We start from the raw sequence: 352465 nt of genomic DNA, 5'->3' as shown, positions 1-352465 counted from the left end.
GACTTTTGGCACGCTGTTGAGTTCTCAAGGAACGGACGCTTCCTTCGAGTCCCTTCCAGGACCCTCCGGGCTTTTCCCTTCGGTCTTGCGTTTCCAACCTTACCAGATCTTTTTCCCGGTCCGTTTCCGGACTTCGATTTCGATCAGGTGGCCGATTGGAGTGGCCTTTTGCCTTTCGGCGTGATCCGACTTTATCAGAAGCTTTTGACTGATCTGATCAGTCATTGCGATCCGGATAAGGAGTCGATGGGCTCCGTGGAACTCGATGTCCCGACCAGAGCGAGAGAGATACTAACCGTTGAACTCGATCACGTCGCGTCCGAGGCAACCGTTAGAATCTACCTCCCCACACGATCCGTGTCAACGGTTCTTGTGGGCCGGAGAGGACAGTAGCAGCTCCGAGGGGGTGGATGCACATCACGCCGCGGTGGGCAGCCGGGCGCTCTGATCTGCGGTGTCCACGTCTCCGGCCTCGCCCGTGCGGGCCGCGCGGCCACCCAGGACGTAGACGTACGTGAGGAACGTGAGCTCGGCGGCGATGCCGATGGTGATGCGGGCCCAGGTCGGGAGGCCGGACGGGGTCACGAAGCCCTCGATCACGCCGGAGACGAAGAGCACGAGCGCGAGGCCGATGGCCATGCCGAGGGCGGCACGTCCTTGTTGTGCCAGGGCCACTCGGCGCGTCTGCGGGCCGGGGTCGATCACCGTCCAGCCGAGGCGGAGTCCCGTACCGGCGGCGACGAAGACCGCCGTCAGTTCGAGCAGGCCGTGCGGGAGCACCAGACCCAGGAAGACGTCGAGGCGGCCGGCCGCGGACATCAGACCGATGCCGATGCCGAGGTTCACCATGTTGAGGAGGAGGATCCAGATCACCGGGATGCCGAGGAACGCTCCCAGGGTGAGACAGATGGCGGCTGCCTGGGCATTGTTCGTCCAGACCTGGGCCGCGAAGGAAGCGGCCGGATTGCTGGAGTAGTACGTCTCGTACTCGCCGCCCGGGCGGGTCATCTCGCGGAGGTCCTCGGGGGCGCCGATGGACGCCTGCACCTCGGGGTGGGTGCCGATCCACCAGCCGATGAGGGCGGCGACCAGGGTGGAGAGGACCGCCGCGGGTATCCACCAGTGGCGCGTGCGGTACACGGCGGCCGGGAATCCGGCGGTGAGGAAGTGGACGGCGTCGCGCCAGCTCGCGCGACGGGTTCCGGTGACCGCGGCGCGGGCGCGCGCGACGAGCTGGGTGAGCCGGCCGACCAGGGCGGGGTCCGGGGCGCTGGACTGGATCAGCGACAGGTGCGTGGCGGTGCGCTGGTAGAGGGCGACGAGTTCGTCGGCCTCGGCGCCGGTGAGGTGGCGGCCTCGGCGCAGGAGCTGGTCCAGGCGGTCCCACTCGGCGCGATGGGCTGTCACGAAGACATCGAGGTCCATGTCGGCTGCTGCTCCAGGCACTGGGTGCGTACGTTCGTACTACTGCGACGCGCTTCGGGTCAGCTTGGCAGACTGTGAGCGCATTGGAAGGGGCAGGTCGAAGGCGGGCGAGCAGGGGAGGCGGCATCGGTGAGTGCGTTGATAACGGGGGACGCGGTCGTCCTGGGGGTGCAGCCGGCGAGGGTGCCGAGTCGTGCGCTCGCCGTGATCATCGACCTCGTGGTCGCGTGGACCGTCTATCTGACGGTGGCGCTGGCGCTCCAGTTGCTGACCGCTTCCCTGGACGACGCCGCATTCGCCGCGATTTCCGTCGCGTCCTTGCTGTTGCTGCTGGTGGGCGCGCCCATCGCGGTGGAGACGCTGTCCCGGGGGCGGTCGCTGGGGAAGCTGGCGTGCGGGCTGCGGGTGGTGCGGGACGACGGGGGGCCGATCCGGTTCCGGCACGCGCTGGTGCGCGGGGCGATGGGCTTCGTGGAGATCACTCTGACCTTCGGGGTCGTCGCGTGCATCGCATCGCTGGCGTCGGCGCGGGGGCGGCGCCTCGGGGACGTGTTCGCGGGGACCCTGGTCGTACGGGAACGGGTGGCGGCGACGCAGGGCGCACTGGTGGTGCCGCCGCCTCCGCCGTGGCTCGCGGGGCAGTTCGCGCAGCTGGACCTATCGGGGGTGCCGGACGGCCTGTGGCTGGCGATACGGCAGTACCTGACGCGGATGACGCAGCTGGACCCGGCGGTGAGCGGGCGGATGGCCGAGCGGCTGGCCGTCGAGGTGGTGGAGCGCACGGGGGCGCCGGCTCCCGCGGGGGTGGCGCCGGCCGCGTATCTGGCCGGCGTGGTGCACGAGCGGCAGACGCGGGACGCGCACCGGGCCTTCGGCGCACGGGCGGGTGCGGGTCCAGGTGCGGGTGCGGGTGCGAACGCGGGGGTGTTGCCGGTTGTCGGCCCGCCCCTGCCGGGGGTGCCTCCGACTCCTCCCCCGGCGGTCGACGGGCGGGACGACCGTGCGCGGGACGACCGTGCGACGGGACCTTCGTCGACGGGGTTCGCACCGCCCGCCTGAGACCGCCCCCCGAGACCGCCCGCCGGGGGCGTACGCCTAAGCGGGGTCCGGGAAGACGGACGGCGGGGTCTCCAGGTCTTCGAGTTCGATGCCGGGGGCGGCGAGGACCACGTCACCGGCGATGTGCACCGTGTGCTGCTCCCCCGTGTCGAGTGCGCTGACCTGGTATTCGTCCACCGTCAGGGGGCCGTTGTCAGTGGCGTGCGCTTCACTTCTCAGCAGAGCCCAGGACTGATCGACGGTACGTGGGGCGAGTACGGGTTCCGTGAAGGCGACGAGGCGGACCCGGGTCGCCGGGGATTGGGGGGTGAGACGCAGCAGACGGGCGGTGGCGACGAGGAAGGCCGGGGAGGAGCCGGTGAAGGCGTGGGCGCGGACGTTGCCCTCGCTGGCGTGGGTGCCGGTGGGGTCGGTGCGGACCCAGGTGACGCCGTCCAGGGCCGCTCCGCGGATCTGCCAGCTCGCGGCGTGGAGTTCGAGGCGCAGGGGGCGGCCGAGTTCGTCGATCGCGAGGTCGACGGAGCCTCGGTGCTCGCCGGAGGGAGTGGTGGTCTGGGAGACGTAGCGCCAGCCGGAGGGGCCGGGCGCGCAGTGGAAGTGTTCCTCACCGAGGGGGGTGTGATCGTGCGGATCGTGCAGCGAATATCGGCCGCGGGGCATGGGGGCGTCACAGTCCTTCTGCGGTGAGTTGCGCAGCGGTGCAGCGTGGTGCGTCGTGCAACGTGGTGCGTCGAAGTCGGTGGGGGGCGTACGGGGCAGGCCCCCGGCACGGGGGTGCGGGGGCCTGCTGAGTACGACGTCGTACCGCGTACTGGCGCGGCCGATCGGTCAGTAGCGGTAGTGGTCCGGCTTGTACGGGCCCTCGACCTTGACGCCGATGTAGTCGGCCTGCTCCTGGCGGAGCGTGGTCAGCTTGACGCCGAGCGAGTCGAGGTGCAGGCGGGCGACCTTCTCGTCGAGGTGCTTGGGGAGCACGTAGACGTCGGTCGGGTACTCCTGCGGCTTGGTGAAGAGCTCGATCTGCGCCAGCGTCTGGTCCGCGAAGCTGTTGGACATCACGAAGGACGGGTGGCCCGTCGCGTTGCCGAGGTTGAGCAGGCGGCCCTCGGACAGCACGATGATGACCTTGCCGTCGGAGAAGGTCCAGGTGTGAACCTGCGGCTTGACCTCGTCCTTCACGATGCCGGGGATCCGGGCGAGGCCGGCCATGTCGATCTCGTTGTCGAAGTGGCCGATGTTGCCGACGATGGCCTGGTGCTTCATCTTGGCCATGTCCGAGGCCATGATGATGTCCTTGTTGCCCGTGGTGGTGACGAAGATGTCGGCCAGGCCGACGACCTCGTCGAGGGTGGAGACCTGGTAGCCGTCCATCGCGGCCTGGAGGGCGCAGATGGGGTCGATCTCGGTGATGATCACACGCGCGCCCTGGCCCCGGAGGGACTCGGCGCAGCCCTTGCCCACGTCGCCGTAGCCGCAGACGACCGCGACCTTGCCGCCGATCAGGACGTCGGTGGCGCGGTTGATGCCGTCGATGAGGGAGTGGCGGCAGCCGTACTTGTTGTCGAACTTCGACTTGGTGACGGCGTCGTTGACGTTGATCGCCGGGAAGAGGAGGGTGCCGTCGCGCTGCATCTCGTACAGGCGGTGGACGCCGGTGGTGGTCTCTTCGGTGACGCCGCGGATCTCGGACGCCAGACGGGTCCACTTCTGCGCGTCGTCGGCGAGGGTGCGGTTCAGCAGGGTGAGGATCTGGGCGAGCTCCTCGTTGTCCGCGGTCGCGGGGTCCGGGGCGGATCCGGCCTTCTCGAACTCAACGCCCTTGTGGACGAGGAGGGTGGCGTCACCGCCGTCGTCCAGGATCATGTTCGGGCCGCCGGTGGGGGCGTCCGGCCAGGTCAGGGCCTGCTCGGTGCACCACCAGTACTCCTCCAGCGTCTCGCCCTTCCAGGCGAAGACGGGGATGCCCTTGGGGTCGTCGGCGGTGCCGTTCGGGCCGACGGCGATGGCCGCGGCGGCGTGGTCCTGGGTGGAGAAGATGTTGCAGGAGGCCCAGCGGACCTGTGCGCCGAGGGCGACCAGGGTCTCGATCAGGACGGCGGTCTGCACCGTCATGTGCAGGGAGCCGGTGATGCGGGCGCCGGCCAGCGGCTGCTGCTCGGCGTACTCCTTGCGGATGGACATCAGGCCGGGCATCTCGTGCTCGGCGAGGGTGATCTCCTTGCGGCCGAAGGCGGCGAGGGAGAGGTCGGCGACCTTGAAGTCCTGGCCGGAGGCGACAGTCGTCATCGGTGCTGCTCCTCAGTGGTGGTCGAGGTGGGTACGGGGCTGGCTCTGCGACGGCAGGTGTACGGGCATGCGAATGCCCGGCACCTCGCGCAGTGCAGTCCGTCGGAGGCCCTCTCTCCCTCGGCCGGACCGCAAGGGACCGACCGACCGCCATCAGCAGCGACGTCTGACTCTCGCACCGAATCTACACCGACGACCGCGGCGGGCCCCAGCCCTCATGAGGAATGTCCGGATGCGAACGGCTGCGCGGACGGCCGGGCGAACGGCTTCGCGAACGGCGGGGTCAGTGGGCAGGGCCGGGGCCGCCGGGCGACTTGCCGGGGTTCGTGCCCGCCGCTGCCGCCGACGCGCTGTAGACGTCCGGTTCCAGGTAAATCACGCGCGCGATGGGGCAGGCGGCGCGGATGCGCTGCTCTGCGGCGTTGATGGCGGCGGCGACCTCGGTGGCGGTGTTGTCGTGGCGTACCGCGATCTTGGCGGCGACGAGCAGTTCCTCGGGGCCGAGGTGGAGCGTGCGCATGTGGATGAGGCGGGTGACCGACGTGCCGTCGACGACGGCGTCCTCGATGGTGCGCAGGTCGGCGGCGCTCGCGGACTCGCCCAGGAGCAGGGACTTCGTCTCGACGGCGAGGACGAGGGCGATGAGGATCAGCAGGGTGCCGATGCAGAGGGTGCCGATGCCGTCCCAGACGCCGTCGCCGGTGGCGAGGGCGATGCTGACGCCGGCGAGGGCCAGGACGAGGCCGATCAGTGCGCCGAGGTCTTCGAGGAGGACGACGGGGAGTTCGGGTGCCTTCGCGCGGCGGACGAACTCCCGCCAGGACTGGGTGCCGCGCAGGACGTTGGACTCCTTGATGGCGGTGCGGAAGGAGAACGTCTCCGCGACGATCGCGAAGAGGAGGACGCCGACGGGCCAGTACCAGGCTTCGATCGCGTGCGGGTGCTTGATCTTCTCGTAGCCCTCGTACAGCGCGAACATGCCGCCGACGGAGAAGAGCACGATGGAGACGAGGAAGGCGTAGATGTAGCGCTCGCGGCCGTAGCCGAAGGGGTGCTCGGGGGTGGCGGCGCGGCGGGCGCGCTTGCCGCCGAGCAGGAGCAGTCCCTGGTTGCCGGAGTCGGCGAGCGAGTGGACGCTCTCGGCGAGCATCGAGGACGAGCCGGAGAAGAGGAACGCGACGAACTTGGCGACCGCGATGGCGAGGTTGGCGGCCAGCGCCGCCACGATCGCTTTGGTTCCGCCGGACGCGCTCATGGGTGGGTGTCCCTTCGGGCGGGGTGCCGGTGCGCGCGCCCGATGGGTTTCGTACGGACCACCACTCGGTGGTGCCGGGTGCTCGGGGCGGACGGGCGGCCCGTGTGCGTCACGGCCCCGGGACGGGCCGTGCCGTCGGGCGGCGCTGCCGGCGTGGCTGCTGCGGGGCGCCATTCTGGCAGTTGAAACGGGTGTTTTCCGGTCAGATGGCGACCGTGGCGCGGAAGAGGGTCCCCGAACTTCCGTTCGCGCCGGAGATTTCCACCATGTCGCCCGCGGGTACGAACACCGATTCGCCCTGCGCGAGCGTCAGTTCGCCGGCGGTGACGGAGCCCGCGGTGCAGAGCAGGATCTGCGGCGCCGCGGCGGTGACGTCGCGCGGGGCCGCGTCGGGTGCGAGGACGTAGCGCGACAACCGGAACTCCGGCGCCGGCGTGTCGTACACCTCCTCGCCGGACGGGGACGCCTCCGGGCGCAGGACGGCGGGTTCGGTGGCCTCGAAGCGCACGACCTTCAGCAGTTCGGGCACGTCCACGTGCTTGGGGGTGAGCCCGCAGCGCAGGACGTTGTCGGAGTTGGCCATGATCTCGACGCCGAGGCCGTCGAGGTACGCGTGGGGGACGCCGGCGCCCAGGTAGAGGGCTTCGCCGGGCTGGAGCCGCACGTGGTTGAGCAGCATCGCGGCGATGACGCCGGGGTCGCCGGGGTAGTGGTGGGCGAGCTGTGCGTAGGGGGCGTACGGGCCGCCGAAGCGGGTGGCGGCGGCAGCGGCTTCCGCGACGGTCTCGGCCACGGCGTCGCGTTCGGCCGTGAGGACGGCGGTGAGGACCTCGCGCAGGGCGGCGTCTTCGGGGTGGGCGTGCAGGACGTCCACGTACGGCTTGAGCGAGTCGACGCCGAGCCCGGCGATCAACTCGGCGCTCGCGGCGGGGGCGCGGAAGCCGCACAGCCCCTCGAAGAGGGTGAGCGCGCAGATCAGTTCCGGCTTGTGGTTGGCGTCCTTGTAGTTGCGGTGGGGGGCGTCGACGGGGATGCCGGCGCGCTCCTCCGCGGCGTACCCCTCCCTGGCCTGGGCGAGGTCGGGGTGGACCTGGAGGGAGAGAGGGGCGCCGGCGGCGAGCAGCTTGAGGAGGAAGGGGAGGTGGGGGCCGTACGCGCCGACGGTCCGGCCGCCGAGTTCGCGTACGGGGTCGGCGGCGATGACGGCGTCGAGCGGGCCGCGGTCGAGGTGGGAGGGGGCGCCGGGGTGGGCGCCCAGCCACAGCTCGGCCTGGGGTTCACCGGTGGGGGCGACGCCGAGCAGCGCGGGGATGGCGGTGGTGGAGCCCCAGGCGTACGGGCGGATGGGGTTGGTGAGGCGGTCCATCGGCGTGCGACTTCTTTCGGCTGTGGCTCGGGGCTCGGTGGTGCGGTGTTCGACGGTGCGAGATGTGCGGGGTGCGGGGGTGCGGGGGTGCGGGGGTGCGGGGTCAGGAGGGGGTCGCGGGGGTCGCGAGGGCGAGGTACACGGCCGCGAAGTCCGTCACCGCGAGCAGTTCCGCGAGCGACTCCAGGTCGGTGCCCTCTTCCGGTTCCAGTTCGCTGATCGCGGTGTCGTGGCCCAGGGCGAGTTCGCGTGCTGCCGGGGCGGCGGTCAGTCCGCCCGCGGGCCGGTCTCGGAGCAGGACGACGCGGGCGCGCAGCGCCTGTGCCTCCTCGACGCGGTCGCGGAAGAAGTCGTCCGGGTCGGCGCCCGCGGCGAGATCGCCGACGAGCAGTACGCCGTGGGCGGGCAGCGCCTCGGGGAGTTCTGCGGCGAGCGCGGGGCGGCCGGCGAGTTCGGCGAGCACGGCGGCGAAGCGGCGGCCCGCGGGGGCCGCGCCGGGGCCTTCCGTCCAGATCAGCGGGAGGCTGTCGGCGAGTTCGGCGGCGAGCGTCTTGGCCGGGTTGCTGTACGTCGCGATGGCCGGGCCGCAGCGTTCGGCGGCGCGGTCGAGGCGGTCGGCGACGCCCGCGAGCGCTTCGGGGGACGCTTCGAGCAGGCCGACGCGGTCGAGGAGCGCGAGGAGCGGGGTGAACAGGGCCCACAGGGCACCGGGGCCGCCGGCCGCCTGTGACTCCTCGTACAGCTCGTACGGCGCCGTGGCCATCGGTACGACGAGGCCGTGCCGGCCGTCCACGCTCTCGGAGACCGGGGAGCGGCGGGGGGCGACGGCGACGACGGTGCAGCCGCGGCGGTACGCCTGCTCGGCGAGGAGTTCGAGGCCGGGCTCGGTGCCGTCCGTCGTGACGACGAGGAGGAGGTCGAGGGAGCCGGCCCAGCCGGGCAGGGCCCAGCGCAGGGCGCCGGGGGCGGGGGCGACGCCGGTGGGGTGCAGCCTGATGACGGGGGCGCCGGCGCCGGCGAGTGCGCCGACGAGGTCGGCGGCGCCGTTGGCGGCGGTGCCGGAGCCAGCGACGAGGACGGCGCGGGGGCGGCCCTCCGGGGTCAGCTCGGCGATGCCGGCTTCGGCGGCGTGCCGGGCGGCGGTCCGTACGCGGGCGCCCGCCTCGGCGGCACCCCTCAGGAGTCCCCTGCGGTCGGCACGGGCGAGGGCTTCCGGGTCGTCGAGAAGTGACTCGTCGAGCATGGGGGCGGGGCCTCCGATCGCCGGTTCGGTTGTCGGTCGCGGGCGGCGGGGCGCTCGCCGGCCGGTGTGGCCTGCACGCCTCCGACGCCGGGGTGCCCGGCGTCAGGCCGGGCGGCGGGCCTCGTCGACGAGGAGGACGGCGATGCCGTCGCGTACGGGGTACGCCAGGCCGCAGTCCGTACCGGTGCAGACGAGTTCGGAGCCGGCGGCGTCCTGGTCCTGCGGGGCGTCCTCTTCGCGCAGGGCGCTGTGGCAGGCCGGGCAGGCGAGGATGTCGAGGAGTCCGGCTTCGAGCGGCATGGTGCGAGTCCCTTCGGGGTGGGCGGTGGGGGTGCCCGGGGCCGGGCGGGCCGCGGGGTCGGCCGGGCGGCCTGCCGGATTCGGCCCGCTGCCCGGCCTGGGCGTCGTCAGCGTACCGCTGGGGGGTGTGGAGTTGCGCGCGCTGGGGTCTGGGGTGAGCCGCGTGGTTCTTTGGCGCGGTTCCCGTTCCGGGCGGTGCGGTTCCCGTTCCGGGCGGTGCGAGGGGCGGGCCGGGCGGTGCGAGGGGCGGGCTCGCCGTCTCCCTGCGGGGTCGTTGGCCTCTGCGGGCCGGTGGGTGGCTTGTCGCGCAGTTCCCCGCGCCCCTGGCAAACCCGCCGCCTAACCTGCGCAACCTTTAGCCTCTGCAGGCCTGTGGGTGGCCGGCCAACCCGCCGACCCCCTTCCGGACCATCGGCCACTGCCGGCCGGCGGGGGGCTTGTCGCGCAGTTCCCCGCGCCCCTCACGGCCAACCCGCCGCTCAACCTGCACAGGCTTTAGCCTCTGCGGGCCCGTGGGTGGCCGGCCAACCCGCCGACACCCTCCCGGACCATCGGCCACTGCGGGCCGGTGGGTAGCTCGGCGCGCAGTTCCCCGCGCCCCCTCGCGGCCAACCCGCCGGCCCCGCAGTTCTAGCTGCGGACCAGGGAGAGGACCTCGTCGCGGACCTCGGCGAGGGATTCGGGGGTTTTGGCTTCGACGTTGAGGCGGAGGAGGGGTTCGGTGTTGGAGGGGCGGAGGTTGAACCACCAGGTGGGGGTGGTCACCGTCAGGCCGTCCAGGGTGTCGATCGTCGTGTCGGGGCGGGACTCGAAGGCCGCGCGGACCTTCTGCGTCGTCGCCGTCTGGTCGGCGACCGTGGAGTTGATCTCGCCGGAGCCGCGGTAGCGGTCGTACTGGGCGACGAGTTCCGACAGCGGGCCGTCCTGGCTGCCGAGGGCGGCCAGGACGTGGAGGGCCGCGAGCATGCCGGTGTCCGCGTTCCAGAAGTCGCGGAAGTAGTAGTGCGCGGAGTGCTCGCCGCCGAAGATCGCGCCGGTGTGGGCCATCTCCTGCTTGATGAAGGAGTGGCCGACGCGGGTGCGGACGGGGGTGCCGCCGTGTTCGCGGACGACCTCGGGGACGGACCACGACGTGATCAGGTTGTGGATCACGGTGCCGCCGGGGTGCTTGTCGAGTTCCCGCGCCGCGACCAGCGCGGTGATCGCGGACGGGGAGACGCCCTCGCCCCGCTCGTCCACCACGAAGCAGCGGTCCGCGTCGCCGTCGAAGGCGAGGCCGATGTCGGCGCCCTCGGCCCGCACGCGCTCCTGGAGGTCCACGATGTTCGCCGGGTCCAGGGGGTTGGCCTCGTGGTTGGGGAAGGTGCCGTCGAGTTCGAAGTACATCGGTACGAGGGTGATCGGCAGCGACTCGAAGACGGTGGGGACGGTGTGGCCGCCCATGCCGTTGCCCGCGTCGACGACCACCTTCAGCGGGCGCATGCCGGCGAGGTCGACGAGCGACAACAGGTGTGCCGCGTACTCGGAGAGGGTGTCGTGCTCGGTGATCGCGCCCCGGGTGGCGGCCGGTTCGGGCGCGCCCTTGGCGGACCAGTTCTCGACGAGTTCCCGGATGTCGGTGAGGCCGGTGTCCTGGCCCACGGGCGCGGCGCCGGCGCGACACATCTTGATGCCGTTGTACTGCGCGGGGTTGTGGGACGCGGTGAACATCGCGCCGGGCAGCCCGAGGTGGCCGGAGGCGAAGTACAACTGGTCGGTGGAGCACAGCCCGATCAGGGTGACGTCCGCGCCGCGGGCCGCCGCGCCGCGCGCGAACGCGCCCGACAGGCCCGGCGACGACGGCCGCATGTCGTGCCCGACGACGATCGCGTCGGCACCCGTCACCTGGACGAACGCCGCGCCGAAGAGCTCGGCGAGCTCCTCGTCCCACTGGTCCGGCACGACGCCGCGAACGTCGTACGCCTTCACGAGCTGAGACAGATCAGCAGCAGCCACGGGGCAGCCTTCCCTCAAGTCTGTGTGGTCCAAGTCAGTGCGGTCGGGGCAAATTATCCCGGTGCGTCAGTCCTGGCCGTAGCGCGGGTCCACCGATTCGGGTGCGAGCCCGAGAAGTTCCGCCACTTGCTCCACGACGACCTCGTGCACCAGCAGCGCCCGCTCGTCGCGGTTCTTGGTGCGGATCTCCACGGGGCGACGGTAGATGACGACCCGTGCGGGCCGACCGCGCTCGGCGGGGACCGCCTCGCCGAGCGGCACGGTCTCCTCGTGCACGCCCGGCACGTCGAGTACGAGGAAGTCCACGTCGGCCAGTTGCGGCAGGCGGCGTTCCAGGCGTTCCACGGAGTCGCGCACCAGGTCGCGGAAGGACTCGGCCCGGCTGAGTGCCAGCGGGACCTGGGGCGGGGCGATCGGGCCGCGCATCCCGCGGCCGTGGCGGTCCCTGCGCCGTGGACCCGGCTCGGTGCTTCCCGGGCCGGAGCCGGAGCTCTGGGTGGGGGGCGTACCGGCGCCCGGCGGCGTGCCGGGCTGGGTCCGCGCCGGCGCCCCTGCCGGACGCTCGCCGGGGCTCGGCGGTACGGAGCTGTCCATCACTCACGCAGGGTAGCTCTCCGCGGGGCGCGGCAGCCGCATCCCGTGGAAAGCGAGCATGGCGCACGCGCTACCGGCGCCTGCGCGCACACGGACCCGCCCCTGACCTCGCCTCCGGTCCGGCCCGAACTCGTCCGTCCGCTTCGACATGTCGCCAAATGACCGTTCCAACGGCGGTTCGCGACGCTTGTGTGTCGTCCGGCGATCGTCCGGCGCTGCGCGAACGACCTGATTTACGTCACGTCATGACCGGTTCACCAACGGTCACGTCCTCGGCGTCGAGCCCTTCATCGCAGGTCAGTACGGCCCTCCCGGACCCGTACGAAACCCCGTCCGCACGACGACACGGTGGGGTGACCTGGTGGAGAGTCGTCGCAGCCCGTTCAAGAGTGCGGTACCGTCCAACGTCGTGAGCCCTGTACGTCGATGTTCGCGCACCGCGTGCGGCCGTCCTGCCGTGGCGACATTGACGTACGTCTATGCCGATTCGACCGCGGTCCTCGGCCCGCTCGCCACCTATGCGGAGCCCCACTGCTACGACCTGTGCGCAGAGCACAGCGAGCGGCTGACCGCGCCGCGCGGCTGGGAGGTCGTACGGCTGACGGACGGGTCGGCGCCGGCCAGGCCCAGCGGTGACGACCTCGAAGCGCTCGCCAACGCCGTACGGGAAGCGGCCCGCCCCTCGCAGGGGCGCGCCGTCGCCGAGGGGCAGGGCGGGCGGCGTGCGGCGGATCCGATGGAGGTCGCCCGCCGCGGGCACCTGAGGGTGCTGCGCTCGCCCGACTCCCAGGACCGCTGACGGCCCGGAACGCCCGCTCAGTCGTCGAGCACTGACAGGTCCCGTTCCGCTTCCGGCACCGCCACCGTTCCCCGGTCGTCCGTCAGCGTCTGGATCGTGAACATCTGCACGCCGCGGCGCGGCAGCGCGAGCGTGCGCGCCGCGTGCACCGGGCCGCCGGAGACGGTCTCCACGGTCAGTCCGTACGAGCCGGCCAGGCCCGCGGGCGCGGGCGGGGCGAACGCGAGCGTGGTGCCGGCCTTCACCGTGTACGTGGCGACGGTCGGTTCGCCGCCCCCGGTGCCCGTCGAAGCGGTGATCCTGACCTTGCTGGTCGCGGTGGGTGCGGTCAGCGAGAGGGTGGTGCCCTGGGCGCGGTTGTCGGCGACGCTGGCGCGGTCGCCGACGGGCTCCGCCGCGGGGATGAAGGCGACTTCCTGCGCCTCCTTGGCGCCGCGGACCACGCGCAGGGCGGCGACGACGGGCGTGTTCAGGCCCTTGTTGGCGGGGCTGAGGAGCAGCGAGCCCGGTTCGCCCTTGGTGACGTCCGCCAGGTCCACGGTCGTCGTCATGCCCGACTTGACCCGTACGGTCTCGTGGCCGGCGGGGACGAGGCTGCCGCCGGGGCCGGCGAGTTGGACCTTCAGCTCGGCGTCGGCCTCGCCGGGGGCGAAGACGACCAGCCGCACCGAGGTGGCGTCGGCGGGGATGCCGGGCAGGACGGCGGTGGCGGCCGGGTCGGCGGAGGCGGCGAGCCAGTCGCTGCCGACGGCGTCCTCGGCGGTGCGCACGACGGCGCCGACCCGGCCGGAGCGGGTGGTGACGCGTACGGTCAGGTCCGCCAGCGCCTCGTTCGTCAGGGTGGAGAGCAGGACGGGCGCGCTGCCGCGGGCCGGGACGGACAGGCCGTCGGGGAGGGTGGTCTTGAGCTGGCCGTCCTTGCCGTACAGCTCGATGTCGACGACGGAGTGGGTGTCGTCGGGGTTGGTGAGGTGGACGTAGTCGCGGCGGCCTTCGGCGGTGGACGCGCCGGGGAACCACGCTTCGGTGTCCGGGCCGGTGCAGGCCGTGCCGAGGAGGCCGCGGGCGTCGCCGGCGGTGACCGTGGTGGTCGCCTGCGCGGTCCAGCCGGGGGCGAGGTTTCCGTCGGCGGTGCCGACGAGGGCGGGGGCGTCGCTGCCGTTGGCGGTCGCCGCGACGGGCTTGCCGGGGGTGGTGAGCGAGAGCACCGGCTTGCCGCCGTTCGTGCCGCCGTCGGGCTTCTTGGTGGTGTCGGCGGCGGTGGCGACGAGTTGGACGGTGCCGGGGCGCAGTTCCGCGGTGCCCGTGGCGGGTCGTGCCGGGTGCGGCGGGCGGGTGGGCTCGGGCGTGAAGGAGGTGTACGTCGTCTCGGCGACCTCGGCGTTGCTGGGCGCGGGGCACAGCAGGTTCGACCGCTCGATCGGGAGCCGGGGGGTCAGCTTGGTCTCGACGACGGCCACGGGGTCGCCCGGGGCGGTGGCGGCGGCCAGCGCGGTGATCGCGCCGAGCGCGGCCACGGCGGCGAGCAGGGAGGTGGTCGTGGGCTTCACTCGGACTCGCCTCGGGGGACGTCGGTGTCGTGGCTGCGGTCGTGGTCGCGGTCGTAGGAGGAGGTGCGCGGGGTCGGGTCGTAGGGCGCCGGGTCGTGGGGAGCGGGGTGCTCGTCGTAGGCGCGGGCCGGGTTCTCGTACGACTGCTGGTGCGGGAGGCGGGCGGGCCGAGCCGGCGTGGGCTGGGGGCGCGGGCGTTCGCGGCGGTGTGACCTGCGGCCCCCTCCGCCCGTCGTCTCGGCCTGTACGGGGCCGGGTTGGGTCGGTACGCCGCCGATGAGCGGGCCGGCGGCGGGGGCGTCGGCGCTGGCGCCGCCGTCGGCGTCCGTCGCCTCCGGCAGGTCGTCGTCCTTCTCGCCGCGCCTGCCGGGCAGGGTCAGCACCACCAGGACCAGCAGCAGGAAGCCCTGGGTCCAGAGCCAGGCCGTGCGCGGGGCGCTCTGCTCGTAGGACAGCTGCAGCCGGCCGCCGTCGGCGGGGAGTTCGAAGCCCTGGGCCCAGCCGTCGACGGTCGTCTTCGGCAGCTCGCGGCCGTCGAGGGTGGCCCGCCAGCCGTCGTCGGCGCGGTCGGCGACGCGCAGGACGCGGCCCTTCGCCCCGTCCGGGATCGTCGTGCGGGCGGTCACCGGGCCGGAGCCGACGGGCAGCGGGTCGTCCTTGCCGCTGACGATCGTCACCCGGGCGACCTGACGGTCGACCTGCCACAGGGCGCTGCCGTCGAGTTGGCTCAGCCGGCTGAGTCCGGGGGTGGCGTCGAGTACGCGGGCGGTCTGCCTGGGCGCGCCGTCGCGGACGAGGACGTAACGGATCGCGAAGCCGCTCAGCTCGGCGGTCTGGTCGGCGCCCGAGCCGGCGACGAGCCGGGAGACGACCTGGTCGAGCTGGGGGTCGCGGTCGGCGGAGGCGGCGAGTTCGGCGTCTCCGAGTCGGGCGCCGGAGCCGCGGACCAATGCGTACGGGACGCGGTCGGCGCTGGTGCCGCCGATGACGAGGGTGCGCGGCTGGTCGCGGGTGACGCTCTCCTCGGCGACGAACGCGGGCACCTGAACGGGGTCGCGCCGCTCCAACGGGCCCGCGGCGCCGCTGATCATCCAGCTGACGGCGAGGTGCGCGGGGGCGAGGGCCGCGACGCCGGCGACGAGTACGGCGACGGGCTGGCGCCAGCCGAAGTCACGGCTGGAGACGCGGGTGCGGCCCAGTTCGGCGCCGAGGAGGGCGGCGGCGATGAGCGCGAGGGCGTACACGAGGGTCGCGGGGCCGGCCCACGAACCGCCGTCGGACACGGCGTTCGTCACGGCGGCGAAGAGGAAGCCGGTCAGGGCGGTCGCCCAGGCCGTGCGGATGGCGAGCCGGCGCTCTTCGCGCAGCAGGGCGGCGAGCGCGGCGGCGATGACGCCGAGCAACAGGACCGTGCCGGCGGCCTTCGGTCCGCCCGGGCTGAAGGTCAGCAGGTCGAAGCCGGAGGCGCGGCCCCCGCCGATGTCGAGCCCGGCCTCGTCGAAGAGGCGGGACGGCGACGTCAGCAGCGTCAGCGACCAGGGCGCGAGGACGAGCAGCGGGGTGCCGACGGCGGCGAGGAAGCGCACCCCGGCGGCGACGGGGTCCGCACGGCGCACCACGAGCCCGCCGACGCCGAGGACGAGGGCGAACAGCCAGACGACGGGCGCGAACGCGGTGGCGAGGGTGAGCAGCAGGGCGTACGCCCACACGGCGCGCCAACTGCCGCGGCTGCGGCCGGCGGTGGTGAAGCCGTGCGCGGCGACCGCGGCGCGGGCGATGGGCGGCAGCAGTACGGCGAGGACGGCGGTGCCGAGCCGGCCGGCGGCGAGGGCGCCCGTGACGGCGGGCAGGAAGGCGTAGGTGACGCTGCCCCAGGCCCGGAGCAGACGGGACGTCACGAGCGGGCGGGAGGCCACGTACGCGCTGAGTCCGGCGAGCGGGACCGAGCACACCAGCAGCACGGTGAGCGCGAGTCCGGTGGAGCCGAGCAAGACGGCGGCGATTGCGGCGAGGGCGCCGAGGTAGGGCGGGGCGGTCTGGGTGCCTCCGGTGCCGAGCGGGTGCCACTGGTCGGCGTAGCGGCCCCACAGCTCGGACGCGTCGCCGGGGGCGGGCAGCAGGGCGCCGCCGGCGAGGGCGCCGGAGGAGAACAGGGCACGGCAGGCGACGAGGGAGACGATCAGCAGGACGGCGAAGAGCGCGGGCGCGGGGCGGCGGGCGAGCTTCTTCAGCCGGGCGAACTGTTCGACCTCCAGATAGTCCGCGTCTTCGCCGCCGGGGCCGGACTCGACGGCGCCCGTGCCGGAGCCGGAGCTTTGGCGGGAACGGGAGCCGGTGCCGCCGTTGCCCCGGCCGCCGCCGAAGTAGCCGGCGGCGCGTTCGAAGGTGGCGCGGATCGTCGCGCCGGGCGGCGGGAACAGCGGGCGCAGTTCGCGGGGGTCGACGCGGCGGGCCTTCTTGCGGCGGGCGCGGCCGGCGATGATGCGCCCGGGGCGCAGCAGGGTGCCGCTCAGGCCGGTGATCTCGTCGACGGCGTGCCGCGGGGCCTTGCCGACGAGGTACGCGAGGGCGCGCAGCAGCGTGCCGAGCAGTATGCGCAGCAGGACGAACGGGAGCAGCGCGGCACGGGCGTTGGTGAGCAGGGCGTACACGGCGCCCGCCTTGTCGACGCGGTGCGGGCTGGCGGAGGAGCGGCCCGCGCAGTCCACGGTGCGGCGCTCGCGGGCCGCGGCCTCGGCGTGGTGCAGGACCGCGTCGGGGGCGACGAGGACGCGGTGGCCGGCGGCGTGCGCGCGCCAGCACAGGTCGACGTCGTCGCGCATCAGGGGCAGTCGGCGGTCGAAGCCGCCGAGCTCCCGGAAGACGTCCCGGCGTACGAGCATGCCGGCGGAGGAGACCGAGAGCACCGGCCTGACCTGGTCGTGCTGGCCCTGGTCCTGCTCGCGGCGGTCCAGGCCGGTCCAGCGGCGACCGCTGTTGGCGATCGAGACGCCCGTTTCGAGGAGTTGCTTGCGGTCGTACCAGCCGCGGAGTTTGGGGCCGACGATCACGGCGTGTTCGGCGGCCTCGGCGCCGCCGCTGTCGCCGTCGCCGCCGCCGCTGTCGCCCCCGCCGTTCACGTCGCCGTCGTGCTCGTCGTCGCCGACTGCGACGCGGAGCAGCTCGGCGAGCGCGGCGGGCTCCGGGGCGCTGTCGTCGTGGAGCAGCCACAGCCACTGCACCGGTTCGCCGTACGGCAACTCCGGCATGTCGTACGCCTCGTCCTGCCACGTCCGGCTGACCGGGTCCCAACCGCTGGGCCGCTTCAGATACGGCAGGTCGTCGGGGGTGAGCACGCCGGCGGTGCGGACGGCCTCGTCGACGGCGGCGCCGAAGCCGGTGCGGCGCGCGAGGTGCAGCACGCGTTCCGCGCCGAGGGCTTCGGCGAGCAGGGCGGCGGACTCGTCGGCGCTGCCGGTGTCGGCGGCGATGACGTTCTGGACCGGGCGGGCCTGCGCGAGGAGGCCGGTGAGGGTGTGCGGGAGCCAGCGTGCGCCGTCGTGGGAGACGAGGACGGCGGTGACGACGTGCCGGGGAAATCCCTGCGGGTGGGAGGTCGTGAACGCGGCGGTGGTGGCGGACATCGGGTTGGGGCCCTCCGGCCATGGATCGCCCGGGAGGGGCGCTTCAGCGTCTGGGACGGGGCCACACGATATCGGTAGGCGGGAGGGGTGTGGTGCGGGTTGTGTGTCGGTGCGGTTGCGCTTCGCGGGGCGGGGTCGGCTGCGGGTTGCGCTCCGCGGGGCGGGGCGGTGTGCGGGTTGCGCTCCGCGGAGCGGGGCGGTGTGCGGGTTGCGCTCCGCGGAGCGGGGCGGTGTGCGGGTTGCGCGCGGCAGGCGGGTGGGGTTGCTCGAAGTGCGGGCTTCCCGTGGCAGGCGGGGCTGGTCGCTCCGTGTGGGGGTTGCCCGTTGCTGGCGGGCCGGTTGCCCGGTGTGTGGGTTGCTCGTTGCAGGCGGGTCTGGGGGCCCTCCGGGCTCACCTCCTCGCGGTCGGCGGCCTACAGGCCACACCTGAACGTGAGGCCGCTTTGCCGCCGATCCGCTGCGGGGGCGACCCTGCACGCCCCCTCCCAGCAGCCGGGACCGGCCACTCCCTGCGTGGGTTGCCCGTTGCAGACGGGTTTGGGGCCCGGTCCGCGGCTTGTCCGCGGCAGGCAGGTGTGGACGCAGAACACCCCCGGCGCGGGCCGGGGGTGTGGCGGGTCGTGGTCGTGTCGGCGGCCGGTGGCGGGTATCAGACCGCCGCCTTCTTCAGCCGGCGGCGCTCGCGCTCCGAGAGACCGCCCCAGATGCCGAATCGCTCGTCATTCGCCAGGGCGTACTCAAGGCATTCCGAGCGGACTTCACAGGCGAGGCACACCTTTTTGGCCTCACGCGTGGAGCCGCCTTTCTCGGGGAAGAAGGACTCGGGATCGGTCTGGGCGCACAATGCGCGCTCCTGCCAGCCGATTTCGTCGTCCGCGTCCTCGACCAGCAGTTGTTCGAACAGCTCGGTCATGTGCGCCCCTCGTCTGTCTTGGCGTCCCCGTGATGTTGCCGTGATCGATTCGGCCGAACGACACGAGTGAAATTACAAGTGTGTGGCTCAGGGGCAGTCAAGCGGAGATCTGCTATTGGGCCCCGTATTCACTCTGCGGAACCAAGGGTATACGGAAAGTGTTCAAATCAGCAAAAATCTGACACTTACCGCTAACCGCCCCTGACCTGTCCGCATCCTCCCTTCTCACCTAGGGAGACGCTCGTCAGTTCGATCTTGTTGCAGACGGGCACCCGAAGCGATCCGGATCACAACCCCGTCACGGAGCGGCCCGAGTCAGTCACGCGATCGCAGCGCGATGTCTCCGACGGTGGCATTGCATAAACCTTTCTTCGCGCTCCGTAACCGGATGAGGTGAAAGATTGCCGCCAAAGGGGGCGCGGAGTTGACACGAAAGAGGGGCAGCCGCCACCTTGGGTGGCATGTCATCAGCAGCCTCCGCGCCTTTCGCGACCCCTGTCCGTGGGTTCCGCAGCGCTGTGCAGGCTCGCTGTCGCTGTTGTCGTCAGCGCTGACCCGGCACGCACGCCCCCTTCTCGACTTCTTCCGCGCGCGTCCCGAACGCCCCCGCGCCTTCTTCCGGCTCCGCCCTTTCACGGCGCGGCCCCGCACTGACGCAACCCCTTGCGAATCGCACGCTTCCAGCCGAGGAACCACCGCACCATGAACAGCGACAGCGACCTCCAGATCGCCGGCGACATCCTCTCCGTACGACACCTCCTCCAGCCCCCGCGCGAGCACCCGGCCACCGTGGCCGACTTCGTGGGGCTCTCGCGCGCCGTCGCCGCCGATCGGGGGCAGTGGGCGCACCTCGTCGAGTACGACGCCACCAGCCGCTGGTACCACCGGCTGCGCACCGGGCCCGGGTACGAGGTGTGGCTGCTGTCGTGGCTGCCGGGCCAGGGCACCGGGCTGCACGACCACGGGCCGTCGTCCGGGGTGCTGACGGTGCTCGAAGGGCGGCTCACCGAGCGGTCGGAGCGGTCGGAGCGCGCCGCGCGGGAGTTGGCGCCGGGCGCGCACCGGGTGTTCGCACCGGGGTACGTGCACGAAGTGGTCAACGACGCGCTCGAACCCGCCGTTTCCCTGCACGTCTACCACCCGGGCCTGACCGAGATGCCGATGCACGCGGCCCGGTGCGCACCGGCCGCCCGGGACGCGGTGCCCGCCTGAGAAACTGCGGGCATGCGAATTGTGGTTCTGGCCGGCGGCATCGGCGGCGCCCGCTTCCTGCGCGGTCTCAAGCGGGCCGCGCCCGAAGCGGACGTCACCGTGATCGGGAACACCGGTGACGACATCCATCTGTTCGGACTCAAGGTCTGCCCCGACCTCGACACCGTGATGTACACCCTCGGCGGCGGCATCAACGAAGAGCAGGGCTGGGGGCGTACGGACGAGAGCTTCCGCGTGAAGGAGGAACTGGCGGCGTACGGGGTCGGGCCCGAGTGGTTCGGGCTCGGCGACCGGGACTTCGCCACGCACATCGTCCGCACCCAGATGCTCGCCGCGGGCTATCCGCTCAGCGCCGTCACGGAGGCGCTGTGCACCCGGTGGAATCCGGGCGTCCGGCTGCTGCCGATGTCCGACGACCGCGTGGAGACCCACGTCGCCGTCGAGATCGACGGCGAGCGCAAGGTCATCCACTTCCAGGAGTACTGGGTCAAGCTGCGGGCGTCCGTGGCCGCCGAGGCCGTCGTGCCCGTCGGCGCGGAGCAGGCGAAGCCGGCGCCGGGCGTGCTGGAGGCGATCGCCGCGGCCGACGTCGTCCTCTTCCCGCCGTCGAACCCGGTGGTGAGCGTGGGCACGATCCTCGCCGTGCCGGGCATCCGCGAGGCGATCGCCGAGGCGGGCGTCCCCGTCGTCGGCCTCTCCCCCATCGTGGGGAACGCGCCGGTGCGCGGCATGGCGGACAAGGTGCTCGCCGCGGTGGGCGTGGAGGCGACCGCCGCGGCCGTCGCCGCGCACTACGGCTCCGGGCTGTTGGACGGCTGGCTCGTCGACACCGTCGACGCGGACTCCGTCGACGCCGTCGAAGCCGCGGGGATCCGCTGCCGGGCCATTCCGCTGCTGATGACGGACGAGGACGCGGCGGCCGAGATGGCGCGGCAGGCGCTGGCCCTCGCGGCGGAGGTGCGCGCATGAGCGGGCCCGCCGACTCGTACCGGGTCTGGGCCCCGGACGGCGTACCCGAGGTGCACCCGGGGGACGACCTCGCCGAGCTGATCGCCGCGGCCGAGCCCGAGCTGGCCGACGGGGACATCGTCCTCGTCACCTCCAAGGTCGTCAGCAAGGCCGAGGGGCGCGTCCTGGCCGCCCGGGACCGGGAGGCCGCGATAGACGCGGAGACCGTACGGGTCGTGGCCCGCCGCGGCGAGCTGCGCATCGTGGAGAACCGCCAGGGCCTGGTCATGGCCGCGGCCGGCGTCGACGCGTCCAACACCCCCGCCGGGACCGTGCTGTTGCTGCCCGAGGACCCGGACGCGTCCGCCCGCAACCTCCGCGCCGGGCTGCGCAAGGCGCTCGGCGTCGACGTCGGCGTGGTCCTCACGGACACCTTCGGCCGCCCCTGGCGCAACGGCCTCGTCGACGTCGCGATCGGCGCCGCGGGCGTACGGGTCCTGGACGACCTGCGCGGCGGCACCGACCCGCACGGCAATCCGCTCGCGGCGACCATCACCGCGACCGCGGACGAGCTCGCGGCGGCCGGTGACCTCGTGAAGGGCAAGGTCGCGGGGCGGCCGGTGGCCGTCGTACGGGGCCTTGCCCACGTCGTCGCCCCGGACGACGCCGACGGCGCCCGCAGCCTGGTGCGGGACGCGGCGGAGGACCTGTTCCGGCTCGGTGCGTCCGAGGCCGTACGGGAAGCGGTGACCCAGCGGCGTACGGTCCGCGAGTTCACCGACGAGCCCGTCGACCCCGGTGCGGTGCGGCGGGCGGTCGCCGCGGCGGTCACCGCGCCCGCCCCGCACCACACCACGCCCTGGCGCTTCGTGCTGCTGGAGTCGGCGCAGTCGCGGGTGGAGCTCCTGGACGCCATGCGGGACGCCTGGATCGCCGACCTGCGGCGCGACGGCAAGTCCGAGGAGTCCATCGCCAAGCGCGTCCGGCGCGGCGACGTGCTGCGGCGGGCGCCGTACCTGGTCGTGCCCTGCCTGGTGATGGACGGCTCGCACCACTACGGCGACGAGCGGCGCGACGGCGCGGAGCGCGAGATGTTCGTGGTCGCCACCGGCGCCGGCGTGCAGAACTTCCTCGTGGCGCTGGCCGGCGAGGGGCTCGGCTCGGCGTGGGTGTCCTCGACGATGTTCTGCCGCGACGTGGTGCGCAAGGTGCTGGACCTGCCGGCCGACTGGGACCCGATGGGCGCGATCGCGGTGGGCCGCGCAGCGGCCCCCCCGAAGCCGCGGGCGCCGCGGGACGCGGCAGGGTTCGTGACGGTCCGGTAGGCCCGTGGGGGGCGGGCTGCGTGGGGCACGGGCCGGGTTGCTCGGGTGCGCGGGTTGCCCGCGGCGGGCGGCTGGCTTGCTTGGTGTGCGGCTTGCCCGCGGCAGGCGGGTTTGGGGGCCCTCCGGGCTCACCTCCTCGCGGTCGGCGGCCTACAGGTCACACGTGAACGTGAGGCCGCTTTGCCGCCGATCCGCTGCGGGGGCGACCCTGCACGCCCCCTCCCCAGCAGTCGGGTCCGGTCGCTCCCTGTGCGGCTTGCCCGCGGCAGTCGGGTGTGGTCGCTCCGTGTGTGGGTTGCTCGTTGCAGGCGGGTTTGGGGGCCCTCCGGGCTCACCTCCTCGCGGTCGGCGGCGTACAGGTCGCACGTGAACGTGGGGTTGCTTTGCCGCCGATCCGCTGCGGGGGCGACCCTGCACGCCCCCTCCCCAGCAGACGGGACCGGCCACTCCCTGTGCGGCTTGCCCGTGGCAGACGGGTCTGGGGGTGCCCGGTCTGCGGGCCTCCCCCGCAGACTGGTCTGGTCGCTCCGTGTCCGGGTGGGTTGTCAGTGGGAGCGCCTACTCTCGTAAACACGAGACCATCCAGCCCCGAGGACCCCGTGTCTGGCCGCTTCGCTCCACGAGCCCACCCCGCCCGACGGCTGCCCGCGCGCGGCGGCGGGGCGGTGCGGCGTTGGACCCCGCCGTGGCCCGTGGACCTGGGCCTGGTGCTGGGCGTGCTGCGGCGCGGTCCCGCCGACCCCGCTTACCGGACCGCGTCCGACGGCTCCATCTGGCGCACCGCCCGCACCCCCGCCGGACCGGGCACCTTGTGCGTACGGCCCGGCGGCGCGGGTGACGTGGTCGCCGAGGCGTGGGGGGACGGCGCCGAGTGGCTGCTCGACGCGCTGCCCGGGCTGCTCGGCGCCGCCGACGAGCCCGACGCGTTCACTCCGCTCCATCGCCTCGTCGCGTACTCCCGCCACCGCCGGCCGGGACTGCGGCTGACCCGCACCGGGCTCGTGATGGAGTCCCTGATCCCTTCGGTGCTGGAGCAGAAGGTGACGACGGACGAGGCGTACCGCGCCTGGCGGCTGCTGGTGAGCAAGTACGGGGAGCCCGCGCCCGGCCCCGCGGCGGAGGCAGGGATGTACGTGATGCCCGAGCCCCGCGCCTGGGCGCTCATCCCCTCCTGGGAGTGGCACCGCGCCGGCGTCGACGACAAGCGCGCGGCGACGGTCGTGCGCGCGGCGCGCGTCGCCCGGCGCATGGAGGAGGCCGTGGGGATGGAACCGGAAGCCGCGATGGCTCGGCTGGAGTTGGTTCCCGGCATCGGTCCGTGGACCTCCGCCGAGACAGTGCAGCGCAGCCACGGCGCGCCCGACGCGCTCACCCTCGGCGATCTGCACCTGCCGCGGATCGTCGGCTACGCGTTGGCGGGCGACCGCGACGCCGACGACGCCGCGATGCTCGAACTCCTCGCGCCGTACGCCGGCCAGCGCCACCGCGCCGCCCGCTACGTCCTGCTCGGAGGCCGGGTGCCGCCCCGGCGGAAGCCGAAGATGCCCAAGGTGGACATCGGCCTCCTGTAGACCACCCCGCCGTCGCAGGATGCCCGGCCACGGAGCGACCCCACCCGTCTGCGTCGCGGGAAGCCCGCGCACCGAGCGACCAGACCAGTCTGCAGGGGAGGCCCGGTCACCGAGTGAGCCAGCCGTCTGCCGCGAGCAGCCCGCGGATCGGGCAGGCCGGTCCCGTCTGCCGGGAGGGGGCGTGCAGGGTCGCCCCCGCAGCGGATCGGCGGCAAAGCAACCCCACGTTCACGTGCGACCTGTACGCCGCCGACCGCGAGGAGGTGAGCCCGGAGGGCCCCCAAACCCGCCTGCAACGAGCAACCCACACACGGAGCGACCACACCCGACTGCCGCGGGCAAGCCGCGCAGGGAGCGACCGGACCCGACTGCTGGGAGGGGGGCGTGCAGGGTCGCCCCCGCAGCGGATCGGCGGCAAAGCAACCCCACGTTCACGTGCGACCTGTAGGCCGCCGACCGCGAGGAGGTGAGCCCGGAGGGCCCCCAAACCCGCCTGCAACGAGCAACCCACACACGGAGCGACCACACCCGACTGCCGCGGGCAAGCCGCGCACCGAGCGACCGTACCCGCCTGCCACAAGCAACCCGCGCACCGAGCAAGCCAGCCGCCTGCCGCGGGCAACCCGCACACCGCCCGCCTAATTCATCCGCGGCCCTGGTACTTCGACGAGGCCGTGCGGATCGCGCCGAGTTTGTTGTAGAGGCGGGTGCCCGGGCAGTCCGTCGAGACTCCGTCGCGGTGGCCGGAGATCACGCCGAAGCTGACCTTCTTGCCCTTCTTGTACTTGCCGCTGCCCCCGGACGTCAGCGTCACCTTGCCCCCGGGGTCGCGGCCGAACAGCCCGAGCTTCCACGCGGTCAGCCGGGAGATCGCGGTCTGCACCGCCGCGGGCGGGTTCGTGCCGGTGAAGGTGCCGAGCACCGCGATGCCCATGGTGTTGGAGTTGAACCCGAGGGTGTGCGCGCCGAGGACCGCCCTGGTCACGCCGCCCGCCCGGCCCTCGTAGATGGTGCCGCACTTGTCGATGGCGAAGTTGTAGCCGAAGTCCCGCCAGCCGCTGCTCACCACGTGGTAGCGGTAGATGCTGCGCAGCACGGACGGGGCCTGCTTGCAGGTGTAGTTGTTGCCGGTGGACGAGTGGTGGACGAAGGCCGCCTTCACGGTCGAGGTGTAGGCGAAGCCGCCTTCGCGCAGGGACTCGTCGGCGCCCCATCCCTTGCGCGTGACGATCGTGGGGCGGGGGCCGACGTACTTCTTCGCCGCGGTGTCCTCGGCGGCGCGCGGGGCCAGCGCCCTGGGACCGGGGGCCGGGCCCGGGTCCGCCGGCTGGCCCGATTCGCCGGGGTCGACGAGTTCCAGGCGCAGCCCGCGCGGCAGGGCCACGGCGTCGGCATCCGCCGCGTGCTCCTCCGCGTGCGCCGAGTCCTCGGGTCGTACGCGTACCTCGACGCCGTCGGACGCGCCCACCCACAGCGGGGCGGTCGCGCCCCGGAGCCGGCCGGACGCGCCCTCCGTGCTGCCGGGGTCGGCGCCGTGGTCGGCGGTGTGGGTCTCCAGGTCCTGCCAGCCGGACCAAGCGCCGGTGCCGACCTCGCGGGTGCGGACCTGGACGGTGCCGTGGAGCTCGCTGGCGGCGTCCTCCCACACCACGCCGACCAGCGAGAACGGCTGGACCTCACGCTGGTGCAGGGTCCGCTCGCGGGTCTCGCGGGCCTCCGGGGCGATGGTGCGGGTCGTGGGCGATTCGGGGCCGGCGGGGATCGGGAGCGACTGGGTGGTGCCCGGGACGTCGGGGACGTCTGGCACGGCAACGTCCGGGAGGCCGACGCGCCCGGTGTCCGATGGGTGCGCCGGCGGCGCCGGATGGTGGGAGCGCGCCGGCGCAGCGACCGCTCCCGCCGACAGCGAGAGCGGGAGTACGAGCGCGGCGCAGGCCGCGACACCGGTCGAGGAAGACAGGAATCCACGCATGGAGAAGATCTTGATGCCCCGTCACCGTCTCCGCTCGTTGGAAGGGTGCGCGCGCCGCGGGCTCGCAACGGGCCGACCGGTGGACCGCGTCACCGGTACGAGGGACGCCGCGACCGGGCCGCGCGTACCCTTGCGCAGGTGAACGCCAGCGACCGCACCCCCGCCGACCTGCTGCGATCCGCCCTTGCCGCGGACCCAGGGCGCCCCTTGATCACTTTCTACGACGACGCCACCGGTGAACGCGTGGAATTGTCCGTCGCCACCTTCGCCAATTGGGTGGCCAAGACGGCGAATCTGCTCCAGGGCGACCTCGCGGCGGAGCCCGGCGACCGGCTCGCGCTGCTGCTGCCGGCGCACTGGCAGAGCGCCGTCTGGCTGTTGGCCGCCGCGTCGGTCGGGGTGCCGGTGGAGATCGGCGGCGACCCCGCGGACGCGGACCTGGTGGTGAGCGGCCCGGACTCGCTGGAGGAGGCGCGGGCCTGCTCGGGCGAGCGGGTCGCGCTGGCGCTGCGTCCGTTGGGCGGGCGCTTCCCCCAGCCGCCGGCCGGCTTCACGGACTACGCCGTCGAGGTCCCGGGCCAGGGCGACCGCTTCGCCCCGTACGCCCCCGTCGATCCGCAGGCGCCCGCGCTGCTCGTGGACGGCGTCGAGCTCAGCGCCGTGGCGCTGGTCGAGCGGGCCCGGGCGGACGCCGCCGAGCTGGGGCTCGACGCGGGCTCCCGGCTGCTGACGGACCGGGGGTACGACTCCTGGGCGGGGCTGGCCGCCGGGCTGTACGCGCCGCTGGCGGCCGGTGCGTCCGTGGTGCTCTGCCGGCACCTGGACGGGCTGCCCCCCGACGGGCTGCGTCAGCGGATCGAGAGCGAGCGGGTGACGCACACCGTCATGGACGGCGCGCCGCAGTAACCTCCGTAGAAGTACATCCAACGACGAAGCGCATGTAATACCCCCAGATGGCGCACAAGGGGTCGAGCCCCCCGGGCTCGACCCCAACTCCGTTGGATGATCGGCGATACCCGTGTTTTCAGGCACAACCAAGCGCGAGGTTCAGCCGTCTAGTCCTGCGATCGGCGGTCCAGCGCGCCGCCGACACCGTGAAGGATGGACGCAGAAGTGACGGACAGTGCCGGCACCCCGCCCGGCCCGGACGACCGGGACGGCCAGGAGCACCACGCCGCCCTCCCCGTCGAGCCCAAGGTAACCACCGAGGGCGAGGCGCCTCCGGGCGCGGGCGACGGCACCAAGGGCAAACGGCACTGGCTGCGTTGGACCGCGCTCGGCGTCTCGGTCGTCCTGCTCGCGGGCGCGGCGACGACGTGGTGGTTCTACCGGAAGCTCGACGCCAACATCACCCCGGACACCGAGGCCGCGGCCGAGCTGGAGACGTACGAGAAGGAGCGGCCGGTCCCGGTCGCCCAGGACGCCAAGAACCTGCTGCTGCTCGGCTCGGACTCCCGGCGCGGCAAGGGGAACAGCAAGTACGGGCGGGACGACGGCGGCAGCCAGCGCGCCGACACCGCGATCCTGCTGCACCTGGCGGCCGACCGGCAGAGCGCGACGGCCGTGTCCATCCCGCGCGACCTGATGGTGAAGGTCCCGGGTTGCCGCACGCCCGAGGGCGGCCGGACCACGGAGCAGCTGGCGCAGTTCAACTCCGCCTTCGAACGCGGCGGGGCCGCCTGCACGATCCGTACGGTCGAGAAGATGACCGGGGTGCGGATCGACCACCACATGGTGGTGGACTTCAGCGGCTTCAAGGACATGGTCGACGCGGTGGACGGCGTCGAGGTCTGCCTGAAGGAGCCGGTGGACGACCCGGACGCGCACCTGGAGCTGCCCGCCGGGCGCCAGACGCTCGACGGCGAGCAGGCGCTCGGGTACGTACGCGCCCGCAAGTCCATCGGGGACGGCAGCGACACCGAGCGGATGAGCCGCCAGCAGCAGTTCCTCGGCTCGCTGGTGAAGAAGGTCCAGAGCGACGGCGTGCTGCTGAACCCGTCGAAGCTGTATCCGGTGCTGGACGCGGCGACCAAGTCGCTGACCACCGATCCGGGGCTGGCCTCGCTCAAGGACCTGTACGACCTGACGCGTTCGCTGCGCAGCATCCCGACGGAGCGCGTGCAGTTCCTGACGGTGCCGCGGCAGCCGTGGGCGGCGAACCGGAACCGGGACGAACTGGTGGAGCCGGCGGCGTCTCAGCTGTTCCGGCAGCTCCGCGAGGACCTGCCCATCACCGTGCGCCCGCCCGGCTCGAAGGCCGACGACCCGAAGGGTGAGGGTTCGAAGGGCGAGGGTTCGAAGAACGGCGATCCGAAGGCCGGCGGATCGCAGCGGGACACGGCGGGCTCCCGGAGTCCGGACGTGGCCGGATCTCAGGGGTCAGCGACCCCCACGAACCCCTCGGGCGCGCCCGGTTCGACCCCCGGTGGCGGGCCGAGCGCAAGCACCAGTCCCAGCTACTCCGGCACGAATGCGGCGGTGAACGTATGTGAGTAAACCGTGACGTGTGAGTAAAGCGATGCCCAAGCATCGAGCCGCACCACACGGATTGGGTGGAATGCCCGGTTGTAAGGGGCGTGGAATTTGTCACGCCCGTCGCTCCGCCATGAACTGGGCGGATAGTGTGACGCGATCCGATACCCCGGCTTGCGTCGTGCACTGCTGGATCGAGAAACCATGCGCCCTTCGCGGAGGCGCTACGGGTGGCACCGACGGAGGAATCTGAAGACCGTGGATGCGCAAAGCCGCGGGCGGGCGGACGACATCGACCCCGCCGACCAGTGGGTGCTCAACCCGCAGACCGGCACTTACGAGCTGCGACTGGACCAATCCCCAGCGCAATCGTCCCCGTCGGCCAACCCCGCCGGGGCGCCAACCGTTCCCGGCTCCAGAGCCCCCGAAGGCCACCGCGCCGGCGCCCCGGGGCGCGGCCAGGCACCCGTGCCGGGTCAGCGCTCGCACCGGGCGCGCAACGCGGACGAAGGCGCGAACGCGCCCGCCGTGGGACGCCGCAAGCGCAAGCAGGGCCCGTCCCGTAAGAAGAAGGTCCTGATGTGGACGGGCGGCGGCCTCGCGCTGCTGATGACGGCCGGCGGCGTCGGCGCGTACGTCGTCTACCAGCGCCTCGAAGGCAACCTCAACACCATCGACGTGGGCGACGCGGGCACCGGCGGCTTCAAGAAGGACCAGGCCATCAACGTCCTGGTGCTCGGCACCGACAAGCGGACCGGCAAGGGGAACACCGCGTACGGCGACCGCAACAGCGCGGGCCACGCGGACACCTCGATCCTCTTCCACGTCTCCAAGGACCGGTCGAACGCCACCGCACTGTCGATCCCCCGCGACCTGATCACGGACATCCCGGACTGCAAGACGGCGGAGGGGGAGACCATCCCCGGCGTGCAGGACCGCAAGTTCAACGAGAGCCTGGGCGTGGACGGCCGCAACCCGGGCTGCACCATGGAGACGGTCACCAAGCTGACCGGGATCGAGATCGACCACTTCATGATGGCGGACTTCAACGCCGTCAAGACGCTGTCGACTGCGGTGGGCGGGGTGGAGGTCTGCCTCGCGAAGCCGATCAAAGACAAGGACTCCAAGCTCAACCTCCCGGCCGGCAAACACAAGGTCAAGGGCGAGGAGGCGCTGGCGTTCGTACGGACCCGCAAGTCCGTGGGCTTCGGCAGCGACCTGAGCCGGATCGAGCTCCAGCAGCAGTTCCTCAGCTCGATGATCCGCGAGATGAAGTCCAGCGACACGCTGACCAGCCCCACGAAGATGTGGGACCTGGCGAACGCGGCCACCAAGGCGCTCACCGTCGACAAGGGCATAGGGAGCATCAAGAAGCTCCAGGAACTCGGCATGGAGATGTCGAAGGTCAACCCGAAGAACATCACCTTCGCGACCGTGCCGGTGGTCGACAACGACAAGCGCACCGCGGTCCTGCTCCAGGAGCAGAAGGCCGAGCCGCTGTTCGCGATGATCAAGAACGACGTGTCGCTGACCGAGGTGGAGAAGAAGGAGAAGGCGGCCAAGAAGAAGACGCCGGGACCGCTCGACGGCCCGCGGGCCGAGGCGTCCGACGTCAGGGTCGCGGTCTACAACGGCGGCGGCCCGCAGGGCGCCGCGCAGGAGACGCTTACCTGGCTCCAGGGCAAGCAGGTGAACAAGTCGAGCAACGAGTCCAACGCTCCCGAGCAGGCGACCACGACCCTGGAGTACGGCCCCAACCAGGCCGACCAGGCGCGCACGCTCGCCGATCTGCTGGGGCTGCCCGCCACCGCGCTCAAGCCCAAGGCGGCGGACTCGGTCGGGACCGAGCCGATGAAGCTCGTCCTCGGCAAGGACTTCAAGAAGCCCGGCGTACCCCTCCCCGGCGGCAAGACCAAGGCCCCGGAGGGCATTCAGAAGGTCGAAGCGGACAAGCAACTGTGTGCCAAGTGATCCGGTTGCTCCGGGTCCCGCGGCGCGCGTGACACCAGGGGGCAAGGGGTGGGACGGAGCAGTACGCGGGAGGAGGGGGCACGGGGCGCAGCCGAGGGCCCCGTACCCGCACACGGACACGCACACGCGAAGGCGCGCGAAGGCAGGCGCCGGGGCGCGAGCGACGGCAAGACCAGAAAGAGCAGGAAAAAAGTGAAGAGCGGCAAGATACGTGCGCTTCGGTGGACCGCCTCCGTGCTCTCGCTCCTCATACTCGGCACGGCCGGGGCCGGATACCTCTACTACGAGTACCTCAACGGAAAGCTCAAGAAGGAAGAGCTGAACCTCGGCCAGGACATGGCCGACCACAAGCCGAACGCCGCCGGTCAGACGCCGCTGAACATCCTGCTCATCGGCTCCGACGCGCGGGACTCCAAGGCGAACCAGCGGCTCGGCGGCGCGAAGAAGACCTTCGGCAGCGCCCCGCTCGCCGACGTGCAGATGCTGGTGCACCTGTCGGCCGACCGCAGCAACATCTCGGTGGTCAGCATGCCGCGCGACACGATGCTGGACATCCCGGAGTGCCGGGACACCAAGAAGGACAAGACCCACCCGGCACTCACCTTCGCCGAGACCAACAAGTCGCTGGGGCGCGGGGGTCCCGGCTGCACGGTGGCCACCTGGTACAAGCTCACCGGCATACGCATCGACCACTTCATGGTGATCGACTTCGCGGGCGTGGTCTCCATGGCCGACGCGATAGGCGGCGTCCCGGTCTGCGTCCAGGAGAACGTGCACTCCCTCAACAGCAAGGGCCAGGGCTCCCATCTGAAGCTGAAGAAGGGCACCACCGCCGTCAAGGGCGAGCAGGCCCTCCAGTGGCTGCGGACGCGCTACGGCTTCGGCGACGGCACCGACCTGTCCCGTTCCCGCGCCCAGCACATGTACATGAACTCGATGGTCCGCGAGCTGCGGAAGAACACCAAGCTCACCGACCCGAACAAGCTCCGCAAGCTGGCCGAGGCGGCGATCGACTCGCTCACCGTCAGCGACACCATCGAGGACGTCAAGGCGCTGCTCGACATCGGCAACTCCCTCAAGAGCGTGCCGACGGAACGCATCACGATGACCACGATGCCCAACGAGTACTCCAAGCGGCCGGGTTTCGAGGCGAAGGTCGAGCCCAAGCCCGGTGACGCGGAGCAGCTGTTCCAGATGATCCGCGACGACGTTCCGCTCGACGGCCGGGGCACCTCCGGCAAGGCGAAGCCGAAGCCGTCGACGCAGAAGCCGGCCGAGCCCACGTCGGACGACCCCGCGGCCCCCGCCGACCAGGTCCAGGTCCGGGTGCAGAACGGCACCGACGGCGACGGCGCGCCCGCGGCCCGCGGCCGGGCCGCGGAGATCACCGCGGCGCTCGGCGCCAAGGGCTTCACCCAGGCGGTGGCGACGTCCGTGAAGAACCCGCGGCAGACGACGGTGGTCCGGTACGCGACGAACGACCTCGAAGGCGACGCGCAGGCGGTCGCCAAGGCGCTGGGCATCCCGCTGACGGCGGTGAAGAAGGCCGCGCCGGGCAGCGGAACGAACGGCATCACGCTGATCGTCGGCGCCGACTGGCGCACGGGCGACGCCTTCCCCCAGCCGAAGCCGAAGGCCACCGGCGACGACAAGGCGCCCGAGGCGGCGAACCCGCTCGCCGGGGACGACGAGGGCGCGTGCATGCCGATCCAGCCCGGCTTCACCTGGTAGCCGCGGAGCGCCGTACGAAGAAGGGCCCCGGGCGAGTGCCCCGGGGCCCTTCTTCGTACGTGATGCGTCCTCAGCCGGACGCGCTGCCCGACGGCTCGGTCGGCGCGGTCACCGCGGGGCGTCGGCTGGCGATGACCTTCTTCGCCAGCGACCGCGGGCTGGTCAGGAAGCCGAAGCCCCACGACATGTGCATGGTCGCCAGCGCCACCGGGATCCACGCCCGGGCCTTCGGCGAGAGCCCCTTGCCGGCGGGCACCGAGCCGGCGGTGATCGCCGCCAGGTAGCCGCCGGGGACGACGAGCGCCCACGGGGTCAGCACCGCGCCCGCCACCAGCCCCGCCGCGATCGCGCACAGCGCGACCGGGGGCGCCAGGTAGCGCGGGTTGATCGAGCCGCGGTGGTAGCGGGCGACGACGTGCCGCCAACGGCCGTAGTCCTTGTACTGCTTGGCCAGCGCACGCACCGACGGCCGCGGGCGGTAGCTCACCTTCAGCTCCGGGGAGAACCAGATCCCGCCGCCCGCCTCGCGGATGCGGTAGTTCAGCTCCCAGTCCTGGGCGCGGATGAACTCCACGTTGTAGCCGCCCTGCTGCACGAGCGCCTCGCGGCGGAACACGCCCAGGTAGACCGTCTCGGCGGGGCCGGCGGCGCCACCGGTGTGGAAGGCCGCGTTGCCCACCCCGATCTTCGAGGTCATGGCGGCGGCGACGGCGCGCTCCCAGTCGTTCTCGCCCTCGGCGTGCATGATGCCGCCGACGTTCTGCGCGCCGGTCTCCGTCAACAGCCGCACCGCGGTGGCGATGTAGTTCGCGGAGAGCATGCCGTGTCCGTCGACCCGTACCACGATCGGGTGGCTGGACGCCTCGATCGCCGCGTTCAGCGCGGCGGGGGTGCGGCCGGTCGGATTGGGCACGGTGCGGACGCGGGGGTCCTCGCGGACCAGCTCGGCGGCGATCTCGTCGGTGCGGTCCACGGAGGGGCCCAGCGCGATCACCACCTCCATCTCGCCGTCGTAATCCTGGCCGAGGATGTGGCGGACCGAGTTGCGCAGGTGCCGCTCCTCGTTGAGGACCGGCATGATCACGGAGACAGGGGGCGTGGCGTTCATCGCCCGCCACGTTACCGCGAATGGGGGACACGGACGCGCGGCGGCCGGTCGGTGCGACGGACCGTCGATCGTATGGGCCTACGGTGTGCTGGATTCGCCCTTGTAGCCGCATCCGCCCTCACCCGTCCGGGAACCTCCCGGGTCCTCGGACCCGTCGGAAATCCCACCACCCCAACCCGTCACCCACGGTAACCGTATCGTCACCCTATTGCTCCCGGCTCGTTTCACCCGTGACCGACCACGTCACCCGTGTGCACCAGCGCTCGGAACCGTTCCTCGCACTCGCCCCGCGGAGGTGTCCCCCTCGTGCCCACGCCGGCCCGCTCCCCCCGTCCCCGGCCGCGCCCCCCAGGCCCCCCGGCCAGGACCGGGAGCAGACGCCCGGTCCGTCGTCGGTCCCGCTGGGGGCTGCGGGCGGCGACCGCGCTCTCCATGGCGGTGCTGGGCGCGGGCGCGATCGGCCACGCCCTGATGACGGGGCTGGACAGCGGCATCACCCGGGTCGACCCGTTCCGGGATATAAAAAACCGCCCGGTCAGCGGTCACGGCATGAACATCCTGGTCGTCGGCACCGACGGCCGCGAGAAGATCACCAAGGCGGAGAAGGAGAAGTACCGCCTCGGCGGCGCGCCCTGCAACTGCACCGACACGATGATGCTGGTGCACCTCTCCCGCGACCGGGACCGGGCGAGCGTGGTGAGCCTGCCCCGGGACAGCTACGCGGAGCTGCCCGCGCACACCGACCAGAACAGCGGCCGGCCGCACGAGGCGCACCCGGTGAAGCTGAACGCGGCGTACGCGGAGGGCGGCCCCGCGCTGACCGTGCGGACCGTCGAGCAGATGACCAAGGTGAAGATCGACCACTACCTGGAGGTCGACTTCACCAGCTTCATGAAGACCGTGGACGCGGTCGGCGGGGTGGAGGTCTGCACCACCAGCCCGATGAAGGACAAGTACACCGGCCTGGACCTGGCGGCCGGCTCGCACCGCTTCAACGGCGGCCAGGCCCTCCAGTACGTGCGCTCCCGCCATGTCGACGGCGGCTCCGACCTGGGGCGCATGCAGCGCCAGCAGCGCTTCATCGCGGCCCTGATCAAGCAGGTCACCAGCAGCGGGGTGCTGCTGAACCCGGTGCGGTTCCGGGAGGTCGCGACGACCATGGTCAGCTCGGTGCGCGCCGACGAGAAGTTCGGCACGGACGAGATGCTGGCCCTCGGCCGGGCGATGCGCGGCTTCTCGGCGGCGTCGTCGGAGTTCACCTCCGTGCCCGTGACCTCCATGGGCCAGGTGCAGGGCGTGGGCTCGGCGGTGAAGTGGGACCCGGAGAAGTCGGAGCGGCTGTTCCGGATGATCCGCGAGGACCGGCCGCTGGCGGGCGGGCGCACCAAGTCCGCGCAGAAGAAGAAGCTCGTGGAGGTCTCCCCGCAGCAGATCAGGGTCCAGGTCCTCAACGGCACGGCCACGGAGGGGCTGGGGCGGCGGGTCGACGCGGACCTGCGCAGCACGGGCTTCGCCACCACGCGTGCGCCGCGCAACGGCACCGACACCGCCGTGCCGCGCACCTTCATCTCGTACGACCCGCGGTGGGACCGCTCGGCGCGGAGCCTGTCGACGGCGCTGAAGGGCTGCGAGATGCGGCCGGTGAAGGGCCAGGGGCCGACGCTGAAGGTGACGGCGGGCACGGACTACACGGGGGTGGTGCCGGTACGGGCGGAGGACGCCTTCCAAGGCGAGTTCGGCGCGGTGACCGGGGACGAGGTGGTGTGCCCGTGAGGGCGTGAGGGCGTGTGGGCGCACGGCGGCGCGCACGGGCGGGGGCGTCAGTCGTCGATGCCCTCGGCCGCGCGTTGCTCCCGCAGCTCCCTGATCGCCTGGCGGCGGGCGAGCCGGTGCGTACGGCGGATCTGCGCTTCCTGGTAGCGCCGCTTGTCGCGCTCGGTCTCCGGGGCCACCTGCGGTACGGCCCGCGGCCGGCCGTCCCCGTCCACTGCGGCGAAGACGAGGTAGGCGGAGCCGACCTGCTGGGCCGGGGTGGACTCGTTCCACCGCTCGGCCAGCACCCGGACGCCGATCTCCATCGAGCTGCGCCCGGTCCAGTTGCACTGCGCGCGCACGTGCACGAGGTCGCCGACGCGGACCGGTGCGAGGAAGACCATCTCGTCCATGGAGGCGGTGACGGCGGGCCCGCCGGAGTGCCGCCCGGCGACGGCGCCCGCGGCGTCGTCCACCAGCTTCATGATCACGCCGCCGTGCACGGTGCCGAGGAGGTTGGTGTCGCTGGCGGTCATGATGTGGCTGAGGGTGGTGCGGGAGGCGGAGGTCGGCTTCGTCGGGATCGCCGACGTTTCCGATGGCTGGACCTGGTCTGTCATGTCCTCCACCCTAAGCGGGCGTAGGCCCCCTCTCCGGGTGACGTTCCCCGCGCTTGCCCGTGCGGGCCTGCGCCTCGGAACCCCCTCGACCTGTCGTTGCGCGTCTGCGGCCCTTCTGGTGGCTTGTCGCGCAGTTCCCCACGCCCTCTGGGCGCGGGGAACTGCGCGAGCAAGCACATACGGGCCGCAGACGCCATGGAACGGCACCCCGCAGACGGAACCGCGCATACGCACAAACAGGGCGCAGACGCCATGCAAACGGCACCCCGCACGGGCGCCCGCGCCCGTTCCCAGCCCGGAGCGGAGCGCAAATGCATCAGGTTCGCTACGGGGCCGCCCCGAAATCCCACCCGCCCTGTCAACGCGCGAGTGTGAGCCGGCACACTTGTCGCATGAACGAATGGCCCGATGGATACGGACGCGGCAGCCAGGGTTCCGAGCCCGAAGGCGCACGCGTGATGCGCCATGTGCAGCGGCCTCCGGTCCCGCAGCAGCAGTCGCAGGGGTACGACGACCACGGCGCGCCCACCCCGTACGACAGCGGGTACAACACGGGCCAGGTCTACGGGACGCCGTCCAACCAGCAGGGCTACGGCCACGGCCAGGGGAACGACGGCTACGGCAACCCGCCGGCGCCGCCCGGGCCTCCCCCGGGCCCCCCGCCGTACCGCCAGCCGCCGAACTGGCGTCGCCGGATAAAGATCGGTGCGCTGGTGCTGGTCGTCACCTTCGTCGCCGTCACCATAGGCACGTACTTCTGGGCCGACTCCAAGGTCCGGCGCGAGGTCGACCTCTCGAAGGTCATCGAGCGGCCGAAGGAGGGCGACTGCACCACGTATCTGATCGTCGGCTCCGACAGCCGCGAGGGCATGTCGGCCGAGGAGAAGAAGAAGCTGCACACCGGCTCCGCCGACGGCAAGCGCACCGACTCGATGATGATCCTGGCCGACTGCTCCAGCGGCCCGGTGATGGTCTCCCTGCCGCGCGACTCGGACGTGGAGATACCGTCGTACAAGGGCTCCGACTCCGGCAAGCTCTTCCCCGCGCAGGGCCGCCGGACGAAGCTGAACGCCGCGTACGCGGAGGACGGCCCCGAGCTGCTGGTGCGCACCGTCGAGCACAACACCGGACTGCGGATCGACCACTACGCCGAGATCGGCTTCGCCGGCTTCGCGAGCATCGTGGACGCGATCGGCGGCGTCGAGATGGACATCCCGAAGGCGTTCAAGGACAAGAAGTCCGGGGCGGACTTCGAGGCGGGCAAGCAGACCCTCGACGGCGAGCAGGCGCTGGCGTTCGTACGGACCCGGTACGCGTTCGCCGAGTCGGACCTGGCGCGCACCAAGAACCAGCAGAAGTTCCTCGCGGCGCTGGCCAGCCAGACCGCGACGCCGAGCACCATCTTGAACCCCTTCAAGCTGTACCCGACCATGGGCGCCGGTCTGGACACGGTGATCGTGGACAAGGACATGTCGCTGTGGGACCTGGGGCAGATGTTCTTCGCGATGAAGGGCGTCACGGGCGGTGACGGCACCTCGATGAACATGCCGATCTCGGGGACCCGGGGCGGCAACCTGACCTGGGACCGGGCGAAGGTGCAGGACCTCGTGGAGCAGATCCAGAAGGACCAGAAGGTCACCGTCACCGAGAAGTGACGCCGTAGGGCTCAGACCCGCCGTCGTTCCCGCACCGCCTAAGGTGTGGGAACGACGGTTCTCTTTTGTGACGGTTCTCTTGTGCGGGGTGGTGCGGCGTGGACGCTGAGACGGCTCGGCTGCGGGCCCTGGAAGCGGCGCGGACGCTGTTCAACGAGCGCGGTGTCCAGGCCGTGGGCATGGACGCGATCCGGACCGCTTCCGGGGTCTCCCTCAAGCGGCTGTACCAGCTCTTCCCGTCGAAGGACGCACTGGTCGAGGAGGTGCTGCGGCTCCGGGACGAGGCGTTCCTCGCGGACGTCGCCGCGCACGCCGAGCGGACCGGTGCCCGTGCCCCGTACGACCGGGTGCTCGACGTCTTCGACTTCCTCGCCGAGTGGTTCGCCGAGCCGGACTTCCGCGGGTGCGTCTTCATCAACGCGCACGGCGAGCTGGGCGGGGTCTCGGCGGGCGTCACGGCCGTGGTGCGGGCGCACAAGCAGGCGGTGCGGGCGTACTTCGCGGACCTGGTCGACGCGCTGGGCGCGCCCGCGGGGCTCGCCGATCAGCTCGCCGTGCTCGCGGACGGCGCGATGGCCAGCGCCGGCGTCAGCGGTTCGCCCGCGGCAGCGGGGCAGGCGAAGGAGGCCGCGCGCGTCCTCGTGGACGCCGCCCTGGGCCGCTGAGCCGTGTGCCCCGAGGGGGTCAGGGCGGGCCCGAGCCGTGCAGCCAGAACGCGCCGTACACCGCCGCGCCGACCGCGGCGACGGCGATCACCGTCCACGCCAGCCGCGCCTTCGCCCGGGCGAGCGCCAGCGCGATCGGCAGGAGCAGCGGGAACGCCGGCATCAGCAGCCGCGGCTTGGAGCCGAAGTAGCCGGACGAGCACAGGGCGAGCGCGACGACGATGCCGCAGTACGTGAGGAGGGGCGCCGGCTGGCCCTGGCGCACGCCCCGCCAGTACAGCCAGGGCACGACCAGGACGCCCGCGGCGAGCGCGAGGCCCGCGGCGGGTGTGCTGACGACGAGGTCGCCGATGAAGCGGGCGAAGGCGAGGCCGCCGTCGAAGCCGTTGCCCCAGGCGCCCTGCACGTCGAGGTAGCCGAAGAAGGGGCTGCCGGTGCGGACGCCCACCCACAGGACGTAGCCGGCCGCCCCGAGCGGGGCGAGCAGCGCCCCGAGCACCGGCCGCCACCTGGGACGCGTCTTGTCGGCGCGCAGGGCGAGCAGTGCGCCGACCCACACCGCGGCGGCGACCGCGAGGCCGACGGGCCGGGTCAGCCCGGCGAGGGAGGCGAGCAGCCCGGCGGCGATCCAGTGGCCGCGCAGGGTCGCGTACAGCGCCCAGGCGGCGAGGGCGACGAACAGGGACTCGCTGTACGCCATGGACTGGACGACGCCGACGGGCAGCGCCGCGTACAGCGCGACCGCGAACAGCCCGGCGCGCCGCCCGTACACCAGCTCCACCACCTGGAAGACGCCCCAGGCGGCGGCGAGGGAGGCGACGGCGCTGACGGCGAGGCCGGCGTCGGCGGGGCCGAGCGGGGTGAGCGTCGAGACGCCCTCCTCCAGCCACGGCAGCAGCGGGAAGAACGCCATGTTCGACAGGACGCGGCCGTCGGGTGCGGTGAGGGTGAAGTCGTAGCCGTGCTCGACGACGCGCACGTACCACAGCGAGTCCCAGCGCTGGGACAGCAGCTGGCGGGCGCTGCGGTCCGCGAGGTGCGCCCAGCCGGCGAGGACGAGCAGGCCGAGGGCGCGGATCGCGGCGTACGCGAGGAGGGCGGGGGCGACGGCGCGCAGCCGGTCGACCGCCGGGCGGGCCCGACGGGGGCGGTCCGCCGTGTCCGGGGCGGTCGGGTTGGTGAGTGTCACGCCAGCGTCCAGGTCGTTTCGTCGTCGGGGGCCCGTCCAGTATCCGTGCCCTGCGCGCGGACGCGGGACGGCCCCCGGGGTGGGTACCCCGGGGGCCGTCCTTCTCGCACTCCCGTTGTGAGCCGGTCGGCTCGTCGGCCTCGCGGCCGAGGATCAGCCGAAGAGGCTGAAGGTGTTCCAACCGCCGCCGATGGTGAAGCGGCTGGAGGTCTTGAACGGAACGGTCTCGGAGCCGCGGCCCGGGTAGCCGTACATCGTGCCCGACTTGTCGCGGACCAGGAAGTCCGAGACGCCGTCGCCGGTCATGTCACCGGTGGAGACGTACGCGGTGAAGTTCCAGCCGGAGCCGACCAGAACGCGGGACTTGAAGGGCAGCTCGGAACGGCCGGTGCCCTTGTACATCCACAGGCCACCCTTGGGGTCGCGGGCGAGCAGGTCGGGACGCCCGTCACCGCTGTAGTCACCGCGACCGATGGTGGTGTAGTTGGCCCAGCCGGAACCGATCGTCTTGCGGGCACCGAAGTGGTAGTCGCCGCCGCCGCGCCACATGTAGAAGTTGCCGGCCGCGTCGTTGGCGGTCAGGTCCTCGCGGCCGTCGCCGTTGATGTCGCCGGTGACGGTCAGGTTCTTGAAGCCGCCCCAGCCGCCGCTGATGACGCCGGCGTCAGGCGTCCAGGCGCTGGTGAGCAGCCACCCGTCCGTCGTGCGGGCGATCATGTCGGGGTAGCCGTCATTGTCGAGGTCGCCGACCTGACGGATGAGGTTGAAGTAGGTGTAGTCGGCTTCGGGCACGTACTCCGGCTTGTTGAAGCTGGTGCCCTTGGAGGTGTAGATGTACACGTCACCGTTGGGCTTGGCCGCGACGAGATCGGCCTTGTTGTCGCCGTTCAAAGAGCTCGCAGCGGCGGCTGCGCCGGAACGCCCGCTCACCTTGGGCACTTGGCCGTTCTTGATGCCCTCCTGGTGGGCAGCGCGGAGCTTCTTGGCCAGGTCACGGACGTCGGACGGCGCGGACTTCGCCGGAACCTCGTTGGCCTGGGCCGGTGCGGCCATCAGGACGGCGCTGCCCAACATCGTTGCGGCGAGCGCCGCGGGAAGGGCCTTGCGGACCTTCTGAGAAATGGATGTCACTCACATCTCCTGTGCTTGCGTCAGCGGGCGCGAAAGAGCGCGCTCGCGCTGAGAAGAGTGGTTAAGAAGAGGGGCATCCCTACGTGGCAGCGGCCTTCGCGAATGCGTACGGGCGCGTGCCAGCTGAAACTAAAGCGTGTTCCCCCCGCCTTATGTGCCACAGATGCTACACGGATCCTTCGCCCTGGTGTCCGAATTTATTGCGTGATTACCGCGGTGACCGGTGATTGACCGGCATGGGCGACCTTCAGGCGGCCTTTTCCACTCCTCCACAAACGTGACCGGTGAGGAACCGTCAGCACGCGAGCGGGCCCCGGCCGGTCGGCCGGGGCCCGCTGCGGAGTGCGCTTCGAGGGCTGGAGGGGGGTTACGGGATGTTGCGCGCCATGACGATGCGCTGGACCTGGTTGGTGCCCTCGTAGATCTGGGTGATCTTCGCGTCGCGCATCATGCGCTCCAGCGGGTAGTCACGGGTGTAGCCGTAGCCGCCGAGGAGCTGCACGGCGTCCGTGGTGACCTCCATGGCCACGTCGGAGGCGAAGCACTTGGCCGCCGCGCCGAAGAAGGTGAGGTCGGAGTCGACCCGCTCGGACTTGGCCGCGGCGGAGTACGTGAGCTGACGCGCCGCCTCCAGCTTCATCGCCATGTCGGCGAGCATGAACTGGACGCCCTGGAAGTCGCCGATCGGCTTGCCGAACTGCTTGCGCTCCTTCACGTACCCCTTGGCGTAGTCGAGGGCGCCCTGTGCGACGCCGAGGGCCTGGGCGGCGATGGTGACGCGGGTGTGGTCGAGGGTCTTCATCGCGGTGGCGAAGCCGGTGCCCTCGTCGCCGATCATGCGGTCCGCGGGGATGCGGACGTTGTCCAGGTACACCTCGCGGGTCGGCGAGCCCTTGATGCCGAGCTTCTTCTCGGGGGCGCCGAAGGAGACGCCCTCGTCGGACTTCTCGACGACGAAGGCGGAGATGCCCTTGGAGCGCTTCTCCGGGTCGGTGACGGCCATGACGGTGTAGTACTCGGAGACGCCGGCGTTGGTGATCCAGCGCTTGACGCCGTTGAGCACCCAGTGGTCGCCGTCGCGCACCGCGCGGGTCTTCATGCCCGCGGCGTCGGAGCCGGCGTCCGGCTCGGACAGACAGTACGAGAACATCGCGTCGCCCTTGGCGAGCGGCGCCAGGTAGCGGGCCTTCAGCTCCTCCGAGCCGGAGAGCATGACCGGCAGCGAGCCGAGCTTGTTCACGGCCGGGATGAGGGAGGAGGAGGCGCACACCCGGGCGACCTCCTCGATCACGATCACGGTGGCGAGGGCGTCGGCGCCCGCGCCGCCGTAGCTCTCGGGCACGTGGACGGCGTGCAGGTCGTTGGCGACCAGGGCGTCCAGCGCCTCCTGGGGGAAGCGGGCCTCTTCGTCGACCTCCGCGGCGAACGGAGCGATCTTCGCCTCGGCCAGGGAGCGGACGGTCTCACGGAGCATGTCGTGCTCCTCGGACGGGCGGTACAGGTCGAAGTCAGCCGATCCGGCCACTGTCACTCACTCCCCAAGCTGCTAATTACCGTTAAGTAACTAATTTTAGACGCGCTGTCCTGCTCCGGCATACGTGACCTGCGCGACAGCCGCAAGACCGCGCCGGGGAGTGCTCGGTCGGCGGTGGACGGGGCGCGACTATGCTCGGGCGCGTTCCGCCCGTCGGGCTCGCGGCGCCCTTGCGGCCCGTGCGGCCTCGCAGCGCATCTCGGCAGTGCGTCTTCAGCAGTACGTCTCAGCAGTACGTCTTAGGAGTACGGATGGCCCTCAAGATCACCGTGATCGGCACCGGGTACCTCGGCGCCACGCACGCCGCGGCGATGGCCGAACTCGGCTTCGAGGTGCTGGGGCTCGACGTCGTGCCCGAGAAGATCGAGATGCTGTCGGCCGGCCGGGTCCCGATGTACGAGCCCGGGCTTGAGGAACTGCTGGCCCGGCACGTCGCCGGGGTCGAGGGCTCCAGCGGGCGGCTGCGCTTCACCACCTCCTGGGAGGAGGTCGGGGCCTTCGGCGACGTCCACTTCGTCTGTGTGAACACCCCGCAGAAGCACGGCGAGTACGCCTGCGACATGAGCTACGTGGACGCCGCGTTCGCCTCGCTGGCGCCGCACCTGACGGGGTCGGCGCTGGTGGTCGGCAAGTCGACCGTGCCGGTCGGCAGCGCGGAGCGGCTGGCGCGGGTGCTGCGCGACCTGGCGCCCGGCGACGCCGAGCTGGCCTGGAACCCCGAGTTCCTGCGGGAGGGCTTCGCCGTCCGGGACACGCTCCACCCGGACCGGATCGTGGTCGGCGTGGCGAGCGAGCGGGCCGAGAAGCTGCTGCGCGAGGTGTACGCGACGCCGGTGGGCGAGGGGTCGCCGTTCGTGGTGACGGACTTCCCCACCGCGGAGCTGGTGAAGACCTCCGCGAACTCCTTCCTGGCCACGAAGATCTCCTTCATCAACGCGATGGCCGAGGTGTGCGAGGCGGCCGGCGGCGACGTGGTGAAGCTGGCGGAGGCGATCGGGCACGACGAGCGCATCGGGAAGAAGTTCCTGCGCGCGGGGATCGGCTTCGGCGGCGGCTGCCTGCCGAAGGACATCCGGGCGTTCATGGCCCGCGCCGGCGAGCTGGGCGTGGATCAGGCGCTGACCTTCCTGCGCGAGGTCGACTCCATCAACATGCGGCGCCGCGGTCACATGGTGGAGCTGGCGCGGGAGGCGGTCGGCGGGTCGTTCCTGGGCAAGCGGGTCGCGGTGCTCGGCGCGACGTTCAAGCCGGACTCGGACGACGTGCGGGACTCGCCCGCGCTGAACGTGGCGGGCCAGATCCACCTCCAGGGCGGCCAGGTGACGGTGTACGACCCCAAGGGCATGGCGAACGCGCGGGCGCTCTTCCCCACGCTGGGTTACGCGGAATCCGCGGTGGCCGCGGTGCGGGGGGCGCACGTGGTGCTGCACCTGACGGAGTGGGGCGAGTTCCGCGAGCTGGACCCGCGGGTGTTGGGGGAGGCGGCGTCGGCGCGCATCGTCCTGGACGGCCGCAATGCGTTGGACGCGGAGCGGTGGCGGGAGGCGGGCTGGGTGTACCGGGCGATGGGCCGCCCGTCCGCGTAACACTGCGCTTCTGCTGGCCGCCGGTGACTGCGGGTCGCTCCGTGGAAGTCCGCGGTTCCCCTGCGGGGTGCGTCGGTCTCTGCGGCCCGGTGGGTGGCTTGTCGCGCAGTTCCCCGGGCCCCTGAAACCCCTGCCGTTCCCCTGCAGGGAGCGTTGGCCCCTGCGGCCCGGTGGGGCTTGTTCGCGCAGTTCCCCGCGCCCCTGAGGTGGCTTGCCTGCGCGGTTGACTGCGGGTGTGGTGGACGGTCACAGACTTCCCGCACTCATCAGAGCTTCGGGACGTGGCGCCAGGAGCGGTGGGGGTCCCTCATGCCCTCTGGGGCCGAAGGGGCGGAACTGCGCGAGGAGCGCCCACGGTCCGCAGAGACCGACGAACCTGTGGGGCTACAGCGGGGATGTCAGGGGCGCGGGGAACTGCGCGAACAACCCACCACCGGGCCGCAGAGACCAACGCTCCCTGCAGGGGAGCCGCGGGGGTGGTCCGCGAGGCTAGGTGAGCGCGGGGTGCCAGGGGGTGGGGCCGTAGGCTTGGGACAGGGCGGCGCGGAGCCAGGCGCGTTGGGGGGCCGTGAGCACGGGGACCGTCGCCGCGAAGTCCTGTTCGTCCTTGGGGCGCGGGGACTTCGCCTTGTAGAAGAGCTGGACCTCGGGCGCCAGGTACGGGACGCCGTCCCCGTCGAAGGACGACGCCCCGAGGTCCGCCACCGCCCGCCGCACCCGTCCGCAGCGGCGGGACATCCACTCGTCGCCCTCCGCCTCGTCCAGCATGAGCTGGATCCGCCAGGGCGCGTCCGGGCCCGGCCGGCACCAGACGTCGTGCACGCCGGGGCCCAGGAACTCGCCGCGGGCCCAGGGCCGCAGGGTGCCCGGCGGGTCCGCCGCCCACCACTCCCAGTCGGGCAGCGCCTCCTGCGCGAGGTGCTGGTCGCGGCGGAGCAGCAGGACGTCGATGTCCGCGTGGTCACGGAAGGCGTATCCGACGGCCCGCTCCACCGCGTACCCGCCGGCGATCCACCAGGGCGCACCGCGCCGGGCCGCCGCCGGGGCGAAGAGCGCGGCCACCTCCGCGGGCCCGGCGGGCTCCCAGGGGCCGAGGGGCGTTTCCGTACGGTGCGTCACGCGGAGCTCCTGCCCCTGCCGCGGGCGCGGTACGCCCGCATCTTCGCGCGGGCGCCGCAGACCGACATCGAGCACCAGCGCCGGCGGCCCGCGGGGCTGCGGTCGTAGTACGCCCAGCGGCAGTCCTCGGATTCGCAGCCCTTCAGCCGGTGCCAGGTGCCGTCCGCCACCGCCGTCGCGATCGCCGCGGCGACGCGCGCGTGGAGGTCGGCGCCGTCCGCGGGCGCCAGCGCCGCCGTGCCGTCGTCGGCGACCTCGACCAGCAGGGGCGCCCGGGCGAGCAGGGGGCCGAGGGCGGACGGGGCGGGCCCGTCGGGGAGGGCGTGGCCGGCGTGCGCGAGGCACGCCGCCCGCAGGGCCTCGCGCAGCTCCCGCACCGCGGGCAGCTCGGCCGCGGTGATGCCGAAGGGGGCACGCCCGTCCCCGGTGTCCAGGAGGTCCACCCCGGACGCCAGGTCGACCGTGTTCACCAGGGACTCGATCAGTGCGAGGCCGCCTGGCGCGGGGTGCCTCTCGTTCATGGTTGCGACGTTACCCCTGATACGGCAGCATGCAGTAACGGTTACCTTAAGAGGCCCCTATACCGGTAACACATACGTTCCTGCATGAGGAGAGCCATGGCCATCGCCACGCTGAGCACCGTCGTACTCGACTGTCCCGACCCGGACGCACTCGGCCGCTTCTACCAGCAGCTCGTCGGCGGCGAGCTGAAGCGGGAGGAGCACGACTGGACGTACTTGACGCTGCCCTCGGGCACTGACCTCGCCTTCCAGGGCGCGCCCGGCTTCGTACCGCCGAACTGGCCCGCGCCGGACGACTCCCAGCAGTTCCACCTCGATCTGTCGGTGGCGGACCTGGACGCCGCGGAGCAGCAGGTGCTGGCCCTCGGGGCGCGCCTGCTCGACGCGGACGACCGCTCCCGCAACTGGCGGGTGTACGCCGACCCGGTGGGGCACCCCTTCTGCCTCTGCCAGGGCTGAGGAACGGAAAGAGGGAGAGGGTGCACGGCACCCTCTCCCTCTTTCTCAGCTCGCGCGCGACCTACCCGTCCAGCTCCTCGATCGTCGCGTTCGACGGCGCCCGCCGCGACTGCTCCTCCCGCGCCACCGCCTCCGCGTCCCGCACCACCCGGACCGCGTTCTGCCAGGTCAGCTTGGCGATGTCGGCCTCGGACCAGTTGCGGTCCAGCAGCTCGGCGATCAGGTTCGGATAGCCGGCGACGTCGTCGAGGCCGGCCGGGGTGAAGGCCGTGCCGTCGTAGTCGCCGCCGATGCCGACGTGGTCCACGCCGGCGACCTCGCGCATGTGGTCGAGGTGGTCCGCCACGGTGGCCGCGGTGGCGATCGGACGCGGATGCGCCTGCTCGAAGGCCGCGTGCAGCTCCATCGCCGCGGGAGTGGTGTCCAGGTGGTGGAAGCCGTGCGCGCGCAGGTTCTCGTCCGCCGCGACCGTCCAGTCGACGGCGGCCTGGAGGACGAACTTCGGCACGAACGTCGCCATCGCCACGCCGCCGTTGGCGGACAGCCGCTCCAGCACGTCGTCGGGGACGTTGCGCGGGTGGTCGCAGACGGCCCGCGCCGACGAGTGGGAGAAGACGACCGGCGCCGCGGAGGCGTCCAGCGCGTCCCGCATCGTCGTCGCGGCCACGTGGGACAGGTCGACGAGCATCCCGCAGCGGTTCATCTCGCGCACGACCTCACGGCCGAAGGCGGTCAGCCCGCCGGCCCGCGGCTCGTCCGTCGCCGAGTCCGCCCAGTCGTTGTTGTCGTTGTGGGTCAGCGTCATGTAGCGCACCCCGAGGGCGGCCAGCGACCGCAGCGTGCCCAGGGAGTTGTCGATCGAGTGGCCGCCCTCGGCGCCCATCAGGGAGGCGATGCGGCCCTGCGCCCGCGCCGCCTCCATGTCGTCCGCCGTCATCGCGGGCGCCAGGTCCGCCGGGTAGCGCGCCAGGAGTTGGCGCACGACGTCGATCTGCTCCAGGGTCGCGCTCACCGCACCGTCGCCGGCGAGGCTGGAGGGCACGTACACCGACCAGAACTGCGCCCCGACGCCGCCGGCGCGCAGCCGGGGGATGTCGGTGTGCAGCCGGCCGGTCAGATCGGTGGCGACGTCGAGCCGGTCGAGGTCGTAGCGCACGTTGGCGCGCAGCGCCCAGGGGAGGTCGTTGTGGCCGTCGACGACGGGGTGGGCGGCGAGGATCTCCCGCGCCCTGGCCAGCCGGTCGTCCCGGCCCGGTCCGTCGTCCGTGGTGGAGGAATGTTCCATGGTGCTCACTTCCCCCGGGGGCTACTTGCCGAAGCCGAACGCGGGCGAGCCCTCGACCTTGGCCCGCAAGCGCTTGCCCTTCTCGGTGGCCTGGTCGTTCAGCTCCGACTGGAAGTCCCGCATCCGGGCGAGCAGTTCGGGGTCGTGGGCGCCGAGGATGCGGGCGGCGAGCAGTCCCGCGTTGCGGGCGCCGGCGACGGAGACGGTGGCCACCGGCACGCCGGCCGGCATCTGCACGATGGACAGCAGCGAGTCCATCCCGTCGAGGTACTTCAGCGGCACGGGCACCCCGATGACCGGCAGCGGCGTGACGGAGGCCAGCATGCCCGGCAGGTGGGCGGCGCCGCCGGCGCCCGCGACGATCACCTTCAGCCCCCGGGAGTCGGCGTTCTCGCCGTACGCGATCATCTCGTGCGGCATCCGGTGCGCGGAGACCACGTCGACCTCGTACGGGACCTCGAACTCGGTGAGGGCCTGGGCCGCGGCCTCCATCACCGGCCAGTCGGAGTCGGAGCCCATCACAATGCCAACAAGCGGGGTGGTGCTGCTCATTCGGTGATCGTTCCTCTGAGGTAGTCGGCTGCGTGGCGGGCCCGTTCGAGGGCGTCCGGGAGGTCGTCCCCGTAGGTGTTGACGTGCCCCACCTTCCGGCCGGGCTTCACGTCCTTGCCGTACATGTGGATCTTGAGCTGCGGATCGCGGGCCATGCAGTGCAGGTACGCCGCGTACATGTCCGGGTAGTCGCCGCCCAGCACATTGCACATCACGGTCCACGGTGCGCGCGGGCGGGGGTCGCCGAGGGGGAGGTCGAGCACGGCCCGCACGTGGTTGGCGAACTGGGAGGTGACGGCGCCGTCCTGGGTCCAGTGGCCGGAGTTGTGGGGGCGCATGGCGAGTTCGTTGACGAGGATGCGGCCGTCGGCGGTCTCGAACAGCTCGACCGCGAGGTGGCCCACCACGCCCAGTTCGGCGGCGATCCGCAGGGCGAGGCGCTGCGCCTCGCCGGCGAGGGCGTCGCCCAGGTCGGGCGCGGGTGCGATCACCGTGTCGCAGACGCCGTCGACCTGCCGGGACTCGACGACGGGGTAGGCGACAGCCTGGCCGTGCGGGGAGCGCACGACGTTCGCCGCCAGCTCGCGGGTGAAGTCCACCTTCTCCTCGGCGAGTACGGGCACGCCGGCGCGGAACGGCTCCGCGGCCTCCTGCTGCGAGCGCACCACCCACACGCCCTTGCCGTCGTAGCCGCCGCGCACGGTCTTGAGGACGACGGGGAAGCCGCCCCCTTCGGCGGCGAAGGCGGCGACGTCGGCCGGGTCGGCGACGATGCGGTTGCGGGGGCAGGGCACGCCCAGTTCGTTCAACCGGGCCCGCATCACCCCCTTGTCCTGGGCGTGCACGAGCGCGTCGGGCCCGGGGCGGACGGGGATGCCGTCTGCCTCCAGGGCGCGCAGGTGCTCGACCGGGACGTGCTCGTGATCGAAGGTGATCACGTCGCAGCCGCGGGCGAACTCGCGCAGGGTGGCCAGATCGCGGTGGTCGCCGACGACGACGTCACCGACGACCTGGGCCGCGGAGTCCTGCGGGGTGTCACTGAGGAGCTTGAAACGGATGCCGAGGGGGATGCCCGCCTCGTGGGTCATACGGGCGAGCTGACCGCCACCGACCATGCCGACTACCGGGAACGTCACCCTCACAGGGTATCCGCCGCAACCTCGGGCACCGGAGGTGCGTCCAGGGGGGTGTGCACGGACGGTGATCGATATTCTTAGCTGCCTTGTCATCTCTTTCTGTACGTGCGTGGCTCACGGCCCGGCTACGTTGTCGGCGGTGCCCCCGGGCGAGCGGGGCGACCGCTAGTTAGCATGATTGAAATGACGCTGTCAACGAGACGGGACTGAACTCTCACTATGAGTGAACGAGGCGCAGCGTTGCGCGGACAGCTCAAACAGCTCATGCACGAAGTCGCGAAGTACGGGGCGGTCGGGGGCGCGGGGGTTCTGGTCAACCTGGGGGTCTTCAACCTCGTCCGAGCGACGACCGAGATCCCGGTGGTCCGTGCGTCCATCATCGCCAACGTCGTCGCCATCGCCTTCAACTACCTGGGGTTCCGATACTTCACGTACCGTGACCGCGATCGCAGCAGGCGCACCAGGGAGATGTCGCTCTTCCTCTTCTTCAGCGCGATCGGGACCGTGATCGAGAACGGCGTCCTGTACGCGGCGACGTACGGCTTCAACTGGGACAGCCCGCTCCAGAGCAACTTCTTCAAGTTCTTCGGCATCGGCGTCGCGACGCTGTTCCGATTCTGGTCGTACCGGACGTGGGTGTTCCGCGCCGTGCCCGATCCGGCACTGGTGGTCACGAACACCGCCGCAGCCTCCTCCGCGCCCGCGGCCTCGTCCGGCTCCCCGTCAGCCGCGCCGCCCGTCGCTCAGGAGCCCGTGCGGCGGGCCGCCGAGCCGCTGTTGGAACCGGTCCGCCCGCCGACGACGGACCACCAGTTCGCCCCGCGCCACTAAGCCGCGGCTCAGCGGACCGTGGGCGGCTCGTCCTTGCGCTTGCGGGCCACCCTGCTCAGGAAGAGCGCGAAGACCGGCGGGTGCAGCTGGAGCAGTTCCAGGCGTCCGCCGTCGGCCTCCGCCAGGTCGCGGGCGACCGCGAGGCCGATGCCGGTGGAGTTGCGTCCGCTGATGGCCCGCTCGAAGATCCGGGCGCCCAGGTCGGCGGGGACGCCGGGGCCCTCGTCCGTCACCTCTATCACCGCCTGGTTGCCGACCACCCTGGTCCGGATGGCGACCGTGCCGCCGCCGTGCATCAGCGAGTTCTCGATCAGCGCGGCCAGCACCTGGGCGACCGCGCCCGGCGTGCCCACGGCGCACATCCCCTGCTTGCCGGAGCGGACCACGGCGCGGCCGGCGCTGCGGTAGGCCGGGCGCCACTCCTCGATCTGCTGCTTCACCACCTCGTCGAGGTCGAAGACGATGGCGGAGCCGGTGCGGGGGTCGCGGGCGTTGGTGAGCAGCCGCTGCACCACGTCCGTCAACCGCTCCACCTGCGTGAGCGCGATGTTCGCCTCTTCCTTCACCGTCTCCGGGTCGTCGGTCGCGGAGATCTCCTCCAGCCGCATCGACAGCGCGGTCAGCGGGGTCCGCAGTTGGTGCGAGGCGTCCGCGGCCAGTCGTCGCTCGGCCGTGAGCATCCGGGCGATCCGCTCCGCGCTGGCGTCGAGGACGTCCGCGACCCGGTCCAGCTCCGGCACCCCGTACCTCTTGTGCCGCGGTCGCGGGTCGCCGGAGCCCAGCCGCTCCGCGGTCTCGGCGAGGTCGGTGAGGGGGGAGGCGAGGCGGTTGGCCTGGCGGACGGCGAGCACGACCGCGGCGATGACGGCGAGCAGGGCGACGCCCCCGGTGATCGCGAGCGTACGGCCGACCTCCCGGTACACCTCGAAGTACGACTCCTCGACGGTGACGACCTCGCCGTGCTCGCCGATCTCCGTCTTGGTGATCACCCGGCCCGAGGGCTTCTTCCCCACCTCGAACGGCGGCTGGCCCGGGATGCGGATCGACGCGTACCGCTCTCCCCCGAGCTGCTCCTCGACCACCTGGACGGTCACCGGCTGGTTCGCGATCAGCTTGCCGTCGAGGAAGCTGACGAGTTGGACGGCCTCGGCGTCCACGGACTGCTGGGCGGTGTCGGCGATGGTCCTGGTCTCGACGAGGACGAGGGAGACCCCGAAGACGGCGATGACGACGAGGACGACCGCGAGGGTCGAGTTGATCAGTCGCCGACGCATGGGGCCTCCGGGCCGTTCCGGCTTCGTACGGGTGGGCGTCCGTGCTCAACGCGGGTACGCGCTGGCGTTCGCGCGTTCGCGCATTCGCACGGATGCACACCTGAACCCTATGCGCCGGGAGCGCTGCTTCAGTGCTTCAGTTCTTCTCGAAGCGGAAGCCGACGCCGCGGACCGTGGCGATGTAGCGGGGGTTCGCGGCGTCGTCGCCGAGCTTCTTGCGCAGCCAGGAGATGTGCATGTCGAGGGTCTTGGTCGACGACCACCAGGTGGTGTCCCAGACCTCCCGCATGAGCTGGTCGCGGGTGACCACCCGGCCGGCGTCCCGCACCAGCACCCGGAGCAGGTCGAACTCCTTCGCCGTGAGCTGGAGCTCCTCCTCGCCCATCCACGCGCGGTGGGACTCCACGTCGATCCGCACCCCGTGCGTCGCGGGCGCGGCCGTCGGCTCGGCGGCGCCGCGCCGCAGCAGCGCCCGGACCCGGGCCAGCAGCTCGGCGAGGCGGAAGGGCTTGGTGACGTAGTCGTCGGCTCCGGCGTCGAGGCCGACGACGGTGTCGACCTCGTCGGCGCGCGCGGTCAGCACCAGGACGGGCACGGTGTGGCCCTCCGCCCGCAGCCGACGGGCGACCTCCAGGCCGTCCATGCCGGGCAGACCGAGGTCGAGCACGACCAGGTCCACGCCGCCCGCGAGCCCCGCGTCCAGCGCGGCCGGACCGTCCTCGCGCACCTCGACCTCGTACCCCTCCCGGCGCAGCGCACGGGCCAGGGGCTCAGAGATGGATGCGTCGTCCTCTGCGAGCAGTACACGCGTCATGCGCTGATGGTAGTCCGCAAGAGGTACGGAGAGGGGCGGCCTGCACAGCACCTGTGGGTCATAGGTGCGATCCTGAGTTCGGCCTTCGATTCAGGGATCATGTTCCACTTCTTCCTGTGATCCATGTCTCAAATCCTTCCTAATGACAAGGTGTCGTGTCGTATGGTGGCGTGTACGCCTGTAGCACCATTCGGAGACCTCTGGCCTGCGGAGCAGCATCAGCAGCCCATGGGTCTCCTTGCGTGTGAGGACCGGTGACACCGGTCCGACGACAGTGAATGACCTGTGGACCGGGCCCCGAGCGCAATGAAGCGCCCCGGGGTGTGGATCCCGGTGAGGGCACGTCCCCCCGCTTCGGCCCCCACGTCGGAGCGAAGCCCCCCAGGCGTGGGGCGGGTCGCGTCCCCGCCGGTGCCGGTCACCCCCCACCGGGCGCAGCAGCCGCACACGAAGCGGTGCGTCCCGAACGCAAGGAACGACCATGGCGTCCAGCCTGACGAAGGCCCCCGCCGGCCCCGCCGCCGGCGAGAAGACCTTCCTCGGCCACCCCCGCGGCCTGGCCTATCTGTTCATGACCGAGATGTGGGAGCGGTACAGCTTCTACGGAATGCGGGCCCTGCTCGTGCTCTACCTGGCCACGAACGTGGCCGACGGTGGACTCGGCATGAAGGACGCGACCGCGGTCGCGATCTACTCCGTCTACAACGCCATGGTGTACCTGCTCGCCCTGCCGGGCGGCTGGCTCGGCGACCGGGTCTGGGGCGCGCGCAAGTCCGTCGCCATCGCCGGCGCCGTGATCATGACCGGTCACTTCCTGCTGGCGGTGCCCGCGGAGTTCTCGTTCTTCATCGGCCTCGCGTTCATCGCGGCCGGTTCCGGTGTGCTGAAGGCCAACATCTCCACGATGGTCGGCCAGCTCTACCCGGACAAGAACGACCCGCGGCGCGACGGCGGCTTCACGATCTTCTACATGGGCATCAACCTGGGTGCCTTCCTCGCTCCGCTGTCGATCGGCGCGGTGGGCCAGAAGGTCAACTGGCACCTCGGCTTCGCCATGGCCGGCGTCGGCATGGCGATCGGCCTGGTCTGCTTCTACTTCGGCTACCGCCACCTGAGCCCCGAGTCCTCCAAGATCCCGAACCCGCTGCCGGCGGACGAGCGCTCCTCGCTGGTCAAGAAGGGCCTCATCTGGCTGGGCGTCGCGGCGGCCGGTTACGCGGTCGTGGGCCTGGCCGGCGCGTTCAGCATCGACTGGGTGCTGTGGCCGCTGACGATCCTGGGCCTGGTGCTGCCGGCCTGGTACCTGTTCCGCATCAAGCGCGACAAGGACCTGTCTCCGCTGGAGCAGACGCGGATGTCCGGCTACATCTGGTTCTTCGTCGCCGCGGCCGTCTTCTGGGGCATCTACGACCAAACCGGCTCGGTCCTCTCGCTCTTCGCGAAGGACAACACCGAGTCGACGCTCTTCGGCTTCGACTTCCCCGAGAGCTGGTTCCAGTCCCTGAACCCGCTGTTCGTGATGGCGCTGGCGCCGCTGTTCGCCATCCTGTGGGTGGCGCTGTTCAAGCGGAACAAGGAGCCCAGCACGCTGACGAAGTTCTCGGGCGCGCTGGTGCTCGTGGGCGTCTCCTTCGGTGTGATGATGATCGCCCAGGGCATGTCCGCGGGTGACGCGAAGGTCTCGCCGATGTGGCTGGTCTCGGTGTACTTCATCCAGACCGTGGGCGAGCTGTGCCTCTCCCCCGTGGGCCTGTCGCTGACGACGAAGCTGGCGCCGCAGAAGTACGCGGCGCAGATGATGGGCGTGTGGTTCCTGGCGGTCACCGCGGGCGACTCGGTCATCGCGCTGCTCCAGCTGATCGGAGCGCCGACGGACACGCAGGGGTGGTTCGCGAGCCAGGGCGCGGTGGCTGCGTTGGCTGGTGTGGCGATCTTCATGTACCGCCGCAAGGTGAAGGCGATGATGGGCGGCGTGCACTGACGCGAGCGCCGCGTTGCGGTTGTGAAGGGGCGCTCCGTCTGCCGGGGCGCCCCTTCCCCGTGCGGGGGGCTTGGGGGGCTGGGTGTGCCGGGTGCCCCCGGTGTCCCTGACGTACCCGCCGTTTCCCTGCGGGTGGGTTGGTCTCTGCGGCCCGGTGGCGGGCTTGTCGCGCAGTTCCCCGCGCCCCTGTTTCGCTTCCCCCGTCACTCATCTGCGGGTGCAGGCGGAGGTGCTTAGGGGCGCGGGGAACTGCGCGAACAGCCACCCACCGGGCCGCAGAGGTCAACGCTTCCGCAGGGAAACGGCGGGGGCTTTCAGGGGCGCGGGGAACTGCGCGGGCTACCCATCACCGGGTCGCAGGGGGCAGCGGTCCCGGAGGGAAAACGTGGGGGTGTCGTTAGGCGCGGCCCCGCAGGCGGGACCACGGGGTGAAGGCGAAGATCGCTGCGCCCAGGAGGAGCGTCGTGCCGGCCGCCAGGGCCAGGGCCAGCAGGCCGCCGTCGTCGTCCGCGCCCGTGTCCGCGAGGCCGCCGTTCGTGCCGCCCGCGGACGAACCACCCGCCGCACCACCCGCCGCACCGCCAGACGCACCGCCCTGCTGCGCCTCCGTCGTCAGCTCAAGCGAGACCGCCGCCGCGCCCTTCACCTCGCACGGGATCACGATCTTCTGGCCGCCGAGGTTGACGTCGATCGTCAGCTTGCCGGGGCTGAGCGTGGACTTCCCCGTCGCGCCGGGCTTGTACGTGCCCTTCAGCTCGCCGATGCCGACGGGCTTGCCCGCTTCGATGGGGTCCTTGTTCGGCTGGCCGACGACGGGCACCGAGCCCTTGTCCGCGCCGCCGACGGCGATGCTCATGGCGCCCTTCATCGCGCCGGCCGGCAGCGGCGCCGGGCTGTTCATCACCGAGTCGCCGGTCTTGACCGTGAGGGCGTAGCTGCCGCCGTCCTTCTTCGCGTTGATGGTGATGGGCGCCTTGATGCTGGCCGGGCCCGGGGACGTACAGGCGTACGTCGTCTCGACGGTCTTGCCCGGGAAGTCGGTCTGCCCGCCGCTGCCGCCAGAGCTGCCGCCGGTCGCGGCACCACCGGCCGCAGCGCCACCCGCCGAGTTGCCGCCGCCCGTCGTACCGCCCGCCGCCGTCACCTTGATCTTCGCCGCCACCTGCACCGCCTCCTTCGGCGCGCACTTGGTGTCCGTCGAGATCGGCTTGGAGACGTTGATCGCGTACTTGTCCGGCGTCAGCGTGACCTCGCCCTCCTTCTCCAGCTTCAGCTTGCCCTTCATGTCGGAGAGCAGCATCGGGCTGTTCTTCGGGATCGGCGGGTTCTGCCGGGGGCCCTCGACGGTCAGCGTGCCGGTGGCCGCGCCGCCGAGCTTGACGGTGCCGGTGGGCTTGACGGTGTCTTTGGACAGGTCGAGCACGTCCGGGTTCTTCGACGCGGCCTGGACCGTCTTCCAGACGACCTCGACCTCGTCGCCGACCTTCGCCTCGGCGGGCGCGGTGATCAGCGCCTTGGTGGTGCCCTGCACGGGCGGCAGCCCGGAGATCGGCGGCGGGATGCACTCCGTCGCGTACGCCACCTCCGCGGCCTGCGCGGGCGCGGCGGCGAGCCAGATCCCCGCGCCGCCGAGCATCAGCGCGACCCCGGCCGCGCCCAGCCTCCGTTGCGTCCTCACGGTGGTCCCTTCGTCGTGGGTCGGTTCTCTGCCGGTGCGGAGTCGGGGGTGAACCACGGCAGCGTCGCCGTGGCGTCGGCCGCGGGCGGGGCGTCGGCCGCGGGCGTCGGGGCGGACCTGGCCGCGGACCTGGCCGCAGGCTTGGCCGCGGGCGCGCCCCGGAAGCGGGCGAAGGTCGCCGGAATCCGGTGCCGGCCACCGCCGCGCGCACCGGTCCGGGCCGGTCCGCCCGGCCGCAGCCGGTCCACGACCGCCATGCCGATCCGGAACAGCGCCGCCGGGACGACGAGGGCGAGCAGCACCCAGAAGATCGTGACGCCCCACGGCCGGTCCACGCCCCACGGCTGGGACGCGATGACCTTCCCGCCGTACTTGACGGAGACCTCGTAGTCGCCGTGCGCGCCCGCCGAGAGCTCGACCGGCAGTTCCACCTTGGCCTTCTGGCCCGGCTCGATGGTGCCGCGCCACTGCCGTTCGTCCCACTGCGGCGCGTACACGCCGTGCGCGGTGCCGACCTGGAACACGGGGTCCTTGACGGGGGTCGTGCCGAGGTTGCCCACGGTGAAGACCAGCCGGCGGGCGGGTGCCGCGCCGAAGAAGACGAGGACGCCGGAGTCCCCTTCGAGGCGCGTGGTGGCGAGCACGGCCAGCTTGCCCGTGCCGGTGGGGGCGGGCGGCGGCGCGTTGGGGTGTCCGGTGACGGTGAACGGGGCGTCCGCGGTGGTCGACCCGCCCGTCACCGTCGCCACGTGCACCACGCAGGGGCACGGCTTCGGCGGTGCGACCACGGGCAGCTTCTTGCTGAAGGCGCCCCGGTCGTCCGTGGTGACCGCGCGCCCCTGTGCGTTGGCGCAGGAGTTCGTGCCGCCGACCATGTTCTCCCCGCAGAGCAGCAGCATCAGCAGGGTCTCGGCCGGCCAGCCGCTGCCGCTGACGGTGAGCTCCGCGCCCTTGGCCGCCTGCCGCTGGTCGAGGGCGACCTTGGGATCCGCCTCCGCCGCCGCCGTGCCACCAGCAAGGACCGTGAGGACGGTGAGGAGGAGGGCGAGGAGCAGTGCGCGGTACGTCCGCGGGGGCGCCGCTCGTCGGAACGTGCCGGACTCGTGCTTCGTCATGTGCCTGCCCTCGTCAAGTGCCGTTCGGTGTCGGGCTGTAGCGGGGACGGGGCGGGTCCGGCACGGCGCCGGCGGCGGTGGACCGCGAGGAGGGCGAGCGCCGCGGCGAGGAGGACGGCGCCCGCGAGCCGGCCCCAGGGGACGAAGGTCGCGGTCGCGGTGGCGGCGGCGCGCACGTCCCCCGCGGCCGTCGCGGTGACGCGCACCTCGACCCGGTCGAGCGCCGGGGGGTCGCGCCAGGTCTCGCTGACGGTGACGCGCCGGCCGGGCTGGAGCTCGGCGGGCACGCCCCGCGCCGCGCGCCGGAAGTCGGTCCCCAGCAGGCCGTCCCCGGTGAGGACGACGCGCGGTTCGACGACCGTGTTGCCGCGGTTGACCAGGGTGTAGCGGACGGTGGCGCCCTCGGCGGCGAGGTCCTCGACGGAGAGCGCGGCGAGGGCGGGCCCGGTGACCCGCAGCCGGATCCGTACGGTCGTCTCCTGCGCGGGACGCGCACCGGCGCCGTCCGCGGCCGTCGCCACGATCGCCGCCCGGTGGTCGCCGGGGGCGGCGTCGGCGGGCACGGTGAGGGAGTACGGCACGTCGGCGCGGGTGCGGGGCGGCACGGTCACGGTGGGCGCGGCGAGCGCGAGCTTAGCCCGGGCCGGCTCGCGGTCCGCGGATGCGTCGGCGGGCTCGTCCGCGGGCTCGGCCGCGGGCTCGTCCGCGGGCCGCAGGCGTACGGTCAGCGGCGCGGCGCCCGGGTTGGTCACCGTGAGCCGGTCTTCGAGTACGGCTCCGGGCGCGCCCTCGGCGTACGCGTACGGCCGGCTCCCGTCCCCCGGCGCGGGCCGCGCCGTCCACCCGGGCGGCTGCTCGCCGGGCGTCGCGGCTGCGGGCGGTGCGGCGGTGAGCAGCGCCACGAGGCCCACCAGGGCGGTGCGCAGGCGGGCCGGCACGCTCAGGCCGCGGTGCGTCGGGCGCCGCGGCGGGTGATCCAGAGGGCACCGGCCGCGCCGGTGAGCAGGACGGTGCCGCCGAGGGTGGCGAGGGCGACGGCGGAGTCGAGGGGGCCGGTCTTGGGGAGTTCGGCGCCGCCGTCGGCCGCGCTGCCGCCCGTGCCGGTGGCGCCGGCGCTGCCGCCGCCGTTGTTGCTGCCGCCGCCGTCGGAGCCTCCTGAACCGCCGGAGCCGCCGGAGCCTCCCGCGCCCGTGACGTCCAGCTCCAGCGAGGGCTTGGGGCTGTTGGAGGGCGTGCACGTGGTGGTCGTGCCGAGCGCCTTGATCGTCAGCACCCCGGCGGTGAAGGTGACCTTGCCGCTCTTCTTCGGGGTGTACTTGCCCGTGAGCTTCCCGATCTTGATCGGGGTGTTGGCGGGCACGGCCGCGTCGTTCGGCTTGCCGACGACCGCGACTTCGCCGGAGTCGGCGCCGCCCAGCTTGATCTTCGCGCTGGGGTTCATCGCGCCCTTGCCGAGTTCGATGGGGCTGGACGAGACGCCCTTCTCGAAGGACATCGTCACGTCGTAGCCGCTGCCGCTCTTGACGGCCTTGATGTCGACGGGCGAGACGGCGCCCTTCGGGCCGATGGGCGTCTGGCACTGGTAGTTGACGTCGACGACGGCGGCGTGGGCGGTGGGGGCGGTGAGGAGCAGCACCGGGGCCGCCGCCATCGCTGCGGCCGTCGCTGCCGCGAGCGCTGTTCGCTTCTGGTAGGTCACCTCGGGGCACCCCTAACGTGTTACTGACGGCACATCAGATCGGCGGCCAAGGTACGCCCGGCCTCTTTCGGAAGGAAGACAATGCGCACGCCTTGTTGCTGCGCCCCGGGCCCCGTCGCCGCTTGCGCCCCGGGGACTTGCCCGCGCAGTTCCGCGCCTAACAGCCCCACCCGCAGTAGCCCTGCGGGAGCACTGTTGCCTGCGGGTTCATCGCGGCTGCTCGCGCAGTTCCTCCCCCTGCGCCCTGCGGGCACGGGGGCACCCCCACCTACGCCCAGAGGGCGCGGGGGGACCCCCAGCGCCCCAAAAAAGCCCACCCGCCATAGCCCTGCGGGAACGCTGCTGTCCGCGGGTACATCGTGGTTGTTCGCGCAGTTCCCCGCGCCCCTAAAACCCCCGCCGTAGCAATGCGGGGCTTGTTGACCTCTGCGGCCCGGCGGTGGCTTGTCGCGCAGTTCCCCGCGCCCCTAAAACCCCCTGCCCAGCCCGCAGACGAATGACGGGGGAAGCGAATCAGGTGGCGCTGGGGGTCCCCCCATGCCCTCTGGGCATAGGTGGGGGTGCCCCCGTGCCCGCAGGGCACAGGGGGAGGAACTGCGCGAGAACCACCCACGGACCCGCAGAGGCCAACGCACCCCGCAGGGTTACGGCGGGTATGCCTGGGGCCCAGCGCCAGGGGGCCGCTGCGGGAGGGGGTGAGGAGGCGCTTGGGGCGCGGGCCCCTGGAGGAGACCGGGCTTTATGAAGGCGCGGCCAGTTCCGCCCAGACCGTCTTGCCCGGAGCACCCGGCACCCGCCGCACCCCCCAGTCCAAGCACAACCGCTGCACGATAAACATGCCGTGGCCGCCGGGGCGGCCCGCCCGGTGCGGAGTGCGGGGGGCCGGCTGGCCAGCGCCGCGGTCCGTGACCTCAAGCCGCAGCACCTTGCCGTCGCAGCCGACCCGGAGTTCGTCCGGGCCCTCCGCGTGCAGGCACGCGTTCGTCACCAACTCGGAGACGACCAGCAGGACGTCCTCCGCCGCGGCCCTGCGGTCCGCGGTCGCGGCCGGCAGCCAGCCCCAGTCGTACAGCGCCTGACGGGTGAAGTCCCGGGCGAGCGGCACGATGCCGCTGGCGCTGGCCAACGCCAGGCAGCGCACCGGACCCGGCGGACCCTGGGGGGCGTCGGCGGTGCGCGGCACGGCCGAGGTGCCGTTGCCACGGGCGTCGCTCGGCTCACGACCGAGGTCGCCCGGCTGTGGCCGGGTGGTGCTCATCAGCGCTTCACCTCACCGAATCACCAGATCGCCTGTGCGTGACATATGTGTCCCGCATATATGGAGTCCTGCTCACGCAGTCGCTTTTCACACGTCCGGATCTGCTCGGGCTCGCCCGCCGGTCCGTACTCAGAGTGCCCGACGCCCGACGCTCCGCGCGGGACCTGTGGAAACTCTCCTGCCCCATGTGGCAGTGACAACACTCACCCTCGCCGTGAGCGGAATCCGCTGCGGATCCGCCCCGGGAGTGCTGGGCCGTCGGCTCAGCCGTCGAGGGCCGCCTGCACGGTCTCGTGCATGGTGAAGACGGCGCCCGCGCCGGTGATCTCCAGGACCCGGGCCACCACGGGCTGCATCTCCGCCAGGTGGACGCCGCCGCCGGCGGCCTCGGCTTTGAGCCGGGCCGTGAGGAGCACGTTCAGCCCCGTGGAGTCGCAGAAGTCGAGCTGGGAGCAGTCGATGACGAGCCGCGAGCGGCCGTCGGCGAGGGCTGCGTCGAGGGGCGTCTGCAACAGTCCGGCCGTGTGGTGATCGAGCTCACCCGCCGGTTTGAGCACTGCACTGCGGCCCTCGGTCCTGACGTCGACCCGAAGGCGGCCCTGGTTCACGCTGCCTGCGGCGGTCCCGCCGTCCATGCACGTCCCTTCGCGCCGTGGTTTGCCTCGAACATTACGCCCTTCCGGTGCTCCCGGGCCATGCGGCCGGCCCCTAACAAGCACAACAAAACGGACATATAGCGTAATTGGCATTTGCATTCGATCGCGAGAAGCGGGTAGGGCTTGTAGGGAACCGCAACGGGACCGTCCCACGACCGGCTTGGAGGCGCCGCTCACCCCCAGAGCTCACGTATGGGCATCGGCAGCCATATGCCGAGAACGACGGAGGAGATCCATGTCACCCCGGCTCGACGAATCGCGCACCCCCACGACCGCGCCGTCGGCACAGGCACTGCAGGCACCCCCCCAGACCCACCTCGGGACCGACCCCGAGACGCACGACCCCCTCGCGGACCTCGACCTTCCCGAGGTCCCCTTCGACGAGGTGGCGCCGCTGGACGCGCGCGCCCTGTCGAAGACCCTCTTCGCCCGGCTCCAGGAGCTGGAGGAGGGCACGCACGAGTACGCGTACGTCCGCAACACCCTCGTCGAGCTCAACCTCGCCCTGGTCAAGTTCGCCGCCTCCCGCTTCCGCTCCCGCAGCGAGCCGATGGAGGACATCATCCAGGTCGGCACCATCGGCCTCATCAAGGCGATCGACCGGTTCGAACTCAGCCGCGGCGTCGAGTTCCCGACCTTCGCCATGCCGACGATCATCGGCGAGATCAAGCGCTTCTTCCGCGACACCAGTTGGTCCGTGCGCGTGCCGCGCCGCCTCCAGGAGCTGCGGCTCGACCTCGCGAAGGCCGGCGACGAACTCGCCCAGCGCCTCGACCGCTCCCCCACGGTCGGAGAGTTGGCGGAGCACCTCGGCCTCTCTCGCGACGAGGTCATCGAGGGCATGGCCGCGAGCAACGCGTACACCGCGAGTTCGCTGGACGCCCAGCACGAGGAGGACGACAGCGAGGGCGCCCTCGCCGACCGCCTCGGCTACGAGGACCACGGCCTCGAAGGCATCGAGTACGTCGAGTCCCTGAAGCCGCTGATCGCCGGCCTCCAGCCGCGGGACCGCAAGATCCTCTCCCTCCGCTTCGTCGCCAACATGACCCAGTCGGAGATCGGCGAGGAGCTCGGCATCTCCCAGATGCACGTCTCCCGGCTGCTCTCCCGCACCCTCGTCAGGCTGCGAAAAGGGCTGACGCTGGAGGAGTGACCCGGCGTCGCACACACATGGCCGAGGGCCCGCCCCTGCAAGGGGGCGGGCCCTCGGTCGTGATTGACGGCGGAGTCCGGTTAGGTCCACATTTGGGGGCGGGGGTTTTCTGGGGGGACGCAAATGGGCCTTGGGGAAGGCCGGTCGACGTCCGCGTACGCAGCGCTGGAAGGGCTGATGCGCGAACGGCTGGGCCGGGACTGTCTGTACGTGCCGTCGTGTCGGCTCGCCATGTACCTGGCGCTGCGGCACTGGTGCCGCCCGGGCGGGCGGGTGCTGATGTCGCCGGTCAACGACGACGTCATCTTCTTCGTCGTGCTCGCGGCCGGGCTGCGCCCGGTGCAGGCGCCGCTGCGCCCCGAGGACGGCTCCATCGACGTCGCCGCCGTGCCCGAGTCCGTGTGGCACGGGCTGTCCGCCGTACTGACGGTCAATCTGTACGGGAACCCCGACCCCGCCCCCGAACTGCGCTCCCGTTGCCACCTGCTGGGCATCCCGCTGATCGAGGACGTGGCGCACGCGCTCGGCAGCGAAGTCGAAGGGCGGCTCGTCGGCACCTTCGGCGAGGCGTCCGTCTTCAGCCTCTCCAAGCTGCCCGACGCCGGGACGGGCGGCGTCCTCGCCTTCGCCGACCCGGCGCTGCGCCGCCCCCTGGAGCGGGCCCGGGACGAGCTGCTCGGGCCCGGAAGTCCGGTCTCGGAACTGGCGTACGGGGTCCGCCCGTATGCTGAAGCCGGCGTCAGGGGACTGCGGTTGACGGCGGCGGCGCGCGCCGCGGTGCGGCTGCTCGGGCTGCTGGACCGGACCGACATCCGCCAGTCGCTGCGGGTGGGCGAACTGCGGCGGGCGATGACGGCCGCGGGCTCCCCTCAGGCCCTCGTCGACTTCGACTCCTGGATCCGGGTGGACATGCACGACTACCGCATGCGGCCCGGCGGGGTGCGGCTGCGGCGGACCGAGCGCAAGATGGCCCGGCTCGACGACCGGCTGGCCGCGCACCGCGCCGGCACCGCGAAGCTGTTGGCCTCGCGCTGGGCCGTGCCGCGCCCCGGTCCCGTACAGCCGCTGTTCCGGGTGCCGTTGCTGGTGGCCGACCGGGACGCGGCGATCGCCCTGCTCGCCGCGGAGCGGATCGTCACCGGCTACCTCTACGACCCGCCGCTGGACGACTACGCCGGCGAGTGGTTCACCGACGCATCGCCTTCGCCGGACGCCGCCCGCTACTTCGCCCGGCACGCGCTGCCCGCCGACCCGCTCAAGGCGGAACGAATACTCGCCGTGCTGGAGCGGGGCGCGGTGGCGCCGGCGCCCCCGTTCACGACGGGGACACGGCCCGGGCGGCGCACGGGCGCGGCGGGCGCACCCGCGGTCGACGAGACCGTACGACTGCGGGCGCACCCCTACGGCGAGCCCCGTGTCTGACGTCGACACCACCAAACTGCGCGCCCTGCCCGAATCCGCCGCCGCGGGGCGCCCGGAGCCGGCGCCCGAGCCGGCCGGGGAGGAGGGCGCGGGGTCCGACTCCGGTGACTCCCTCTTCCGCAACGCGTACGCGCTGATGCTCTCCACGGGCGTCTCCGCCGCGCTCGGCCTCGGCTACTGGCTGGTGGCCGCCCGCTACTACACCCAGGAAGCGGTCGGCGAGGGCTCGGCCGCGATCGCCGCGATGCGGCTGCTGGCCTCCGTCACCGCGACCACGATGACCGGCGCGGTGGTGCGTTACGTGCCCCGGGCCGGCCGCCGCACCGGTCCGCTGGTGTGGCGCACGTACCTCACCAGCTCCGTGGTGGTCACGGTCGTCTCGGTCGGCTTCCTCTTCACCCTGCCGCTGTGGGGCGACTCGTACGAACCGCTCGCCGGCTTCTGGCCCGGGGTGTGCTTCGTGACCGCCTGCGTGAGTTGGGCGCTGCTGACCCTCCAGGACGGGGTGCTGACCGGGCTGCGGCGGGCGTTCTGGGTGCCCGTCGGCAACGCCGTCTTCTCGATCGCCAAGCTGCTGCTGCTCGCCGCCTTCGCGACGGCGCTGCCGGTGCTGGGCGTCTTCGTGTCCTGGGCGGCGGCGATCGCGCTCTCCGTGGTGCCGCTCGGCTGGCTCGTCTTCCGCCGGCTGATCCCCCAACAGGCCGCCGCCGACCGGGACCGCGAGCCGCCGCGGCTGCGGGAGATCGTGCGGTTCCTCGCCGGCGACTCGGTGGGCTCGCTGTTCACGCTGGCGATGGTCAACCTGCTGCCGGTGATGGTCGCCGTCCGCTTCGACGCCGCCGACAACGGCTACTTCTACATCGCGTACACCGTCGGCGCGACGATGGAGGTCATGGCCATCAACATGGCCGCCTCGCTGACCGCGCACGCCTCGCACAGCCCGGAGACCCTGGCCGCCGGGGTGCGCGGGGCGCTGCGGCGGATGACGCTGCTGCTGGTGCCGGTGGTGCTGGTGCTGGTGCTGTTCGCCCCGCTGATCCTCGCGCCGTTCGGCGCCGCGTACGCGGAGAACGGCACCACCGTGCTGCGGCTGCTGGCCGCGGCGGCGCTGCCGCGGGTCGCGGTGGAGCTGTACCTCGCCGTGCTGCGGGTGCAGGGGCGCACGGGTGCGCTCGCCGTCGTCCAGAGCGCGATGTGCGCCCTGGTGCTGGGCAGCGCCGCGCTGTTGCTGGGGCCGACCGGGATCTCCGGCGCGGGCTGGGCGATGGTGCTGTCGATGACGGTGATGGCGCTGGCGTCCGCGCCGGGGCTGCGGGCCGCGCTCGCCGGCAGGGACCCGAAGCCGTCCAAGCTGTGGGCGCGGCTGACGGCCCGCAGGGCGACGAAGCAGGAGACCCCGCGCGAAGCGGACCGGGCCCGTCGGGCGGCCGAGCGGCGGGAGCGGCTCGCCCGCCACGAGCAGGAGTACACCAGCCCCGCGCCCGCGTACGTGTGGAGCGGGCACGACACGGCGACGCCGGCGTACGGCATACCGGTCTTCGTGCCGCCCGAGCGCCAACCGCAGCCGCGGGCCGGCGGCTCGACCGCGGGCGACGTGGTGGAGCGGCGGATCGCGCTGGCGCTGTGGGGGCTGCTGGGGCTGGCCGCGGTCCTGTTCTGGGGGCCGCTGCTGTCCGCGCCGGACCTCGCGCTGGACGTGCTGTCCGGCAAGGAGTTGCTGAAGGCGCTGCCGCCGGTGACGGTGACGGCGGTGGTGCTGCTGATCGTGGTGCAGAGCGCGGCGCTGTCGCTGCTGCGCCCGCGCGCCGGGCTGCTCGCGGCCGGGATGCTGGTCACGTTCGCCGCGCTGCACACCGCGCCGGTCGTGCTCGGCTGGGAGCCGGAGCCGGTGGAGGGCGGCTGGTACGAGACGCTGGCCCGCTTCCTCGCGTCGGCGGCCGGGTGGGAGGGCGCCGATCCGCTGCTGCGCTGGCTGCCGACCGCGTGCCAGCTGCTCGCGCTGCTCGCGGTGTTGGCGATCGCCCGGACGCTGGGGCTTCCGGTGCCGGCGCAGTGGGGGGCGCTGTGGGTCCTCGCGGTCCTGGGCTGGGCCCTCCAACGGCCGCTGGCGCCGTACGCGCTGCCGCTCCAGCTCGCCTTGACGGCGGTGGCGGTGGGGCTGGCGCTGTGGCGGCCGGCGCGATCGAACCCGTCCGAACTGACCACCCCGTCACACCCAGCAAGCCCATCGCACCCGTCACGTCCGTCCCGTCCGTCGCGTCGGCCCGGCCCTTCGCGCCCGACGGGCAAGCGAAGGCGAAGGTGAGCGCGGGGCGCCGCTGAAGGGCCCGCCGCTGCCTCGCCGAAAGCCGCCGCAAAGCCGCCGAAGAACCACCGAAGACTGCTGAAGAACCGCCGAACGATCCGAACGCCCTGAGCCACCCGAGGTGAACCGTGCGACGACCAGCCACCGATTCCGGCAGACCCGTGCCGCCGCCCGGTCGACCCGACCCGGACGCGGCGGCCACCGGCGTGGACCGGCCCACCATGGGCCTCGACGTCTCGGGTCTGCGTGCCGGTGCCGGCTCACCCGAGGGTGCGGCGGCGCCCGGGCCGCGCGCCGACCGTCGCGCGCCCGGCCGGGCCCACGGCCCGGCCGCGTACGACCGGCGGACGCTCGTCGCCCTGGCCGCACCGCTGGTCCTCGCGCTGCTGCTGTGGGCCGTCGCCGTCGCCACCACCGACGTCTCCGACCTCACGGACTTCGGGCTCACCGCCGAACTCCCGGTGGTCTTCTGGCTCGCCCTGCTGGTCCTGACCGGCGGGTTCTGGCACTGCGCCCGCGACCCGCGGCGCAGCCACTGGTGGCCCCTGGCGTACACCGTCGGCCTGTTGGTGATGGAGCGCGCCACCCAGGCCGTCGTCTACCCCACCCCGCTGTACGCCTGGGCGTGGAAGCACGACGCCGTCATCGAGCACCTGATCGACGCCGGTCGGCTCCAGCGCGGCGCCGAGTTGGGCGACATGGCCGTGTACGACCAGTGGCCCGGGTTCTTCGCGGCGCAGGCGGCGCTGGTGGAGCTGACCGGCGCCGAGAACGCGCTGGCATTCATGGCCTGGTGGCCGCTGCTCTCCAGCCTGCTGCTGCTCCTGCCGCTGCTGCTGCTCTTCCGCACCTTCACCCAGGACCGCCGGCTGATCTGGACCGCGGTGTGGATCTTCTGCGCCGCGAACTGGGTCGGCCAGGACTACTTCTCGCCGCAGTCGTCGGCGTTCATGCTCTACCTGGGCGTCCTCGCGGTCGCGCTGCGCCGCGCGGAGGCGCCGGCGCCGGGCCGGCGGGCCCGGCAGGTGCTGTGGACGGCGGTGCTGGTGCCGCTGATCGCAGCGATCGTCGTCTCGCACCAGCTCACCCCCGTGATGCTGGTGGTGAGCCTGGCCGCGCTGTGCCTGATGCGGCGCTACCGGGACTGGACGCTGCCGATCGTCCTCGTGCTGGTGTTCGCCGCCTGGAACCTGACCGCGTCGCTGCCGTTCCTCAAGGAGGCGGTGCCCGACATGATCAGGACCTTCGGCGACCTGGGGAGCAATCTGGAGCGGGGCTACGGCGCGGTGCCCACCGGCACCGGCGCGCTGTTCGCGTCCTGGGCGGCGCGGCTCCTGTCGGCGCTGGTGGTGCTGTTGGCCGCGGTCGGCGCGGTGCGCGGCGGGAAGGCGCTGCGGCTGCGCGCCCGGCCGCTGCTGCTGCTCGCCGCGGTGCCGCCGCTGATGGCGGTGGCGAACGGGTACGGCAGCGAAATGGTCTTCCGGGTGCTGATGTTCATGCTGCCGTTCCTCAGCTTCTTCGCCGCCGCGGCGCTGCTGCCGAAGCCCGCGGACCCCAAGTCCGCAACGGCAGCAACGGCAGCGACTGCGACGGACCGTTGGCCGCGGCTCGCCACCGGCTTCCGGTACGGCCTCGCCCCCGCCGTCGTCCTGACCGTGCTCACCGCCCTGTTCGTCCCCAGCTACTCGGGCAAGGACCGGCTCAGCTACTTCCCGCCCGACGAGGTGGACCTGGTCAAGGGGCTGTTGAGCACGGCGCCGGAAGGCTCCCTGGTCGTCGCACCGCACCGCAACTACCCGGCCGCCTACGACCGGTACTGGGACGTCGACCACTACTGGTTCCTGGACGACTCGAAGGTCCACGTCGACGAGATCGTGGCGGACCCGGCGAAGGTCCTCGCCAGCGACATGTCGGCGGTGGAGCCGCCGGGCGAGGCGTACTTCCTCTACACCCGGGCCCAGGTGGCGAACTCGGAGATGAACGGGCTGCTCACGGGAGAGCAGATGCGCAACATCGAGAAGGACGTGGCGGCCTCGCCGCTGTTCGAGAAGGTGGCGAGCAACGGAGCGGGCGTCGTCTACCGGCTGAAGAGCTCCGCGGGGAGGACGTCATGAGTTCCGAGCAGCAGCCCCCTTCGCGCCGTACGACGGCGCTGCGCTGGGCCCCGCCCGCCGGCGGCGCGCTCGCGCTCCTCGCGACCCCGCTGCCCGACGGCAACCCGCTGCGGTGGCTCCCGGTGGTGCTCTTCCTGCTCGTCGGGCCGGGCGCGGCCGTGCTGCGGGTCTGTGCGCCGCGCCTGGGCCGGCACCCCGCGGTCGGCCCGGTCGAGGACTGGGACCCGCACTTCGGCCGGGACTCCGACCGGCTGGAGGCCACGGTGCTCGCCGTCTTCCTCAGCTTCAGCCTGGCCGTGCTGGGTGCGACGGCGCTGATCGCGGTGAAGTCCCTGAGCGGCACGGGCCTGTTGGTGCTCCTCGTGGGGGTGACGGTGGCCGCCGCGTGCTGTCCTCAGCTGCCGGCGGGGAAGCATCGCTACGAGGGACCCCAACACTCCGCACCACCACCCCGCAGGGGGTGATCGAAGGAGGCTGAACCTCCATGCCCTCCCCCGTACCCGCCGCCCCCCGCAGCTCCCGCGCCGTGCGGCGGGGGCTGCGGGCCACCGCACTCGTCGGCGCACTGCTCGTCGGCGCACTGCTCGCCGGCGCGCTGGCGCTCGGCCGGGAGACCGCACCGCCCGACGACGCCCGACCGCCCGCCGACTCCCCCGAGTGCCGCGTGACGGACCTCCTGGTGCCGCCGTGCGGCGCCTGGTTCGGCGCCTATGTGCGGCACGACAAGCCGGACCTGGAGGAGAAGGTACTCGCGTACGAGAAGCGGCTGGGCCGCAAGCTGGACATCGTGTACGCGTACCACGACATGTCCACCGACGGGCTCGAAGGCCAACTCGTCACCGAGCAGGAGCGGAAGGTCGGCCGGGAGCGGATGCTGCTGCTGTCGTGGGAGAGCAAGTGGTGGGGCGGCACTGCCGAGCAGCAGCCGCGCTGGACGCAGATCTCCTCCGGCGCCCTGGACTCCACCGTGATCGACGTCCAGGCGCGGCGGATCAAGGAGTACGGCAGGAAGCTCTTCCTCTCCTTCGACCTGGAGATGGACACGCGGGTGCCCGCGTCCGGTACGCCGCAGGAGTTCGTCGCCGCCTGGCGCCACGTCCACGACCGGTTCCGGGAGCTGGGCGTCACCAACGTGGTGTGGACGTGGACGATCACCGGCTACCCGGGCAACAACGAGCTGTTCCCGAAGCTGTACCCGGGGGACGCGTACGTCGACTGGATCGCGTACGACCGCTACAACTACTACCGCTGCCACGACACCGAGTGGGAGAGCTTCGCGCGGACCCAGGAGGGTGTGCACGAGTGGGTCCGGCGGAACCTCTCCGCCGACAAGCCGCTGATGCTCGCCGAGTTCGGCTCCGCGGACGACCCGGACCGGCCCGAGCGGCAGGCCGAGTGGTACGAGGAGGTGCCGCGGGTGGTGAAGAAGTTGGACGGGGTGCACGCCGCCCTCCAGTGGAACTGGCGCGACCCCGGCCCGTACTGCGACCTCTCCCTCGCCCGGGAGTCGTCGTGGCGCGCCCTGCGCAAGGCGGTGGCGGACCCCTTCTTCCAGCAGAACCGGCCCTGGTGACCGCGGTCTTGGACCCGTGCGCGGCGTGATGGCATCACGGCATGGACCGTTCGGAGAAGAAGGCGCGACGGGTGCTCCTCGTCGCCTACGACGACGCGCAGATCCTCGACATCGCCTGCCCCAGCGGGGCGCTGGACATCGCCAACCGGTACGGCGCCGACCCTCCGTACGCCATCGAACTCGGCACCCTGGGGCGCCGGGCCGTGCGCAGCTCGACCGGGATCGTGCTCGGTGCGGGCCGGCGGCTGGAGGGCGTCACGGGTCGGCTCGACACGCTGATGGTGGTCGGCGGCGCGGGCTCGGAGGGCGCGGCGGCCGATCCGCTGCTGCTGGCCCAGGTGGTGCGGCTGGCGGAGCGCAGCCGGCGGGTGGCCTCCGTCTGCACCGGCGCCTCCGTGCTCGCCGCCGCCGGGCTGCTGGACGGCCGTCGGGCCACCACGCACTGGGGGTACGGGGAGGGGCTGGCGGCCCGGCACCCCGACGTCGCCGTCGACGTCGCGCCGCTGTACGTCAGGGACGGCAACGTCTACACCTCCGCCGGCGTCACCAGCGCCCTCGACCTCACGCTCTCGCTGATCGAGGAGGACCACGGCGCGTCACTGGCCCGGGCGGTGGCCCGGGAGCTGGTGACCCATCTGCACCGCCCCGCCGACCAGGCGCAGATCAGCGTGTACCTGTCGGCCCCGCCGTCCGGCAGCCGCGCGGTCGGCGACCTCATGGCGTACGTCGCCGGCCACCTCACCGCGGACCTCAGCCCGGGCGCGCTCGCGGCCCGCGCCGGGGTGAGCACCCGCCATCTGACCCGGCTGTTCGCGGCGCACGCGGGGACGACTCCGGCGCGGGCGGTGCGGGCCGCGCGGACGGAGGCCGCCGCGCACCTGGTGCGCTCGTCGCGGCTCTCCCTCGCCGCGGTCGCCCGGCGCTGCGGGTTCCGTTCGACGCAGACGCTGCGGCAGGCGTTCGTCGACCGCTACGGCACGAGCGGGGACACGATCCGCAGGATGCCGGACATGCCCGCGGCGAAGGCGCCGCCGGGTGTCGAGACTCCGGAGGCATGACGACGACACCAGCACCAGCACCTCGTCCGGCGGCCTCCCGTCGGACCCTGATCCGTACGACCGTGGGCGCGGGCGCAGGCGCGGCGCTCGCGGCCGTGGGCGCGCCGCGGGCGTCGGCCGCCGAACGCCCCGGGAAGCGGCGCACCTCGGGCCCCCGGGTGGGCATCGTGCTGTACGACGGCTACAGCCTGCTGGACCCGACGGGCCCGGCCGAGGTCCTGTCCCGGCTGCCCGGCGCCGACGTGACGATGGTCGCCGCGCGCCGGGGGCCGGTCCGCACCGACACCGGCGACGTCCGCGTGATGGCGGAACGGGCGCTGTCCGAGGTGGACCGGCTCGACGTGCTGGTGGTGCCCGGCGCGGGCAACCGGGGCACGGTCGCCGCCATGAACGACCGCGCGCTGCTCGACTTCATCCGCCGCATGCACCGCACCAGCCGCTTCACGACCTCGGTCTGCACGGGGAGCCTGGTGCTCGCGGCGGCCGGGCTGCTGGACGGGCGGGCGGCCACGACGTACTGGGCGTCCGCGCCGTACTTGGAGGCCACGTTCGACGTGACGTACCGGCCCGAGCGCTACGTCCGCTCCGGCCGGATCGTCACCGCCGCGGGGGTCTCCGCCGGTCTCGACATGTCCCTGTACCTGGCGTCCCTGCTCGCCGACGACACCACGGCGGAGGCGATCCAACTCGCCCTGGAGTACGACCCCCGGCCGCCCTTCGACGCGGGCAACGCGGCGGAGGCGGACGAGCAGCGCAAGGCGCTGGCACTGCGGTTGCTGGCGGACTCGCAGACGTAGCCGCCGTTTCCCTGCGGGGACGATGGTCTCTGCGACTTGGTGGTGGGCTTGTCGCGCAGTCCCGCGCGCCCCTGTGCGTCTGGACCTGGCCGCGGTTTCCCTGCGGGGCGTTGGTCTCTGCGGCCCGTCTGTGGCTGTTCGCGCAGTTCCCCCCTACGCCCAGGGGCCTGGGCCCAGCGCCCCAGACACCACCGCCGTAGCCATGCCAGGAGCATTGGTCTCTACCGGCCGGTGGTGGGCTTGTCGCGCAGTTCCCCGCGCCCCTGCTTCGCTGCCCCCGTCATTCGCCTGCGGGCTGGGGGTGGAGGTTTTTAGGGGCGCGGGGAACTGCGCGAACAGCCCACCACCGGGCCGCAGGTGACCGCCAAGGTGAGCAAACAGAGGCGCTGGGGGTGCCCCCCATGCCGCAGGGCACAGGGGCACAGGGGCACAGGGGCGCGGGGAACTGCGCGACAAGCCGCAGACGGGTCGCAGACGCCATCACCGCACAGCCATCGCGGCGCTGGCGCGCCCGCCCCGGCAACGGCTACCCGCAGGGGAGCGCGTGGTCAGCCCGCGAAGACCGGGCCCCTTACCGCGGCGCGGGCGCGGCGGTACCAGCGCCAGCCGACCGTTGGTAGGGAGTCGCGGTACGGCGCCGTGCGCGCGCCCCGGCCCGCCATCCACTGCGTCACGTCCGCCACCGTGTGCGTACGGCGCACGATCAGCCGGGCGATCCGGTACGACTCGTCCCGCTGGGAGCTGAGCGCGTGCCGCACCGCGACGGCGGAGGCGTACCCCGCGTCCAGCGCCGCCCGGCGCACCCGTCCGCTGTTGTAGCCGTGCGGATAGGCGAGGTGGGTCACCTCGTGCCCGAGGACGTCCTCCAGTACGTCCTTGGGTTCGCGCAGCTCCCGTGCCAGGGCGTGCCCGCCCAGGGTGTCCAGTTGGGCGTGGGTGACGGTGTGGGTGCCGATCTCCATGCCGCGCTGCTCCAACTGTGGCACCTGGGCGAGCGTCATCATCGGCGCGGGCGGCAGCAGGCTGCGCCGGCCGGGGGTGATCGCGCCGGTCGTCAGGTACGCGGTGGACGGCAGGGCCCGCTCGGCGAGCGCGTCGGCGGTGGGGCCGGGCAGGTCCGCGAAGCCGTCGTCGAAGGTGATCACCACCGGTCGCGGGGGCAGCGGCGCGCCGTGCGTCAGATGGGCGACGAGCGTGCTGATCGGCACCGCGGTGCGCCCGCTGGCCACGATCGCGTCGAGGTGCGCCGCGAAGTCCTTCGGGGTGACGCTGAACTCGGCGATCCAGGCCGGCGGGTCGTCCGTGACCCCGTGGTACAGCAGTACGGGCACGGGCTCGGGCGCGCCCCGGTCAGGTCGTTCCGTCACGGCTGCCGCCCCTCGCTCGGGGTGCGCCCCGCCGGCTCCCACGGCGGGCGCACCCCGCGGGCCTTGCGGCGCGCCCTGACGTATCCGACGGGGCCGGCGAGCATGCCGCGCCGCTCCAGCCGCGACAGCCGGCGGGGCCACGGGTGGTCCTGCGCGCCGTGCGCACCGGGCACGGCCGCGCCCGCCGAGTCCCGGTGCGCGGTGATGGCGCGCGCGTGGGCGAGGCCGCGCGGCAGCTTGCGCAGCAGCGCGGGGAGCAGGGCGGGCCGGCGCACCAACAGGGCGGTGAGGTACGCGGTGAGCCCGGCGCCGTATCCGTACGCCTGGTTCTCCAGGTCCCGCCAGGTCTCGCGGTGGTGGTGCCACACCAGGGCGTCGGGGCAGTAGCGCAGCCGGTGGCCGGCGGTGAGCACGCGCACGAACGCGTACAGGTCGTCGCCGCCGCGGGCGGGCGTGCCGGTGCCGGTGGCCGGGTCGAAGCCGCCGGCGGCGCGCAGGGCCGCGGCGCGGAAGGCCATGTTCGCGCCGGAGCCGAAGCTGCCCGCGGTGAAGGGGAACAGCGGCTCGTCGGCGGGCGGGTGGTGCGGGTCGTACGTCTTGGGCGCGAAGCCCTTCGCGAAGCCGCCGTGGCTCTCCAGCAGGATCTGGGCGGGCGTGCCGAGGCGGGCGGGCAGGATCAGGCCGGTGGTGCAGCCCAGGCCCGGGTCGGTGGCGAACGGCCGGGTCAGCGCGGTGAGCCAGTTCGGGTCGGCCACGACGTCGTCGTCGGTGAAGGCGACGACTTCGCCGTCCGCGGCGGCGACGCCCCTGTTGTGCGCGACGGCGAGGCCGGGCACGGGCTCGTGCACGTAGCGCACGCCCCGGTCGGCGTAGCTGCCGGCGATCAGGTCCCGGGTGGCGTCGGTGGCGGGGGCGTTGTCGACGACGACGACTTCGAAGTCCGGGTGGTCCTGGGCGAGCAGGGAGTCCAACGCGCGGGCGAGTTGGTCGGCGCGTTCGCGGGTGGCGACGACGACGCTGGTGCGCGGGGCGGAGGCGGGCGTCGCGTCGGCGGACGCGGGCGCGGGTCCCGGGGCGTGCTCGGCGGGGACTCCGGTACGGGCCAGCAGCGCCCGCGCCTCGGTGGCGACCGCGTCCGCGGCGCACTTGCCCGGTGGCACGCGGCACACGACGGTGCCGACCGGGCGGCCCCGCAGCCGCACCAGCGCGTAGACGTCGCCGCCCTCGATCGACGCGGCGGGCGGCAGGGCGGGGCCGAAGGACAGGACTTCGCCGTCGGGGCCGGCCAGGTCGAGTTGGGCGACCCGGAGCGGTGTGAGGGTCCCCGCGCGCCCCGCGGAGTCGGGGGGATTCGGCTGCTGCGTGCTCATGGATGCGTCTTCCTCGGTGCGTGTTCCGCGCTGGTGGTCGCGCGGTGCGGTGCGCGGTCCGCGCTGCTTGCGGGGCGGGGCCGTCTCTCCGGGAGGCCGGGCCCGCTCGGGCGTTCAGTGGCCGCGGAGTTTGGCCACGCGGATCAGCGCCTGCTGGGCGAATCCGGCCAGCCGGGGCCGGGACCGTACGTACCCGTGCGCCATGCGCGACGGCTCCCGGCTCAGCCACGACACCACCGCCCCCGGCCCCGGACGCGTCGCCGCGCCCGCGAAGACCCGCAGCGCACCGGTCTTGAACGCGTCCTTGTACACGGCGGGCCCCTGCCCCAGGTCGAAGGTGGTGATCCCGGCCGCGGCAGCCGCCTCGGCCATCCGCAGATGGAGCACCAGACCGGGCGAGTACCGGGCGAAGTCGGTGTCGTACGCCGGGAACCAGCAGGCGAGGACGGTCCGCGAGCGCAGTCCGAAGTGCGCGGAGACCGGCTGCCCGCCCGCGTACAGCACGGACAGCACCCCGGTGCAGTCCGGGTCGTCGCCCGCGTGCAGATCGCGCACGAGACCGGCGATCCAGTCGCTGGCGAACCGGTCGCCCCGGTTGGTGCGCCGGTACTGCGCCGACTTCCACTCCATCAGCGTGCGCAGCGCCGCCGGGTCCCGCTCGTCGAAGACGAACCGCACGTCGCCCACCCGTCGGCCCAGTCGGCGTTCCTTGGCGCGGGTGGACTTCAGGAACTTCGGGGAGCGGCGGAGCAGCTGGTCCTCGTACGTGGCGAATCCGTCGGCGAGGTCCATCACCGGTGATTCGAACTCCTCGGTGGCCGATCCGGCGAAAAGGGTTTGACCGTCTTCGAGGTTGTCGAATTCCCATGTGGTGAGCGCACATGCGGACAACAACTCGCGCGCGGTGATCTCGGCTTCGACGCCGGGCGCGAGAATCGCGCCCTGGCAGTCGGAGACGCCGAGGCCGATCGCCCGGCCCCGGCCGAGCGGACCGCGTTCGAAGGGGAAGAAGCCGACCGCTTCGCCGTCCCTCCACACAACCGCCACTCTTGCGGCGGGCCGGGCCCGGCCCGCGGCCAGGGTGAACTCGGGCTCCATGAAGGGGCTCGCGGCGCCGCCGGCCGCGGCGTGCGCCGCGCGCAGCGCGCGCCAGCGCTCGACCTCGGAACGGCCCAGCTCGGCGGGGGTCACGAGCTGGACCCGCACGCCCCGGACGGCGGCGCCGCCGTCGGGCGCGCCACTGGTGCGTACAAGGCTCATCGCAGACCCCCCGGTCCTCCCCGTGAATTCCCCGGGACAGGACGGTACCGGGCCATATGCCAACAGGATAGGCAGTCTCCGTCCGACTGTGTTGATGGTGTGGAGACTTGGGGAACACGTTACTTGCACCGCGGACCCGACCCCCTCCCCGGCCGACCAGCCGCCGAGGATCCGACTTCGCCAACTCATATTCGAACACGGTCAGTTGATCGTAGGATTACGGTGCGCTCCCGTCCCCCTGCGGGAGTCCGACGTGTCCGGGAAGGACTCTGTCTTCAGTGATCGTCGTTTCGAAAGTCGTGGTCGTCCCCGACGACCCGATCACCCTCCGCCGATTCCCACACGACCTCACACCCCGTTCGTCCGCCCTTTCGTCCGTGCGTTCATCCGTGCGTTCATCCGTCGTCTCGTTGTGTCCGTCCGCCGTCCTGCCGTCGACGACGGGACCGCACCGTGGGGACCCGGGGCCGTGCCCCGCAGCGGGGCGAACGGGGCGCAGATGGTGAGCCGGGCCGGCGCGCGGGCCGGCGCACCGCCACCGGCCCCGGTCCGGACGTCCCTGTGGTGGCCGCTCGCCACCCTCACCGCGGTGGCCGCCGCGGCCGTGTTCACCAGTCTCCACACCTCCGTCGAGCAGTGGCGGATAGCCGCGGGCGGCGGCGCCGCCGTCGCCGTGCTGACGTTCTCCTGGGCCCTGCTGCTCGCCCGACTGCTGCGCCTGCAACGGAGCAGGGTGGCCGCCCAGTTACGCACCGGCGAGGTGCGCGCCGCCGAGGTGACCCATCTGGCGTCCGTACGCCTCCCGGCGATAGTCGAGCGCAAACGCGCCGGCCAGGGCCTCGCCGACGTCCCCGGACCCCTCTCACCGGCCGCCGACACCGGTGAGGAGTTCGCGAGGGAGTTGGCCGAGGTCGTCGCCGCGCTCGGCTCGGACGAGGGCGCCCGCCGCGAGCGGGCCCTGCGCGACTCCGTGGAGGCCGCCTTCGAGTCCGTGGCCCGCCACATGCACGCCATGGCCACGGTGCAGCAGCAGGTGCTCGACGACGTCGAGCAGTCCATCGAGGACCCCCAGCTGATGGCGGGGGTCATGAAGGCCGACCACGCCGCGGCCCAGCTCACCCGCAAGGCGCAGACGCTGCTGGTGATGTGCGGGAGCTGGCCGGCACGCCGGGAGACCCGACCGGTGTCGCTGTACGACTGCGTGCGCGGCGCCCAGTCGCGGATCGTCGAGTTCGGCCGGGTGGAGATCCACGGCGGCCAGACGCAGTACGTGGTGCCGTCCGCCGTCGAGGGCCTGATGCACACGATCGCGGAGCTGTTGGAGAACGCGACCGTGTTCTCCCCCTCCCGCACGCAGGTCGTGGTCACCATCCGCGAGGTGGGCGCCGGGGCCGTCGTGGAGATCGACGACGCGGGCCTCGGCATGGCGCCGGACGTGCTGGAGCTGGCGACGGCCCGGCTGCGGGACGGCCTGGACGTGACGAACCTGGGCGCGGTGCCCCGGCTGGGGCTGGCGTGCGCGGGTCGTTGGATGCGGGAGCTGGGCTTCGGCGTGGAGCTGTCGACGGCTTCGGCGTACGGCGGCACGCGCGCGGTGACCTTCCTGCCGTACCGGTTGCTGACGGAGCCGTTCGCGCACTTCGCGGCGGCCGGCGAGGCGGTGCTGCCGCAGGCCCGGCCGGGTGCGTACGGGGTCACCGCTGCTGCTGGCGCCGGTGTGCGGGCCGGTGTGCGGTACGAGGAGCAGGCGTACGACGTGCCTGCACAGGCGTCATACGCACGCGCACAGGCTTCGCACGCGCAGACGTCCCACGCACAGGTGCCGGATGCGTACGCGTCGGAGGCGTACGGCACCCGGCCCGCTCAGGGCGTCGCGCCGCGGGAGGCGCTGCCGCGGCGGCGCAGCCGGCGGGGTGCGGCGGTGGAGGCGGCGGCGCAGCAGGCGTTGCAGCCCCAGCCCGTACCGGAGCCTTCGCCCGTGCCCGGTGCCGGTGCCGGGTGGACGCCGGAGGCCGCGCGGGCGTCGGTCGCCAACGTGGTGTCCGGCTCGCGCCGCGGGCGGGCGACCGTCGCCGACGCGCAGGCCCGGGCCCGTACCCCCGCCCAGATCCACACCCAGGCACAGACACAGGCCGAGGTCCACGTTCCCGCCCAGGCGCGGGGGCGGACGGTCCGCGCGCAGGCCCCGGCGTGGGCCCAGCCCCGGGAGCCCTGGGAGCCCCGGGAGCGGGTCCCGGGCCCCGCCCCCGTCCCCCTCACCGAAGCACACCCCACCGACCCCGACGTTTTCCGTGGAGGCAGACCGTGACCGGGACCCTTTCGACCCTTCCGGATCTCGGCTGGCTGCTCAGGCCGTTGATCGAGATCTCCGACGTGCGGCACGCCGTCGTCGTCTCGGAGGACGGCCTGCGGCTCGGGCACGCCTCCGCGAAGAACCTGTCGGGCCCGGTGCCCTCGCTGAGCGTGGGCGAGGCGGAGGCCCTGTCGGCGGCCTGTGCGGCGATGAACATGACCAGCCGTTCCACCACGTCCCTGCTGTTCGGCGCGGGCGCGGGGGTGCGCCAGTTGATGCTGGAGTCCGAGCACGGCTTCGTGCTGTTCACCCACGCCGGGGTCGGTGCGCACCTGGGGGTGGCGACCGGCACGGAAGCGGACATCGGCCTGGTGGCCCAGCAGATGCAACTGCTGGTGGTGAAAATCGGCGCACACCTGAGCAGTCAGCCCAGAGATCCCGTGTCCAACCCGTCATGACGGACCGTCCGGAGGAGCGGACGCACCGGGCGGTGCGGCCGTACGTGATCACCGGGGGCCGGGCGGGTGCCGGCGGCGAGCCGCTGCCCTGGGAGGCCCTGGTGGTGGCCACGGACGCCGCGTTTCCCGGGCAGCTCCAGCCGGAACACCACACGATCCTGCGACAGTGCCAGGGCCTGCTGTCGGTGGCCGAGGTGGCCGCACACCTCGGTCAGCCGCCGTCGGTGGTGCAGGTGCTGCTCTCGGACCTGGTGCACTGGGGCCTGGTGGCGGTGCGTCCCCCCATCCCGCCGGCCGACCGCACCGACGTGACCATGTTGAGAAAGGTCCTCGATGGGCTCGAACGCCGTCTTTGACGCCGGTCACCGGGAGACCCCCGGGGACGACCGGGCACGGCGACACGCCGCCCCGCCCGACCACCCACAGGGCGCAGCGACCCCCGCGCACTCGCACTCGTACGCTTCGAAGTACCTGGCCCCCACCGTCACGGGCTCGGCAAAGATCCTGGTCGTGGGCCCGTTCGGGGTGGGCAAGACCACGCTGATCGGCACGGTCTCGGAGATCAAGCCGCTGTCGACGGAGGAGGAACTGACGGAGGCGGGCGCGGCGGTGGACGGCGCCGCGGGTGCCGCCGGTGCCGCCGGTGCCGCGGGTGCCGCGGGTGCCGCGCCGGGCGGCCTTCCCAAGGTGACGACGACCGTCGGCCTGGACTTCGGCCGGATCACGATCAACGGCGTGCTCGCGCTCTACCTCTTCGGCACCCCGGGCCAGCAGCGCTTCCTGCCCACCTGGCGCGACCTCGCCAAGGGCGCGCTGGGCGCGCTCGCGCTCGTCGACGCGCGGGACCCGGAGTCCTCCTACGAGGCGCTGGACAACCTGGAGGACCTGGGCCTGCCGTTCGCGGTGGCGGTCAACCACTTCCCCGGCAGCCCCCACTACCCGGACGCGGAGTTGCGGGAGGCGCTGGACCTGCTGCCGGGAACGCCGCTGGTGAGCTGTGACGCGCGCGATACGCAGTCGTCCGTACGGGCGCTCATCGCACTGCTGCGGCATCTGATCGACGACCGCGCGGCAGGTGGGAGCCCCGAGTGAGCCACCCGCCGCCGCACGCCTACCCCTCGTCCCGGACCGGTACCGGTGGTGCGCGGCGCGCCGTCCCGCCCCTGCTGTACGGCCCCGAGTTGGACGGCGACGCCCTCCCCGCGTTCTACGAGGAGCTACGGCGCTCCCACGGCCCGGTGGCGCCCGTGACGATCGCGCCGGGGATAGCCGCGTGGCTCGTGCTCGGCCATCGCGAACTCCTCCGACTCACCCGCGACGAACAGGACTTCTCGCACGACCCGCGCCGCTGGACCCCGTTCCGCGAGGGCCGGGTGCCGCCCGAGTCCCCGATCATGCCGACGGTGGGCTGGCGCCCGGCGCTGCTGTACGCGGACGGCCAACTGCACCGCCGGATGCGCACGGCGGTCTCCGACGCGCTCGCCCGCATCGACGGCCACCAACTGCGGCGCGACGTACGGGCCGCCGCGGAGGCCCTGATCGTCTCCTTCGCCTCCCGCGGCGAGGCGGACCTGGTGGCGCACTACGCCCGCCGGCTGCCGTCCCTGGTCATCATCCAGCTCCTGGGCCTCGACGATTGCACCGGCCAGCAGTTGGTGCACGCGATCACGGGCGTGGTCGCCGCGAACGCGGACTCGGTGAACGCCAGCAAGCGGATGAACGCCATCCTGCTCTCCCTCATCGACACCAAGCGCCGCACCCCCGGCTGCGACCTCACCTCGGCGCTGCTGCACCACCCGGCGGGCCTCTCCAACGACGAGGTGCTGCACAACCTGGTCGTCATGTTCACCATGGGCAACGGCACCACGGTCGACTGGATCGCCACCACCCTGCGCGTGCTGCTGTGCGACCCGGCCTTCCGCTCCTCCCTGACGGGCGGCCACCTCACCGTCGACGACGCCCTGGACCTGGTCCTGTGGCGCCACCCCCCGACCCAGAACGTCCCGGCCCGCTACGCCACCCGCGACCTGACCCTCGCCGGCCGCCGCATCGGCGCCGGCGACATGCTCCTCCTCGGCATCGCCGCCGCCAACCAGGACCCGGAAGCCCTCCCCCCGAACGGCTGCCCCGTCATCGGCAACCGCGCCCACCTGGCCTTCGGCGCGGGCCCCCACACCTGCCCGGCCCAGGACCCGGCCCGCCTGATCGCCCGCACGGCGGTGGACACCATCTGCCACCACCTCCCGGACCTACGGCTCTCGGTCCCGGAGTCGGCGCTGGCCTGGGTCAAGTCCCCGTGGACGAAGAGCCTGGCGGCGCTACCGGTACGTTTCCGGCCACGGTGACCACCCTCCGATCCGACTGCTCCCAGCCAATGGTTAGGGTCGTCAACCCGCAAGAGCAGTCCGGAGGGTGGGGGATGAGTTCCGGAACGGATCCCGGTTTTGCCGAGGAATGGCGCCAGTTGAAGGAACGGGCGCTGGCCCGACGTGCCGCGATGACCCCGTCCGACGCATCCGAGACGTCCGGCACGTCCGGCACGTCCAGTGCGTCCGGCACGTCCGGCACAGCGGTGGCTTCGCCGGTCTCAGCGGACGTCGAGAGCCCCCTGGAGCAGGCCCGGGCCCGACTCGTGGCCTTCCGCAGCCGCCCTGTCCTGGTCCCGCTGGACGACGGTGACGGCCTGCTGACCGTCCCTTTCGGCGGTCTCGACTGGATCTGCGCGTTCACGGACGAGGACGCCCTGGCCCGGTTCGCGCACGCCCGCGACGAAGCCGGGCGGGAATGGACCTATCGAAGGGTCACCGGGGCCCTGCTGTTGGACGAGGTGGTGCCCGTCGCGGGCTTCCCGTGCGGGGTGGCACTGGACTCGGCCGGGCCGGACCCGGTCATGTACCCGCCCCTGCGCGGGATCGTTCCCGACCGGGTAGCCCTGGACGGGGGCGACATTCGGCCAACGGGCCCACTGAACATCTGACGGCAAATGGGGGGACATGAGCAACGGTGACGGCGATCTCGCCGCCTCGGAGGCGGCCATCGCACAGATCACGGGTGGCATCACCAAGGCCCTGGCCGAGCTACGGGAACTCGGCATGGTGGGCACCGCGAGCGCGGGACGGGGCTTCGCGGACATCGCGCTGTCGGGCCTGCAGACCGGCCACGACGGGCTGACGTCCGCCTTCGACACGTACTGCGAACGCTGGGAGTGGGGCGTACGCAAACTGATCGGCGACGCCAACGAGTTCGCCCAGGACGTCGGCCTCGCCGCGGGAGCCCAGTTCGAGACTGACCAGTACGTCCAGGGGAGCTTCAAGGTCCTGGTGAACGCGGGCATGGGCAACCCCTACGCGTCGGAGGAGGAGGTGATCGCCAAGGACTGGGGCGAGGTGCTGTCCAGCAACCCCTACACCCACTTCCGGGACGCCGACTACAGCAGCGAGTCCTTCGAGCGCGCCGACGAGGCGTCGAAGCAGGCGTGGCAACAGACGCTCCGGGACGTCAACGAGTCCAACACCGCGCTCGCCCCCCGTCTCGTCGACGCGGTGGGTCTGGGCGACGAGGTGGACGGCTTCGTCGACCGCGTGGCTCCGCCCCAGCCCTCCGCGCCGGAGAAGGAGGGCGAACGCTGATGGTCGATCTCGGCGATCTCGCCAACAAGGGCTTGGGCAAGCTGGAGGACGGCCTGGACGCCGGCAAGAAGGCCGTCGGCGAAGGCATCGACTGGACCACCGACCGCATCGGCGACGGCTTGGAGTACGTCGGAGCCGAGGGAGTCGCCGACGACGTCGAGGACTGGGGTGACGGCGTCGCCTCCGGTCTCGGGGCCTCCATCAGAGAGCAGCGCCTGGGAGAGACGGAGCAGGCGAACGAACTGGTCCACGGCTCGCCCTCAGCGATCAGGGCGTCGGCGAAGCACCTGGCCGACTTCCAGTCGGCGTTCGACAGCGTCGGCGAGGGCATGAAGGCGCTGAGTTCGGAGAGCTGGCGGGGACAGGCGGCGGATGCCTTCCGCGCGAAGTTCGCGATGCACCCGGCACAGTGGTTGAGGGCGGCCGACTCCTTCGAAGCCGCCGGTAAGGCACTCGCCCGGTACGCGGACACCGTGACCTGGGCGCAGGAGCAGGCCCAGCAGGCGATCGACCTCTACAAAGCGGGGCGTCAGGCGTCCCGTGACGCGGCGAAGGCGCACAACAACAAGGTGGACGCCTACCGGACGGCCGTCTCGTCGGGAGGTGACCCCGGCCCGGCGCCGGAGCCGTTCTCCGACCCCGGACTCGCTCAGCGCAAGCAGGCGCAGGACGTCCTCACGGAGGCCCGCCGCCAACGCAACGCGGTGGCCGCCACGGTCCAGGAAGCCGTCGCAGCCGCGACCCGCCACGCCCCGGCCGAGCCTCCCCCGCTGGACCGCGCCCTGGCGAACCTCTCCGACACGCGCACGGCAGTCAACACCGAGCTGGCCCACGTCGGTGGCGGCGTGATCAAGGGCACCGCCGGCATGCTGAACTTCGCCCGCGGCCTCAACCCGCTGGACTTCTACAACCTCTCGCACCCGGCGGAGTACAGGCAGAACCTCAATCTGACGGCCGCGGGCATCATCTCGACGGCGGCGAACCCGGAACGCATCCCGGGGGCGCTGATCGCCCCGTTCAAGGACGACTTCAGCGAGGGCTTCGGCCGCCTGCTGCCCGAGCTGCTGGGCACGAAGGGCGCGGGCGCGGCCCGCAAGGGCACACAGGTGGCGGGCAAGCCGGGAACCCCGCCGAACGTTCCGGAGAACAAATGGGCCTCCCTCGCGCGCAAGACGAAGGAGGTGAAGGAACCGTCCATCCACGCGGATTCGGTCTCTCCCGAGGAGGCACAGAAGTTCCTGGACGACCGGTATCCGTGGCTCAAGGACGTGAACAACACGGGGCATCCCGGCTATGTCGACAACTGCTCCTACAATGTCGTCACGGTCGACAAGCGTCTCGACGGCATCGAAGTCGGAGCTGCACGTAGGGACGAAGCAGGGCACGTCCCCCTCAAGGAGTTGGGGGTCGATTGGGACGCGTACAAGCCTGTTGACAGCTACGACGACATCATCAGCAGTCTGAAGGAGCGCGGGGACGGCTCACGGAGCATCGTGCACATCGAGCGACCAGACGGCACTGCCCATGTGTTCAACGCGGTCAAGACACCGGACGGCGTCGTGTTCCTGGACGGGCAGAGCGGGACGCTGGCCGTGCTGGAGCGCGGGACCACACAAATCTGGCACGTCCCCTATCGATAGGTAAGGCGAAATTCTTCCCATGCTCACCAAAGAACAAGCCATTGAGGCTGCTCGGGCCCATATCGAACAGGTCTACGCCCAAAGGTCGCCCGACGAGCCGCCGTGGACCTTGGTCGTTCTCCCCGACAAGTCCTATGCCTACTGTGCGGGCTGGATCATCTGGTACGACTCCGAGGAACGACTCAAAAGCGGACGGCCGTGGGACGGTCCCTTCACGAAGGTCCTCATCGTGCCCAGCGACGGCTCCACCCCCTACGGTCCGCCGACGAACGCCTCAGTCGAGGAGTTCCAGAAGTTCCGCGACACCGGCGTGTGGCCGCCCCACCTGCGGGCGTCGTCATGATCGCCACCCCCGTGGACGTCGCCCAGCACTGGCTCCAGCACACCTACCACGGGCTCGTCGAGCTCGCCGTCCCCCAACCCGTGGCGCAGGACGCACACACCTGGCTCTTCTCCTGCCGGGCCGTCGCCGCGCCCGGGTATCCGCAGACGCCGATGCTCGCTGCGTCCGTGGTCGTGCCCAAGGACGGGAGTCCGCCCTTCCACCCCGCCGCGGACGACCCGTTCGCCGACGCCTCCGCGTACCCCCGTACGCCCCCGGAGCAACGCACTCCCCAGGCGCGGGCGCGGCGGTTGAACGCCCGTGGGTGCGTCGTCACGTCGGCCGCGCAGATCGCCGGAGGGGCAGCGTCCTCTCCCCTGCCGTGGCAGCCGGCGCACGAGGCCCCCGGGTGGTGGGAGCTGCTGCTCCGCCGCTACTTCCCGACCGCGGAGCAACTGCGCTGCCGCACCTGGGACGAGGTCGTCCGGCACGTCAAGGAGACCGGTCCGGGTACGCACGGCGTGGTGTGGGTGCGCCGTGCCGTCGGCGGTGCGGAAGCCAGTGGACACCTGATGAACGTCCTCAACGACGGCGGTGACGCCGTGTTCCTGGACGGCATGAAGGGCGGCCTCGGCCGTCTGGACACGACCGGCGTGGTCGAACTCGTCCTCGCCCGGGTCAGCGGTTCCGCGCCGGCGACCGCCGGCGACCTCGACACCGCGCGCCGCAAGGCGGAGGCGTGGCTTCGCGGGGCGTATCAGGAGCCCGTGGAGCTGGTCGCGCCGAACCCCGGTGACGAGACCGCCCGCGGCTGGCTGTTCGCCATCCAGACGACCGCGCATCGACGCGGGGGCGACTGGCGGGACGCGATGGTCGACGCGTCCCTCGTCGTCCCGAAGGACGCCGAGCCGCCCTTCCTCCTCCCGAACTCGGATCCATGGGCCCGCTTCGCCGCGTGGGACCGCGGGGAGCCCGTGGGCCCCACGCCCGCGCCGGGTCCGGCGGCCTGGTTCGCCCCCACGGTGCGGCAGCTCGGCCAGGTGCTGTCCGTCACCGACCACACGACGATCAGCCAGGCAGTGGGCGCACTGCATGCGCTTCCGCCCGGGGCGCGGGCGTTGGTGTGGGTCCTACGGGCGGACGGCCAGGGTCGTTCGGCGACCGGGCTCCTGCTCACCGGATTCCACTCGCCGCAGGGCGTCGTGGGCCTGGTCGACGGCTCGGCCCGGGAGTTCACCGGGGTCGACGGGCTGCGGGAGTGCGGGGTCCGAGTCATCCGTTACCGGTGAGGTCCCGCGGGGACTCCGTCGCCCCGCCGTCGCGCAGCGCCGCCAGCACCCTCGCCCGCAGCAGCTCGTACTCCTCGTGGCGGCGCGGCAGCCGGCCCGGCGGGCGGTGGACCGTGCGGCCGGGGGTGACTATCTGGCCCTGGCGGAACTGTTCGCGCGTGAGGTCGACCTCGGTGCCGTCGGGGAGGCGGTTCCACCAGTGGTAGCCGTGGTCCGAGCCGTCGAGGGTGACCTCGCCGAGGACGAGGTCACCGCCGAGCAGGTCGTGGACGACGAGCGCGGTGACGTCGCACTGGCCCCACGCGGGGTTGGCGGCCGTCCACCGTGATCGCTCGACGTCGTCCGGGGAGCAGGTGTCCGCGGACCAGCTGACGCGCAGGGCCCGTTCGATGTCGCTGAGGTGCCAGGTCCGGTCGTCGGTCGTCATACGGACCACGGTGGCAGACGGCACTGACAGGCGCCGGGCGCCGACGACGCAGCGCCGGGGGAATAGGCGCGCGCCCGGCTCCGTTGCCACCGGGCATGACGACGAACGCGCCGCGGCCCGAGGTCCTGCGATACACCGCTTTCTCCAGCGACCCGGGCGGTGGGAACCCCGCCGGGGTGGTGTTGGACGCGGCCGGGCTGGGCGACGGGGACATGCTGGGCATCGCCGCCGAGCTGGGGTATTCGGAGACCGCGTTCCTGACCGCGGGCCCGAAGGAGCGGGCGTACGGCATCCGGTACTTCAGTCCCAAGGCCGAGGTGCCGTTCTGCGGGCACGCCACCATCGCGACCGCCGTCGCGCTCGCCGAGCGGATCGGGCCCGGGGAGCTGGTGTTCGCGACGCGCGCCGGCACCGTGCCGGTGGAGGTGGAAGTGGAGTCGGCGGAGGGGGAGGAGGACAGGGCGGTCAGGGCCACGCTCACCAGCGTCGAGCCGCACGTCGCGGAGATCGCCGACGGCGACGTGGCGGAGGCGCTGGCCGCGCTGGGTTGGCCGGCCGGCGATCTCGACCCCGCGTTCGCGCCCCGCGTCGCGTTCGCCGGCGCCCGGCACCTCGTGCTCGCGGCGGCGACGCGGGCCCGTCTCGCGGATCTCGCGTACGACTTCGCGCGTCTCGAAGCGCTGATGCACCGCTTGGACCTGACCACCCTCCAGTTGGTGTGGCGGGAGTCGGCCACGGTCTTCCACGTCCGTGACCCGTTCCCCGTCGGCGGCGTCGTGGAGGACCCGGCGACCGGCGCCGCAGCCGCCGCGTTCGGTGCGTACGCCCGCGAGCTCGGCCTCGTCCCGCCGGACGCCGTCCTCACCCTGCACCAGGGCGAGGACCTGGGGCGCCCGGGCGAGCTGACGGTGACGCTGCGCGCGGGCGACCCGCGCGTGCGCGTCAGCGGTACGGGGGCGCGCATCGGCTGAGGCCGGGCCAGGCCCGGCGCGGCGCGGCGCGGCTACCGGGCGCCGAGCTTGCCCCGCTTGAGTTGGAGCACCTCGTCCGAGGCGTCCGCGACGTCCCGGGAGTGGGTCACCACCACCACGCACTTGCCCTCGTCGTGCGCCAGCTTCTGGAAGACGGCGACGATGCCGGCCGCCGTCTCGTGGTCGAGGCTGCCGGTGGGCTCGTCGGCGAAGAGGACGTCGACCTCGCAGGCCAGCGCGCGGGCGATGGCGACGCGCTGCTGCTGGCCGCCGGAGAGTTGCAGGGTGCGGCGGTCGCGGTCGGCGGGGTCCACCCCGAGCAGGTCGAGGAGTTCGGCCGCGCGCCGCTTCTTGCCGCCCTGCCGCACCCCGGTGATCTCCATGGCGGAGGTGATGTTCTGGACGGCCGTCATGTACGTGAGCAGGTTCAGCGACTGGAAGACGGTGGCGACGTGCTGGTTGCGGTAGCGGCCGAGACCGAGCTCCGCGACGTCCCGGCCGCGGAAGCGGACGGTGCCGGACGTCGGTGAGTCCAGGCCGCTGGCCAGGGAGAGCAGGGTGGTCTTGCCGCTGCCGGAGGGGCCGATGACGGCGTACATGCGGCCCGGTTCGAAGGCGTAGCTGACGCCCTTGAGCACGGTGCGCTTGCGGTTGCCGCTCTGGTAGGTGCGGGTCACGTCGACGAGTTCGAGCACCGGCGCCAAGGCCGGGGCCTGGGCCTGGGCCGGGACCTGCGGGTCGGAAGTCATGGGTTCAGGCGCCCTTCGTGAGGATGTCGCGCGGGTGGAGGCGCAGCACGCGCGCGCCGGGGACGAGCGTGGCCAGCGCGGCGATGCCGAGGCCGGTGGCGCCGACCTTGACGATGTCGACGGCGGCCAGGCGTACGTCGAGCGAGTCGATGGGCTTGACCTCGGGGCCGTCGTCCGTGACCGGGGTGGGGCCGCCCGTCCCGATGACCGTGCTGCTGTGGTCGGCGCCGCTCTCCTCGTCCGCCGCGGACTCCTTGGCGGAGGACACCTCGCTGGACAGCAGCCGGTCGCCGACGGCCTGGGACAGGAACTGGCTGCCCGCCGCGGCCAGGCCGACCGCGATCAGCGCGCAGGCGACGACCTCCACCAGGTGCTGGCCGAGCAGCTTGGGCTTCTTCTCGCCGAGCGAGAGCAGGATGCCCAGCTCCATGCGGCGCTCGCGCAGCGACGAGGCGACGATCAGGGCCAGGATCACGGTGCCGGCGAGGGCGACGAGCCACACGGTGACGGTCGCGAAGTCCGCGGTCTTGGTGATGGGCCCGACGAGCTGTTTGTACTGCTTGTCGTTGACGGTCATCGGGAAGATGTCGAGGTCGGCGCCGGCGGCCTTCGCGTGCTTCTTCAACGGGGCCAGGTCCGCCGGGTCGGACAGGGTGAAGGTGGCCTGCTTGACCTCGCCCCCTTCGGCCTCCAGCTTCTTGCCGTAGAGCAGGGTGGCGCCGTCGGGGGTGACGTACAGCTTGTTCACCGGGTCCATGATGGGCGGTACGTAGCGGCCGGTGTCCGCGGTGCCGCTGGCGTAGATGCCGACGACCCTGAACGTGAACTCCTCCTCGTTCTTCTTCTGTCCCGGCATCGGCAATTCGCCGACCTTCAGTTTGATCTCGGCGCCGACCTTCCACCCGTTCTGCTTGGCGAGGCGCTCCTCGACGACGACTTCGTCCTGCTTGCTCTTCGGTCCGATTCCGTGCCCGGCGACGATCTTCGCGTCCCCGTTCCGGAACGCCGCGACCGATTGCTGGTCGCGTACGCCGTCGGCCGAGAAGAGGTCGACGGCCTCGTTGGAGGCGCCGGGCGGCGCCGGCACGGGCCGGTACAGCTTCGATCCGGCGGTGGGCGCGGCGCCCGAGTCCGTCGTGTAGTTGCACTGCTTGACCACGGGTGACGCGCAGATCTTGTCGACCAGACTACGACGCAGCTCGCCGTCGGGGCCGATCACGCCGATTTCGCCGCTCTCGGGCTTGTCCGACTTCCCCGAGTTCATGAGGGCGTTGACGTCCAACTGCATGGTGACGACGGCGCCGACGTTCTGCTTCGCGTCGTCGGCCGCACGTGCCGCGGCGGACTGGATGAGGAATCCGGAGAGCACCAGGGTGCAGATGACGAAGAAGAGTCCGACCATCATCAGGGTCTTCCCGAGGTGGCTGGTCAGCCGCCACCACGCCCGTTTGAAAAGGTTCATCGCGTACGACAACTCCCTACCCGGCTAACCGGCTACCCGGCGAATTTTGGTGAAACCGCAAGTCAACGTAGCCAGGCAATGTTTTGAGCGGCGTTTGTCGGGCGGGCGGCCCGGGGCGGCGCTCATACACGGTTCACATACCGCGTTTGATAGGTGTGGGTGGCGTCGGCGGTCCGGGCGTCGAATGCACGCGGGAATTCACAGGAAACAGCTTCGGGAAAGAGGGGGCGCGGTCGTGCGGGTGCTGGTGGTGGAGGACGAGCAGTACATGGCGCGGGTCCTGGAGATCGGACTGCGCCGCGAGGCCATCGCCGTGGACGTCGTGCACGACGGGGAGGCCGCTTTGGAGAAGCTGGCGGTGTACGACTACGACGCCGTCGTCCTCGACCGCGACCTGCCCGGCGTCCACGGCGACGAGGTCTGCCGGCGCGTCGTCGCGATGCGCCTGGAGTGCCGCGTCCTGATGCTCACGGCGGCGGGGCGCCTGGGCGACAAGGTCGAGGGGCTCGGTCTCGGCGCGGACGACTACCTGGCGAAGCCGTTCGACTTCCCGGAACTCGTGGCCCGGCTCCGTGCGTTGTATCGGCGCAGCCCCATGGTCCACGCGCCCGTTCTCACCTTCGCCGACCTGGTCTTCGACACCCATCGCCGCCGCGTGCTGCGCGCCGGGCGCGAGGTGCGCCTCGCGCCGAAGGAGCTGGCGGTGCTGGAGCTGCTGATGCGCGCCGAAGGCGGCGTACTGAGCGCGGAGTACTTGCTGGACAAGGCGTGGGACGCGCACACCGATCCGCTCACCAATGCGGTGCGTCTGGTGGTGCACACGTTGCGCCGCAAGCTCGGTGAGCCCCAGTTGGTGCACACGGCGATCAGCGCGGGCTACTACCTGGGGGTCAAGTGAGGCGCCCGCAGCAGCGACGTGTGCGGCAGGCGCGGCCGGGCTGGTGGCGCCCCGGCCGGGCCCGGAGCATCCACGCCCGGCTCTTCCTCGGCTTCGCGAGCGCGCTCGCCGCCTCGGCCGTGCTGATGGTCGTCGTCATCTACATCGGCATGCGCTTCGTGCCGACGTACGACTTCGCCGAGACCGTCCTCATCCCCGACGCCGCCGTGTCGCAGGCGCCGCGCTCCGGGGAGCCGTTCCCCGAGGTCAGCACTCCGAAGGAAATCCGGCCGGGCCTGCGGGCGGGCGGTGCGATCAACAGCAAGGAGGACGTCTGGAACGCGGTGCTGTGGCTGTCCGTCTGCGGACTCCTGCTGGTGACGGCGATCGGCCTGGCCGTCGGCTGGCGGCTGTCGAAGCGCCTCCTCGCGCCCCTCGGCGTCATCAGCCAGGCCGCCGCGAAGGCCGCGGACGGCCAGCTGCAGTACCGCATCAACGCCGACGGCCCGGCCGACGAACTCAAGCGGCTCGCCGACACCTTCGACACGATGCTGGCCCGCCTTGAGGAGTCCTTCGCCGCGCACCAGCGCTTCGCGGCGAACGCCTCCCACGAACTGCTCACCCCGCTGGCCACCACCCGCGCCGTCCTCCAGATCGCCGCGGCCGACCCCAGCGGCGAGGAGTTCGCCGAACTCGCCCCCATGCTCGTCGAGACGAACGAACGCAACATCACCATCGTCAAGGCGCTCCTCGCCCTGGCCTCGGCCGACCACGCTGCCTTCGACCCCGAGCCCGTCGACCTCGCGGCCCTCGCCACGTCCGCGTCCGCCGAACGCACCGCGCAGGCGGCCACGGCGGACCTACGTCTCGACGTCCACACCACCCCCGACTGCACCACCGCCGGCAACGCGACCCTGCTGCGCCAGCTCCTGCTCAACCTCCTCGACAACGCGCTGGCCTACAACGAGCCCGGCGGCTCGGTGCGTCTGACGGTGGCGCGGGAGGAGGACGTCGTCATCGAGGTGTCGAACACCGGCCGGCACGTCGAAGAGATCGTCGCCCGCCGCGTCTTCGAGCCCTTCTACCGCCAGCGCTCCCGCGTCACCAGCGACCGCTCGGGCCACGGCCTCGGCCTCGCCCTCGTCCGCTCGATCGTCCACGCCCACCACGGCACGGTGACGGCCCACGCGAACCCCGACGGGGGCCTGACGGTGCGGGCGAAGCTGCCGCGGATGCCTGGACGTCAGCAGGGCGCCGGCCGGTAGGCGGCACCTTCAGGTCACCGGAATCACCTTCCTGGGTGGTCCACATGCAAGCCCGTGCAAGAACGTGGCCCGCCGCCTCCGCCCATCCCTACCGTCAGGTTCCGTCAGCCTCCGACAAAGCAGGAAGGACATGACGATGACCGATCTGTACGGGCTCCCCCTCACAGCCGCCGAGTTCTCCACGGCGTGCGGCGGCAACACCCATCCGGACGGCGAGTCCTGCGTGACGCTCGCCCGCATCGGCCCGGACGCGTGGGCCCTCGGCGACAGCAAGCGCCCGGAGCTCCAGCCGTTGCGGTTCACCACAGCGGAGCTGAATGCGGCCGGGGTCGACCTGACGCGGTTCGGGCTCTCGGTCTGACCGTAGCCACCGCCCCTCCCCCCGACGGTCCCCGCCCGCCCCGCCCGCGCGCGGGGGCCGTCACCCCCCAGGCCCGACGACCGGATCGGAGCAGTCGTGCACCACCACGGCTACGCATGGGTCGGCGAGAAGAGGACGTTCGACGACGAGGCCGTACGCCGCCCTCCTCACCCGCACCCACCCCCACCCGCCGGGCCAAGCGACGCCGTCGCACAAAGACTCCTGGACCGCTACCGCGAGGTGGTGGCGGAGTTCGCCGTCACGGACCTGCCGCCGATGCAGACCGCGCACTGGCTGCTCAAGCCCGCTTCCACGGTCCGCGGCACCTGGAGCGAGCCCAAAGAAGCCGGCGCCTGGCTCGCCGACCGCCTCGCCGAGTACGCGTCGCGCTTCGCCCACGGGCCCGAACGCGACCCTGCAAGGCTCGCGCTTCTCTCACGCGTCGCAGTGGAACGCTCGGCCTGGGGCGGTGACGTGTCCCTGGGCCACTACCTGACCGGCACGCTCTTCCACTCCGTCGCGCTGGTCACCTGCTCGCCCAACCGCACCGACCCCGCCCTCCCCTGCCCGCTGAAGGGGGACTGATCTGTCGGCACCTGCCGACGTCACCGGCCGAGATCAGCGATCGCCGCTTCCATCAGATCCAGCGCAGGGCTCCCGTGGACGGCCATTCGCGACAGCCCGGCGAACGTCCGGGCATACATGCCCACCTCGTGGGGTTGGGTGAGCGTGAGGAAGGCCGATACGAGCTCCACGTTGACTTGGGCCTCATCGAAGATCCAGAAGTCCTCAACTGGCCAGAGCGCACTGCGGTCCGCCCCCAGCGGGATCACTCCCAAGCTGACGTTCGGCAACGCGGCCGAAGCCATCAGATGGCGCAGTTGCCCCACCATCGTCTGCGCTCCTCCGACCCGGTGCCGCAAGGTGCTCTCCTCAAGCAGCACGGCGAAGCGGCGGCCCCCCTCGTACACGACGCGCTGTTTGTCCACTCGCACACGGACCGCCTCCGCCACGTCGTCCGGCAGCGACCGTCGATCACGGATGGCCCGCAGCAGGACCTCGATGTAGGCGGGGGTCTGGAACGGCCCTGGCACGAGCCATGAGGAGTAGGCACGGAAGTGTCGCGTCCGCTGCCATAGCGGGAGCACTGACTCCTGTGCGCGGCGCAAGCCGGAGCGTTCCATGCGACGCCACTCGACGTGGGTGCCGTCGATGTTGCGCACGGCGGCGATCAGATCGGCAGCCTGTTCCCCGGCCCCGCAGTGGAGCGCGTACGCGCGCAGGTCGTCGTCCGACGGCAGGGTGCGCCCGGTTTCGACACGGCTGCACTTGCTCTCGTGCCAGCCAGCCCGAGAGGCGAGCTCCCGCGCGGTCAGCCCGGAGTCCCGTCGGATCTCCCGCAGGCGTTTACCGAGGGCCTCTCGGGCTTGCTGGACGCTGGACGAGCTGCTCATGACGGACCGATCAAGGATTGAGTACTCAGAGCGGTCGATAGTCCTCGTGCGGGAGGGCCCGGTCCCAGACCGCGCTGAAGGCCGAGGCGCACAGCTTGACCACCACAGGGTCGGTGACCAGTTCCTCACCGGTCATCGTCCCGTCTCCAGCGAAGTGGTTGAACAGGACGGACGTGCCGTCGAAGAGCCAGAAGTCATTCCCCGGCAGCGCCAACCCTGATGCCTGCCGCCGCGGCAACCAGCGCACGTCCTCCCCGGCCTTGACGTTATGCCCGCTGGTCAGCTCGTACTCGTAGCGCACGTACGGGGAGATCGGCTCCGAGACGACCCGAGCCCGCCGCACGACCACGCCCCGCGACACACCCGCGGAGACCAGGTCGACCCACCAGGACCAGCGCTCGGCCGGGTCGAACCGGGTGCCCTCCGCCCATTCCCGGTAGTCGTCGTCCACCCCGTACGCGTCCCTCATTTCCAGGTGGTACGCGGCGTCCCGGGCCGACCGGAACAAGTCCTCGAACGATGACTCATTCGCCACCCCTCACCTCCGGGAAGAACTGCATCATGCGCCTCGGGAATTCGATGACGGTCTCGTGCTCGGGAATGTCGAGCTGGGCCAGCCGGTGGGGATCCGTGACCCGCCACCCCTGCAAGACGTAGTTCCCAGTCTCGTCGTCCAGGTACACCGTCGGAGAGCCATTGTTGGGGCTCTCCGGGTCCTTGCCCAACCGATGCAACGCCATGGGGGCTCCCTCCGGGCCTCGCTCCTCGGTGTCACCGCGATCGAGCCTGCACTCGATCGACAGGCGGGCGCCGGCGACTTGCACGAACTTCTACCGTCGCGCACGGTGGCCGCCCCCGCGTCCGCCCGCGGCAGGGATCGCGGGAGGGCTTGGGCTCAGGGGCGGCCGGTTCAGGGGGGCAGGGGTTAGAAGAGTGCTGGTTGGTAGGTGATGGAGGGGTGTTCCTCCGGGGTCGGGCCCGGGGTCAGGAGGGGGACGCACTCCGGGCAGGCGTAGTGGTTCGCGCCGTCCACGCAGCCGTACGGGACCGGCGCGTACGTCATGCGGCAGCACATCGCGCACACCGCCGTCAGCAGCGTCGTGCTGCGGGAGCACCGCAAGGGCGCGGGCCTGTCGCAGGAGGAGCTTGCGAGCAAGATCCCCTGTGATCGCTCGCTGGTCGCGAAGGTGGAAGCGGGGACGCGGGTGCCCCAACTGCCGTTCGTGATGCGGTGCGACGAGGTGCTGAAGACGGGAGCGATGCTGGCGCGGCTGTGGCCGAAGGTGGATTGGTACCAGCGGGTGGACCATCCGGACTGGTTCCAGCGACGGGCAAACATGGACGCGCGGGCGACGTGTCTCCGGTCGTACCAAGCTCTCGTGATGCCGGGGCTCCTTCAGTCCGACGAGTACGCCTTCGCTCTGTTCTCCCAAGTCATGGATCAGAGTTCTGCCAGGGAACGCGCTGACGCGCGACTCAGTCGACAGCAACGGTTCTTGGACCCGGACGGGCCGCTACTGTTCGTCGTCCTGGACGAAAGCTCGCTGCGGAACGTCGTGGGAAACGCGTCCGTCATGCACGCCCAGTGCGCCCATCTCCTGGCGGTCAGCGACCACCCGAACATCCGTGTCCAAGTGGCGCCTGCCGAACTCCCCCTCATTCGCCCGGACACCTCGATGTCACTGATCACGCTGCCCGACGGCCATCGCTGGGTGTACTCCGAGTCACTGGACCAAGGCCACTTCACCGACGATCCGACGGTCTACGAACAACACGCCCAGACCTATGATGTGCTCAGAGCGGACGCCCTGTCCGCCCGTGAATCCGCCGCCCTCATCGGCGACTTCATGAAGGGGTACGCCTGCAATGAATGGCCAGCTCAGCGCGGCAACGTGGGTCAAGAGCAGCTTCAGTGGGCAGAACGGCGGCAACTGCCTGGAAGTCGCCTGCCTGACGGCGGAGTGGGTCAAGAGCAGCCACAGCGGAGCCAACGGCGGCGACTGCCTAGAAGTCGCCCTCGTATCTACTTCCGCCACCACTATCGCCGTACGCGATAGCAAGAACCCCACCGGGCCCGTCCTCCACCTCACCCCCCACGCCTTCACCGGGCTCCTCTCCTACGCCAAGAACACCGCCGTCTGACCCGCCACCGTGGCGACGGCGACCGGTACGCCCGCTGAGCACGGCGCGTCGCCCGTCGTCGCCGTCTCGACTGACGGGGTGGCTCCCGAGGAACGGTTCGCCTGGTGGGGGGAGATGGTGGGGCAGGAAGTGATGCCCGTCGCCATCGACAGCCCGCACGCGCCCACCTTCCGCGGGCGCGCCATGGGTGCCGACCTCGGCGACGGGGTCCGGCTCGCCGGGTTCTCCCTCTCGCCCCTGGTCGCCACCCGGCAGCACCGGCACATCCGGCGCTCCGACCCGGAGAACCACTATCTGATGCTCGTCCACGGGCCGCCGATCGGGGTGGCGCAGCGGCGGTCGAGTGTGCTGCTCAGGATCGGGGAAATGGCGCTGTTCGACACGTCGCACCCGCTCGACAGCGAGTTCGTCGACGACGGCCGGCTCTCCCGTACCACCCTGTTACGGCTGCCCCGGGCGTCGTCCCCGTTCTCCCAGGACGACGTGGACGGCCTGCTCGCCCAGCGCCTGACGCCCGGAGACGGAACCAGCGCCGGCACCGGTGCGCTGCTCGCGCACTTCATGGCGTCGCTGCGGTACCAGCCCTTCGAGCCGGAGGAGTTGCGGCGGCTCGGGCGCATCGGAATCGACCTCGCCCACGCCTTCCTCGCCGAGCGGCTTGACGTGCAGCGGGTGCTGCCCGTGGAGTCCCGGCAGCAGGTCCTGCGCGTGCGGATCGTCGCGTTCATCGAACGGCATCTGCACGAACCAGGGTTGACGCCGCCCGTCATCGCCGCCGCGCACCACATATCCGTACGCGCCCTCCATCTACTCTTCCGCGACCAGCCGGAGACCGTCGCGGCCACGATCCGCCGTCGGCGGCTGGAGCGGACGCGGGCCGAGCTGACCGATCCGCGCGTACGGCACCGTACGATCGCGGACGTCGCGGCGCGGTGGGGCTACCGCAGCGCCGCGGACTTCAGCCGGGCCTTCCGGGCGGCGTACGGGACGACGCCATCCGAGGTGCGCCGGATCGCCGTGGCACCCCGTGCTGCCACGGATCCGGACGCGCCCCGGTCGGCCGGGTCGGCAGGAGCGGCACCCCCGTTGACGCCCGCCCGCTGACTCCCGGTCGGCTGTCCACCGGCTGTGCGAGGACAGGGTCTCCACTGTGGGGCCGACCGCGCCCGCCGGTCACTAGCAGGGAGTGCAGGCCGGCTTCACATCCCGCGCACGCGGCCCGTGCTCACGCGGCTACGGCTGAACCGATCTCCGGTACCTCACGTGTCCCTCAGTATCAGACGGAACGTCAGGAGGACGCCGTGATCGCCCCGTACCGCCCCGATCCGCACGGCAGTTGCCCGCACGCCGCGAACGTCCGACTGCTCGCGCAGGGCGCGGTGGTCGACGTCGTGTTGCCCGACGACGTACCCGGCATGATGGTGCTGCGCCACGAAGCGCTGAAGGAGTTCCTCGCCCACCCGGACGTGGCCAAGAGCCCGGAGCACTTCGCGCTCCTCCAGCAGGGACGGATACCCGACGGCTGGCCGCTGCGGACCTTCGCCGTCGTGCCGGGCATGCTGACCGCCGACGGCGCAGCGCACCGGCGGTTGCGGTCGCTGGTCAGCAAGGCGTTCACGGTGCGGCGGGTGGAGGCGCTGCGGCCCCGGGTCGAGGCCGCGACGGAACGGCTGCTCGACGACCTCGCCCAGGCCGCGAAGGACTCGGCCGACGGGCGGACCGCCGATCTGCGGACGCACTTCGCGCTGCCGCTGCCGCTGACCGTGATCAGCGAGCTGTTCGGGGTGCCGCAGGAGTACCGGACGCGGCTGCACCAGCTGTCGACCCGGATCGTGAGCACGTCGATCGCCCCGCAGGAGGCCATCGCCACGAACCGGGAGATGGTGCAGGTCCTCGCGACCATCGCGGCGATCCGGGCCGCGGACCCGGGCGACGACCTGACGAGCGCGCTGATCGCCGTGCGGGAGCAGGACGGCGACCGGCTCGGCGACCAGGAGTTGATCGGGACGCTGCTGACGTTCGTCGTCGCCGGCCACGAGACCACGCTGAACCTGATCACCAACGCCGTACGGGCGCTGTGCCGCCACCCCGAGCAGCTCGACCTGGTCCGCTCGGGCGCGGCGAGCTGGTCGGACGCGGTGGAGGAGACGCTGCGCTGGGACGCCCCGGTGAGCTACTTCCCGTTCCGCTACCCGGTGAAGGACGTCACCGTCGACGGGACGACGATCCCGGCCGGCACGCCGGTGCTGGCGGCCTTCTCGGCGGCCGGACGCGACCCGGAGGCGTACGGGCCGGACGCGGACCGGTTCGACGTGCGCCGGGAGTCACCGGGGCGGCACCTGTCGCTGGGGCACGGGCCGCACTACTGCCTGGGCGCCCCGCTGGCCCGGCTGGAGGCGACGGTCGCGCTGGAGCGCCTCTTCGGCCGCCTCCCGAAGTTGGAGCTGGCCGTCCCGGACGAGCGGGTGCGGCGACGCACCGGGTTCATCGGGAACAGCGTGGACGAACTGCTGGTGCGGGTGGGCTGAGCGCCCGACGGGCGGATGGCGGGCGGGAGCTAGGATCCGACCACGACTCACCCGGAGTTCTGATCCGGAGCTTCGTCCGGGGAGTCATTCGAGGGGTTCATCCGAGGTCGGGGGGCGACCAGTGGCGGATTTGATCAAGGGGGCCAATTCCTTCGTGCCGAGCGTGGCACTGCGGGTGGGGGTGCAGCGGGGGTTGGACACCTCTGCGCTGCTGCTGACCGCGGGCGGGCGCGTGCGGGGCGATGCGGACATGGTCTTCTACGGGCAGCAGGTGCATCCGTCCGGTGCGGTGCACCACCTCGGGCAGCACTCCGGCACGGACTGGCTGTACGTCGACCTGCCGCAGGTCGAGGACGCGGTCGAGCGGGTCGCGATCGTCGCGTCCGCCGACGGGGGCACGATCGGGGACGTGCCGGAGCCGGCCGTGGAGGCGTACGCGCCGGACGGCACCGTCGTGGTGCGGTACGCGGTCACGGACGCGACCACCGAGACGGCGTTCGTCTTCGGCGAGTTCTACCGGCGGGCTGGTGGGTGGAAGTTCCGTGCGGTGGGGCAGGGGTACGCCTCCGGGCTCGCGGGGCTCGCGACGGACTTCGGCATCGACGTCGCCGAGGACGACGCCCCGGCGGAGGCGAAGGCGCCGCCGCCGTTCCAGGTACCGGGGCAACCCGCGGCAGCGGCGCCGTTCCAGGTACCGGCACCCGCGCCCGCGCCTGCGCCGCTCTTGGCCCAGCCTGCGCAGTCGTTCCAGCCGCTGCCGCCCGCACCGCCGCCCGCGCTCCTCATGCAGCCGATGCAGCCCGTACAGCCGATGCAGCCGGTGCCCGCGCCCGCAGCCGTCGGCTGGGACTTCGGCCCGGTCTTCGAACCGTTCGTCTACGAAGGCCGGGGAGACCAGGTCGTCTCCGCGCCCCGCACCATCCCGACCGGCCCGGTCATGGTGGAGTTCGGCCTCACCCACGGTGAGGACGAGTACATGTACTCGTGCGCCCATGCTCTGGACAAGTGGAACAAAGATGGCGACCTGCTGCTGAACACCATGGAGAATTGCCCTTTCCACCGCGCCCTCGCACACGTGCCGAAGGTCCGTCGGCTACGTATGAAGCTGAGCACCAGCGCGTCCTGGACCGTTCGGGTGCTGCCGTTGGCCGCCGCCCGACGGCTCGAAGGAGAGCTGGCGGGCCGTGGTGACGAAGTCCTCCTCTACACCGGCCCCATGGCCGACCTCCGGTTCGAGACGCAGGGCGAGGGCTACGTCTGCATGTACGGCTACGAAGTCGCCGGCCACGCCGAACTTCCCGAGGACAGGCTCCTTCTGGTCAACGACACCGACGACATCAGCATGAGCACACCCATTCCCGCGGGGCCGCTGCTGCTGCAGCTGACAGCGCACGGCCCCTGGACGATGCGCGTCGACCCCGTCGACTGAGTCGGCCCGCCGCCCGCCGGCCCGCCCGCTGAGCTGTCCGCGAACGCCCCTGGAATCCCGTCGTACCCGCTGGTTGCATGGCGGGATGGAGATCCTCGTACTGGGCGGAACGGCATGGTTGGGCCGCGAGGTGTCGCGGCAGGCGGTCGAGCGCGGGCACCGGGTCACGTGCCTGGCCCGCGGGGAGAGCGGCGGCGTCGCGGACGGCGCACGGCTGGTGGCCGTGGACCGGGGCGGGCCCGACGCGTACGAGCAGGTGCAGGGCCGCGACTGGGACGCCGTCGTGGAGGTGTCGTGGCAGCCGGGCTTCGTGCGCGGGGCGCTGGCCGCGCTGGGCGAGCGGGCCGGGCACTGGACGTACGTATCCAGCGTCAGCGCGTACGCCTCCCACGGCGTCGTCGGGGCCGACGAGTCCGCGCCGCTGCTGCCGCCCGTCCCCGCCGACCGGTCCGAGGTCGACGACGGGTCGTACGGGGAGGCGAAGGTCGCGTGCGAGTCGGCGGCGACGGCCGCGGTGGGCGACCGGCTGCTGATCGCGCGCGCCGGCCTCATCGGCGGCCCGGGCGACGGCAGCGGACGGTCCGGCTACTGGGTGGCCCGCGCCGCGCGCGACCCCCGCGGTCCGCTGCTGGTGCCCGACGCCCCCGCCCTCCCGACGCAGATCGTCGACGTCCGGGACCTGGCGTCCTGGCTGCTGGACTGCGCCGGAGGCGGGCGCACCGGTACGTACGACGCGGTCGGCCCGGTGGTGCCGTTCGCCGAGTGGATCGCGCTGTCCCGCGCCATGGGCGGCCACACGGGCGAGGTGGTGACGGCGGCATCGGCGTGGCTGCTGGAGCGCGGCGTGGCCGGGTACATGGGCGCCGATTCGTTGCCGATGTGGATGGTCGAGCCCGGCTGGGAGGGGTTCTCCGCCCGGAGCGGCGCGGCGGCCGTGGCGGCGGGCCTGCGGCACCGCTCGCGCGAGGAGTTGCTGACGGGCGTGTTGCGGTGGGAGCGGGAGCAGGGCTTGGACCGGGTGCGCCGGGCGGGGCTCGGGGCGGCGCGGGAGCGGGAACTGCTGACGGAGCTCGGCCGGTCGGCGTGACCGCCCGCGCGGCGCTGAGCCTGTCCGATAAGCCCATGGGCCGGGCACGCCAACCGTGCGATCGTTGGGGTGAGTTGAAGCTCTGATGACCGCAACGGGGGTGGCGGGTCGTGGGTTACACGATTCCTGAAGGCGTCGACACGATGTTGGACATCGTGGGTGTGGGGTGGCCGAATGTCGACGAGGACGCGTACCGCGACATGGCGGACGCGCTGCGGGAGTTCGCCGATGACGCGGACGACGACGCCGGCGCGGCGCACGGGCACGTCCAACGGCTGTTGTCGACGGGGCAGAGCGAGTCCCTGACGGCGCTGGACGCGCATTGGAAGAAGGTCCAGGGGAAGAACAAGGACCTCGCGGGTGCGGCGCGGATCATCGCCGGCGCGCTGGATCGCGTCGCGGACATCATCGTCGCCCGGAAGATCGCCGCGGTGGCGGAACTCGCCGATCTGGCAGCCACCGTCGGCATCTCGTTGGCGGCGGCGCCGTTCACGTTCGGGCTGACCACGCTGCTCGCGGGCGGGAAGATCGCGGCGACGCGGATCGCGTTCAAGAAGATCCTCAAGGAGATGGCGGAGGCGGCGGTCGCGGAGATCACCGCCACCCTCACCCAGCCCGCCGTCGCCGCGCTGGAGAGCATCGTCACGGACCTGGCGATCCAGACCGCGATGGAAGTCACCGGTGCGGACGGCAGCACGCAGATCAACTCCGCCGGCGGTGGTGGCAGCGGCCCCGGCGGCAAACTCGGCATCGACCACGACGAGCACGGCAACACCGGCAGCAAGCTCGCGAACGTTCAGGTGTCGATGAACGGCCGCGCCAAAGGCAAGATCAACAAGGCGAAGGGGCACCACGGCCGCGCCAAGGGCAAGGACTCCCTCACCGCCGCCCTCGACGGCACCATCGAAGGCGTCGTCGAAAAACTGATCAAGGGCCACAACCACCTCGGCGACCACGTCGGCAAGAAACTCCCCGACGCCATCGGCCATAGCTCCAAGACCCACAAGAACACCGACAAGGACGTCGACGACCGCATCAAGAAGATCACCGGCAGCGGCAAACGCGACACCGACGACCTCGGCGGCAAGCGCGCCGAGGCCGAAGGCCCCGCCCGCAAGCAGTCCGGGGACGTCGGGACGGACACGAACCGCGCGCGGCGGGCCTTCGACGACGCGGACGGCGACCGCAAGCACTCCGACGGCCCCAACCAGGACAAGGACCGGGACAAGACGGACGACGGCACCGACCCGGTCGACCTCGCCACGGGCCGGATGTACCTGCCTCAGACGGACGTGGCGCTGCCGGGCGCGCTGCCGCTGGAGTTCACCCGCCGCGTGGAGTCCGGCTACCGCTACGGCCGGTTCTTCGGCCCTTCGTGGTCGTCCACGGTCGACGAGCGGTTGGAGGTGGACGCGGCCGGCGTCGTCCACGTGCTGGCGGACGGCCGGCTGCGGACGTATCCGCATCCGGCGCCCGGGGCGCCGGCGCTGCCGACGGTCGGCACGGACCTGACGGAGTTGGTGCGCGCCGACTCCGGCGACTACGTGCTGACCGATCCGGTCACCGGCCTGGTGCACCACTTCGCCGCCCCCGCGCCCACGCCGACGGGCGGGGCTTGGGGCGGGAACGGCGCCGGTGACGCCTGGCTGGTCCAGATATCCGACCGCAACGGGAACACGGTCTCCGTCGACCGGGCCGACGACGGCACCCCGCTGGGCCTGGCGCACTCCGGCGGCTACCGGCTGGCGCTGACCACGGCCGGCGGGCGGGTCACCGCGCTCGACCTGGTGGACGCGGCGGGCGCGGTGCACCCGATCCGTACATACGGCTACCAGGACGGCAATCTGACCGCCGTCACCAAGCCGTCGGGCGCGGTGCTGGCCTTCGGCTACGACGAGCGGCGCCGGGTGACGTCGTGGACCGACTCCAACGGCCGCCGCTACGACTACGCGTACGACGAGCGGGACCGCTGCGTCGCCGAGGGCGGCGAGGAGGGCCACGTCCAACTGCGGCTGGCGTACGGCGAGCGGGACCCGGAGACGGGCCACCGCACGACGACGCTGACGACCGCGGACGGCGCGGTGACCCGCCACGTCATCGGCCGCGGCAACAAGGTCCTGGCGACGACCGACCCGCTGGGGAACACCACGCGCCACACGTACGACGTGCGCGGCAACCGGCTCACGACGACGGACGCGCTGGACCGGACGACGGCGTACGTCTACGACGACCGGAGCCGGCTGGAGGTCGGCGTCCGGCCCGACGGCACCGAGGTGCGGTGGGTCCGGAACGAGGCCGGGCTGCCGGTGGAGTTCGTCCGCCCGGACGGGACGCGGATGCGCGGCGAGTTCGACGAGCGGGGCAACCCGGTCGCCGTGACGGACGTCGCCGGCCACACCACCCGCTACGGCTACGACGACCGGGGCCGGCTGACGTCCGTCACGGACGCGACGGGCGCGGTGACGGGGGTCCGGTGCGACGCGGCGGGCCTGCCGGTGGAGGTGAGCGACCCGCTGGGCGGCGTCACCCGTTACGAGCGGGACGCCTTCGGCCGCCCGGTGCGCGTGGTGGACCCGCTCGGCGGGGTCGAGGCCCTGGAGTGGACGGCCGACGGGCTCCTGGCGCGGCGGACGGCGCCCGACGGCGCGAGCGAGTCGTGGACGTACGACGGCGAGGGCAACTGCACCTCCCACACGGACGCGATGGGCGCGGTCTCCCGCTTCGAGTACACCCACTTCGACCTGCTCGCGGCGCGCACCGACCCCGACGGGACGCGGTACGCCTTCGAGCACGACGCGGCGCTGCGGCTGACCCGCGTGACCAACCCGGTCGGGCTGACGTGGACGTACGGCTACGACAAGGCCGGCCGGCTGACGTCCGAGACGGACTTCGACGGCCGCACCCTCACGTACGCGCGGGACGCCGCGGGCCAGGTGGTGGCGCGGACGAACGCGCTGGCCGAGACGGTGGCGTACGAGCGCGACCGGCTGGGCCGGGTGGTCCGCAAGGACGCGGCGGGCGCGGTGACGACGTACGCGTACGACCGCGCGGGCCGCCTCGCGCAGGCGGCGGGCCCGGACGCGGAGTTGGTGCACCAGTACGACCGGCGCGGCCTGCTCAAGACGGAGCTGGTGGACGGGCAGGTCACGACGTACGCGTACGACGCGCTGGGCCGCCGTACGCGCCGGGTGACGCCCACCGGCCGCCGCACCGCCTACGACTACGACGCGGCCGGCCGCCGCACCCGGCTGACCAGCGGCGCCCACCGGATCGACTTCGCCCACGACGAGTCGGGCCGGGAGGTCGAGCGGTCCTTCGGCTCGTTCGCGAACGGCCTGACGATCACCTCGACGTGGGACGCAGCGGGCAGGCTGTCGACGCAGCACCTGGCCGGCGGCGCCGGCAGCATCAACCACCGCGCGTACACCTACCGCGCGGACGGCCACCTGACGGCCCTCGACGACGGGTTGCGCGGCCCGATGCGCTTCGACCTGGACGGCGCGGGCCGCGTCACGTCCGTCACCGCACGGAACTGGTCGGAGTCCTATGCGTACGACTCCACCGGCAACCAGACCGAGGCGTCCTGGCCGGAGCGCCACGCGGGCCACGAGGCGACCGGCCCGCGCACGTACTCGGGCACGACGATCACCCGCGCGGGCGCGGTCCGCTACGAGCACGACGCGCTGGGCCGCATCACCCTGCGCCAGAAGACCCGGCTGTCGCGGAAGCCGGAGACGTGGCGCTACGCCTGGGACGCGGAGGACCGCCTGGTGGGGGTGGTGACCCCCGACGGCGCCCGCTGGCGCTACCGCTACGACCCGCTGGGCCGCCGCATCGCCAAACAACGCCTCGCGCCCGACGGCGCCGGCCTCCTGGAAGAGACCCGCTTCACCTGGGACGGCACCACCCTCTGCGAACAGGTCACCCACTCCCCCGACCTCCCGCACCCGGTGGCCCTGACCTGGGACCACCAGGGCCTGCGCCCCGTCTCCCAATCGGAACGCCGCCTGGCCGCGGACGCGCCCCAGACGGAGATCGACGAACGCTTCTTCGCCATCGCGACGGACCTGGTCGGCACCCCCACGGAACTCATCGCCGAGTCAGGCGAATTGGCCTGGCACACCCGCACGACCCTCTGGGGCACCACGACCTGGTCCCGCACGAGCACGGGCTACACCCCGCTGAGGTTCCCGGGCCAGTACTTCGACCTGGAAACGGGCCTGCACTACAACTTCTTCCGGCATTACGACCCGGAGACGGCGCGCTATCTGACGCCGGACCCGCTGGGGCTGGCACCGGCGCCGAACCCGGCGACGTACGTGCGAAACCCGCACTCCTGGTGCGACTCGCTGGGGCTAGCACCTGATGGATACCCCACGGAAGACCCTGTTGTTCTCTATCGTTCCCCCAAGGTTGGCAATAGGGCTTTGGAAGCAAACGGCTTGGATCCTTCGCTGCACCCAGATCACGAGATCGGCGGGCCCGGAACCGCCTACCTCGGGGCCAGCGAGAAGGTGGTGCAACAGTATGCAGGAACGGCCGATTACGAGGACGGCTATCACGAATTCATCATGAAACCAGGTTTCAGGGAGGCGTTCCCCGAAGACGCCACCCCTGCCTATCATCGAACTCACGACAACAAACCCGACGAGTACCAGTGGATCATCCCCAGGGAAGACATCCCTCGCTTCAACGAGATGATAGACAAGGTGAATTGGATCAACTTCTACGGCGGACACACCTGGAGAGACTGACATGACCCACGAAGCCAATGGCTCAGCCCCGCGCAGGAACTCCGACATCAACGAGTTGGAGCTCGGCCAGGTCGTCCGGGGAACCGTGGTCTCCGTCGATGGCATCGGGGCCTTTGTCGATCTCCAGGGCGTGCAGGGTTTCGTGTCAGTGGCGAACCTGGCCTGGCAGCACTTCGATCACCCCTCAGACGTGGTCCACCCCGGGCAGCAGGTCACCACTACAGTGCTCAGCGTTGACATTGACCGGAAACAGGTCTCCCTATCACTGAAGGATCTCCAGCACGATCCCTTCTGCGATTTCGCACGCACTCAACTCGGTAAGGTGCTGACGGGAATCACCGTCAAGCTCGCACCCATCGGCTCATTCGTGCGGCTGCCGGACGGCACTGTCGGCCTCCTGCCAGAGCACCAATCACCAGTGGGCGACAGCTTGACCGTGAAGGTCGAGGCCATCAACTTCGCGCGACGCCAGGTGGTGCTCTCGCTCCCCCCAGCCGGAATGAATGAGTCACTGCCCCGCACCTCGATGCCCGGCTGACTTACTCCGCGGACTCCCCGTCCGTCGGCGTCGCGCGGCTCGCGAGGCGTTCGTAGCGTTGGCGGGCCGCCTGGGGGGTGCCCAGGCCCAGGCCGAAGGCGATGTCCTGCCAGGTCATGCCGCGGCCTCGGGCCATTTGGAGGAGGCCCGTTTCCAGTTCGTCCAGTTCTCCTCGGACGAGGGGGAAGAGGGTGAGCGCCGCGGTGATGTCCGCCTGGTCGACTTCGGGTTCGTTCTCGTCGCGTTGGGCCGCGCCGCTGAGGAGGAAGGAGACGAGGCGGACCGCCTCGTGCGGGGCGAGGATCGCGGGGTTGGTCTGGCGGTGGCGCTGGGCGTCGGTGGAGGCGTGGCGCTCCGCGATGCGGAAGAGGGACGCGTAGACGCGGTGGGCCCGCGCCTGGTCCGGGTTCGGCGGGGTGAAGGGGTCGTCGGTCATGCAAGGAGCATGGCGTTGCGCACACCCTGATGTCAACGGAAAATGTTAAACGGATCGTTCAAGCGGTCCTAGCTCGCGATCGATCGCGCCGCGCAGCAACTCCTGAGCCCGCTCCAAGGGCGCGATGCCGTTCAGCCAGCGCTCGCTCAGCGCCTCCGTCAGCGCCGTGAGGCGTTCCGCCGCCGCGTCCGGCGCGACGTCGGGGGCGGCGAGGCCCGCCTCCTGGGCCCGGCGGACCAGGTGGGCGACGTCGTCCGCCCAGTCCCGGGTCGCCACGGCCACCTGCGCCCCGAGGTCCGCGTCGAAGACCGCGCTCGCCCGCAACTCGCCCCAGGCCGCACTGTTCTCCCGCACCTCGGGGGTGTCCTGGAGCTCCAGGAGCAGCATCTCGGCGAGTTGGGTGCGCGGGTCCGCCGTGGTGTCGAGGGCGGCGTCGGTGTAGCGCACGGCGCGCTTGTTGATGAACTCCAGGGTGTGTCGGAGCAGGCCGGAGCGGTTCTTGAAGTGGTAGTAGATCAGCGCGGTCGAGACCCCCGCCTCCGCGGCGACCTCCTCCACCCGCAGCCCACGCACCCCGCGGCGGGCGATCAGCCGGGCGGCGGCTCGGAGGATCTGGGTGCCCCTGTCCGGCATCGACAACTCCTAGGAGGGCGGTAAGTACGGCGACGTCCTGGACCACGATGATGCCTTACCCTCGTACTGACTAAATTTTCAGTCAGGAGGAACGGGATGTCGATGTCCAGGCGACGCACACTGCAAACGGCGCTGGTCACCGCGGTCGGGGCGGCCCTCGCGGCCTGCGCCCGGCCGGCGGGCGAGCGGGCCGCGCCCGTGGCATCGGCCCGCGGCTGGCGCATGCCCGACGAGACCCATCCGCACGAGCTGACCTACATGGCCTGGCCCACCCGGCGCAACTGGGGCGCGGACACCTCCGGCGTGCGCAACGACATCGCGGGCATCGCCCGCGCCGTCGCCCGCTTCGAACCGGTCGTCCTGCTCGCCGACGAGCGGGACGCCAAGGCCGCGGCGAAGGCGTGCGGCTCGGGGGTGGAAGTCCTGCCGGTCCCGGTGGACGACCTGTGGATGCGGGACACCGGGCCGAGCTTCGTCCTCCCTTCCGACGGCTCCAAGGGCATCGCCGGCGTCGACCTCAACTTCAACGGGTGGGGCAACAAACAGCCCCACACCCACGACGCCCACGTCGCCCGGGAGATCCTCGCCGACGGGGAGATCCGCCGGATCAAGGCGCCGATCGTCGGCGAGGGCGGGTCCATCGAGGTCGACGGTCAGGGCACCCTCATGGCGACCGAGAGCTCGTGGGTCAACGACAACCGCAACCCCGGCAAGTCCCGGGACGACATCGAGCGCGCCCTGAAGGACCTCTTCGGGGTCACCACCGTGATCTGGGTGAAGGGCGTCAAGGGGCAGGACATCACGGACTACCACATCGACGCCCTCGCACGGTTCTCCGAACCCGGCGTCGTGGTCATGAGCACCCCGGACGCCGAAGCCCCGCGCGACGTGTGGACGGACGCGTACGACCAGGCCCGCGGAGTCCTGGACCGGGCCGTCGACGCGCGGGGCGAGCGGCTGGAGGTCGTCGAGCTGCCCGAGCCCGTCGACATCGGCCGGCGCGGCGCCGACTTCCTGGCCAGCTACGTGAACTACTACGTGGTCAACGGCGGCGTCGTCCTGCCCCGCTTCGGCGACGCGCGCGCCGACCGGGACGCAGTGGCCATCGTGCGCGAGCTGTACCCGGGGCGGCAGGTCGTGCAGGTGCCGGTCGACACCCTCGGCGAGGGCGGCGGCGGCATCCACTGCGCCACCCAGCAGCTCCCCGAGGAGCGGTGACCGCCGACGTGGTCGACACTGGGCCGTGACCGTGACCGTGACCGCATTCGTGTCCGTATCCGCCGTCGTACGAGGAGAGCCCGCGCATGGAGAGCGTCATCGCCGTCACCGGAGCCACCGGAAAGCTCGGCGGACGCGTCGCCCGCCGCCTGGCCGCGCGCGGGGTGCGCACCCGGCTGGTGGGACGGGACGCGGCACGGCTGCCGCAGCTCGACGGCGGGGAGCACGCGCGGGTCCCGGCGTACGGGGACGAGGACGCCATGCGGCGCGCCTGCGACGGGGTCGGCACGCTGTTCCTGGTGTCCGGGCACGAGGACCCCGGGCGGGTGCGCGAACACCAGATCGCCGTCGACTCCGCGGTGGCCGCCGGCGTCGAGCGCGTGGTGTACCTGTCGTTCCTCGGGGCCTCGCCCGACGCGACGTTCACCTTCGCCCGCGACCACTGGTACACCGAGGAGTACGTCCGCGCCTCCTCGCTGCGCTACACCTTCCTGCGCGACAGCTTCTACCTCGGCGCGCTCGCCGCGATGGCCGGGGACGACGGCGTGATCCGCGGGCCCGCCGGCCAGGGGCGGATCTCCGCCGTGGCGCACGACGACGTCGCCGACGCGGCCGTCGGGGTGCTGCTGGACGGGGGCCACGACAGCGCGACGTACGACGTCACCGGGCCCGCGGCGATCACGCTCGCCGAGGCCGCGGAGGAGCTGTCGCGGTTCGCCGGCCGGGCCGTCACCTACGTGGCGGAGAGCGAGCCGGAGGCGTACGAATCCCGCGCCACCATCGGAGCGCCGCCGTGGGAGGTCGAGGGGTGGGTCACCTCCTACCGGGCCATCGCGACGGGCGAGATGGCCACGGTCTCGGACGCGGTGGCCCGCCTCGCGGGCCGGCCCGCGCAGAGCTTCGCCGAGTACCTGCGGGAGCATCCGCAGGCGTACGCCCACCTGGTCCGCTGACGGCGCGCTCGGCCTCGCTCGTACCGGCCTCACTCGTACCGGTACTTCAGCGAATCCGCTTCCCGCTGCTCGATGTCGGCGATCGTCAGCTCCGGCATCCTCAGCTGGGCCAGCGTCACCTCGGCCGAGGTCGGCTGGGCGTCCGCCGGCAGCCACTGCTCGGGCTTCCAGGCCGCGCTGCGCAGCAGCGACTTGGGGCAGTGCGGGTAGACCTCCTCGATGCCCACCACCAGCGCGCTGGCCGGCGGCTTGCCCACGGCGGTGAGCTGCGACAGCAACTCGGGGCGGGTGGAGACGCAGGCCCGGCCGTTCACCCGGAGCGTGGTGGTGCGCCCCGGGACGACGAACAGCAGCCCGGCCCGCCCGGTGGCGACGACGTTCTGCAGGGTGTCCAGGCGCTTGTTGCCGGTCGCGTCCGGTATGGCCACGGTCCGGGCGTCCAGGACGGCGACGAAGCCGGCGGGGCCGCCGCGCGGGGAGACGTCGCAGTTGCCCTCGGCGTCCGCGCTGGCGACCAGGACGAGTGAGGAGCAGCCGATCAACTGTCTCGTCTGCTCGGTGAGTTCCGTCATCTGCTTGCGCACGGCGGCGGCGCCGGGAAGATCGTAGACCCGGCGCAGCGCGTCCTGGTCGGGCACGGCGTCGGCACGGAGGGAGTCGAAGGCGCTGTGTGCTACGGGATGGGTCATGGCCCGACCCTACGGGCGCGGGCTCCCTTGTGCCTTGGGACGGAGCCGCCGTTTCCCTGCGGTGCGTTGGTCTCTGCGGCCCGTCTGTGGCTGGTCGCGCAGTTCCGCCCCCTACGCCCAGAGGGCGTGGGGGGACCCCCAGCGCCCCTTATTGCCCACGCCCTGCGGGCGTAGGGGACCTCCAGCGCCCCGCAACCCTCGTCGGTGACCCGCAGACGAACGAAAGGGGCAGCACATCAGGGGCGCTGGGGGTCCCCCCGTGCCCGCAGGGCACAGGGGGCGGAACTGCGCGAGCGACCCACCACCGGGCCGCAGAGACCAACGCACCCCGCAGGGAAACAGCGGCTCCGTCCAGAGGCGCAAGGAAGTGCGCGGGACTTTCCGGGCGCCTCCTAGGAGGCCAGCCGCACCCCGCGTCGCCAGACCTCCCTCACCAAGGGGACCCCGGGGCGGTACGCCAGGTGGACGTGGCTCGGGGCGTCCAGGAGGGCGAGGTCCGCGCGGGCGCCGGGGGACACGTGGCCGACGTCGCCGCGGCGCAGCGCCGCCGCCCCGCCCGCCGTCGCGGACCACACCGCCTCGTCCGGGGTCATGCCCATGTCGCGGACCGCGAGCGCGATGCAGAACGGCATGGACGAGGTGAACGACGACCCCGGGTTGCAGTCCGTGGACAGCGCGACCGTCGCCCCGGCGTCCAGCAGCCGGCGGGCGTTCGGCCAGGTCGCGCGGGTGGAGAACTCCGCGCCCGGCAGCAGCGTGGCGACCGTCGTGCCCGCCGCGTCCGCCAGCGCGGCCACGTCCGCGTCCGTGAGGTGGGTGCAGTGGTCGGCGCTGGCGGCGGCGAGTTCGACGGCGATCTGCACGCCGGGCCCGTGGCCGAGTTGGTTCGCGTGGACGCGCGGGACCAGGCCCTTCGCGATGCCCGCGGCGAGGACCGCGCGGGCCTGGTCCCCGTCGAAGGCGCCCTTCTCGCAGAAGACGTCGACCCAGCGGGCGTGCGGCGCGCAGGCGTCGAGCATCTCGCCGGTGACGAGGGCCACGTACCCGGCGGGGTCGTCCGCGAACTCGGGGGCCACGATGTGCGCGCCGAGGTAGGTGACCTCGTCCGTGTGGCGCGCCGCGATGCGCAGCGCGCGGGCTTCGTCGTCGGTGGTCAGGCCGTAGCCGGACTTGGTCTCGAACGTGGTGGTGCCCTGGCGCAGCGCCTCGGCGAGGTAGCGGGTGAGGTTCGCCTCCAGGGCCTGGTCGCTGGCGGCCCGGGTCGCGGCGACGGTGGTGCGGATGCCGCCCGCCTTGTAGGGGCGGCCGGACATCCGGGCGTTGAACTCCTGGGTGCGGTCGCCGGCGAAGACGAGGTGGGAATGGGAGTCGACGAAGCCGGGCAGCACGGCGCGGCCTTCGGCGTCGTAGCGCTCGTCCGCGGCGGGGGCTTCGGTCGCGGGGCCGACCCAGGCGACCTTGTCGCCGGCGATGACGACCGCGGCGTCGGTCAGCAGGCCGAGCGGGGATGCGTCCCCGAGGCCCGGGACGTTGGTGACCAGGGTGCCGATGTTGGTGATGAGGGTGGTGGTGGTCACCGTGCTGCTGCTCCTTGCGTTCCCGGTCCTGTCGGACCTGCTGCTTCCACGGCGTGGGACCTCGCGTACGTCACGGCGGCGTGGGACCTCGCGCACGTCACGGCCGCACCGCGGCGATCGCCGCCGCCAGCTCCGCCGCCACGTCCGGCAACCGTAGGTGCCTGCCGTCGCGGACGACGGGTCGACCCGCCACGATCACGTCCCGTACGTCCGCCGCCGTCCCGGCGAACACCACCGCCTCCGCCGCCAGCCGCGGCACGGGGCCGGCCGTTCGTACGGTGTCCAGGGCGACGGTGGTGAAGTCCGCCGGCGCGCCGGGCGCCAGCCGGCCCGCGTCGGGCCAGCCGAGCGCGGCGTGGCCGTCGGCGGTCGCGGCGCGCAGCAGCGCGGCGGCGGTGAAGTGGCCGCGGGTGCGGGTGCGCAGCCGCTCGTCCAGCTCCATGGCCCGCGCCTCTTCGAGCAGGTCGATCACGGCGTGGCTGTCGCTGCCCAGGCTCAGCGGGGTGCCGGCGCGCTGGAGGTCGACGGCGCGGCCGATGCCGTCGGCGAGGTCGCGTTCGGTGGTGGGGCACATGCAGACGCCAGCGCCGGCCTCGCCCAGGGTGCGGACGTCGTCGTCGGTGAGGTGGGTGGCGTGCACGGCGGTGGTGGTGGGCTTCCAGAAGCCGTGCCGGGCGAGGAGGCCGGTGGGGGTGGTGCCGTGGACGGCGAGGCACGCCTCGTTCTCGGCGGGCTGTTCGGAGAGGTGGACGTGGACGGGCGCGCCGTCGGTGCGGGCGGCGAAGTCCGCGTATCCGTCGCTCTCGGCGAAGGCGCGGACGGAGTGCAGGGCCGCGCCGATCCGCACCCGGTCGCCGGCGCCCCGTTCGACGGCGCGCAGCCGGCTCCACCGCTCGTACCAGGCGTCCGCCGAGCCGTCGCCGAAGCGGAGTTGGGGGCCTTCGAGCGGGTGGTGGCCGGCGGCGGTGAGGCCGCCGTGCAGATAGGCGGTGTCGAGGAGGGCGATGCGCACGCCGGCTTCGTCGGCGGCGGCGATCAGCGCTTCGGCCATGGCGTTGGGGTCGGCGTAGGGGGTGCCGCCGGGGCCGTGGTGGAGGTAGTGGAACTCCCCCACCGCGGTGATGCCGGCCAGCGCCATCTCGGCGTACGCGGCGCGGGCGAGGGCGTGGTACGTGTCGGGGGTGAGCCGGGACGCGACGCCGTACATCACCTCGCGCCAGGTCCAGAAGGTGCCGGAGCCGACCTGGACGGTGCCGCGCAGCGCCCGGTGGAAGGCGTGCGAGTGGGCGTTCGCGAGACCGGGGACGGTGAGGCCGCGCAGCAGTTGCGCGCCGGGCGGCGGGGCGGCGAGGTCGGTGCGCACGGCGGAGATCCGGCCGTCGGCGCCGACGTCGAGGGCGACGCCGGGTGCCACGTGCGGGTCGAGCCAGGCGTGTTCCGCCCAGTACGTGGTGGGGCTCGGGTGCGTGCTGGTCCTCAGTGGCTCCGGCATGCCAGGCCCTCCAGTACGTCGGCGAGCGCGCGCACCCCGGCGGCGCAGTCGTCCTCGGCGGCGTGCTCGGCCGGGGAGTGCGAGACGCCGGTGGGGTTGCGGACGAAGAGCATCGCGGTGGGGACGGCGGCGGAGAGGATGCCGGCGTCGTGGCCCGCGCCGGTGCCGAGGACGGGCACGGAGCCGCCGAGGATGCGGTCGATCTCCTCGCGCAGGGCGTGCGGGAAGTCGACGACGGGGGTGAACGACTCGCGGACGACGGTGAGGCCGACGCCGTCGCTGCCGGCCCGCTCCCGGGCCGCGGCCTGCACGGCGGTGACGACGGCGTCGAGGGTGTCCTGGTCGACGGCGCGGGAGTCCAGCCAGCCGCGGACCAGGGACGGGATCGCGTTGACGCCGTTGGGTTCGACGGCGACCTTCCCGAAGGTGGCGACCGCGCCGGCGTCCTCGGCGGCGCGGCGGGCGGCGAGGACGGTGGCGGCGTACGTCAGCATCGGGTCGCGGCGGTCGACGAGGCGGGTGGTGCCGGCGTGGTTGGCCTCGCCGGCGAAGTCGAAGCGCCAGCGGCCGTGCGGCCAGATGGCGGAGGCGATGCCGACGGGGTGTTCGGTGCGGTCGAGGGCGCGGCCCTGCTCGATGTGGAGTTCGACGAACGCGCCGATGCGGGCGAGGCGTTCGGGATCGGGCCCGATGGCGTCGGGGTCGTGGCCGGCGCGCTCCATGGCCTGCGGGAGGGTGACCCCGTCGGCGTCGACGAGCGCGTGCGCCTGCGCCTTGCTGAGCTGGCCCGCGGCGAGGCGGGAGCCGACGCAGGCGAGCCCGAAGCGGGCGCCCTCCTCGTCGCCGAAGTTGGCGATGGCGAGGGGCCTGGTGAACCGCGCTCCCCTGCGCCGCAGTTCGTCGAGCGCGGCGAAGGAGGAGACGACGCCGAGCGGCCCGTCGAAGGCCCCGCCGTCGGGCACGGAGTCCAGGTGCGAACCGGTGACGACGGCGTCCCCGGCGTCGGCGTCGCCGAGCCAGGCCCACTGGTTCCCGTTGCGGTCGACCTCGTAGCGCAGCCCGCGGGCCTCGGCCTGCCCCCGGAACCAGGCGCGGCAGTCGGCGTCGGCCCCGGTCCAGGCGTGCCGTCGGTATCCGCCGCTGGCGCGGTCGCGTCCGACGGGCGCGAGTTCGCCCCACATCTCGTGGAAGGACGCGCCGCCGCGTGCTGCGCAGCCCGCGGCCGGGTCCGCGGCCGGCACCGCTGCCGGCGCGCCGTCGGCGACGATGTCGCCGCTGCCCGTACGACCACGGCCGTCGCCGGCCCCACCGGGCACCCGGGCACCCCCGGTCGCAGGCGCGTCCGCGGCGCCGGCCGTGGCCGGTGGGAGCGGCGAAGAGCCCTGCGGACGGCCGTCGCGGTGCGTGCTCACGCTTCCTCCCGCATCGGGACGCGGACGCCCTGCGCCGCGGCGACCGACTCCGCCGCCTCGTAACCGGCGTCCACGTGACGGATGACGCCCATGCCCGGGTCGTTGGTCAGGACCCGGCGGACCTTCTCCGCCGCGAGGGGGGTGCCGTCGGCGACGGTGACCTGGCCGGCGTGGATCGAGCGGCCCATGCCGACGCCGCCGCCGTGGTGGATGGAGACCCAGGACGCGCCGGAGGCGACGTTCACCATGGCGTTCAGCAGCGGCCAGTCCGCGATCGCGTCGGAGCCGTCGAGCATCGCCTCGGTCTCGCGGTACGGGGAGGCCACCGAGCCGCAGTCCAGGTGGTCCCGGCCGATCGCCAGCGGCGCGGCCAACTCTCCGCTCGCGACCATGTCGTTGAAGCGTTCGCCGGCGCGGTCGCGTTCGCCGTAGCCGAGCCAGCAGATGCGGGCCGGCAGGCCCTGGAAGTGGACGCGTTCGCCGGCGAGGCGGATCCAGCGGGCCAGGGACTCGTTCTCGGGGAAGAGGTCGAGGATCGCGCGGTCCGTCTTCGCGATGTCCGCGGGGTCGCCGGAGAGCGCCGCCCAGCGGAAGGGGCCCTTGCCCTCGCAGAACAGGGGGCGGATGTAGGCGGGGACGAAGCCGGGGAAGTCGAAGGCGCGGTCGTAGCCGGCGAGCTTCGCCTCGCCGCGGATGGAGTTGCCGTAGTCGAAGACCTCCGCGCCGGCGTCCTTGAAGCCGACCATCGCCTCGACGTGGCGGGCCATCGACTCGCGGGCGCGGGCGGTGAAGCCGGCGGGGTCCTTCGCCGCGTACGTCGCCATGTCGGCGAAGTCGACGCCGACCGGCAGGTACGCCAGCGGGTCGTGCGCGGAGGTCTGGTCGGTGACGACGTCGATGGGCGCGCCCTCGGCGAGCAGCCGGGGCAGCAGTTCCGCCGCGTTGCCCAACAGGCCGACGGAGAGCGGGCGGCGGGCGTCGCGCGCCTCGGTCGCCAGCCGTAGCGCCTCCTCGACGGAGTCGGCGCGCACGTCGAGGTAGCGGTGCTCGATGCGGCGTTCGATGGCGCGCGGGTCGCAGTCGATGCAGATGGCGACGCCGTCGTTCATGGTGACGGCCAGGGGCTGGGCGCCGCCCATGCCGCCGAGTCCGGCGGTGAGGGTGATCGTGCCGGCGAGGGTGCCGCCGAACTTCTTCGCGGCGACCGCGGCGAACGTCTCGTACGTGCCCTGGAGGATGCCCTGGGTGCCGATGTAGATCCAGGAACCGGCCGTCATCTGGCCGTACATGGTGAGCCCGAGGGCCTCCAGGCGGCGGAACTCCTCCCAGGTGGCCCAGGAGCCGACCAGGTTGGAGTTGGCGATCAGGACGCGCGGCGCCCACTCGTGGGTCTGCATGACGCCGACGGGGCGGCCGGACTGGACGAGCATCGTCTCGTCGGCCTTGAGGGTCTTCAGGGTGCGCACCATCGCGTCGAAGGAGCGCCAGTCGCGGGCGGCCTTGCCGGTGCCGCCGTAGACGACGAGGCGGTCGGGGTGCTCGGCGACTTCGGGGTCCAGGTTGTTCTGGAGCATGCGCAGCGCTGCTTCCTGCTGCCATCCCAGGGCGCTCAGTTCGGTACCGCGCGGTGCCCGTACGGGGCGGGGTCCTGACATGGCGACGCCTCCTGCCGACTCGACTTATTCACATCCTGATCCCATGAATAGAGCTAGTCAACAGGTCGCGCCGGAGCGGGACCGGGTGGTTGGCTGACGCGCATGACCTTCGAACACGTCGAGAACGTCCAGCACGTTGAAGAGACGGCCGTCCGTCGTCGTGACGCGGCGGTGCGGGCCGCGGTCGAGCGGGGGCTCCTCAGCGAGGCGCAACCGGTCGTCGCGCTGCTGGACACGGCCGGTATCCGGGACTCCGCGGCCCGGCTGCGCGCCGCGTTCGCCGCCGTCACCGACGCGCCCGTACTGCACGCGTTCGCGGTGAAGGCGGCGCCGCTGGTGCCCGTGCTGGCGCTGCTGAACGCGGCGGGCATCGGCGCCGAGGTGGCGAGCCCGGGCGAGTTGGCGCTGGCGCGCGCCGCCGGCGTGCCGGCCGAACGGACCGTGCTCGACTCCCCCGCGAAGACGCCCGGCGAGTTGCGCGAGGCGCTCGACGCGGGGATCGCGCTGAACGCCGACAACCCGCAGGAAGTGGCCCGGCTGGACGCGCTGGTGGCCGGGCGCGGCGCGCTGCCGCCGCTGGGGGTTCGGGTGAATCCGCAGATCGGCGCGGGTTCGATCGGCGCGCTGTCGACGGCGACCGCGACCTCCAAGTTCGGGGTGGCGCTGCGCGACGAGGGCGCGCGGGAGGCGGTCGTACGGATGTATCTGGACCGGCCGTGGCTGACCCGGCTGCACACCCACTCCGGCTCGCAGGGCGTGCCGCTGGCGCGGATGGTGGAGGGCGTGCGGGAGGTGTACGCGCTGGCCGAGGAGATCAACGCGGCGGCCGGCCGCCGGCAGGTGGACACCGTCGACATCGGCGGCGGGCTGCCGGTGAACTTCGCCTCCGACGAGGAGTCGCCGACGTACGCGGAGTACGCCCGGCTGCTGAAGGACGCGGTGCCGGGGTTGCTGGACGGACGGTACGGCCTGGTCACCGAGTTCGGCCGGTCCCTGGTCGCCAAGCACGGCGCGGTGCTGGCGCGGGTGGAGTACGCGAAGGAGTCCGGCTCGCGGCCCATCGCGATCACGCACGCGGGCGTCCAGGTGGCGACCCGTACGGTCTACGCGCCCGCGTCCTGGCCGCTGCGGATCGCGGCGTACGACGGCGCGGGGCGGCCGAAGACGGGCACGCCCGTGGTCCAGGACGTGGCCGGGCCCGCCTGCTTCGCGGGCGACCTGCTGGCCGAGGGGCGCGCCCTGCCGCCGCTGGAGCAGGGCGACGTCGTCGCGGCGCTGGACACCGGGGCGTACTACTTCTCGAACCACTACGGGTACAACAGCCTGCCGCGGCCGGCGGTGTACGGCTACGAGGGCGGTTCGTTCGCGCTCGTACGGGCCGCGCAGAGCACCGCGGAGATCGTGGCGGAGTCGGGCGGCGCGCAGGCGGACGCGCTGCTGTAGCGGGGCGCCAGGTTTTTAGTGGGGCGCCGGGCCCCGGGCGCGGGCACTGTACCGGGCCAGGGGCACGTTCCGATGGAAAATGCCACAACTCTCGGCCAGAGCAGCGACGTTGCGTAATCTCCTGGTCACCCGATGGGCGCCGGAAGGAGAGAGCTGATGGCGGCCGAGGAGGACGTGCTCGCCGAACTGAAGGGGCTGCGGCTGCGCGTGCCGCAGCTCACCGGCGCGCTCGCGGCGAGCACGGACGGGCTGGTGCTCGGCTCGGACGTCGGCGACCCGGAGTGCGCCGCCGCGCTGGCGGTCGTCGCGCTCGGGGTCTGCGTGCGGCTGACCGAGGCCACCGGGCTCGGCCGGTTCCAGGACGTGCTGGTGCGCGGCGAGCGGGGTTACGTCGCCACGTACGCGGTGGGCCCGTCCGCCGCGCTCGCGCTGACCGCGGGAGTGCGCGTCGACGTCGACCGGCTCCACCGGGAGGCGCGCGCCTCGTGCGCCCGTCTTGCGAAGCTGGTCGACGGCGGCTGCCCGCGGCCAGAAGGGGTCAGCGGCGGCGCGCGCCACCGGGTGCCGCGTCCCCGGCCGCGACGCCCGTGGTCCTGAACCCCTTGACCGCCTTGCCGACGGCCCCGCCGGACAGCCAGTCGGTGCGCAGCCACAGCAGGTACTCGCCGTCCCGCTCCAGCCGGCCGAGCCAGAGCGCCTTGAGCCACAGGCCGGCGCCGACGCCGGCGATCAGCAGCCCGACCGTGCCGGGCAGGGCGAAGGAGCTGCCGACGGCGACGACGAAGGCGGCCACGAACCACCAGCGCAGTGCGCGCCGGCGGATCCGCAGCGTCACCCGGCGGTCCTGGAGGATGTCGGCGCGCCCGGCCCGGGTCGCCGCCTTCGCGAAGTGGGCGTAGCGCCGGCGCCGGGCGACGGCGGTGGCGGCCAGGGCGAGGATGAACAGCGCGGCGCCGGCCAGGAGCCCGATCCGGCGGCCAGTGAGCCCCGGCACCAGCGCGCCGATCGCCGCGCCGAACAGCCCGAGCCACCACAGGGGCGCGGCCCCGGCCCGTACGACCACCGCCACCCTCGCCAACGACTGCGCCCCGCGCCCCACGCCCGTACCTCTTCCGTTCCGTGCCGCATCTGCCTGTTCGGCGGAGGCTAGCGACGTTTTCTGAGGGGCGCCTGAGAAATCACTCGACAAATAGGCCGCGGGCCGCCGCCTTGGTGTCGAACTCCTCCAGGCGCGCCTGCGCCTGCGGCAGCTCGTCGCACATCGCCTCCAGCAGCACCCGCCCCAGCAGCATCGGTGCGCAGGCCGTGTCGAAGGAGAGTCCGGTGCCGACGGCGGCCGGGAGCAGCAGGTCGCTCTGGCCGGCGACGGGCGCGAACGCGGAGTCCGCGACCGTGACGACGCTCAGCCCGGCGTCCTGAGCGTACGCGAGGGCGGCCACCACCTCGCGGGGGTGGCGGGGCAGCGCGAAGCAGAGCAGGGCGGTGGCGCCGGCGTGCCGGGCGTCGTCGATGCGGTCGGCGAGCAGGGTGCCGCCCTCGTCGAGGAGGCGGACGTCGGGGTGGACCTTGCCCGCGAAGTACGCGAAGCCGCGGGCCTGCGCCGCGGCGGCGCGCAGCCCGAGGACGGGCAACGGCCGGGAGGCGGCGAGCAGGGCGCCGGCGCGCACCACCGGCGCGGGGTCGGCGAGCAGGTCGGAGAGGTGGCGCAGGTTGTCGATCTCGGCACGGACGGCCTGCTGGTACTCGTTGAGTGCGTCCTCGACCGGTACGGACCCGGGGGGCACGACCTCCCGCAGGTGCTTGCGCAGCGCCGGGTAGCCGTCGAAGCCGAGGGCGACGGCGAAGCGGGTGACGGACGGCTGGCTGACGCCGGCGACCTCGGCCAGCTCGACGCTGGACAGGAACGGCACGTCGGCGGCGCGGCGGACCATGCTGTGGGCGATGCGCCGCTGGGTGGGGGTGAGCCGGTGCCCCTCGAAGAGCTGTTGCAGCCGCGCGGCGGGGCTGTCTGTCATGCCGTAGGTCACCTGTTCTCGTCGTTCCGGTCTGGCTGGTCGCGGGGGTGGTCCCGCCCGGTCGGTCCCGCGGGCGGCGCGGGGTGCCCGGCGATCCCCGCGAGGTCGTCGAGCAGCTTCGCCGCCGCTGTCACATCATCGGTCAGCGGGCGGTCCGCCGGGTCCTCTTCCAGTGCGCCGGCCGCCAGCGCGAAGGCGCGGCCGACCGGCAGCTCGGGGTCGGGCCGCAGGTCGCGCAGGCGCAGCGCCCGTACGGCGGCGACCAGTTCGCAGCCGACGACGAAGCGGTACGCGTCGGTGGCGCGCAGGGTCTGGCGGGCGGCGAGGGACGCGAAGCTGGCCTGCTCCTCGACGCCGCGGGAGAGCACGGCGTGCCCGAGGGAGGCGGGGGCGGAGAAGGCGCGCAGGTCGCCGAGGGCGGCGCCGGCCGCGTACTCCAGGATCATCACCCCGGAGCTGGCGGGCTCGGCGTCGGCGAGGAAGGGGCGCAGCCGGGTGAGCGCGGGTTCGTTGAGGGCGGCGAGGCGGGAGGTGGAGAGCCGGGCGACCTGGGTGAGCGCGAGCCGGAAGTGGTCGAGGGCGAGGGCGAGCCCGGCGAGGTAGAAGCCGCCGTGGTGGTAGGCGGCCATGTCGGGCGGGCAGATGAGGGGGTTCTCGGAGGCCGAGTTGACCTCGGTGGCGATCGCCCGGTCGAGTGCCTCGGCGGCTTCCTGGGCGGGGCCGTGTATCTGCGGCAGACAGCGGAAGCCGTACGGGTCCTGGATCCGGCCGAGCGGGGGCCGGGGGCGGTCGGGGGCGCCGAGCAGGGCGCGCATCCGGGCGGCGACGGCGTAGGCGCGCTGGTGGGAGCGGGGGGCGTGGACGGGTTCGGCGTACGCCTCGTAGGAGCCGTCGACGGCGAGGAGGGAGAGCGCGGCGACGGCCTCGGTGGCGGTGAGCAGGGCGCGCAGTTCGGCGAGGGCGAGGGCGGCCTGGCCGAGGGTGAGGGCGTTGGAGCTGATGAGGGCGAGGGCGTCGTTGTTGTCGAGGGCGAGGGCCGCGGGGGCGGGGCCGCCGCGCCAGGGGTGTTCGCCGACGAGCGCGAGGCCCAGCTGGGCGAGGGCGGCGATGTCCCCGGTGCCGACGGAGCCGAACTCGTTGACGACGGGGTGCGCGCCGGACGTCAGCGCGGCGCAGAGCGCGGTGATCACGGCGGGGCGCAGTCCGGCGCCACCGACGAGGAGTTGGTTGGCGCGCACGGCGAGCATGGCGCGGACCTCGCGGGCGGGCAGTTCGGCGCCGACGGCGCCGGCGTGCGAGCGCAGCAGCCGCAGCCCGTGGTCGGCGGCGGCTTCGGTGGGGACGGACTCGCCGCGGTTGGCGCCGACGCCGGTGGAGCGGCCGTACACCCGGCCGGAGCGGGCGAGTTCGCGGGCGGCGTGCCAGGAGACCTCGGCGCGTTCGAGGGCGGCGGGGTCGGCGACGGGGCGGGCTGCGCCGTCGGCGAGGCGTACGACGTCGGCGGCGGACAGGCCGAGGCCGTCGAGGACGACGTCCGAAGGGCCGGCCGCGGTGGGTGCGGACGGTGCGGGAGTGGGTACGGGAGTTGCCGGGTCGGGTGCGTGTGGTGCGGAGGTCTCGGGCTCAGCCGTGCCGGTGGCACGACGCGCCCTGTCCGTCATTCGAGACGACATCACGACGAAATCCTCCCTATCCAGACAGCCGATCTCGCCTTTCGAGCGTCCATCGCGAGCGATTGATGCCGGGGCATTGACAAGTTATTCAGCCACGCAGAACTCTGCATGACTATATGCAGCCGGGCAAGGGACGACTGATGATCGAATTCCGAGCAGTGCACAAACGCTTCCCCAACGGCACGACGGCGGTTCACGACCTCACCATGGACGTGGCCGACGGAGGGATCACGGTCCTGGTCGGCTCCTCCGGATGCGGCAAGACCACCACCCTGCGCATGGTCAACCGGATGGTGGAGCCCACGTCCGGCACGATCCACGTCGGCGGCAAGGACGTCCTCGCCCAGGACGCAGCCCTGCTGCGGCGCTCCATCGGCTACGTCATCCAGCAGTCCGGGCTCTTCCCGCACCGCACGGTCCTCGACAACGTCGCGACCGTGCCGCTGCTGCTCGGCTGGGGCCGGCGCAAGGCCCGGGCGCGCGCCGCCGAACTCCTTGCGACCGTGGGGCTCGCGCCGGAGGCGGCCAAGCGCTACCCGCACCAGCTCTCCGGCGGTCAGCAACAGCGCGTGGGGGTCGCCCGGGCGCTCGCCGCCGACCCGCCCGTCCTCCTGATGGACGAGCCCTTCGGCGCGGTCGACCCCGTGGTGCGCACCCAGCTCCAGGACGAACTCCTCAGACTTCAGAGGGAGTTGGCGAAGACGATCGTCTTCGTCACCCACGACATCGACGAGGCCGTACGGCTGGGCGACCGGATCGCGGTCTTCCGCACGGGCGGCGAACTGGTGCAGTACGCGCCCCCAGCGCAGCTGCTGGCCCGCCCGGCGGACCCGTTCGTCGCCGACTTCCTCGGCGCGGAGCGCGGCCTCAAGCTGCTGTCGCTGATCACGCTGGCGGAGGTGGCGCACGGGCCGGCGCCGGAGGGCGGTCGCTGGGAGTTGGTCCTCGGCCCCGGGCGGGCGCCGCAGGGCTGGCGGGACCGGGAGGCGCCGAAGGACGCCGCGCTGCGCCCCGTACGACCGCTGCGGGACACCGACTCCCTGCTCTCCGCGCTGAACGAGTCCGTCGCGTCGCCGTGCGGGCTGGTTGCCCGGGTGGACGCGGCCGGTGGGCTGATCGGGGTCACCGCGCGCGACGAGATCCACGACCGGGCGGGCGCGGCGCACACCACGGCGACGCACGCGCCCGCTCCCTCCCCCAAGGCGCCCGCCACTGCGATACCGGACGCACAGACTGACCGGTACGACAGCGGCGCGTCGGAGTCCGACCCGCACGAGCCCACCACCGCGCCGCGGGGCGGCACCCCGTGACCGTCGACTGGGGCTGGATCGGCGACCACGCCGCCGACCTGACCGAACTGAGCGTGGACCACCTCCAGGCGGCGCTCACCGCCGTCGTCCTGGGCCTGCTGATCTCCCTGCCGCTCGCCGTGCTCGCGCACCGCGTACGGCTGCTGCGCGGCGTGCTGCTCGGGCTCGCCAACGTGCTCTTCACGATCCCCTCGATCGCGATCTTCGTGCTGCTGCTGCCGGTGTCGGGGCTGACCCGCACCACCACCGTCATCGGCCTGACGGTCTACACGCTGGTCGTCCTGTTGCGGAACACGGTCGAGGGCCTGGACGCCGTGCCCCCGAAGGCGAAGGAGGCGGCGCGCGCGATGGGCACCCGACCGCTGCGGACCCTGCTCACGGTCGAACTCCCGCTCGCGCTACCGGTGATCATGGCCGGGGTGCGGATCGCCACCGTGATGTCGATCTCGCTGGTCAGCGTCGCCACGTACGTCGGCGACGGCGGCCTGGGGCAGCTCTTCACGGACGGCTTCCAACGCAACTTCCCGACGCCCGTGGTGGCCGGGGTGGCACTGACGCTGCTGCTCGCGCTGGTCGCCGACGCACTGCTGGTGGCCGTTCAGTACGTGCTCACCCCCTGGAACAGGAAGGGCGGGAGGGCCTGAGATGGGTGAACTCCTCAAGGACCTGGGCACCTGGCTGACCAGCGGCGACCAGTGGTCCGGCGTCGACGGCATCGCGAACCGGCTCGCCGAGCACCTGGAGTACTCGCTGATCGCCACGGTGATCGCGGCGGCCATCGCGCTGCCGATCGGACTCCTGATCGGCCACACCGGCCGCGGCGCCTTCATCGCGATCAACCTCTCCTCCTTCGGTCGGGCGCTTCCGACGGTCGGGCTGATCGTGCTGGTGTTCCTCGCCAGCGGACTGTCCATGACCCCGGTGTACGTCTCGCTGGTCGCGCTCGCGGTCCCCTCGATCGTCACCAACACCTACGCCGGGATGCGCGCGGTGGACCCCGAGGTCCGCGACGCGGCCCGCGGCCAGGGCATGCGCGCCCACCAGGTGCTGCTGCGGGTGGAGGTCCCGCTGGCGGCGCCGCTGATCATGACCGGGCTGCGGCTCGCGCTGATCCAGGTGGTGGCGACCGCGACCATCGCCGCGTACGTCAGCTTCGGCGGGCTCGGCCGGTACGTCTTCGACGGGCTCGCCCAGCGCGACCTGGTCCAGGTGCTCGGCGGCGCGGTGCTCGTCGCGGCCGTCGCCCTGGTGCTCGACCTCGCCCTCGCCGGCGTCCAGCGCGCCCTCTTCGGCAACCGCCCCGGCAACAGCCCCGCGTAAGGACGGACCAACCCCATGAACAGGAACTCCACCATCAACCGCCGCGCCCTGCTGGGCGGACTGCTCGCCGCCGCGGCCGTACCCGCGCTGGCCGCGTGCAGCGGCGGCATCACCTCCCTCGAAGGCGAGGGCGGCGACCTGTCCGGCGGCGGGTCCAGCGAGGACGGCATCACCGTCGGCACCGCCAACTTCACCGAGAACCAGATCCTCGGCTACCTGTACGCCGCCGTGCTGAAGGAGGCGGGGATCAAGGTGCGGGTGCGGCCGAACATCGGCAGCCGCGAGATCCTCTTCCCCGCGGTGCGCGGCGGCGACATCGACCTGCTGCCCGAGTACCAGGGCGCCCTCCTGCACCACCTGGACGAGAAGTCCCGGGCGACGGAGGAGGGCGAGATGCAGAACAGGATCGCGATGGCGCTGCCGGCCGGCCTCCAAGTGCTGCCCTACGGCCTGGCGGAGAACTCGGACGCCTTCGCCGTGACCCAAGAGACGGCGCAGGAGTACGGCCTCTCCTCGCTCGCCGACCTCGCCAAGCACAACGGCAAGCTGACGATCGGGGCGCTGCCCGAGGTGAAGACGCGGGTCGTCGGGGCGGCCGGGCTGAAGGAGGTGTACGGCGTGGAGTTCAAGGAGTTCAAGTCGCTGGACTCCTCCGGGCCGCTGGTGAAGAGCGCGCTGAAGAAGGGCGACGTGGACGTGGCGAACCTCTTCACCACGGACGTCGACATCAAGGCGGAGGGCTGGGTGGTGCTCAGCGACCCGAAGAACCTCATCCCCGGCCAGCGCGTCGTCCCGCTGATCGCCGACCGCAAGGCGGACTCACGGGTGCGCAAGGCACTGGCCGGGCTCGGAGCGGCGCTGACGACGGACGAGCTGACGGAGCTGAACCGCCAGGTCGACAAGGACAAGAAGGACGCGGAGGACGCTGCGGCTGACTGGGCGAGGAAGGCGGGCCTCACTTCGTGAGCGCGTAGCCCGGCCGAGCTGCCCCTGGTAGGGCGTGCCCGGATGGTCCCGCGCGCATCCCCGTGCTTCGGACGGAGCCGCCGTAGCCCCGTGGGAGCGTTGGTCTCCACCGGGGCGAGGTCGCCATGATCGCTGAGCCACCCACGGCGCTACCGCGCCCGCCCACGCAACCGCACACAAGACCTGCCGGGCACGACGTAGGGGAAAGACGGGGGCTACCCCCACTGACGGGGCGCGGCGGGGGCCGTAGCGTACGGATTATGGAAGCCCGCGATCCTGAGCTCAGGAAAGAACTCAACGCCACGCTGAACGCCCGCCGCGACCTCGGTGAGGAGTACGAGTCAGCGCTGGTCGACTCCTTCCTGGAGAAGGTCGAGCAGCGCGTGGACGGCGCGGTGGACCGCCGGGTGCGCCGTCAGATGGCCGAGCAGCAGATGGTGGTCGCCCGGGGGGCCAAGCCGTCCCAGCTCCCCGACGACACCACCTTCGGCGAGCGGTTCGGCTTCGGGATCATCTCGATCATCCTCGCCGTCCCGCTCACCGCGATAGGCGTGGTCAACGCCGGGCTCAAGGGCCTGATAGTGACCTGGATCGGCATAGTCGGGGTGAATGCGGTGCACGCCGCCCGCGGCTGGCCGTGGCTGGGTCGGAGCGAGGAGCGCAGCCGCGCGGAGAAGTCCGACTGGACCGACTGACGGCTGACGCGGGGGCCGTCGCACACCTTCGGCCGCCGGCCGCAGGTCGGGACGGCGACGGTCCCCGCGTGGGACGCGGCCACGGCCCGGTGAGGGCCGGGCACCGCCGCGTCCGGGCGCCGTCGGGACCGGGAGCCGCTCCGAAGCCCGAGACGCCGGTGTGGTGCCGGTCGAGGCGCCCGCTGCGTGAGGCCGCCCCGCCGACATCCACCACTGTGCCCGCTCTGTGTTAAGCCCGTGCTGCGGCCATGTGAAAACTGCCGGTACGCCCGACTGCCACAGTCACGGTCGCGGGCGCAGCCCCAGCCACAGCCACAGCCGCGCTACTTCGCGCTGCCCGCGAGGAACGACAGCAGGTCCTGCCGGCTGACGACCCCCGTCGGCTTCCCCTCCACCAGCACGATCGCCGCGTCCGCCGCGCCCTGCGCGGCACCGAGCACCGCCATCAGGTCGGACACCGGCTCCCCCGAGCCGACCTGCGGCAGCGGCGGGCTCATGTGCTTCTCCAGCGGGTCGGCGAGCACCGCGGCCCCGGCGTACAGCGCGCTCAACAGCTCCCGTTCCACCACCGAGCCGATGACCTCGGCGGCCATCACGTCCGGGTGGCCGGCGCCCGGCTTCACGATCGGCATCTGGGAGACCCCGTACTCCCGCAGCACCTCGATCGCCTCGCCGACGGTCTCCTCCGGGTGCATGTGCACCAGGCTGGGGAGCGCGCCGCCCTCCTTGTGGCGCAGCACGTCTCCGACGGACGCGGACGGGCCGGCCTCCTCCAGGAAGCCGTAGTCAGCCATCCACTCGTCGTTGAAGATCTTCGACAGATAGCCGCGTCCGCTGTCGGGCAGCAGCACGACCACCACGTCGTCCGACCCGAGCCCCTCCGCGACGCGCAGCGCGGCGACGACCGCCATGCCGCAGGAGCCGCCGACGAGGAGGCCCTCCTCCTTCGCGAGGCGGCGGGTCATCTGGAACGAGTCCTTGTCGGAGACGGCGACGATCTCGTCCGTCACCGTCTGGTCGTACGCGGTGGGCCAGAAGTCCTCGCCGACGCCCTCGACCAGGTACGGGCGGCCCGAGCCGCCGCTGTAGACCGAGCCCTCGGGGTCCGCGCCGACGATCTTCACCCGGCCGTCGCTGACCTCCTTGAGGTAGCGCCCGGTGCCGGAGATGGTGCCGCCGGTGCCCACGCCGGCGACGAAGTGGGTGATCTTCCCGTCCGTCTGCTCCCACAGCTCCGGGCCGGTGCTCTCGTAGTGCGAACGGGGGTTGTTCGGGTTGGAGTACTGGTCCGGCTTCCACGCCCCCGGGGTCTCCCGCACGAGCCGGTCGGAGACGTTGTAGTACGAGTCGGGGTGCTCGGGGTCGACGGCGGTGGGGCAGACGACGACCTCGGCGCCGTACGCCCGCAGCACGTTGATCTTGTCCGTGGACACCTTGTCCGGGCAGACGAAGATGCACTTGTAGCCCTTTTGCTGAGCCACGATGGCCAGCCCGACGCCGGTGTTTCCGCTGGTCGGCTCGACGATGGTGCCACCGGGCCGCAGGGCGCCGCTCTCCTCTGCCGCCTCGATCATGCGCAGGGCGATGCGGTCCTTGACCGAGCCGCCGGGGTTGAAGTACTCGACCTTGGCCAGGACGGTCGCCTGGATGCCCGCGGTCACGCTGTTCAGCTTCACCAGCGGCGTGTTGCCGACAAGACTGATCATCGAGTTGTGGAAGCGCACAATTGTTCTCCGGGATCTGGCGTTGACCGATTGAACCGATTGCGTTGAACCGATTGAGGGTGCGCTCCAGCGTATGCGGAGGTGACCGTGATTGGGCGACGGCGGTTACCGGGCAGTTAGCTCTTGACGACAGGAGGTGGCGGGTGTCGGGAGCGAGAGTGGCGCGACGCATCGCTGCGGGCGCGGCCTACGGAGGCGGCGGCATCGGCCTGGTCGGCGTGGCTGCCGTGGGGCTGCTGCTCGCCGAGGTCCAGCTGGCGAAGAGGTCGGTGGGCGGTGGCCTCGCGCCGTTGCCCCCGCGGGGCGACGGGCTGTACGGGCTGGCGTTCGGCCGTACGCAGCCGCTGTTCCTCGGCGTGCTCGGCGATTCGACGGCGGCCGGCCAGGGGGTGCGGCGCGCGGGCCAGACGCCGGCTGCGCTGTTGGCGTCCGGCCTGGCGGCGGTGGCCGAGCGCCCGGTCGACGTGGTGAACGTGGCGCTGCCGGGCGCGCGCTCGGACGACCTGGAGCGGCAGGTGACGTTGCTGCTGTCGGACACGTCCCGGCTGCCGGACGTCTGCGTGATCATGATCGGCGCGAACGACGTGACGCACCGGATGCCGCCGACGGAGTCGGTGCGGCACCTGTCGGCGGCGGTGCGCCGGCTGCGTACGGCCGGCGCGGAGGTCGTCGTCGGCACCTGCCCCGACCTGGGCACGATCGAGCCGGTGTACCAGCCGCTGCGGTGGCTGGCCCGTCGGGCGTCCCGGCAGCTCGCCGCGGCCCAGACGATCGTCACGGTGGAGCAGGGCGGGCGGACGGTCTCGCTGGGCGACCTGCTGGGCCCCGAGTTCGCGGCGAACCCCCGCGAAATGTTCTCGGTGGACAACTACCACCCCTCGGCGGAGGGGTACGCGACGGCGTCCATGGCGATCCTGCCCACCCTGTGCGCGGCGCTCGGCCTGTGGCCGGAGGCGGACCGGCTGGACGCGTCGCGGGACGAGGACGTGCTCCCGGTGGCCCAGGCCGCGGCCACGGCGGTACGGGAGGCCGGCACGGAGGTCACGGCGGCGCGCGCCCCGTGGGCCCTGCTCAAGCACCGGCGCCGCCGCCGGATCCGTCCGGAGCACGACTCCGCGCCCGCGGAGCACGCCCCGGAGGGAACCGGTTCGGAGGGAACCGCCCCGGACGGAACAAGCGCGGCCGGAACAAGCCCGGAGGGAACGAACGCGGAGGGAACGAGCGCGGACGGATCCGGCCCGGAGGGGACCGGTCGCCCTCCGTCCCGGATCACCCGCCGCTGAGCGGGCGGGGGCCCTCGGTCCGGCGCACCTGCGCTTCGCGGGGCGGGCCCGCCCGCACCGACCCTGCGCAATGCTGAGCGAGCGCTTAGAATTGAGGTGACCGTCACACCCCGCCACCCGTGACCCCGCGCCTACCTGGCGGTAGCTTCCATCCAGTCCTCCCCCTCCCCTTGGAGCCGTGATGCCCGAAGCCGTCATCGTTTCCGCCGCCCGCAGCCCCATCGGCCGGGCCTTCAAGGGCTCGCTCAAGGGCCTGCGAGCCGACGACCTGACCGCGACGATCGTTCAGGCCGCGCTCGCCAAGGTGCCCGAGCTGGATCCGCGCGACATCGACGACCTGATGTTGGGGTGCGGCCTGCCCGGCGGGGAGCAGGGGCACAACCTGGGGCGGATCGTCGCCGTCCAGATGGGGATGGACCACCTCCCCGGCTGCACGATCACGCGCTACTGCTCGTCGTCGCTCCAGACCTCCCGGATGGCGCTGCACGCGATCAAGGCGGGCGAGGGCGACGTCTTCGTCTCGGCCGGCGTCGAGATGGTCTCCCGCTTCGAGAAGGGCTCGTCCGACGGGCTGCCGGACACCAAGAACCCCCTCTTCGACGAGGCGCAGGCGCGGACGGCCAAGACGGCGGAGGGCGGCGTCGACGACTGGCACGACCCGCGCGAGGACGGCCTGCTGCCCGACGCGTACATCGCGATGGGCCAGACCGCGGAGAACCTGGCCCGGCTCAAGGGCATCACCCGCCGGGACATGGACGAGTTCGGCGTATGGTCCCAGAACCTCGCCGAAGCGGCCATCGCCAACGGCTTCTGGGAGCGCGAGATCACCCCGGTGACCACCCCGGACGGCACGGTCGTCAGCAAGGACGACGGCCCGCGCGCGGGCGTGACGTTGGAGGGCGTCGAGGGGCTGAAGCCGGTGTTCCGCCCGGACGGCCTGATCACCGCGGGCAACTGCTGCCCGCTGAACGACGGCGCCGCCGCGCTGGTGATCATGAGCGACACCAAGGCGCGGGAGCTGGGCCTCACCCCGCTCGCCCGAATCGTGTCCACGGGCGTCTCGGCGCTCTCCCCCGAGATCATGGGGTACGGCCCGGTGGACGCGTCCCGGCAGGCGCTGGCCCGCGCGGGGCTGACGATCGACGACATCGACCTGGTGGAGATCAACGAGGCGTTCGCCGCGCAGGTGATCCCCTCGTACCGGGACCTCGGCATCGACCTCGACAAACTCAACGTCAACGGCGGCGCGATCGCGGTGGGCCACCCGTACGGCATGACCGGCGCCCGGATCACGGGCACGCTGATCAACAGCCTCCAGTTCCACGACAAGCAGTTCGGCCTGGAGACCATGTGCGTGGGCGGCGGCCAGGGCATGGCGATGGTGATCGAGCGGCTCAGCTAGGGCGCTCGCCTCGGTCGCGGCCTTCGGGTTCGGATCCCCGGAAGAAAAAAGGGGATCCACATCCGAAGAAACGTTTCCGCAGGTCAGCGGTCCACCCGGGTCAGCCCTAGGCCAAAAGTCCTGTCCACTTCGTGACGTAATGCACTGACAGCAGGGGCAGCCTCATCGCAAGCTGAGGTAGGAATTCGGGGTGTCGATGAAACAGGGAGTACGTCAGTGAGCGCCATGTCTCTTGCCCTGCTGCTGACCTGCGGCGCAGCCACGGTCGTGGGCGCCGCCGCCCTGCACGCCGCCCACGGGCTCCGTCGGCAGGTCACCGCCCTGAGGGCGGAGCTCGCCGCGCACGACGCCGGCCCGCCGGCCGCGTCCGTACCGCAGGCGCGGCCCACGCCCGCCGCGGAGATACGCGCGGCCGTCGCCGAAGCGCTCGCCGAGGAGCGCGAGCGGGAGCTGGCCGAGGCGCGCGCGTTCTGGGCCGCGCAGGAGGCCCGCGACGCGGCGGACGCGCCCGCGCCCCTGGTCGGCGGGGCGTCCGCCCCCGGCTCCGGTTCCAGCGCTCCCGGCGTCCCCGGCGACGAGCTGCCCTTCTACGTACCGCGCCAGGCCGACTTCGTCGGTCTCGAGGCCGTCGACTACGACATGACGGAGGCCCTGGAGGACGTGGCCGACCTCCCGGAGGCGCCGGAGTTCGCCGAGGACTCCCCCGAACTGGCCGCCGCCCGCCGCCGGCACCCCTCGCACCCGGACTTCGTGCCCGTGCAGACGCCCGTGGTCACCGACCAGGAGCGCACGGTGGCGCGGCTGGAGGAGCTGGCGCAGGCCCGTACCGAACTCGCCGACGTACGCCCCGGCCCGCTCGGCACGCTCGACGTGTACGTCTTCGCGGACGGCACGACGCTGTGCCTGACCCCCGGCCACCGCGAGACCGCCGAACGCCTGGCGCAGGCGCTGCGCGACGGCGAGACCCCGGTGCTACTGGGCGGCTCCGGCGTCTCCGGCGCATACGCCCTCACGTTCGTCTGCGGCGCGGAGACGGTCTACATACTCGCGGACCGCGTGATCGCCTCCCTGTGACGCACTGCTGAACCCCGCTGGCGGGAACCGAACGGTCGGTTCCCGCCCGCTGGCATGCTGGGCCCGGTCGGCCGGTCCCAACCGGCCCTTAGGCCCTTAGGGGAGGCGTGTCCCATGGCTGACGAGATGGCGGACGGACGGCGCAGCGCGGCGCTGGTCGTGGCGCAGGCGCTCGGGTTCCTGTACCCGGCGGCGCTGCGCGCAGCGGCGGACGTCGGGGTGGCGGACCACCTGGCCGACGGCCCGCGCACACCGGCGGAGCTGGCGGCGGCGACCGGCACGGACGCGGGTGCGCTGCACCGGGTGCTACGGCTGCTCGCGACCCGGGGCCTGTTCGCGGAGGACGGGGCGGGCCGGTTCCGGCTGACGCCCGAGGGGGACGCGCTGCGCAGCGACGCCCCGGTCTCGGCGCGCTCCGCGGTGCTGATGCTGACGGACCCGACGATGTGGCGGCCCGCCGGGGAGATGAGCCGCTGTCTGACGGACGGCGGCTCGGCCTTCGACGCGCTCTTCGGCATGCCGTTCTTCGACCACTTCGCCCGGGACGAGCAGACGGCGGCGGTCTTCCACGCGGGCATGGCCTCCATGTCGGACGCCGAGAACGCGCCGATCGCCGCGGCGTACGACTTCCCCGAGGGCGCCCGGGTGGTCGACGTCGGCGGCGGCTACGGCGGACTGCTGAGCGAGGTGCTGGCGGCCGGGCCCTCGCTGCACGGCGTGCTGTACGACCGCGCGCACGTGCTCGCCGGGCACCGCCTGGCCACGCCCGTGCCGCACGGCGCGGATCCGGCGGGGCGGTGGGAGACGGCGGAGGGCGATTTCTTCGCGTCCGTGCCGCCCGGGGACGTGCTGATGCTCAAGCGCATCCTGCACGACTGGGACGACGAGCAGTGCGCGACGGTGCTGCGCAACTGTCGGGCGGCGCTGGCGCCGGGCGGCCGGGTGCTGGTGATCGACGCGGTGATCCCGCCGGGCAACGGGCCCCACCAGGGCAAGGACCTCGACCTGATGATGATGGCGTCGCTGACGGGCCGTGAGCGCACGGAGTCGGACTTCGCCGAGCTCTTCGCGACGGCGGGTCTCCGACTCCACCGGGTGCTCCCCACCCCCACGGTCCTCTCGATCGTCGAGGCCCGAGCGCCCCACTGACGGCACCCAAGCCACCCCGGGCCCCAGCGCCCTGACGTACCCGCCGTTTCCCTGCGGTGCGCGTTGGTCGCTGCGGCCCGTCTGTGGCTGTTCGCGCACTTCCTCGCGCCCCTGACATACCCGCCGTTTCCCTGCGGTGCGCGTTGGTCTCTGCGGCCCGGTGGGGGTTGTTCGCGCAGTTCCCCGCGCCCCTAAAAACCTTCGCCCCAGCCCGCAGACGAAAGACGGGGGCAGCGAAACAGGGGCGCGGGGAACTGCGCGACAAGCCACAGACGGGCCGCAGAGACCAACGCGCCGAGCAGGGAAACGGCGAGGGGTTTTTAGGGGCGCGGGGAACTGCGCGACAAGCCCACCACCGGCCGGTGGAGACCAACGTTCCCAGAGGGAAACGGCGGGTACGTCAGGGGCGCGAGGAACTGCGCGGACAGCCCACCACCGGGTCGCGGAGGTCAACGCGCCCGCGGGGAAACGGCGGCGGCGCCCGCAGCCGCAGGGGCCGCAGCCGCATCGCAGGTGCGGCGGGGCGGGGCGTTACGCGGCGTGGAGCATGCCGCCGTCGATGACGTGGTCCGCGCCGGTGATCCACGCGGCCTCGTCCGAGACGAGGAACGCGACGAGCGCCGCGACCTCCTCCGGCCCGCCCGGCCGCCGCAGCGGCACCCCGCCCAGCCCGGCCATCAACTCCCGCAGCGCCGCCTCGCGATCCGTGCCGCTCCGCGCCGCGTTGCGCCTCAGCAGATCCTCCGCGGCCGAGGTGAGCGTCACGCCCGGCGAGATCCTGTTGACGCGGACGCCGCTCGGGCCGACCCGGACGGCCAGGGCCTTGCTGTACGCGGACAGCGCCGCCTTCGCGGCGGAGTACGCCACGGCGTCCTGCAACGGCTCGTGCGCCGCGGTCGACGAGACGTGCACGACCACCCCGCTCCCCCGGGCGACCATGCCCGGCAGGACCGCCCGGTCCAGCCGCACCGCGCTCAGCAGATTGGTCTCCAGGTTCCGCTGCCACTCCCCGTCGTCGGCGTGGAGGACGCTGTCGGGGCGGGTGTCCGTGCCGCCGGCGTTGTTGACGAGGACGTCCACGCCGCCGAGTAACTCCTCCGCCGCGCGGGCCACCCGCGTCGCGTCGGCGGGCACGGCGGCGTCGGCCGTCACGAAGTGCACCCCGTCGGGCAGGTCGCCGCCCCCGGCGCCGCGCGCGGTGGTCAGCACGGAGGCGCCCTCGGCGACGAGCCGCGCCACGATCGCGGCCCCGATGCCGCGCGTTCCGCCGGTGACGACCGCACGCCGCCCGGCCAACCGCGCGGCGCCCGTCGGACCGGCGCTCACTGGACCGTCTCCGCGGCGTGCTGCGCCAGCCACTCGGGGAGCGACTGGAGCGCGGGGTTCAGCGCCCGTACGGCGGCGAGGTCCCGGTCCCCGACGAAGGTGTCGGCGGCCTGCACGTAGTACGCGAACATGTTCGCCACCTCGTCCGCCGCGAAGGCGCCGGACGCCCGGTACTCGTCGAAGCTCGCCGGCCGGTACGCGACCTTCTCGCCCAGCGCCGCGGTGAACAGCTCGGCCAACTCGCCGCCCGTGTGGTGGCCGCCGGCGATGCTCACCGTCTCGCCGACCAGCTCCGGGTGCCGGAAGACGCCGAGCGCGGTCCGGCCGATGTCGTCGGAGGCGATCCCGGCGATGGGGGCGTCGGCCATCGGCAGGGTGATCGCGAGCGTGCCGTCGTCGCCGCGCACCGGGCCCATGCCCCGGAGGAACGCCTCGTAGAAGAAGGTGGTGCGCAGGAAGGTGGTGGGCACGCCCTCCGCGGTGAACAGCCGGTCCGCCTCGGCCTTGGCGTCGAAGTGGGGCACGGTGTAGTCGCCTTCGAGCAGCGGCATCTGGTCGTCACCGGTGCGCAGCACACCGCGGGTGTCCTCCAGGGTGGACCAGATCACGTGCCGGAGCCCGGCGGCCCGCGCGGCCCGGGCGGCGTTGCCGGCCTGCTCCTTCTCCATCTGCGCCGCCGTACGACGGCGTACGTCCTCCGCGGGGCGCGGGGCCCAGAAGTTCGTGACGACGAACGCACCGTACGCCCCGTCGAACGCGGCGCGCACCGACGCCTCGTCGTCGAGGTCGGCGGCCACCACCTCGGCGCCGGCGTCGGCCAGGCGGCGCGCGGCGGGCGAGTCCGCGTCCCGGGTCAGGGCGCGCAGGGCGAACGGCCCGTCGGCGTCGGCCAGGATCGCCCGGGCGAGCCCGCCCCCCTGCGAACCGGTCGCCCCGACCACGGCGATGATCTTCTTCGCTTCCGACATGGCGATCCCCTCGAAGTTCCAGGTTGACGTATCAACTTCAGCGATTTCCACGTTACGCCGAGGGGGTTGATACGTCAACTAGAGGTTAGGATCGTGGCCATGTCCGACGAGCCCTGGCTGAACGAGACCGAACAGCGCGCCTGGCGGTCCTACCTCCACATGCAGCGCATGCTGACCGCGCGCCTCGCCTCCCGACTGCAACGCGACTTCGACCTCTCGGCGGCCGACTACGAGATCCTGGTGAACCTCTCGGAGTCCGCCGACGGGCGGATGTGTCCGAGCGAACTGGCCTCGGCGACCCAGTGGGAGAAGAGCCGGCTGTCCCACCACATCACCCGGATGGAACGCCGCGGCATGGTCACCCGCGAGCCCTCCCGCACGGGCCGCTACCCCGACGTCCAACTCACCGAGGCGGGCCGCACCGCGATCCGCCGGGCCGCCCCCGAACACGCGGCGGACGTCCGCGCGCTCTTCGTGGACGTCCTCGGCCCGCAGCGCCTCGCCAGCTTCGCGGAGGACTGTCGCGCGGTCACGGATGCGCTGGACAGGGAGGGGCGGGGGTCGCGTTACCCAAAAGTATGATGCGCTGCATCAGGACGTGGACCATCTCAAGGCCGAGACGCCCGAGGAAGAGGCATTGAACCCCGACCGCAGCGACGCCGGACACCCCCGCTTCGTCGAGATAACGACCAACCTCCGCCTCTTCGAGGACGACGGAGCGGGCATGAGGATCGTCGGCGGGCCGCCGCGCTACCAGCACAGGACGAACGGTCCGGTGCGCTACGTGGCGGTGGCCGACACCGAGCACGAACTCGTCGGCTACCTGTGGTTCAACGACGAGGACGACGCCGCGAGCTGGCTCCCCCTCAAGTCCGCGGGTGCGCGCGGTGACGAGTGGCGGGAGCGGCTCCACGCGGGCAAGGCCCGCGGCCTCACCCCGTCCCAGACGGTGACCGAGCTGATCCAGCTGTGGCCCTCCTCCACGTACACCCACATCGTCGCCGGCTCCCTCGCCGAGGCGCGGAGCCAGCGGGCGCTGAAGGAGTCCGCCGGCCACTTCGAGACGGACCGGACCTGGCGGGCGGTCGACGGCTCGCTCTTCGGGCTGGCCGTCGGCGACGCGATGGGCTACCCCACCGAATTCCTCGACATGCGGCAGATCGCGGCGGCGTTCGGCCCCTGGGAGGAGATGGGCCTGCCGCTCTCCGCGGGCGACGTGGTCCGGGTCACCGACGACACGCAAATGGCGCTCGCGGTCGGCGAGGCGCTCCTGGAGGTCGGTGCGGGCGCCCCTGGGCCGCGCGAGGCCGCCGCCGCGCTCACCCCGTACGGCGTCGAAGCCGCCCTGCGCAAACACTTCGTCACCTGGCTGCACGACCCCGACAACAACCGCGCGCCCGGTCAGACCTGCCTCAGGGCCTGCGCCAACCTCGAACGCGGCATGCGCTGGCAGGACGCCACCGTCATCAACTCCAAGGGCTGCGGCGCGAACATGCGCGTCACGCCCGTCGCGCTCGTCCCCGCCCTGAGCGGCGCGCAGCGGGCGGGCATCGCCCAACTCCAGGCCGCGCTCACCCACGGCCACCCCACCGCGCTCGCGGCCAGCGACCTGACGTGCCACGCCACCTGGCTCCTCGCCCACGGCTGCTCGCTGGCGGACCTGCTCCCCGAGCTCCGCGCGTACGCCCGGAAGTCCCGCAACACCTACCACGGCGACTGGCTCGGCGACCTGGCGGCGAAGGCGGGCGCACCGGACCCGGCGTCGTTCATCGCCTTCGGCTGGGACGAATGCCTGCGCGCCCTGGACACCGCGGCGAGCGCGCTGCGGGCGAAGGACGTGGAGCGGGACCCGTGCGAGGCGGTGGGGGCGAGCTGGGTGGCCGAGGAAGCGCTGGCCACGGCGCTGTACTGCGTCCTGGTGGTCGACGGCCACCCTCGCTCGGCGGTCAAGCGCGCGGCGCACTCGTCGGGCGACTCCGACTCCGTCGCCGCGTTGGCCGGCGCGTTGGCCGGCGCGCATCGTGGCTACACGTCCTGGCCGCCGGAGTGGCGCGAGGCGCTTGAGTACACCGCGCGCATCACCAACCTCTCCACCGCGTGGGACACCCCGCCTGCCTGAAGCCCCCTGAGAGCCCTCGCCGTTACCCCGCGGAAGCGTTGCCCTCCGCGGCCGGGTGGGGTCTGTTCGCGCAGTTCCGCCCCCTGACCTACCCGCCGTTTCCCTGCGGAAGCGTTGGCCTCTGCGGCCCGGTGCGTGGCGTGTCGTGCAGTTCCCCGCGCCCCTAAAAGCCTTCGCCTCAGCCCGCAGACAAGTGACGGGGCCGCGAAACAGGCGGCGCTGGGGGTGCCCCCACGCCCTCTGGGCGTAGGGGGGCGGATGCGTGAGCAAGCCCGACGCATCCGCAGATGGCAACGCTCCCGCGGGGAGACGGCGCGGGTCTTCAGGGGCGCGGGGAACTGCGCGACAAGCCCACCACCGGCCGGTGGAGACCAACGTTCCCAGAGGGAAACGGCGGGTACGTCAGGGGCGCTGGGGGTCCCCCCACGCCCTCTGGGCATAGGTGGGGGTCCCCCCGTGCCCGCAGGGCACAGGGGGAGGAACTGCGCGACAAGCCACCCACCGGACCCCAGAGACCAACGCACCCGCAGGGAAACGGTGCGTGTGTCCAAGGGCGCGAGCAAGCACGACGCAGCCGCAGAGAACAGCTGGCCCGCAGGGAAACGGCGCGGGGGCCGACCCGCGGCCCGTCAGGGGAAGGCGCGGCGTTCCGCCGTGCGGATCAGGGTTACCAGGTCCGCCACGGCGTCCTCCTCCGCCGCGGGCCCCGTCCGCAGCGCCTCCGCCAGGTCGCGGCCCGCGACCTGGACCTGGTCCGCGACCACGAAGACGCCCGCGTCCGGCATCGTCCGCGGCTCGCGCTCCGGCGTCTCGATCCGCTGGGCGCGCCGGGCCAGCTCCCTGGCCAGGGCCAGGCCCTCGCCGGCCGCACCCCGCTGGAGGCGGCTCTGCGGCGCGGCGCGCAGAGCCGCGGCGAAGTGGTCGACGGCGTCGAGCAGAGGGGTCGTATCAAGCACACCGCACCCTATGCACACCCCATGGAGTGTTGCCAACGGCCGACGCCTCAGGCACGGTGGCGACAAGGAGCACAGGCCCTGAGCGTCCGGAGGCGCCGATGTCCCATGTCTTCTCCGAAGAGACCCACCGCAATCTCCTCTCCCGCATCCCCCACTGCACCGGTCGTGAGATCTCCGATTGGTTGCACACCGTAGAGGAAGGCCCCTCTCTCTTCCGTTTCGAGGAGAAGGTGAGCTGGCTCCGGAGTGAGCACGACCTCTCGTACGGCCACGCCAAGGCGATCATCCACGAGTACGACCTGCGGCGGGCCGCGCGGCGACTGCTCTGAGGGGCGGTCCGAAAACGGCGAGAAACGGCGGAGGGCCCGCAGGCGCTGTGCCTGCGGGCCCTCCTTCCGCCCGGCGCGCCGAGCGCACCGGGCGGCAGGGTCAGTCGTTGCCCTGGATGATCGACAGCACTCGCAGCATCTCCAGGTAGATCCACACCAGGGTCATGGTGAGGCCGAAGGCCGCGAACCACGCCTCCCGGCGCGGCGCACCGTAGGTGACGCCGTCCTCGACCTGCTTGAAGTCCAGGGCGAGGAAGCACGCGCCGAGCACGATGCCGAGGACGCCGAACAGGATGCCGAGGCCGCCGCTGCGGAAGCCCAGGCCGTCACCGCCGCCGAAGACGGCGAAGAGGAGGTTCACCGCCATCAGCAGCATGAAGCCGATCGCGGCGGCCATCACGAAGCCGTAGAAGCGGCGCGTGACCCGGATCCAGCGCATCTTGTACGCGATCAGGACACCGGCGAAGACCGCCATCGTGCCGAGGACGGCCTGGACGACCACCCCGGGGCTGATGTAGGTGCTGACGGCGCTGGAGATCACGCCGAGGAAGACGCCCTCGAAGGCCGCGTACGCCAGGATCAGCGCGGGAACCGGCTTGGCCTTGAAGGACTGCACCATCGCGAGGACGAAGGCCACGAGGGCCGCGCCGATCGCGATGCCGTAGGACTTGCCGAGCGCGTCCTGGTCCACGGGCAGCGTGATCCAGGCGAGGACGGCGGTGAGCACGACGGTGCCGAGCGTCATCGCGGTGCGCGAGACGACGTCGTCGATCGTCATGACGCCGGCGCCGGCGGGCGCCTGCGGGCCGCCACCGGCGACCTGCGGGTCGGTCGGGGCGTACGGGTTGGTCGCGTACGGGTTGCCCGTGCCCTGGGCGTAAGGGTTGGTGGCTACGGCGGCGCCCCCGGCCTGCGGCTGCGCGTTGAAGCCCGCCATGCCGTTGTCGCGGCTGAACCCCCGTCGCGAGAAGACCGGGTTACTGCTCCTCATCTCACTCCTCCATGGCCACCGTGCGCGGCCTTGCGACAAGAGTAATGGGAGCGCAAAGGCTCTGCCCTAGTGCCAACGGAGGATCTTTCCGTATCGTGACCGGGCTCTCATGCCCCCGGCGGGGGTCGTCGGGCCGGCTGCGGCGGCCTTCGGGAGGGGTTCGGAGGGGGCCGCGGGCCCACCCATCCGATGTTTCTACCTTCAACGACTTTCGACCGATCCCCCGGGCCCCTGCGGTGCCCGGAGCCGGACTCGAACCGGCACGCCCGCGAAGGGCAGCGAGGTTTAAGCTCGCCGTGTCTACGTTCCACCATCCGGGCTTGATACACCGCTCGCAACGAGGGACGAGCCTATCCGGGCTGACTCTTCCCAATGGCGGACGATGGCCCGATGTTGTCTTATTTTATTGCCGCCTGATTGGGCATCAGTGCTGGTGAACGGCGCGTGGGCACATATGTCCCGACACGTGGTCACTCTCGCGACTTCACGCGATTGACGGAAACTCGTCGCCCGTGCCCGACCTGGGCGCGAAGCCCCAGTACGTGCCTCGTACACATGCCGGATGCACGTGTCGGACGGCACTGATCCGATCTTCCGATCTCGGGGGTGCCGTCATACCAAAGGAGGAGGAACCGAGGATCCGGTGCGACCAAAGAGGGCCATCGGAACGGGCACGAGGGCTGACGTTCGTAGCTGCGGCGGCGGACACGATGGAGTCGTCCCCGATCGCCACGCCGACAGGAGCGTCCCCTCGTGACCACCATGTCCCTCACCCACCGGCCCACCACCGTGGCCGCCCGCGCCACGGACCTGTCCAAGGTGTACGGACAGGGCGAGACCCAGGTGGTCGCCCTCGACCGGGTCACCGTCGACTTCAACCAGGCCGAGTTCACCGCGATCATGGGCCCCTCGGGCTCCGGCAAGTCCACGCTGATGCACTGCGTCGCCGGCCTGGACACCTTCAGCTCCGGCTCGGTACGGATCGGGGAGACCGAGCTCGGGTCCCTCAAGGACAAGCAGCTGACCCAGCTGCGCCGCGACAAGATCGGCTTCATCTTCCAGGCGTTCAACCTGCTGCCGACCCTGACCGCGCTGGAGAACATCACGCTGCCGATGGACATCGCCGGCCGCAAGCCCGACAAGCAGTGGCTGAACAACGTGATCGACATGGTCGGGCTCTCCGGCCGGCTCAGCCACCGCCCGACCCAGCTCTCCGGCGGCCAGCAGCAGCGCGTCGCCGTGGCCCGCGCCCTCGCCTCCCAGCCGGAGATCATCTTCGGTGACGAGCCGACCGGAAACCTCGACTCGCGCTCCGGCGCCGAGGTCCTCGGCTTCCTGCGGAACTCGGTGCGCGAGCTCGGCCAGACCGTCGTCATGGTCACCCACGACCCGGTGGCCGCCTCCTACGCGGACCGGGTGATCTTCCTCGCCGACGGGCGGATCGTCGACGAGATGCACAACCCCAGCGCCGACGGCGTCCTCGACCGGATGAAGGCGTTCGACGCCAAGGGCCGGACCAGCTGACCGACCCGACAGCTCCGCTGACCCGGCTCCCACCACAGGATTGACTGACATGCTCCGTACCGCTCTGCGCAACGTGCTCGCGCACAAGGCCAGGCTGTTGATGACCGTGCTCGCCGTGATGCTCGGCGTGGCGTTCGTCGCCGGCACCCTGGTCTTCACCGACACGCTCGGCAACGCCTTCAAGAACCAGTCGGCCAAGGGCTACGACAAGATCGCCGTGGTCGTCGAGAGCCCGCCTGACGAGGGCCTGTCCGACGAGACGCTGAAGAAGATCCAGGGCGCCTCCCAGGTCGACCGCGCCACCGGCCGGGTGGAGGGCTTCGCCGGCGTCGCCGACCAGGACGGCAAGCTGATCGGCAACGGCTGGGCGAACGCCGGCGGCAACTTCGCCCCCGGCAAGGACGGCAAGGACGACGAGTACGACTTCACCCAGGGCAACGGCCCGGCGAAGGCCGACGAGATCGCCCTCGACAAGGAGACCGCCAAGAAGGGCGAGTACGAGGTCGGCGACACCGTTCGGGTCGCCACCAACGGCCCGGTGAAGGAGTACACCCTCGCCGGCGTCTTCACCACCGACGACGGCGCGGTGAACGCCGGCGGCAGCCTGGTCCTCTTCGACACCGCCGTCGCGCAGGAGCTGTACCTCAAGCCCGGTCAGTTCGACACGATCAAGGTGACCGCCAAGGGCGGGGCGTCCGACTCCGCCGTCCTGTCCGCCGTGCAGCCACTGCTGCCCAAGGACGCCCCCGCCGAGACGGGCACGAAGCTCGCCGACGAGGAAGCCGAGTCGATCAAGCGCGAGATGAACGGCATGAGCATGATGCTGCTCAGCTTCGCCGGCATCGCGCTCTTCGTGGGCATCTTCCTGATCGCCAACACCTTCACCATGCTGGTCGCCCAGCGCACCCGCGAGCTGGCCCTGATGCGCGCCGTCGGCGCCTCCCGCCGCCAGGTCAAGCGCTCGGTGATCCTGGAAGCGCTCTTCGTCGGCCTGATCGCCTCCGTCGTCGGCTTCGCCATCGGCCTCGGGCTCGCGGTCGGACTGCGCTCCCTCGTCGGCTCCTTCGGCGCCAAGATCCCCAACGGTCCGCTGGTCGTCTCGCCGACCGCGGTCCTCTCCGCCCTCGTCGTCGGCGTGGTCGTCACCGTGCTCGCGGCCTGGCTGCCCGCCCGCCGCGCCGCGAAGATCCCGCCGGTCGCCGCGATGAGCAGCGTGCACGCGGTCGCCTCGGCGAAGTCCCTGCTGGTGCGGAACATCATCGGCAGCCTGCTGACCGGCGGTGGCCTCGCCCTGATCGGCGCCGGCGCCGGCGCGAGCGACGGCGACGCCGGCCGCTACACCATCGCCGGCGGCGCCTTCCTGGCCCTCATCGGTGTGATCGTGCTGATCCCGCAGCTCTCCCGGCCGCTGATCGCGCTGGTCCGCCCGCTGCTGCACAGCGTCTTCGGCGTCGCCGGCAAGCTCGCCGGCCAGAACGCGGTCCGCAACCCGCGCCGCACCGGCGCCACCGCGTCCGCGCTGGCCATCGGGCTGACCCTGGTCACCGGTCTGACCGTGATCGGCGTGACCGTCGGCCAGGCCATCGACAAGTCGACCACGGACAACATCCGCGCCGACTACCTCGTGACCATGGCCAACGGCGAGCCCCTCGACGCCTCCGCGGTCACCGCCCTGCGCAAGGCGAAGGGCCTGGAGGCCATCTCCCCCAGGCAGAACGGTTCCTTCGAGATCAAGGACTCGTACCGGTCGGTCTCCGGGGTGGACCCGCAGGGCCTCCAGGAGGTCTTCAAGCTCAAGACGGTCTCCGGTTCGCTGGACACCCTCGCCGACGGCCAGCTCGCGATCGACGAGAAGACGGCGGACAAGAACGGTTGGAAGTCCGGCGACCAGATCCCCGTCACCTTCGAGCACGACGGGAAGAAGACCGGGAAGACCCTCACGGTCGGCGCGGTGTTCGAGCCGAACGAGATGGTGGACCAGTACCTCCTCGACACCAAGGTCCTCGCCCCCTTCGAGGAGAAGCCCACCATCCCCGAGGTGTGGGTGAAGATGGCCGGCGGGGAGACGAAGGCCAACGAGCAGGCGCTGGTGGACGCCCTCGGTGACAACCCGGCGATGTCCATCATGGACAAGCAGGACATCCGCAACCTGTTCGGCGGCATGATCAACACGATGCTGAACATCATGTACGGCCTGCTGGCGATGGCCCTGATCATCGCGGTCCTCGGGGTCGTCAACACCCTGGCGATGTCCGTCTTCGAGCGTCAGCAGGAGATCGGCATGCTGCGGGCGATCGGGCTGGACCGCAGCCGGGTGAAGCGGATGATCCGCCTGGAGGCCGTGGTCATCTCGCTGTTCGGTGCGGTGATCGGCATCGCGCTCGGCTCCTTCCTCGGCTGGGCGATCGGCGAGACGTTCCGGGACTCCATCCCGACGTACGAGCTGGTCATCCCGTGGGCGCGGATCGGGATCTTCCTGCTGCTGGCCGGCGTGGTCGGGGTGCTGGCCGCGATGTGGCCCGCCCGTAGCGCCGCGCGGCTGAACATGCTCACCGCGATCAAGACGGAGTAGCCGGACCGGGAGCGGTACGGACGAAGGGCCCCGGGGATTCGGCGAATCCGCGGGGCCCTTCGCCGTGCTTACGCGGCCGTCCGGCGTCAGGTCCAGGCGCGGGTGCGTAGCGGCAGCCCGGCCGCGCCGTCCGCACCGGTCTTCACGGCGAGGACCTGGTTCACCCCGATCCGATTGCGCTCGAAGGAGAGCGCGGACGCGGCCATGTACAGCCGCCACACCCGGGCCCGGCCCGGGGAGGTGAGCGCGACGCCCTGCCGCCAGTTCTCCTCCAAATTGGCCACCCAGCGGCGCAGGGTGAGGGCGTAGTGCTCGCGGATGGACTCCACGTCCCGCACCTCGAAGCCGGCGGACTCCACGCCCGCGACGGTGGCGCCGAGCGGGGACAGCTCCCCGTCGGGGAAGACGTACCGGTCGATGAACTCGTCGACCTCGTACGTCGACTCGTCGGCCTGCGGGCGGCGCGCGATCTGGTGGTTCAGCAGCCGGCCGCCGGTCTTGAGCAGGGAGTACAGCTGCGAGGCGTACTCCTGGTAGCGGACCGAGCCGACGTGTTCGGCCATCCCGATGGAGGAAATCGCGTCGTACGGGCCGTCCCTGACGTCCCGGTAGTCCTGGACGCGGATCTCGATCCGGTCGGTCAGCCCGGCCTCGGCGACCCGTTTGCGGGCGTACGCGGCCTGCTCGCGGGAGAGCGTCACCCCGGTGACCTGCGCGCCGTACTCCCGGGCCGCGTGGATGGCCATGGAGCCCCAGCCGGAGCCGACGTCCAGCAGCCGGTCGCCCTCCTTCAGGTCCAGCTTGCGGGCGACGAGGTCGAGCTTGGCGCGCTGGGCGTCCTCCAGGGTACGGGCGCCGTCGCCCCAGTAGGCGCAGGAGTACACCATGGAGGGGCCGAGGACGAGTTCGTAGAAGTCGTTCCCCACGTCGTAGTGGTGGCTGATGGCCTGGCTGTCGCGACGCTTGGTGTGCGAGGAGCCGGCGCGGCGGCCGACCTCCTCGGGGGGCGGCGGCGGGGGCGGCAGGGCGCCGCCGAGCGCCAACAGGCCGCGGGCCGCGGTGCGCAGCCGCGGGTCGCGCAGCCGCCGCAGCCGGCTGTCCGCTTCATGGGCGGCGTCGGCTTCGCGGGCGGCGTCGGCACGCTCCCAGAGGACGCCGGTGAGGTGGTCCAGGACGGTGTAGAGGTCGCCCTCGACGTCGATTTCCCCGGCGACCCAGGCACGCGCCAGGCCCAACTCACCGGGCCGCCACAACAACCGCCGCAGGGCGCGGCGCTGCCGCACCACGAGCACGGGCCCGCCCGGGGGTCCCGCCTCCGAACCGTCCCAGGCCCGCAGGCGGACGGGGAAGGGCCTGCCCAACAGGTCTTCGGCGAGGGCGGTCAGCCGCACTGCGGCTCCGGCCATGGCACACACCTCCGTGAGGTTCCGGCGTTCCGGCTTGCGGGTTGCCGTCATGACAACAACCCGACCCCTGAGGGTGCTTCCCGCCCTGCGCCCGTGCCGACCGTGAAACGCCCGTATCCCGCCGCGAACCCCCCGCATGGTCGTGCCCCGGGCACGGCAAAGGGGCCGCCCGCACCACGGATGGCGGGCGGCCCCTCGTTCGGGTGCCTTACGGAACCGGGAAGGCCGGAGTCAGGAAGCCTTGGCCTTCTCGGGGGTGGCGGTGACCGGCGCGGGCGTCGGCTTGGCCGCCTCGTAGAACTCCTCGCGGGGCGACTGGATCGCACCGAGGGAGACGACTTCGCGCTTCAGGAACATGCCCAGCGTCCAGTCAGCGAAGACGCGGATCTTACGGTTCCAGGTCGGCATCGCGAGGCCGTGGTAGCCACGGTGCATGTACCAGGCCAGCCGGCCGCGGAGCTTGATCTTCATCTTGCCGACGACGATCATCGCGACGCCCTTGTGGAGGCCGAGGCCGGCCACGGCGCCCTTGTTGGCGTGGCTGTACTCCTTCTGCGGGAAGCCCCGCATGCCGGAGATCACGTTGTCGCCGAGGACCTTGGCCTGGCGCAGGGCGTGCTGCGCGTTCGGCGGGCACCAGGCGTTCTCCACGCCGGCCTTGCGGGCGGCGACGTCCGGGACCTGGGCGTTGTCGCCCGCGGCCCAGATGTAGTCGGTGCCCTGGACCTGGAGGGTGGTGGCGGTGTCCACGTGGCCGCGGGGGCCGAGCGGGAGGCCGTAGCGGGCGAGCGCCGGGTTCGGCTTGACGCCGGCGGTCCACACGACGGTGTCGGAGTCGACCTCAAGGCCGTTCTTCAGCACCACGTGGCCGTCGACGCAGGAGTCCATGGACGTCTGCAGGTAGATCTCGACGCCGCGGGACTCCAGGTGCTCCTTGCCGTAGGCGCCGAGCTTGGGCCCGACCTCCGGAAGGATCTTGTCGGCCGCGTCGACGAGGATGAACCGCATGTCCTCGCGCTTGACGTTGGTGTAGTACTTGGCGGCGTCGCGCGCCATGTCCTCGACCTCGCCGATGGTCTCGGCTCCGGCGAAGCCGCCGCCGACGAAGACGAAGGTCAGCGCACGGCGGCGGACCTCCTCGTCGGTGGTGGAGTCGGCCTTGTCCAGCTGCTCCAGGACGTGGTTGCGCAGCCCGATGGCCTCTTCGATGCCCTTCATGCCGATGCCCTGCTCGGCGAGTCCGGGGATCGGGAAGGTGCGGGAGACCGCGCCCAGGGCGACGACCAGGTAGTCGAAGGGCAGCTCGTACGCCTCGCCGACGAGCGGCGCGATCGTGGCGACCTTGCGGTCCTGGTCGATCGTGGTGACCCGGCCGGTGAGCACCTCGGCCTTCGGCAGCACGCGTCGCAGCGGGACGACGACGTGCCGGGGCGAGATGCTGCCGGCGGCGGCTTCGGGGAGGAAGGGCTGGTACGTCATGTACGACCGCGGGTCGACGACCGTGACGGTCGCCTCGCCGTAGCGCATCTTCTTCAGAATGCGCCGTGCCGCGTACAAGCCAACGTACCCACCGCCTACTACGAGGATCCTGGGACGCTCCGTGGTGCTCATGCCATCGAGTATCCACCCCCCTGGTGGGGGGTGCTCGTGAGCCCCTTCACAAGGTCTCGACAGGGCTCTGCTACACTGCGCGGCCCGCGTGATCGAGGTCATGGTCGAAACGGGGAACCCGGCGCGTGGTCCAGTCGTTGGGCACCCGCTGTGAGCTGGCCCCTTGAGGGCGCTCCCGGGGTTCGCCCGGCCGGTGGTTCACCTTCCCGAAACACCCCGAAGTCCCCTTCGTCCGCACTCCTTCGGGCCCAAAGGCCCTACGGCACGTGCCTTTCGACCCCGCACCGCCCCCATCAGGCCCCTTTTCCTTGTGAAGAACTTCACGAAGTTGCTCATCGACTTCTCATCCGGGCCGTGTCGCCGCGACTTTTATGCGGCTTTTATGCGCCCCGGCACTACCTCGAAGCCGCTCCTAAGGTGCCCCTGAGATGCCCCTGAGCTGCCTCAGACGAGGGAGAGCGCGATGCCGTCGAGGATGTCGTGTTCGCTGACGACCACCTCGTCCGCGTCGATCCGTTCCATGATCGCGAGCAGTACGAGCGCCCCGGGGACGATCACGTCCACCCGCCCCGGGTGCACCACCGGGATCGCGGCCCGCTCGTCGTGGGTCGCGGCGGCCAGGGCGTGCACGATCTCGGCGACCCGGGCGCGGGAGACGCGCGAGTGGTGGATCGCCTTGGAGTCGTACGCGTCGAGGCCCAGCGCGATGCCCGCGACCGTGGCGACCGAGCCGGCGAGCCCCACCAGCGTGCGGGCGCCGCGCAGCGGCACGGTCTCCTCGGCGAGGTCCAGCGCGGCCTCGACGTCCGCGCGGACCGCGGCCAGCTCCGCGGCCGACGGCGGGTCGCTGCGCACGTGGCGCTCGGTGAGCCGGACGCAGCCGACGTCCACGGAGCGCGCGGCCTCCACCCGGTCGCGTCCGATGACGAACTCGGTGGAGCCGCCGCCGATGTCGACGACCAGCCGCTCCTCGTGGCCGGGCAGCTCGCCGGTGGCGCCGGTGAAGGAGAGTTCGGCCTCCTGGTCCCCGGTGATCACCTCGGGCTCGACGCCCAGGATCTCGACCACGCCCCGGACGAAGTCCGCGCGGTTCTCCGCGTCGCGGGTGGCGGAGGTGGCGACGAAGCGGACGCGTTCGACACCGTAGTCCGCGATGGCCGCCGCGTACTCGCGGCAGGCCGCGAAGGTGCGCTCCAGGGCCTCGGGGGCGAGCCGGCCTGTGCGGTCGACGCCCTGCCCCAGCCGGACGATGGTCATCCGCCGGTCCAGCTCGACCAGCTCGCCGCCGGTCGGGTCGACCTCGGCGATCAGCAGGCGGATGGAGTTGGTGCCGCAGTCGACGGCGGCGACGCGGGTCATGCGTCCTCCTCCGGGGCCTTCGCGTCGGCCCCGTCGGTCCGGCACGGGGTGACGCACGGGCCCTTGCGCCACCACTCGGGCAGCATCGCGATGGCCTCGTCGCCCAGCGGGTTGACCCCGGGGCCGGCGGCCAGCGAGTGCCCGACCAGCACGTGCAGGCACTTCACCCGGTCCGGCATGCCGCCGGCGCTCGGGAAGCCCGTCAGCTCCTCGATCTCGTCGCGGCGCGCGATGTAGTCCTCGTGCGCGGCCCGGTAGGCGGCGGCCAGTTCGGGGTCCGCGGCCAGCCGCTCCGACATCTCCTTCATCACGCCGTTGGCCTCCAGCGTGCCGATGGCGGAGGCGGCGCGCGGGCAGGTCAGGTAGTACAGCGTGGGGAAGGGGGTGCCGTCGGGCAGCCGGGGCGCGGTCTCCACGACGTCCGGCAGCCCGCAGGGGCAGCGGTGCGCGATGGCGCGCAGACCGCGCGGCGGACGTCCGAGCTGGAGCTGGAAGGCCGCGATGTCGTCGTCCGTGGGGGCGGTGTGCTCGGTGGTGGGTGGAGGGGTTTCCATGCCTGCCTTGGATCCGGTCGTTCTACGTTGCTGCGTCGTCGTGCTGCTGCGTCGTACTGCTCGTCTTGCTACGGCGTGGTGGGTGGTGCGTCGCGTGCGTGCCCGCGGTCAGTCGCGGTCCGAGTCGTCGACGCCTTCCCAGACGTTCGAGTACCAGGGCCGGTCGGCCGAGCCCTCGTCGTTGCGGCGCCGCTCGGCCGCCTCCGGGTCGATCATGATGTAGCCGGTCTCCCCCGGCAGTACGTAATGCAGGTGCTCACGGGCCAGGCGGCGTACGTACATGTCGTCCTGGAGCCGCGCCTTCTCGTCCCGCAACCGCTCCACCTGCTGCTCCGCGTCGGCCATCCGCTCGCGCTGGTCGGCGATGTCGCCGCGTTGCGAGACGTACTGCCGCATCGGGTACGCCAGGGCGACCACGAGGGAGCAGACGACGAGCGCGAGGAAGGCCGCCCGGCCCGTCAGCCGGGAGCGCCGCGCCTGGCGCTTGGTCTGGGAGCGGTACACACGGGCCGCGGTCTGCTCGCCGAGCAGCCGCAGCCTGGTCGCGGTGGAGAACCGTCCGTCGCCGTTCCCGGAGTCCCGCTTGGCCATCTGATCCGCCTCCCCTGCGCCGGCTGCTCCGTCGGTGCCGTCTGGTCGGTGCCATCGGGGCGCGTACGTGCGTACGTCCCCGGACACGGTACGGGACCGCGGCCGGGGACGTACCGCACGACTGGCTGCCGGGGCCGATCAGCCCTTGAAGCGGGGGAACGCGCTGCGGCCCGCGTACACGGCCGCGTCGTCCAGGATCTCCTCGATGCGCAGGAGCTGGTTGTACTTGGCGACGCGCTCGGAGCGGGCCGGGGCGCCGGTCTTGATCTGGCCGCAGTTGGTGGCCACGGCCAGGTCGGCGATGGTGACGTCCTCGGTCTCGCCGGAGCGGTGGGACATCATGCACTTGAAGCCGTTGCGCTGGGCCAGCTCGACGGCGTCCAGGGTCTCGGTCAGCGAACCGATCTGGTTGACCTTGACGAGCAGGGCGTTCGCGGAGCCCTCCTCGATGCCGCGGGCCAGGCGCTCGGGGTTGGTGACGAAGAGGTCGTCGCCGACGATCTGGACCTTGGCGCCCAGCTTGTCGGTGAGCACCTTCCAGCCGGCCCAGTCGTCCTCGAACAGCGGGTCCTCGATGGAGACCAGCGGGTAGGCCGCGACCAGCTCCTCGTAGTACTCGGTCAGCTCGGCGGCGGAGAGGGACTTGCCCTCGAACTCGTACGAGCCGTCCTTGTAGAACTCGGAGGCGGCGACGTCGAGCGCGAGCGCGATGTCCTTGCCGGGGGCGTAGCCGGCTTCCTTGATCGCCTCGATGATCAGGTCCAGCGCGGCGCGGTTGGAGTCCAGGTTCGGCGCGAAGCCGCCCTCGTCGCCGAGGCCGGTGGACAGGCCGCGGCCCTTCAGGACCTTCTTGAGGGTGTGGTACACCTCGGTGCCCCAGCGCAGCGCCTCGGAGAAGGACTCCGCGCCGATCGGGGCGATCATGAACTCCTGGATGTCCACGTTGGAGTCGGCGTGCGAGCCGCCGTTCAGGATGTTCATCATCGGAACGGGCAGCAGGTGCGCGTTCGGACCGCCCAGGTAGCGGAAGAGTGGAAGGTCGGACGCCTCGGAGGCGGCGTGCGCCACGGCGAGGGAGACGCCGAGGATGGCGTTCGCGCCCAGCGAGGACTTGTCCGGGGTGGCGTCCAGGTCGAACATCGCCTGGTCGATGAGGCGCTGCTCGGTGGCGTCGTAGCCGACGAGCTCCGGGCCGATCTGCTCGATGACGGCGAGGACGGCCTTCTCGACGCCCTTGCCCTGGTAGCGGTTCGGGTCTCCGTCGCGGAGCTCCAGGGCCTCGAAGGCACCGGTGGAGGCGCCGGAGGGCACCGCGGCGCGGCCGGTGCTCCCGTCGTCGAGGCCGACCTCGACCTCGACCGTGGGGTTGCCTCGGGAGTCCAGGATTTCCCGGGCTACGACGACGTCGATGGACGGCACGAGCATCTCCTTCTGGGATGTGACGCGTGGGGTGCGGGGCTCAGCGCCCAACGGCAAGAGCCTAACCGGCTGGGGGGCGTCGACCGGCCGCTGCCCGCCCCCTGGGACGAAAAAGAGTGCGAAGAACTTCACCCCGGCCAAAAGGCGCATAGCTACCGTCGGGTAACGCCTCTCAACTGCGCGGATGCCTGCTCAGAAGCGGGCCTCTCGCGGTCGGCGCGGACCCCCGACGGTCAGTGCGGGCTTGCTGCTCACCCGTGACACACAGAACCCCGGGCCGGCGCGTACGGGGGAAGCGCGCCGGCCCGGGGCCGTGAGTGGCGAACCCGTGGGGGGTCGGGTCGGGGTGACGGCCCGTGGGTTCGCGACGGGTCAGCTCAGGTGGAGCTGCTGACCCGGGTAGATGACGTCAGCGTCGTCCACGACGTCCTTGTTCAGCTCGAAGAGCTTCTGCCAGCCGCCCTTGACCTGCTCGCTCTCGGCGATCTTGCTCAGGGTGTCGCCGGCCTGGACCTCGTACTCGCCGTCGCCCTTCTCGAAGCCGCCGGCCTTCGGCGCGGACTTGGCCGGGGCGGACGGGCGCTCGGAGCGGGTGGTCGGGGCCTCGGCGCGCTCCTGCGAGGGCTGCGCCTTCTGCTGCTGCTTCGGCTGCTCGGGCTTCGGCTGCGGCTTGGGCTGCTCCTGCTTCGGGGCGGGGGCCTGCTCGGCGCCGCCGCCGTTGTACGCGGCCTTGGAGAGGCCGACGCCACAGCTCGGCCAGGCGCCCTTGCCCTGGCCCGCGAGGACCTTCTCGGCGATCTCGATCTGCTGCGACTTGGAGGCGAGGTGCGCGTTCGACGCGTACTGGGTGCCACCGAAGGCGGCCCAGGTGGACGGGGAGAACTGCAGGCCGCCGTAGTAGCCGTTGCCGGTGTTGATCGACCAGTTGCCGCCGGACTCGCACTGGGCGACCTTGTCCCACTCGGCGGCAGTGGCGGCGGAGGCGGAGGTGGCGCCCACCAGCGGGGCGGCGATCGCGGCGGTGGTGATGCCGGCGAAGGCGGCGAACTTGGCGGCCTTGGACGGGCGGCGGTGCTTGCCCTTGCTGGAAAACAGCATGGTGGATCTCCTCACCGACGCCTACGAGGTGAGCTGTCGGGTTCGGGCCAAGTGAGTTGCCCGGCCGCGCGCTCGGCGCGGCTTCACCCCAAGCCGGTGTCCGTGCCCCGGGTCTCCCGGGGTGGACGGGACCGGCACGTACGTGGGTCCCCCGCTCCTGCCTTCGGCGCTCTCGCGACGACTGTTCCCCCCGACCGACGGCAGGATTCGGCGTGACGGTCAGTGGTGCCCGCTTTGGCGAGCGGTCAGACCGTAATCACAGCCCTCCCCGATGTTCAAAGAAGGAACATCGGGGAGAAAACGCCCATCACGGCCTTCCGGAAACCCCCGTTTCCGCAGGTGGGACACGGAATGAGTCATTCCATTCGGGGCCGGAAGTCCGTTCGAGCAGAGAGACACATGTCTCACTTACGCAGAAACGGACAAAAGCCGGCAAAAACCTGCCCCAACGTGCCCCTGAATCGGGCTACTTCACCCCGAGGTCAAGGTTCTGACCAGGCAGGATCAGATCGGGATCAGCGCCGACGGCATCGCGGTTCGCCTCGTAGAGCGCCGGCCAGCCTCCGGGGAGGTCCTGGGCGTCCGCGATGGCCCAGAGGTTGTCGCCGGGGCGGACGGTGTACGTGCCGGGCGACGCGGTCGCGGTGTCGGCGCTGGCGCCGGCGTCGTCCTTCTTGCCGTCGGCGTCCTTCTTGTTGGCCTCGGCGCCCGCGCCGGTCGAGCCGTCGCCCTGCTGACCCTTCGCCGGCGCACCGACCGCCTTGCCCGGGTCGCCGGGCTGGACGGAGTCGCCGCGGCCGGGCGTGTCGCTGCGCGAGGCCCGGGTGTCGTCGCTCGCGCGCCGCTCGCCCGTGCCCGCGCTCGCACCCGCGTCCGCGCCCTCGACGGCGCCGGAGGGCTCCGGGGACGCCGGCGCGGCCGGGGTCTCGGTCGCGGCCGGGCCGCGGTGCTTGCCGCCGGCCTTCTTTCCCTCGTCCGTACCGGCGCCCGGCGCGACGCCGTTGCCGACGCCCTGGGTCGGGCCGGGGGACGGCGTGGTCGGCGCGGTGGGCACCGGCAGGGCGCCCAGGTCGAGCTTCGGCTTCTCGCTGCCCGGCAGCCCCGCGTTCGCCCCGCAGGACGACCACGCCTGCGACCCCTGGGCGGCCAGCACCTTCTCGGCCACGGCGATCTGCTGCGAACGGCTCGCGAGGTCGGCGCGCACCGCGTACTGCGTACCGCCGAAGGCTTCCCACGTCTCCTGCGAGAACTGGAGCCCGCCGAAGTAGCCGTTGCCGGTGTTGGCGCTCCACTGCCCGGCACTCTCGCACTCCGCGACCCGGTCCCACACGGCGGAGTCGGCGGCGGACGCGGACCCGGCGCCGAGGAGCGGGATCGCGATCGCAGATCCCGTCACCCCCGCGGCGACGACGAGTGCCGGGGCCTGGCGAGGACGGCGATGTCGACCATTCCCGGAGAGCATGCGGTTGCCTTTCGCTGACGGCTGAGACGGGGGTGAACGTAACCGCACTCCAACGTCAGTCACAAGTCGATGCAGCGGAGATCACGCAAACATCACAGAGTTGATGCTCCGTCAGTTAGTCGGGCGGCCGAACTCCACGGGAAGCGTGCGCAGTCCACGCATGATCAGCCCGCCGCGCCACCGCAAATCGGACGGATCCCCCGCGAGTTGCAGGTCAGGGAGGCGACGCAGCAGGGTCGCGAGCGCCGTCTGCGCTTCGATGCGGGCGAGGGGCGCGCCGAGGCAGTAGTGGATCCCGTGGCCGTACCCGAGGTGCTGATTGTCACGTCGGGACAGATCGAGGACGTCGGGCCCGTCGAAGCGGTCGGGGTCGCGGTCGGCGGCGGCGAGCACGACGAGGACGGGGTCGCCTTCGGCGACTTCCTGCCCGCCGATCGTCACCGCCTCGGTGGCGAACCGCCAGGTCGCCAACTCCACCGGTCCGTCGTAGCGCAACAGCTCCTCCACGCCCGTCTCCAGCAGGTCGGTCCGACCGGCCGCCAGGGACTCCTGGAGCAGGGCGCGTTGCTCCGGGTTGCGCAGCAGGGAGTACGTGCCGTTCCCGATCAGGTTCACGGTGGTTTCGAACCCGGCGAAGAGGAGGATGAAGGCCATCGCCGCGGCCTCGTTCTCGGTGAGGTGCTCGCCGTGGTCGCTGGCCCGGATCAGCCCCGAGATCAGGTCGTCGTCGGCGCTCTCGGGGCCCAGGGTCTCCCGCTTGCGGTGGATCAGCTCGGCGAGGTAGCCGCGCATCTTCTTCACGGAGCGCGCCACGCCGCCGCGGGGGCCGCCGCCGTGGCGGATCATCATCCCCGCCCAGTCCCGGAAGTCGTCCTGGTCCTCGGCGGGCACGCCCAGCAGGTCGCAGATCGCGTAGATGGGGAGCGGGAACGCGAACTCGTGGATCAGGTCTGCGCTGCCGCGGTCCGCGAAGCCGTCGATGAGCCGGTCCGTCAGCTCCTGCACGCGCGGCGCGAAGGCGGCGACGCGGCGGGGGGTGAACGCCTTGGACACGAGTCGGCGCAGCCGCGTGTGGTCGGGCGGGTCGATGTTCAGCAGATGCGTCATCAACTCCGCCTTGCGCTCCCCCGGGATGCCGGTCTTGCCCTTGGCGTGGGCGGGCTCGTCGTGGTGCGCCGGGTTCTTCGACAGCCGCGGGTCGGCGAGGGCCTGCCGGGCGTCGGCGTACCGGGTGACGAGCCACGCCTCGACGCCGCTGGGGAGGGTGGTGCGGTGCACGGGCGAGTGGGTGCGGAGCCAGGCGTAGGTGGGGTAGGGGTCGGTGGCGAACTCCCAGGTGAAGAGCGGGGGTGTGGGCTGTCCGGAAGTCGCACGCATCCCCCGACGCTACCCCGCGCCTGCGCCTGCGCCTGCCGCGTCCGGCCTGGCGGTGTGCTCCCCCTTCCTGCGGCCACGCTGCCGCGTGCGGCCCGGTGGCGGGCTTGTCGCGCAGTTCCGCCCCCTACGCCCAGAGGGCGTGGGGGGACCCCCAGCGCCCCTGACACCACCGCCGTAACCCCGCAGGTGCATTGGTCTGTGCAGACCGTGCGTGGCTGATCGCGCAGTTCCCCGCGCCCCTAAAAACTCTCGTCCCGCAGGTAAGAGACGGGGGCAGCGACACAGGGGCGCGGGGGACTGCGCGACAAGCCACAGACGAGCCGCAGAGACCAAGACTCCCGCAGGGAAACGGCGGTGGTGTCCAGGGGCGCGAGGAACTCACCACCAGGCCGCAGAGACTAACGCTCCCGCAAGGAAACGACGGAGGTGTCAGGGGCGCGAGGAACCCACGTCCGAGTCTCGGAGACCAGCGCTCCCGCAGGGGTCGGCGGAGGCGTCAAAGGGCGGCGCGGGGGCTAGCGGGGGGATTCCGTCGCGCGGATGGACGCGTGGTACGCGCGGGTCGCCGCGCGCAGGGCGGATTCGGGGTCCACGCCCGCCTCGTCCGCCGCGACCGCCAGCGCCAGCAGCTCGTAGCCCACGCCCTCCCCCGCGGGGAGCGGCACGTCCAGGCCCGCCGTGCGCACGCGGGACGCGAGCTTCGCCGCGAGGGCGAGGCCCGGCTGACCCAGCGGGACCCCGTCCGTCACCGAGTCGCGCTGCTTCTCCGTCGCCTTCGTGCGCAGCCAGATGTCCCGCACGTCCTGCGGCGTGCGCGCCACCTCGTCGCCGAAGACGTGCGGGTGCCGGTGGATCAGCTTGTCCACGATCGTCCCGGCGACGTCGTCGATGGAGAACGGCCCGTCGGCGTCCTCCTGCGCGATCCGGGCGTGGAAGACGACCTGGAGGAGGACGTCGCCCAGCTCCTCCCGCAGCTCGTCGCGGTCGCCCTGCTCGATCGCCTCGACGAGTTCGTACGCCTCCTCGATCGCGTACTTCGCGAGGTCCCGGTGCGCGGGCACCGACGACCACGGGCACTCGACCCGGATCCGGTCCATGACCTGGACGAGGTCGAGGAAGCGGGCGCCGGGGAGGTCGTACGAGCCGGGGAGCAGTTCCAGCGCGGGCATCGCGACCCGGCCGGAGCCGGCGAGGCGGGAGAGGCCGTCGGTCAGGGCGCGGTCGCCCTCGCCGGTGACCAGGACGACCACGGTCGCGCCCCCGGCGCAGGCGTCCACCAGGCCGTGCGCGTCCGGCACCGAAGGGGTCACCTCGACCCCGGCCTCCCGCAGGTGCGGGAGCTGGGGGTGGGCGTGGTCCGCGCAGAGCACCCGGTCCGCGGTGCGCAGGGTCTGCCACGCGGGCCAGGACAGCAGCCCGGGGGCGACCCGGTGGCTCGTGGTGAGCAGGACGATGCGGCCGGTCGGCCCGGCCTCGACGGGCGCGGCGGCGGAGGTGTTCGTGGTCACCCCACGAACCTACCTCCGCCCGCCGGACGCCCCGGTCGCATTTACGCCGCGCTGGGCTTCACACCTGCGGGCTGGGCTTCACGCCGTGCTCGGCACGGCCGGCTGCTCCTGCTCGCTGACCTGCGTGATCCACGCCGCCTTGTAGTCGCCGAGCTCCAGCTTCTGGTCGTCCCAGGCGCCGAAGCGCGGGTTCACGTCGATGTCGAGGGACTTCGCCGCGGTGGTGAAGGCCGCGTTCAGCTTCTGCTGGCCCTCGGCCGGGTCGTTGGTGCCCATGGACCGGGCGAGCTTGTTGATCAGGATGTCGCGTTCGACGACGGCGTCGAGCTGGTCGGGGGCGACCCCGCGCTCCTGGAGGTACGCGGCGGCGAGGCCCTCCTCACCGCCGAAGCGCTGGGCCAGCATCGCCCGGCCCTCCTGGAGTTCCTTGCGGGTGACGGTGACGCCCGCGTCGGCGGCGGCCTTGTGCACGACCTGGTTGACGATGAGGTCGTAGAGCTTGGCCCGGCTGAGCTGGCCGGTCTCGCGGACCAGCTGTTCGCCCTGGGGGGTCTTCTCCTGGGCGGTGCGCACGTCCTTGACCGCCGCCTGGACCGTGGACACCTCGATCCGCTCGCCGCCGACGACGGCGGCGGCACCCGGGTGCGCGTCGTTGCCGCAGGCGGTGAGGAGGGGTGCGGCGGACAGCAGCGCGGCGGAGACGATGATCGCGGTACGACGACGGCGGGGCAAGGGAGCCTCCTGACGAGGTTTGTGCGACGAGTCACAAAGTCCTGCGGTGATCGATGGTAGGCAGTCCGCGGTGCCCGGGCCACCACTTCGCCGCCACTGATTCGATCCGGCAGGTGATTCGACCCGACGGCCCCGCCGCGGCTCAGCGGCGGTCGGTCGTCGTGCCCACCGGCTCGCGCTCGCCGTGCGCCCCGCCCGGCTCCGGCCTGAGCATGATCGTCCGGGAGACGACGAAGGTGATGGGGATCGCCGCAGCCGCCGCGATCAGCGGCGCGTACCGGCTGCCGAGGTCGAAGACGTCCACCAGCAGGTAGACGCCGGTGGTGGTGACGACGAAGTTCGCCGCGTTCGTCAGGGGGAAGAGGAAGAACTTCCGCCAGGTGGGGCGGGTGCGGTAGGTGAAGTACGAGGTGAGGAAGAAGGAGCCGATCATGCTGAGCACGAAGGCGATGACGTGCGAGGCGACGTACGGCAGCCGGGTCAGCAGGATCAGGTACAGGCCGTAGTAGATGCCGGTGTTGACCGCACCCACCAGGGCGAATCGAAACAGCTGGCCCCGGACCGTCATCTTCTCGCCAGCTCCCCGCGGATGATTCGTACGTGCGCCTTCGGCCAGGAAGCGTACGCCATGGCGCGACAGCGCCGTGGCAAGTACGCGACGACGACGTCCGCGGCCCGGTGGCGGGCTTGTCGCGCAGTTCCCCGCGCCCCTGATTTGCCCCCCGTCCCTTACCTGCAGGACGAGAGTTTTTAGGGGCGCGGGGAACTGCGCGATCAACCCACCACCAGGCCGCAGAGACCAGCGCTCCCGCAGGGGAACGGCGGCTGCGTCCGCGCGCGCGGGGCTCCACGCGCACCCCTACGGGTGGAACTGGCGCTGGCGGTCCAGGGCGCGGCGGAGGTCCGCCGGGAGTTGGTGGTAGGGGCCGAAGGTGCGCTCCGCGTCGTAGAGGAGCGCCTGGAGGTGGTGGTGGGCGCCGGTGTGGTCGCCGACCGCGAGCAGCAGGTTGCCGATGCGGCGGCGGACGTCGAAGGCGCGCGTGCTGTCCCCGGCGTTCTCGTAGTACGGCAGCAGGGCGCGGTACTCCGCCGTGGCCGCGGCGGCCTCGCCGAGCTGCTCCAGGCACTGCGCCGCGTCGTGGCGGAACTGGAGGGTCTGCGGGTCGGCCGGGCCGGCGTCGGCGGCGCGGTCGTCGGCGAGGCGGCGCAGTTCGGGCAGGGCGCGCCGGTACTGGCCGTCGTCCATCAGCGTCGTCGCGTACTGCTTGCGCAGGATGCGGACGACCGGCGAGCGCTCGCCGTGCTCGGCCGCCGCGGCGGGGAGGATGTTGCCGAGGACGTCGACGGCCCGGGTGATGCTGCCCTCGCCGAGGAGGCGCTTGACCTCGTCGACGGCGGCGGCGACGTCCGGCTTCGACGGGGTGGGCACCACGGGGGCCGGCGCCGGCGCGGTGGCCGACTCGGAGCGGTCGGGCCAGGGGGCGTGCGGGCGCAGGAAGGGGCGCGTGGGGTCGAGCGGGCCGCCGGGGGAGCCGCGTTGGGGCAGCAGCGGGGCCAGCGCCTCGTACACCTCCTGCGCTCCGGACGGCCGGTGTTGCGGGTCCTTGGCGAGCAGCCGCAGCACCAGGGCCTCCAGCGGGTCCGGGACCTCGGGGCGCATGCGGCGCACCGGGAGCGGGGCCTCGTACAGATGGCGGTGGAGGACGCCGAGCGCGGTGGAGCCGGCGAAGGGGACGTTGCCGCTGAGGAGTTCGTGCATCAGCACGCCGAGCGCGTACAGGTCGGTGTACGGGCCTACGGCGCCGCCCATGGCCTGTTCGGGCGCCATGTAGGCGGGGCTGCCGATGGGCGAGCCGGTGTGGGTGAGGCGGGTGGTGTCGGTGTCGATGACGGAGGCGACGCCGAGGTCGAGCACGGTGACGGTGCCGTCCGGCTTGACCATCACGTTCCGCGGTTTGAGGTCGCGGTGCACGATCGGCACGGCGTGCACCGCGGCGAGCACGGCGCACAGTTGGGCGGCGACGGCGACGGTCCACTGCCAGGGGTACGGCTCGTGCTCGGCGAGGTGGTCGGCGAGGTCGGCGCCCTCGACGTACTGCATGACGAGGTAGAGGTCGTCGCTGTCGCTGCCGGCGTCGTGGACGGTGACCAGGCCGGGGTGGGTGACCTGGGCGGTCACCCGGCACTCGCGCACGAAGCGGCGGCGCATCTCGGCGGCTTCGGTGCCGTGGGCCATGTGGTCGGGGCGCAGCAGCTTGACGGCGACGCGGCGGTCGAGCCTTCGGTCGTAGGCGGTCCAGACCTGGCCCATGCCGCCCTGGCCGATGACGGTGGAGAGTTCGTAGCGGTCCGCGATGACGCGTCCGTTCACCGGCCCTGCTCCTTGCGGAGGTAGTCACTGAGCTCGTCGAGTTCGGCGCGGACCTGGTCGATGCGGGGCTTGTCCGGCGAAGGCGCGCCCGACTGCGGTTGCTGCGCCGGCTGAGGGTGCTGCGCCGACTGCGGTTGCTGGGCCGGCTGCGGCGGCTGCGGGGCCGGCGGGGGCGACGGTTGGGATATCTGGGTCGGCAGGTGCGTCTGGGTGGTCTGCAGGTGCTGCGCCGGGTGTTGGAGGTGTTGCGGCTGTGGATACGCGGGCGGATAGCCGTATCCGGGGGCCGGGGCGTGGACCGGCCCGGCGCCCGGCGTCGGCTGCACGGGCGGATAGCCGTATCCCGGCGCGCCGGACGGCATGACGGACGGCGGTCCGTAGCCGCCGGGGCCGCCCGTCGGCGGCGCCGGGTACGCCGAGCCGCGGCGCCCGTCGTAGTGCCGGATGTCCACGATCAGATAGTGGACGGCGGCGCCGAAGCCCAGCGCGAGCAGCCCGGTGATCACCCCGATGTCGACGGCGTTCGACGGCTCCGTCTCGCCGTTGGCGTCCGCCTCCGTGTCCGAGCCCCAGGCCCCGATCGCGACCAGCAGGAAGACGGCGAGGACGAAGCTGGCGACGCAGAGGATCCAGTCGACCGGACGGCGGCGCAGCAGCGCGACCCGCAGCATCGGCGCCCAGGCGAAGATTCCGCAGGACGCCACGGACAGCGCCAGGAACAGCACGCGCACGAGCACGATCGCCGCGCCCGGTGGTGGACCGTGGCGCTCTGGGGCGTAGCCGGGGCCGTGCATTCCTGCTCCTGGTGAACCTGGGGACTGCAGAGTACGGATGAGCGTATACACCGACAAGCGGTCCAGCTCACGGGTTGTGCGGACCCGCCGCACGACACGTCGCCGCAGCCGTCCGGGGGTCGCCGTATCCGTCCGGGGTCGGATTCACCGCTCGGGTCTGACGGTTCCCTCCGTGAGTCCGTCGTACAGCCCCTGCACCAACTGCTCGCCCAATCGGCCCGCGAGGCGCAGCGCGTCCTCGAAGGCGGCCAGGGCGCGGAAGCGTGCGCCGTAGCGGCGCTGGTCGGCGAGGGGCAGCCGGGGCAGTTGGAGCCGGCGGACGTCGAGCCGGGTGGCGGTGGACGCGTAGCTGCTGGCCTGGCGGGTGTTGGCGGTGCCGCGCAGGAATCCGGCAAGGAACCAGGGGTCGAGCGCCTGGGGATCGGGGCGCAGCAGATGGAGGTTGCGACCGAGGACCGCGCCGGCGTCGCGCTCGTCGACGACCCGGACCACGGAGCCGCCGCCGAGCACGGGCACGACCACGTCGCCGGCTTCGAGGCGTACGGGCTCGTCGTCCGTCGCGTCGGGCAGGGCGCCGGTCGGCGGGCCGCCGGCGAGGACGTCCTGTTCGGTGAGGACGGCGCCCCGGGGCGGGGGCTGCGCGGCGGCGGGGGCCGTCGGGGCGGGCACGGCGGTGGTGGTGCCGGCGCGCAGCGACAGTGCGTGGGCGCGGGCGAGTTCGCCGACGGTGGTGGTGGGCCACACCGCACGCTCGGCGGTGGCGGCGGCGGGCGCGGGGGCGAGTTCGCCGGTGAGCCGCAGGGTTTCGGTGAGCCTGGCGCGTACGCGTTCCAACTCGGCCGCGTCGCCGCCGGTGGCGGCGGGCGGCACGTGGCGGGCGGGGGCCAGGTCCACGTCGTCGTCGAGGAGTTCGATGACGGCGACGGCGCGGCTGACGCCGGTGCGCCCGGGCTGCGGCGCGCCGCCCGCGGGGGCCGGGGCGGCGGGGCCTTCGGCGCCGCTGAAGGGGAGCCAGGCGTCGAGCACCGCGTTGTGGACGGTCTGCCAGTCGAGGCGGTCGCGTCCGCCGCCGGCGCCGCTCAGCTCCGTGGTGTCCACGAAGAGCACTTCGGGCGGGGGTAGTTGGCCGGCCTCGGGCTTGCGGAGCACCCACAGGTGGAGCGGGATTCCGTACGGCGGGGCGGCGCCGGCCGGCAGGGCGATCACGGCCCGCAGCGCGCCGCGGCGCAGCAGCCCGGCGCGGATGCGGCGGCCGGAGCGGCGGGAGGCGGCAGCGGGCGGCATCAGCAGGACGGCGGTGCCGCCGGGGCGCAGTCGGGCGAGGGCGTGTTGCACCCAGGCGAGTTCGGATTCGGTGCGGGCCGGTAGGCCGTACTCCCAGCGCGGGTCGTAACTCAGCTCGTCGTGACCCCAGTTGCGTTCGTTGAACGGGGGGTGGCACAGCACGGCGTCGACGGCGACGTCGGGGAAGGCGTCGGCGCGCAGGGTGTCGCCGGAGCGGGCGTGGACCCTGACGGCGCTGGCGGCGTTGACGGCACTGACGGCGTCGGCGTGCAGGGCGAGGCGGAGCGCGGCGAGCGCGGTGAGGTCGGGGTCGGCTTCCTGGACGTAGAGGGCGGCGGGGCGTTCGACGGCGCGCAGCAGGGTGCCGGCGCCGGCGGCCGGGTCGAGGACGGTCGCCGCGGCGGCGTGCGGGGGCGCGGCGACGGCGGCCATGAGGGCGGCGGGCCCGGGCGGGGTGAGCGTGTACTGGCGGATGTTGGCGTCGAGGAAGCGGCCGAGCAGGAACTCGTACGTCTGGCGGGGGCCGAGTTCGTCGGCGAGTTCCCCGACGGAGCGCAGGAAGGGGATCGCCTGGCGGGGGAACTCCAGACAGGCCCTGGCGAGCAGGGCGTGCCGGTCGTCGCCGAAGCGGGCGCTGGCCACCTGCTCGACGGCGGTCGGCAGCAGTTCGGCCATCCGCTCGTCGGGGCGGGCCGTCAGCTCCTGCCAGGTGCTGGGGCGGTCGCGCAGGAGCAGCAGGGCGAAGCCCGCGCGGGCGAGGGTGGCGGCGGCGGTGGCGGGGCTGTCGGCGAGCTGCTGCCAGACCCGTTCGCGCAGCGGGACCTCGGCGAGCTTGCCCTGTTCGCGCAGCCAGCGTTCGACGTCGCTGAGCGCGAAGGACGGGCTGGTCTCGGTGCCGCCGACGGGTTTGGGGAAGTCGGCGTGGCGACGCCGCCAGTTGCTGACGGCGGCCCGCCCGACTCCCGCGAGCCGGGCGATTCCGGCCGCGGTGACCTCGCTAGCGCTCTGTGGCACTGACCGCCTCCCTGGTGTGTGAACCGCTGCTCCCGGATGCCGCCGATGGCCTGCACGTCCCAGCGGTCGGTCGTCTCCCGGGAGTCGGTCGTCTGTGGCGCCGATGATACCGGCCCGCGCCGGAGAGACCCATTCACAGTGCATGTAAGTGTTCACGGCGTAATTAATGTTGACTCGGTTCACAGCCTCTGTTCTTATTGTCGAGGCTCTTCACGGAGCGGGTGTCCCGCACCGACCACAGCACGCAGTTAGAGAAAGCGACGTCACATCAGAAGGGCCGGCTCAGGCAGACGTCGCACCGTCACCCTCATGTCCGGGAGGACAGCTCCATGTCCCACTCATCGCAGCCCCCGTACGGCAACTCGCCCCAGTACGGCGGCGGCAACCCGCCCCAGCAGTACGGGACCGGCGGTGACGCGCAGCAGGGCGCCGCGCCCTACGGCGATCCGCAGTCGACCGCCGCCACCCAGCCGCACTGGGAGCCGGGCGCCGGCGGCACTCCCCCCGGGCCCGGCGGACCCACCGGCCACGGCGGCCACGGCGGACCCGTCGGTCCCGGCGGCGGGCACCGCGCCCCGCTGCGCAACGGCCTCGGCACCGCGGCCCTGATCCTCGGGATCATCGGCCTTATCACCGGCCCAATACCCTTCGTCTTCTGGCTGGGGGGTACGCTCGGGCTCCTCGCCCTCATCCTCGGCCTGGTCGGACGCGGACGCGCCAAGCGCGGCGAAGCGTCGAACGGCCGCTCCGCCACCGCCGGTTCGATCATCGGTGGCGTAGCCATGGTCCTCGGCGTCGTGGGCGCCGTCCTCACGGTCCAGATCACCAACGACGCCGTGGACGAGCTCGACAAGTCCATCGACGAGGCCACCGCTCCCCAGGAGCCCGGACTCGACGACAAGGACGGCAAGGGCGGGAAGGACAAGGGCAAGAAGGGCAAGGGGAAGAAGGGGAAGGGGGGCGGCGACGGTGCCGGTGAGGGCCAGGCGTACGCGCCCGGCGACACCGCCTCCTACGACGACGGCCTCAAGGTCACCGTGACGGAGGCGAAGAAGTTCACCCCCGGCGAGTTCGCGGCGGGCCACGCTTCGGGCAACAAGGCGTACAAGGTCACCGTGACCATCGAGAACACCGGGACCAAGAGCTTCGACAGCATCCTGACGATCGTCGACGCCCGCGCGGGAGCCGACGGCGTCACCGCCGAGAAGATCTACGACGACTCGGTCGGCATGGGATTCGACGGCAGCGTCGCCCCCGGCAAGAAGGCCACGGTCTCCTTCGGCTTCTCCGCACCCGCCGACGCCAAGAACCTGACCGTCGAGGTCTCCCCCGGATTCGACTACGGCCCGGTGCAGTGGGAGCTGCCCGTCTGACGCTCCCGTCACCCATCAGCAGCAGACCCGGAGTAACGCATGTCAGTGATCACCCGCCTCCGCCCCCGTCGCCGCCAGGCCGCGGCCGTGGCCCTGCTCTCCGCGCTCGCGCTGACCGCGACGGCCTGCGGCGGGGACAAGGCCGGCGGCGCGAAGGCGGCGGCCGAGGCCGCACAGGCCGACGGCGCGAAGGCCGACGGCGCCGACAAGGCCGGCGCCACGTCGTCCCCGACCGAGAAGCCCTCGTCGGGCGGGGCGGACGACCCCTTCGGCGGCAAGAGCGACGACGAGGTCGTGGCGGAGGCGGTACGGGTCACCACCGACGTCTCGTCCGTGACCATCGGATTCGCGGGAACGATGAACGACCCCGACCTCAAGGGGCGCATGACGGGCGAGATGTCGATCCACAACACGGGCCAGTGCGTGGGGAAGTTCGTCCTTGAGAACCAGGGGCGGATGGACCTCGCCGTCATCGGCAAGGACGTCTACCTCAAGCCCGACGAGAAGATGCTGCGCACCCAGGTGGTGCCGCCGGGCACGCCGAAGGCCGAGGCGGACGCCGTCCTCGGCGTCCTCAGGGGCAAGTGGATGAAGGGCCCGTCCTCCGACCCGGACATGAAGGACATGGCCGAGTTCTGCAACCTGGACGAGATGTTCAAGGAGCTCAAGGCGGACACCTCCGGCTCCGGCTCCGGCTCCGGCTCGAACGCGATGCACCGCGGCGAAGAGACCGTGGTGGACGGCAAGAAGGCCGTCCCGTTCAAGGACGCCACCGGTGACACCGGCTTCATCGCCAGCGAGGGCAAGCCCTACATCCTCAAGGTGACCGACCCCAGCAAGGACGCCGAGATGGAGACGCTGACCCTGTCCAACTTCGGCTCGGCGCCGCTGCCCACGGTGCCTTCGCCGAACAAGGTCATCGACATGGAGCAGTTCGACGAGGGCGCCAGCGAGAACGTCTGAGCGTAGAGGGCGTACGGAGAGACGAACCGCGACGGCGCGGGGCGGGACCGCCACAGGGGAGCGGTCCCGCCCCGCGCCGTCGCATGCTGAGCACCATCACGTGCTCAGCCCGTCGCGCGCTCAGCGCCCTGGGTCGCTCAGCAGCCGGTCGCCGAGGGCGCTGCGCCGGTACAGCACCGACCGGCCGTCGCGCGCCCGGTTCAACAGCCCCGAGCCGTACAGCACGCGCAGGTGCTGCGAGACCGCGCTCGGGGTCACCCGCAGCCGGCGGGCCAACTCCGCCGTCGGCAGCGGCTCCGCGAGGAGCAACAACAGCCGCGCCCGGGGCGGGCCGATCAGCGCCACCAGCGCATCGGACGGCGCCTCCCCCGCGCCCGCCGGCCCGTCGTCCGCCGCGGTCCACAAGGTCCCCACGCCCCGGCTCGGGTAGAAGAGCAGCGGCGGCTCGTCGCGACCCACCGGGGGCGCCGGCTTGTGCGCGAAGACCGAGGGCACCAGCAGCAGCCCCCGCCCCGACGCCGCGCTGCGGTACGCCCCGCGCACCCGGCTGACGTGCAGCACGCCGTCGCTCCACCGCAGGTTGGGATGCACGTCGGCGAAGAGCAGCCGCGCCCCGCCCTTGGCCAACTGCCGTGCCCGGTACGTCATGTCCGCCTCCAGCAGCAGCCGCATCCGCGGCCAGTGCGGCGCGAGGGCCACGTCCCAGTACTGCCGCAGCAGTTCGCAGACCGCGTCCCGGAGCCGGGCCACCGCGCCGCACCCGTCGTCGACGGCGGCGGCGTCGGCAACGGCGACGGCCCGCAGCGGCTCGGGCAACGGGTCCGGCGCGTGCGCGGCGAGCAGATCGCGCCGGACGACCTCCGGCGAGGTCGCCCGCACCCGGGCCAACTCGTCGTCGAAGGCCGGTGCGAAGGTCTCCGGGCGCGGAGTGAGGAAGTCCGGCAGCGTGCGCCGCTGCGCGACCAGCGACATCAACAAGTCGACGTCCAGCGCCCGCGACCGCTCCCGTACGCGCAACTGCGCCAGCACCGCCCGGCGCCACGGCAGGTGCAGCGCCGAGAGGCCCGGGTCCTGGAGCACCCGCAGGCTCAGCATCACCTCGCTGAGGGGCGAGAGCGCGAACCGGGTGTCCGCGAGGTCGTCGACGCCGAACTCAAAGCTGATCATTAAGCAATACGCTACATCGATTGGCCGTTCGCACTCCCTGCCGTGCACTGCTGGGCATGACTCCTGTTCCGGACCGGCCGGGCGCGCCCGCCGCCCTCAGCCGCCGCACCCTGCTCCTGCTGGCGCTGACCTGCGCCGTGGCCGTCGGGAACGTGTACTTCCCGCAGGCGCTCGTACCGCTGCTCGCCGCGGACCTGGGGACGTCGACGGACGCTGCGGCCACCGTGGTGACCGCCACCCAACTCGGCTACGCCGCCGGCATCCTGCTGGTCGTGCCGCTCGGGGACCGGTTCGCGCACCGCCCGCTGCTCGTCGCCCTGCTCGCGACCACCGCCGTCGGACTGCTCGCCGCCGGCAGCGCACCCGCCCTGCCCGTCCTCGTCGCCGCCTGCGCGCTGGTGGGCCTCACCACCGTGGCCGCGCAGGTCATCGGCCCGATGGCGGCCGGTCTCGTACCCGCGGACCGGGTCGGCGCGGTGATGGGCACCCTGCTCAGCGGCTCGATCGGCGGCATGCTGCTGGCCCGCGCCTTCGGTGGCGCGCTCGGCGAGGCGGCGGGGTGGCGGACGCCGTACCTCGTCGCCGCGGGACTGGTGGCGCTGCTCGCCGTCGTCCTCTTCCGTACGGCTCCGGCGACCGCGGCGGCGACGCGACGGGCGTACCCGGCGCTGGTGGCCGAGGCGCTGCGGCTGCTGCGCAGCGAGCCGGAGCTGCGCCGCTCCTGCCTCTACCAAGCGGCCGTCTTCGGCGCCTTCTCCGCGGTGTGGACGTGTGCGGCGCTGCTGCTGACGGGGCCGGCGTACGCCCTGGGGGCCCAGGCCGTGGGGGTGTTGGCGCTGGTCGGCGCGGTGACCATGGTCGTCGCGCCGCTCGCCGGCCGGCTGGTGGACCGGCGCGGCCCGAACGCGGTGACCCTCGGCGCCCTGCTCGCGACCGTCGCCTCCGCCGCCCTGCTCGTACCCGGCGCTGCGGGCGGCGCGACGGGCCTGGTCGCACTGGTCGTCGGGACGCTCCTGCTCGATCTGGCGCTCCAGGCGGGCACGATCGCCAACCAGGCCCGGGTCTTCGCCCTGCGCCCGGACGCCCGCGCCCGGCTGAACACCGCGTACATGACCCTCGCCTACCTGGGCGGCGCGGCCGGCTCCTGGCTCGGGGTGCGGGCGTACGGCGCGGGCGGCTGGCGGGCGGTGTGCGCGGTGGTCGCGCTGCTGGGGGCGGTGGGGTTGCTCGGGTGGACGGGGCGGTCCCTGCGGGTCAAAGGTGTCAGCGGGGCGTGCCACCATCGGGGTGGGAGACACCACGGGAGGGACAGCAATGGGGACCTGGGACACCGGACCGTTCGACAACGACTCCGCCGCCGACTTCGCCGGCCGGCTGGACGAAGCCGCGCCCGGTGAGCGCGAGGCGATCGTGCGGTCCACTTTGATACGCGCGCTGGAGGTCGCCGTCCCCGACTTCCTCGACAGCCACGAGGGGGACCAGGCCGTGGCCGCCGCGGCGCTGGTGGCAGCGCAGTGCCCCGACGGCGAGACCGTCAACCCGAACTACGGTCCGAAGCAGCCCCTCCCGGTCTTCGGCCCCGGCCTGCGGCCCCTCGCCGTCCGGGCGCTGGACCGGGTCGTCGAGGAGGGCTCGGAGCTGGTGGAGCTGTGGGAGGGGGAGGACGCGGTGGAGTGGCGCAAGGGTGTCCACCGCCTGCGGTGCGTGCTGACGGCCCGCCCGGGCGCGTACGAGCAGGCGCCCCGCCACGCGTGACCTTGCGGGACGCGGGTCTCCCTGCGGGAGCGCTGGTCTCTGCGGCCCGTCTGTGGCTGGTCGCACAGCCCCAGGCCCCGGCGCCGTTTCCTCGTGGGAGCGCTGGTCTCTGCGGCTGAGTGGTGGGTTGTTCGCGCAGTTTTCCCCGCGCCCCTGATGTGCCTGAGCCCGTCAGTCGTCTACAGCCCGACCCCAGCGCCCAAAATCCCTCGTCCCGCAGGTTGCCGACGAGGGAAGCGAAACATGGGCACGGGGAACTGCGCGAGCAACCCACCACCGGGCCGCAGACGCCGCAGCACCGCACACCCGCACGGCGGGAACGCGCACCGCGGCAGGAACTAGCCGCCGAGGATGGTGGTGAGGAACTCTCCCGTCCACGACAGCAACTCGCGGCCCACGACCGGCTTCCCGCCGATCTGCCCGGTCGTCGGGCGGGGCACCAGCACCTGGTTGGCCGCCGGCTTGATCACCGTGCGCGGATGGAGCCGCTTCAGCCGCAGCTCCTGGGACTCCCGCAACTCCACCGGCGCGAACCGGATGTTGTTGCCCTGGAGCACGATCTCGGCGACCCCGCAGGCCCGCGCCAGCATCCGCAGGCCGGCCACCAGCAGCAGGTTCTCGACCGGCTCGGGCAGCTTGCCGTAGCGGTCGGTCAGCTCCTCGCGCACCGCCTTGATGTCGTCCTCCGTGTTCACGGAGGCGATGGCGCGGTACGCCTGGAGGCGCAACCGCTCGCCGGGCGCGTAGTCGTGCGGCACGTGCGCGTCGACCGGCAGCTCGATCTTGACCTCCAGCGGCGGTTCCTCCTGCACGCCGCCCTCCAGCGAGGCCCGGTAGTCCGCGACGGCCTCGCCGACCATCCGGACGTACAGGTCGAAGCCGACGCCCGCGATGTGGCCGGACTGCTCACCGCCGAGGAGGTTGCCCGCGCCGCGGATCTCCAGGTCCTTCATGGCGACGTACATGCCCGCGCCCATCTCGGTGTGTTGGGCGATGGTGGCCAGCCGTTCGTGCGCGGTCTCGGTGAGGGGCTTCTCCGGCGGGTAGAGGAAGTACGCGTACCCGCGCTCCCGGCCGCGGCCGACGCGACCGCGCAGCTGGTGCAGCTGGGACAGGCCGAAGTTGTCGCCGCGCTCCACGATCAGCGTGTTCGCGTTGGAGATGTCGATGCCGGACTCCACGATCGTGGTGGAGACGAGCACGTCGAACTTCTTCTCCCAGAAGTCGACGACGACCTGCTCCAGGGCGCTCTCCGACATCTGGCCGTGGGCGGTGGCGATCCGCGCCTCGGGCACGATGTCGCGCAGCCGGGCCGCCGCCCGGTCGATGGACTCCACCCGGTTGTGGATGTAGAAGACCTGGCCCTCGCGCAGCAGTTCGCGGCGGATCGCGGCGCCGATCTGCTTCTCCTCGTACGGGCCGACGAAGGTCAGGACCGGGTGCCGCTCCTCGGGCGGGGTGGTGATGGTGGACATCTCGCGGATGCCGGTCACCGCCATCTCCAGGGTGCGCGGGATGGGGGTCGCGGACATGGTGAGCACGTCCACGTTGGCCCGCAGCTTCTTCAGCTGCTCCTTGTGCTCGACGCCGAAGCGCTGCTCCTCGTCGACGATCACCAGGCCGAGGTCCTTGAACTTGGTCTCGGACGCGAACAGCCGGTGGGTGCCGATGACGATGTCGACCGAGCCCTCCTTCAGCCCCTCCAGGGTCGCCTTCGACTCGGTGTCGGACTGGAAGCGGGACAGGGCGCGGACGTTCACCGGGAACTGCGAGTAGCGCTCGGAGAAGGTGCCGAAGTGCTGCTGCACGAGGAGGGTGGTGGGGACGAGCACGGCGACCTGCTTGCCGTCCTGGACGGCCTTGAACGCGGCCCGCACCGCGATCTCCGTCTTGCCGTAGCCGACGTCGCCGCAGATCAGCCGGTCCATCGGGATCGCCTTCTCCATGTCCTCCTTGACCTCGGCGATGGTGGAGAGCTGATCGGGGGTCTCGGCGTACGGGAAGGCGTCCTCCAGCTCCCGCTGCCAGGGCGTGTCGGCGCCGAAGGCGTGGCCGGGGGCCGCCATCCGGGCCGAGTACAGCTTGATCAGGTCGGCGGCGATCTCCTTGACGGCCTTCTTCGCGCGCGCCTTGGTCTTCGTCCAGTCCGCGCCGCCGAGCCGGTGCAGCGTCGGGGCCTCGCCGCCGACGTACTTGGTGATCTGCTCCAGCTGGTCGGTGGGGATGTACAGCCGGTCCCCGGGCTGGCCGCGCTTGGCGGGCGCGTACTCGACGACCAGGTACTCGCGGGTGGCGCCCTGGACGGTGCGCTGCACCATCTCGATGTAGCGGCCGACGCCGTGCTGTTCGTGGACGATGTAGTCGCCGGTCTCCAGGGTCAGCGGGTCGATCGTCTTGCGGCGGCGGGTGGGCATCCGCCGGCCGTCCTTGCCGGCGGCCTTCTGGCCGGAGAGGTCGGTCTCGGTGAGGACGGCGAGTCTGAGGCCGGGGTCGACGAAGCCGTAGTCGATGGAGCCGCAGGCGACGTGGACGACGGCCGGGGAGATCTCGGCGAGGTCGGCGTCGAGGCGGGCGGGGACGCCTTCGCCGCCCAGCACCTCGACGGTGCGGGCGGCGGGGCCGTGGGCCTCGGTGACGAAGACGGTGCGCCAGCCGTCGGCGAGCCAGCCCTTGGTGTCGGCGAGGGCGCGAGCGGTGTCGCCGCGGTACGCCTCGGGGGCGTGCATGCCGAGCTTGAGGGTGTCGTCGGAGAGCTCTTCGTCGGCGGCGAAGGGGGCCACCGACCACCACATCACGTCCAGTTCGCGGGCCCGGTCACGGACGTCCGCGATGCCCCACAGCGATGCGGCGTCCAGGTCGATGGGGGCCTTGCCGCCCACCCGTCGCCCACCACCCTTGTCGGAGCGGTCTTCGACCGCGCTGGTCATCGCGGTCGCCGCCCACGACGCCTGGAGGAACTCCTGCGAGGTGGCGACGAGGTCCGCGGCGCGGGTCCGCACCCGCTCCGGGTCGCAGACCAGGGCCATGGCGCCGTCGGGGAGCACGTCGAGGAGGAGTTCCATGTCGTCGACGAGGGCGGGCGCGAGCGACTCCATGCCTTCGACGGCGATGCCCTCGGCGATCTTGTTGAGGAGTTCGCCCAGTTCGGGGTGGGCCTCGGCGAGCGCGGCGGCCCGCTCCCGCACCTCGGGCGTGAGCAGCAGCTCACGGCAGGGCGGCGCCCACAGTCCGTGCTCGGCGACCTCCAGGGAGCGCTGGTCGGCGACCTTGAAGTAGCGGATCTCCTCGACGTCGTCGCCCCAGAACTCCACGCGCAGCGGATGTTCCTCGGTGGGCGGGAACACGTCGAGGATGCCGCCGCGGACGGCGAACTCGCCGCGCTTTTCGACCAGCTCCACCCGGGAGTACGCGGCTGCCGCGAGCGCTTCGACGACCTCGTTCAGATCGGCCTGCGCACCGGTGCGCAGCGCCACGGGCACCAGCTCGCCGAGCCCCTTGACCTGGGGCTGGAGCACGGATCTGATCGGCGCTACGACGACGGAGACGGGCCCCGCGGCGGGGTCGTCGGCGGCGGGGTGCGCCAGTCGGCGCAGCACGGCGAGCCGGCGGCCGACGGTGTCGGAGCGCGGGGAGAGCCGCTCGTGGGGCAGGGTCTCCCAGGCCGGGTACTCGACGACGGAGTCCTCGGGCAGCAGCGACCTGAGGGCGGCGGCGAGGTCTTCGGCCTCCCGCCCGGTGGCGGTGATCGCCAGCACTGTCCGCCCGCTGCCCCGGGCGAGCCCGGCGACGGCGAAGGGCCGCGCCGCGGCCGGCCCGACCAGATCCACGTGCCTGCGGGCCCCGCCCCGGGCGGCCTCCACGGCCTCGGTGAGCGCGGGGTCACGTACGACGGCGTCCAGCAGACCGTGCAGACTCATGAAAGGCGTTCCATCCCGGTGAAGCGGAGCGGGTGCGGGCAACACGAACGGCCCGGCACGTCGTGCGGGCCGGGGATCCCCCCAGCGTACGCCCGCGCCCACCGGCCCCGCGCGCCCGACGACGGGGTTCGGCCACGGTCCGTGAGGGCTTCCTCACGGGAACGGTCGTGGGCCCGGCCCCGGAAGCTCGTCGCCTCCGGGACCGGGCCCGTCCCCCGTGTCCCCCGTATCCCCTGTTGGTCCCTCGGTGTTTCCCCGCGGGTCCCTCGGTCCGTCAGACGGTCAGTCCGTCAGTCGGTCAGTCGGTCGCGATGGCGTTCAGGACGTTCATCCTCCCCGCGCGGAACGCGGGGACCAGCGCCGCGAAGAGCCCCACGAAGGCCGAGCCGACGAAGACCGTGGCGATGGTGGGCCAGGGGATGTCCAGGACGCCCATGCCCTCCAGGGCCAGCAGCCGGTGCGCCGTGGTGCCCCAGCCCATGCCCAGCCCGAGGCCGAGAAGGGCGCCGAAGAGGGCTATGACGACGGATTCGAGTCGGATCATCCGGCGCAGCTGGCGGCGGGAGAGGCCGATGGCGCGCATCAGCCCGATCTCGCGGGTCCGCTCGACCACGGAGAGGGCGAGGGTGTTCACGACGCCGAGGATCGCGACGATGATCGCGAGGGCCAGCAGGCCGTAGACGATGTTCAGGAGCTGGCCGATCTGGTCCTGCAGGTCCTCCTTGAAGTCGGCCTGGTTCATGACCTGGTACTGCGGATAGGCGTCCAGGACCTTCTTCAGGGCCGCGTACACCTGCTCCACCTGGCCCTCCTGCGCCGAGGCGAAGAGCATGCCGACCTGCGGCAGCTTGTCGGCGGGCACGTGCGCCCGCGCGGTGGCCGTGCCGACGAACATCGAGTCCTGTTCCAGCGTCGACTCGTCGGCGGTGATGGCGCGGACGGTGAGCTCCGTGGTGGCGCCGCCGCCGAAGGCGACCGTGAGCCTGTCGCCCAGCTCGACGCCGTGCTTCTGCGCGTACGCCTTCCCGACGGACATCGCGCCCTCGGCGTACGCGTCGGACAGCTCGCCGGCGGCGGTGTTGATCCGCAGGTCCTTCGGGTACGTGGGGTCGGCGGCGGTGAGCATCTTGCGGCTGGAGCTGCCGTCGGGGGCGGTGACCTTCGCGGATACCGTCCGGTACTCCGTGACGTGCTCGACGCCGGCCGTCTTGCGCATGGCCTGCGCCACCTGGGGCACGATGGGCTGCCCGGAGGACTGGACGATGAAGTCGGCGCCGACGGACTTGTCGACCTCCTCGGTCGCGGAGGCGACCATGGAGGAGCCGACGACGGAGAGGCAGGCCACCAGGGCCAGCCCGATCATCAGGGCCGCGCCGGTGGCGCCGGTGCGGCGCGGGTTGCGCAGGGCGTTGCGCTCCGCCATCCGGCCGACGGGGCCGAAGGCCCGCAGCACCAGGGTGCTCAGGACGCGGACGACCACGGACGCCAGCAGCGGTCCGATGACGATGAAGCCGAGCAGTGTGAGCAGGACGCCGACGCCGAGGAGCATGGAGCCCTCGCTGGCCTCGTCGGCCTGGCCGGCGACGACCAGGGCGCCCGCGCCCGCCGCGGTGAGCAGCAGGCCGACCGCGGCCCGGATCCAGCCGGACTTGCCGTCCGCGGGCATGCCGCTCTCGCGCAGCGCCGCCATCGGCGAGATCTTCGAGGCGCGGCGGGCCGGGACGTACGCGGCGACGACGGTGACGATCACGCCGAGGACCAGGCCGACGGTCGGGGTGGTCCACTTCACCGTGAGGTCGTCGGTGGAGAGGTTCATGCCCATGGAGCCCATCAGCTCCATCAGGCCGACCGCGAGGCCGACGCCGGCGGCGACGCCCGCGACGGAGCCGACGACGCCGAGCAACAGCGCCTCCAGCAGCACGGAGCGGTTGACCTGCCGACGGCTGGAGCCGATGGCCCGCATCAGCCCGATCTCGCGGGTGCGCTGGGCGACCAGCATGGAGAAGGTGTTGACGATCAGGAAGATGCCGACGAGGAGGGCGATCCCGGCGAAGCCGAGCATCGCGTACTTCATCACGTTCAGGAAGGAGCCCAGCTCCTTGCGGTCGGCGTCGGCGGCCTCCTTCGCCGTCTCCAGCTTGTACGGGGCGCCCAGCGCGGCGGCCACGTTCTCCTTGAGCTGCCGGTCGGCTACGCCGTCCGCGCCGGTCACCGCGACCGAGGTGAACAGCCCTTCCTCACCGAGCAGTTGACGCTGCGCGGTGGCGGTGTCGAAGAAGACGACGGCCGCACCGGGGTTGGTCACCTTGAAGGAGGCGATGCCGCTGATCTTGGCGGTGAAGTCGCCGCTGACGGTGATGGTGCGCAGCTCGTCGCCGAGCTTGAGGTCGTGCTTCTCGGCGGTGTCCTTGTCGACCATCACGTCCGTGGGCCCGCGCGGGGTGTTGCCCGAGGTGACCTTGAACATCTTGAGGTCGTTCTCGGACCAGTTGCTCGCGATGGTGGGCGCGCCGGAGGTGGCGCCGACGTTGTCGTTGTCGGCGTTGACGACGGTGACGCTGCTGCTGTTCACCCCGCCGGCGGCGGAGGCGACGCCGTCCGCCGAGCGGATCTGCTCGACCACCGACGCCGGCAGCGTCGGGGGCCGGCCGCTGGCGCCGTCGTCCTCCACGTCGTCCGCCGACTCCTTCGGCTGCACGGTGACGTCGGGCGTGGTGGAGGCGAAGAGCTTGGTGAAGGTGGTGTTCATGGTGTCGGTGAACACCAGCGTGCCGCAGACGAAGGCGACGGACAGCAGGACCGCTATCGCGGAGAGCGCCATGCGGCCCTTGTGGGCGAAGAAGTTGCGCAGGGAGGTGCGGAAGACGGTCACGACGTACGCCCCCGGGCGTCGAAGTCCTTCATGCGGTCGAGCACGGCTTCGGCGGTGGGCCGGTACATCTCGTCGACGATGCGGCCGTCCGCGAGGTACAGGACGCGGTCGGAGTACGCGGCGGCGACCGGGTCGTGGGTGACGATGACGATCGTCTGTCCCAACTCGTCCACGGAGCGCCGCAGGAAGCCGAGGACTTCGGCGCCGGCTCTGGAGTCCAGGTTTCCGGTGGGCTCGTCGCCGAAGATGATCGCGGGCTGCGCGGCCAGGGCGCGGGCGACGGCGACGCGCTGCTGCTGGCCGCCGGAGAGCTGGGTGGGCCGGTGCTTGAGCCGCCCGGCGAGGCCGACGGTCTCCACCACCCGGTTCAGCCAGGCGCCGTCGGGCTTGCGGCCGGCGATGTCCATGGGGAGCGTGATGTTCTCCAGGGCGTTCAGCGTGGGCAGCAGGTTGAACGCCTGGAAGATGAAGCCGATGCGGTCCCGGCGGAGCTGGGTGAGCTTCTTGTCCTTGAGCGCGGTGATCTCGGTGTCGTCCAGGTAGATCTGACCGGAGGTCACCGTGTCGAGCCCGGCGAGGCAGTGCATCAGGGTCGACTTGCCCGAGCCGGACGGGCCCATGATGGCGGTGAACTGCCCGCGGGCGATGTCCACGTCGACGTGGTCGAGGGCGACGACGCGCGTCTCGCCCGAGCCGTACGCCTTGACGATCTGCCGACCGCGCGCCGCGACGGCCGTGCGCCCTCCGGTGGCCCCGTGGGGCGGAATGGTCGTAGCCGTTGTCACGGTGAATCTCCTATGTCGGTCTCGACTGTCGCGCTCGAAGGCGGCCGGCAGCTGCTGCTCGCGCCTCCGTGAAAAGTCTGTCTGCGGGGCCCCGGTCGGCGCGCTGGTGCGGGTCACCGTCTTGGGGCGGGGGTTTACCCCACCCCGCGGTGGGGTCCGCCCCCGTGTCCCCCGGCTCCGGCCCCCCGTTCCGGAGCCGGGGGACGCGCCCGCCGGGCGAACGCGTACGGGGGAAACGCCCCTGTAGCTGCGAACTCGTGCGAACCTTCCCCGCGAGAAACACCGTAGGGAGTCGGGGCCTGTCGGCTCGTCGTCCCTCGGGACGAACGTCTCCCGGGCAGTTCTAGGGAGATGCCCCTAGGGGTCTCCACCCCCGGGTGGAGCCGCGTCTCGGGGTTCCCCCGCCCGCGCTGCCCCGTGCGCCTGGGCACAGCCGCCGTACCCCTGCGGGACCGCTGGTCCCCGCGCCCCTAAAAGCCTCGCCGTTTCCCCGCGGGAGTCATCACCACTGCAGCCCGGTGGGGACTTGTCGCGCAGTTCCCCGCGCCCCTAGACCCACCCGCCGTTTCCCTGCGGGACCACTGGTCTCCGCAGCCCGTCCGTGGCTTAGCGCGCAGTTCCCCGCGCCCCTGTTTTGCTCCCCCCGTCATTTGTCTGCGGGCTGGGGCGAAGGTTTTTAGGGGCGCGGGGAACTGCGCGAACAGCCACAGACTGGCCGCAGACGCCGCAGTACAGCTCGCCGCACGGCGCTATCGCGCACGCCGAGGCATCGGCAGGCGAGAAGAGGCGCGGCCTAGGACGTGGACGTGTCGCGGTCGGTGGGGGCGGGGGTCTGCGCCTCGGGCGCGGGTGCCGCCGCGGGCTCCGCAGGGGCGGCCTGGACGGCCGCCGCCACCGCCGCCGCGACCGGCTGTGTCGGGGCGTCCGGGGTCCGGCCCGCCGTCAGCGTCACCAGGCTGTTCCGTACGTGCGCCATGTGATCCCGCACCTCTTCGCGCACCTGCTCGTGCTCCCGCAGCATGCGTTCCGTCTCGCGCGCCGTGCGCTCCTCCTCCGCCCGCGCCGCCGCGAGCGCTTCCGCGGCCTGTGCCTCGGCGTCCTCCTGGAGGCGGCGGTCGTGCTCCTGCGCCTCCCCCAGCTCCCGCTCGGCGTCGGCGAGCAGGGCTTCCGCGCGCGCGGCGGCGTCCGCGCAACGGTCCTCCAGGGCGGCCAGCCGCTCGGCGACGACGAGTTCGGCTGACTGCCAGCGGTCGGACTGCTCGGCCTCAAGACCGGCGAGCATGTCCTCGGCCCGCAGGCGCGTCTCCTTCCACTCGGCGAGCGCTTCCGCGCGGTGGTCCGCGGCCTCGCGGCGCGCCTCCATCAGCGCCGCGCCGCCGCGCTCCCGCGCGCGGGACAGCAGCCGCTGCGCGTACTCGTCGGCGGCTGCGCGTTCGGCTTCGGCCCGTGCCCCGGCGGCGTCGTGCAGGCGCTGCGCGTCCGCCTCGGCCGCTTCGGTCCGCGCCTGCGCGTCCTCGCGGGCGGCCGTGCGCACGTGGTCGGCCTCCTCCCAGGACAGCGCCAGTAGCTCGCGGGCCCGGCCGCCCAGTGCCTCGTACGTCTGGGGACCGAGTCCGGAGACCACCTCGCGCAGCCGGGCCGCCTCCGCCTCCATGCGCCTGGCGAGGACGGTGAGGCGGGCGGCGCGCTCCCAGGCGGCGTCCCGGTCGTCCGAGAGCGCCGCCACGTAGGCGTCGGCCTGGTCCGGGCGGTATCCACGGCGTACGACGTCGAACCCATCAAGGCCGCTGCGGCCGTGGGGCGACGACGGTGCGGAGACGGTACTCATCCTGCGAACCCCTTCGGCTCCCGATAACACATGACGCGATAGTGCGCATATCATCCAGGATCCAAACGAAGCGGTCATAAAACGACACTCGGCAGGAGAACCCGAAAGAGTACGAAGGAGTTCGGTATCGAAGGCAAACGGAGGAGGGGCGCCCGGTCCCTCGCGGACCGAACGCCCCTCCCGTGCCGCCGTGCGCGGGCCCTACCCGAGCACTAGGGGGCTTCTGATGGATCTTGCTGGGCTCGCGTGCCCTGGCACCATGCCTCTCCGCGTTGTCGTCGGTCGCCGAAGGCCCCCTGTGCCCTGCGGGCACGGGAGGTGCCCCCACCGCTTCGACTCCCTCCCCCTACGCCCGGAGGGCGTGGGAGGGACCCCCACCCTCATCCAGCCTGATCCATAAGAAGCCCCCTACAGCAACCCGTCCCACATCTGTTCCAGCAGCACCGACCACCAGCTCTCCGGGGACGCCAGCGCCGCCGGGTCGAGCGCGGCCAGGTACGCCTGGAAGTCGACCGTCCAACGGCCCGCCTGCTCCGGGTTGAGCCCGTACCGCAGCCGCCACATGTTCCCCAGCAGCGCCATGCAGCGCACGAACTCGGGCAGCCCCGAGTTCACGAACTGCGGCGCCACTGGCCGGCCGTCCGCCGGCGCCTCCACCGGCACGGCGACGATGTTCGCCGTGCCGTACTGCACGCAGATCGCCCGGCCGAAGTCATTGCCGACGACCAGGTACGAGGAGGCGTCCGCGGCCGGCTGCACCTGCCGCTGGAGCGCCAGTTCGGCCAGCGTCGGGATGACGGGCTGGGCCGGCTGCGCCCAGAAGAACGGGTTGAAGTCGATCGGCACGCCCGCGTACACGAGGGTCGTGGCCACGACCTCCGGCACGCCCTGGCGCGACACCGCCCGCTGGTCGAACCGGCTGACGCCGTGCGGGCCGAAGGCGTTCGCCAGCTCCTGCGCCAGGCCCTGCGGCGGCACCGCGGGCGCCGGCTGCACCTGCGGCAGCGGGGCGCGCACCGGCGCCGGACGCGCCGGGCCGTCCGCGACCTGGTGCAGCTCGCCCTGGTGGGTGATCAGCTGCTGCATGCCCTGCTGCCGGCCGGCGTGGTCCTTGCCGTACGGGGCGATGCTGGTGATCCGCGCCTGCGGCCAGGTCTCGCGGATCATCCGGGCGCAGTAACCGCCGGGCAGCTCGCAGGACTCCAGCTCCGTGTGCAGCTCAAGCACCTGCGAAGGGGGCACGTTCAGCGCCCGCAGCTCGTGCAGGATCTGCCACTCGGGGTGCGGGGTGCCGGGGGCGCTGCGGCGGATGAGCTGGGCCTCGGAGCCGTCGGGCGCGCGGTAGCGCAGCACGGCCTGATAGCCGGGGCCGACCGTGGGCCGGGTCGGCTGCTGCGGATAGCCGTACGCACCAGAAGCACCAGAAGCACCGGGAGCCCCCGGAGTCCCAGGCACACCCGGCGGACCGGGCGGGCCGGGTATGGGCGGAGGCGGGCCGGGCGGCGGCGTGGCACCGGGTGCGGGAGGCGGCCCCGGAGGGCGCGGCGGACCGGGCGGTCCAGGGGGCCCGGGAGGTCCCGGAGGCCCCGGAGGCGGGGGTGCACCGGGGCCCAACGGGTTGGGGCCGGCGAGCATGGTCGCCGCGTGGTGCACTCCCCCGCCGGACGACGGGTGCGACGGCGACGGCGGCGGCGTGGCCGAGGGCCCGGGAGGCGCGGGCGGTCCGGGCGGCGGCGGGGTGTCCGGGCCGACCTGGGAGACGAGTTGCGTCGGCAGATAGCCGGCCGCGGGCGCACCGGGCGCACCCGGCCCCGTCGGAGAAGGAACCGAGGAAGACGCGGAAGACGAGGGAGCCGAGGGAGCGGGCGGCGGCGTGGCACCGACGGGCGGGGGCGTCGCCGGCACGGAGGGCGGCGTACGCGGTACGGACGGCGGCGGCGTGGCCCCCACGGGCACACCGGCCCCGCTCGACGGCCCGGCGCCACCCGACGTCCCGTCGGAGGACACGTCCTGTCCCGGCTGCAACGGACGCTCGACCGCCGTCGGCGGCAGTTGGCTGCCGCCCGACATGTACGCGGTGGGCAGCTCCGCACTCGTCCCGTCGGCGTCCGCCCCGTCCGACGGCGGCTCGAACACGGTCGCCGGCAGCGGTACGGACCCGTCGTCCGCGCCCCCGCCCGCGGCCGGAGCGCCATGGCTCGGCGTGGGCCACGAGCCGCCGCCCCGGGACGCGTTCGACGGGGAGACCGGCGCGAAGGGATCGTCCCGCTCCCCTCCGCCAGCGGAACCAGCAGGACCGGCAGGACCTGCAGGACCGGCTGACGGGGCGCGGTCACCCGTCGAGCCGTCGGAGGACGAGGACGTCGCATCGGACCTGCGGTCCGCCGCCTCCTGGAGCCACTCCGGCGGCGTGATCAGGAAGGACGTCTGGTTCAGGTCGATGCGCTGGGGCCGTTCGGGCGCGGCCGGCGCCGGTGCGTCCGCGGCCGTCCCGTACTCCTCCTCGTACCGCCTGATCACCTCGCCCACCGGCAGCGCCGGCCACAGCGTGGCCTCTCCGCTGTCGCGGGCGATGACGAGCCGCTGCGCGCCGTCGTCGGAGCGGACGCCGCCCTCGCGGTCCTCCGCCCAGACGACGAAGCCCAGGTCGAACTCGCGCACCCGCACCTCGCGGTGCTGGTACGCCGGCACGTCGCCGTTGACCCACTCTTCCGCGCGCTCCTGCGCCTGCGCGAAGGTCACCATCGGAGCGTCACTCCCCATCCGATCCGTCGAACACCCGGGCCGCACCGGACGCGTCGGCCGCGGACACGGGCACGGCCCGCGCGAAACCGCCGTCCACCATCAGCCCGGCCACCGTCTCCAGCTCCGGCGGACTGCCCGCGAGCCGCTTGAGGAACGCGTCGAAGTCGTCGCCGCAGGGCAGCAACAGCCGCTCCACCCGCTCCTGGACCCGCCAGCCGTCCCGGTCGCGCGCGTCGTCGTAGGGGCAGAACCAGACGGAGCCGACGGCCTCGCCCCGCACCTTGACCGCGAGCAGCCCGCCCTGGAGGAAGGCCACGCCGAGGTAGTCCTTGCTCAGGTGGTCGCGCAGGCACTTGTTGGCGTACACGAGGTCGTTGACCGCGGCCTCGTCGCGGACCGTGAAGAACGGCTGGTCGACGAGGAGGCCGAGTTCCGCGTCGAGCGCGGCGCCGACCGGGGCGCAGCCGCCGGCGGCCTTGAGGAAGGTGCGGTACGCGCCGGGGAGGCGGTAGCCCAGGTCCTCCTCCACGCCCAGCAGTTGCTGCTCGCTGACGGCGACGCCGCGGCGCGGCAGGCCGAAGTGCGCGGGCCGGGTCTCCTGGAGGGGGCGGGTGCCGCGCTTGTTCTGGTCGACGCCGGCGGTGGCGAGTCCGCCGTGGTGCCGCAGCAGCGCCTTGACCTCGGCGGGGACGAGTTCGAGACGGCGGGTGCCGGGGACGTGGTGCCAGGTCCAGCCGTGCGGGGTGGCGACGGCGGGCACGGTGTCCCACAGCTCGTGGCCCTCGGCGTGCAGCGCGGCGTTCGCGGACACGTAGTCGGTGAGGCGCAGTTCGTCGATGCCGAAGCCCTCGGGCGGGTCGGCGATCTCCGCGGCGGCGCGGGCGTACGGCGAGAAGTCCGGGTAGCCGTCGGCGTCCACGCGCACCCCGCGGGGGTGGCGGGCGGCCCGTACCGGGTCCGGGAAGTTCACGACCTGACCGGCGTACGCCGCGTTCGGCGGCGCGTCGGGCACCGCGGCGGGTTCCTGGGCTCCGGGGCCGGGAGGCGCGGCTCCCGGCCCTGGCCGACCTGTCGTCATGGGTTATGCCCCCTGCTGGCTTCCGAATGTTCGGGACAGCCTATGCGGGTGGGCACACGGGCGTCGCCCGTGCTCGAAGGGCCGCCGTCGACCGTCACGGCGCGTCACATCCGAGTGACCGAACGGCCACGGGCAGACACGTTTCATCGCCCCAGCTTCCCCACGCAGCACGGCGTTTGGCAGGCTGTTCGTTGCTCGGGGGGAGCGCACGGGAGGGACCACCGCGCCATGCACACAGCGCAACCGAATACCAAGAGCGACACGGGTGATCCTCGTCTCAGCTGGAGCAGTGACGAGGGGACGCGCGCACCCGCGCTGCACCACCGCCGCGACGGCATCCTGCCCACGGTCGCCGCGGCGCTCTCCGTGCGCGGGCAGACGCTGACGTCGACCGCGGCGAAGGGCGACCGGGCGCCGGTGCTCCACCCGCTCGTCCAGGACTTCCTGGACACCCTCACCAGCGCGCAGCGGGAGCGGTTCACCGGGCGCTGCCCGGAGGCGATCCTGCTGTCGCGGCAGCTGTCGACGGCGGACGGCAAGCGCTCCAAGCGCGCCCAGCGCAAGCCGCTGACGTACAGCGAGGCCAAACGCGCGCTCAAGCAGGCGAAGGTGACGGCGCGCCGGATCAGGGAGGACGGCGATCCGCTGCACGGCACCTACGCGCCGCCGTGCCGCTCCTGCACGGCGATGCTCGACCACTTCGGCGTACGAGCCGTGGACCCCACCGCACCCGAGAACGGCTGACCCGCCCACCATGTCCGAGGACCTGACGAACCCCAGCGATCCCAGACGTCCCAACAGCTCCCCCGGCAACCACAGCACCACGCGCTTCCCGGTCGGCGTCGACGCGGCGCTACGGGAGGCGGGCTGGCAGCCCGGGCGCTGGGACATCAAGCTCGCCGAGCACTGGGCGGACGCCCTGCGCGCCTACGCCTCACCGGCCGGCCACCGGCACACCGTCTTCCCTGCCGCGGTGGAGGCGTGGGCGGAGTTCGGCGGCCTGCGGATCCCGGCGCTCGGGCCGGGCCGGCAGACCGCGCCGCCGCCGGAGATACGCATGGACCCGCTGTACGGGCTCCACCTCGCGCGCACGCTGTCGGACCTGGGTCGCGCGCTGGACACGGAGCTCGCCCCGCTCGGCGCGGAGGGGGAGGACCAGGCGGTGCTGGCGATCGACGCGGAGGGGCGGGTGTACAGCGTGGACCACACGGGCGACTGGTACTTGGGCGCGGACGTGGACCGCGCGCTGACCCTGCTCCTGCTGGGCCACCAGCCCCAACGCCTCACCCTCCCGAGCTAGCTAGGTCGTGTCTGACAAATAGCGTCGTCCGCCCCTGAGGGCGGGGGCCGCGGCATCCGGTGCGTGCAATCGCAAGGCGGAGGGTCTTCCTCGTACTGGACGTACCAGGAAGATCCCGACAACGCAGCGAGTGTGCGTGCCGGGTGCCGCGGCCCAGACGGGATTCGTCAGACACGGCCTAGCGCTCCCCGCGAGCGCGCCCTCCCTCGCGCCCCTTGGGCGTGCTCACCGCTGCACCGCGAGCGCGCTGGCCTCTGCGGACCGTGCGTGGTTCTCGCGCAGTTCCCCGCGCCCCTAAACCCCGTGCCCTCAGCCCGCAGACAAGTGGCGGGGGCAGCGAATCAGGGGCGCGGGGAACTGCGCGAACAGCCCACCACCGGGGCGCGGGGGCCAACGTTCTGGTAGGGCTACGGCGGGCATGCCCAGGGGCGCTGGGGGTCCCCCCACGCCCTCTGGGCGTAGGGGGCGGAACTGCGCGAGGAGCACCCACGGCCCGCAGTGACTGATCCTTCGTGCAGGATTACGGCGGGGACGTCAGAGGCGCGGGGAACTGCGCGACAAGCCCACCACCGGGGCACAGAGGCCAACGCACTCGCGGTGCAACGGCGAGCACGCCCAGGGGCGCGAGGAACTGCGCGAGCAACCGACCACCGGGCCGCAGAGGCCGGCGCGTTCGCGGTGCAACGGCGGACAGGGTGAGGGGCCCGGAGCGCCCCCGGCAGACGCGGGCACGGCCGCGCGGGGCAGGGCAGCAGCGCGAGGTCGCCGCAGGCGGTGGGGCTTCCCGCCGGGAGGCTACTTCGCCGGGAGAACCGCCGAGACGCGGAAGCCGCCCGCGTCCGTCGGCCCCGACACGAACACCCCGCCCAGCGCCAGCACCCGTTCCCGCATGCCCACCAGGCCGTTGCCCCCGCTCGGTAGGTCCGGGGCGTGCGCCCCGCCGTCCGCCGCGTCCGGCGCGCCGTTCTCCACCTGCATCGCGACCTCCGCGTCGCGGTGCGCCAGCCGCACCAGGACCTTCGCGCCCGCCGCGTGCTTGTGCACGTTCGTCAGCGCCTCCTGGACGACCCGGAACGCGGTCTGCTCGACCTCCGGCGCGTACACCCGCACCTCGCCGTGGACGGCGAACTCGACGACCATCCCCGCCTGCCGGGACTGCCCGACGAGCACCTCGACGTCCGCGATGGACGCGCTCCCGGCGCCGTCCCCCACGCCGGCCGCCGCCGCAGCAGCCGCAGCCGCAGCCGCGCCCACCGCGGCCAGCGGCACCGCCTTCTTGCGCTCCTCCTCCGCGCCCGCGCGCAGCACGCCCAGCATCTCGCGCAGCTCCGTCAGCGCCTGGCGGCCCATGTCGCCGACGAGCGCCGCGTTCTTCACGGCCTTCTGGGGGTCCTTGAGCGCGACCGCCTGGAGCGCCGCGGCGTGCACCACCATCAGGCTGACGCGGTGCGCCACCACGTCGTGCATCTCGCGGGCGATCCGGGTGCGCTCCTCGGTGCGCGCCCACTCGGCCCGCTCCTCCGCCCGGTCGGCGAGCAGCGAGAGCTCCTGTTCCAGGCTGTCGGCGCGCTCGCGCAGGCTCTCCATGAGCCGGCGCCGCGCGCCGATGTAGAGGCCGAAGAGGATCGGCGGCAGCGTCATCGCCACCGCGACGAAGATCGACATCGTGGGGATGAACCAGGCGCCCGGGTCGACGTACTCCTCCCGGGGCACGTCCCGCATGTCCTTCTCCATCTCCACGTAGACCACGACCAGGGTGGCCACCAGGGACATGCCGGTGAGCGTGCCGATGATCCGCCGCGGCACGTCGGACGCGGCCAGCGTGTAGAGGCCGACGACGGTCAGCAGGTACCCCATCTGTGCGGGGGTGATCGCGACGGCGACCAGGACGACCGCGATCGGCCAGCGGCGCCGTACGGTCAGCACGGAGCCGACGAGGAGGCCGAAGACCACCGCGAGGGCGGTCGGGGAGCCGGTGCGCCCCGCGAAGTGCACCCCTTCGACGGCGCACTCGACGGCGGACACGAGGCCGATCCCCACGTCCAGCGCGACGCTCCGCCGCCGTCCCCACCACAGCCAGGTACGGGTGGTGTCGCCCGTGGCGTCCTGGTGTGCCCCCGTTGTGGTCATGTCCTCCAGCCTACGGGCGCCCCATACCGAAATTCCCAGCAGTTTCGTCGGAGATTCGCGCTTCTGTACGGCCTCTCAAGCCAACACCGTCGCGGCGGGGGCGGGCGGTACGGCATAGTAGGGGCTGCTCCGGTGATCCGCGGTCATGAGATCCGCGTCACCACGAGCGGCCTTCCCAGGTCGTCTAATGGCAGGACAAATGGTTTTGGTCCATTGAATGAGGGTTCGATTCCTTCCCTGGGAGCACCGCGAGGGCGGGTCCTGACCAGCGACGGTCCGGACCCGCCCTCATTTCGCTGGTAGGAGCCCTGGGTATCCTTCGGATGTCCACCACTCGAAGCCGAAGGGCATTCCCGTGAGCGCCAACCGCCCGGCAGCCGTCGTCGTCCTCGCAGCGGGTGAGGGCACCCGCATGAAGTCGAAGACCCCCAAGGTCCTGCATGAAATCTGCGGGCGATCCCTCGTCGGACACGTCGTCAGTGCGGCGCGCGAGCTGGACCCGGAGCACCTGGTCGTGGTCGTGGGCCACGCCGCCGAGCAGGTCGGAGCCCATCTGGCGGATCGATACGCCGGTACCCGCACCGCCTTCCAGGCCGAGCAGAACGGCACCGGGCACGCGGTGCGCATCGCGCTGGAGGAGCTGGGGCAGAGCGTTTCGGGCACGGTCGTGGTGGTCTGCGGCGACACCCCGCTGCTGTCCGGCGCCACGCTGACCGCCCTCGCCGAGACCCACGCCGCCGACGGGAACGCGGTGACGGTTCTGACGGCCGAGGTGCCGGACGCCACCGGCTACGGGCGGATCGTGCGCGACGCGGCCACCGGCGCGGTGACCGCGATCGTGGAGCACAAGGACGCCACGGCGGAGCAGCGGGCGGTCCGGGAGATCAACTCCGGGGTGTTCGCCTTCGACGGGCAGCTGCTGGCGGACGCGCTGGGCAAGGTCCGCACGGACAACAGCCAGGGCGAGGAGTACCTCACCGACGTCCTGGGCATCCTGCGGGAGGCGGGGCACCGCGTGGGCGCGTCCGTGGCGGGCGATCACCGGGAGATCCTGGGCATCAACAACCGCGTACAGCTCGCCGAGGCCCGCCGACTGCTGAACCAACGACTCCTGGAGCAGGCGATGCTGGCCGGCGTCACGGTGGTGGACCCGACGTCCGTCCTCGTCGACGTCACCGTCACTTTCGAGCCAGACGCAGTGGTCCACCCCGGTACCCAGCTGCTGGGGGTCACCCATCTTGGGGAAGGTTCGGAAGTGGGTCCCAACACCCGCCTCAAGGACACCGCCGTGGGCGCCGGCGCCCGGGTGGACAACACGGTCGCGGACCGTGCGGAGATCGGCGCCGAGGCGTCGGTCGGCCCGTACGCGTATCTGCGCCCCGGTACCCGGCTCGGCACTAAGTCCAAGGCCGGGACGTACGTGGAGATGAAGAACGCGTCCATCGGCGAGGGCACCAAGGTGCCCCACCTGTCGTACGTCGGCGACGCCACGATCGGCGACTTCAGCAACATCGGCGCGGCCAGCGTCTTCGTGAACTACGACGGCGAGGCCAAGCACCACACCACGATCGGCTCCCACTGCAAGACGGGGTCGGACAACATGTTTGTGGCTCCCGTCACGGTCGGGGACGGCGCCTACACGGCGGCGGGATCCGTGATCACCAAGGACGTCCCCGCCGGGTCGCTGGCCGTCGCCCGTGGCCAGCAAAGGAATATCGAGGGTTGGGTGGCCCGCAAGCGCCCCGGCAGCGCCGCGGCACAGGCTGCGGCGGCTGCTGCCGAGAAGACCCCCGAGGACCTCTGACGAGAACTGACCGGAAACAGGTGCGCCGAACTGGGCGTACCGTGATACGTGCACACATTCGGCTGGCCCGCGATCGCCCCTGTCCGCGGCCAGAGAACACCCTCTGAGGAGACAGTGCTGTGACCGGGATCAAGACGACCGGCGAGAAGAAACTGATGCTCTTCTCCGGCCGCGCCCACCCCGAGCTGGCCGAGGAAGTCGCGCATCAACTGGGTGTCGGCCTGGTGCCGACCAAGGCATTCGACTTCGCCAACGGCGAGATCTACGTCCGCTTCCAGGAGTCCGCGCGCGGTGCGGACTGCTTCCTGATGCAGAGCCACACGGCCCCCATCAACAAGTGGGTCATGGAACAGCTGATCATGATCGATGCGCTGAAGCGGGCCTCCGCGCGCAGCATCACCGTGATCGTGCCGTTCTACGGGTACGCCCGCCAGGACAAGAAGCACCGCGGGCGCGAGCCGATCTCCGCGCGGCTGATCGCCGATCTGATGAAGACGGCGGGCGCGGACCGCATCCTCACGGTGGACCTGCACACCGACCAGATCCAGGGCTTCTTCGACGGCCCGGTGGACCACCTCTTCGCGCTGCCGGTCCTCGCGGACTACGTGGCCGCGAAGGTGGACCCGGCCAAGCTGACGGTGGTCTCCCCCGACGCCGGCCGCGTCCGGGTCGCCGACCGCTGGTGCGACCGGCTCGGCGCGCCGCTGGCGATCGTCCACAAGCGTCGCGACAAGGACGTCGCCAACCAGGTGACCGTCCACGAGGTCGTCGGCAACGTCGAGGGCCGGGTCTGCGTCCTGGTCGACGACATGATCGACACCGGCGGCACCATCTGCGCCGCGGCGGACGCGCTGTTCGCCAACGGTGCGGAGGACGTCATCGTCACCGCCACGCACGGCGTGCTCTCCGGCCCGGCCGCGGACCGCCTGAAGAACTCGAAGGTGAGCGAGTTCGTCCTCACCAACACCCTGCCGACCCCCGGCGACCTGGAGCTCGACAAGATCACGGTGCTGTCGATGGCGCCGACGATCGCCCGCGCGGTGCGCGAGGTCTTCGAGGACGGCTCGGTGACCAGCCTCTTCGAGGAGCAGGCGTAACCCGTACCCCAGCTAAGAAAGGGCCGTGACCTGCCGTTTTCGGCGGTCACGGCCCTTTCGCGTAGACTGCTGGGGTTGCTCGGCGAGGGAGGCCGCACCGCGTGTGCGGCGGTCCGTTATCGACGCGCTCTTCGCATCAGGCGTAGCAGGCCAGTCATGGCCGGGTGACCCCGACATCCGTCTGTTGTACGAGGAGTGCACATGTCCGAGGTGAAGCTCTCCGCGAGCCTCCGCACCGAGTTCGGCAAGGGCGCCGCCCGCCGCGTCCGCCGCGACCACAGGGTCCCCGGCGTTCTGTACGGCCACGGCACCGACCCGGTCCACCTGACCCTGCCGGGCCACGAGCTGCTGCTGGCGCTGCGCACGCCGAACGTCCTGCTCTCCCTGGACATCGACGGCAAGAACGAGCTGGCCATCCCGAAGGCCGTCCAGCGCGACCCGCTGAAGGGCTTCCTGGAGCACGTCGACCTGCTCCTGGTCAAGCGCGGCGAGAAGGTCACCGTCGAGATCCCGGTCACCGCCGAGGGCGAGCTGGCCCCCGGTGGCTACCTGCTGGAGCACGTCCTGAACGCGCTGCCGGTCGAGGCCGAGGCCACCCACATCCCCGAGGGCGTCACCGTCTCCGTCGCGGGCCTGGAGGCCGGTGCCTCCATCCTCGCCAAGGACATCGCGCTGCCGTCCGGCGTGACCCTGGCCGTCGACGAGGACGCGGTCGTCCTCCAGGTCCTGGCCGCGCAGGCCGAGGAGCCCGCCGCCGAGACCGAGGGCGAGGGCGAAGCCGCCGCCGAGGCGTGATCACGCCCCGTCGTTCGTGACAGGTCGCCGCTCGTGCCCCCGCCCGGGGCGCGGGCGGCGCTCCCCTTTCCAGATGGAGACGATCCGCAGATGACGACCCCCGCGACCACCGATCCCGCTGCGCCCTGGCTGGTCGTGGGCCTCGGCAACCCCGGGCCCGGCTACGCGGCGAACCGCCACAACGTGGGCTTCATGGTCGCCGACCTGCTCGCGGAACGCATCGGCGGTACGTTCAAGCGCGCCCAGAAGGCCCAGGCACAGGTCCTGGAGGCCCGCATCGGCCCGCCGGGACCGGCGAGCCGACGCGTGGTGCTCGTGAAGCCGACGTCGTACATGAACCTCTCCGGCGGCCCGGTGACCGCGCTGCGGGACTTCTACAAGGTCCCCACCGCGCACGTGGTCGCCGTCCACGACGAACTCGACATCGACTACGGCACCCTGCGGCTCAAACTGGGCGGCGGCGACAACGGCCACAACGGCCTGAAGTCCATCACCAAGTCCCTGGGCAGCGACTACCACCGGGTGCGCTTCGGCATCGGCCGCCCGCCCGGCCGGATGCAGGTCGCCGACTTCGTCCTGAAGGACTTCTCCGCCGCCGAACGCAAGGAACTCTCCTACTTCGTGGACCGCGCGGCGGACGCGGTGGAGAGCCTGGTCTCGGAGGGCCTGGAACGCGCCCAGAGCGCGTACAACTCCTGAGCGCGCAAGAAGGACGAAGGGTCCGCCGGCCCCGTCGCTGACGTCCAGCGGCGGGGCCGGCGGCCGTTCGACGTCAGCCCGTGTTGCGCAGGCCCGCCGCCACGCCGTTGACCGTCAGCAGCAGGGCGCGGGCGAGCAGGGGGTCCGGCTCCTCGTTGCGCTCGGCGGCTGCACGCTGGCGGGCCAGCAGGGAGACCTGGAGGTAGGAGATCGGGTCCAGGTACGCGTCACGGATCGCAAAGGTCTGCTGGAGCACCGGGTTGGGGTCGAGCAGGCGCTCGCCGCCGGTGATCTTCAGGACCTCGCTGACCGTCAGCTCGTGCTCCGCCTCGATCGTGGCGAACACGTGCTTGAGCTCCTGCGGCACCAGCGTGTCCACGTAGTGCCGGGCGATCCGCAGGTCCGTCTTGGCGAGCGTCATCTCCACGTTCGCCAGGAAGTTGCGGAAGAAGTGCCAGTGCTCGTGCATCTCCTCCAGCACGGTGTCCAGGCCGGCCTCCCGCAGCGCCTTGAGGCCGGAGCCCACGCCGAACCAGCCGGGCACGATCTGCCGCGACTGGGTCCAGCCGAAGACCCACGGGATGGCCCGCAGCCCGTCGAGGCCCGCGCCCGAGTCCGGGCGGCGGGACGGCCGCGAGCCCAGGTGCAGCTCCGCGAGCTGGTCCACCGGGGTGGAGGCGAAGAAGTACGCCGGCAGGTCCGGGTCCTCCACCAGCCGCCGGTACGCCGCGTGCGCCGCGTCCGAGACCGTGTCCATCGCCGCGTCCCAGCGGGCCAGCGCCTCCACGGACTGCCGGGGCGCGGTGTGCAGCGCGGACGCCTGGAGCGTGGCGGCGACCGTCAGCTCCAGGTTCTCCCTGGCCAGCGAGGGGATGAGGTACTTGTCGGAGATGACCTCGCCCTGCTCGGTCACCTTGATCTCGCCCTCCAGCGTGCCCCAGGGCTGCGCCAGGATCGCGTCCGCGGTGGGGCCGCCGCCGCGGCCGACGGTGCCGCCGCGGCCGTGGAAGAGCCGCAGCCGCACGCCGTGCCGGTGCGCCACGTCGCGCAGCCGCCGCTGCGCCCGGTGGATCTCCCACTGGGAGGTGGTGATGCCGCCGAACTTCGACGAGTCCGAGTAGCCGAGCATGACTTCCTGCACGTCGCCGCGGAGCGAGACGAGCCGTCGGTAGGACGGGTCGGAGAGCATGTCGTCCAGGATGACGTCGGCCGCGCGCAGCTCGTCCGTGGTCTCCAGCAGCGGCACGATCCCGATCTTCGCCCAGCCGCCGTGCAGATCGAGCAGGCCGGCCTCGCGGGCGAGGACGGCCGCGGCGAAGACGTCGTCCGCGCCCTGGCACATCGAGATGATGTACGACTCGATGACCTCGGGCCCGAACCGTTCGAACGCCTGCTTGACGGTGTGGAAGACGCCGAGGGTCTTCTGGCCGGCGGCGTCCAGCGGCGCGGGCGTGGGCGCCAGCGGCCGGCGCGAGCGCAGCTCCTTGGCCAGCAGCTTCTGCCGGTACTCGCGCGGCATGTCCGCGTACCGCCAGGACTCCTCACCGAGCCGGTCGAAGAGCTGGCCGAGCGCGTGGTGGTGCGCGTCGGCGTGCTCGCGCACGTCCATGGTGGCGAGCTGGAGGCCGAACGCGGAGAGCGTGCGGATCGTGCGCTCCAGGCGGCCGTCGGCGAAGAGCCCGCCGCGGTGCGCGCGCAGCGACGACTGGATCAGGGTGAGGTCGGCCAGCAGCTGGGTGGTGCCGAGGTAGTCGCGGCCGGGCTCGTGCTTGGTGCCGTTCGCCAGCCGCGCCCGGGTGTTGTGCAGCTTCTGCTGGACGCAGGTGGCCTTCAGCCGGTACGGCTCCTCCGCGTTCAGCCGCTTGTAGCGGGGGCTGATCTCGGGCAGCGCCGCCAGGTCGGCCTCCAGGGAGGCCAGCAGCTCGTCGGTGGCGCCGGTGTAGCGGATCGAGTTCGACAGCAGTCCGCGCAGCGAGTCGACGAGTTCGAGCGCGTCGGTGATGCCGTGCTCGTGCTGGAGGATCAGCACCTCCCAGGTGACGTCCGGGGTCACGTTCGGGTTGCCGTCGCGGTCGCCGCCGATCCAGGTGCCGAAGGTCAGCGGGCGGGTGCCGGCGGGCAGCGGGACGCCGACCCGCTCCAGCTCGGCCGCGAGGTCCTCCAGGACGTCCCCGACGGCGCCGGCGTGCAGTTCGTCGAGGTAGTAGATGGCGTTGCGGGCCTCGTCGGCGGGCTCGGGGCGGACCACCCGCAGCTCGTCGGTCTGCCAGATGAGGTCGATGTTCTCCGCGAGCCGCAGGTCGCAGCGGCGGCGGTCGGCGCTGCCGGCGCCGCCGGCCGGGTCGCGGTCCAGCAGTTCGGCGATGCGGCGCAGCTTGTTGAGGACGGAGCGGCGGGCCGCCTCGGTGGGGTGGGCGGTGAAGACGGGGCGCACGTTCAGATTGCCGACGGTCTGGCGCAGGTGCTCGGGGTCGGCGTCCTTGAGGAGGTCCGCGGTGCGGGCCAGCAGACCGCCCTCGGCGGCGCGCCGCTCGCGCATCTCCTTGCCGCGGTGCACCTGTTCGGTGACGTTGGCGAGGTGGAAGTAGGTGGAGAACGCGCGTACCAGCTTGGCCGCGGTCTCCAGGTCGGTGTCGCCCAACAACTGCGCCGCCGCCTCCCCGTCGCTGCGGGTCAGGGCGCGGACGCGCTCTACGAGGTCCAGCAGTTCTTCGCCCTCCTGACGGACGATGGTCTCGCCCAGGAGGTCGCCCAGTCGGCGGATGTCTGCCCGGAGTTCGGCGCTGGCCGTGGGTGTCTGGTCGGCACTGCTCACAGGTGCTGCTCCTTGCGGTGTTTGAGCACGTCTGGAGGGGTACTGGAGTCGGCGGACCGCGCTGTCCGGCACGTTCCAGGATAGGTGTCCGCCGGCTGGCGCCGTCTGGAGGGGCTCTTGCCGCGCCGCTGCGCGCTGCCATACTTACGTTGCCGTAGGTTACGCATCCGTAGTACGGCAGGTATGTGGATCTTCCACCCCATCTCACACCCCCCAGGGGACCTTCCATGACGACAAGCCCCGACCTCCTCGACGACGTCCCGGACGCGGCTGCGGACGGGACCGCAGAAGGGAGCGCCGAGGGGAGAGCGGCGGCGGCCGGCGCCGCGGGAGCCGCGTCCGCCGGCTCCGCCACCCTCGGCGGGGACGACAAGCGTTCGATCGAGCAGATCACCCTGCTGCTCTTCATCGCGGTCCCCTTCCTCGCCCTGGTCGCCGCGGTGCCGCTGGCCTGGGGCTGGGGGGTGAGCTGGCTGGACCTCGGCCTGCTGGTCGCGATGTACTTCATCGGCTGCCACGGCATCACGGTCGGCTTCCACCGCTACTTCACCCACGGCTCCTTCAAGGCCAAGCGCCCGCTGCGGATCGCGCTGGCGATCGCCGGCTCCCTCGCCGTCGAGGGCCCGGTGGTGCGCTGGGTGGCCGACCACCGCAAGCACCACAAGTTCTCGGACGCGGAGGGCGACCCGCACTCGCCGTGGCGGTACGGGGAGAGCGTGCCCGCGCTGCTGAAGGGCCTGTGGTGGGCGCATGTGGGCTGGATGTTCAACGTGGAGCAGACGCCGCAGCACAAGTACGCGCCGGATCTGGTGAAGGACCCGGACGTGCGGCGGATCTCGCGCCACTTCGTCTTCTACACCGCGCTCTCGCTGCTCTTCCCCGCCCTCGTCGGCGGTCTGGTGACGATGTCGTGGTGGGGCGCGTTCACCGCGTTCTTCTGGGGTTCGCTGGTGCGGGTGGCGCTGCTGCACCACGTGACGTGGTCGATCAACTCGATCTGCCACGCGGTGGGCAAGCGGCCGTTCCGATCACGTGATCGTTCGGGGAACGTGTGGTGGCTGGCGGTGCTGTCCTGCGGCGAGTCCTGGCACAACCTGCACCACGCGGACCCGACCTCCGCCCGCCACGGCGTACTGCGCGGACAGGTCGATTCCAGTGCGCGGCTGATCCGCTGGTTCGAGAAGCTGGGGTGGGCGTACGACGTCCGCTGGCCGAGCGAGGAGCGCATCGACGCCAAGCGGGACGCGGACCGACGACCCGTCGGAGCCACCGACACGGCATGATGGACGACGTGGCGACGGACGGCAGCAGCAGTAGCACGGAGAAGACCAGGTCATCGGGGCGGCGTACGCGCCGGGTGCGGATGACGGGCGCGGAGCGCCGCGAGCAGCTGCTGGACATCGGCCGGGCCCTCTTCGCGGACAAGGGCTTCGAGGGCACGTCGGTGGAGGAGATCGCCGCGAAGGCCGGCGTCTCCAAGCCGGTGGTGTACGAGCACTTCGGCGGCAAGGAGGGGCTGTACGCGGTCGTGGTCGACCGGGAGATGCGCCAACTGCTGGACATGGTGACGGGCGCGCTGACCGCCGGGCACCCGCGGGAGCTGCTGGAGCAGGCCGCGTTCGCCCTGCTCGACTACATCGAGCGGTACACCGACGGCTTCCGGATCCTGGTGCGGGACTCTCCGGTGGCCCAGTCGACGGGCACGTTCGCCTCGCTGATCAGCGACATCGCCACGCAGGTCGAGGACATCCTCGGCATGGAGTTCAAGAACCGGGGCTTCGATCCCAAGCTGGCGCCGCTGTACGCGCAGGCGCTGGTGGGCATGGTCGCGCTGACGGGCCAGTGGTGGCTGGACGCCCGCCGCCCGAAGAAGGCGGAGGTCGCGGCGCACCTGGTGAACCTGGCCTGGCACGGCCTGGACGGCCTGGAGCAGAAGCCGAGACTGATAGGCCACCGCAAGAACTGACACCCTTCTCTGCGGGTGCGATAACCTCTGCGACCTGGTGGAACGCCACCTGACATACCCGCCGTGGCCCTGCGGCTGCGCTGGTCTCCACCGGCCGGTGGTGGGTTGCTCGCGCAGTTCCCCGCGCCCCTGTTTCGCTGCCCCCGTCGCCCATCTGCGGGACGAGGGTCTTTAGGGGCGCGGGGAACTGCGCGACAAGCCACAGACGGGCCGCAGACGCCGCAACACGGCCCGCCGCACGGCGAGGCCGCGTCGCTCGGCGCGGTTAGGTCGTCGGCTTGCGGGCCACCGCGAAAACGCGGCGGAAGGGGAAGACCGTGCCGTGCGGGCCCGGCGGATAGGCGTCGCGCAGCAGGGCGCGGTACTGGTCGAGGAATTCGTCAACGGCCCCGGCGTCCTCGCCGAGTTCGGTCAGGATCGGCCGCAGCGCGGTGCCCTTGACCCAGTCGAGCACCGGGTCGTCGCCGGAGAGCAGTTGGAAGTAGGTGGTCTCCCAGGTGTCGGTGGCGCACCCCAGGTCGGTCAGGCGCATCAGGTAGTCGGCGGGGTCCAGGACGTAGGTGTAATCGTGCCCCCGGCCGCCGAGGCGCCGGCGCCACTGCGGCAGCCCGCACAGGGTGCCGAGGAGGGCGTGGCTGGGTGCGGTGTAGTTGCCGGGCACCTGGAAGGCGAGGGTGCCGCCGGGGTTGAGGCCGTCGATCCAGCAGGCGAAGGACTCCGGATGGTTGGGAACCCACTGGAGGGCGGCGTTGGAGACGATCAGGTCGTACGGTTCGTCGGGCGTCCAGTGCGCGGCGTCGGCGGCGCGGAAGTCCAGCCAGCCGCCTCCGCTGGTGGCGCCGGCGTGGTCCTTCTCCGCCCGGTCGAGCATGTCCGGCGAATTGTCGTAGCCGGTGATCCGGGCGTCGGGCCAGCGCTCGGCGAGCAGCGCGGTGACGTTGCCCGGGCCGCAACCGATGTCGGCTATGCGCGGCGCGCGCCCGCCGGTCGTCGGCAGGTCCGGAATGCGTCCTAGCAGATCCAGGAAAGGACGGGTCCGATGACCCGAGTGGCGCAGGTACTGATGGGGATCCCAGATGGGTGCAGTTGGCATGTTCGTGCCCCCTAGCATGAGCGATTGGCCGAAACGGAACGGGTCCGGCCCGTCCATGCCCAAGACTCACGCGAAATATCTCTTGACGTCAAGAGACTTCATGTCGACAGACCCTCTACACTGATCGTCATGGAGGACGAGGTCGATCGACTGGTCGCGGCGTGGCGCCGTGAGCGCCCCGACCTCGACGTGGAACCGCTGGAAGTGCTCAGCCGGGTTTCCCGGCTGGCCCGACACCTGGATCGGGCGCGCCGCATCGCCTTCTCCGAGCACGACCTGGAGCCGTGGGAGTTCGACGTGCTCACGTCGCTGCGCCGCGCCGGAGCGCCCTATCAGCTCTCCCCCGGGCAGCTGCTCACCCAGACCCTGGTGACCTCGGGCACCATGACCAACCGCATCGACCGACTGGCCAAGCGGGGGCTCGTGGAGCGGCTGCCGGACCCCACGGACCGACGCGGCGTCCTGGTGCGGCTCACGCCCGAGGGGCGGGACCGCGCGGACCGGGCGCTCGCCGGGCTGCTCGCCCAGGAGCGCGCGATCCTCGTGGAGCTATCCGGTGCGCAGCGGGCCGAGTTGGCCGCGCTGCTACGCCAGCTGACCGCCCCGTTCGACAACGTCCCCGGTTAGGTCCACCGGGCCGACGCCCGCGCGCCGGGCCAGGGCCACCGCCGCCAGCGTGGAGTGCACGCCGAGCTTTCCGAGCACGTTCTGCATGTGCGTACGGACGGTGTGCGGCGACAGGAACAGGCGCTCGGCGACCGCCTTGCGCCCCAGCCCCGCCACCATGCACCGCAACACCTCGCGCTCGCGCGGCGTGAGCGACTCCACCAGCCGCTCGCTCTCCGTGCGGTGCTTGCGCGCGGCCGTCAGCTCCCGCAGCACACCGGTGAGGAGCGCGGGCGGCAGGTGCGTCTCGTCCCGCAGCACGCCCCTGATCACGGCGAGCAGTCGCTGGAGCGAACAGTCCTTGGCGACCCAGCCGGAGGCGCCGGCCTGGAGCGCGAGGGCCGCTCGGTGCGGATCGTCCTTCTCCGCGAGGACCACGCAGTGCACGCCGGACTGGCCGGAACGCACCCCAGCGACGAGCGAGAGCCCGTCGAGGATGCTGACCACTCCGTGCTCGCCCTCGTCGGGCACGGCACGGGCGACCGGGGCCCGGCCGCCCGGCGGGTGGGGCGCGCCCACCCCCAGATCGCCGTCGACGAGCATGACGTCGAACGGCCGGCCGTCGCCCGCGGCCCGCTCCAGACAGCGCAACGCGGCAGGCCCGCTGCCCGCGGCTGCGACGTCGACGTCCGGCTCGGCCGCCAGCGCGGCGGCCAAGGACTCGGCGAAGATTCGGTGGTCGTCCACCACCAGGACCCGAATACGGATCACAGACACACCCCCTGTGTCGGAGGACGGCTCGGGCGCGGATGCGCCACCCGACCGGGCTCCAGCCCGCCCGGCCGCCGCCGCGCAGTGACTGATACCCCACCCCGGGCGTCGTACCCCGCTGTCCTGTCCCCTGATCAACGCCGGCCCCCACCGGCGTTGAGCATCAGGGTACGGGCGGTAGCCGGAAGCGGAAGTGGATTTGCACAACTGATGACCAGGGCATGGGAGAGTCCATCCGCTGGGCCCGGGCCGCGGTGTGCCTGCGGGGGTGGCTGCGCCGGGTGGGACGGTTGATGCCGATCGGGCCCGACCGCGAACCAGCCACCCGCTCCGTACGGCCGTGACCGTACGGAGCGACGGGTACGGAGCAGCAGTGAAGCGCTGGCGCGTGCCGGCGCGTCAGGACAGCCGGCGGGCGCCGGCCGACGCCGCTGCCCCGAACCAGTGCGGCGGTGCGTACGACGCCTCGGCGAACGCCGCAGCGACCGCCGCCCCCACCGCCTCCTCGGCGCCCCGCGCCACCAGCGCCAGCACGGAGCCGCCGAAGCCGCCGCCCGTCATCCGGGCGCCCAGCGCCCCGGCCGACAGGGCCGCGGTGACGGCGAGGTCGACCTCGGGGCACGAGACGCGGAAGTCGTCGCGCAGCGAGGCGTGGCCCGCGGTGAGGACCGGGCCCAGCGCCGGCAGGTCACCGGCGGCGAGCAGGTCGACGGCGCGCAGCACGCGCTCGTTCTCTGTGACGACGTGCCGCACCAGGCCCCGGGAGTCGGCGTCCGGCAGCCGGCCGAGCGCCGCGGGCAACTCGCCGTGCGGCACGTCGCGCAGCGCCCGTACGCCCAAGGTGCGCGCGGCGGCCTCGCAGCCGGCGCGGCGCCGGCCGTACTCGCCGTCCGCGTGGGCGTGCTGGACGCGGGTGTCGACGACGAGGAGCGCGAGGCCGTGCGCGGCGGGGTCGAAGGGGACGTGGCGCCGCGACAGGTCGCGGGTGTCCAGGAAGAGGGCGTGGCCCGGGGTGCAGCACGCCGAGGCGGCCTGGTCCATGATCCCGGTGGGGGCGCCGATGTACGCGTTCTCCGCCCGGCGGCACAGCAGCGCCAACTCATCGCCCGGAAGGCCCAGTTCGTACAGGTCGTTCAGGGCGAGGGCGCAGGCGACCTCCAGCGCGGCCGACGAGGACAGTCCGGCGCCGGGCGGCACGGTCGAGGAGAAGGTCACGTCGACGCCGCCGACCGGGTGGCCCGCGTCCCGCAGCGCCCACGCGACGCCGGCCGCGTAGCCGGCCCAGCCGCGCGGCCCGCGTCCGGGCTCCAACGCGTCGATCCGTAGCTGAACGGGGTCTTTGGTACCGCCGGACGCGGCCGGGAAGCGCAGCCGCAGCAGGCCGTCGTCGCGGCGCGCGGCTGCGACGGTGACCTGCTGCGACAGCGCGAAGGGCAGCACGAAACCGTCGTTGTAGTCGGTGTGTTCGCCGATCAGGTTCACCCTGCCCGGGGCCGCCCACACCCCTGCGCGTGCGGTGTTGGTCATCGCAGTCGCGCCTGGGCGAATCGCCACGCGTCGGCGACGATGGTCGTCAGATCGGGGCGGGCCGGCGTCCAGCCGAGGCGTTCGCGGGCGGCGTCGGCGGAGGCGACGAGGACGGCCGGGTCGCCGGGGCGCCGCGGCGCGACGACTTCGGGCACCTCGCGCCCGGTGACCTGCCGCACGGCCGCGATGACCTCGCGGACCGAGAAGCCGTTGCCGTTGCCGAGGTTGCAGATCAGGTGCTCGCCGGGACGGGCGGCGGCGAGGGCCAGCAGATGCGCGTCGGCGAGGTCGGCGACGTGGATGTAGTCGCGTACGCAGGTGCCGTCGGGCGTGGGGTAGTCGTCCCCGTACACCGCGATCGAGGGGCGGCGGCCGAGGGCCACGTCGAGGACGAGCGGAATCAGATGGGTCTCGGGTTCGTGCCGCTCGCCCAACTCTCCGTACGCACCGGCCACGTTGAAGTAGCGCAGCGAGACCGCGGCCAGGCCGTGGGCGCGCGCCTCGCCGGCGATCATGTGGTCCACGGCGAGCTTCGACGCGCCGTAGGGGTTGGTCGGCGCGGTCGGGTCGGACTCGGTGACCGGGATGCGGACCGGTTCGCCGTAGGTCGCGGCGGTGGAGGAGAAGACGAGGGTGCGGACCCGGGCCGTGCGCATCGCGGCGAGCAGCGCCGTCGTCCCGCCGACGTTGTTCTCCCAGTACTTCTCGGGGTGCGTCATCGACTCGCCGACCTGGGAGTACGCGGCGAAGTGCAGCACCGCGTCGAAGGAGGGGTCCAGCCACTTGGCGGCGTCGCGGACGTCGCCCTCGACGAACTCCGCGCCCGCGGGCACGCCCTCGCGGAACCCGGTGGACAGGTCGTCCAACACGACGACCTCGTGCCCCGCCGCCAGCAGATGGCGCGCCACCACGCCGCCGACGTAACCTGCCCCGCCCGTCACCAGGTACTTGTGCTCGCTCATGCGCTCGCCGCCTCCCGCAGTCGCCGTGCCGCGGTCTCCGGCGGCACGTCATTGATGAACACGCTCATACCGGACTCGGACCCCGCCAGGTGCTTCAGCTTGCCGATGGCCCGTCGGATCGTGAAGAGTTCGAGATGGAGCCCGAACCCCGCGCGCCCGGCGGCCCGGAACGGCGCCTGGTGCCAGGCCGAGACGTACGGCGTGGGCGCTTGCCCCGCCCCGAAGAGCCGGTCGAAGCGCTTCAGCAGCTCCAGATAGACGCCGGGGAACTCGGCGCGCACGGCGTCGTCGAGTTCGCGGAGGTCGGGGACGCGGCGGCGGGGGTAGAGGTGCACCTCGTACGGCCAGTGCGCCGCGTACGGCACGAAGGCGACCCAGTGCTCGGCGTCGATGACCACCCGCGTTCCGTCGGTGACCTCGCGGGCCACGACGTCGTCGAAGAGGTTCCGCCCGGTGCGGCGGTGGTGCTCGGCGGCGGAGCGCAGCATCTGCGCGGTGCGCGGGGTGACGAAGGGGTACGCGTAGATCTGCCCGTGCGGGTGCCCGAGGGTGACGCCGATCTCGGCGCCCCGGTTCTCGAAGCAGAAGACCTGCTCGACCTGGCGCAGCCCGGCGAGTTCGGCGGTCCGGTCGGTCCACACGTCGAGCACCAGCGCGGCGCGGTCCTCGTCGAGGTCGGCGAAGGAGGCGTGGTGGTCGGAGGTGAAGCAGACGACCTCGCAGCGGCCGGCGGGCCCGGCGAGGGAGGGGAAGCGGTTCTCGAAGACGACGACGTCGTAGTCGTCGGCGGGGATCTCACTGAGCCGCCCGTCCCGGGAGGGGCAGAGCGGGCACTCGTCGGCGGGCGGCAGGTACGTCCTGCTCTGCCGGTGCGAGGCGATGGCGACGGCGTCGCCGAGCAGCGGATCGCGCCGGATCTCGGGGCCGGTGGTGACAGGGGGTTCGAGGGGGCGGCGGTCGACGACGGTGGTGCGGGGGGTGTGGTGGTGGGTGTCGTAGTAGAGGAGCTCGCGGCCGTCGGCGAGGCGGGTGGAGGTTTTTTTCACCGGAGGCCCCCTGAGGTTCCCCAACAGAAACAAACACAAAAAACCACAACCCAACACCCCAAGTCAATCCGGTACCACTCCGTTGGGCCGGGCGTGGGGCGCGCTCGCCGTTCCCCTGCGGCAGCTTCGGCCTCTGCGACCCGTCCGCTCGGCGCCGTTGCTCTGCGGTGGCGTTGATCCCCGCGACCCGGTGGTCGGTTGCTCGCGCAGTTCCCCGCGCCCCTGGACACCACCGCCATTCCCCTGCGGGCTTGTTGGTCTCCGCGGCCCGGTGGTCGGTTGCTCGCGCAGTTCCCCGCGCCCCTAGACCTCCGCGCCGTTCCCCTGCGGGAGCATCGGTCTCCGCGGCCCGGTGGTCGGTTGCTCGCGCAGTTCCGCCCCCTACGCCCGAAGGGCGTGGGGGAGCCCCAGCGCCACCTGTTTCGCTGCGCCCGTCACTCGTCTGCGGGCTGGGGCAGGGTCTTTTAGGGGCGCGGGGAACTGCGCGACAAGCCACAGACGGGCCGCAGAGACCGACGCTCCCGCAGGGAAACGGCGGTGGTGTCCAGGGGCGCGAGGAACTGCGCGATCAGGCACAGACGCGCCGCAGGGGAACGGCGAGACTCGGACGGAGCGCGCGGCAGCGAGCCCGCGGCGGCGAGGTTAGTTCGGGCCGGGGGAAGCGCGGTCCAGCAAGCCCGTACGCGCAGCCAGCGCCGCCGCCTCCAGCCGCGACCCCACCCCCAACTTCATCAGCACCCGCTGCACATGCGTCCGCGCCGTGCTCGGCGCGATCCCCATGCCCACCGCGATCAGCCGGGTGTCCTCCCCCTCCGCCACCCGCACCAGCACCTCCACCTCCCGCGGCGTCAGCAGCCGCAGCAGGCGTTGGCCCTCGTCGTCGGGTTGGGCGACCGGGTTCAGCAGGTCCGCGAACGCGCCCTGGAGCAGCGTCGGGGCGACCACCGCCTCCCCCGCCCGCGCCTTGATCAGCGCGCGTTCCACCCCTTCGATCCGCTCGTCGTGGCGCACGTACCCGGACGCGCCCGCCGCGAAGGCCGCGGCTATCCCGCGGGGGTTGGGCACCGGTCCGAGCACCACGACCGCCACCTGGGGCCGGTCGCGCTTGATCCGTACGACCGGGTCGAACGCCCCCGGCTCCCCCGGCGCCGCCGTGCCGAGCAGGCACACCTCGGGCGCGCGCGACACCACCAGCTCCGCGGCGCCCGCCGCAGGCGCCGTCGCGGCGAGCACCCGGTGCCCGCGCAGTTTGAGCGCCGAGGCGAGCGCCTCGGCGTGCAATCGGTGGTCGTCGACCACCATGAGCCGCACGCCCATCGAGCTCCTCCCATCCCCGGCGTCATGCCATTCCGGCGTCATGTGCCCCGGCAAGCTACACGTTCGTTCGGCTCTTCGCGCCCCCAAAAACCGCATGGGCACGACCGTTCCGCGGCCGAAACGCGACGACCCGACGCCCGGAATTTCCGGTGCGCCGGGTCGCTACTGTCCCATGAGTCAAACCGATTCGGAGCAGGACGGGGAATTCCGCCGGATCTCGGCGGACTTCGGGTGACTTCCGGGGGCGTTATTCAGTCGGCTGTCGTGTATGCAACGGACAACCATCGCCGGGAGGCGTCGCCGCCCGATCCCTTGTTCAGCAGGATCGAGCTGATGTACAAACGACCGTCTTCGTAAAGGTACTCGGCGTAGTCGGAGGAGAAACTGGTCTCCGCCTCCTGGGTGGGCCTGTTGCCCGGGTTCTCCATCAGCACGGTCTCTTTGAGGGTGGTGCCGTTCAGGGAGACCACCTGGCCGCCCTTGGCGTAGGGCGGTTCCTTGTACGCGATCACGTTCCCGCCGTCCATGCGGATCGGGAACATGGTGAACTTCTCGCCCGCGTCCGCACGACCCGACAGCGGCTTTCCGGTGTTGAGGTCGAAGGACACGATGGAGTTGGTGTAGCCGTACGCCTCGCCCGACGCCTGGGTCTCGGCGGTCGGCAGGTAGATCCGGCCGTTGCCCACCACGACCTTCACGCAGGATTCGACCTCGGTGGAGCGGCAGCGCGCCTCGAACTTGTCGCCCGTCGCCGAGATCTTCGCCTTCAGCGCGCCCTTGTCGTCGATGGAGAAGAAGTCGGAGATGCCGAACTTCCCGGTGTCGCCGACGTCCGCCGCCACCACCAGCGGCTTGGTGCTGATGACGCTGGCGTACTCGACGCCGGCCGGCATCTTGTACGAGAAGCGGGGCTTGCCGTTCGTCGGGTTCAGCGGCTCGATGGTGAGCTGTTCGTTGTTGTAGTCACCGCACTTGCGGACCGCGACCAACTCGGGCCCGCCGGCGTACCCCTGGTCCTCGCACTCGTCCTCGTTGGCGGTCGGCTTCCAGAGCACCTTCCCGCTGTTCAGGTCGAAGGCCGCGCCGCCGTAGAGGCTGCCCGCGGCGACCGTGGTGCCGCTCTGGGTGACCTCGGAGAACCGGAGCTTGCTGTCCCCGCTGGTGTCGGAGGTGACGGAGGCGGACCACAGCAGCTTGCCGTTCGCCATGTCGATGACGCCGACCTCGGTGCACGGCAGGAAGTTCTTCGTGCCCGAGCCGGTGCGCTTGCCGGCCTCGAAGAGGATCGCGGCCTTGTTGTCGTCGGACTTGTGGCGGGACGCCCCGCAGACCTGGCCGGGCAGCGGTATCTGCCACAGCTGGCTGCCCTTGTCCCGGTCGTATCCGACGATCGAGTTCAGGTGCGGCTTGACGAACGCTTTGTCCGTGGCCCAGGAACCGTCGAAGCTGGTGATGTCCGTCAGCGGCGGCGGGGCCAGTTGGAAGGCCACCCTGGACTTGACGTCGTCGGGCGCCTTCTCCTTGCCGTCGCCGTCGGCCGCCGCGCCCTCGCCCTTGTCGTCGCCCTTGTCGCGGCCCTTCTTGGAGCCGGACGAGGAGGTGTCGTTCTTCTTGCCGTCGTCCGACGTGACGGCGTACACCACGCCTCCGCCGACGATGAGCACGACGGCGGCGACCGCGGCGATGACGATCTTCAGCTGGGTGGTGAGCCCCTTGCGGGGCGGCTGCGGCGCGGGCGGCGGGGTGGGGAAGCCGCCGGGGCCGACGGGTCCGCCGGGGCCCTGCGGATAGCCGTACGGGTATCCCGGTGGCTGCTGCGGCTGGCCCGGGTAGCCGTACGGCGCCGCGCCGGGGCCGCCGGGCGGCGCCTGCGGATAGCCGTAACCGGGCGGCTGTTGCGGCGGGAACCCCGGCCGGCCCTGCGGGGCCGTGGGCGGCTGAGCCGGCGGGCCAGGAGGCGCGGGGGGAGCAGGAGGGCCGGGCGGAGCCGACGGGACGGCCGGCTGCGCGGGCTGGGTCGGCGGCTGCGGCTGCTGTGACTGCGGTGACGCCGGCGGCGGACCGAACCCGCCCGGCGGCGGAGTCTGCGGCGCCCCGAACCCACCGCCCTGCGGCGGCTGGTTGGGCGGCGGGGGCGGAGACGGAGGCTGTGTCATGACTGGTGTCCTTGGAAGTCGCCCTCGGAGTGGACCTTTCGAGGGCACGGGAAGCGGAAGTTCGTGGCGGCGACGACGGCGCCGGGCGGGCTCACTTGCCGAACGCGAGCATCGTCGCGGTCTCCGTCTCCGCCTTGTCGTCGCGTGCGCTGACGCGGCCCGACGCGATGAAGAACCGGCCGTCCGCGTAGACCGGGCGGGGCGAATAGAGGGAGTTCTCGACGTCCGCCGCACCGTCCGGGTGCTGGAGGACGACCTGCGGCGCGCCCCCGGACGGGGCGATGGTGGCGACCGCGCCGCCCTTGTCGTACGACGGCTCCCGGTAGACCGCGAGCCGGTCGCCGTCCATCCGCAGCGGAACGACCGAGGTGTCACCGCCCGCGGGCGCGCGCCATGCGGGCTTGCCGCTGTCCAGGTCGAAGGCGACGACCTCGTTCGGACCGCCGGCGCGGACGGGCGAGGTGCCCAGGTAGAGCTTGCGCGCATCGGCGACGACGCCGGTGCAGCCCTCCAGGTTCTGGCCGAAGACGACGAGGGAACCGCTGCACCGCACCTGGAACTTGTCCTTGCCGCCGGCGATCTGCGAGCGAAGCTTGCCGTCGGACCGCAGCGCCAGCACGGTCCACCCCTTGGGCTCGCGGCGGGTCAGGGAGATCACGATCGGATCGGCCGAGTAGACCTTGTCGATCTCCCAGCCGATGGGCGTGCTGTAGGTCCACTTCGCCCTGCCGGTGGTCGGGTCGACCTCCTGGAGCTGGTGGCGCGGCTTGCTGTAGTCCTTCGTCGGGCAGCTCACCGCGGCCAGCAGCTTCGGCCCGCCCGCGTACGAGAAGGGCTTGCAACCGGACGCTGGGCTCTTGAAGAGTTCGCGGCCGTCGGCGAGCGAGAAGCCGTACGACACCCCGGTGCCGCCCGCGGCGAGGGTGTTGCCGGCGATGGTGAGGGTGTGGTCGGAGAGGCCGAGGAAGCCGTCCGCCTCCGGGATCTCCTTCTGCCAGCCGGCCTTGCCGGCGGGCACGTCGATCATCCGCAGGTTGCGGCACTTGGCCTTGTCGGTGGGGCCGTTCTTGTAGCCGACGACTATTTTGCCGTCGGCGGACGGCCGCGGGGTGGCGGAGCACGCCTCCTGCTCCAACGGCACGGTCCACTTGGTGGCGCCGTCGGTCACCGAGTAGCCGACGACCTGTTTGTACATCGCCTTGACGACGGTGTCGCCGACGACCCACGGGCCGAAGACCTCGGCGCCGTTGCGCGGCAGGTCAACGTCGTTCTTGATGCGGAAGAGGGCCTTGGCGTCGCCCGGCTGCCGCCCGGCGTTGAGGTCCTCGGCGCCCTCGCCGAGCCCGGCGCCGCTGCCGCTGCCCCCGCCCGTGGAGCTCCCGCCTTCGGAGGCGGAGCCGGACGGCGCGGGGTCGGTGCCCTGGCTCGCCTTCCCCTGCCCACCGCTCTTGGTGTCCTTGCCGTCGTCACCGCTGAGGGCGACGTACGAGCCGCCGCCGATGACCAGCAGCGCGGCGACGGACGCGGCCACGACGACGGCGGTGCGGCCCTTGAACCGACCGCCGCCGGGGGGCGGGACCGGGCCGGGCGGCGTCGGCGGGCCGGAGTGGGCGTACTGGTACGGGCCCGGGGACGCGCCCTGGTACGGACCCTGGTACCCGCCTTGGTACGGGCCCTGGTAGCCGTCCTGGTACCCGCCTCGGTAGGCGCCCTGGTGGTGCTGTGCGTCCGCGCCGGGCTGGCCGTAGGGCCCGGGGGCCGGCTGGTACGGGCCCGGCTGCTGACCGTAGGGCCCGGCGGGCTGGACGGGCGGCGGCGCGGGCGGCATCGGGGGGTGCGCCTGCGGCGGCGGAGGCGGCGGAGGCACCGGCGGTCCTTGGGCCCCTTGCGGGGCCCCGGGTTCCTGGGGGCCGTAGGCGTCCGGGGACGCTCCGAAGCCCCCCGACGGTGGTTGGTTGGGCGGCTGGGACATCAGCGCATCCCCCTTCGTGCGGTCCACTGTCCGACTGCCTCCCCCGCTGTTCCGGTGCGCACTTCGACGCGTGTGCCGTATCCCGGAAAGGAGCGTTTTCGGACATGGAGCCGCGTTCTCACGGCAGTCGAGCGGAGCTTCTTTCTATCACTCGCGCCCTGTCATGAACGGGCCCGGCCCGTGCTGTGGCCTACGGACGACCAGGGCGTGATGCCGTCGTTATGAGACCTGCACGCGGCCCACACGCAGCCCCCGGCGCCCGCGCGCCGGGGCCGATATCAGACGTCTTCGGCGAGTTCCAGCCAGCGCAGCTCCAGCTCTTCGCGCTGTCCGACCAGCTCCCTCAGCTCCGCGTCGAGCTTGGCCACCTTCTCGAAGTCGGTGGCGTGCTCGGCGATCTGGGCGTGCAGGGCGGTCTCCTTGGTGGAGACCTTGTCCAACTGCCGCTCGATCCGCTGGAGCTCCTTCTGCGCGGCGCGCAACTCGCCCGCGGACTTCGTCCGTACGGCTTCGGCGGCGGCCGGCGCCGGGGCCTTGGCCGGCGCGGCTTGGACGGTCGCCGCCGCCACGGCGGCGCGGCGCCGCTCCAGGTACTCGTCGATGCCGCGCGGCATCATCCGCAGCGTCGCGTCGCCGAGCAGCGCGAGGATCCGGTCCGTGGTGCGCTCGATGAAGAACCGGTCGTGCGAGATGACGACGAGCGAGCCGGGCCAGCCGTCGAGCAGGTCCTCAAGCTGGGTCAGGGTCTCGATGTCGAGGTCGTTGGTGGGCTCGTCGAGGAAGAGGACGTTCGGCTCGTCCATCAGCAGCCGCAGCAGCTGGAGCCGGCGCCGCTCGCCGCCGGAGAGGTCGCCCACCGGCGTCCACTGCTTCTCCTTGCCGAAGCCGAAGCGCTCGCAGAGCTGCCCCGCCGTCATCTCCCGGCCCTTGCCGAGGTCGACGCGGTCCCGGATCTGCTGCACCGCCTCCAGGACGCGCAGTTGCGCGGGGAGTTCGGTCACGTCCTGCGAGAGGTACGCCAGCCGCACGGTCTTGCCGACGACGATCCGGCCGCCCGCGGGCTGCTTCTCGCCGTCGCTCTCCGCGGCCTCCGCGAGCGCCCGCAGCAGGGACGTCTTGCCGGCGCCGTTGACGCCGACGAGGCCGATGCGGTCGCCGGGGCCGAGCTGCCAGGTGAGCTGGCGCAGCAGCAGCTTGGGGCCGGCCTGGACGGTCACGCCCTCCAGGTCGAAGACGGTCTTCCCGAGCCGGGCGTTGGCGAACTTCATCAGCTCGCTGGTGTCGCGCGGCGGCGGGACGTCGGCGATGAGTTCGTTCGCGGCCTCGATGCGGTAGCGCGGCTTGGAGGTGCGGGCCGGGGCGCCGCGGCGCAGCCACGCCAGCTCCTTGCGGACCAGGTTCTGCCGCTTGGCCTCCTCGGTGGCGGCGATCCGCTCCCGCTCGGCCCGGGCGAAGACGTAGTCGCTGTAGCCGCCCTCGTACTCGTACACCGTGCCCCGCTGGACGTCCCACATGCGGGTGCAGACCTGGTCCAGGAACCAGCGGTCGTGGGTGACGCACACCAGCGCGGAGCGACGGGCCCGCAGGTGGGCGGCGAGCCAGGCGATGCCCTCGACGTCGAGGTGGTTGGTGGGCTCGTCGAGGACGATCAGGTCCGGCTCGGCGATCAGCAGCTTGGCGAGCGCGATCCGGCGCCGCTCGCCGCCGGAGAGCGGGCCGATGACGGTGTCCAGGCCCTGCGGGAAGCCGGGCAGGTCCAGCCCGCCGAACAGGCCGGTGAGCACGTCGCGGATCTTGGCGTTGCCGGCCCACTCGTGGTCGGCGAGGTCGCCGATCACCTCGTGGCGGACGGTGGCCGCGGAGTCGAGCGAGTCGTGCTGGGTGAGCACCCCGAGGCGCAGCCCGCCGCTGTGGGTGACCCGGCCCTCGTCCGGCTCCTCCAGCTTCGCCAGCATGCGGATGAGGGTGGTCTTGCCGTCGCCGTTGCGCCCCACGACACCGATGCGGTCGCCGTCGGAGACGCCGAGGGAAATGGTGTCGAGCAGGGCACGCGTCCCGTACACCTTGCTGACGGCCTCGACGTTCACCAGATTGACGGCCATTACTCTCCTGCGTGGGCGGTGCGGGGGCGGGACGGATCGACCTCCCAGGGTAGTCGGCGCGCGGTCGGCCCCGCCCCGCACGGGTCAGATGATCGGCGGGCGGCCCAGCCGGGTCATCCGCCACACCGTGCTCCAGCGCATCGGGCGGCGCGGTGGGCAGGGCGTGCGCACGCCCTCCACGAAGCCGCCGAACCAGGCGCGCAGCCCGCTGGCGGAGCGGGTGCGGGCGAGCGTGAGCAGGGTCCACACGCCCAGGTAGAGCGGGACGAGGGGGGCCGGCAGATGGCGCTTGGCCAGCCAGACGCGGTTGCGGGCCACCATCCGGTGGAAGACGGCGTGCCGGGTCGGCGAGGTCCAGGGGTGGCGCAGCACCAGCTCGGGCTCGTAGAGGATCTTCCAGCCGTGGTCCAGGGCGCGCCAGGCGAGGTCGGTCTCCTCGTGCGCGTAAAAGAACGCCTCCGGCCAGTCGCCGGTCTGGTCCAGCATCCGCATGGACAGGCCGTGGCCGCCGCCGAGGAAGGTGGTGACGTAGCCGCCGCGCATGGGGTCGCTGGCGCGCAGCCGCGGGACGTGGCGGCGGGCGGTGCGTCCGCGCTCGTCGGCGATGCGGAAGCTGACGACGCCGAGGTGCTCGTCCTGCTCGTACAGCTTCACCAGCCGGGTGAAGACGTCGGTGTCGATCAGCAGGCCGTCGTCGTCGAGGTCGACGACCACGTCCACGTCGCCGAACTCGCGCAGCCGCGCGATGGCGGCGTTGCGGCCTCCGGTGACGCCGAGGTTCTCCGGAAGTTCGACGCCGGTGACGCCGTCGGGCAGCGGAGGCAGGGGCGCGCCGTTGCCGACGACCACGATCCGGGCCGCGGGGGTGTCCTGCCGGGCGACCGATTCGAGCAGTTCCGTCAGCTCGCCGGGGCGGTTGCCCATGGTCAGGATCGCGACGCCGATGCTCGGGTGACGCACCAATGAACTCTCCGCTCCTCAAGGGTGATGCGTGGCGATGCTAACCGTTGGCGGGGAGCGGACACGGCACGGGGCCGGACTGCGCGGCTCGCGCGGTCCGGCCCCGGCCGGAAGGGTCAGCGGTGCGTCGGCGAGTGCGTCAGCGGGTGCCGGCGACGCCTTCGAAGCCACCGCCGGCGGCAGTGTCCGTGGCCCAGCCGAAGCCGCCGCCCTCGGCGAAGGCGTGCGGCGTCTCGGCGAAGCCGAGGGCCCAGCCAGCGACGAAGGGGGTCGGGTGCTCGGCCGATGCGACGTACTCGCCGGCGCCGCCGGCGGTCACGCCGCCGTACGCCTGCGCGGGGGCCGCCACGGCGGCAAGGACCAGCGCGGCACCGGCGGTGGCCAGCGCCTTGCCCAGCATGCTCTTCATGGGTTCCTCTCCGAGTCCCGTCATCCGGACGGGCCTCGGGCTCAATCGATCACGCGCGGTGCGGTGGCGGTGGCACCACACACCGTCCGAGCGGTCTGATCACCCGAAAGATCTCCGCGGCCCGCATCGTGGACGCACGCCAGTCCACCCCTTCGCGCTGGGGTACGGCGCCATTCGTGAGCGTCCGGGTGGGGCGCCCCCGGGTTGTGTCTGATCAAATGGCGTCGTCCGCCCCTGCGGCCCAGAGGGGACTTGTCAGACACGACCTAAAGACCGGCGGAGCCGGACCGCAGCAAGGTGTCCGTGTACGCGGAGAGCCTCGCCGCCGACGCGGGGTCCAGGGTCTTCAGGGAACCGCCGAGCACCCTGCCCCGGTCCACCGCGGTGAGCGCGGCCGGCGGGGGGTGGTCGATCCAGTCGACGATCGGGCGGACCGCGTCGGCCACCTCGCGGGCGAAGAACCTCGCGAGCAGTTTGATCGTCCCCCGGACCAGCGGGCTCGGGTGGCCGTCCGCCCCGCTGCGGGTGAATCCGGGGTGGTAGAGGACGTACCGCGCCTTGCTGACGGCGCCCTCCGCGAACGCGACGCCCAGCAGGTCGTTCGCCCGGGCCGCTTGGAGCTGGGCCCGCACCTGGCCGTAGCCGTGCGTCAGCTGGGGGTCGTCCCAGTGGATCCGGCCCGCGGTGTTCCCGACGCCGGCCACGTTGACGACCACCGGATCGGGCGCTGCGTCGAGCAGCGGGGCCAGTCGCTGACCGAGCAGATGGCGGCTCAGGTAGTACAGGGCGAAGGTGGACTCCAGCCCTTCGGCGGTCTCGACGCGCTTCGGGTGGACCCGGTTGGCGAAGAGCGCCAGCGCATCGAGGGAGTCGTACCGCTCGACGATCCGGTCGGCCACCCGCTCGGTCTCGGCGATCGAGGAGAGGTCCGCCCTCAGGAAGGTCAAGTTGGGGTGTGCGGCCTGGTCGAACAGGGCACGGCCCTTGGCCCCGTTGCTGCCGATCACGGTGACGCGGTCGCCCCGAGCGAGCCGCGCCAGCGCCGTCGCGCGGCCCATGCCGTCGGTGCCACCGCTGATGAGCACGGTCTTCGGCGGTCGGTGGGGCATGACGTCCTCCTGGGTGTTCGCAAAGTGGCGTCGTCCGCCCGTGGGGCGGGGCCGACGGGGCCTGGTGCGTGCCATCGCAAGCCGGCGGGGCCCTGGCGAAGCCAGGGGGAGGTCGTCCCCGTACTGGAGGTACGGCGACGATCCGACAACGCAGCGTGGGGGTCCCTCCCGCGCGCAGTTGCGGGGGAGTGCGTGCCAGGCCCCGTCAGCCAGACGGGACTTTGCGAACACGACCTAGGCTCGGCGGTGACCGCTCCATCGTGAGACGCCCCGCCCCTGGCCGAAAGAAGGCACTTTGATGTCCGGTACGAACAGCGGTGTTCCTTCGGTGCTCACGCACGGACTGCCCCACCCGGTGCCCGTCGACGAACTGGCCGCGTGCCCGGTCGGGGAGGTCTTCCGGCGGGTGGGCGACAAGTGGAGCATGCTGCTGGTGATCCTCCTCGGCACGCGCCCGTACCGGTACAACGAGTTGCACCGCGCCGTGGAGGGCATCAGCCAGCGCATGCTGACCCGCACGCTGCGCGGCCTGGAGGTGGACGGGCTGGTGCGGCGGGACGTGCAGCCGACCGTGCCGCCCGGCGTCGAGTACAGCCTGACCCCGTTGGGGCGCACGCTCCTCGAACCGCTGTCGGCACTGGCCGACTGGGCCGTGCGCCACGAGGTGGAGGTCGCCGAGGCAAGGTCCCGCCACGCCGACGCCGGGAACGTCTAGGGCGCTTCTGACAAATCCCGTCTGGGCCGCGGCACCCGCCCTCAGGGGCGGACGACGCTATTTGTCAGACACGACCTAGAGGACGGTCGCGCCCGCCGCGGTGGACGTTGCCGTGCGGGCCGTGCGGCAGGTGTCGGAGGCGAGGAGCGCGGAGGACACGCGCGCAGCCGCATCCGCGTCCTTCGTGAGGAACGCGGTCGTCGGGCCCGAGCCCGACACCAGCGCGCCCAGCGCACCCGCGGACAGGCCCGCCGCCAGCACCTCCCGCAGGGAGGGCCGCAGGGAGATCGCCGCCGCCTGCAGGTCGTTGCCGAGCGCACCCGCCAGCGCCGCCGCGTCGCCGGCGCGCAGCGCCGCCAACAAGGGCTCGGACGCCTCGGGCGCCGGGACCGCCACGCCCGCGTTGAGGCGGTCGAACTCGCCGTACACCGCCGGCGTCGACAGCCCGCCGTCGGCGACCGCGAACACCCAGTGGAAGGTGCCGCCGACCTCCAGCGGCGTCAGCCGTTCGCCCCGCCCGGTGCCCAACGCCGCCCCGCCCACCAGGCTGAACGGCACGTCGGAGCCCAACTCGGCGCAGATGTCGAGAAGTTCGCCCCGGGAGGAGTCGAGGCCCCACAGCGCGTCGCAGGCGAGCAGTGCGCCCGCGCCGTCCGCGCTGCCGCCGGCCATGCCGCCCGCGACGGGGATGTCCTTGGCGATGTGGATGTGGACGTTCGGCTCGATGCCGTGCCGCTTCGCGAGCAGCAGCGCGGCGCGGGCCGCGAGGTTGGTCCGGTCCAGGGGCACCTGGTCGGCGTCGGGGCCCTCGCAGGTCACCGTGAGCTCCGTCGCGGGCCGTACGGTGACCTCGTCGTACAGGGACACCGCGAGGAAGACGTTCGCGAGGTCGTGGAAGCCGTCGGGGCGGGCGCCGCCGACCGCGAGTTGGATGTTGACCTTGGCCGGTACCCGGACCGTCACCACTGCGCCGTCGCTCACGCCTTCGCCTCCGCGATCCGTGCGAACTCCTCGACCGTCAGGGACTCCCCGCGGGCCTGCGGCGACACCCCCGCCGCGACCAGTGCCTCCTCCGCCAGCGCCGGGGAGCCGGCCCAACCGGCGAGGGCGGCGCGCAGCGTCTTGCGGCGCTGTGCGAAGGCCGCGTCGACGACCGCGAAGACCTGCGCTTTGGTGGCCGAGGTCTTCGGCGGCTCGCGGCGCACCAGGGAGACCAGGCCGGAGTCCACGTTGGGCGCGGGCCAGAAGACGTTGCGCCCGATGGCGCCGGCGCGCTTGACCTCGGCGTACCAGTTCGCCTTCACGGACGGCACGCCGTACACCTTGTTCCCCGGCGCCGCCGCCAGCCGGTCCGCGACCTCCGCCTGGACCATGACCAGCGTCCGCTCGATGCTGGGGAAGCGGTCGAGCATGTGCAGCAGCACGGGTACGGCCACGTTGTACGGCAGGTTGGCGACGAGCGCGGTGGGCGCGGGCCCGGGCAGCTCGTCCACGAGCATCGCGTCGGAGTGCACGAGCGAGAAGTGCAGCGCCCGCTCCGGCATCCGGGCCACGATCGTGCTGGGCAGCGCCGCGGCGAGCACGTCGTCGATCTCGACGGCGACGACCTGGTCCGCGGCCTCCAGCAGCGCGAGGGTCAGCGAGCCGAGTCCGGGGCCGACCTCCACGACGACGTCGTCCGCGCGGACGTCCGCGGTGCGCACGATGCGGCGGACGGTGTTGGCGTCGATGACGAAGTTCTGGCCGCGCTGCTTGGTGGGGCGCACGCCCAGCGCCGCCGCCAGCTCTCGCACGTCGGCCGGGCTCAGCAGGGCGTCACGGGCGTCGGTCGCGGCGGCGGGTTCGGCGGCGGGTTCGGCGTCGGCCGCGGCGATCCCGTCAGAAGGGTCTGTGGTGCTCACCGATACAGCCTAAGGGTGGTCAGAGGTACCGGCCGCAGTGCGGCCAGGGGGTGGCGCCGCGCTGTACGTACAGCTTCTTCGCCCGGAACGTCTGCTCGCCCGCGGGGGCGTCCTGGGGGCGGCCGGTGCCGCCCAGGGAGCGCCAGGTCGCGGTGTCGAACTGGTACAGCCCGCCGTACGTCCCCGAGGGGTCCACCGCGGCCGGCCGGCCGCCGGACTCGCAGCGGGCCAGCGCCGCCCAGTCCAGCCCGTCCGCGCCGGAGACGGAGCGGGGCAGGGGGCGGGTGCCGAACCGTACGCGCTGGGTCACCGGCGCCCGCACCACCTCGTCGGTCAGCTTGCGGGGCGGCTCGGGCACCCCGTTGACGCTGCGCAGGGCGTACGTGACGCGGCGGGTGCCCGGTCGGCCGGGCCGGGCGACGACCTCGGTGCCGACGAACGCGGTCGGGTCGGCGGCGCGGACGACGTCGTACGGGATCGGCTCCTCGCGCACCTCGCGGGAGCCGGTGATCCGCAGCACGGTGATCGTCTGGCCGTCGCGCGGGAAGCCGTCGCCCGGTACGGAGGTGGTGTCCTGGCCGCTGAGCGCGATGCCCGCCTCGGCCAGGGCCTGGGCGACGGTGGCCGCGTTGGTGCGGACGGTGCGGGCGCGGCCGTCGGCGAGGAAGGTCACCGCGCGTTCGGTGCGCACGTCCAGCGCGAGGCCGCGGCGGGAGATCGCGGCGGAGCGGGACGCGGACAGCCGGGCGCCCTCGGCGCGCACGCCGAGTTGGCGCAGCGCGTCGTCGACGGTCTCGGCGGTGGTCCACACGCGGCGGCGCACCCCGTCGAGGGTGAGGGTCAGCGGTCGGCCGTAGCGGACGACGACGTCGTCCCCGCTGACCAGGTCGGTGCCGGGGGCGGGGGCGACGATGTCGTGGCCGCCGACCTCCAGGCCCTCCTGGTCCAGCAGCTCCCCGACGTCGTCGGCGAAGGTGTGCAGGGTGCGCGGCACGCCGTCGACGGTGAGCCGGATCGACTTGTCGCTGACGAGGAACGCGGAGGTGCCGCCGGCGAGGAAGGCGACGACGAGGGCCTGCGGCAGCAGCTTGCGCAGGGCGACATCGGGGCGGGTGGTGCGGCCGGGACGGGTGGTGCGCCGCCGGCGGTCGGTGCGCGGGGGTGGCGGCGGGGGCGGGGGCTGTACGGGGGCGGGCTCGGGCCCGGCGTCGGTGGTGCTCTGCACGGGGACCGAGACCGTCGGTACGGAGAACGTCGGTACGAAGCCCCCCGGCGCCGGCGCGACCGAGTCCGGCTCGATCGGCTGGCCCGGGTCCGGGTCCGGGTCCGCCGGAGCCTGGGCCACGGCGGGCAGTCCGCTGGGGACGTGCCGCAGGTCCGGTCGGGGCTCCGCCCTGAAGCCGCCCCGAGGGGACCTGCCCCAGCCACCGCCCGCAGTGCCCAGATCGCTCACGACGCTCCGTCCGCCCATGGGAGGGCACCTCCGTGCCCGCGGCACGGGGGGCGTGCCCCGATGTGATGCGCCGGGACGGTATCCGAGCGTCGTCGCTCTCCCAAGCCAGCCACTCGCCCCGCGCGTCGGACCACCCGGACGAGAGCGCCCCCGAAGGGCTACGGAGCGTTATGCATCAGTAACCAAAGGCCTCGGCGGTGTTCGCCGCCACTGCCGCGGCCAGCACGTCCTCGTCCAACCCCTTCACCTCGGCCATGGCGCGCAGCGTGATCGGAATGAGATACGGCGCATTAGGCCGTCCGCGGTACGGCGCCGGCGTGAGAAAGGGCGCATCCGTTTCGACGAGTACGAGTTCGCGCGGGGCGACCGCCAGCGCGTCCCGCAAGGGCTGGGCGTTCTTGAAGGTGACGTTTCCCGCGAACGACATGTAGTAGCCCGCGTCCGCGCACGTCTTCGCCATTTCCGCGTCGCCGGAAAAGCAGTGGAAGACCGTGCGCTCCGGCGCGCCCTCCTCCGCGAGCACGCGCAACACGTCGGCGTGCGCGTCCCGGTCGTGGATCACCAGCGCCTTGCCGCGGCGCTTGGCGATCTCGATGTGGGCGCGGAAGGAGCGCTCCTGGGCGGCGACGCCCTCGGCCCCGGTGCGGTAGTAGTCAAGACCGGTCTCGCCGACGGCCAGCACGTGCGGCAGGGCGGCCAGCGCGTCGATCTCCGCCAGCGCCTCGTCCAGCGCGGCGTCGCCGCCGGGCTCGCGCACGCTCTGCCGCGGCCCGCCGCCGCCCGGGTCGCCGAGGACGATCCGCGGGGCCTCGTTCGGGTGCAGTGCCACGGCCGCGTGCACGGCGTCGTGCTCGGCCGCCGTGCGCGCCGCCCAGCGGGAGCCGTCGAGGTCACAGCCGACCTGGACGACGGTGCTGACGCCCACCGCCGCCGCCCTGGCCAGGGCCTCCTCGACGGTTCCCCCCTGCATGTCCAGGTGCGTGTGGGAGTCGGCGACGGGGACCCGCAGCGGTTCGGGCAGCGGCGGCGGGGCGGACTTGGCACTCATGGGGCCGATGGTACGAGGGCGCCGTCCGGGACGTGCCGGGCGCCCTCGTACAGATCACCGGCGGTGCTGGAAGGGGTGGAGCAGGTCGGAGAGGTGCCAGTGGTGCTTGGTGTGCTGCCGCGGCGGCCTGGGCGACTCCTCCGACTCCTCCCCGTCGCCCTCCAGGCTGTACTCCTCCGCCCCCAGCGGCCCGGCGATCGGCACGGGGCGCCGCTCGACCGGCCCGCCGGGCCGGGGCGTGCGCCCGGGGTAGGCGGAGCGGGCCGCCCGGTCCAGCACCGATGACACCTGGCCGGCGCGCATGATCCTCACGACGTGTCCGCCGCAGTTCGTGCAGGTGGGACTCGACAGCGGGGACGGCACCCGCGCCCCGTCCGCTCGGTAGACGACGTACTTCCGCCCGACGGCGTCCACGTGGTGCTCGATCTCGTACGCCTGTTCCCAACCGTGTCCACAGCGCATGCAGGCGAAGGCGTACGCCTCGTGGACCCGCGGCGCGCCGGTGATCTCACTCATGCCAGCTCCTCTCCACTGAACTAGTGGACGCCCATTCCGGCGGGAGCGCATCAGCGCCTGTCGAATAATGGTGCGGGCTTGGGACTTTCCATGCCCTGTGGGTACTCAACCCGGCCTTTGCTTTGCATTCCAGGTTAGTCCTTTACCCGAACTAAGGATCGTCTAGGGGATCGTGTGAATCCCGGGAATCCCAGGAATCAACGGTATCGCCGGACAAATGCCGGCACGACTCAAGCGCCCGTCTTCTTCGCGGCCACCACCGCGTCGAAGACGTCCCGCTTCGGCACCCCGGCCTCCGCCGCCACCGCCGCGATCGCCTCCTTGCGGCGCTCCCCCGCCTCCTCGCGCGCCCGCACCCGCGCCACCAGCTCGTCCGGTGCGACGTCGCCCGGCCCCGGCGCCGGCGCGCCCTCGACCACGACCGTGATCTCGCCGCGCACCTCGCCGTCGGCCGCCCACGCCGCCAGCTCGCCCAGGCCGCCCCGCTTGACCTCCTCGTACGTCTTCGTCAGCTCCCGGCAGACCGCGGCGCGCCGCTCGGGCCCGAAGACCTCGACCATCGCGGCGAGCGCGTCGTCCAGGCGCCGGGGGGACTCGAAGTACACCTGCGTACGGCGCTCCCGCTCGTTCTCCCGCAGCCGGCCGAGCCGCTCCCCCGGCTTGCGCGGCAGGAACCCCTCGAAGCAGAACCGGTCCACCGGCAGCCCGGAGAGCGCGAGCGCGGTGAGCACGGCGGACGGGCCGGGCACCGCGGTCACCCGGACGTCCTGCGCGACGGCCGCGGCGACCAGACGGTAGCCCGGGTCCGAGACCGACGGCATCCCGGCGTCGGTGACCAGCAGCACCCGTTCCCCGCGCAGCAGCGCCTCGACCAGCTCCGGGGTGCGCGCGGACTCGTTCCCCTCGAAGTACGACACCACCCGGCCGCCCGGCTGCACGCCCAGCGCCTGGGTGAGCCGGCGCAGCCGCCGGGTGTCCTCGGCGGCGACCACGTCGGCGGCGGCGAGTTCGGTGGCGAGCCGGGGCGGGGCGTCCGCCGGGTCGCCGATCGGGGTGCCGGCGAGCACGAGGGTGCCGGCGGTGGGGCCTTCGGTGGGGGCTGCCTGCGGCGACGCGTTGTTCACCGCACCATTGTCGCCGCCGCGCGAACCGCCCGGGGACCGGTGCGCGCACCTGCTCGCCCCGCCGGTATCGGGGGCAACTGGGCGAGGACGGGGGTGGGGCACAGAGGTGTTCCTTACGATGGCGCGGTGACCAGTACCGCGCCATCGCCCCCCAGCGGCAGGGAAACGGATCCGCAACCGCCCGGCTGGCCCCAGCGCCTGCGGCGGTTCGGGTACGCGCCGAGGCCCGTCATCGGGCTGCGCGAGCGGCTGGTGCCGCCGTACGCGAAACCGTCCGCGCGGGTGTGGTCGGTGTTCGGGGTGACGCCGGCCCGCGCCGAACCGCTGCTGCGGTACGCCGCCTGGCTCGGCCCGCTGCTGGTCGCCCTGGTCGCCGGCGCGCTCCGGTTCTGGAACCTGGGCGAGCCGGACGCGGTGATATTCGACGAGACGTACTACGCCAAGGACGCCTGGGCCCTGATCAACCAGGGGTACGAGGGCGCCTGGCCCAAGGACGTCGACAAGGCGATCCTGAAGGACCCGTCGGCCGTCGACATCCCCACGGACCCCGGCTACGTCGTCCATCCGCCGGTCGGCAAGTGGATCATCGGCATCGGCGAGAAGCTCTTCGGCTTCACGCCCTTCGGCTGGCGCTTCATGGTCGCCCTGCTCGGCACGCTCTCGGTGCTGATGCTCTGCCGCATCGGCCGTCGGCTCTTCCGCTCCACCTTCCTCGGCTGCCTCGCGGGCCTGCTGCTCGCGGTGGACGGCCTGCACTTCGTGATGAGCCGCACCGCGCTGCTCGACCTGGTGCTGATGTTCTTCCTCCTCGCGGCGTTCGGCTGTCTGCTGATCGACCGCGACCGGGCCAGGGAGCGTCTGGCGGCAGCCCTGCCACAGGACGCCGACGGGGTGCTGCGCCCCCATGCGCACATCGCGGAGACGCTGCGGCTCGGCGCCCGTCCGTGGCGGATCGCGGCGGGCGTGATGCTGGGCCTGGCCGCCGCGACCAAGTGGAACGGCCTGTACGTGATGGCCGCGTTCGGGCTGCTGACCGTCCTGTGGGACGTGGGCGCCCGGCGCACCGCCGGCGCCGTGCGGCCCTACCGGGCGGTGGCCCGGCGCGACCTGGTGCCGGCGTTCCTCGCCACGGTCCCGGTGGCGCTGGTGACGTACGTCGTCACGTGGTCGGGGTGGATCTTCACCGACAACGGCCACTTCCGGCAGTGGGCGTCCACCGGCCCAGGGCGGGAGACCTCCTGGGGCTTCGTGCCGGACTGGCTACGCAGCCTGTGGCACTACGAGACGGAGGTGTACGAGTTCCACGTGAACCTCACGTCGGGCCACACCTACCAGTCGAACCCGTGGAGCTGGATCGTGATGGGCCGCCCGGTCTCGTACTACTACGAGGACCCGAAGCCCGGCGTCGACGGCTGCCCGGCGGACACCCGGGGCAACTGCGCCGCCGAGGTGCTGGCGCTCGGCACCCCGCTGCTGTGGTGGGCGGGCTGCTTCGCGATCCTGTACGTGCTGTGGCGCTGGTTCTTCCGCCGCGACTGGCGCGCGGGCGCGATCGCCTGCTCCATCGCGGCCGGCTGGGTGCCGTGGTTCTTCTACCAGGAGCGCACCATCTTCGTGTTCTACGCGGTGGTGTTCGTGCCGTTCCTGTGCCTCGCGGTGGCGATGATGGTCGGTGCGATGCTGGGTCCGCCGGGCTCGGACGAGCGGCGCAGGGCGGTGGGGGCGATCGGCGCGGGCGTGCTGGTGCTGCTGATCCTGTGGAACTTCATCTACTTCCACCCGCTGTACACGGGCACGCTGATCCCGATGGACGAGTGGCGGGCCCGGATGTGGTTGGACACCTGGGTGTGACGTACGTCCCTTACCACGCGCCGAGAGGGGTCGTACGTAGCGGTCCAGTAACAGTTCCGCCCCGGCCCCACCTGGGGGTCCTAGGGTCTTGAACGCGTTCAACGCAGACTGAAGTCGGCAGCTGAGAGGGACCGGGGATCATGCGCAGTGGAGCGAAGGTAGCCGTCGTCGGCGGGGTGTTCGTGGTGGTGGCCGGGGGCGTGGCGTACGGCGGCTACACCTTCCTGGCCGGTGACGACAACGAGCCCGCCAAGAAGACCGGGCCGCCCACCGCGGAGGAGGTCCAGCAGACGACGAAGGACTTCCTCGCCGCCTGGGCCGCCGGGGACGCGGCCAAGGCCGCGAAGCTCACCACCGACGCCGCCGCGGCCGAGCCGCTGCTGGCCGGCTACCGCACCGAGGCCAAGGTCTCCGACGCCAAGATCACCGCCGGTGCGACGCTGGGCTCCAAGGTGCCGTTCTCCGTGCAGGCGACCGTGACGCACGAGAGCACCAGCAAGCCCTGGTCGTACTCCTCCGAACTGACCGTGGTGCGCGGGGTGAAGACCGGCAAGGCGCTGGTGGACTGGAAGCCGACGGTCGTCCACCCGAAGCTCACCAAGGGCGCCACCCTCAAGACGGCGCCGGCGTCCGCCGCGCCGATCAAGGCGGTGGACCGCAACGGCAAGGAGCTGTCGAAGGAGACGTACCCCTCGCTGACGGCGGTCGTCGAGGCGCTGCGCAAGAAGTACGGCGCGACGGCGGGCGGCACGCCGGGCGTGGAACTGGTGGTCTCCTCCCCGGACGAGAACGTCGCCGACCACACCCTGCTCGCCCTCACCGAGGGCAAACCGGGCGAGTTGAAGACCACCATCGACGCGGCGGTGCAGGCCGCGGCGGAGAAGGCGGTACAGGCCGCGGGGCAGGCGTCGGTCGTCGCGATCAAGCCCAGCACGGGCGAGATCCGCGCCATCGCCAACAGCCCGGCCGGCGGCTACAACACGGCGATGCTGGGCGCGCAGGCCCCCGGCTCCACGATGAAGATCGTGTCGGCGGCGATGATGCTGGAGCACGGCCTGGTCGAGGGCGCGGACACCAAGGTCGAATGTCCGAAGACGGTGCAGTGGAACGGCCGCACCTTCGAGAACCTGAAGCAGTTCGAACTCGTCGACCCCACCTTCCGGCAGGCGTTCGCCCGCTCCTGCAACACCACCTTCATCAAGGCGATCAAGCCGCTCACCGACAAGGGCGTGGCCGGGACGGCGCTGGGCGAGACCGCGCGCAAGTACTTCGGCATCGGTCTGGACTGGAAGACGGGCGCGTCCAGCTACGACGGGAAGGTGCCGGAGTCCGGCGGCACGGAGACCGCGGCGTCGTACATCGGCCAGGGCAAGATCACGATGAACGCGCTGACGATGGCGTCGATCAGCGCGACCGCGAAGCACGGCGCCTTCAAGCAGCCGGTGATCGTGCCGCAGTCCCTGGACGACCGGGAGCTGGCCACCGCGACGCCGCTGCCCGCGGCCACCGCGGACACGCTGCGCGCGCTGATGCGGGCGGACGCCACGACCGGGTCGGGGCAGAAGCCGATGGCGTCGGTGCCGGGCGACAAGGGCTCGAAGACGGGCTCGGCGGAGGTCGGCGGACAGACCAAGAGCAACTCCTGGTTCACCGGGTTCGCCGGTGACCTGGCGGCTGCGGCGGCCGTGCAGTCGGGCGGACGCGGCGGGGAGTCCGCGGGGCCGGTGGTGGCCCAGGTACTGAAAGCGAAGTGAGTTCGGCCGCGCGGATCGGTACGGTGCGGGGGCATGAGCACCCACGACACCAACAGCGCCCGGGCCCACGCCGAAGCCCATCCCCGATTCGCCGCTGCCCTCGCCGAACTGGGCCTGGACGTCCCGGTCCGCCGCTTCCCCGACGCGACCCGCACCGCCGCGGAGGCGGCTGCCGCCATCGGCTGCGACGTCAGCGAGATCGTCAAGTCGCTGATCTTCACCGCGGACGGCGAGCCCGTGCTGGTGCTGCTGGACGGCGCGTCGCGGGTGGACGTCGAGCGGGTGCGGGAGGAGTTGGGCGCGGGCGCGGTGAAGCGGGCGGACGCGGATCTGGTGCGGGCGACGACGGGTTACGCGATCGGCGGGGTGCCGCCGTTCGGTCACGTGACGCGCACGAAGGTGCTGGCGGATCGTGCGCTGCTGAAGCACGAGCGGGTGTGGGCGGCGGCGGGAACCCCGCACACGGTGTTCCCGCTGGACCCCGAGTCCCTGATCGCCCACGCGGGCGGCGCGCTGGTCGACGTCCGTCAGACCTGAACCAACGCGAGGCCCTCGCGGGTGCGCCTGGTATTGCGGGTGCGTTGTTCCCGCGGGTGCGCCGGCCCGCGGCCCGGGACACCCGCGCCGTTTCCCTGCGGGAGCGTTGGTCTCCGCGCCCCGGTGGTGGGTTGTTCGCGCAGTTCCCCGCGCCCCTGTTTCGCCTCCCCCGTCACTCGTCCGCGGGCCGGTGGTGGGTTACTCGCGCAGTTCCTCGCGCCCCTGTTTCGCCTCCCTCGTCACTCGTCTGCGGGTGCAGGCGGAGGTGTTTGGGGCGCTGGGGGTCCCCCCATGCCCTCTGGGCATAGGGGGCGGAACTGCGCGACAAGCCACCCACGGCCCGCGGACAAACGAAGGTCTCAGGGGCGCGAGGAACTGCGCGAGGGCCTGCCCCCCGGGGGGGCGGCGCGGGGTCGGGCGCTCGCGGGGGCGCGGGTTAGCCCGGGCGGGAGAGGGCGCGGGCGCGGCGCGCGGCGACCGCGGAGCCCGACTCCCGGCGCGCCATCCCGCGAAGCACCCGCGGTGCCACCAGCAGACCCACCACCGCCCACACCCCCAGCACCCCCACCGCCTCCACCTGCCGCCACGACTCCCCCAGCTCCAACCCCACCGCCGATTCCGGCAGCAGCGCCGAGCGCATGCCGAGGCCGAGCCAGTAGACGGGGGTGAGTTGGGCCAGCCACTGCACCCACTCGGGCAGCGCCGTGACGGGGTAGAAGATGCCGGAGATCCCGATCATCCCCAGCACGGGGAGCTGGACCAGCCCCTGTGCCCGCGTCGAGGTGAACACCGCCCCCAGCACCGCCCCGATCGGCAGCGTCGCCAGCATGCCGAGGACGAGCACCCACGCGAGCGTCAGCCACGCCGCGGCGCCGTCGACCCCGAGGCCGTCGATCAGCAGCAGGCCGGGTACGAGCAGGATCGCGAGGTCCGCCAGCAGCCCGCCGCCGACGCTGACGACCTTGCCGACGAGGTAGCCGCGCACGCCGTGCGGGGTGGCGCGGGCCCGTAGCAGCGTGCCGTCCTCGCGGTCCGCGGTGAGGACCTGGCTCATGCTCACCATCCCCATGGCGACGTTCATCCCGAGGATGCTGGGCAGCGCGAGCGTGCCGAGGGGGAAGCCGGAGGAGCCGTACTCCCGGTCCCGTAGGAAGAAGAGGACCACCAGCATCAGCACCGGCCACAGGAAGTGCGAGACGAGGTCGGCGCCGTTGGTGAAGGACTGCCGCAGTTCGACGAGCCCGCGGCGGCAGCCGGTCCGCAGGACGGGCAGGGCGGTGCGCCGTACGGGCAGCGCGGTGCGCACGGGGGTCGTCATCGAAGCTCCGCCTCTCCTTCGCGCACCAGCGCCAGGTACGTGTCCTCCAAGGAGGCGCGGTGCACCTCCAGTTCCCCGACGCCGTCGCCGAGCCGCCCGAACAGGTCGCGGACGAACGCCGTCGAGTCCGCGGGCGACGCGGCGAAGCGCCGTCCGCCGTGCGTCCAGCGCACCTCGTCGCGGACGGCGGCGCGGCGGGCGAGCTCGGCCGACGTGCCGTCCGCGACGATCCGTCCGCCGGTGAGGACCAGGATCCGGTCGGCGAGCCGGTCCGCCTCGTGCAGGTCGTGGGTGGTGAGCAGCACGGTGGTGCGCTGGTCGGCGGCGAGCCGTTTGACCAGGTCGTGGAAGTCGGCCCGGGCCTCGGGGTCGAAGCCCGCGGTGGGCTCGTCGAGGAAGAGCACTTCGGGCCGCCCCACGATGCCGATGGCGACGTCCAGCCGGCGCCGCTGACCGCCGGAGAGCGTCCGGACCTTCTTTCCTGCGTGCTCCGTCAGCCCGACCGCGGCGATCAGTTCGTCGGCGTCCCAGGGGCGCGGGAAGTCGGCGTCGGAGTACGGCGCGTAGTAGCGGCCGAGGTGGGCGAGGAGTTCCCGTACGCGCCACTTCCCGTGGTCGCGCCAGGACTGGAGGACGACGCCGACGCGGGCGCGCCACCCCTCGTCGCCGCCGGCCGGGTCGACGCCGAGGACCGCGGCACGGCCGGCCGAGCGGGTCCGGAAGCCCTCCAGGATCTCGACGGTGGTGGTCTTGCCCGCGCCGTTGGGGCCCAGCAGGGCCAGCACTTCGCCGTGGCGGGCCTGGAACGTGACGTCCCGCAGGACGTCCTGCGGTCCGTAGCGCATCCGTAGCCCGACCACATCAACGACCGCTCGCTGATGACTCATTGCACAACATCTCCCTTCACGATTTCGCGAAGGTTAAGTTGCGTTGGGGATGCGTCAAGGCGTGACCGAGGAGTCAATCTCCCTGGAGAGAACGGATTTTCTGCCGTTGTTGCAATGATGTTGAGGATGAACGCACTAGACGGGCGCACGGGGGTCCGTTGCAATGGGCTGGCGGTGAACGCATACTGGCCGGACGCGACGAGGAGGAGGGCGGGCAGCGAGATGCCGGGCGGCAGACTGAGCCACGAGGAGCGCCGCGCCATCGCCGTCGGGCTGGCCGAAGGGCTCGGCTACGCGGAGATCGCCAGACGGCTCGACCGGCCGACGTCGACCGTCAGCCGGGAGGTGGCGCGCAACGGCGGCCGGAGCCGCTACCGCGCCGAGTACGCGCACCGGGCGACCGGTTGGCGCGCCCGCCGCCGCGGCCCGACCGCCCCGACTCCCAGCCCCGGCAGGGAGGTCGAGCCGGAAGCCGTCGCCACCGCCCCGGACCCCGCGGAAGCCGGTGCCTTCCGCGAGCAGTTCACCGAGATGATGGTCGCGACGGGCCTGCCCCGGATGGTCGCCCGGGTCCTCACCGCGCTCTTCACCACCGACTCCGGCAGCCTCACGGCCGCCGAACTCGTCCGCGGGCTGCGCGTCAGCCCCGCGTCCGTCTCCAAGGCCGTCGGCTATCTCGACGGCCTCGACCTGCTGCGGCGCGAGCGGGAGGCGGGGCGTCGGCACGAGCGGTACGTCATCGCCGAGGACGTCTGGTTCGGGGCGTGGTCCTCCAGCGCCCGTACGACCGCCGTGTGGGCGGACACCGCGCGCCGCGGCGCCGAGGTCTTCGACCCGACCTCGCGGGCCGGCGCCCGGCTCGATCAGATGGCGCTCTTCTTCACCCGCCTCAGCGAGGACATGGCGGGCGGCCCCGTCGCCACCGCGGCCGGGGAGAACGCGCTGACCGTCGTCGCTGCGCTGGCGCACGCGGGCGTCCCGCTCACCGCCGCCGAGTTGGCCGCCGCCCTGGACTGGCCCGTCGACCGCGTCGTACGGGCGATCGCGGACGCCGAGCGGCACCCCGACCTCACCGACCCCGTCACCCCGCGTCGGGTGGCGCCCGACGCGTACGCGCTCGGCATCCGCGCGAGCCGCCTCAGCGCCACCCAGTGCGCCGCCCTGACCTCCCGGGCCCCCCTCACCACCCCACGGATGTGACCGGACGTTCGAAGCATCCCCCAACTGGGCGTTGTCTTCTGGCCAGTTGATGCTTCATCAACTGTCCCGCCAGTAGGCCGGGACAACAATGTGCATATGGTTGATGACTGGAAGCGACGGATCGACGATTTGCACGAGAACCTGGTCCGGCGGGACGACCCCGCGGCCTGGGTCACCGAGGCGGACGCGGTCGAGGCTTCGTACCGCTACCCCGACCTCCTCGTGCGCGGCCCGGTCTTCGGGCTCGCCGCCCACGATCCCGAGTGCCCCGGCGAGTGGCGGTTACTGAAGCCGGTGATCAGCGGCACCCCGCAGGAGGCCCGGGACAGTCTCAACTCCCATCTGTGGTTCCGCGCGAAGGACGAGACCGACGACCCGCACGAGCGCCGCGCACTCCTCGACGCCGTCGCCGTCCTGGAGGCCGAGCCCGTGGACGAGTTGGAGGTGCTGGGCGTGCGCTACCGGGTGGTGCGCGCCGACGAGTTCGCCCGCCGCGGGCCCGAGGGCCTGGAGCCGCCGCGCCCGACGGACCCGGAGCCGCTGGACCGCACCTGGGAGAGCCAGCGCAACCGCACCTGGACCGACGTGGGGCAGGTCGTCGACCCGGACCGCGAGGAGGGGCTGATGGCGGGCGCGATGAAGCTGGGGCTGCGCACCTTCTGCTACTCGGGCGGCGTCTTCCCCGACGAGATGCGCGCCGACGCGACCCGGGCGATGGAGACGCACCCGGAAGTGGCCCTGCTGCCCGTCGGGTTCAGCGTCGTCGAACTGCACGACGGGACGTGGACCACGCGGGGCGTGCTGATGCCGTCGCCGCACGACGCCCGGCGCGTCCTCTTCGACGGGCTCAACGAGTTCTGGCCGCTGATCTACCGGCTGAAGGAGGAGGACCGGGCGGCGTACGCGCGCGCCGCGAAGGAGTTCCGGGCCGCCTGCCGGGCCAACGACGCCCGGGTCGGCGGCTCCCTCTTCCGCGTCTGTCGCATCGAACGGGCGATCCGATATGGTCCCGACGGGCCGGAGCCCCCACGCCCGTCGGACGCGGACCACTGGGGTCCGATGAAGCTGCACCCGACGATGGACGACGACGGCACGCTCCACCACGGGGAGGACTGAAGCGCACATGGCGGAAGGCGCACGGCGGCCGGCACGCGACCGGATCGACACGACGAAGGCGCACGCCGCACGGGTGTACGACTATCTGTTGGGCGGCAAGGACCATTACGACGTCGACGCGGAGATGGGCGACGCCCTGAAGGCGAAGCTGCCCTCCTTACCGATCACCATGCGGCAGAACCGCCTCTTCATGCATCGCGTCGCCCGGTACCTCGCCCGCGAGGAGGGCGTCCGGCAGTACCTCGACATCGGCACCGGCCTGCCGACCTCCCCCAACCTCCACGAGCTGGTGCAGCAGGAGGTCCCGGACGCCTCGGTGGTGTACGTGGACAACGACCCGATCGTGCTGGCCCACGCCGAAGCCCTGCTCACCAGCGCGTCCCCGGGCCGCACCGCGTACGTGGACGCGGACATGCGCGAACCGGAGTCGATCCTCGGGGCGGAGGCGGTCCGGTCCCTGATCGACCTGGGGCGACCGGTGGCGCTCACGGTGATCGCGGTGCTGCACTTCATCCCGCCGCCGCTCGACCACGAGTTGGTGCGGCGGCTGGTCGACCCGCTGCCGTCGGGGAGCTTCGTCGCGCTGTCGATGGGCACGTCCGACTTCAGCGACGGGGAGACCTCCCGGGACATGGTGTCCCAGTACGAACGCCAGGGCATCACGGTCTTCCCCCGCACCCACGCCCAGGCGTCCGCGTTCGCCGACGGCCTGGACCTCGTCCCACCCGGCGTCCTCCCGGTCCACCGCTGGCGCCCCGACGCGCTCCAAGACGGAGTCGCGGACGGCGACGTGGCGGTCTACGGCTTCGTGGCCCGAAAACCCTAGCCCCTGCGCCCGGTTCCTCGCTGGCCGGGCCAATGCCGCAGCAGCGCGGTGCCGCCCTGCCGAGTACGCGGTAGCGGCGTCTGCGGCCCGGTGGTGGGCTTGTCGCGCAGTTCCCCGCGCCCCTAAAAACCTCCGCCTGCACCCGCAGGCGAGCGACGGGGCAGCGAATCAGGGGCCCGGGGAACTGCGCGACAAGCCACCCACCGGGCCGCACAGACCAACGCGCCCGCAGGGAAACGGCGGCTATGTCGGGGTCCCGGTAGTAACGGCCGCGGAAACAACGGATATCGCTGGCCAGCGGGGATGGGAGCTGGGGGGCGATCAGCCTTCCTGTCCGACTTGTGCGGTGACGCTCTCGCGGTGTTTGCGTAGTTCCCGGTACAGGGTGAAGGAGCGGCTCACCCCGAGCTCGGCGGCGACCTGCTCGGGGATCGGGCCGTCCTTGATCCGTTGAGCGGCTCCAGCGCGGGTGGTCGCGTTCAGCTTCGCCGGGCGCCCGGTCGGCAGGCCGCGGGCCTGCTTGGCGGCGCGGGCGCCGGCGGCGCGCTCCAGCATGTAGATCCGTTCCATCTGGGCGAACATCGCCAGCAGGGCGATAGCCATCTCGGAGCCGGGGCCGGGCTCGCTGGTGTCGACGGCGAGTTTGTCGCCGAGGGTACGCAGGTGGATGCCGCGCTGGGTGAGGTCGTGCACGAGGTTGAGGGTCTCGCGCATGTTGCGGCCGAGCCGGTCCAGGGTGAGCACGTAGATCCGGTCGCCGGGACGGGCGAAGGCGAGCAGCACGGTCAGGCCCTCGCGGCCCAAGTTCGCGCCGGTGCGTATCGCCTCGTCTGACACTAAATTGCACTCGGTCCTACTCGACCCAGATCCGACGCCGCTGGCCCGGCCGCCGCATCCGCCCGATGGACCTACGCAAGCCGCACCCAGGCGCGGAACCTGGGGGTTCGACTATCCGGGTACCCCAGGACCCGCTCCAACTGCTCGGCGACCCAGGTCAGCGGCGGGTGTAGTTCGTCGACGCTGACCCGAAGGAGGGAGGCTTCCTCGGTCTCGGCGACACCCAGCATGAGGCGCGTCGCTGGGCGGCTTCGATGTACTCGCGGACGCCCGGGGAGTAGGTCAGCCATGTGGTGACGCCGGCGGCGAGGGCGACAGCAGTGAATGTGATCCTCGTCCTGTCGTGTTCGAGGGCGGCGAGGGCGCTCAACGTGTGCGGTCGTTTGTCGAGGCTGGCCCTGCGGCGGGCTTGGGCGAGGATGGCAGGGTTTCCTGATCGGTTCACAGCCGGTCCTGGTGTCGACGGCGGTGAGCGGCAGGAGGCGACCCGCTCGCCAACGCCTCCCGCAACAGCAGCAGATACGGCGACCTGCCAGAGGAAGCCCCTACCGCACCCGCACCCGCGGCTGCAGCCGCGGCGAGACCACCACCCACGACTTCATCCCCGGCCACGAACTGCGCGCCATCCCGGCCCGCGTCCGCGAGCACTTCGGCGGCTCCGCCCTGAACTTCATCACCTGGCTCGACACCGAACTCCCGCCCCAGACGCCCGCCGCATGATGTGACCGCGCCCCCAGGATCCACACCCATAGCCGATCGTCGAATTCGCCAACGGTGTCCTCGGCGGGACACCGCCCCTCAGCGCCGCGCCCTACAGTCTTTGGGCTGTTCGCTGCTGGGCCTGGTGGAGGCGGGCGTACCAACCCCCAATACCCATCAGCGTCTCGTGTCCTCCCCGCTCAACCACCCGTCCCCCCTTCATCACCAGGATCGTGTCCGCGTCCCGGATGGTACTGAGCCGGTGCGCGATGATGATGCAGGTACGGTCCCGTAGGAACGGGCCCATGGTTTCCATCATCCCGCGCTCGGTGATGGGGTCGGAGTGAGAGGTCGCCTCGTCCAGGACGGCGATGGGCGGGTTCTTCAGCAGCAGCCGGGCGAGCGCCAGCCGCTGGCGCTCGCCCCCCGACAGACGTAGCCCGCGATCGCCGACGACCGTGTCCAGACCTGCCGGAAGCTTGTCGATCGCGGGCCAGATCTGGGCTGCCCGGCAGGCTTCCACGAGTTCCTCGGTGGTCGCCTCCGGGCGTGCCAGCTGAAGGTTGACACGGATGGTGTCGTTGAAGAGGAACGTGTCCTGACTGACCACGCCGATCACGGACCGCAGGTCGTCGAGCCGTAGGCGCCGTACATCCACGCCGCCGACCAGCACCTGGCCCGAGTCCGCTTCCCAGGAACGGGTCAGCAGTCGGGCGAGGGTGGACTTTCCCGCCCCCGACAGGCCCACGATGCCGATCGTCGCCCCTGGCTCGGCGGTGAAGTCCATGCCCGTCAGTACCCGTTGGGGAGCGCCACCCCGAAACCGTTGCTCGTCGCCGCCGAGCGAAGGCAGGACCATGCCGCCGTTCGGCGGGTAGGTGAAGTGGACGCTGCGGAAGGCCACCTGCAGCGATGTGCCGCTCTGGCGCGGGAGTTCGTGAGGGTCAGGGACGTCCACGATCGCTGGTACGAAGTCCATGACCTCTCGTACCCGGTCGAAGGAGACCAACCCTTCGGTCAATTCCCCCCTCAAGGCGGGCAGTGCGACCAGGGGCGAGTACAGTCGGGTCAGCAGCGCGACGAGAGCGACCACGGTGCCGACGCTGAGGGCTCCGGAGATGGCCAGTTGTCCGGCGATCACGTAGATCGTCGCGGTCACCAGACTCATGGCGAGAGTGATCGACGCACCGAGCGCGGAGGACAGCACGGACGCGCGCACCGTGAGGTCCCGGATCCGGCTCACCCGCTGCCGGAACTCGGGCAGATCCCGCTTGGGATGGCTGTAGTGACGCATCACCTCCGCCCCGCCGGGGCCGAGCCGCTCGGCGACCATGGAGTCCAGGTTGGCCTGGGCCGTCAGTTGGTCCTGGCTGACCTGACGCATCGCCGTTGTGAACCTGGACGTCAGCACATACAGCGCCGGGGCGAGAACGAGCGCTCCCAGGGTGAGCCGCCACTCCATGGTTACCACTGCCACGCCCCCGGTGAGCAGCAGAACCACGGATCCGACAGCGGCGGGAAAGCTGGAGGCGATCATGTTCTGGACGCCGGTCACGTCGCCCTGTACACGGGACACGATGGCGCCCGTCCTGGCAGCGGCGAGGAAGCCGATCGACTGGCGCTGCAGATGCGCGAAGAGGTCAATGCGCAGTTGCAGCACGATGTCCCCGGCCAGCCGCGTGGCGTATCGCCGTTCCACTACGGACAGCGCCGCTTGGGCCACACCCACAACCACCATGAGGGCGCCCAGTGTTGCCACCACGGTGGTGTCGCGGCGTAGCACGCCGTTGTCGATGAGCTGCTGCCCGATCAGGGCCGGGACCACGGTCGCCGCCGAGTGCACGGCGATCAGCGCCGCCAGAATGAGCATTCTGGTCGAAAAGGGGTAAAGGTAGCGCAGCAAGGCACGGTGTGGCATGAATGCACCTGCTTTCGGGTCGGGGCGGCAGGGCGGGGCGACACAGCGCAGTGCTGTGCCGCCCCCGAACAGTCGGTTCCGATCAGGCGTAGCTGTGACCGCAGCCGATGGACCAGGCGCTGGAGACCGGGGAGGGGTTGCAGCAGCCGAAGCTGGTTTCGCTAGCCAGCGGCTCGTATCCGGTTTCGTCCTTCAGGCCCTGGAGGTCGTAAATGGACATGAGTGATCCTTCCTGTGTGGGTTGGTTGTCGTGCCGGCTCAGGTGCTACCCCCCAAGGGGGTGCCCTGAGGTCTTGGGGTGGAGGAGGAACGGGAGGGACAGCCGTCGCTCCGGCTCTGTGGCCGACGTGTGGGCGGCAGCCAGGGCGAGCAGAATGCCGGCGCCCCCTGTCGCCAGGTCCATGGAGATGCGCAGGAGCTGTGTGCCAGGGAAAGCGAGGTGACCGTGCCAGTCCAAGGTGTGCCAGTCGAGGCCGGTCACCTGCATTGCGGTGTGCTTCAGGTTGGCCGGCTGGTGGCTTGCGGTGGCAAGGATCATGCCTGCTCGCCCGTTGAAGAGGCCGGGGTAAAGGTAGAACGGCTTACGTGCCGCTCGCTGGATCGCCGCGAGCTCCTTCTCCAACTCGGGGAGCGGGCGGTTCATCAGGTACCGGTCGAGTGCGATACCGATGCCCGTGCTGCCGGACGCGAGGTAGGGCATGAGCCGGAATCCCTCGTTGACCTGCACTATCCCCATGCCGTCACGCCGGCAGCGGCGCAGATCCTGACGCAGGGCGCGTTCCGCCGCATCCAGGTATGTGGTGTCCCCGGTCTCCTCGAACACCGTGGTCAGGAACAGTGCGGGCCCGGAGCGGCCCTGCATCAGCCCGGCTTGAGGGTACGCTCCCCCGCTGACCTCGGGAACATCCTCGATGTCGCCGAGGCGGCTGCGCACCAGGTCGGCGGTGTCGAGCGCCCGTTGCAAGTACCGGTCGTCACCGCACTCGCGGGCGAAGTGAAGCCAGCTCAGCCCTGATCCGGCCAGACCATCGGCGAGACTGAGGTCCGTATCACGGGGCTCGGCAACCGGTGATCGGGCCAGCAGGTCCACGGCCGCGTCGTGAAGGCCCAGCTCCCACAGTGCGTAGGCGACGCCGTGCCAGCCGTTGTAAAAGCCCGGCGGGATATCGGGGAGGTCGGGGCCGTCGCGGAACACCCGGTCCAGCAACCATCGTTCTCCCTCCGGAACGCTGCCGACACCTGCGGTCTGGAGAGCCCACAGCACACCAGCCGCACCGTGCGCCATGCCAAGCTCCGCCCCGGCAACGAAGAACTGGGCTATGTCGCCGGGAAAGAGTCGGTCAGCGTGCTCCAAGGTGGCGCTGGCGCGAATGCCGTCGGCTACCGATGAGGCGAGCGCCGACCACGCCTCGGGGCTCGAACTGACGGCAGCTGGGCGGGCGGAAGGGGCCGAGGCCTCTTGAAGGACCCCGACTGCGTCGGCGAACCAGGAGCGGGGCACCCCGAACCGGTCGACGATGATGTCGGCTACCTGCCCCGGTAACGCGTTGCTCAACTGGAACATCGCGGTCAGCGGCGCGAACACCGCGAATTTGAGGGCAGCCAGGGCATGCTCGTCGACAGCGACGCCGGTGGTCCCGCGCGGCGCGATGAACCCCGGATTCGCGACCACCTGCCGTCCACCCTCCTCAAGGAACCAGCCTCCCTCGAAGTCGATGAGACAGATCCTCGCGTCGTCCTCCCCTTGAGGCGGACAGAGGACGTTGTGCGGGTGCAGGTCTCCAAAGACCACCCCCCGCTCGTGCATCGCACGCACGGCATCAGCGACGCCTTGCCACATCCCCATGGCCCAGTCGCGGTACTCAGCCAACTCCCGCTCGTCCACCGTGCCGTCGGTCAGCAGAGGGTTACGTCGCCCGCAGGCGGCGTAGAGACTCTCCCCCTCGATGAACTCCTCGACCAGGAACTCGTGGCCAACGGCCTCGTAATAGCCTTTGAGCTGCGGTACCCTCGGCAGCCCGCTCAGCCTGCTGAGGGCATCCCGCTCGCGACGCAGCCGGAACACCGCGTCGTTGCCCGAAACGTCCAGACCGGCATGGGGTCGCGCCTCCTTCACGATTACCTTCGTACCCGTGCTCTTCTCGCGTGCCTCGTAGACGCCGCCGCCGTTCGAGTAGTGGAGAGCCGCCGTTATCTCGTACGGAAGGTCGTCGATCCGGGAGGCATTGCGGCGCTCCAGTGCAGGCCGCAGGAAGTCGGGCAGCGTCACCCACTCCGGTATCGAAAAGACTGGTCCCCTGTGGTCGGGCACGAGGTTGCCGTCGGCGTCCTCGATCGCCATGACCTCGCGGCCGTTCGCCGACTTCACCCGGCGCATACTGAAAGCCCCGTAGCGGACGTAGACCGGGGTGTCCATCCAGCGTAGATCGCTGAGAATGTACGGCCCCTGGACATCGTGGAGCAGTTCCCCAAGCTCGGTGACGAGCGACTCCAACTGCGCTTCGTTCAGCGGATAGATGGTGGCGAGCTTTCCGCTTCCCGCTCGCTCCGCGTACTTCCTGTTGCGCCGGTGGTACTCCCAGGGGCTGGGCACCAGCTTGAACGGGACAGCACGGCGGACACAGTAGTCGAAGACCAACTGAACGACTTCCTCGGCCCGTCCGACCGACGAGGAGACATGGATCTTCCAGCCCTGCATCGGAGTGTGGGCACCGCGCGGCTGGTAGTTGACCCAGCCCCATACGGTGATCCGCTGCCAGCCCACCGGGGTCGCGCTCTCGCTGAGAGGTGCGAAGAGCCGTTCCTCCGCACCGTCGTCGATCTTGTCGTAGAAGTGCGGGTCCTTGGCGCAGAAGGCCTCGTACTCTGCTTCCATCCCGTTTCCTCTCTGCCCGGTGGTGTACCGCAATGTCAATCCAGCAAGTGGGGGATGTTGGTCTCCCTTTCTTGACAGGAACTAATGTGTGTCACTTGTTGAGCTCGGTTGAGCGGCAAGGTCGCGGCCGCGGCCTGACAGCGCCGTCTTTGCTGCGGAGGCGGACGAGTCCGCCCCCCGCCCCCCTGAGTTCCCACAACAAGCGAGCAGTAGGTGCTCAGCGCCCAGCACCGTCGACCCGGTTCCTTCAGGTCCCGGGTGGGTGTTGTGTTCTCACCGTGCCGGGGCGGCCTGCGGGAAACCTTCGGGAAGTCTGGAACCGGGCTGTACCAGGTGGTCAGGGGCGGATAGGTGTGTAGTGACGTGGCCATGACTGGAGAGAATGTCGCGGTGCAGTTCGGGGTCCTGGGCGCCATCGGGGTGTGGCGGGACGGGGTGCCGGTGGATGTGGGGCATGCTCGGCAGCGGTGGGTGTTGGGGGCGCTGCTCGCCGATGCCGAGGGTGTGGTGTCGGCGGATGTCCTGGTGGATCGGGTGTGGGGTGCGGAGGCAGCAGGTCGTGACCGGGAAGCGCTGTACGGGTATGTGTCCCGGTTGCGGCGGGTGCTGTCCGGGGTCGGGGTGGACATCGTGCGGGACCAGGGCGGTTACCGGCTGATGGTGCAGGCCGGGTCTGTGGATGTGCATCGGTTCCGTGACCTGGTCGATCAGGCCCGCGCGGTTCCCGACGAGGAGCAAGCGGCCTCGTTATGGGAAGAGGCGCTGGGGCTGTGGCGCGGGCAGGCGTACGCCGGGGTGGACACCCCATGGTTCAACGCGCAGCGAGACTTCCTCGATCGGGAGCGGCTGTCCGCTCAGTTGGACCTGGCCGACATCCGGCTGCGCCGGGGACAGCATCACCGGATACTGGCCGAATTGTTCACTCGGGCTGAGGCCCATCCGCTGGATGAGCGGATGGCCGGTCAACTCATGCTGGCGCTCTATCGCGGCGGCCGGTCTGCGGATGCCCTGACGCGCTATCAGGAGGTCCGGCGGCGATTAACGGAAGAGCTGGGCATCGACCCCGGCCCGGCGCTGCGGCAGCTCCACCAGCAGGTCGTCACAGCCGACCCGGCCCTCGACGTTGCCCTGGCCAAGGCTGTGGCGCCCGTAGTGAGGGTTTCCCGGCCGGTGCCGCGGCAGCTTCCGGCGCTGCCGGCCGCCTTCGTCGGCCGCAGCCGCGAACTCGCCGGTTTGGACCGGCTGCTGAAGGATCCCGTCGGCGACGACACCGTGCTGGTGATCTCGGCGATCGGTGGTGCTGGCGGGATGGGCAAGACCTGGCTGGCGCTGCGCTGGGCCCATGAGAATCTCGACCGGTTTCCCGATGGACAGCTCTATGCCCCTCTAAGTGGTTTCGACCCATCCACCGGGCCGATGCCGCCTGACATGGTGTTACGCGGCTTCCTCGACGCGCTCGGCACCGAGCCCGAGAACATGCCAGCCGACCCTGAGACCCAGGCCGGGCTGTTTCGGTCCCTGGTCGCCGATCGGCGCATGCTGATCGTGCTGGACAACGCCCGCGACGCCGACCATGTCCGCCCGCTGCTGCCCGGCAGTGCCACGTGCACGGTTATCGTCACCAGCCGCAGCCACCTGGGCGGCCTGACTGCTACGCACGACTGCCAATACTTGGCCCTTGACACGCTCCGTGATGAAGAGGCCCGCCAGATCCTGGTCCGCGCCGTCAGTCACGACCGGGTGTCGGCCGAACCCGGGGCGGTGACCGCCCTGCTTCGACGGTGTGCGGGACTGCCCCTGGCCCTAGCCATTGTCGCGGCCCGCGCCGCTGCCCGGCCTGATTTTCCCCTTGCCGTGCTGGCCGAGGAACTCGACGACGCCACCACCAGACTCGACGCCCTGAACGCCGGAGACCTGGCCACTGACCTTCGAGCAGTTTTCGAAACCTCCTACCAGTCGCTGGACGACCAGACCGCAGAGGTCTTCTCCCTGCTGGGGCTTGCACCGGGACCTGACATCAGCCTGAACGCCGCCGCCAGCCTCACCGCCCTTCCCACCCACCGCGCCCGGGCAGTCCTTCGTACCCTGGAGATGGCCCATCTCGTCCAGCAGCAGACCCCAGGCCGCTACCGGATGCACAATTTGGTCCGCCTATACGCCACCGAGCGAGGTCATGACCAGCCCGCCGACGTCCGGGATGGCGCGCTGCGCCGAGTCGTCGACTTCTACGTCAGCACCGCCCTTGCCGGCGACCGCTTGTTGGCCCCGCATCGGACGCCGATCGCGGCAAGCCAGACCGGCGCAGCCGCTATTCCTTCCCTCCACCGGAATACGGAAGCTGCGATGTCATGGTTCGAGGCCGAACATCTTTGCCTTCTCTCGGTGCACCACTTCACTCTGACGCAGGGCCAGCACAGCCGGGCCTGGCAGCTTGCCTGGACTCTGGACACCTTCCACTGGCGGCGAGGCCGCCTGCCTGACCGCATTGCTACCTTGCAGACAACGCTGCCAGCCCTGGAAAAGCTGGGAGAACCGGCCTCCCTGGCGCTGGCCCACCGGCTCCTCGCACGTGCCTGCGTCCCCCTCGGCCAACATGACCGGGCGCTGGAACACCTGCGACAAGCCGTCACCTTGTTTGACGAAGCGGGTGACGCGGCAGGCCGGGCACAAACCCATCTCAACTTCGCGCTGGCCTGGGAAGAACAGGGTGACAACGCGCAGGCATTGGTGCACGCCGTCCAGAATCTGCGCATCCGCAAGACGCTTCAGAGCCCTCCACGGGAAGCAGAAGCCCTCAACGCGGTGGGCTGGTACCACGCCCGCCTCGGACACTATCAGCAAGCCCGAGACTACTGTGAGCAAGCCTTGGCTCTGTGTCGCCAGCATAGCTTCCTAGAAACCGAGGCATTCACTCTGGACAGCCTCGGCTACACAGCCCACCACAGCGGTCAGCACACCCTGGCCATAGACCACTACAGCCAAGCCCTCACCCTGCGCCGCCAGCTCGGAGACCGCTACGAGGAAGCCAACGCGCTCGCCTGTCTAGGTCACGCATACAGCGCCCTGAGCCGCGCCGCGGAAGCCCACCGTGCCTGGAGCCAGGCCCTCGACCTCTACCGCGACCAACACCGCACCACCGAAGCCCAACGAGTCCAACAGCACTTGGCGGCACTGGACCAGAGGCCCGAGTAGCCCTGACTGCGAGCATCAGGCCCAGTCTGGTCGGCGGGACCGCAGCGGCCGGTAGCCGGCCGGGTCGAGCTTGGCGAGTTCGGTGTCAACCTCGACGTTGATGGTGCCGAAGAAGTTGACGTTCTCGCTGTGGGCCGGGGAGATGTGCGCCAGCAGCTCGCCGTCGACCGCGCGGCCCTCGGCGCGCATCTGCGCGATGGCCAGGCCGTAGTACTCCGTCGTCCAGGTGACCACCGAGTTGGTCAGCAGCGCCAGGCACCATGCCTGCTCGGTCTGCGCTGCCAGGTGGCGGTGGCGGATCGCGCCCTCGTGTGCGTAGAGCAGGCTGCGGCGCAGCGCGTGCAGCGACTCGCCCTTGTTCAGCTGCCGGGCGATCTTCCTGCGGTAGGTCTCATCCGCCAGATACCGGGCGGCGTAGACCGTGCGTCGCAGCGCCCCGTACTCCTTCAGCGCCGCCGCCAGGGTGTTCTGCCGGGACGAGGCGGACAGCTTGCCGACGATCAGCGAGGCGGTGGCGTGCCCGAACTTGATCGACCCCGCCAGTCGCAGCAGATCGTCCCATTTCTCCTCGATCAACCCCATATTGATATTCTGGGTGAGCAGCGGACCCGCCACCGGCCAGAGGCCATTCACGTCCCGCTGCGGATCCATCCGGTACAGCGTGATCTTCCCCGGGTCCCGGATCCGCGGAGAGAGCTGCATCCCGACCAGGTCGAACAGTGCGAAGTTGACCAGTGTCACCCCATGCGTATCCGTCGCGTGCTCCGTGACCGGCAGATCCGTCTTGTTGCCCATGATCTCGTCCAGCACCTAGTGCGCCTCCCGGCGCGTCACCACGATCACCTTCGTGCCGAACGTCGTGTGCTGGTCCGAGACGTGCGTGTACGTCGACAGGCCGCGGCCGGCGAAGTATTTCTTCATCGCCCGCGCGGTCGTCGACTTGCCCTTCACCGGGAACCGCTGCCCGTCCGAGGACGACAGTGTGCCGCCGCCGAACGCCTGGGTTAGCGGGAGGCGGTGGTGGTAGTTGACGACCGCGGCGTTCGCCGCCGACAGGGTCTCCTCGCGGACATACCATTCCTGGGTCCAGGCCAGGATGTCGTAGGAGATCCCGCACGCCTCCGCCATCCGCACCAGGCCCAGATTCGTCGCGTTCGCGATCAGCACCGCCAGCAGGTTGCGCTTGAGCTCCGGCGAGCGGGTCTGCTTGCCGCCGGCGTGGGTGAGGCAATCCAGGAAGCCGGTGCGGCGGTCGAGTTCGACCAGCAGCGAGGCGATCGGGGCCAGCGGTAGCAGATCCGAGAGCTCTTCCTTCAGCTCGGCGGCCTCGGCCGGGATGTCCTCCGCCGACAGCGGCGGGATGATCAGCTCCCCATCCGGCGACAGCCGCACCTCGCCGGTGCCCGCCTTCCGGTTGCCCAGCACCTTCTCCAGGTCGCCCATCGCGGCCGCCAGCTCCTCCTTTCACCCCTCCAGCGCGAGGCGGGCGTCGGTGGGCTTGCCGACCAGCTGGCAGAACTGCTCCCGCTGCCCCTCCCACTGCGCGGGCGTGAACAGGTACGACGCTGGGTCGGCGTACCGGCGTGAGGAGGGCACGTACACGTCCCCGCTGCGCAGCCCGTCCCGCAGGCTCAGCAGCACCGTCAGCTCCCAGAAGTGCCGGTACGCCGTGACGTCCCGGTCTCGCGTGGCCTGCTCCAGGTAGCCGGCCCACTTGGCGGGCACGAAGTCCGTCGGCGCACCGTCGGGGACTTTCCGGGCCCCGTCCGCGTTCAGCTTCTTCAGGATCGCCACGGCCTCCATGAGGGCCTCGGAGCCCGTACCGCCGGTGAAGCTGATCGCCTTGAGTACGTCCGGGGTGAACTGCCGCAGGTAGGAGTAGGAGTTGTCGAGCATCGCCAGATGTCCGTTGTCGCGCGGCAGCCTGCCGGTGGCCTGAGCAACAGCGGCGCGTAGCCGCTCCAAGCCGATGCTGTTCCGCAGCAGTCCGCCGACCATCTCGTCCTCGATCCCGGTGTCGACGAGGACCGGCAGGATCTCGTCCAGCAGCGCCTGCCGTCCCTCCCCGGCAGCGGCTCGGGCGGCCAGCGCGTCCCGCATCTTGATGCGCGCCCGGCTCTCCCGAGCGGAGACGGCCTGGTCGAACAGGCTGATGACCTCGTCCAGCACATCGGCGGCGGACTGCGAGAGCACCGTCAAAAGGATCGGGTGACGGCGCTGCGGCTCGCGCCGGTCCAGCGACTGCGCGGTCAGCCGACGCCCGACCGTCGCCAGGAACCGGCGCCGCTCCGCGGGCAGACTCGTCAGGTCCAGGATGTGGGCGTCCATGCCGCGCAGGAAGCCCAGCTTGTCCAGCTCGGCCTTCACCGCGTTCGCCGAGTCCCCGGCCGCGCCCTTGGACAGCCAGTTCAGCCGTGTCGTTCCGATCGCCGAGTCCACGGCCAGCAGCCCGTCGAGCTCGCTCATCAGCTTCGGCGTCAGCAGATGCCGCACCCGCTGGTACGTCTCCCGCCCTGCCTCCGCCCGCGCCGTGGCCACCCGCTCCAGCAGCTTCACCACCCCGGGCCGCACCACCCTCGAGGACGCCAGGTGCTCGCAGGCCAGGCGGAACAGCAGCGACGGGGAGTCGTGCTCCATCGCGCGGGCGAGCAGGAACTCGTCCAGCTCCTTGAGCTCCAGCGTCTTCGCGGGCTTCCAGTTCAGGTACCGGGTCGCTTCGCGCAGGTGCCCGGTGCGGGTCTGCTTCCGCTCGCCGTAGAACCGCAGCTCACCCACGGGGATTTGAAGGTGTTCGGAGAGCCGGGCCACCGCCGCTGGTGGCGCAGAGGCGACGTCGTCCGGGACGAAACCGAGCCAGGGCAGTGTGCACAGCTGGACCGCCAGCCCCAGCCGGTCCTTCGGACTACGGCCGCGGCCCGGGTCGATGAATCCCCCGTCCGCCGGCGTCAGGGTGAAGAACCGGATCAGCTCTTCCTTGTTGATCTCTGGAAAGCCGCGCAGCCGCGTCAGCTCGTCATCCGCGACACACGGGTCGCCACCGAGAACCCGCACCACAACCACTCGCGTGCGGGCCGTCCCGTCATATCGGCGGCTTACCGCATTGCATGGTGAACGACCCGGCCACTCCTCAAGACATGGCGCAATGGGAGCTGCTGATCGTCAGCGGCTGCGGGGCGCCCTCCCGCGCCCGGAGGTGGGAGGTCACTCCCACCTCGCCGTCGACGGGTCGATGCCGTGCGCCCGCGCACTCGCGTCCACGCTGCGCCGGAACCACCCGGCCAGCCCCACCCGCATCCCGTCGTAGTGCGCCGCGTACTCCGGCTCCGCCTCGTACCTGCGGCCGAGGCAGACCTGCATCTGCCGGCTCAGGGGGAAGTACGCGGAGAAGACCTCCCGGTGCCGCTCGACCAGGCGGTTCGCCTCCGCGCTGCCGGGTTCGACCCCGGCGGCCATCGCGTCCGCGAGCGCCCGGTCGACTTCCGCGACCTCGTCGGCGACGGCCTGCCACTCCGCCGGGTCGCGGCCGGCGGAGCGTTCGGCGTACTGCTGCCACTGCGCCGTGTCCCCGTAGCGCCGACGCGCCTCCGCGGGCCAGTCCGGGTTCCACCCGGGGCCGAAGATCGCGGACTGCTGCTCCACGGTCAGCAGCAGTCCGCGCTCGTGGGCGTCGATCATCCGGTCCAGCCCGGCGCCGAGCTGCCGGAGGCGGTCGATCCGTTCGGTGACCTGGGCGCGCTGCGCGCGCAGCGCGCCGGGCACGTCCGCGGCCGAGTCGTCCAGGACGGCCTGGATGCGGTCCAGGCCGAGACCGAGCTCCCGGTAGACGGCGATGCGGTGGAGGCGTTCCAGGTCGCCGGCGGTGTAGAGGCGGTATCCCGCGCCCGTGCGCAGCGACGGCACCGCCAGGCCGATCTCGTCCCAGTGGTGCAGCGCGCGGACCGTCACGCCCACCCGCGTCGAGACCTGGCCGACGGTCAGTCCGTCGGCTCCGGCGGTGTCATCAGGCATGTGCTCCATTGTCGCCGCCGGCGTCGGGCGGGGTGATCCCCATGGCCGCAAGGTTCCGCGCCTCCTCGCTGTCCGGGACGAAGGGCTTCGCCGCGGTGAAGACGACCCGGACGTTCTCCGGAGTGATCACGGCCACGTCGCGGGTGGTCCACGGGGTGTCCACCGGACCGTCGACCGAGGTCGGGCGCAGGGCGCGGCACGCTTCGACGATGGAGTCCACCTGGCTGAGGACGCAGGCGAAGCTGACGCTCATCGCCGGCGTCTGCGCCAGGTCGCCGTCCTCCGCCGGGACGAGGAGTACGTCCTGGAACGCCCACCGGCGCAGGTGAACCACTTGGCCGGGGTTGCTGAAGAGTTCGAAGAAGCCGAGCCCGCGGGTCCAGAAGTCCACCGACGCCGCCAGGTCGCCGGTGGGGATCGTGACGAAGGCGGGCATGCCGTAGATGCCGCGGAACGGCTCCGGCGGCACCGCGTCCGGGCCGGGGGTGGGTACGGGGCTGGTCTCGAACGCGTCGTAGTAGTCGCTCATGGACCTCACCCTCCGGCCTCACGCTACGTGAGGGTCAAGCCGGATCCGAAGCGGCAGGCCCCTCACCCGCGTCCGCCGCCCGGAGCGCCGCGCCCAGCCTCCGCACCCCCTCCGGCGTCGTGAGCGAAGCCCCCGTCGCGTCGACCTCCCGCAGCACGTGGCTGACCCCCGTCCTGTCCCGTCGGTCCGGTCCCAGCGCGGTGTGCAGCCGCGCGGTGTAGCGCACCACGGACGCCGGGCTGTCGGGGTCGTCCGGATCCCCCGCGTACGCCTGCGCCCAGCGCATCGCCCCCTCCGCCTCCTCCGCCCGGCCCAGCCCCCACAGCACGAGCGCCAGCAGCGTGCCCGAGACGTGCCGCCGCTGGTCGGAATCCAGCTCCTCGGCGCAGGCAAGGGCCGCCCGCAACTCCGCCTCCGCGTCCTCGTACCGCTGGGTGACGAAGGCGAGCCACCCGCGGATGTGCAGCGCCTTCGCCCGGTACAGCAGGTCCCCCGACGCGGCGGCGCGCTCCGCCGCCACCCCGGTGATCCGGCCCAGCTCCTGGTAGTGCGCCTGCCCTTCGAAGATGCCGCAGACCGCGGTGATCGCGAGCAGGTCGACGGTCCTCCGCAGCGACCGCTGCCCCGAGCGCAGCAGTTGGTCGGCGGTGCCGGCGAGCAGCCCGTGTTCGGCCCGGAACCACGCCCTGACCTCGTCGATGTCGGCGAAGGGCATGCCCGGGTGGACGACCGGTTCGATCCACACCGCGGGCGGCGGCGGGTCCAGCGCGGCCCGCGCCGCCCGCACGACGCTCGCGCACAGCAGGTCCAGCACGCGCAGGAGCGCGGCGCCGCGCTCGCCCTCGTCGTCGGTGCGTTCGGCGAGCCGGCGCGCGTACAGCCGCAGCAGGTCGTGGAAGCGGTAGCGCTCGGGGCCGTACGGCTCCAGCACGCCGGCGTCGACGAGGGTTTCGGCGAGGCGCTCCGCGGTGCGCTCGTCCTCGCCGAGGAGCGCGGCGGCGACCGGGAGCGGCAGGCTCGGGGCGTCCAGCAGCGACAGCAGCCGGAAGGCGCGGGCGGGTTCGGGAGCGAGGTTGCGGTAGCCGAGGTGGAAGGCGGTCTCGACCGCGAGGTCCCCGACGTGGAGTTCGTCGAGGAGGGCGCGTTCGTCGCGGAGCCTGGCGTCGAGGGCGGCGAGGCCGTGGCCAGGGCGGGCGGCGAGCCGGGAGCCGACGATCCGTACGGCGAGCGGGAGTCGGCCGCACGCGGCGACCAGCGAACGGGCGGCGGCCGGCTCCGCGGCCACCCGCTCGGCCCCGGCGATCGCCGCGAGCAGCGTCAACGCCTCGTCCTCCGGCTGGACATCGATGTCAAGGCGGTGCGCGCCGGGGACGGCCAACGAGCGGGAGCGGGTGGTGATCAGCACGGCGCAGCCGGAGGTGCCGGGCAGCAGGGGCCTGATCTGTTCGGCGTCGAACGCGTTGTCCAGCACGAGCAGCATCCGGCGGCCGGCGAGGACCGTGCGGAAGAACGCGGCGCGCTGTTCGGGGTCGAGCGGGATGCGGTCGGACGGGGTGCCGAGGGCGGTGAGGAAGCCGAGGAGCACGGCGGAGGGGTCGGCGGGGGTGCTGCCGGCGCCGAGGTCGACGTGGAAGCGCCCGTCGGGGAACTCGTCGCCGAGCGCGTGCGCGACGTGCACGGCCACGGTGGTCTTGCCGACGCCGGCCGTGCCGGTGACGGTGACGACGGTCACGGCGCGCCCGTCGCGGCCGTGGGCGGCGCGGGCGAGGAGGGTGCGCAGTTCGTCGACGACGGCGGCGCGGCCGGTGAAGTCGGCGGTGTCGGAGGGGAGTTGCTGGGGCGTGAGCTGGGGGGTGGACTCGGGCGCGGGGCGGGGCGTGAGGCGAGGTGCGGGGCGCCCGGGCGCGGGGCGGAGTGCGGGGCGCCCGGGCGCGGGGGTCGGTCGCCGTGCGGTGGGGCTGGTGGGGCTGGTGGGATCAGTGACGACGGTGGGCACGCCTGAGGTCCACGCGGCGAGTTCCGGGTCCGCCGTCAGCACGCGCCGGTGCAGGAGGGCGAGTTGCCGCCCGGGCTCGATGCCGAGTTCGGTGCGCAAGAGCTGACGGGCGCGCCCGTACGCCTCCAGGGCTTCGGCCCGGCGGCCGGAGCGGTGCAGGGCGAGCATCAGCAGCTCGTACGGCCGCTCGCGGAAGGGCTCTTCGGCGACGAGCGCGCTGAGGGCCGCGACGGCGTCCGCGTGCCGGCCGAGGTCGAGCGCGCACCCGTGCAGGGCCTCCCGGGCGCCGCGGCGGACCTCGGCGAACCTGGTGCGCTGGCGTTCGGCGTACGGCCCGGGGACGCCGGCGAGCGGCACGCCCTGCCAGCGTTCCAGAGCGCGGGCGAGCCGGTCGTGGACGGTGCGCGCGTCGCCGGTGCGGTCGGCGGCCTCGCGTTCGAAGAGCAGGGCGTCGACGGCGTGGCCGGTCAGCCGTAGGGCGTACCCGCCGGGCACGGAGGCGACGGACCGCTCCCGGTCCGGGCCGGCCGGCCCTTCGGGCGCGAGCGCGGTGCGGAGTTTGGAGACGTACGTGCGGACCGCGCCGTACGCGCAGCGCGGGGCCGCCTCCCCCCAGACCCCGTCGACGACCTCCTCCGTGGTGACGGGCCGCCCTTCGCGCAGCAGCAGCACGGCGAGGACGGCGCGCTGCTGCGGGGAGCCGAGCGCGACCGGCCGTCCGTCGGCGGTGCGGGCGGCGACCGGCCCGAGGAGTTGGAAGGAGAGGGCGTGCGGCAGCGCCGCGCCGTGCAGTGTGTTCACGTGATCTCGCCCCGTCGTCCCCCGGTTGGTGCGGCCCCGGGCGGTCGGTGTTCCAGGGCCGGACCGACGATATACGGGGAGTGTCGTGCTCACGCAAAGGTCATCGCCCCACGGCGCGTTTCGCGACGTAGTGCCCCATGTGCGACATCGGGCGGTGTCCGACCCGCCCGGCACAATGACCGCATGACTTCCAGCACGCGCATAGTCCACCGCACGGCGGACGGCCGCCGCATACCGGGCACCTGGCGCCACGCCTTCATCCGCAACGGCTACGACTACTACCTCACCGATCTCTTCATCTACGCGGACGGACTCGTCGACTGCTGGGGCCTGGTCACACTGGAGGAGTTCGAACGCAAGCTGGCCAGCGGCTGGGTGGCGACGGAGCTGGAGGAGGGCGCTCGGGCGTCCGGCCACGAGTTGGCGAGTTGGAAGTTCGCCGAGCCGTACATGTGGATCACTCCGGAGCTGCTCCTCGCGGAGATCCGGGACACGATCGACCAGCTGAACGAGCGCCCGGACTCCATGGACCGGTGCCTGGCCCTGGTGGACGTCTTCCTCGCCGACCGCACGGAGGCCAACCGTGCGGCGGCGCGCGCCGCGTACCTCGCGATCCCCGCTTCCCGGCGCCACTACACGCTCGGCGACATGGACCGCAAGGACCAGCCGCTGCAAGCGCTGGTCGCCGGGCCGGGCGGCACGCTGCCCAGTGATCCGGACACTTCGGAGGGTTCGGAGGGTTCGGACGGTTCGGAGGGCGTGGACGGTTCGGAGGGCGTGGACGATTCGGCGGAGGTCGTGACGCCGGAGGAGTACGAGGACGCGATCGCGTACTTCGAGGAGCGGGACCGATGGGCGGCGGAGTACGCGGCGCGCACCCCGGACGACGGTCCGGAGCAGCCGTACGGGCCGGCGCTGACGATCAGCGAGTCCTACCCGCTCAAGCGCTCCGAGAATCCGGGCAAGTCCGCGCTGCGCAACGCCTACCCGGCTCCGATCGAGTTCGACGGCACGACGTATCCGACGGTGGCGCACGCGTACTGGGCGCTGTCGGTGGACGTTGCGGAGCCGGCCGTACGGGAAGCGGTCGCGGCGGCGGACTCGCCCCGCGAGGCGCGCCGGCTCGCCACGTCGGCGCAGCGCCGCGAGGGCTTCGACGGCGCGCGCACCACCGTGATGACCCGACTGCTGCGCGCCAAGTACGCCCAACATCCGGATCTGGCGGCCGTGCTGCTGGGCACGGGCGACGCCACGATCGTGTACGACGACGGCCACTCGAACTTCTGGTGCAACAACGGCGGCCGGGGCCGCAATTGGATGGGCCGCCTGCTGGAGTCGGTGCGGGCGGAACTGCACGCGGAGGCGGCGGGCATCGGCTGACGCCGTCAGTCGCGGGGCGGGCGGCGCGTCCCGTACGCAACCTCACCGTGGGCCCCGTAGGTCCCTAGGACCCGTACGTGAACGTCATCCGCTGCTCGAACGTCGGCGCCCACTCGCCCCGGCACTCCGCGCAGTACCAACGCCACTGGTCGGGCCTGGCGGGCACGACGCTCGTGGTGTCCTTCCACAGGGACGGTCTGCCGGGGCAGGTGGGACACCGCGGGGGCTCAAGCACGGCCATGGCGGGGAGCGTAGCCACGGGAGACGCGCGCGGGGAGTGCCTTCCCCCATCGAGTGATCGACTGTCCCCCGCGCGCACGGGGCGGTGGTGACGAAGGCGGCGGCACGCGGGAGGGGTCCGCGTGCCGTCCGCAGCGCTGCGGTGCCGTGCGGTTACGCGCCGGCCGGGCGCGGCTCGCGCCACATGCCCCACAGCACCGGGCCGCCGCCGGGAAGCTGCACCTCGTGGCGCACGGTGAAGCCGAAGTGCTCGTAGAAGGGCAGGTTGGACTTCTTGGAGGACTCCAGATAGACGGGCAGGCCCGCCTCGTCGGCCTTCGCCAGGCCGGAGCGCACCAGCGCGGCCCCCTGCCCCTGGCCCTGGCATGCCGGGTCGGCGCCGATCAGCGCCAGGAACCAGTGCGGCTCCTGCGGGGTGTGCTTCGCGGCCGTCTCGACGGCGTCTTTGAACAGCCCGGCGCGGTCACCGAGGAGGTCCGTCAGGTGCCGAATGGTCTCCGCGTCGGGCACGGCCTTGGCCTGCGCCTCGGCCGGCACCCAGAAGGCCGCGGCGTCGGCGGTGCGCTCGCACACGCCGTTGTGGACGTACTGCCGGGTGAAGATCGTGGAGAAGTAGCTGGTGAGGGTGGCCTCGCGGGAGGAGTCCTCGGGGAAGAACCAGCGCATCATCGGGTCGTCGTCGAAGGCGAGCGCCAGGGAACGACTGATCTGCGCAGCGTCCTCGATCACGGCCGGCTTCGGCATGCTCTTTATCGCCATACGGACATTCTGCATATGACGATCATGGAGGTCGCTGGCGGGGCCGCTTGGAACGGTCCCTGACCTGCGAAGGAGGCGACCTCCCCCGTACGGGGGAGAGAGAGTTCGCTCCTGCGCGCGATGTACCGGGCCGGCTGTTCCAGCAGGATCGGAGGTGCGGTTGAAGGGCCGTGGAGGGTCGCTGAGGCCACTTCGATCGCTTCAGTCACTTCGGCTACTTCGGCTACTTCGGCTACTTCGGCTACTTCAACTGCTTAGGCCACTTCGGCTATTTCGGCTATCCCAAAGGGGTAGGTCATGATGCTCACGTCACCCATGCGCCTCGCGATTCCGCTCGTCCTCGTCGTCGCGACGATGGGCGTGGCCGGCGGGCCGGCCAGCGCGGATTCCGACAGACCGGCGGAGCGCCCCGTCGTCACGGCGGCCGGCGAGCCGGCCGTGGTGGGCATCCGGGGAGCCGGCCGGATGGACTATCCCAAGGAGGACGACGAGGTCCGGATCTTCGTCGACGCCCGCGGCGTCCTCCTCGGCGACGACCAGGACGCAGCGGACGACGAAGGCGAGGGCGGCCCTGCGGCCCGTTCCTGGGGCACGTTCCGGATCCAACACCTTGTGCCTCAGACGGACGGCCGGCCTCCCCTGTTCAACTGGGGTGACTTCAAGGTCGACTGCCTGCGCGTCGACGGCTCCGAGGTGGCGGTCACCGGCCGGATCGTCGAAGCCGGCCCGTATTGGCAGGAGTTCCTGGAGCGCAAGCCCACCGCGCGGATGGGCCTGGGCTTCCACATACCGGCGGAGGGCGACGGCCCGGCCCGTGTGTCCATCACTCCCCCTGCGGCAGCAGGCCAGCCCGAAGTGCCGAAGTGTTCCGTCAGGCCGCCCGATGCGGAGGTGGTCGAGGGAGGTTACAGCGTCATGGACAGCCGCCGTTGACGGGCCGGTGCGGGTCGCCCCCTCTCTCGCGTGCTTCTCACCCGCCCCGCAGGCGTCACGCATCACGCGTCACGCGACCGCCGTTGCCTCCTCGTCCGCCGCCGTGATGACGCGGGCGAACTCCGGGTGCGTGGCCAGCAGGCCGCCGTCCACCCGTAGCACCGTCCCGGTGATCCAGGCCGCGTCGCGCGAGGCGAGGAAGGCGACGGCCGCCGCGATGTCCTCCGGCTCGCCGACCCGGCCCAGCGGATAGACCTGCTCGCCGAGCGCGGACAGCGCGGCCTCACGGCCGACCCAGCCGGTGGTGCGGATCGTGCCGGGGTTGACCTGGTTGACGCGTACGCCCCGGGGCGCCGCGTCGCCCGCGAGGGTGCGGGTCAGCGAGGCGAGGCCGGCCTTGGCCGCGCTGTAGGCGTGGTTGCCGAAGTCGGCCTCGCCGTTGACGGAGCCGATGGAGACGATGGCGCCCCGCCCGGACGCCGCCAGGTGCGGCAGCGCGGCACGGGCGCAGCGGAAGGCGCCGGTGAGGGTGACGTCGAGGTCGAGCGCCCAGGTCGCGTCGGACTGGTCCTCGAAGGCCGGGGCGTCGGGAGAACAGGAGAAGGCGTTGTTGACCAGCACGTCGAGGGTGCCGAAGCGTTCGACGGCGCGCGCGACCGCCGCCTCCACCTGGGCGCGGTCGGCGACGTCGCAGCCGATGTGCTCCGCACCGGGGATCTCGGCGGCGGCGCGTTCCGCGGCCGTGGCGTCGAGGTCGGCGATGAGGACCCGCGCGCCCTCGGACGTGAGACGGCGGGCCGTCGCCGCACCGATGCCCCGCGCCGCGCCCGTGATCAGCACGCCGTATCCGTCGAAACGTTTCAGTCCACTGGTCATAGGACCGAACGTACCGCCCTGACCAGCGCTTGGGCACGGGGATCGGCGGTAACTCCCTTGCGCAGCCCGTTGGTCACATAGCCGAAGGCGACGCCGGTCTCGGGGTCGGCGAAGCCGAGGGAGCCCCCGCGGCCGGGGTGCCCGAAGGAGCCGGGGCCCAGCAGCGGGGCCGCGGGGCCGTGGAGCATGTAGCCCAGGCCGTAGCGGGTGGGGACGACGAGGACCCGGTCGGGCCCGGCGGACTCCTCGGTGCGGGCGAGGGCGAGCGTCGCGGGCGCGAAGAGCCGCGGTCCGCCGTCGACCTCGCCGATCGTCGCGGCGTAGAAGCGGGCGATGGCGCGGGCCGTGGACACCCCGCCGGAGGCGGGGAGTTCGGCGGCCCGGTAGGCGGGGTCGTTCTCGTCGGGCAGGGGCGTGATCGCCCCGAAGGCGCGGCGGGTCAGGGACTCCGGGTCCCGGTAAGCCTCGGAGACCGAGCGTTTGGGGCGCAGCCGCAGACCGCCGCCGTCCACGGTCGCCGGCTCGTCCACCGGGCCGATCCGCCCCACCCGGTGGGCCTCCTCCGCGGGGAGTCCGATCCAGAAGTCCAGCCCGAGGGGGTGGGCGATCTCCTCGGCGACCCAACGGCCGATGGTGCGCCCGGTGACCCTGCGCACCAGCTCGGAAAGGAGCCAGCTGTGGGTCTGCGCCTGGTAGCCGTGCGCGGTGCCGGGCTGCCACGCGGGGGTCTGGGCGGCCACGGCCGCCGGTCCGGTGACGCCGTCGACGGCCTCGGCGGGGGTGAGCGGACGGTCCAGGGCGGGGACTCCGGAGCGATGTGCGAGGAGGTGGCGGACCAGGGCGCGCTCCTTGCCCCCCGCCTTGAACTCGGGCCAGTACGTGCCGACGGGTGCGTCCAGGTCGATCCGGCCGCGCTGGTGGAGCAGGAGGACGGCAGCCGCGGCCACGCCCTTGGTGACGGAGCGGACGATCTGCGCGGTGTCGACGGCCCAGGGCTCGGCGCCGTCCACGTCGCGGGTGCCGGCCCACAGGTCGACGACCTTGTGGCCGTCGCGGTAGAGGGCGACCGCGGCGCCGCGGTCGCCGCGCTGCTGGAAGTTGCGGACGAAGGCGTCGAGCACCGGCTCGTAACCGGCCGCCACCGTGCCGTGCACGGACACCGCGCCCCGTACGTCCGCCGTGCCGGTCGTGTCGGCCACGCCTGCCGTTTCGGTCGTGTCGGTCGTGCCCCGTACGTCCACCGTCGTCCCCTCCGCTCCGCTTCCGTGCATCCGTCCATGGTGCAACGTCCGCGGGCCCTTGTGACTTCCGGGTCAGTCAGGTGCGGTGACCACCCAGTCACGTGGTCACGGATCGGGGGTCAAAACCAAAGGGCAGCTCCAGTCTGTGCGCCCGCATCAGCTCCCGGTCGCACAAAAGTGCCCCCGTCGGGGCGTCCGCGACGATCACTCCTTCGCTGAGGACCACGGAGCGCGGGCAGAGCTCCAGTGCGTAGGGGAGGTCATGGGTGACCATGAGGACGGTGACGGTCAAGGAGCGCAGGACGTCGGCGAGTTCGCGCCGTGAGGTCGGGTCGAGGTTGGAGGAGGGCTCGTCCAGCACGAGGACTTCGGGCTCCATCACGAGGACGGTCGCCACCGCGACGCGGCGCCGCTGCCCGAAGGAGAGGTGGTGCGGCGGCCGGTCCGCGTACTCGGCCATGCCGACCTGCCGCAGCGCCGCGCTGACCTTGGCCGCCAGCTCGGGGCCGCGCACCCCGGCGGCGGCCGGTCCGAAGGCGACGTCCTCGCGGACGGTCGGCATGAAGAGTTGGTCGTCGGGGTCCTGGAAGACGATGCCGACGCGCCGTCTGACCTCGGCGAGGTGGCGCCGTTCGACGGGCAGCCCGGCGACGGCGACCGTGCCGACGCCGCCGCTGAGGATGCCGTTCAGATGGAGGACGAGGGTGGTCTTCCCGGCGCCGTTGGGGCCGAGGAGGGCGACGCGTTCGCCGCGCGCCACGGTCAGGTCGACCCCATAGAGGGCCTGGTGGCCGTCGGGGTAGGCGTAGGCGAGGCCCTGCACGTGTAGAGAAGGCGGAGGAGACGCGGGCGCGTCGGGCTCGGGCTTGGGATCGGGATCGGGATCGGGATCGGGATCGGGATCGGGATCGGGATCGGTCAACGGATGCTCCATCCCAGCAGGCAGACGACGAGGGCGGCGACCGGCAGCGCTGCGGCGTACGACCACTGCGCCCGGCTCGCCGCGGTCCCGCCCGCACCACAGGTCTCGATCAGGGGCAGCTCGCCCGCGTATCCGCGGCTGAGCATCGCCAGGTGCACCCGTTCCCCGCGTTCGTAGGAGCGGATGAAGAGCGCGCCGGTCGACTTCGCCAGCACGCCCCAGTGGCGCACGCCCCGTGCTTCGAAGCCGCGCGAGCGCCGGGCGACGGCCATCCGACGCATCTCGTCGGCGACGACGTCGCCGTAGCGGATCATGAACGACGCGATCTGGACCAGCAGCGCGGGCAGCCGTAGCCGCCGGAGGCCGAGCAGCAGGGAGCGCAGTTCGGTGGTGGCGGCCAGGAGCACGGAGGCGGCGACGCCGAGCGTGCCCTTCGCCAGGACGTTCCAGGCACCCCACAGCCCCGGGACGCTCAGCTCCACGCCGAGCACGCCGATCCGCTCCCCTGGCACGACGAACGGCATGAGCAGCGCGAAGGCGACGAACGGCACCTCGATCAGCAGCCGTTTCAGCAGCCGGCGCAGGGGGACGCCGGCCGTGCTGGCGACGGCGGCGAGCAGCGCTCCGTACAGCCCGAAGGCCCAGACCGCCTCGCGCGGCGTGGCCGCGACGACGAGGACGAAGGCGAGGACGGCGACGAGCTTGCAGTGCGGCGGCAGGGCGTGCACGGGCGAGCGGCCGGGGATGTGGAGCCGGTGCGGTCGATGGCCGGCGCCCACGGTCAGGCCCGTTCGCCGGGGTCGACGGGCGGTGGGTACGGCCGCCCGGGCGCGCGCCCGCCTCCGGGGCCCGGGCCGAGTTCGGCGATCGGCGGCCGGGCCGCGGGGCCGGTCGCCGGTCTGACCTCCGCCGTACTGCCACGGCCACGGCCTCGGCGGCGGCGCACCACGACCACCGCGAACAACCCCGTCCCGACGGCCGCGGTCGCCCCCACCCCGATCACCCCGGCGAGCCCGCCGGAGAGCCTGGCGTCGGCGATGCTCTCGATGCCGTAGTCGGCGAGCGGGGAGTCGGCGGTCGCGTGTTCCTCCGCCTTCCCGTCGAAGCCCTCGTCCGCGGCGACCTTCTCCAGCCCGTCCGGCTCGGCGGACGCGTAGTAGGAGACGAACCCGGCGAGTGCGACCGCGACGGCCAGCCCGGTGAGCCAGACCGCGCGGGGGAAGCGGGGCGAGCGGTGCGCCCCCAGCCCGAGCGCGGCGGCGCGGTCCGCCGGCCGTGCGTCGACCAGCTCGCCGCCGACCCGCAGCTTCAGCGGCGCGACCAGGGCGCGGGCCCCGTACACCAGGTCCGGGCGGACGGCGAGTACCGCGCCGACGGTGAGCGTGGTGATCGCGGCCTCGCCGATGCCGACGAGGGCGTGCACGCCGACCATCGCGGTCAGCACCGCGTCGATCGGGACGTCGGTCGTCCCTCCGACGGCGTAGAGGAGGGTGAACGCCGCGGCGGACGCCGGGACGGAGGCGAACGCGGCGACGCACGTCGCGACGGTGACGCTGCCGCGGCGCCGCGGCAGCACCGCGAGCAGCCCGCGGAAGAGGACGTACGCGGTGCCGACGCCGACCGCGCCCATGACGGTGACGTTGACGCCGAGGGCGGTGAGACCGCCGTCGGCGAAGAGCACGCCCTGGAGCAGCAGGACGACGGTGATGCACAGCACGCCCGTCGCGGGACCGACGAGGACCGCGGCGAGCGCGCCCCCCAAGAGGTGTCCGCTGGTGCCGGTGGCGACGGGGAAGTTCAGCATCTGTGCGGCGAAGACGAAGGCGGCGACGAGTCCGGCGAGGGGGGCGGTGCGATCGCCCCCGAGGTCGTTGGGGGCGCCGGCGCCGGACAGCTCCCGGCGGGCGCCGCGCAGGCTGACGGCGACGGCCGCGGCGGCGACGACGGCGGAGGCGGCCGAAACGGGAGCGTTGATGAATCCGTCGGGAACATGCATGGCTGGCTCCGGATCGGAAAGGCGATGACAACCGAGGCGAACCGAGGTGAACCGATGGCAACCGGGGTGGACTGAGCCGAGCTGAGCTGAGGCGAGGCGAGGCGAGGCGAGCTGAGGCGAACCGCTGGCGAGCGCGGGCGATTGCGCCCATCTGCACATGGTGTGCAAGAGCGCCTCGGTCACAAAAGAAGCGCGAACGCAAAAAATGCACAAGGGCCGTCGAGCGGCCGTAGTCCAAAATATGGGACATTAGACGCAAAAGTTAAAAAAGCATGAGAGTGCTGCATGACCGTGAGGAGCGACCGATGCCCGCCGCCACCGTCGAGGACCACGCATGGGGCCGGATCGTCACGGACGCTCCCCAGTACCGGCCGGTTCGCGTCGCCATGTCCTACGAGCCGGACGAGGATCCCAAGGCCGTACGGTTCGACTTCCCCAGCGGAATGGGGTGGACCTTCCCCCGCGAACTGCTGGAGTCCGGGTTGCGCGCCCCGGCCCGCAGCGGTGACGTGGAGGTCTGGCCGTGCGGCCGGGTGCAGGCGGTGGTGGAGTTCCACTCCGCGGACGGGGTGTCGGTGGTCCAGTTCGACACCACCGTCCTCAGGAGCTTCCTGCGCCACACGTACGCGGCAGCCGCGACCGCCCCCAAGACCACCTGACGACACCCTGACGCAACGCAGAAAGGGGCCGTGCCCGCCACCTATACGGCGGCGGGCACGGCCCTTCCCACTACTTTCCTGACTTACGGACCAGCGGACTCCGAACTACCGGACGCCGACCAGCTGACGGTCCCCGTCCGGGTCCTCCGGGCTGTCCGCGAGCTGCTTGTGCAGCTTCTCGCCCTCGACGTCCACGTTCGGCAGCGCCTTGTCCAGCCAGCGCGGCAGCCACCACGCCTTGTCGCCGAGCAGCGCCAGCACCGCCGGGACGATCGCCATCCGGACGACGAACGCGTCGAAGAAGACGGCGATCGCGAGGCCGAAGCCCATCATCATGACCATCTGCTCGCCGGAGCTGATGAAGCCGGCGAAGACGCCGATCATGATGATCGCGGCGGCGGAGACGACCCGCGCCCCGTGCCGGAAGCCGGTGACGACGGTCTCGCCCGGCCGCTCGCCGTGCACGTACGCCTCGCGCATCCGGGTGACGAGGAAGACCTCGTAGTCCATCGCGAGACCGAAGACCACGCCCACCATGAAGATCGGCATCATCGACATGATCGGGCCGGGCTGCTCCACGTTGAACAGGTCCGCGAGCCAACCCCACTGGTACACCGCGACGACCGCACCGAGCGCCGCCACCACGGAGAGCAGGAAGCCGAGCGCCGCCTTCAACGGCACCAGGATCGAGCGGAACACCAGCACCAGCAGCAGGAAGGCGAGTCCGACGACCAGCGCGAGGTAGGGCACCAGCGCGTCGTTCATCTTCTGCGAGAAGTCGATGTTCAGCGCGGTGGCGCCGGTCACCAGCAGGGTGGCGCCGGTGTCGGCCTTGAGCTCGTCCTTCTTGCCGCGGATGTTCTCGACCAGGTTCTCCGTCTCGACGGAGGACGGCCGCTCCTTCGGCACGACGTTGATCATCCCGGTGTCGCCGGCCTTGTTCAGCTCGCCGGGGATGGTCGCGGCCACCCCGTCCAGCTTGCCGATCATCTCGGCGGCCTGGTCGACCGCGCCCTGGGCGTCCTTGCTGCCCTTCGCGTCCACGACGATGCTCAGCGGACCGTTGAAGCCGGGGCCGAAGCCGTCGGACAGCAGGTCGTACGCCTTGCGCTGGGTGGAGGCCGGCGACGACGAGCCCTCGTCCGGCAGACCCACCTGGAGCGAGGCGGCCGGGACGGCGATCAGACCGAGGCCCACGACGGAGGTGAGCAGCACGGCCACCGGGCGGCGCAGCACGAAGCGCGCCCAGCGGACGCCCATCTTCGGCTTCTCGCCCTCCAGGCCCTTGCTGGTGTGGGCGCCGGCCTTGCGGGCCTTGCGCGCCTTGCGACCGAGGATGCGGTCCCCGGCGAAGCCCAGCAGGGCCGGGATCAGGCTGATCGCGATGACGACGGCGATGACGACGGTGCCGGCGGCGGCGAAGCCCATCTTGCTGAGGAGCGGGATGTTGACGACCGCGAGGCCGGCCAGGGCGATGACGACGGTCAGACCGGCGAAGACGACCGCGGAGCCCGCGGTGCCGACGGCGCGACCTGCCGCGTCCTCCTTCTCCCGGCCATCGGCCAACTCGGCGCGGTAGCGGGAGACGATGAACAGCGCGTAGTCGATGCCGACCGCGAGGCCGATCATCATCGCGAGCATCGAGGTGGTGGTGCCGAGGTCCAGCACGTTCGCCAGCGCGGTGATGGAGGAGATGCCGATGCCGACGCCGATGATGGCGGTCAGCAGCGGCAGACCGGCCGCGATGAGCGAACCGAAGGTGATCACCAGGACGACGGCCGCGATGAGGATGCCGATCATCTCGGCGCCGGCGGCACTCTGCTCGACCATGGTGGCGTCGCCACCGAGTTCGACGGTGAGCCCGGAGTCCCGCGCGTCCTTGGCGACGTCGGTCAGCGACTCCTTGCTCTTCTCGTCCAGCTCCATCGTGTTGACCTTGTAGGACACCGAGACGTACGCGGTGCTGCCGTCCTTGGAGACGGCGTCACTGGCGTACGGGTCCGCGACCGACGAGATCTCGGTGGAGCCCTTCTTCAGGTCCGCGATGAACTCGTTCACCTCGGCCTTGGGCGCGGCGTCGGTCATCTTCTGACCGGCGGGCGCCTTGAAGACGATGCGCGCGGACGCGCCGTCGGCGCTGCTCCCCGGGAAGCGCTCTTCCATGAGGTCGAACGCCTTTTGGGATTCGGTGCCCGGCAGGGCGAAGCCCGGGTCCTCGGCCTTGGCGGCGGACGAGGCGGCCACACCGGCGATCGCGAAGAGTGCCACCCACAGCAGAGCGACTAGTTTGCGGCGCCGGAAGGCGAACCGCCCGAGTTTGTAGAGGAACGTGGCCACGAGGGCGTACTCCCGTTGGTGAGACGTAACAGGGCAGGGGGGAGTCGGCCCGACGACGAGAGCGGCGCGCGTCAGGTTGGGGTGGTGCTTGAGCGGATCTGGGGTGTGACGGGGAGAGTCGAGGGCGCCCGGGAGACGGGGAGTCCGGGCCTCGTGGGACTACATCGCGCTACATCGGTCCGTCGCGACCAGTGCGCGCCAGTTCACGGAGGTCATCGTGCCTCCAGAGCCGGCAGCACCACCGCGTCAATGCTGTGCTTCCCGGGGGACGACCCCCGGACCCCCGGCAGGAAACCACGACGGATCATCGTGCCTCCAGAGCCGGCAGCACCACCGCGTCAATGTAACGGCTGAGGAAATCCCGGTTGGGGACCCGGTCCTCGATCATCTGCAGGGCGAAGAACGCTCCGAAGAGCATGTGCGGCACGAACTCGCGCGCGGGGTTGTCCGTACGGACCTCGCCCCGCGCCACCGCCCGGTCGATCACCACTCGCAGCTCGTTCCGCTCCGGTTCGATCAGCTTCTCCTGGAGCACCCGGAGCAGATCTGGGTTGGTGTGCACCGCCAGGGTCAGACCCCGCATCAGCGCCGAGTCCTTCTCCAGCTGGCAGTCGTCCACCCGCAACATCATTTCCTGGAAGTCGCCGCGCAGGCTCCCGGTGTCGACCTTGTCGGCGCCGGGCCCGGAGTGGTGCTGCAGCGCCGCGGTCACCAGCTCGGGCTTGTTGTGCCACTGCCGGTAGAGCGTCGCCTTGCTGGAACGGGTCCGGTTGGCGACGGCGTCCATCGTGAGGGAGTCGTAGCCGACCTCGCGCAGCAGATCGAGCACTGCGTCGAAGAGCTCGGCCTCGCGCTCGGGGGTGAGTCGGCTGCGGGACATCGGACGGCCTCCCTCCGGGTCTCCAGGAAACGAACGAAACGGTTTCGTACTCGAAATACGATAGTCGAAGGTCCAAGCGAAACGAAATCGTTTCGCTGTGGGTTTCATCACCCGGGGGACGCTCAACCTTCCGACCCCGACATGAGTTCCATCAATGATGAGGAGTTGCCTCGTCCGCCGCCCCCGGAAAGCATGGGAGCGTGAGCGACGACGACGTGGCGTACCTCCGTTATCCGCACCTGCACGAGGACTTGGTGTGCTTCGCCGCCGAGGACGACCTGTGGGTCGCCCCGCTCGTCCCGGAGGGCGAGCGCCCGGGGCGGGCCTGGCGGCTGACCGTCGACCGGACGCGGATCGGGCACCCCCGCTTCTCCCCCGACGGCCGGCACATCGCCTACACGACCTGGCGCAGCCACGATCCGGAGATCCACCTCGTCCCGCTGGCCGGCGGCCCCGCGCGGCGGCTGAGCTACTGGGGCTCCGTGGACACCCGGGTCTGCGGCTGGGGGCCGGACGGACACGTCCTCGCCGTGTCGTCGCACGGCCAGCCCTTCTCGTACTTCTCCTGGGCCTACAGCGTCCCGCTGGACGGCGCGCCCGGCGGGAAGCTGCCCTGGGGGCCGGTCTCCGACATCGCGGTCGCCGACGTGGCCGGCGAGCGGCGCACCCTGCTGCTGACGGGGAAGGCGCCGCACGAGCCCGCCTCCTGGAAGCGCTACCGCGGCGGGGCCACCGGACGGCTCTGGCTGCACGGCCAGCGGCTGCTGGCCGACCTCGACGGGCACCTCGACTCCCCCATGTTCGTCCGCGGCCGGATCGCGTTCCTCTCCGACCACGAGGGCGTCGGCAACCTCTACTCCTGCCGCCCAAACGGCTCCGACCTCCAGCGCCACACCGACCACGACGCCTTCTACGCCCGGCACGCCTCCAGCGACGGCCGGCGGGTGGTCTACCAGTGCGCGGGCGAGCTGTGGATCGTGGACGACCTGAGCGACCCGGCCGCTGCGCCGCGCCGGCTGGCGGTGCAGTTGGGCGGGCAGCGCGCGGGGCGCCGTACGTACCAGGTGCCGGCGTCCGACCACGTGGACGCGCTCGCCGTCGACCCCACGGGGCGGGCCAGCGCCGTCTCCGTGCGCGGCAGCCTGTACTGGCTCACGCACCGCGACGGCCCGGCCCGCACGATCGCGGACACGCCGGGGGTACGGGCCCGGATCCCGGTCGCGCTGGGCTCCGGCGGCCGGGTGGCGTACGTGACGGACGCGGACGGCGAGGACGCGGTGGAGATCGCGTACCTGCCGCGGGCGAGCGGCGACCGGGAGTCGCGCCGGCTGGCGTCGGGCGAGTTGGGGCGGGTGCGGGAGATGGAGTCCGACCCGGAGGGGAAGCGGCTGGCGATCGCCTCGCACGACGGCCGGCTGCTGCTCCTGGACGCGGACGACGCGGAGGAGGCGGACGCGACGGCGGCCGGCGAGCCCACCGAAGCCGAAACCGAAGCCGAACCTGGGGAAGCCGGGGAAGGCGGGGAAGCCGAAACCGGGGAGACCGACGGGACCGAAGCTGCGGAGACCGAATCCGAAGCGGAAGCAGAAACCGCAGCGGAGGGCGAGAGCGCCGACGAACCCCTCGTCACCGAACTCGTCCGCTCCCTCAACGGCCCGGTGCGCGACCTCGCCTTCTCCCCCGACGGCTCCTGGCTCGCCTGGTCCCAGCCGGGCGTGGGCCGGTCCCTGCGCCAGATCCGCATGGCGCGGATAAAGGACCGCACCATCGTCGACGTCACCAACGGCCGCTTCGAGGACGAGAACCCGGTCTTCACCAGCGACGGCCGCTACCTCGCCTTCCTCTCCTGGCGCGGCTTCGACCCGGTGTACGACGTGCACACCGGCGACCTGTCGTTCCCGCTCGGCTGCCGCCCCTACCTCGTGCCCCTGTCGTCGGCGACGCCGTCGCCGTTCGCGCTGCTGCCCGACGGCCGGCCGGCCGCCGGCGGGCTCGATCCGCTGGACGAAGCGCCGGCCGCCGCCGGCACCGCCGGGGACGGCGCGGGCACCGTCGTCGAGATCGAGGGCCTGGAGAGCCGGGTCACCCCCTTCCCGGTGGCCGCGTCGAAGTACTCCGCGCTCTCCCCGGTCAGCGGCGGCGGCCTGGTCTGGCTGCGCTGGCCCATCTCGGGCGCGCTGGGCGAGACGTTCGTGAACCCGGCCGACACCTCGGGCCAGCCCACGCTGGAGCACTTCGACATCTCCAAGGCCCGCCGCACCGAACTCGTCGCGCACCTCGACTGGTTCGCGGTCAGCGGCGACGGCACCCGCCTCGTGGTCGTGGACGGCGGCGAGCTGCGGGCCGTGCCGGCGACGGAGGCCGGCGACGGCGACTCCACCGTCTACATCGACCTGCGCCGCATCCTGCACGAGGTGGACCCGGCCTCCGAGTGGCGCCAGGCGTACGCCGAGGCCGGCCGGCTGATCAGCGCGTACTTCTGGGACCCGGGCATGAGCGGCATCGACTGGCCGGCGGTCTTGGACCAGTACCGTCCGCTGGTGGAACGGGTCGCGTCCCCCGACGAGTTCGCCGACCTGCTGCGGGAGGTGCTGGGCGAGCTGGGCACCTCGCACGCGTACGTGACCCCCGCCCGGCGCGACGAGGGCCCGCGCCACTACCAGCGGCCGATGGGGCTGCTCGGCGCGAACCTCGTCCACCGGGACGAGGGGTGGGTGGTGCAGCGGATCCTGCCGGGCGAGTCGTCCGACTCCAAGGCCCGCTCCCCGCTGGCCGGCACCGGCATCCGCGAGGGCGCGGTCCTCACCCACGTCGACGGCCGCCCGGTGGACCCGGTCGCCGGCCCCTACCCCATGCTGTCGGCCGCCGGCGGCACGACGGTCGAGCTGACGTTCCGCACCGCGGAGGGCACCTCCCGACGGGTCGCCGTCGCCCCGCTGATCGACGAGCGCCCGCTGCGCTACCAGGACTGGGTGGCCAAGCGCCGCGAGGTGGTGCGGGAGTTGAGCGAGGGCCGGTGCGGCTACCTCCACATCCCCGACATGGGCGGCTCCGGCTGGGCCCAGTTCAACCGCGATCTGCGCCTTGAGGTGTCCCGGCCGGCCCTGATCGTGGACGTACGGGGCAACGCGGGCGGGCACATCAGCGAGCTCGTGGTGGAGAACCTGACCCGGAAGATCCTCGGGTGGGACCTCACCCGCAACGCCCAGCCCGTCTCGTACGCGTCGAACGCGCCGCGCGGCCCGGTCGTGGCCCTCGCCGACGAGGAGACCTCGTCCGACGGCGACATGATCACCGCGGCCTTCAAGCTGCTGAACCTCGGGCCGGTGGTGGGCACCCGCACCTGGGGCGGGGTCGTGGGCATCACCGGAAATCACCGCCTGATCGACGGCACCGTCATCACGGTGCCGATGAACGCGGCCTGGTTCGACACCTACGGCTGGTCCGTGGAGAACCACGGCGTCGAGCCCGACCTGGAGGCCCTGCGCACCCCCCTGGACTGGGCGGAGGGCCGGCACGCGGGGCTGGACGACGCGGTGCGGCTCGCCCTGGACATGCTGGCGAAGCAGCCGGCGGCCGACCCGCCGGGGTACGAGGGCGTACCGGACCGCAGCCGGCCCCCGCTGCCGCCGCGCCCGCAGTCCCGAAAGGTGGAATAGCCCCTTGGCATGCGGTAGTTGTTCCGCCATGACCAACACCAATGATCGAGACCTGCTGGGCCGCTTCGGCGTGTGGCACCGCTTCCTGCGGGCGGAGCCAGGACAGGAGCTCGCGCCGAACACGGCCGAAGCCGTCGCCGAACTGGACGAGTTGGGGTACGGGGCGCTGTGGATCGGCGGCAGCCCCTCGCTGGCGAACGCCGCGCCCGTGCTCGCCGCCGCGCCCCGGATCCGGGTGGCGACCGGCATCCTCAGCATCTGGGAGCACCCGGCGGCGCAGGTCGCCGAGGAGACGACCCGCATCGAGGAGTCCGCGCCCGGCCGGTTCGTGCTCGGGCTCGGCGTCAGCCACAGCGCCCGCACCCCGCAGTACGCGAAGCCGTACTCCGCGATGGTCGCCTACCTGGACGCGCTCGACGCCGCGCCGACGCCCGTCCCCGCGTCCCGCCGCGTGCTGGCCGCGCTCGGCCCGAAGATGCTGGAGCTGTCGGCGGACCGGGCGCTGGGCGCGCACCCGTACCTGGTCACCCCGGAGCACACGGCCGAGGCCCGCGCCCTGCTGGGCCCCGACGCCCTGCTCGCCCCCGACCTGAAGGTCGTCCTGGAGCCCGACCTGTCCCGGGCCCGCGACATCGCCCGCACCGGCCTCACGCCGTACCTCGGGTTCGAGAACTACCTCCGCAGCTTCCTGCGGCTCGGCTTCACGGAGGCGGACTTCGCGGACGGCGGCAGCGACCGGCTGGTGGACGCGGTGTTCGCGCTGGGCGACCTGGACCGCGTCCGCGCCCGCGTCGCCGACTTCCACGCGGCGGGCGCGGACCACGTCGCCCTGAACGTGGTCTCCGATGCCCCGCTCGACGAGCTGCCGCGCCGGGAGTGGCGCGAGCTGGCCGGCGCGCTACTGGCCGGCTGACTCCCCCTTCCCCGCCGCCGGTCCGTCCTTCGGACACACGGACGCCTCCGCGACGTTGTACTGCTTGCGCTCCGCGGCGGTGAGTTCGCGGTTGACGGACCGGCAGATCTGCTGGATGGCCTCGGTCTCGTCGGGGAGGTCCACGGACCACAGCCGCGTGGTGCCGTTGAAGCTGGTGGTGGCGAGGGTGGTGCGGTCGGGGCTGAAGGCGACGTGGTTCACGTAGCCGACGTCGGAGAAGGTGCGGCGCGCCGCGCCCGTCTCGACGTCCCAGATCCGGGCCGTGCCGTCGTTTCCCCCCGTGGCCAGGGTCTTCCCGTCGGGGTGGAAGGACATCGAGTCGATCCGCTCGACGTGGGAGTTCAGCGTGAGGGTGCGGCGCAGCGCCCCGGTTTCGGAGTCGCGCAGGCGGATGTAGCTGGCGGGCGGCCCGTCGGGCCCGCGGCCGGCCGAGTCGGAGTCGCTGGTGGCGAGGGTCGTGCCGTCGGGGCTGAAGGTGGGGTGCCTCTCGGACCGGGGAAGGGCGAAGGTGCGCAGCACCTCCCCGGTGCGCACGTCCCAGATCCTGATGGTGCCCTTCGAGCCCCTGGTGGCCAGGGCACTGCCGCTCGGATGCGGCGTCATCGTCTCGATGGCGCCGTCCGGCCCGGTCAGGGTGCGGAGGCGGCGGGCCCGGTCGACGTCCCACAGGTGAACCCGGTTGTCGCCCAGCGCAGCCAGCGTCGACCCGTCGGAGGTGAAGGCGAGGCTGTTGACGGCGGGGGCGGCGCCGGGCAGGGTTCGCCGCGAGGCACCGGTGCGGGCGTCCCGCAGGTAAACCGTGCCGTCGCGGTCGGCGGTGACCAGCGTTCTGCCGTCCGGGCTGAGAGCGGCGACCTTGCGGACGCCGGTGATCGTGGCCATGCGACGGCCGGCGGGCAGGCCCCAGATCCGCACGGTCTCGTCGTGGCCGGCGGTGACGAGCGTGCGGCCGTCGGTGCTGAAGGTGAGGGCGCTGACCGGCTTGCTGTGTCCGGTCAGGGTGTGGGTGTTGAGGTCGCCCGTCTCCCACTCCCGGATGTTCCCCTCCTGGGTCATGGTGGCCAGGGACCGGTTGTCAGCGCTGAAGGCGATCGCAACGAGTCCCCGGGTGTAGCCGGTGAGGGTGACGCGGGGGCCTTGGCTGCGCGCGTCCCAGATCCGCAGGGCGTCCGCGTCGCTGGTCACGAGCGTCGCGCCGTCGTGGCTGAAGACCAACCGGTCGACCCGGCTGACGTGACCGGTGAGCGAGGCGATGATCACCCCGCTGTTCCTGGCGTCCCGCAGCGTCACCGTGCCGTCGTGCTGGGCCACGGCGAGTTCGCTGCCGTCGGAGCCGAAGACGGCCTTCGCGTAGTACTTGGCCTCGGGGACCGGGTAGGGGAACTGGGGCTTGGGTATGTAGACGCGGCTCCGGCCGGTCATGAGGTCCCACAGCCGCACGTCCTGGCCGCCGCTGACCAGCGTCCGGCCGTCGGGCGAGAAGTCGAGCGACTGGAAGTACTCGCTCGGCGGAGCCTTCCGCTTCTTGTAGGTCTTGAAGACGTGTTGAGCGCGTCCGGTCTCGACGTCCCACACGCGGATGGCCGCGTCCCTGGAAGTGGTGGCGAGTCGCCGGCCGTCCCGGCTGAACGTCAGAACGTCGACGAGCGCTTGGCCGTCGTCCAGCATGGCGCGCTGCCGCCCCGACGCCACGTCGTAGACCCGTACCGCACCGTCCAGGTACGAGATGGCGACGGACGCGCCGTCCGGGCTGAAGGCCACCTCCCTCGGACGCTTCGCGGAGGTGCCGAGGGCCACGCTCCGGTTCTGCTTCAGGTCGTGGAGCAGGGCTCCGCGCCTGATGTCGACGTACGCGACCGTACGGAGGTCCGGACTGAACGAAGCCCGTTCGACTGAGGATCCCGGGATGCGGCGGGTGTTGCGCAGCGGGATGTCCGCGGCGCGCAGCAAGCTGGCCCGCGCTTCCCTGGTGGGGGCTGTGCGGTGGGCGTGCAGGGCGAGGAGGGAGGCGAGCGCGGGGTTGCCGACCAACTGCTCCTCGGACTGGGCGGCGAGTTGCCGGGAGAGCGCGGTGCGCTGGGCCGTGACGGCCCTGTCGCGCTGCTCGTCACTGGTGTGGCTCTGCCGCCAGGCGATCACCCCGGCGACCAGGGCCAGCACGAGGAGCGCCGCCAGCGCGGCGGTGGAGCGGCGCAGCCGGCTGGTGGTGCGGGCGCGGGCCCGGTCCTCGTCCTCCTCCGCGGTGACGCTCGCGGCGAGGAAGTCGCGCTCGACGGCGGTGAGTCCCTGGTACGGGTCGGGGAAGGCTTCCCGGGCGGTGGCGAGCCGGGTGCCGCGGTACAGCGCGCCGGCGTCGCGGTCGAGCTCCGCCCAGGCGTCGGCGTCGGCCGTCAGCCGCCGGTGGGTGACCAGCCGCACCCGTTCCTCGTCGATCCAGGTCCGCAGCCGCGGCCACGCCGTGATCAGCGCCTCGTGCGCGAGGTCGGCGGTGTCGCCGTCGAGGGTGACGAGGCGGGCGTGGGCGAGGCGTTCGAGGACGGTGGTGGCCTCCGGTGACTCGACGGCCGCCAGTTCCGTGCGGGGTGCGGGGCGGCGGGTGTCCTGGGCGCCCTGGCCCGGGGTGATCAGCCGCAGGAGCATCCGGCGGGCGTGGACGGACTCGTTCGCGTTGAGGCTGCTGTAGGTGTGCTCCGCGGTGTCGGCGATCGCGCCGTGGACGCCGCCGATGGCCTCGTACGCGGCGAGGGTCAGGGTCCGGCCGCGGCGGCGGCGCCACACCTCCAGCAGCGCGTGGGACATCAGCGGCAGGGCGCCCGGTTCGCCCGCGGCCTGCTCGACGATCCGGGCGGTGAGCTCCCGTTCGACGATCAGCCCGGCGGCCCGGGCGGGGCCGACGATCGCCTGCCGCAGGTCGGCGGGGGCCATCGGTCCGACGAGCAGGTGCGCGGTGCGCAGCGCCGCGACGAGCGCGGCGTGTTCGGTGCAGTGACCGTAGAAGTCGGCCCGTACGGCGACGACGACCCGCAGTCCGCTGGTCGGTTCGAGGGCGGCGGACAGCAGTTGGATGAACTCGGCGCGCTCGGCGGGGTCCCGGCAGAGGGTGAAGACCTCCTCGAACTGGTCCACGACGATCAGGGTGTCCCCGTCGGCGCGGCGCGAGACGGTCCGGGCGTGGGTGGCGAACGGCCGCGCGCCGGGGGTGAGGATCTTGATCCCCGCGCACTTCACCGCGCCGCCGTCCCGGCCGGTGCGCAGTCGGGGGATGATCCCGGCCCGCAGCAGGGAGGACTTGCCGCTGCCGGAGGCGCCGGTGAGTATCACGAAGCGATGGGCGGACAGCAGGTTCAGCAGTTCGACGACGAGTTCGTCCCGGCCGAAGAAGAGTTCGCGGTCGCCGGGTTCGAAGCGGGCCAGCCCCCGGTACGGGGCCTCGTCCACGCCGTCGTCGGCGACCAGGACGGTCTGTTCCTCCGCCGCCCGGGCCGCCGCGAGCCAGCGGGACTCCCATTCGTCGCGGTCGCCCTCGCAGACCGTCGCGTACGCCAGGGTCACCGGCAGCGACGGCAGTTGGTCCCCCGCGGCAGCCGCGGCGAGCGCGCTGGCCGAGTAGCCCGCGCGCCGGGCCATCTCCCGGTACGTCGGCCCGCCGGCCGCGGCCCGTAAGTCCCGCAGCCCGCAGGCGAACGCCTCCACGGGACCGGCCATCGGATCGAGCGGACGCTCCCGACGCCCCGCCATCGACCCCACCCCCTTCGACGAGTACGAGGGCCATCAAACCGCGGCCGGACATTGTCCAGGAACGTCGGAACGGGGTTTCTGGACAATGCCGGAGCAGATGGAATCGGGGTAGGCAGGCACCGTGTGCGGGACGCCGGTGCCCCGTGCTCCAGGGAGGATCGATGGCCGTCGGCCACCCCGTGCATCCGAACGTCGCGTCGTCACCGGCCGAATTGGTGCAGCAGATGCGCCGGTTGAAGGACTGGTCGGGACTGACCTATCGACAGATCTCAGCGCGTGCGCAGGACGCGGGCGACTGCCTGCCGTCCAGCACGGCGGCCGGGGCGCTCGCCCGACGCACCCTGCCGCGGGAGGAACTCCTCGCGGCCTTCGTTCGCGCCTGCACCCGCGACGAGCAGGCGGTGCGGTCGTGGACGCGGGAGCGGGCGGCGGTCGCCGAGCGGGCCCGGTACGGTCCGCCGGTCGAACGGCCCCCCGTGGTGGGCGATCGGCTCACCGCGAGCGACCGGCTCACCACGGCCGGGAGAGAGACCGCCGGCGCGCCCGCGGCGGGCCGGGGGCAGGACGTCCGGGGGGACGTCCGGGCAGAGGCCCGGGGGGAGTGCGTCCGGGGGGACGTCACGGGGGACCCCCGGGACGAGGGGCGCGAGGAGGGGCGCGGGGACGTCCGGGGGGAGGTCCGGGAGGAGGCCCGTGGGGGTGCCGACTCCCGGGCCGGACGTCCCTGGTCCCGGCCGCTGCTCGCGGTCGCGCACAGCACGGTCCGCGCCTGCGGGTGGCTGCGGGCGCGGCTGCCCGGGTCCCCGCGGGGCCGCGGGCACGCCGGTCACCCGGTGCGCGCCGCCTCGTCCGCGGCGCCGCCCGCGCCCACGAGGCCGGTGGCGACCTCGGCCAGCCGGCCGTCGAGCCGGCGCACCTCGCGGCTGCCCAGCACGCCGATGAGGGACGGCAGGTAGCCGCGCACGGGTTGTACGCCGCGCAGCCAGGCCTGTCCGTACACGTGCGCGGCGCGGCGCTCTATGCCGGTGACGATGCGGTCGACGGCGGGGCCCGGCGGATACGTGCGGTTCGCCGGCCACGGCAGCCGGCCGCGCAGTTCCCGCATGACGTCGTCGCGGTCGGCGCCGCGGACCATGTCGGTGTCGGTCCAGGACAGATAGCCCACGCCCACGCGCACGCCCCGGTGGCGGACCTCCGCGCGCAGGCTGTGCGCGAAGGCTTCCACGCCGGCCTTGGAGGCGGCGTACGCCGTCATCATCGGCGCCGGGGTGAGCGCGGCGAGCGAGGCGATCTGGAGGAAGTAGCCGCGGCTCTCGGTGAGGACCGGGAGGAAGGCGCGGCCGGTGACGGCGCTGCCGACCAGGTTGACCTCGATGACCCGCCGCCAGGCGACGGGGTCCGAGGTCTCGAACGGGCCGCCGGCCGCGACGCCCGCGTTGGCGACGACGACGTCGACCTTCCCGAAGCGCTCCTTGACGTCCTGGGCGACCCGGACCATGGCCGCGTGGTCGGTGACGTCGGCCTCCCAGGCGTCGCCCTCGGCGTGGAGCCGGCCGCGGACCTCCTTCAGGCCGTCCGGTTCCAGTCCGACGAGCGCGACGTGGACGCCGTGCGCGGAGAGCTTGCGGGCGAGCAGCGCGCCGACGCCGCGGGCTGCGCCGGTGACGACCGCGACCTGTCCTTCGAGGGGTACTCCGCGGACCGCCCTCATGCGGCTTCCCCCGCCTTCTCCGTGGCGTCTTCTGCGGCGTCTTCTGCGGCTTCTTCCGTGACGTCCGCCGTGGTTTCCTCCGCGAGGTGGACGGCCACCAGTTCGCGCAGCTTGGCGGTGACGGCGTCGGGCGCCTCCACCGGGGTCATGTGGCCGGCGCCGGGCAGCAGGACCAGTTCCCGGCAGTCCGGGAGGTGCGCCGCGATGCGGTGGGCGTGGACGGGCGGGCTGAGCTTGTCGGCGGCGCCGGCGACCACGACCGTGGGCGCGGCGAGCCCGCGCACCCCGTCGGTGAGGTCCAGCGCGGCGAGCACCCCGCCCCACGCCACCCGGGTGGCGCGGGGACAGGCGTGCACGATCCGGGCGCACTCGCCGACCTGCGTACGGCTGGCGGCGCGGCCCATCGTGGCGTACTGCAACAGCCGCTTGGACAGCGGGTTGACCGGGCCGAGCGGGGCGCTGGAGCCGAGCACGGCAAGGGTGAGCCGGGAGCGCAGCGGGCCGCGCCGCAGCGGGAACACCCGGGCCTCCTCGATGAGGTGGGAGGCGCCGGTGCTGCACAGCAGGACGGCGGCGGCGTGCTCGGCGACGGCGGGACGGTCAGCCGCGGCCATGATCGTCATCGCGCCCATGGAGTGCCCGCCGAGCACGGCGCGCTGCCCGGGCGCGAGGACGGCCCGGAGCACCGCTTCGAGGTCGTCGGCGAGGACGTCGGTGCCGACGCGGGCGAGCGGGGTGCGCCCGTGGCCCCGCTGGTCGTACACGACGACCCGCAGCTCGCGGGAGAGCGCGGCGACCTGGGCGGCCCAGAAGCGGGTGGAGCAGGTCCAGCCGTGGGCGAGGACGACGGTGGGCGCGTCGCTCGGCCCGTGCACTTCGACGTGCAGGGGCGTGCCGTCGGCGGAGCGGACCTTGCGGGTGGTCAGGGTCGTGGGCGGCACCGGGTGCCTGCGGTCGTGGCTCATGCGTTCGCTCCCAGGACTTCGACGGCCTCCGTCGCGGGCGCGGCACCGGCCGCCGCCCCGCCGTGTACGACCTCGTACTCCCCGAGGTCCACCTCGCGCACCAGCCGCCGGAACTCCGCCGTCGTCCCCGGCCAGAGCGTGGAGTTGCGCCCCTGGTCGTCGAGGTACCAGCTCTTGCACCCGGTGCTCCACACGGTCCGCGCCATCCGCCGCTGGATCCCGTCGTTCCACGCGTCCACGGCCGCCGGTCGCGGGTCTAGCGCCGTGCGACCGCCGAGGATCGACAGTTGGCGCAGGTAGTCGGCCAGGTAGTTCAGCTGGGACTCGATCATCAGGATCATCGAGGAGTTCCCGAGCCCGGTGTTGGGGCCGATGATCGTCATCCAGTTGGGGAACCCGGCGGCGGTGGCGCCGCGCAGCGAGCGCACCCCGTCCTGCCACGCCTCGGCGAGCGTCGTGCCGCCCGCGCCCACGACCCGTTCGGCGATCGGCATGTCCGTCACGCGGAACCCGGTGCTGAAGACGACCGCGTCCACCTCGGCCCGCGTCCCGTCCGTCGCGACGAGCGTGGAGCCGCGCACCTCGGCGAGGCCGGCGGTGACCACGTCCACGTTGGGGCGGGCGAGCGCCGGGTAGTAGTCGTTGGAGAGCAGGATCCGCTTGCAGCCCATGCGGTACGAGGGGGTCAGCGCGGCCCGTAGCGCCGGGTCCTTGATGGACCGGGCGAGGTGGGCCTTGGCCAGGGACTCGACGAGGGCGAGCTCCCGCGGCCTCTTGGTGAACGCCTGCACCTGGAGTTCGCGCACCCCCCACAGCAGTCCGCGGCGCACGGCGGTGGTGAAGGGCAGTTGCCGGTGCAGCCAGCGCTCGACGCCCGTGACGGCCCGGTCCGCCTTCGGCACCACCCACGGCGGAGTGCGCTGGAAGAGCGTCAGCGAGCCGACCTCCGGCTGGATCGCGGGCACGATCTGGATCGCGGAAGCACCGGTTCCGACCACGGCTACGCGCTTGCCGCGCAGGTCGAAGTCGTGGTCCCAGTCGGCGGAGTGGAAGACGGCGCCGGGGAAGCCGTCGAGTCCCGGCACGTCCGGGATCCTGGGGTCGGACAGCGGGCCGGTCGCGGAGACGACCACGTCGGCGGTGAAGTCGTCGCCGCTGGTCTCGATCCGCCAGCGCAGGTGCCCGGCGTCCCAGGTCATCATCCGCACCTCGTGGCCGAAGCGGATGTGGGACCGCAGCCGGAAGGTGTCCGTGACGTGCTCCAGGTACGCCCGGATGTGCTCCTGCCCGGAGAAGGTGCGCGGCCAGTCGGGGTTGCGGGCGAAGGAGAAGGAGTACAGGTGGGAGGGGACGTCGCAGGCGCAGCCGGGGTAGCTGTTGTCCCGCCAGGTGCCGCCGAGGGAGTCCGCGCGCTCCAGGACGACGAAGTCGGTGACGCCCTCCCGGCGCAGCCGCACGGCGGCGCCGATCCCGCCGAACCCGGACCCGATGACGGCGACCCGCACGTGCCGCGCACCCGCCCCTCGTCGTGCGTTCCGTGTGCGTTGGTGCTGCACCTGCTCCTGTCGGCCCATGCCTGCTCGCCTCCCAGTGAAGACCCGGAACACTGCCAGTAATCACTGGCGTGGTGGGGAGCGTAGAGCAGGAACATACCGAGCGGTAGGCCCCGGACACGCCAAGTTACCTGCGGTACGCCCCAGCCCCTGACCGATTCGGCCCCCCTCAGGGACCTGCCCGCTCGCCCTTCCGCGGTGCCGCAGCGTCGGCGGGCGCGGCAGCGCCGTAATGCGTGTGCGGTGATGGCGCCTGCGGACCGCGAGTGGTTGCCCGCGCAGTTCCCCGCGCCCCTGTCTTGCTCCACCCGTCACTTGTCTGCGGGCTGGAGGTGCAGGTTTTTAGGGGCGCGGGGAACTGCGCGACAAGCCCACCACCGGCCCGCAGAGACCGACGGGCGGAGCAAAACAGGTGGCGCTGGGGTCCCCCCCCCAGGCCCTTTGGGGCCGAGGGGGCGGAACTGCGCGATCAGCCCACCACCGGGTCGCAGAGGCCATCGCACCCGCAGGGGAACGGCGGCTCCGTCCGCAGCCGCAGGAGAACCGGCGCCCTCGCGAGCGCCGCCAGGCGCACCCCGCACACGCCATAGGCTGCGGTCGTGGCTGATGGAGCTGAAGGACGCGAGTACCGCATGCACGAGCTGGCCGAGACCGCCGGCATCACGGTGCGCACCCTGCGCTTCTACCGTGAGCGCGGCCTACTGCCCCCGCCACGCCGCGAAGGCCGCATCGCCTGGTACGACGACCGCCACCTCGCGCGGCTGCGCACCATCACCGCGCTGCTGGAGCGCGGGCACACCCTCAACGGCATAGCCGACCTCGCCGCCGCCTTCGAGAGCGGTAGGGACGTCGGGGAGGTGCTGGGCCTCGGTGAGCCGTCGGAGGAGACCCCGGTCCGCCTCACCCCCGAGGAGCTGGCCGACCGCTTCGACGGCGGCTTCACCCACCAGGACTTCGCCGACGCGCTGGAACTCGGCTATCTGGCGACGGACGGCGAGGCGATCGTGCACACCAGCCGCCGGCTGCTGGACGTGTCGGCGGCGCTGGTGCGGGAGGGGGTGCCGCTGGGCGAGGTCCTGGCCGCCGGCCGCTGCGTACGGACCCACGCGGACGCCCTCGCCGCACTCTTCGTCGACATGGTCAGCCGACACACCCTGACCGGCACTGCCGGCGCACAAGACACGGACGGCGGCACCGCCGCGGCGGCCCGCGCGGAGCGGCTGCGCTCACTCGCCAAGAGCGTGATGGAGGCGGAAATCTCGATGGCCCTGGACCGCGCGCTGCGCGACGCGCCCCAAGACGGCCCCTAGAGGTCGAAGACCGCCGTCACCGGAGCGTGGTCGCTCCAGCGCTCCTCGTGGCTGGCCGCCCGCTCCACGTGCGCCTTCACGGCCCGGTCGGCGAGCCCGCGCGTCGCGACCTGCAGGTCGATGCGCCAGCCGGTGTCGTTGTCGAAGGCCCGCCCGCGGTAGGACCACCAGCTGTACGGACCCTCCTGGTCCGGGTGGAGGGCGCGGACCACGTCCACGTACTCCGCCTCCTCGTACACCCGGGTCAGCCAGGCCCGCTCCTCGGGCAGGAAGCCCGCGCTCTTGCGGTTGCCGCGCCAGTTCTTCAGGTCGGCCTCCTGGTGGGCGATGTTCCAGTCGCCGCAGACCACGACCTCCCGCCCGGCCGCCGCCGAGCGCGCCTTCAGCTCGCTCAGGTACGGCAGGAAGGCGTCCATGAACCGGTACTTCTCGTCCTGCTTCGGCGTGTCCGCGTCACCGGACGGCAGGTACAGGCTGGCGACGGTGACGCCCGGCAGGTCCGCCTCGACGTACCGCCCGCTGTCCTCGAACTCGGCCGCCCCGAATCCGGTCCGCACCTCGTCCGGCTCGCGCCGCGTGTACAGCGCGACCCCCGCCCGTCCCTTCGCCGCGGACGGCACGTGCACCGTGAACCAGCCTTCGGGCGCGCGCACGGACTCGGCCAGCTGCGCCGCCTCCGCCCGCACCTCCTGGAGGCAGACGACATCGGCGTCGGTCTGCGCCAGCCACTCCACGAAGCCCTTCTTCGCGGCGGCGCGCAGCCCGTTCACGTTCACGGAAGTCACGGTGAGCATCCAGCGAGCGTAACCCGCGGACGGAGCGGGCCCGCCGCGCCCGCCGCCGTACGATGATCCGTATGAACATTCGACCGGTCCCGTACGACCACCCGGACGCCGTGGCCCTCAGCGACCTGGTGCTCAAGGAGTACGTGGAGCTGTACGGCCCGAGCGAGGACGGCGACACCGACGGTGACGCCACCCCCCTCGACGCGTCGATGTTCGTCCCCCCGCAGGGCCTCTACCTGGTCGCGTACGACGAGGAGGGCCGCGCCCTCGCGACCGGCGCCTGGCGCAGCCAGGACGACAACCCCGAGGGGTACGCGGACGGCGACGCCGAGCTCAAGCGCATGTACGTGATACCCGAGGCCCGCGGCCTGGGCCTGGCCCGCCGCATCCTCGCCGCCCTGGAGTCCGACGCCCGCGCCGCCGGCCGCACCCGCATGGTCCTCTCCACGGGCGCCCCGCAGCGCGCGGCGATCGCCCTCTACACCTCCAGCGGCTACGGCCCGGCGCCCCGCACCTTCGGCCACTACCGCGACTACGACGACGTCCGCTGCTTCGCGAAGGACCTGGACGCGGCCTGAGCGGCGCAGCCCGGTGCCGAGCGCGGTGCGGGGCGGCGGCCCGGCGCCTCAGCCGAAGCGCACCACGGCCTGGTAATACGTCCAAGCGGTCCCGTCGCACGTCCCCTTCGTGGCGCCCGAGTACCGCGCGCACACCCGCTTCATGTCGGCGTGGAAGGCGGAGTCGAGCCGCGCCTTGTTGGCGCTGAACGTGCCCGCCTTCTTGTAGTTGCGGTAGCCGAAGTCATGCCGGATGCAGGAGTTCTTGAAGGGGAAGCCGAAGGGGTTGTCGGGGGAGTTGGAGCAGTAGTCCGTGGACCAGTCGAAGCCGTACGCGGCCCAGGACGACTGCTTGGCGCGGGCCGCGAAGAACGCGTCGTAACTGGCGGCGCCGGTCTGGGTCCAGGAGCTGAGGACCTTGGGCTTGTCGGCGGGGGCGGCGACGGCGGGCGAAGCGGAGACGAGTACGGCACAGACGGCGACGGCGGCGGAGGTGGACACGGCGGTCGTGAGGGTACGGCGGCGGCGCATGGGGACGCTCCTGCGGGGACGTGGAGGGAGAACCCCGCGTGGGTGGCGCGGGGCGGCGCACCGATCACCACCGGGGGAACCACGGCGGGAACGGCGCGCGGCTCACACCCCGTCCCGCCGCGACACGACTGACCGGGCGTCATATTTCGCCGCCCGGCCGTTCGTTCGGCGGCACTTGTTTACTGCCCGGTAGGCGACCCGATCGAAACTACGCGCGTCCACGCGCGGGGTCCGCGTCCCATATGGGCCTTCTTGTCACGCCCCCACCGCCTCGACGATGGTGCGTGCAGGCGCTTCTGAGGCGCCTGGGCACAAAGAAGAGCGGCCCTTCGCCGCGCTCAGGCCGCCCTCCAGACCGCGCTCAGGCCGCCCTCCAGACCGCGCTCGGACCGCACTCAAGCCGCCGGCAGCAGCCCCGCCAGCGTCGTACGGGCGTCCTGGAGGACGGTGATCCGTTCGTCCAGACCGCGCAGTTGCTCCTTGAGCGTGTCCGCGACGCACTCGTGCAGCTCCGGGCCCGGGCCCTCGACGCACGGGAGCACCGCGCGGATCACGTTGGTCGTCAGGCCCGCGGCCAGCAGCGTCCTGATGTGGCCGACGACGACCGGGGCGTCGGACGCGTACCGCCGGTGGCCGCTGGAGAGGCGGTACGACACCAGGAGGCCCTGCTCCTCGTAGTAGCGCAGCAGCCGCGGGCTCACGCCCGTCGCCCGCGCCAGGTCACCGATCTTCATCTCCACGCGATCCACCCCACCGCGTTCCACTCGACCGTGATCCACTCCACTGTGATCCGCCTCACTCGCACCGGCTCGCACTTGAATCTCACACTGATGTCAGATCCTAGGTTTTCCCCATGAGCACCGCAGTGACCCCCACTCAGTCCGCCGGCACCGACTCCTTCGTCACCCACCTCAACGGCCGCCCGGCCACCGCCGACGACCTCGCGCCGCTCGCGTTCGCCGGCTACGCCCACTTCACCGCGATCCAGGTGCGCGACCGCCGGGTCCGGGGCCTCGACCTCCACCTCGCGCGGCTGCGGTCCGCGTCGCAGGAGCTGTTCGGGCGGGCGCTCCCCGACGACGCGGTCCGCGCCCGGCTGCGCGCGGCCGTCGACGCCGGGCCGGCCGACGTGTCGCTGACGGCCACCGTCCACTCCCCCGCGGGCGAGTTCACCGTGGACGACCCCGACCTCGAACTCGACCTCCTGGTCCGCACCGCACCGCCCGCCGACGGGCCCCGGGGCCCGCTGGCGCTGACGACCGTCGCGTACGAACGCCCCGTCGCGGCCATCAAGCACGTCGGCGAGATCGCCAAGACGTACCACCTGCGCCGCGCCGTGGCCGAAGGCTTCGACGACGCCGCATTCGTCGACCGGCACGGCCGGCTGAGCGAGGCGACGATCTGGAACCTGGCGTTCTGGGACGGCGAAGCGGTGGTGTGGCCGCGCGCCGACGTGCTGCGCGGCACGATGATGTCCGTGGTCGGCCGGCAACTCGACGGGCTCGGCGTCCCCCAGCGCGTCGAGGACGTCACCCCCGCCGACCTGCCCGCGCTGTCCGGTGCGGTGGTGCTGAACTCCTGGACGCCGGGCGTCCCCGTCCACCGCATCGACGACGTGACGCTGCCCGAAGCCCCGCGCTTCCTCGACGCCCTGCGCCGCGCCCACGCCGCCGAACCGCTCACCGCGCTCTGACTCGATCGAGCTGCTGCGCGAGGAGGTGCTGCTCGCGGTGCCGCGCGGGCACCGGCTGGACGGGCGGGAGAGCGTGACGATCCCCGAGATCGCCCATGAACCCTTCGTCACCACGCGCCACGGCCATTGGCAACGCGCCCTGCTCGACCGGCTGTTCGCGGCCGAAGGGCTGACGCCGCTGCTCTCCTGCGAGGGCGACGAGCCCGGCGCCACCCAGGACATGATCAGTGCGGGCCTCGGCATCGGCCTGATCCCCGCGATGTCCCGCGAGGCCGGCACGGACGCACACGTCTCCGTCGCCCGGGTACGCGTGGCCGCACCGGACTGCCAGCGCCAACTCACCCTGGTGTGGCGCCGCGACCGCTACCTCTCCGAAGCCGCCGTGACATTCCGCGAGTTCACCACCACCAAGCCCCTGACGACCCACCGACTGACACCCCTGCACCGCGTCCACGACACCCGACCGTCGCCCTGACCCGGCGACACCGGGCAGCGCGACCGTCCGTCCGTCCGGCGGGGCGCGGCCCATGGTAGGGATGGCGGATGCCCGGACGACTCCCCCTCGACCAGCAGGTCGACGCCCTACGCTCCGTACTCCTTCACAACGAGGTCCTGGCCGACGTGCTGACCAGGGCCGCCGCCCTCCGCCTGCCCGACTGGTACCTGACGGCGGGCTGCCTGTTCCAGACGGTGTGGAACGTCACCACCGGCAGACCCGCCACCAGCGGCATCAAGGACTACGACCTCTTCTACTTCGACGGCACCGACCTGTCGTGGGAGGCGGAGGACTCGGCGATCCGGGCCGGGCGGACGGCGTTCGCGGGCCTGCCCGCCGAGGTGGAGATCCGCAACGAGGCGCGCGTACACCTCTGGTACGAGGAGAAGTTCGGGGTGCCCTGCCCGCCGCACCGGTCGACCGAGGCGGCCATCGACTGCTTCGCCGCAACCACCTGCTGCCTGGGCGTGCGGCTGGAGCCCGACGGCCGCTGGCGCGTGTACGCACCGCACGGGCTGTCCGACGTGTTCAACCTGGTGGTCCGCCCGAACCCGGTGCTCGCCCCGCGCGAGGTGTACGAGACGAAGACGGCGCGCTGGCAGGAGACGTGGCCGGAGCTGACCGTCCTACCGTGGCCGACGCCCCTCGGGACGGGCTGAAGCGGCCGGCTCACCTCCCCCTGGGCCACTCGTGACGGACGGCGGCCTCGGCCAACCGCCCCGGCTCGAAGACGGTCGCCGCCACCCGGAACTCCGGTGCCAGCGCGCCCCACACCTCCTCCAGGAGCTCGTCCCGGCTCCCCGCCCCGGTGCGGAACTCCACGAACGACGCGGCGGTCTCCACGAGTTGTCCGTCGGAGTGGTACGTCGTCATCAGCACCGCGTCCCCCGGCTCCAGGTCCCGCACCGCGAGCGTCACCACATCGGCCGCCGTACGACCGCCCCGACTGCGGCGCGCACCGCCGAACCACGCGTCCCGCCCCGACCGCAGCTCCGCCACCACCGTGATCCGGGGCGTGTGGATCGGCGGATCCGGCTCGTACTCCAGCCCACCGAGCGCCTCGACGGGCCGCCGCCCGTCCCCCAGCCGGTCCGACACCTCGGCGACCTGCTCCCCGTTGCCGAACACCAGCCACTCACCGCGCTCCCGCGCCGCGACGTAGTGCCGCAACGGATCGTGCCCGACCACCTCAACCGGCCCGACGACCAACTCCCCCTCCCCACGTCGCAGAACCCGCTCCCGGGAAGCGGCACTGCGCCCCGTCAGGAAGTACCCCCCGCACACCGCCCCGTCGAGCGTCCGCGCCCACAGCACGCCCCGCCCCGGATACCGGTTCCCCTCCAACACCTCGTGCACCTGCTCCACCGACCCGCCACTCCTTACCACTCAGACGCTCGGACATCCGCCCATGCAGCGCGAGGACGACGCGCACCCCTCATCCCATCGCACGCGAGGCCGTGCCGACCAGCGTGTTGGTCCGATCCGACCGGCCGGGGCGCAGACAGATGGCCCGAACAAGCATCAGGCGTACGGTTCACCGCCGATCCGCGTCGGCCGTGGTGCGTAGGCACCAGAAGACCAGCGCGGCTGGTCCCCGTGCACCAGGAGAAGACAAACGCGGGGCACGATGCCCGGCGCCCTGCCGGAAGGGAGTGTTGAACGCGAGCGCCCAGAGGGCGTGGCGCACCTCAGCCAGGTCCACGCGCGTGCTCGCCATCGACGATGAACAGGACGGTCATGTCCCCAGCTGTGCTCTCCCCGGTCCGCATCGGGAAGCTTTCGATCGGCGCCCTCGGCGTCTTGGCACTCGCCCTCGGCACCCTTCAGTCAGTGGTGGAGCCCGCGCTCCCGCTGCTCCAGCGTGAGCTGGACGTCAGCCCCGGCGAAGGCGCACTGATCGGCAACACGCTCCTGATCACCGGCGCGGTCGTCACGCCCGTCGCGGGCAAGCTCGGCGACCGCTACGGCGGAAAGCGGGTGCTGATCTGGCTGATGGCCGTGGTCTCGGCCGGCGGCCTGCTGGCCAGCCTGGCGCCGAACCTGCCGGTGTTGTTGCTCGGTCAGGTGTTGCAGGGCGTCATGGTGGGCGCGCTGCCCCTCTCGTTCATCCTGGTGCGCAAGCACCTGTCGACGACGGAGTCACAGGTGGCGATCGGCCTCGTCATCGCGCTGTTCACGGGCGGCGGCATGGTGGGGACGCTCCTTGCCGGGCCGATCTCGGAGGGCTTCACCTGGAATTGGATGTTCGCGCTGCCGACGATCGCGGTCATGGCCTCGACGCTGGCGGTGGCGCGGCTGATGCCGCACGATCCGCCGGTCGAGTCGGACAGCAGGATCGACTGGCTCGGCGTGGTCCTGCTCAGCGGCACGCTGCTCGCGTTCATGCTCGGGCTCGTCACCGTCACCGACGGCGACCTGTCCCCCCTCGCGATCGGTGCCCTCGCGGTGGCCGTGGCCGCCCTCGCGGCCGGCTGGGTCGCGGTCGAGCGCCGGGCAAAGTCGCCGATGGTCGACCTGCGCATGCTGGCGAAGCCCGCCATGTGGCACGCCTGCGTGCTCACCTTCGTCATCACCACCAGCTTCGGCATGGTGGTCTTCCTGCTCCCGCAGATGTTCGCGGCACCGACCGAGGGATACGGCTTCGGCGCCGACACCACCGCCATCGGACTGTTCCTGCTGCCCGGCGCCATAGTCGGAGCGTTCAGCGACTCGGTCGGCGGCATCGCGGCACGGCGCTTCGGGCCGCGCGCCGTGGTCATCGCGGGCGCCGTCGTCACCGCGGGCACGATGCTCGCCCTGACCTCGCTGCACTCCGCGGAATGGCAGCTCGTCCTCGCGAAGGTGCTGACCGCGTTCGCCGCCGGCATCGGCACCACGGCGCTGCTCGCGAACACCGCCACCGCCATCGAGACCAAGGACACCGGCATCGCCACCAGCCTGCTCGTGGTGACGCGCGTGATCGGCGTCGCCCTGGGCGCCCAGATCGCCGGCGCGATCCTCGACGCCGGGGCCGACCCGACGACGGAGCTGCCGAGCGAATCGGCCTTCGTCACGGGCTTCGCCGTAGCCGGCCTCACCGCCGCACTGTCACTCCTCGTCGTCCGCCTCACGAAGAAAGAAGCCAAGGCATGACGCCCAACAACCCGTCGACGACCGTGAACCCCCGCACGCAGCGCAGGGTCCTGATCTCCGGGGCCAGCATCTCCGGCCCCACCCTGGCGTACTGGCTGCACCGGTCCGGATGCGCGGTCACCGTGGTGGAGAAGGCCGGCGCCCTGCGCGCCGGCGGCTACCCCATCGACATCCGCGGCACCGCCGTAGAGGTGGTCCGCCGGATGGGGATACTGCCGCAGCTACGGGACGCACACATCGACTCCCGTCGCTGCACCTTCCTCGACGCCGACGGCAGCACGGTGGCCGCGGTCAGCCCGCGCGCCGTGGCCGGCGGAGTCGAGGGCCAGGACCTGGAAGTACGTCGTGGAGATCTGGCCGCAGCCCTCTACTCACTGGTCCACGACGACGTGGAGTTCATGTTCGGCAACTCCATCGCCGCCCTCGACCACACCGCACACGGCGTCGACGTCACCTTCCACCGCGGCCAACAGCGCACGTTCGACGTGGTGATCGGCGCCGACGGCATGCACTCGCAAACCCGGGAGTCCCTGTTCGGCCCCGAAGAGCAGTTCCACCGCTACCTCGGCTACTGCTTCGCCATCTTCACCATGCCGAACGCCCTCGGCCTCTCCCATGAAATCGCCCTGTGGAACGCCCCGGGCAAAGCCGCGGCCCTCTACGCCGTCGGCGACAACGACGAACTGCACGCCTTCCTCAACTTCCACCAGCCTGAGCCGCCGCTCGACGCCCTGCGCAACCCCGAAGCCCAACGGGACCTGGTCGCCACGACCTTCGCGGACGCGGGATGGGAGGTCCCCCGCATGCTCGACGCCATGCGCGACGCGGACGACCTGTTCTTCGACACCGCCGGGCAGATACGCCTGCCCCACTGGTCCCGCGGTCGCGTCGCACTCGTCGGCGACGCCGCGTACGCACCCTCGTTCCTCACCGGACAAGGCTCAAGCCTCGCGCTGGCCGGCGCCTACGTGCTCGCCCACGCCCTAGCCGCGAACCGGGACCACACCGCGGCCTTCGCCGCCTACGAACGCGACGTCCGCGAGTTCGTCGCCATGAACCAGGCCCTGGTCGACCACGGTGCGGCCACCCTCTTCCCCACCACGGCACGGGCCCTGGAACAACGCAACGCCAAGCTGCGCGACCTCGTCACCCTGCCCTCCGCAACACCCCGCCCCGCCCACTCCGCCCTCACACTGCCCGCCCCGCTCGCCCCGGCACCATGACGCAGTGACGCCCCGACGTCGTGACGCCGTGACGCCGTGACGCCGTGACGCCGTGACCACGTGCGGCACCGACCGCAAACCGTCGCCCCCGCTACGGCTTGCGGTCGGTGCCCCCAGGAACGTCGGAGCCTTCGGGGCCGGCCTGCACCAGTCCCGTCCGGTAGGCGATGACGACGAGTTGCGCCCGGTCGCGGGCGTCCAACTTCGTCATGGCGCGCTGCACGTGCGCACGGACGGTGAAGGGGCTCAGGAACATCCGCTCGGCGATCTCCTGGTTGGACAGACCCGTCGCGACCAGGGCCACCATCTCCCGTTCGCGCGGGGTGAGCACGTTCAGCCGATCGTGATGATAGGTCGGGGCTTCGTCCGGTGTGGCCAGGAAACGGGCTACTAAGGAGCGCGTCGCCACGGGGGACAGCAGCGTCTCGCCGCCGGCGATCGTACGCACGGCGCTCAACAGGGCCTCGGCCCCGATGCCCTTGCCGATGAAGCCGCTGGCCCCCGCGCGCAGCGCCTGAGCCACGTACTCATCGGTCTCGTACGTGGTGAGGATCAGGATGCGACTGTCGCGCAGTTCCGGGCTCGCGCAGATCTCCGACGTGGCGGTGAGACCGTCCACATCGGGCATGCGGATGTCCATGATCACCACGTCCGGGCGCAGTTCCCGGGTGAGTCGCACCGCTTCCCTGCCGTCAGCGGCCTCACCGACCACGGCGATGTCGTCGGCGCTGTCGAGAAGGATGCGGAAGGCATCGCGCAGCAGGGCCTGATCGTCGGCGAGCAACACCCGGATCGTCACGGCGCACCCCCGGCCTCTTCGTCGCCCACCCGCTCGTCGCCCACCCGTTCGTCGCCCGTCAACTCTTCGCCAGTCAGCTCTTCGCCCGTCGCTGTTGCCGCGGTCTGCTGCGGGGTGTCCTTGAGCGGAGGAATGGGCAATCGGACGCTGACCTCAAAGCCGCCCTCGAGGCGCTCGCCCACGGTGATGTGCCCCCCGACCGCGGCGGCACGTTCCCGCATTCCGATCAGGCCGTATCCACGTGAACGGCGCCGCGGCATGGGCTCGTTCAGGTCCACCGTCCTGTGCGGCACCGTGGACTCGATCGATCTCGTGAACTCGTTCATCGCCGTCGACCCCGTACGGGCGCCCCCGCCGTCGTCGACGATGGAGACGGACAACCGTTCGGTGAACCAGATCAGACGCACCCGGGCGCTATCGGTTTCGGCGTGCTTGGTCACGTTGGTCAGGGCCTCCTGAATGATGCGGTAGGCAGTGAGGTCCACCCCCGGCGGCAGCGGTCTGACTATGCCTGCCTTGCTCACTTCCACCTTCAGCCCTGCACGGCTGAAGGACTTGAGGAGCGCAGGCAGCCGGGACAGCCCGGGCGCCGGTTCGAAGAGCACCGGCGAGTCTCCGGACTGACGCAGCAGACCCACCGTGGCCCGCAGTTCGTCGAGCGCGTTGCCGGTGGTCTCGACGAGTTCCTGGAGGCTCTTGCGGGTCTGCTCCGGGCGGGTGTCGAAGAGGTGGGCGGCCACCGTGGCCTGCGCGTTGGCCAGGGTGATCTGATGGGCCACGAGGTCGTGCAGCTCCCGGGCGATGCGCACCCGTTCCTCGGCCACGCGCTGACTCGCCTCGCTCTCCCGGCTCTCCTCGGCCCGCTGGGCCCGCTCCTCCACGGCCGCCAGATAGGCCCGTCGGTTCTGCGCCGAGTTCCCGAGCACCCCGGCCACCAGCGGGAACGCCGCCACCGCCGCCACCCTGCTCGCGTCCTGCCACGAGAGGGCCCCGAAGAAGGGCGCGGAGGCGACCAGCAGCGCCACGGAGGTGATCGACACCGCGCTCGCCGCGTGCCGCTCCGTGCGCGCGGTGAGCGAGTACGCGGTGACCACGGCGGGCGCGACGATGAGCGGGCTCAGCAGCAGGCCCAAGGCCGGTGCCAGCGCACCGCTCACGGTCGTGACCGCCATGGCTGCCAGGGGTGCCCGGTGCCGCACCGGCAGCACGGCACAGGACACCACGGCAATGAGGTAGGCGGCGGCGGGCGGCGGTGACAGCGGGTCGTCGACCGGCACCACCCCACCGAGCAGACAGAGCGCGAACGCCGTCGCGGTGATCGCCGCCTCCCGCCACCACGCTCCGCGCGATCGCAGGCCGCCGCCGCCCGTGTTCGTCATGGCCGGCTCAGCTCCCGCCGACGGGGAGCCGCGGCACCGCCGCGTCCTGACCGGTCGCGGAGGCCGGAGCGCGCCTGCTCAGTGCCTCACCCTCGATGTCCACGTTCGGCAGCACGCGGTTCAGGATAGAGGGCAGCCACCAGGCCCGGTGACCGAGGAGCGCCAGGACCGCGGGCGCGATCGCCATCCGGACCACGAACGCGTCGAAGGCAACGGCGGCGGCCAGGCCGACACCCATCGTCTGGATGGTCGGGCTGTTCATCCCGATGAATCCGGCGAACACGCTGATCATGATGATCGCCGCCGCGGCCACCACGCGTCCACTGTGCCGGAAGCCGTTCACGACTGCCTCGCCGGGGGACGCGCCGTGCACGTACGCCTCCCGCATCCGGGTCAGGAGGAAGACCTCGTAGTCCATGGCGAGGCCGAACACTATGCCGATGATGAGGATCGGCATCAGCGACATGACCGGCCCGGTCTGCTCGATGCCGATCAGGTCCGCCGCCCAGCCCCACTGGAAGACGGCGACGACGACGCCGAAGGCGGCGCCCACGGACAGCAGGAAGCCGAGCGCGGCCTTGACCGGGACCAGGATCGAGCGGAAGACCACCGTCAGCAGGAGCACCGCCAGGCCGATGACCACGGTCAGATAGGGGACGAGGGCGTCGGACATGGCTTCGGAGATGTCGATGTTCAGCGCGGTGGTGCCGGTCACCAGGATGTCCGCACCCGTGTCGGCCTCGACGTCGGAGACCGCGTCCCGGATCGCGTGCACCAGGTCCTTGGTCTCACCGCTGTTGGGTGCGGTCTGCGGGACGGCGGTGAGGACGGCCGTGTCCTTGGTTTCGCTGAGGACCGGATCACCGACCGACGCGACCCCGCCCACTTCCCGTACGGTCTTCACGACCAGGTCCGTGGTGGCCCCGGCGTCCGCGGCCCCCGCCGTGTCCACGACCACGGTCAACGGGCCGTTGAAGCCGGGCCCGAAGCCTTCCGACAGCAGGTCGTAGGCGCGGCGCTGGGTGGTCTCCACCGGCTTGGACTCGTCTCCGGGCAGCCCGAGTTCCAGGCTGAGCGTCGGCAGGGCGAAGGCACCGAGTCCGAGTCCGGCAACCATCAGCACGGCCACCGGCTTGCGCAGCACGAACCGCGCCCAGCGGGTGCCGAGCCCGGGCCGGCCCGCCGCGGTGGGCACCCGGTGCAGGTGCTCGCTGCCCGGCCGGGTGGCCTTGCGAACGGCGCGGGGCAGCACCCGCCGGCCGAAGAACCCGAACAGCGCGGGGGCCAGGGTGAGCGCGACGAGTACGGCGATGGCCACCGCGCCCGCGCCGCCCATGCCCATCTTGGTGAGTTCGGGGACCCCGACGACGCCCAGCCCGACCAGGGCTATAAAAACGGTCGCCCCCGCGAAGACGACGGCGGATCCGGCCGTGCCCACCGCCAGGCCGGCGGCCTCCTCCGGTTCGCTGCCCTGGGCGCGTTCGTCTCGATAGCGGGAGGTGATGAAGAGTGCGTAGTCGATACCGACCGCCAGCCCCAGCATCAGCGCCAGAATGGCCACGGTCGACGTCAGCCCCAGCGGCACCGCCAGCGCGCTGACCAGGCCGAAGGCGATGGCCACGCCCATGAAAGCGGTCATCAGCGACAATCCGGCCGCGACCAGCGACCCGAGCGTGACCACCAGCACCACCGCGGCCACCATCACGCCGATGATCTCCGTCGAACCGCCCGGTGCCACCTCCGCTTCCAGGGCCGAGCCGCCGATCTCCACGGTCAGCCCCGCGTCCCGGGCCTGGCTCGCGGCGTCCTCCAGGGCGCTCTTCGTCGGCTCGGTCAGATCGACGGCGTCCGCGGTGTAGTTCACCGTGGAGTAGGCGATGGTGCCGTCCTTGCTGACGGCGCCGGTCTCATAGGGATCGGTGGTCGACGCGACCTGATCGCCCCCGTCCAGCGAGCCGAGCGTCTTCTCGATGACGGCCCTGTTCTCCTTGGCCGTCACCCGCTGCCCGTCCGGCGCCTGGAACACCAATCGAGCCTCGGCGCCCTGGGAGTTGCTCTGGGGGAAGCGCTCGTCCAGCAGGTCGAACGCCTTCTGCGACTCGGTGCCGGGCATGGAGAGGTCCTCTTCCTGCCCGGCCGGTGCCGTGGCGGCGGCGATCCCGGCGAGCACCAGGACCCCCAGCCACAGACCGCTCACGAGCCGGCGCCTCCGAAAGGCCCACCGTCCCATCCGGTAGAGAAATGTCGCCACCTTTTGATCACTCCAGACGCCGCTAGCCACGGGGAAACGTGCGAGATCCGCACGCGTTCAACGCTCCTCTCCGGCGCCCCGCCGGGCATCGTTCCCCGTAGCCGTCTTCCTCTGGTGCACGCGGACCAGGTGCCCGTGCGTCCTGGTGCCTACGCACCACACACCGACTCGCGTCAGCGTCCGATGCCCCGGCGGATCGCCGCCTCCACGGGGCAGAACTCACCACCGAAGTCAGCGGGATCAGCGGGCTCAACAGAGTCCGCGGGATCAGCGGGACGTTCGATGCCCGGCCCCCTCCCCGGCTTGGGGAGCAGCGGCGGCTGCGCCATGAACCGGGGTTCGACACCCCGGTGGCGCTGCGCGGCGTGCACGAGGAAGGGATGACAGAGATAGACGTCCCCGGCCCGTCCCGTCGCCGTGGCGAGCGGCCGGCGCTCGGTGGCGGGCACTGCGCGTTCGGCGAGGTCCATGAAGGTCAGACCGGCCTCTGCCTCGGGTTCGAGGAGCGCGGCGACGTCCAGGTGGGACCCCACCCTGATCCGGGTGGGCGCGTCGTCCTCCCCCACGTCGGACATCAGGAACAGCATCAGCAACCACCGCCCCCGGGTGGCGACGTTCACCCGGTAGGACATGAAGTCGGCGGGGTCGTCCCCGGGGAAGCTCGCATCGACGTGCCAACCGTCGTCACCCGGCTCCCGATCGCCGGGAAACCGTACGGGGAACGTGCCGAGCCCGCCGATGGGCGCCCACCGCCCCTCCCCGACCAGGGCGTCGAACGCGGCATGCAGCCGAGGCGAGTTGGCGGCGTCCCTGAACGGCTTCTGCGCATAGGCACCGAGCCGTACCACGGGGCTCTGCCACGTCGTCGGGTCATCGGGCTCCCCCTCGATGTCCCGCCACAGGATCTCCCGGCACTCCGCCGCCAGCTCCCCCGAGAAGGCCCCCTCCACCCGGAGGAACCCTTTCTCCACGAACTCGGACACCTCGTCGTCGCTGATCGTCGATTCACTCACGGCACTCATGTCACTCATGCCGCCAACGTGCCAGCGAGCCGAAGGCGCCCGCCCGACACTTTCTGCACGGCTCCTGTCAGGACACCGCGGCCGACCTCGGTGTAGCGCGGCTCCTTGAGCGCCAAGCGAAGGAGCTGGCGGCCACGGCCAGCACGACGGGCACCAGCAGGAACGGTCCGCTGAAGGCGAGCACCACGGCGACCACGCCGCAGCTGACGGCAGCGCTGACGCGCAGAGAGGTACGGCCCTGCAACAGGACGGTCGCGGCAGCGAGTCCGGCAAGGGTGACCGCGGCAAGACTGGCCGAAGTCGCCGGCAGCAAGGCTTCCAGGCCGATGAATCCGCCGGCCGCGATCACGACCACCCCCGCCGACGCGAGGGTGACGACCGTCAGGCTCCGTCGGGGGACGCCGCCCCCTTCGGCAGGCCCGATCGTGATCCTGCGGGGCATGGCGCCCCGGCGGCCCAGCGCCTCGCCCAACCGGGCGGCCCCCGCGAGGTACGCGTTGACCGCACCGAACGTCAGCAGGAGCGCGGCAGCTGCCGTCACAGGCCGCGCGGATGCTCCAAAACCCCGCTCCAGCAGCAGGGTGAGCGGGGTGGCGGTGGCTCCGGCCCGGGTGCCGAGCACTCCGACGGTGACGAGGGCGAGCCCCAGGTAGAGCACGGCGACGATCCCCCAGGCCAGCAGGGTGGCTCGGGGCAGATCACGTGCCGGTGCGGTGAACTCCGCCGATAGGTGACTGATCGCCCCCCAGCCCGCGACGGCGAAGAACAACATCCCTGCCGCGACTCCGACGGAGGTCCAACCGTGCGGCAGGAAGGGGGTGAAGTGGGCAGCCCTCACATGGGTGCCCGCCACCGCGATCGCAACGGCCAACAGCGACACCAGGACGCCGACCATGAGCAGTTGCAGCCGCCCCGACAGACGCAGCCCGACGAGGTTGGCCCCGTACGCGGCGCCCACGACCAGCAGCGCGATCACGGGAACCGCGGAGTGCCCCCAACCCGCAGCGGCAGCCGCGTACTCGCCACCGATGAGCGCCGCGGCCGGCACGCCCAACGGAACGGCCCAGTAGAACCACCACCCCACGGGCCCGGCCAACCAAGGCCCGAACGCCCTCTCGACGGAGGCCGCCACACCACCCCCGTCCGGATACCGGGCACCGAGCGCCGCGAACACCCGGGCGACGGGCAGACTCACCGCAACGAGCACCAGCCAGGCCAGCACCGACGCCGGCCCCGCTGCCGCCGCGGCCGTGGACGTCAACGCACCGGGCCCCAACACCGCCCCTATGCACAGCGCCGTTCCCGCGCCCGCCCCAGTCCGGAACGCCGCCGTCCGCCAGCGACGACCCGAACGGTTCGCTCCCCCACCACATAACCCCCAAACCCACACCCACCGCCCAAAGCCGCCTCGCATCCCAGAAGGCGGCTGCGGCTTCCATCGAGAACCGCCCCGGAAACGACGAAGATCCCGGCGATCATCATGATCGCCGGGATCTCCCCAACTGCCCCTGAGCGAACTCAAGACCAGCAATGTTGTGGACCTGTGGGGATTTGAACCCCAGACCCCCTCGATGCGAACTAAGGGCAGCGAGGTCGGCGAGGTCTCCCGTCCTGGTCGGAGAGGCGCGCACGGTCCGCGGTGCGCATGCGCGGTCGGCCTGGTTGCTGTACTTCGTTGCTGTACAGCAGACCGGCGCGGGATCGGCCTGTAGCGTCGAAGCATGACTTCGGGCGCTGAGGGCGGGAGCGGGTTCACGGCGGACGTGGCGGGCGCGGTCCTGGAGCGGGCGTGCCGTACGGCTGGACTCGGCGCGGCGAACGCCCAGCTCCTCCGCCTCGGTTCGAACGCCGTGTACCGCCTCACCGACTCCGCCGCGATCGTGCGCATCGCCCGCGACCCCGAGGCGTCAGAGGAGTCGAGGCGCGCGGTCCAGGTGGCGCGCTGGCTGGAGGCTGAAGGATTCCCGGCGACCCGGGTGGTGGCGGGCGTGGAGCAACCGCTCGTGGTGGACGGTCGAGCGGTCACGTTCTGGATGAGCGCCCAGGACCGGGACGAGTACGCGGGCCCGGCTGAGCTGGCGGATCTGCTGCGGCAACTGCACTGGCTGGAAGAACCGGCGTCGCTGGGCCTGCCGTACTACGACCCCTTCGACGGCGTCTGGGAGTCCCTTCGGGACCTGCGTGGCGACGTGGCGGACGACGACTTGGCTTTCCTGGAGGAGCGGACGGGCCGGATCCAGAAGGAGTACGACCGGCTGGACTGGGTGCTCGACTTCGGCCTGATCCACGGGGACGCGAACGTCGGCAACGCGCTCCGCAGCCGGGACGGCAAGGCCCTGCTGATCGACCTCGATGACGTCTCGCTCGGGCAGCGGGAGTGGGACCTCGTTCTCACGGCGCTGTTCTACGAACGTCTGGGCTGGCACACGCGCGCCGAGTACGAGTCGTTCGTCTATCGCTACGGCTTCGACCTGCTGAACTGGCCCGGCTATCCGGTTCTCGCTGACCTGCGTGAGTTGAAGATGACGCTGTGGCTGGGCCACCAGGTCGCGTCGGACGAGAAGGCGGCGGTCGAGTTCGCGCGTCGGGTGCGAGCGATCCGTACCGGCGGCAGCCGCAAGGACTGGCAGCCCTTCTGAGCGATCAGCCGCGCGCCTCGGTGGCGAGCCAGAGCCGGTGCTCCGCGGACTGCTCGTGGAAGTCGCGTACGACGGCGGTCTCCCCGGCCCGGGCGAGGTTGCGGCGGAACTCGGCCAGGTAGCTGACGCACCGCGCCGACTTCAGTTGCTCGCCCAGGTCGAGTGCGTCGGCCGCGACGCGGCAGGCTTCCTCCGGTTCGCCGGCGTGCATGTGGGCGTCGGCAAGGACCATGGTGGCGAAGAAGTCACTGCGGATGTGGCTCCCGCTGACCGCGTTCTCGGCGTGTGCGACGGACTGACGGGCGCTGCTGACGTCCCGGAAACAGTGCGCGGCCTCCGCGGCGAGTTCGACTTCGTCGAAGTACGTGATCCACTCGGGCTCGTCGTCGCTGTTCCTTCGTTCCAGGGCCCGGGTTGCTTCGGCCAGCGCGAGTTCACAGGCGCGGGTGTCCCCGGTACGGGCGAGTGCTCGCGCTTCCATGGCGTGGAACTGGGCCAGCAGGGTCGGCGTTGCGACGCCCGAGATGCCCATGCGCGCCGCACGGGCCAGCGTCGCCGCCTGGGTGTAGCGGCCTAGGAACGTGGCCTGGTGGCTCATCGCGGACAGGATGCTCCCGGCCATGCGTCGGTCGTCGCCGTCCTGCGCGAGCCTGAGCGCATGGACGAAGTACCGTTGCGCGAGCCCGTGGTGGCAGGCGTCGTACGACATCCACCCAGCGAGGAGCGTCGCTTCGGCGACGGTGGCGAACAAGGCCCGTCCGACGGCCTGCGTGTACTGGCCGGACAGGAGCGGGGCCACGTCCCTGCTGAGGTACTGGATCAGGCTCTGTCGCGCGTGGTCGCCGCCGAACCGGTCGTCGAGCTGGGCGAACATGTCCGCGGTCGACTTGATCATTGCGACGTCGGCGAGCCCGACGCGTGGCCCGTCACCTGTGGCGATCGTGGGGACGACGGCTTCGGGGGCGACGAGCCAACGGAGCGACGCTTCGTGCCACACGGCGTCCGAGACGTCCGAGGTGAGCAGCGGCTCGTGACCGTCGAGGTCGGCCCGCCATAACGGCGCTATCGCGGTGACGCCTGCCTCCGGGCTGTCGGGATACGTCAGCTCCAGCAGCCGTCCGGCTTCGTTCCGTACCACCTGCTGCATCCCCAGATCCCGGGGGTCCAGGCTCAGGGCCTCGCACAGAAACGCACCGTAGAACTCATCCGGCGTACCGTGCTCGTTCTCCCAGCTCGCGATGCGGCGCTTCACGCTCGCATCACTCGGCAGCTTCTGACCGTGCCGCGCGGCCACGTTCCGCAGCTCCCGGATGAGCCGCGGCTGACTCCACCCGCGTTCCCTGCGAGCGGTGAGGAGGAGTGCGCCGATCTGCTGTGTCATGACCGTCGTCTCCGCCTCCCCCACTGGAGTTCGTGAGCATGTGCACCTGCTCGTGAATATAGGGACTTCGTCGCCACCACGCGCCCCCTCGACGGCGCCTTTCACGCGAAGTGGTGGGTGCGTCAGGGGGTGACGGCCTCCGTCACCCCCTGTCATCCCTCGTCATCTGCCCTGGTCAGGGCCGCTCCCACAACTCTGGAAGTCCGGCGACCCACTTCGGCCGCCGTGGACCGACTGAGGTGAAGCGACGTGCAGACGATGACGAGGCGCGGCAGGAAGTGGCTGTCGGAAGCTGCTGACGATCCGGAGCACTGCGCATCGCAGTGGGACGACGACCCGCGCGCACCGCACCCGTTCCCCACCGGGCGGGACTTCGACGTCGTGGTGATCGAGCAGCGGACGGGTGTGGAGGTCTTCTCCCAGCTCCAGCAGAGGGGCATGCCGCACGGGCCCGTCATGACCGACCTGGGCAACAGGCAGGTCGGCTTCCTCATCGCCCCGGGCTCGCGCGACCGCTTCGACCGGGCCGTGATCAGGGAGTCCGAGGGCCACGGAACACCCACGTACGGGTACTTGGCGACCGGCTCCTTCGTCGTCCTCCCCGGCCCGATGCCCCTCTCCGGCGACCGCTACCAGTGGCTCGCCGCCCCGACCCGAGCGCCGGAGCCGTCCCCGCTCCGCGTCGTCGCCCTGGCGGTGATGCTCGTCGCCGCCACCGGCCTGCTCGAACGCGTCGACCGGTACGGCGAGGAGTTCCCGGTCTCCGCGGCGATCGCAGCCATGGCCGGGACGGAGGCGGCACCCGATGGGCGATGACGCGGCCCGCTGGTCCCCCGTCGAGAGCGAACCGTGGTACGCGGCACGCGACGCGACCGCTGCCCTCCGCGACGTCCTGGTCTCGGCCGGTCTGGAGAAGGACTTCCCCTACCTCCAGGCCCAGATGAACGCCTTCGGCCACGGCCTGGTCGAACTCGGCCGCGTCTCCCCCGAAACGGCGGAACGCCTGGCCGAACTCCTCGACCGCGCCCTGACCTGCGAATGGCCTGCCGACGCTGCCTGCCCGCGCGGGCGCCGCTCCGCGGCCGACGACATCGGAGAGGAGCAGCAGACGTGACCGACCGCCGAGGAGTGATCGCCAAACGCGCCGAGGAACTGGTCCCCGGTATCCCCTACGTCCGCGGCTGGTCCCGCGCCCACCGCAGCGCCACCACCCTCGCGGACAAGCTCCGCACGCTCGGCCTCGACGCCGACTTCCCCGGCCTCAAGCCGGACGTGAACGTCGACGGCGACGGCCTGGTGCACCTCGGAACCATCCGCCCGGAAGCCGCCCAACTCCTGGCCCAGACCCTCGTCACCGGCCTGACCCTGGAACTGGCCGAACGCCTCGCGGCCCAAAGGCCGCCGGGGAGCTGATGACCACGTGCAGAAGCTGGTCACGCTCATCGCCCGCCGCCTCCGAAGACGACCGCCCCGCCCGCGAGGCCGCCACCGCGCCCCAAGCCCCACCCTCACCCCGATCAAGCTGTTCATGACCCCCTGGACCACCCCCACCCCGCCCCACGTCCTCGAACGACAACGCCCACCCCGCGCCGAGGACGTGGCCCTCGTCCGCCCCTACGCCCTGCTCGACGACACCCTTCAACTCCACGTACTCCGTGCCGCCGCTCACGGCAGCCGAACGTGATCGCAAACGCGCTGACGTCGCCCCCGCCGAGAGTCCTCACCGCCAAGTGCGCCGGATGCGGCCTAACCACGCACGCCCCCGTGGGAATCCGCTGGACCACCGATCCCGCGCCCGAGGGCGCACCCCTCTACGCCTGCCCCACCTGTGCCTCATCCCTCCCCCACGGCCCGATACCCCACGAAGACTTCACCCACGACTCCCCACCCACCTGAAGATCACCCACCGCCCCCGGTCGCCCAGCTCCCTGCCGCGGCGACCGGGGCGTCCTGCTGGCTCGCCGCCGTTCGGGACCGGCGCCCAAGCGCCGCAGCCCGAACGAGCGGCGTGGGTCACTGGAATATCCTAGGAACGCTCTCAGCTTGGAAATGCAGAACTTCGGGCCGGATTCCAGGACGACCCATGAGGTCACCTATCTCAGAAGATTAGCGAGCGCTGACGCCCGCTAATCTTGAAACTCTGTTCGACCTTGCGCCGTTGTGGAGTGACCCCGAGCAAATACCGTCCCAAAATAGGACAGAACGCGTGAAGAATTAGGCTCGGCCCCGCGCCAACCTCGACCCTGGGCCGCTAGTGTCAGTGGCCCACGCTAGCCTCTTGACTCACAATGGCGGGTTCGGGTTTCTGCCAGGATTGTGGCGCCTTGTAGACCTCTTAGGGGGAGCACGTGTCCAATGTCCCAAATTGGGTCAACCTACTTTGGCAGGAGCACAAATTCAAGTTGCTCATCTTGCACTCACCTGCCGACAAATTCGAAGATATCTTCACCCGAGTGATGAGATGCGCCAATAAGGAATCATTCCATGCCGCACGCGCGGTGGGCAATTTGGGCGACCTGAAATGCGACGGTTGGGATTCCGCCACCAAGACTCTCTATGTGGTCTACGCTCCCTTCTCCCCAAAAGGACCCGCAGATTTACGAAAAAAGATCAAGCGTGATTTTTATGGCGCAGTCGAAAAATGGCCCCAAATGCGGCGCTGGCGCTTTGTTCACAATGACTTCTTCGGGATTTCCGCCGCAGTAACTCGCGAGTTAGAAGAGCTCAGAAGCGGGCCGAAAGCGCTGGACGTCGAGATTCTATCCGACTGGAGTCCAGAGGAGCTCTGGCAGATCTTTAGAGGGCTAGCCGAGCAGGACCGCTTGGAGATCCTCGGGTCCCCCGAAATGCTACTCCATGTGAATGATGGCGCGCCCACTCGGGCGTCGATCCGTGAGCACGATGGCGTGCACCCATCTATAATTCGCGCCGCTACGGCCGCACTGTCGTTTCTTTGCGGTAACTTTCAACCCGATTCCATTATCGATCCAGTTTCGGCTGCCGCACTATCGAGGGCCCTCACCTCATGGTGGCTGGGAGATGACGAGCTTTTTCAGGACTGCCTTAGCTTGCTCATGGAGCGTTCCGAGTCTAGCCCACGTGAGGCTCAGATAACTTCGATGGCGTTCCTGGTTCGATGTGCCGAGATCTGTGGGCGCAGATTGGAGATTCCCAGTCACGTACTTATTCGCTCCCAGATGGAGATGAACAACGAAGCCTCCGAGGGCATGAAGGTGATCTTGGAGGTGATTCTTGAAGAATTTTTCGGAGAAGGGAGTGGATTTCGCATTGGGGAGAGCAAAGCTCGAGGCAATTTCATTCAGGGATGCGCGCTATGGATGACAGATTTTATGGGGACTACTTGGGTCGGAACAGGATATCCAGCGATTCTCCTGCTTCAGGATCTCGTCACTTCGATGCAGCGAATTGACTTTGGTGATGGCAAATCGTTGCCTGACACGTGAGGCGGGCTTCTCTCCGGCCGGCAGGGCGGATTCCTAGAGCCGTATACCCGGGCGCCCTAGCCGCGTACTGCTTCCCTGACCTCGGATTGCTGAGCTCCTAGCCCGCGAGTGGTCGAGGAAAAATTCGCGGCGAGCGGAGCGAGCCGCCTTGATGAAGTAGAGAAAGTTTGAACCACACAGGGCGGGTGGGCTCGTCGTGGTCAGAGGGGGTACGAGACTTCCAGGTCTTCGCCCGGGAGGTGGAACTCCTCCAGTGCGAGCGGATTGCCCGTCTGGTTGGTGGTCAGGCGGAGGATGTGGAGCAGAGGGACGCCCTCCGGGAGGCGGAGCGCTTGGGCCTGGTCCGGGAGAGGCATGCGGGGGCGGACGTGTTCCGTGAAGGTGAGTTCGTGGCCCAGCTCGGCGAGCACCCCGTACAACTCCGGCGCGGGCGGCAGCGGCTCGGCGTCGTAGCTCGTGTCCGCGAGCACGGAGAAGGGGACGTACGTTCGGTGGAGTTGGCGTAGGCGGCCCTGGTCCGCGGTCTGGAGCGCGTCATGGGTGAACATCGGCTCGCCCGGAGGGATGCGCAACAGATCCGCCAAAGCGAGCGGGGCGTCCGTGCGCGTCACCGTGGCGCTGTCGTCATCCGTCCAGCGGATGCCGTCGGCCTCGACGTACCGGCCGTCAGCCGTGCGTCGCACTCCCCGCGGGCGCGTGAGGCTCGGACGGTTGTGGGGCGAGCGGACGAAGGTCCCCCGGCCCATGATCGCCTCGACCAGACCGGACGCCCGTAGCTCCGTCAGCCCCTGACGCACCGTGGGGCGGGTCACCTGGAACTGCTTGGCCAGGATCTCCTCCGAGGGGAGCGGCTGGCCGGCCGGGAACGTGCCGTTGAGGATGCCTTCCCGCAGGTAGTCCGCAATCTGGCGGTACTTCGGCTGCGTCTTCTTCGGCGGCATGTGTGTCCTCCGTGCCGTGGTCGCTGCTGCTGCGCTCACCCGCGTGAACTTGCCATCCACGATCGTGGACACAGCCTCGCTCATTACATGTCGCTTGACAACCCGTACTACGGGCTCCATGGTGGAAGTCCACCCGTACTACGGGTGGTCAACCAACCCGAAGGAACAGCCTCCGGGTGCCTTCACAGAGGAGTTCAGTACGTGGCAACCCTTCCGATCGACACCGCCAAGTTCACCGGGATCATCTGCGCCGTCGCACCGTCCCCGCGCGTCGCCAACCGCGAGACCGGTCAGCTCAAGATCGACCGCGCGACGGGCAAGACGATGTACCAGGTGGGCCTCTGCCTCATGACCGGGGCGTCCGCCGACGTCGTCAACGTGAGCGTGCCCGGTGAGCCCACCGGCGTGCAGCTCGGCATGCCCGTCCAGGTCCAGGACCTCATCGCGATGCCGTGGGAGAACGACGGCCGGCACGGGATCGCCTTCCGCGCCGAGGAGATCAAGCCCCTCACCGCGCCCGCTGGCAAGGGCGGTGGGCAGTGACCTTAACGGCCTCCTCCCACCACGACACCGGTTCGACCTGGCCGAGCTGGACCGCCCTCGCGCTCCTGCTCCTCACCGCGACCGTGCTCACGCTGAGCCCGGTTCTGCGCTCCCGCTACCCGGCAGCCTGGTGGCTGGCGCTCGGATACCCGACCGCCTGCCTCCGCGTCCTCCGCACCTGGCGACCGCTCATGGCCGCCTCCGGCCTCGCCGTCAGCCGCAAGGCCGCGCTCACCGTCGTCTCCGGGCTCGTCGGCAAGGGCGCACCGCCGCCCCAACCACGCGTCCCCCGATGCGGATTCATCCGGCCGACCCGTACGGGCTTCCACCTACTCGCCCGACTGCTCCCCGGCCAGACACCGGACGACTACATCAAGGCCGCGCCCGCCATGGCCCATGCCTGGGAGGTGCACGCGGTCCGCGTGACCCCGTGGAAGCCCGGTGTCGTACGCATCACGGCGTCCCCCTCGGACCCGCTTCAGACGCCCCAACAGGCCCGGCACACCCGCCACCAGCACACCCACCAACTCCTCCGCGTCACCGTGGGAGTCCTGGAGACCGGTGCCCACTGGGTGGTCGACCTCCGGCGCGTACCCCACTGGTTGATCGTCGGTGCCACGCGCTCCGGAAAGTCGACGCTCGTCAACGCCCTCGTCGCCGGCCTCGCACCGCAGCCCGTGGCCCTGGTCGGCATCGACTGCAAGGGCGGCATGGAACTCTCCCTCTACGGCTCCCGCCTCTCCGCCCTCGCCACCAACCGCGCCCAGGCGGTCAAGCTCCTGTCCGCGCTCGTGGACCTCACCCTCGACCGCATGGCGGTCTGCCGCGAAGCCCACGTCCGCAACGTCTGGGGACTCCCCGAACCCACCCGGCCCGTCCCCGTCGTCGTCATCGTCGACGAGATCGCGGAGCTGTTCCTGATCGCCAACCGCAGCGAGAAGGACGAAGCCCAGGCAGCAGCCACCGCGCTCATCCGCATCGCCCAGCTCGGAGCGGCACTCGGCGTCTTCCTCGTCGTCGCCGGCCAACGCGTCGGCTCCGACATGGGTCCGGGCGTCACCGCCCTTCGAGCCCAACTCGCCGGCCGCGTCTGCCACCGCGTGTCCGATCCGGGTACGGCGGAGATGACCCTCGGGGACCTCAACCCCGACGCCCTCAAAGCCGCCCAGGCCATACCGCCCGAACAAGCCGGGACCGCTGTCCTCGCCTCCGGGGACGGCTGGGAACGCGCCCGCTCGTTCCTCGTCTCCGAGACGGAGGCGGAAGCCGTCGCAGCGCAGTACGCCCACCTCTCGCCGGACCTCCCGGAGTTGGCAGCCTGTCGACCGTCGGCACCCCGCCAGGCGCCCGCGCGGGAGACGTCGTGCTGATCTCCATGTCCGCCGTGCTCCTGCTCGGCCTGCTGATCTGGTTCCTCCTGCGCATCCACTACCTGCGCTGGCCGCACGTCCTGATCTCCGCGGCGTTCGGATTCCTCCTGGCCACCACGGCAGCCGCTCCCGCCGTCCGTACGGCCATCGACACCGTGGCCGGCTTCCTCGGCCAGATCCGGTTCTGAGTCCCCAACACCAGAAGGGAAAGGGGCCATGCCCCCTGACACCACGTTCAGGGGTTCCCGACGGGGCGCGAAGTCGCCAAACCCGACCCCGTCAGGAACCCACTCCATCCGCCACCTGAGCAGTGAAAGGAGTCGACACCCATTGTCCACCAGGAAGCGTCCGCCCTTGCCCGAGTGCGAGCTACGCGCCGACGACCGTTCGACGTGCGACGGCCGGGAAGAGGTCGTCCTCGTCGGGTACGACGGTACGGAACAGCGCCTCTGCCCGGCTCACGCCGCCGCACTCTGGCTCACCGACCCGACCCTGCGCTTCAGCGCGAAGACGCGCCCCCAGGCCGTCGCCGCGGCCATGGGCCAGGCGTTCGGAGGCTCCCGATGAACGAGCCCACGAGCCTCCCGTCCGCCGTCTCCGCCCTCCTCGAACGCGCCGGCGCACCCGGCTTCGACGCCTGGCGCCGCAACATCACCAGCCTCAACGGCTGCACCAACCCCGTCCACCTCGTCGGTGAGTCCACCGTCTTCGACACGACAACGGGTCACGCCCTGCACAGCCACTCGTCCGGTGAGTACGGTGGCCGGCTCCTCGTCGCATGCGGCAACCGGCGCGCCGCCGTCTGCCCGGCCTGCGCCCGCCTCTACCGGGCCGACACCTACCACCTGATCCGCGCCGGACTCCTCGGCGGCAAGGGAGTCCCCGAGACGGCCAGCGGCCACCCTCAAGTGTTCGCCACCCTCACCGCCCCCGGCTTCGGCCCGGTCCACACCCGCCGCGAGCGGAACGGCACAGTCATCGCCTGCCGCCCCCGCTCGCCCAGGGAAAGCTGCCCGCACGGTCTCCCCGTCGGCTGCCACGTCCGCCACGACCGTACGGACCTCCGGCTCGGCGAACCGCTCTGCCCCCGCTGCTACGACTACGCCGGCGCCGTCCTCTGGCAATCCCGCGCCGGTCACCTCTGGCACCGCTTCACCATCGAGCTGAAGCGGGAACTCGCCCGTCGAGCCCACCTCACCCGCGCCGAGTTCGCCCAGACGACCCGGCTCTCCTACGCCAAAGTCGCCGAGTACCAACGACGCGGCCTGATCCACTTCCACGCCACCATCCGCCTCGACGGACCCGACGGCCCCAACACCGCTCCACCCGACTGGGCCACCATCGACCTCCTCACCTCCGCCGTACGAACCGCGGCCGGGAGCGTACGACTCCGCGCCCCCGGCACCGACGTCATCGGCCTCCGCACCCTCCGTTTCGGGGCTCAGGTCGACGTCCGGCCCGTCGCCGCACACGGCGCGGTCGCCGCGTACATCGCCAAGTACGCCACCAAGGGCGCCGAGACGGCCGGAGCGGTCGACACCCGCGTCCGTGCGGCCACGGACCTCGCCCTGCTCCCCGTACGCGCCCACGTACTCCGCATGATCGCCACCTGCTGGTGGCTCGGCGCACTCCCGCCCTTCGCACCCCTCGAACTGCGCCGCTGGGCCCACATGCTCGGCTACCGCGGCCACTTCTCCACCAAGTCCCGCCGCTACTCCACCACCCTGACCGCACTCCGTACCGCCCGAACCAACCACCGGGCACACCAACGCCGTCAGACCCTGGGCATCGCCAACCGCCCCACGACCACCGTCAGCCACTGGCGCGACGCCGGCCGCGGCCACTCCCCCGAAGCCGCCCTCATCGCCCACCGCGTGGAAGGAGGGGACACCCCATGACGGTGATCACCCGCAGGTGGCACACCACGGCCGAGGTCGCCGCCATGCTCGGCTTCGGCCTCTCCAAGACGAAGACCCTCGTCCTCACCGGCCAGATCCGCTCCGTCAAGGTCAGCCGCAACCGCCGCATCCTCCCGGCCTGGGTCGACGACTACGTCCAACGCGTCACCGCCGACGCCGAGGAGGTGCCCGCATGACCGGCAAGCGCAGCAACGGCGAAGGCTCCATCTACCCGTACCGAAACACCTTCGCCGCCTACGTCTGGGTCACCCGGCCCGACGGCACCAAGGGGCGCAAGTACGTCTACGGCAAGACCCGCGACGAGGTCCACGACAAGTGGATCAAACTCCACGCCGAGTCCAAGAAGGGCCCGGTCGCCACCTCGACCCCGACGCTCGGGACCTACCTGGAGCGATGGCTCAAGGACGTCGTGGAGCCCGACCTCAAGCCCAAGACCGCCGAGACGTACGCCATGCACGTCCGTCTCTACGTCACGCCGCACCTGGGCTCCAAGCGGCTCGACAAACTGACCGTCCGTGACGTCCGGAGCTGGGTGAACACCCTGCTGGCGCAGTGCCAGTGCTGCGCCCAGGGCAAGGACGCCCGACGGCCGGAGACGCACAGGAACCCCCGGCAGCGGCGCCGTTGCTGCGCGGTCGGCCGGTGCTGCGGGCAGATCGCCTCCCGACGCACCGTGCAGGACGCCCGGGCGGTGCTGCGGTCGGCGCTCAGCAACGCCGTGGCCGAGGAGCTGATCTTGAAGAACGTGGCCGCTCTCGTCAAGGTGCGATCCGCGCGCCGGACACGGCGCAAGCCGTGGTCCGTGGAGGAGGCACGGCAGTTCCTGGAATCCGCCCGTGCGGCGGGCGATCCGCTGTACCCGGCGTACGTGCTCATCCTCGTACTCGGCTTCCGGCGCGGCGAGGTGCTGGGGCTCACCTGGTCGAACGTCGACCTCGAAGCCGGTGAGGTCACGGTGGAGAAGCAACTCCAGCGCATCAGGCGCCAACTGGTGCACGACGAGGCGAAGACCGACGCGTCGATGGCCACGCTCCCTCTGCCGCAGATCGCCCACACCGCCTTGCAGCTACGGCACAAGGCTCAGGCAGCGGCCCGCAAGGCAGCCGGCGACCAGTGGTCGGGCTCGGACTTCGTCGTCACCACCCGTTGGGGGACGCCCGTCGAACCGCGCAACTTCAACCGGTCGTTCGCGGACCGCTGCGCCCGCGCCGACGTCCGTACGATCCGGCTCCACGACACCCGTCACACCTGCGGCTCGCTCCTCGCCGCGCTGGACGTGCACCCCAGGATCGCGATGCAGATCCTCCGGCACAGCAAGATCGCGGTGACGATGGAGGTGTACACGCACGTGCCGTCGGAGGAGACCCGCAAGGCGCTCCTGCGGCTGGGCCGGCACCTGGGCGCGCAAGATCCGGAGTAGTTGCTGTACTTCACTGCTGTACAACGCCACAGAGCCTCCGCCGGATCTCTCCGACGGAGGCTCTGAGCTGTTGTGGACCTGTGGGGATTTGAACCCCAGACCCCCTCGATGCGAACGAGGTGCGCTACCAGACTGCGCCACAGGCCCTTGCAACGAGTGAAACTCTAGCATCCCGATCGGGGTGCTCGGAAATCCGCTCCCGTGCTGGTCGGGGGGCGGCTTCGCCCCCCCCCGGAGTGGGGCGGGGCGATCACTCGTTGGCGGCGCGGGGGCGGTCCTCGTCGGCGTACTGGTCGAAGAGGGGGGTGCGGCCACGGTCGCGGGTCGTGCGGCGGGGCTGGGGCTGCTGGCGCGGCGGCGGGGTGTCGCCGCGGGGCGGGTCCGCGGCGGAGGAGCGGGCCGAGCTCCAGGTCTCCGGGTCGTTCATGTCGATGCCGCTCGTGGCGCGCGGGGCGACGGGGGCCGTCACGTACGTAGGCAGGGGGACGGGGACCGGGTCCCAGCTGTCGCCCGTCGCCGGGCCGCGGTCGCGCTGCTGGTCGACCCACTCCGCGTGGTCCGTCTGCTCGACGAGGGCGCGGCGGCCCGCCTCCTGGGGCGAGAGCGGCGCCGGCTCGGGCTCGGGGTGGGGCTCGGGCGCCTCACCGGGCTCGGCGGCGGGCGCCGGGGCCGGCGGGGCGGACCGGCGGCCGTGCCGGGAGTGCCGGGTCTCGCGCAGGCGCTGCGCCGCAGCCTCCGCGCGGCGCCGGTCCATGACGACGGCGAAGCGGCGGCGCTCCTGGGTGCGCAGGTAGCCGATGTACAGGCTGAGGAGCACCGCGGGGGCGGCCGGCGCCCACAGGAAGCCGACGCCGCCGACCGCGGCGACGACCGTGCCCGCCGTGAACGCCACGAAGAGCAGCACCGTCGTCCGGCGTCGCCGGGCCAGCACCTTGCTGCGCCGGGCGCGCTCGGCCGCCGCGCGGCTGGGCCGCGGCCGGGGGCGGCGGGGCTGCCGGGCGGGTTCGGGCGCTTGCGCCGGCGCCTGCGCCAGGTCCGGAGGGGTGGTCCGGACCTCGGTGCGGGGCGCGGCGAAGGCCCGGACGTCCACGGTGCTCAAGGGCTCCGTGGCGGCATCCGGGTGGACGTCGGACTCGGGCTGCTCCGGGGTGCGGTCCCGCAGCTCCTTGGCGTATCGGCGCTCCATCGCCCCGCGTCCGGACAGCAGCCGGATGGCGGTGGAGAAGCGTTCCGTCGGACGAGCCTCGTTTAGCTCGTCCTGCCTGCGGAGCCACATCGGCACCAAGTAGGCGGCCCAGGCCCCGACGATGACTGCGTAGATGAGGCCGCTGCTGCTCACGGTCACACCGTAGAGGGATTCTTGCAAGGGCATCCGCCAATTGGCCCGGTGTGTCGCACGATCCCGCTGATATGACGGGCTTTTCTTGCGATTGTTTGGATCATCACATCGTCAATGGCGGTAGTTTTCGAACACATATTTTATTTACCGGGTTCCTTGAGGGCCCTGCGGTGCCTGCGGTCGGGCCTGGTGCCAGCGGCGGAGCAGCCCCTCGGGCACTTCCTCGGCCGTCAGTGCGAACACGAGGTGGTCCCGCCAGGCGCCGTCGATGTGGAGATAGCGTGGACGGATCCCCTCTTCCCGGAATCCCAGTTTCTCCACCACCCGGCGGCTGGGTCCGTTCTCGGGGCGAATGCAGACTTCCATCCGGTGCAGCCCGACGGTGCGGAAGCAGTGGTCCGTGACCAGCGCCACGGCCGTCGGCATCACTCCGCGGCCGGCGACGTCCCGGTCCACCCAGTACCCCACGTGGCCCGAGCACATGGAGCCCCAGGTGATCCCGGCCACCGTCAACTGGCCCACCAGCCGCCCCCGGTACTCGATCACGAAGGGGAGCATGCGGCCCGCGTTCGCCTCGGCCCGCAGGTGGCGGACCATCTGTCGGTACGTCGGACGTTGCGCGGGCGGTGCGCCCGGCGCGGGCGGCGGGACCGTGGCCTCCCAGGGGCGCAGCCAGTCCCGGTTGCGCCGGTTGACCTCGCGCCAGTTGCGTTGGTCGCGCAGCCTTATCGGGCGGAGGACGACGTCGCCGTCCGCCAGTACGACCGGCCAGGGGGCGTTCAGTTCGGACTCCCGGAGGGTCTGGTCTCCCGGTGGTCGTCGGGGCCGGGCGGCGGCGCGGGGTGGTCACCGCCCCTGATCTGGTCGATCGCGTGCGGCAGCAGTCGCTCCAGCACCGCGAGACCGTCCCGTACGCCACCGGGGGAACCGGGAAGGTTCACGACCAGCGTACGGCCGGCGACGCCCGCCAGTCCCCGGGAGAGCGCCGCCGTCGGCACCTTCCCTGCGCCGAAGGCGCGGATCGCCTCGGGAATGCCCGGAACCTCGTAGTCCAGTACGGCGCGGGTCTCCTCGGGGGTGCGGTCCGTGGGCGAGAGGCCGGTGCCCCCGGTGGTGAGGACGACGTCGTACGCGGCGGCGACGGCCTCGCGCAGCGCCCGGCCGACCGGGGCACCGTCCGGCACCACCACCGGTCCGTCGACGGTGCAGCCCAGCGCGGTGAGGCCGGTGACGAGCAGGGGGCCGCCGCGGTCCTCGTACGTCCCGGCGGACGCCCGGTTGGACGCCGTGATCACCAGGGCGCGGACCTCCAGGCAGCGTCTGCGGCCCTCGGCGGCTCCCGAGAGGCGGTCGCCGGGGTGGGCGTGGCTGTGGACCTCGCCGCCGCGGCTCACGACCGGCTCCAGTCGCCGGACTTGCCGCCCGTCTTCTCCTCCACGCGCACGTCGGTGATCACCGCGGCCTTGTCGACCGCCTTCACCATGTCCACGACGGTCAGCGCGGCCACGGTCACGGCGGTGAGCGCCTCCATCTCGACGCCGGTGCGGTCGGTCGTGCGGACCGTGGCGGCGAGCTCCACGGCGTCGTCGGCGACCGTCAGGTCCACCGTCACCCCGGAGAGGGCCAGCGGGTGGCAGAGCGGGATCAGCTCGGGGGTGCGCTTGGCCCCCATGATCCCGGCGATCCGGGCGGTCGCGAGGGCGTCGCCCTTCGGCACGCCCTCGCCGCGCAGCAGCTCGACGACGCGCGGGGCGACGAGGACCCGGCCGCTGGCGCGGGCGGTGCGCGCCGTGACGTCCTTCCCGGAGACGTCGACCATGCGGGCCGCGCCCGCCGCGTCGAGGTGCGTCAGCCTGCTGCCGCCGTCAGTGCTCATTGGATGCTCATTCGGTCGTCGCCGCTCCCGGGCCTGGCAGGTCCGTACGGGCCACGGGCCTGCGTGCGCAGACACCGTACCGTCATGCGGAGACCGCACCGGCCAGCGGATGGCGCACCGGCCGACGCCGAACGCACCGACCGCGGAACGCACCGCCGGACCGACGGGCCGCACGCCGCCGGACCGACCGTCCACCCGTCAGCCCGCCCCTCGGGGCCGTACGGCCGCGGGCCCGTCATCCGAGGAGGATCACCTCCAGCTCCGCGCCCGGCCCGACCATGGTGTCCGTCTCCGGCACCACGATCAGGCAGTCGGCGTGCGCGAGGGCCGCGATCAGGTGGGAGCCGGTGCCGCCCACGGGCGTGACCGTGCCCGCGTCGCGGTCGTAGGTGCCCCGCAGGAACTGACGGCGCTCCGCCGGCGAGCGCAGTGCGGCGTCGGCCTTGAGAACGGCGCGCGCCCGGGGCCGGTGGACGTCCGCCATCCCCATGAGCGTGCGGATCGCGGGGCGTACGAACAGCTCGAAGGAGACGTACGAGGAGACGGGATTGCCGGGCAGGGCCAGCAGCGGGGTGTGGTCGGGGCCGACGGTGCCGAACCCCTGCGGTTTGCCGGGCTGCATCGCGAGCTTGCGGAAGTCCACGCCGCTGCCGGGCGTGACCTCGTCCTCCCCCGCGTCCGCCTCGCCGACCGCCGCCAGCGCCTCCTTGACGACGTCGTACGCCCCGACGCTGACGCCGCCCGTGGTGACCACCAGATCGGCGCGGATGAGCTGGTCCTCGATGGTGGCGCGCAGCACGTCCGCGTCGTCCGTGACCGCGCCGACCCGGTACGCCAGGGCTCCGGCGTCCCGCGCGGCGGCGGCCAACGCGAAGCTGTTCGAGTCGTAGATCTGGCCTTCGCCGAGGGCTTCGCCGGGCTGGACCAGCTCGCTGCCCGTGGACAGCACGACCACGCGCGGGCGCGGGCGGACCCGGACCGTGCCCCGACCGATGGCTGCGAGCAGGCCGATCTGCGGCGGGCCGAGCACGGTGCCGCGGGCGAGGGCCAGGTCACCGGCCTGGACGTCGCTGCCGCGGGAGCGCACGTGCGCGCCCGGCTCGACCGCGCGGTGCACGCGGACCTCGCCGCTGGCCCCCTCGGGGGCCTCGCCGGCCGGCAGCATCGTGGTGGCCGCGCCGCCGCCCGTGCCCCCGTCCGTCCACTCGACGGGGACGACGGCCTCGGCGCCCGGCGGCAGCGGGGCGCCGGTCATGATCCGCGCGGCCTGGCCGGGGCCGACGGTCGGCGGTGCGGCGCCGCCGGCCGCGACGTCCCCGATGACGGTGAGGACGCAGGGGAAATCCTCGCTGGCGCCGGCCGCGTCGGCGACCCGCACCGCGTACCCGTCCATCGAGCTGTTGTCGAAGGGCGGCAGGGCGACGGGGACTGTGACGTCCTCGACCAGGACGCAGCCCTGGGCGTCGGGGAGTTGCAGCTCGATCGGATCGAGCGGGCGCACGGCCGTGAGGACGTCCTCCAGGTGGTCGTCGACCGACCAGGTCCTGCTGCTCACTGCTGCATCTCCTCGGTCACGTAGTGGCGGAGCCAGTCGCGGAACTCCGGCCCCAGGTCTTCACGTTCGCACGCGAGTCTGACAATGGCCCGCAGGTAGTCCCCGCGGTCGCCGGTGTCGTACCGCCGGCCCTGGAAGACGACGCCGTGGACGGGGCCGCCGATCGACTCGTCGGCGGCGAGTTTCGCGATCGCGTCGGTGAGCTGGATCTCGCCGCCGCGGCCCGGCGCGGTCTCGCGGAGTATCGCGAAGACCGCGGGGTCCAGGACGTAGCGGCCGATGACGGCGAGGTTGCTCGGCGCCTCGGCCGGCTCGGGCTTCTCGACGAGTTCGGTGACCCGTACGACGTCGCCCTCGCCGGTGGGCACGACGGCGGCGCAGCCGTACTGGTGGATCTGGGCGGGCTCGACCTCCATGAGGGCGACGACGCTGCCGCCCTCGCGCTCCTGGATCTCGACCATGCGCGACAGCAGCGGGTCGCGCGGGTCGATCAGGTCGTCGCCGAGGAGGACGGCGAAGGGCTGGCTGCCGACGTGCGGGGCGGCACACAGCACGGCGTGGCCGAGGCCGCGCGGGTCGCCCTGGCGCACGTAGTGCATGGTGGCCAGGTCGCTGGACTCCTGGACCTTCTTCAGCCGCGGCTCGTCGCCCTTGCGGGAGAGCGCCTCCTCCAGCTCGTAGTTGCGGTCGAAGTGGTCCTCCAGGGGGCGCTTGTTGCGCCCTGTGATCATGAGTACGTCGGAGAGTCCGGCGGCGACCGCCTCTTCGACGACGTACTGGATCGCGGGTTTGTCGACGACAGGCAGCATCTCCTTGGGAGTGGCTTTGGTGGCAGGCAGGAAGCGCGTACCGAGGCCGGCGGCGGGGATGACCGCCTTGCTGATCCTGAGGTTCGACTGAGTCATGCTCGGCACAATATCCGGTGGATATGCGGAGGAGAGATGGTGCGAAGTCAGGGTGAAAGCAGGGGAAAGATGCGGAGGAAATCGGGAGAAGTCGTGCATTCCCTCGGGATTTCCCGGGTGGGGCGGCGGTGACGGCGGCGGCGGGCGACGAACGCCCCGAAGGCGCGGCGACGGGTCCGGACGGCTCGGCCGCCGGCGGCCGAGCCGCAAGCGGGCCGGGTGCCGCGAAGCGGTCCCTACGGCGTGACCTGCTGGATGCCCGCGCGCGACTGTCACCCGACGACGTCCGGCAGGCCGCCGAAGCCATCGCCCGGCAGGCCCTCTCCCTCCCCGAGCTCACCGGTGCCCGCACCCTCGCCGCGTACGTCTCCGTGGGGCGCGAACCTGGTACGCGCGCGCTCCTCGACGCGCTACGTGCCCGGGGCGTACGCGTACTGCTTCCGGTCCTGATGGCCGACGACGACCTGGACTGGGGTGCGTACGAGGGCGCCGAGCAGTTGGTGCGCGCCGGGCGCGGGCTGCTGGAGCCGGCGGGGCCGCGACTCGGGCCCGATGCCGTACGGGAGGCGGACGCCGTTCTGCTGCCCGGGCTGGCCGTGGACGCGCGCGGGATGCGTCTGGGGCGCGGCGGCGGCTCGTACGACCGGGTGCTCGCCCGGCTCGCGGACTCCGCGACGACGGCGGTGCCGCCGCTGGTGGTGCTGCTGTACGCGAACGAGGTGGTCGCGCACCTTCCTGAGGAGGCGCACGACCACCCCGTGCACGCGGTGGTCACCCCGGACGGCGTCCGGCGCTTCTGACTCTTCTGGTCGTTGCTGCCGGCCGTCAGACGCGCACAGGTCGCGTCTGACGGCCGGTGCTCAGCCCGTCGCCGGGGTGAGGGTGAGCGTGTCGACGGTGTTCTTCTGGACCGCTTCGGGGGTGAAGGACCATTCGAGCAGCTCGCCCTTGGCCCACTTGTCCGTCTGGTCGGTGTAGTGCGCGCTGTAGGCGTGTCCCGACGCGCCGGAGAGGTTGATCCAGCGCGACCGGTCCCAGTCGCCGACGTTCACGACCATCCGCATCGACGGCACCCACACCACGTCGTAGCCCGCCGCGGCGTTCCAGCCGGTGGCGTTCACGGTGGCCTCGCCGCCGGCGAGGTTCCACGGGCCGCGGTTGAGCAGGTACTTGACCACGCCGGGGCCCTCGGTGCCCAGGGTCTGGTTCTTCAGCGTCAGCTGGTGCAGTCGGCCCCAGCTCCAGCTGTCGATGTCCTTGCCCATCTCGGCCGTGAGCTCCCAGCGGGCGTCCTCCATGGCGCGGGCGAAGAGTTCGTCACGGGTGTCGGTCGCCTTGTCCGTACGACTGCGCGGCGACTGCCACCAGGGGTTGTCCTCGTCCTCCAGGATCGAGCGGACCACCTCGAACCAGCGGTCGCCGCCGTCCGGCTGCGCGGAGTCGGCGTCGCGCGTACCGCACTCCTCGACCGGCTCGATCTGGTCGGCCGGGGCGTTGCTGCCGGCCGGGCGGACGAAGAGGCAGTCGCCCTTGACGCGCAGCTCCTTGGGGAGCTTGTTGCCGAAGGCGAGCTTGAGGATGTTGCGCCACACGGAGTTGAAGTACGCGGCGGCTGCGGAGTCCGGCTCCTGGCTGTAGTCCCAGCCCTCCAGCAGCTTCTGGGCCTCGCGGACGTTCGGGTCGGAGATGTTGATCTTCATGAGGATCGGCGTCAGCAGCTTGGCGATCTCGCTCTTGTTGTCCGTCTGCATCGTGCGCATGTCCTCGGTGGAGATCTTCCCCCCGTCCTTGATCTTCTGCTCGATCATGTCGTTGATGCGCTGGCTGCGGGCGCCGTAGCCCCAGTCCACGGTGAGGTCGTGCTTGTACGAGTCGTCGATCACGGCCTGGTTGGCGGTGACGATGTAGCCGCGCTCGGGGTCCTCCTCGTACGGCATCTCCTCGAAGGGGATGTAGCCGTCCCACTTGTACGACGGGTCCCAACCGGGTGCGGGCTTGTCGCCCTTGCCCTCGGCGCGCACCGGGATCTTGCCGGGCGCCTGGTAGCCGATCTTGCCTTCGGCGTCCGCGTAGATCAGGTTCTGCGACGGCACCTCGAACTTGCGGGCGGCCTTGCGGAAGGAGTCGAAGTCGCCGGCGCGGTTCAGCTCGAAGACGGCGTCCATGGAGTTGCCGGGCTGCAGCGCGGTCCACTGGAGGGAGACGCCGTAGCCGGTGGCGCGGTCCGGGGCGGAGTTCGAGACCGGGGCCTGCTGGCCGACCTTTTCCAGCTCGGTGCTGCGGTCGGAGACGAGGGGGCCGCGATCGGTGGCGCGCACGGTGATCGTCTTGCTCTTGCCGCCCGCGACCTTGATGACTTCCTCGGTCACCTCCAGCGGCTTCTGCTTGCCGTCGTAGGTGTAGCTGTCGCCGGAGATCTTCTCCAGGTAGAGGTCGGTGACGTCGGCGCCCATGTTGGTCATGCCCCAGGCGATGTCCTGGTTGTGTCCAATGATCACGCCGGGCATGCCGGAGAAGGTGTAGCCGGCGGTGTCGAACGTGCAGGACTCGGACTTCTCGCGGCAGTGCAGGCCCATCTGGTACCAGAGCGAGGGGAGCTGCGGCGCGAGGTGCGGGTCGTTGGCGAGCAGGGGCTTCTCGGTGGTCGTGTGCTTGCCGGAGACGACCCAGGAGTTGGATCCGATGCCGCTGCCGTTCGGGCCGAGCAGGGCGGGGAGCGCGTCCAGGTTGTCGGAGAGGGAGGAGAGCTGCGTGTTCAGGCCCTCGATGGCGTCGGAGGAGTTGGTGCCGCCGGTGAAGCCCTCGTTGTTGGCGCTGCTGTTGGACGAGATGCCGTCGTTGTTGCTGCTGCCGTTGCTGCCGCTGTTGTTATTGCTGCCGTTATTGCTGTTGTTGCTGTTGCCGCCGTTGTTCCCGTTGCCGTTCCCGTTGCCGTTGTTCCCGTTGGAGCCGCTGTCATTGTCGCTGTCGCGGGAAGGCTCGGCCTTCAGGTCGAAGCGGTTGTCGGACTCGTCGACCGCACCCCGGTCGACGATCGGCCTGTTCCGTTCGTACGGGTACTCCGGGTACATCTGCTTGATCTGGTCCTGGGACAGCCGGCTGGTCATCAGTGAACGGTCGATCTCGTCCTGCATGTTGCCGCGCAGGTCCCACGCCATCGCCTTGAGCCAGGCCACCGAGTCCACCGGCGTCCACGGCTCGGGCTTGTAGTCGCCGTTCACGAACCCGAGAGCCACGTACTCGACCGAGAGCTCCTTGCCCGCCTTGTCCTTGAGGTACGCGTTGACGCCCGCCGCGTACGCGTCCAGGTACTTCTTCGTCTCGGCCGAGAGCTTCTCGTCGTACTCCTGCTGGGCGATCTTGCGCCAGCCCAGCGTGCGCAGGAACGCGTCCGTCTCGACCTGGTCCTTTCCGAACATCTCGGAGAGGCGGCCCGCGGTCATGTGCCGGCGTACGTCCATCTCCCAGAACCGGTCCTGCGCGTGGACGAAGCCCTGGGCGCGGAAGAGGTCCTCGTCGCTGTCGGCGTACAGCTGCGGGATGCCGTAGTCGTCCCGCTTCACCTCGACCTTGCCCTGGAGCCCGTCGATCTTTATCTCGCCGGTCGTCTGCGGGAAGGAGGCGCGGACCGCGTCGACGCCCCAGTAGCCGCCGTAGCCGACGCCCCCGAGGAGTGCCAGCACCAGGAGGATCACGATCAGACGACCGCGTCGCCCCTTCTTCTTCTTGGGGGAAGAGGCCGTTGTGTTGGAGGGCATCGCTGTCCTTCGAGGCGCAAGCTGGTCCTGGGGTGCTGGAGCAACCATAGGCGCAGCCGCGGCCTCGCCCCGACGCGGTATCCACAAGCACCCCACCAGAGCGTCACCTTGCGCCCCATTCACGGCAGTTGGCCACCCGGACCTCGAACTTCGACCCCGGCGTCAAGGAAACGTTAAAGATTAGGTAAGGTAACGAAGTGTCGCCGCCCGGAATCATCGTCCGGCACGTAGAGGCGCGAGGGGAAGGATCGGCCACTGACTGTCCACGACCTCAATGAGCTCCTGTTCAGCAGCGCGCTCGTGCTGTTGATCGCCGTCGCCGCGGTGCGCATCTCATCCCGCAGCGGGCTCCCCAGCCTGCTGCTGTACCTGGGCATCGGCGTCGCCATAGGCCAGGACGGCATCTTCAACGTCACGTTCAACAATGCCGAACTGACGCAAGTGATAGGTTATGCCGCTCTTGTGGTGATTTTGGCTGAAGGTGGCCTTGGCACCAAATGGCAGGAGATCAAACCCGCGTTGCCCATAGCGGTCGTGCTGTCCACGATCGGTGTCGCGGTCAGCGTGGGCGTCACGGCCACGGCTGCGCATTACTTGGTCGGGTTGGAGTGGCGACAGGCGCTGATCATCGGCGCCGTGGTCTCGTCGACGGACGCGGCGGCGGTCTTCTCCGTACTGCGCAGGGTCCCGCTCCCGTCCCGGGTCACCGGCGTCCTGGAAGCCGAGTCCGGCTTCAACGACGCCCCCGTCGTCATCCTCGTCGTCGCCTTCTCGACGGCCGGCCCGGTCGACGACTGGTACGTGCTCGTCGGGAAGATAGCGCTGGAGCTGGCCATCGGCGCGGGCATCGGTCTGGCCATCGGCTTCCTGGGCGCCTTCGGGCTGCGGCACGTGGCGCTGCCGGCCTCCGGTCTGTATCCGATCGCCGTGATGGCGATCGCGGTGATCGCGTACGCGACGGGCGCCATGGCCCACGGCAGCGGCTTCCTCGCGGTCTATCTGGCCGCGGTCGTGCTCGGGAACTCGAAGCTGCCGCACGCACCCGCCAGCCGCGGCTTCGCCGAGGGGCTGGGCTGGCTCGCCCAGATCGGGATGTTCGTCCTGCTGGGGCTGCTGGTGACCCCGCACGAGCTGGGCGACGACCTGGTGCCGGCGCTGGTGATCGGGCTGATACTGACGGTGGTCGCGCGTCCGCTGTCGGTCCTGGTGAGCCTGGTGCCCTTCTCGATCCCGGTACGGGAACAGGCCCTGCTGTCGTGGGCGGGGCTGCGCGGGGCGGTGCCGATCATCCTGGCCACGATCCCCATGGTGTCCGGAGTGGCCGACAGCACCCGGGTCTTCAACATCGTCTTCGTCCTGGTCGTCGTCTACACCCTGGTGCAGGGGCCGACGCTGCCGTGGCTGGCCAAGGCCCTGAAGCTGGGGCCGGGGGCACCGTCCGACCTGGGCATCGAGTCGGCGCCGCTGGAGCGGCTGCGCGGGCACCTGCTCTCCGTGTCGATCCCGGGCGAGTCCAAGATGCACGGGGTGGAGGTCGCGGAGCTGCGGCTGCCGGCCGGGGCGGCGGTCACCCTCGTCGTACGGGACGGGAAGAGCTTCGTACCGCTGCCGTCGACCGTGCTCAGGCGCGGGGACGAACTGCTGGTCGTGGCGACCGACCCGGTGCGGGACGCGGCCGAGCGACGGCTGAGGGCCGTGGGGCAGGGCGGCAAGCTGGCGGGGTGGCTGGGCACGGCAAGCTGAGGCGGGGGCGGCGCGCGGCGTTCGAGACAGGTGGCGCGTCGCACGGGCGGGCGTACGCGACAGGCGGCGCGGCTCGCTTGTCGGCCGGCCGGCTCGCCTGCCTACCGGCCGGCCTGCCGGCTGGCTGGCTGGCCGGTGGCGTCCGGTTTGGCCGGTTACCATGGCCACACCTGATCGACCACCTCTGCCTGATGCAGAGCTGGCGCGACCGCATGGCGGCCGAGGAGTCCTCGCAGTGGGCCCCGGTATCTACCGCAGTTCCGCGCGAGTGGACAGCTCTCAGCCGGTTCCCGCACCCCGGGGACCCGCTACCAGGCGGCAGAAAGGCACGGACCGTGGACTCCGCGGTCACCCCGAACCCCGACGGCGCCCCCGAGGCCCCGCGGGGACGCCCCGAGGGGCCTGAGAAGTCGGCGCAGCCGGCCCGCCCCGGATACGGGCAACTGCTGCGCACCCCCGGCGCATGGACCTTCCTGCTCCCCGGCTTCGCCGCCCGGCAGCCGTTCGCGATGCTGACCATCGGCATCGTGCTGCTCGTCGAGCACACCACCGGTTCGTACGGCAGCGCGGGCGCGGTCGCGGCCGTCACCGGCGTCTCCATGGCCCTGTTCGCGCCGCAGAGCGGCAAGCTCGCCGACCGCTTCGGACAGCGCGCAGTACTGCTGCCGGGGGTCGTGGTGCACACGGCCTCGGTCGCCGGTCTGACCGCGCTCGCGCTGACCGGGGCGCCCCTGTGGGCGCTGTTCGCGGCGGCCGTGCCGACGGGTGCGTCCGTACCTCAGATAGGTCCGATGGTGCGGGCCCGGTGGGCGGCGCAGCTCGACGGCTCGCCCCTGATGTCGACGGCCGCGGCCTTCGAGTCCGTGACGGACGAGTTCACGTTCGTGGTGGGCCCGGTGCTCGCGACCGCGCTGAGCACCGGCGTGCACCCGGCGGCCGGTCTGATCGCCGAGGGCGCGCTGACGCTCGTGGGCGGTCTGCTCTTCGCCGCGCAGTACCGCACCCAGCCGCCCGTCCTGCGGGGCGGCGGCGGAACTATAGGGCACGGCGAAGGCTCCGCCGCAGGTCACAAGCGTGCTTCCGCCCTCTCCGTACCTGGTGTGCGGGTGCTCGCGGTGGCCTTCTTGGGCATCGGTTCCGTCTTCGGCGGCATGCAGGTCTCCGTGACCGCCTTCAGCGAGGAGATCGGCAACCCGGGCGTCAACGGCGTCCTGTACGGGACCTTCGCGGCGGGCAACATGCTGGCCGGCATCGCGTGCGGCGCCATCGCCTGGAAGAACGGCCCGCTGCGGCGGGTCATCGTCGGATACGTCGGGCTGACGCTGACGGCGTCGCTGCTGTGGACCGCGCACTCCGTGGTGCTGCTCGGCGCGCTCGGGCTGCTGGTCGGCCTGTGCATCGCGCCCGCGCTGATCGGCGGCTACACCCTGGTGGAGGCGCTGGTGCCGGCTTCGGCGCGGACGGAGGCGTTCACCTGGCTGACGGGCGCCGTGGCGCTGGGGCAGGCCCTCGCGGTCACCGCGGCGGGGCAGCTTGCGGATGCGCGCGGGGCGAGCGCCGGATTCCTGGTGCCGCTGGTGGGGACCGCGTTTGCGCTGGTCACGCTGGTTTCGCTGAGGTCGCGGCTGACGCCGTCGGCCGAGGGACGGATAGCGGCGCGGGGCGCGCACGGAGCGCGTGGGAAGAATCACCGCCCACAGGTGCCGGTGGACTGATCCGTTGGAATAGGTCACTATAGACCGTCGTTAGCACTCATCGAGTGAGAGTGCCAGGAGGAAGACACGTGCCGACCTACCAGTACCAGTGCACCGAATGCGGCGAGGGCCTTGAGGCGGTGCAGAAGTTCACGGACGACGCCCTGACCGTGTGCCCCAGCTGCGACGGACGCCTGAAGAAGGTGTTCTCCGCGGTCGGCATCGTCTTCAAGGGCTCGGGCTTCTACCGGAACGACAGCCGCGGCTCGTCTTCCAGCAGCTCGCCGGCTTCGTCTTCCGCTTCCTCGTCGAAGGGCTCCGAGAAGGCGGCTTCGGGCTCGTCTTCCGACTCCGGGTCGGGCTCTGGTTCGAGTTCCGGTTCCGGTTCGGACAAGGCTTCGGCGGGGACGTCCTCGTCGACGTCGAGCGCCAGCACTTCCGCGGCCTGAGCGAACCACGTTCTTCGGCTTTTCGGCTCTTCGGCAGTCTCGTCCACACGTCCTCGTCGGTCTTGTACGGCGGGGATGTTGGCGTGTCCGGGCTCGGGCCTGGCTCTGGGGGTCTCCTGCGGCCCGGCGGCCGTCGATAGTGTGACCGCCATGGCGAATGCGAACGCAGAGATCGGCGTGATCGGCGGCTCGGGGCTCTACTCCTTCCTTGAGGACGTCACCGAGGTCCAGGTGGACACGCCCTACGGCAGCCCCAGCGACTCCCTCTTCCTCGGCGAGGTCTCGGGCCGGAAGGTCGCCTTCCTCCCCCGTCACGGACGCACCCACAGCGTCCCCCCGCACGGGATCAACTACCGCGCCAACCTGTGGGCACTGCGCTCGGCAGGCGTACGACAGGTACTGGCGCCGTGCGCCGTGGGCGGCCTCCGGCCGGAGTACGGGCCGGGGACGCTGGTCGTGCCGGACCAGCTCGTGGACCGTACGAAGGGACGGGCCGAGACCTACTTCGACGGGGTGGCCCGCGCGGACGGAGTCGTTCCGAACGTCGTGCACACCACCTTCGCCGACCCCTACTGCCCTGCGGGGCGCGCCGTGGCGATCAAGGCGGCGCGGGGGCGGGAGTGGGAGCCGGTGGACGGGGGGACGCTGGTCGTCATAGCGGGGCCGCGGTTCTCCACCCGGGCGGAGTCGCAGTGGTACGCGGCGGCGGGCGGGGCGATCGTGGGCATGACCGGACACCCGGAAGCGATCCTCGCCCGTGAACTGGGGCTGTGCTACACCGCGCTGGCGCTGGTCACGGACTTGGACGCGGGCGCGGAGACCGGCGAGGGCGTCTCGCACACCGAAGTGATGCGGGTCTTCGGCGAGAACGTGGGCCGGCTGCGGACGGTCCTCTTCGACGCCGTGGGGGCGCTGCCGGCGACCGGTGAGCGGGACTGCCTGTGCACGCAGGCGCACGAGGGCTGGGACCTGGGATTCGAACTTCCCTGACCGGGACGGTTGCCGTTACCCGTGTGAGTGAGGGAGTTGTCCACAAGTGAGTGGTTGTCCACAGCCGTCAGCGGGATTCTGACGACGGGTGGATCGTGAGGTCATGCGGTGCGGTCGCGAAGGCGGCCGGGGCGCAACAGCTCTCACGATCCACACGGCAGGCGGTGCATGACGATGACGACCTTCCCTCCCTCCTCTCCCTCCGCGGGTGCCCCCGGCTCCGGACGCCCCGGCGCTGCGGATTCGCTGCGTACGCCCCCGCGGGGCGCGGGACCTGGCACAGGTACGAACTCAGGCACAGGCACGGGTTGGGGTTCGAGTTCAGGTTCGAGCCCTGGCTCGACGGGGGTGAGCCCGCCCTTCTCCACGACTCCGGGGCTACCGCCCTCTCCCGTGCCCGAGCCGCGGAGCGTTCCGCCCTTCCCGCCGTTGCGCGTGCGGGGCGGTGCGCACCGGCTGCGCAGGGCGCTGAGGAGGCGACGGCGCGCGGTGGCCGCCGGGCTCACGGTGGTGGCCGCTGCCGTCGCCGCCTCCGGAGCCCGTGGGTCGACTGGTTCGACGGCGTCCGACGGTGCGTCGCCGGCCGCGGCGCGGGGTGCGCCCCGGGCCGCCGAAGAGCCCGGGCCCGCGGTGCGCCTGGTGTCCGCTCCGGTGCGGATCGCGGATGCGGAGACGGTGCGGTTGTTGCGGCCGGGCGACCGGGTCGATGTGATCGCTGCGCCTTCGCCCACCAGCTCGGGTGGCTCCGCCGAGGCGGCGCCGGAAGCCCGGGTGGTGGCGGCCGGGGTGCGGGTGGAGTCCGTGCCGGCGCGCGGCCCGCGCGAGCCCGGCGCATCCGCTGCGGACGGCGCGGGAGTCGAGGTCGAGGAGGCCGGCGGCGATCCGGCGGGCGGGGCGCTCGTGGTGCTGTCCGTGCCCCGGGCCACGGCCGCCGAGCTGGCCGGAGCTGCGGCCGATTCCCGTTTGGTGGTGGCGGTGTGCTGAGCCCTCGCCCCACCCCCACTCGTACTGGCGTACCGCCGTTGCGCCTCGCCCCCGCCCTTGATTGGACAGCGCCTCCACCGCGTGCCGTAGGTTGCGGAGCGTTTGACTCCGCATTCCGCATTCATGAAGAAGGGCTCAGCGGTGACCGAGAAGAAAGTCAGCCTTCTGGACGGCTTCAAGGCGTTCCTGATGCGTGGGAACGTGATCGACCTGGCGGTGGCCGTCGTCATCGGCGCGGCGTTCACCCAGGTCGTGAACTCCGTGGTGAAGGGCATCATCAACCCGGTCGTCGGCGCCTTCGGCACCCAGGACCTCGATGCCTACAGCACCTGCATCAAGGGCACCTGCAAGGTGGTGAACGGAGAGGTCCAGGGCATCAAGATCCTCTGGGGCTCCGTCCTGGGGGCGACGCTGAGCTTCCTCATCACCGCCGCCGTCGTCTACTTCCTCATGGTGCTGCCCATGGCGAAGTACCTGGCCCGCAAGGCGGAGCGGGATGCGGCGAAGGAAGGGACGAAGGAGGTCGTCGAGCTGTCGGAGCTGGAGGTCCTGAAGGAGATCCGGGACGCCCTGGTGGCCCAGTCGCGCGGCGGTGGTGCGCCGGGCGGGACCGCGGGCGGCCAGCCTTCCGACCGACCGTAACGGCAGTCGGTGCTCAGAGGTGGTGGGGCGGCTTCTCGTCGAGGAAGCGCGCGAGGTCGTCCGCGCTGCTCGTGCTCGCAGGAGGCCGCTCACCCCACCCTCGGTCCGTATCGTCCGAGGACTGCCGGTCCAGCGGATCGTCGAAGTCCAGGCCCGGCTTGGGGTTCTGCTGCCGGGGCTGCTTCGCATCGCGCGGTCCGGGGGCGGGGGCGGTGCTCATACCTCCAGGGTACGGCGCACCGGAGCCCGCGGCGCTACCCGTCCGACCGGCCGGGCCCAGCGCCTTCGCGCCGCCCCGGGAGTCATCGGTCCTTGGGGTCGAGCAGCCAGAGCACGAGGACGACGAGGAACGACAGACAGAGGAAGCCCGCACCCCACCAGGCCGTGCCGGTGTTGCCCTGCATCCAAGCGTTGACGATCACCGTCAGCCCCCAGAGCTGACCGACGACCACGGTCATGGCCAGCACCAGCCTGGCCGTGAGGACGGCCGATCGCTCCGGCTGCTGCTCGCCCCCGGCGCCCGGGCCCGGGCCGGTGTGGCTGATCCGGGGGTCTCCCCAGCCGCTGGTCGGCCGGATCTGGGGATAGCGTTCGCGGACGGGCCGGTTCAGCCTCGGGTCGGCGCTACCGGGCCGATAGGGCGGCGGAGGCGGATACGGCGGCGGCTGGCTCGCGTCCGGGGGCCCGATGCGTTCGGGCCCGGGGTTCGGCGGCTGCGGTGAGTCGGTCATGCCTGGCCTTTCGGGAGCTCCGCGCCGGGACAGCCGAGTTCGATGGCCCGCTCGGGCGCGACGTCGGCGAACTGTCGGCACCAGGCGTCCTTGTCGCTCTCTCCGGAGCGGGTGGTCGCCAGCGCCCAGATGCTGCCGTCGAGGTCTTCGGTGATGATCACCCGCGGCAGGGGGCGCGGTGGCGGGCCGGCCGTGACCTCTCCGGTGCGGACGTCGAAGACCCCTTCGTGGCAGGGGCAGAGCAGTTCGCCGAGTTGGCCGCGGTCGGCGCGGTAGAGCACTGCGCAGGCCAGGTGGGTGCAGACCGCCGAGTAGCCGACGAGGCTGCCGTCCACGAGCCGTACGGCCAAGGCGCGGTCCTCGTCGCCGGGGTAGCGGAAGGCGATGGATTCACCGGCGCCGAGTCGGTCGGCGATCTTCTTGGGCTCGGGCACTCCCTGGGAGTCGTTGTGGCGGTGCAGGATGCCGGCGGCGACGCCGAGGCCGCCGACGGCGAGGCCGCCGGAGACGGTGGTGACAATGCGCAGGTAGTCGCGCCGGGTGGTGAGGGAGTCCGCGGAGATCCGGTCGTACAGGGCCTCGCGCGACCCGTCGCCCGAGGGCGGCTCCGCAGGCCCGGAAGGGCCCGAAGGGTCCCCGGAGGGGCCCGGTGGGTCGGTGGGTCCGGACGGTCCGGAGGGGCCCTGGGGGTCGGACGGACCGTTGGGGCCGTGCGGGTCCGAGGGGTCGGCCGGCGGAGGTGCGGTGAGGCTCATCCGGCATCCGCCTCCCTCGTCTCCCGCGGCCCGGTGTCCCCGGGGCGGCCCGTGTCCGCTGCGGCGCCCGCGCCGGCGACGGCCACGCCGTTGACCTCGATGACGGGCAGCCCTCCGGGGACGGGCCACTGCATCTTGTCCGCCGGGACGACCATCGCGACGCCGGTCCTGACCGTGGTCCGGCCGAAGGTGAACGAGTCGGCGACCTGCACTCCGGGGCGCTCGGCCCGCAGTTCGTCGACGGTGCCGTAGAAGAGGGCCCCGGTGGGGCAGACCGTGGCGCACATCGGGGCGAGGCCGACCGAGGTGCGGTCGTAACAGAGGTTGCACTTCATCTGGAGCTTGGCCGCGAGGTCGATCTTCGGTACGCCGAAGGGGCAGGCGTTGACGCAGTTGGCGCAGCCGATGCAGCGGGTGGTGTCGGCCTGCTGCACCACGCCGTCGGCGGTGACGAGGATCGCGTCGGCCGGGCAGACCTCTGCGCAGGGCGCGACCGGGTCCTCGCAGTGCATGCAGACCGTGGGAAGGGAGGCGACGGAATGGCCCTCGTCGGGGTAATCGAGATGGATCATGGACTGGCCGCGGTGGGAGTCGCACTCGCGGCAGGCGGAGACGCACGCCTGGCAGCCGATGCAGCGGCCGGGGTCGATGAAGATCGTTCTGCCCATCATGGTGGGGCCTCAGCTCCTCTCGCCGGTGCCCCGCCCCTGGGGTGCCGAGGGAGGCAGGGGGTCGGTCCGGGCGGCCTGGACCTCCGGGTACGCGCGGTGGCCCGGGGCGGTGGGCGGCTCGGGGACGTCGTCCACGCGTTCGGCCCGCTCGATGCGGCAGGCACAGACCTTGTACTCGGGAATCTTGGATCGGGGGTCGAGGGCGTCGACGGTGAGCGCGTTGGCGGCCGTGGGCACGGGCCAGTGGTAGGGGATGAAGACGGTGTCGGGGCGGATCGCCTCGGTGACCAGGGCGGGGAAGACCTCGCTGCCGCGCCGGGTGACCACCCGCACGGGGTCGCCGGAGCGGAAGCCGTGCGCGGGGTGGACCTCCACCCAGGGCCGCGGAGTCTGCTCGACCAGGGCGCCGAGCCTGCGGGTCTGGTTGCCGGAGAGGAAGTGGGCGACGGTCCGGCCGGTGGTGAGCGACATCGGGTGGTCGTCGTCGTAGGGGTCGGCGGGCGGGTGCCAGCCGACGGCCTGGAGGTGGATCAGCCCGTCCGCGTGGTGGGTCCGCCCGTCCTCGAAGAGCCGCGGGGTGCCCGGGTGGTCGGTCGCCGGGCAGGGCCAGACGATGCCGCCCGTCTCCTCCAGCCGCTCGTAGGTGATGCCGTAGTAGTCGTTGACGGTCCCGGCGGAGGCGATGCGCAGTTCGTCGAAGACGTCGCGCGACCCCCGGTAGGGGAACTTGTCGCCCGCGCCGAGGCGTTCGGCGAGCCGGCACATGACCCAGGTGTCGGTGCGCACGCCCTCGGGCGGCTCCTGGGCCTTGTTGTGCTTGACGACGCGGGCTTCGGCGTTGGCCATCACGCCCTCGTCCTCGGCCCAGGTGGTGACGGGGAAGACGACGTGGGCGTTGGCCGCCGTCTCGGAGAGGAAGAAGTCGAACTGGGCGTGGAATTCGAGGGCGTCGTAGCCGTCCTTGACGACCCGGTAGTTGGGGAGGGAGACGAAGGGGTTGTTGCAGACGCCGATCAGACCGCGGATCTCAGCGCGCTGCATCTGCCAGACCATCTCCATCATGGAGGTCCCGGCGCGCGGCAGTTCGACGGGGTCGATGCCCCAGATCTCGCAGATCTGACGGCGGTGCTCCTCGTCGTTGATGGAGCGACCTCCAGGCAGCAGGTCGGATTTCTGGCCGTGTTCCCGGCCGCCCTGCCCGTTGCCCTGGCCGGTCAGGGTGCCGTATCCGGCACCGGGGCGGCCGAGGTTGCCGGTGGCGACGCAGAGGTTGATGACGGAGAGGCAGTTCTCCACCCCTTGCGAGTGGTGCTCGATGCCGCGGGCGTGCCAGGCCATGGCGTTGTCCGCGGTGCCGAAGATCCGGGCGACCTGCACGATCTGCTCGACGGGCACGCCGCAGATCTCGGCTGCCCGCCCGGGCGGGAACTCGGCGGCCTGCGCCCTGACCTCGGGCCAGCCGGTGGTGTGCGCGGCGAGGTACGCCTCGTCGGTGAGCCCTTCGTCGACGATGACGTTGAGGACGGCGTTGAAGAAGGCGGCGTCCGTGCCGGGTTTCAGGGCGACGTGGACGTCGGCGGTCCGGGCCACGGCCGTCTCGCGGGGGTCGACGACGATCAGGCTCGCGCCGCGGTCCCTGGCCCCCCACACGTACTGGGTCAGCACGGGGAAGCACTCCCCCACGTTGGCCCCGGCGAGCAGCAGGCAGTCGGTGAGGAGGATGTCGGAGAAGGGGTTGCCGGCGCGGTCGATCCCGAAGGCGAGCTTGTTCGCCCCTGCGGCGGAGACCATGCACAGGCGGCCGTTGTAGTCGACGTGTCGGGTGCCGAGGGCGACCCGGGCGAACTTCCCCACGAGGTAGGTCTTCTCGGTGAAGAGGCTCGCGCCGCCGAGGAAGCCGAAGGCGTCCTTGCCGTGGGCGCCCTGGATGCGATGGATCTCGGCGGCGGTGAAGTCCAGCGCCTCGTCCCAGGAGACCTCCCGGAAGGGGGCGTCGCGGGAGTGGCGCAGCAGCGGGGCGGTCAGCCGGTCCGGATGGTTGACCTGCTGATACGCATTGATGCCCTTGGGGCAGAGCCGCATCCGGTTGATGTCGTGGTTGCGGGGTTCGACGCCGAAGACCTTGCCGGCGCGGTCGACCCGGAGGTACATCCCGCACTGCACCCCGCAGAAGCAGCAGTGGGTGGGGACGAGCGTCTCGCCATGCTGGTCGGCGCGCCAGCGGTCGGCGGGGATGCCTCCGGCGTCCCGGAAGCTGCGGGTGCCGGGCGGGGCGATCGCGTTGTCGAAGGGAACGGGCACGGGTCCAGGCCCGGCCGCGGGTTCGGACCCGGGGCCAGCCGCTCCGTGTCCGGGGGCGGGCTGGCGCGGCGCGGTCGTCACTGGAAGCCCTTCTTGACGTGGGAGAGGTACGCGGCGCCCCGCAGGGCCCGCTTGCACCGGGGGCAGTACTCCGCCCATTCGTCGAAGCCGAGGTCCAGGTCCCGCATGGTGCCCCGGAGGTTGTCGACGTACGGAGCGGTGCCGATGGTCTCGCCGCAGCGCCGGCAGGCGAGGGCCGGTCCGTCCTGACGGGCGGTGTAGGTGAACAGCTGAGTTCCCACGGCGGCGGGCCGCTGGACGATGTGGAAGAACTTGCCGAAGGGGAGGTAGACGAGCGTGAAGACCACGGCCGCCATGTGCAGGATCGCCAGGAACTCATAGCCCCCGCCGTGCAGGAACAGGGACGAGAAGGTGAGGAGGAGGCCCGTCACGGAGATCACGATCAGGGCGATCAGCGGGATCAGGTCGTAGCCGAAGCGCTGGCCGGTGGTGGCGCCGCGGTCCTTGAGCCGGCGCCACAGGAAGTACGAGGCGCCGGGGATGACCAGTACTGCGGCGAGGTCGAGGCCGTGGAACATCACCCAGCCCACGGCGTCCAGGGCGTCGAAGCCGAGGACCTTGATGCCCCAGATCCGCATCTCGTAGCCGGGGCCAGAGCCGGTGCCGGCGGTGAAGGTGAACCAGCCCCAGGTCAGCGGGAAGGTGATCAGCGCCGCGAGCACGCACCCCCAGAAGATCAGTTGGTGTGCCGCCCAGCGGGCCCGGGAGCGGGCGCCGAGGAACTTCTGGAAGCCGAGGTAGGTGGCGGCCATCCGCGGCAGCGCGGTGGGGGCGCGGCGGGCGTTGCGGAGCGAGAAGAAGCTGCGCCAGCCCTTCCGCAGCAGCCTGCGGGCGCCCGGCGAGGAGACCCAGACGGTGTAGCGGTAGGCGACGCCGAAGGCGAGGAAGACGGTGGCGACCGCATAGGGGAGGAGGGCGGAGTCGAAGTCGCGCAGCATCCGGCTGCCGAACACGATGGCCAGCACCAGCAGGGCGGAGACGGCGGCGCCGACCAGTGAGGCGCGGGCCTGCACCGAGCCCCCGGCGCGCCCGCCGACCTTCGGCTCCGGCACGGGCGGCACGACCCCCGCGTCGACCGGCGGGCCTGGCGGGTCCGATGGATCTGGTGGGACCGACGGGTTCGGTGGGTCTGGGGGGACGGTTGCTGCGCCCGTTCCGTACGCCGTGGCTCCGCCCGCCGGAGGAGACGACGGCGGGGGGCCGGGGGCGGCGGTCCCGTCCGGGCGCGGCTCGGGTGGTGGCGGCCCGTCCGGGCGCGGCGGTGGCTCGGTCACGCGGCCACCGTAGGCAGGGCGTGCCACGTGCGCCTTTCGTGGCGGCGAGGCATCAGGCGGTGGGGTGACGGCTTAGCCCAGTCGGCCCGCGGCGCGGCGGCGGGGCGGGTCGTGCGGCGGCCGGCCGGCGTATGACGAGCCGTATGACGACCTCAGCCACGACCGGCGGCGGCCCCCGGCCGGTGCGCCGCATGCTGCCGCGCCGCGCCGACGAGGAGCACCGGGCGGCCACCCCGCTGGAGCTCTTCTTCGACCTGTGCTTCGTCGTCGCGGTCGCCCAGGCCGGGGTGCAGCTCGTCCACGCGGTCGCCGAAGGACACCCGGGAGAGGGGGTGACGGGGTACGCGTTCGTCTTCTTCGGGGTGTGGTGGGCCTGGATGAATTTCACCTGGTTCGCCTCGGCTTACGACTGTGATGACGTTCCGTACCGGATTGCGACGCTGGTGCAGATCGCCGGGGTGCTGGTGTACGCGGCGGGGGTGCCCCGGGCGTTCGAGGCGAACGACTGGGGCATCGCCGTCGCCGGGTACCTGATCATGCGGCTGGCGCTGACCACCCAGTGGCTGCGGGCCGCCGCGTCGGAGACGGGCGAGGGGCGCCGTACGGCGCTGACGTACGCCGTCGGGATCGTGCTGTGCCAGTTGGCGTGGGTGGCGTTGCTGTTCGCGCCGCAGGGCGACAAGCGGTGGCTGTTCCTGATCGTCATCGCCGCCGAGTTGGCGGTCCCGCCGATCGCGGAGCGGCACCACCAGACGGCGTGGCACCCGCACCACATCGTGGAGCGGTACGGCCTGTTCACGCTGATCGTGCTCGGCGAGACGATGTCGGCCAGCACCATCGCCGTCCAGTCCGCCCTCGACGAGCACGAGGCCGTCAGCGAACTGCTGCCCATCGCGGCCGGCGGGCTGTTGATCATCTTCTCGGCGTGGTGGATCTACTTCGCCGTCCCCGCGCACGAACGGCTGACGTCCAACCGCCGTGCCCTGCCGTGGGGGTACGGGCACGTCCTGGTCTTCGGTTCGGCGGCGGCCATCGGCGCGGGGATGGAGGTGGCGGTCGAGCACGCGGTGGGCGTCGCGCACATCTCGGCGCTCGCGGCGGCGGCAGCGGTCACCGTGCCCACGGCCGTCTTCCTGCTGACCGTCTGGTTCCTGCACTCCCGCCACTTCAAGCAGGGTGCGGCGCAGCAGTTGACCCTGCCGGCGGCGGGGGTGGCCGTCCTCGGCTGCACGTTCGCCGCGGGCTGGGCCGTGCTCGCCAGCGGGCTGGTCTCGGCGGCGACGGTCGCGGTCGGGGTGGCGCTCGCGGATCGGGAGGCCCGCCGCGCCGCCCTGGCGGCGACCACGGGGCCGCGTGGTACCCAGGAGTCATGACGTACGAGGGCACGGCAGACACGGCAGGTACGACAAGTACGGCGAGTTCGGCGACGGGCGGGCACGACGGCCTGACGGACGTGGCGGGGCTGCGGGTGGGGCACGCGCGCGTACCGGGCGAGCGGGCGCTGAGCGGAACGACCGTGGTCCTCGCTCCCGAGGGCGGCGCCGTGGCCGCCGTGGACGTGCGCGGCGGCGGGCCGGGCACCCGGGAGACCGATGCGCTCGACCCGCGGAACTTGGTGCAGCGCGTCGAGGCGATCGTGTTGACCGGCGGCAGCGCGTACGGGCTGGACGCCGCCGGCGGCGTGATGGCGTGGCTGGAGGAGCAGGGGCGCGGGGTGCCGGTGGCACCGGGCCGCGTCGTGCCCGTCGTCCCCGCCGCCTGCGTGTTCGACCTCGGCCGCGGCGGTGACTGGAGCGCGCGTCCGGACGCCGCCACCGGCCGGGCCGCGGTGGGCGACGCCGCCGCTTCGGCGTACGGCGCCCCCGTCCCGCAGGGCGGCGTGGGCGCCGGCACGGGCGCGGTGGTGGGCGCGTTGAAGGGCGGCGTCGGCACGGCGAGCACGGTCCTTGAGGGGATCGGCGCGGACGGCGGGGACGTCACCGTCGCCGCGCTCGTCGTCGCCAACGCGGCGGGCTCGGTGCTCGATCCGACGACGGGCGTGCTGTACGGGCACCTCTTCCACCCCGAAGAAGGCGGGCCGGCGGGCTCCGGCGCGCCGGGCCGGGTGCGCTACCCCGACCCGGCCGTGCACGCGCGGGCGCAGCAGCGGCTGGAGCGGGCGCGGGAGGCCAGCGGCCCGCCGCCGTTGAACACCACCCTCGCCGTCGTGGCGACCGACGCCGACCTGACCAAGGCGCAGGCGCAGAAGCTCGCGGGCACGGCGCACGACGGCATCGCGCGCGCCGTCCGCCCCGTCCACCTGCTCAACGACGGCGACACCGTCTTCACCCTCGCCACCGGCGCGGTGCCGCTGCCCGCCGCCCACCCCTTCGCCCTGAACGACGTGCTGGCCGCCGGCGCGGACGTGGTCTCGCGCGCCATCGTCAAGGCGGTGCTCGCCGCGGCGTCCGTAACCGGTCCAGGCGGTGATTACCCGGCGTACCGAGAGCTGTACGACATCAAGTGACGCATCGGGCGCCCATCTTGGGAATCGGCGGGGAACTCCGCAAAGACTTCTTGCGTTTTTCTTAACGCCGGACACGGTGTCGGACCCAGGGGCTACTTTTAGCAATCAACGAGTCACTTGTGGCGACGGCCAGGAGACCCATCTTGAACGATCCGTATGAGACCACCGAGACACATCTCTCGCGACTCTTGGGTCGGGCGCTCAACTCCTTCGACCTGCCCGATGCCACCGTCGAGAGACTGGGCTCGGCGTTGGCGCACGCGAGTTCGCTGCACTCCTCGCACCACAGCGCACAGCTCGACCGCGCCACGTACCGCCATGCGTATCTGCTGAGCGACGGCAGCTCCGTCGTCCTGTGGGAGCTCGTCCACAACTCCGGCCCCGACGGCGCCGAACAGCACGAGGTGTACGCGGACGAGTCCGAGGTCCGGCTGGCGGCGTCCCGACTGCCCGCGGGCTTCCCGGGCTTCGGCGACACGAGCGGGTACGCCACGACGGACGGCCCGTGGGAGCACCAGGGCCGCACGCCCCCGGCCGACGCGGCGCCGGGCCGTTCCGGGACCGCTCGGGAAGGGGACGGCGCCGGCAGCGCCGACGGTGCTGCGGACCCGGCCGACCGGGGCGCCCTCGGCCCCGCCGACGTGGGGTCGCACTCCCCTGCCGCGCCCGTGGCGCCCTTCGCCCCCTCTGAGTACCCCGCCTCCCCCGCGACCCACATGGAGGCGGACGCCGAGTTGTTGGCCCGGCTGATCGCCGCGCCGCCGGCTCCGCTCCCCCGGATGTACGTCCCGGACAATTCCGCCGACCACGCCCGTCGCGTGCTGCGCCGCGCGGAGAACGGCGACCGTCCCGGCACCCGCACCGCCGATCTGCTGCGCACCGCCTTCGCCCACCACATCACGCAGGTCTTCGGCCGGCACTGCCGCGTCGGCGAGCGCGAAGCCGGCTTCACCCTCTACGAGCACGCGTTCCTGCTGCTCGACGGCGCGGAGATCTCCCTGTGGGAGGTCGAGCACACGGCGACGCCCGACGGCCGCCACATGTGCGAGGTGTACGAGTCGGAGAGCGCGGCGCGGGAGGCGATGGAGGCGCGCGGACGGGGCCGTTCCGTCCCACGGGCCGGCCTCTGACGTACTGATGCGCGTCGCGCGGCGCAGGTTCGCGTTGCGCGCACGCGTACCGCTGCACGTACGCGGGCCCCGGGTGCAGCCCCGGGACCCGCGTACGACACACAGCAGTGAAGAACGACCTCAGCGCGCCAACGTGACTTCCTGCGCGGCTGCCTGCACCTCTTCCTGCCTCTCTTCCTGCACCTCTTCCTGCGCCTGCTTCTGCTTCTCCACAGGCACTTCTACCTGCGACGTTCCCGAGTCCGCCGTCTCGGTCGGCGCGCCCTCCAGGTGCTGCCGCGGCCGGGCCGGCAGCGCGAACATCACCAGGAAGATGACGGCGAGGACGGCGACGACGTACCAGAGGGAGTTGCGGAAGGCGTCGGTGAAGGCCGGGCCGACCTCGCTCGCGGCGAGCCGTTCCTCGTCCATCGTGCCGAAGAAGACCACGGACACCAGCGCAAGACCCAGCGCCGTACCCATCTGTTGCACGGTGGTGATCAGTCCGGACGCCGAACCCGCGTGCTCGCGCGGCACCCCGGAGAGCACCGCGTCCGTCAGCGGCGCCACGATCAGCCCCATGCCCACGCCCATCACGGCCAGCGGCCCCGCCATCTGCCAGGGCTCGATCCCGGTGCCGTAGTGCCCGGCCGCCCAGATGTAGAGCAGCAGTCCGGCGATCATCGCCAGCGCACCGGCCTGGAGGACCTTGCGGCCGAACAGCGGCACCAGCTTCTGCACGGAGACGCCGGCCGCGAACGAGACGGCGATCGAGAACGGCACCCCCGTCAGCCCGGCGCGCAGCGGGCCCCAGCCGAGGCCCATCTGCATGTAGAGCGTCCAGACCAGGAAGAAGACGCCCAGCGCGACCCCGAAGACCAGTTGCACCGCGATGCCGGCGGCGAAGGACTTCACCGAGAACAGGGACAGCTCGATCAGCGGGGAGCCGTCCTTGCGGGCCTTGTACCGCTCGTACGCGACGAGCGCGCCGAACACGACGAGGCTGCCGGCCATGCACACGTAGCCCCACACGGGCCAGTCGAGCTCCCGGCCCCGCGTCAGCGGATAGACCAGCATCAGCATCGCGCCGGTGACGAGGACGACGCCGACCAGGTCGAGCCGGAGCGCCTTGGGGGCGCGGGACTCGGTGATGTACTTGCGGCCCAGGATCAGCCCCGCGATGCCCACCGGAAGGTTGATCAGGAAGATCGGCCGCCATTCGAGCCCGAAGAGGTTCCACTCCGTCAGCAGGGCCCCCACCAGCGGGCCGGAGACGGCGCCGAGTCCGACGACGGCACCGAAGAGGCCGAAGACCTTGCCGCGTTCGTGCGCCGGGAAGGTGGCGTGCACGATCGCCAGCACCTGGGGCACCATCAGCGCGGCCGTCGCGCCCTGGATCAGTCGGGACGCGACCAGCATCTCCGGGCTGGCGGCGAAGCCGCACAGCGCGGAGGCGACCGTGAAGCCGCCGATGCCGATGAGGAAGAGCCGCTTGCGGCCGTAGATGTCGCCGAGCCTGCCGCCGGTGATCAGGCCGGCGGCGAAGGCGAGCGCATAGCCCGCGGTGATCCACTGGATGGAGCCGAAGGAGGCGTCCAGGGTCCGTTCGATGCTGGGGATGGCGATGTTGACGATCGTGACGTCGACCAGGTCCATGAAGGCGGCGGTCATCACGATCGCCAGGGCGATCCAGCGGCGTCGGTCGGATTGCTCTGCTGTGGCGGCTGCTGGTGCTGTTCCTGACATCGGTGCTGGCGCTGGTGCTGGTGCGTTCCCCGTGGCTGTGGCGGACGACACGGATTGCTGTGAGGTCATGAGCCGAACGTTAGGTTTCGTATAGGTCAGAACACGGCCTAGTTGCCCGTCATCCTGGAGGCATGACGGACACTCCGGCACGACTCCTGAATCTGCTCTCCCTGCTCCAGACTCCGCGCGAGTGGCCGGGCAGCGAGCTGGCCGAGCGCCTGAACGTCAGCCCGCGCACCATCCGCCGGGACATCGACCGGCTGCGTGACCTGGGCTATCCGGTCGAGGCGAGCCGCGGCGCGGTCGGCGGCTACCGCCTGGTCGCCGGCAGCGCGATGCCCCCGCTCCTCCTGGACGACGAGGAGGCCGTGGCCATCGCGGTCGGCCTGCGCGCCGGGGCGGGGCACGCCATCGAAGGCATGGAGGAGGCTTCCGTACGGGCCCTGGCGAAGCTGGAACAGGTGCTGCCGTCCCGGCTGCGGCACCGGGTGACCACCTTGCAGGCCGCGACCATCCCGCTGGCCAGGGGTGACGGCGCGAGCATCGATCCGCGCACGCTCACCGCGATCGCGGGCGCCGCGAGCGGACGGGAGCGGCTGCGCTTCGGCTACCGCGCCGGCGACGGCACCGAGACGAACCGTCTCGTGGAGCCGCACCGGCTGGTGTCGACGGGCTGGCGCTGGTACCTGGTGGCCTACGACCTGGAGCGGGAGGACTGGCGGACGTTCCGGGTGGACCGGGTGTCCGAGCCGTTCGCGACCGGGGCGCGCTTCACGCCGAGGGAGTTGGCGGCGGACAGCGGCGCGGAGTTGCTGAAGTCGACGATGTCGCGTGCGGGCAACCAGGAGTACGACGTCGACGTGGACTTCGCGGCGCCCGCCTCCTTCGTGGCGGCGCGGCTGCCCTCGTACCTCGGCACGCCGGTCGCCACCGGTGACGACAGTTGCCGGCTGCGCACCCGCTCGCAGGACTCCGTCGAGTGGCTGGCGCTGCGGCTGGCGCTGGTGGACTGCGAGTTCACCGTGCGCGGACCGGGCGCCCTCGTCTCGTACGTCAGCGAACTCGGCGCCCGGCTGGCCCGCTCTGTGCCGCCCCCGACCTGATGCCCCCTTCAGTAACGGTCGCGAGTAGCAGCGGTACAGCGGTTAGCGCTAAGGAATGATCTCCGCTGCCGGGGGCGGCCCGGCCAGAACGGGCGCACGCTGGAGGTGTGGCTGAGGACCGGAACGCCGAGCTTGCCGCTCTCGCCCGCCAGGCCGTGGCAGCCGCGGGCGGCCTGCGGCTGCTGGTCGAGCGGATGGGCGATCTCGGCTGGCGGATGCAGGACTACCGCGACGAGGACCTGCTGAACGTCGCCTCCGCCCTGCGCGGCACCGCGATCCTGATCGCCCTCGACACCGAGGACATGGACCTGCACGAGGAAGTCACCGGGCGCCGGGTGCACGAGGTGCACGATGTCGCCGAGTGGCTCCGAGAGCACGGCGAAGGCGACGGCCGGCCGTTACCCTGCCGACCCGGGCCGGTTGTCCCGGCCGCCGGGGATGACCCGCAGGACGGGGCCGGCGGGGGCGAACTCGCCGAGGTCGAGAGCGGCGTCGCGTCCGCCCGCGCGGGACGCCGGGCCCCCACCCCCACCCCGGGCGGCAGCGGCGCGAGGTCCTGGGACACCCTTCCGTCCCAGCTGTGATTCACGTCACTGCCGGCGGCTCGGTGCAGCACCCGGCCCCGTTCCGCCGTCATGGGGGCAGTGATCGGGACGGGACGAGGAGAGGAGGTCGGCGGGTGAGGTTTCGCAGGAGCGGTCCGGGCAACGGATTCACGGAGTTCGTCGCACAGCGGTCGGGAGCGTTGTTCCGCACCGCGTATGCGCTGACCGGTGACGTGCACGTGGCCGAGGATCTGGTGCAGGAGGCGCTGGAGCGGGCATGCCGACACTGGCGGAAGGTCGAGGTGGCGGACTCGCCGGAGGCGTACGTGCGCAAAGTGCTGGTCAACCTTGCCAACGACCGCTGGCGGCGGCTGTCGCGCCTGGGCGAGCGCCCCGGGCTGTCGGGGGTGCCCGAGACGGCCGACCCCCGGGACCGGTTCGGGCAGGTGGATCTGCGCGCGGAACTGATCGAGGCACTGCTCGGGCTGCCGATGGGCATGCGCAGCGTGGTGGTCCTGTACTACCTGCACGATCTGGACGCCCGACAGATCGCCGGCGTCCTGGACATCTCTTCGAGTGCGGTGAGGTCCCAGCTCGCCCGCGGCCTGGCCAAGCTGCGCGATTCCGTATCGGGTGCCCAGGCGCCGCACACCCCGTCGGCCGCTTTCGGAGGTACGAAGTGAGGAACACGTCGTCCGGACCCGCCCCGTTCGAGCCGGACCTCGAAGCCGAGCTGCGTGCCGCGGTGGCCGCCTTCGCCGACGGGCCGACGGCGCCGGTCGTCGACGCGGCTGCGATCGAGCGAGTCGTCAGCCGCAGCCGCACCCGCCGGGCGCTCCTCGGCACCGCTGCGGCGTGCTGCGTGCTGGCGGGCGCCACGGTGGGGTTCTTCGCGCTGAAGCCCGTGCCGCCCGCGCCCGGCGCCTCCCCGTCCCTGTCCCCGCCGGCGAACGGGGCGTGCACCCCGCTCGCCACCGGCACCCCCAAGAGCGGAAGCGCCGATGCGACTCCGACACAGGAGCAGGAGCAGACCGCGGGAGCGGGCATCGCGCTGCCGGACCTGGCCGGCATGCCGGTCGAACAGGCCGGAAGCCTGCTGCGCGGACTCGGACTGAGCTGCACGATCATGCGGCACACGGACTGGAACGCTCCCGCCGGGCAGGTGATCAGCAGTGACCCCCGGGGCGGCGCAGAACCGGTGGCACCGGGCTCGTCCGTCCTCCTGCTGGTCTCGACGGGCAAACCCGGCAGAACCTGAGCGACCGGGCCCTTCGGCCCGCGCACCGGCTCAACGACGCCCCAGCCCGCCCGTTCCTCGCGGTTGGGCCGCCGGAGCTACTCGTCGTCCTGGTCGTCGTCGTCCACCGCGTCCGGGTCGCGCAGCGGACGCAGAGCGCCTTCGGGCTGGGAGGGGGTGAAGGCGTACCGGCCCAGGACGTTCAGGTGGCCGGCCTTGAGCGGGGACAGGCGGGCGACGTCCTCGTCCAGGACGTCGTGCTCGCGCTGGTCGGCGGGCAGCGCCCGCAGCTGCTCGACGGCGGCGTCGAGGTAGCGGGTGTTCCACAGCACCACGGCATTGAGGACCAGTCCGAGGCTGGCCAACTGGTCCTCCTGGCCGTCCTTGTAGGCCTGCTGGATGTGGCCGCGCTTGCCGTGGCAGATCGCGCGGGCCAGGGTGTGGCGGGACTCCTGCACGGTGAGCTGGCGGTTCATCCGGCGCCGGTAGGTGTCGTCCACCGGGTCGACCAGGTCGAAGAGGTGGAAGGTCTTCTCGATCCGGCCGTACTCGGCGAACGCCTGCCCCAGCGGGGTGGGGTGGCCTTCGCGGCCGAACATCCGCAGCAGGTCGTAGGCGCGGACCTGGTTGGTGATCAGCGACCCGGCCACCCGCAGCATGTCGGGCCACTGCTCGCGGATCTTCTTGAGGTTCACCTTGTTGCGGGCGATGGCCTCCAGCGGCCCGTAGCCGCTGGCCGGTTGCTCGCCGGGGATGTCGGCGCGCCAGAACCGCTGGTCGGCCAGGTCGCGGAAGCGCGGCGCGAAGCGGAAGCCGAGCATCTTGAAGATCCCGAAGACCATGTCGGAGTACGAGGCGTTGTCGGTCGCCACCATCTCCGGGCGCACCCCGCCGTCCAGGTTCAGCAGGGTGTCCAGGATGAACAGGGAGTCGCGCGGGGTGCCGGGTCGATGCGCGGCAGCATCGCCAGCGTGGTCTTGCGCAGCCAGTTCAGCGACCGGCTCTCGCCGAGCGCGCCGAGCTTGTCCACGCTCAGCCGGGCTCGCCCGCCCTCCGGCGGCACCACGATCTCCACCTTCGCCGCCGGGCCCGCCTCCTCCAGCCGGGCCGCCATCTGCCGCCACGCCGTGTCCAGCCCGCAGGTCAGCCCGTCCAGGTGCTCGTCCACCGGCTCGGTCAGGCTCAGGCCGGCCAGCACGTCCTCGCGCACCGCCCCCCCACCGGGCGCCGTCCAGCAGCCGCGCCCGAGGGTCGGACCAGCGGTTCGACGGCGCGGCGAAGACGTCGCGCCGGGTCAGCGCGCGGTGCAGCTGCTCCAGCACGCACACCACGTAGGCGTCACGGTCGACCGCGCCCTCGGGCGGCGCGGTGTTGGAGTACACCGCCTTGCGCCAGGCCGGCGGCACCAGCTCGGCGTCGATCTCCTTGGGCAGCAGCGGGCGCTGGGCCACCTTGCGCCGGGCCAGCACCGGCAGCCGCCGCACCGCCTTCAGCACGCGGCGCCCGCCCTGCGCGGCCCCGAGCGCGTCGCTGTCGCCCAGCAGCGCGAGGAACGGGCGCACCGTGTTGTACCGGCCGGTCAGCTGCTGGCGCAGCGCGATCTCCGCCGAGTCGTCGTCCTCGGGCACCAGCTGCTCGACCACCCGCACCGCGCTGTTCACCGCGGCCCGCGAGACGACCTCCTCCAGTGCCCGCCGCAGCGCCGCCACATCCAGATCCGCCTCGACCTCGTCGGTCAGCTCCAGCTCGCGGATCAGCACCCGGGCCGCCTTCGCCACCGTGCGCGACGCCTTCTCCAGGTGCGGCAACATCACCAGCCGCTCCCGGTCGGAGACCCGCCGGGCCGGGTTGATCAGCCGGGTGGCCATCAGCAGCGCGAACAGGTCCAGCGCGTCGTCGATCGCCGCCGCCTCCAGGCTGCGGACCACCGCGGTCAGCAGCGCGGTGCGCTTCGGCTCCGCCGACCGCTCCAGCATCTGGGCCTTCGAGGCGAGCCCGTACCGGGCCAGGGTGGTCAGCCGGTTCACCGGCACCCGGGTCAGGTTCACCCGGCCCAGCTGGAACGCCGAGATCTCGTTCACCCGGTCCAGCGCCCGCGCCATCGCGGTGCCGGTCGTGCGGGTCGGCGGCCGGCGCAGCCGCTCCAGCTCGCAGACCCGGGCGCCGTCAGGCACCTCCAGCAGCCGCACCAGCTCCCCCGGCAGCGCGGCGTCCGCGCGGTGCGCGGCCCGGGCCACCGTGGCGTGCAGCCGCTTCTCCGCCACCGCCCGCACCTCCGACACCTGCCGGGCCAGCACCGAGACGCCCGGCAGCAGCACCCGGTGCCGGCGCAGCCACGCCACCGCGTGGTCGAACAGCGCCACCGGCCCCTCGGCGTGCGTCCAGGCCCGGCCATGCAGGAAGGTGCGGAACCGCCGGCCCCACCCCGCGTCCTCGAAGTCCCGGTAGCCGTAGTCGTCCCGGATCTCCCAGGCGTGCTCGTACGGCGTCATCTGCCGCTCGGTGTACCGCTTCACGCACGAGGCGTCCTCGACGCCCAGCTGCTCGGCCAGGTAGTCCACCACCGCCCACGGCACGTCCAGCGGGTCCGCCAGGAACAGCCCCACGTACCGGACGGTGCAGATCTGCAGGGCGAAGCCGAGGCGGTTGTGGTCCCCGCGCCGTTTCGCGATCAGCAGGCGGTCCTCGTCATCGAGGAAGAAGAATCGCTCCAGCTCAGGGTGGGTCGGCACCTCATTGAAGGAGCCGTAGGACGCGGCCTGATCATCAGTTAAGAACTCAACCGGCACGGGCCGGAGGGTAGCCGGGCCGCCGCTGGCTCAGTTAGCCGTCACTCGAACCCCTGCGCGGAAGATCCCTTCCGTGATATCGGGCCCCCGAGCGTGATCACCCTCAGCCCAAACACGGCCGCTGACCTGCCCCGGAGGCTTGGCGCTAACCGCTGTACCGCTGCTACTCACGACCGAGTAAGACCAGGACGGGATCCCACAGGTCCAAGACGGGACCGGGAAAAGGAAGGACCCCGAGGCCGGGGGGGGGTGGGCCTCGGGGTCCGCTCGGGGTGGACGCTCCTTGACGGAGGCGCCCAGGGGGCTCACGCGGCTTCGTCGAAGCCGGTGTCCCTCGCCATCCGCTTCAGCTCCAGCAGCGCGTGCTTCTCGATCTGCCGGATCCGCTCGCGGGTCAGTCCGTGCTCCTTGCCGACCTCGGTGAGCGTGCGCTCACGGCCGTCCACGATGCCGTACCGCATGCGGATGATGGACGCGGTGCGCTGGTCGAGCTGGCCGATCAGATCGTCCAGGCCCTCACTGCGCAGCAGCGTCAGCACGGACTGCTCGGGGGAGACCGCGGAGGTGTCCTCCAGGAGGTCGCCGAACTGGGTCTCGCCGGCGTCGTCCACCGCCATGTTCAAGCTGACGGGGTCACGGGCCCAGTCGAGCACGTCGGTCACGCGCGCGGGGGTGGAGCCCAGCTCCTGCGCGATCTCGACGGCCTCGGGCTCGCGGCCCTTCTCCCGGTTGAACTCGCGCTGGACGCGGCGGATCCGCCCCAGCTCCTCCACCAGGTGGACGGGGAGCCGGATGGTGCGGGACTGGTCGGCGATGGAGCGGGTGATGGCCTGCCGGATCCACCACGTCGCGTACGTCGAGAACTTGAATCCCTTGGCGTAGTCGAACTTCTCCACCGCGCGGACCAGGCCGGCATTGCCTTCCTGGATCAGGTCGAGCAGCGGCAGTCCGCTGCGCGGATAGCGGCGGGCGACGGCCACCACCAATCGGAGGTTGGACCTGATGAAGACGTCCTTCGCCCGCTCGCCGTCGGCGGCCAGCGCCTCCAGCTCCTCGCGCGCGGCGCCCCCGGCTTCGCTCTCCACGTCGCCGTCGAGGATCTGCCGGGCGTACACCCCCGCCTCGATCGTCTGTGACAGCTCCACTTCCTTGGCGGCATCCAGCAGCGGCGTACGCGCGATCTCGTCGAGGTACATGCCGACCAGGTCGCGGTCGGCGATCTCCCCGCCCACGGCGCGAACACTGCTGGCCCGGTCGGTGGTCCCCTGCTTATCGGACTGGCGACGGGCGACGGCACGGGTGGCCATGCGAGCTCCCTTGCTGAGTAGGTCGCGACACCCTTCCGGGTGCCCTGCATCCGATGGAAACAACGATTGCAATCCGGACAGAATTCCCATGCCGCGCGACATTTTTTATGATCTTGCAGTACCCTGTCCGGCCACACGAGGAGGATGGATGGGTCAGTCGACCGGGGAACGTACAGAAGTGCTGGTCAGCCCTGGGGTCGAGGCCGATCTTGCGGACCTGACCGAGCTCTACAACCACTACGTCGTCGAGACGCCGATCACCTTCGACACCGAGCCCTTCACCCCCGAGCAGCGACTTCCGTGGCTGCTCTCCCACCCTGAAGACGGCCCGCACCGCCTTCTGGTTGCTCGGGACGCAACGCGGACGCTGCTCGGATACGTGACGAGCAGCGCACTGCGCCCCAAGGCGGCGTACTCGACCTCCGTCGAGGTCAGCATCTACTGCGCGCCCGAAGCGGCCGGCCGCGGCGTCGGCACGGCGCTGTACACGGCGCTCTTCAAGGCGCTGGAAAAGGAAGACGTGCACCGGGCGTACGCGGGGATCACCCAGCCGAACGACGCGTCCGTGCGGCTGCACGCCCGCTTCGGCTTCCGCCCGATCGGGACGTACGGGGAGGTGGGGCGGAAGTTCGACCGGTACTGGGACATCACCTGGTACGAGAAGCAGCTCGACAACGACACCGGCGATAGCGGCGGCGGCGCGTAACGACGGGCCCGCGCCCTCATGACGGGCGCGCGCCCCCGCCTCACCACAGGCGCGCCCCCGCCTGCTCAGCCGCACCACCCGACCGTTCAGCCGAACTGCACCGAGCGCTTCGCCAGCCCCATCCAGAAGCCGTCGATCACGCTGCGCCCGCGCTCCAGCTCGCCCTCGGACGCACCGAGAGTGACGAAGAGGGGTGCGAAGTGCTCGGTGCGCGGGTGGGCGAGCTGCCCGGCGGGGGCCTTGTGCTCGAAGTCCAGCAGCGCGTCCACGTCGGCCGCGGCGAGCGCCCGCCGCCCCCAGTCGTCGAACTCGACGGACCAGCCGGGGACCCCGTCGTGCCGCAGCGCGGCGAGGTTGTGGGTGAAGAACCCGCTGCCCACGATCAGCACGCCCTCGTCGCGCAGCGGCGCGAGCCTGCGGCCGACCTCCAGCAGCTTCTGCGGTTCGAGGGTCGGCAGCGAGATCTGGAGCACCGGGACGTCGGCGTCCGGGTACATCTCCACCAGCGGTACGTACGCGCCGTGGTCGAGGCCGCGGTCCGGCACGTCCTGCACCGGCGTGCCGGCGCGGCGCAGCAGCTTGCGCACGGAGTCGGCGAGCTCGGGCGCGCCGGGCGCCGCGTACCGGACCGCGTAGTAACGCTGCGGAAACCCCCAGAAGTCATAGACGAGGGGAACGGTCCGGGTCGCTCCGAGCGCGAGCGGCGCCTCTTCCCAGTGGGCGGAGACCACGAGGACCGCCTTGGGGCGGGGCAGGTCGCCGGCCCAGGAGGCGAGCTGGCCGGGCCAGAGCGGATCGTCGGCGAGCGGGGGCGCACCGTGGGAGAGGTAGACGGCGGGCATGCGCTCCGTCGAGGGCGTTCCCGAAGGGGACGCGGCGGGGGCGGTGGTCATGGGAACTCCGATCCGGGACAGATCCCTTCGCTTGAATCTTCAAGCTCACTCTCGAACCCTAGCCCGATTTAATTTAACTTTCAAGAAAAGGACGTACAGTGGAAGCATGAACACGGCATCCACGGCAGCGTCCGGCAAAGGCGCCGGCGACGGACTCGAACCGCGTTGGCTCAGCGACCACGAGCAGCGCGTATGGCGCTGGTACCTCCACGCCACCAGGCTCTTCGACGACCACCTCGATCGCCAACTGCAACGCGACGCCGGGATGCCGCACATCTACTACGGCCTGCTGGTCCAGCTCTCCCAGGCCCCGCACCGCCGCAAGCGGATGACCCAGCTGGCCATCGACGCCAAGATCACCCGCTCTCGGCTCTCGCACGCCGTGGCGCGGCTGGAGCACTACGGCTGGGTGCGCCGCGAGGACTGCCCCTCCGACAAGCGGGGCCAGAACGCCGTACTGACGGACGCGGGCTACGACGTCCTGCGCGGCGCCGCGCCCGGGCACGTCGAGGCGGTGCGCCAGGCCGTGTTCGACCGGCTCACGCCGGAGCAGGTGGACCAGCTCGGGGCGATCATGCGGACGATCGCGGAGGGGCTGCAGCCGCAGGACTCCGGAGCCGACCTGCCCTGGCTGCGCTGAAGGGGCCTTGCCGGATCGATCCGGCAAGGCCCCTTCACACCACGACGGTCAGTGCACCACGACGGTCAGTGCACCACCAGGATCAGTGCATCACGACGGGGACCCTCGCCTCCGCCCCGGCGTCCGCGCCGTCGCCCGAAGCGGCACCCGGCGCGCCCGGCCCGGGACGCCCCGCGTTGATCATGAAGATCGCGATCGCCGCGGAGACGACCAGGATGCCGACGGCCCACCAGATCGCCGACGTGAAGCCGTGCACCATGCCCTGGAGCTCCAGGAGCTGCGGGTTCGTCGCGCCCGCCGCCCGGTCGGCGATGAACGAGGTGGTTGCCGAGGAGGCGATGGTGTTCAGCAGGGCCGTACCGATCGCACCGCCGACCTGCTGCGAGGTGTTGACCATCGCGGAGGCCACGCCCGCGTCCGTCGGCTCCACGCCGGTCGTGGCCAGCGCCATCGCCGGCATGAACGCCGTGCCCATGCCGAGGCCCAGCAGCAGCTGCGCCGGCAGGATCAGGGTGGTGAACGAGCTGTCGACGTCGAGCTGCGTCAGCATCAGCATGCCGAGCGCCGCCGCCAGGAACCCGGGGCCCATGAGCATCCGGGCCGGGACCCGGGTCATCAGTCGGGTGCCGATCTGGGTCGAGCCCACGATCATGCCGATGACCATCGGCATGAAGGCGAAACCGGTCTTGACCGGCGAGTACCCCTTCACGAGCTGGAGGTAGAAGGTCAGGAAGAGGAACAGGCCGAACATGCCGATGACGGCGAGGCCGAGGGAGAGGTACACACCGCCGCGGTTGCGCTCGGTGAGCACGCGCAGCGGCAACAGCGGCGCCTTCACCTTGGCCTCGGTGACCACGAAGGCGGCCAGCAGCACGACGGCGGCGACGAACATGCCGATCGTCAGGCCGTCCGACCAGCCGGAGTGCTCGGCGCGCGCGAAGCCGTACACCAGGGCCACCAGGCCGAGGGTGGACAGGACGACGCCGGGGAAGTCGAGCGCGGAGCGGTTGCGGGCGGCGTCGGACTCGCGGATCACCAGGTAGGCGCCGACGGCCGCGACGATCGCGAAGGGGATGTTGACGTAGAACGTCCAGCGCCAGTTCAGGTACTCGGTGAGGAAGCCGCCGAGCAGCAGGCCGACGGCGCCGCCGCCACCGGCGATCGCACCGTAGATGCCGAACGCCTTGGCCCGCTCCTTGACGTCGGTGAACATCACCGAGAGCAGCGAGAGCGCGGCGGGCGCGAGCAGCGCGCCGAAGACGCCCTGGAGGGCGCGGGCGCCCAGCATCATCGCCTCGTTCGTGGCGGCACCGCCGAGTGCGGAGGCCGCGGCGAAGCCGGCGAGGCCAATGACGAAGGCGCGCTTGCGGCCCCACATGTCGGCGACCCGGCCGCCGAAGAGGAGCAGTCCGCCGAAGGCGAGCGCGTAGGCCGTGATGACCCACTGGCGGTTGCCGTCGGATATGCCCAGGTCCTCCTGGGCGGTGGGCAGCGCGATGTTCACGATCGTCGCGTCCAGCACCACCATCAGCTGGGCGAGCGCGATGAAGATCAGCGCCTTCCAGCGCTGGGGATCAGGACGCGAAGCGTCCGGGAGGGCGTGGGATGTCTGTGCCATGGAAGGGTCCGCCTAGGGGTGCATCGAGCCGGTCCAGGGCCCGGTCAGGGCCAGGTTTTTGGGCGTGAGGGGGTAGGGAACCGGCGGCTCACAGTGGTACGAGACGGCCTGAGGGGCCTGGTCGAGCTGGCTCGGCCGTCCCTGCGGTCGCTTCGTCGGTGACGTACGGACGGTCAGCGAATCGTCGTCAGCCGTACTCCGCCGTCAGTGCTCCGGAGGTTCTCTGGGTGCTTCCGGGGTCTCTGGTCTTCAGTCTGTGGTCTTTGGTTCTGGTCTCTGGGGTGGGTCGGTGGCTCAGTGGTTGCGCAGGTCCTCCAGGGTGATCGCCCGCCCCGACAGCTCGGAGCGCGCGGGCGCTTCGAGACCGTCCAGGAACAGCTGGAGATGGCGGTGGACGAAACGGTCGTTGTCGACGCAGACCGTGCCCGGCAGGGGGCGGGTGAGCAGCGACACGACGACCATCAGGTCCCCCACGCCCACGTCCGCCCGCATCCGGCCCGCCGCCTGGGCCCGCTCGATCAGCGCCTCCACGGCGCCTTCGAGCTTGGTCCGTCGGCTCACGAGGTCCGGGTGCTCCCGGTCGAAGGTGGCGGAGACGACCGGACACAGCGCCCCCGTGCGCTCCTCGGCCGCCCGGTGCGCGAAGCGGCGCACGGCGTCGAAGGGGTCCGCCTCCTCGGCCTGGGCCCGCTCCGCCTGCTCGTACATCCGGTCCAGGACGAAGACGACCACTTCGTGGAGGAGGTCGGCGCGGTCGGGGAAGTGGCGGTACAGCGTGGCGTTGCCGACGCCGGCGCGGCGCGCGATCTCGTCGAGCGGTACGTCGGGTCCGTACGCCACGACCAGTTCGCGGGCGGCCCGGATGATCCGCTCGCGGTTGCGCAGGGCGTCGGCGCGGGGGCGCGGGGTGCGTCGACCGACGGCGTGCGCGCACTCCGTGACGCCGGAGCCTTCGACGCCCGCCCTTTCAGCACTCGGCGCGCCGGCGATGCCCGCCTGGACGACGCCCGGCTCCCGAGCGCCCGCCGCGGCGATGTCCGCCCCGACGGCGTCCGCGGCGGCGACGCCCGTACCGACGGCCCTGGCGGCTGGGATCACGGCCCCGCTCCCTCCTCCGTACGTTCTCTGTCATGTCCGTCACAAAGCGGGGAATCCATCCCCACTTCGCGGAACACAGGTGCAAACGGGGAGTCGCCCCCCGCTTATTTCCCCGATCTAACGTGACGTGTGCCACACCCGTACGGACTTCTCTCCGTGTCCACCGCGTCACACGAACGGCCCCGCTCCGCGCGCGCCCCGACCCCGCCCACCAGAGGCTGAACGCACACGGAGCAGTCGGAATCCGGCCGGCTGCCGACCTCAGCCGAAGGCGGTTGCATGCTGCACGCGCGCCACCGGGCACGCCGGTCACAGCGGTCCCACCGGATACGCCGGGCCGATCGGATAGCCGGCGCCCCGGGCATCTTCCGCGCCACGTTCGACCGCGGGCGCGGGACGCACCTCGCACCCAGCACCGACGGCGAGCACCAGGGGCACCAGGGACACCAGAGGCACCGCCGCACCCGCCGCATCGGCAGCCTGGCCGCCCTCGCCGCCGTCTCCCTCGCCGCGCTCACCACCGCGAGCAGCACCCTCACCCTCCCCACCCGGGCGTCCACCGGCCCCGCCGCCGGCACCCCCGACGCGACCGGCCTCGGCCCCTGCCGCCTCCCCGCCCCGCTCGGCGTCCAGATGTCCGAGGGCCTGCCGACCCCGCCCGGCTACTCCCCCTCCACCGGCGAGGTCCGCGCCCTCAACCTGCTGATCGACTTCCCCGACGCGGTCGGCCCGGGCGAAGCCGCGGACCGGCTCGGGGAGTTCTTCCCGCAGACCGCCGAATGGTTCCGGACCAGTTCGTACGGCCGGCTCGACTACCTCGCGAAGACCCCGGTGAAGGGCTGGCTGCGGATGCCGATGCCGTTCACCTCGTACGGCATAGAGCGCGGCGCACCGTACGACCCGGCCTACCGCAAGCTGGTCGAGGACGTGGTGACGGTCGCCGATCCGAAGGTCGACTTCAGCGAGTACGACCTGGTCAACATATTGGTGACGCCCAACGCCGGCCCCTCGGCGCTGGACACCGTGCTCTCCGTGACCTTCTCCGGCAACACCGACGCACCCGTCGCCGACGGCGTGCCGCTCGCCAACGCGTCCTTCGTCTACAGCCGCCAGGACGACGGGTCCGGCTCGTACGCCGAGACCGGATACCGGGTCCTGCCGCACGAGAACGGCCACGTGTTCGGCCTGCCCGACCTCTACACCGCGGACGGCGGGGCCGAGGTCGGCCACTGGGACATCATGTCCGAGGACTGGGGGGCCAACAACGACATGCTCGGCTGGCACAAGTGGAAGCTCGGCTGGCTCGACCCCGAACAGATCCACTGCGCATCGGCCTCCGGCAGCGCCGAGTACGCCCTCACCCCGCTCGCCACGGCCGGCGGCGCGAAGATGACGTTCGTACCGGTCTCCGCCGACACCGGTTACGCCGTCGAGGTGCGCACCCGGGCGGGCAACGACGAGGCCGTGTGCCGCCCCGGCGTCCTCATCTACCGGGTGCGGTCGAACGTCGACACCGGCAACGGCCCGGTGAAGGTCTCCGACAGCAGCGCGGACAGCGGCGGCTGCACCCGGCGCCCCAACGTGCACGCCGAACTCTCGGACGCGCCGTACCGGCCGGGGCAGAAGTTCACGGACGAGGCGAACGGGGTGGAGATCGCGGTGGTGTCGGAGGAGCAGGACGTCTACACGGTGCGGATCACCCGCTCGTGACCTGCCGGTGGACCTGCTGCTGGACCTGCTACGGGACCTGCTGCTGGACGCTTCCTCGCAGCTCCCGCTTGAGGATCTTCCCGGTGGAGCTGCGGGGCACCTCCCCGAAGACGACGTGCGCGGGCACCTTGAACGCGGCGAGCCTGCCCCGTACGTGCTCCCGCAGCTCCTCCCCGTCCACCACGGCCCCGGCCCTCACCTGCACCACCGCCGCGACCTCCTCCCCCAGCACGGGGTGCGGTACGCCGACGACCGCGGCGTCGGCGACCGCCGGGTGCTCGTGGAGCACGGCCTCGACCTCGACGCCGTACACGTTCTCCCCGCCCCTGATCACCACGTCCTTGATCCGGTCGACGATCCGGATCCGCCCGTCCACCTCGACGGCGAGGTCCCCGGTGCGCAGCCACCCGTCCGGGGTGAAGGCGGCGGCGGTCGCCTCCGCGTCCCGCCAGTAACCGCGTACGAGCGACTGCCCGCGCAACAACAGCTCACCGCCCTCGTCGATCCGCACCTCGACGGCGGGCGCGGGCAGCCCCACGGCCAGCGGGTCGGCGCGGTAGGCGGCCCCGAAGTTCGCCAGTACGCCGCCGGAGGTCTCGGTCAGTCCGTATCCCGTACGCGGTTCGATCCGCGTCCCGTACCGCGCGGTCAGTCGCGCCACCAGCTCGGGCGGCGCCGCGGCACCACCGGTGCTGAGGTTGGTCAACGACGCGAGCTCGCTGCCGGCGCGCCCGGCCGCGTCCAGGAGCTCCAGCGCGGTCGTCGGCACCCCGGAGAAGTGAGTGGCCCGGTGCTCGTCGATCAGCCGCACCGCCTGCGCCGCGTCCCACTTGCGCATCAGTACGAGCGTGCCGCCTGCGGCCATCACCGGGTACATGGTGGTGAAGGCGGCGATGTGGAAGAGGGGAAACGTCATCAGCGCAACGGGCGCGGGCCCGACCCCCGGCACCCCACCGCGCGCCAACGCGGCGGCAGCGGCCTGGTACCTCGCGTGCACCGCCGCCCCCACCTGCGCGAACTGCGTGGCCACGGCTCCCTTGGGCCGGCCCGACGTACCCGACGTATAGATGATGGTGGCGTCGTCCTCGGCCCGTACCTCCACGGCGGGCGGCGCCCCGTACGGATCGGGCGCGTCCCAGTCCTCGTACCGCTCGATCCCGACTTCTTCGGCGCCCCCGTGAAACACCACCACACGCGCCCCATGGGCCCCGGCCCACCCCCGCACCCGCCCCAGCCGCTCCCCGTCGACGAGCAGCACGGCGGGCCCGCAGTCGTCGAGCGCGTACGCCAGCTCCCCCTCGGTCCACCAACCATTCAGCGGCACGGCCACGAGCCCCGCGAGCTGCACCCCCCAGAAGCCGACCACCCACTCCGGACAATTCCGCATGACGATCCCGACGCGCTCACCGGGCCGCACCCCGTACTCGTCGACGAGGCGCCGCGCTAGCGCACTGGCAGCGGCGAAGAACTCCCGGTACGTGTACGTCCCCCGCTCCCCCACGAGGAAGACCCGGTCCCCGTACGCCCAGGTGGCCTCCACGAACTCCACGAGCGTCCGCACCCCACCGACATAGGCCAGCCCCCCGTCTTCCCCCCGCCCCACCTCAAACGGCGCCCCGCCCCTGGTCAACCCATCCCCCACGACACACCCCTCCCACCAGCACCGACCCTCACCAGCCGGCGACGCTAGGACCCCCCGCCCCCACCGTCAAGACACCCTGCCGGGCCGCAACGGCGGACCCTGATCAACTGCCTCTGCCCGGCGGTGCCCACCCGCTACACTGTGCGGCAGTACCACGCCTTCGCCTTCGTAGCTCAGGGGATAGAGCACCGCTCTCCTAAAGCGGGTGTCGCAGGTTCGAATCCTGCCGGGGGCACCAGCGCAAAGGCCCCGGACCGATCATGGTCCGGGGCCTTTGCCTTCGCCCGTTGCACGCTCGCCCGAGTGCCGGTGTCGCAGACACCGAAGAGCGGGACGACGGCGCTTGGGTCAGGGGATTACTCGGATGACAAACGGTCGTCTGTGCAAGTGAGTTCTGCGGTGAAACGCGGCATGGTCCGCAGCAGCAGACGGCCCGGCGCAGGCGGGTTGCGGTCGCTTCGAACGGGCTCGAAAACTGGTGTCGTGTGGTGATCCACCTTGATACCGTCGCCGACGCGCGCAGGCGAGCGGCGGTTCCATGGGTGCCCCCTGCGTCGCCCGCCTTGGGGAGGGGCGCTTTCATGATTCGTACGCTCACCAGACGGACCACGCGCGGGCAACGCGCGCTCGGCCGTATCGCTCTCACCGTCACGCTGGCCGTGACCGTCGGAATGGGCACCGTTGCGGGGACGGCCGTCGCCGAGACCGGTGGCGCGTCCGCCGATCCCGTGGTCATCAGCCCGGGTGCGCGCTTCGTGCCCCGCGCCACCATCATCCTGAACGCCGGGGAGACCGGGTTCCTGACCGCTCAGGAAGGTGACGACCGGCTCCGTTGGATCGACTACGCCACCGGTGCGACGACCTTCCTCGACCAGCGGCTGCCCGAGCCGCTCGAATACGACGTGGACGGGTTCCGCTTCGCGAAGCACCCGTCGCACTTCGGCTACGGATCCGACACCGTCGCCGTCTACACGGACTCCCCGTCCCCGCGCGTGGTCCTCCAGCAGCGGGCCGGCGGTGGACCGACCGCCACGGTGCCGATTCCGGAGGGGCAGACGTACGTGGCGACCTACGGCGACACCGTCGTCACCCGGACCGGTACCGAGAAGGCCGTGACCAGCCTGCACCTCCTGCAGCTGAAGGACGGCGTGGTGCAGGACCGGCGGCTGGCGGGGCTGCCGGAGGGGTGGCCGCTCACCGTCAACGACGGTGACGCCCGGTCCATCGCCATCCGCGGCATCAAGTGGGAGGGCAGTTCGATGAAGCAGGGGTGGTGGGTCGTCGACCTCGCCACCGGCAGCGTGAAGGCGCTCGCCACGCAGGGCACTAGCGTTTCCTTCGACCGCGACACCATCCTCCACGTCTGGGCCCCCACCAACTATGCCGCGCATGTGTACCGCCGCGACGACCTGAACGCGGAGCCGACCACCGTCGACCTGCGGAACGTGGCCTGGTACGACAGCGTCGTACGACGTCTCGGCGACGGGTTCGCCGCCGTGCGCGAGGCCAGCCCCAGCAGCGACGGTGGGTACCGGGGCAACTGGCTCGCCCTGCACGACGCCGCGGGCAACCAGCAGACCCTGCTGCCCGTCGCCTCCTCCTCACTGCGCCGTACGCCCGACGGTTCCCTACTGGTGGCCGGTGCGGAGAAGGACGTCACCCTCGGCGCGCTCGACTGGGGGTACTACCTCCTCACGCCCGCCGCCAACGGCACCGTCACCCGCAAGCGCCTGGCGGACATCGCGGACCGGGAGGCCAAGCCGGCCGGCATCTCGCTGGGCAGCGGAATCCTCACCACGGCCGACGACTCGCTGCTCTACCAGCCCGCCACCAGCATCGGCGGCTACCGGAGCACCTGGCTGAAGACGTCCGGCCGTCCCGAAGAGTTGAACTCGACCGTCGATGACTACGTGCCCGGCCAGGACGCGGACTGCAGCTCCTCCGGCACGCACTGCGTGTCCATGTTCGCGAGCGGCGACGGGCACCACGGCCGCAAGGCGGCGTCCGTGAACGACACCACCATGCTCTACAGGAACGGCGTCAACCAGTGGGGTCCGAGGGTGACCTCCGGGCTCGGCAACCCCCAACTCGTCGATCTGTCCGGCCGGTACGGGGTGGTGAACCAGGCAGCGGGCGGCAAACAGGCCATCCTGCACTTCAAGGACGCCGACACCGGAAGCGTGCTCCTGAACCGGGAACCCGTCGCGGCCTCCGTGTGGGGCAACACGCTGTGGAGTGCACTCGGCCGGTGGAACGACTCCAGCCCGGGTGTGCTGACCTGGGTGGACTCGAAGAACCTCGCGACGGGCGCCACCGACGAGTCCTTCAACGCCGGCTGCGTCCCCAGTGACCTCCAGGCCGTGGGCCGTTGGGTGTACTGGCAGTGCATCGACTCCTTGAACACCTTCAAGGGCGCGGGCGTCTACGACCGGCAGGCCAAGCGTGCCCTCAAGCTCGGCCCCGGCGATGCGCTCCTCGGTGACGGATACCTGGTCCGCCGAACGGACGCGGCCGGTCTGACCCTCATCGACCTGCACGACGGGCTTCCCGCCAGCGGCCAGGAAGCCGACCTGCCCCAGCGAGTGGTGGCCACCTCCGCCGAGATCGGCGACCGGACCACTCGACGTTCCGGGTGGACCGTCGACCGCTTCGGCGGCCACGTCGCCTACACGGGCGCGGATCGCCGGGTGCGGATCGTCCCGTCCGGCGTTCCGGCCTCGCGGATCGCCGTCATCGACGCCGACACCCCGGCCGCGGACTTCAAGGTCGGCGCCTGGGCGCCTCGTTGGTGGCTTTCGAAGCCGGCTGCATCGTGGGTCCTGACGTTGAAGAGCAAGACCACCGGGGCGACGGTGAGGACGCTCTCCGGGGGCGAGGCCCGCGGACAGGTCGCGCCGTCGTGGGACGGCAAGGACGCCGCTGGGAAGCCCGTTTCGAACGGGGCCTACGACTGGATCCTCGCCGCGAAGCCCGCCGACGGCGTCCAGGCGGACCTCTCCCTCTCCGGAACGGTGTCGGTGACCGGCGGCACCGCCGTACGCCGCGACTACGTCGGCGACGGCGGCCACCCGGACCTCTACGCCCGCGGCGCCGACGGCTCCCTGCTCGTCTACCAGGGCAACGCCTCCGGCGTGGTGTCGGCGAAGGCCGACGGCGGCACCTGGCCCACCACCTCCACGCTCGTCCCCTTCGGCGACCTCGACGGCAACGGCGTCAACGACACGCTGGTCACCGACAAGGACGGCTTCCTCTATCGCTACGCCCCCGAGCGCGGCAAGGTCGTCACACCGAACGCCCCACGCACGAAGATCGGCAGTGGCTGGAAGACCCTCGACAGCCTGACCTACTCGGGCGACCTCACGGCCGACGGCATCCCGGACCTCGTGGCCCGACAGATCGCAACCGGTGACCTGTACCTGTACGCGGGGACCAGTTCGGGCGGCTTCACCGGTACCGGGCGGATCGGCACCGGATGGAAGAACCTGACGATCGTCGGCGCGGGCGACCTCAACGGCGACCGGCACGCCGACCTCCTCGCCCGCACCACGACCGGCGACCTCTACCGCTACTACGGCACAGGCAAAGGCACCGTCTCTTCAGGCGTGAAGATCGGCTCCAGATGGGGCGACATGGTCGACATCGTGGGCATCGGCGACCTCACCGGCGACGGCAAGGACGACATCGTGGGCCGGGCCACGACCGGCGACCTCTACCGCTACACCGGCAACGGCACCGGGGGCATCGGCTCCGGCGCCAACATCGGCACCGGGTGGAAGGGCTTCGCCAGCGTGCGCTAGAGCGCCACACGAGAGCAGTTCAGGAAGCCCTCCTGCCCGTCCGGGCGGGAGGGCTTCCTGCGTGCGCACACCCTCGGCACCCCGGCGAACGACAGGCAGGGCAAGGCAGGGCGTCCCATCTGGTGCAAGTACATGGGCCCGCGGTTCTTTGCCCACTAAAGTCGTGACATCACTGGTGGTTATGGGGCCGGGCTCGGCGTGTGGACGTCGGGGTCCCGGTGGGGAGGGCCTGTCGAGCATGAGCCGTCGCTCCAATGGGTTGGTCGGGATCTGGGCTGAAGCGCAGCGGCAACAGCAACGTCAACTGGAGGCACAAGCCCGGTACCAGCGGGATCTGGAGCGGCAGCAGCGGGCGCACCAGCGGGAGGTGGCGCGGCGGCAGCGGGAGCAGCGGGCGGCGTACCGGGAGATGCGGGAGGCGGAGGCCCGGCGGCGTACGGGGGAGATCGAGGCGCGGGTCGAGTCGTTGCAGGGGTTGTTGGCCGCGGGGTGTCGGGCCCCGGCGTTCCGGGCCGGGGCGCTGGCGCGGGTGGAGCAGGTGGAGCCGTTCGCGCCGGGGCAGCTCGCGCAGCCCGTACGGATGCCGGACCCGAACCAGTACCAGCCGAGGGGCGGTTGGACCGCTTCGCGGCGGGCGCAGGCGCAGGCGGAGGCCCGGGCGCAGTTCGAGCGGGACTGGCAGGCCGCGCAGGCTGCAGAGGCGCAGCGGCAGCAGCAGTTGGCTGCGTACCAGAGGCAGTACCAGCAGTGGGCGGACGGCCAGTTGAGCGAGGTGCGTCGGCACAACGCGGGCATCGTGGAGATGACGACCGGGCTTCGCAACGGGGATCCCGAGGCCGCGGTCGAGTACTTCTCCGCCGCGCTCTACGCGTCCACCGGGTGGCCGGAGGACCTGCCGCGTCAGGTGTCCGCCGCGTACGACCCGGGTGCGCGCCAGTTGGTGATGAACTGGGAGCTGCCCAGGTACGACGTCGTTCCGGAGGCGAAGTCGGTCCGCTACATGATCAACGCGGATCAGGAGAAGGAGTCGCCGCGGCCGGTGACGCAGCGCCGCGCGCTCTACCGGGACGTGCTGGCTCAATGCCTGCTGCTCGTGTTGCGCGATCTGTTCGCGGCGGACGAGTACGGGGCGTTGGAATCCGTCGTTCTGAACGGCTTCGTCGATGACTACGACCCCACCACGGGCCGGCGGGCGGCCATCTTCCTCGGCACGGTCATGGCTCCGCGTTCGACCTTCACCGGGCTGCACCTGGAGCAGGTGAATGCGGTGAACTGCCTGGTGGACGGCTTGCGGGGGCAGTTGTCGACGCGCCCCGACCAGTATGCGGCCGTACGGCCCGGCCGGGTGCCCGAGGACGTCGCCAGCGGTGTCGTCGTCACACACGGGGGCGAGGGGGAGCCGGATCTGTACGAGATGGATCCGCTCGCGTTCGAGTCGCTGGTCGCCGAGTTGTTCCGGGCCATGGGCATGCAGGCCGTGACCACCGAGCGTTCGAACGACGGCGGGGTGGACGTCGATGCGCTCGATCCGACGCCGATCCGGGGCGGGAAGATCGTCGTGCAGGTGAAGCGCTACCGCAACACCGTGCCGCCGACCGCGGTGCGCGACTTGTACGGCACGGTCCAGGACGCCGGTGCGAACAAGGGTGTGCTGGTGACGACGTCGGGGTTCGGGCCCGGCTCGCACGCGTTCGCCAACGGAAAGCCGTTGGAGCTGGTGGCGGGGGCCGAGTTGGTCGACCTGCTGCACCGGCACGGGCTGCGCGGGCGGCTGGGTGGCGGCGACGGCCGTGGCGGGGGCGGTGGTGGTGGGTCGGTGCCGGCGCAGCGGAGCGCGCCGCCGGACGAGGAGACCGGTGCGGGCGAGCACAACGTGCTGGGGATGTACTGGTCGGGGAGCGTCGCGCTGGACGTGTGCGCGCTCGTCTGCCGGGGGAACCGGGTGCTGTCCGACGACCACTTCGTGTTCTTCAACAACCCGCGGACGCCGGACGGTTCGGTGCGCGCGCTGATACCCGTCCCGCCGGACAGGGCGGCGATCCGGGTCTCCTTCGACGAGCTGCCGGCGGGGGCGGACCGACTCGTCATCGTCGCCGCGGTCGACCCGGAGGCGAATCCCACGGCCGACTTGGCCGGCTTCACGAACGCGGGCATCCGACTGCTGGACGCCGAAGGCACGCCGCTCGACCAGCTGGAGGTCTCCGACGGCCGGCGCGGCGAGACGGCGCTCGTGCTGGGGTCGTTCCGGCGGCGGGCGAACGGGGACTGGGACTTCGTGGCGGGTGGGAAGGGGTACGAGGGGGGCCTGGAGGAGCTGATCCAGGAGTACGGCATCGAAGTGGTGTAGCTGCGGTGCAGTGGTGGACAGCAGAAAGGCCGCAGGTCAGGATCCCTTCCGCCGAGTGAGGGGCGATGAGGATCCCGACCTGCGGCCGGGGCGGACCCGAGTTCTTACATGGGCAAGTTCGTCGGCCCGCCGCTAGCTATCCAATACGCGATACAGGAAAAGATGGCAAACCTCATCGCGTACTTTGCGCCCTTCATCAGCCTTCGCGGTCCTGTCTTGTGGAACTAATCGGAAAAGGACATGCGGTATCCCGCGGAGTGTCGGCGTCGACCACTCACACGAGTGATCGTACAGGCTCCATTGACGCGTAACACCATGGAAGGACCTGCGGGAACCCAGACTCATTCCACCGTCCGGGAATTGGTCCAAACCATTTCCCCGGTGGCTGAAATTGCAGCGCAATTAGGTGTGCGGCGCAATTAAAAAGCGGGGCCGCTCATCGCCGCCCGCAACTCGCTCAGCGCCCGTTCCGCGCGCTCCTCCTCCGCCGGGGCGCCGAGGCGGCGGCTGACTTCGAGGGACTCCTCAAGGTGGCTCACGGCCTGCGCCGCCCGGCCCGTTTCGCGCTCTGTCAGCGCGAGGTCGTACAGGACGTCGCACTCCTCGCCCACGGCGTGGATTCGACGAGTAACTGCCAGCGCAGCGACGTGGCGGCCCAGCGCCTCCTCGCCGCGGCCGACGGCGCGGCACGCCCTGCCGAGGCCGTTGAGGGCGATGGCCTCGCCGCGGCGGTCGTCGGCGGCGCGGAAGACGGGGAGCACGGACTCGTACAGCCCGAGGGCCTCCTCCACCTTGCCGAGCGTTTCGAGCGCGCTGGCGAAGTTCACCCGGAGCATCGCCCTGTCCCTTTTGTTCCCGAGGCCCTGCGCGGCTTCCATTGCCTCTCGGTAGGCTGTTTCCGCGGCGTCGGGGTCGCCCGTGCGCTGGTGGAGTTTGCCGAGATTATTGAGCGTGCTGTAGCGTCCCCTTTGGTCCCCGATTTCCGTGAAGGAGCTCAGGGCCGACGTGAAGCAATTCAACGCTTCCCGGTTCTCGGACAAGTGCAGATGGACGATCCCCAGCAGGTTCTGCGTACGCGCAATGCGGAGGACGTCTCCATTTGCAGTCAGAAAGCTCAGCGCCTTCTTCTGGAGTGACCGCGCGGTGGCGTATTCGCCCGTCTGCCACAGCAGGATCGACAGTTGATGGACGGACTCGCTCTCCAGGTCGCGGTCTCCCAGTGCCCGAGCCGCGTCGAGCGCCTGGCGCAGGGTCGCTATCGCCTCCGTGACGAGCGAGGCATGGGTCTGGACGGCGCCCAGGTCCAGTAGGGCCCGGGCCCGCGACGGGCCGTCGTTCGCCGTGGTCCAGTGGGTGACGGCGCGGCGGAGCAGGGGTTCAGCCGTGGTCAGGGGGCCTTCCATGTCCAGGAAGCCCGCCAGGACGTGGACGGACATGGACAGTTGGTGCTCCGTGCCGTGGTGGGACAGCCAGTCCAGGGTGTCGCGGAGGTTCGCCGCCTCGGCGAGCAGCCACTGTTCCGCCTCGTGCGCGTTCGCCAGTTCCTGCGTTGGCGGAGGGCGGCTCTCGGTGTCCAGGTCCGTGCGGGAGCGGAACGGGTACGCCAGGCGGTCCGCGCGGTCCGCGGTGTGGACGTAGTGGTTGACCAGGTCGTGGACCGCGCGGCGGGACTCCTCCGGGGATTCGAACTCGCCGGAGTCGACCAGCGAGCGCGCGTAGTCCCGTAGCAGATCGTGCAAAGTGAAGCGAAACGGGGCGGGTTCGGACACGAGGTGGTGGGTGAGGAGTTCCTCCAGGACCCGGCCCGCCGTTTCCACGGAGAGTCCGGTGAGCGCCGCCACCGCCGGTGGGCCGAACTCCACGCCGACGTGGAGGCCCATGCGGCGGAAGACCAACTGCTGCTCGTGGTTGAGTGCGTAGTACGACAGGGCGAACACATGCGACATCGCCCGCTCGCCGTCCCGCAGTTGGGACAGGTGGCCGCCGCCCACGCGCAGCTGGCGCAGCAGGTCCGCCGTGGTCCAGGAGGGGCGGTTGAGCAGGCGGCTCGCGGCGATTTCGATCGCCAGCGGCAAATAGTCGCATATCCGGACGATTTCGGCGACGTCCGTCGGGTCGGTGCGGCGGTGCGGGCCCAGGCGTTGGGCGAAGAGGTTCGCCGCGTCGTCCGGCGGTAGGAGGTCGAGGAAGAAGGGGCGCACCCCGGGCAGGCCGGGGAGCCTTCGGCGGCTGGTGACGACGACCGCCGTCGGGGAGGCGCCGGGGAGCAGGGGGCGGACCTGGTCGGAGCCGGCCGCGTCGTCCAGGATCACCAGCATGCGGCGGTCGCGGGCCAGGGAGCGCCACAGGGCCGTCAGTTCGTCGATGCCGTGCGGGAGTTCCTTGGCGTCGAGGCCGATCAGCCGCAGCAGTTCGGTCAGCGCCCGGGTCGGCGTGGGGGCCGTGCGGTCGGCGGCGCCGCCGCCGAGGTGGAGGAAGACGCAGCCGTCGGGGAAGCGTTCGCGCAACCGGTGGCCGAGGTGCACGGCGAGCGCCGTCTTCCCGACGCCCCCGAGGCCGTCGATGGCCTCGACGGTGACCACGGTCGACGCTCCCCCGCCCTCGCAGAGCGCCGCGGTGAGCCGGCGCAGCTCGTCGTGGCGGCCCACCCAGGGGACGTCGCGCGGCAGGTTGTCCGGTGCCCGACGGGCCGGCCTGGCGGGGATGGTCTCGCCGCCGACCTGGCGGAACAGGGTCGGTGCCGAGGTGCCCGACAGGATGCCCTGGTGGACGCGGTGCAGTCCGCGGCCGGCTTCCAGGCCGATGTCGCGGACCACGCGCTGGCGCGTCCGCTGGAGCAGTCGCGTCGCCTCCGCCGTGCGGTTGCCGCCGTACAGGGCGATGGCGAGGCGCTCGGCCAGCGCCTCGTCCACGGGGTGCGCGTCGACCAGGGGCAGCAGTACGGGGACGGCGTCGGCGAACTTGCCGTCCGCGAGGAGGATTTCGGCCCGGGTCATGGCGGCCACGAGGTGGGTCTCGTCGACGGCTGCGCGCAGGTGCTCGACCCACGAGCCGGCGATGCCGGCCAGCGGTTCGCCGCGCCACAGCGCGCCCGCCCGCTCCAGCAGGGCCAGGGCCCCGTCCCGGTCGTCGCTGTCGCGGAGGGAACGGGCCTGTTCGACGCAGCTCGTGTAGCAGCGCAGGTCCACCAGGTCCGGATCGACGTGCAACACGTACGAGTTCGTACGGCTGACGATCGCGGGCGCGTCCCCCGCGGCGATCTGGAGCGAGTTGCGGACCCGGGAGATGTGGGCGTGGAGGGCTTCCCTCGCCTTGCCCGGCGGGTGGTCGTCCCAGATGCGGTGGATCAGGGTGTCCACGCTCACCGTGCGACCGGCGTCCCACGCGAGCGCGGCCAGCGCGATGCGCGTCTTGGTCGACTTCAGTTCACCGCATCGGCCGGCCGCCCTGACCTCGACGGCTCCCGAGAGTCGAATCTCGAAGTCCACCAGCGACCTCCCCCGACGGTAGGGCCTGCTGCAATGTCGAGCGCATTCGAGCTTTCGAGGGTTTCACGGGGCCGGCGCGGGCGTCCACAGCGTGGCGTCGCGAACCCGAATTGGCCGATTGACCGACGGTGCTTGTTCACAGCGGGGCTCTGGCGGGGAGTGAATGGCGAGGTAGCGAAAGGAGTGGTGCGCATGCGAGCCTCCTCCTCGGGCGGGCTGGGTGGGTTGCTGTCGGCGCTGGTCGCCTGTGGCGCAGCCCCGGAATCGGCTGCGTGGCACGGCCTGGAACGGGTCGTGGGGACCGCCGCGCTGGCGGATCCGGCGGTGGGCCGGTGGTGGCCTCCGCGGGGCGGTCGGAGACCGCCGCCCGAAGCGTTCTGGCGAGAACTCGCCCAGGTACTGGGCGGGGCGGCGCTTCGGGATCCGGCCACGCACGACGCCCTGACGGAGTGGTTACGGGACCACGGGCCGGCCTTGACACCGGACGCAACAGCGGTCGCGGCAGCGGTCGCAACACCCGACGGGACTCCAGACCGGACACCCGACCGGACACCAGACCGGACACCCGACGGGACACCAGACCCAAGAGCGGACCCAAGAGCGGACTTGGCAACGGACGTGGGCCCGGGCTCAAGCCCACCCGCGGGCCCCGGGCCGAGCGCCGCCGCCAGCAACACCATCAGCGGGGACGCCGTCCTCCACGGACCCAGCATCCAGGCCCGCGACGTCCACGGCGGCATCCACTTCCACCCCTCCCCCGCCCCTCCCTCATCCCCCGCCATGCCGGTGCCGCGCCAACTCCCGCCCGTGACAGCCCGGTTCGTCGACCGCGAGGCCGACCGCACCGCCCTGGACGCCCTGCTCGACCAGCGCCCCGCCCGCGCGCCCCAGGTCCTGGTGATCAGCGGGCTCGCGGGGGTCGGCAAGACCACCTTCGCCACCCACTGGCTGTCCGAGCACGAGGACGGCTTCCCCGACGGCCTCCTCTACGCGGACCTGGGCGCGCCCGCCGCCGACGGGACCAGCGGGCCCGTCTCCCCCGCCACCGTCCTGGAAGCCTTCCTGATCGCGCTCGGCGCGCCCGCGGTGCCGGCCGAGCTCTCGCAGCGCAACGCGCTGTGGCGGTCGATGACCTCGAACCTTCGCCTCGCCGTCCTCCTCGACAACGCCTTCACCGCCGCGCAGGTGCGTCCGCTGCTGCTCGCCACGCCCACCGGGCTGACCGTGGTGACCAGCCGCAGCCACCTGACCGGGCTCCAGGTCGACGGTGCGGCCTTCCGCCGGCTGGAGGGGCTGCCGGCCGAGTCCGCCGTCGAGTTGCTGGCGGCGGCCGGCGGCGGGAGCCGGGTGGCACGGGAGCCGGCAGCCGCGCGGGAGGTGGTCCGGCTGTGCGGCCGGCTGCCGCTGGCCGTCGCGCTGGCCTCCGCCCAACTCGCCGTCCGGCCACACCGTTCGGTGTCCGCCCTGGCCGAGCTGCTCTCCCGCGGACGGGGCGCGATCGACGCCCTGCGGCTCGACGGGGAGGCCGTGATGCGTACGGCGCTGGACACGTCGTACGAGGTGCTGCCGGGGCGGAGCGCGGCGCTGTACCGGCGGATGGGGCTGCTGCCCACGGACCGGCACGACCTGGCGATGCTCGCGCAGGTGGCGGCCGACGGACCCGGGGAAGGGGCCGGGCACGGGGCTAGTCACGGGGACGGGTACGGGGAGGAGGACGAGGCCGACCTCGCCGTCCACTCGCTCGTGGAGTCCAACCTCCTGGAGGAGACCGGCCCGAGCACGTACCGCTTCCACGACCTCGTCCGCCCGCACGCGCGGCGGCTCGGTGAGGAGTTGGAGGGTCGCGACCAGCGGGAGCGCGCACTACGGCGGTTCGTCGACTGGTGCCTGTCCACCGCCACCGTGGCGGAGGGCATCCTCACCCCCAGCCACCACCTGTCCCTGCCCGACGTACCCGAACCCTCCGTGCCGCCGACCCCGTTGGAGGACGCCACGGAAGCGCTGGCCTGGCTGGACACGCACCGCAACGGACTGATGGGCGCGGTGCGCCACTGCGCCGAGTCCGGTTGGCACACGTCCTGCTGGCGGCTCACTGACCTGATTTGGCCGCTTTTCTTGCGGTTCAGACCGTCGGATTCCTGGATCGAGGCGCATCGGCTCGGCCTCGAAGCGGCCCGGCTGAGCGGGTCGCGGCCGGGCGTCGGCCGGATGCTCACCTCCGGCGCCATCGGGCTGCGCAACGCGGCCCGGTACGAGGAGGCGGCGACCTGGTACCGGGAGGCGCTGCAACTCGCCGTCGAGGACGGGAACGTACGACAGCAGGCGCAGGCGGTGAACGGGCTCGGGCACGTCGAGCTGCTGGCCGACCGGCTCGACGAGGCGCGCGAGCACTTCCAGCACGCGCTGCGGCTGCGCGAGTCGATCGGTTACGGGCGCGGGGTCGCGCTCTCCCGACGGCGCCTTGGCGAGACCGCGCTCGCCGCCGGCGACCTGGAGGCCGCAGCCGCGCACCTGCGGCGGGCGGACGCCGAGTTGACCGCGCTGGGCGAGGCGTACGAGGCGAACCGGGTACGGGCCATGCTCGGCCACGTCCTGGACCGCGCGGGCGACGTCGAGGTGGCCACCCGGCTGCTGCGGGAGGCCCTGACCCGCTTCCGGGCCGGCGAGAGCCGGTCGGAGCACTGGGAGGCGCGCTGTCTGGAATGGCTCGGCCGGGCCGCCGAGTCCCGCGGGGACCCGACGGAGGCGAGCAGTTGCTACGAGGCCGCCCGGGACCTCTTCCAGCGGCTGCGCCCCGCAGACGCGGAACGGCTGGAAGACCGGCTGCGGCAGTTGCGGCAGCCGTAAGTCCGCCGCCGGCTGGTGTGGCGGGCCACTGGTGCTGCGGGCCGCCGCAGCTGACCGCCGCAGCCGGCCCGTACAGCGGTGACGTCGTGGGCGTACCCACGACGTCACCAGGGCCGTCACCGCCGCGTCACCGCCTCACCGCCTCACCGCCTCACGAGCGAGACGGACCGCAGCTCACGGGGCGAGCCACCGGCCACGACCCAGGCGTGCACGACCGAGGCGAACACCGGTGTCGGGATCGCGACCCCGGGGTCGTCCGGCTGCGACCGTACGCACCACGCCCCGCCCGCTCCGTCCCGCACCCCGACGACGCATCCCGCGGTGATGACGGGCACGGCGACGACGAGGCAGCCCGGGTGGGCAACCAGCAGTTCGCGCGCCCGACGGCGGGCCTCCGCGGGCGGCAGCGGTACGCGGCCCACCAGCACGTCGGCGTGGTGCGCGAGCTCCGAGCCGCCCGGGTCCGCCCGCAGGTGCACGTCGCACGGCGGCCGACCGTCGCGCGGATACGGGCAGGGGTCCGGGCCCCGGCCCTCCGGTCCGTCCGGGGACGGCACCGCGGTGGAGCGCACGAGGACGGGCCCGCGGGTGACGTCCGAGCGCCACACCAAGAGGAGCGGCCGATCGGCGTCCCGGCCGCGGGACGCCGCGGCGCCCGGTCGGGCCGGGTGGAAGCAGACCGCGGTCCACGCGGCGGCCGGCTCCGGGCGCGGAGCCGAGAGCCCGTCGAACCGCTCGCCCCACTCGCCCCACGCGCTGCGCTCCATGCGGAGGGCCTGCCGGTACGAACCGTCGTACCGGCCGGGTGCGCGGCGCGGGCGGCTCACGGCGCGGCCCCCTCGCCCGCGCGGACCTCCCACTGCGTCAGCGCCGGCGGCAGCGGCGGCGCCGCGACCCGCGGCGGGAGGGCCGGTTCGCCCAGGTCCAGCAGCCGGTACAGCACCGACCGCATCCGGCGGTGGAACTCGCCCGGCGCCGACGACAGCGTCTTCGCCACCCGGTCGTACTGCCCCGGGCCGCGCAGCCCCGCCGCGTACTCCAACTGTTCGGCGAGCGGGTGCCCCGGCAGGATCACCGGCGCCACCGCGCTCAGCAGCGCCGCCGGCGAGCGGTCGGAGACTTCGCGCCGCGGGCCGGCCGTGAGCAGGATCGTCGCCTCCGTCAGCGTTCCGTAGGCGGTCAGGGACCCGTGGTCGCCGATGATGTAGTCCGCGGCGATCAGCAGCGGCTGCCAGTCGGCTTCCGGGGGCAGGACCGCGACCCCCCGGCCGCGGCAGGCGGCCAGCCAGCTCCGCACCTGCCACGTGCCGTGGCCGGCGAAGACGTTCGGGTGGAGCATGATCGCGACCCGGTAGCCGTCGCACGGCAGCTGCCCGAGCAACTGCGGGAGCAGGGCGTCGAGCCGTTCGAACGTCGAGGCCCGTCCCCAGGTGGAGGAGACGACCACGAGCCGCTGCCCCGGCTCGATGCCCAGGGCGCGGCGGTACTCCGCGCGCCGGGGCGCGCCCGCCGTGATCCGGTCGACGCACGGGTCACCCACCACGTGGGCCACCGGCAGCGCCTCCGGGCAGGAGAGCGCCAGCTCCTCCAGGGCCCGGGTGTGGCTGTAGACGACTGCCGCGTGCAGCACCCGGCCCTCGTGCAGCAGGTGCTGACGGCTCAGCATCCCGGGCGCACGGAGCTCGCCCGGGGCCAGCTTGGAGACGTCGGTGAGCAGTTTGTTGTGCCCGGCTCCGTGCGAGATGCGCACCACGGGGGCGCGCAGCTCGTGCACTCCGCGGGAGCCGGCGACCAACGCGAGGTCGAACTCCGCCCGTAGGGCCTCCTCCCAGGGCACCGTGGCGATGCCCAGGTCCTGTAAGAACTGTGTGACTCCGGTGCCGAAGGCGTGCGGTGCGGCCGTGAAGACCAACTGGACGCGCAGATCGGCCTCCAGCAGGTCGAAGACCTCCCGCAGCCGCTGCGCGAAGGTCACCGTGTGCACGACCACGAGGACCCTCTTGCAGTCCCGCACCGTCAGCCAGTGGCCTTGTTCGATCAGTGCGGACTTCGTCGTTGTGACAGACACGCGATCCCCCATCGCTCGTCGCTGCGTCCAACTTCGACGAGGGGATGCCCGACCCATCCGGTGCTTTCCTTGCAAGTCCCTTGCAATACCCTTGCCGCCGCTCTGAGGTGGGCGTTTACCGCGCCACTCGACGGCCGGAAGAGGGTTTTAGGGGGCGGGGTCGGTTCGGGTGGTCTTCTCTGGAGGCGGGGTGCCGAACGTTGGTTGCGCCAGGGTTCAAGGATGGCGCAGAGACCACTGCTACGTCAGGGGAACGACGGATTCGGCAGTGCAATTGCATGACCGTCGGGGCGGGGCTCTACGGCGATTGTGCAGAGGCGCTTGGTGGCCCGGGTCAGGGCCACGTACAAGTCCCTTTCCCCACCGGAGCGGGCCGCGCTGATTTCCTCGGGGTTCACGACGACGACCCCGTCGAATTCGAGGCCGCGCGCTTCGGACGCCGGCACGACCCGTGCGTGGTGCGCGATGCCCCGGGCCGTCAGCTCGCTCACCCTGGTGTCCGCGCAGATCACTCCGAGGAGTTCGCCGGGGTGCGCAACGCTCTGGGCGCGGAGTTCCCGGGCGACGGCGGTGGCCAACCCGTCCGGGGGCGTGGTCACGGTGCGGGGGCGCTCGCCGCTGCGCAGTGACCGGGTGGGTTTCTGGTCCGGGGCGATCCGCGCGAGGAGGTCCCGTACGCCCTCCAGGATCTCCTGCGTGGTGCGGTAGCTGACGGTCAGGTCGTGCAGTTTGAACCGCGCTCCGACGTGGGGGCCCAGCGCTTCCTTCCAGTCGCGTGCGGTCGCGACGGGGCCCGCCTGGGCGAAGTCGCCCACCAGCGTCATCGCCCGTGCCGGGCAGCGGCGGACGATCATCCGCCACTGCATGGCGGTCAGTTCCTGCGCCTCGTCGACGACGACGTGCCCGTACGTCCGCTGGGGAGGGCCGTCGACCAGGCTCGCCGCCTCGTCGAGCAACGGCACGTCGGCGTCGGTCCACGGGTCGTCCGGACCGCGCAGCAGAAGGGTCCGTTCCTGCGCGGTCAGGCGGGGCAGTCGCTCGGCGAGGGCGGCGGGGTCGGTCAGCAGCGCCGTCACGAGGTCACCGGGTGCCAGCCGCGGCCACAGCGCCTCGACCGCCCGGTCGACACCGGCGTCGTCGAGGAGATCGGCCCGGACGGCGTCCAGGTCCAACTCGTGGACCGGCCCCGGGTCGGCCGCGCCTTCGGCACGGCGTTGGGCGGCGCCCGTGAACCGGTCGAGGTCCAGGCCGGTCATCCTTTCGGCGTCGGCGTCGATCTGCTCCAGGAGGTCGCCCATGCCCCGTTGCATCGCGTCGGCGACGGCGTCGACCAAGAGCTTCGTGAACGCCCGGCGCGCGGGGTTGTGACCCGGTGCGGCGGCCAGGGCGGCGTCGCGTGCGGTGGCGACTTCCCCTTCGGGCAGGTGGACCAGTTCCCGTCCGACCCGCACGGTGAAGTCACCGGCGGGGGCCTGGTGGACGCGCAGCAGGCCGGCCAGGGCGTCGGCGAGGTCGGAGCCGCCCTTGAGACGTGCGGTGTCGAACGGGTCCACCGCGTCCGCGGACGGACCTCCGGCCAGTTCCCGGCAGGTCGCCAGGACGACGTCGTTCTCTCCGAGGGAGGGAAGGACCTGGGAGATGTAGTCCAGGAACCGGGCGTTCGGGCCCACCACCAGGACGCCGTCCGCCGCGGCGCGCGGGAACGCGTACAGGACGTAGGCCGCCCGGTGCAGGGCCACCACCGTCTTGCCGGTGCCGGGCCCGCCCTGCACCACGGTCACGCCGCGGTGGGCGGAGCGGACGATCTCGTCCTGCTCGGCCTGTAGCGTCGCGACGGCCGCGTGCATCCGGCCCGTGCGCCGTGCCGACAGGGCCTCGGTCAACGGGCCGTCCCCGACGACGTCCTCGTCGGTCGGGGCGGTCCCGTCCAGCAGTTCGTCGCTCACCGAGATGACGGTGCGCTCCTCCAGGCGCAGGTGCCGGCGGCGCCGCAGGTCCATCGGGTGGACCGGCGTCGCCTCGTAGAAGGGCCGCGCCGCGTTTGCGCGCCAGTCCACGAGGAGCGGCAGATCGCCCTCCTCCTGGTGGAGTCCGATCCGTCCGATGCGTAGGGTCGTGCCGTCCGTCCAGTCGATGCGGCCGAATACCAGCCCCTTTTCTGCGCCTTCCAGCCGGCCGATTTCCGTGGTCAGACGTTCGGTGGCGATTTCCCTCTCGTATGCCTCGGCGGCGCCGTCCGCCGGGGCCTTCAACACACTGACTCGGTTTGCTCGCGCCTTGGAAATCCGCTGGTTGAGCACCTCGTACAACGAGGACACATAATCCTGCTCCGATGCAACTGCGCGCGCAGCGGGATCATTTGTTTTCGACAACAGGGGGCTCCTTCGATTCGAGCCACACCATACGGTCGAGGACCCCCGAAGATAAGTCTTGACTTACTTTGCGGGGCCGTGCCCTTGTGTCTTGGGGGCGGGGACACTCTTGAATGCCGGCGATTTTTCGACTTCCGCGTTTTTGTTTTGTGTGCCTGTGGACGGAGCCGGGGTAGCCCCGCGGGAGCGTTGGTCTCTGCGGCCCGGTGGGGCTTGTTCGCGCAGTTCCTCCCCCTGTGCCCTGCGGGCTGGGGCAGGGGTTTCAGGGGCGCGGGGAACTGCGCGACAAGCCCACCACCGGGCCGCAGACGGCATCACCGCGCACGGGCCGCGGCGCTACCGCGCCCGCTGACGGAAGCGCACCGCGGGGCCTCGCGGACGCGGCCTAGGTGTATTGCCCTGTGAGGTTGGGGACGCGGCTGGCGGGTGGTTTGCCCGCGAGTGCGGTGTGTCCGCGGTGGTGATTGTAGGTGTGGAGCCATTGC

General features: G+C 72.0%; 288 protein-coding genes, 4 tRNA genes, 4 pseudogenes and 1 riboswitch. Of the genes and pseudogenes, 136 read left to right on the top strand and 160 right to left on the bottom strand.

The genetic code is table 11. From position 1 onward, the window contains the following. Window positions 1–417 precede the first annotated feature (417 nt). The gene (locus tag ABZ842_RS05130; RefSeq protein WP_361531781.1) at window positions 418–1425 is read right to left on the bottom strand and encodes a stage II sporulation protein M; all 1008 of its coding nucleotides are present in this window, start codon (window positions 1423–1425) and stop codon (window positions 418–420) included. A 129-nt stretch (window positions 1426–1554) separates the two neighbouring features. Between ABZ842_RS05130 and ABZ842_RS05125 the strand changes: the two genes are divergently transcribed. Next, the gene (locus ABZ842_RS05125; protein ID WP_361531778.1) at window positions 1555–2484 is read left to right on the top strand and encodes an RDD family protein; all 930 of its coding nucleotides are present in this window, start codon (window positions 1555–1557) and stop codon (window positions 2482–2484) included. Between the two features lie 36 nt (window positions 2485–2520). On the opposite strand, the gene ABZ842_RS05120 is transcribed toward ABZ842_RS05125, so the two are convergent. The 8 genes from ABZ842_RS05120 to ABZ842_RS05085 all read right to left on the bottom strand — a co-directional run bounded on the left by ABZ842_RS05120 (window position 2521) and on the right by ABZ842_RS05085 (window position 11523). After that, entirely contained in the window at window positions 2521–3144 is a 624-nt protein-coding gene (locus ABZ842_RS05120; RefSeq protein ID WP_361531775.1) for a hypothetical protein, read from the bottom strand. A 168-nt stretch (window positions 3145–3312) separates the two neighbouring features. Next, entirely contained in the window at window positions 3313–4770 is a 1458-nt protein-coding gene (ahcY, locus tag ABZ842_RS05115; protein WP_361531772.1) for an adenosylhomocysteinase, read from the bottom strand. Window positions 4771–5053: 283 nt separating this feature from the next. Next, window positions 5054–6025 carry a cation diffusion facilitator family transporter gene (locus tag ABZ842_RS05110; protein ID WP_361531769.1) on the bottom strand — a complete coding sequence of 324 codons (972 nt, stop codon included), beginning with the start codon at window positions 6023–6025 and terminating at the stop codon, window positions 5054–5056. A gap of 202 nt (window positions 6026–6227) precedes the next feature. Further along, window positions 6228–7391 (bottom strand): mannose-6-phosphate isomerase, class I, encoded by a 1164-nt coding sequence (gene manA, locus ABZ842_RS05105; protein WP_361531766.1) that lies wholly within the window; start codon window positions 7389–7391, stop codon window positions 6228–6230. A gap of 103 nt (window positions 7392–7494) precedes the next feature. Then, window positions 7495–8634: an SIS domain-containing protein gene (locus tag ABZ842_RS05100; protein ID WP_361531763.1), complete on the bottom strand. Its 1140-nt coding sequence runs from the start codon at window positions 8632–8634 to the stop codon at window positions 7495–7497. A gap of 102 nt (window positions 8635–8736) precedes the next feature. Next, on the bottom strand, window positions 8737–8934 hold the full coding sequence (locus tag ABZ842_RS05095; protein ID WP_361531760.1) for a Trm112 family protein: 198 nt from the start codon (window positions 8932–8934) through the stop codon (window positions 8737–8739). Between the two features lie 630 nt (window positions 8935–9564). Then, complete coding sequence (locus ABZ842_RS05090) at window positions 9565–10929, bottom strand: phosphomannomutase/phosphoglucomutase (RefSeq protein ID WP_361531757.1); 1365 nt, start codon at window positions 10927–10929, stop codon at window positions 9565–9567. Between the two features lie 66 nt (window positions 10930–10995). Further along, the gene (locus ABZ842_RS05085) at window positions 10996–11523 is read right to left on the bottom strand and encodes a metallopeptidase family protein (protein ID WP_361531754.1); all 528 of its coding nucleotides are present in this window, start codon (window positions 11521–11523) and stop codon (window positions 10996–10998) included. Between the two features lie 361 nt (window positions 11524–11884). Between ABZ842_RS05085 and ABZ842_RS05080 the strand changes: the two genes are divergently transcribed. After that, a complete protein-coding gene (locus tag ABZ842_RS05080; RefSeq protein ID WP_361531751.1) occupies window positions 11885–12322 on the top strand; it encodes a DUF3499 domain-containing protein in 438 nt (145 codons plus the stop codon). Window positions 12323–12339: 17 nt separating this feature from the next. Here the strand turns inward: ABZ842_RS05080 and ABZ842_RS05075 are convergent, their stop codons facing one another. The 3 genes from ABZ842_RS05075 to ABZ842_RS05065 all read right to left on the bottom strand — a co-directional run bounded on the left by ABZ842_RS05075 (window position 12340) and on the right by ABZ842_RS05065 (window position 18408). Next, entirely contained in the window at window positions 12340–13872 is a 1533-nt protein-coding gene (locus tag ABZ842_RS05075) for a DUF5719 family protein (protein WP_361531748.1), read from the bottom strand. Continuing rightward, the gene (locus ABZ842_RS05070) at window positions 13869–17495 is read right to left on the bottom strand and encodes a glycosyltransferase family 2 protein (RefSeq protein WP_361531745.1); all 3627 of its coding nucleotides are present in this window, start codon (window positions 17493–17495) and stop codon (window positions 13869–13871) included. Before ABZ842_RS05070 ends, ABZ842_RS05075 begins: the two co-directional genes overlap by 4 nt. 649 nt (window positions 17496–18144) lie before the next feature. Beyond that, window positions 18145–18408: a WhiB family transcriptional regulator gene (locus tag ABZ842_RS05065; protein WP_006348971.1), complete on the bottom strand. Its 264-nt coding sequence runs from the start codon at window positions 18406–18408 to the stop codon at window positions 18145–18147. A gap of 702 nt (window positions 18409–19110) precedes the next feature. Between ABZ842_RS05065 and ABZ842_RS05060 the strand changes: the two genes are divergently transcribed. The 4 genes from ABZ842_RS05060 (at window position 19111) to ABZ842_RS05045 (ending at window position 23464) form a co-directional block, all read left to right on the top strand. Beyond that, a complete protein-coding gene (locus ABZ842_RS05060) occupies window positions 19111–19620 on the top strand; it encodes a cysteine dioxygenase family protein (RefSeq protein WP_361531741.1) in 510 nt (169 codons plus the stop codon). Between the two features lie 12 nt (window positions 19621–19632). Continuing rightward, window positions 19633–20589, top strand: a complete 957-nt coding sequence (gene cofD, locus ABZ842_RS05055) for a 2-phospho-L-lactate transferase (RefSeq protein WP_361531738.1) — start codon at window positions 19633–19635, stop codon at window positions 20587–20589. Beyond that, on the top strand, window positions 20586–21893 hold the full coding sequence (locus ABZ842_RS05050; protein WP_361531735.1) for a coenzyme F420-0:L-glutamate ligase: 1308 nt from the start codon (window positions 20586–20588) through the stop codon (window positions 21891–21893). Before cofD ends, ABZ842_RS05050 begins: the two co-directional genes overlap by 4 nt. A 641-nt stretch (window positions 21894–22534) precedes the next feature. Continuing rightward, the gene (locus tag ABZ842_RS05045; protein WP_361531856.1) at window positions 22535–23464 is read left to right on the top strand and encodes a DNA-3-methyladenine glycosylase 2 family protein; all 930 of its coding nucleotides are present in this window, start codon (window positions 22535–22537) and stop codon (window positions 23462–23464) included. Window positions 23465–24107: 643 nt separating this feature from the next. On the opposite strand, the gene ABZ842_RS05040 is transcribed toward ABZ842_RS05045, so the two are convergent. Continuing rightward, complete coding sequence (locus tag ABZ842_RS05040) at window positions 24108–25436, bottom strand: peptidoglycan recognition protein (protein ID WP_361531732.1); 1329 nt, start codon at window positions 25434–25436, stop codon at window positions 24108–24110. Window positions 25437–25574: 138 nt separating this feature from the next. On the opposite strand from ABZ842_RS05040, the gene ABZ842_RS05035 reads away from it, so the two are divergent. From ABZ842_RS05035 to ABZ842_RS05020, 4 genes are all read left to right on the top strand, one after another. Further along, window positions 25575–26342, top strand: coding sequence for a TIGR03089 family protein (locus ABZ842_RS05035; protein ID WP_361531729.1), 768 nt, complete (start codon window positions 25575–25577; stop codon window positions 26340–26342). A 195-nt stretch (window positions 26343–26537) separates the two neighbouring features. Beyond that, a complete protein-coding gene (locus ABZ842_RS05030) occupies window positions 26538–27932 on the top strand; it encodes an LCP family protein (protein WP_361531726.1) in 1395 nt (464 codons plus the stop codon). 234 nt (window positions 27933–28166) lie between these two features. Next, window positions 28167–29879, top strand: a complete 1713-nt coding sequence (locus ABZ842_RS05025) for an LCP family protein (RefSeq protein WP_361531723.1) — start codon at window positions 28167–28169, stop codon at window positions 29877–29879. A gap of 48 nt (window positions 29880–29927) precedes the next feature. Beyond that, the gene (locus ABZ842_RS05020; protein WP_361531720.1) at window positions 29928–31610 is read left to right on the top strand and encodes an LCP family protein; all 1683 of its coding nucleotides are present in this window, start codon (window positions 29928–29930) and stop codon (window positions 31608–31610) included. Window positions 31611–31680: 70 nt separating this feature from the next. Here ABZ842_RS05020 and ABZ842_RS05015 read toward each other — a convergent pair whose 3' ends face one another. Next, complete coding sequence (locus ABZ842_RS05015; RefSeq protein WP_361531717.1) at window positions 31681–32718, bottom strand: glycosyltransferase family 2 protein; 1038 nt, start codon at window positions 32716–32718, stop codon at window positions 31681–31683. Between the two features lie 432 nt (window positions 32719–33150). Here ABZ842_RS05015 and ABZ842_RS05010 point away from each other — a divergent pair, with 432 nt between their 5' ends. After that, window positions 33151–34491 carry an LCP family protein gene (locus ABZ842_RS05010; protein ID WP_361531714.1) on the top strand — a complete coding sequence of 447 codons (1341 nt, stop codon included), beginning with the start codon at window positions 33151–33153 and terminating at the stop codon, window positions 34489–34491. Between the two features lie 47 nt (window positions 34492–34538). Here ABZ842_RS05010 and ABZ842_RS05005 read toward each other — a convergent pair whose 3' ends face one another. Continuing rightward, window positions 34539–35090, bottom strand: coding sequence for an acyl-CoA thioesterase (locus ABZ842_RS05005; protein ID WP_361531711.1), 552 nt, complete (start codon window positions 35088–35090; stop codon window positions 34539–34541). A 392-nt stretch (window positions 35091–35482) separates the two neighbouring features. On the opposite strand from ABZ842_RS05005, the gene ABZ842_RS05000 reads away from it, so the two are divergent. Together ABZ842_RS05000 and ABZ842_RS04995 are read left to right on the top strand one after the other, a co-directional pair. Then, window positions 35483–36745, top strand: coding sequence for an LCP family protein (locus ABZ842_RS05000; RefSeq protein ID WP_361531708.1), 1263 nt, complete (start codon window positions 35483–35485; stop codon window positions 36743–36745). A gap of 98 nt (window positions 36746–36843) precedes the next feature. Beyond that, on the top strand, window positions 36844–37410 hold the full coding sequence (locus ABZ842_RS04995) for a helix-turn-helix domain-containing protein (protein WP_361531705.1): 567 nt from the start codon (window positions 36844–36846) through the stop codon (window positions 37408–37410). Between the two features lie 19 nt (window positions 37411–37429). On the opposite strand, the gene ABZ842_RS04990 is transcribed toward ABZ842_RS04995, so the two are convergent. From ABZ842_RS04990 to ABZ842_RS04980, 3 genes are all read right to left on the bottom strand, one after another. Further along, window positions 37430–38527 (bottom strand): glycosyltransferase family 39 protein, encoded by a 1098-nt coding sequence (locus ABZ842_RS04990; RefSeq protein ID WP_361531853.1) that lies wholly within the window; start codon window positions 38525–38527, stop codon window positions 37430–37432. A 225-nt stretch (window positions 38528–38752) separates the two neighbouring features. Then, window positions 38753–39730: a VCBS repeat-containing protein gene (locus tag ABZ842_RS04985; RefSeq protein ID WP_361531702.1), complete on the bottom strand. Its 978-nt coding sequence runs from the start codon at window positions 39728–39730 to the stop codon at window positions 38753–38755. Between the two features lie 367 nt (window positions 39731–40097). Then, window positions 40098–41255: an acyl-CoA dehydrogenase gene (locus tag ABZ842_RS04980; RefSeq protein ID WP_361531699.1), complete on the bottom strand. Its 1158-nt coding sequence runs from the start codon at window positions 41253–41255 to the stop codon at window positions 40098–40100. Between the two features lie 260 nt (window positions 41256–41515). Here ABZ842_RS04980 and ABZ842_RS04975 point away from each other — a divergent pair, with 260 nt between their 5' ends. Then, a complete protein-coding gene (locus ABZ842_RS04975) occupies window positions 41516–42850 on the top strand; it encodes a UDP-glucose/GDP-mannose dehydrogenase family protein (RefSeq protein ID WP_361531696.1) in 1335 nt (444 codons plus the stop codon). Between the two features lie 489 nt (window positions 42851–43339). On the opposite strand, the gene ABZ842_RS04970 is transcribed toward ABZ842_RS04975, so the two are convergent. Further along, on the bottom strand, window positions 43340–43969 hold the full coding sequence (locus ABZ842_RS04970; protein WP_361531693.1) for an amino acid transporter: 630 nt from the start codon (window positions 43967–43969) through the stop codon (window positions 43340–43342). Further along, on the bottom strand, window positions 43966–44490 hold the full coding sequence (locus ABZ842_RS04965; protein WP_361531690.1) for a CGNR zinc finger domain-containing protein: 525 nt from the start codon (window positions 44488–44490) through the stop codon (window positions 43966–43968). Before ABZ842_RS04965 ends, ABZ842_RS04970 begins: the two co-directional genes overlap by 4 nt. Window positions 44491–44586: 96 nt before the next feature. Here ABZ842_RS04965 and ABZ842_RS04960 point away from each other — a divergent pair, with 96 nt between their 5' ends. Next, window positions 44587–44949 carry a VOC family protein gene (locus ABZ842_RS04960; protein ID WP_361531687.1) on the top strand — a complete coding sequence of 121 codons (363 nt, stop codon included), beginning with the start codon at window positions 44587–44589 and terminating at the stop codon, window positions 44947–44949. 61 nt (window positions 44950–45010) lie between these two features. Here the strand turns inward: ABZ842_RS04960 and ABZ842_RS04955 are convergent, their stop codons facing one another. The 3 genes from ABZ842_RS04955 to ABZ842_RS04945 are packed head-to-tail and all read right to left on the bottom strand — an operon-like array spanning window position 45011 to window position 47922. Further along, complete coding sequence (locus tag ABZ842_RS04955; protein ID WP_361531684.1) at window positions 45011–46234, bottom strand: dipeptidase; 1224 nt, start codon at window positions 46232–46234, stop codon at window positions 45011–45013. Window positions 46235–46255: 21 nt separating this feature from the next. After that, a complete protein-coding gene (gene purE / locus ABZ842_RS04950; protein ID WP_361531682.1) occupies window positions 46256–46786 on the bottom strand; it encodes a 5-(carboxyamino)imidazole ribonucleotide mutase in 531 nt (176 codons plus the stop codon). Beyond that, complete coding sequence (locus tag ABZ842_RS04945; protein WP_361531679.1) at window positions 46783–47922, bottom strand: 5-(carboxyamino)imidazole ribonucleotide synthase; 1140 nt, start codon at window positions 47920–47922, stop codon at window positions 46783–46785. The genes purE and ABZ842_RS04945 overlap by 4 nt, the downstream gene beginning before the upstream one ends. 219 nt (window positions 47923–48141) lie before the next feature. Here ABZ842_RS04945 and ABZ842_RS04940 point away from each other — a divergent pair, with 219 nt between their 5' ends. Then, window positions 48142–48753, top strand: coding sequence for a GtrA family protein (locus ABZ842_RS04940; protein WP_361531676.1), 612 nt, complete (start codon window positions 48142–48144; stop codon window positions 48751–48753). Between the two features lie 8 nt (window positions 48754–48761). On the opposite strand, the gene ABZ842_RS04935 is transcribed toward ABZ842_RS04940, so the two are convergent. Both ABZ842_RS04935 and ABZ842_RS04930 read right to left on the bottom strand, forming a co-directional pair. After that, on the bottom strand, window positions 48762–50027 hold the full coding sequence (locus tag ABZ842_RS04935) for an ATP-binding protein (RefSeq protein WP_361531673.1): 1266 nt from the start codon (window positions 50025–50027) through the stop codon (window positions 48762–48764). Window positions 50028–50163: 136 nt separating this feature from the next. Next, a complete protein-coding gene (locus ABZ842_RS04930) occupies window positions 50164–50841 on the bottom strand; it encodes a response regulator transcription factor (RefSeq protein ID WP_361531670.1) in 678 nt (225 codons plus the stop codon). Between the two features lie 481 nt (window positions 50842–51322). Between ABZ842_RS04930 and ABZ842_RS04925 the strand changes: the two genes are divergently transcribed. Further along, complete coding sequence (locus tag ABZ842_RS04925; protein WP_361531667.1) at window positions 51323–52822, top strand: oligopeptide:H+ symporter; 1500 nt, start codon at window positions 51323–51325, stop codon at window positions 52820–52822. A 397-nt stretch (window positions 52823–53219) separates the two neighbouring features. Here ABZ842_RS04925 and ABZ842_RS04920 read toward each other — a convergent pair whose 3' ends face one another. From ABZ842_RS04920 to ABZ842_RS04895, 6 genes are all read right to left on the bottom strand, one after another. After that, entirely contained in the window at window positions 53220–54458 is a 1239-nt protein-coding gene (locus ABZ842_RS04920; protein ID WP_361531850.1) for a hypothetical protein, read from the bottom strand. 38 nt (window positions 54459–54496) lie between these two features. Continuing rightward, entirely contained in the window at window positions 54497–55615 is a 1119-nt protein-coding gene (locus ABZ842_RS04915; RefSeq protein WP_361531664.1) for a hypothetical protein, read from the bottom strand. Next, window positions 55612–56553 carry a hypothetical protein gene (locus ABZ842_RS04910; protein ID WP_361531661.1) on the bottom strand — a complete coding sequence of 314 codons (942 nt, stop codon included), beginning with the start codon at window positions 56551–56553 and terminating at the stop codon, window positions 55612–55614. Before ABZ842_RS04910 ends, ABZ842_RS04915 begins: the two co-directional genes overlap by 4 nt. A gap of 2 nt (window positions 56554–56555) precedes the next feature. Next, window positions 56556–57314 carry a peptidase gene (locus tag ABZ842_RS04905; RefSeq protein ID WP_361531658.1) on the bottom strand — a complete coding sequence of 253 codons (759 nt, stop codon included), beginning with the start codon at window positions 57312–57314 and terminating at the stop codon, window positions 56556–56558. 739 nt (window positions 57315–58053) lie between these two features. Next, window positions 58054–58572, bottom strand: a complete 519-nt coding sequence (locus tag ABZ842_RS04900) for an ATP-binding protein (RefSeq protein WP_361531655.1) — start codon at window positions 58570–58572, stop codon at window positions 58054–58056. A gap of 263 nt (window positions 58573–58835) precedes the next feature. Then, window positions 58836–59207: an STAS domain-containing protein gene (locus tag ABZ842_RS04895; protein ID WP_361531652.1), complete on the bottom strand. Its 372-nt coding sequence runs from the start codon at window positions 59205–59207 to the stop codon at window positions 58836–58838. 256 nt (window positions 59208–59463) lie between these two features. Between ABZ842_RS04895 and ABZ842_RS04890 the strand changes: the two genes are divergently transcribed. From ABZ842_RS04890 to ABZ842_RS04855, 8 genes are all read left to right on the top strand, one after another. Continuing rightward, window positions 59464–60381, top strand: coding sequence for an RNA polymerase sigma factor SigF (locus tag ABZ842_RS04890; protein ID WP_361531649.1), 918 nt, complete (start codon window positions 59464–59466; stop codon window positions 60379–60381). Window positions 60382–60558: 177 nt separating this feature from the next. Beyond that, entirely contained in the window at window positions 60559–61803 is a 1245-nt protein-coding gene (locus tag ABZ842_RS04885; protein ID WP_361531847.1) for a DegT/DnrJ/EryC1/StrS family aminotransferase, read from the top strand. A 25-nt stretch (window positions 61804–61828) separates the two neighbouring features. After that, entirely contained in the window at window positions 61829–64108 is a 2280-nt protein-coding gene (locus ABZ842_RS04880) for an oligosaccharide flippase family protein (protein ID WP_361531844.1), read from the top strand. A 128-nt stretch (window positions 64109–64236) separates the two neighbouring features. Continuing rightward, on the top strand, window positions 64237–66222 hold the full coding sequence (locus ABZ842_RS04875; protein WP_361531646.1) for a glycosyltransferase: 1986 nt from the start codon (window positions 64237–64239) through the stop codon (window positions 66220–66222). Next, complete coding sequence (locus ABZ842_RS04870; RefSeq protein WP_361531643.1) at window positions 66219–66686, top strand: hypothetical protein; 468 nt, start codon at window positions 66219–66221, stop codon at window positions 66684–66686. The genes ABZ842_RS04875 and ABZ842_RS04870 overlap by 4 nt, the downstream gene beginning before the upstream one ends. Window positions 66687–66706: 20 nt before the next feature. Then, window positions 66707–67795, top strand: coding sequence for a glycosyl hydrolase (locus ABZ842_RS04865; protein ID WP_361531640.1), 1089 nt, complete (start codon window positions 66707–66709; stop codon window positions 67793–67795). Window positions 67796–67836: 41 nt separating this feature from the next. Beyond that, window positions 67837–68853: a DJ-1/PfpI family protein gene (locus tag ABZ842_RS04860; RefSeq protein ID WP_361531637.1), complete on the top strand. Its 1017-nt coding sequence runs from the start codon at window positions 67837–67839 to the stop codon at window positions 68851–68853. Continuing rightward, window positions 68850–69650 carry a DJ-1/PfpI family protein gene (locus ABZ842_RS04855; RefSeq protein ID WP_361531634.1) on the top strand — a complete coding sequence of 267 codons (801 nt, stop codon included), beginning with the start codon at window positions 68850–68852 and terminating at the stop codon, window positions 69648–69650. The genes ABZ842_RS04860 and ABZ842_RS04855 overlap by 4 nt, the downstream gene beginning before the upstream one ends. A 548-nt stretch (window positions 69651–70198) precedes the next feature. Here the strand turns inward: ABZ842_RS04855 and ABZ842_RS04850 are convergent. The 3 genes from ABZ842_RS04850 to ABZ842_RS04840 form a co-directional block, all read right to left on the bottom strand. Then, entirely contained in the window at window positions 70199–71017 is an 819-nt protein-coding gene (locus tag ABZ842_RS04850) for a polysaccharide deacetylase family protein (protein WP_361531631.1), read from the bottom strand. Continuing rightward, entirely contained in the window at window positions 71014–72387 is a 1374-nt protein-coding gene (locus ABZ842_RS04845; RefSeq protein WP_361531628.1) for a glycosyltransferase, read from the bottom strand. The genes ABZ842_RS04850 and ABZ842_RS04845 overlap by 4 nt, the downstream gene beginning before the upstream one ends. A gap of 114 nt (window positions 72388–72501) precedes the next feature. Next, on the bottom strand, window positions 72502–73647 hold the full coding sequence (locus ABZ842_RS04840) for a GNAT family N-acetyltransferase (RefSeq protein WP_361531625.1): 1146 nt from the start codon (window positions 73645–73647) through the stop codon (window positions 72502–72504). Between the two features lie 469 nt (window positions 73648–74116). On the opposite strand from ABZ842_RS04840, the gene ABZ842_RS04835 reads away from it, so the two are divergent. The 10 genes from ABZ842_RS04835 (at window position 74117) to ABZ842_RS04790 (ending at window position 83278) form a co-directional block, all read left to right on the top strand. Continuing rightward, complete coding sequence (locus tag ABZ842_RS04835; RefSeq protein ID WP_361531622.1) at window positions 74117–75955, top strand: ATP-binding protein; 1839 nt, start codon at window positions 74117–74119, stop codon at window positions 75953–75955. Continuing rightward, window positions 75952–76398: a roadblock/LC7 domain-containing protein gene (locus ABZ842_RS04830; protein WP_361531619.1), complete on the top strand. Its 447-nt coding sequence runs from the start codon at window positions 75952–75954 to the stop codon at window positions 76396–76398. Before ABZ842_RS04835 ends, ABZ842_RS04830 begins: the two co-directional genes overlap by 4 nt. Beyond that, window positions 76395–76754, top strand: coding sequence for a DUF742 domain-containing protein (locus ABZ842_RS04825; protein ID WP_361531616.1), 360 nt, complete (start codon window positions 76395–76397; stop codon window positions 76752–76754). Before ABZ842_RS04830 ends, ABZ842_RS04825 begins: the two co-directional genes overlap by 4 nt. Continuing rightward, entirely contained in the window at window positions 76732–77490 is a 759-nt protein-coding gene (locus ABZ842_RS04820; protein ID WP_361531613.1) for an ATP/GTP-binding protein, read from the top strand. Before ABZ842_RS04825 ends, ABZ842_RS04820 begins: the two co-directional genes overlap by 23 nt. Further along, entirely contained in the window at window positions 77487–78743 is a 1257-nt protein-coding gene (locus ABZ842_RS04815) for a cytochrome P450 (protein ID WP_361531610.1), read from the top strand. The genes ABZ842_RS04820 and ABZ842_RS04815 overlap by 4 nt, the downstream gene beginning before the upstream one ends. Window positions 78744–78817: 74 nt before the next feature. Continuing rightward, window positions 78818–79375 (top strand): hypothetical protein, encoded by a 558-nt coding sequence (locus ABZ842_RS04810; protein WP_361531607.1) that lies wholly within the window; start codon window positions 78818–78820, stop codon window positions 79373–79375. Window positions 79376–79391: 16 nt separating this feature from the next. Continuing rightward, complete coding sequence (locus tag ABZ842_RS04805) at window positions 79392–80027, top strand: hypothetical protein (protein ID WP_361531604.1); 636 nt, start codon at window positions 79392–79394, stop codon at window positions 80025–80027. Further along, a complete protein-coding gene (locus ABZ842_RS04800; protein WP_361531601.1) occupies window positions 80027–81667 on the top strand; it encodes a putative T7SS-secreted protein in 1641 nt (546 codons plus the stop codon). Before ABZ842_RS04805 ends, ABZ842_RS04800 begins: the two co-directional genes overlap by 1 nt. 19 nt (window positions 81668–81686) lie before the next feature. Continuing rightward, entirely contained in the window at window positions 81687–82010 is a 324-nt protein-coding gene (locus ABZ842_RS04795; protein ID WP_361531598.1) for a hypothetical protein, read from the top strand. After that, on the top strand, window positions 82007–83278 hold the full coding sequence (locus tag ABZ842_RS04790; protein ID WP_361531595.1) for a YrhB domain-containing protein: 1272 nt from the start codon (window positions 82007–82009) through the stop codon (window positions 83276–83278). Before ABZ842_RS04795 ends, ABZ842_RS04790 begins: the two co-directional genes overlap by 4 nt. On the opposite strand, the gene ABZ842_RS04785 is transcribed toward ABZ842_RS04790, so the two are convergent. Next, window positions 83262–83705, bottom strand: coding sequence for a hypothetical protein (locus ABZ842_RS04785; RefSeq protein WP_361531592.1), 444 nt, complete (start codon window positions 83703–83705; stop codon window positions 83262–83264). The two genes, ABZ842_RS04790 and ABZ842_RS04785, sit on opposite strands and share 17 nt — an antisense overlap. A gap of 95 nt (window positions 83706–83800) precedes the next feature. Here ABZ842_RS04785 and ABZ842_RS04780 point away from each other — a divergent pair, with 95 nt between their 5' ends. Next, a complete protein-coding gene (locus ABZ842_RS04780) occupies window positions 83801–84676 on the top strand; it encodes a PhzF family phenazine biosynthesis isomerase (protein WP_361531589.1) in 876 nt (291 codons plus the stop codon). 32 nt (window positions 84677–84708) lie between these two features. Here the strand turns inward: ABZ842_RS04780 and ABZ842_RS04775 are convergent, their stop codons facing one another. Together ABZ842_RS04775 and ABZ842_RS04770 are read right to left on the bottom strand one after the other, a co-directional pair. After that, on the bottom strand, window positions 84709–85425 hold the full coding sequence (locus tag ABZ842_RS04775; protein WP_361531586.1) for an ABC transporter ATP-binding protein: 717 nt from the start codon (window positions 85423–85425) through the stop codon (window positions 84709–84711). Between the two features lie 4 nt (window positions 85426–85429). After that, a complete protein-coding gene (locus ABZ842_RS04770) occupies window positions 85430–86887 on the bottom strand; it encodes an ABC transporter permease (protein WP_361531583.1) in 1458 nt (485 codons plus the stop codon). Window positions 86888–87122: 235 nt separating this feature from the next. Between ABZ842_RS04770 and ABZ842_RS04765 the strand changes: the two genes are divergently transcribed. The 4 genes from ABZ842_RS04765 (at window position 87123) to ABZ842_RS04750 (ending at window position 89975) form a co-directional block, all read left to right on the top strand. After that, window positions 87123–87785, top strand: a complete 663-nt coding sequence (locus ABZ842_RS04765; protein WP_361531580.1) for a response regulator transcription factor — start codon at window positions 87123–87125, stop codon at window positions 87783–87785. A 20-nt stretch (window positions 87786–87805) separates the two neighbouring features. Continuing rightward, window positions 87806–89029 carry a HAMP domain-containing sensor histidine kinase gene (locus tag ABZ842_RS04760; RefSeq protein WP_361531577.1) on the top strand — a complete coding sequence of 408 codons (1224 nt, stop codon included), beginning with the start codon at window positions 87806–87808 and terminating at the stop codon, window positions 89027–89029. Window positions 89030–89165: 136 nt separating this feature from the next. Then, window positions 89166–89390, top strand: a complete 225-nt coding sequence (locus ABZ842_RS04755) for a DUF397 domain-containing protein (RefSeq protein WP_361531841.1) — start codon at window positions 89166–89168, stop codon at window positions 89388–89390. Between the two features lie 96 nt (window positions 89391–89486). After that, window positions 89487–89975: a hypothetical protein gene (locus ABZ842_RS04750; RefSeq protein WP_361531574.1), complete on the top strand. Its 489-nt coding sequence runs from the start codon at window positions 89487–89489 to the stop codon at window positions 89973–89975. A gap of 20 nt (window positions 89976–89995) precedes the next feature. Here ABZ842_RS04750 and ABZ842_RS04745 read toward each other — a convergent pair whose 3' ends face one another. The 4 genes from ABZ842_RS04745 to ABZ842_RS04730 all read right to left on the bottom strand — a co-directional run bounded on the left by ABZ842_RS04745 (window position 89996) and on the right by ABZ842_RS04730 (window position 91907). Continuing rightward, on the bottom strand, window positions 89996–90844 hold the full coding sequence (locus ABZ842_RS04745) for a helix-turn-helix transcriptional regulator (protein ID WP_361531571.1): 849 nt from the start codon (window positions 90842–90844) through the stop codon (window positions 89996–89998). Between the two features lie 25 nt (window positions 90845–90869). Next, window positions 90870–91379 (bottom strand): DUF6879 family protein, encoded by a 510-nt coding sequence (locus ABZ842_RS04740; RefSeq protein ID WP_361531568.1) that lies wholly within the window; start codon window positions 91377–91379, stop codon window positions 90870–90872. Then, the gene (locus ABZ842_RS04735) at window positions 91369–91584 is read right to left on the bottom strand and encodes a hypothetical protein (RefSeq protein WP_361531565.1); all 216 of its coding nucleotides are present in this window, start codon (window positions 91582–91584) and stop codon (window positions 91369–91371) included. The genes ABZ842_RS04740 and ABZ842_RS04735 overlap by 11 nt, the downstream gene beginning before the upstream one ends. A gap of 185 nt (window positions 91585–91769) precedes the next feature. Further along, a complete protein-coding gene (locus ABZ842_RS04730) occupies window positions 91770–91907 on the bottom strand; it encodes a hypothetical protein (RefSeq protein WP_361531562.1) in 138 nt (45 codons plus the stop codon). On the opposite strand from ABZ842_RS04730, the gene ABZ842_RS04725 reads away from it, so the two are divergent. The 8 genes and pseudogenes from ABZ842_RS04725 to ABZ842_RS04690 all read left to right on the top strand — a co-directional run bounded on the left by ABZ842_RS04725 (window position 91906) and on the right by ABZ842_RS04690 (window position 103322). Next, window positions 91906–92901 (top strand): helix-turn-helix transcriptional regulator, encoded by a 996-nt coding sequence (locus tag ABZ842_RS04725; RefSeq protein ID WP_361531559.1) that lies wholly within the window; start codon window positions 91906–91908, stop codon window positions 92899–92901. The two genes, ABZ842_RS04730 and ABZ842_RS04725, sit on opposite strands and share 2 nt — an antisense overlap. Further along, window positions 92864–92986: pseudogene (locus ABZ842_RS04720) on the top strand (DUF397 domain-containing protein); the annotation flags it as partial. The gene ABZ842_RS04725 and the pseudogene ABZ842_RS04720, both read left to right, overlap by 38 nt. A 9-nt stretch (window positions 92987–92995) precedes the next feature. Continuing rightward, the gene (locus ABZ842_RS04715; protein ID WP_361531556.1) at window positions 92996–94090 is read left to right on the top strand and encodes a helix-turn-helix domain-containing protein; all 1095 of its coding nucleotides are present in this window, start codon (window positions 92996–92998) and stop codon (window positions 94088–94090) included. A 197-nt stretch (window positions 94091–94287) separates the two neighbouring features. Then, the gene (locus ABZ842_RS04710; RefSeq protein WP_361531553.1) at window positions 94288–95514 is read left to right on the top strand and encodes a cytochrome P450; all 1227 of its coding nucleotides are present in this window, start codon (window positions 94288–94290) and stop codon (window positions 95512–95514) included. A 154-nt stretch (window positions 95515–95668) separates the two neighbouring features. Then, window positions 95669–96943, top strand: coding sequence for a TerD family protein (locus ABZ842_RS04705; protein WP_361531550.1), 1275 nt, complete (start codon window positions 95669–95671; stop codon window positions 96941–96943). Between the two features lie 85 nt (window positions 96944–97028). Further along, the gene (locus ABZ842_RS04700; protein WP_361531547.1) at window positions 97029–98030 is read left to right on the top strand and encodes an oxidoreductase; all 1002 of its coding nucleotides are present in this window, start codon (window positions 97029–97031) and stop codon (window positions 98028–98030) included. Between the two features lie 110 nt (window positions 98031–98140). Next, window positions 98141–102784 carry a DUF6531 domain-containing protein gene (locus tag ABZ842_RS04695; protein WP_361531544.1) on the top strand — a complete coding sequence of 1548 codons (4644 nt, stop codon included), beginning with the start codon at window positions 98141–98143 and terminating at the stop codon, window positions 102782–102784. A 1-nt stretch (window position 102785) separates the two neighbouring features. Further along, window positions 102786–103322, top strand: a complete 537-nt coding sequence (locus ABZ842_RS04690) for a S1 RNA-binding domain-containing protein (RefSeq protein WP_361531541.1) — start codon at window positions 102786–102788, stop codon at window positions 103320–103322. A 1-nt stretch (window position 103323) separates the two neighbouring features. On the opposite strand, the gene ABZ842_RS04685 is transcribed toward ABZ842_RS04690, so the two are convergent. Further along, window positions 103324–103758, bottom strand: a complete 435-nt coding sequence (locus ABZ842_RS04685; RefSeq protein ID WP_361531538.1) for a DNA-binding protein — start codon at window positions 103756–103758, stop codon at window positions 103324–103326. Between the two features lie 45 nt (window positions 103759–103803). Further along, window positions 103804–104391 (bottom strand): TetR/AcrR family transcriptional regulator, encoded by a 588-nt coding sequence (locus ABZ842_RS04680; protein WP_361531535.1) that lies wholly within the window; start codon window positions 104389–104391, stop codon window positions 103804–103806. Window positions 104392–104493: 102 nt separating this feature from the next. Between ABZ842_RS04680 and ABZ842_RS04675 the strand changes: the two genes are divergently transcribed. Then, window positions 104494–105609, top strand: a complete 1116-nt coding sequence (locus ABZ842_RS04675; RefSeq protein ID WP_361531532.1) for an agmatine deiminase family protein — start codon at window positions 104494–104496, stop codon at window positions 105607–105609. Window positions 105610–105695: 86 nt separating this feature from the next. Continuing rightward, window positions 105696–106562 carry an SDR family oxidoreductase gene (locus tag ABZ842_RS04670; protein WP_361531529.1) on the top strand — a complete coding sequence of 289 codons (867 nt, stop codon included), beginning with the start codon at window positions 105696–105698 and terminating at the stop codon, window positions 106560–106562. A gap of 29 nt (window positions 106563–106591) precedes the next feature. Here the strand turns inward: ABZ842_RS04670 and ABZ842_RS04665 are convergent, their stop codons facing one another. The 5 genes from ABZ842_RS04665 to hutU form a co-directional block, all read right to left on the bottom strand. Then, a complete protein-coding gene (locus ABZ842_RS04665; protein WP_361531526.1) occupies window positions 106592–107251 on the bottom strand; it encodes an MSMEG_1061 family FMN-dependent PPOX-type flavoprotein in 660 nt (219 codons plus the stop codon). A 392-nt stretch (window positions 107252–107643) separates the two neighbouring features. Beyond that, a complete protein-coding gene (gene hutI / locus ABZ842_RS04660; protein WP_361531523.1) occupies window positions 107644–108828 on the bottom strand; it encodes an imidazolonepropionase in 1185 nt (394 codons plus the stop codon). Between the two features lie 97 nt (window positions 108829–108925). Continuing rightward, window positions 108926–110320: a formimidoylglutamate deiminase gene (locus ABZ842_RS04655; protein WP_361531520.1), complete on the bottom strand. Its 1395-nt coding sequence runs from the start codon at window positions 110318–110320 to the stop codon at window positions 108926–108928. Beyond that, window positions 110305–111501, bottom strand: a complete 1197-nt coding sequence (locus ABZ842_RS04650) for an allantoate amidohydrolase (RefSeq protein ID WP_361531838.1) — start codon at window positions 111499–111501, stop codon at window positions 110305–110307. The genes ABZ842_RS04655 and ABZ842_RS04650 overlap by 16 nt, the downstream gene beginning before the upstream one ends. Window positions 111502–111728: 227 nt before the next feature. Beyond that, a complete protein-coding gene (gene hutU, locus ABZ842_RS04645; protein WP_361531517.1) occupies window positions 111729–113387 on the bottom strand; it encodes a urocanate hydratase in 1659 nt (552 codons plus the stop codon). Between the two features lie 102 nt (window positions 113388–113489). Here hutU and ABZ842_RS04640 point away from each other — a divergent pair, with 102 nt between their 5' ends. Further along, on the top strand, window positions 113490–114830 hold the full coding sequence (locus ABZ842_RS04640; RefSeq protein ID WP_361531514.1) for a diaminopimelate decarboxylase: 1341 nt from the start codon (window positions 113490–113492) through the stop codon (window positions 114828–114830). 156 nt (window positions 114831–114986) lie between these two features. Then, window positions 114987–115427 carry a roadblock/LC7 domain-containing protein gene (locus ABZ842_RS04635; protein WP_361531511.1) on the top strand — a complete coding sequence of 147 codons (441 nt, stop codon included), beginning with the start codon at window positions 114987–114989 and terminating at the stop codon, window positions 115425–115427. On the opposite strand, the gene ABZ842_RS04630 is transcribed toward ABZ842_RS04635, so the two are convergent. The 3 genes from ABZ842_RS04630 to ABZ842_RS04620 all read right to left on the bottom strand — a co-directional run bounded on the left by ABZ842_RS04630 (window position 115369) and on the right by ABZ842_RS04620 (window position 118518). Continuing rightward, complete coding sequence (locus ABZ842_RS04630) at window positions 115369–115929, bottom strand: hypothetical protein (RefSeq protein WP_361531508.1); 561 nt, start codon at window positions 115927–115929, stop codon at window positions 115369–115371. The two genes, ABZ842_RS04635 and ABZ842_RS04630, sit on opposite strands and share 59 nt — an antisense overlap. A 79-nt stretch (window positions 115930–116008) precedes the next feature. Continuing rightward, the gene (locus ABZ842_RS04625) at window positions 116009–116845 is read right to left on the bottom strand and encodes a MurR/RpiR family transcriptional regulator (protein ID WP_361531505.1); all 837 of its coding nucleotides are present in this window, start codon (window positions 116843–116845) and stop codon (window positions 116009–116011) included. A gap of 8 nt (window positions 116846–116853) precedes the next feature. Further along, the gene (locus ABZ842_RS04620) at window positions 116854–118518 is read right to left on the bottom strand and encodes an aromatic amino acid ammonia-lyase (protein ID WP_361531835.1); all 1665 of its coding nucleotides are present in this window, start codon (window positions 118516–118518) and stop codon (window positions 116854–116856) included. Window positions 118519–118658: 140 nt separating this feature from the next. Here ABZ842_RS04620 and ABZ842_RS04615 point away from each other — a divergent pair, with 140 nt between their 5' ends. The 5 genes from ABZ842_RS04615 to ABZ842_RS04595 all read left to right on the top strand — a co-directional run bounded on the left by ABZ842_RS04615 (window position 118659) and on the right by ABZ842_RS04595 (window position 122809). Continuing rightward, a complete protein-coding gene (locus ABZ842_RS04615; RefSeq protein ID WP_361531502.1) occupies window positions 118659–119828 on the top strand; it encodes an ATP-binding cassette domain-containing protein in 1170 nt (389 codons plus the stop codon). Then, window positions 119825–120472: an ABC transporter permease gene (locus ABZ842_RS04610; protein ID WP_361531499.1), complete on the top strand. Its 648-nt coding sequence runs from the start codon at window positions 119825–119827 to the stop codon at window positions 120470–120472. Before ABZ842_RS04615 ends, ABZ842_RS04610 begins: the two co-directional genes overlap by 4 nt. 1 nt (window position 120473) lies before the next feature. Beyond that, window positions 120474–121148 (top strand): ABC transporter permease, encoded by a 675-nt coding sequence (locus ABZ842_RS04605; RefSeq protein WP_361531496.1) that lies wholly within the window; start codon window positions 120474–120476, stop codon window positions 121146–121148. A 15-nt stretch (window positions 121149–121163) separates the two neighbouring features. Beyond that, a complete protein-coding gene (locus ABZ842_RS04600; RefSeq protein WP_361531493.1) occupies window positions 121164–122114 on the top strand; it encodes an ABC transporter substrate-binding protein in 951 nt (316 codons plus the stop codon). Between the two features lie 260 nt (window positions 122115–122374). Further along, window positions 122375–122809, top strand: coding sequence for a hypothetical protein (locus tag ABZ842_RS04595; RefSeq protein WP_361531490.1), 435 nt, complete (start codon window positions 122375–122377; stop codon window positions 122807–122809). Between the two features lie 323 nt (window positions 122810–123132). Here the strand turns inward: ABZ842_RS04595 and ABZ842_RS04590 are convergent, their stop codons facing one another. Next, window positions 123133–124533, bottom strand: coding sequence for a cystathionine beta-synthase (locus tag ABZ842_RS04590; RefSeq protein ID WP_361531487.1), 1401 nt, complete (start codon window positions 124531–124533; stop codon window positions 123133–123135). 158 nt (window positions 124534–124691) lie between these two features. Here ABZ842_RS04590 and ABZ842_RS04585 point away from each other — a divergent pair, with 158 nt between their 5' ends. The 4 genes from ABZ842_RS04585 to ABZ842_RS04570 all read left to right on the top strand — a co-directional run bounded on the left by ABZ842_RS04585 (window position 124692) and on the right by ABZ842_RS04570 (window position 129441). After that, window positions 124692–125816, top strand: a complete 1125-nt coding sequence (locus tag ABZ842_RS04585) for an SGNH/GDSL hydrolase family protein (protein WP_361531832.1) — start codon at window positions 124692–124694, stop codon at window positions 125814–125816. Window positions 125817–125997: 181 nt separating this feature from the next. Beyond that, complete coding sequence (locus ABZ842_RS04580; protein WP_361531484.1) at window positions 125998–127218, top strand: acetyl-CoA C-acetyltransferase; 1221 nt, start codon at window positions 125998–126000, stop codon at window positions 127216–127218. 216 nt (window positions 127219–127434) lie between these two features. Beyond that, entirely contained in the window at window positions 127435–128292 is an 858-nt protein-coding gene (locus ABZ842_RS04575) for a hypothetical protein (protein WP_361531481.1), read from the top strand. A gap of 114 nt (window positions 128293–128406) precedes the next feature. Then, window positions 128407–129441 carry a methyltransferase gene (locus ABZ842_RS04570; RefSeq protein ID WP_361531478.1) on the top strand — a complete coding sequence of 345 codons (1035 nt, stop codon included), beginning with the start codon at window positions 128407–128409 and terminating at the stop codon, window positions 129439–129441. A 531-nt stretch (window positions 129442–129972) separates the two neighbouring features. On the opposite strand, the gene ABZ842_RS04565 is transcribed toward ABZ842_RS04570, so the two are convergent. Together ABZ842_RS04565 and ABZ842_RS04560 are read right to left on the bottom strand one after the other, a co-directional pair. Then, window positions 129973–130767, bottom strand: a complete 795-nt coding sequence (locus tag ABZ842_RS04565) for an oxidoreductase (protein ID WP_361531475.1) — start codon at window positions 130765–130767, stop codon at window positions 129973–129975. After that, window positions 130764–131735, bottom strand: a complete 972-nt coding sequence (locus ABZ842_RS04560) for an NmrA/HSCARG family protein (RefSeq protein WP_361531472.1) — start codon at window positions 131733–131735, stop codon at window positions 130764–130766. The genes ABZ842_RS04565 and ABZ842_RS04560 overlap by 4 nt, the downstream gene beginning before the upstream one ends. Window positions 131736–131834: 99 nt before the next feature. Here ABZ842_RS04560 and ABZ842_RS04555 point away from each other — a divergent pair, with 99 nt between their 5' ends. Both ABZ842_RS04555 and ABZ842_RS04550 read left to right on the top strand, forming a co-directional pair. Next, entirely contained in the window at window positions 131835–132317 is a 483-nt protein-coding gene (locus ABZ842_RS04555; RefSeq protein WP_361531469.1) for a MarR family transcriptional regulator, read from the top strand. 541 nt (window positions 132318–132858) lie between these two features. Further along, on the top strand, window positions 132859–133854 hold the full coding sequence (locus tag ABZ842_RS04550; RefSeq protein WP_361531829.1) for an ADP-ribosylglycohydrolase family protein: 996 nt from the start codon (window positions 132859–132861) through the stop codon (window positions 133852–133854). 629 nt (window positions 133855–134483) lie between these two features. Here the strand turns inward: ABZ842_RS04550 and ABZ842_RS04545 are convergent. Then, window positions 134484–134810, bottom strand: a complete 327-nt coding sequence (locus ABZ842_RS04545; RefSeq protein WP_361531466.1) for a hypothetical protein — start codon at window positions 134808–134810, stop codon at window positions 134484–134486. Window positions 134811–134908: 98 nt separating this feature from the next. Between ABZ842_RS04545 and ABZ842_RS04540 the strand changes: the two genes are divergently transcribed. After that, window positions 134909–135139 carry a DUF4287 domain-containing protein gene (locus ABZ842_RS04540; protein ID WP_361531463.1) on the top strand — a complete coding sequence of 77 codons (231 nt, stop codon included), beginning with the start codon at window positions 134909–134911 and terminating at the stop codon, window positions 135137–135139. A gap of 100 nt (window positions 135140–135239) precedes the next feature. Here ABZ842_RS04540 and ABZ842_RS04535 read toward each other — a convergent pair whose 3' ends face one another. After that, window positions 135240–136130, bottom strand: a complete 891-nt coding sequence (locus ABZ842_RS04535) for a Bax inhibitor-1/YccA family protein (protein WP_361531460.1) — start codon at window positions 136128–136130, stop codon at window positions 135240–135242. A gap of 237 nt (window positions 136131–136367) precedes the next feature. Further along, window positions 136368–136450: transfer RNA gene (locus ABZ842_RS04530), tRNA-Leu, on the bottom strand. A gap of 442 nt (window positions 136451–136892) precedes the next feature. On the opposite strand from ABZ842_RS04530, the gene ABZ842_RS04525 reads away from it, so the two are divergent. Then, entirely contained in the window at window positions 136893–137654 is a 762-nt protein-coding gene (locus ABZ842_RS04525) for an ABC transporter ATP-binding protein (RefSeq protein ID WP_361531826.1), read from the top strand. Between the two features lie 49 nt (window positions 137655–137703). Next, window positions 137704–140226, top strand: coding sequence for an FtsX-like permease family protein (locus tag ABZ842_RS04520; RefSeq protein ID WP_361531457.1), 2523 nt, complete (start codon window positions 137704–137706; stop codon window positions 140224–140226). Window positions 140227–140312: 86 nt separating this feature from the next. Here ABZ842_RS04520 and ABZ842_RS04515 read toward each other — a convergent pair whose 3' ends face one another. From ABZ842_RS04515 to ABZ842_RS04445, 15 genes are all read right to left on the bottom strand, one after another. Next, window positions 140313–141632, bottom strand: a complete 1320-nt coding sequence (locus tag ABZ842_RS04515; RefSeq protein WP_361531454.1) for a cyclopropane-fatty-acyl-phospholipid synthase family protein — start codon at window positions 141630–141632, stop codon at window positions 140313–140315. Window positions 141633–141863: 231 nt separating this feature from the next. Continuing rightward, on the bottom strand, window positions 141864–143243 hold the full coding sequence (locus ABZ842_RS04510; RefSeq protein WP_361531451.1) for an NAD(P)/FAD-dependent oxidoreductase: 1380 nt from the start codon (window positions 143241–143243) through the stop codon (window positions 141864–141866). A 444-nt stretch (window positions 143244–143687) separates the two neighbouring features. Next, window positions 143688–144602 carry a Ppx/GppA phosphatase family protein gene (locus tag ABZ842_RS04505; RefSeq protein WP_361531448.1) on the bottom strand — a complete coding sequence of 305 codons (915 nt, stop codon included), beginning with the start codon at window positions 144600–144602 and terminating at the stop codon, window positions 143688–143690. Beyond that, window positions 144599–145156: a DUF501 domain-containing protein gene (locus ABZ842_RS04500; RefSeq protein WP_361531445.1), complete on the bottom strand. Its 558-nt coding sequence runs from the start codon at window positions 145154–145156 to the stop codon at window positions 144599–144601. The genes ABZ842_RS04505 and ABZ842_RS04500 overlap by 4 nt, the downstream gene beginning before the upstream one ends. A 108-nt stretch (window positions 145157–145264) precedes the next feature. Then, a complete protein-coding gene (locus ABZ842_RS04495) occupies window positions 145265–145747 on the bottom strand; it encodes a septum formation initiator family protein (protein ID WP_361531443.1) in 483 nt (160 codons plus the stop codon). A gap of 138 nt (window positions 145748–145885) precedes the next feature. Beyond that, window positions 145886–147172, bottom strand: a complete 1287-nt coding sequence (gene eno / locus ABZ842_RS04490; RefSeq protein ID WP_361531823.1) for a phosphopyruvate hydratase — start codon at window positions 147170–147172, stop codon at window positions 145886–145888. 366 nt (window positions 147173–147538) lie between these two features. Beyond that, entirely contained in the window at window positions 147539–148264 is a 726-nt protein-coding gene (locus ABZ842_RS04485; RefSeq protein WP_361531440.1) for a transglycosylase family protein, read from the bottom strand. A gap of 3 nt (window positions 148265–148267) precedes the next feature. Continuing rightward, window positions 148268–148443, bottom strand: a riboswitch (cyclic di-AMP (ydaO/yuaA leader). Between the two features lie 287 nt (window positions 148444–148730). Further along, window positions 148731–149726, bottom strand: coding sequence for a transglycosylase family protein (locus tag ABZ842_RS04480; RefSeq protein ID WP_361531437.1), 996 nt, complete (start codon window positions 149724–149726; stop codon window positions 148731–148733). Window positions 149727–149837: 111 nt separating this feature from the next. Further along, window positions 149838–151103, bottom strand: coding sequence for a cytochrome P450 (locus tag ABZ842_RS04475; protein WP_361531434.1), 1266 nt, complete (start codon window positions 151101–151103; stop codon window positions 149838–149840). A gap of 515 nt (window positions 151104–151618) precedes the next feature. Continuing rightward, the gene (locus ABZ842_RS04470; RefSeq protein ID WP_361531431.1) at window positions 151619–152611 is read right to left on the bottom strand and encodes a nucleoside triphosphate pyrophosphohydrolase; all 993 of its coding nucleotides are present in this window, start codon (window positions 152609–152611) and stop codon (window positions 151619–151621) included. 78 nt (window positions 152612–152689) lie between these two features. Then, window positions 152690–153343, bottom strand: a complete 654-nt coding sequence (locus ABZ842_RS04465; protein ID WP_361531428.1) for a SurA N-terminal domain-containing protein — start codon at window positions 153341–153343, stop codon at window positions 152690–152692. Between the two features lie 142 nt (window positions 153344–153485). Beyond that, the gene (locus tag ABZ842_RS04460; protein ID WP_361531425.1) at window positions 153486–153911 is read right to left on the bottom strand and encodes a GtrA family protein; all 426 of its coding nucleotides are present in this window, start codon (window positions 153909–153911) and stop codon (window positions 153486–153488) included. A gap of 291 nt (window positions 153912–154202) precedes the next feature. Continuing rightward, window positions 154203–155714 carry a serine/threonine-protein kinase gene (locus tag ABZ842_RS04455; RefSeq protein ID WP_361531422.1) on the bottom strand — a complete coding sequence of 504 codons (1512 nt, stop codon included), beginning with the start codon at window positions 155712–155714 and terminating at the stop codon, window positions 154203–154205. Continuing rightward, a complete protein-coding gene (locus ABZ842_RS04450; protein WP_361531419.1) occupies window positions 155711–156508 on the bottom strand; it encodes a hypothetical protein in 798 nt (265 codons plus the stop codon). The genes ABZ842_RS04455 and ABZ842_RS04450 overlap by 4 nt, the downstream gene beginning before the upstream one ends. A gap of 144 nt (window positions 156509–156652) precedes the next feature. Further along, on the bottom strand, window positions 156653–158806 hold the full coding sequence (locus ABZ842_RS04445) for an N-6 DNA methylase (RefSeq protein ID WP_361531416.1): 2154 nt from the start codon (window positions 158804–158806) through the stop codon (window positions 156653–156655). Between the two features lie 329 nt (window positions 158807–159135). Between ABZ842_RS04445 and ABZ842_RS04440 the strand changes: the two genes are divergently transcribed. Next, window positions 159136–160179 carry a DUF4352 domain-containing protein gene (locus ABZ842_RS04440; protein ID WP_361531413.1) on the top strand — a complete coding sequence of 348 codons (1044 nt, stop codon included), beginning with the start codon at window positions 159136–159138 and terminating at the stop codon, window positions 160177–160179. A 39-nt stretch (window positions 160180–160218) separates the two neighbouring features. Further along, the gene (locus tag ABZ842_RS04435) at window positions 160219–161142 is read left to right on the top strand and encodes a hypothetical protein (protein ID WP_361531410.1); all 924 of its coding nucleotides are present in this window, start codon (window positions 160219–160221) and stop codon (window positions 161140–161142) included. Window positions 161143–161262: 120 nt separating this feature from the next. Here the strand turns inward: ABZ842_RS04435 and ABZ842_RS04430 are convergent, their stop codons facing one another. Further along, complete coding sequence (locus tag ABZ842_RS04430) at window positions 161263–162309, bottom strand: helix-turn-helix domain-containing protein (RefSeq protein WP_361531407.1); 1047 nt, start codon at window positions 162307–162309, stop codon at window positions 161263–161265. 56 nt (window positions 162310–162365) lie between these two features. On the opposite strand from ABZ842_RS04430, the gene ABZ842_RS04425 reads away from it, so the two are divergent. Both ABZ842_RS04425 and ABZ842_RS04420 read left to right on the top strand, forming a co-directional pair. Then, on the top strand, window positions 162366–163706 hold the full coding sequence (locus ABZ842_RS04425) for an MFS transporter (RefSeq protein ID WP_361531404.1): 1341 nt from the start codon (window positions 162366–162368) through the stop codon (window positions 163704–163706). After that, a complete protein-coding gene (locus ABZ842_RS04420) occupies window positions 163624–164064 on the top strand; it encodes a DUF4259 domain-containing protein (protein WP_361531401.1) in 441 nt (146 codons plus the stop codon). The genes ABZ842_RS04425 and ABZ842_RS04420 overlap by 83 nt, the downstream gene beginning before the upstream one ends. Before the next feature lie 338 nt (window positions 164065–164402). Here ABZ842_RS04420 and mfd read toward each other — a convergent pair whose 3' ends face one another. The 6 genes from mfd to ABZ842_RS04390 all read right to left on the bottom strand — a co-directional run bounded on the left by mfd (window position 164403) and on the right by ABZ842_RS04390 (window position 177289). Next, window positions 164403–167981, bottom strand: coding sequence for a transcription-repair coupling factor (gene mfd / locus ABZ842_RS04415; protein ID WP_361531398.1), 3579 nt, complete (start codon window positions 167979–167981; stop codon window positions 164403–164405). A gap of 298 nt (window positions 167982–168279) precedes the next feature. Further along, window positions 168280–170853, bottom strand: coding sequence for an FtsX-like permease family protein (locus tag ABZ842_RS04410; protein WP_361531395.1), 2574 nt, complete (start codon window positions 170851–170853; stop codon window positions 168280–168282). After that, window positions 170850–171638: an ABC transporter ATP-binding protein gene (locus tag ABZ842_RS04405; RefSeq protein WP_361531392.1), complete on the bottom strand. Its 789-nt coding sequence runs from the start codon at window positions 171636–171638 to the stop codon at window positions 170850–170852. The genes ABZ842_RS04410 and ABZ842_RS04405 overlap by 4 nt, the downstream gene beginning before the upstream one ends. Before the next feature lie 793 nt (window positions 171639–172431). Then, a complete protein-coding gene (locus tag ABZ842_RS04400; RefSeq protein WP_361531389.1) occupies window positions 172432–173466 on the bottom strand; it encodes a cellulose-binding protein in 1035 nt (344 codons plus the stop codon). Window positions 173467–173874: 408 nt separating this feature from the next. Next, the gene (locus tag ABZ842_RS04395) at window positions 173875–176211 is read right to left on the bottom strand and encodes an SUKH-4 family immunity protein (protein ID WP_361531386.1); all 2337 of its coding nucleotides are present in this window, start codon (window positions 176209–176211) and stop codon (window positions 173875–173877) included. Window positions 176212–176218: 7 nt separating this feature from the next. Continuing rightward, the gene (locus ABZ842_RS04390; RefSeq protein WP_361531383.1) at window positions 176219–177289 is read right to left on the bottom strand and encodes an SMI1/KNR4 family protein; all 1071 of its coding nucleotides are present in this window, start codon (window positions 177287–177289) and stop codon (window positions 176219–176221) included. Window positions 177290–177517: 228 nt separating this feature from the next. On the opposite strand from ABZ842_RS04390, the gene ABZ842_RS04385 reads away from it, so the two are divergent. After that, complete coding sequence (locus tag ABZ842_RS04385) at window positions 177518–178033, top strand: YwqJ-related putative deaminase (protein WP_361531380.1); 516 nt, start codon at window positions 177518–177520, stop codon at window positions 178031–178033. 10 nt (window positions 178034–178043) lie between these two features. After that, window positions 178044–178589, top strand: coding sequence for an SUKH-3 domain-containing protein (locus ABZ842_RS04380; protein ID WP_361531377.1), 546 nt, complete (start codon window positions 178044–178046; stop codon window positions 178587–178589). Between the two features lie 795 nt (window positions 178590–179384). On the opposite strand, the gene ABZ842_RS04375 is transcribed toward ABZ842_RS04380, so the two are convergent. Beyond that, entirely contained in the window at window positions 179385–180719 is a 1335-nt protein-coding gene (locus tag ABZ842_RS04375) for a histidine kinase (RefSeq protein ID WP_361531374.1), read from the bottom strand. A gap of 173 nt (window positions 180720–180892) precedes the next feature. Here ABZ842_RS04375 and ABZ842_RS04370 point away from each other — a divergent pair. From ABZ842_RS04370 to pth, 5 genes are all read left to right on the top strand, one after another. Next, window positions 180893–180963 (top strand) — tRNA-Gln (locus ABZ842_RS04370). Window positions 180964–181074: 111 nt separating this feature from the next. Beyond that, window positions 181075–182523: a bifunctional UDP-N-acetylglucosamine diphosphorylase/glucosamine-1-phosphate N-acetyltransferase GlmU gene (gene glmU / locus ABZ842_RS04365; protein ID WP_361531371.1), complete on the top strand. Its 1449-nt coding sequence runs from the start codon at window positions 181075–181077 to the stop codon at window positions 182521–182523. Between the two features lie 119 nt (window positions 182524–182642). Beyond that, window positions 182643–183620: a ribose-phosphate diphosphokinase gene (locus ABZ842_RS04360; RefSeq protein ID WP_361531368.1), complete on the top strand. Its 978-nt coding sequence runs from the start codon at window positions 182643–182645 to the stop codon at window positions 183618–183620. Window positions 183621–183821: 201 nt separating this feature from the next. Next, the gene (locus tag ABZ842_RS04355) at window positions 183822–184415 is read left to right on the top strand and encodes a 50S ribosomal protein L25/general stress protein Ctc (protein ID WP_361531365.1); all 594 of its coding nucleotides are present in this window, start codon (window positions 183822–183824) and stop codon (window positions 184413–184415) included. Between the two features lie 90 nt (window positions 184416–184505). Further along, the gene (gene pth, locus ABZ842_RS04350; RefSeq protein ID WP_361531362.1) at window positions 184506–185114 is read left to right on the top strand and encodes an aminoacyl-tRNA hydrolase; all 609 of its coding nucleotides are present in this window, start codon (window positions 184506–184508) and stop codon (window positions 185112–185114) included. 73 nt (window positions 185115–185187) lie between these two features. Here the strand turns inward: pth and ppc are convergent, their stop codons facing one another. After that, complete coding sequence (gene ppc, locus ABZ842_RS04345; RefSeq protein WP_361531359.1) at window positions 185188–187929, bottom strand: phosphoenolpyruvate carboxylase; 2742 nt, start codon at window positions 187927–187929, stop codon at window positions 185188–185190. 227 nt (window positions 187930–188156) lie between these two features. On the opposite strand from ppc, the gene ABZ842_RS04340 reads away from it, so the two are divergent. Beyond that, on the top strand, window positions 188157–189212 hold the full coding sequence (locus ABZ842_RS04340; RefSeq protein ID WP_361531356.1) for a fatty acid desaturase: 1056 nt from the start codon (window positions 188157–188159) through the stop codon (window positions 189210–189212). Beyond that, window positions 189209–189895, top strand: a complete 687-nt coding sequence (locus ABZ842_RS04335; protein WP_361531353.1) for a TetR/AcrR family transcriptional regulator — start codon at window positions 189209–189211, stop codon at window positions 189893–189895. Before ABZ842_RS04340 ends, ABZ842_RS04335 begins: the two co-directional genes overlap by 4 nt. Window positions 189896–190160: 265 nt before the next feature. Here ABZ842_RS04335 and ABZ842_RS04330 read toward each other — a convergent pair whose 3' ends face one another. Then, entirely contained in the window at window positions 190161–190988 is an 828-nt protein-coding gene (locus ABZ842_RS04330) for a trans-aconitate 2-methyltransferase (RefSeq protein ID WP_361531350.1), read from the bottom strand. Between the two features lie 129 nt (window positions 190989–191117). On the opposite strand from ABZ842_RS04330, the gene ABZ842_RS04325 reads away from it, so the two are divergent. After that, window positions 191118–191615: a MarR family transcriptional regulator gene (locus tag ABZ842_RS04325; RefSeq protein WP_361531347.1), complete on the top strand. Its 498-nt coding sequence runs from the start codon at window positions 191118–191120 to the stop codon at window positions 191613–191615. On the opposite strand, the gene ABZ842_RS04320 is transcribed toward ABZ842_RS04325, so the two are convergent. Then, on the bottom strand, window positions 191574–192365 hold the full coding sequence (locus ABZ842_RS04320; RefSeq protein ID WP_361531344.1) for a response regulator transcription factor: 792 nt from the start codon (window positions 192363–192365) through the stop codon (window positions 191574–191576). The genes ABZ842_RS04325 and ABZ842_RS04320 overlap by 42 nt on opposite strands. A gap of 221 nt (window positions 192366–192586) precedes the next feature. On the opposite strand from ABZ842_RS04320, the gene ABZ842_RS04315 reads away from it, so the two are divergent. Beyond that, window positions 192587–192709, top strand: a complete 123-nt coding sequence (locus tag ABZ842_RS04315; RefSeq protein ID WP_361531341.1) for a hypothetical protein — start codon at window positions 192587–192589, stop codon at window positions 192707–192709. Window positions 192710–192764: 55 nt separating this feature from the next. Here the strand turns inward: ABZ842_RS04315 and galK are convergent, their stop codons facing one another. From galK to ABZ842_RS04265, 10 genes are all read right to left on the bottom strand, one after another. Further along, window positions 192765–193892 carry a galactokinase gene (galK, locus tag ABZ842_RS04310; RefSeq protein WP_361531338.1) on the bottom strand — a complete coding sequence of 376 codons (1128 nt, stop codon included), beginning with the start codon at window positions 193890–193892 and terminating at the stop codon, window positions 192765–192767. After that, window positions 193889–194854, bottom strand: coding sequence for a UDP-glucose 4-epimerase GalE (gene galE, locus ABZ842_RS04305; protein WP_361531335.1), 966 nt, complete (start codon window positions 194852–194854; stop codon window positions 193889–193891). The genes galK and galE overlap by 4 nt, the downstream gene beginning before the upstream one ends. Beyond that, on the bottom strand, window positions 194851–195900 hold the full coding sequence (gene galT / locus ABZ842_RS04300) for a galactose-1-phosphate uridylyltransferase (RefSeq protein WP_361531332.1): 1050 nt from the start codon (window positions 195898–195900) through the stop codon (window positions 194851–194853). The genes galE and galT overlap by 4 nt, the downstream gene beginning before the upstream one ends. A gap of 642 nt (window positions 195901–196542) precedes the next feature. After that, window positions 196543–197217 carry a response regulator transcription factor gene (locus ABZ842_RS04295; RefSeq protein WP_361531329.1) on the bottom strand — a complete coding sequence of 225 codons (675 nt, stop codon included), beginning with the start codon at window positions 197215–197217 and terminating at the stop codon, window positions 196543–196545. A gap of 251 nt (window positions 197218–197468) precedes the next feature. Then, complete coding sequence (locus tag ABZ842_RS04290) at window positions 197469–199373, bottom strand: PQQ-binding-like beta-propeller repeat protein (protein WP_361531326.1); 1905 nt, start codon at window positions 199371–199373, stop codon at window positions 197469–197471. Window positions 199374–199464: 91 nt separating this feature from the next. Next, entirely contained in the window at window positions 199465–201240 is a 1776-nt protein-coding gene (locus ABZ842_RS04285) for a PQQ-binding-like beta-propeller repeat protein (protein WP_361531323.1), read from the bottom strand. Window positions 201241–201623: 383 nt separating this feature from the next. Continuing rightward, the gene (locus ABZ842_RS04280) at window positions 201624–203447 is read right to left on the bottom strand and encodes an ABC-F family ATP-binding cassette domain-containing protein (protein WP_361531320.1); all 1824 of its coding nucleotides are present in this window, start codon (window positions 203445–203447) and stop codon (window positions 201624–201626) included. Window positions 203448–203531: 84 nt separating this feature from the next. Beyond that, window positions 203532–204407 carry a glycosyltransferase gene (locus ABZ842_RS04275; RefSeq protein ID WP_361531317.1) on the bottom strand — a complete coding sequence of 292 codons (876 nt, stop codon included), beginning with the start codon at window positions 204405–204407 and terminating at the stop codon, window positions 203532–203534. Between the two features lie 139 nt (window positions 204408–204546). Then, window positions 204547–204816: a hypothetical protein gene (locus ABZ842_RS04270; protein ID WP_361531314.1), complete on the bottom strand. Its 270-nt coding sequence runs from the start codon at window positions 204814–204816 to the stop codon at window positions 204547–204549. A gap of 266 nt (window positions 204817–205082) precedes the next feature. After that, window positions 205083–205925, bottom strand: a complete 843-nt coding sequence (locus tag ABZ842_RS04265; RefSeq protein WP_361531311.1) for an SDR family NAD(P)-dependent oxidoreductase — start codon at window positions 205923–205925, stop codon at window positions 205083–205085. Between the two features lie 298 nt (window positions 205926–206223). Here ABZ842_RS04265 and ABZ842_RS04260 point away from each other — a divergent pair, with 298 nt between their 5' ends. Next, window positions 206224–206640, top strand: a complete 417-nt coding sequence (locus ABZ842_RS04260; RefSeq protein WP_361531308.1) for a helix-turn-helix domain-containing protein — start codon at window positions 206224–206226, stop codon at window positions 206638–206640. A 75-nt stretch (window positions 206641–206715) separates the two neighbouring features. On the opposite strand, the gene ABZ842_RS04255 is transcribed toward ABZ842_RS04260, so the two are convergent. From ABZ842_RS04255 to rsmI, 6 genes are all read right to left on the bottom strand, one after another. Continuing rightward, window positions 206716–207621 carry a 4-(cytidine 5'-diphospho)-2-C-methyl-D-erythritol kinase gene (locus ABZ842_RS04255; RefSeq protein ID WP_361531305.1) on the bottom strand — a complete coding sequence of 302 codons (906 nt, stop codon included), beginning with the start codon at window positions 207619–207621 and terminating at the stop codon, window positions 206716–206718. Then, complete coding sequence (gene rsmA, locus ABZ842_RS04250; RefSeq protein ID WP_361531820.1) at window positions 207618–208451, bottom strand: 16S rRNA (adenine(1518)-N(6)/adenine(1519)-N(6))-dimethyltransferase RsmA; 834 nt, start codon at window positions 208449–208451, stop codon at window positions 207618–207620. The genes ABZ842_RS04255 and rsmA overlap by 4 nt, the downstream gene beginning before the upstream one ends. Window positions 208452–208560: 109 nt before the next feature. Beyond that, window positions 208561–210012 carry a ubiquitin-like domain-containing protein gene (locus ABZ842_RS04245; protein ID WP_361531302.1) on the bottom strand — a complete coding sequence of 484 codons (1452 nt, stop codon included), beginning with the start codon at window positions 210010–210012 and terminating at the stop codon, window positions 208561–208563. A gap of 157 nt (window positions 210013–210169) precedes the next feature. Next, window positions 210170–211042 (bottom strand): TatD family hydrolase, encoded by an 873-nt coding sequence (locus ABZ842_RS04240; protein WP_361531299.1) that lies wholly within the window; start codon window positions 211040–211042, stop codon window positions 210170–210172. A 54-nt stretch (window positions 211043–211096) separates the two neighbouring features. Further along, window positions 211097–211558 (bottom strand): hypothetical protein, encoded by a 462-nt coding sequence (locus ABZ842_RS04235; protein ID WP_361531296.1) that lies wholly within the window; start codon window positions 211556–211558, stop codon window positions 211097–211099. Between the two features lie 230 nt (window positions 211559–211788). Beyond that, on the bottom strand, window positions 211789–212682 hold the full coding sequence (gene rsmI, locus ABZ842_RS04230; protein WP_361531293.1) for a 16S rRNA (cytidine(1402)-2'-O)-methyltransferase: 894 nt from the start codon (window positions 212680–212682) through the stop codon (window positions 211789–211791). 126 nt (window positions 212683–212808) lie between these two features. On the opposite strand from rsmI, the gene ABZ842_RS04225 reads away from it, so the two are divergent. The 3 genes from ABZ842_RS04225 (at window position 212809) to ABZ842_RS04215 (ending at window position 216824) form a co-directional block, all read left to right on the top strand. Then, the gene (locus ABZ842_RS04225) at window positions 212809–214533 is read left to right on the top strand and encodes a phospholipid carrier-dependent glycosyltransferase (RefSeq protein WP_361531290.1); all 1725 of its coding nucleotides are present in this window, start codon (window positions 212809–212811) and stop codon (window positions 214531–214533) included. A 140-nt stretch (window positions 214534–214673) separates the two neighbouring features. After that, the gene (locus ABZ842_RS04220) at window positions 214674–216287 is read left to right on the top strand and encodes a penicillin-binding transpeptidase domain-containing protein (RefSeq protein WP_361531287.1); all 1614 of its coding nucleotides are present in this window, start codon (window positions 214674–214676) and stop codon (window positions 216285–216287) included. 33 nt (window positions 216288–216320) lie between these two features. Next, window positions 216321–216824 carry a YbaK/EbsC family protein gene (locus ABZ842_RS04215; RefSeq protein ID WP_361531284.1) on the top strand — a complete coding sequence of 168 codons (504 nt, stop codon included), beginning with the start codon at window positions 216321–216323 and terminating at the stop codon, window positions 216822–216824. A gap of 436 nt (window positions 216825–217260) precedes the next feature. Here ABZ842_RS04215 and ABZ842_RS04210 read toward each other — a convergent pair whose 3' ends face one another. Together ABZ842_RS04210 and ABZ842_RS04205 are read right to left on the bottom strand one after the other, a co-directional pair. Then, window positions 217261–218142 (bottom strand): ABC transporter permease, encoded by an 882-nt coding sequence (locus ABZ842_RS04210; protein WP_361531281.1) that lies wholly within the window; start codon window positions 218140–218142, stop codon window positions 217261–217263. Beyond that, window positions 218139–219029 (bottom strand): ABC transporter ATP-binding protein, encoded by an 891-nt coding sequence (locus ABZ842_RS04205; protein WP_361531278.1) that lies wholly within the window; start codon window positions 219027–219029, stop codon window positions 218139–218141. Before ABZ842_RS04205 ends, ABZ842_RS04210 begins: the two co-directional genes overlap by 4 nt. Before the next feature lie 222 nt (window positions 219030–219251). On the opposite strand from ABZ842_RS04205, the gene ABZ842_RS04200 reads away from it, so the two are divergent. From ABZ842_RS04200 to ABZ842_RS04190, 3 genes are all read left to right on the top strand, one after another. After that, complete coding sequence (locus ABZ842_RS04200) at window positions 219252–220229, top strand: helix-turn-helix domain-containing protein (protein WP_361531275.1); 978 nt, start codon at window positions 219252–219254, stop codon at window positions 220227–220229. A 96-nt stretch (window positions 220230–220325) separates the two neighbouring features. Further along, complete coding sequence (locus ABZ842_RS04195; RefSeq protein WP_361531272.1) at window positions 220326–221345, top strand: DUF5954 family protein; 1020 nt, start codon at window positions 220326–220328, stop codon at window positions 221343–221345. 7 nt (window positions 221346–221352) lie between these two features. Beyond that, window positions 221353–222171, top strand: a complete 819-nt coding sequence (locus ABZ842_RS04190) for an SAM-dependent methyltransferase (protein ID WP_361531270.1) — start codon at window positions 221353–221355, stop codon at window positions 222169–222171. A 321-nt stretch (window positions 222172–222492) separates the two neighbouring features. Here ABZ842_RS04190 and ABZ842_RS04185 read toward each other — a convergent pair whose 3' ends face one another. Both ABZ842_RS04185 and ABZ842_RS04180 read right to left on the bottom strand, forming a co-directional pair. Then, window positions 222493–223008 (bottom strand): recombinase family protein, encoded by a 516-nt coding sequence (locus ABZ842_RS04185; protein ID WP_361531267.1) that lies wholly within the window; start codon window positions 223006–223008, stop codon window positions 222493–222495. Window positions 223009–223079: 71 nt separating this feature from the next. Beyond that, complete coding sequence (locus tag ABZ842_RS04180; RefSeq protein ID WP_361531264.1) at window positions 223080–223238, bottom strand: hypothetical protein; 159 nt, start codon at window positions 223236–223238, stop codon at window positions 223080–223082. 238 nt (window positions 223239–223476) lie between these two features. On the opposite strand from ABZ842_RS04180, the gene ABZ842_RS04175 reads away from it, so the two are divergent. Next, window positions 223477–223728 (top strand): hypothetical protein, encoded by a 252-nt coding sequence (locus tag ABZ842_RS04175; protein WP_361531261.1) that lies wholly within the window; start codon window positions 223477–223479, stop codon window positions 223726–223728. A gap of 91 nt (window positions 223729–223819) precedes the next feature. Here ABZ842_RS04175 and ABZ842_RS04170 read toward each other — a convergent pair whose 3' ends face one another. From ABZ842_RS04170 to lanKC, 3 genes are all read right to left on the bottom strand, one after another. Then, window positions 223820–225625: an ABC transporter ATP-binding protein gene (locus ABZ842_RS04170; RefSeq protein WP_361531258.1), complete on the bottom strand. Its 1806-nt coding sequence runs from the start codon at window positions 225623–225625 to the stop codon at window positions 223820–223822. 82 nt (window positions 225626–225707) lie between these two features. Continuing rightward, on the bottom strand, window positions 225708–225845 hold the full coding sequence (locus tag ABZ842_RS04165; protein WP_361531255.1) for a hypothetical protein: 138 nt from the start codon (window positions 225843–225845) through the stop codon (window positions 225708–225710). Window positions 225846–225890: 45 nt separating this feature from the next. After that, the gene (lanKC, locus tag ABZ842_RS04160; protein ID WP_361531252.1) at window positions 225891–228500 is read right to left on the bottom strand and encodes a class III lanthionine synthetase LanKC; all 2610 of its coding nucleotides are present in this window, start codon (window positions 228498–228500) and stop codon (window positions 225891–225893) included. A gap of 369 nt (window positions 228501–228869) precedes the next feature. Between lanKC and ABZ842_RS04155 the strand changes: the two genes are divergently transcribed. Beyond that, window positions 228870–231692: a BTAD domain-containing putative transcriptional regulator gene (locus ABZ842_RS04155; protein ID WP_361531249.1), complete on the top strand. Its 2823-nt coding sequence runs from the start codon at window positions 228870–228872 to the stop codon at window positions 231690–231692. A 15-nt stretch (window positions 231693–231707) separates the two neighbouring features. On the opposite strand, the pseudogene ABZ842_RS04150 reads toward ABZ842_RS04155, so the two are convergent. The 5 genes and pseudogenes from ABZ842_RS04150 to ABZ842_RS04130 all read right to left on the bottom strand — a co-directional run bounded on the left by ABZ842_RS04150 (window position 231708) and on the right by ABZ842_RS04130 (window position 239026). Continuing rightward, window positions 231708–233135, bottom strand: a pseudogene (locus ABZ842_RS04150) (transposase). 21 nt (window positions 233136–233156) lie between these two features. Further along, complete coding sequence (locus ABZ842_RS04145; RefSeq protein WP_361531246.1) at window positions 233157–234743, bottom strand: DUF4158 domain-containing protein; 1587 nt, start codon at window positions 234741–234743, stop codon at window positions 233157–233159. A gap of 150 nt (window positions 234744–234893) precedes the next feature. Continuing rightward, entirely contained in the window at window positions 234894–235700 is an 807-nt protein-coding gene (locus tag ABZ842_RS04140; RefSeq protein WP_361531243.1) for a MerR family transcriptional regulator, read from the bottom strand. Beyond that, window positions 235693–236229 carry a VOC family protein gene (locus ABZ842_RS04135; RefSeq protein ID WP_361531240.1) on the bottom strand — a complete coding sequence of 179 codons (537 nt, stop codon included), beginning with the start codon at window positions 236227–236229 and terminating at the stop codon, window positions 235693–235695. The genes ABZ842_RS04140 and ABZ842_RS04135 overlap by 8 nt, the downstream gene beginning before the upstream one ends. Window positions 236230–236263: 34 nt before the next feature. Continuing rightward, on the bottom strand, window positions 236264–239026 hold the full coding sequence (locus ABZ842_RS04130) for a BTAD domain-containing putative transcriptional regulator (RefSeq protein ID WP_361531237.1): 2763 nt from the start codon (window positions 239024–239026) through the stop codon (window positions 236264–236266). Window positions 239027–239209: 183 nt separating this feature from the next. Here ABZ842_RS04130 and ABZ842_RS04125 point away from each other — a divergent pair, with 183 nt between their 5' ends. Further along, window positions 239210–240406 carry an NADAR family protein gene (locus ABZ842_RS04125; protein WP_361531234.1) on the top strand — a complete coding sequence of 399 codons (1197 nt, stop codon included), beginning with the start codon at window positions 239210–239212 and terminating at the stop codon, window positions 240404–240406. 64 nt (window positions 240407–240470) lie between these two features. Here ABZ842_RS04125 and ABZ842_RS04120 read toward each other — a convergent pair whose 3' ends face one another. Together ABZ842_RS04120 and ABZ842_RS04115 are read right to left on the bottom strand one after the other, a co-directional pair. Continuing rightward, entirely contained in the window at window positions 240471–240647 is a 177-nt protein-coding gene (locus ABZ842_RS04120; RefSeq protein WP_361531231.1) for a hypothetical protein, read from the bottom strand. Window positions 240648–240799: 152 nt separating this feature from the next. Then, window positions 240800–241405: a GNAT family N-acetyltransferase gene (locus tag ABZ842_RS04115; protein WP_361531228.1), complete on the bottom strand. Its 606-nt coding sequence runs from the start codon at window positions 241403–241405 to the stop codon at window positions 240800–240802. 297 nt (window positions 241406–241702) lie between these two features. On the opposite strand from ABZ842_RS04115, the gene ABZ842_RS04110 reads away from it, so the two are divergent. Next, window positions 241703–242338, top strand: a complete 636-nt coding sequence (locus tag ABZ842_RS04110; RefSeq protein WP_361531225.1) for a hypothetical protein — start codon at window positions 241703–241705, stop codon at window positions 242336–242338. A 69-nt stretch (window positions 242339–242407) separates the two neighbouring features. Here ABZ842_RS04110 and ABZ842_RS04105 read toward each other — a convergent pair whose 3' ends face one another. The 5 genes from ABZ842_RS04105 to ABZ842_RS04085 form a co-directional block, all read right to left on the bottom strand. Next, complete coding sequence (locus ABZ842_RS04105; RefSeq protein ID WP_361531222.1) at window positions 242408–243214, bottom strand: SDR family NAD(P)-dependent oxidoreductase; 807 nt, start codon at window positions 243212–243214, stop codon at window positions 242408–242410. Next, window positions 243211–244374 carry a serine hydrolase domain-containing protein gene (locus tag ABZ842_RS04100; protein ID WP_361531817.1) on the bottom strand — a complete coding sequence of 388 codons (1164 nt, stop codon included), beginning with the start codon at window positions 244372–244374 and terminating at the stop codon, window positions 243211–243213. The genes ABZ842_RS04105 and ABZ842_RS04100 overlap by 4 nt, the downstream gene beginning before the upstream one ends. A 178-nt stretch (window positions 244375–244552) precedes the next feature. Next, entirely contained in the window at window positions 244553–245377 is an 825-nt protein-coding gene (locus ABZ842_RS04095; protein WP_361531219.1) for an ABC transporter ATP-binding protein, read from the bottom strand. After that, complete coding sequence (gene cbiQ / locus ABZ842_RS04090; protein ID WP_361531216.1) at window positions 245374–246156, bottom strand: cobalt ECF transporter T component CbiQ; 783 nt, start codon at window positions 246154–246156, stop codon at window positions 245374–245376. Before cbiQ ends, ABZ842_RS04095 begins: the two co-directional genes overlap by 4 nt. A gap of 2 nt (window positions 246157–246158) precedes the next feature. Then, complete coding sequence (locus ABZ842_RS04085; RefSeq protein ID WP_361531213.1) at window positions 246159–247373, bottom strand: energy-coupling factor ABC transporter permease; 1215 nt, start codon at window positions 247371–247373, stop codon at window positions 246159–246161. Between the two features lie 305 nt (window positions 247374–247678). Between ABZ842_RS04085 and ABZ842_RS04080 the strand changes: the two genes are divergently transcribed. Further along, window positions 247679–248032: an SsgA family sporulation/cell division regulator gene (locus tag ABZ842_RS04080; RefSeq protein WP_361531210.1), complete on the top strand. Its 354-nt coding sequence runs from the start codon at window positions 247679–247681 to the stop codon at window positions 248030–248032. Window positions 248033–248137: 105 nt separating this feature from the next. On the opposite strand, the gene ABZ842_RS04075 is transcribed toward ABZ842_RS04080, so the two are convergent. Both ABZ842_RS04075 and ABZ842_RS04070 read right to left on the bottom strand, forming a co-directional pair. Further along, window positions 248138–250369, bottom strand: coding sequence for an MMPL family transporter (locus ABZ842_RS04075; protein WP_361531207.1), 2232 nt, complete (start codon window positions 250367–250369; stop codon window positions 248138–248140). A gap of 304 nt (window positions 250370–250673) precedes the next feature. Beyond that, complete coding sequence (locus ABZ842_RS04070) at window positions 250674–251249, bottom strand: TetR/AcrR family transcriptional regulator (protein WP_361531204.1); 576 nt, start codon at window positions 251247–251249, stop codon at window positions 250674–250676. Window positions 251250–251449: 200 nt separating this feature from the next. Here ABZ842_RS04070 and ABZ842_RS04065 point away from each other — a divergent pair, with 200 nt between their 5' ends. Together ABZ842_RS04065 and ABZ842_RS04060 are read left to right on the top strand one after the other, a co-directional pair. Then, window positions 251450–254908 carry a S41 family peptidase gene (locus tag ABZ842_RS04065; protein WP_361531201.1) on the top strand — a complete coding sequence of 1153 codons (3459 nt, stop codon included), beginning with the start codon at window positions 251450–251452 and terminating at the stop codon, window positions 254906–254908. 28 nt (window positions 254909–254936) lie between these two features. Beyond that, window positions 254937–255821, top strand: a complete 885-nt coding sequence (locus tag ABZ842_RS04060) for an LLM class F420-dependent oxidoreductase (protein WP_361531198.1) — start codon at window positions 254937–254939, stop codon at window positions 255819–255821. Here ABZ842_RS04060 and ABZ842_RS04055 read toward each other — a convergent pair. The 4 genes from ABZ842_RS04055 to ABZ842_RS04040 all read right to left on the bottom strand — a co-directional run bounded on the left by ABZ842_RS04055 (window position 255807) and on the right by ABZ842_RS04040 (window position 263830). Continuing rightward, window positions 255807–259547: a hypothetical protein gene (locus tag ABZ842_RS04055; RefSeq protein ID WP_361531195.1), complete on the bottom strand. Its 3741-nt coding sequence runs from the start codon at window positions 259545–259547 to the stop codon at window positions 255807–255809. The two genes, ABZ842_RS04060 and ABZ842_RS04055, sit on opposite strands and share 15 nt — an antisense overlap. An 859-nt stretch (window positions 259548–260406) precedes the next feature. Next, window positions 260407–261291, bottom strand: coding sequence for an SDR family oxidoreductase (locus ABZ842_RS04050; RefSeq protein ID WP_361531192.1), 885 nt, complete (start codon window positions 261289–261291; stop codon window positions 260407–260409). Beyond that, window positions 261288–262256 carry an alpha/beta hydrolase gene (locus ABZ842_RS04045; RefSeq protein WP_361531189.1) on the bottom strand — a complete coding sequence of 323 codons (969 nt, stop codon included), beginning with the start codon at window positions 262254–262256 and terminating at the stop codon, window positions 261288–261290. The genes ABZ842_RS04050 and ABZ842_RS04045 overlap by 4 nt, the downstream gene beginning before the upstream one ends. After that, the gene (locus ABZ842_RS04040) at window positions 262253–263830 is read right to left on the bottom strand and encodes an NAD(P)/FAD-dependent oxidoreductase (RefSeq protein WP_361531186.1); all 1578 of its coding nucleotides are present in this window, start codon (window positions 263828–263830) and stop codon (window positions 262253–262255) included. Before ABZ842_RS04040 ends, ABZ842_RS04045 begins: the two co-directional genes overlap by 4 nt. 578 nt (window positions 263831–264408) lie before the next feature. Here ABZ842_RS04040 and ABZ842_RS04035 point away from each other — a divergent pair. After that, the gene (locus tag ABZ842_RS04035) at window positions 264409–265119 is read left to right on the top strand and encodes a MerR family transcriptional regulator (protein WP_361531183.1); all 711 of its coding nucleotides are present in this window, start codon (window positions 264409–264411) and stop codon (window positions 265117–265119) included. Here the strand turns inward: ABZ842_RS04035 and ABZ842_RS04030 are convergent. Continuing rightward, window positions 265116–265913 carry an exodeoxyribonuclease III gene (locus ABZ842_RS04030; RefSeq protein WP_361531180.1) on the bottom strand — a complete coding sequence of 266 codons (798 nt, stop codon included), beginning with the start codon at window positions 265911–265913 and terminating at the stop codon, window positions 265116–265118. The genes ABZ842_RS04035 and ABZ842_RS04030 overlap by 4 nt on opposite strands. A 62-nt stretch (window positions 265914–265975) precedes the next feature. Here ABZ842_RS04030 and ABZ842_RS04025 point away from each other — a divergent pair, with 62 nt between their 5' ends. Continuing rightward, entirely contained in the window at window positions 265976–266482 is a 507-nt protein-coding gene (locus tag ABZ842_RS04025) for a GNAT family N-acetyltransferase (protein ID WP_361531177.1), read from the top strand. Window positions 266483–266530: 48 nt separating this feature from the next. Here the strand turns inward: ABZ842_RS04025 and ABZ842_RS04020 are convergent, their stop codons facing one another. Both ABZ842_RS04020 and ABZ842_RS04015 read right to left on the bottom strand, forming a co-directional pair. Further along, window positions 266531–266992, bottom strand: a complete 462-nt coding sequence (locus ABZ842_RS04020) for a phospholipase (protein ID WP_361531174.1) — start codon at window positions 266990–266992, stop codon at window positions 266531–266533. A gap of 395 nt (window positions 266993–267387) precedes the next feature. Beyond that, window positions 267388–267726 carry a MerR family transcriptional regulator gene (locus ABZ842_RS04015; protein ID WP_361531814.1) on the bottom strand — a complete coding sequence of 113 codons (339 nt, stop codon included), beginning with the start codon at window positions 267724–267726 and terminating at the stop codon, window positions 267388–267390. Between the two features lie 119 nt (window positions 267727–267845). Here ABZ842_RS04015 and ABZ842_RS04010 point away from each other — a divergent pair, with 119 nt between their 5' ends. From ABZ842_RS04010 to ABZ842_RS04000, 3 genes are all read left to right on the top strand, one after another. Next, window positions 267846–268685, top strand: coding sequence for an aminotransferase class IV family protein (locus ABZ842_RS04010; RefSeq protein WP_361531171.1), 840 nt, complete (start codon window positions 267846–267848; stop codon window positions 268683–268685). A 25-nt stretch (window positions 268686–268710) separates the two neighbouring features. Next, the gene (locus ABZ842_RS04005; RefSeq protein ID WP_361531168.1) at window positions 268711–269160 is read left to right on the top strand and encodes a LysR substrate-binding domain-containing protein; all 450 of its coding nucleotides are present in this window, start codon (window positions 268711–268713) and stop codon (window positions 269158–269160) included. Window positions 269161–269228: 68 nt separating this feature from the next. Continuing rightward, window positions 269229–269840, top strand: coding sequence for a nucleotidyltransferase family protein (locus ABZ842_RS04000; RefSeq protein WP_361531165.1), 612 nt, complete (start codon window positions 269229–269231; stop codon window positions 269838–269840). 10 nt (window positions 269841–269850) lie between these two features. Here ABZ842_RS04000 and ABZ842_RS03995 read toward each other — a convergent pair whose 3' ends face one another. After that, window positions 269851–270546 (bottom strand): IMP cyclohydrolase, encoded by a 696-nt coding sequence (locus ABZ842_RS03995; protein ID WP_361531162.1) that lies wholly within the window; start codon window positions 270544–270546, stop codon window positions 269851–269853. Between the two features lie 372 nt (window positions 270547–270918). On the opposite strand from ABZ842_RS03995, the gene ABZ842_RS03990 reads away from it, so the two are divergent. Both ABZ842_RS03990 and ABZ842_RS03985 read left to right on the top strand, forming a co-directional pair. After that, complete coding sequence (locus tag ABZ842_RS03990; protein ID WP_361531159.1) at window positions 270919–272313, top strand: MFS transporter; 1395 nt, start codon at window positions 270919–270921, stop codon at window positions 272311–272313. Next, window positions 272310–273536 (top strand): FAD-dependent monooxygenase, encoded by a 1227-nt coding sequence (locus ABZ842_RS03985; protein WP_361531156.1) that lies wholly within the window; start codon window positions 272310–272312, stop codon window positions 273534–273536. Before ABZ842_RS03990 ends, ABZ842_RS03985 begins: the two co-directional genes overlap by 4 nt. A gap of 91 nt (window positions 273537–273627) precedes the next feature. Here the strand turns inward: ABZ842_RS03985 and ABZ842_RS03980 are convergent, their stop codons facing one another. The 5 genes from ABZ842_RS03980 to ABZ842_RS03960 all read right to left on the bottom strand — a co-directional run bounded on the left by ABZ842_RS03980 (window position 273628) and on the right by ABZ842_RS03960 (window position 280281). Then, window positions 273628–274335 (bottom strand): response regulator transcription factor, encoded by a 708-nt coding sequence (locus ABZ842_RS03980; RefSeq protein ID WP_361531153.1) that lies wholly within the window; start codon window positions 274333–274335, stop codon window positions 273628–273630. Then, window positions 274332–275714 (bottom strand): sensor histidine kinase, encoded by a 1383-nt coding sequence (locus ABZ842_RS03975; protein WP_361531150.1) that lies wholly within the window; start codon window positions 275712–275714, stop codon window positions 274332–274334. Before ABZ842_RS03975 ends, ABZ842_RS03980 begins: the two co-directional genes overlap by 4 nt. 7 nt (window positions 275715–275721) lie before the next feature. Beyond that, on the bottom strand, window positions 275722–277965 hold the full coding sequence (locus tag ABZ842_RS03970; RefSeq protein ID WP_361531147.1) for an MMPL family transporter: 2244 nt from the start codon (window positions 277963–277965) through the stop codon (window positions 275722–275724). 173 nt (window positions 277966–278138) lie between these two features. Further along, the gene (locus ABZ842_RS03965) at window positions 278139–278996 is read right to left on the bottom strand and encodes a phytanoyl-CoA dioxygenase family protein (protein ID WP_361531144.1); all 858 of its coding nucleotides are present in this window, start codon (window positions 278994–278996) and stop codon (window positions 278139–278141) included. Between the two features lie 58 nt (window positions 278997–279054). Continuing rightward, on the bottom strand, window positions 279055–280281 hold the full coding sequence (locus tag ABZ842_RS03960; protein WP_361531811.1) for an amino acid permease: 1227 nt from the start codon (window positions 280279–280281) through the stop codon (window positions 279055–279057). A gap of 427 nt (window positions 280282–280708) precedes the next feature. On the opposite strand from ABZ842_RS03960, the gene ABZ842_RS03955 reads away from it, so the two are divergent. Continuing rightward, on the top strand, window positions 280709–281626 hold the full coding sequence (locus ABZ842_RS03955) for an aminoglycoside phosphotransferase family protein (RefSeq protein WP_361531141.1): 918 nt from the start codon (window positions 280709–280711) through the stop codon (window positions 281624–281626). Between the two features lie 4 nt (window positions 281627–281630). Here ABZ842_RS03955 and ABZ842_RS03950 read toward each other — a convergent pair whose 3' ends face one another. After that, window positions 281631–282878 (bottom strand): hypothetical protein, encoded by a 1248-nt coding sequence (locus tag ABZ842_RS03950; RefSeq protein ID WP_361531808.1) that lies wholly within the window; start codon window positions 282876–282878, stop codon window positions 281631–281633. Window positions 282879–283265: 387 nt separating this feature from the next. Here ABZ842_RS03950 and ABZ842_RS03945 point away from each other — a divergent pair, with 387 nt between their 5' ends. From ABZ842_RS03945 to ABZ842_RS03925, 5 genes are all read left to right on the top strand, one after another. Continuing rightward, window positions 283266–283823 (top strand): bifunctional DNA primase/polymerase, encoded by a 558-nt coding sequence (locus ABZ842_RS03945; protein ID WP_361531805.1) that lies wholly within the window; start codon window positions 283266–283268, stop codon window positions 283821–283823. Next, window positions 283813–284121 (top strand): hypothetical protein, encoded by a 309-nt coding sequence (locus ABZ842_RS03940; protein WP_361531138.1) that lies wholly within the window; start codon window positions 283813–283815, stop codon window positions 284119–284121. The genes ABZ842_RS03945 and ABZ842_RS03940 overlap by 11 nt, the downstream gene beginning before the upstream one ends. After that, the gene (locus tag ABZ842_RS03935) at window positions 284118–284420 is read left to right on the top strand and encodes a hypothetical protein (RefSeq protein WP_361531135.1); all 303 of its coding nucleotides are present in this window, start codon (window positions 284118–284120) and stop codon (window positions 284418–284420) included. Before ABZ842_RS03940 ends, ABZ842_RS03935 begins: the two co-directional genes overlap by 4 nt. Window positions 284421–284427: 7 nt before the next feature. Beyond that, window positions 284428–284691: a hypothetical protein gene (locus ABZ842_RS03930; RefSeq protein ID WP_361531132.1), complete on the top strand. Its 264-nt coding sequence runs from the start codon at window positions 284428–284430 to the stop codon at window positions 284689–284691. Between the two features lie 664 nt (window positions 284692–285355). Next, a complete protein-coding gene (locus tag ABZ842_RS03925) occupies window positions 285356–286471 on the top strand; it encodes a hypothetical protein (protein WP_361531129.1) in 1116 nt (371 codons plus the stop codon). 200 nt (window positions 286472–286671) lie between these two features. Here ABZ842_RS03925 and ABZ842_RS03920 read toward each other — a convergent pair whose 3' ends face one another. Beyond that, a complete protein-coding gene (locus ABZ842_RS03920) occupies window positions 286672–287412 on the bottom strand; it encodes a GntR family transcriptional regulator (protein WP_361531126.1) in 741 nt (246 codons plus the stop codon). Window positions 287413–287613: 201 nt separating this feature from the next. On the opposite strand from ABZ842_RS03920, the gene ABZ842_RS03915 reads away from it, so the two are divergent. From ABZ842_RS03915 to ABZ842_RS03885, 7 genes are all read left to right on the top strand, one after another. Beyond that, window positions 287614–287955 (top strand): hypothetical protein, encoded by a 342-nt coding sequence (locus tag ABZ842_RS03915; protein ID WP_361531123.1) that lies wholly within the window; start codon window positions 287614–287616, stop codon window positions 287953–287955. Continuing rightward, the gene (locus tag ABZ842_RS03910) at window positions 287952–289325 is read left to right on the top strand and encodes an FtsK/SpoIIIE domain-containing protein (protein ID WP_361531120.1); all 1374 of its coding nucleotides are present in this window, start codon (window positions 287952–287954) and stop codon (window positions 289323–289325) included. Before ABZ842_RS03915 ends, ABZ842_RS03910 begins: the two co-directional genes overlap by 4 nt. Then, window positions 289319–289513 (top strand): hypothetical protein, encoded by a 195-nt coding sequence (locus tag ABZ842_RS03905; protein WP_361531117.1) that lies wholly within the window; start codon window positions 289319–289321, stop codon window positions 289511–289513. Before ABZ842_RS03910 ends, ABZ842_RS03905 begins: the two co-directional genes overlap by 7 nt. A 142-nt stretch (window positions 289514–289655) precedes the next feature. Beyond that, a complete protein-coding gene (locus ABZ842_RS03900) occupies window positions 289656–289892 on the top strand; it encodes a hypothetical protein (RefSeq protein ID WP_361531114.1) in 237 nt (78 codons plus the stop codon). After that, a complete protein-coding gene (locus ABZ842_RS03895; RefSeq protein ID WP_361531111.1) occupies window positions 289889–291223 on the top strand; it encodes a replication initiator in 1335 nt (444 codons plus the stop codon). The genes ABZ842_RS03900 and ABZ842_RS03895 overlap by 4 nt, the downstream gene beginning before the upstream one ends. Then, complete coding sequence (locus ABZ842_RS03890; RefSeq protein WP_361531108.1) at window positions 291220–291420, top strand: helix-turn-helix domain-containing protein; 201 nt, start codon at window positions 291220–291222, stop codon at window positions 291418–291420. Before ABZ842_RS03895 ends, ABZ842_RS03890 begins: the two co-directional genes overlap by 4 nt. Beyond that, on the top strand, window positions 291417–292664 hold the full coding sequence (locus ABZ842_RS03885; RefSeq protein ID WP_361531105.1) for a site-specific integrase: 1248 nt from the start codon (window positions 291417–291419) through the stop codon (window positions 292662–292664). Before ABZ842_RS03890 ends, ABZ842_RS03885 begins: the two co-directional genes overlap by 4 nt. 73 nt (window positions 292665–292737) lie before the next feature. Here the strand turns inward: ABZ842_RS03885 and ABZ842_RS03880 are convergent. The 7 genes from ABZ842_RS03880 to galU form a co-directional block, all read right to left on the bottom strand. After that, window positions 292738–292811: transfer RNA gene (locus ABZ842_RS03880), tRNA-Ala, on the bottom strand. Window positions 292812–292914: 103 nt separating this feature from the next. Continuing rightward, the gene (gene glpR / locus ABZ842_RS03875; RefSeq protein WP_361531102.1) at window positions 292915–294003 is read right to left on the bottom strand and encodes a gephyrin-like molybdotransferase receptor GlpR; all 1089 of its coding nucleotides are present in this window, start codon (window positions 294001–294003) and stop codon (window positions 292915–292917) included. 144 nt (window positions 294004–294147) lie between these two features. Further along, on the bottom strand, window positions 294148–294786 hold the full coding sequence (locus ABZ842_RS03870) for a GNAT family protein (protein WP_361531802.1): 639 nt from the start codon (window positions 294784–294786) through the stop codon (window positions 294148–294150). Continuing rightward, window positions 294783–295316, bottom strand: coding sequence for a MogA/MoaB family molybdenum cofactor biosynthesis protein (locus ABZ842_RS03865; RefSeq protein WP_361531799.1), 534 nt, complete (start codon window positions 295314–295316; stop codon window positions 294783–294785). Before ABZ842_RS03865 ends, ABZ842_RS03870 begins: the two co-directional genes overlap by 4 nt. A 77-nt stretch (window positions 295317–295393) precedes the next feature. Further along, window positions 295394–295879, bottom strand: coding sequence for a cyclic pyranopterin monophosphate synthase MoaC (gene moaC, locus ABZ842_RS03860; protein WP_361531099.1), 486 nt, complete (start codon window positions 295877–295879; stop codon window positions 295394–295396). Between the two features lie 235 nt (window positions 295880–296114). Then, entirely contained in the window at window positions 296115–297434 is a 1320-nt protein-coding gene (gene glp, locus ABZ842_RS03855; protein ID WP_361531096.1) for a gephyrin-like molybdotransferase Glp, read from the bottom strand. After that, on the bottom strand, window positions 297431–298339 hold the full coding sequence (gene galU, locus ABZ842_RS03850) for a UTP--glucose-1-phosphate uridylyltransferase GalU (protein WP_361531093.1): 909 nt from the start codon (window positions 298337–298339) through the stop codon (window positions 297431–297433). The genes glp and galU overlap by 4 nt, the downstream gene beginning before the upstream one ends. Before the next feature lie 128 nt (window positions 298340–298467). Here galU and ABZ842_RS03845 point away from each other — a divergent pair, with 128 nt between their 5' ends. After that, window positions 298468–299139 carry a 5-formyltetrahydrofolate cyclo-ligase gene (locus ABZ842_RS03845; protein ID WP_361531090.1) on the top strand — a complete coding sequence of 224 codons (672 nt, stop codon included), beginning with the start codon at window positions 298468–298470 and terminating at the stop codon, window positions 299137–299139. Between the two features lie 60 nt (window positions 299140–299199). Here the strand turns inward: ABZ842_RS03845 and ABZ842_RS03840 are convergent, their stop codons facing one another. After that, entirely contained in the window at window positions 299200–302097 is a 2898-nt protein-coding gene (locus ABZ842_RS03840) for a penicillin acylase family protein (protein WP_361531087.1), read from the bottom strand. Between the two features lie 255 nt (window positions 302098–302352). Between ABZ842_RS03840 and ABZ842_RS03835 the strand changes: the two genes are divergently transcribed. The 6 genes from ABZ842_RS03835 (at window position 302353) to mscL (ending at window position 308599) form a co-directional block, all read left to right on the top strand. Continuing rightward, entirely contained in the window at window positions 302353–303840 is a 1488-nt protein-coding gene (locus ABZ842_RS03835) for a potassium/proton antiporter (RefSeq protein WP_361531796.1), read from the top strand. A gap of 443 nt (window positions 303841–304283) precedes the next feature. Beyond that, window positions 304284–305555 carry an MFS transporter gene (locus ABZ842_RS03830; protein ID WP_361531793.1) on the top strand — a complete coding sequence of 424 codons (1272 nt, stop codon included), beginning with the start codon at window positions 304284–304286 and terminating at the stop codon, window positions 305553–305555. A 68-nt stretch (window positions 305556–305623) separates the two neighbouring features. After that, window positions 305624–305983, top strand: coding sequence for an FmdB family zinc ribbon protein (locus ABZ842_RS03825; RefSeq protein WP_361531080.1), 360 nt, complete (start codon window positions 305624–305626; stop codon window positions 305981–305983). 150 nt (window positions 305984–306133) lie between these two features. Further along, complete coding sequence (locus ABZ842_RS03820; RefSeq protein WP_361531077.1) at window positions 306134–306973, top strand: S-methyl-5'-thioadenosine phosphorylase; 840 nt, start codon at window positions 306134–306136, stop codon at window positions 306971–306973. Between the two features lie 393 nt (window positions 306974–307366). After that, complete coding sequence (locus ABZ842_RS03815; protein ID WP_361531074.1) at window positions 307367–307957, top strand: RcpC/CpaB family pilus assembly protein; 591 nt, start codon at window positions 307367–307369, stop codon at window positions 307955–307957. Between the two features lie 141 nt (window positions 307958–308098). Further along, window positions 308099–308599, top strand: a complete 501-nt coding sequence (gene mscL, locus ABZ842_RS03810; RefSeq protein ID WP_361531071.1) for a large conductance mechanosensitive channel protein MscL — start codon at window positions 308099–308101, stop codon at window positions 308597–308599. A gap of 13 nt (window positions 308600–308612) precedes the next feature. Here mscL and ABZ842_RS03805 read toward each other — a convergent pair whose 3' ends face one another. The 6 genes and pseudogenes from ABZ842_RS03805 to ABZ842_RS03780 all read right to left on the bottom strand — a co-directional run bounded on the left by ABZ842_RS03805 (window position 308613) and on the right by ABZ842_RS03780 (window position 314076). Beyond that, window positions 308613–308819 carry a hypothetical protein gene (locus ABZ842_RS03805; RefSeq protein WP_361531068.1) on the bottom strand — a complete coding sequence of 69 codons (207 nt, stop codon included), beginning with the start codon at window positions 308817–308819 and terminating at the stop codon, window positions 308613–308615. 82 nt (window positions 308820–308901) lie between these two features. Beyond that, a complete protein-coding gene (locus ABZ842_RS03800) occupies window positions 308902–309330 on the bottom strand; it encodes a hypothetical protein (RefSeq protein WP_361531065.1) in 429 nt (142 codons plus the stop codon). Continuing rightward, window positions 309327–310085, bottom strand: coding sequence for a Rieske 2Fe-2S domain-containing protein (locus ABZ842_RS03795; RefSeq protein ID WP_361531062.1), 759 nt, complete (start codon window positions 310083–310085; stop codon window positions 309327–309329). Before ABZ842_RS03795 ends, ABZ842_RS03800 begins: the two co-directional genes overlap by 4 nt. 86 nt (window positions 310086–310171) lie before the next feature. Further along, window positions 310172–310756, bottom strand: a pseudogene (locus tag ABZ842_RS03790) (4Fe-4S dicluster domain-containing protein); the annotation flags it as partial. Window positions 310757–310765: 9 nt separating this feature from the next. Further along, the gene (locus tag ABZ842_RS03785; protein WP_361531059.1) at window positions 310766–313057 is read right to left on the bottom strand and encodes a molybdopterin oxidoreductase family protein; all 2292 of its coding nucleotides are present in this window, start codon (window positions 313055–313057) and stop codon (window positions 310766–310768) included. A 77-nt stretch (window positions 313058–313134) separates the two neighbouring features. Continuing rightward, window positions 313135–314076 carry an MFS transporter gene (locus ABZ842_RS03780; RefSeq protein WP_361531790.1) on the bottom strand — a complete coding sequence of 314 codons (942 nt, stop codon included), beginning with the start codon at window positions 314074–314076 and terminating at the stop codon, window positions 313135–313137. Window positions 314077–314543: 467 nt separating this feature from the next. On the opposite strand from ABZ842_RS03780, the gene ABZ842_RS03775 reads away from it, so the two are divergent. The 3 genes from ABZ842_RS03775 (at window position 314544) to ABZ842_RS03765 (ending at window position 318048) form a co-directional block, all read left to right on the top strand. Next, complete coding sequence (locus tag ABZ842_RS03775; RefSeq protein ID WP_361531056.1) at window positions 314544–315785, top strand: low temperature requirement protein A; 1242 nt, start codon at window positions 314544–314546, stop codon at window positions 315783–315785. Beyond that, window positions 315782–316918: a P1 family peptidase gene (locus ABZ842_RS03770; protein ID WP_361531053.1), complete on the top strand. Its 1137-nt coding sequence runs from the start codon at window positions 315782–315784 to the stop codon at window positions 316916–316918. Before ABZ842_RS03775 ends, ABZ842_RS03770 begins: the two co-directional genes overlap by 4 nt. A 143-nt stretch (window positions 316919–317061) precedes the next feature. Then, on the top strand, window positions 317062–318048 hold the full coding sequence (locus tag ABZ842_RS03765) for a DUF6227 family protein (protein WP_361531050.1): 987 nt from the start codon (window positions 317062–317064) through the stop codon (window positions 318046–318048). 120 nt (window positions 318049–318168) lie between these two features. Here ABZ842_RS03765 and ABZ842_RS03760 read toward each other — a convergent pair whose 3' ends face one another. After that, window positions 318169–319773 carry an MFS transporter gene (locus ABZ842_RS03760; RefSeq protein WP_361531047.1) on the bottom strand — a complete coding sequence of 535 codons (1605 nt, stop codon included), beginning with the start codon at window positions 319771–319773 and terminating at the stop codon, window positions 318169–318171. A gap of 131 nt (window positions 319774–319904) precedes the next feature. Here ABZ842_RS03760 and ABZ842_RS03755 point away from each other — a divergent pair, with 131 nt between their 5' ends. The 4 genes from ABZ842_RS03755 (at window position 319905) to ABZ842_RS03740 (ending at window position 322679) form a co-directional block, all read left to right on the top strand. Further along, a complete protein-coding gene (locus ABZ842_RS03755; RefSeq protein ID WP_361531044.1) occupies window positions 319905–320876 on the top strand; it encodes a transcriptional regulator in 972 nt (323 codons plus the stop codon). Between the two features lie 107 nt (window positions 320877–320983). Beyond that, window positions 320984–321460 carry a hypothetical protein gene (locus ABZ842_RS03750; protein ID WP_361531041.1) on the top strand — a complete coding sequence of 159 codons (477 nt, stop codon included), beginning with the start codon at window positions 320984–320986 and terminating at the stop codon, window positions 321458–321460. Between the two features lie 95 nt (window positions 321461–321555). Further along, entirely contained in the window at window positions 321556–322104 is a 549-nt protein-coding gene (locus tag ABZ842_RS03745) for a SigE family RNA polymerase sigma factor (RefSeq protein WP_361531038.1), read from the top strand. After that, complete coding sequence (locus tag ABZ842_RS03740) at window positions 322101–322679, top strand: PASTA domain-containing protein (RefSeq protein ID WP_361531035.1); 579 nt, start codon at window positions 322101–322103, stop codon at window positions 322677–322679. The genes ABZ842_RS03745 and ABZ842_RS03740 overlap by 4 nt, the downstream gene beginning before the upstream one ends. 77 nt (window positions 322680–322756) lie before the next feature. Here ABZ842_RS03740 and ABZ842_RS03735 read toward each other — a convergent pair. Both ABZ842_RS03735 and ABZ842_RS03730 read right to left on the bottom strand, forming a co-directional pair. After that, window positions 322757–325447 (bottom strand): annotated as a pseudogene (locus ABZ842_RS03735) (Tn3 family transposase). A 305-nt stretch (window positions 325448–325752) separates the two neighbouring features. Continuing rightward, complete coding sequence (locus ABZ842_RS03730) at window positions 325753–326754, bottom strand: sigma-70 family RNA polymerase sigma factor (protein WP_361531032.1); 1002 nt, start codon at window positions 326752–326754, stop codon at window positions 325753–325755. Window positions 326755–326902: 148 nt separating this feature from the next. Between ABZ842_RS03730 and ABZ842_RS03725 the strand changes: the two genes are divergently transcribed. Next, a complete protein-coding gene (locus tag ABZ842_RS03725) occupies window positions 326903–327460 on the top strand; it encodes an N-acetyltransferase family protein (RefSeq protein ID WP_361531029.1) in 558 nt (185 codons plus the stop codon). 86 nt (window positions 327461–327546) lie between these two features. Here the strand turns inward: ABZ842_RS03725 and ABZ842_RS03720 are convergent, their stop codons facing one another. Continuing rightward, window positions 327547–328302: a class III extradiol ring-cleavage dioxygenase gene (locus ABZ842_RS03720; RefSeq protein WP_361531787.1), complete on the bottom strand. Its 756-nt coding sequence runs from the start codon at window positions 328300–328302 to the stop codon at window positions 327547–327549. Between the two features lie 157 nt (window positions 328303–328459). On the opposite strand from ABZ842_RS03720, the gene ABZ842_RS03715 reads away from it, so the two are divergent. Continuing rightward, entirely contained in the window at window positions 328460–328993 is a 534-nt protein-coding gene (locus tag ABZ842_RS03715; RefSeq protein ID WP_361531026.1) for a MarR family transcriptional regulator, read from the top strand. Between the two features lie 82 nt (window positions 328994–329075). Here the strand turns inward: ABZ842_RS03715 and ABZ842_RS03710 are convergent, their stop codons facing one another. Continuing rightward, the gene (locus tag ABZ842_RS03710; RefSeq protein WP_361531023.1) at window positions 329076–330611 is read right to left on the bottom strand and encodes an MFS transporter; all 1536 of its coding nucleotides are present in this window, start codon (window positions 330609–330611) and stop codon (window positions 329076–329078) included. 294 nt (window positions 330612–330905) lie between these two features. Continuing rightward, on the bottom strand, window positions 330906–331496 hold the full coding sequence (locus ABZ842_RS03705; RefSeq protein WP_361531784.1) for a helix-turn-helix domain-containing protein: 591 nt from the start codon (window positions 331494–331496) through the stop codon (window positions 330906–330908). A 492-nt stretch (window positions 331497–331988) separates the two neighbouring features. On the opposite strand from ABZ842_RS03705, the gene ABZ842_RS03700 reads away from it, so the two are divergent. Then, complete coding sequence (locus ABZ842_RS03700) at window positions 331989–333419, top strand: M6 family metalloprotease domain-containing protein (protein WP_361531020.1); 1431 nt, start codon at window positions 331989–331991, stop codon at window positions 333417–333419. A 28-nt stretch (window positions 333420–333447) separates the two neighbouring features. Here ABZ842_RS03700 and ABZ842_RS03695 read toward each other — a convergent pair whose 3' ends face one another. After that, window positions 333448–335061, bottom strand: a complete 1614-nt coding sequence (locus tag ABZ842_RS03695) for a class I adenylate-forming enzyme family protein (protein WP_361531017.1) — start codon at window positions 335059–335061, stop codon at window positions 333448–333450. 162 nt (window positions 335062–335223) lie between these two features. Here ABZ842_RS03695 and ABZ842_RS03690 point away from each other — a divergent pair. The 3 genes from ABZ842_RS03690 (at window position 335224) to ABZ842_RS03680 (ending at window position 341205) form a co-directional block, all read left to right on the top strand. After that, a tRNA-Arg gene (locus tag ABZ842_RS03690) sits at window positions 335224–335299 on the top strand. A 343-nt stretch (window positions 335300–335642) separates the two neighbouring features. Further along, the gene (locus ABZ842_RS03685) at window positions 335643–338858 is read left to right on the top strand and encodes an FG-GAP-like repeat-containing protein (RefSeq protein WP_361531014.1); all 3216 of its coding nucleotides are present in this window, start codon (window positions 335643–335645) and stop codon (window positions 338856–338858) included. Between the two features lie 238 nt (window positions 338859–339096). Continuing rightward, window positions 339097–341205, top strand: a complete 2109-nt coding sequence (locus ABZ842_RS03680) for a restriction endonuclease (RefSeq protein ID WP_361531011.1) — start codon at window positions 339097–339099, stop codon at window positions 341203–341205. 419 nt (window positions 341206–341624) lie between these two features. Here ABZ842_RS03680 and ABZ842_RS03675 read toward each other — a convergent pair whose 3' ends face one another. Next, the gene (locus ABZ842_RS03675) at window positions 341625–344693 is read right to left on the bottom strand and encodes a tetratricopeptide repeat protein (RefSeq protein ID WP_361531008.1); all 3069 of its coding nucleotides are present in this window, start codon (window positions 344691–344693) and stop codon (window positions 341625–341627) included. Between the two features lie 606 nt (window positions 344694–345299). Between ABZ842_RS03675 and ABZ842_RS03670 the strand changes: the two genes are divergently transcribed. Further along, the gene (locus ABZ842_RS03670) at window positions 345300–347540 is read left to right on the top strand and encodes a tetratricopeptide repeat protein (protein ID WP_361531005.1); all 2241 of its coding nucleotides are present in this window, start codon (window positions 345300–345302) and stop codon (window positions 347538–347540) included. 143 nt (window positions 347541–347683) lie between these two features. Here the strand turns inward: ABZ842_RS03670 and ABZ842_RS03665 are convergent, their stop codons facing one another. From ABZ842_RS03665 to ABZ842_RS03655, 3 genes are all read right to left on the bottom strand, one after another. Then, window positions 347684–348367: a hypothetical protein gene (locus tag ABZ842_RS03665; RefSeq protein ID WP_361531002.1), complete on the bottom strand. Its 684-nt coding sequence runs from the start codon at window positions 348365–348367 to the stop codon at window positions 347684–347686. Beyond that, window positions 348364–349608: a hypothetical protein gene (locus tag ABZ842_RS03660; RefSeq protein WP_361530999.1), complete on the bottom strand. Its 1245-nt coding sequence runs from the start codon at window positions 349606–349608 to the stop codon at window positions 348364–348366. The genes ABZ842_RS03665 and ABZ842_RS03660 overlap by 4 nt, the downstream gene beginning before the upstream one ends. Before the next feature lie 245 nt (window positions 349609–349853). After that, window positions 349854–351926: an ATP-dependent DNA helicase gene (locus ABZ842_RS03655; RefSeq protein WP_361530996.1), complete on the bottom strand. Its 2073-nt coding sequence runs from the start codon at window positions 351924–351926 to the stop codon at window positions 349854–349856. Between the last annotated feature and the right edge of the window lie 539 nt (window positions 351927–352465).

Origin of the sequence: Streptomyces sp. NPDC047315, from assembly GCF_040643215.1 — a bacterium.
GTDB lineage: Bacteria > Actinomycetota > Actinomycetes > Streptomycetales > Streptomycetaceae > Streptomyces.
The sequence above is the reverse complement of the archived record's forward strand: the minus strand, read 5'-3'. Positions and strand labels throughout refer to the sequence as shown.

Excerpts from the sequence above, each read along its gene's own strand:
- ABZ842_RS05130 (WP_361531781.1), bottom strand. The coding sequence starts at position 1,425 with ATGGACCTCGATGTCTTCGTGACAGCCCATCGCGCCGAGTGGGACCGC.
- ABZ842_RS05120 (WP_361531775.1), bottom strand. The coding sequence starts at position 3,144 with ATGCCCCGCGGCCGATATTCGCTGCACGATCCGCACGATCACACCCCC.
- ahcY (WP_361531772.1), bottom strand. The coding sequence starts at position 4,770 with ATGACGACTGTCGCCTCCGGCCAGGACTTCAAGGTCGCCGACCTCTCC.
- ABZ842_RS05110 (WP_361531769.1), bottom strand. The coding sequence starts at position 6,025 with ATGAGCGCGTCCGGCGGAACCAAAGCGATCGTGGCGGCGCTGGCCGCC.
- manA (WP_361531766.1), bottom strand. The coding sequence starts at position 7,391 with ATGGACCGCCTCACCAACCCCATCCGCCCGTACGCCTGGGGCTCCACC.
- ABZ842_RS05100 (WP_361531763.1), bottom strand. The coding sequence starts at position 8,634 with ATGCTCGACGAGTCACTTCTCGACGACCCGGAAGCCCTCGCCCGTGCC.
- ABZ842_RS05095 (WP_361531760.1), bottom strand. The coding sequence starts at position 8,934 with ATGCCGCTCGAAGCCGGACTCCTCGACATCCTCGCCTGCCCGGCCTGC.
- ABZ842_RS05085 (WP_361531754.1), bottom strand. The coding sequence starts at position 11,523 with ATGGACAGCTCCGTACCGCCGAGCCCCGGCGAGCGTCCGGCAGGGGCG.
- ABZ842_RS05070 (WP_361531745.1), bottom strand. The coding sequence starts at position 17,495 with ATGTCCGCCACCACCGCCGCGTTCACGACCTCCCACCCGCAGGGATTT.
- ABZ842_RS05065 (WP_006348971.1), bottom strand. The coding sequence starts at position 18,408 with ATGACCGAGCTGTTCGAACAACTGCTGGTCGAGGACGCGGACGACGAA.
- ABZ842_RS05060 (WP_361531741.1), top strand. The coding sequence starts at position 19,111 with ATGAACAGCGACAGCGACCTCCAGATCGCCGGCGACATCCTCTCCGTA.
- cofD (WP_361531738.1), top strand. The coding sequence starts at position 19,633 with ATGCGAATTGTGGTTCTGGCCGGCGGCATCGGCGGCGCCCGCTTCCTG.
- ABZ842_RS05050 (WP_361531735.1), top strand. The coding sequence starts at position 20,586 with ATGAGCGGGCCCGCCGACTCGTACCGGGTCTGGGCCCCGGACGGCGTA.
- ABZ842_RS05040 (WP_361531732.1), bottom strand. The coding sequence starts at position 25,436 with ATGCGTGGATTCCTGTCTTCCTCGACCGGTGTCGCGGCCTGCGCCGCG.
- ABZ842_RS05030 (WP_361531726.1), top strand. The coding sequence starts at position 26,538 with ATGGACGCAGAAGTGACGGACAGTGCCGGCACCCCGCCCGGCCCGGAC.
- ABZ842_RS05015 (WP_361531717.1), bottom strand. The coding sequence starts at position 32,718 with ATGAACGCCACGCCCCCTGTCTCCGTGATCATGCCGGTCCTCAACGAG.
- ABZ842_RS05010 (WP_361531714.1), top strand. The coding sequence starts at position 33,151 with ATGGCGGTGCTGGGCGCGGGCGCGATCGGCCACGCCCTGATGACGGGG.
- ABZ842_RS05005 (WP_361531711.1), bottom strand. The coding sequence starts at position 35,090 with ATGACAGACCAGGTCCAGCCATCGGAAACGTCGGCGATCCCGACGAAG.
- ABZ842_RS05000 (WP_361531708.1), top strand. The coding sequence starts at position 35,483 with ATGAACGAATGGCCCGATGGATACGGACGCGGCAGCCAGGGTTCCGAG.
- ABZ842_RS04975 (WP_361531696.1), top strand. The coding sequence starts at position 41,516 with ATGGCCCTCAAGATCACCGTGATCGGCACCGGGTACCTCGGCGCCACG.
- ABZ842_RS04965 (WP_361531690.1), bottom strand. The coding sequence starts at position 44,490 with ATGAACGAGAGGCACCCCGCGCCAGGCGGCCTCGCACTGATCGAGTCC.
- ABZ842_RS04960 (WP_361531687.1), top strand. The coding sequence starts at position 44,587 with ATGGCCATCGCCACGCTGAGCACCGTCGTACTCGACTGTCCCGACCCG.
- ABZ842_RS04955 (WP_361531684.1), bottom strand. The coding sequence starts at position 46,234 with ATGGAACATTCCTCCACCACGGACGACGGACCGGGCCGGGACGACCGG.
- purE (WP_361531682.1), bottom strand. The coding sequence starts at position 46,786 with ATGAGCAGCACCACCCCGCTTGTTGGCATTGTGATGGGCTCCGACTCC.
- ABZ842_RS04940 (WP_361531676.1), top strand. The coding sequence starts at position 48,142 with ATGAGTGAACGAGGCGCAGCGTTGCGCGGACAGCTCAAACAGCTCATG.
- ABZ842_RS04935 (WP_361531673.1), bottom strand. The coding sequence starts at position 50,027 with ATGCGTCGGCGACTGATCAACTCGACCCTCGCGGTCGTCCTCGTCGTC.
- ABZ842_RS04930 (WP_361531670.1), bottom strand. The coding sequence starts at position 50,841 with ATGACGCGTGTACTGCTCGCAGAGGACGACGCATCCATCTCTGAGCCC.
- ABZ842_RS04925 (WP_361531667.1), top strand. The coding sequence starts at position 51,323 with ATGGCGTCCAGCCTGACGAAGGCCCCCGCCGGCCCCGCCGCCGGCGAG.
- ABZ842_RS04920 (WP_361531850.1), bottom strand. The coding sequence starts at position 54,458 with ATGCTCGGCGGCGCGGGGATCTGGCTCGCCGCCGCGCCCGCGCAGGCC.
- ABZ842_RS04915 (WP_361531664.1), bottom strand. The coding sequence starts at position 55,615 with ATGACGAAGCACGAGTCCGGCACGTTCCGACGAGCGGCGCCCCCGCGG.
- ABZ842_RS04900 (WP_361531655.1), bottom strand. The coding sequence starts at position 58,572 with ATGAGCACCACCCGGCCACAGCCGGGCGACCTCGGTCGTGAGCCGAGC.
- ABZ842_RS04895 (WP_361531652.1), bottom strand. The coding sequence starts at position 59,207 with ATGGACGGCGGGACCGCCGCAGGCAGCGTGAACCAGGGCCGCCTTCGG.
- ABZ842_RS04890 (WP_361531649.1), top strand. The coding sequence starts at position 59,464 with ATGTCACCCCGGCTCGACGAATCGCGCACCCCCACGACCGCGCCGTCG.
- ABZ842_RS04885 (WP_361531847.1), top strand. The coding sequence starts at position 60,559 with ATGCGCGAACGGCTGGGCCGGGACTGTCTGTACGTGCCGTCGTGTCGG.
- ABZ842_RS04870 (WP_361531643.1), top strand. The coding sequence starts at position 66,219 with ATGAGTTCCGAGCAGCAGCCCCCTTCGCGCCGTACGACGGCGCTGCGC.
- ABZ842_RS04865 (WP_361531640.1), top strand. The coding sequence starts at position 66,707 with ATGCCCTCCCCCGTACCCGCCGCCCCCCGCAGCTCCCGCGCCGTGCGG.
- ABZ842_RS04860 (WP_361531637.1), top strand. The coding sequence starts at position 67,837 with ATGGACCGTTCGGAGAAGAAGGCGCGACGGGTGCTCCTCGTCGCCTAC.
- ABZ842_RS04855 (WP_361531634.1), top strand. The coding sequence starts at position 68,850 with ATGACGACGACACCAGCACCAGCACCTCGTCCGGCGGCCTCCCGTCGG.
- ABZ842_RS04845 (WP_361531628.1), bottom strand. The coding sequence starts at position 72,387 with ATGAGCACGCAGCAGCCGAATCCCCCCGACTCCGCGGGGCGCGCGGGG.
- ABZ842_RS04840 (WP_361531625.1), bottom strand. The coding sequence starts at position 73,647 with ATGAGCCTTGTACGCACCAGTGGCGCGCCCGACGGCGGCGCCGCCGTC.
- ABZ842_RS04825 (WP_361531616.1), top strand. The coding sequence starts at position 76,395 with ATGACGGACCGTCCGGAGGAGCGGACGCACCGGGCGGTGCGGCCGTAC.
- ABZ842_RS04820 (WP_361531613.1), top strand. The coding sequence starts at position 76,732 with ATGGGCTCGAACGCCGTCTTTGACGCCGGTCACCGGGAGACCCCCGGG.
- ABZ842_RS04810 (WP_361531607.1), top strand. The coding sequence starts at position 78,818 with ATGAGTTCCGGAACGGATCCCGGTTTTGCCGAGGAATGGCGCCAGTTG.
- ABZ842_RS04805 (WP_361531604.1), top strand. The coding sequence starts at position 79,392 with ATGAGCAACGGTGACGGCGATCTCGCCGCCTCGGAGGCGGCCATCGCA.
- ABZ842_RS04800 (WP_361531601.1), top strand. The coding sequence starts at position 80,027 with ATGGTCGATCTCGGCGATCTCGCCAACAAGGGCTTGGGCAAGCTGGAG.
- ABZ842_RS04795 (WP_361531598.1), top strand. The coding sequence starts at position 81,687 with ATGCTCACCAAAGAACAAGCCATTGAGGCTGCTCGGGCCCATATCGAA.
- ABZ842_RS04790 (WP_361531595.1), top strand. The coding sequence starts at position 82,007 with ATGATCGCCACCCCCGTGGACGTCGCCCAGCACTGGCTCCAGCACACC.
- ABZ842_RS04785 (WP_361531592.1), bottom strand. The coding sequence starts at position 83,705 with ATGACGACCGACGACCGGACCTGGCACCTCAGCGACATCGAACGGGCC.
- ABZ842_RS04780 (WP_361531589.1), top strand. The coding sequence starts at position 83,801 with ATGACGACGAACGCGCCGCGGCCCGAGGTCCTGCGATACACCGCTTTC.
- ABZ842_RS04775 (WP_361531586.1), bottom strand. The coding sequence starts at position 85,425 with ATGACTTCCGACCCGCAGGTCCCGGCCCAGGCCCAGGCCCCGGCCTTG.
- ABZ842_RS04770 (WP_361531583.1), bottom strand. The coding sequence starts at position 86,887 with ATGAACCTTTTCAAACGGGCGTGGTGGCGGCTGACCAGCCACCTCGGG.
- ABZ842_RS04755 (WP_361531841.1), top strand. The coding sequence starts at position 89,166 with ATGACCGATCTGTACGGGCTCCCCCTCACAGCCGCCGAGTTCTCCACG.
- ABZ842_RS04745 (WP_361531571.1), bottom strand. The coding sequence starts at position 90,844 with ATGAGCAGCTCGTCCAGCGTCCAGCAAGCCCGAGAGGCCCTCGGTAAA.
- ABZ842_RS04735 (WP_361531565.1), bottom strand. The coding sequence starts at position 91,584 with ATGGCGTTGCATCGGTTGGGCAAGGACCCGGAGAGCCCCAACAATGGC.
- ABZ842_RS04725 (WP_361531559.1), top strand. The coding sequence starts at position 91,906 with ATGCGGCAGCACATCGCGCACACCGCCGTCAGCAGCGTCGTGCTGCGG.
- ABZ842_RS04730 (WP_361531562.1), bottom strand. The coding sequence starts at position 91,907 with ATGACGTACGCGCCGGTCCCGTACGGCTGCGTGGACGGCGCGAACCAC.
- ABZ842_RS04700 (WP_361531547.1), top strand. The coding sequence starts at position 97,029 with ATGGAGATCCTCGTACTGGGCGGAACGGCATGGTTGGGCCGCGAGGTG.
- ABZ842_RS04690 (WP_361531541.1), top strand. The coding sequence starts at position 102,786 with ATGACCCACGAAGCCAATGGCTCAGCCCCGCGCAGGAACTCCGACATC.
- ABZ842_RS04685 (WP_361531538.1), bottom strand. The coding sequence starts at position 103,758 with ATGACCGACGACCCCTTCACCCCGCCGAACCCGGACCAGGCGCGGGCC.
- ABZ842_RS04680 (WP_361531535.1), bottom strand. The coding sequence starts at position 104,391 with ATGCCGGACAGGGGCACCCAGATCCTCCGAGCCGCCGCCCGGCTGATC.
- ABZ842_RS04675 (WP_361531532.1), top strand. The coding sequence starts at position 104,494 with ATGTCCAGGCGACGCACACTGCAAACGGCGCTGGTCACCGCGGTCGGG.
- ABZ842_RS04670 (WP_361531529.1), top strand. The coding sequence starts at position 105,696 with ATGGAGAGCGTCATCGCCGTCACCGGAGCCACCGGAAAGCTCGGCGGA.
- ABZ842_RS04665 (WP_361531526.1), bottom strand. The coding sequence starts at position 107,251 with ATGACCCATCCCGTAGCACACAGCGCCTTCGACTCCCTCCGTGCCGAC.
- ABZ842_RS04655 (WP_361531520.1), bottom strand. The coding sequence starts at position 110,320 with ATGCCGGAGCCACTGAGGACCAGCACGCACCCGAGCCCCACCACGTAC.
- ABZ842_RS04650 (WP_361531838.1), bottom strand. The coding sequence starts at position 111,501 with ATGTGGGGCGAACTCGCGCCCGTCGGACGCGACCGCGCCAGCGGCGGA.
- hutU (WP_361531517.1), bottom strand. The coding sequence starts at position 113,387 with ATGTCAGGACCCCGCCCCGTACGGGCACCGCGCGGTACCGAACTGAGC.
- ABZ842_RS04640 (WP_361531514.1), top strand. The coding sequence starts at position 113,490 with ATGACCTTCGAACACGTCGAGAACGTCCAGCACGTTGAAGAGACGGCC.
- ABZ842_RS04635 (WP_361531511.1), top strand. The coding sequence starts at position 114,987 with ATGGCGGCCGAGGAGGACGTGCTCGCCGAACTGAAGGGGCTGCGGCTG.
- ABZ842_RS04625 (WP_361531505.1), bottom strand. The coding sequence starts at position 116,845 with ATGACAGACAGCCCCGCCGCGCGGCTGCAACAGCTCTTCGAGGGGCAC.
- ABZ842_RS04620 (WP_361531835.1), bottom strand. The coding sequence starts at position 118,518 with ATGTCGTCTCGAATGACGGACAGGGCGCGTCGTGCCACCGGCACGGCT.
- ABZ842_RS04615 (WP_361531502.1), top strand. The coding sequence starts at position 118,659 with ATGATCGAATTCCGAGCAGTGCACAAACGCTTCCCCAACGGCACGACG.
- ABZ842_RS04605 (WP_361531496.1), top strand. The coding sequence starts at position 120,474 with ATGGGTGAACTCCTCAAGGACCTGGGCACCTGGCTGACCAGCGGCGAC.
- ABZ842_RS04600 (WP_361531493.1), top strand. The coding sequence starts at position 121,164 with ATGAACAGGAACTCCACCATCAACCGCCGCGCCCTGCTGGGCGGACTG.
- ABZ842_RS04595 (WP_361531490.1), top strand. The coding sequence starts at position 122,375 with ATGGAAGCCCGCGATCCTGAGCTCAGGAAAGAACTCAACGCCACGCTG.
- ABZ842_RS04580 (WP_361531484.1), top strand. The coding sequence starts at position 125,998 with ATGCCCGAAGCCGTCATCGTTTCCGCCGCCCGCAGCCCCATCGGCCGG.
- ABZ842_RS04570 (WP_361531478.1), top strand. The coding sequence starts at position 128,407 with ATGGCTGACGAGATGGCGGACGGACGGCGCAGCGCGGCGCTGGTCGTG.
- ABZ842_RS04560 (WP_361531472.1), bottom strand. The coding sequence starts at position 131,735 with ATGTCGGAAGCGAAGAAGATCATCGCCGTGGTCGGGGCGACCGGTTCG.
- ABZ842_RS04555 (WP_361531469.1), top strand. The coding sequence starts at position 131,835 with ATGTCCGACGAGCCCTGGCTGAACGAGACCGAACAGCGCGCCTGGCGG.
- ABZ842_RS04550 (WP_361531829.1), top strand. The coding sequence starts at position 132,859 with ATGGGCTACCCCACCGAATTCCTCGACATGCGGCAGATCGCGGCGGCG.
- ABZ842_RS04540 (WP_361531463.1), top strand. The coding sequence starts at position 134,909 with ATGTCCCATGTCTTCTCCGAAGAGACCCACCGCAATCTCCTCTCCCGC.
- ABZ842_RS04535 (WP_361531460.1), bottom strand. The coding sequence starts at position 136,130 with ATGAGGAGCAGTAACCCGGTCTTCTCGCGACGGGGGTTCAGCCGCGAC.
- ABZ842_RS04525 (WP_361531826.1), top strand. The coding sequence starts at position 136,893 with ATGTCCCTCACCCACCGGCCCACCACCGTGGCCGCCCGCGCCACGGAC.
- ABZ842_RS04520 (WP_361531457.1), top strand. The coding sequence starts at position 137,704 with ATGCTCCGTACCGCTCTGCGCAACGTGCTCGCGCACAAGGCCAGGCTG.
- ABZ842_RS04515 (WP_361531454.1), bottom strand. The coding sequence starts at position 141,632 with ATGGCCGGAGCCGCAGTGCGGCTGACCGCCCTCGCCGAAGACCTGTTG.
- ABZ842_RS04510 (WP_361531451.1), bottom strand. The coding sequence starts at position 143,243 with ATGAGCACCACGGAGCGTCCCAGGATCCTCGTAGTAGGCGGTGGGTAC.
- ABZ842_RS04505 (WP_361531448.1), bottom strand. The coding sequence starts at position 144,602 with ATGACCCGCGTCGCCGCCGTCGACTGCGGCACCAACTCCATCCGCCTG.
- ABZ842_RS04500 (WP_361531445.1), bottom strand. The coding sequence starts at position 145,156 with ATGGAAACCCCTCCACCCACCACCGAGCACACCGCCCCCACGGACGAC.
- ABZ842_RS04495 (WP_361531443.1), bottom strand. The coding sequence starts at position 145,747 with ATGGCCAAGCGGGACTCCGGGAACGGCGACGGACGGTTCTCCACCGCG.
- eno (WP_361531823.1), bottom strand. The coding sequence starts at position 147,172 with ATGCTCGTGCCGTCCATCGACGTCGTCGTAGCCCGGGAAATCCTGGAC.
- ABZ842_RS04485 (WP_361531440.1), bottom strand. The coding sequence starts at position 148,264 with ATGCTGTTTTCCAGCAAGGGCAAGCACCGCCGCCCGTCCAAGGCCGCC.
- ABZ842_RS04480 (WP_361531437.1), bottom strand. The coding sequence starts at position 149,726 with ATGCTCTCCGGGAATGGTCGACATCGCCGTCCTCGCCAGGCCCCGGCA.
- ABZ842_RS04475 (WP_361531434.1), bottom strand. The coding sequence starts at position 151,103 with ATGCGTGCGACTTCCGGACAGCCCACACCCCCGCTCTTCACCTGGGAG.
- ABZ842_RS04460 (WP_361531425.1), bottom strand. The coding sequence starts at position 153,911 with ATGACGGTCCGGGGCCAGCTGTTTCGATTCGCCCTGGTGGGTGCGGTC.
- ABZ842_RS04450 (WP_361531419.1), bottom strand. The coding sequence starts at position 156,508 with ATGCACGGCCCCGGCTACGCCCCAGAGCGCCACGGTCCACCACCGGGC.
- ABZ842_RS04440 (WP_361531413.1), top strand. The coding sequence starts at position 159,136 with ATGTCCCACTCATCGCAGCCCCCGTACGGCAACTCGCCCCAGTACGGC.
- ABZ842_RS04435 (WP_361531410.1), top strand. The coding sequence starts at position 160,219 with ATGTCAGTGATCACCCGCCTCCGCCCCCGTCGCCGCCAGGCCGCGGCC.
- ABZ842_RS04430 (WP_361531407.1), bottom strand. The coding sequence starts at position 162,309 with ATGATCAGCTTTGAGTTCGGCGTCGACGACCTCGCGGACACCCGGTTC.
- ABZ842_RS04425 (WP_361531404.1), top strand. The coding sequence starts at position 162,366 with ATGACTCCTGTTCCGGACCGGCCGGGCGCGCCCGCCGCCCTCAGCCGC.
- ABZ842_RS04420 (WP_361531401.1), top strand. The coding sequence starts at position 163,624 with ATGGGGACCTGGGACACCGGACCGTTCGACAACGACTCCGCCGCCGAC.
- mfd (WP_361531398.1), bottom strand. The coding sequence starts at position 167,981 with ATGAGTCTGCACGGTCTGCTGGACGCCGTCGTACGTGACCCCGCGCTC.
- ABZ842_RS04400 (WP_361531389.1), bottom strand. The coding sequence starts at position 173,466 with ATGAGTACCGTCTCCGCACCGTCGTCGCCCCACGGCCGCAGCGGCCTT.
- ABZ842_RS04395 (WP_361531386.1), bottom strand. The coding sequence starts at position 176,211 with ATGGTGACCTTCGCGCAGGCGCAGGAGCGCGCGGAAGAGTGGGTCAAC.
- ABZ842_RS04390 (WP_361531383.1), bottom strand. The coding sequence starts at position 177,289 with ATGACGACAGGTCGGCCAGGGCCGGGAGCCGCGCCTCCCGGCCCCGGA.
- ABZ842_RS04385 (WP_361531380.1), top strand. The coding sequence starts at position 177,518 with ATGCACACAGCGCAACCGAATACCAAGAGCGACACGGGTGATCCTCGT.
- ABZ842_RS04380 (WP_361531377.1), top strand. The coding sequence starts at position 178,044 with ATGTCCGAGGACCTGACGAACCCCAGCGATCCCAGACGTCCCAACAGC.
- ABZ842_RS04375 (WP_361531374.1), bottom strand. The coding sequence starts at position 180,719 with ATGACCACAACGGGGGCACACCAGGACGCCACGGGCGACACCACCCGT.
- ABZ842_RS04355 (WP_361531365.1), top strand. The coding sequence starts at position 183,822 with ATGTCCGAGGTGAAGCTCTCCGCGAGCCTCCGCACCGAGTTCGGCAAG.
- pth (WP_361531362.1), top strand. The coding sequence starts at position 184,506 with ATGACGACCCCCGCGACCACCGATCCCGCTGCGCCCTGGCTGGTCGTG.
- ABZ842_RS04340 (WP_361531356.1), top strand. The coding sequence starts at position 188,157 with ATGACGACAAGCCCCGACCTCCTCGACGACGTCCCGGACGCGGCTGCG.
- ABZ842_RS04335 (WP_361531353.1), top strand. The coding sequence starts at position 189,209 with ATGATGGACGACGTGGCGACGGACGGCAGCAGCAGTAGCACGGAGAAG.
- ABZ842_RS04330 (WP_361531350.1), bottom strand. The coding sequence starts at position 190,988 with ATGCCAACTGCACCCATCTGGGATCCCCATCAGTACCTGCGCCACTCG.
- ABZ842_RS04325 (WP_361531347.1), top strand. The coding sequence starts at position 191,118 with ATGGAGGACGAGGTCGATCGACTGGTCGCGGCGTGGCGCCGTGAGCGC.
- ABZ842_RS04315 (WP_361531341.1), top strand. The coding sequence starts at position 192,587 with ATGGGAGAGTCCATCCGCTGGGCCCGGGCCGCGGTGTGCCTGCGGGGG.
- galK (WP_361531338.1), bottom strand. The coding sequence starts at position 193,892 with ATGACCAACACCGCACGCGCAGGGGTGTGGGCGGCCCCGGGCAGGGTG.
- galE (WP_361531335.1), bottom strand. The coding sequence starts at position 194,854 with ATGAGCGAGCACAAGTACCTGGTGACGGGCGGGGCAGGTTACGTCGGC.
- ABZ842_RS04295 (WP_361531329.1), bottom strand. The coding sequence starts at position 197,217 with ATGGGCGTGCGGCTCATGGTGGTCGACGACCACCGATTGCACGCCGAG.
- ABZ842_RS04290 (WP_361531326.1), bottom strand. The coding sequence starts at position 199,373 with ATGACACAGCCTCCGTCTCCGCCCCCGCCGCCCAACCAGCCGCCGCAG.
- ABZ842_RS04280 (WP_361531320.1), bottom strand. The coding sequence starts at position 203,447 with ATGGCCGTCAATCTGGTGAACGTCGAGGCCGTCAGCAAGGTGTACGGG.
- ABZ842_RS04270 (WP_361531314.1), bottom strand. The coding sequence starts at position 204,816 with ATGAAGAGCATGCTGGGCAAGGCGCTGGCCACCGCCGGTGCCGCGCTG.
- ABZ842_RS04265 (WP_361531311.1), bottom strand. The coding sequence starts at position 205,925 with ATGCCCCACCGACCGCCGAAGACCGTGCTCATCAGCGGTGGCACCGAC.
- ABZ842_RS04260 (WP_361531308.1), top strand. The coding sequence starts at position 206,224 with ATGTCCGGTACGAACAGCGGTGTTCCTTCGGTGCTCACGCACGGACTG.
- ABZ842_RS04245 (WP_361531302.1), bottom strand. The coding sequence starts at position 210,012 with ATGGGCGGACGGAGCGTCGTGAGCGATCTGGGCACTGCGGGCGGTGGC.
- ABZ842_RS04240 (WP_361531299.1), bottom strand. The coding sequence starts at position 211,042 with ATGAGTGCCAAGTCCGCCCCGCCGCCGCTGCCCGAACCGCTGCGGGTC.
- ABZ842_RS04235 (WP_361531296.1), bottom strand. The coding sequence starts at position 211,558 with ATGAGTGAGATCACCGGCGCGCCGCGGGTCCACGAGGCGTACGCCTTC.
- ABZ842_RS04220 (WP_361531287.1), top strand. The coding sequence starts at position 214,674 with ATGCGCAGTGGAGCGAAGGTAGCCGTCGTCGGCGGGGTGTTCGTGGTG.
- ABZ842_RS04215 (WP_361531284.1), top strand. The coding sequence starts at position 216,321 with ATGAGCACCCACGACACCAACAGCGCCCGGGCCCACGCCGAAGCCCAT.
- ABZ842_RS04210 (WP_361531281.1), bottom strand. The coding sequence starts at position 218,142 with ATGACGACCCCCGTGCGCACCGCGCTGCCCGTACGGCGCACCGCCCTG.
- ABZ842_RS04205 (WP_361531278.1), bottom strand. The coding sequence starts at position 219,029 with ATGAGTCATCAGCGAGCGGTCGTTGATGTGGTCGGGCTACGGATGCGC.
- ABZ842_RS04200 (WP_361531275.1), top strand. The coding sequence starts at position 219,252 with ATGCCGGGCGGCAGACTGAGCCACGAGGAGCGCCGCGCCATCGCCGTC.
- ABZ842_RS04195 (WP_361531272.1), top strand. The coding sequence starts at position 220,326 with ATGGTTGATGACTGGAAGCGACGGATCGACGATTTGCACGAGAACCTG.
- ABZ842_RS04190 (WP_361531270.1), top strand. The coding sequence starts at position 221,353 with ATGGCGGAAGGCGCACGGCGGCCGGCACGCGACCGGATCGACACGACG.
- ABZ842_RS04180 (WP_361531264.1), bottom strand. The coding sequence starts at position 223,238 with ATGCTGGGTGTCGCCGAGACCGAGGAAGCCTCCCTCCTTCGGGTCAGC.
- ABZ842_RS04170 (WP_361531258.1), bottom strand. The coding sequence starts at position 225,625 with ATGCCACACCGTGCCTTGCTGCGCTACCTTTACCCCTTTTCGACCAGA.
- ABZ842_RS04165 (WP_361531255.1), bottom strand. The coding sequence starts at position 225,845 with ATGTCCATTTACGACCTCCAGGGCCTGAAGGACGAAACCGGATACGAG.
- lanKC (WP_361531252.1), bottom strand. The coding sequence starts at position 228,500 with ATGGAAGCAGAGTACGAGGCCTTCTGCGCCAAGGACCCGCACTTCTAC.
- ABZ842_RS04155 (WP_361531249.1), top strand. The coding sequence starts at position 228,870 with ATGACTGGAGAGAATGTCGCGGTGCAGTTCGGGGTCCTGGGCGCCATC.
- ABZ842_RS04140 (WP_361531243.1), bottom strand. The coding sequence starts at position 235,700 with ATGCCTGATGACACCGCCGGAGCCGACGGACTGACCGTCGGCCAGGTC.
- ABZ842_RS04135 (WP_361531240.1), bottom strand. The coding sequence starts at position 236,229 with ATGAGCGACTACTACGACGCGTTCGAGACCAGCCCCGTACCCACCCCC.
- ABZ842_RS04125 (WP_361531234.1), top strand. The coding sequence starts at position 239,210 with ATGACTTCCAGCACGCGCATAGTCCACCGCACGGCGGACGGCCGCCGC.
- ABZ842_RS04120 (WP_361531231.1), bottom strand. The coding sequence starts at position 240,647 with ATGGCCGTGCTTGAGCCCCCGCGGTGTCCCACCTGCCCCGGCAGACCG.
- ABZ842_RS04115 (WP_361531228.1), bottom strand. The coding sequence starts at position 241,405 with ATGGCGATAAAGAGCATGCCGAAGCCGGCCGTGATCGAGGACGCTGCG.
- ABZ842_RS04110 (WP_361531225.1), top strand. The coding sequence starts at position 241,703 with ATGATGCTCACGTCACCCATGCGCCTCGCGATTCCGCTCGTCCTCGTC.
- ABZ842_RS04105 (WP_361531222.1), bottom strand. The coding sequence starts at position 243,214 with ATGACCAGTGGACTGAAACGTTTCGACGGATACGGCGTGCTGATCACG.
- ABZ842_RS04085 (WP_361531213.1), bottom strand. The coding sequence starts at position 247,373 with ATGCATGTTCCCGACGGATTCATCAACGCTCCCGTTTCGGCCGCCTCC.
- ABZ842_RS04080 (WP_361531210.1), top strand. The coding sequence starts at position 247,679 with ATGCCCGCCGCCACCGTCGAGGACCACGCATGGGGCCGGATCGTCACG.
- ABZ842_RS04070 (WP_361531204.1), bottom strand. The coding sequence starts at position 251,249 with ATGTCCCGCAGCCGACTCACCCCCGAGCGCGAGGCCGAGCTCTTCGAC.
- ABZ842_RS04060 (WP_361531198.1), top strand. The coding sequence starts at position 254,937 with ATGACCAACACCAATGATCGAGACCTGCTGGGCCGCTTCGGCGTGTGG.
- ABZ842_RS04055 (WP_361531195.1), bottom strand. The coding sequence starts at position 259,547 with ATGGCCGGTCCCGTGGAGGCGTTCGCCTGCGGGCTGCGGGACTTACGG.
- ABZ842_RS04050 (WP_361531192.1), bottom strand. The coding sequence starts at position 261,291 with ATGAGGGCGGTCCGCGGAGTACCCCTCGAAGGACAGGTCGCGGTCGTC.
- ABZ842_RS04045 (WP_361531189.1), bottom strand. The coding sequence starts at position 262,256 with ATGAGCCACGACCGCAGGCACCCGGTGCCGCCCACGACCCTGACCACC.
- ABZ842_RS04040 (WP_361531186.1), bottom strand. The coding sequence starts at position 263,830 with ATGGGCCGACAGGAGCAGGTGCAGCACCAACGCACACGGAACGCACGA.
- ABZ842_RS04030 (WP_361531180.1), bottom strand. The coding sequence starts at position 265,913 with ATGCTCACCGTGACTTCCGTGAACGTGAACGGGCTGCGCGCCGCCGCG.
- ABZ842_RS04025 (WP_361531177.1), top strand. The coding sequence starts at position 265,976 with ATGAACATTCGACCGGTCCCGTACGACCACCCGGACGCCGTGGCCCTC.
- ABZ842_RS04020 (WP_361531174.1), bottom strand. The coding sequence starts at position 266,992 with ATGCGCCGCCGCCGTACCCTCACGACCGCCGTGTCCACCTCCGCCGCC.
- ABZ842_RS04015 (WP_361531814.1), bottom strand. The coding sequence starts at position 267,726 with ATGAAGATCGGTGACCTGGCGCGGGCGACGGGCGTGAGCCCGCGGCTG.
- ABZ842_RS04010 (WP_361531171.1), top strand. The coding sequence starts at position 267,846 with ATGAGCACCGCAGTGACCCCCACTCAGTCCGCCGGCACCGACTCCTTC.
- ABZ842_RS04000 (WP_361531165.1), top strand. The coding sequence starts at position 269,229 with ATGCCCGGACGACTCCCCCTCGACCAGCAGGTCGACGCCCTACGCTCC.
- ABZ842_RS03990 (WP_361531159.1), top strand. The coding sequence starts at position 270,919 with ATGTCCCCAGCTGTGCTCTCCCCGGTCCGCATCGGGAAGCTTTCGATC.
- ABZ842_RS03985 (WP_361531156.1), top strand. The coding sequence starts at position 272,310 with ATGACGCCCAACAACCCGTCGACGACCGTGAACCCCCGCACGCAGCGC.
- ABZ842_RS03975 (WP_361531150.1), bottom strand. The coding sequence starts at position 275,714 with ATGACGAACACGGGCGGCGGCGGCCTGCGATCGCGCGGAGCGTGGTGG.
- ABZ842_RS03965 (WP_361531144.1), bottom strand. The coding sequence starts at position 278,996 with ATGAGTGACATGAGTGCCGTGAGTGAATCGACGATCAGCGACGACGAG.
- ABZ842_RS03955 (WP_361531141.1), top strand. The coding sequence starts at position 280,709 with ATGACTTCGGGCGCTGAGGGCGGGAGCGGGTTCACGGCGGACGTGGCG.
- ABZ842_RS03945 (WP_361531805.1), top strand. The coding sequence starts at position 283,266 with ATGACGAGGCGCGGCAGGAAGTGGCTGTCGGAAGCTGCTGACGATCCG.
- ABZ842_RS03940 (WP_361531138.1), top strand. The coding sequence starts at position 283,813 with ATGGGCGATGACGCGGCCCGCTGGTCCCCCGTCGAGAGCGAACCGTGG.
- ABZ842_RS03920 (WP_361531126.1), bottom strand. The coding sequence starts at position 287,412 with ATGCCGCCGAAGAAGACGCAGCCGAAGTACCGCCAGATTGCGGACTAC.
- ABZ842_RS03895 (WP_361531111.1), top strand. The coding sequence starts at position 289,889 with ATGAACGAGCCCACGAGCCTCCCGTCCGCCGTCTCCGCCCTCCTCGAA.
- ABZ842_RS03890 (WP_361531108.1), top strand. The coding sequence starts at position 291,220 with ATGACGGTGATCACCCGCAGGTGGCACACCACGGCCGAGGTCGCCGCC.
- ABZ842_RS03885 (WP_361531105.1), top strand. The coding sequence starts at position 291,417 with ATGACCGGCAAGCGCAGCAACGGCGAAGGCTCCATCTACCCGTACCGA.
- moaC (WP_361531099.1), bottom strand. The coding sequence starts at position 295,879 with ATGAGCACTGACGGCGGCAGCAGGCTGACGCACCTCGACGCGGCGGGC.
- galU (WP_361531093.1), bottom strand. The coding sequence starts at position 298,339 with ATGACTCAGTCGAACCTCAGGATCAGCAAGGCGGTCATCCCCGCCGCC.
- ABZ842_RS03840 (WP_361531087.1), bottom strand. The coding sequence starts at position 302,097 with ATGCCCTCCAACACAACGGCCTCTTCCCCCAAGAAGAAGAAGGGGCGA.
- ABZ842_RS03820 (WP_361531077.1), top strand. The coding sequence starts at position 306,134 with ATGGCGAATGCGAACGCAGAGATCGGCGTGATCGGCGGCTCGGGGCTC.
- ABZ842_RS03805 (WP_361531068.1), bottom strand. The coding sequence starts at position 308,819 with ATGAGCACCGCCCCCGCCCCCGGACCGCGCGATGCGAAGCAGCCCCGG.
- ABZ842_RS03800 (WP_361531065.1), bottom strand. The coding sequence starts at position 309,330 with ATGACCGACTCACCGCAGCCGCCGAACCCCGGGCCCGAACGCATCGGG.
- ABZ842_RS03795 (WP_361531062.1), bottom strand. The coding sequence starts at position 310,085 with ATGAGCCTCACCGCACCTCCGCCGGCCGACCCCTCGGACCCGCACGGC.
- ABZ842_RS03780 (WP_361531790.1), bottom strand. The coding sequence starts at position 314,076 with ATGCTGCGCGACTTCGACTCCGCCCTCCTCCCCTATGCGGTCGCCACC.
- ABZ842_RS03775 (WP_361531056.1), top strand. The coding sequence starts at position 314,544 with ATGACGAGCCGTATGACGACCTCAGCCACGACCGGCGGCGGCCCCCGG.
- ABZ842_RS03770 (WP_361531053.1), top strand. The coding sequence starts at position 315,782 with ATGACGTACGAGGGCACGGCAGACACGGCAGGTACGACAAGTACGGCG.
- ABZ842_RS03760 (WP_361531047.1), bottom strand. The coding sequence starts at position 319,773 with ATGTCAGGAACAGCACCAGCAGCCGCCACAGCAGAGCAATCCGACCGA.
- ABZ842_RS03755 (WP_361531044.1), top strand. The coding sequence starts at position 319,905 with ATGACGGACACTCCGGCACGACTCCTGAATCTGCTCTCCCTGCTCCAG.
- ABZ842_RS03730 (WP_361531032.1), bottom strand. The coding sequence starts at position 326,754 with ATGGCCACCCGTGCCGTCGCCCGTCGCCAGTCCGATAAGCAGGGGACC.
- ABZ842_RS03725 (WP_361531029.1), top strand. The coding sequence starts at position 326,903 with ATGGGTCAGTCGACCGGGGAACGTACAGAAGTGCTGGTCAGCCCTGGG.
- ABZ842_RS03720 (WP_361531787.1), bottom strand. The coding sequence starts at position 328,302 with ATGCCCGCCGTCTACCTCTCCCACGGTGCGCCCCCGCTCGCCGACGAT.
- ABZ842_RS03715 (WP_361531026.1), top strand. The coding sequence starts at position 328,460 with ATGAACACGGCATCCACGGCAGCGTCCGGCAAAGGCGCCGGCGACGGA.
- ABZ842_RS03710 (WP_361531023.1), bottom strand. The coding sequence starts at position 330,611 with ATGGCACAGACATCCCACGCCCTCCCGGACGCTTCGCGTCCTGATCCC.
- ABZ842_RS03700 (WP_361531020.1), top strand. The coding sequence starts at position 331,989 with ATGCTGCACGCGCGCCACCGGGCACGCCGGTCACAGCGGTCCCACCGG.
- ABZ842_RS03685 (WP_361531014.1), top strand. The coding sequence starts at position 335,643 with ATGATTCGTACGCTCACCAGACGGACCACGCGCGGGCAACGCGCGCTC.
- ABZ842_RS03680 (WP_361531011.1), top strand. The coding sequence starts at position 339,097 with ATGAGCCGTCGCTCCAATGGGTTGGTCGGGATCTGGGCTGAAGCGCAG.